Raw genomic sequence first — 447495 nt, 5'->3', positions numbered from 1 at the left:
AGGAAGTACCAGCTGAACACCACGGCGAGGTGGCGCTGCGGGCCGGTGAAGCCCGGCGCGTACACGTCCACGAGCCACGGCGCGGCGACGACGGCCACGACGGTGACGAGGCTCAGCCCGTACACCATGAGCGACAGCAGCCGTTGCGCGTACACGACGCCGTCGTCGGCCTCGGTGACCGCCGCCCGCGCGAGCAACGGCACGACGACACTGGCCATCGCCCCGCCGACGACGAGCTCGAAGACCGCGTTGGGCAGCGTGTTGGCCACGTTGTACGTGTCCAGCAGCCGGGTCCCGAGCCCGAGCGCCGCGATGAGCACCCCGATCCGCGCGAACCCCGCGACCCGCGACACCGCGGTCGCGATCGCCATCCCCCGCCCGGCACCGCGCAACGAAGCCATGCCTGTTCTTAGCAGATATCGTCCCTGGATGAGTTTCCGGCTGGCGGCCTACGCGCTGTGCATCGAGGCCGACCGTGTCCTGCTCGCCCGCTGCGGCCCGGTGTGGACGCTGCCCGGCGGCCGCGTCGAGCACGGCGAGGACCCCTTCGACACGGTGCTGCGGGAGCTGCTGGAGGAGACCGGCCACACGGGCGTGGTCGACCGCCTGCTCGGCGTCGACTCACGCGTGATCCCGCCCGCCGAGGCCCGCCGCGGCATCGAGCACCAGAACGTCGGGATCTTCTACCGGGTCCGCGTCGCCGGCGGCACCCTGCGGCCCGAGCCCAACGGCGACACCGCCGAACCGTCCTGGACCCCGATCGCCGGCGTCACCGCCCTGCGCCGCTCGTCGCTCGTCGACGTCGGCCTCGCCCTGGCGCTGACGACGCCCGCCACCGGGCACGTCGCGCCGGTCCCGGTCGGCGGCCTCGTCCAGCACTGAGCCCGCGGGAGGTGTGGACCGGCCCCGCCGCGACGATCCTGGCGATCCGGCAGCTCGTCGGCTGGTCGCTGCGTGTAGCGGGCCGGGGCGCCGTCCGGTTGCTAGTCTCGCGGGGTGACGTACCCGCGGCGCAACCCCCGGCCGAATCTGCCGGCGCGGGTGCGGGAGGTGCGGGACGTCACCGGTTCGATGCGCGAGATCGACCTCGTCGGCCCCGACGTGCCCCGCCTGCGGGTCCGCCCCGGTGCGCACCTCGTCGTGCGGGTGCCCGCCGACGACGGCGAGGCGCGCCGGGTGTACTCCATCTGGCACCACGACCCCGCAAGCTCCCTGCTGTCGCTGCGCATCGCCCTGCACGACGCCGACGGCCCGGGCTGCGCCTGGGCCCGCAAGGCGGAACCCGGCGACCGGATCACGCTCGAGCCGCCGCGCACCAAGATCACGCTGGACGACACGGCGGCGTTCCACGTCTTCGCCGGGGACGAGACGGGTGCGGTACCCCTCCTGGCCATGCGAGCCGCGTTGCACCGCTCGGCACCGGGGCGCCCGGCGCTCGGCGTCTTCGAGTCCGTGAGCGAGGCGGACGAGATGCCGGGCTTCCACGGCGTGCCCGCCCTGCCCTGGGTCCACCGCGGCCGGGCGTCCGCGGTCGCGTCCCGGGTGCTGCTGCGTGCCGTCGCCGATCTGGACCTGCCCGCCGGCTCGGGCGCGGCGTACCTCGCCGGGGAGAGCGAGACCTGCCGCCTCCTGCAGCGCGTGCTCATCGAGCAGCGCGGCTTCTCCCGCCGCAACGTGCACACCCAGCCGCAGTGGCAGCCCGGCCGCCCCGGCTTCGGCGCCGGCACCGACTGACCGGCCCGACGCAGCTGCGCAGGTTCAGTTGATCTAGTGTGCGTTACCGTGCTTCGTATCGTGCTCTTCACCGCGGCCGCCGCGGCCCTGCTGCTGGCCGGCTGCTCCGGCGCCGAGGATCCCGGCAAGAACACGAAGCCTTCGCCGTCGGCCGTTGAGGCGCTGCCCGCGGTCGGGGCGTGTCTGACGTCGGACGGCACCATCGCGTACGTCGACAAGGCCGACCCGGTCGCCAAGGAGGTCGGCTGCGACACGCCGCACAAGCTCGAGGTGGCGGGCACCGGGCGGTTCCCCGACGGCGGGCAGGTCCCCGGCTGGGGCAGCGACGCAATGCGCGCCGCGTACGCCGAATGCGGCAAGGCCGCCACCGCGTACCTGGGCGCCGACTGGCACAACGGCTGGCTGTTCCTGCACATCGGCCGCCCCGCCAGTTCCGACTGGGCCGCCGGCGCCCGCGGCTACGTGTGCGGGATCGCGGAGTTCGAACGCACCGACTGGTCCAGTCCCGCCCTCGCGCGCGCCGGCACCCTGAAGGGCGACCTGGCCGCCGGAGGCCCCGGGAAGGTCGCCCAGCGCTGCGCGACGCTGATCGGCCACAATCCCGACCCGCGGGGCTTCTTCGACATCGCCAGCCAGAAGCGGGCCGACTGCGCGACCCTGCACGACGCCGAGTACGCCGGCTCCATCGAGCAGCCGGACGGGGTGTACCCGGCCTATGAGTCGCAGCAGGCCTTCGTGGGCAACCGGTGCGACGCCCTGGTCGCGAGCCTGCTCGGGCTGACGCCGCAGGCCCTGGGCAAGCGCCGCGACGTGCGCAGCCTGTTCACGTACCTCGACGACCAGTCGGAGTGGCAGGCCGGCGAGCGCTCACACCTCTGCTATGCGACGGTCGCGCAGAGCCACAAGATCCGCGCGAGCATCAAGGGTCTCGGGACGGGGCCGCTGCCCTACTGAGGCCCTTGCGCGCCGGGCTCGTATTGGCGAGCATCGCTGTATGACTTCGATGCTCCGCCGCCTCGCGCTGGTGTCCGCGGTCGGCGTTGGAACGCTCCTGCTCGCCCCGGTCACCCCGGCGTCCGCCTACAGCGCCTGCGCCGCCGGCACGATGTGCGGCTGGCTGTACTACTCCGACGCCGCCCGCACCCACCAGCAGGGCGGCCACACCACGAACTGCCAGGGCGTCGTGCTCGACTGGGGCATCAAGTCCGGCTACTCGACGTACATCTCGCAGTCCTGCGGCGACGACCCCAACCCGGTGTAGGTCAGACCGCGCCGCGGACCGTCGCCACCAGCCCGAGGACCTCGCCGCGCAGGTCCTCGGCGAGCCGGCCGAGTCCGGGTCCGTCGCCGCGGTCCTCGCGCTCGGTGGCGGCCGCGACGCCGTCGACCAGGCCGCTCATCTCCCGCAGGGCTCCCGTGACCGACTCGAGCACGCCGATCGCCGCGGCCGCCGCCGGCAGCGGGCCGAGGTCGGGCACCCGCGCCTCCAGGTCGCCGGCCGCCACTCGCTCGGCAACGCGCGCCAGCGTCAGCAGCGCCGCGGCGGCAGCATCCGCGGCCGGAGGCTCCGGCTGCCGTCGTCCGATCCGCACGCGGCTCACCGCCCGCTCGGTGCGAGCCCGCCGGCCGGCGACCAGACGAACTCGTCGTAGGTGCGGCCCTCGCCGTCGAGGCGGCCCAGCAGCAGCTCGAGCCCGGCCGCGGCAGCCTCGCCGGCCCTCGAGTGCCGCCGCTCCCGCGCCAGTCAGGCAATCCCGTCTAGTATTCCGCTTCAACAGGCTTCGGGCCTGTGGCCAGTCGGCGGCTAATCTTATGGATGGTCTCGCCGGAGGCGAGCAGTTCGCCGTTACCCGAGCGGATCTCGGCGGCGGCGTGCACCACCGACCGGCCGGCGTGGGTGATCCGCGCCGACACGGTCAACCGCTGGTGATGGTCAGCCGCGGCCAGAAAGCGATACGCGGCGTGCATGTGCGGCGCCCCGACACCTGCAGGCTGCTGCGAATGCACGGCGGCGGCGGTCGCACAGTCCATCAGCGCCGAGAGATAGCCGCCGTGGAGGTGCCCGGTCGCGTTGGCGAACTCCGGGCGCCCGACTGCCTCGCAGATGACCGTGCCGTCGTCGTCCATGCTGCGCAGCCGAAGGCCCAGCAGGGCGGGGAACGGCTGTGGTGGGATCACCCCGTCCACAATCGCACGCTGATACTCCAGTCCTGGCACCGCGCCGAACTCCGGTGGTGGCACTTGCGTCTCGCTCACGGCCGCCGCCTACACGCGGGGTGAGGGACGACGGCCTCGCCGCATCCGCCGCCGCTCGTCGACGACCGGCGCACACGCGGGGATGCCGACTGCGATCGCGGCCGCCGGGGCGACGCCGCAGCCGATCAGCAGCGCGACGCGGAACCCGTTCTGCGAGGGCATGGTGAGTCCTCCGAGGTTTGTGGTGAACAGCGACAGTACGACACCAATGACGTCCGCGGCGACGGAACTGCCCATCGACCGAATGAGCGCGTTCGAGCTGTTGGCCGAGCCGGTTCCGGACCGCCGCACAGCAACCATGATCAGGCGTGCGCAAGCGACCGGTCGGCCGGGCGTTCGGCGCCGTCGAGTGTCGGGGTGCGGGTGGGGATAGTGGCGGCGATCGCCGCTGCGAGGAGCGCGACAGCACAGCCGATGATCATGGTCAGTCGGAATCCGTTCACTGAGGGCAGCGCGTGGCCGCCGAGGTTCACGGTGAGCTGGGAGAGCACCACGCCGATGACCGCCGCGGCCACGGAGCTGCCCATGGAGCGCATGAGCGTGTTGAAGCTGTTGGCGGCGCCGGTCTCCGAACGCGGAACCGCGCCCATGATCAGCGCCGGCATGGCCCCGTAGGCGAGGCCGACGCCGGCATTGCAGATCATGCCGACCGCCATGAGACCCCACGCCGTGCCGAGCAGCACCAGCGAGATGCCGTAGCCGGCGGCGATGACGAGGGTGCCGGTGACGAGGGTGAACTTGGCGCCGCGGGCGGCCGACAGCCGGCCGCCGAACGGGGCGACGGCCATCATCGTCAGCCCGGCGGGCAGCATCCACAGACCCATGGCCAGCATCGACTGGCCCAGACCATAGCCGGTGAGCTTCGGCAACTGCAGGAGCTGCGGCACGGCCAGGGACTGCGCGTACATGGCGAACCCGACCGATACGGACGCGAGGTTGGTCAGCAGGACCTGCGGCCGGGCGCTGACCCGCAGGTCGACGAGCGGGTCGGGGTGGCGACGCTCCCACCAGCCCCAGCCAACCAACACGACCACACCACCGATGAGCAGGCCGAGGGTCATCGGGTCGCTCCAGCCCCAGGTGCCGCCCTTGGTGACGGCCAGCAGCACGCCGACCAGGCCGACCCCGAGCGCGACCGCGCCGACGTAGTCGAAGGACTGGCCCCTGGCGTACGTCGGCGGTGTCGGCACCAGCCGCCAGATCAGCGCCGCGATCAGCACGGTGGCCACGGCGGCGCCCCAGAACAGCACCCGCCAGTTCGCGTACTCCGCGACCGCTGCCGCCAGCGGCAGGCCGAGGCCGCCGCCGATCCCGAGCGACGCGCTCAGCAGCGCGATCGACGAGCCGAGCTTCTCCACCGGCAGGACGTCGCGCAGCACGCTGATCCCGAGCGGGATCATGCCCATGCCGACGCCCTGCAGGCCGCGGCCGATCACCATCGGCACCAGCGTCGTGGCCACGGCGCACAGCAGCGACCCGGCGAACAGCGGCACGCAGCAGGCCAGCAGCACCCGCTTCTTGCCGTACAGGTCGCCGAGCCGGCCGATCACCGGCATGGACACCGCCGCCGCCAGCAGCGTCGCGGTGATCACCCATGTCGCGTTGCCCGCCGACGTGTGCAGCAGCTGCGGCAGCTGGCCGATCAGGGGCGTGACCACGGTTTGCATGATCGCCCCGACGATGCCGGCGAACGCCAGCACCGCCACGATGCCGCCGGGCCGGACGCCCGCTTCGGATCTCGTCACCTTGTGTACCTCAGCTCTCGCCTAGCGGAACTCTGCGCCCTAAAGATACTGAGTCTCAGTTAGCAACTCAATGTCGATAGGGCGCAGATCACCGACTTGCTACCGAGTTGCAGTGGCATATGATCAGGGCGTGAGTGCAGCCGTGCAGGGCAACGCCAGGGACATCGCGCGGAACGCGATCCGGCAGCGCCTGACCGAGGTCGCCATCGACCTGTTCCGCCGCGACGGGTTTGACAAGGTCACCGTCAACGACGTCGCCGCGGCGGCCGGCGTGTCCCGCAGCACCTTCCTGCGGTACTTCGGCACCAAGGAGGAAGCGGTGCTCAGCACCGCCGACGCCCACGAGGCCGACGTCGTCGACGCCCTGCGTGCCCGCCCGGCCGACGAGGACGACTGGACGGCCCTGCGGCACGCGTTGGAGCCGGTCCTGGAGCACTACCGGCGCGACCGGGAAACCGCCCTCGCTATGGCCCGGCTCGTCGCCGGCACCCCCGCCCTGCGGGCCCGCAACCTGGAACGCCAGGCCAACCTGCGGCCGATCCTGGCCGGCATCCTCGCAGAGCGGTCCCACGCCACCGGGCGGCCCGCTGCGGCACCCCTGGTGCGCGCGGCGGCGGCCCTCGTCTGCCTCAGCGTCGCAGTCGAGCTGTGGACCGCCTCCAACGGCGCCCTCGGCCTCGCCGACCTGCTCGACGAGGCGTTCGCCGCGCTCGCCCCGCGCTGACGCCCGCGATCCGATTGCCCCTCGACTCACGAGTCCTAACGGAGGGCGTCGGCGGGGCCGACCGCGTCTGCCACGTACCGGCGGGATGGCGTCGGTCAACGCCATGAGTTGGGTGACGTCGTGGCGGTTGCCGCCGGTCAGGCTGACGGCGAGTGGGATGCCCGCGCCGTCGGTGATGACGTGGTGTTTCGAGCCGGTCTTGGCGCGGTCGACCGGGCTCGGGCCGGTTTTGGGCCGCCCTTCAGGGCCCGTACGTGCGAGCCGTCGATCACCGCCTTGGACCAGTCGAGCTTATCCGCGGCGCGCAGTTCGGCCAGCACGCCATCAGTCGTTGGGATCGAAGGCGCCGTCGAACTCGAAGGCCGGGTTGGTGACGTCGTTGCCGTGGGTGTCGGTGATGGTGGCCAGGCCGACCAGCTTGGACGGGCCGCCGGCGACATAGGTGGCGTCGGCGTTGGCCGTGACCTCGAACTTGCCCTCCTGCCGCTGGCCGCCGTCGTCGGTGAACGTGATCATGCAGATCCAGTTGGCGCAGGGCCCGACGTCGGCCACCTTGTGATGTCTTGGCCCCCGCGGCCGGCGGTGGCGGCGAACACGGCGGCGACGGCGAGGACGGCGACGGCCGGGCCGAGGACGCGGGTGCGCAGCGTGGTGCGGTTCATGGTGGGTCAGCCTCCCGTGATGTCCCGGCGGCGCAGCGCCAGGTAGCCGATGACGACGCACACGGCGGTCCAGGCGGCGGCGACGAGCGGCAGTGCGGTGCCGGCCGGGATGAGCTGGCCGGACAGGCCGGGCAGGGGCTGGGTGCCGACGATGAGCAGGCTGGAGGCGATCGTGCTGGCCGCGAGGAGCAGCAGGGCGAGGAGGTTGAACGCGACCGCGGTCAGGGTCTTGGCGGCGAAGACCTGGCCGCGGCTCGCCGAGCGGGTCAGGATCGTCTTCCAGGTGCCGTGGCCGTCCTCGTTGGCGAAGATGTCCCCGGCGACCAGCGCGGCCAGGAGCGGGAACAGGCCGATCACCGTCACGACCGCCGCGACCGGCGGCTGGGTGCGGCTCACCGTCCACGACGGCGGCCCCGGCATGCCGGCCGAGTTCCTGCCCCACGCGGCGGCGCGCTTCGCCCGCGCCGACACCGCCCGCACCACCCCCGGCACCGGCCTCGGCCTGTCCCTCGTCGAGGCGATCGTCACCGCCCACGACGGCCGGCTGCGCTGCTGTTCCGGCCCCGCCCACCACCACCCGCACGAGACTCCGGTCCCGTGCATCCACCCCGGCACGGGCACCACGATCACTGTGCTGCTCCCGGCGGCCGAAGCCGGCGACGAGCCGGGCTAAGGCATCGGGGCGCGCGTGGTCCGGGCGGCGAACGCGAGCACCGCCCCGGCCGCGAGCAGGACGGCGAGCGCCGCGAACCCGTACATGAGGGCCGTCGCCGAGGCCACCGCGGCCACCAGCAGCGGCCCGCCGGCGTCACCGAGCTCCCGGCCCAGCTCCGCGGAGCCCATCGTCTGCCCCAGCCGCTCCGCCGGCGTTCCCGCGGCCAGCGCCGCGAACCCCAGCGGCGTCATCAGTCCGGTACCGGCCCCGATCAGCACGGCCGCGGACAGCACTCCGGCCAGGCCGGGCACCATCGCGCACCCCAGGCCCGCGGCCGTGATCGCCAGACCCAGGCCCAGGCCGGTGCGGGTCGTCAGGCGCCCGTCGTCGAGGGCGCGGCCGGCCCACGGCTGCACCACCGCCGCGCAGGCGGCCAGCACCGACACGGCCGCGCCGGTCGCGACCGTCCCGAGCCCGGCCGCCCGCCCGCTGACCGGCAGGAACCCGACGCCGACCGACAGCGCCGCCGTCGCCGCCGCCAGGGCGCCGGTCGGGGCCAGGAACGCCCGGTCCGTCAACGCGCGCACCAGGTCCAGCACCGTCTGCCGTGTCTTCGGCAGCGGCGCCACCACCGGCACCGCCAGGAGCACCCAGGCCGCCACCACCGCGCCCAGGACCGTCAGCACGGCGAACAGCAGGCGCAGGCCGCCCACCCACGCCAGGACCCCGCCGAGCAACGGGCCCAGGGTGTAGCCGATCGACTTGTAGAAGCCGTACGAGCCGAACGCCCGGCCGTGCTTCGCCGCGGGATTCAGCCGGGCGACGAGGGCCGAGGCCGCCGGCGAGAACGCCGACGCCGCCGCGCCCTGGCCCAGCCGGGCGACCCACAACCACGACGGCCGGTCCGCCACCACGTACACCGCGGAGGCGGCGGCGAAGGCGACCAGGCCGCCCAGCAGCAGCGGACGGGCCCCGACCCGATCGGCCAGGCCGCCGAACGCCGGCTTGAGCAGCACCTCCGCCCCGTCGTACAGGGCCAGCAGGCCGCCCAGGACCAGCAACGACGTGACCGCATCGGCCGAGAACCCGCCGAGGTTCGCGGCGATGCCGTGCGCGCCGAAGGCCGTCGTGAACCCCGCCGCGTACAGCGGCCACATCTGCCGTGCCGGAGCCGTCACGACAGATGGTCTCCCAGGCCGAGCCGCAGCTGCAGCATCGCCTCGAAGCGGTCGTCGGGGTCGGCCAGGTCGATGCCCGACACCTCGGCGATCCGCTTGAGACGGTAGCGGAAGGTGTTGGGGTGCACGTGGACCGCCGCGGCGGCGGCGGGGACGTCGCCGAAGCTGTCCAGCCACGCCGCGAGGGTCTCGGTGAACGCGGTCTGGTGGCGGGCGTCGTGCGCGCGCAGGCGCACCACCGCGACGTCCGGGACATCCTCCTCGGCGGCGATGCGGTCGGAGAGGTCCTCCAGCAGGGAGGCGACGTAGACCTCGGGGAGTCGCGCGACCCGCGGCCGGGAGTGCCCGCGGGCGAGCACCCGCAGGACGCGGTCGCCGTCGGCGCGCGACCGGCGCAGGTCCGTCGGGCGCCCGGCCACCCGGCCGATGCCGATCAGGGCCGGCATCCGGGTCCCGATGCGGCCGAGGAACTCCTCGGCGATGCGCTGGGCCCGTGCCTCGGACGTGGTCGGCAGGACGGCGTAGATGACGCCGCCGAGGCCCGCGACGGCGGCGCGGGGGTGGATCGCGCTCAGGTGCAGCGCCAGCGCCCCGGCGAGCAGGTCGCCCGCCGCCACGCGGTCGGGCGTGACGGCCGGGGCGAGATCGCCGGGCGGCGGGTTCGCGTCGACGGCCAGCACGGCCAGCACGCACGCCGGCTCGCCCGTCAGCCCGAGCCGGGCGGCGGCCCGGGACGCGCCGGCTCCGCCCTCCAGCACCGTCGCCAGCAGGTCCGCCCGCAGCCGGCGCTCGGCGTCCGCGCTGCTGCGCTGGCGCAGCAGTTGCAGGGCGGCGAGCTTGGCCGACTCGCGCAGCGCCCGGTCCTGGACCTCGGAGAGCGGGCCGTCGACCACGACCCAGATCGAGCCGAGGATCTCGCCGCCAGCGCGGACCGCGATCGCCGCCCGGGGCTTGCCGGCGATGCCGTCGATGTAGATGGGGCCGTCGGTGCGGTACAAATTCTGGAAATCGCCCCGTTGCTCGAGCGCGCGCAGCTTCTCGGCGGGGACCTGGCGGTCGAGGATGGTGGCGATGCGGGCCTCGTCGCCCTCCTCCTGCCGGCTGGAGAAGGCCAGGACGCGGCCGCCGCGGTCCTCGACCGTGACGGGGCCGCCGACGAGACCCGCCGCGGCGTTCGCCATCGCGAACAGGTCCCCCGACAGCGGGTCGTCGCCGCCGGGCTCGCCCGGGCGCCCGACCGTGCCGACCTCGTCGGTGGCGAGCAGGGCGCGCAGCAGGGCCGCGACCTGGGCCCAGGAGGCGCCCGGGGTCAGCCCCAGCACGGGCAGGTCGTGGCGGGCCGCCGCCTCGGCGACCGGGCCCTCCGGGGCGACGGGCGAGCGGACCACCAGCGCGGCCGCGCCGATCGCTCGGGCGTGGCCGATCAGGGCGGCGACGGGCTCGGCGCCGTAGACGCCCACGCCGAGCACCACGGCGCCGGGCAGCCGCGCCGACTCGTCGCCGGGGTCGTGGATGAGCACCCCCGTGACCGGCCGATCCGGATCCGCGCGCCCGGCCACCAGGTCGACCAGCGTCGAGCCGAGATCGGTGAGGATCCGCCCCAGGACGGCCCGTGGCGATGTCATGATCGTACGGTAATCCACTCCTTCGTCACCGTGACGCTCTCCAGCCGGTCCGGGATCGGCACGCGGCCCAGCCCGGGCTCCCGCGGGACGTCGAGGTGCCCGTCGACGAGCACGAACGGCTCGGTGATGTCGGTCGCGTAGTAGCGATCCGACGCCGACGTGTCGCCGGGCAGCGTGAAGCCGGGCAGCGCCGCCAGGGCCACGTTCGCCGCGCGCCCGAGGCCGGTCTCCAGCATCCCGCCGCACCACACCGGCACGCCGTTGGCGACGCACACGTCGTGGACGCGCCGCGCCTCCAGGTAGCCGCCGACCCGGCTGGGCTTGATGTTCACCACGGAGCAGGCGCCCAGCGCGATCGCGTCCGCCGCCGACCGCGCGGAGACGATCGACTCGTCGAGGCAGATCGGCGTGCGCACGATCTCGGCCAGCTTCGCGTGGCCGCGGATGTCCTCCTCGTCCAGCGGCTGCTCGATCAGCAGCAGGTCGAAGGGGTCCAGCCGGGCCAGGTGGTGCGCGTCCGCGACCCGGTACGCCGTGTTGGCGTCCACCTGCAGCAGCACCTCGTCGCCGAAGCGCTCGCGCACGGCCCGCACCGGCTCGACGTCCCACCCCGGCTCGATCTTGAGCTTGATCCGGACGTAGCCCTCGGCGAGGTAGCCGCCGACCGCGTCCAGCAGCCGCGGGATCGAGTCCATGATGCCGACCGAGACACCGGCGGCGACCCGGTCCCGGGTCGCGCCGAGCCACGTCGCGAAGGAGACCCGGTGCGCGCGGAGCCAGGCGTCCAGCACCGCGGTCTCCAGCGCCGCCTTCGCCATCCGGTGCCCCTTGATCGGCTCGAGCGCCGGCGCGACCCGCCACGGGTCGAGCTGCGGCACCGCGGCCAGCGCCGGGATCAGGTAGTCGCGCAGCACGCCGGCGACGGCGCTGGTGTACTCCGAGGAGTACAACGGCGCGGCCATCGCCCCGCACTCGCCCCAGCCCTCGCCGTCCTCCGTCACCGCGCGGACCAGGACGATCTCGCGTGCGTGCTGCGTGCCGAACGAGGTCCGGAACGGCGCCACGAGCGGCACCGCGATCTGCCGGATCTCGACGCCGGTCAGTCTCATCGCTCTTCCTGCCCTTCGATCACGTACCGGCCGTCGCGGGTGAAGCCGGTGACGGTGTGCCCGGTGGCCATCAGCCCGCCGAGCACCTCGCGGGTGGCGGCCCGCCACCGGCTCGCGGCGGCCGGGTCGGCGCGCCGCAGCCGTTCGATGTCGGCCGGCACGGCGACCAGCACCCGGCGGCCGTCGACGCGACCGCGGACCGGGCCGCCGTCCGGCCCGACGCTGAGGCCGGCCGACGCCCCGGCCGACGCCCCGTCCAACGCCGGCGCGGCGACACCCGAGGGCCCCATGAGGTCCCAGTGCACGAGCAGCCGGTCGGTCTCGGTGCCGGCGTTGATCTCGTCGTGCATGGCGCCGTAGAAGTTCGCCAGGTACTGCGTCGGCACCGCGCCCAGCTTGGTCAGGTTGAAGTAGGCGTTGCGGCTGACCAGCGGGTCGAACGTCCAGCTGATCAGGCCGATGCCGCGGCGCAGCGCCCAGGCCCGCTGGTGCAGCTTGAGGGCGAGCCCGGCGTGGCGGCCGCGCAGCGCGGAGTCGATGCCCGCGATGTGCGAGTGGAGCCCGTCGGACGCCAGGAAACCCACGCACGCCCCGGCCAGCTTGCCGTCGGCGAAGACCCCCGCCACGTAGCTGCCGGAGTGCGACAGTCCCTTCAGCAGCTTCAAGGTGATCAGCGGATCGCCGGGGTCGGGCCGCCAGATGTGGTCCAGCAGCGCGCAGGCCTCGGTCAGCTCCTCGATCGTGGCGAGCTCGGCGACGGCGATGCCGGCGGCGTCCGCGGTCGCCTCGGCCAGCGCCGTGGCCTCGATGACGTGCTCGGCGCCGGCCGTGTGCGGGGTCGCCGTGGCGACGTCGGGGTGTTGATCTGTCATGTCAGTCCTTCGAACCGGGCGCCAGGAGGTCGCGCACGAGCGCCGCGAGCAGCGCCGCACGCTGCGGAAGGTGCTCGACCGACACGTGTTCGTCGTCGGCGTGGGCGCCGCCTCCGACGGCGCCGAGGCCGTCCAGGGTCGGTGTGCCGACCCCGGCGGTGAGGTTGCCGTCGGAGGCGCCGCCGACGGCAAGCCCGTGCAGCGTTCCGAGCCCAAGCTCCTCATGGATCCGTGCGGCCCGGGCGAAGAGGTCGGCGGACGAGCGTTCCTCCATCGGCGGCCGGTTCGGGCCACCGGCCAGTTCGAGCCGGGCTCCCGGCGTGACGGGCTGCCGGGCTCGCATCGCCGCGTCGACCCGGTGCTGCTCGTCGATCGTGGCGACGCGGACGTCCAGCTGGAGCTCCCCGGCGTCGGGAACCGTGTTGCGGGTGGTGCCCGAGGCCATGACGGTCGGTGTCACGGTGGTCCCGGACGCGGGGTCGGCGAGGCCGGCGAGCGCCAGGACCTGGTGGGCCAGCTCCATCGTCGTGTTGATGCCGAGGTGCGGGTCCAGCCCGGCGTGCGCGGCGCGGCCGACGACCCGAAGGTCGTATGTGGACACGCCCTTGCGGGCGGTCTTCAGCGCGCCGCCGGGTCCGCTGGCCTCCAGGACCAGCGCCGCGCGGACCCGCCGCGCCTCGGCCTCGATCAGGTCCCGGGAGTCCGGCGAGCCGTGCTCCTCGTCGGTGGTGACGAGCACGGTCACGCCGTCGAGCGAGTCCAGCACCGCGAGCGCGTGGAACATCTGGACCAGCCCGGCCTTCATGTCGAAACAGCCGGGGCCGGTCAACCGGCCGCCGCCCACCGTGAACGGGTGGGTCGCCAGGGTGCCGAGCGGCCAGACCGTGTCACAGTGCCCGAGCAGCAGGACCCGGTCCCCCGCGCCGAAGCGCCAGCGCAGCTGGACGCTGCCGCCCTCGGCCAGGCGCTCGGGTTCGGCGCCGGTCAGGCGGGCGCCGAGGGCCGCCACCGTGTCCGCGCAGCGCGCCGACGCCTGGCGGTCCGCCGTCGGCGACTCGGCGCGGACGAGCTCTTCCAGGTCGGCGAGCAGGTCCGGCAGCCGGACCCGCAGCGCCTGGAGGGGGTGGGGCACGTCAGGCGACCTTCGGGGTCGCCCGCACGCCGTGGTGCAGGTACCGGGAGCCGTCGGGCAGGTTGTAGAAGACGACCGGGAAGTGGATGCCGACGTCGTGGCGCATGACCACGAAGGCGTCCTGCTCGAAGGTGTGCATCTCCAGCTCGGTGCGCTGTTCGCCGGCCACGGCGGCCAGGTGGCCGACGTTGCTCGAGACGAGGTACAGCTTGCCGTCGCGCTCCACGACCTCCAGGTGCTGACCGGCCCGCTCGTAGCGGCCAACGTAGTCCGCCGGGGCGAACGGCAGCGGCTCGGGCGAGGGCCCGACGGCCGGGCGCATGGCGACCCCGGCCAGCTCGTGGACGATCTCGGCGAAGAGCTGGTGGTACAGCGCCGCCGAGCTGCCGCCGTTGGTCAGCAGGACGACGGCCAGGTCGAGCTCCGGCAGCACGCGCAGGTAGGCCGACTGGCCGATGGTCCCGCCGTCGTGGCCGTACACCGCGGTGCCGTCCCATTCGTCGAGGAACCAGCCCAGGGCCCACTGCTTGCCGAGCACGTACGGGTCGGGCATGGCCACCTGGGGTTGGCGCATCAGCGCGGCGGTGCTCTCGCTGAGCAGGCGGGTGCCGTCCTCGGTGACGCCGCGGCTCAGGTGCAGCTTGGCGAACTTCAGCACGTCGCGCGCCGTGGCGTGGATGAGGCCGGCCGGCCCGGCGGAGCGCATCAGGCCCCACATCGGTACCGGCGTCAGCGGCTCGCCGCCGTGGCCGATCGCCGCGCGGTGCAGCAGCGCCTCCTCCGGCAGGGTGCCGGTGTGGGTCAGCCCGAGCGGCTGGAAGAGGCGCTCGCGCATGAGATGGTCCCACGAGACGCCGGTGACGACCTCCAGGACGCGGCCCAGCAGGCTGTAGCCGGCGTTGCAGTACGACTGGGTCACGCCGAGCGGGTGGTTCGCGGCCACGTCCCGCAGCAGCGCGGCGTACCGCTCGAGGTTGTCGTCGCCGCGGCCGGTGTCGGCGAAGAAGTCGCCGTCGATACCGGACGTGTGCGACAGCAGGTGCCGCAGGGTCAGGCCCTCCGTCAGCTCCTCTGTGGACAGTCGCAGCTCGGGCATCACCCGCCGGATCGGCGCGTCGAGCTCCAGCTTGCCCTCTTCGACCAGTTGCATGGCGACGGTGGCGGTCCACACCTTGGTGATGGAGCCGATCTGGAACACCGTGTCGGTCGTGGCCTCGATGCCGGCGCCGCGGTGGGCGAACCCGGCGGCGGCCTCGGCGACGACGTCGCCGTGGTGCAGCACAGCGAGGCTCGCCCCGGCCACCCGGTGCTCGCTGATCAGCGCGGCGAGGCGCTCGGCGTACATCATGGTTCTCACTCCTCGGGTTCGTTGGTGTGCCGGGTGACCCAGTCGGCGACCCGCTGGTTGTAGTCGACCCGGTGCGACGGCCGGCCGTTCAGGATGAACAGGTGGCTGCTGCCGGGGTAGAGCACGAGCCGGGTCCGGACGCTACGCGCGCGCAGCGCGTGGAACCACTGCTCGGCCTGGCCCACCGGGCAGGTCTCGTCGGCGTCGCCGTGCAGGATGAGGGTGGGCGCGCGCACACCGTCCACGTGGGTCAGGGGCGAGAGCTCGACCAGCCGGTCGCGGCCGCCACCGATCTCCAGGGTGCCCAGCGCCTCCCCCTCGTCGGAGGTGCCGGACAGGCTCAGCAGGTCGCTGACCACGCCGCCGGCGGCGACGGCCGTGAAGGTGCCGGTCCGGGCCGACAGCCAGCAGGCCATGTAGCCGCCGTAGCTGTACCCGGTCACGGCCACCCGTTCGCCGTCGACGAGGCCCTCGGCGACCAGCGCCGCCACCGGCTCGAGGAAGTCCCGTTCGTCGTGCTCGCCCCATCCGCCGACGACCGCCCGGTAGAAGTCCTCACCGTAGCCGTCGCTGCCGCGGACGTTCAGCGCCAGGATCGTCCAGCCGCGGGCGGCCAGCGTCTGGTGGTACACGTGAATGGCATCGGCGTGTGAGGCCCAGGCGTTGTGCGGGCCACCATGCACGTCGAGCAGGAGCGGGCCGCCGGGCGGGGCGGACGGGTCGCGGATGATCAGGCCGTGCACGTGCGTGCCGTCGGAGATGACGAAGTCCCGCTCGGCACAGGCGATCAGCTCCACATCCGGCAGCGACCGGGCCTGGTGGTCGGTAAGGACCGTAACCTCGCCGGCCGGGCCGACGACGGCGATCTCGCCGAACCGCGCCCGGTCGGCGACGACGGTGACGGCCCGGCCGGAGGCCGGCGAGACCGAGAGCCCGCTGACGCCGAACGCCGCGGTCTGCGGCATCTGCTCGGCGGTGCCCCCGGACAGCCGGTACAGGCGGGAGACGCCGCGGTCGCGGGCCGCGAACAGCACGTCGGCGCCGGCGAACCGCGGGACGGCGCCGGGGTAGCCCGGCAGGCCGTACATGACGTTGCGGTCCAGGCCGGCGGTGAGGACCTCGGCCGGGCCACCGGCCAGCGGCTGGCGCATCAGGCGCAGGATGCCGATGTCGGCCGTGGCCCGGCCGACGACCAGCAGCGCGGACCCGTCGGCGTACCAGGCGCAGGGCATGGCGATGCCGGTCGCGGAGCCGACGAGCCGGGGCTCGGCGGTCCGTCCCGCGCCGGCGTCGGCGACCTCGACCACGTAGAGGCCGTTGGCGGTGGAGAGGTCGGCCCGCTCGCCGATGGCGGCGGCGAAGGCGAGCCGTGCGCCGTAGGGCGACCAGACCGGGAACGCCACGTGGTAGTCCCCGGCGGTGACCTGGACGACCTCGCCCGTCTTGACGTCGGCGACGAACAGGTGGGTCCGTACCGGGCCGATGCGACCGGCGCCGTCGGCCTTGTAGCCGAGGCGGTCGATGACGACCGGCGCGGTGCGGTCGGACTCGCCGGCCGGGGCGACGAACGCGATCCTCGTCCCGTCGGGGCTCCAGACGGGCGATCGCGCGCCCTCGCCGGCGAGCCGCGTGGGCTCCCCGCCGCCGGCCGGCAGCGTGTACAGCGCTCCGTCGCGCAGGAACGCGAGCGTGACGCCGTCGGGCGACCAGCGCGGCGCGGTGTCGGCCGGGCCCTCGGTCAGCCGCCGCGGCGCCCCGCCGGCCACCGGCACCTCCCACACCTCGCCGGTCGTGCGGTCCCCGGCCCGTTCGGCCCCGGTCAGCACGTACGCGACCCGTTCGCCGTCCGGTGACACCTGCGGATCGCTCGGCAGCCGCAGGTCGTAGAGGTCGTCCGGGGACATCGAACGGGTCATGCGGCGGCCTCCTGGCCTCCGGGCACCGCCGGTCGGGCCGGGATGCTGGCGAGCAACGTGCGGGTGGTCTCATGCTGAGGATCGCGCAGCACCTCGTCCGCCGGGCCGCTTTCGACGAGCCGCCCCTCGTCCAGCACCGCGATCCGGTCGCAGAGGTAGCGGACCACGGCGAGGTCGTGGGAGATGAACAGCATCGCGAAACCCGCCTCGCGCTGCAGCCGGCGCAGGAGGTTGAGCACCGCTCCCTGGACCGACACGTCGAGCGCCGAGGTGATCTCGTCGGCGATCAGCACCCGCGGCCGGGCCGCCAGCGCCCGGGCCAGCGCGACCCGCTGCCGCTGCCCACCCGACAGCGTGTCCGGGGTGCGCGTGAGGTACGCCGGGTCGACGTCGACGAGGTCGAGGTACCGGGCCGCTTCGTCCCGGCGGCGCGGCCCGGGCATCCGCGGCAGGGCCTCGGCGACCGACGCGCCGATCGTCATCCGCGGGTCCAGCGAGGCGTACGGATTCTGGAACACCAGCTGGACCGGGTGCGCGCCGCGATGGCGGAGGGACTTCCCGTCGGCGCCGTCGACGAGGATCCGGCCGCCGGAGACCGGGGCCAGACCGACGACGGCCCGGCCGAGGGTGGACTTGCCGGAGCCCGAGCCGCCCACGACCCCGGTGACGCTGCCGGGCGCGACCCGCAGGCTCACTCGGTCCACGGCGGTCATCCGGCCGTACCGAACCGTGAGCTCATGCACCTGCAAGGCACTCATCCGATCGCCTCCTTCCGCGCGGCCACCGGAAACCAGCAGGCCACGCTGCCCTGGCCGTCGTCGCGGCGCTCGCGCGGCGGCGCCTCGGTCCGGCAGCGGTCCTCGGCGGACGCGCAGCGCGGCGCGAACGGGCAGCCCTCGATCCGCTCCCCCGGCTGCGGCGGGCGGCCGGGAATCGTTGCCAGCTCCGCATCGAGGTCGGTGGACATCGTCGGGACCGCTTGCGCCAGCGCGCGGGTGTAGGGATGCCGGGCGCCGGTGAACAGATCCGCGACCGGCAGCTCCTCGACGATGACGCCGGCGTACATGACCAGCACCCGGTCGCAGACCTGCGCCACGACGCCGAGGTCATGGGAGATCATCAGCAGCGCGGCGCCGCTGTCCCGGCGCGCCTGGGCGAGCAGGTCGAGGACCTGCCGCTGGACGGTGACGTCGAGCGCGGTGGTCGGCTCGTCGGCGACGATGAGCCGCGGCGTGCCCATCAGGCCCATGCCGATCATGGCGCGCTGCCGCATGCCGCCGGAGTACTCGTGCGGGCGCTGCCGCGCTCGCCGCTCGGCCATGGGGATGCCGACCGCGGCGAGCCGCTCGACCGCCGAGCGCCACGCCTGCCGCCGCGTGGCCCGGCGATGGACCTCGGCCACCTCCGCCAGTTGCCGGCCGACCCGCAGCGCGGGATTGAGCGAGGTCATCGGATCCTGGAACACGACCGCCGTCTCGGTGCCGGCCTTCGGCACGACCATCATCTCGGCCGCGGCGGTCGCGGTCGCCGGCAGCAGGTCGGCCAGCGCGAGCGCGGTGAGGCTCTTGCCCGAGCCGGACTCGCCGACCAGGCCGACCGCCTCGCCCCGCGCGATGCGGAAGGAGACCCCGCGTACGGCGGCCCGGCCGACCCCGAATCCGACGGTGAGGTCCCGCACCTCCACCAGCGTGTCGACGTCGGTGGCGATGTTCCTGCTCGCGGTCACGGTGCCGGACGGGCGACCGGACTTCGGCACCGCCCCGGCCGCCCGCCGGCCGCCGGCCTGCGCCAGCGCCTCCCCGACCAGCGCCAGCATCAGCCCGGTGACGACGACCGCCGCGCCCGGAGCGAGGGCGGCGAGCGGGTTGACGTAGACCCGGTTGAGCTGTTCGTTGAGCAGCCGGCCCCAGTCGTACTCCGGTTGCTGCACGCCGAGCCCGAGGAACGACAGCCCGGCGAACGCCACCAGGGACCCGGCCGTGGCGGTGGCCGCGAACAGGACGCAGGGCTCGGCGACGTTCGGCAGCAGGTGCCGGGTCATCATGCGCCAGCGGCCGACGCCGAGCACGCGGGCCGCGGCGACGTAGTCCGAGCCGGCGACCGAGGCCGTCAGGTTCTGCACCAGGCGCGCCATCGGCGGCACGAGGGCCAGGCCGATCGCCAGCATCGCGCCCCGGGCCCCGACGCCGAAGATCGTCGCGAGGAAGAGCACGAACAACAGGCTCGGAAAGGCCACCAGGATGCCGACCGCAGCGGTCAGCAGCCGCCCCAGCCGCCGGCCGGCCAGCGCCGGGGCCACGCCCAGCAGCACGCCGCCGGTCACGCCGATCGCCGCGGCGCCGAGGGCCAGCTCCAGCGAGAGCCGGGTGGCCACCACGACCCGGGCGGCGATGTCGCGGCCGAGCGCGTCCGTGCCGAGCAGGTGGCCCGCCCCCGGGTTCTGGTTGATCGCGTCGGTGTCGACCGCCTCCGCCCGCGCGCCGAGCAGCATCGGGCCGAACACCGCGACCAGCAGGAGGAACACGACGGCCACGGCGGCGGCCAGGCCAACCGGCGTGCGCAGCGTGCGCCCGAGTCTGTGCCGCACGGCTAGTTCCCCCGGATCGTGGACTGTGGATCGGCGGCCGCGACCACGACGTCGACCAGGAACGTGATGAGCAGCGCGCCGAGGCCGAACACGAGCACCGCGCCCTGCACGAGCGGGTAGTCGTGGGCGGTGATCGCCTGGACGATCGTCGAGCCCAGGCCCGGCCAGGCGAAGACGCTCTCGACGAGGACGGTACCGGCGATCAGCGAGGTGAACAGCAGCCCGCCGACCGTCAGTGAGGCCGTGAGCAGGTTCGGAAGGGCATGGCGGAGGTACCGCAGCCGCGCCGGGAGCCGCTTGGCCCGCGCGGTGCGCATGTAGTCCTCGCCGAGCACGCGCAGCGCCTCGACGCGCACGATCCGGGCGAGTGCCGCGGCCGGGACGATCGTCAGCGACAGCACCGGCAGCACGTACGACAGCGGGCCGTCCTGTGAGGCCACGGGGAGGATCGGCCACGCCACCGCGAACACCGCGACCAGTCCGACCGCGAGGAGAAACTCCGGGACCGCCGAGACGACACCGGTGACGGCGGCGAAGCCGAGCTCGGCCCGGCGCCGGCGGCCGTCCCTGGTGAAGACCGCCGCGCCCATCCCGATCGGGATCGCCAGCAGCATGATGAGGCAGAATGCCGGGACGGCGATCAGCAGCGTGTTCGGCAGCCGGTCGGCGATCACCTCGGACACCGGCATCTGGTTGCTGATCGAGTCGCCGAGCCGCCCGGTGAACAGCTGGCCCAGGAAGCGCACGTACTGGGCCGGCAGCGGCTCGTCGAGCCCGAGCGCGTGCCGCTGCGCGGCGACCAGGCCCGGGTCCGCGGACGGCCCGAGCGCCGCCCTGACCGGGTCGCCGGGGATCAGGTGGATCATCGCGAACGACGCCGTGACGAGCACGAACAGGGACACCGCGAGCCGGCCGGTCCGCCGCAGGACGAACGCGGCCCACGGGTGATGCCGGAGTGCGGTGCGCGCGCCCTCGGACGCGCGCACCGCGACGGTCAAGGACATCAGCCGCCGGCCCGCAGGGTGCCGGGAACGACGCCCCCGCCGTCGACCTGGAACGTGACGCCCTTGCCGTAGTACCGGGTGGTGTTCATCGCGAACGGCACCACGTCGAGCCGCTTGACCAACGCCGACTCGGCGCTCGTCCACAGTGGACATCCTTCGGCCCCCGGCTTCGCCATCGCCTGCTTCACCCCGGCCTCGTAGTCCGGGTTGGCGATGCCCGCGAGGTTGTTGCCCTGCGGCGGGCGCGGGCCGGAGAAGAACGGCACCAGCTGGTCCGGGGAGTACACGTTGAACGGCTGCCACGCCACATCCCAGTCGCCGCCCGACAGCGTGCTCATCAGGTTCGCCGGGTCGACGGCCCGGCTGACGACCTTCGCCCCGAACTCCGTCCACTGCTTGGCCGCCAGCTCGCTCGCCGAGGCCACCGCCGGGCCCATCGCCGTGGAGTACAGGTAGCCGACCGTGAGCTGCTTGCCGCCCTTGGCCCAGATGCCGCCGCCGTCCTTGGCCCAGCCGGCGCCGGTCAGCGCCGCGGCCGCGGCCGCGGTGTCGTGCGGCGGCACGTTGCCGGAGACGACGTCGTCACCGCACGGGGCCGGGTCGAGCTCGCCGACGTGCTTGGGGTCGGCGGGCCGGCCGCTCGTCGCGACCGATGCGAGCTGCTTGAGGTCCACCGCCTGGACCAGCGCCCGGCGGACCGGCTCGTCCGCCGCGACGTGGCCGCCGGCCTCGTTGAAGATCAGCTGCCCGAACAGGAGGCCGGCGTCTTTGTGCTGCATCCGGGCGGCGTCGAGCCGGTCGCCATCGGCTCCAAGAATCTGGGCGACATTCAGTTGTCCGCTGAGCAGCAGGTTTGCCGCGGTCGTCTCGTTGGTGATGACCTTGAAGACAACCTTGGCGGGCATGTCGGCGTTCGTGGCGCCGCCTGGGCCCCAGGTGTAGCCGGTGCGTTTCACATAGGTGTAGTGATCGCCCGGCACGGCCTCGCTCAGCTGATACGGTCCGGTCGCCGCCGAGGCCTTGGCCAGCGCCGCCGGTTCCTTGAGGTCCTTCTGACACAGCAGTGGCAGCAGGGCCGTGTTCTGCACGATGAACGGCGCCGGAGACAGGGCCGTCACCGTGACGGTGTTCGCGGTGTCGTCCGCGGTGGCCTTCGCGCCGGCCGGGACCGTCAGCCCGATCAGCGGCACCTTGTTGGCCGGGTCTCCGATGTAGTTGAACTCCGCGGCCACGTCGGCCGCGGTGAGCCGGCTGCCGTCCTGGCACGTGACCCCGTCCCGGATGGTGAACGTCGCCGAGGTCGCGGTCGCGGTCCACTTCGTCGCGACCGCCGGCTGCAGCTGCCCGTCCGCCCCGATCGACACCAGCGAGGCGTACGCGAACCGGTTGATCGCCAGCGCGGCGCCGACCAGCGTCTGCATCGGGCTCAGCGTGCCCGGATCGCCGTTGACCGCGATCGTGACCGTACCGTCGCCCTTGGCGCCCCGGTCGTCTCCCGCCGAGCCGCCACAGCCGGCGGCGGAGACACCCAGTGCCATTGCGGCGAGGGTCGCAACGGCCGTGCGGCCGTTCGTGTTGCGCACCATGAGCCCAGCTCCTTAGCAACGCCGCCTACGAGTGGGTGAAATATAGGCAACGTCACAGGGGCCGAGATTCGTCGTACCGGACGAAGAGAAGGCGTGAGGTTGGTGCTGGGCGACGAAGACAGCCGAGCCGCGGGGCTGCTCGGGCTAGGTGGCGCGGCGCCCCCGTTCCTTCCACCATGCGGCGTACGTGCCGTCCCAGGGGAGCGGGTCCCGGCGCGGGCCGTCGGTGCGGTAGGTACGCCGGGTGGGGAAGACCGTGACGCCCATTTCCGCCTCGGACTCCCGCGAAGCGAGCCGCACCTCGTCGAACGAGCCGTCGACCGAGACGATCGGCCGGCCGCTCATGACCACGTGAATGTGGTCGAAGATGCCGTGTTCGAACGAGTCGAACACGGTGATCGTCAAGAAGCAGGCGCCGAGCGGGTTCGGCGGGTCGGGTTTCTCGCGGGCATCCGCCCACTCCGCGATCGTGTGGCCCGCGCCCCACTCGAACAGGGCTACCTCGCCCGGCCGCAGGAGGCGCTCCCGCTTCGCGGCGGCCGCCTCCACGAACTGCGCGTCCTCATCGAGCCGCACCCGTGCGGTGGTCACGCCCTCGTTGATCAGGACACCCCGCGTCTGAAACCACAGGAGCCCCTTACGCTCCCCGTTGCGCGCGAAGACCTGCGCCGGCGACGCCGCCTCGGCCTGCGCCAGGCAACGCTGGTCGAGCAGCCGCAACTCGCCCTCGTAGGGCATCCGGTCACGCGTCGCATCGATCATCGGCGGCCACTTCGGCGCCTCGATCAGCGCGACGACGAGGGGAGCCCGCTCGTCCGTCCTGGCGCGGGCCGCCTCCCCGACCGCCGCCGCGGCGACTTTCAGCATCTCCTGCGTCAGGACGACCTGCTCGTCGGCGGCTTTCGCCTGCGCCGCGTTGACCTCGACCTGCTGCTGCAACTCCGGCAACTGCTTGGCCGCGGTCCTGGCCGCAGCGCGCCCCGACCGAGCGGCCGAGGCGGCGGCGATCGCCGCGGCCACCGCACCGATGGCCGAGACGATCTGAATCCACTCGGCCAGCGTCAGACGACCGATGCTGGCTGCCAGCGCATCCCAAAAAGCACGCACGGCCAAGGCCCACCTTCATGAGAGACTCACCTTTGTGGGCGGGTCCGTGCTGGGCTCGGCCGCTCACCGGTTGAGGTGCGACCTGCCCCGCTCGGGCGGGGATAAGCGCTTGAGGCCGAGGTGACGGCCGCGGCCGCGACCCGCCGCGCGCCTTCGCGGGCCCGGAGCCGGCCGGCGCGCACGGGAGGTGACGATGGATGGGCGATGCCGCCGATCAGCAGCTCATCGAGGCGGTCCAGCCCGGGTCACCCGCGTAATCGGGGAAGACCGGGGAAGATGAAGCGCATGGCAACGGCGCAGATCATCGACGCGACCCGCAGGACCCTCGGCCCCGTCGGCGTGTGGACCAGCACGGTGCAGGGTGAGTCCGCCGCCGTGCAGCGCGAGGTCACCGCGCGCATCGAGGAGCTCGGGTTCGGCTCGGTGTGGCAGGGCGAGGTCGTCGGGGCCAACGACATCTTCGCCCAGGAGGCCGTCTGGCTCGCGGCGACCTCGCGGATCGTGGCCGGCGCCGGGATCGCGAACGTCTGGGCCCGCCACCCCGGCACGGCCCGCGCCGCGGCGGCCACGCTCGCCGACGCCTGGCCGGGGCGGTTCATCCTCGGGCTGGGCATCAGCCACGCGCCCATCGTGGAGCAGTCCGGGCAGTCGTACCGCCGGCCGCTGCAACACATGCGCGAGTACCTGACGGCCATGGGCGAGATGCCCGAGTCCGTCCCCGTGGTGCTCGCCGCGCTCGGCCCGCGCATGCTCGAGCTCGCCGCCGACCGCTCCGACGGCGCCCACACCTACTTCGTGCCGCCCGAGCACACCGCCGAGGCCCGCGCCGCGCTCGGCCCCGATCGGCTGCTCATCCCCGAGCAGGCGGTCGTCGTGGAGACCAGCCCGCGGGTGGCCCGCGAGGTGGCCCGCCGGCACACGGCGCGCTACCTGGAGCTGCCGAACTACGTCAACAACCTCCGGCGGCTCGGGCTCACCGACGACGACTTCGCCGACGCCGGCAGCGATCGGCTCGTCGACGCGATCGTCGCCTGGGGCACGCCCGACGACATCGCCGAGCGGGTCCGGGCCCACCGCGACGCCGGCGCCGACCACGTCCTCGTCCAGCCGCTCGGCGCCGGGTTCGACGACGCCCTGCGCCAGCTCGAGGAGCTGTCGGCTGTGCGGCTGCACTGAGCCGCCCGGGCGACGGCCGCGTAGGCTCCAGGGCACCGTGCCGCATCGCGCGTCCACCACACCGGCACGCCGTGGACCTACCGTCGGAAGGCGGTGCCCGGTGTCAGACCCAACCGGCCGCGTGGCCCGATCGCCGAGTCCCGGCGCTTCGGCCGAGTCCCTCCGCGCCGCGAGCGCCCGTGCCGAACAGGCGATGATCAACGCCGAGTTGCGGGCCACCCGCCGCGCCGTCCTGTCCCGGTTCCGCCACCGGCTGCGCACCGACGTCTCGGCGATCGCGGCCCCGGACTTCCTGGTCCTCGCCGACGCGCAGACGGTGCACTCGGCCATCATGATCGCCGCCTGCGGGATCCCCGCGGCCGACGCGTGCCATCTGCAGCTGCGGGAGCGGGGCACGCTCGCGTTGCGGACCGTCCGGCACCACGGCCTTCCGGCGGACCTGGTCGACCGGTTCGCCGCGGGGGACGACGGCCTGGCGGCGGCGGCCGCGCTCGCGGTGCGCACCGGCAGTCCCGTGCTGGTCGACGATCTCACGGCCAGCCCGGTGTTCGCGGGCCGCCCGGCGCGCCTGGTCCTGCTGGCGGCCGGCACGTGCTCCCTGCACGCCTACCCGCTGCGCGACGACGGCGGCCGGGTCGTCGGCGTGCTCTCGCTGCACTACGCGGCCGCGGGCCGGCACCCGAGCCAGGACGGCTTCGCCCGGCACGCGGGGCGGGCGCTGAGCAACGCGGCCGGGGCCCTGCCCGGGCGCGACGATCCGGCCCGCACGACGATGGCCAGCGTGATCACGGATCACCTCGCGGCCACCACGACGGTGACAGTGCGGGGGGTGCTCGACGCCGTCACCGTTCCCGGCTTCACCGATCTCATCCGGCGCACCCTCGCCTCCCTGGGCGCACCGCACACGCTGATCATCGACCTGCGAGGGGTCGACGTGCTCGCCGTCGCCGGGGTCCGGGCGCTGCTCACGACCAGCTATCTGGGCCGCCGGCGCGGCCTCGCCTGCCGGGTGATGATCGGGGCCGGCCACCACCCGGCGGGCGCCCGCACGGTCCTCGGCCTGCCGGGCGCGATCGAGAGCCTGCTCATCCCCGAAAGCCGTGTTTCGTAAACTGTTGACAGAACACAGCCAGGGCTTCATGTTGATTCCGGTAAATCCTTCGATCGGGCTGGTTCCCGCCAGTCCCGTCCGATCCGTTGGAGCCTGGAGTCCTCATGCCCGTGCGATGAACCCGTCTCCTCACGCTCACCGCCGTGGCCGCCCTCCTGGGCGCCGGGCTGAGCGCGCCGAGGCACTGGGCTAGTCGCCGGCGGTCTACGACGGCCAGGCCGACACGATCAAGAACAACATCAATCGGTACTTCTGGATCGCCGCGAAGGGCACCTACGGGTACCTGATCCACAATGGACAGCTCGACCAGTCCGAGGAGGGCACGGGCCAGTCGTTCGCGGTGCTGTACGGGATCGCGAGCGCCGAGCAGTCCCGCCAGATCATGCAGAACAGCCACATCCAGCCCTACGGCATCGTCGACGTCTACCCGCACTTCGCCAGCTACAGCGACGCGAAACCGGGCCGGCACAACGAGTCCGTGTGGCCGATGATCCAGGGGTACTGGGCCGAGGCGGCCGCCCGCGCCGGTGACACCGCCCGCTTCGCGTCCGAGACGCTCACCCTCGCGGGCCTGGCCAACACCTCCGGCGGCTACTACGAGATCAACAACTTCAAGTCCGGCGTGCCCGACGGCGGCTGGCAGACCGGCGGCCACTGGGGCCCCCTCGCGGACCAGACGTGGTCGGCGACCGCCTACCTCCGCATGGTCTACAGTGGACTGTTCGGGCTGCAGCTCACGAGCACCGGCCTCGGGTTCCGCCCGACGCTGCCGGCCGGGTGGGGCGACGTGCGGCTGTCCGGGCTCCCGGTCCGCGGCTGGGGCAACCTCGGCCTCGACGTGCGCAACGCGGCCACCGGCAACGGCACCCCGGTCCAGCTGTGGCAGTGCAACGGCAGCAACGCCCAGCAGTGGACGCTCGGCTCCGGCGGGTCGTTGCGCGTGCTCGGCAAGTGCCTGGACGTGAGCAACGGCGGGACCGCGGACTCCACCAAGGTCCAGCTGTGGGACTGCAACGGCAGCGGCGCGCAGGTCTGGACGCCCCGGCCGGACGGCTCGCTGCGCAACCCGCAGTCGGGCAAGTGCCTGGACGACCTGAACTCGTCCACCGACTGGGGCACGCAGCAGCAGCTGTTCACCTGCAACGGCACCGGCGCCCAGCGCTGGGGCCTGCCGGGCTGACCGGAGACTCCCGAAAAGGCCCACGACATGTTGCCATGGGTCAAGTCCCCGGCGCAGTCTTCAGCACCGCTGCAAGTGCGCAGGCCATTGGCATCACTGTTGGTCAAGCAGGGCGCGCCGACCGTCGACAAGGCGCACGCCGACACCGCGTGGGCGGAGGCCACCGTCGCCTCCGCCACCCGGCTGGCCCAGCTCGGCGCCAAGCCGATCATCATGCGGGATACCCCGGACCCGCGCGGGATCAGCGTGCCGGACTGCGTCGCCGCGCACCCGGCGGCGGTCCAGCAGTGCGCGCTCAAGGTCCCGACCGCGATCTACGCCACCCGCAAGACCGCGATCGAGGCCGCGGCCCAGCCGGCGGGCATCACCGTGCTGGACCCGACCGAGTGGTTCCGCGACGGCAGCCACGTCACGACCACCTACATCAAGCTGCTGACTCCCCTGCCGACCGCGGCACTGACGTCCTGAGCGGGCCTAGGGTGCGGCGTTGAGCAGGTCCACCGCGCTGTGCTGGCACCGCTGGCTGGTCGCGGTGCGCGGCCCGGCCCAGTGGTTGCCGTACGCGTCGATGGTGTCCCGGTCGTTGGCGTAGGCACTGTCGGCGTTGCGCTGCAGGTAGGCGTTGTAGGCGCCGCCCGCGGCGGAGTTGAGCGCGCCGAGCCCCCGGATCGCGGCGCCCTTGAACGAGGCGCCGTCGTCGGAGCACGTAGCGCTCTCGTTCGGCTCGCGCAGGATGCCGCCCGGCGACAGGTAGGTGCTCGCGGTGAGCGCGTCGCCGATGCGCCGCGCGGTCGCGAGCGCGGCCGCGTCGCCGGTGAGCTTGTTGAGCTGCACGAGGGCGTTGACGAGCACGCCCTGGTTGTAGGTCCAGGTGGTGGCGCCGTTGTTGCGGCACGTGCTGAGGCTGATGCCGTCGTTGACGAGGTTCGAGCCGTTGAGCATGCCCGTGCCCTGGAACCAGGTCCAGGCCGCCTGGGCCCGGCCGCGGTACACCGTGTCGCCCGCGATCCGCTTCGACAGCGCGGCGTTGAGCTGGATGTAGAGGCTGTTCTCGATGGCGTTCTTGTGCGTCCGGTCGGTCTTCCACCACACCCCGCCGCCGCAGGTGGTGTCCCAGTAGCTGAACATGTGGTCGGCCCCGGCCCGCGCGGTGTTCAGGTAGCGGCTGTCCCCGGTCAGGTCGTACGCGTCGACCCAGGCCAGCGCCCACCAGCCGGTGTCGTCGAGGTACTCGTTGCGGAACTGCCCGAGCCGCGAGTTGATTTGCTTGTCGTAGGTGTTGGCGATCGCGTACTGGTAGCTGCCCATCCCCGACCGCCGGGCGTTGTCGATCACCGCCGTGAGCGCGTTCGCGCTGGTCCACCAGTCCCCGTCGCCGAAAAGCCCGGTGCCGAGGTTGTACTGCATCATCAGCGCCGTGGCCGCCGCGGTGCGCCGGTCCCAGGCGTTCCAGGTGCTGCGCGTCCACGCGGTGCACACGAGCTCGGCCCGGTCGCCGGCCTTCCCGCACGCGCGCAGCGCCCCGACGCCGTTGGCGTTCCAGTTGTCGACGTTGTACTGCTTGGTGCGCTGGCTGGTCGCGCCGGCGGCGACGGTGATGTCGCCGATGCGGCTGTCGACCCAGGTCTTGCCGCCGTCGAAGGACCGGTCCATCCACACCTCGTCGCCCGCCTGCCCGCTCTCGAGCGTGGCCCAGCCCATGGCGTCGGTGTCGTTGAGGTGCATGGTGAAGCGCCGCCCGTACAGCGTGGCGCTCACGGTCGCCCGGTTGGCCGGCGCGAGCGAGGCGTCGCGCCCGTCGCAGTAGCGGTTGCAGATGGTCGTCGCGGCCAGCGCCGGGGCGCTCGTGGCGGTGATGGTGGGCGCGGCGGTACTGGTGGGCGTGGCGGTGCCGTCGGCGGCCCCGGCGGCCTGCGCGGGCACGAACACGACGGCGGCGACGAGGATGGGGACGGCGATCAGGCGTTGGGACACGGTTCCCTCCCGGGGAGCTGTGGCCCGGACCGCCATCCGGTTTTTATCGACAGTCCTCTATCAGATTCTCTCTGTCAACTATTGACATAACTGCGGGGACGCCCCGACAATCCGGCACCGCCGAGCCGGCATCGGCGGCGCCGAGCATCGCTTCCACCTCGCCCTCTGCTTCGTCGTCGCACTCGGCACACCGGTGGCAGGCGCCGCCGCCGTCGGGCTCGGCCTGCTCGCATGCATGGGCATGGCCGCGTTCACCTGGAAGCGAGTCCCGAAGGCCACGGCAACCGGCGCGGTGCCCGCGGCTATTTGACCGCCCCCATGGTCAGACCCGAGGACAGCAGCCGCAGGCTGGCCACGTACACCACGAGCACAGGAACCGCGGAGACGACGGCGAATGCCATCATCGCCGGCCAGTCGGCGCCGTAGGCACCGGACTGCACCGCGATCAGTGACGACAGCGGGTACCGCTCGGGCGAGAGCATGAACGTCATGCCGTAGAGGAACTCGCCCCACGAGACGAGGAAGATCACCGAGGACACGGTGAGGATCCCGTTTCGCGCGAGCGGCAGCGCCACCGACCAGAACGTGCGGATCGTGGAGCCACCGTCGACGCGTGCGGCCTCTTCGATGGCGGCCGGGATCTGCCCGAAGAACGGGCGCAGCAGCAGGATCGCCCAGGGAAGGAACATGGCCGCGTCGGCGAGCACAAGGCCGAACGTCGTGTCGAGCAGTCCCCACTTCGACAGCAGCCAGAACAGCGGGATGAGATTCGCGGTCTGCGGCACCATCTGCAGGACGACGAGCAGGACGAGCGCCGGCACGACGATCGCGCTTCGCGTTCGGGCGAGCGCGTACGCGGCGGGCGTCGCGAACGCGAGGCAGACGGCGGTCGTGCCGATCGCCACGATCGCCGACTGACGAAGCGCGGCACCGAGCGCCGGATCAGCGATGGCGGCTCGATACGCGTCGAGCGTCGGATGGAACGCGATCGAAGCCTGACTCGACAGCACCTCGCCCTGGCTCTTGAGCGACGTGAGGACGATCCACAGCAACGGAAGGCCGTAGAGCAGATAGAGCACGAAGCGCAACGAGAAGGCGATTGGCTCGCGGCGACGGCGGATCATGCCTCCCCCTCGGTTCGGCGGACGTCGCGGGAGTAGACCAGCGCAAGCACGACGACAACGGCCAGAGCAATGAGCGCCGTGGCCGCCCCCCGTCCGTAGTCGAGCGTCAGGAACGCTTCGGAGTACGCGAGGAACGGCAGCGTCGTGGATGCCGTCCCCGGTCCGCCGGACGTCATGACGTAGATGAAGTCGAAGCTGCGGAAGGCGTAGACGATCGTCAAGATGGTGAGGACGGTCGCCGCGGTGCGGCCCGCGGGCATCAGGACATGCCATACCCGCTTCCAGGGCCGCGCCCCATCGAGCTCCGCGGCCTCGAGCACCTGCGGGTCGACGCCGAGCAGTGCCGCGCGCAGGACGAGTGCGTTGAACGGTACAACTGCCCAGGCATTGACCAGCGCGACCGACCACAGGGCGAACTTGGAGTCGTAGAGGAACCCCACCCCGTTGCCGCCCAGGGCTCGAAGGACCTGGTTGACCAGGCCCTGGTCGGCCAGGAGGAACTTCCAGATCGATCCGTTGACGACCGGCGGCAACGCCCAGACGAACACCATCAGACCGAGCAGGAAGGAGCCACCGCGGGTCGAGGACAGGACGGCGACCGCGACCAGGAAGCCGCCGACCATCCCGATCGCGGTCACGATGAGGACGAACGCCAACGTGTTGGCCAAGACCTGACCGAAGTCAGGCTCGCGCAGCATCGCCGCGTAGTTGCCGAGGCCGACGAAGTCCCACTCGGCGTTGAGGGTCGCCGCGCTCACCGCGTGCAGGCTCATGCTGCCGAGCTGTACGAGCGGCCAGACGGCCAGCGCGAGCAGCAGGGCACCTGCGGGAGTCGCCAAGGCAATACGGCGGTCGACGGTGCGGCCGTGGCGCCGGCCTCTCCGCGCCCGTGCGGGTGCGGAGGGGCCGGCGGCGGTCGTGCTCGTCGGCGTGGACACCGGGGGCACGCTCGAACTCATGCGCTCTCAACCCTTCAGCAGGGGCTTGAGCTGGTCGATCAGCTCGTTGGCGAGTTGGTCCGGCCTGCCCTGACCCGAGATCGCCTTGGACCAGGAGTTGCCGACGAGCGTCTCGACCTTGTCGACGTTCTTGGACGGCACCTGCGGGCTCGGCGACGGGCGGCCCTGCTGCTGCACGATCTTGCCGAACACGCTCAGGATCGGGTCGCCGCTGATCTTCGCGGACCCGGCGGCGTCGGCGCGCGCCGGGATCGAGCCGAACGCGTCGAGCAGCGTGAGCTCGCCGTCAACCGAGAAGAACGCGTCCTCGAGGAACTGCTTCGCCAGGTCCGGGTGCTTCGAGAACGCCCCGACGTTCTGCACCTCACCGCCCAGCAGGACGCCGCCCTGCGACGTGATCGGCAGAGGCGCGACGCCGTACTTGAACTTGGCCTGGGCCGCGGCCGCGATCTGCCAGTTGCCGTTGACCGCGAACACCGACGAGCCCGCCGCGAACTGCTGGAACGGGACCACCTGGTCCCACGCCGCCGCCTCCTTGGACAGGTACCCCTTGGCGATCCAGTCCTGGAGCATCGCGTACGTCTGCGCCATGGGCGCGGCCTGAGCGTTGCCGTAGGTGAACCCGTTCGACGTGAACCAGGGGAAGCCCTGCCACTGGCTCTCCAGCCCCGGCTTGCCGGTGAGCGTGATGCCCTGCTTGCCGGCCTTGACGGCCTTCGCCATCACGTCCTCCAGCTCGGGGATCGAGGTGGGAACCTGGGCGCCGAGCTGGTCGAGGAGGTCCTTGTTGTACCAGAGGCCCAGCAGGTTGACGTAACCTTGGACGCCGTACAGCTTCCCGTCGATCTTCTGCAGCACGCCGTCGGGGAACTGCTTGGCGTCGGAGTACGCGGCCCACCAGTCGTCCATCGGCTTGATCGCGCCGGCCTGCGCCAGCGGGTAGGTGCCCGAGGCGCCGAAGACCAGCACGTCGGGGCCCGTCTTGGCGCCCGCGGCGGTGACCGCCTTCGTCGTCATCTGCTCGACCGGCACGTACTGGAACTGGACGTGGACGCCGGGGTGTTTGGCCTCGAACGCGGTCGCGAGCCGCTGCAGGCCCTGCACCTGTCCGTCGGTGTTGTAGTAATGCCAGACCGTCAGCGTGGTCGAGCCGCCGGCCGTACCGTCACCGCTCGGACTGCCGGACGAGCAGGCCGCCAGGCTAAGCGTTGCGGCCCCGACCAGCGCGACGAGCGCGCGGGCGAGGCGTGCGTTCCTCATGAGCTGTCTTCCTCCTGTCGCCATTGACCGTGCGGCAGCGCCGCCGAGCCCGGGATTGTTTCATCGATGAAACGACCCTGTTAGGGCAGTGACTTTGCACGCCGAAAAGGGTTTCGTCAAGCACGTACGACCAACCGGCCCTCCACCAGCGTTCACGTTGACGCTGCCACTTCTGTCGCCTAATTTCATCGATGAACCAACGAGAGAGGGAGATCGTCGACGTGGATGACCACACCGCCGCCGCGCCCACGAGGCTCCGGCTGGCCCGCCGAATCGGCACTGCGAAACCGCGCCTGTTCGGCTCGTTCGTCGAGCACCTGGGCCGCGGCGTCTACGGCGGGCTGTACGCCCCCGACGACCCGTCCGCGACGACTGAGGGCTTCCGCGGCGACGTGCTCGAGCTCGTCCGCGAACTCGGCGTCACCGTGGTGCGCTACCCCGGCGGGAACTTCGTCTCGGGCTACGAGTGGCGCGACGGCGTCGGCCCGCGAGACGCCCGCCCACGCCGCCTCGACCTCGCTTGGAAGACCATCGAGCCGAACACCTTCGGCACCGACGAGTTCGTGGCATGGTGCCGGCACGCCGGCGTCGAGCCGATGCTCGCGCTCAACCTCGGCCTCGGCGACGCACGCTCGGCGCTCGACCTGCTCGAGTACGCCAACCACCCGGGCGGCACGACGCTCTCCGACGCTCGCGTCGCCAACGGCTCACCCAAGCCGCACGACGTGCGCCTGTGGTGCCTCGGCAACGAGGCCGACGGCCCGTGGCAGCTCGGCCACCGCTCCCCTGCCGCCTACGCTGAGCGTGCGGCCGTGACCGCCGCCGCGATGCGCCGGTTCGACCCCGCGCTCGAGCTCGTCGTCGTCGGCAGCTCGCACGAGCGGATGCCCACGTTCGGCACGTGGGAGCGCGAAGTGCTGACGCGAACGATCGGCCTCGTCGACCACCTGTCGTGCCACATCTACTTCTACGACGATGGCGACCGCGCGCGGTTCCTGCGCTCGTCGGATGCGCTCGACAGGTTCCTCGACGACATCGCCGCGACCATCGCGCACGTGCGGGCCGCGACGCGCAGCGAACGCGAGGTCACGATCAGCCTCGACGAGTGGAACGTGTGGAACTACACGTCGTACGACGAGATCGAGCCGCAGCGCGTGTTCGAGGAGGCGCCGCGCATCCTCGAGGAGCAGTACACGCTCGCCGACGCGGTCGTGGTCGGCACGCTGCTGCAAAGCATCCTGCGCCACGCGGACGTCGTCGCCATCGCCGCGATGGCGCAGCTGGTCAACGTGATCGGCCCGATCCGCGCCGAGCCCGGCCGGCCCGCCTGGCGCCAGACCACGTTCCACCCGTTCGCCGCCGTCGCCCGCAGCGCGGGCCACACCGTGCTCGACACCTCGGCGGACGCGACGGGCGGCGCCGACGCGACGTGCGTCGTGACCGTCGCTCCCGGCGGCGACCACGCGCTCGTCCACCTGGCCAACCGTTCGACGACCACGGTCACCGACATCGCGCTCGACCTGCGCGAGCTGGCCCCGCGCTCCGTCGAGCACGCGGAGGTGTTGTGGGCACCGGACCCAGCGGCGGCCAACACGGTCGACGACCCCGACGCCGTCGCGCCGCGGCCGCTGGACGCGCGGCTCGACGACGGGACGCTCGCGCTTCGGCTGCCGCCTGTATCGTGGGCCACTGTCCGCGTCGGCTGCGCAACCGGAAGTAGGTGAGCAGATGGCACGCAAGGACGAGAGCGTCACCATGGCCGACGTCGGCGCCCGCGCCGGCGTCACGGCCCGGACCGTGTCCAACGTGCTCTCCGGGCACACGTCGGTCCGGCCCGAGACGCGTGAGCGCGTGCTGCGCGCTGTCGACGAACTCGGCTACCGCCTGAACACCTCGGCGCGCAGCCTGCGTACCGGGCGAACCGGCACGATCACGCTCGCCATCCCCGACCTGAAGATCGACTATTTCACCGACCTCGCCTGGCGCATCATGGCGGAGGCCGAGCGGCACGACTGGACCGTCGTCATCCAGCAGACCGGTGCACGCCGCGAAAACGAGATCGCCATCCTCTCAGGCGCACGCCGCCAGCACTCCGACGGTTTGATCTTCCAGCCCCACGCGCTCGGGCCCGGCGACGAGCGGTACCTCACGGGCAACGACCGGCTCGTCATCCTGGGCGAGCGGATCTTCCGCGGACCCGTCGACCACGTCACCATGGCCAACACCGAGGCGGCCCAGCTCGCGACGCAGTACCTCGTCGACCGCGGCCACCGGCGGATCGCCGCGATCGGCGCGAACCCGCGCGTCGCCACCACGTCGGCCGCGTCGCTGCGCCTCGAGGCATTCCGCGACACGCTCGCCAAGAACGACCTGCCGGTGCCCGCCGAATACGTCGTCACGGCCGAAGAATGGCACCTGCGCGACGGCGCTGCCGGCATGGCGCGTCTCCTCGGCCTGCCGCAGCCGCCGGATGCGGTCTTCTGCTTCAACGACACGATGGCGTTCGGCGCGCTCCACACGCTCGCGGCCCGCGGCGTGCGCGTGCCCGACGATGTGGCCGTCATCGGATTCGACAACGTGGCGATGGCGGAGTTCACCACGCCGCCGCTCACCACGATCGAGCCGGGCACCGCGCAGGTCGCCAAGCAGGCCGTGGACATGCTCGCAGCACGCGTCGCCGGCCGTGGCACGCCGCCGACCGAAGTGTTCACGGATTGCTCGCTCGTGGTGCGCCGGTCGGCCTGACCACCGGGGAGGCGCTTCTCCACCCTCATCTCCATCCTTCGGAGGTGCCGGTCCACCCGGGCGAATTCATAGCGTTCCAGGCATGAACGAACGGACCTCCCGAACGAAAAACGTCGTCCAGGCCGCCAACTATCTGCTGAGCGGCGACCGGCGTGGCGGCCGTGCCACCCGGGTCGCGGGCGCGGTGCTTGGTAAGGTGCTGGACCAGGAAGGTGGCAAGGTGACCGGCCGGATGGTCGTCGCGGTTCTCGTCGTCCTCGGCGTCGCGGGCCTCGCCTTCGTGGCCTACCGCCTCCTGGTGCTGGACCTGATCCTGACCGTGCTCCGGGAACGAGACTGACGCTGCCCACGACGATGCGCCGACTGGCCGGTCACGGATTGCGGCTGATCCGGGCCGACGATCCCGAGACAGGCTGGCTGGTGCGAATCGTGCTCACCGCCCTGCTCGTCTGCTCGCTGCTGTTCGACTCGGGCGTGAGCACCTTCGTGCGGCCGGCGCTCGTCGGCAGCTTCATCGGGTGGCTGTTCTTCGTCGTCGCGGACATCCGTTTTCCCCGGGCCGCCCGGATCGCGCTCGCGGTGGCCGCGCTGCTGCCGGCCGCCGTCACCCCGCTGCCGCACAGTGCATCGGTACTGCTGTTCCTCTACAGCGCACTGTTCACCTTCGTGCTGCTGCCGCGCATGCCGCCGTGGGCGATCCTGTCGCTGACCGGTGCGGTTGCCGCGGTGCTGCTGACCGGGCTGTGGCTCGCCGGTCACGGAGCGACAGCGATGCTCACCCAGCCCGCGATGATCGTCATCCTGGTGCTGTTCAGCCTCCATCGGCGCGAGCACCGGCTGCGGACCGAGGAGACGCTGCGGGCCCAGGAGGCTCTCGCCCAAGCGGCGGCGCTGGACGAGCGGGCCCGGATCGCGCGCGAACTGCACGACGTGCTGGCGCACTCGCTTGGCGCGCTCGGCATCCAGCTCGAGGTCGCCGAGGCCCAGCTCACCGAGAGGCGCGACGTCGAGGGCGCCGCCGAACGCGTCCGGCAGGCCCGCCGGCTGGCCGCCAGCGGCCTGGTCGAGGCGCGCTCGGCGGTCGCGGCCCTGCGGGCCGACGTCCCGCCCCTGCCACGGGCACTCAACGACCTGCTGGCCGGGCAGTGGGCCAGCCACGCGGCCACAGTCACGCTGCGCACCGTGGGCAGCCCACGCGGCCTGCCCTCCGGCGCCGAGGTGTCACTGCTGAAAACAGCCCGGGAGGCACTGACGAACGCGGCCCGGCACGCGCCGGGCGCGCCGGTCACGCTCACGCTCGAGTACACGGAGTCGTCGGCCCGCCTGACCGTGGAGAACCCGGCACGGGCTTCCGCGGCGCCGGGCGGCGGCTTCGGCCTGACCGGGGCGCGGGAACGGATCGCGCTGGTCGGTGGCACATTGGAGGCGGGCGTCGTGGACGGTGCGTGGCGAGTCACTGCGGAGGTGCCGGGATGAGCGACAAGCCGCTGCGGGTGCTTGTCGTCGACGACCAGCAACTCGTCCGGGAAGGACTGACCGCCTTGCTGGAGCTCACCGATGGCGTCGCCGTCGTCGGCTCCGCCGGCGACGGCGCCCAGGCCCTGGAGCTGATCGCCGACCACCGGCCGGATGTCGTGCTGATGGACCTCCGCATGCCCGTGCTCGACGGGGTCGCCGCCACCGCCCAGGTCCGCGAACGCTTCCCCGGCGTGGCCGTGGTCGTGCTGACCACCTACGCCGACGACGAGTCGATCGCTGGCGCGCTGGCGGCCGGCGCCCGCGGCTACCTGACCAAGGACGCGGGCCGCGCCGAGATCAGCATGGCGCTGCGCGCGGCCGCTGCCGGCCATGCACTGTTCGACCCGGTGGTCGCGGCCCGGCTCGCCGAGGCGATGAGCCGCCCGCCCGCCCCGCCGAAGTCCGAACGTCTGCCGGACGGGCTCACCCGGCGTGAGGCGGAGGTACTCGGCCACATCGCCCAGGGACACACCAACGCGGAGATCGCGGCAGCGCTCTTCATCGGCGAGACCACCGTCAAAACCCACATCAACAACGCGTTCACCAAGATCGGTGCTCGGAACCGCACCGAAGCGGCAAGCTACGCCGCCCGCCGCGGCTTGACCCCGGGCCGCTAGAACCCTTTCAGGGGGTCACGAGATCGGTTCAGCATCAGCCGGAGACCAGCGGGAAGCCGGTCCAGTGGCGGCCGTCGGCCGACTGGTACAGGGCGCGGCCGCCGGTGTCGAGGGCGAAGTATCCGTTGCCGGCGCGCATGCGCCGCGCCGGCATCGCGGTCGGGGGCAGGCCGTCCAGGTCCGCGGGCTCGTGGTGGCCGTCGCGCGGCTCCACGTAGCCGAGCTCCGAGCCGCGCTGCTCGACGGTGTGGCTCAGGCCCACCAGATGCGCCGCGGTCGTCGGAGGTCGCGATCGCCGGGCGGCCGGTGGCGGGCGCCTCGCCCGCGACCACGATCCGGTCGCCGCCCTGGTGGATCTGGCCGAGCGGGTCGACGACGTTCCAGGCCGAGGGCATGATCAGGCACCAGGTCCAGCGGTTCGTTGATGCCGCGCCTGGTCCAGGTCCGGCAGGCGTCGTCGGTCCCGAAGAGCGTGTCGCCGACGACGGCGTAGGCGTGCTGGCGGTCGGCCACGCCCGCCCAGGCCACCTTCGCGCCGGCCACGGACGGGAACGGCGACGCGCCGACGGGCGGCGGGCCCGGAGCGGTGCTCGGGCCACCACGCGATCGCGGCCACCAGCGCCAGCAGGCGCATCAGGGCGAGCGTGGTGGTGAGCGCCGTGCGGCGGCGGTGACGCGCCCGCCCGGCGTCGAACAGCGCGTCGGCGTCGGCCCGCGGCGCGGGTGCGGGCGCGCCCCGCGAGATCGTCGAGCAGGTGCCTCAGCTCTGGCACGGCTCCTCCTCCAGCCGGATCGTCTCGCGCAGGGCGCTCAAGGCCTTGGCGGGTCTGACTCTTCACGGTCCCCTCCGAGCAGCCGAGCGCCTGCGCGGTCTCGGCGACGTCGAGGCCCTGGTAGTACCGGAGGATCACGGTCGCCCGCCGGCGGGGCGGCAGCTGCCGGAGCGCGGCGGCGAAGAGCAGCCAGTCGCATGCCGCCTCCTCGGCAGTTAAGTGCCCGGAGTGCGCGGATGCGTTGCCCGGCCCGGCACGCTTTTTCTCAGCCCTTCCGGGCCTTCGCGTCGGCGGCGGCGAGGGCGGCGCGGATCGCCTCCCGGGCACCGGGCTCCCACGGGCCGGAGGCGGCCAGGGGGATCTCGGTCATGAACCGGCGCTCGGGCTCCGGGATCAGCGCGACGACGCGGTCCGGGTCGGCGGCGGCCGTGGCGTAGAGGTTCGGGCCGTCGGCGTAGAACAGGTCGGCCACGACCAGGCGACCGTCGGCGGCGCGCATGACGTTGGCGGGGTTGGTGTCCAGCGGACCGCACCAGGGCAGCTCCCGCCGCGCCCGGGCGTGCACCCGGCGCACGACGTCGACCAGGCCGGCGACGTGCGGGGCCCGCTCGGCGATCGCCCGGTGCAACGCGGCGGCCTCCTCCGCGGGCGCCGGTCGCAGCCACTCGAGGATCTGCAGGTCGCCGCCGCCGGCCAGGCGGCGGTGCGCGAACAGGGCCGGGACCTGGCGGGTGGGTGCCGCCTCCCGGTACAGCGCCGCCGTGTAGGGGCCGGTGGGGTCGAACGGGCTGATCCGGGCCGCGGCGGTGCCGTCGGGTGCGCGCAGGGCGATCGCCCAGTCGCCGGCGCCGCACGGGGTCCAGCCGGCTTCGAGCAGGGCCGCCTCGGCGTCGCGGTGGTCGGCGTGGGGGCCGACCACCGCGAGCGCCTCGTGCGGCGACGGGCCGAGGAAAGCGCGGGAGCTGATTGCGCCAGAGCTCCGCTCGCGCGGAGTTCCCGAATCGAACGGAAAAGAAGGAAGCTCCCGCATGGCCTCGGCCGCCGCCAGTCTACTCGGGGATCAGCTCGGCGAGCCGATCCAGGGTGAACACCTGCGACCCCTCCGGGAGGTCGTCGGGCGCGTGGATGCCGATGTACGTCACCGGCTCGTCCGGCACCGCACCGTCCCACATCGTCACGGCGGTCCGCGTGGCGTAGAGGTCGACGAGGTACGACACGGTCAGGTACTGCCGCTCCACGAGTGCCCGCACCCGGTCGGCGACGGTGAGCGTGTTGTCCTCCACCCGGTTGAACGCCGGCATGCCGGGCAGGTACAGGTGCAGCCACACGGCCTCCCAGCCCCGCTTGCCCTGGGCGAAGACCATCGGCAGCGCGACCCGGCCCGGGCCGCGCAGGTCCGAGCGGGCGCGCACGGTGCGGGCGTCGAACGGGGCGCCGTGCTGGTCCTTCGCGCGGGTCTGGTAGCCGAACATCGACTCGGCGACGTCGTCGAACGACTCCCCCGCGTAGATGTACACCTGCGGCGCGACGTACCGCACCGTGGTCTTCGACAACGGCATGTCGATGAACTCGGTCGCGCCGTCGGTCGCGTCGGTGATGTCGCCGGAGTGCACGAGACCGCCGTCGCGGTAGTTCGTCCACGACACCTGGCCCGCCGGGTGGAACTCGGCGTCGAGCATCTGGACCGACAGGTCGTAGTCGGTGCGGCGCGCGGTCTGCCGCCAGTACATGAAGAACCGCAGCAACTCGCCCGAGACCACCGATCGCGAACCCCGCGGCAGCACGGCGAAGCCGCCCTCGGCCGCCCGGCCGGACAACGGCAGCGCGACGTCGAGGACCTCCGGGTCGACCAGCAGCGGGTGCGGCAGCTCCGGCAGCCGGGCGAGGATCTCGGTGTCGAGCCGCGACGACAGCTCGGCCACGAGCCCGGCCGGCAGCGTCGGGCGGGTGTCGCGGGCCACCCAGGCGCCCCGCGAGCGGTTCGCGAACATCCGGGCCGACACCGGCGTCAGCCGGTTGCCGACGTGCTCCCGCAGCGAGCACAGCACGCGGCCCGACGCCGAGCCGAGCGCGGCCGAGACCGCCTCGACCACGGCCGAGCGCTGCGCCGCCGGGGCGATCCGCAGCAGCCGGTCCGCGGAGCGCAGCAGCAGGCCCGGCGCGGCCGAGAGCACCGACGCCGCCGGGGCCACGGCACCGGCCCGGATCGCCGCCTCCGCGCGACCCGCGATGCCGGGCACCTTCCGCTCGCCGCGGGCGACCGTGAACACCGACTGGGCGTGCGGCCACTGGCCGTACTCGTGCGGATGCAGCCGCTCGCCGAGCCGCTTCCACGGCTCCGAGAACCGCGCGACGTCGCCGAGCTTGGCCGGGTTCGCGCCGACGACCTCGTCCAGCGCCGCCAGCAGGACCCGCCGCTCCCGGCGCGGGAACGCCCGGAACCTGGTGGCCGTCCCCAGCGAGGCGTCCCCGCCGGAGACGTGGCAGGCCAGCCGCAGCACGTCGGTGGTCGTGTCGACGGCGACGAGCGGCCGGCCGAGCACGAGGCGGACCCCGTTGAGCACGGCCCGGTTCTCCCGCATCGGGATCGCGTCCGGCTGCTCGCCGTCCACGCAGGCCACCGCGAGCTCGCCGAGGATCGCGAGGTCGGCCTCGCCGAGCGGCACGGTGCTGCCGGCCAGGGCCAGGTAGAGCCGCGCCGCCTCCACCTCGGCCGTGTCGCCGAGGTGGAGCACGGTGAGCCGGTCGCCGGCCGCCGCGACGAACTCGTCGTGCGCGGCCAGGAGATCGGCGTACGTGTGCTGGTAGGTGCCGTAGCCGGGCAGCTCGAGCAGGTTCAGCCGGCCGTCGGCGAGCGCCGTCCCGCCGCCCGCGAGTACCGCCGCCGCCAGCCGCTCCATCCAGAAGTCCACGGTGTCCGGCACGCCGTCGGGGAAGGTGAGGAAGTACGCGTTGTGCCGCACGTGGTCGCCGACGAGCTCGCGGACCGCGGACACGGCCGCGGCGGCAAGGTCCATCGCCGGGCCGTGCGCGAGGCCGCCGACGTGCTCCAGCAGCGCCCGCGACGCCGAGAACCCGGCATCGAGCAGCGCCGCGTCGAGCTGCCGCGCCACGGCCGCGCCGTCGCCGGCCGCGCCGGTGCTCGCGGGCACCCGCAGCGTCTTGCTGACAATCAGCTTCTCGAGCACGCGCTCCTCCGTCCCGCGGTCGCCCGGACCTCCTGACTACGTGGGTCGCCGGGGACTCGAACCCCGAACCCTTCGGTCCAACAAGGAGAAGGAAGCACCTCCATGGCCGCGAGGGGCGGTGGGCGGACGTGCTGACCAGCCGAATGCTCTACCAATTGAGCTAGCGACCCAACGGCGACGATCGTCGCACGGGCCGGCGCAACCGAGCCAACGAGTTTCGGGTCCGCCTGACGGATCCTGAAGCCACACGCCCGCCGCGGTCACAGATCGGTCAACGGCGCGCCCGATAGCGCAGGTGAAGGACCCGGTTGCCCTGCATCACCACGTCGGGGTCCTCCAGCAGGTGCTGCGCGTCGACCGACCCGAAGTAGCGCTTGCCGGACCCGAACACGACGGGCACGACGTCCATGCGCACCTCGTCGACCAGGCCCGCGGCAAGCACCTGGCCACCGACGTCGCCGGCGGCGACCTCGACCGTGCGGTCACCCGCGAGCTCCTGCGCCTTGGCCACGGCTGCCTCGACGCCGTCGACGAAGTGGAACGGCGCCTCGGGGTCCCAGCCCTCGGGCTCCGGCCGGTGCGTCACGACGACCACGTGGTCGATCCCGCTCGGAGGCTTCCCGTCCCAGCCGTCCGTCATGTCGAAGACGTGGCGGCCGCAGATTGTCACCCCGATCTGGTCCCAGTACGGCCGGGTGTAGTCGTAGGACGTCTGCGACACCTTCACCGCGCCGCTCTCGTCCAACGGGACGTCACCGCTGGACAACCAGTCGAACAGCGGTCCGGGCTGGTCATGCTCGTCCGCGATGAACCCGTCCACCGACACCGAGCCGTACATGACCACCTTGCCCACGTGCCTCTCCTCTGCCTTGGCGTGCCCCCAAACTAGCGTGTCGTGAGCCGTCGCTCTTGTAAGAAATCAATCGGCCGGCAGCGGCCAGCCCTCCATCACGTGGCCGGGATGTTCGCGCAGGAACCGCCGCCGGACCTCGACGTACCGGGTCGGCGTGAGCCCGGTGAACGCCCGGAACTCGTGGCCGAAGTGGGCCTGGTCGAAGTAGCCCGCGCCACCGGCGAGCTCGCCCCAGTCGATCGGTCCGGCGGGGTCGATCGCGAACACGGTGGCGGCGAAGCGGTAGGTGCGGGCCAGCCGCTTCGGCGTGACGCCGATGAGCTCCTTGAACCGCTGTGTCAGGTGCGTGCTGCTGACACCGGCTGCCACGCTCAGGTCGCCGATCGCCACCGCCCCGCTGGTCGCCGCGATGACGCTGCTCGCATGGCGGACCAGCCCCAGGCCCGCGGACTCGCGCAGCCGGCGCATCAGCTCCTCCTCGAGCAGCGTCAGCATCGCGTGCGGGCCGTCCGCCGTGGCCAGCCGGTCTCGCAGCTCAGCGGTGGCGGGCCGGCCCCAAGCCTGCTCCAGCGTCACCGGCCGGTCGCACAGCTCGGCCGCGGGCATCGGCAGGAACGGCGCCAGCCCCCACGGCTTGATGTGCACGCCGACGGACCGGGTCGGGACCGGGTAGCCGAATTCCAATGCGCGGGTGGGCGTGGTGACCACGCAGCCGTCGGCGTAGTCGGCCGTCTCGATGTCGGTGCCGGCGCGGATGCGCAACGGCGCCCCGAGGTTGACGATGAGCAACGCCGCCGGCATCGGCGGCAGCATCAGCCGGGCGTACGGCGGCGCACCCTCCAGGTAGTACAGGTCGTCGATCAGCGCGTCCAGCGGCGGTCGCGGCACTCTGGACACGTACTCCACGTGCACAACAATACCGCCGCCGTTGCATGCACGAGCCTCCTTGACTCAGGCGGTCGAGGAGCTCAGGGACCGGGACCCGCTCGCCAGAATGGTGGCGATCAGGGCCTTCACCGCCGGCCGCTGCTCGGCCCGCGGGTTGGCCAGCAGCACGAGGTCGATGGTGCCGAGCTCCGGGAGGCGGTGCGCCGGGCCGAGCACGGTGAGCTGGGGCGGGACCAGGCTCGCGGCCAAGCAGGACACGCCGATGCCGGCCGCCACGCCGGCGATGAGTCCGTTGACGCCGCGGCAGACGCACGCGCTGCGGTACGGCATCTGCGCCCGATGCAACGCCTTGCGCATCTCGTCGCGCGACACGCTCGGCGCGGCGTACACCACCAGCGGGATCGGCCGCGTCAGGTCGAGCCTCGTGGCGGGCGTGCCGACCCAGACGAGCCGGTCGCGCTTCACGAGCTGACCGCGCCCGTCGCCCGGCGGCCGCTTGCCGACGAGCACGTCAAGCTTGTCACTCTCCATCCACTCGTGCAGCACCCGGCTCTGCTCGACGGTCAGGTAGAAGTCGACCATCGGGTTGTCGCGCCGGAACTCCCACAGGATCTGCGGCAGCCGGGTCAGGGCGAGGTCGTCGGACATCCCGATGCGCAGGCGGCCGCGGGGGCGGGAGCCGGTGAAGTACGCGGCCGCCTGCTCGTGCGCGGCGAGGATGGTGCGCGCGAAGCCGATCATCGCCTCGCCGTCGGCGGTGAGTGCCACGGTGTGCGTGGTGCGGTGCACGAGGGTGCGGCCGACCTGCTCCTCCAGGCGGCGGATGTGCTGGCTGACCGTCGGCTGGCGGATCCGCAGCCGATCCGCGGCCTGGGTGAAGCTGCCGGTCTGCTCGACCGCGAGGAGCGTGGCGAGCAACTGCGGGTCATACAGGGCGGCCATAGCGAATGACTATAACTGTGAGTCAGGTTATCGGGGTTCCCTATGTTGGTGACCTCGGGAAGGGTTGAGGTCGTGACCACGGCCTCCGCCGTTTTGAGCCCGACCCCGTTCACCGCTCTACGATTCCGCGGCTACCGCATCTATCTCACCGGACAGACCCTCGCCAACACCGGCGCCTGGATGGGCAGCATCGCGCTGGACTGGCTGGCGCTGCGACTCACGGACAGCCCCGCCGCCGTCGGCGTCACGATGGCCCTGCAGTTCCTGCCAATCCTCTTCTTGGGGGTGCACGGCGGCCTGCTCGCCGACCGGTACCCGAAGCGCCGCACGCTGCTCATCACCCAGTCGGTCAACGCCGTCCTCACCGCCACGCTGGCCGCGCTCACCATCGCCGGTGCCGTACGCATCGGGCACGTGTTCGCGTTTGCCCTGCTCACCGGGCTCGTCTACGCGGTCGACGCGCCGACCCGGCAGGTGTTCGCGAACGAGGCGGTGCCGCCCAGCCACCTACGCGGGGCGGTCGCCCTCAACGCGTCGGTGTTCCAGGCCACCCGGCTCGTCGGGCCGGCGGTCGCGAGCGTGCTCATCGGCACGGCCGGCATCGGCTGGGCGTTCGCGGGCAACGCGCTGTGCTACATCGGGCCGACGATCGCCCTGCTGCGATTACGCCCAGCCGACCTGACGCCCGCGCCACCGGCCGGGCGCGAGCCACGCGCGTTCCGCACCGCGGCACACTACGTGCGCGAGCGGCCGCGGGTGCTGTGGACCATCGTCCTGGTCGGCGTCGTCGGCACCTTCGGCCTGAACTTCCCGATCGTGCTCACCGCGATCGCGACCGAGTCGTTCGGGGGCGCCGCCGGCCTCTACGGGCTGTTCAACATCGTCCTGGCCGTCGGGTCCGCGCTGGGTGCGCTCGTCGCCGGTTCCACCGTCTCCACCGGCCTGCGGCGCATCCTGCTGTACGGCGGGCTCTTCGGCGCCGTCCAGCTGCTCGCCGCGGCCGCGCCGAACCTGCCGGTGTTCCTGCCGCTGCTGGCCGCGCTCGGATTCGTGAACCTCGCGTTCCAGGCGCTGGCGAACGCCTCCGTCCAGCTCTGGGTCGACCCGGCGATGCGCGGCCGCGTGATGGGGCTCTACATGCTGGTGTTCACCGGCGGTACGCCGTTCGGCGCGCCCGTCATCGGGGCGCTCACCAACGCCTTCGGGGCCCGCGCCGGGATGGCCGTCTGCGGGCTCGTCCCGGCCGCCGCGGTGGTGGCGATCGTGCTCATCAACCGCAACGGCGTCAGTCCGGCGGGCGAATCAGCTGCGCGTTGACCACCACCGCGGGGTCCACGCCGAGGTTCGCCTGGGGCTGCGTGTCCTCCTGGTGCCGCCGGGCCAGGATCGCGGCCCCGGGCCCGTCGCCCTGCTCGATGGCCCGGATCAGTTCGGCGTGGCTCTCGATGCTGCGCCGGGTGGCCTCGGTCCCCGGCAGCTCGCCCTCGCGGACCGTGCGGGCGGCCCACTCCTCCTCGTGCGCGTACCACAACCCCTCGAGCATCCCCACGAGCAGCTCGAAGGTCTGGTTCCCGCAGTTGCGCACCAGCGCCTCGTGGAACTCCTTCATGCAGGCCACGAACTTGGCGAAGTCGCCGAGCGAGGCCTCGGTGCGCTGGTGGATCTCGCGCAGGGCCGGCACCACGGTCTCCATGCGGTCCGGGCGGGTCGCGCACATCTCCGCGCACATCGGGTCGAGGCGCCGCACGGCCAGGCCCAGGTCGTGCACGCTGACGCTGCGGCCCTGCAGCACGAGCCCGAAGACGTAGCCGGCCCGCTCCAGCTGCGGCGGATGCACCTCGGCGCCGCCCCGGTTGCCGCGGCGGATGGTGATGAGCCCCTCGGTCTCCAGCGTGCGCATGGCCTCGCGGACCGACGGCATGCTGACGCGGTACTCCTCGAACAGCTCGTCCTGCTTCAGCAGCCCGTTGTCCGTGGTCAGCTCCCCGCGCAGGATCCGGTCGCGCAGCTCGTCGGCGAGCCGCTCCCCGACCCGGCGGCGCAGCTGCAGCGGGCCCTTCGCGCCACGGTCCGGGGCCGGGTCCCCCACCATCTCCGCCTCACTCATGCTCGCACCTCGACGTCGGCCAACACGGCCCGGAAGCCGGCCACATTGGCGAGCTTGATGGTCTCATACCCGCGTACGGCGTCCGGGGCCCGCGCCACCGTGAGGCAGCGGTCCCGGTCGGCGTCGCGGAGCGCGGCCAGCATCGCATCCGTGTACTCGCCGGGCAGCGCTTGCTCGACCCGGCGCACCTCGGCCCGGCCGAACGGGTCGAACGCCGTGCCGCGCACCGATCGCATCGACCGCAGCACCCCGAACACGGGCCGGATCCACCGGCCGAGCGCGAGCTTGTGACGCAGACCGAGCGCCCGCAGAAACGGCGGATGGATGTGGTACCGCACCCCGGCGCCGTAATCGGCCTTCAGGTGCAGCCGCGCCACCTCGTACTCGTCCTTGTACGCCAGCAGTTTGAACAGGTACCGGGCGAACTCCTCGGACACCCCGTCCGTCCCGAACCGGCCGGCCTCGGCCGCCGCGACCTCCCGCACGGCGTCGACGTACCGCGCGGCGAGCCCGGCGTGCTGGTAGTCGACGAGCTCGGCCGCGCGCGGTTCGGCGATCGCCCGCACGGCCGCCGGCAGCCCGGCCGCGTCGAGCAGCCGAGCGGCGGCCGCCCGGGCCGGCGCCGACGGATCGAGCCCGGCCGCGACCGCGGGAGCCTCGACCGCGGTGGGCGAGACCACGTGGCGGCGCCCGGCCCGGAAGGCGGCGATGTTGTCCTCGACCGCGACGCCGTTGAGCCGCAGCGCCTCCTCGATCGAGGCGGCCGACAGCGGCAGCGCCCCTTCCTGGTACGCCACCCCGAGCAGCAGGATGTTGGCGGTGGTCTCGTCGCCGAGCAGGGTCCGGCTGAGCCCGGCGGCGTCGACCGCGGTGGTGCGCCCGGCCGCGGCCCGGATGCGCTCCAGCAGCTCCCCGGCCGGCGGGAGGGCCTTCGCCGGGTTCGTCACCACCGCCGAGGTGGGCGTGAGCGAGGAGGCGACGACGGCGACGGTCCGCTGCGGATCGGTGCGCGCGAGGTGCTGGGGCGCGGCCCCGCTGAGCGCGTCGAACACCAGGTAGAGGTCGGCCTGGCCGTCGGAGACCGCGGCGGTGCGGGCGTCGACCGGGGCCGCGCCGAGCTGCAGGTGGGACACGACGGCGCCGGCCTTCTGGCTCATCCCGGTCTGGTCGAGCCCGGCCGTGTGCAGGCCGTCGAGCAGCGCCGCGGTGGCGAGGACCTGGTTGACGGTGACGACACCGGTGCCGCCGATGCCGACCAGGTAGATCCCGTAGGTCCGGGCGCCGATCGACGCCTTGCCCGCCGGCTCGGCCAGGGGCTCGTCCGGGGCCGCGCGCCGGGGCCGAGGAGGGCGCCTGGTCGCGGGCGCGGCCGAGCGGACGGTGACGAAGGACGGGCAGTCGCCGTCGAGGCAGCTGAAGTCCGAGTTGCACGACGTCTGATGGATTCGGGTCTTGCGGCCGAGCTCGGTGTCGACCGGCTGGACGGAGAGGCAGTTGCTCTTGACGCCGCAGTCGCCGCAGCCCTCGCAGACCCGCTCGTCGATGATGACGCGGCGCTCGGGGCGGGGCAGCCGGCCGGAGCGGCGCATCCGCCGGGCCTCGGCCGCGCACACCTGGTCGTAGACGAGCACGGTGACGCCGTCGACCGCGGCGAGCTGCTCCTGCGCGGCCATCAGCTCGTCGCGGGGCCGCACGACGGTGCCCGGGGCCAGATCGCGCACGCCGCGGTAGCGGGAGGGGTCGTCGGCGACCACGACGATCCGCTTGACGCCCTCGGCCGCCAGCTCGCGGGTGAGCGCGGGGACCGGCATCCCGCCCGCGATCGGCTGGCCGCCGGTCATCGCGACGTAGCCGTTGAACAGGATCTTGAAGGTGATGTTCACCCCGGCCGCGACGCAGGCGCGCACCGCGAGCAGGCCCGAGTGCGAGAACGTCCCGTCGCCGAGGTTCTGGAAGACGTGCCCCGTGCTCGCGAAGGGGGAAATGCCGATCCAGGGCACGCCCTCCGAGCCCATCGGCACCACGGGCAGCTTCTCGTTCGAGGCGAGCCGCGGGTCGAAGTAGAACATGCCGTGGCAGCCGACGCCGCCGCCGATGACGGCCCCGGCGGGCAGGACGGTGGAGCGGTTGTGGGGGCAGCCGCTGCAGTACGCCGAGGTGCGGGTCAGCAGCGGCAGGGCGATCGGCCCCCGCGACGGCGCCGCGGCCCGGACCGGCTCGGGCAGGCCGAGCTCGCGGCGCAGGATCGGCTTGAGCCGGTCGACGCCGAGCTCGCCGTGGGCCGGCACGAGCAGCCGGCCGGCGCGGTCGCGCTTGCCCACCACGACCGGGCGGTGCGGGGTCGGATACAGCGCGCCGCGGATCGCCGACTCGATGAAGTCGCGCTTCTCCTCCACGACCACGATGTGCTCGAGGCCGTCGGCGAAGCGCTCCACGACGGCCGGGTCGAGCGGGTAGATCATGCCGAGCTTCAGCAGGCGGATGCCCCGCTCGCGCAGGCCGGCGTCGTCCAGGCCGGCGTCGGTGAGCACCTGCCGGACGTCGTAGTACGTCTTGCCGGCGGCGACGATCCCGATCCGGGCGCTGCCGGCCGTGGCCCCCTCGATGCGGTTGAGGCCGTTGGCGGCGGCGAAGGCGACGGCCGCGAGGTGGCGGCGCTCGAGCAGGTCCCGCTCCCGGTCGACGAGGATCGTGGGGACCATGTCGAGCCGCTGCCGGTGCTCCCACGGCTCGCCGTCGATCTCCAGCGCCGGGCGCAGCAGGGACAGCCGGTCGGGGGCCAGGTTCACCGACCCGACCGAGTCGGCCACGTTGGTCACCACCTTCAGCCCGACCCAGCAGCCGGAGTACCGCGACAGCTCGAGCCCGATCACGCCGAAGTCGAGCAACTCCTGGGTGGAGCCGGGCACCAGCACCGGCATGAGCGCGTCGTAGAAGGCGGTCTCGCTCTGGTTCGGCAGCGACGAGGACTTGGCCGCCGGGTCGTCGCCGGCGACCGCGATCACGCCGCCGAGCGGGTGCACGCCGAACTGGTTGGCGTGCTTGAACGCGTCGCCGCAGCGGTCGACGCCCGGGGATTTGCCGTACCAGAGCCCGAAGACGCCCTGCAGCCCGTCCCGGAACCCGCCCGGCGCGGGCTGCTGGGTGCCGAACACGACGGCGGCCGCGAGTTCCTCGTTCACGCCGGGCACGTGCCGGATGCCCTCGGCTGCGAGGGTCTCGGCCGCCCGGTGCAGGGTGAGGTCCAGGCCGCCCAGCGGCGAGCCCGGGTAGCCGGAGGCGAGGCCCCCGGTGCGCAGCCCGGCCGCCCGGTCCATCCGGTGGCGGTCCAGCAGGATGCGCGTGATCGCCTGGGTGCCGGTGAGGACGACGGTGCCGTCGTCGGCGTCGTAGCGGTCCGCCAGCCGGTAGCCGGCGCGCCGGCCGGGCGGCGTCGCTGTGCCGGCCGCTTCGGGCTCGACCATGTCGGGCTCAACCACTTCGGTCATGGATGTCTCGGGCCCTTCGTTGCGGGGGATGGTCGACGTCGCGTCACGCGGGCTCGGCGGGTGCGCGGGGCACCCGGGCCGCGGCGGACGGGTCGCGCGGGTCCTTGTAGAGCAGGATGGTGCAGGCGCCGCCGTCGAGGCCGGACGGGCACCGGTTGACCGGCCAGGGCGCGCCGAGCCGCTCCCGGGCCATCTCCACGTGCCAGATCGGCACGTGGGTGCGGTAGATGGTGGTCGGCCGCCCGCCCCAGGCGACCCGGTGCTCGTCGCCGACGACGGCGAGGCCGAGCCCGGCCCCGAACCGGCCGTCGAGGACCTGCCGGGCACACGTGCCGCACGGGTCCTGCACGATGGTGAACTTCTCGTCGTCCTCGGTGACGTCGAGGTCGGTGAAGTGGCCCTGCAGCAGGCGGACCAGGTTCACCAGGCGCTCGCCCGGGGGCCGGTCGATGTCCGCCATGAGGCCGCGCAGGGCGTCCTCGCCCCGGCGCCGGTGGAACGCCTCGAGCTCGTCGGGGCCCCACTCGGCGTACACCTGGGAGAGCAGGGCGGACAGCCAGTCCCGCAGCACGTCGATGACCGAGCGCCACTCGGCCTCCCGGCGGTCGAAGACGGCCAGCGCCCCGTCGGCGTCGCCCCGGGCCGCGGCCGCGGCGACCTCGTCGGCCATCGGGGCCGGCAGGTCGTCCCGCACCGGCTCGACGCCGGGGTAGGCGGCGAAGAAGGTCAAGGTCCGACCGGTCAGAAGTCGCAGGCCCGCGCGGCCGTGGCGCTCGGCGGCGGTGCCGAGGATCGTCGTGACCCAGTCGAGGTAGCGCTCGCGCTGGCCACGGTGCTCCCGCTCGAGCCACGTCAGCTCGTCGCGCAGGCCGGACACGTCCGGCGCGGCGAGCAGGCGCCGCAGACGGGCCCGCGGCGACCGGGACAGCTCCCGCAGCGCCGCATCCGTGAACACCCGCACCTCGACCACCTCCCTTGACGCTAAGGGTATAACCTTATAACCTTCGCGCTGTGATGCACAACACACCCCAGGCGAATGGCGACGCGGAGCACTCGACGCTCCGGGTCCACGTCGACGGCGGGGTCGCGTGGGTCGAGCTGCACCGCCCCGAGGTGCTGAACGCCTTCAACGACACGATGCTGCGGGAGCTCGCCGGCCTCTGGACGCGGCTGCGGATCGACGACGAGGTCCGGGCCGTCGTCGTCACGGGCGCCGGCGACCGGGCCTTCTGCACCGGGTACGACCGCGCCGGCCTGGACTCCTCCGACGGCCTCGACTCCTCCGACGGCCGGGTTCCCGACGGCGACCCCGACGATGAGGCCGCCCTGCTCACGGCGAGCAGCCCGTTCCTGCGCGCCGACGTCGGCGACTTCCTCGGGCCCAAGTCGTGCGGCCTGTGGAAGCCGGTCGTCGCCGCGGTCAACGGCATCGCCTGCGGCGGCGCCTTCTACCTGCTCGGCGAGGCCGACATCATCATCGCCGCCGACACCGCCACGTTCTTCGACCCGCACACCACCTTCGGCATGCCGGCCGTGTTCGAGCCGCTGCACCTGCTGCGCCGGATGCCGCTGGGCGAGGTGCTGCGGCTGGCCCTGCTCGGGTCGGCGGAGCGGATGTCCGCCCGGCGGGCGCTCGAGGTCGGCCTGGTCTCCGAGGTCGTGCCCGGCGATCGGCTGCGGGACGCCGCCGCGGCGGTCGCCGGGACCATCGCCGCGCTGCCGCCTCTCGCGGTGCAGGCGACCCTGCGCTCCATCTGGATCGGCTCGGAGATGGCCCCCGGCCAGGCCCTCGGCGTCGCGCACGCGCTGGTCGCCGCCGGCACCGACCCGGCCGCCCTCGCCGCCGGCCAGCAGACCTTCCGCTCCGGCGACCGGCCCCGGTGGCGGCTGCGATGATGGACTTCTCCCTCTCCACGGACCAGCTCGACCTGCGCTCGGGCCTCACCGCGCTGCTCGCCGGCCACTCCACCCCGCAGCGGGTCCGGGCCGCCGAGCCGCTCGGCTTCGACCCGGCGCTGTGGGCCGTGCTCGGCGAATTCGGCTTCCCCCACCTGGCGAGCGCCCGCGAGGCGACCCCGGCCGGGCTGGCCGACCTCGCCGTCGCCGCCCGGGCCGCCGGGGCCGCGCTCGCCTCCGCCCCGCTGGTGGAGACCCTGGTCGCGACCCGGCTGCTCGACCGCCTCGGCCGCGCCGACCTCACCGGCCTGGTCACGTTCGCGCCCCGCCCGGCCGCGGCCGGCGTCGCCCGGACGGCCCCCTGGGCCGCGGTCGCCGACCGGGTGCTCGCCTGGCACGACGGGCGGCTGGTGGCCTCGGCGCCCGGCGCCGGCGTCGACGCCCCGAAGCAGACCCTGGCCGGGCTGGCCCTCGGCCACGTCGACCTCACCGGCGCGACGGTGCTCGCGTCCGGGGCGGACGCGACCGAGGCGTTCGCGGACGCCCTCGCCGACTGGCGGGTGCTCACCGCCGCCACCCTCGCCGGCATCGGGGCCGCGGGGCTGCGCCTCGGCGTCGACTACGCCAAGACCCGCCACCAGTTCGGCCGCCCGATCGGCTCGTTCCAGGCCCTCGCCCACCAGCTCGCCGACGCGGCGGCCCTCGTGGACGGGGCCGAGCTGCTGGTGCTGGAGGCGGCGTGGGCGGGCGACACCGGCAGCGGGCGCCGCCGCGGGCTGGCCGCGATGGCGGCCGCGTTCGCCGGGCGGGCCGCGCGCCGGGCCACCGACCGGAGCCTGCACGCGCACGGCGGCTACGGGTACACGATGGAGTACGACATCCAGCTGTACTTCCGCCGCGCCAAGGCCCTCGACCTCCTCGGCGGCGGCGAGCGCGCGGCCGTCGACGCCGTCGTGGACCTCGCCTTGCACGACATCGACGACGCCGACGAGGGGCGGGGCTGATGGACTTCGAGCTTTCCCCGGCGCAGCAGCGGTTCCGGGCCGAGGTGCGCGCGTTCCTGGCCGCGCTGCCGGAGTCGACGTCGGCCGCCGTGCACGACTCCGGCACCCTGCACAGCTGGGACGTGCACCGCGCGATGACCGAGCGCGGCTGGCTCGCCGCGGCCTGGCCGGTCGAGCAGGGCGGGCAGGGCCGGGACCCCTTCGAGATGGCGACGCTGAACGAGGAGTTCGCCCGGGCCGGCATCCCGATCGAGGGCTGGCTCATCTCCGAGCTGGTCGCCAAGACCCTGCAGATCGTCGGCACCGAGCAGCAGAAGCGCGAGGTCATCCCGGCCATCCTGAGCGGCGCGGCCCTCATGAGCCTCGGCTACTCGGAGCCGGACTCGGGCTCCGACGTCGCCGCCGCCCGCACCCGCGCGACCCGCGACGGCGACGGCTGGGTCATCGACGGCCAGAAGATGTTCACCACCATGGCGCACGAGGCGAGCCACGTGTTCCTGCTCGCCCGGACCAACCCGGACGTGCCCAAGCACCGCGGCCTGACCATGTTCCTGGTGCCGCTGGACGCCGACGGCGTCGAGATCCGGCCGGTGCCGACCCTCGGCGGCGAGCGCACCAACGCCACCTTCTACGAGCGGGTCCGCGTCCCCGACAGCGCCCGCGTCGGCGAGGTCGACGGCGGGTGGGACGTCATGATGGTGGCCCTCGCGTTCGAGCGGCAGCCGGCCGCCGCCGGGCACCTGCTGCACCTGGTCGAGCGGGCCGTCGCCTGGGCCCGCACGCCCGGCGCGGACGGGCACCCGCCCATCGAGCGGCCCGAGGTCCGCGCCGCGCTGGCCCGGGCCTGCACCGACCTCGAGGTGAGCCGGCTCATGGGCTACCGGATGACCTGGCTCACCGCCCGCGACGTCCTGCCGCACACCGAGGGCTCGCTGGCCAAGCTGTTCAGCTCGGAGGCGCTCATGCGGGCCGCGGCGTCCTTCGAGGACGTGCTCGGCGCGGACGGGCTGCTCGCCGGGCACGGCAGCGGGGCACCGGCCGACGGCTGGATCGAGCACGAGTTCCGGCACTCGGTCGTGACCACGATCTACGCCGGCACCAGCGAGATCCAGCGCGGCATCATCGCCGAACGCCACCTCGGCCTCCCCCGGAGCCGGGCATGAGCGCCGAGGACGAGGTGACCCGCACCGTCGAGGACGGCGTGGCCCGGATCGTCTTCAACCGGCCGGAGAAGCGCAACGCGCTCGGGCCGCCGCAGCGGGAACGGGTCATCGCGTTCCTGGCCGAGGCGGGCGCGGCCGTGGAGGTGCGGGCGATCGTGCTCGCGGCCGTCGGCCGGGCCTTCTGCGCGGGCGGCGACCTCAGCGGAACCGGCGCCGCGAAGGCCAAGGTCGTCGGCGGCACCGGGCCCGGCGTGCGCAGCGCCCAGGCGCTCATCGCCGCCGTGCTCGACTGCCCCAAGCCGGTCGTCGCCGCCGTCAACGGTGTCGCCGCGGGCATGGGCGCCCAGCTCGCCCTCGCCGCCGACTTCGTGGTGGCCTCGAGCCGGGCCCGGTTCGCCGAGCTGTTCATCACCCGCGGGATCGTGCCCGACGCCGGGGCCGCGTACCTGCTCCCCCGCATCCTCGGGCTGCACACGGCGAAGCGGCTGCTGCTGCTCGGCGGCGACCTGTCCGTTGCGGACGCCGAGCGGCTCGGGATCGTGCACCAAGTGGCCGAGCCCGACGAGCTCGACGCGGCCGCCGATGCCCTCGCGGCCCGGCTCGCCGCCGGGCCGACCGTCGCCATCGGCCTGGCGAAACGCCTGCTGAACCAGTCGCTGGACTCGGACCGGGTCGCGGCGTTCGACCGGGAGGAGATGGCCGTGGCCATGAACGTGTGGACCGAGGACAGCGCCGAGGGGCTGCGCAGCTTCGCCGAGAAGCGCGACCCCGTCTTCCGGGGGTGGTGAGCGATGCCCAGACCGACCGACATCGGCGTCGTCGACCTGATGATGGGGATCCCCAAGGGGCCCGGCGACGACAGCTGGCGCCGCTTCCTCGGCAGCCAGCTGCGCGACACCGAGAGCCGGGAGACCTACCGGTTCCCCGCCGAGTACATGTACAAGAGCCTGCCCGGCGAGCGGTTCAGCTCCGACGGGGCCAAGGCCGTGCTGCTGGAGATGGACCGCTGGGGCGTCGAGCGCGGCATGATCACCGTGAGCTTCGACGACGAGCTGTCGGTCGCGGCCCTGCGCGAGCACCCCGGCCGGTTCCTCGGCGCGTTCCCGGTCGACCCCAACGCCGGGATGGAGGGCGTGCGCGCGCTGCGGCGGGCGGTCGAGGAGCTGGGGGTAGTGGCCGCCAGCGCGATGCCCAGCGGCTGCAACCCGCCGGTGCCGATCAACGACAAGCGCTTCTACCCGCTCTACGCCGCCTGTATCGACCTGAACATCCCGATCTTCGTCTGCGCCGGCGTGCCCGGGCCCCGGGTGCCGTTCGGCGCCCAGGACGTCGCCCTCATCGACGAGGTCTGCTGGTTCTTCCCGGAGCTGCGCTTCGTCACCCGCCACGGCTGCGAGCCGTGGGTCGACCTGGCCGTCAAGCTGCTGCTGAAGTGGCCGAACCTGTACTACTCCACCAGCGCGTTCGCCCCCCGCTACTACCCGAAGGCGATCCTCGACTTCGCCAACACCCGCGGCGCGGACAAGGTGCTCTACGCCGGCTACTTCCCGATGGGCCTGTCACTGGAGCGCATCTTCACCGAGCTCGACGACCTGCCGCTGCACGAGCACGTGTGGGAGAAGTTCCTGCGCACGAACGCCCTGCGGGTCCTCGGGCTCGCCGCGGACGGGGCCTGACGTGGGCCGCCGGGCGATCGTCGCCGGCACGGGCTTCGGCCTGCGCGTGCACGTGCCGGCCCTGCGCGCGGCCGGGTTCGAGGTGGCCGCGCTCGTCGGCTCCGACGCCGAGCGGACGGCCCGCCGCGCCGCGCGGATCGGGGTCGCGGCCGGCTTCGACTCGCTCGCGGCGGCGCTGGAGGCCACCGCCGCCGACGTCGTCACCATCGCCACCCCGCCCGACACCCACGCCGAGCTGGCCGCGCTGGCGATCGCCGCCGGCCGGCACGTGATCTGCGAGAAGCCGCTGGCGCTCACCGCCGGGCAGGCCGAGGCGGTGACGGCGGCGGCCGCGGCGGCCGGGCTGGTGGCGCTGGTCGGCACCGAGTTCCGCTGGGACCCGGCGGTCGAGGCGGTCCGGGACGTGATCGCCACGGGCCTCGTCGGCCGCCCGCACACGGCCACGATCATCCGCTCCTACCCGATCCTCGCCGCCGCGGACGCGAGCGCCCCGGGCTGGTGGTTCGATCCGGCGCGCGGCGGCGGCTGGCTGCGCGCGAACGGCACCCACCTCATCGACCAGCTCCAGCTCTGGCTCGGCCCGATCGCCGAGGTGTCGGCGACGCTCGGCCAGGCGGTGCCCCGGCCGGCCGGCGGCGCCGACGACGGCTACGGCGTGCTGCTGCGCACCGAGTCCGGCGCGACCGGGGTGCTCCAGGAGTGCGCGGCGGCCTGGGGCGAGCCGGTCGAGGTGACCCGGGTCGCCGGCACCGAGGGCACCGTGTCCATCGTGGACGGTCACGCGTACCTTGCCACCGCGGACGGGACCCGCCGGCTCACCCCGCAGGCGCCCCCGCCGCCGCCCACGGACGCGGCCGACCCGCGGCCGTGGACCGGGCTGGAGATCGCCGCCTACACCGGTCTCGCGCGCTGGCTGTACCACCGTCTCGACCACCCCGGCGAGCCGCCGGCGCCGGACTTCCCCCGCCCCGCGACCTTCGCCGACGGCCTGTCCGTCCTGCGCGTCGTCGAGGCGATCCAGGCCGCCGCCGAAGCGGGCCGTGCCGTGGCCGTGGGGGTGGCGGCATGAGCCGCCGACTCGATCCCGGCCTGGTCCGGCCGACCGGCACCGCCGTGCTGACGATGGAGCTGCAGCGCGGCATCGTCGGCCCCGAGAGCCTGGTGCCGGACCTCGGCGACCAGCTGCGGGCCGCGGGTGGCGTCGACGCCGTGCGCCGCCTGCTGGCCGGGGCGCGCGCGGCCGGGGTCCCGGTCGTGCACGCCACCGTGGCCCACCGGCCCGGCGGGCGCCCGGCGGGCGCCAACGCCCCGATCCTGCGGCGCGCCGAGGCGGCGCCCGGCGACAACCTGCGCGTCGGCTCGGTCTCCGCGCGGGTGCTGGCGGAGCTGGGGCCGGAGCCCGGCGACATGACGGTCGAGCGGCACCACGGCGTGACTCCGTTCACCGGCACCGAGCTCGACGCCACCCTGCGCGGACTCGGGGTGCGCACCCTCGTGCTGGTCGGGGTGTCGCTGAACATGGGCATCCCGGGCGCCTCGGTGGAGGCGATCGGGCTGGGGTACAACGTCGTCGTCCCCACCGACGCGGTGGCCGGCTCCCCGCCCGAGTACGCCGCGGACGTCCTGCGGTACACCCTGCGTCACCTGGCCTGGCTGTCCACTGTGGACGAGGTGGTGGCCGCGTGGACCTGAACGGACGCAAGGCCGTCATCGCCGGCGTGGGCCCGGGACTGGGCCGCGAGCTCGCGCTGACCTTCGCCGCGGCCGGGGCCGACCTGGCCCTGCTGGCCCGCCGCGCCGCCGTCCTGGACGAGGTGGCCGCGACCGATCCGGGCGCGCTGTGCCTGCCCACCGACCTCACCGACCGGGCCCGGTGCGCCGAGGCGGCGCGGCGCATCGGCGAGCGCCTCGGCGCCGTCGACGTCCTGGTGCACAACGCGTTCGCCCGCCCGCCGCTCGGATCGCTGGGCGAGCGCACGGCCGCGGAGTGGCACGCCGCGGTCGACGGCAACCTCCTGTCGGCCACCAACCTGCTGTACGAACTCCTGCCGTTGATGCGCGGCCGATCGGCATCGGTGGTGCTGATCAGCTCGATCTCCGCCCGGATGCCCCACCCGGGCTCGGGCATCTACGCGGCGATGAAGTCCGCCATGCTCACGCTGGTGCAGGTCCTGGCCCGCGAGCTCGGCCCGGACGGCATCCGGGTCAACGCCGTCGTGCCCGGCTACATCGAGTCCGACAACCTCGAGGCGTTCTTCGGCGGCCCCCAGCCCCGGCGCGACGCCGAGGCCGGGACCTGCCTGGGCCGGTTCGTGACGGCCCGCGAGGTGGCCTCGGTGGCCGCCTTCTTCGGCTCCCCGGCCTCGGCCGGCGTGACCGGCCAGACGCTCGACGTGAACGCCGGTCAGTGGTTCGGCTGACCCACACCCCTGAAGGAGCACCGTGGACACACAGACACGGCCGGCGGCCCCGCCATCGCCGCCCGACACCCCGTCCGGCGCCAAGCTGCGCGCGTCGGGCGTGGAGCGGCAGTTCATCTCCGGCAAGCAGAAGGTGCACGCCCTCGGCCCGCTCGACCTGACGGTCGCGGACGGCGAGTTCGTCTGCCTCGTCGGCCCGTCCGGCTGCGGCAAGTCGACGTTCCTGCGCGTCGTCAACGGGCTGCTGCCGCCGACCGCGGGCACCCTCGACCTCTGGCTCGACGAGGGCCGGGCGGCGACGTCGATGGTCTTCCAGGACTACGGCGTGCTGCCCTGGAAGACGGTGCTGGCGAACGTGCGGTTCGGGCTGGACATGGCGAAGGTGCCGCGCAAGGAGGCCAACGCGCGGGCGATGGACTGGATTCGCCGGCTCGGGCTCGCGGGCTTCGAGAAGGCGTATCCGGCGACGCTCTCCGGCGGCATGCGCCAACGCGTGTCGATCGCGCGGGCACTGGCCGTACAACCGCAGATCCTGCTCATGGACGAGCCGTTCGCGGCCGTGGACGCCCAGATGCGGGTCGTGCTGCAGGAGGTGCTGCTCAAGGTCTGGGAGGAGGACCGGCGCACCGTCATCTTCGTGACCCACAGCCTCGAGGAGGCCCTCGTGCTCGGCGACCGCGTGGTGGTCGTGTCGGCGCGGCCCGGCCGGGTCGTCAGCGACATCAGGGTTCCCTTCGAGCGGCCCCGCCCGAGCGACCTGCGCGGCACGCCGGAGTTCGCGGCCCTGCACCAGAACGTCTGGGACGTGCTGCGCGACGAGGTCCAGGCCTCGCTCGCGGCCGGGAAGGAGCAGTCGTGACCCAGGTGACCGAGCTTGCCCCACCGGACGCGCGCCTGGTTCGCCGCGAGGCCTCGGCGTCGCCGGAGCGGGCCGCGGGCCGGCGGCGCAACCGCCGCATCGCCGAGATCGTGCTCGGCTTCGGCGCGCCGATCGTGCTGTTCGTGGTGTGGCAGATCGCCGCGACGAGCGGCGCGATCAACCCGCTGTTCTTCCCCGCCCCGACGAAGGTCTGGGACGCGGCGCTGGAGCTCATCAAGAGCGGCGAGCTGTTCCAGCACCTGTGGGTCAGCCTGACGCGGGTGCTCATCGGCTGCGGCATGGGCGTGGTGACGGGCGTGGCCGCCGGGGTCGCGCTCGGTGCCTCCCGCTGGGTCCGGGCCACGCTCGAACCGCTGCTCTCGGCCCTCTACACGGTGCCGAAGCTGGCCGTCTTCCCGCTGTTGCTGCTCATCTTCGGGCTCACCGACACCGCCCTGAACGTGGCGATCGGCATGACGGTGTTCTTCTTCATGTGGGTCAGTACGATGACCGCGTTCCTGGCCGTGAGCCCCGGGCACCGCGAGGTGGCGCAGAGCTTCGACGCCGGGCCGTGGCAGACCTTCCGGCACGTGATGTTCCCGGCCGCGCTGCCGCAGATGTTCATCGGCCTGCGGATGTCGGTCAGCGTCGCCGTGCTCATGATGGTCGGCGTCGAGTTCACCCAGGCGAACAAGGGCATCGGCTATCTCATCTGGTACTCCTGGACGCTCTTCCAGGCGCCGCGGATGTACGTCGGGATCGTCGCCGTCGCGCTCATGGGCCTGCTGCTGAGCAACATCGTCAAGTGGGTGTCGCTCCTGGTGCTGCCCTGGGCCCGCGTCGAGATCGAGGGCGGCGACCGCAACCTCCTGTGACGTTCCACCACACCCCCGGCACCACCCCAGCACCACGAAAGGAATCCGCCGTGCACCGATTAGCCGCCCGTTCCTTCGTCGCCGTCGCCGCGCTCACCGCCACGCTGCTGTCCGCGTGTGGCGACGGCGGCACGACCCCCGCCGCCGACCCGGCCGCGAACCAGCCCACGACCGCGCTCAGCGCCGGCCCCACCGGGCCGAACACCCCCGCGCCGAAGCCGCTGCCGACCGAGGTCACGGTCAACGCCTCGGTCCCCTTCCGCAACATCGAGGCGTACGCACCACTGCTGCTCGCCGAGTACTTCGGCGAGTTCAAGAAGGAAAACATCAAGATCAATATCCAGCTCGTCCAGACGAACAACCTCGTCGTGCTCATGCAGAAGGGCGACATCGACTTCGCCCCGGCCGCACCATCGGCGGGCCTGTTCAACGCCATCGCGGGCGGCGCCGACATCAAGGGCATCGGCGGCGGCGTCGGCTGGAGCCCGGCCAACCACCAGGGCTACTACGTGCGCAAGACCCTGCTCAAGTCCGACGGCACGTTCAGCGCCTGCGACCTGAAGGGCAAGAAGGTGTCGACCGGCTCCGCCACCGGGCTGGGCTCGCCGGCCGTGGTCGAGCTGGCCGCGTACCTCAAGACCTGCAACCTCACCGTGAAGGACGTGCAGATCGTCCCGCTCGGCGGCGCCGACCTGCTGGCCGGGCTCGAGTCCGGCTCCGTCGACGCCGGCAACCTCAGCGACCCGGTCTGGACCACCGCCGAGAAGAACGGGCACAAGCTCATCATCCCGTTCACCGCCTCGATCACGAGCTACTGGATGGGCAAGATCCGCACCGAGAAGCCCGACGTCGCCGCGGCCGTCCTGCGCGCGCTGGTCCGCACCAGCCGCACGTACCTGCAGGGCGACTACCGCAGCAACCCGGAGGTGAAGGCGGGCCTCGTCAAGGCGATGGAGGCGAAGGAGGAGTCGCTGTCGGGGCCCTCCAGCCTGATCTTCGACCCGGACTTCAAGTTCCCGGTCGGCAACATCGCGCCGATCGAGACCGCCTGGGCCGGGATCGGCGGCATCGTCAACTTCGACAAGCCGCTCTCGGACGCGCAGATCTTCGACGACAGGCCGCGGCAGACCGCGGTGTCGGCGTAGCGATGGGCAAGTACCTGGCGATCGGGCACCACGGGCCGGTCGATCCGGAGCTGGGCCTGCGCATCGCCGACGCGGCCGTCGACTGGATCTCGGCGCGGCTGGCCGACGGGACGTTCGACTGCCTGTACTCGATGGCCGGCGGCGGCCGGATGATCGTCGCGAACGCGGCCAGCGAGGAGGCACTGCGGGCGATGCTGCGGGCGGCCCCGGACGCGCCCCGCGAGTGGACGTTCACCGAGCTGTTCGACGGCATCGAGGTCATCCGGCGGTACGTCGAATCGATGCGCACCTAAGGAGTGCAGTCATGCGCGAGATGTGGGCGGCCCGGCTCGTGGCTCCCTCGACATTCGCCCACGTGACCGTGCCGGCGCCGCTCGCGGCGGCCCTCGTCCCCGGCGAGGTGCTGCTGCGGGTGCGCGCCGGCGCGATCTGCGGCAGCGACATGCCGCTGTTCAAGGGCGCCATCCAGCGCCAGGGCGGCCTGGGCAACCATCCGGACGGCGCGCCGCCGGGCCCGGGCTGCCCGATGCACGAGGTCGTCGGCGAGGTGATCGCGTCCCGCCACCCCGGCTTCGCCACGGGCGACACCGCCGTCGGCTGGGCCCTGGGCCAGGACGCGATCGCCGAGCTGGTCGTCACCGAGGGCGACTCGCTCGTCCCCGGCGACGGCCGGCTGCCCCCGGCCGAGGCGATCGTCGCCCAGCCGCTCGCCTGCGTCATCTACGCGGTCGAGCGGATGGGCGACGTGTCCGGGCAGCGGGTCGCCGTGCTCGGTCAGGGCCCGATCGGCATGCTGTTCAGCCACGTGCTCACGTCGCGCGGCGCCTTCGTCACCGGGGTCGACCGCGTGGACCGCTCGGCCGAGGCCCCGGCGTTCGGCGTCGGCGAGTTCGTGCACGCGTCCTGCGACCGGTGGGCGGAGTCGCTCGGCCCGGGCGACCGGCCGCAGGTCGTGGTCGAGTCCATCGGGCACCAGGTCGGCACCCTTACGTGCGCGATCGACGCGGTGGCGGGCGGCGGGCTCGTCTACTACTTCGGGGTGCCCGACGACCTGGTGTACCCGGTGCCGATGCACACGTTCTTCCGCAAGGATCTGACGTTGCGGGCCGGGACGACCAAGGACCGGCCGCGGGTGCTGCGGCTGGCGCAGCAGTACCTCCGCGACCACCCGGCGCTCCTGGACGCCTACGTCACCGACCGCCTGCCGATGACCCGCGTCCAGGAGGCCTACGACCGCGCGGCGGCCCCGCGCCCGGGGCAGCTCAAGGTGGTCGTCGAAGCGTGAGCGGTCCGGAGCGAAGCGGAGGGGCCGCTCACCATCAACACAGGTCCCTCGCGCCGGCACCGGAGCCTGCGGAGGTGACGGCGTGAGCGGTCCGGAGCGAAGCGGAGGGGCCGCTCACCATCAACACAGGTCCCTCGCGCCGGCACCGGAGCCTGCGGAGGTGACGGCGTGAGCGGTCCGAAGCGAAGCGGAGGGGCCGCTCACCATCAACACAGGTCCCTCGCGCCGGCACCGGAGCCTGCGGAGGTGACGGCGTGAGCGGTCCGGAGCGAAGCGGAGGGGCCGCTCACCATCAACACAGGTCCCTCGCGCCGGCACCGGAGCCTGCGGAGGTGACGGCGTGAGCGTCGCGCGCGTCGAGGAGGGGCTGCAGGAAGGCCGGCAGCTCCTCCGGGCCCTTGACGAAGGCGATCGGGTGCACGATCACGCAGTCGGCGCCCGCGTCCCAGAGCTGCTCGGCCTCCTCGAGCACCGGCGCCACGCCGGCCTCCTCGGCCGTCATCTCGTGCGCCACGAGGGTCGTGGCCGCGGTGACGGTGACCGAGCCCGGGTCCCGGCCGGCCCGCTCGCACGCCGTACGAATCCCGGCGACCGCGGCCCGGAAGTCCTCGATCGGCATCGGCGCCGCCCACCAGCCGAGCCCGTGGCGCACGATGCGCTCGATCGCCCGCGGGGTGGGGTTGAAGCCGAACGACAGCCGCAGATCGGCGCCCTGCACCGGGACCGGCATGCTGTGCAGGTCCGTGAACGCCAGGTGCCGGCCGGCGTGCGCCGCGGGCCCGCCGCCCCAGAGCGCCCGGCACACGGCGACCTGCTCCTCGAGATAGCCGAAGCGGCCCTCGAACGCGCGCTCGGTCGTGCGGTACTCCTCCTCCTGCCACCCCACCCCGAGCCCGACGTCGAGCCGCCCGCCGCAGATGACGTCGAGGGTGGCGAGCTGCTTGGCCAGCAGGACGGCGGGCCGGATCGGCGCGACGAGCACGTTGGTGCCGAGCCGGGCCCGCCCGGTGACACCGGCGACGGCCGCGAGCGCGGTCAGCGGCTCGTACCAGTTGGTCGCGATCGGGTACGGGAAGCCGAGCGCGACCCGCTCCCGGTGCGCCCGCTCGCTCATCGTCACGTGGTCGGGCAGCACGAGCAGGTCGACGCCCATCCCGTCGGCCAGCGCGGCCGCCTCGAGCAGCCCGGCGAACCGCCCGCCGTAGAGCTCGTCGATGCCCATGAGATTGAAGCCCAACCGCGCCATCGCGACCCCGCTTCCGTTGCCAGCCAACAGATTCCCTAACCAAGCAAGTGCTTGGTAGCTTAGCCGTGCGGGCCTGGCTCACACCAGGCTCTTGACCGAGGAGGTTTGATGACTGACGAGGACGCGATCCGCGCGGTGGTGTGCCGCTACTGCCGGGGCATCGACCGGCTCGACATGGAGCTGGTCCGGTCCTGCTACCACCCTGGCGGGATCGACCACCACACCGGCTTCGACGGCCCGATCGAGGACTACATCGCGTGGGTGGAGCCGAAGGTGCGCGGCTTCGACGGCACGCAGCACCTGGTGGCCAACCACCTCGTGGAGGTCGTGGGCGATCGGGCGCTGTCGGAGACGTACGGCATGGCGGTCCACTGGGGCACGCCGTCGGACGACCCGAAGCTGAACTTCACCAGCGGCTTCCGCTTCGTCGACGTGATGGAGCGCCGCTGCGGCGAGTGGCGAATCCTGGAACGCTTCGCGTCGCGCGAGTGGACGCGCTCGGACGCCGGGGCGTTCATTCCCCGCGAGGGCCCCGGCCCGGCCGGACGCCGGGACCGCGAGGACCACATCTACCGCCTCCGCGACCGGCTGCTCACCCCCTGACGCGCGTCCCCGGCTACGCTGCACCGATGCTGCCAGTCGGCTCGCCGTTCGCCGGAGCGGTCATCGGCCACCGGCGGCTCGGGGTGTACGTCCGCGTCGCCGGGGAACCCGCGTCGATCGGGCTCGCCGAGTTCACGACGCTCCCCCGCGGCACCGAACTGCCCGCCATCGGCACGACGGTCACCGGTGACGTGCTCTGGCACGCGGGCGGCCGGATGCGGCTGCGGCTGCGCGGCGCACTCCCGCCCGCGACCCGGACCGCGGCCATCAGGCTCAGGCACCTCGACCATGCCTTCATCAACTTCGCCGACGACACTCGCCGATGGGTCCATATCCACCGCTTCCGCCTGCTCGGCACCACGAGCGACGACCGAGCCGTCCTGTCCGCGCTGATCGCGGACGAACGATTCGGCGACCACTATGCCGGCCGGCCGGGCACAGCCCCCGAACTGCACGGCCCCTACCGCCGCGACCACATCACGGCGTCGTCGTATCGCTGGATGCACCGGAACGGCGCCGAGCGACGCGTGCGGGAATGGGCCGAACAGTTCCGCGTTCCGGACCGCCTGCGGGCCGAGATGCGACGACAGGTCTACCGGCCGCTGCAGATCGCCGACGAGGTCTTCCGCCTGCCCCACCTCGGCCGCGCCGCCCTGCACGACTGGGGCTGGGTCCACCGCGAGTTCCACGAGTTCGTGCTGCTGCACCGCGCGAGCGGCCTGGTGACGCAGATCGTGGCCTCCGACGACTGACCCTCACCGGAAGTCGGCGAGGTGGTCGCGCGCCCAGGTGGCGAACGTCCGCTCCGCCTTCCACGTGACGTCCCGGACCGGGGTGCGCGGAGCCTCGATCGGCGCCTCGCCGGGTCCCGAGTAGGACTCGAAGCCGCTCAGGAAGTCGGCGGAGGCGGCCGCGAACCCGCCCTGCGCCAGGTAGATCTCCCGGGCCCGGGCCGGCGTGACCACCTCGAACCGGAGGTCCTCGCCGAGCGCGTCGGCGATCACCCCGACCTGTTCGCGCCGGCTGATCTGCTCGGGGCCGTTCACGGTGTACGCCCTGTGCTCATGCCCGTCCCCGAGCAGCGCGGCGGCCGCGGCGTCGGCGATGTCGTGCTCGTGGACGGGGTGCCCGGCCCAGTCGGGGAACGGGTCCCGCACCACGCGCTCGGCCCGGATCGACGGGCCCCACAGCCAGAGCGCGTTGAGCATGAACTCGCCGGGCCGGACGTGGGTCCACTCCAGGCCGGAGGCCTCGACGGCCCGCTCGACGGGGAGATGGAAGTTCGTGTCGTGGCCGGTCGTGACCGCCCCGGACGAGAGCGTGACGACGCGCCGCACTCCCGCCCGCTCCGCGAGCCGCACCACGTGCTCGGCGGTGGCCGGGTGCGGGAACAGGTACATCCGCTGCACTTCGGCGAACGCGGATCGAAGACTGCCGGGCTCCGCCAGATCGCCGCGGACGACCTCGACGCCGTCGGGCAGGGCGGGGTCGGCGCGCCGGGTGAGGACCCGGACGTCGGCCCCGGCCCGCAGCAGGTGCCCGACGACGAGCCGCCCGACGTTTCCGGTTCCCCCCGTGACAAGTATCCGCATCCGTCATGACTAGCGTGCCCGGCCGCGCCCCCGCAAACGCGAACACGGTGTTCGCATATGCGCGTCGAGCTGCGGAAACACCGTCAGACGACGAGGAGACCGTTCTCCAGATACGCGGTGCTGCCGTCGCCGCGGGCCCGGATCGCCGCGTCCATCCGGCGGGCCAGCAGGTCCGACAGCCGTTGTCCGGCCTCGGCCCCCGTGCACCACGCCCAGCCTCGCAGCTCCTCCGGCGGCAGGCGCATGCACGCGGTGCGATCCGGGGTCAGGACGCCACCGTCGTAGAGCAGCATCAGGCCCTCGGTGCGGTCGGGCCGGGGCGGAACCCAGTCGACCACCAGGAGCCGGCCCGGCTCGACCGCCAGCCCGAGCTCCTCGCGGACTTCGCGCACGACGGCCGCGTGCGGCGACTCGTCGGCCTCCACGGCGCCGCCGGGAATCTCCCAGTGCGGCTTGTACACGGGCTCGACCAGCAGCACGCGGCCGGCCCCGTCGGAGAACACGATGCCGGCCCCCATGCGCTTGCGGGGCAGTGTCGCGGTGAAATCGGCCATCCCGCCAAACTAGGTGGTGCGCGCGGGGCCTCCAGGAGGTGCCGGCCCTCGATGCCGGCGAAGAAGGGCTTGCCGGAGCCGAACACGACCGGCACGACGTCCATGGCCACCTCGTCGTAGGCGAAGCCCACGCGGTCGGGCCTGTCCGCCGGCACCTCGGCGCTCGCGCGCACCGGCGAGGCCAGGGGCAGGTAGTTCATCGCGTTCATGTGACCGCGACGGCCGGCCGGCGGCGAGAGCCGCGGCGTCAGCGGGGCGCGAAGGGGCGGACGCCGTACCGCTCGGCCTGCCCGATCGTGTCCCAGAGGATCCTCGGGGCCTTGGTGCCCTGCACGGTCGACACGGACTTGTGGAACCCGGTGCGGTAGGTGACCGTGATGCGGTACGCGTACCGGTCGCAGCACGGGTTCTCCGGCTGGTACGCGGGGCGCAGCCGCAGGAACTTGACACTGCCGGCCATCCGCAGCGCGGGCCTCCTGCCGACGGTGCTGCGGTCCACCACGAACGCGGTCCGCTCGCCGGCGAACCCGCCGGAGCGCTCCAGCACGATCTTGCTCGCCAGGCCGATGGGGATCATGCCCGGGGCCGCTGCGGCCGGTGTTGCGGGTGCGGCGGCCGCCACCGCACCGGTCAGGGCCAGGGTCACGATTGCGTTGCGTGCGAACGTTCGTCCCATGGTGCACCCCCGTGCTTACGGCCCCGCCGATCGGCGCCCTCTCCCCTGAGCACACCACGCGGCGGGATGCGCCCGTTCGGTTTCAGGCGGTTTGCAAACCATCACGTGTACCGCGGGCAGCGCCGACGAGCGCGTCGTCGTCGAGGATCGCGTGCCGGCCGCGGGAGTCGGCGGTGCGCCGGTCGCCCGCCAGGACGTCGTCCAGCAACGGTAGCGCGCCCGCGGCGGCCGCGCCGATCGCGCCGAGGTGGCGCACGGCCGCGCGGATCACGGCGCTGGACTCGCGGCGGCGCAGCGGCTCGATGGCGGAGCACAGCACGGGGACCGCCGGCGCCGGGTCGCCGGTGATGCGCCACCACGCGTGCGCGGCCTCGGTCCGGGTCCAGCCGCCGGGGACGTCGAGCAGGCGCCGCACGTCCCCGGCGTGCGCCGCGGCGAGCGGGCCGAGGTCCGCGAGGTACGGCAGCATCGCGTGGCCCGGCCCGCGCCGGACCGCCCGCCCGATGACCGCGAGCGCGACGCCGGGCTCGCCGGTGACCCGCCAGTGCGCCCAGGCCGCGTCCTGGGTCCCGGGCCACGCGGACGAGTGCGCCTTCGGGTGCCGGCGGCCGGTCGCCAGCCGCTCCAGGATCTCGGCGGCGGTCGCGGCGCCCGGCCCGATGCGGCCGAGCACGGCGCAGGCCCGCGCGGCGTGCCGGGTGTCGAGGAGCGCGACGAGCTCGGGCACGGCGCTCGCGGCGGCCCCGCCCCAGGCGGCCAGCGCGGCGAGGTGCGGGCGGCAGTCCCACGGGTCGCGGCGCAGCACGGCGCGGATGGTGCACAGCAGCGCCCCGGCGTGCTCGCGGAACGGGACGAGCAGGTCGTCCGGGGCGATCGTGCGCGGCCAGGAGGTCGTGGCGCCGATCCAGCGGGTCAGCGCGGGCAGCACCCGCGGGTCCCCGAGCCCGGCGAGCGCGGCGACGGCGTGCAGCCCCGTAGGGGTCTCGTCCCGCTCGGCGACGGCCAGGAGCCGCTCGGCGTGCGGGCGGACCGCCGCGCCGCCGGTCGCGAGGACCTCGGCGCAGTGCCGCCGGACGAGCTCCGACGGGTCGCGCAGCCCGTCGGCGAGGGCGGCCCAGAGCCGGGGCAGCGGGCGGCGCCAGCGGTGCAGGACGGCGGCCGCGGCCGGGGCGGCGCCCCAGCGGACCTGCTCGGTCCCGTCGTCGAACGCCGCCAGGGCCAGCCGTTCGCCCTCGTGCGGGTGTCCGGCCAGGCGCTTGGCGAGCCAGAGCACCGAGGCGTGGCCCTGGCGCGGGCGCCACGGTGAGCCGGTCCACGCGAGCGTTCCGGCCGCCGCCACGGCCTCGGCGGCGACCGTCCCAAGCCCGGCGCCGGCGCCGTCCGGCCCGGCCGCCGTCACGGCCTCGGCGGCGACCGTTCCGAGCCCGGCGGCGCCGCCGTCCGGCCCGGCCGCGCGGCGGGCGAGGGCGCCCACCGCGGCCATGCGAACCTCCGGGCTCGGGTGCGGCAGCCACGACGCGAACCACGCCACCGGCGTCGAGCCGGGCGGCGCGGCGTGGCCGAGCTCGTCCAGCGCGCGCACCTGACCGGCCAGGGCCAGCGGGTCGTCCTCGGCCGCCGCCTGCTCGCGGATGGGGCCGGCGGGGCCGGGCTCGCCGGTGAGGATCTCGCAGATCGCGTACGGGGCGACCCGCCGCACCAGCGGGTCGGGGTCGGCGATGAACGTGGTCAGCAGCGGCACGCCGGCCCGCAGGCACTCGGTCAGGGCCGGGAGCCGCGCGGCCGGCCAGGTGTGCCGGTGACTGCGCGCGATGCCGGCGATCAGGTGCACGAGCAGGGACCGGTTGCGGTTGGCGGGGAGCGACGACAGCTCGTACAACCGCTGCATGAAGAACGGGACCGTCGCGCTCGGGCGGGTGGGCCAGACCCGCTCCAGGGTGGCGAACGCCCGCTCCCCGCGCCGGTCGGGCGCGAGGTCCGCGAGGAGCCCGTGCAGCTCACCGTCCGTCACTTGCCGATAGCATCACGGTCCGGGCGTTCGCCGTACAACATTCCTCCAGAAATATTCGCCGGGTCTGTCGGATCGCGGGGGCGGCGTTCGTAGCAGGGGCGAGCGGCGGCCCGCGGCGGGCCCGCCCGAGATGGGAGATGAGACCGATGGCGCAGTACCTGATTTCCGTGCTCAACGACAACACCGAGCACGCCACCGAGGAGGAGGACGTCGCGATCGACGCCTTCAACGCGCAGCTGCAGGCCGACGGCTACTGGGTCTTCGCCGGTGGCCTCGGGGGGCCGGCCACGGCGACGGTCGTCGACAGCCGGGCCGGTGAGGCGGTGTTCACCGACGGGCCGGTCGTGGAGACGAAGGAGTTCGCCGTCGGCTTCTGGATCGTCGAGGCCCCCGACCTCGACGTGGCGCTGCGGCTCGCCTCCGGCGGGTCGAAGGCGTGCAACCGGAGGGTCGAGGTCCGGCCGTTCCTGTGACCGAGATCGAGGAGAGGATCGCCGCCGTCTACCGCGCCGAGTGGGCCCGGGTGGTCGCCGGCCTCGCCCGGCGCATCGGCGACCTCGACGTCGCCGAGGAGATGGCGGCCGAGGCGTTCGCGGCCGCCGTGGAGCGCTGGCCGGTCGACGGCGTCCCGCCGAACCCCGGCGCGTGGCTCGCCACCACCGCCCAGCGCAAGGCCGTCGACCGGCTCCGGCGCGAGGCCAAGCGCGACGAGAAGCACAAGGAGGCGCTGATGCTCACCGACACTCCGGAACCGCTCGGCGCCATCGACGACGACCGGCTCCGGCTCGTCTTCACCTGCTGCCACCCCGCGCTCGCGATGGAGACGCGGATCGCGCTGACGCTGCGCATGGTCGGCGGGCTCACCGTGGCCGAGATCGCCCGCGCGTTCCTGGTCCAGGAGAGCGCCATGGGCCAGCGGATCACCCGCGCCAAGGCGAAGATCAAGGCGGCCCGGATCCCGTACCGGGTGCCGGACCGCGAGGACCTTCCGGCGCGCGTGACCGGGGTGCTCACCGTGCTCTACCTGATCTTCAACGAGGGCTACCTGGCCTCCGACCCGCAGCGGGAGGCGATCCGCGGCGAGCTGACCGCCGAGGCGATCCGGCTGACCCGCCTGGTCCGGGACCTGCTGCCGGCCGACGGCGAGGTCGCCGGGCTGCTGGCGCTGATGCTGCTGACGGAGGCCCGCCGGGCCGCGCGGTTGTCGGCGAGCGGCGAGCTGGTGCCGCTGGACGACCAGGACCGCGGCGCCTGGGACCGCGCGCTGGTCGCCGAGGGGCACGCCCTGGTCCGGGCGCGGCTCGCGTCCGGACAGGCGCCGGGGCGGTACCAGATCCTCGCCGCGATCAACGCCGTGCACACCGACGCCCCGGACGTCCGCGACACCGACTGGTCGCAGATCGTCGCGCTCTACGACATGCTGCTGCGGCTCGAACCCACGCCCATCGTGCGGCTCAACCGGGCCATCGCCGTGGCCGAGCTCGACGGCCCGCAGGTGGCGCTGGCGCAGGTGGAGGGCCTGCCGCTGGAGGGCTACCCGGCCTTCCACGCCACCCGCGCCCGCCTGCTGCGCCGGTTGGGCCGCAGCGCGGAGGCGCGGGCGGCCTACGACCGGGCCATCGCGCTGGAGAGCAACACGGCCGCGACGGCGTACCTGACGCGCCGCCGCGACGAGGCCGGGGCTTGACCGGCGGCCGATCAGCGGACGCGGTTGGCCCAGCGCCAGTTCGCGATGAAGCCGCCGCTGACGGCGCCGAAGAAGTACCCCCACACGTGCGAGGCGACGTAGGGGCCGATGCGATCGAAGACCGCCTTGCACTCGTCGCGGCGGTCGGACAGCGCATACGCGACGGCCAGCCAGTTCTCGCAGGTGAGCGCCTGGGCGTGCGTGGGCGCGCCGGGCGCGCGCCACCGCGTCACGCAGTCGTCGAGCTCGCGCTGCACGTCGGGGCGCTGGAAGTACCGGCGGGAGTTGACGAGCCCGTCCCTGGTCACCTTGCCCCAGCAGTACTCCCGCATCGCGTACTCGAAGTGCGCGAGCAGCGGCAGCATCGTCACGCCGGTGCCGGGCGGCGCGTCGAACCCCGGCTCACGGGCGGCGGCGAACATCGCCTCGTGCGAGCCGTACCACTTCTGGCACAGGAGGTTCACGGCGATCGAGTTGACGGAGAAGTTGTACGGGTCCCGCCGCCTCGCCTCCGCCAGCAGCCGCGGGATCGAGCCGCCGCGACCGCCGTCGGCGAACATGGAGCGCAGGAGGGTCTGGTACGGCACCGGATCGCCGGGCGCGAGCGCGACGGCCCGCTGCGCCGCCGCCCGGGTCTGCTGGGACAGTTCGGCGAAGGAGCGGAGCTGTTCCCGCGACGTCTCGGCGGCGGGCGCACCACCGCGGGCCTGACTTGCCCGCTCCCCCAGCATCGCGGCGCTCAGGGTCACCGCGGTCGGGTCGTCCGGCTCCGCCGACAGCCACGCGTCGAGCCAGGTCCAGGTGTTCGCGTCGTTCGCCGCGGCCTCGGCCAGCACCAGCACCCGGTGCCCGCGGCGCTCCCAGTCGGTGCCGGCGGCGGCGACGACATCGCGGGCGGCCTCCCACTCGCCGGCCGCCGCTGCCGACCGAGCCGCCTTGAGCTCGTCGTCGTCGAGCGCCCGGTCACGGTCGGGCTGCGGGACGACCGGCGCCGGGCCGCGCCTGAAGAGACCACCGAACACGCGGGCCATCATACGGACGTGATCATGCGACGCTAGCCGAGGTCGTGCTCCTCCAGCCCTCGCAGGATCAGGGTCCGCATCGACCCGAACCCGTAGAGGTCCGCGTCGGACGACAGGTCCGCCACCTCGCGGAGCACGGTCTCGACGTCGATGCCCCGCGCGCGGGCCCGGTTGCACAGTCCCCAGATCGTCATCAGCTCGTCGCGGGGGTCGGCGCCCTGGTCCATCGCGGAAACGTGGACGAGCCGGCGGCGGAACTCCGCTGCCGACTCCCACTGCCTCGGCAGATGGACGGCCCAGCGGAAGGAGCCGTGAGCGCGGAAGATGCCCCGGACCTCCTCGCGGGCCGCCGGACCGCCGTGCTCGTACGCGTCCAGCAGCACCTCCAGGGCGGCGGCCGCCTCGGCCGCCACGCCGGCCTCCTCCACCGGTGCCGGCGCCCGCCGGAGCTTGGCCGCCCAGTCCGGGTCGCTCAGGTCGACCGGGCGCCCGGCGATGTCCCGCAGCAGCTCGTCGATGACGGCGACGTCCGCGCGCACAGCGGCGAGGCTCACTCGCCCGGACCCTGCTCCTTGACCTGCTCGGCGATCCATGGCGGCGCCTGCTGGATCGGATGCGGGGCCACCTGCCGGTCCTCGACGGTCCAGGCGGCCGACTCGCCGGCCAGCCGGATCGCCTCGGCCCAGAGCTTGCCGGGGTCGATCCGGTAGTTGCCGTCGTCCGCCGGCTCGTCCTGCATGATCGCCCCGTCGACGGGGACGGACAGGTACGCCTCCTCGGTCGTGGTGCGCTGCAACCGGACGGCGATCGAGTACGTCTTCGGCGGCTCGGCCATCCGCGCAGCATAGTCGGCGCCGCCGCCGGGTCTAGCGCGCGTCACGCAGGATGCGGGGCTCCTCGAAGTTGCGATTGTCGATGACGATGTCCGCTTGTTCGGCGGGGCGGATCTCGGCCAGGTACAGCTCCTCGCCGGGAATGTAGTACGTGCGGTACCGCTCGGCGGCGGCCTCCACCGAATCCATCCACGCCTGGTCGCGGGCCGCGCCGCGGTGCAGCACGTCCGCGACCTCGATGTGGAGGTAGACGCGCAGGTCCCAGTGCCGAGCCAGGGCCGGCTTCTGCAGGAAGCCGCCGTCCGCGACGAGGATCGCGTCCGGCGAGGTCTCGTGGACGCCGGAGTCGATGGGCGTGCGACCGCTGAAATCCATGATCTGGCTGCGGTACCGGCGGTTGCCCCCGGGACCGAGCGGCACCAGCAGCTCGTCGCGGATCGCGTCGACGTCGAACATCTCGAAGTAGTAGCTCTCCGGCGAGCCGGGCGGATACCGCGTGCGCAGGTCGACGTGCCGCTTGAAGCCGTCGACCATGACCCGCAGCACGGGCCGCGCCGTCATCCCGCGCAGGATGCTGGCCAGCTCGTCGGCCAGGGTCGTCTTGCCGGCGGCGGAGTGACCGTCGATGCCCACGCGCGCCGGGTGATCCAGTCGCAGCGCGAGGATTCGGTGCGCCAACCCGTCGAGGACCCGCTGCCGTACCGACATCGTTACAGCATGCCCCGTCGTCAGGCGATGACGCGATCGCGGCCCGCCAGGTAGCCGAACACGACGAGCACGGCGTCCACCGCGATCATCGCGACCAGCGCCGGGGTCCACGAGCCGGTGGCGTCGTGCAGCGCGCCGACCGCGGGCGGGCCCGCCGCCGCGATGAGGTAGCCGACGCACTGGGCCATGCCCGACAGGGCCGCCGCCTGGGTGTGGTGCGCGGTGCGCAGGCCGAAGAACGACAGCGCCAGCACGATGCTCGAACCGCCCGCGACTCCGGCAAGGGTCGCCCAGATCGCGCCGTAGTGCGGGGCGGCGAGGATGCCGAACGTGGCGATGGCGTACAGCACCGGGCCCGCGATCCCGAGCAGCCGCTGGTCGCGCAGCCGCGGGATGAGCGCCGAGCAGGCGACGCTGCCCGCGATCCCGCTGGCGTTCAGCAGCAGCTGGTGCACCCCGGCCGCGGTCGCGGGGACGCCGGCCGAGCTTTCGATGGACGGCAGCCAGGTGATGAGGATGTAGTACCCGGTCGACTGCAGCGCCATGAACGCGGTGATCTGCCAGCCGAGCGCGGTGCGCCACGGGCTGCGGGCGGCGGGGACGCCGGCGGCCGGGGCGCCGCCGGGGCTCGGCGACGGGACGCTGCGACGGCCGAGCTGCGGGGCCAGGACGGCCAGCGCGACGAGGGCCAGGCCGGCCCACATGCCGAGCGGGAGGCGCCATCCGGCCGAGGTCCAGCCCGCGACCGGAACGGCGAGCCCGGCCGCGATCGCCGCGAAGCTCGCCTGCACCGACGAGTACGCGCCGGTGACCGGCCCGATCCGGTGCGGGAAGTCGCGCTTGACGAGCGCGGGCAGCACCACGTTGAGCACGGCGATCGCGACGCCGAGCAGCGCGGTGCCGAGCCACAACAGCGGTGCCCCGGGCAGCGAGCGCACGACGAGCCCGGCGGCCAGGACCGCGAGGCCGGCGCCGAGGGTGCGCTCGATGCCGATGCGGCGGGCGAGCACGGGCGCGACCGGGGAGACCACGGCGAAGGCGATGAGCGGGAGGCTGATCAGCGCCGAGGCGGTCAGCGAGGTGAGGCCGAGGTCGTCTCGCAGGTCGTCGAGCACCGGTCCGACGCTCGTGATGGCGGCGCGCAGGTTGGCCGCGACCAGCAGCAGGCCGGCCAGGACCAGTGCCGGGCGGAGCGTGCGGACCTTCGGGGTGGCGACTTGGTCAGTGAGCGTCATGCTGCTCGGCTTCCTCTTGCAGTTCGTGGGCGAGCCGGGCCATGCGCTCGGCGGCGGCCGCGGCCGCGTCCGGGTCGCCGGCGGTGACCGCGTCCACGATCTCGGCGTGGCTCGCGTCGATCTCCGCGAGCCGGGGCCTCGCCGCGGCCAGGTCGACGGCGGGCGAGTTCAGGTGGTCCAGCGAGCGCTCGTTGCCGCCGGTGCCGCGGTAGATCTCGGCGAGCAGGGCGTTGCCGGACGCCTCGAGCAGGAGCCGGTGGAACGCGATGTCGGCCGCGGCGTAGGCGGGGCCGTCCGTCGCCGCGGCGCGGGCGGCGAGCGCCTCGGCCAGGCCCGCGCGCTGCTGCGGGGTGGCCCGGGTCGCGGCGAGCCGCGCGCCCTCGCGCTCCAGCAGCAGGCGGACCTCGGCGACGTCGGCCGCCCGGTCGCGCTCCAACCGCCGGGCGAGCGCGGGCCCGAGGTCGCTGGTGGCGATCACGAAGGTCCCGTAGCCGGCCCGGGCGCCGAGCAGGCCGGCGTGCACGAGCGAGCGCAGGCCCTCGCGGACGCTGTTGCGGCTGACGCCGAGCTCGCGGGTCAGCTCGTGCTCGGTCGGCAGGAGCGCGCCGACCGGGAACTCGCCGTCGGCGATGCGTCGGCGCAGCTGGTCGGCGACCTGCTCCGACAGCGACACGTTGGGACTCAGGCGCGGCATGGGTCCAGCCTGCCATTGAGCCAAATGTTGGACAATTGCCCGAGCGCATCAGAACCTGTGGTCTACCGCACGGCGGCGGCGGCCGGCCGTGCCGGGGAACCGTCGCGCCGGGGCCGCCCGCGGCCACCTGGCCCTACTACACTCGGCACGGGATCGTCGAGCCGGTCGCCCCCGAGCGCCGCCGGCACGCGAGGAGGACACGGGTGACGGCTGGGGGATTCTCGGCGAGGCGGCTGGTGCTGGTCCGAGACCTGCTCGAGCGGCAGGTCGATGCCGGCTTCGTCCCGGGGGCCGTGGCGGTGCTCGCGCGGCGCGGGGCCGTACACGTGGAGACCGTCGGAAGGCTCGCGTTCGAGGGGCCGGGGTCGAGGAAGCCCATGGCCACCGACACCATCTGCCGCCTGGGCTCGTCGTCGAAGCCGCTCGTCGCCGCGTGCGCGATGACGCTCGTCGAGGACTGCACCATCCGCCTGGACAACCCCGTCGACGAGCTCCTCCCGGAGCTGGCGGACATGGCCGTCCTGGCCGATCCGGACGGGCCTCTGCACGACACCGTCCCGGCGCGGCGCCCGATCACGGTGCGGGACCTGCTGACCGGCACGCTCGGCACCGGCATGCTTGCGGCCCCGCCCGGCACGATCCCGATCGCGGACGCGCTGGGCGCGCTCGGCAGGACGTCGCCGGACGAGTGGCTGCGGCGGCTCGGCGAGCTGCCGCTGGTCCGCCAGCCGGGTGAGAGCTGGATGTACGACACCGCCGCCGACATCACCGGCGTGCTCATCGCCCGGGCCACCGGCAAGTCGCTCGGCGACACGCTGCGCGAGCGCGTCTGCGAGCCCCTCGGCATGCGGGACACCGGTTTCCGCGTGGAGGGCGAGCACCTCGGCCGGCTGGCGACGGCGTACGAGGCCGAGGACGTCGACGGCGCGGCGGTGGTCGAGGACGGCCCCTACGATCGCTGGAGCCGGCCGCCGACGTTCGAGTCGGCCGGCGGCGGGCTCGTCTCGACCGCCGCGGACTATCTCGCGTTCGGCTCGGCGATGCTCGCGGGCGGCGGGCCGGTGCTCTCGCGCCCCGCGGTGACGCTGATGACGACCGATCACCTGACGCCCGGGCAGAAGGCGCTCTCGGGGTTCGGGCCCGGCTACCTCGCCGACATCGGCTGGGGGCTCGGCCTGGCGGTGCGCACCCGCCGCACGCACCTCGGCCCGTCGGTCGGCACCTACGGCTGGCACGGGTTCTACGGCACCGCCTGGTACAACGATCCCGCCGAGGACCTCACCGCCTACTTCGCCATCCAGCGGGCGCACGCGGGCGACCAGGCCCTGCCGATGTGGCAGGACCTGTGGACGGCGGTCTACCAGGCGATCGACGACTGACCGCCGCGGAGCCCGGGGCGCGGTACCCTGGGCTCCGCGAGGGTCACGGGTCAGGACTTGCGGAAGGTCTGCGCGCCAGAACCGTTGCAGTCCCAGATCTGCAGCCGCGTGCCGTTGGCCGTGTTGCCCGACGGGGAGTCGAGGCAGCGGCCGGACTGCGGGTTGCGCAGCGTGCCGTTGCCGCCGTCGACCCAGACCTGTGCCGCGTTGCCGGTGCAGTCGTGCAGCTGCAGGACGGTACCGTTGCCGGTTCCGCCACCGGCGATGTCGAGGCACCGGCCGAGCGTCGTGAGGGACGAGCCGTTCCACTTCCAGTTCTGGTCCTTGGACGTGTCCTGGCAGTCCCAGAGCTGGACGGCCGCGCCGTCGCCGCCGGTGTCGTCGCCCGCGACGTCCACGCACTTGCCGCCCGGGCCGACGATGTTGGAGGCGCCGCCGTTGTAGACGAAGGACTGCGCTGCGGAACCGTTGCAGTCCCAGATCTGCAGGCGGGTGCCGTTGCCGGTGGCGCCCGACGGGGAGTCGAGGCACCGGCCGGAGCCGACGTTCACGAGCGTGCCGCTGGGCGTCGTGCGCCACTGCTGCCAGCCGCCCGCGTTGCAGTCCCACAGCTCCAGCTTCGCGCCGGCGGCCGAGGAGGCGCCGGTGACGTCCAGGCAGCGGCCGAGCGTCTGCAGGGTGCCGTTGTTCTTGAGCACCCAGTGCTGGTCGGCGGCCCCGGCCTGGCAGTCCCACAGCTGCACGGCCGCGCCGTTGCCGCCGATGTCGTCGCCCGAGACGTCCATGCACTTGCCGCCGGGGCCGATGACCGTGTTCCCGGTGCCGCTCGATCCGCCGCCCGGGCCCTTGTTGTAGACGGCGACCGAGTCGATGACCATCGACGCGCCCGAGATCGTGGAGGCGTAGGGGCCGCCGCCGAACGCGTCGGGGAAGCCGCCGCCGATGGCGAGGTCGTAGATGATGAAGAACGGGTGGTCGACGGCGTTGGACCAGGTGGTCGCGTCCACCTGGTTGGCGAACAGGGTGAAGAAGTTGCCGCCGTCGAAGTAGAAGCGGATCTGCTCCGGCGAGACCGAGCGGTCGACCTCGACCGCGTAGTCGTGGAACCCGGTCTGGCAGCCGGGGCAGCCGCGCTCGCCGCTGCCGAGGCCCGTGCTCTCGTTGCAGGGGCCGCCCGGGTTGACGCCGCAGTGCAGGGTGCTGAACAGCGAGCTGCGGCCGTTGATGTCCTCCATGATGTCGATCTCGCCCGAGCCCGGCCACGCCACGCCGGCCCGCAGCGGGGCGCCGAGCATCCAGAACGCGGGCCAGTAGCCGGCGCCGTTCGCCGTGGTCACGTTCGGCTGCTGCAGCCGGGACTCCACGCGCATGACGCCGCCCGGGGCCGCCCCGAAGGTGGCCGCCTGCGTCTCGACCCGGCCCGACGTCCAGCCCGCGCGCGGGTCGGAGCCGCTGTGCAGGGCGGTGAGCAGCAGGTGCCCGGCGCCGTCCTTGTGGACGTTGGCGGTACTGCTCGTCATGGTCTCGATCTCGCCGGTGCCGAAGTTCGAGCCGGGGCCGGTGTCGTACTTCCACACGTTCGTGTCGAGCCCCGAGCCGTTGGGCCCGTCGAACTCGTCGCTCCACGTGAGCGTGAAGCCGGGCGGGGCGGGGTTGATGGTGGCGTTCGCGGCGACGGTGGCGGTGACGGCGTAGTACGCCGGCACGGCGACGACGGCGGCCAGCAGGGCCGCCTGAAGCTTCCTGCGCATGGCTGACCTCTCTCGGCGCCCTGAGAGCGCTCTCTGTCAGCTTTATTTACAGTTTGGCGACGCGGATGTCAATTGTTGTCGATGGATGACCCCAGGGACGCGCGCAGGGCCACGGCGCCGGACTCGGCCAGCCAGCCGGCGAACGTGCGCAGCCCCGGGTGGATGACGCGCAGGGCCTCGATGTCCGCGTGCCAGCGCTCGCCGGCCCGCCAGCGCCGCAGGGTCTGCTCGACCATCGGGCCGAGCGCGGCCGCCTCGCCGTCGGTGAGCTGCTCGTAGCGGACCTCGATGCCGGTGGCCTCGCTGATCGCGGCGGCGGCCTCGACCGGGGTCGGCTCGTCGCCTGCCAGCTCCAGCGTCCGGCCGGCGAATCGGGCCGGGTCGGCGAACGCGAGGGCCGCGAAGTCGGCGATGTCCTCCAGCGCGATGACCTGCATGGGCTCGTGCGGCGCGAACAGGTGCCGGTGCACCCCGCCGGCGATCCCGTCGAGGCCGGACGCGCCGGTCCCGATGTAGTTGGTCATGAATCGCACGGGCCTCAGGACCGTCGCGAACCTGATGTGGTCGTGCAGGTACCGTTCGACGAGCGCCTTGCCCTCGGCGGACTGCGTCCTGGTCGAGGACGACGCGACCGTGCTGAACACCAGCTGCTCGACCCCGGCGGCGGACGCGGCGTCGATCAGTGCCCGTCCGCGGGCGACTTCCCGGTCCGTGTCGAACGTGACGGGCGGGACGGCGAACACCGCGGCGGCGCCGTCGAGCGCGGGCGCCAGGCCGGCCGGGGCGTCGAAATCGCCCGGGACGAGCCGCGCTCCGGCGGCGGCCAGCGCGACGGCGGCCGGTGCGGTGATGTCGCGGACCAGGGCTCGGACCGGCCGGCCCAGCTCCAGGAGCCGTCGCGCGGTGGCGCCGCCCTGCTTCCCCGTGGCGCCGGTGACGACGATCGGCCCGGATGTGTGTGACAGTGACATGAACCGGAACGATCCACCCGGCTCCGGGCCGAGGACAAGGATTTCGTGACATGACCGCGGAACGCGCCGACGGCCGCCACAATCGCGAGCTCGTGCTGCGCACGGCGATGCGCGTCTTCGCCGACGACGGGCTGGAGGTGCCGCTGAGCCGCATCGCGCAGCGGGCCGGGGTCGGCGCCGGCACCGTCTACCGGCACTTTCCGAGCAAGGACATCCTCATCGAGGCGGTGCTCGCCGAGCACGTCCGCGGCCTGGCGCGGGCCGCCGACCGGTGGGCCGGCCGCGCCGCGCCGGGCGAGGCCCTGGTCGGGCTGATCCTCGAGGCGATCGAGCAGTCGTCCGGCCGCGTCAGCGTCTGCGACGCGCTCACCGGCGACAAGAGCTGGCCGCGCGCCGCCCTCGCCCCCGCGGCCCGGGAGTTCGGCCGGGCGCTGGAACGGCTGCTGCTGGCCGCGCAGCAAGCCGGCGCGGTGCGGGCCGACATGCGGGTGGACGATCTGACCGCGCTCATCGCCGGAGGCGCGGCGCTGCGCTCGGCCCATCGCAGCCGGGCCCGCGCCGCGCGGCTCGTGCGGCTGCTGGTCGGCGGCCTGCTCACGAAAGAGGCCGCGTTTCGTGACACGGACCCCGGCCGGCGTCACGAAACGCGGCACTGCCTCGAGTGCGGCACCCGGCTGCGCGTCCACACCACCGGACGGCCGCCGAGCTACTGCGGGCCGACCTGCCGCCAGCGCGCTCGCCGCCGGCGCCGCTGACGCGGTTTTCCCGGTTGCCCCAGCCTCCTCGCCGGCATCAGCATGAGGGCATGAACGTGGAGATCGTCGCGGTGCCGGGCACGGACGCCGAGCTGCTGGTGCCGGTCCTGCACGACGCCGAGGAGGACGACGAGCGCATCCGCGCCGCCCTGCGCGATCCGGCCTGCCGCGCGTACGCCGCCCGGCTCGGCGGCGAGACGGTCGGCGCCGCGGTCGTGCGGTGGGACGAGCGGGAGCCGTCCGAGCTGCTGTACATCGCCGTCGACCCCGCCCGCCGCGGCTCCGGCGTCGGCCGACGGCTCGTCGCGGCCATCCAGGCCGAGCTGCCCGCCCACGGCCGCTCACTGCTCGTCGGCACGGCCAACTGCTCGCTGGACAACATCGCCTTCTACCAGCGGTGCGGCTTCCGGATGCACTCGGTGCGGCGCGGCTTCTTCGACTACATCCAGCCGCCGCTGTCCGAGCACGGAATCCCGATGCTGGACATGATCGTGTTCTCGTACGTCAGTCCCACCGCGACCGGGTGACGTGCTCGGCCCGGCACGCGCGGACGCTGGCGGGGTGCGGGGTCTGCTGCTGTCCGTGAACGTCGGGCGGCCGAAGGACGTGGCGTGGCAGGGGCGCACGGTGTTCACCGGCGTCTGGAAGCGACCGGTCGACGGCCCGGTCATGGCGCGCCGGCTCAACCTGGACGGCGACGGCCAGGGCGACACCGAGGGCCACGGCGGCGAGCAGCGGGCCGTGCTCGTCTATCAGCTGGACTCCTACCGCCACTGGCAGCAGGCGCTCGCCCTGCCGTCCGAATTCGGCCAGTTCGGCGAGAACCTCACCGTCGACGGGCTCGCCGACGACGAGGTGTGCATCGGCGACCGCTACCGCATCGGCGACGCCGAGTTCGAGGTCACCCAGCCGCGGGTCACCTGCTACCGCGTCGGCCTGCGCCTCGGCGTGCCCGAGATGGCGGCGCTGCTCGTCGCGCACCACCGCCCCGGGTTCTACATGCGGGTCCTCCGCGAAGGGCTCATCCGCGCCGGTGACGTCATCACCCGCACGCGCCGGGGCCCGATCTCGGTGGCCGAGACCGACGCCCTGCTGTACCTCCCCCACCACGACCTGCAAAGCGTGCGCCTCGCCGCCGGAGTGCCCGCGCTGAGCCCCGGCTGGCGGCAGTCGTTCCGCGACATGCTCACCCCGAAGGCCGCCGCCATCCCGGCGTGGCCCGGCTTCCGGCCGCTGCGCGTGACCGCCGTGCAGGCCGAGAACGCCACGGTGACGTCGATCCGGTTCGCCGGGCCCGCCCCGCGCGCGCTGCCCGGCCAGTACATCACCGTCCGCCTGCCCGGCAACGGCCCGGTCCGCAGCTACTCGCTGTCCAGCGACGCCTGCCGCATCACCGTCAAGCGCGAGCCACACGGCGCCGCGAGCGGGTTCCTGACGACGGAGGTGCGCCCGGGGTCCACATTGGACGTCGCGGCGCCCCGCGGCGACTTCGTCCTCGAGGACGGCGACGAACCGGTCCTGCTGATCTCGGCCGGCATCGGCCTGACCCCGGTGCTGGCCATGCTGCACCACCTGGCGTCCGGCCCGCGGGAGGTCTGGTGGATCCACGCCGCCCGAAGCCCGGCCGAGCACCCGCTCGCCGCCGAGGCGACCGCCCGGCTCGCCACCATGCCCAACGCCCGCGAGCACATCTTCTACAGCACCACCACCGGCCGCCTGACCGCCGACCGTCTCGCCGCGATCCAGGTGCCGAAGACCGCGACCGCCTACGTGTGCGGCCCGGAAGCCTTCATGGCCGACATGCGCGAAGCCCTCGGACGGGCCGGCGTCGGCCGCATCCGCTCGGAGCTGTTCACCGCCCGCCCGCGCATCAACCCGGGCCTCGCCGACCGCCCCGCGAAGGCACCCCACCCGCCCCCGGGTGAGCCGGGCGAGGGCCCGCGGGTGACGTTCGCTCGCAGCGGTGTTTCGGCAGCGGTACCGCCGGCAGGCAGCATCCTGGACCTCGCCGACGCCTGCGACGTGCCCACGCGCTGGAGCTGCCGCACCGGCGTCTGCCACACGTGCGAGACACCACTGCTCGCGGGCGAGGTCACCTACTCCCCCGAGCCGCTGGAGCCCCCGGACGCCGGCTCCGTGCTGATCTGCTGCGCCCGCCCCGGCACCGACGTGGTCCTCGACATGTGAGCCAAATCCTACCGCTCCGATAAGTTTTACAGAGCCCGAACACTGCATTCATTCATTTACGGACATCATCGTCCAGAGTGGAGTTCATGCGTAGATTGCCAGTCGCCCTGGCCGCCGCCGCCCTCGCCGCCGCGGCCGCGCTCGTCGGCTCCGTCGCGTCCGCCGGTCGCGCGCCGGCCTCCGCCGCGGCCGCCGCCCCGCCGAACATCGTGTTCGTCCTCGTCGACGACCTCGCGTGGAACCTGGTGCAGTACATGCCCCAGGTCAAGCGCCTGCAGACCGACGGCACGACGTTCACCAACTACACCGTCACCGACTCGCTGTGCTGCCCGTCCCGATCGTCGATCTTCACCGGGAAGTTCCCGCACGACACCGGGGTCTTCACCAACGAGGGCCCCGACGGCGGCTTCAACGTGTTCCGCGACCGGGGCAACGAGTCGCACACGTTCGCCACCGCCCTGCGGGCCCAGGGATACACGACCGCCTTCATGGGCAAGTACCTCAACGGGTACCTCCCCAAGGACCTCTACACCCCGCCGGGCTGGTCCGAGTGGTACGGCGCCGGCAACGCCTACGGGGAGTACAACTACAACCTCAACGAGAACGGCACCCTGGTCCACTACGGCAACACCGACGCCGACTACCTCACCGACGTCGTGGGGGCCAAGGGCAGGTCGTTCATCCAGCGCACCGCCGCGGCGCACGAACCGTTCCTGCTCGAGATCTCCACGTTCGCGCCGCACGGCCCGTTCACCCCGGCCCGCCAGGACCTCGACAAGTTCCCCGGCCTGACCGCCCCGCGCACCCCCGCCTGGGACACCCTGCCGGCGAACGCGCCCACATGGCTGGCCGGCAACGGTCCGCTCACCGCCGACGAGATCACGAAGATCGACACCGACTATCGCAAGCGGGCCCAGGCCGTCCAGGCCGTCGACCGCATGATCGCCGGGCTCCGCCAGCAGCTGACCGACTCCGGCGTGGCCGGGAACACCTTCGTCGTGTTCAGCTCCGACAACGGGTTCCACCTGGGCGACCACCGCCTCGTCGAGGGCAAGCAGACCGCGTTCGACCATGACGTGGTCGTACCGCTGGTGGTCGCCGGCCCCAACGTGCCCGCGAACACGAGCCGCCCGCAGATCGTGCAGAACATCGACCTGGCGCCCACGTTCCAGCGCATCGGCGGCGCCCCCGTCTCCGGCGACGTCGACGGCCGCGGCCTGCTCACGCTGCTCACCGGCGGCCAGACCGACGCCTGGCGCACCGGCTCGCTCATCGAGCACCACGGCCCCGGCACCAGCGCCGACGACCCCGACGCGCAGGACGCCCGCAACGGCATGCCGACGACCTACGAGGCCCTGCGCACCGCCACGTACACCTACGTCGAGTACGACAACCGCGAACACGAGTACTACGACCGCACCACGGACCCGTACCAGCTGCGCAACACCTACGCCGGCCTCACCGCCGCCCGCAAGGCAGCCCTGCACGCCGACCTGGACGCGCTGCAGAACTGCCACACCAACGCCTCCTGCTGGACCGCCGGGCACGTCGGCTGAGCTCCGGCACCACGAAGGCACCACGAAGGCACCACGGAGGCACCGCGAAGCGCCCGCCGGCGGCTCCGGGTGACGGAGCCGCCGGCGGGCCGGTGTGCGCTCAGGCGGCGTGCAGCGCCGAGGCGCCGGCCTCGACCACGTAGGACGCGGTCGTCGTGACCGGCGCCTGGCGCACCTCGATCGTGTCGACCGTGCGGGCGTCGGTGCGCCACTCGTGGCGGTCCACGACGCAGCGCAGGTAGCCGCGCGGGAGCCGTCGAAGTACCGCACGTGCGGGTTGAGGGTCGGGTTCAGGGCCTTCAGCGGGGCGTCGAAGGCGATCGGGAAGTCGGAGCTGATCGACGTGGCGGTGAACTCGACCGCGACCGGGGCCTGCTCCGGCTTGTCGAAGTCGACGCGCAGCTCGCTCAGCCACGTCGAGTGGATGTCGCCGGCCAGCACGACCGGGTTGCGGACCTTCGCGTCGACCAGGTGCCGCAGCAGGCGGGCGCGCTGCGGGGCGTAGCCGTCCCACTGGTCGAGGTTCGCCAGGATCGCGGGCAGGCCGCCGGTCGGGTTGGGGAACTTGATGCGGCTCATCATCACCTGCTGGGCGATGACGTTCCACCGGGCCGGCGAGTGGTTCAGGCCGTCGGCGAGCCAGCGCTCCTGGTCCTCGCCGGTCAGGGTGCCGGTCGCGTTGGCGGTGCCGGCCTGGGGCAGGCCGAAGTCGCCGGGGAAGCCGCCGGGCTGGTCGGTGCGGTACTGGCGGGTGTCGAGGACGTTGAAGCGGGCCAGCCGGCCGAAGTCGAAGCGGCGGAAGATCCGCAGGTCGGGGCTGCCCGGCTTGAGGTTCGCGCGGATCGGCATGTGCTCGTAGTACGCCTGGTACGCGGCGGCTCGCTGGCGGGCGAAGTCGGCCGGCGACTGGTGCCGCGCGCCGGTGTCGTCGACCTCGTCGACCAGCGACGCGTAGTTGTTCTCGGTCTCGTGGTCGTCCCAGGTGACGATCCACGGGAACGCGGCGTGCGCGGCCTGCAGGGCCGGATCGCCCTTGTACTGCGCGTGCCTCGCCCGGTAGTCGGCCAGCGTGACGAGCTGGTCGAGGTCCGGCGTCTGCGGCGCCGTGTGGTTGCGGTCGGCGAAGCGGCTGTGCGGGTCGTACTCGTAGATGTAGTCGCCGAGGTGCAGCACGACGTCGAGGTCCTCAGCGGCCACGCCGGTGTAGGCCGGCCAGTAGCCGTTCTGGAAGTCCTGGCAGTTGACGATGGCGAAGCGCAGGGCGCCGCCGTCCTGCCACGGCCACGGGGCGGTCTTCGTGCGGCCGGTGGTGCTGAGGGCGCCGAGGGCGCGGAAGCGGTAGGAGTACTCGCGGCCGGGCTGCAGGCCGCGCGCGTCGACGTGCACGGAGTGCGCGAGCTCGGGCTTCGCGTACGTCGAGCCGGAGCGGACCACCTTGCGGAACCGGTCGTCGAGGGCGACCTGCCACTCGACCTCGACCGGCTTGTTCGGCAGGCCCGCGCGCAGCAGGCGGGTCCACAGGATGACGCTGTCGGGTAACGGGTCGCCGCTCGCCACGCCGAGCGCGAACGGCGTGGCCGGGTCTGCGGGGTGCCCGCCGTGGCCGGCGTGGTCGGTGTGCGCGGCGGCCGCGGTGGCCGGCAGCAGTACCCCACCGGCCGTCACCGCCGCTCCGGTGAGGACTTGCCGTCGAGTCAGCATGGGCACACCTTGCCGGTCGCACCCGAACTCCGAACGAACTGCACCTTGCCCCCGCAGAGCTTTTCCGCTCCGGTCACCGTCGCTGCTGTGCCGCCATCCACTGCCAGATGTGGAGCCGGCCGACGCTCGGGTCGTTGCGCGCGACGTAGATCCACGACCAGTGGCCCGGGAACTGGTAGCCGTCGCGGATCACGTGGTCGTACAGCGTGATCAGCGAGCGCGGGATGAGGTCGTGGGCGTGCACCGTGTTGGCCTCGGGCGGGACGGTGTCGTCGTCGCGGGAGGCGACCAGCCACGTGGGGGTACCGATGCGCCGCAGCTCGTCATCCGTGATCATCGTATGGCCGCCGGGCCGCAGGGACTCCACGACGCCACAGACCGGGACGGAGGCGGCGAACCCGGTGGGGTACACGGTCGTCATCTTCAGGCTCATGTAGCCGCCGTTGCTGCAGCCCGCGACGTAGACGCGGCGGCGGTCGACCGGGTGGCGGCGGACCAGGTCCTGCACGATCTCGTTGACGAGCGGGGCGAAGCGGTCGCCGTCCTCGAGCCAGTACGAGGTGCTCTGCGGCGCGACGACGTAGGCGCCGGAGAAGATGCGCTGGGCCTCCGGCGTCGCGAAGCCCAGGGCGCCGCGGTTGGCGCGCAGGGTGGTCTCGTTGTCGTAGTAGCCGTCCGGCAGCGATGCACCCTCGCCGCCGCCGTGCAGCCAGACGATCAGCGGGTGGCGGGCGCCCCGGGCCATGCCCTCCGGCGTGTAGAGGCGGTACTTCATCCCGGACGCCGAGGTGTGGTGGCCGAACGCGTCCACCTCCGGGTTGACCAGGTCGCCTCCGGTGAAGCGGTCGATCGTCACCGGGCGGCCGTCGCGCGAGGCGCGCGGTGCCGAGCGTGAGGGCGGCGACCTGCTCGCCGCCGTCGAGCGTCTCGGCGTTGAGCGAGAAGCGCACGCTCCCCGCCGGGCGACCCCCTTGCGGGGCGGCGCCGGCGACGCCGGGGAGGGTCAGGCCGGCGGTGGCACCGGCTCCGGCGGCCAGCAGGCTGCGGCGGTTGACGGCCATGGCGGACTCCCTTGTCCGAGCTGGCGGGCTCCATCGACAAGAGACGATCTTGCCACAGGTCAGGACGCGGGGCCGTTGTCGACGAACACGAATGTGGTCAGCGGGGTGGCGTCGCCGAGCTCCTCCGCGATCAGCCCGTTGGTCCCCGACACCAGCAGGAAGGCGTCGCCGACGCTGATGGTGAACGTCGCCGGGTCGCCGCTCTCCGGTGGCTTGATCGTGAACAGCTGGCCGTCGCGGCCCGGGTCGCAGGCGGTGGCGGCGATGGTGAGCGGCGCGCTGCCGTTGTTCTTCAGCCCGAGGCAGGCCCTGTCCCCCGTGGCCGACCTGATCATGTGGCGGGCTCCCGTCGGTACCAGGACAAACAGCCCCTTGCCGGTGTCGCCGTCGGTGACGTTGAGCCGCCCGCTGCCGTCGACGGCCAGGATGGACTCGCCGGCCTCGGCCGGGCGGATCACGACCCGGCGGGTCCCCAGCAATATCGGCGCGTCCGGCCCGGTGACCGACGGCTGCGGCGCGGCCGGAACCGGCTGCGAGCCCGACGCCGAGGGGGCGGCGGCCGGGGCGGACGGCGGCGGCGGGCTCTCCGCGATGGGGTTCGCGGTGCTACCGCAGCCGGCCAGCGCGGTGAGGCCGGCCAGGACGAACAGAGCGGGGTGTCCTCGCATCCCGGGTCTGTACCCAGCCGAACGCCATCCTGCACATGCCGTCCCGATCAGTCCCGGTCAATCCCGCACGCAGAACTCGTTGCCCTCCGGGTCCGCGAGCACGGTCCAGCCGTCGTGCTCGCCGAGCACGGCGGCGCCGAGGCCGGTGAACCGGGCGACCTCGCCCCGCCGGTCCTCGGCGCGCAGGTCGAGGTGCACGCGGTTCTTGGCGGTCTTCGGCTCCGGCTGGAGCACGAAGAAGAACCGCGGCCGGACGCCCGGCGCGGCCTCGACCAGGACCGTCGGGTCGTCCTCGGGGTCGAGGATGCCGTTGCCGGCCAGGCGGGCGAGCTCCTCCGCGTCGTAGGGCGCGACGGCGTACCCGTCCAGCGCCGCGGCCCAGAACCGGGCCAGGGACGCGGGGTGACGGCTCTCGACGACGACATCATGGATGGTGGCCATCGCGTCAGGCTGCCACACCCACTCCTCGGACGAGGGCGGCCCGAGCATCATGGAAGCAACCGCGGTTTCGCGCGGGCAGCGCTGCAAGAAGGGCGATCGGATGCGGTACACACGACTGGGCCGGACGGGGCTGCGGGTCAGCCGGATCGGTCTCGGCTGCATGAGCTACGGCACCGCCGAGGCCGGCATGCATCAGTGGACGCTGGACGAGGACGCCGCGGCCGCCTTCTTCCGGCAGGCCGTCGAGCTCGGCGTCACGTTCTGGGACACCGCGAACGTGTACCAGGGCGGCACGTCCGAGGAGTTCGTCGGCCGGGCGATCACCAGGTACTCCCGGCGTGAGGACATCGTGCTCGCCACGAAGGTCAGCGGCAAGATGCACGACGGCCCGGGCGGCAGCGGCCTGTCCCGCAAGGCGATCCTCGAGCAGGCCGACGCCTCCCTGCGGCGGCTCGGCACCGACTACATCGACGTCTACTACATCCACCGGTTCGACCCCGAGACCCCGGTCGAGGAGACCATGGCCGCGCTGCACTCGCTGGTGCTGGCGGGCAAGGTCCGCTACCTCGGGGCGTCGTCGATGTGGGCGTGGCAGTTCGCGAAGCTGCAGCACGCCGCGGTGCTGGGCGGGTGGACGACGTTCCGTGCGATGCAGGATCAGTACAACGTCCTCAAGCGCGAGGAGGAGCGGGACATGATCCCGATGTGCCTCGACCAGGGTGTCGGGCTGACGCCGTACTCGCCGCTGGCGAAGGGGCGCGCCGCCCGGCCCTGGGGCGAGCAGACCGCGCGGTCGTCGTCGGACCGCGTCGCCAGGGCGTTCGACCGGGACACCGACCGGCCGGTCGTCGACGCCGTCCAGGCCGTCGCCGAGGCCCGGCAGGTCCCGATGGCGCAGGTCGCCCTCGCGTGGGTGCTGTCCAAACCCGCGGTCTCCTGCCCGATCGTCGGCGCGACGAAGCCGCACCACCTCGTGGACGCCGTCGCCGCCCTCGACCTGACCCTGACCGACGGCGAGATCGCCGACCTCGAGGGGCATTACGCGCCGCAGGACAACTTCTGGTGGTGACCTCCGCCGCTTGACCGCGGTTCAACGCCGCCTCCCCGGGAAGTGCACCGGGCGACCGAACCTTCCCGAAAGGATCCGCCATGACTTCGTGGACGCCCGACGAGCTGCGCCGCATCGCCGCGGCCGACGAGCTGCAGATCGCCCCCACCCGCGCCGACGGCACCCTGCGGGCCCCGACCACGATCTGGGTCGTCCCGGACGGCGATGACGTGTACGTCCGCGCCGTCTACGGCACCGCATCGTCCTGGTACCGCAGCACCCGCGCCCGTCACCAAGGCCACGTCCACACCGACGGCATCGACCGCGACGTCACCCTCACGGACGTGCCCGACAGCGACCCCGTCAACACGCGCATCGACGCGGCCTACCGCACGAAGTACCGCCAGTACGACGCCACCTACGTCAACATGATCCTCGCCCCGGCCGCCCGCGCCACCACCCTCAAGCTCACCCCGAGCTGACCGAAGGACCGGTATGCACGACGCCGCCGCGCATGACGAAGTCGACGGCAGCGGTGGCGTCGATGTCGTCGAACGGGTTGCCGGGCAGGGCGATCAGGTCGGCGACGGCGCCGGGTTCGATCCGGCCGAGGTCGGGCCGGCCCAGCAGGTCGGCGGCGGTGCTGGTCGCCGCGCGCAGTGCCCGCAGCGGGGTGATGCCGCTGTGCACCATGGCGGGGAACTCCCGCCAGTTCTGCTCGTGCGGGAACATGCCGGCGTCGGTACCGAACGCGATGCGCACCTCGCTGGCGGCGACGTTGCGGGCACTGTCGCGCAGCTGATCGCCGTACCGGGCGAACTTCGCGCGCTCGGCCGGATCCTTGCCCCGCCAGTACTCGTCGTCGTCGAGGTGCTCCAGCGCGTCGGAGACCATGAACTGGGTGGGGACGAGGAACACCCCACGCCGCTGCATCAGCGACAGGGTCTCGGCCGACGCGAGGTTGCCGTGCTCGACCGAGCGCACCCCGGCCCGCACGGCGCGGGCGACGCCTTCGTCGCCGTACGCGTGCGGGGTGCACGGCACGCCCAGCTCGGCGGCGGCGGCCACCAGGGCGTCCATCTCCCGCTGCGTGTAGGTGGTCTGCCCGGGGTCGTCGGCGGGTGTCCCGAACCCGCCGGTGGCCCCGAACTTGACCCAGTCGGCGCCGGCGCGGATCTCCGCGCGCACGGCGCTGGTGACGGCGACCGGCCCGTCGGCGAGCACGCCGATCTCGCGGCCGTACTCGGGCGCGAGCAGCGTGGAGATGTCGCCGTGGGCACCGCGGGCCGAGATCAGATGCGGGGCCACGAGCATGCGCGGCCCGCTCACCAGGCCCCGCGCGACGGCGTCACGCAGGTGGATCGTGACCGGGTCGGCCGCGAACGTGGCCAGGTCGCGCACCGTGGTGAAGCCGCGGTCGAGCAGGCCGCGCAGCACCGGTAGCGCCCGCAGGGCCAGCACCGCGGCCGAGTCGGTTACGAACGCGGTGAGCAGGGCCGACGGTTCGACCGTGGTGTGGATGTGGCAGTCGATGAAGCCGGGCAACAGCATGCGATCGCCGAGGTCGAGCACCCGCCTCGCGCCGCGCCCGACCCGCTCGCCGACCTCGGTGATCCGGCCGGCGTCCACCGCGACCTCGGTGTGGGCGGATGGCGCCGCGGCCAGCCCGTCCCAGCACCGCTCGGCGACGACGACGATTCCGGTCGATGTGTCAGCGCTCACCGAAATGCACTTCCCCGAGAACGCCCGGGCATGCGGGCAGCACGGCCCACATCGCCGCAAGACTGTCCAAATGCCCCCTCTTGCTCCGCAATGGTGCGATCGGCCATCCGGCACCTGCGAGCGGCCCGGGCCCCGGCCGGAAAAGCCGCCGATAGGCTCGCGGCGGTCAAAACCCCCGGCCCGTCAGGAGCCCCTTTCCTCACGGGCAGGATCCCCTCGACGAGAGGCGCACGACGATGACGCTGGACACGGCCCTGCTCGGGCAACTGGATGCCGAGGCGCAGCAGGAGAACCCGTCCTCGGCATTCGCCGCGATCGGCGGAGCCGCCGCGGTCTCCGCGGTGGTGGAGGAGTTCTACACGCGGCTGCTGCTCGACCCGGCCCTCGCGGACTTCTTCACGCCGCTGGTCGAGTCCGACGGTCTCAGCGCGCTCAAGCGGCACCAGGTGCTGATGCTGACCAAGGTGCTCGGCGGCCCCGACCGGTACTCCGGCCGCGACCTGCGGGCGGCCCACGCCCACCTGACCATCACCGACGAGGCCTACCGGCGGGTCAGTCTGCACCTGCTGACCGTGATGCACGACTTCAAGGTGCCGATGGACATCCTGCAGGCGGCCGACGACATCCTTCGCTCGGTCAGCTCGCTGATCGTCACCGGGGCGCAGGGGGACGCGCGGTAGTGGACACTGCCGCCCTCAAAGCGAGCTGGGCGCAGGTCGTACCGCTGGGCGATCAGGCCGCCGCCTACTTCTACGCCACCCTGTTCAGCATCGACCCCGGCTTGCGCGCCATGTTTCCCGCCTCGATGGGCGGCCAGCGCGACCGGCTGCTGTCCGCGCTCGGGCACATCGTGTCCAATGTGGACGACTCCGAGACGCTCGTCGCGTTCGTCCAGCAGCTGGGTCGCGACCACCGCCGGTTCGAGGTCCAGCCCCAGCACTACCCCGTGGTCGGGCAGGCGCTGCTGCACACCCTGGCCCACGGGCTGGGGCCCGCGTGGAACGACCAGCTGGCCGCGGACTGGGCCGAGGCGTACGGCATCGTGTCGAAGGCGATGATCGACGCCGCGGCGGCGGTCGACCCGTTCGAGCCGGCCTGGTGGAACGCCGAGATCGTCTCCCACGAGCGGCGCACCGGCGACATCGCGGTGATCACCGTGCGGCCCCAGGGCGAGGTTCGCTACCGGGCCGGGCAGTCCCTCGCCGTGGAGTCGCACCTGCGCCCGAAGGTGTGGCGCTACCTGACGCCGGCCAACGCTCCCCGCCGGGACGGCACGATCGACTTCCATGTCCGGGCCGTGGCCGCCGGGCAGCTCTCCCCCGCGCTGGTGTACCAGGCCCGCGTGGGCGACGTGCTGCGCCTGGGATCGCCGATCGGCAATCGCCTGACCGTGGCATCCGGGCCCGGCCCGGACCTGTTGCTGCTGGCGGGTGGCACCGGCGTCGCACCCATGAAGGCCATCATCGAGCAGCTGGCCGCGGGCCTGGAAGACCGCAAGGTCACCCTCGTGGTCGGCGTCCCGAACCAGTGGGACCTGCACGACCAGGCCGAGCTCGACCAGCTCGCCAACGACCTGCGCTGGGTCCAGGTCATCACGGCCCTGTCCGACGACATCATCGGCGGCCAGCCGATGACCGCGGTCGAGGCCGCCCTGCGGCACGGCTCCTGGCACGATCGCAAGATCTACGTGTGCGGCTCACCGGCGATGGTGGCCGGAACCTGCCAGACGCTGCGCGACGAGGGTTACGCCTCGACCAACGTCCACGTGGAACAGTTCGACGACAAGACCTATGCGCCGCTGCGTGCTTCGCTGACGCCGGAGCGGGTGTTCGAGGAGGTGACCCGACCATGAGCGCAGAATCCACCCCCCGGCGTAGGCCGCTCTCGCCCCATGAGATCCGCAACGTCCGCCTGCGTCAGATCGGCTTTCGCAAGGGTTACGACCCCGCGGAGGTCAACGCGCTGCTGCAGCGGGTGGCCGAGGAGATCGCCGCCCGCGACGCGCAGATCAGCACCTTGCTGAACGACGTGGAGCGGCTCCAGCGGGAGGTGTACGCACGCCGCCACGGCGCGCTGCCCGACAACGCCCCCGTCGGCCTGGACGAGGCCCTCATCTCCGAGCGCATCCAGGCCCAGCAGTACGTCGACGAGATCGTCGCCGCCGCCCAGACCAACGCCGCGCACCTCGTGGCGCAGTCCCGGCAGCAGGCGAACGAGATCATCCGAGCCGCGCACGCCGCGGCCGAGCAGGCCGCGCGCAACTACCGCGCCACCTCGGGGCCCAGCTACAGCCCGGACCGCGAGGAACTGGCCCGGCTGGCCACGCTCGCGCAGTGGGCGATCCGCCAGTTCTCCGGCTTGCGGACCCAGGTCGACGCGACCGACGACGCGGCCCGGCAGGAACTGGCCTCCATCCTCGACCGGCTCGCGCCCATCCTGTATCCCGGCAACACCACCAACGGCGCGGCCTACCCCGGGGACCCCGGCCACCACAACGAGAACCGGTAACCGTCACGCACGGCCGTCGCCGACCGGCGGCGGCCGGTAGCAGCGGCTCCGTGGACGGCGACCCGACGCCGGCCGGGTCGCGGGGGCGCTGGTCAGCACCGTGGGGGAAGCTCGGGTTCGGTCCCGCCCTCGGATCGGGTGGTCTCGGTCCCCGCGGCCTTGATCAAAAGGCGCACGAGCACCGTGACGTAGATCAGGTCGGCGAACATCTGGAGCGTCACCACGATCCGGGCCGGCTGTGACCGCGCGGCGATGTCGCCGAAGCCTACCGTGGCGAACACCGTCGTCGTGAAGTAGAAGGCGTCGACGCGTGTCAACGGCTGGGAGAACGATGCGGGCCGGCCCTGGGCCAGCACGAAATAGCTGGCGGCGAAGAACACGAACAGCAGCGACAGCGTCAGGACCAGCGCTTCCAGGGCACGCAGGCGCGGATGCGGGGACCGAACGACCGCCCGGACCTGCCAGCCGGCCACGAGCCCGACCAGCAGCAGGCCGCCGACGAACTCGAGCGCGGTGGTCGCGGACCACGGCTGTCGCAGCGGTGCGACGAAGTACGCGGCCACGAGGACAGCGGCGACGAGGGCGGAACGCAGGACGGCCACCACGCACCTTCGGGCGCCGGAACCGGACAAGACCTCACCGTCCGCGGGTCGAACGCCGGGACCGCGGCTCCGGCTCAGCCCGGGGACGACGTGGCCGCGAGCCGCTCCGGTTCGCGGCCGGCCGGCTGGATGGGCAGTTCCGGGCGCCGCGAGGCCGGCTCGCCGCGCAGGGTGCGCACCAGCAGCAGGGTGCCCGCGACGACCATCCAGGCGAGGGGCTTGGCCGCCTGCCGGTAGCCGGCGTGCCCGCCGTCGAGGAAGTCCACGCCGATGAACTGCAATGGGCGCACCAGCGGTACCAACGCGACCCAGAACCACACCGAGCGGGCCGCGGAGCCGCGGACCAGCACGCTCGCGACGAGCGGCGGGAGCACCACCAGCGGGTAGTAGCCGAACGCGGGGGTGCTCACCAGGAACGTGCCGATCATCACGATCGCCGACGTGTCGACGAGGCGCAGGCGCTCATCGCCGCCGTTGCGCCAGCGCAGCACCGCGGTGGCCACGGCGATGGCGAGCACCGCCACCCGCACGATGGCCAGGGGCGCGCCGTCGATGCCGATCCGGGGCAGCATGGCCGGCAGGGACGAGTCGTACGGCCGGGCGAACTCGTCCTGGCCCCCGAGCAGGAACGGCAGCGTCCGGGTGAAGAACAGGCCCGGCTCGGGCAGCAGCGGCGTCACCACCGCGCAGGCGGCGACCGGGATGCCGGCCGCCGCGCCCAGCCCCCGCCACTTGCGGGCGAGCAGGAACACCAGCCCGATCGGCACCAGCATCGGCTTGACCGCGATCGACACGCCGATCACCACGCCCGCGGCGAGCCATCGCCCGCGCCCCATGAGCAGCAGCGCGATCGACATCAGGGCCGCCACCGGTGCGGTCCAGTTGCCCAGCTCGACGACGCTGACGGCCGGGTTGAACAGCGCGAACGCGGCGACGCCGGCGACCCCGAGCCAGGAGCGCAGGCCGACGCCGAACAGTCGCAGCGACGCCCACCAGCCGACCAGCAGCAGCGCGCCCAGCCCCCACGGGAACAGCCGCTCCAGGTGAGTGTCGGACAGCGGGGTGAGGACCAGCGCGAACGGCACGCTCGACGGCGGGTAGAGAAACCGGTCCGACTCGTACGGCGAGCCGCCGTCGAGCAGGCGGCGCACCGCGTCGATCACGAGCAGGTTGTCCATGCTGTGCATCTGGCCGGTGAGCGAGATGCGCACCAGCTCCTGGATGAACAGCGCGTAGGCGCCAGCCAAGACGACCCAGGGCGCTCGGCTCTTGAGCATGGCCGCAGCGTAGCCATCAGCCGGGTGAGCGCGGCGGGTGATGTTCCTGCTCACCCTGTCCCGGCTCAGTACCCGGAGTCGATGCCCGACCGGAACGCCAGCGAGCTGCACAGCAGCGTCAGCACCACCATGACCACCAGCATGATGCCGAAGACGACCCCCATCACGACCAGGACCTGACCGGGATCGCCCGAAGACGGCCGCGGCGGGGCGGCCGGCGCGCACGGGGGTTGGTGGCCGGGCCGCGGGCCCTGGTAGCCGTTGAAGGTCGGCTTCCCGGCACCCGGACCGGCACGCCGGGCACCTTGCGGCGGCCGCGGGGCCCGATAGGCGCGGCGGTGCGGCGGCGGGTCGTCGTCGACGAAGTCCCGGTAGGCCCAGTAGGCCTCCTCCTCGTCCTCCTCCTCCCGGCGGCGGCGCTCCTCCTCCTCGTCCTCCTCTGCCTGACGCCAGTACTCCTCTTCTTCCTCGTCGTAGCGCGAGGTCATGCGGTCCCCCGCTCCAGCGCGTCGAGGCTCTGCAGCCGGCGCGCGTCGCCCGTGCGGCCGGCGTGCCGGCGCAGCTCGGCGACGGAGACCTCGGGGACCTCGAGGGCCTCGGCGAGGTGCCGGATCCGGGTCTGGAAGTCCGGCAGCGTCGTGACCGCCGGCAGCGTGGCCACGCCGAGCGCGCGATCCAGCAGCGCGGTCCGGCGCACCGCGGCGTCGCCGCACCAGATCTGGATGAAGTGGTTGTCCCAGAACTGGTACGCCCCGACGCGCGACGGCGACAGCCGGGGCGACTCGCCGAAGGCGCCGGCCGGCATCATCACCCGCCAGCGGCCGCCGTGTTCGTCGAGCCGGCCGCCGCTGAAGACCGTCGATCGGCCGAGCCACGCCCGCCAGATCCGGCCGGGATCGCCGGCGTCCTCGGCCTCGATGAGGTGCTCGACCGAGGAGTCGGCGCACACCCGTTCCAAGAACGGGTCGCGGTGCTCGGCGACGCCGGTGTACGCCAGGATGCGCCCCTCGGTGGTCTCGATCAGGTAGCAGGGCAGGTAGCCCTCGCGGACGCCCTCCTGACGCAGGTTGCGCAGCTGGGCCGGCAGGTTGAACTCGGCGCGGTCGGCCCGCTCGGCCAGCCGGGGCAGGGCCTGCGGGTCGTACGGCGCCGCGGTGAACAGCGGCCGGAACCGCGTGCGGTCGCCGAGCTGCTCCTCGGCGACCTCGGGAACGTCGAGCACCGGGACCGCGCCGTCGTAGTAGGGGCGCGGCAGCGGCCGGCCGCTCTGCCGCTCGATGAGCACCTTCAGCCGGCTGGTGGTCGGGACGTACCGCAGGCCGTCGCGCAGCGAGCGCCGCCCCAGCTCGCGCACGCGCAGCCGGCCGCCCTCGTCGGCGACGAGCTGGATGGCGACGAGGAACGCCAGGCAGCGCTCGACGATGCCGGGCGGGAGGCCGAGGAAGCCGGCCAGCCCGGACCGGTCGTGGATGCCGCCCTCGTGCAGGGCCCGCAGCACGAAGTGGTCGATGAGCTCGAAGTCCTGCCCGTCGTACACCTGCGCGCTCGCCTCGATCTGCCACAGCGGCCACAGCACGGCGAACAGGCGCAGCGGCCGGACTCCGGGCAGCGCGACGGCGTGCTCGACGGCCCGGGTGGCCGGGTAGATGACCCGCCTCATGACCGGCGCCCGGCGGTGTTGGCCAGTGCGGCGGCGATCTCCAGGGAATCGCGGCGGTCGCCGTGGCCGGCGAGGTGCCGGCCCATCGCCACCATGAGCTCGCGGAACGGCTCGTCCCGGGCCGCGCGCAGGGTGCTCAGGTCGCCGACGAGCACCAGCTGCCGGCGGGCGCGCGTGATGGCGACGTTGAAGCGGCGCAGCTCGCGCAGGAAGCCGATGTCGCCGCCCGCGTTGCTGCGCGTGAAGCCGAAGACGACAAGGTCGCGCTCGCCGCCCTGGAACGAGTCGACGCTGCCGACGTGCTCGGTCGTCGCCGGCTCGCCGAGGCGCTCGATGAGCAGCTCCTTCTGGGCGTTGAACGGCACGATGACGGCCCAGTCGCGAAACTGCGGCCGCAGTGCCCGCAGCAGCGTGACGATCAGGTCGGCCTCCAGCTCGTTGCGGTACCCGTGGCGGACCGCCTCGCGCAGGTTGCGCATGGCGGTCTCGGCCCGCTGGGCGGCCGGCCGGTCCGACGTGTCGACCATCGCGAACGGCGAGGCGAACAGGTCGCCGGGCGGGCCGCCCGCGTGCCGGGTCGTCACGCGGCCGGAGTAGAAGCGCTCGGACACGAACCCGGCGATCTGCTCCGGCATCCGCCGCTGGGTGCGCAGCCACACCGCGTTGGACTGCGGCGCGCGCGGGAAGAGCAGCTCGAAGCCGCTGCGGGCGAGCAGGTCGGTCACCGCCGGCTCGACGTCGGCGGCGAGGCTCCCGGCCCAGCGGCGCACCTCCTCGTCGAGGAACGGCGGCAGCTGGCGGTGGTCGCCGACGAGCATGGCGCGCCGCGCCCGCACCAGCGGCACGAGCAGGTTCGGGGTCGAGATCTGGCCGGCCTCGTCGACGATGGCGAGGTCGAAGTCGAGCTGCGACACCAGCGCCGACGTGTCGGTGCCGATACAGGTGGCGCCGACGACGTCGCAGTAGCGGGCGATCTCGCGCTCCAGCTCGCCGCCGAGGTCGGCGACGCGCTCGCGCCACTCGCCGAGCAGGTTCGCCTGCCGCTCGGCGGTCTCCGCGGCCGCGGAGACGACGGCCCGCCACGCCTCCCAGCCGCCCCAGTCGGGGCCGTCCGCGCGGCCGGGCGGATCCGGTGGCAGCGTCGCGGCCGGACGCAGCAACTGCCGCAGGAGCTTGCCGATCCGGCCCGGCTCCGGGGCCAGCTCCTCGAGCGTGCGGCGGGCGGCGTCCTGCGCGGCGTTCAGGCGTACCACCTCCGGATCCCGCGCGCCGAGCGCCGTGATCCGCTGCCACAGCGCCGAGCGGGCCGACTCGGCCGCGGCCAGCCGGGCACCGGCCGCAATCAGTTCCGCCTGGGCCCGCCCGGCGCGGCGCTCGAGCCAGCCGGCGATCCACCGGTGCAGGAACGCCGGCGGGGCGTTGCGAGCGACGCGGGCCCGCGCGGAGGCCAGCCGCCGCCCGGCCGCCTCGGCCGTGCTCGCCCGGCCGGTGTTCGCCGCCCGCGCCGCGGCCAGATCGCGGTCCACGGCGTCCAGCTGCCCGGCCAGGGGGCCGCCGGCGGCCCGGACGGCGGCGGCGATGCGGGCCGGCGCCGCGGCCAGCTCGGCGCGGGCGGCGGCACCGCGGCCGGCGACCGACTCGAGGTGCGCCAGGTACCGCTCGATCAGCGGCCGCTGCCCCCGGACCTCGCGCAGCGCGTCCAGCCGGCCGCGGTCGGCGAGGATCTCCTGGCGCAGCGCCTCGGCCCGGCTCTCCGAGGACAGGGCACGCACCTTGGCGCTCATCCGGTCCTCGTTGCCGATGCGCACCACGCTGAGCTCCGGCGGCAGGTCCTCGAGCACGTTGTCGACGGCGCGGTGGGTGTGCGAGGTGACGAGGACCCGCTGGCCGCGGGCGGCGCACTCCTGCACGACCTGGACGATGGTGCGGGTCTTGCCGGTGCCGGGCGGGCCCAGCACGGCGAGCAGGTCGGGCACGGCGACGGCGCGGCGGAACGCCTCGCGCTGGTCGTCGTCGAGGCCGGCGGCGGGCACCGCGTCGCGGGCCGGCTCGTAGGGCCGGAAGCGGGCGTCGACGAGGTGCTCGAGCAGGTGCGGGTTGCGGGCGGAGCCCTTGCGCAGCGCGGCGACGGCGTCGCGCTGGGCGCGGAAGATGCGGTCGCCGCCGAGCTCGCCGAGCGTGCCCTGGGCCCCGATCTGGTCGTAGTCGGCGCCGGGCTCGAAGCGCACGACGACGTCGCGGCCGTCGACGTCGATGACGCGCCCGCGCAGCTGGGGTGCGTCGCCGAGCTACACCATCGTGTTCTTGGTGAGCTCCGGACGGCGGGCCATCCGGAACCGGTAGACGCCGCGGGCGGAATGCCGCTGCTCCTTGGCCGCTTCCCGGTGGACGTAGGCCTGCGCGGCGCGGCCGGCGAGCTGGGCGAGCTCGATCTGGCGGCCGGCCTCGATGACCTGGTCGACGAGGTCGAGGTAGCGGGCGTGGGCCGGGGCGAGCGACGGGCCGTCCGGCGCCGGGCGGCCCGCGGCCGCCGTCGCGGCGGTCCACGCGCTCCACAGCGCGTCGCCGTAGGTGGTGGTGCGGGGCAGGCTGCCCTGCGCGAACGCCCGGTTGAGGCTCGCGAGGTCGGGCACCGCGCAGATGCCGGGGCAGGACAGCAGCAGCGCACCCTTGAGCAGGCGCTCCTCGTCGCGGAAGCGCCGCCGGGCGGCGTGGCCGAGGTTGTAGGCGTCGCCGGCGCGGGTGGGGTAGAGCCAGCCGACGTGGCGGCCGGCGTACACCGCCATCCGCCAGCCCTTCTGGGTCTTCTCGAGGGTGAGCGGGAGCGCGCCACGCTTCGCCAGCGTGTCGAGCTCCTGGAAGAAGGGCGTGGGGTTGTACTCCAGGTCGGCGAGGAACTTGTCGGAGTACACGAGCGCGATGGGGCCGGGCACGCGCACCGGCGGCGGAATCATGCGCGCGCCCCGGCGGCGGATTCCCGGCGGCCCTGCCGCAGCCCGGCCGCGAGCTCGGCGGCGCCGGGCCGGTGACCCGGATCGGGATCGAGCGCCCGCAGCAGGAGCCGGTCCAGCCGCTCGGGGAACCCCGGCAGCAGGTCACGCAGCGGCGCGGCGGCGGTGCCCGCGCCCGCGCACGCGTGCAGCAGCGCGGCCAGCCGGTACGCGTCGGTCGGCGGGCCCGGCCGTCCGCGAGCCAGGGCCCGCTGCTCCGGCGCCGGGTGCTCGCCGCCCTCGCCGGGCCGGTGCGGCCAGCCCGCGAGCCCGGGATCGCGCAGCCGGCCGCGCCGCCCGGGCAGGGCGACTCGGACCGAGCGGCCGTCCAGCGCACGGTGGGCGTGGCCGCGGCGGTGCAGCGCGGCGAGCCCGTCGGCGACGCCGGCGAGCACGTCCAGGGCGAGGGGCAGCATGAACGGGTCCAGGCCGGGCCGGCCGTCGCCGAACATCTCCAGCCAGCTCTTGCCGGCCGGCGCGTCGAGCACGAGCAGGTGCAGGTCCCCGTCGCGGTGGCGCTCCACGAGCGCGGGCAGCCCGGCCTCGGGGCGCTCGAGGCACGCGGCCTGGGCGTCGAGGCCGTCGCGCATCCGGGCGGCGGCCGGGCCGTCGTCGTCGATCCGCAGCCCGCGCAGCCACACCGGGCGGCCGGCGCCGTCGAGGGCGCGGCCGGCGGCCTGCATGAGCGTCCACGAGCCGTCCTCGGCGCGCACCGTCTCCACCGGGTCGTGCACCAGGTAGGTGCCCATCGCGCCGGCGACCTCCGAGCCGCCGCGCCAGTGCCGCCCGTCGGGGGATGCCGGGCCGATCCGGACCCGCGGGGCGGGGAGCGTTGCGGCCTCGAACGCGGCACGCAGCCGGTCGAGCTGCTCCTCGATGTCGCGCAGCATCGCCCGGGTCAGCGGGGCCGGCTGGTCCGGGCGCACGAAGGCGGGGGCGGGGGCGGCGCCGGTCTGGTCGCGGTACCACCACAGCGCCAGCTCATGGCAGGACTCCAGCACCGTCATCGCCTTCACCGCGTCGCCCGAGTAGCCGTGCACGGCCTCGTTGCCGAGCCGGCGGACGATCTCGAGCAGGTCGTGCACGCGCGCGGGAATGGCGCCGGCGGCGGCCAGCTGCTGCGTGCGCCGGAACTGCGGGGTCCGCGGCGGCACGGTGACGCCGGCGCGGCGGGCCACGGCCTCGGCGAGCGTCTCGGTGAACCGCCGCCCGCGGGCCATGGCGGCGTCCGGGTCGGTGTGCACGTACGCCTCGGCGGTGGCCGCGTCGCCGGCCAGCAGCACGGCCTCGGGCAGGGTGGCCAGCGCGGGGTCGGCGAGAAAGCGGAAATTGCGCGAGTCGTGCACCAGCTGCTGCATGTGACTGGTCATGGCTCCCCCGAGACATTGACGCAAGCGAACAGCGCAGAATATCGGTGAATCGACGCCGATGGAACCGGAAATCCTCGTCTACACCGCCGGACACGACGGCACCACCCGCCATCGGCACGGCACGCCCGGACTCCAGCACCCCGCCCTGCAGGTCGACGACCGCGCAACCGTCGAGGCGGCCCACCGAGCGGCGGCGCGCTCGTGCACGAACCCCGCGAGTATCCGGAGTACCTGGACGGGTACGTAGCGGCCTTCGTCGAGGACCCGGACGGCTCGCGGTGGGAGTCGTCCACATCCCGCAGCCGTAACCGGTGTCCCGGACGCGTGAGGTGGCCGCCCGGCTGGACGGCCACCTCAGGCGTTGAACCTCAGACCAGCGCGAACTTCTGCGCCGCGCTGCCGTTGCAGTCCCAGATCTGCAGCCGCGTGCCGTTGCCGGTCGCCCCGTTGGGCGAGTCCAGGCACCGGCCGGACTGCGGGTTCTTCAGCGACCCGTCGGCCTGCTGGACCCAGTTCTGCCCGCCGACCCCGTTGCAGTCCCACAGCTCGACCAGCGCCCCGTTCGCGGTCGAGTTGCCCACGATGTCCAGGCACCGGCCCAGGGTGCGCAGCGAGCCGTTGGACTGGTGGAACCAGTGCTGGTCGACCGCGTAGGACTGGCAGTCCCACAGCTGGACCGCCGCCCCGTTGGTGCCCGTGTCGTCGGCGGCCACGTCGACGCACTTGCCGCCCGGGCCGTTGATCGTGCCGCCGCCGTTGACGGAGAACTTCTGCGCGCCGCTGCCGTTGCAGTCCCAGATCTGCAGCCGCGTGCCGTTGGCGGTCGCCCCGCTGGGCGAGTCGAGGCAGCGGCCGGACTGCGGGTTCTTCAGCGAGCCGTCGGCCTGCTGGATCCATTTCTGGCCGCCGACGCCGTTGCAGTCCCACAGCTCGACCTGGGTGCCGTTGGCCGTACCGTTGCCGTTGATGTCCAGGCACCGGCCCAGCGTCGACAGCGAGCCGTTCGCGTTGTGCGTCCAGTGCTGGTCCACCGCGTAGGACTGGCAGTCCCACAGCTGCACGGCCGTGCCGTTGGCGCCGTTGTCGTCTCCGCTCACGTCCACGCATTTGCCGCCCGGGCCGGTGATGGTCCCGGACGCCGCCGGAGCGCTGCCGCCGCCGGTGAGCAGGAAGCGGTTGTTGGCGGTGTTCCAGTGCGTGGCCAGATACGAGCCGGCCGGCGGGTTGGTGTTGAAGTAGTCGTCCTTGTTGCAGTCCAGCCGGTTGTCCTGGGCCTGGTCCGCGCACACGACCCGCAGGACCGTGCCCGGCCCGTCGTTGTAGCACATGATGTCGTAGTCGTCGGTGCAGTGCCCGTAGGCGGTGTGGTTCGGCGAACTGCTCATCACCGCACCCATCGCGTGCGTGAGCTCGTGCGCCGCCGGCCCCGAACCCCAGCACCCGGAGTCCACCCGGCTGAAGCTGGCCCCGGAGTTGTTGTAGTTGTCCTGCCCCGGGCGGTCGTCCAGCGTCACGTACGCGACGCCGCACAGGGCGGTCGCGTCGACGTACATCAGGTACTTGCGGTCGGTCCGGTTGTAGCCCTGCGCCTTGATCGCGTTCACCGAGTTGCCGAAGTCGCCCAGCGACCCGTTGTCGATGGCCACATCGGTAACGGCGATGTTGCACGAGCTGTCGGTCACGAACCGGATGTGCCGCACACCGCCGGTCTGGGCCGCGCTGGCGCTGTAGATGTCGTCCACGCCCTGGGTCCAGGTCCGGATCGAGGCCAGATACTGGCTGTACCGATCCGCGTTGCCCGACCCGTGAACGTAGAGCACCTGCACCCGGTTCCCCGACTGCCCGTCACCATCACACACGATGCTCGCCGCGGCCCCGGCCTGCACCGCACTCTTCGACTCCGCGAGCGGCGCCACCGACCGCCGCACATCCGTGCCCGCGAACGCCGCGTCCGGCCCGTGCGAACACGCCCCCGCCACGCTCTTCAGCTCGAACAGCCCCTTGCAACGCCCCGTACCGACCTTGAACCCGTCGTACACGAGACCACGCGCACCGTCATTCGCCGGAATCGTCGGGTCCGGCGGCCCCTGCCGCTGCTGCTGCGCCCACGCGGGCGCCGTACCGATACCGACGACCAGCAAAGCCCCCGCCACAATGGCAAGCACCTTCGGCCGCGGCCTGAACTTCAATCGAAACATGGGCATCTCCCGCTGGCGGACGGGTCAGGAACGCCCAGTGTGTCCCACTAAATCGCCACCGAACAATGTCCAACAGCGAAATGTTTAACTTTGTTGGCTGATCGCAGTGGCTCGCAGCCGGTGAGTCCCCCGGGCGTTGCTCAGGCGCCCGGGGGACGGCGGGACGAAGGACCGCTCAGGCCAGGTACTTCGCCGCGTACTCGTGGGCGTCCTGGATGACCAGCGCCACCCGGTCGGCCGCGTCGTCGAGCGTGCCGTCGACCACGGTCAGCGTGGGCAGGACGCCCTCACGAACGGGCAGGCGCCAGTGCGCGTTGTAGCCGGCCTCGTGCACGCCCGTCGACCCGTACGCCGGATCGCCCAGGCACACGTGCCCGAACGCCCGGTTGGTCCCCGTGAACAGGGCGGCATCGGGCTCGTCGTGCAGCGTCGGCACGGTGTCGCGGTGCCCGGCCTGCACGAGCGGGATGTGCCCGCCGATCCCGTCGAACCAGGCCTCCCCCGCGATGAGCAGGTCGGGGCTGCCCTCCCGCAGCAGGTCGACCAGGGCTCGCAGGCCGTGCACCGTGCTGCCGCGGGGGTCGTTGTTGTACATGGCCGAGATGTCCAGGAACGCGGCGTCGAAGCCGTACTCGTGGTGCAGCCGCACGATCTGCTCGGCCAGGTGCCGCCGCCACGGCTCGTAGGCGGGGTTGATCAGCGCGCCCCAGCTGTGGTCGAAGTGGCGCGAGGCGTCCCAGTCGACGGAGCCGATCGGCAGGTGGCCGCTGGCGTTGAGCAGCTGCCCGGGCGCGGCCCATGTCTCGAAGCCGGGCAGGTCACGGGCGGCGACGTTGGCGCCGAACATGGGCATCACGCGGGCGCCGAGACGGTGCGCGCCCTCGATGAGCCGCCGGAATCCGGCCGCTCCGCCCAGGCGCTCATCGACGTCGAACCGGCCGTACCACCGGTAATATCGCCCCTCCCAACCGGGCAGATAGGCCAGGATCCGCGACGGGTCGATCTGCTCGGACAGCCGTCGCACCGTGGTCAACATGGCGTCGTAGTCCAGGAACACGCGCCCGGTGAAGTGCATCCCGTTGAGCGAGACCACGAGTGCCGTGCGGCGCAGCCAGGCGGGTACGTCCGGGCGCGATGACCACGAGGGCAGGTCGTACGCGGAGCGGATGTGCTCGGTGTGCGAGGCCACCACCGGCGCCAGGTCCGTCACGCGGCGCAGTTCCCACGTCGGCACGGCGAAGTCCGGGCTCGGCCGGGTGGCGTCCGCGTCGGCGATCAGCTCGAAGTCGCATGTGGACGGTGAGGCGAAGTGCGGGACGACGACGAACCGCTTGGCGCGCACCTGGGTGTCCAGGCTGCGCGCGACCGTGCAGGAGCCGTCGGGGCGCTTCAGGCCGAGCAGCGGGGTCGCCAGGTCGTACCAGCCGTTGGGGTATTGCACGACCCGCCCGGTGGCCGGCACCGGCAGGTCGCCCTCGCGCAGGCCGGTGACGTCCCCGGTGGGCTGGTCGTGCAGGACGACGGCGACGCAGCGGATGCCGTCGCGGTGCGTCGCGCGGACCGAGATCCGCACGACGCCGTCCGTGTCGTCGATGCGCACGACCGCGCCGCCGGGGCTGACCTGCTGCCCGCCGGCCCAGGTGAGTTCGCCCGCCGTGACCGTGCCGGTGCCGTCGGCAGTTGTCGCACCGAGCCCGTAGACGTTCTCGCCGGTGTGAATGCGGACGCTGATCGGGCCGAGCGAGGTGTCGATGCGGGGGTGCGGCCACCGGAAGCTCAGGTCGTGCATGGTGCTGACTCCTTCGGGAACGATCAGGACGCGAGCCGGCTGCTGAAGCCGGACTTGCCGGTGGAGACGGCCTTCGCCGGGTCGCCGGTGAACACCCAGTCGCGGATGAACTGCAGATACGGGCCGGTCGGGTCGATGAACAGGGAGTTGTACTTCGCGGTGACCGGCACCTTCGCGGTGGCGACGAGCTGGTTGGCCTGCAGCAGGCGCGGCTCGGCCTTGGTCAGCTCGTTGTCGGCGGTGTCGGAGCGGACGGTGAGCTGGCCGGTCTTGGCCACGACCGTCTTCTGCACGTCCTCGGACATGCTCCAGGCGATGAAGTCCCACGCGGTCTTCGCGTTCTTGGCGCCGCGGGCGATGCCGACGACGTCGCCGCCGAGGAACGACGCGGTGCCGGACGTGCCCGGGATCGGGGTGACGCCGAAGTTCAGGCCGGCCTGCGCCTTGTAGACGCTGACGGCGAAGCTGCCCAGCGCGATCATGCCGATCTTGCCGGACTGGAAGCCGTTGAGCCACGTGGCGCCGTTGTCGTCCTTGACCGCGGCGGGCATGAGCTTCTCGTCCCACATCGTCTTGTGCGCGTTGAGGGCGGCCGCGACGGCGGGGTCGTCGAGGGTGGCCTGGGTGCCGTCGGCGTTCATGATGTCGCCGCCGCTGGCCCAGATGTACGGCAGCAGCGTGTAGGCGTTGCAGCCGGCGCAGTTGCCGGCGAAGGAGAACCCGTACGTGTCCCCGCCCAGCGCGGTGATCTTCCGGGCGTCGGCGACGAGCTCGTCCAGGGTGGCCGGCGGCTTCTGCGGGTCGAGGCCGGCCTTGGTGAACAGGTCCTTGTTGTAGTACAGCATCGAGACGTCGAGCTGGTGCGGCAGCGCGTAGACCTTGCCGTCGGCGGTGCTGATCCGCACGGCGGCCGGGGCCAGGGCGCTCTTGTACGGCAGCGCGTCGACGAGCTTCGTGATGTCGGTCAGCAGGTTCTGGCTCGTGAGCGACTTGACGTTGGCGATGTCGACGGCGACGAGGTCGGGGGCGTCGCCGCTGCGCACGGACTGGACGTACTTCTGCACGTACTGCGCGTCCGGCACGGTCAGCATCGTGATCTTGCGGTTGGGGTTGGCGTCGTTCCAGGCGGCGACGAGGGCCTTGTCCATCGGCTCGTCGGCGGCGCGGACCCAGAGGGTGGCCGGGCCGTCGCCGGTGAGGTCGCTCGCGGCGGACGGGCTGTCACCGGGGGCGTCGGTGTTGCTGCAGGCGGCTAACACAAGGGCGACGAGGGCGGCCAGAGCCGGCGCCAGGCGGCGCGTAGGGGGCATTGCGGGCTCCTAAAGGAAAACTAACCTTTGACGGCGCCGCCGGTCAGCCCGGCGACGTAGTAGCGCTGCAGGATCAGGAAGATGACGACGCAGGGCACCGCCGCGAAGACCGCTCCGGTCTCGAGCACGCCCCAGTTGAGCGTGCCGCCGGCGCCGGTCTGCAGGTTCGCCAGAATGACCGGGAGGGTGTACGACTGCTGCCTGGTCGTGAAGATGAGCGCGGCGAGGAACTCGTTCCAGGCGGTGAAGAAGGCGTAGAGCGCGACGGTCGCCACGCCCGGGGCGACCATCGGCACCAGCACCCGCCGCAGCGCCGTGAACGTGCCGGCGCCGTCGCAGATCGCGGCCTCCTCGACCGCGGCGGGCACCGAGGCGAAGGCGGCGCGCATGGTGAAGATGCCGAAGGGCAGGGCGAACACGGTGTAGACGAGCACGAGCCCGAGCCGCGAGTTGGTCAGGTGCAGGTCGTCGAGGATGACGTAGAGAGACGGCACGATCGACTGGAACGGGATCATCAGCGTGGAGAGCACGACGAGGAAGAGCAGTCCCCGGCCCCGGAACCGGAAGCGGGCGAAGCCGTAGCCGGCCAGGACCGACAGGGCGCTCGCGGCGAGCACGGTCCCGGCGGTCACGAGGGCGCTGTTGAGGACGTTGTGGAACAGGCCGGCGTCGAGCAGGCGGCGGTAGTTCTCCAGGCTCGGGTCGTGCGGCAGGAGGGTCGGGGGTGTCTGGGCGAACTCGGCGCCGGTCTTGAACGAGGCGATCACGAGCCAGCCGAGCGGGGCGACGAAGAGCAGGGCGAGGAGCCCGAAGACGGTGTAGAAGGGGACGGCCGGCAACCAGCCGGGGCGCCGGGTCACGAGTCCTCCCGGGAGCGGGTCAGCAGCAGCTGCACGGTGGTGAGGATGAGCAGGATGGCCATGAGCGCGATCGACATGGCCGCGGAGTAGCCGAGGTTGAAGTCGATGAACCCGGCCCGGTAGATGAGGTAGACGACCGGGATCGTGCGGTTGTCGGGGCCGCCCTGGGTGAGGATGAAGAACTGGTCGAAGGCGAGGTAGCTGCCGATGACGGTGAGGATGAGCACCAGCGCGAGCGTCGGGCGCAGCAGCGGCAGCGTGATGGAGCGCAAGACCCGCAGCCGCCTGGCCCCGTCGACCTCGGCCGCCTCGTAGAACTCCTTGGAGATGGCCTGCATCCCGCTCATGAGCAGCAGCATCGTGAGGCCGACGGTCTTCCAGACGACGAGCGCGACGACGACCGCCAGGGCGGTGGGGAAGCTGCCGAACACCGAGACGGGGCCGTCGGCGAGCCCGCTGCCGCGCAGCAGGTCGGGCACGATGCCGATGCGGTCGTCGAGCAGCCACAGCGTCATGTAGCTGGCGGTGGCGAAGCCGATGACGACCGGCATCACGAACGCGGTGCGCAGCAGCCCGACCCCGCGCCGGCGGTGGCGCACCGCGGAGGCGAGCGCGAAGCCTACGACGAGCAGCGCCGCGGTCACGATGACCGTGTAGAGGGTGGTGAAGCCGAGGCTGTGCCAGAACGTGGCGTCGCCGCCGAGGCGCCGGTAGTTGGCGAGGCCGATGAACCGGCGCGAGCCGAGCAGCGACCAGTCGTAGCAGGACATGACCGCGGTGACGATCACCGGCAGCACGAACAGCCCGAGCACCAGCAGCACGGCCGGCGCCACCAGCAGCAGTCCGAGCCGCTGCCGGCGGGCCTGGGGGCCGAGCCGCCGTCGCTGCGTCATCGATGCTCCTTCCGAACGCGAAGTTCCGAGGTCCGAGTTACGTAATCGTTTTCGTAGAGGGCACGTTACAGCCCTGCGTCCGGATCATGTCAAGTATCCCAGCTGGAGTTTCTGCTACAGTGACGTTCGCCGAAGCTCAACGAAATCGGTTAAGGAGCGATGTGACCGCCGCACGCAGCTCACCGGGCCGCGTCACCATGCGCGACGTGGCCTCCGTCGCCGGGGTGTCGACCGCGACCGTGTCGAAGGTGCTCAACGACCGGCCCGACGTCGGCCCCGAGGTCCGCCAGCGCGTGCTGGACACCATCGGCCGGCTCGGCTACCGGGTCAACGCGGTCGCCCGCGGCCTGCGCGCGCGGACCACCGACACCATCGCGATCCTGACCGACGACCTCGAGGGCATCTTCACCACGACGCTCATGCGCGGCGTCGAGGAGGCCGCGTCGGAGTACGACGTCTCCGTGCTGCTCGCCAACAGCTACGGCGACCCGGAGAAGGAGCGCAAGCACCTGCGACGGCTGCTCGACCGGCAGGTCGACGGGCTCATCATCATGTCCGGCAACCGGGTGCGGCCCCGCTCCGGCCCCGCGCTGCCCATGCCGGACACGCCCTACGTGTTCCTCTACGAATACGGCATGGCCGAGCCGGTCCCGAGCATCCTGCCCGACGACCGCGGCGGCGCCGCCCTGGCCGCCCGGCACCTGCTCGACCTCGGCCGCCGCCGCATCGGCTTCATCAACGGTCCCGCCTCCTGGGAGGCCACCGCCGACCGGCTCGACGGCTTCACCGCGACCCTGCGCGAGGCCGGCGCCGAACCCGACCCGCTGCTGATCCGGCATGCGGCGTCCTGGTCGCCGGAGGACGGCTACGCCCTCACCGCCGCGCTGCTCGACCTCGCGGAGCCCCCCGACGCGGTCTTCTGCGCCAGCGACGACCTGGCCACCGGCGCCCTGGCCGCCATCCACGACCGCGGCCTGCCCATCCCCGGCGCGGTGGCCGTCGTGGGCTTCGACGACCGCTCCCTGGCCGTCCACCAGCGCCCGCCGCTCACCACGGTGGCGCTGCCGCTGCTGGAGATGGGCCGGGTGGCCGGGCAGCGGCTGCTGTCCGCGGTCAACGGCGAACCCCAGTCCCACGAGCTCATCCGAGTGCCCTGCGAGCTGCGGGTCCGCGCCTCGACCGCCTAGGCCCATGCGACGCCGAACAGGAAGGCTACGGCGACGTCAACATTGGGCAGCCGAGTTGCGCACTATCCGCCGATGACAGCACGCGACGATGGTTTGTGGGTCCCGGGCTCGGGTTGTTCGGAGGCGGATGGTCGATCACGATGACGGGACGGCCGGGTGCGTGATTGGAGCAGGGTCTTGAGTGCCGTGTCAGTCCAGCAGGTTCTGCTCGCCATGGCGGGCAACCCCGCGCTGCTCCCGGAGCATGTCGACGCTCTCATCGCGATCGGAGACCCGGACGTGCTGTTGGAGGTCGCGCGGGAGCAGCGTCTGACCTTGGCGCAGACCGGCCGAGTGGCCGGCTACGGGCAGCGTGACCTCGCGCTGGCGCTAGTCCAGGCCGGGAACCTGCCGGTGGAGCGAATCTCCAGGGATGATCCGTGGGCGATGCTGGCCGGGATCGGCCGCGCGGACGCACCGGACGAGTGGCTGACGCTGTTGGCGTCATGGCCGGATCCAGTGGTGCGCCGAGCGTTGGGTGTGCATGCGATGGAACGACCGGACATCGCAGTCCTGGTTGCCGATGACGCTGACTGTTCCGTCGCCGCGTGCGCCGCTCAACTGTACGAACTGCCCGAGGACGGCGATGGCAGATCCAGAGATCACCTTTCTCGTCGCGACGAACTGGGCGGTGCCCGCCGGTCTGCTGCGCCGCCTCTACGACGGTGATGCCGGCCGCTGGCGAGAGATCGTACTGGCGAACCCGCGCACGCCGTTGGATCTGCTGATCCGGCACAGCCGTGAGGGAGGCGTGCCAGCGGCGGAAAACCACCCCGACCTCGAAGCGCTGCGTGGCCTGGCCACCGACACCGACCCTCGGGTGCGGCTGGTCGCGGCGGCCAGCCACCGGCTCCCGCCGGACCTGCGGGCGGCGCTGATCGACGACCCTGACATCGACGTGGTCCGGCTGGCCGTTCGCCATTGGAGTGTGCCCCCTGAGCAGGTTCGCGCGACGGTAGCCCGCCACGGACTGCAAGCGGTCCCGTACCTGGCGGGGCATCCGTCCTGCCCACCCGACCTCCTGCTCGCCATCGCCACCGACCCTGACAGCCCCATCGACGCGATCCTCAATGTCGCCATCCACCAGGCATCACCCCCCGCCGCGCTGGCTGCGTGTCTACGCCATCCACCGGCAGCCGCATACGTTGCCGGCAATCCCGCCGCCCCACCCGACATGCTCGATGAACTGGCCGCCTACCCGGACCTGGAAGTGGTCTTGGAGGTCGCACGCAATCCGGGCCTGACCCGCGCGGCCGGACATCGCGTCCTGCAGCACCTGGCAGCCGTGACCCGCCAGCAAGAGCCGAGCCATGACGCCAACACCGGCCACGTCGAGCAGGACGGCGAGGGCGCTCTCGCCGACCGCGATGGCCCCGTCCGGGCGTCCGGCTTCACAGTAGGAGGCGCGGAGGTGACCCTCGGCGTCCGCGGTGAGCCGATGGGACGGCCCGAAGGCCATGGCGATGTCGGCCCGGTGCAGCAGGTCGTCCTCGCCGGCGAGGCTGGTGGCGATGCCGATGCTGGCCCGCAGCCGCAGCGAGTGGCCGTTGACCGCCAGCGGGGGGCGGCAGCCGGCCAGGATGCGCTCGGCGACGACGGTCGCGTCGGCGGGGCCGTCGACGTCGGCCAGCACGACGGCGAACTCGTCGCCGCCGAGCCGGGCGGCGACGTCACCCTCGCGGACGCTGTCGCGCAGGACGTCGGCGAAGGCGATGAGCATGCGGTCGCCGGCCTCGTGGCCGTGGGTGTCGTTGACCTTCTTGAAGCCGTTGAGGTCGAGCAGCAGGACGGCGAACTGGGCGCCGGTGCGGCGGCGGCGCTCGGCGGCGGCGTGCAGCGCGCCGCGCAGCTGGATGCGGTTGGCGAGGCCGGTGAGGCTGTCGGTGACGACGAGGGAGTAGTTCTCCCGTGAGGCGAGGATCTGGCGGGCGGCGACGCCGAGCGTCAGCTGCAGGCCGAGGGCCACGCTGGTGTACCGGTACGCGCGGACGCGGCGGGCGGCGCGCAGGTGCAGGACCAGCGCGACGGTTTCCAGCGTGCAGATCGAGATGCCGGCCGCCTCGGTGTTGTTCGGATCACCGAGACGGGCCACGACGAGCGCGGCGAACAACAGGCACGCCGCGATCAGCAGGCCTCGACCCCGGGCGCCGGCTTTCGTCACGCTGAACGCTGTCTGGCTATCGGCGTCCCCGGGCCCGGGTCAAGGAAAACGTCAGAGCTACCGCGGGGCCATCCGCAGCGCGCCGTCGAGGCGGATGACCTCGCCGTTGAGGTAGTCGTTGTCCACGATCGACAGGACGAGCTTCGCGTACTCGTCCGCGGTGCCGAACCGGTGCGGGAACGGCACGCCCGCGGCGAGGCCTGTGCGGTACTCCTCCGACACCGTCTGCATCATCGGGGTCTCCATGATGCCGGGGGCGATCGCCATCACGCGGATGCCGTACTGCGACAGGTCCCGGGCCGCCGGCAGGGTCAGCCCGGCGATGCCGCCCTTCGAGGAGGAGTAGGCGGCCTGCCCGATCTGGCCGTCGAAGGCGGCGACGGAGGCGGTGTTGACCACGACGCCCCGCTGCCCCTGGTCGTCGGGCTCGGTCTGGGCGATGTGCTCGGCGGCGAGGGTGAGGACGTTGAAGCTGCCGATGAGGTTGACCTGGATCACCTTCGCGTACTTGGCGAGGTCGTGCGGGCCGCGGCGGCCGAGGATGCGCTCCGAGGGGGCGATCCCGGCGCAGTTGACGACCGTGCGCAGCGGTTCGGGGCCGCCGGCCACCTGGGCGACGGCGGCGCGGACGGACTCGGGATCGGTGACGTCGACCACGAGCCCGTCCTCGGTGGACGGCTGCAGGTCGAAGCCGTAGACCTTGGCGCCGCGAGCGGTCAGGGCGGCCGCGGTGGCGGCGCCGAGACCCGAGGCGGCGCCGGTGACGATGGCGGCGGTGCCGGCGAGTTCCATTTCGACCAATATTCCTTAAACGTCGGTGATGCGCAGGCCCGCGTGGGCCTTGTAACGACGGTTGACGGAGATCAGGTTAGCGGTGAGCGCCTCGACCTGATGAGCATTGCGCAGGCGTCCGCCGTACAACCCCCGGACCCCGGGAATCGTGGACGCCAGCTCCTGCACGAGGTCGGTGGCGGCCCGGTCGTCGCCGAGCACGAGCACGTCGGTGTCGACGGTCTCGGCCTCGGGGTCCTCCAGGACGACCGCCGAGACGTTGTGGAACGCCCCGACGACGGTCGACCACGGCAGGATCGCGGCGGCCTGCTGGGCGGCCGAGCCCTCGGGCACCACCAGCGCGAACGCCCCCTGCTGGTCGAACCCGAGCGGGTTCACGCAGTCCACGACGATCTTGCCGGACAGCGCCGGGGCGAGCTCGCGCAGCAGCTCGGCGTGGCCCTCCCACGGCACCGCGACGACCACGACGTCCCCGGCCGCGGCGGCCTCGGCGTTGGACGCACCGCGGACGTTGCCGGGCAGGGTGGCCGCGGTCGCCTCGGCGCGCTCGGCGGAACGGGAGCCGAGCACGACCGCGAGCCCGGCGGCGGCGAACCGGCGGGCCAGGCCGCGCCCCTGCGGGCCGGTGCCGCCGAGCACCGCGATCGTGCGGTCACGAACGGTCACGGAAGAACTCCTCCACGAGCGCGGCGTGTTCGGGGGTCCGGCCCAGCGCGACCTGCTCCCGCGCCTCGGCCCGCAGCGTCTCCGCGAGCGAGGCCGCGGCCAGGAGCCGCTTCGAGGCCGCGAGGGCCGGGGCGGAGGCGCCGGCCAGGCGGGCCGCGAGCTCCAGGGCGCGCGGCTCGACCTCCCCGGGCGGCACGACGTCGCCGGCAAAGCCCCAGCCGATCGCCTGCTGCGGGGTGAACGGCTCGGCCAGCAGGATCAGCTGCGACGCGCGGGCGTGGCCGACGGCCCGGACGAGGGTGAGCGACAGGCCCGAGTCGCAGGTCAGCCCGATCTTGGTGAACGCCGTCGAGAGGGTGGCGGCGGAGGACCACACCTGCAGGTCGCAGGCGAGCGCGAAGCCGAGGCCGGCGCCGACGCAGGTGCCGTTGACGGCCGCGACGACCGGCTTGGGCATCGTCGCGAGCAGCGTCGTGATCGGGTTGTAGTGGGCCTCGACGGTGTCACCGGCCGTGGCCGGATTGTCGCGCAGCGCCGCGGCCAGCTCCTTCAGGTCCTGGCCGCGGCTGAAGACGTCCCCGGTGCCGGTGAGCACGACGGCCCGCACGCTGTCGTCGGCGGCCGCCTTGCGCAGCGCCTGCAGCAGCTTGAGCTTCGCCGTCAGGGTCAGCGTGGGGCCATCCAGGCGGACGACGGCGACGCTCATGAGGCGAGCCTCTCATAGAGCACGACCGGGTTCCCCGCTGGATCGCTGACGACCGCCCGGCGCTCGTGCGGGCCGGTTTCGACGACGGCACCGGGAAAGCTCGACAGGCACGCGTCGAGGTCGTCCACCTGGATGCTCAGCACGACCCGGCCCGGGACGGGCTGCTGGGAGGCGTCGGCCAGGCCGATGGTGACCATGCCGTCGGTCAGGGCCGCGTAGCGGTCGCCGTCGCGGAACCGGGTGGTGAGGCCGAGGCCGGTGTAGAACGCCTCCTGGGCGTCGAGGTCCCCGGCGGGGACGATGAGGTGGCCGATCTTCATGCGCGGAACCTCGGCATGACCTCGCGGGCGAACCGCTCGACGATCTCCATCGAGCGCTCGATCGGCAGGCCGAGCCACTGCGAGCGGAACACGAAGTGGTTGTAGCCGCCGTCGGCGAAGTCGGTGATCTTCGCGGCGATGTCGTCGGGCGAGCCGAAGAAGAGCGCCTTGTGCTTGATGCCCTCCCACTGCGACTCGAAGTAGTCCATGCCGTACTGGACGTACTCGCCGTAGGAGCGCCGCACCGCCTCCCCCGCCAGGGCGTAGGCCTCGTCGAAGGAGTCGGCGATGCACAGGTCCCGGTGGATCGGGAAGACCGCGCCGTCCTCGGAGTGCCCGGCCGCGGCGCGCTGCTCGCGGTAGTCCTTGAGGTTGCCGACGGCCCAGTTGCGCCGCACGTTGGACGGGGCGAGCCAGGGCAGCCCCTGCTTGGCGATGCGGGCGATGCCGATCGGGCCGTTGGCGCCGACCCACACCGGCGGGCCGGGCCGCTGGGCCGGCAGCACGCTGCAGCGCACCCCGTCCAGCTGGAAGTGCCTGCCGTCGTACTTGACCGGCTCCCCCGTCCACAGCCGCTGCATGACCTCGAGGGACTCGTTCATCCGCGACACCCGCGTGCGCCGCTCGACGCCGAAGGACGCGAACTCGTCCTCGCGGTAGCCGGAGCCGATGCCGAGCACGAACCGGCCGCCGGACATCTGGTCGATGGTGGCGATCTCCTCGGCCCAGTGCACCGGGTGGCCCAGCGGCAGAATGAGGATGCCGGTGCCGAGCTGCATGGTGCCGGAGTGCTCGATGAGCCGGGACAGCAGCGGCAGCGGCTGCGGGGTGCTCAGCGACGACAGGTAGTGGTGGATGCCGAAAACCGAGTCGAAGCCGAGGTCGCGCACGTGCTGGACGTATTCGACCAGTTCGCCGGTGCGCCGCTGGATGTCGTCGCCGGGCTCGTACTGGTGGTCCAGCAGGATCCCGAACTTCACTTGGTGTCGTCCTCTTTGGAGCGGGACTGGCTGAGGCGGAAGTACGGGGCCACGAGCCGGTCGCGGTCGGCGAGGGCCTGGGCGATGCCCTTCTCGCGCCGCTCCTTGAGGAAGTTCCAGTCGCCGTCCTCGAAGCTGACGTTCGTCGCCCAGCCGTGCCCGACCCACCCCGTCATCGCGCCGAGGCCCTTGCCCCGGGCCTCCATCACGATCTGCATCATCGACTTGCCCATCATGAGCGAGTCCAGCGGCATGACGGCGATGGCGTCGGCGTAGTCGTCGACCCACTGCTGCAGCTCGTGCCGCTCGACGACCTTGGTGACGAGGCCCTTGCGCTCGCCCTCCTCGGCGCCGATCGCGCGCATGGTGAGCATGACGTCCTTCATGGTCGTCAGGCCGACCTTCTCGATCCAGTGGTACATGTCCTGCGGGCCGGGGCCGAGGTAGCGAAACGCCGGGTGGGTGAAGCGCGCGTCGGGCGTGGCGATGACGATGTCCGCGGACAGCGCGATCTGGAAGTGCCCGCCGTAGCAGTACCCCTGCACCTGGCAGATCGTGGCCTTCAGCGACTCGATGATCGGGCGGGTGAAGCCGGAGCTGAGCACGTTGCGGTCGGGCAGGATCCGCTGGCGCTGGGCGGGGCGGCGCCGCGAGGCCTTGTCGGTGCCGGACTTGTAGCCGATGTAGTGGCCCAGCTCGGAGGCGTCGGCGCCGGTACCGAAGTGATCGCCCTCCCCCTTGAACACAATGACCTTCACGCGGTCGTCGGTCTCGGCCTCCCGCACCAGGTCCCCGACGCGCTCGAAGGCGGCCACCGGGATCGCGTTGAGCCGCTCGGGGCGGTCGAAGGTGATGGTGGCGACGGCCCGCGCCTCGTCGACGTCGTAGCGCACGTACTTCGCGAGCACCTCGGGGTCGACTTCCATGTTCTCGACGTCCCACTGGTTTTCCAGCAGCTCGGCTTCGGTCTTCTTCACGGCGTAGTCCTTAGTGGTTGAAGGCGGGGAAGACTTCCTTGGCGAACAGGCGCAGCGACGCGCGCACCCGTTCGGCCGGCAGGCCCATCCAGCCGGGCCGGAAGATGAGGTGGTTGAAGCCGAGGTCGCGCAGGTAGCCGATGCGCTCGATGAGCATCTCCGGCGAGCCGAGCAGCAGCGTGTTGAGGACCAGCTCGTCGAAGCGGTCCCGCTGCCAGCGCAGGGCCGGGTACTCGGCGTAGGTGGCGTACTCGCTGCGGGCGTGCGGCAGGCCCTCGGCGACGGCCTGCTCGGTGCTCGGCGCGCAGTACAGCTCGACGCCGACCGGGCGCTCGACGTTGACGGTGTCCTTGCCGTACTCGGCCAGGGCCGCGTCGTAGACGGCGATGTGCTCGGGCAGGAACTTCTTGCTCGGCGCGTTGCCGGGCGCGTACCAGGCGTCGCCGAGCCGGGCGGCCCGGCGCACGGCCCGCTTGCCGCCCGCCCCGACCCAGATGGGCGGCCCGCCGGGGGTGAGCGGGCGGATGCCGATGGAGGCGTCGCGCAGCGGGAAGTACTCGCCCTCGTGGGTGACGGGCTGGCCCGACCACAGGGCGCGGATCACCCGCAGGCTCTCGTCCATGCGCCGGAACCGGGTGTCGGGCTCGACCCCGAAGGCGGCGAGCTCGTTCTCCCGGTAGCCGGCCCCGACGCCGAGGATGACCCGCCCGCCGGAGAGGTGGTCGAGGGTGGCGAACTCCTCGGCCACGTGCACCGGGTGGAACAGCGGCAGCAGCAGGATGCCGGTGCCGATCTGCATCGTGCCGGTGCGCGGGATGAGCGCGGCCATCATCGAGATCGGCTGCGGGGTGGCGAGGTTGGACTGGAAGTGGTTGATCGTCCAGACCGAGTCGTAGCCGAGCTCCGCGGCCAGCTCCACCGTGCCGAACAGCTCGCTGAGGTGCCTGCCGAGGTCCTCGTCGTGGGGGTACTGGTGCGAGGCCATGATGCCGAATTTCACGCGGGGACCTCCTTGGTACGGCTCACTTTGCCGGCCGCGCTGCGCTCGAGCGCGGGGACGAACTCGATGCGCCGCGGGGTCTTGAAGTGCGCGAGGCGGTCCCGGACGAAGGCGACCAGCCGCCCGGCGAGATCGTCGTCGGAGACGGCGTCGTCGGCCTCGCGCACGACGAGCGCGACGGGGATCTCGCCGAGGCGCTCGTCGGGCCGGCCGAGCACGCGCACGTCGTGCACGAGCGGGTGCTCGCGCAGCTCGTCCTCGATCTCCTCCGGCCACACCTGGAACCCGCCGCACTTGATCATGTCGCGCTTGCGCCCGACGAGGAACAGCACGCCGTCGGCGTCCACGTACCCGGTGTCGCCGGTGTGCACCCATCCGTCGCGGACCAGCTCCCGCGAGGCGGCGGCGTCGTCGACGTACCCCTTCGTGAGCTCCGAACGCACGACGACCTCACCCTCCTCGCCGACCGGGAGCGCGGTGCCGTCCTCGGCCCGGATCTCCAGCTCGACGCCGGGGTAGACGCGGCCCGCGGAGCCGGGCTTCCACCGGCCCTCCTTCATGTCCCGCCCGGTCCAGCCGGCGATGTGCCCGGCCTCGGTGGAGCCGTAGTTGACCAGGATCGGCACCCGGTAGCGCTCCTCGAACGCCTTGCGCACCGGCCAGGAGATCGCCTGCCCCGCGACGAGCACCGACTTCACGCCCTCGAAGGGCAGGTCGCGCTCGGCGTGCACGATGTCGAAGACCATCGTGGGCAGGAAGAAGAAGTTGTCGAACCGGAACCGCTCCATGAGCGTGGCGAGCCGGTCGATGCCGAAGCGCTCCCAGACGACGGCGGCGCGGCCGACGTGGAACGCGAACAGCAGCGAGTGCTGCCCTCCGCTGTGGAACAGCGGCAGCGCGATGAGGTTCGGCTTGGCGTCGGGGGCGGCGGTGAGCTCGGCCTCGGTGCCGGTGGAGACCTTCGCCAGCCGGGCGAGGGAGGCGCGGGTGCCGCCGTGGGTGACGGAGACCGCCTTGGGCCGGCCGGTCGTGGTGCCGCCGGTGAACAGGATGCAGGCCTCGGCGTCGGGCTCCACGTCGGCCGCGGGGACGTCGGCCTCGCGGGTCCAGCCCAGCGTGCCGTCGGAGATCAGCAGGCGGGGGTTGGTCTTCGCGACGGACTCGGCGAGCTCGTCGGCGTTGTAGAGGCTGCTGATCGTCACCGGGACGGCGCCGAGCTTCCAGGCGCCGAAGAGGAAGAAGGCGATCTCCGGGCCGTTGGTGAGGTGGCAGGCGACCCGGTCGCCGGGGCCGACGCCGGCCTCGCGCAGGTCCTCGGCGACCCCGCCGGCGATGCGGTCGATCTGGGCGAAGGTCCAGCTGCGGCCGTCCTCGCCGTAGAGGCCGGGCCGGTCGCCGCGCCCTTCGACAAGGTGCGCGAGATTGGTCATGCCGACACCTCCGCAAGCTCCGGCGCCGGCACGAGGAAACTGTGTTTCATGATGAGCGGCCCCTCCGCTCCGCTCCGGACCGCTCATGAGCGCACCTGCGGGATGACCTCGGCGCCGAAGCGGGCGATCTGCTCCATGGTCTCCTCCTGGCCGGCGCCCACGAACTGCAGGCGCAGCGACACCTCGGTGATGCCGAGCTCGGACTCCCAGCGGCGCAGCTTCGCCACGATCTCGTCGGCGGCGCCGACCAGGCAGTCCTCGGCGATGTACCGGTCGACGTCGATGTTCTGGGCGTCGTCCCACGACTTGTAGCCCGCGTACTGGCGCCGCAGGTCCGGGCGGACCGCGGCGGCGGCCTGCTCGTAGGAGTCGCCGATGTACGCCTCCCGGCTCATGGGCTGCTCGACCGGCTTGCCGCCGCGCTCCTCGTGGTAGACGCCCAGGAGGCGCTTGAGCTCCTCGTCGTTGCCCTTCGGGCCGATCAGCCACGGGCAGTCGAGGCGGGCGGCGCGGCGGATGGCGGGCTCCGCGAACGCACCGATCCACAGCGGAGGGCCGCCGGGCTGCACCGGGCGCAGCGCGAGCGAGGCGCCGGGCACCTCGCCCCAGGAGCCGGCGGCGTCGACGGTCTCGCCGTTCCAGAGCGCGCGCAGCAGCGGCACGTACTCGCGGATGCGGCGCAGGCGGTCGTCCCAGGCGACGCCGAACGCGGTCGTCTCGCGCTTGCGGTAGCCAGCGCCGATGCCGACCGTGAGCCGGCCGTTGCTCAGCACGTCGAGGCTGGCGAGGTCCTCGGCGAGGCCGATCGGGTTGTACAGCGGGGCGAGCAGGACGGCGAAGCCGATGCGGACGCGGCTGGTGGCGTGGGCGAGGTAGCCGGCCAGCGGGACGGGCTGCACGAACGCGGACTTCGCGAGGTAGTGGTGGCCGAGGTAGACGGCGTGGAAGCCGGCCGCCTCGGCCGCGGCGGCCTGAGCCATGACGTCGTCGATGCCGGCCGAGGGGTCGGCGGACGGGTCGAACTGAGCGCTCAGGAAGCAGCTGATCTTCACCCGACGACCGCCTCGGCGGCCGGCTTGACGGCGTCCTTGGCACGGAAGTACGGGATGACCTTGGTGGCGAACTCCTCCATCGACTTGAGCGCGGCCTTGCGGTCCAGCGACGGGATGCGCAGCCAGCCGATGTAGTGGTTGACGCCGAGCTGCTCGCCGAGCATCTCGATGGTCTCGATGACCCGCTGGGCGGAGCCGAAGTTGCCGCCGTGGGTCAGCGTCTGCTCCAGGGTGAGCAGGTCGATGTTCTTGGCCACCGCCGCGTAGTACTTCTTCTCCTGCTCCATGGCCTCCTCGGAGCCGGGGATGACCTTGCCGACCGACTTGTAGTAGTTCAGCGCGGCCTGGGCGGCCTCCCGCAGGCCCTCGTCGCCGTCGCCGACCCAGACCTGCTGCATGAACGGCACGTCGTAGGCGGCGATGTCGAACCCGTTCTCGGTCATGGCCTGCCGGTACAGGTCGTAGTTCTTCTGCATGATGCCCAACGGCGTGAAGTTCGGCGAGGTGATGATCGACTCGCCGACGGCGCCGCGGTCGCGGAAGCTGTCCGGGGAGACCGTACCCTGCAGGATCGGCGGCCCGCCCGGGGTGAACGGCCGCGGGTAGGTGGTGATGTTGTCGTAGGTGAAGAACTTGCCGTGGTACGAGAAGCTCTCCTGCGACAGCGCGAGCCGCAGGACCTCCAGGGTCTCCTGGTAGCGCTCCTTGGACTCGGCGAGCGGGATGCCGAAGCCGGCGAACTCCGAGGGCTGGTAGCCGCGGCCGACGCCGATCGAGACGCGGCCGCCGCTGAGCACGTCGAGCGCGGCGATGTCCTCGGCCAGGCGCAGGGGGTCGTGCAGCGGCAGCACCAGCACGGCGGTGCCGATGGTGATCCGCTTGGTGCGCTCGGCGACCGCCATGCCGAAGTGCACCGGGCTGCCGAGGATGCCGTACTTCGAGAAGTGGTGCTCCGCGAGCCACACGGAGTCGAAGCCGAGCTCGTCGGCCAGCCCGATCTCCTCGAGCGTCTCGCGCAGGACCTGGTGGTCGGACACGCCGTCGCCCACCGGGAACAGGTTCATGATGCCGAACTTCACGACGTCTCCCAAACTATTCCGACCAGCCGGTATGTTAGTGCCAAAGGTGCCTGACCTGCAAGATGTCGACGATTACGCGCGGCGGGACTGGACCCGCAGCTCGCCCGTGCGGCGCCGGTGCCACGACCCGCTGCCGCCCAGCGCGTCCAGGACGAAGGCGCGGCGGAGGTACAGATGCGGATCCGCCTCCATCGTGATGCCCATGCCGCCGTGGACCTGGATGCAGCGCTCGGCCGCGAAGACCGCCGCGTGCCCGGCCGCTGCCTTGGCCGCGTGCACCTGGATCGCCGCGTCGGAGCGCCCGTGCTCGACGGCCCAGGCCGCGTACAGCGTCAGGTCCCACGCCGCCTTGCGCGCCACGGCCGCCTCGGCGAGCTGGAACGCGACGCCCTGGAACGAGCCGATGATCCGCCCGAACTGCCTGCGGGTGCGGGCCTGCGCGGCGGCGAGCTCGATCGCGCCCTGGGCCACCCCGCACAGCTGCGCCGCGAGGACCAGGACCGCCCGCTGTGTCGTGTCCGCCGGCACCGGGTCGAGCGCGACGCCGGACAACGGCACCGACGGGTCGAACGAGCGCCGCGGGGTGACCTCGGCGGCATCGACGAGGCGGTCCCCGGCCACGAAGCCGTCGGCCTGCTCGGCGTAGGCCGCGAAGGAGTCCAGCACCGGAGTGAGGACCCGGCGGCCCTCCAGCACGTCGGCGGGGAGTGTCCGGCTGGACAGCAGCTGGACGGCCGCCGCGTGGAACGGGAAGCGGCTCGGCACCAGCAGCTCGCCGAGGACCTCGACGGCGACCATGAGGTCGATGAGCCCGGAGCCGACGCCGCCGGCGGCCTCGGGGACGCCGAGCAGCCCGAAGTCGCTCAGCAGCGGCGCGTCGCAGGAGGGCGCCCGCCACGGGGCGCTCAGCGCGTCGCGGGCGGTGAAGTCCGCGTCCTCCACGATGGCGCGGACGGTCTTGGCGATCTCCAGCTGTTCCTGGGTGAAGGTGGCTCGCATCGCACCGGCTCCGCTCAGCGTGAGCGGGGCAGGTCGAGGACCCGCTCCGCGAGGATGGACTTCTGGACTTCCTCGGTGCCGCCCTCGATCGTGTGGGCGCGCGAGCGCAGGTAGCGGCGCATCCGGGCGGCGGCGCCGTCGCCGTCGAGCAGCACCCCGCCCGCGTCGTCGAGCTGCACGGCGAGGCGGTTGGCCCGCTGGACGGTCGAGGCCCAGAGGCTCTTGAGCGCCGAGGTCTCCGGCCCGGGCACGCCCCCGGCCCGGCTCTCGCCGACCATGCGCATGGAGCCGATGCGCACCGCTTCGGCGTCGCACTGCAGCTGCCCGACGGTGTCGAGGAACGCGGCGTCGCCGTCCATCCCGCGCTCGATGGCGAGGTCGACGATCCGGTCGACGGCCTGGCGGGCCCACACCCACAGGTTCAGCGCCATGCTCCCCCGCTCGAAGGCCAGGGTGGTGAGCGCGACCTTCCAGCCGTTGCCGACGCCGCCGAGCACGTCCTCGTCGGGCACGAACACGTCGTCGAGGAACATCTCGTTGAACTCGGTGTCGCCGTTGATCATCACCAGGGACCGGACGGTGAACCGGTCCATCGGCGCCAGGAGGTAGGAGATGCCCTGGTGCTTCGGCGCGTCGGGGTCGGTGCGGGCCAGCAGCAGGCACTTGGACGCGTTGTGCGCGTTGGAGGTCCAGATCTTCGACCCGTTGACGAGCCACCCGCCGTCGACCTTGCGCGCGGCGGTGCGCAGGCTGGCCAGGTCCGAGCCGGACTCCGGCTCGCTGAAGCCCTGGCACCAGTACGTCTCCCCGGAGAGGATCGCCGGCAGGTGCCGGGCCTGCTGCTCGGGCGTCCCGTGCGCGATGATCGTGGGGCCGGCGAGCATCATGCCGACGCCGTTGAGCGGGTACGGCGCCCCGCGGACCGCGGCCTCCTCGTTGAAGATGGCCTGCGCCAGCGCGTCCATCCCGCGCCCGCCGTGCTCGACCGGCCACGACAGCCCGGCCCAGCCGCCCGCGCACAGCCGGTCCTGCCAGACCCGCGACCACGACTCGCGCTCGTCCTGGCTCAGCTCCTCCTGGTCGGGCACGTCTGCGAGCGCCCCGTCGAGCCAGGCCCCGACCTCGCGCCGGAACGCGAGATCGGCGTCGCTGTCATCGAAGTCCATGCGATACCTCCAGCCGTGCCTTGTAGAGCTTGCCGTTGGGGTCCCGGGGCAGGGCGGGGCTCACGACGTACGACACCGGCCGCTTCGGCTTGGCCAGCCGCTGCTCCAGGTGCGCCCGCAGGCCCGCCACCGCCTCGTCCGGCCCCGGCGCGCCCTCGCGCAGCACGATGTGGGCCTGCGGGACCTCGCCGAACTCGGGGTCGGGCGCGCCGATGACGGCCGCGTCCGCGACCCACTCGTGCGCGACCAGCTCGGCCTCGATCTCAGCGGGGTATACGTTCACGCCGCCGACAAGGATCAGCTCCGCGGCCCGGCCGGTGATGTAGAGGAAGCCGTCGGCGTCGACGTGGCCGACGTCCCAGACGGTCATGAGCCCGTCGCGGCGGGCGCCGTCGGTCTTGCCGGGGTCGTTGTGGTACTCGACCCGGTCCTCGCCCTGGCGCATGTAGACGATCCCGGTCTCGCCCACCGGCACCTCGTGCCCCTCGGCGTCGAGGATGCGCAGCGTGGAGATCGAGGCCGGGCGCCCGACGGTGCCGGGGTGGGCGAGCCACTCGTGCGGCCGCGCGATCGTGGTGCCGACCTCGGTGGAGCCGTAGTACTCGTACACGACCGGGCCGAACCAGTCCATGATGCGCTGCTTGATCTCCCGCGGGCACGGCGCGGCCCCGTGCAGGACGTACCGCAGGGACGAGACGTCGTACCGCTCCCGCACCTCCGGGGGCAGCTGCAGCAGCCGGTAGAAGTGCGTCGGCACCATGCTCGTGCCGGTCACGCGCTGCTGCTCGACGCGGCGCAGGAAGCCCTCCGCGGTCCAGCCGTCCATCAGCACCATCGTGCCGCCGGCGTGCAAGGCGCCCATCGCCGGCGTGATGTTGGCCGAGTGGTACAGCGGCGCCGAGACCAGCCAGCTCGCAAACGCGGGCCGCTGCATGCCGAACTCCTTGAACAGCCACACATAGGTCAGCGCGCCCGTGTCGGCGTCGATCCCGCTCAGCGGCCGCTTGACGCCCTTCGGCCTTCCCGTGGTGCCGGAGGTGTACATCATGAGCGAACCCGCCGGCGTCTCGGCCGGACTGGTCTCGGGCATCCCCGCGGTGAGGTCTCGCATCGGCGCGGCGCCGTGCTTCGGCTCGCCGTCCACATAGACGCGCACGCCCGGCCCGGCGGCCGCCGTGGCGATCGCCTCGACCCGCTCCGAGGCCACCACGACCTTGGCCCCGCTGTCGCGCACGATGTACTCGACCTCGGGCTCGGTCAGGTGGTAGTTCAGAGTCACCAGGTACAGGCCGGACTGCATCGCGGCGAGGTACAGCGCGACCATCCCCGGGCTGTTGGTCATCACGGCCGCAACGGTGTCGCCCACCTCGAGCCCCTCGCGCGTGCGCAGCCCGTGCGAGATGCGGTTCACCTCGGCGAAGAGCTCGCCGTAGGTGATCCGCCGATCGTCGGCGGCCACGATCGCGCACAGGTCCGGCTCGGCGGCGGCCCAGAGCCGGAAGCCGGTCCGCTCGTCGCTCATCGTCCGTCCTCCTGCACTTGCAGTTGCTTGAGTTTGATTCCGACCATCCGGTATGTTGGCGCCAACAGTAAGGGAGCGCTCCGACGATGTCCATACCCGCGATCGAGGCGCACGAGGCGAGCTACCGCGCCCGTGAGGTGCCGGAACCCGCCCAGGTCGTCCCCGGTGTCTGGGCCGTGCCGATCCCGCTCAACGGCCATGCGCTGCGTTCGATCACGGTCTTCCTCGCCGATACCCGCGACGGCCCCGTGCTCATCGACGCCGGCTACGCCCACTCCTCGTGCTGGGCCGCGTTCCAGGCCTCGCTGGCCGTCATCGGCCACCGCATCGAGACCATCCGCGCCGTGCTGCTGACCCACAACCACCCCGACCACGTGGGCTTCGCCGACCGCGTGCGGGCCGCATCCGGCGCCACCGTCGCCATGGGCCGGGCCGACGACTTCGCCACGGTCCGGGCGGCCCGCGGCGGCTTCCTCGACCAGCTGCGCCGCTCCCTGGACCTGACCGGCGCCCCGGCGTCGGTGGCGGACACGATGTACACCGAGGCCCTGGACGTCGCCAAGCACCACGAGACCCTGTCGCTGGACGTCCTGCTCTCCCAGGAGCAGGAGCTCAACTTCGGCGACGTGACGATCCGCGCCGTCCCGTCCCCCGGCCACACCTACGGCCACACGGTGTTCCTGGACTCCCGCGGCGTCCTCTTCACCGGCGACACCATGATGGCCGAGGGCCCGACCCAGCTGGCGATCGTGAGCAGACCCGGCGACGACCCGGCCGGCGACCTCCTGGCGACCCTGGACCGCATCCGCGACCTCGGCGCGAGCATCGCCTGCCCGGCGCACCAGTTCCCCTACGAGCACGTGGCCACGCGCGCGGCCGGGCTGCGCGCCTTCCACGCGGCCGAGGTCGACCAGGTGCGCGCCCTGGCCGAGGAGGGCGCCACGGCCTGGACGATCGCGCCGCGGCTGACGTGGAAGAAGCCGTGGGAGCAGCTCGGCCCGGGCACGCGGCGCTTCGCGCTCATGCACACCCTGGCCCTGCTCCGCCACGTCGAACGAGCCCGCTAACGGCCTGCAGTATGGGGGGATGGCGTCGATCGGTTCGGCACGGCGGATGACCGCGGACTGGCAGAGCATCTTCCCGAGCTTCGACGTGTACCGCCCGCGGTGGCTGCTCCGCCGGATCGGCCCGGTGATGCAGGGCATCCTGCTCGAACGGACCCGCTCAGCCGATGCGTACCGGCCCACGTCGCACATACACGCGCTGACCCGGCCGTTCCCCACCCTGACGCTGATGCTGTTGCGGTGCGGGACCGACATCCGGCACGCACGCCATGAGCAGGAGTTCCGCGACGTGGCGGCGCAGCTGGAACGCCTGACCGTGCTGCCACTGCGGGAGCCGCCGACGATCCCGCAGATCGTCGACGCCTGTCACGCATTCGCCCGCGCCGAGCGCGAGCGGGGATGCCCGCCGGCGGTGTACCCGGTCGAGGACAGTGTGCTGATCGCCGCCGCGAGCGGTGAACGCGCGCGGGCCGACGCGGGCCTGCGGCTGGCGGAGGAACTCGTCGCGGTCTGGCCGAAGTGGCGGCTGCCGCTCGACTGGCCGGGCAGTGACGCCTGGCTGCAGAGCCTCCGCGAAAGGGCAGCCAACGTGGATCTGCTGGACGCGTTGATCGCGGGTCAGGTCGCCCAGCACAAGCTCGGCAGTATCCGCGCGGTTTAGCTCATCGACGGCCTGGTGGAAGCGGCCCCCGGCTGAGCAGCAATCGGACCAACGCCGCCGCGTCCGCGACCGCGGTCAACGCACGGGGGGGGTACCGTCGCGGCGTCGTGCCACAGCGGCTCGCAGAGGTCGTCGGCCGGGCGAGCCGGCCACGGATAGGCGACCTCGCCGGCGGTGTGCACCGCCCTGAGCTGGAAGGTGACGCCGAGGGATTCGTAGGGACCATTGAGGTGCTCCGGCGGATACGTGACCTCGCAGATCAGCTCCGCCGCCGGGGTGCCGACCCGGGTACGCCGCTCCTTGTCGAAGACGGAGTCGGCGCGGCGGCGCACCTCGATCTGCCGCCGTAGCAGGTCGAGACGGGCGCACACCGAACCGCGCGGAGTAACCCGGGCCGAGGTGACCGGCGATCGCCTTGGCGACCTTCGGCGCCGTCCAGCCCGCCACGCTTCACCCCTTGACCGGCTCTGCACATCTTAGGCGGTTTGCGGCTTGTGTATCTGCCGCGTAGTGGTGAGGCTGACGCGGCGACCAGTCCGCCAGTACGTGTGCCGCAGGTCAAAGCAAAAGGCAACCAGCCTTGAATTTCCAAAGGGAAAAACAATAGGCCGGGCAGTCGCCGAGACGCCCCCGGTCCCGAGGTGTTGCCGTGGTCGGCCACCGTCGGCGTTGAAGAGCATCCTGGGTAGCGGCAGTGGCGAGCGTTGAGCGCGGTTCGCAGCTTCTACGAGTACTCCGACGGCGTCCCGATGCGCTCGCTCGCTTCCGGTGTCCTGGAAGCGCCCGACCTCGCCGCGGACACACCATTCGTCGGCGACGTCACGTGCTGGCTCGAAGCGCTCGACCGGCACGGTGTGGACGCCCTCGATGGAGCATGCTGAATCCGGTAGGTCAGTCGCGGCAGTACGAGAGGGTCTGCGCGGCGAGCAGGGTTTGCTGGTCGAACGCCGTGGTCCACGCGGTGCCGTCGGCGGTGGTGACCTCGACCGTGGTGCCGCCGACGAACCGCGCGGAGGCGAAGGTGCGCTCCGGTGCGGCGTCATGGTCGAACGGCACGACAAAGCAGGCTAGGTCCTGACCTGCCTCCCGGCTGCGCAAACCCTCCCGCGAACGGACCCGCACGATGTCGGCGCCCAGCCCGATCGAGCTGAACTGCAGCCGCACCAGCTCGAACCGACCGCCGGGCCCGACGCCCAGGACGGTGACCCTCCTGGGATCAGTACCGAACGAATCCGCCCCGGCGGTAAACCGCGCCCCCTCCGCACACATGGCGAGGGCGAGCACGACCGCAATCCCGGCCGAGATGCCTCGCGCGATCCGATTGCGCAACACGAGCCACGCCGCGGCCTCGAGCAGCAGCGGCGCGACGACGAGCACTGTCACCACGGCCCCGGGGCGCCCATAGGGCATCAGGTGGACGTAGTGCTTCGGGTTGTTCCCAGCGGTGATCGCGCCCGCAACGGCCAGTGCCGCCACAACGCCCAGCGCTGACGCCAGGACCCACCGCCCCCGTGCGCTCATGCCCGCCCCCGATGCGGATGAGGTTGATAGGACGACGATCGTAACCCGCATCGAGCAACTCCGGTGCCACGTGCTGCCGAGCCGGTCGGCGTCGATGGCCTCGGACGTGGCGGCGGTGAACCAGGCTTCGGGTTTGCGCATGATGTGCAGCACGGTGGCAAGGACGGTCCCGGCCGGCATCGGCTCCGTCACCGCCGCTTCTTCCCACGCTCGCGGCAGCCGCCAGGTCAAAGCAAAGAGCAAAAGCGACAAGCCTGGAATTTCCAAAGGGGGAAAAACAATAGGCCTGGCGGCCGCCGAGGCGTTCCCGATCCCGAGGTGTTGCCGTGGTCGGCCACCGTCGGCGTTGAAAAGCATCCTGAACAGCGGCATTGGCGAGCGTTGAGCGCGCGGTTCGCAGCCGACATCGGCGCGGACTTCCGGCCGACGCCCGAGAGCTGCAGGCCGACGTTGTCTCCGCGGCCCTGCTCTTCAACCCCGACGGGGGCCAACACCCCGGGATCAGGAACCCTTCGAATCCGTCCAACCCATTGTTTTTCCTCTCCGGTTTTCGCTTGTGTCCGCAAACGTGTGCTGGCTTGTCCGCAGTCATGGAGCTGTTCCGCGCAAGGTGATGGTGACGTTCGGCAGTTGATGGTGTGACGGCGTCCGACACGCCGAAGTCGCGAGAGCACGCACACCGGCTCGCCAGACGATCCGCCGTCATCGGAGACGACCTTGGTGCGATGCCTGAACTTGTGCCAAGTCACCGGCATTCTGGGCTCTCGGTCGGCCATACCGCTTCCAGGCCGTGGTCGGTGGCGTAGAGCAGGTATGGCCGCAACTCAGGGGCGTATTCCAGGTCGCGGCGCAGCGCGTGCAGATGAGCTGACCCCACCGCCAGGAACGGCTGGGCGGCGAGCAGGCCCCGAAGATCCCCAAACCGCCAATGCACACCCAGCAGCTTCCTTGCCCGCACCAGCAGCTGCACTCCATCGACCGGAATCCCGCCCACATAGACGTCGGCGGTCGGCGGCAGGTCCGGCTCCGGGTCGGCCGGCAGAGCGAAACCGGAACGCAGCCACACCTCGAACGCGGGGGCAGCAACATCGAGGTCGGCCTCGCCGAGACCGCCCAGATCGGCCCGGAACACCGGGCCGCCGCCGCCGTCGCACCTGAGGAAGAAGCCCCGATCGCCTTCCTGGCCGATCATGAGGTAGCCCGGGAGCCACTCGCCGATGTCGTAGGTCGTGTTGCGCTCCGGCAAGGATTCCAGGCAGAACATGACCACGCGATCGGCGACGACGTCGTCGGTGACCGACGCCAACCATCGCTGGTAGGCCGCATCCGTCCGGGAAATGAGCTGCTCGACCATCTCCACCGCCGGCTCCTACCTGTCGTCACCCGGCCGGCCCCGACCCGGCACCCCGGAAGCCAACACCGTAGCCCGACCCGCACCGCAGGAGTCATCATCAAGACCAGGCCCCGTCCACTGCAGGAGGGGCCAGGGCACGTCCGCCGAACTGCAGGGAAGCGTGCGCGCGGCACGTCGTTCGTCGGCTAGGTTGATCGAGTGACGGAGCCGAGGGTGATGTATGAGCCGGTGCTGAGCGGCGAGCCCGACGGCAGCATCTGGCGCGCCGAGGAGATGGCCGTCAACGTCGTCCCCGTCTACGACACGGCCGAAGCGTGGCTGAGCGACCGGTAGCGAGCAGCGTCGTCCTGCTCGCCTGCTTCGAGCAGGACGACGGCAACGGCGTGCTGGCCGCCGCTGCTGGCCTGTCCGATGACGAACGAGCGGCAACCTGGCAGGCGCTACGAGTGCGGCTGTGCGCAGTGCCCGACTCCGAGCAGCGGCAGGGCCTGAACGGCCGGGCCTGGAGCGAACGCGTCCGGACGTGGGCGCTCCTGGCCCTGGCCGTCGGCCCGGTCGACGTCGTGAAGCGGGTTGGCTCGTACGTGTACCTGCATCCCCCGGCGACCGATGTCGAACGGGTGCTCGCCTCACGAACGCGCGAGTGGCGCCAGGCGTTCACGGAGGCCACCCTGCGCGCCGAGGCCGGCGAGACCGGGGTCGGGCTGTTCGGCCCCCTGTGGTGGGACCTGTGGCTAAGGCTGCGCGAACTGGCCGGGGCGTTGCAGCCGGACGACACGTCGCCGGACTATCTCGTCCTGATGATCAGGGGTCTGCTGTTCAGCGGCTCCATCGTCGACGCCGTCGGTGCGGACCCCCAGCTGGCCGAGCGGTCGATCTGGCTCCTCTTCGAGCCCGCGGCCGGGGTGCAGAAGGCCCTGCTGGGAGCCGAGCGGTACTGGAACCCGGCCAACACCTGGCGGGTCGCGCTGGTCCGGCTGGCGCTGGCCGGTGTCCTCGACCGTCAGCGGCTCGCCGACGCGGCCACGGCCGCCGCCGGCGACGTGCGGATGGGCCGTAACCACCGCGGCTGGTACCGCCGCATTCCGCAGCTGCTGGCCGACCCGCGCCTGCTTCCGCGGGAGGCCGGCCACGGTCCTCCCCCGCCCGGCAACCAGCTGTGAATGTTTCCGTTGTGCGCGGCCGTCTGCCACAAGTTACAAAACCGGTAAATATTCACATGGATCGCAGACATGGCGGCCCACCGTGACATGATCCTGCAGGTTCCACGATGCATGTTGCGAGTCGGGCCGGGCGCCGCGATGCCCGGCCGCTGGGGGTGTTCGGTGTCCGCAGTCCAGGAGGCCTCGCGCAAGGCCGCCGTCGTCCCGATGCACCGCGCGGTGCGCGGGCTCGCCCGCAATCCCCTCGACGCCCTGGTGGGCTTCGCCGAGGCGGCCGGCGGTGACGTGGTCCGCGTCAATCTCGGCGCGTTCCGGCCCTACCTCGTGTCGAACCCGGCCCACGTGCAGCACGTGCTGCGCGACAACGCCGCGAACTACCTGCGCGACGGCAAGGGCATGCTGTGGCGGCCGGTGAAGCGGCTCTTCGGCGAGGGCATCCTCGCCGAGGGGCAGGTATGGGCGGCCAGCCGGAACACGCTGCAGCCGCTGTTCACCGCCAAGCGCGTCGACGCCCTCGTCGACGGCCTCGCCGCGTCGATCGAAGCGTCGGTCGAGCGCCTCGGCGAGCCCGCCCGCCAAGGCCGGCCGATCGACCTCGGCGCCGAGCTGTCCGAGATCGTGTGCGCCGCCATCATGCGGGTGCTCTTCGCCGACAAGGTCAGCGTGGCCGAGGCGCTGCGGATCGTCAGCGCGCAGAACACCATCGCCACCGCGATCGTGTACCGGCTGCTCGTGCCCTTCGTGCCGAACGCGATCCCGATGCCGGGCGACCGGCCGTTCCAGACCGCGGTGCAGCAGATCGACGACGTGCTGCTGCCGATCGTGCGGGCCGCCCGGGAGCACGGCGACGACGGCGACGACGTCATCGCCACGCTGAGCCGGGCCGTCGACGCCGCCGGACGCCCGATCGACGAGCGGCAGGCCCGCAACGACACCGTCGCCATGTTCGCCACCACGACCGAGACGACCTTCGGCGTGCTCACCTGGCTGTGGCCCATCCTGCAGGCCCACCCGCGGGTCGCCGAGCGGCTCTACGACGAGGTCGACCGGGTCGTGGGCGACGGGCCGGTCCGCCGGGAGCACCTGGCCGAGCTGACGTACCTGCGGATGGTCCTCGAGGAGCTGCTGCGGCTGTACCCGGTCGGCTGGCTGATCCCGCGCGTCGCGGCCGGGGCGGACGTCATCGGCGGGACCCGGATTCCCGCCGGTGCCGACATCCTCATCAGCCCGTACATCACGCAGCGGATGTCGGCGTTCTGGGACCGGCCGGCGGAGTTCGACCCGGAGCGGTTCGCCTCGCCGCGCGCCGAGCGACGCCACCGCTACGCCCACTACCCGTTCGGCGGCGGCCCGCACCAGTGCCTCGGGCAGTACCTGTTCTACCTGGAGTCGCAGCTCATCGTCGCCGCCATGCTGCGCCGGTTCCGGTTCGAGCTCACGAATCCGGTGATCCCCGAGCCGCAGGTGGCGGCGTCGCTGCGGCCGAAGACCGCGGTCGAGCTGACGCTCCTGCCCCGCACCCGCTGACCGTGCCGGCCACCGACGCCCCGGCGGGGCTCACCGGCGAGCTGACCGCGGCGGCCGAACAGGGCCGCATCTGCGCGCTGGCCGCCGGGGGCCAGCGGGACCTGCAGGCCGTCGCCGCGGCCTACCCGGAGCTGTTCCCGGCCAAGCCGTTCGATCCGGCGGTGTTCGGCACCGTCGCGCTGGCGACCGCGTTCGGGGCGCCCTGGTGCACCCGGGAGCAGCTGCGGATCGCGAACCTGACCGCGCTGTGGGTCTTCGCCGTGGACTGGCGCATCGACTACCTCGCCCGCGAGGCGGCCGACGTCGACGGCGTGGTCGAGCGCTGCCTGGCGACCGCGGACGGCGCGGCGCCCGGCGACGACGACGCGCTGGCGCGCATGCTCGCCGCGGTGCGCGACGAGCTCGCGGCCGGGCCGGCGTTCGCCGGGCACCGGGCGGCCTGGCGCGAGGAGCTGCGCCGGATGCTCGCGGCCATGCGCCGCGAGTGGCACTGGAAGACGTCCGGCGCGCGCCCGGGGCTCGAGGAGTACCTCGGCAACGCCGACAACTTCGGCTCGTCCTGGGTCAACGTCTCGCACTGGCTGTCCGGTGCCACCGCGGGCGCACTCACCGCCCTGCCCCGGCTCACCGAGGCCGGTCGGCTGGTCCAGCGGGTGCTCCGGCTCGCCAACGACCTCGCCACCTACGAGCGCGACGTGGAGTGGGGCGATCTCAACGCGCTGCTGCTCGGCGTCGGCCGCGACGAGGTCACCGGGCGCATCGGCGCGCTGGCGCGCGATGCCCTCACCGCGGCGGAGGCGCTCACCGCCGCCTGCCCGCGGGAGGCGGTGTACCTCAGCCGCCAGATCGGGTTCAGCACCGGCTTCTACCGGCTGACCGACTTCTGGGGCGAACGGTGACCGCCGAGCGCACGATCACCTCCCCGGCGGCCGACGGCGGCCTCGGCCGGCAGGTCGACGCCCTCCTCGCCGGCCTCGTCGCCGAACCCTGGGGGCAGGTGACCGCCTCGGTCTACGAGACCGCCCGGCTGGCCGCCCTGGCACCGTGGCTGCCCGGCCACGCGGAGCGGCTGCGGTGGCTGCGGGCCGGGCAGCGCGCCGACGGGGGCTGGGGGCCGCCCGGCGGCTACGCGGTGGTGCCGACGCTCAGCGCGACCGACGCGCTGCTGGCCGCGGGCGACGGCGGGGCGGCGCAGCGCGGGCTCGCGTTCCTGGGCCGGCTCATGCACGGGGCGCGGCCCATCCCCGACACGCCCGCCGCCGACCTCATCGTCCCGGCGCTCGTCGAGCGGATCGCCGAGCGGACCGGCACCCGGCTGCCGCTGCCGGCCGGGATCGACGGTGCCCGGCTGGCCGCACTGCGCCGGCGCTTCGGGACCGGCGCGACGGTACCGCCGAAGCTCCTGCACGCCCTGGAGGTCCTCGGCGACGCGGCCCGCGGCGCGCCCGGCGTCCGCCCGGCCGGGCCCGGGACCATCGGCGCATCGCCCGCCGCGACCGCCGCCTGGCTCGGCGAACGGCCCGCCGCCCCCGACCCGTACCTGGCCGCGGCCGCCCGCACCCACGGCGGCCCGGTGCCGTGCGCCACGCCCATCACCGTGTTCGAGCGGGCCTGGGTGCTCGGGGGCCTGGCCCGGGCCGGCGTCGGGTTCGCCGCGCCGCCCGGCCTGGTCGCGAGCCTGACCGCCGACTGGGGACCGGACGGCACCGCCGCCGGGCCCGGGCTGCCGGCCGACGCCGACACCACCGCGGTCGTGCTCTTCGCGCTGGCCGAGCTGGGTCACGACGCCGATCCCGGCGTGTTACAGCGATATGACGTCGGTGAATTCTTCTGTACCTGGCCCGGCGAGGACGGATTCTCGGTCACCACAAATGCCCATGTGCTGGACGCATTCGGCATATTTGACCGCCGCGACATCGCCGAGCGGATATCCCAATGGCTGTGCCTGCGCCAGGAGCCCGACGGCTCTTGGCACGACCGGTGGCACGCCTCGCCCTACTATGCGACCGCCTGCTGCGTGCTCGCCCTGAGCCGCTTCGGCCGCGGGCCGGCGGTGTCCGCCGCGGTGGCCCGCGCCGCGCGCTGGGTGGCCGCGACCCAGCGCCCGGACGGCTCGTGGGGCCGCTGGCAGGGCACCCCCGAGGAGACCGCCTACGCGGTTCACGTGCTGCTCGCGGCCGGTGCCGGCACCGATCTGGACCGCGCCGGGCGCTACCTGGCCGGGGAGCACCCGCCCGACCTGCCGATGTGGCACGACAAGGACCTGTACGCGCCCCACGCGATCGTGCGCGGCGCGGTGCTCGCCGCGCGGCATTTGCTCAACCACCGCCGGAATTGACCGCACCGGATTTGAGAATCCCGGCCAGAAGTTGCTAGCGTGCCCCAGTGCTCCGGAGGCCGGCGTTGTCCGATATCAATGCATCACCGCTCCGGCCGGTTCAAGAAATGCCGACTGGGACGGTGTAATGGCTTCCCGCAGTTCACGGCTCCGCACGAAAATCACCGCCCTGCTGCTCTCGCTGACCGCGCTCTGGGTGTTCGCGGCCTGGGTGACGCTGCGCGAAGGCATCAACCTCCTGTGGGTCCAGACCTACAACAGCCGCATCTACGAGCCGAGCGAGCCGCTCCTGCTGCAGCTGCAGGTCGAGCGGCGCATGTCGATGGTGTTCCTGGGCAACGCCGGGGCCGTCCAGCGCGCTGATCTCGACGCCCAGCGCCGCAAGGTCGACGACCTGGCCACCGAGTTCCGCGGCTCCGCGCTGAGCCGCTGGGCCGAGGTCGCCGCCGACGCCGAGCTCGAGGGCCGCATCGACCTCGTCGTGCACGGCCTCGACCAGCTGCGCTCCACCCGCGCCTCGATCGACGCCCGCACCGTCGACCGCGCCGCCGTGTCGGGCGTCTACACCAGCGCGGTCGAGTCGATCTTCCAGGTGTACTACTCCCTCGGCAAGCTCGACGACCAGGCCATCGCCGACGACACGGTGACGCTGATCCAGCTCAACCAGGTCCGCGAGCTCGTCGCCCAGGAGGACTCGCTGCTGGCCGGGGCGCTGGCCGCCGGCCGGTTCACCGACGCCGAATACGGCCAGTTCACGCAGCTCGTCGGCGCCCAGCGGTTCCTCGCCGGTCAGGTCGCGGCGAAGCTCCCCGCGCCCGACAAGGCCCGCTACGACGCGGCGGTGACCGACGGCGAGCTCACCCGCCTGCGCCAGATCGAGGACCAGGTCGTCTCCGGGTCCCGCACCAGCCTGCGGCTGCCGGTCGACGCCAACGGCTGGAGCGCGGCGACCGAGGCGGCCCAGAAGCGCATCCTCGACATCGTGCTGCAGGGCGGCGACGCCGTCGTGCAGCGCGCGGCCCCGGTCGCGATCGGGGTGGTCGTCCGGCTGCTGCTCGCCGCCGGGCTCGGGCTCATCACCGTCATCGCCTCGATCATCGTCTCCATCACCACGGCCCGGGCGATGCTGCGCCAGCTGGAGCGGCTGCGCGACGCGGCCCGCCGCCTCGCCACCGACCAGCTGCCCGGCGTCGTGGCCCGCCTCGGCCGCGGCGAGACGGTCGACGTGGCCGCCGAGGCGCCGCCGCTGGAGTTCGGCCACGACGAGATCGGCCAGGTCGGCCACGCGTTCAACGCGGTGCAGGAGACCGCCATCCGCGCGGCCGTCGAGCAGGCCGAGCTGCGCCGCGGCATCCGCGACGTCTTCCTCAGCATCGCCCGGCGGTCCCAGTCGCTCATCCACCGCCAGCTCTCCCTGCTCGACGGCATGGAGCGGCAGGAGGCCGACGCGGCGAAGCTCGACCACCTGTTCCGGGTCGACCACCTCGCCACCCGGATGCGGCGCAACGCGGAGAACCTCATCGTGCTGGCCGGGTCGAGCCCGGGCCGGGTCTGGCGCCGCACCGTGCCGATCGTCGACATCGTCCGCGGCGCCGTGGCCGAGGTCGAGGACTACACCCGGGTCACCGTCCACCAGCTGGGCCCCGCCGAGCTCGCCGGCCGGGCCGTCAGCGACGTCATCCACCTCATCGCCGAGCTCGTCGAGAACGCGCTGTCGTTCTCCCCGCCGCACACCGAGGTCCACATCAAGGGCCAGCCGGTCGGCAACGGCTACGTCCTGGAGATCGAGGACCGCGGCCTGGGCATCGGCGCCGGCGAGCTCGACGAGCTCAACCGGCGCATCGCCAGCCGCCCCGAGTTCAACCTGACCAGCGCCGCCCGGCTCGGCCTGTTCGTGGTGAGCCGCCTCGCCGACCGGCACGGCATCCGGGTCCAGCTCAAGGAGTCGCCGTACGGCGGCACCACGGCCATCGTGCTGATTCCGAAGGGCCTGCTCGACGACGCCGCGCCGGCCGGTGACGCGCCCGCAGCCGGGCTCGTCACCGCCGGGGCACCGGTGGCCGCGGACCGCGGGGCGCAGCCCGGGGCACCCGCGCCGACGCCGGCGCGGCCGGCCGCCGTCGCCCTGGCCGAGGCCCCGGAGCCGGTCCACGACGCCGAGTTCACCCCGACCGGGCTGCCGGTCCGGGTGCGGCAGGCCAACATCGCCGCGCCGCTGCGGGAGGAGCCGCCCGAACCCGGACCGGCCGGGCCGCCGGCGGGCCCCGACCCGCAGCAGGTCCGCAGCCGTATCGCGTCGTACCAGGACGGGAGCCGCCGGGGACGCGCCGGCCGTCCTCGGCCCGCCGACGACTCCACGCCGCCCGAGGCCTGACGTAAGGGGACATCTGTGGCACCGCACATCACGGCCAACGCGGACCTGACCTGGCTGCTGGACGACTTCGTCGGGCGCGTCGACCACGCGCAGCACGCGATCGTGCTGTCGGTCGACGGCCTGCTCAAGGCGTCGTCGCAGGCCCTGAGCCGGGACGACGCCGAGCACCTCTGCGCGATCGCGGCGGGCATCCAGAGCCTCGCCCGGGCCGCCGGCAAGCGGTTCGACGGCGGGCCGCTGCAGCAGACGATCGTGGAGATGCAGCGCACCTCGCTGCTGGTGACCACGGCCGGCGACGGCTCGTGCCTGGCCGTGCTCGCCGGGGAGGAGGCCGACCTCGGCCTGCTCGCCTACGAGATGGCGATGCTGGCGACCCGGGCCGGGAAGTACCTCGGCTCGCCGCCCCGGCTGCACGAACCGGCCGAAGGAGTGTGACCCGAGCCGATGACCGACCGCGACGAGCCGAAGGACGACGAGTGGGTCGACGACCACGCCGGCCCCGTCGTCCGCCCCTATGCGATGACCCGCGGGCGGACGCGGCCGAGCCGCGGCACGTTCAACCGCATCGCACAGGTGACGGCGGCCGTGACGGTCACGACGCCCGACGTCTGGATGGAGCCCGAGCACCTCGCCATCCTGCGGATGTGCCGGCACCCGCTGTCGGTCGCCGAGCTGGCGGCCCACCTGGACCTGCCGCTGGGCACGGTCCGGGTCATGCTCGGCGATCTGCTCGACCGGCACCTGGTCCAGGTGCGTGAACCCGATCCGGCCGGGACGCATCCCAGCGCGGACATCATCGAGGCGGCGATCAATGGCCTACGGGCACTCTGACGACGTCCCCACCGCGATCAAGATCCTGATCGCGGGCGGGTTCGGCGCGGGCAAGACCACGATGGTCGGTGCGGTCAGCGAGACCGGGCCGCTGCGCACCGAGGAGGTCCTCACCGAGGCCGGTGCCGGCGTCGACAGCCTCACCGGCGTGGAGACCAAGTCGACCACCACGGTCGCGCTCGACTTCGGCCGGATCACGATCAGCCCGCAGCTGGTGCTGTACCTGTTCGGCACGCCCGGCCAGGACCGCTTCTGGTTCATCTGGGACGAGCTCGCCCTGGGCGCGACCGGCGCGGTCGTCCTCGCCGACACGCGCCGCCTCGCCGACTGCTTCCCGTCCATCGACTACTTCGAGCGGCGCGGCACCCCGTTCGTCGTCGCGGTGAACTGCTTCGACGGCGCGCGGCAGTACGAGCTCGACGAGCTGAAGCTCGCCCTGAACCTCGAGTCGGACGTCCCGATCGTGCTGTGCGACGCCCGGCAGCGGCAGTCCGGCAAGGACGTGCTCATCGCCCTGCTCCAGCACGCGGCCCGCGTGCGCGCCGCCGTCACCGCCTGACGCCCCTCCGGTCAGGTGGTGGGCGTGTACGTCCAGTCCGGGGTCATCGACGGGCGGAGGTCGCGCAGGGTGCGCTTGAGGACCTTGCCCGACGGGTTGGTCGGGAACTCCTCGACGATGTAGATCTCCTTCGGGACCTTGAACCGGCCGAGGCGCTCGCGGGCGTGGGCGATCAGCGCCTCCGGGGTCAGGCCGGGGCGGCCGATCACGAACGCGACCGGGACCTCCTGCCACTTCGGGTCGGGGGCGCCCACGACCGAGGCGGCGAGCACGAGCGGGTGGTCGGCGAGAACGTTCTCGATCTCGGCGCTGGACATGTTCTCGCCGCCGCTGCGGATCATGTCCTTGAGGCGGTCGCGGATGTACAGGTAGCCGTCCTCGTCGAAGCAGCCCACGTCGCCGGTGTGGAACCAGCCGTCGCGGAACGCGGTGGCGGTGGCGTCCGGGTCGTCGAGGTAGCCGGGGCTCACCTTGGGGCCGCGCGCCACCACCTCGCCGTCGACCCCGACGGGGACGTCGTTGTCGGCGGCGTCGACCACGCGGACCTGGACCCACGGCACCGGGATGCCGACCGAGCCCTGCTTCGACTCCATGTGGGCCGCGTCCAGATAGGTCAGGCCGCTGCACGTCTCGGTCAGCCCGTACCCCTCGATGAGCCGCGCGTTCGGGAAGAGCCCGCGGGCCACGCCGAACAGGGCCGTGGTCACCTGGGAGTAGATGATCCAGCGCACCGAGGACAGGTCGGCCGCCTCGGACTCGCTCGCGCGGCGGACCATGTCGAGCATGGTCGCGGCCATGACCATGCCGGTGATCCGCTCGGACTCGATGGCGCGCAGCACGGCGGCCGGGTCGAAGCGGCGCTGCAGCACCATGCAGCCGCCCACGTGCCAGATGCCGTAGCCGGGCAGGTCCGTGCCGCCGACGTGGTACAGCGGCGCGAAGTTGAGGATGCGATCGCCCGCGCGCAGGCCCAGCTCGACGATCTGGGCGTGCATGTTCATGTTCACGTTGCCGTGGGTGAGCATGACGCCCTTGGGCAGGCTCGTCGTCCCGGACGTGTAGATGATGCGCTGGAGGGCGTCGTCGCCCAGCTCGGCGTCCGGCACACGGGCACCGCTGTGCAGGGCGGTGAGCGCGCGCAGGTCGGTCCAGCCGGCGTCGATCGGCTCGAGCGCGAACCGGCCGACGCCGGGCAGGGAGGCGCAGGCCGCCGCGGTGAGCGCGGCGAACTCGGGCACCGTGGCGACGGCCTGGACCCGCGCGTGGCCCAGCAGGTGCGCGAGCTCTCCGGCGGTCAGGCGGTAGTTGAGCGGTACGAACACCGCACCGATCTTCGACAGCGCCAGCGAGAGGATCAGGAACTCGGGCACGTTGTTGGCGATGATCGCGACCCGGCTCCCCCGGCGGACGTCCAGGCCGAGCAGCCCGGCCGCGAGCGCGTTCACGTCCGCGTCCAGCTGGGCGTGGGTCCAGCGCCGGCCCTCGAACACCAGGGCGTCCTCGGCGGCGAAGCGGCGCGCGTTGCCGGCGAGCATCGCGGCGATGTTCGCGGTCGTCATGAGGTCTCCCGCAGGTTCTTCTTGAGCACCTTGCCGGAGTCGTTGCGGGGCAGCGACTCCACGATCTGCACGTACTTCGGCACCTTGAACTTGGCCAGGTTCGCGAGGCAGTGCGCGCGGATGTCCTCGCCGGTGGCCCGGGAGGCGGGGTGCAGGATGACGAACGCCTTGGGCACCTCGTCCCACTGCGGGTCGGCGACGCCGATGACCGCGACCTCGGCGACGTCCGGGTGCTGGGCGATGACGCGCTCGACCTCGGCGCTGGCGATGTTCTCCCCGCCGGACTTGATGAGGTCGGTGCGGCGGTCGACGAACCAGAGATAGCCGTCCGCGTCGATCCGGCCGACGTCGCCGGTGAGGAACCAGCCGTCGCGGCGGGTGCGCTTGGTGGTCTCCTCGTCGCGCCAGTACCCGGGCGAGATCTTCTCCCCGCGCACGATGATCTCGCCCTCGACGCCGGGCGCGACCTCGCGGAAGGACTCGTCCACGATGCGGATGTGCACGCCGGGGAACGGCGCCCCGAGCGCGCCCAGCTTCGAGTCCTCGTGGGCGGCGTCCATGTAGGTGGCGCCGTTGCAGCACTCGGTCATGCCGAACGTGTCGATGAGCCGCACGTGCGGCAGCCGCGCCTTGACCTTGCGCCGGACGCTCGGGGCGACGCCGGCGAAGAGCAGGTACCGCAGCGCGGAGAGGTCCGGCGCCGGGTCGAGGTCGAGCATCCCGAAGAGGATCTGCGCGGCGAGCACCATGCCGGTGATGCGTTCCCGCTCGGCGATCGCGGCGATGTCGGCGGCCTTGAACGTCGGGGTGAGCACCATCGTGGCGCCGGCGACGAAGACGGCCAGGCCCGGCGCCTCCAGGCCGGAGACGTGGAACAGCGGCGCTGAGACGAGGATCCGGTCCTGCTGGGTGAGCTCGAGCTCGAGGACCTGGGCTCGGTGGTTGGCGGCGACGTTGCCGCACGTGTGGATGACGCCCTTCGGGTGGGCGGTGGTGCCGGAGGTGTACAGCAGCCGGTGCACGTCGCCGGGCGCCTTCTCGGCGTCGGCGACGCGGATCCCCCGCGGCTGCCCCGCGAGGAGCGCCTCGAGGCGCTGGGCGCCGTCCACCATGGAGGAGCCGTTGGCGACCAGCACCCGAAGGCCGGGCAGGGCCTCGGCGACGTCCGCGAAGTCGTCGTCGTAGAGCAGCGCCGCGATGCCCGCCTGCGAGATGACGTAGGACTGCTCGGTCGCGTGCAGCCGCCAGTTCAGCGGTACCGCGATCGCGCCGATGCGGCTCAGCGCGAGCAGCTCGATGACATAGGTGGCGGTGTTGCGGGCGAGGATCCCGACGAGGTCGGCGGCGGTGATGCCGGCCGCGAGCAGGGCCGCCGCGTGCCGGTCGGTCTCGGCGTCGAGCTCGGCGTAGGTCCAGCGGGCGTCGCCGTCGACCAGCGCCTCCCGGTCCGCGCGGCGCAGCGCCTGGACCCGCAGCACCTCGGCGAAGTTGCTGGTGGCCATCAGCTGCCGTTCTCGGCCCGGTAGGCGAGGATCTCCTCGCGGCTGGGCAGCGACACGAACTCCAGCAGGTTGCCGTCGAGGTCGCGGGCGGCGAAGGCGGTGATGTACCCGTAGTTCTCCAGCAGCACCCGGTTGGGCTTGCCCAGCACCTCGGCGCCGAGGTCGCTGATGCGCCGGTGCAGGTCCTCGATCTCCTCCAGCGGCACCTCGAAGCTGAGCAGGAACGTGCCCAGCTCGAGGTGCCCGCCGGTCGCGGTGCGGGTCTTGGTGCCGTTCCACTCGATGAGCTCGAGCTGGCCGACGCGGCTCGGCCCCTGCATGTACTGCACCTTGCCGGTCGTCCCGGCGGGCAGCCCGAGCGAGACCTCGATCCCGGGTCCGCCGACGTCGCTGCGCAGGGTGCGGCGGTAGCCGAGGGCCTGTTCGTAGAAGTCCGCGGCCCGCTCGACGTCCGAGACGGTCATGGCCACGTGATGCACTTCGGAGACCGGCATGGGGTGTACGCCTTTCCGTGTTACTGGGAGAGAACCTTCTGGATCAGCTCGACCTCGTCGGCGCCCGACGTGGGGACGATGAAGTCGTCCAGGCGGCAGATGTCGTCGAGGTTGGCGAGGATGTCGTCCGGCTTGGCCGGTTCGCGGCCCGAGTACCAGCCGGGCGTGACGCCGAGGAAGATACGCCCGACGCGGCCGCCGCCGACGGTGAGGATGTGCCGGTTGATCTCGCACTGCTCGGAGGCGAGGAACGTGCCCACGGCGGCGACGTGGCGCGGGTCGAACCGGTCGGCCAGCTCGCCGAGCAGCCCGTCGGTCATCCGGGTGGCCGCGGTCGGCGCGATGGTGTTGACGAGGATGCCGCGGCGGGCGCCCTCGAGGGACAGCACGTGCATGAGCCCGATGAGGCCGGTCTTGGCCGCGCCGTAGTTGGCCTGGCCGAAGTTGCCGAGCAGGCCGGAGGACGAGCTGGTGAGCACGATCCGGCCGTAGCCCTGCCCGGCCATGAGCGGCCAGGCGGGGCGCAGCACGTTGAACGCGCCGGTGAGGTGCACGTCGATGACGGACTGGACGTCGTCGTCGGAGAGCTTGGCGAGGGTCCGGTCGCGCAGGATGCCGGCGTTGTGGATGACGGCGTCGACGCGTCCGAAGGCGTCCATGGCCCGGCGCACGAGCGCGGCGCCCCCGTCCGGGGTGGCGATGGAATCCGTCGAGGCTTCGGCGGTACCGCCGGCCGCTCTGATCTCCTCGACGACGCGCTCGGCCGCGCCGCCGCTGCCGGTTCCGTCGAGGGCCCCGCCGAGGTCGTTGACCACGACCTGCGCGCCGTGCTCGGCGAGGGACATGGCGTGGGCGCGGCCGATGCCGTTGCCGGCTCCGGTGACGATGGCGACGCGGCCGTCGAGTCGAACGCTCATCGCTCGCTCCCCAGGACCGCCACGAAGGCCACGCACGAGCCGGGCTGGCCGCCGAGGTTCTGGGCGACGGCGAGCCGGGCGCCGGGCACCTGCCGCTCCCCCGCCTCGCCCCGCAGCTGGGTGAAGCACTCGAACATCATCCGCAGCCCGGTCGCGCCGATCGGGTGGCCGAACGACTTCAGGCCGCCGTCGGTGTTGACCGGCAGCGCGCCGCCGAGGTCGTAGCGGCCGTCGAGGATGTCCCGCCAGGCCTTGCCGCGCTCGGAGAACCCGAGGTCCTCCATGAGCACCACCTCCGTCGGGGTGAAGCAGTCGTGCACCTCGGCGAGCGAGATCTGCGTCGCCGGGTCGGTCACGCCGGCCTGCTCGTAGGCCTGCCCGGCGGCCGCGACGACCTCCGGGAACGTGGTGAAGTCGTAGCCGTCGGTGGCCAGGCCGGCGCCCGAGCCCGCGACGAAGCCCATGCCGCGCAGGAACACCGGCTTGTCGGTGTAGCGGTAGGCGTCCTCGGCCCGGACCAGGATCGCGGCCGCGGCCCCGTCGGAGACGCCGGAGCAGTCCATGACGCCGAGCGGTCCGGCGATGCGCGGGCCGCGCTCGACCGCCTCGGCGGTGACCGCCTTGCGGAACTGGGCCCGCGGGTTGAGCGCGCCGTTGGCGTGATTCTTCATCGCGACCCGGGTGAGCGCGCCGCGCAGGCCGCGATCGTCGACGCCGTAGGCCTCCTGATACGCCGGGGCCAGCAGCGAGAAGCCCGCCGGGGCGGTCCAGTCGACGTCGGTACCGTCGGCCGGCGGGTACACCGCCGAGAGCCCCGACTGCGAGGCGTCCTTGAGCTTCTCGACGCCGGTCGCCATCACCATGTCGTAGGCGCCCGACGTGACGGCGAAGGCCGCGTTGCGGAACGCCTCCGAGCCGGTGGCGCAGTAGTTCTCGACGCGGGTGACGGGCTTGCCGACGAGCCGCAGCGGCCGGGCCAGGGTCTGCCCGGACATGCCCGAGCCCTGGGTGCCGACCCAGAACGCGTCGATGTCGTCGAGCGCGACGTCGGGCAGTGAGCCCACGCACTCGTGGACGGCGTCGACGAGCAGGTCGTCGGCGGAGGAGTTCCAGTGGTCGCGGAACGGGGTGCAGCCCATCGCGACGATCGCGACGTCGTGGGCCATGCGCCTACTCGCCATCGGTGGCGGTGTCCTTTCCCGGGCGGGGCCCGCACGCAAGCTTCCAGAAGTAGTTGTGGATCCCGTCGGTCGTCCACATGCGGCGGAACGTCGGGGTCATCGCCGTCCCGACCGTGATCTCGCCGGCGTCGGCGGTGGCGTAGGCGCTCAGCCGTCCGCCGCCCTCGAAGTCGACGACCACGATCGCCACGTCGGACTCGGGCATGGTGGTGAGGTGGTCGCGGGTCACCGAGACGACGGTCGCGGTCTTGTCGCGCAGCGAGACCTTGGCGGTGCCGTCGCCGGCGATCCCGCAGGCGGCGCAGACCCGGCTCGGCGGCGTGGTGACCTTCCCGCAGGCGCCGCACTGGCTGCCCTCGAGGCGGTACTTCCACCCGGCACGCCGGTGCATCGGCGGCGACGCGGGCGCGGGCGCCGCCGGGCGGGACGGGCCCTGCACGTCGAGCAGGCCCCGCCACCGCAGGTACCGCCCGTAGCCGATGGTCTGCCGCGCCTCGAGCTGCTCCCGCACGGACGGCCCCGAGCGGGCCTCGCGCACGCCGTCGCCGACCCGGAACACGAACGCGTCCGCGCCCTCGGTCGCGGAGACCAGCAGGATGACCTGCCCCGGCTCGGCCTGGTCGAGCGCGTCGGCCAGCAGCAGCCCCGGGTGCGCGGCGCCGGTGAACCCGGTCGCCTGCTCCAGGTTGCCGGCCTCGCTCGCGGCGCCGAGCGCGCGGCGCAGGGCCGCGGCCGCGCGGGCGTTGGAGGAGGAGACGACGACATGATCGGCCGCGTCGAGCCCGGCCTCGGTCAGCGCCCGGCGGGCCGCGTCCAGCCCGGCCGCGGCGAGGATGTCGGCGGTGAACCGCTCGTCCCAGACGCGGTCGTGGCGCTCGCCGGGCAGCCGCCAGCGCTCCAGGAGCTCGGTGGTGTGCCCGGCGCGGGCGAGGAGTTCGGCGGCGCGTCCGCTGCCGCCGGTGAACGCGGCCGCGGCGTCGCCCTGGGCCAGCTCGTCCGGGGCGCCGGGGCGGGTGGTGCGCACGTCGGCCAGGGCCGCGCTGCCGCCGGCCCGCACGACGAGGTCGAGCGCCGCGGCGCCGGAGCGGTGCCCGCGCAGGTCGAGCGCGGTCACCCCCGGGTCCAGGCCGAGCGCCTCGTGCACCACGCCGGCGGAGGTCTTGGCCTCGTACGGGGCGCTGGTCGTGGCCAGCAGCAGGCGGTCCTGCGGAAGGGGCAGATGGCGTGCGACCTCGACGGCCATCGTGATGACGTCCTCGTCGAAGCCGGCCACGGACCGGGCGATGCCGCGCGGCCGGGGCGGGCCGTCGAGGCTGTTGTCGGTGAGCGCGTACGCCGGGAGGTAGGCCGCGTAGGCGTCGATGCCTGCCATGGGTGTCAGCTCCAGGAGGGGATAGCGGCGAGCAGGCGCTGGGTGTACTCCTGCTCCGGGTGGTCGAGCACATGGGTGACGTCGCCCTGCTCCACGACCCGGCCGGCGCTCATCACCGCGATCCGGTCGCACAGGTCGCTGGCGAGCATCAGGTCGTGGGTGACGAAGAGCAGGCCGATGCCGAGCTCGTCGACCAGGGTGCGGAACAGCCCGACGACCTTGGTCTGGGTGGTGACGTCGAGCGCGGTGGTGCACTCGTCGGCGATGACCAGGGAGGGCCGGGTGACGACGGCGAGGCCGATGGCGACGCGCTGGCGCAGGCCGCCGGAGAGCTGGTGCGGATAGGCGGCCAGGACCCGGGCGGTGTCGGTGATGCGCATCTGTTCCAGCACCTCGACCGAGCGCCGCTCGACCTCGGCCTTGGTGATGCCGGGGACGTGGCGGCGCAGCACCTCGGCGAGGTGGGTGCGGACCTTCATGAGCGGGTTCAGGGAGCGCGAGGCGTCCTGGAAGACCATGCCGACCGCGGTGCCGCGGACCTTGCCGGTGCGGTCGGCGCCGGGGGCGACGATCTGCTCGCCGGACAGCTCGATCGAGCCGCGCTCGACGCGCACGTTGCGCTCCAGCAGCCCGACGACCGACCGGGCGAGGGTCGTCTTGCCGCTGCCGGACTCGCCGACGACGCCGACGATCTCGCCTCGGCCGATGCGCAGGTCGACGTCGTCGAGCAGCGGCACGTCCCGGTCGCCGACCCGGGCGGTGATGGACAGCCCGGCGACATCCAGCAGGCTCGTCATCGCTGCCTCTTCCGCGGGTCGTGGTGGGTGAGCAGGGCGTCGCCGAGCAGGTTGACCAGCACGACGAGGACCGTGATGGCCAGGCCGGGGAAGAACGCGATCCACCACGCCTGGCTGAGCTCGTTCTGGCCGGACGCGAGCAGCGACCCCCAGCTGATCATCGGCGGGACGACGCCGAGCCCGAGGAAGCTCAGCGCGCTCTCCACGAGGATCGCGGTGCCGATCTGCAGGGTGCCGAGCGCGACGATGGTGCCGGCGAGGTTGGGCAGGATGTGCCGGAACACGATCCGCGCCTCGGAGGCCCCGGCGGCGCGCAGGCCGAGCACGAACTGCCGCTCGCGGATGGCGAGCGTGGCCGAGCGGGTGACCCGGGCGCAGATCGCCCAGCCGGTGAGCGACAGCACCAGGAACAGCACGGGCAGGGAACTGCCCCGGTTGGAGATGATCGCCAGGGCGATGAGGATGAACGGCAGGGCCAGCTGCGCGTCGATGAGGATGGAGATGAGGCGGTCGACCCAGCCGCGGAAATAGCCGGCGAGCAGGCCGAGCAGCGTGCCGGGGCCGATCGCGACGAGCGCACCGACCAGGCCGATGACGATCGTGAGCCGGCCGGCGGAGACGAACTGGGTGAGCACGTCCTGGCCGAGCTTGTCGGTGCCGAGCGGGTGCGACCAGGATCCGCCGCCGAGCCAGCCGGGCGGGCGCCGGGTGGCGGCGAGGTCCTGCCCGGTGTCGGGCAGCAGGCCGGTCAGCGGCAGGACGAAGACGGCCACGACGATGACGGCGATCGGTACCGCCAGCCAGAACGCCGAGGTCCGGCGTCGTTTCGGCGCGGCGGGGCGGACATCGGGCGCGAGCGCGACCTCGGTCACGGCGGTCACCTCACCCTCGGGTCGACGATCGAGTGGATGACGTCGACGAGCAGGTTGAGCAGGACGAAGACGAGGGCCCCGAAGACCACGATCGCCTGCACCAGCGGGAAGTCGCGGAACTGGATGGCCTGCAGCGCGAGCTGGCCGAGGCCGGGCCAGGAGTAGACGTACTCCACCGCGACCGCGCCGGAGAGCAGAATGCCGGTCTGCAGCACCACGATGGTGAGGATCGGCATCATCGCGTTCTTGAACGCGTGCCGCCACACGACCCGGCGCCGCAGGATGCCGCGGGCGCGGGCGGAGTCGATGTAGGGCTCGGCGAGCGCGTCGCTCATCGAGGCGCGGGTGAGCCGCGCGATCTGGGCCATGGGGTACACGGACATCGTCAGCGCCGGCAGCACGAGATGGGCGGGGGTGCCCGACTGCCCGGCCGGCAGCCAGCCCAGCCGCACGGCGAAGAGCACCACGAGCATCATCCCGAACCAGAACACCGGCACCGACTGGCCGAGCAGGGCCAGGGTCGAGGCGGCCCGGTCCCACCAGGTGCCCTCGCGGGTCGCGGCGAGCACGCCGAGCGGGACGCCGACGAGCACGGCCAGGGCCATGCCGGCCGCGACGAGCTGCAGGGTGAACGGCAGCCGGTCCATGATCATGGAGGTGTTGGGCTGGTAGAACTGCAGCGACTGGCCGAGGTCGCCGGTGAAGACGCCCTTGAGGTAGTCGAGGTACTGCACGAGCAGCGGCCGGTCGAGGCCCAGCTCGTGGCGCAGCTCGATGCGCTGCTCCTCCGGGGCCATCGGGCCCAGGATGGTGGCGGTCGGGTCGCCCGACAGCCGGCCGAGCAGGAACGCCATGCTCAGCGCGATGAGCAGCGACGCGAGCAGCGCTGCCAGGCGGCCGCCGATGCGGCGGACGGTGGTGGCCTTCATCGGCGGGCCCTCCAGCGCGCGCCGGGCATGGCGGCCAGCAGCTCGCGCGTGTAGTCGTTCTCGGGTTCGGCGAAGACCCGCTCGCACGGGCCGGACTCGACCACCTGGCCGCGGTACATCACGTGCACCGTGTCGCAGACGGAGCGCACGACGGCCAGGTCGTGACTGATCATGAGCAGGGCCGCGCCGGTCGCCGTGCGGATCTCGCGCAGCAGGGCCAGCACGTCGGCCTGCACGGAGACGTCCAGCCCGGAGGTCGGCTCGTCCGCGACGATCAGCCGCGGGCGCATGAGCAGGGCGCGGGCGATGCACACCCGCTGGGCCTGGCCGCCGGAGAGCTGGTGCGGGTAGCGCTCCAGCAGCTCGGGGGCGAGCCGGACCCGGCCGAGCAGGTCCGCGTCGTCGATCCAGGCGGTCCGCTCCGGCTGCAGTGCCCGCAGCTCCTTCAGGCCGGAGCGCACGGACTGGCGCGGGTCCAGCGATCCGTGCGGGTCCTGGAAGACCACCTGGACCTCGGGCCGCAGCCGGCGCAGCTGCTTGCGGCCGACCGAGGACAGCGAGTGCCCGAGCAGGCGGATGTCGCCCCCGCCGCGGGGGCCGAGCCCGGTCGCGGCGAGGGCGAGTGTCGTCTTGCCCGAGCCGGACTCGCCCACGACCGCCACGCTCTCGCCGGCCTCGATGCGCAGCGACACGTGGTCCACGGCCCGGAAGATCTCGCCGGTCGTGCGGTTGCGGTGGTCGACGACGAGCTGGTCGACCACCAGGACGGGTGCGTCGGTCTCGGGGGTGCCGGGGTGGCGGGCCGCGTCGCTGATGCGGCCCGCCACCTCCGTCTTCGCTGCCTCGGGCATCGTCAGTGGGTCGTCTTGGTGAAGTCGACGGTGTTCAGGGGGCCGAACACCACGCCCTTGACCCCGGCGCCGGTCGCGTAGTTGAAGATCTGCCGGTACAGCGGCACGTAGCAGTGCTTGTCGACCACGCCGATCGTGTTGAGCTGCTCGTAGATCGGGGCGGCGGCCGCGGCGTCGTTCTGCTCCAGCGCCTTGGTGGCCAGGTCGTCGATCTGCGGGTCGGCGCAGTTGCCGGTGATCGACTTCGTCCGCATGAAGCCGGAGACGAAGTAGTCGGGCGAGGCGACGTTCGGGACGCCGGCGAAGATCGCGATGCCGGGGACCTGACGGCCGACGACCCGCTTGACCAGCGTGCCGTAGTCGATCGGCACGTAGCTCACCTTGAAGCCGGCCTTCTCCAGCGCGCCGCCGACGGCCTGGCTGACCTCGGCGATGTTGGTGTACTGGTTGGCCGGGTAGGTGATCTGCACGGCCGGCGCCGCGGAGCCGACGAGCTCCTTGGCCTTGGCCGGGTCGGCGGTCACGCTCGACGCCGGCTTCGAGCCCGGGTTGATGTTGAGCAGCCCGGAGTCGGCGACGGCCTGGCCGTCGAAGATGCCCTTGACGATCGCGTCGCGGTCGATGGCCAGGGCGGCCGCCTCCCGCAGCTTCGGGTCGTCGAACGGCGCCTTGGTCGAGTCGAGGAACGCGATGATCTTCATCGCGGTCTCGGTGCTCACCACGTTGATGCCGGCCTTCTTGGCCTCGCTCGTCTGGGCGGGCGGCAGGTCGAAGGAGACGTCGACGCTCTTGCTCTGGATCAGGGCCAGGCGCTGGGACGCCTCGTTGGCCCACGTGAACGTGATGCCGCTGTTCTGTGCCTTGTTCGGGCCCCAGTAGTTGTCGTTCTTCTTCACGGACATGTCGCGCCCGGCGTGGGCGCCCGCCCACACGTAGGGCCCGGTGCCGATCGGTTCGGCGGCGAAGCCCTCCGAGCCCTTCTCCTTGTAGTAGGCCGGCGGCACCAGGTAGACCGTGGTGAGCAGGTCGGGGTAGTTGTACTGCGGGGTCTTCGTCTTCATCACGACCGTGGTCGCGTCCGGCGCCTCGATGCTGGCGACGTTGGTGAAGTACGACTTCAGCTGGGACGACGGCGCGTCGCGGGTCAGCGTCAGGGTGTTGGCGACGGCGGCCGCGTCGGCCTTCTCGCCGTTGCTGAACGAGACCCCGTCGCGGACCTTGAAGGTCCAGGTCGTCGGGTCGGTGCGGGTCCAGCTCGTCACGATGCCGGTGTCGACCGGCTTGAGCGACGAGTCGGTGTTGATCAGCGGCTCGAGCATCGTCGCCCAGACGATCTGGGCGGAGCGCGCGCCGACGATGGGGTCGAGGGTGGCCGGCTGGGCGGCCAGCAGCGCCCGGATCGGGGCGGTGCTGGGGGTGTTGCCGCTACTGGCGCCGGAGTCCGTGGTGCCGCCGCAGGCGGCCAGGCCGAGCGCTGCCACGGCAACCGTGGTGACCAGCGACAACGACCGTCGGGGGTGCTTCATCATTATCGATGTCCTTCACAGCGATGAGGCTGATGTGTCACTGCGAATCGAGCCCGTGACGCTCGCCACAAAGTACCGACCAGCCGGTATCAAGTCAACAGGTCGAACCGGTATCGCGTCCGTGACATCGATGTGACAAACCGCCGGTCAGAGGCCTGCATTGCCTTCATACCGACTGGTATGTATGATCCGGCCGTGCCCATCACCTTGACCCGCGAACACGACGGCCGCGTCGCCCGGGTGGGCTTCGACAACGCCGGGCGCGGCAACGCCTTCGACGACCACGCGCTGCGCGAGCTGGTCGCGGCCATGCAGTCCGCGGCGGCCGATCCGGCCTGCGCGGTCGTGCGGCTCGACATGGCCGGTCGGCACTTCTGCGGCGGCTGGGACACCTCCTCGTTCGCCGGCCTCGCGGGCGCGACGGCGGAGTCGGTCGCGGCCGGCCTGCGCGACAGCGACGCCCAGCTCGGCCGCATCCGGGACCTGCCCGTCCCGGTCGTGGCCGCCGTCCGCGGCCGGGTCATCGGCTTCGGGGCCGGGCTGCTCGCCGCGCTCCACCTGCCCATCGCCGGGCAGAACGCCCGCCTGACGCTGCCCGAGGTCCGCTTCGGCTTCGCCCCGGCCGGCGTCGGCTTCACCATCGCCCGGCGGCTGCCGCGCCCGCAGGCCTACGCGCTGCTGACCGGCGTCACCGAGGCCGCCGCGGCCGACCTGCTCGGCTGGGGCCTGGTCGCCCGCGTGGTGCCCGACGACGACCTCGACGCCGCGGTGGACGAGGTGGTCGCCGCCCTCGCCGCGGTGCCGGGCGACACCCTGCGCGGCGTCGTCGGGGTCGTCGAGGCCAGCCTGGCCACCGGCAGCCCCGAGCGCGCCTACGAGATCTCCGCCGCGACCATCACATCCCGGGAGGTTCACGCATGAACCACCGCTTCCACGCCGGTGAGGCCGTCTGGGTCGAGCTGTGCACCCCCGACCCGGACAAGGCCGAGCGGTTCTACGCGGCCCTGCTGGGCTGGTCGGTACGTCACGAGCCGCTCGGCAGCGGGACGTACCGGATGTGCAGCGTCGCCGGCCGCGACGTCGCCGGCATCTCCGACGCCGCCGCCCTGCACGGCGGCCGCCCCCGCGGCTGGATCACCTACTTCGCCGTCGACGACATCGAGCGCTCCGCCCGCCAGGCGGTCGACCTCGGCGGCGAGCTGGTCACCCGCCCCCGCTACCTCCCGGCCGCCGGCACCGGCGCGGTCGTCGTCGACCCGTTCGGCGCGGTCTTCGGCCTCTACCAGGGCGAGTCGCGGGCCGGCGTCCAGGCACTGAACTCGGTCGGCGCCCTGTGCTGGAACGAGCTGGACACCGGGGAGCCCGAGCGCTCGGTGCAGTACTACCGCTCCCTCTTCGGCTACACCACCCAGCAGCGCGACGACTCCCCCACGGCCCGGCCCTACACCGTGCTCATGCTCGGCGACGTCCCGGTCGCGGGCGTGCTGGAGCTGGACAACGAGTGGCCGAACCTGCTGCCGTCCAAGTGGATCACGTACTTCACGGTCGCGTCCCTCGACGCGGCCCTCGCCCGCGTCACCGCGCTCGGCGGCACCCCGACCGTCGGCCCGGTCGACAGCCCCCACGGCCGTCTGCAGCTGGTGAAGGACCCCGGCGGGCACACGCTGTGCCTGATCGAACTCGAAGGCGGGCTGCGCCCCGATCACCCCTCCGACCCGGCGGTGCAACGATGATGACTGAGCCCTTGTTCGACTCGGCCGAGTTCCGCCAGGTGTGCGGGCACTTCCCCACCGGGGTGACCGCGGTGACCGCCGTCGCGACCGACGGCGCCGTGGCCGCGCTGACCGTGAACTCCTTCACCTCGGTGTCGCTGACCCCGCCGAAGGTCCTGTTCTGCGTCGCGACCTCGTCGTCGAGCTTCCGCGTGCTGATGGAGTCGCAGCGCATCGCGATCCACATCCTGAGCCAGGAGCAGGAGGACGTGGCCCGGCGCTTCGCCACGTCGGGCCTGACCGGCCCCGAGAAGCTGGGCGGCGTCGCCTGGGTCCCGGGCCCCGACGGCGTGCCCCTCCTGCCCGCCACCCCGGCCGTCCTGGCGGGCCGGCGCGACGAGGTCATCACGAGCGGCGACCACGTGATCGTCCTGCTCGACATCGACCACGTCCACCTGAAGCCGTCCCGGGTCCCCGCGCTGTCGTTCTACCGGGGACGGTTCGTCGCCCCGAACGCCGACATCGCGGAGTGACCCGCAGCGCGGTGCCCGCTCAGGCGTTGGCGTAGCCCGGGATGCTGTCGCGGATGCGCTGCATCTCGGCCCCGCCGGAGACACCCTGGAAGTCGTACCGCGGCGTGTAGGGCCGCCGCAGGGCCTCGGCCTCCTCGACGGTGAGGTCGATGTCCAGCGAGGCCACGGCGTCGTTGATCTGGGCGATCGTGTTGGCGCCGACGAGCGGGGCGGTGACCACCGGGTTCCCGCGCAGCCAGGCCAGGGCGACCTGGGCCCGGGTGGCGCCGCGCTCGGCCGCGATCGTGCCGACGGCGTCGACGATCGCGCGGTTGGCGGCCTCCTCGGCGGGCGTGTACAGCATGTCGGCGAAGCCGCCGTCGGTCGCGGCCCGGGCGGTCGACTTCGCGTCGTCCCAGGCGCGGGCGAGCCGGCCACGGGCGAGCGGGCTCCAGATGAGGGTGCCGACGCCCTCGTCGAGGCAGAGCGGGATCATCTCGCGCTCCTCCTCGCGGGCCAGCAGGTTGCAAAGCTTCACCGAATGCACAGTGGCGGCGCGATGCTAGTTCTAGCACCTGAGGCTGCTAGCGCTAGCACCTGTGCTAGCACCTGAAACGTGAGCTGATCTGGGCGTTAGCGGCTAGCAGCCTTTGGCGGCGCTGGGCGTCAACCCTGGCTTCGGCCGGGCTGCGGACCCTCTGGGGTGCTAGATTCGCGGTGTCCGACGAGGGAAACGTCGATGGCGCGCAACGAGGTCGATCCACGGTTCGGTGATCTGCTGCGCGCATTGCTTGAGGCGCGGGGCATCTCGTACCGGGCGCTCGCCGCCCGGGTCTACCAGGGCAAAACTTACGTCCACGACCTCGCTACCGGCCGAGCCGCGCCAACCGTCGAAGTAGCGCAGCGGCTCGATGAGGCATTGGACGCCGGGGGATCGCTCGTCGCCCTGGTCCAGCCACAGCCTGCCGTACCGCCTGCCGCTCCGTCCGTTGACGCGGAGCTGGAGGCCATCGAGCTGGCCCGCCGGGTCGAGGCGAGCGACGTCAGCGATGGCACCCTGACCCGCCTTGAGCAGGCGGCCGACCGGATGGCGATGAGCTACGCCGCCACCCCGCCGGCCGACCTGGTGCCGCAGGTCCGGCGGTACCTCGGCTACGTGACCGGTCTGGTCGACGCACGGATGACGATCGACGCTCACCGTCGCCTGCTCGTCGTCGGCGGCTGGCTCTCGCTCCTGGCCGCCACGCTGCACATCGACCTCCGGCAGCGACCGGCCGCCGAATCCAGGCGACCGCCCAGGAGGGCCGCGCCTGGGCACGGATGGGCAACGCCGGGGAGACCCGCGATGGTTTGGAACGGGTCGCGCGGCTGGTGAGCAACCTGTCCACGCCGGAGCACGCGGAGCATCACTACCGCTACGACCCGGCAAAGGCCATCTCGTACACCGCTACGACCTTGGCCTGGGTCGGCGACCCGGCCGCGGAGGAGTTCGCCCGCACCGCCATCGACGAGCTGCTGTCCGAGCCCGGCGGTGTCCCGCGTCCGCACCGGGTCGCGTCCGCCCGCCTCGACCTGGCCCTCGCGCTGCTGGCCGCCGACCGGCCGGACGAGGCCAGTGCCGAAGCGCTGTCGGCAGTCACCTCGGGACGGATCGTCCCATCGAACTGGTGGCGCGCGGCTGAGGTCCTCGCCGGTGTGGAGGGCACCGGCGTACGCGAGGCGAAGGACCTTCGTGACGCCTGCCTCGCGTTCTGTCCGGCGCAGCGGGAGCTGATGAGCTGACTGTCCGCCGGGTCCGGACAGGCGCGGACATCGACGGACACCGCCGTCGTTCTCAACGCTCCCGGTGATCGCAAGACTGTTGCTGCCATCGCCCTGAAGCCGATGACGAACGCGCAGCGGGCCGACAGCCTCCGCGGCAACGCGCTGCGCTCGCTGCAGCAGTGCAAGAACACGCTCCTGCATGCCGTCTGGTACTTCGAGCACGCCAAGAACGCCTTCCCCCGAAGGCGAACGCGGCGGACGCCAAGCGGGCCGCGAGCAGCCACCAGTTCGAGTACCAGGACCACGAGCGCGCCCGCCGGACGGCTCGAGAAGACCACTACCCCGGCGTCCAAGCCGGGGTAGTGGCGTCGGGGCGGGTCAGCCGATGAGCTCGTAGACCGCGTCGGGGGCGGCGACCGCGTCGGCCGGGGCGGTGATCGGGGCGACCGAGCCGTAGCCCGTGAACGTCAGCTCCGTGCTCAGGTTCTTGTCGAGCTTGGAGCCGTCGATGTGGATGCCGGTCAGGCGGTTGCGATCGTCGAGCGTGGCGGTGAAGGGGACGGACGACGCCTTGGCGCCGGCGTTCTTCACGGCCTGCTCGCTCGGGGCCATGATGCCTTCGACGCCGGTCAGGTCGACGGTGCCGGCCAGACGGGTCTTGTCGGGGCGTTGCACGTCCCCGAGGGTGGCCAGGAGCTCGCCGATGCCGGGCTCCGGGTTGCCGGCCTCGTCGATCGGGATCGCGGTGCCGGTGATCTTCTTCTGGTCGATCTTCATCCAGGTGCCCGGGACCATGCCGTAGTGCTGGTTGATCCGCTCGCCGAAGTCGGCCTGGATGTAGAAATCGGGGGCCACGATCGTGTAGGCGACCGAGACGTGGATGGTGCTGCCGTCGGGCAGGGCCACGTCGCCGCTCTGCTCCAGGAAGGCGGCGTGGGCGCCGGGGTCGACGCGGCCACCGCCGCTCTTGTCGCCCTGTTTGATCGCGAAGTTGTACGCCGTGCGGTCCAGCACCTGCAGCGAGTCGGCGAGGACCTCCTTCGGCGGCCGCGACGGGGCCGCCGACACCGGTCGGGCCTGGCCGGGCGTCGAGGGGATCTCGACGCCACAGCCGGCGAGCGCGGTGAGCACGATCGCTGCAGAGAGTACGACCGCTATGTGCTTCATGATGTCTGTCCTCCAATTGACGGGCCCGGCGATCACGGCCTGTCAGGAGGCTAGAGATGGCGACTTGCAGCCCACTTTTGAACGACTTGTGATGTCGGGAAAGCGGCAGTAGCCGCTAGCCGGCGAGGCGGCGGAGCTCGAGTTCGGCGTAGCCGGAGGTGGCGTCCTGCGGGTCACCGCCGCGCTGGCATCCGCTGGATCTGGTACAGGTCGATGTACTCGGTGCCGAGCCGCCGCAGGCTGTGCTCGACCTCCACCATGATCGCCTTACGGGAGAGCCCCCGGCCGTTGGGCCCCGGCCGCATCGGATGGCGCAGCTTGGTGGCGATGACCACCTCGTCGCGGTCGGCGAAGTCCTTGAGCGCGCGGCCGAGGATCTGCCCGACCTGCTCGCCGCGCACGAGCCCCGGGAGGCCCTGCGGCGCTGGACGAGCGACCTCGTCGACGCCATGCGCAAGAAGCGCGCCCTCGGCGCCGCGCTCAGCCCGGACACCCACAAGACGATGGCGGCACAGAGCTACGGCCCGGTGATCGTGGCGATCACCGGGCTGTTCGACCCCGGCAGGTCCGACAGCACCCTGCGCGCCGACGCCGAGCCGGCGCCCCGGCAGGATCGCAGGGTCAGGCGTAGTAGCGGAACACCGACTCGGCGGCGCAGCAGGTCTGGCCGTCGGCGGCGAACTCGACCACGACCGCGGCCTTCGCCTGGACGCCGCCGTCGATCGGGGTCGCCGACACCAGGGTTGCGGTCGCCTGGATCTCGGTGCCGGGCGGCAGCGGCTTCACGAACCGGACGCGGTCCAGGCCGTAGTTGACGCCCATGGAGTACGACTCGACCTCCAGGATGTCGGCCAGCAGCAGCGGGACGAGGGCCAGGGTGAAGAAGCCGTGCACGATGGTCGTACCGAACGGGCCCGAGCGAGCGCGCTCCACGTCCACGTGGATCCACTGGTGGTCGCCGGTCACGTCGGCGAAGGCGTTCACCTGCTCCTGGGTGACGATCCGGGTCCCGCTCGCGCCGAGCTCGGCGCCGACCAGCTCCAGCAGGGCGTCCGGGTTCGCGGCGGTGGTCTTGTGCGGGGTACGCATGGGCTACTCCTGGGACGCGAGATGCTCGGTGAGGGTCTGCCACTCGCGGTCCCACTCCGCCTCGTCGATGACGGGACGGGCCACGCGCAGCATGCGCGCCACGGCCGCGGGGTCGAGGGACGCCAGATGCTCGGCGAGGGCGGTCGCGCGGGACTCGAGGGCGTCGGCGGGCACGCACTCGCCGACCAGCCCGTTGGCCATGGCCTCCAGGCCGGTCCAGGTCTCGCCGGTGAGCAGCAGCCGCCGGGCCGCGGCCGGGCCGATCGCGCGGGGCAGCAGCACGCTGGAGCCCCAGCCGGGCACCTGGGCGGCGGCGATGTGCCGGTCGCCGATGCGGGCGGTGTCGGCGGCGATCGCGAGGTCGCACGCCAGCAGCAGCTCCAGCCCGCCCCCGAACGCGACGCCGTTGACCGCGGCGATGGTCGGCACCGGGCTGGCGCGCACCGCGCGGACCAGGCGGCGGCCCCGGTCGAGGTACGCGCGCAGGGCCGGCTGGTCGCCGAGCAGCGCCGTGCCCTCGACCATGTCGGCGCCGGCGCAGAAGTGCCGGCCGGTCCCGGTCAGCACGAGCACCCGCACGCCGGGCTCGCCGGCCCGGGACAGCCACGACTCCAGCCCCGCCATGACCGTGGAGCCGCAGGCATTGGCGGCATCGGTACGGTCGATGCGCGCCCAGAGCGCGGCACCGCGCCGGGAAATCTCGACGGGCCCGCTCATGACACGCGCACGCAGAGCTTGCCGAACGCGTCCCCGGCGAGCATGCGCCCGGCCTGCCGTCCCACGCCGTCGAGCTCCACGGTGCTGTCGACCGCGGGCCGGATGCCGTGCGCGTCCACGAACTCGACCAGCGCCCGGAACTCCTCCAGCGTGCCCATCGTGGAGCCGCACACGGTCACCTCGCGGGCGAAGAGCCGGGCCAGCTGCAGCGGCGCCGTGAAGCCGGTCGAGCCGCCGCAGACGACGACGGTGCCGCCGGCGCGCGTCGAGGCCATCGAGTGCTCGAACGTGGCCGGCCCGACGGTCTCGACCACGATGTCGGCGAGCTGCGGCAGCCGGGCCCCGCTGTCCAGCGCGGCGCTCGCGCCGAGGGCGAGGGCCCGCTCGCGCTTGGCCGCCGAGCGGGACGTGACGACGACCGTGGCACCGGCCGCGACGGCGAGGGCGGTCGCGGCGGTCGCGACTCCCCCGCCGGCGCCCTGGACGAGCACGACCCGCCCGGGACCGGCCTGCGCCTTGGTGAACAGCATCCGGTAGGCGGTCAGCCACGCGGTCGGCAGGCAGGCCGCCTCCTCCCAGGACAGTCCGGCCGGCTTGGGCACCAGATGGGCCTCGGGCACCACGATGCGCTCGGCGAGCACGCCGTGCCCGGCGTCGGGCAGCAGGGTGGCGTGGGCGACCGTCCGGCCTCCGGTCTCGGCCGGCAGCACGGGGTACACGACGAAATCCCGTCCATTGTGGACAACCGCGGCGTCGCTGCCGATGACGTGCGGCCCGGGGCCCGCGGGCGTCATCACGCCGCGGAGGGTGAACACGTCGTGCATGTTGAGCGCGCCGGCGCGCACGTCGACGCCGACCCAGCCCGGCGGCGCCTCGGACACCGCCACCTCGCCGACGCGCACGGCGCCGGCCGGGTCCTCGGCCGACGGCTCGGCCACATAGGCGGCCCTCATGCCGGACCGTTCCAGAACGCCACGTCCTTGAGCTCGGCGCGGGCGGCCGGGCGGAAGTCGAGGCCCTTCGTGTACGCCACCGGCAGCAGCGTGATCGGGCGCCAGTCGTCGGGCAGGCCCAGCACCGCCTGGACCTTGCGGGCCTTGTGCGCCATCGCGGTGGCCATCACCGAGCCGAGGCCGCGCGAGCGCAGGGCGAGCTGGAAGGACCACGCGAACGGGAAGACGGAGCCGTAGTACCCGGACGCGGCCCCGCCGACCGGCCGCTCGGGGATCGGCTTGGTGCTGCACAGGATCACGAGCACCGGTACCTCGGCGAGGTGGTCGACGAGGTACTTCACCGCCGCGAGCACCCGCTGCTGCCGCGCCGCGGCGACGGGGTCGGGGCGCACCGACGGGGACAGGCGCGTGACGGTCGCGGCCTCGCCGCTGGCCAGGGGGGCCTCGACGGTCTCGTACCAGACTTCGGAGTACAGCTGCGAAAGTCTGCTCTTGAGGACCGGATCGTCGACGCAGACGATGCGCCAGTCCTCGAGATTGGAGCCCATCGGCGCCTGCTGGGCGAGGCGCAGGCACTCCTCCACGACCTCGCGGCCGACGGGCCGGTCGAAGTCCATGCGGTGGCGCACGGCGCGGGTGGTGCTCAGCACCTCGTCGATGTCGCGGATGACGGGATCGCTCATGCGTGGGTCTCTCCCCAGGGCTGGTCCTCGTAGGGCAGCGGCGTGCCCCACCGGTCGAGGTACGCGACCTCGCCGACCGGGCGGCGGGCGGCGGGGCGGAAGTCGGTGCCGACGGTGTACGCGACGGGCAGCAGCGTGATCTGCAGCGCGTCGGCGGGGATGCCGAGCAGCGCCGCGGCCCGCTCGGCGTGGTGCAGGTGGAGCGTGGTGATGCAGGTGCCGAGCCCGCGGGCCCGCAGCGCCAGGTTGAACTGCCAGATCGCCGGGTACAGCGAGCCGTACACCGCCGAGTGCGTGCCCGCGCCGCCGTGCGCCGGGTTCGGGCGGGTGGCGCAGGGGATGACGAGGTACGGCGCCCGGCCGATGTTGTGCGCCAGGTGCTCGGCCCCGTCGAGGATCCGCGCGGTTCGCGGGTTGACCCGGCCGTCGGCGCCGACGCCGCCGAGGCGGCCCTGGACCGTGCGGTGGGCGGTGCCCTCGTGGCTGTGCAGGGGCTTGTGGACGTGTTCGAGGTAGGCCTCGAGGTACAGCGCGGCGAGATCGGCCTTGCGCGCGGGATCGGCGACGACGACCCAGCGCCAGTCCTCGGCACCGCCGCCGGTGGGGGCCTGGAGGGCGAGCTGCAGGCACTCGCCGAGCACCGCGAGATCCACGGGCCGGTCGTAGTCGAGCCGGCGCCGGATCGCGCGGGTGGTGGTCAGCACGTGGCGCAGGTCGTTGGAGTTCACAGCAGGCCCATCAGGTCGGCGAGGTGCAGGGTGTCGCAGTACTCCCGGACCGCGGCGATCCCGTGGTCGCGGACGTCGACGATCCAGAGGTAGCGGTTCTGGTACCGTCCGCCGTCGCTCAGCAGCGCGTCGCCGCTCGCCTCGATGGCGACCAGCGTGTCGTCGGCGAGCCAGCGGTGCGGGGTCACGGTGACGGCGGCCGAGCGGTACGCGCCGTCGGCGAGTCGCCGGCGCATCTGGGCGAGCTTGTCGGCCATCGCGACCGTGCCGTGGAAGGGGCCGTTCGCGTCGATGTCGCCCGTGCCGTGGTGGCGCCCGCGCCGCCGGTCCCGCCCCGAGTCCGTCCACCAGGTGGCGTCCTCGGCGAACAGCGCCGCGAACGCGTCGATGTCCCCGCGGGCCAGCGCCGGCCACATCGCCCCCGCGGGCTCCGGCAGCGGCTCGCCCGCCTCGGGCACGTGATCCAGGCTGGTGCGGGGCACTGGCTCGCCGTCGCCGATGACGTCCTGGGCGTGCAGGGTGTCCAGGTACTCGCGCACGGACGTGATCGCGCCCCGCTCGTCGACGTCGAAGACGAAGCCGTAGCGGTTGGCGTAGGTACGGCCGTTCGCGTGCACGCCGTGGCCGTCGACCTCGATGACGCACCAGTCGTCGCCGACGACCACGCGGCGCGGGATCTGCCGGCAGCCGGCCGGGAACGCTCCCGGCCCCTGCTCGCGCATGAGGGCGAGCTTGCGGTCCATCGCCATGCGCCCGTGCAGCGGGAAGCGGCCGCTGCCGTCCGGGGCGAGCCGAGGGTCGCCGCCGAGCCGGTCGGGTCCGGTGTCGACCCACCAGGTCGCCCCCGGCGCGCAGAGCCGGCCGAGCCCGCCGAGGCTGCCCTGGTCGAGCGCGCTGATGAACTCCATGCCCGCCCGAGTCGCCCTGGTCACCGCGCCTCCTATTAATACCGACTGGAAGGTATCTACCATGCGACCTGGGCCGATACAAGACTGCCGTGGCATACCGACCGGCTGGTACTGTCCGGTCGTGTTCGAGCTGTCCGAGGAGCATCACGCCATCCGCGCGGCCGTGCGCGCGCTCTGCGACGACAAGGTCGCCCCCAACGCCGCGGCCGCCGACGAGACCGGCGAGTTCCCGCAGGCCTCCTTCGATGCCCTGCGCGCCGCCGACTTCCACGCCCCGCACGTCCCCGAGGCCTACGGCGGCCCCGGCGCGGACGCCCTCGCCACGGTCATCGTGGTCGAGGAGGTCGCCCGGGCCTGCGCCGCGTCGTCGCTGATCCCCGCCGGCGCGAAGCTGGGCACCATGCCCCTGCTCCTGGCCGGGTCGCCCGCGCTGCGCGAGCGCTACCTCCCGCCGGTCGCCCGCGGCGAGGCGATGTTCGCGTACTGCCTCTCCGAACCCGACGCGGGCAGCGACGCGGCGAGCATGAAGACCCGCGCGGTGCTCGACGGCGACACGTGGGTCCTCAACGGCGTCAAGCGCTGGATCACCAACGCGGGCGTCGCGCTGTACTACACCGTCTTCGCCGCGACCGAAGCCGGCATCTCGGCCTTCGTGGTCGAGCGGTCGGACGAGGGTGTGAGCTTCGGCGCCCCCGAGAAGAAGCTGGGCATCAAGGCCAGCCCGACGCGCGAGGTGTACCTCGACAACGTCCGCATCCCCGCCGACCGCATCATCGGCGAGCCGGGCACCGGGTTCACCACGGCGATGCGCACCCTCGACCACACCCGGATCACCATCGCCGCCCAGGCCGTGGGGATCGCACAGGGCGCCCTCGACCACGCGCGGGACTACGTGCGCGAGCGCCGGCAGTTCGGCCGCCCCGTCGCCGACTTCCAGGGCGTCCAGTTCATGCTCGCCGACATGGGCATGAAGCTGGAGGCGGCGCGCCAGCTGACCTACGCGGCGGCGGGCCGCTCGGAGCGCGAGGCGGCGGACCTGACATTCTTCGGCGCGGCCGCGAAGTGCTTCGCCTCGGACGTGGCCATGGCCGTGACGACGGACGCGGTGCAGCTGCTGGGCGGCTACGGTTACACGAGGGACTTCCCCTTGGAGCGCATGATGCGCGACGCGAAGATCACCCAGATCTACGAGGGCACGAACCAGATCCAGCGCATCGTGATGGCACGGCAGCTGCTCAAGGGCTAGGAGCGAGGCACGCCAGGTCCTCGAAGGCCTCTTCGCCGGGGCGCCCGTTCAGGGACCGCGATTTTGCGCCCCGGACACCTCATCGGCCTCGGCATGCCGGCAGACCGCCCCTTCGCCGAACTCGATCCGAAGGCTACGGCCCGCCTCCGCGACCGTCGGAAGCCTACGAGACGACCCAGCAACGCGTTGGGGAACGTACGCACCGGGTCGCGACGTCGGCACCGTCACTCCCTCGACGGGCCAGGTACAGGCATGGATGAGTGCCGACGCCGCCGGCGAACGAGACCGGTGGATCGGTACGTACGTCATCAGCTACCGCGACGGCCGGCCCGACCACATCCACTTCTGCGGCCACTCAGGAGACTGATCCCTCACGCATCCGGCACATTTCGGCGACGTACTCGCGGGCACCCCGGCCCTCGGCGGCGATGACTTGCCGTGCATTCGGGCCATCGAACTTGACGCATCCCCATATGGTGGCCTTACCGCGTCGCGGTTCCGTCAACTCGCCCCAGGAAAGTCGCCCGGCCTACGGAGGCGCCGTGAAGTTCGACGACGTGTTCTGGTACATCGTCATATTCCTGTTCCTCTTCGGCGGCGGTACCGCGGGCTTCGTGCAGCACCTCCAGTCCCGCCGGCACGAGTTCAAATTGGCGATGGCCAAGGAAAAGGTCAAGCTGGAGCAGGCGAAGGCGAAGCTGGCTGAGGAGCAGAACCGGCAGACCGCACTGGAGGTGCGCAAGGCAGAGCTGGAGATCGAACGCTATGACCGGCGGATCCCGGGCATGCTATCGATTCCACTCACCGACAGCGCAACCGACAACGCCGCGGAAGAGACGCCGTAGCCGAATCTCCGCCGACCGCCGCCACCCATAGGCATACCCGGGCCGTGCGGGCGTGAGCGCGCGCCATGCCAGGTCTCGAAGCACTCTTCGCCTGGTCGCCAACACATCCAATGCCCGTCCGTGAAGCCGCTCAGGAGCGCATCTCTGGCCCGAGCAGCTGATCGGCTCTGGGCCTCACGCAGCGCGCCCCATCGTCGAACTGGATCCGAAGGCCACGGCCCGCTTTCTCTATCGTTGCCACAGCATGGCCCGATAAGAATGCACGCAGCGCGTCGGCGCAGCCCACTTGCCCCGGATCGATCAGGCCGGATGTGCACGGCCTTGTTGGCCCGGAGAGCGCCAAGCGACGACACTGCGGTGGTGAGTCGGTCGTTGCTGGTGGTATCGCTGCACTGTCTCTCGCGGGACGGGCTGTCGGAGTGGCTCGCATCGGTGCAATCGGTGCGTGGTGCGCCCGATCACGCGCCCGAGCCTGTGCCGCTGCCTTCGGCCGCCGAAGTTCTGGACGCCTTCCGGTCGGCAGGTTGCCATGGGACGAACTGGTTCAGGTTGCTGGGCGAGGAGGCGGGCTCGCGATTGCCCGAGTGTCCGGATGCGGGCACCTGCGCGAGCCTCGGAGGACACGACCTGGGTGAGGTCAGCGTGTACTGCGCCGGTGGGACCAGCAGCCTGCAGCCGATTCCGGCGGATGCCGCGGTGGAGACGGTGTCGTTCCGCAAGCCGAGCGCAGCGGCGGTATTGCGTGCAGTATGTGCATTGGCGCCGATAGCCGGGCCGCAGTTGGTCTTCGACGATTCAGCGGCTGCGGCATTCGTGGTCTGGCCAGACGAGCACGCCGATGCCTTGATGAACGACTGGCCCTGGTGATCCGATCTCCGTAACCCGTCGCTCATCGGGACGACACGAGGTAAGCGACGGCCGCCGCCACGGTGAGCGACGTGCGGCACCTCCGCGCACGCTACGGAATCGCCTGCGGGCCACGAAGCAGCGCTGCGATGTGCTCGATTTCCTGCGCGGTGACGTCGGCATCGAGCCGGCTGCGGACTCCGCCGAAGTCCTGGTCGTACAACCTCTGCAACTCGTCCACGGTGACCCCTCTCCGCAACATCGTCGAGCGGACCGGCCAGTAGCCCTGCACCCGCTCTGCGAGCATGCCGCGGCAGTGGGTGATCACGTGGGGGGTGATCGAGTCGTAGAGCCGGTCCGGGTCGTGGACCGCTTGACGGGCCCAGTCGTCGCCCCAGAACTCCAGGGTCCACCCGGGCCACAGCTCGGCCCAGCGCTGCCGCAGCCCGTGCAACGGCTCCACGCTCCACAGCCCGGCCCACCGCGCGGCCGGGTCAAGGTCCAAGCCGGCGGTCGGTGGGTTGTCGGCGGAGTCGGGAAGCTCGGGCCCGGCGGCGACCCACTCGACGAGGTCAGGGCCCATCCGCCAACGCCGCCACGCCCCGTCGGCGTTCAATCCGTACAGACGCACCCGGCCGTCAGCGCCGCGGATGGTGACAACGGCCGCTACGAGGTCGTCCGGCCCGAACTCGTTGCGCTCGGTGGGCTCAGGCCGCTCGTCGTCGCGTGCCGCGGCCGGGTCGACCCCGACGTACGCCATCAGGTCGGCAACGCCGTCGTAGGCCCACCGAATCTCCCAGCCCGGCCACGTCGCCGCATACGCCTCCAGCATCGCCACCCGATACCGCATCAAGTTGTACGGACGGTTGAACAGCAGCAGCACCCGCCGGTCCACATCGATCAGCGCACCGCCGTCGCACATGACATCGCTGAACCAATGACCGTCCGCGCACTCGCCCAGGTGTGCCAGCCAACGCAGCACCACGTCCGGACCGGTCGCGAAGTTGTAGTCGATCGCCTCGCCCGAGCCGCCGCCAAGCGAATACACGGTGTACTCGCCGCCGCGGACCACGACGTAGTTGACCCTGCTACTCACCGCCGTACCGTAGCGCTCCCGTCAAGGGTCGGTGATCGGCCCGGCCGCGACTTCTTCGACGGCTCGACACCCGCAACCCGCCCGGCATGCGGCCACGAGACTGCGTCGGTGCTCGAGCCGCCAACGTGGTCTAGCGCCAATCCCGATTCGAGTGCAGGCCTCCTGTTCCATGCGCGCGACTCGCAGCCTGCGCAAGCCGTGGCAGACGTGTCGGCGGAAAGCGCTACAAAGCGTGACGATCTTCTACTGCTGCAGGCGCGCGACGTCTGCGGCAGATGAGGATACCTCGGAGCATCGGCCCACCCGCGTTGAGCCACCTGCAGGATCAGATGGAATTCAGACGAGTGCGACCGGCTGATATCCCGTGGACATCTACCCCAGTTGCGCGCACACTCCGCGGAATGCGCACCTCGGATGCGGATCTGGCCCTGCACTGGCTGGCCGAGGCAGGTATAACACCGCTCAGCCCCGGTCGATGGCTGTCCGGCGTGACGGAGATGTCGAACGACGACGTAGCTTTCGCCTGTGCGTACGGCATGATCTACGACGGCGAATCGGGCGTAGTGCAGCGAGTTCAAACCGCGCTGGGCCTGCTGGACCTGACCGGCGCGTTCGAGGTCTTGGTCCATTTGAACGCATACGTCTGCGGCCATGCCGACCCGGCGGTCATCAGCGCCTTCTGGGCTGGCTGCCGTACACGTCTGGAAGCAGCCGATCCGATCGAGTATCTGCGGTTGTCCCTACGGACGTACTGGTTCATCGGAGGCACCTCCGAGGCCGCATTCGCCGCGTTACTCGGCGATGATGTACGCCGACTCGCGGCGAACGACCGCCTGCCTGATCTCGCCCACGGCCCACTGCACCGCCGCGTACGCCACGTGCTGGAAGACTCCGGCACGGTCCGCTGGGCCAACAAGCACGACATCTTCCGAGCCGTCGCGACAGTCGTCGAACTGCACCCGGCGGTGTACCGCGGTCTGCTGGCCGGTTATCAGTCGGTTTACGGCGACCTTCAACCGGCGGATGCGCTGATGCTGCTGGAGCGCCTGCAGCTTCCGGCCGACACCGAAGGCCTCGCCCAACTGCGGACGGTCTTGCGCACCGGCGCCAAGAACCACTACGACGATCCGGCTTTGTGGAACGCGTAGCACCGCGTGCATTCCGCGACTTCGCCGAACATGATCGGGTGCCCTCTCATCGGAAGGACAGGAAGCCCCTTGCCGCTCCGGGCCAGTCGCCGTCCGTGACGAGCACTGGCCCAGCGGCGCGCATCAACGGGGTGGCATGTCCGCGCACGTGATCATGATGTTGGGGGTGCCGGGTGTTGTTCCGTGAGGTGCGCGGACGTGACAAGGTGTTGTGCACCCTGACTTTGACGTTCAGTGACCGCCGGTAAGGGTGTGGAAGGTGCCTTGGTGGCCGAAGGCCTGCAACCAGCGGGCAGCGTCACGCACTCCGGCGGAGCCGCCCAGTCCGGCAGCGGCCAGCTGAGCCGGTTTCCAGCCGGTGGCCAGTAGCTCCGTCCACTGACGGCAGTTGAGGGTCAACACTCGCAATGCGGGGAACGCGGCGATCATCTCGATGTCCGGCACCGTCGCCCCGGACAGATCTAGACGGACCAGGTTCGGCAGGGTGGCCAGATCGGCGACCGGCGTCGACCCGTCGTTGCCGCTCAGGGTGATGTCGATGATGGTCGGCGGCAGCGCAGCGAATTCCCATCGTGCCGCCTCCACTAGCAGGCGTTCGACCGGCAATCTGGCGGAAAGCGTCATGTCCACCAGTGGCGCATTCCCACGTATCACAATGGATCGAAGGTTCGTGAAGGGCTCGAAGTCGGCGACACGAACTGGGCCTTTCGCGCGAAGCACAACCCCCTGGGCCGTTACCGGCAGGTCCGCGATGCTCTCCACAGTGATCTCGGGGTCCGGCGGTGACGGGCGCTCGTCGTCAAGCGTCGCGATCGCGCGGCGGAGTAAGTCGGTGACCGAGGCGGTGACGTATTCGACCGGCGACCACACGTCTCGTCCGTGCCTGACAACCTGCCCGATGCGGCCTAGCGGTCCTGGATCGAGGTCGACGGCCGCGAAGTTCATGCCGTAGTCGCGAGCGAATGTGACCCAGCCGTTGCTCGACGACACTCGGCGCACGTGCCCGCTCGGCACGCAGTCAAAGATCACCGCGTCGTCGAACGGGCCGTCGTGGTAGCCGGGATGGTTCTTGCGGTTCCACTCGACGAGCACGTCAAGAGGTGCGAGAACGAACGGGTCGAGCAGTCCCGACTCGCCGCTGTCGTCATGGACCAGCCGGTAGAGTGCCCGCAGATCCTCCGGCAGCCGCACCCCGAGCTGTTGTTCGGCGGCAAGGATCTCCTCCTCGGAGTAGCCCGGTGCGTACCCCTGCGGATGATGCTGCGCGACGAACTCGTCGACCAGTCGCTCGACCTCGGCCAGCACCGAGAAATCGGTGACACTGGTATTGGCGACACCAGGTGAACGGGCCGGCGGCAATTCATGTCCGGGCATGCGGTACTGCTCGTCGAGGACAATCCGGGCAGGCAGGGATGGCACAGCCCACGACCAGTGGATCGTGTACGTCCCGTTCGGGTCGCCGATCATCTCGACCGTCAAATCCTGACCGGCAACCCTGGGCAGCGCCGCCATGGCATTGCTGAGGTCCAGGTTGTTCCAGCGGCCGAGCAATGCCGGCTCACCCGCCATGGTGTACGTCTGGCTTCGGTGACCCCAGGAATGCACGGTGGTCAGCTGGTAGCCGGGCTGCCGGAGACCCGCCACAAACGCCTTGCCTAACCGGTGCAGAACCTCGTCAATCTCGGTCACACCGGGATTGTTTCAGCCGCGCGCACGGCCAGGATCACAGCGCCACGCAGGTCGGTTGCTGGACCCGCCGGCCGCGGTCAGCTCCATCGACATCGCCCAGGGCCTGCTCGGCGAGGGGCGGTTCGGCGGCCCGGTGCCCGCCCCCGCGGCGTTTCCGGCCCGCTGGCCGGCGCTCGCACAGGGCGCGACCTTCGCGCTGGGCCTGCTGGTGCCCGGTACTGCTGGCAGCGACCGCCGTCGTCGCGATCGCGCGGGCTTTCCGCCGGCGTCGCGCTGCCGTCCGGTCCTGACATCGCCCGGTGGTGTGAGGTTCGGCGCCGCCGGGCGGGTAGTCACCCGATCGCCGCGCCGAAGTCCGATCGGCACGGCAACGGAAAATTCCGATGATGTCCGACACGACGGCGGGCGGGGCCGCGAGCGCCCCGCCCGCGGCGCGGAGGCCTCACACGCCGAGGTCCCGCAGCAGACCAAGTGCGTCGCGCCGGGCTTGGAGCAGGCGGGCGAACCGGTCGGCCGAGACCGCCGGCCGCGCGAGGGCAGCCTGGCCCGCCGCCCGCAGCAGCAGGTTGATCGCGAACGGCTCGACGATGTCGGCCTCGACCGCACGCTGCCGTACCACCCGGCGGCACGCCGCGTCCGGGGCGGCGTGCGCGAGCGCGGCGAGGTCGCACCCGGCGAGGTACATCCCGCCGTCGCCGAAGCGGGTCAGCGTGAGCCGGCGTGACGGGAGCCGGATGACGTTGCGCAGGGTGAGATCGCCGTGGGCGAAGGTCCGGTCCTGCTCGCAGCGGCGCAGCAGCGCGGTGAGCCGCCCGGCCTCGTCGGGCGTGAGGTGGCCCGCACGTTCGTACCGGTTGATCCACGCGGGGTAGTCGACGGTCCACCGCCGGGCGTCCTCGGCCTGCGGCTGCCAGGTGGACAGCAGTGCGGCGGCGCGCACGACCGCCGCCCATTCGCCGCCGCCGAGCCGCGGCCGGCGGTCGGGGCGCTGGTGCAGCGGTTCGCCCACGGCCCGGCTGACGACGAGGACGCGATCGTCGTGCCAGCGATGCTCCTCGACCGGCACCCGGGGCGGGTCGCGGCGCATCGCCGTCGCGATCTCGGCGCGGCGGCGGAATCGGCGCAGGGCATCGGGGCTGTCCGCGGTCCGGACGATCGCGGTGACGGGCTCGCCGTTCCAGCGGCCGGTCAGGGCCAACTCGCCGGTGCCGCCGGGCGCCGGAGGCCTTCGGTCCAGGGTCAGGGCCGGCGGGAAGGCCGGCGTCCACAGCACGGCGCCGGCGTCGGGCCCGGCCGGCTGGGCCTCACCCGGCGCCCCGAGCCGGCGCGCGCACCGGGCCGCGAGCCGGTGCAGGGTGCTCAGCTCCGCCGTCGTCCACGCGCGGGGCTCGACGTCGATGGCGCACAGCGCGCCCACGACCTGGTTGCCGGGGCCGCGCAGCGGGGCGCCCGCGTAGGCGGCGACGCCGAGGTCACGGATCGCGTGGCTGGTGTGCAGGACCGGGTCACGCCGCACGTCGGCGACCGCGAGGAGGCGGCCGGAGCCGACGACGTACTGGCAGATGGAGTGGGTCAGCGGCGTCTCCCGCCGCCGCTGCCACGGCTCGGGCAGCCCGACCGATCCGGGCATGATCTGCCGGGTCCGCTCCACCAGGACGAGCAGGACGACCGGCACCTGCAGTATCCGGCTCGCCATCTCGGCGAGCCGGTCGCACCAGGGCGTCGGCTGCGCGTGCAGACCGGTGGCGACGACGGCGTGCAACCGGGCCGCGTCCCGCACCACGGCGGCGGCGTTGAGCACGTCGATCACGGCACCCTCCCGGCCGGTCCGATCGGCCGCGCCGGCAGACAGCGACGACTGACTATTCATTCGACGGCGAGGCGATACCCGGATCGCATCGACCGATCGGCTCGATGGTGCCAGCCGAACGGCTATCGATTGACGCCGATCATCCTAGCACCGGGCCGCGATCCGGCCCGCGGCGATGCGGACGGAGGCCAGGCGGCGTCGGGGCCGGCGAACCGATTCACGGTTTCACCCTAGGGGCTGGGGGTAGCTGGCCGGTTCTGTGAGGCTCACACGCCAGTTCATCTTCACGCCGGCCGTCCACCGTGACGGCGTCGTACAGGCCAGGTGCCGGTCGGCCACACGCCGAGGGAGAGGCCATGAACTGCAAGACACAGGTTGCCCTGGCGGCCGGAGCCGGCTACCTGCTCGGACGCCAGCGCAAGCTGCGCTGGGGCCTGCTGCTGGCGGCGGCCGCCATGTCCGGCCGGCTCAGCCGGCCCGGCGCCCTGCTTGACCACGGCCTTCGCGCCCTGAAGTCGACGCCGGAGCTCGGCAAGCTCGGCGAGATGGGCGCACCGCTGGTCTCGGCCGCGAAGGACGCCGCGCGAACGGCGGTCACCGGCCGGATCGGCTCGCTCAGCGACCGGCTGCGCGAACGAGCCGGCAAGGGGGCCGAGGAGCCGGAGCCGGAGGAAGAAGAGGAGCCCGAGGAGACCCCGGCCCGCCGGACCCGCGCGGCCAGGGGCACGCGCCGCACGCGGCCAAGGGCCGAAGAGCCGGACGAGGAGGACTACGCCGACGAGGACGAGGAGGAGGGCGAGAACGAAGACGAGGACGAGGACGAGGAGCTGGTGAAGGCCGGCCGGCGACAGGTTCGCCGTCCGTCGGTGCGCCGGCGCGGAGAGGGTTAACGGACCATGGCTGGACAAGCGAGTGGGCGAGCCACAAGCGGCTTCGGCGAGAAGCTCGGCCAGCTGCTGCTGGAGCAGTTGCAGGGACTGGCGGCGGCCGCCGGGCGCCGCGCGATCAATGCGGTCGGCCGGCGGGTCGGCTCGGTGACGGACCGCCTGACCGAGTACGCCGACCAATCGGGCGAACCCAAGCTCAAGGCCGCCGCGGCGGGCGCCCAGAAGCTCGCCGAGGGCAAGTCACCGGCCCGGGCGGCGTTCTCCGGGGGGTTTGCCGGCATCAAGGAGAAGATCAAGGGCCTGTTCGGCCGAGGCAACAAGCCCAAGAAGCTGAAGCTCACCAACATCGAGGAGTCACAGGACGTCGGTGTGCCGGTGAAGGTCGCCTACAACCAGTGGACACAGTTCGCCCAATTCCCGAGCTTCATGAAGAAGGTCGAGAGCGTCGAACAGCAGTCGGACGAGAAGAACACCTGGAAGGCCCAGGTCTTCTGGTCGCATCGCACCTGGGAGGCCACGATCGTCCAGCAGATCCCGGACTACAACATCGTCTGGCGTTCGAAGGGGGCCAAGGGCCACGTCGACGGCTCGGTCACCTTCCACGAGCTTGCGCCGAATCTGACGCGAATCATGCTGGCGATGGAGTACCACCCGCAGGGTCTGTTCGAACGCACCGGAAACCTGTGGCGAGCCCAGGGCCGCCGGGCCCGGCTGGAGTTCAAGCACTTCCGGCGGCACGTCATGACGCAGACGGTCATGAACCAGGAGGACGTCGAGGGCTGGCGCGGCGAGATCCGTGACGGCCAGGTCGTGAAGGACCACGAGACCGCCCTGCGCGAGGAGCAGGAGCAGGAGGAGCAGAAGCCCCAGGAAGCCGAGGAAGCCGAGGAAGCCGAGGAAGCCGAGGAGCAGGAGCCCGAGGAGCCCGAGGAGCCCGAAGAGGAAGAGGCCGAAGAGGAAGAGCACGAACCCGAAGAGGAAGAGCACGAAGAGGAGGAGGAAGAGCCCGAGGAGGGCAAGGCGGAGGAGCCGGAGGATCGCGGCCCGCAGCGGCCAGCACGGCCGCGGCGACGCCCCGAGCGCCCCGAGCGCCCCGAGCGGCCCGAGCGCCCCGAGCGGCCCGAGCGCCCCGAGCGGCCCGAGCGCGCGGAGCGGCCCGTGCGGGCGCGGCGGGAGCCGAGTAGCGGCGATCGGAGGGGTGGACGATGAGCACGTCCTTGCAGCCGCGCAGCGGCGGCGGCGGCATCGAACGGCCGACATCGACGTCGCTGGCCGAGGTGATCGACACGATCCTCGACAAGGGACTCGTCATCGACGCGTACGTGCGGGTCTCGCTCGTCGGCATCGAGCTGCTGACCATCGACGCCCGCATCGTGGTGGCCAGCGTCGACACCTATCTGCGCTTCGCCGAGGCGGTCAACCGGCTGGACATCTCGCAGGACAAGGCCGGGCTGCCGGAGCTCGTAGGGGACATGGCGCAGGGCGGCGCCAAACACAAGACGAAGGGCGTGCTCGAGGCGGCCGGCGAGAAGGTCCGCGACATCCTCGAACCCGGCGAGGAGCCCGAGCGGGTGCCTCGCCGGCGGCGACGGGAGGGAGACTGACATGGCGGCCGTCACCGGCGTCTACATCTACGGCATCGTCCCGGCCGACGTCGAAGCCGACCCCGCGGCCCGGGGCGTCGGCGGGGACTCCACCCCCGTGACGGTGGTGCGCCACGGCCGGATCGCGGCCCTGGTGAGCGAGCTCGATCTCGACCGCCAGCTCGGCACGCCCGACGACCTGCTCGGCCACGAGGCGCTGCTGGACGCGACCGCCGCCGTGGTACCGGTGCTGCCGGTGCGCTTCGGCGCTGTGGTGACGGACCGGCAGGCGGTCGTCGACGAGCTGCTCGCGGCCCACCACGACGAGTTCGAAGCGGCGCTGCGCCAGCTGGACGGCAAGGCGCAGTACGTGGTCTCCGCCCAGTACGTGCAGGACACGGTGCTGCAGGACGTGCTCGCGGAGGACCCGCGGATCCAACAGCTGCAGGCGGCGGTCCGCGGCAAGCCCGAGGAGGCGGTCCACGGCGAGCGGATCGCGCTCGGCCAGGCCGTCAACGAGGCCATCGAGGCCCGCCGGCAGACGGACGGCCGGGCGCTGGCCGAGGCCGTCGCGCCGGTGGCCGCCGGGGTCGTCACCCGCGAGGCGACCGGGGAGTACGAGGCCGCCACGGTGGCCGTGCTCACCGGCCTGGACCGGGAACACGACCTCGTGCGGACGGTCGAGAAGCTGGCCACGGACCGGGAAGGGAAGCTCACCATCCGGCTGCTCGGTCCGATCGCGCCGTACGACTTCGTCGCGGACCTGCGCCCGGGAGACTGACGGAGATTGGCGGAGATGCACCATGGGCCTCATCACCGCGATCCTGACCGCCCCGCTCGCGCCGGTGCGGGTGGTGGTCTGGGCCGGCGAACTGATCCGTGATCAGGTCAACCACGAGTTGTTCGACCCGGCGGTGATCCGGCGCCAGATCCAGCAGATCGACGAGGCCCGCGCCGCCGGGCGGATCGACCCGGCGGAGGCCGAGCAGCGCCAGCAGGAGCTGATCAGCCGCCTGCTGGGGCCGGTCGGCAACCCCGAGCAGGAGGGCTGAGCCGTGCGTGGTTCCCGTGACGACAACGCCGGCAACGACCGGTACACCTACGACGACGAAGGCGAGGCGCTGGCGCCGGGCATGATCGCCGCGACGGCCATGCGCGACGTCGCCGAGCTGACCGGCAAGGCGCCGTCGGGCATCACCGCCCTGGAGCCGGACGACGACGGCGGCTGGCTGGTCGAGATCGAGGTCATCGAGGACCGTCGCATCCCGTCGTCCAGCGACATGCTGGCGACCTACCGGGCCCAGGTCACCGCGGACGGTGAGCTGACCGGGCTGCGGCGCATCCGGCGGTTCTCGCGCGGCAAGGGTGACACGGAGGTCGGCTGACATGCGCCAGAACCCGCGCTCGGAGTCCGTGCTCGCCTCCGGCGCCCCCCGCTCGCCGGCCGTCGCCGGGCCTCAGCCGGCGAACCTCGGCGACATCCTGGAGCGTGTCCTCGACCGCGGCATCGTCATCGTCGGCGACATCCGGGTGAGCCTGCTCGACATCGAGCTGCTGACGATCAAGCTGCGGCTGGTGGTCGCCTCGGTCGACACGGCCCGGCAGATGGGCATCGACTGGTGGGAGCATGACCCGTGGCTCACCTCGCAGGCCCGCAAGCCGCTCGCGCCCGGCGCCGCGGCCGCGCAGCTCGAGCAGGGCGACGCGGAGGACAAGCATGAGTGACGGAGTCTGGCTGCACGCCGTGGCGCGTGACCTCGAGCCCGGCGCCGTCGACGGCCTCGTCGGGGTCGCCGGCGGCGCCGTGCGCACGCTCGCGGCCGGACCCCTCGCCGCCGCGGTCTGCCCCGTCGACCTCGCCGAGTTCGGCGAGGAGGCGCTGCGCCGCAACCTCGAGGACCTCGCCTGGCTGGACCGGGCGGCCCGGGCCCACCACGCCGTCGTGGCCGCGCTCGCGCGCGAGCACGCCGTCGTCCCGGCCCGCCTCGCCACCGTGTACCACGACGACGCCGGCGTCCTCGAGATGCTCCGGCAGCGCCGCGAGGAGCTCGAGGCCGTCCTGGACCGGGTCGGCGGCCGGGCCGAGTGGGGCGTGAAGATGTACGCCGAACCGCCCGCGTCTCCGGCCGGCGAACCCTCCGGCCCGGCCGCGGGCCGCCCGGGCACCGCCTACCTGGACCGCCGCCGGGCCCGGCTGGCCGCCGACGACGTGTGGCGGCAGCACGCCGCCGAGGGCGCCGAGGCGACGCACCTGGCCCTCGCCGCCGACGCCGCGGCGGCGCGCCGGCATCCGCCCCAGGACCGGCGGCTGACCGGCCGCGCCGAGACGATGGTGCTCAACGGCGCCTACCTGGTCGACCGGGGCCGCTCCGGCCCGTTCGCCGACCTCGTCGCCGCCCAGGCCGCCCGCCACGCCGAGCTGTCCCTGGAGCTCACCGGGCCCTGGCCGCCGTACTCGTTCACCGGCACGGAACCGGCACCGCCATGACGTCGGACTCCGTGATGCGCTCCCAGCCGGTGGCGCTCGTCGACCTGCTCGACCGGCTCCTCGGCACCGGCGTCGTCATCACCGGCGAGGTGACCCTGTCGATCGCCGGCGTCGACCTGGTCTACATCTCGCTGCGCGCCCTCGTCGCGTCGGCAAGCACCGTCGCGCCACGACAGCCATGACCGCCTTCGGCGAACACGAAGGCGGAGGCGAAGGTCCCGCGCCCCCGGCCCGCCGGCAGCGGATCGAGGTCGACCGCGAAGGCGTCGAGCGCGGCTTCGCGAGCCTGGTGCTCACCGTCGTGGAGCTGCTGCGGCAGCTGATGGAGCGCCAGGCGCTGCGCCGCATCGACGTCGGGGACCTCACCGACGACCAGATCGAGGAGATCGGGGCCACGCTCATGGCCCTCGAGGAGCGCATGACCGAGCTGCGGGAGCACTTCGGGCTCTCGGCCGCGGACCTCAACATCGATCTCGGGCCGCTCGGGCCGCTGCTGCCCGACCCGCCCGGCGACGCGGGCGGTCATCCCCCGCAGCCGTGAGCGGCTGAGACCGTCACCGCAGGCCGTGCTCGAGGGCCCGGGCGGCGGCCTCGGTACGGGTCGCGACCCCGAGCTTCGCCAGGATCCGCGCCACGTGCGTGTTCACCGTGTTCACGCTCACGAACAGCTCCGCGGCGATCTCGGCGTTCGAGCGGCCGCGGGCCAGCACGCGCAGCACGTCCAGCTCGCGGGCGGTCAGGCCGAAGCCGCCCGGCGCCGGCTCGGCCGCGGTGCCGTCGAGCCGGCCGCGGTGCGCCAGGTCGTCGATGCGCGCCAGCAGCGGCGCGGCCCCGAGGTCGGCGGCGATCGCGCGCGCCTCGGCCAGCCGGGAGCGGGCGCCGGGCCGGTTGTTCGACGCCAGCGCGCGGGCGGCGGCGTCGGTCAGTACCAGCGCGGTCTCGTACCGCTGGCCCAGCGCCCGCCACGCCGCGGCCGCCCGGTCCCAGGCCGCCAGCTCGTCGGCCGTCGTCGCCGCCACGGTGAGGCGGTGTGCGTCCAGGCCGTGCGCCGACAGCGCGGTGAGCTCGGCGAGGCGGGCCGCGACCGCGTCGGCGACCCGGCGGTTGCGCGGGGCCGCGGCGCGCCGGGCCCGCTGCAGCCGCGCGCCGGCCACGGCGAGGCGCAGGGCCTGCGGCGGCAGCCACGACTCCCGGGCCGCCGGGAGGTGCTCGCCCAGGATCTCGTCGGCCGCCTCGTAGTCGCCCCGGGCCGCCGCCCACTCGAGGCGAGCGACGGCGATGTCGGCCTTCAGCTCCTCGGCCCCGGCCGCGTGCGTGGCGAACTCGACCAGCTGGCGCAGCAGCACCTCGAGGCGGTCGGTCCGGCCCCGGGCGGCGGCGATGCCGGCGGCGACCAGGCGCAGGGCCGCGGCGTACAGCGGCGGCGGCCCCTCGGCGAGCGCCTCCTCGACGATCGCCCCGGCCTCGTCCCAGCGGCCCAGCGCCGCCAGGTTCTCCGCCTGGGCCTTGGCGAGCATGGTGCCGCGGGAGCGGGCGTGGCCGAGGCGTTCGGCCTCCGCCCGGCCCTCCTGCGCGAGGCCGGCCGCGTCGGCGTACCGGCCGTCGGCGCCCAGCCGGAGCGCCTCCCACTGGAACGTCGTCAGGTAGGTGTGCTCGTCGCCGGCCTGCCGGGCGAGGCGGCGGGCGGCGGCGAAGCCGGCTCGGTCGCCGTGCAGGGTGGCTAGCACGAGCAGGGCCGGTGCCCGCAACGCGTCGTCGTCGAGCTCGTCGGCGATGCGCAGGGCCTCGGTGGCCGCCGCCCGGCTCTCGGCCGCCCGGTGCCCGCCGACGCCCGCGAACGCGAGGGCCGACAGCAGCTCCGCGCGCAGGCCCGGCGGGGCGCCCGGCGGCAGGAGCGCCACCGCGGCCGCGAGGTCGTCGGCGCCGGTGCCGTCGACGCGCTGCCGCAGCCGCCCGCGCAGCCCCAGCAGCCGCGCCGCCCGCTCCGGCTCGGCGGCCCGGTCGAGCTCGTCGAGGGCGTCCGTGGCGAGGTCGACGCCGCGGGCGGAGCGGCCCGCCGCGAACGCCGCCCGCGCGGCCTGCTCGAGGACGTCGCCGCGCTCGAGGCCGGCCCCGGTGGCTGTCGGGCCGGAGGGGTCCCACTGCCGCAGGATCAGGCCGAGCAGGTGCAGCCGCTCGTCGTGGGCGTGCTGGCGCTCGGCCCGGGCGGCGGCGCGCCACGCGGCCGGCAGGGCGGCATCGGGCTCCCCGGCCGCGGTCCAGTGCTCGGCGAGCGCGGCCCCGTCGGGCTCGTGATCCGTGAGCGCGACCGCGAACCGGCGATGCAACCGGCGCCGCTCCCCCGGCAGGAGCGCGTCGTGGACCGCCTCGCGAAGAACATCGTGCCGGATTTCGTACCGCTCGCCGCGCGCCGAAACCAGGCGCCGTTCGGCGAGATCGTGCAGGGCGCGGCCCAGCTGGACGGGCGGGAGGGCGGTGACGGATGCGAGGACCGATTCGACGGTACCGCCGCCGGAAACGGCCAACGCGGACAGCAGCTCGCCGAGGGGCTCCGGCAGGTCCGCGACCCGGGCGAGCAGCAGTTCGCGCAGGGAGGCCGGGGCCTCGCCCGCCTCGCTGAGCGCCTCCACGAACAGCGGGTTGCCGCCGCTGCGCCCGTGGATGCGGCGGACGCGCTCGGGCTCGGGCGGCCGGCCGTCGATGGCCGCGAGCAGCTCGGCGACCTGCGGCGGGGCGAGCGGCGCGAGCGGCATCCGGACGACGTCGGCGCGGCGCCCGAGCTCGGCGAGCAGGCGCCGGTCCGGGGTGCCGCCGGCGCGCGACGTGCCGACCAGCAGGACGGACCCGGCGGCGTTGCGGGCCAGGTACGCGAACAGCTCCCGCGTGGACGCGTCGGCCCAGTGCAGGTCCTCGACCACGAGCACGAGCGGCCGGGCCTCGGCGACGCGCCCGGCGAGCGCGAGCACCTCCTCCAGCAGCCGGGTCCGGGCGTAGCGGGCCGGCGCCGGGCCGAGGCCGGGCAGCCAGTCGCCGAGGGCGGACCCGTCGGCGGGCAGCAGTGCCCGCACGGCGTCGAGGCCGAGATGCCGCACGAGGTCACGGACAACGGCGACGAACGGCACGTAGGGTGCACCCTCCGCGCCGAGCTCCAGGCAGGCGCCGACGAGCACCAGCGGGTCGCCCGGCAGGTCCCGCAGCGCGTCGGTGACCAGGCGGGACTTGCCGATGCCGGCCTCGCCGGTGACGAGCACGGTGACCGGAGCCCGCGCGTACGCCGAGCGCAGCGCGGCGGTCTCGGCCGCGCGGCCGACCAGCACCGGACTGACGACCGCCATGCCCCGCCTCCCCGCAGTCCCGGGAAATCCCGGGCTCGATGTCATCAAGTCTGGCGACGACCCGGAGCCGCCTCGCGGGAGAACCTATCGAACATGACTCAGCACCGGCGCGTCGTCGCCAACATCTCCCTCTCCCTCGACGGTCGCGTGACCGGCCGCGGCGGGGACTTCGACATGGCCTGGATCGTCCCGCACGCCGTGAGCCCGGGCGCGCGCAGCCACATGGTACGCGTCACCGGCGCGGCCACCACCGCCCTGCTCGGCCGCAAGAACTACCAGGGCTTCGCCGGCTTCTGGCCCGCCGTCGCCGACGACGAGAACGCGCACGCCGACGACCGCACGTTCTCCCGCTGGCTGAACGGGGTCGAGAAGGTCGTCTTCTCCACGACGCTGACCGAGGTCGAGTGGGACAACGCCCGCCTCGCCGGCACCGACCCGGTCACCGCCGTGCAGCAGCTGCGCGGCGAGCCCGGCGGCGACATCATCGTGCTCGCCAGCACCAGTGTCATCCGGCGGCTGCTCGACGCCGACGAGGTCGACCGGCTCAGCGTGACGCTGTGCCCGGAGCTGGTCGGCGGCGGCGCCCGCCTCTTCGACGACGGTCCGGCGGGCTCCTGGCGGCTCGCGGACAGCACCGCGACCGAGAGCGGCGCGCTGTGCCTGCTCTACGACCGTGCCCGGGACCAGTGAGGGAGACCGCCCCGGCGGCCGGTCTCACGCGAACGCGTAGAGGAGGAGAAACGACGTGTTGTAGACGGCGTGCAGGACGACGCCGGGCCAGATCGACCTGGTCCGGCAGAGCAGCCAGCCGTTGACGAGGCCGACGAGGAACGCGGACGGGAACACGAGGCTGATGCCGTGCCAGAGCGCGAAGACGAAGGCGCTCACGAGCACGGTCACCCAGGTGCCCCAGCGCTGCAGGAAGCGGGCGATCACGCCCCGGAACAGCAGCTCCTCGCCGAGCGGGGTCAACAGGCCGCCCAGGGCGATGGTGGCGATCAGCGTGGCGAGGCCGGCGGCGGACGCGGCGCGCAGGTCGCCCTGGGCGTCGTCGAGGTTCGGGTACAGCCGCGCGACGACGACGTCGAAGGTCCGGATCACGGCGAGGCACGCCGCGGCGAGACCGACGGCGACGAGCAGCCACTTCGGGTCGACACGGCGCACGCCGAACGCCCGCAGGCCGCGGATGCGGACCGCCACGACGATCGCGAACACCGCGAGGGGCGCCAGGCCGGAGAACGCGAGCTGGGCGATGCCCTCGAGGGCCGGGGTGCCCGCCGGGAACGCCACGAGCAGGACGAGGCCACCGGCGTACACCACCACGGCCGCGATGAGGGCGACGCCGAGCTCGAGCCAGCCGGGCCGGCGATCTGGGGTTTCCGTCATGGGCTCCAGTGCAGAGCGTGCCCTTGGGGCCGGGTCAAGTGCTTGACCGTGCCCCTGGGGCATGGTTTTCACTGGCTCGTATGGCGTGGAGTACCAGGCAGCTCGCCGAGCTCGGCGGCGTCACCGTCAAGGCGGTGCGCCACTACCACCGGATCGGTTTGCTCGACGAGCCCGAGCGGATGTCGAACGGCTACAAGCAGTACAAGCCCGGTCACCTCGTCCGGCTGCTCCAGATCAAGCGGATGAGCGACCTCGGCGTGCCCCTGGCGCAGATCGGCGCGATGGGGCGGGCGGACGAGGACCCCGACGAGGCCATCCGAATGCTGGACGCCGAGCTCGCCGGCACCATCGCGCGCCTGCAGCGGATCCGGGCCGAGCTCGCCGTCACCCTCCGGCACCGGGCGCCGATCGACACGCCGCCGCCGTTCGGGCCGGTCGCCGACCAGCTCGGCGAGCGGGGCCGGGCGCTGGCCGCCGTCTTCTCGCGGGTGTTCGACGGCGACGCGCTCGACGACCTGCGGCTACTCGTGTCGGAGCGGGACGACTTCGAGGACGCGTTCGAGACGATCGCGGAGGACGCGGACGACGCGGCGATCGGCGAGCTGGCCGCGCAGATGGCCGTGGCCATCCGCGCGCACCATGACCGATTCCCGTGGATGAGCGACCCGGCCGGCGCCGCGCCGCGGGGCCGGAGGTTCGCCGAGGACGTCATCGTCCCGGCCTTCGCCGAGCTGTTCAACAAGGCGCAGCTCAAGGCGATGGCGCGGGCGTTCGAGATGCTCCGGGCGTCGTGATTCGATCTCCTGTGTGAAGGCAACCCCGGCGGCCACCCTGCACCGCACCGAGCGCTGGCTCGTGCTGCGCGGCATCCGCCGGCCGATGCTGGTGCACACCGTCTACCTGGCGCTGCGCGACGACCGCTGACCGCGTGGGCGCTCAGCCGGGGCCGCAGCGTCCGCTCACGCGATGGCGACGGCCGCGGCCGCGTGCAGCACCGTCAGCAGCGAGGCGCCCGCGATCATCGTCCACTTGCGGCGGGCGATGCCGATCGCCGCGTCGCCGGCCTGGGACGCGGCGGCCGCGAGGAGGATGACGGATCCGGCCGGCCCCGCCCACCACAGCGGCACCACGCCGGCCGCGACCCCCAGCGGCACGCCCCGCACGGCGTACATCCACCCGTAGAAGCGCTCGCCGACGGTCGGCGGATCGCTCTCGCTCAGCGCCGCCGGCCGCACGCCGCCCACCACCGCGAAGGCGATCCCGGCGAGGGCGGCGACGGTGTTGGCGATCAGCAGCACGGTCACGACGCGTACTCGGTGGATGGCTCGGTGCCGTACTTCGTCCACACCTGGGCCACCGAGCCGGGCGTCAGCGGCTGCCCGGACTCGACCATGTCCTTGAGGTCGCGGAAGTACCGCACGTACAGGTCGGGCGTGAAGGTGTTGAGCATGACCGCGGAATCGTCGCTGACGTTGGCGAACGTGTGCGGCGCGCCCGGCGGGACCATGACCCAGGTCCCGGCGCCGGCGTCGTGGTCGTCCTGCCCCACCGTGAACCGCACGGTGCCGGACAGCACGTAGAAGCCCTCGTCGTGCTGGGAGTGGCGGTGCTGCGGCGGGCCGGGGGTGCGCGGGGGCAGCGTGATCTCGCCGAGGCCGAGGCGGTGGTCGGTGTTGCTGCCGTCCTCGAGGATGCGGATCCGCGCCGGGCCGTTGACGAAGAGCTCGCCGTCGCCCGGGCCGACGATCGCGACCTTCTTATGAGAGTTCACTGTCATGAAGCGACTGTACCCTCATTACGAGGGTGCACAATAGTGACCATGCGCACGAACCAGATGGAACGCACCCGGTCCGCGATCCTCGCGGCCGCCCGTGACCTCGCGGACAGCGGCGCGGAGATCACGATGTCGGCGGTCGCGGCCGAGGCGCGGGTGTCCGAGGCGACCGCGTACCGGTACTTTCCCGACCTCGTCTCGCTCCTGCGCGCCGCCGTAATGGTGGAGGACCAGGTCGCGGCCCTGCGCTCGATGACCGCCGGCGACGACCCGGTCGAGCGGATCGGCCAGGCCGCCGAGGTGCTGGGCCGGGCCGTCCTGCGCCGGCAGGGCGCCGTGCGGGCGGTCGTGGCCGCGTCCATCGCGAAGCCGTCGACCGCCAGGGAGCGGCCGGCGCAGCGGTTCGCGCTGATCGAGCACGCGCTCGCCCCGTGGATCGACGCCAACGGCCTGGCCGGGCGCGCCGACGTCGAACAGCTGGTCCGCGACCTCGCGCTCGTCGTCAGCGCGGAGTCGGTGTTCGCCCTCACGGACCTGTGCGGCCTGGCCCCCGACGACGCGATCGCGAGCCTCGTGGCCACCGCCCGGCGCGTGACCGCGGCGGGGGTCGCGGCCGTCAGCGGCCCGTAGACCCGTCGAGCCGCTCGCGAATGATGTCGGCGTGACCGGCGTGGCGCGCGGTCTCCTCGATCATGTGCGCCAGGGCCCAGCGCATCGTCGGGGCCGGACCCCGGCCCGGCGGGCGCGGCGCCGGGCCGCCCAGGTCCGGGCACGCCTCGACGACCGCGTTCACCTCGGCGTTCGTGCGCCGGTAGGCGGCGAGCAGGCCGTCGACGGTCTCGCCGGGGCCGGGGAGCATGGTGCGGCGCAGGTTCGCGATCGGCTCGCCGAGGAAGTAGAACCGCTCGACGTGCGTCAGGTGCTTGACCAGCCCCAGGAGGTTGGTCCCGGACGGCACCCCGGCCGCGCGCACCTGCGGCTCCGGCACGTCGGCCACCTTGCCCGCGATCGAGCCGCGCAGGTAGTCGAGCACGCCCAGCAGCGTGGCCATCTCCCCCGGGCCGGTCCACGCGGGCCCGAGGTCCTTCGTCCGGCGAGGCTTCGGCGACATGACCCCAGCATCGGCGCGGCCGTTCCCGCCTTGCAAGGAAAGTTGCGGATCCGCACGATGGAGCGATGGGCCGCACCGAAGAAGACGTCCTCGCCGGGGTCGGGCCGCGCCTTCGGGCGCTGCGCCAGGCGCGGGGCATCACGCTGGCGGAGCTGGCGGCCGAGACCGGCCTGACCGCGAGCACCCTGTCACGGCTCGAGAACGGCCGGTTGCGCCCGACGCTGGAGCAGCTCCTGCCGCTGGCCCGCGCGCACGCCGTGCCGCTCGACGACCTGGTCGCCGCGCCGCCCACCGGCGACCCGCGCATCCACCTGCGGCCGGTGCGGCGCGCCGGGCTGACCGCGATCCCCCTGACCCGGCGCCCCGGCGGCATCCAGGCCTACAAGGTCATCTATCCACCGGCCGGGCGGTCGCCGACCCGGGCCCCGCAGACCCACGAGGGCTACGAGTGGTTCTACGTCCTCGACGGGCGGGTGCGGTTCGTGCTCGCCGACCGGGAGTACGAGCTCGGCCCCGGCGAGGCGGCCGAGTTCGACACCGCGCTGCCGCATTGGATCGGCAGCGCGGGCGAGCAGCCGGCGGAGCTGCTCACGCTGTTCGGCGCCCAGGGCGAGCGCGCCCACCTCTGAGCGTCAGGCGGCCGGGGCCTCCAGGCCCTGCAGCACCATCGCGGCGAACTGCCGGGCGACCTCGTCCACGCTGAGCGGGCCGCTGACGTTCAGCCATTGGTACGCCCACGCGCACATGCCCACGAGCCCGAACGTCGCGATCCTCGGGTCGACGTCCGCCCGGAACGCGCCCCGCGTCACGCCGTCGGCCACCATCCCGGCGAACGCGGCCTCGACCAGATCGCGCTTGCGGGTCACCTCGGCGAAGAGGTCGCCGGTGAGGTACCGCCGCTCCTGGTAGAAAATCGTGACGTGACCACGGTATTCGGCCACGCTGGTCAGGCTGAAGCGAATCAGCTCGGACACGCGGGTCTTCGGATCGTCACTGCCGGACTCGATCTTCTTGATCGCGGTCAGCTGCGCCTCCAGGTATTCCTCCTGGATCGTGCGCAGCAGGTCGTCCTTGCTCTCGAAGTGGTGGTAGAACGCACCCTTCGTCAGCTGTGCCCGGTCGGCGATCTCCTGCACCGAGGTGCGGTCGAAGCCCTGGCGCTCGAAGAGCTGCAACGCGCTGTCGATGAGCGACCGGCGCGTGTTCTCCGGGTCGTAGCCGCCCGGCCAGCGCTGCCGGCGGCGGGCGGACTCCGGCCGCGCAGACGTCGTACGGGCCATCTGCGGCCTCCCCTCTTCCTGCCGACACAGCGTACCGTCCGGTCGGAAGGATATCTCTCGGGCCGCGCCACGCAACCCCCGAACCTGGCCGACGTCCACGATAGACGATGGCTTGATCGACGTCAGTCAACTACCCGCACGCGCTGCAACCCAGTCGCGGCCCTCGGCCGTCTGGTAGGTGTGCGCCCTGCGACTTCCGGCCTGCTGATCGCCGCGGTACTGCTCCTGCTGGGCACGATCGCCCGCGACAGCGACCGCGTGAACCCCGCCGCGAGCCCCGCCGCGCCCGCCGTTCCCGCGACCCCGGTCGCCGCCGCGCCGCCGTCCCCGACGCCCTCCGCGAGCCCGTCGGCCCCGCCGGTGTTCCACGACGGCGACGGCCCGGTCGGCTCGTTCCTCACCACCCGCAGCCAGTCCGTCGCGCTGACCTTCGACGACGGGCCGGACCCGATCAACACCCCGAAGCTGCTCGCCCTGCTGCGGGAGCGGCACATCCACGCCACGTTCTGCATGGTCGGCTTCCGGGTCCGCGACCGGCCCGACCTCGTCCGGGCCATCTACGCCGACGGGCACACGCTGTGCAACCACTCGTGGCAGCACCTGCTGAACCTCGCCCAGCGCGACGACGCGTACATCGACTGGGACCTCAAGCACACCAACGACATGATTCACGCGGCGGTGGGTGCCGACGCGCCGATCCGGTACTTCCGCGCGCCCGGCGGCAACTTCACGCCCGCGCTCGTGGCCAAGGCGCGCTCGCTCGGCATGGACTCGATCTACTGGGACGTGGACCCGCGCGACTGGGAGCACACGCACGACAGCAACGCCTCGGCGCACATCTCGCGCGTGGTGAACGAGGTGCAGCGGCACACGCGGCCGGGCTCAATCGTGCTGTCCCACGACAACGGGCAGCCGAACACGATCACGGCGTACCAGTACCTGCTGCCCTGGCTCCAGGAGCGCTTCACGCTGGAGGGCCTGCCCGCCTCGGGGCTGTAGGGGTGGGGCTGACCCTCCTCGATGGACGGGGGCCACCGGTACTGTGCGGCGCTCCGAAACTCGACAGGCTGAACGCATGCCAATCAGCCGTCGCACCCTCCTGCGGGCCAGCACAGCATCGGCCTTCGTCCCTATGCTCGGCGTCGTGGACGAGCCTGACGATCTCATCGAGCTGCGCCGCGATCTGCACCGCCACCCCGAGACCGCCGGGGAGGAGCGCTACACCTCGGCCGTGGTCGCGCGCCGCCTGCGCAAGGCGGGCCTCGACGTCACCACCGGCGTCGGCGGCCACGGCGTCGTCGGCGTGCTCCGCGGGGCCGGACGGGGCCGGACCGTCGCCTATCGCGCGGACATGGATGCGGTACCGCCCCAGGACCAGATCGCCGGCGGACCCGACCCCGCGCACCTGTGCGGGCACGACATCCACACCACGATCGGCGTGGGCGTCGCCGAGGCCCTGGCCCGCGGGCGCCGGCGGCTCGCGGGCACCGTCGTCTTCGTGTTCCAGCCCGGCGAGGAGGCACTCACGGGCGCGGCCGCGATGCTCGCCGACCACGTCCTCGAGCACACGCGGCCGGAGGAGATCCACGCCCTGCACTGCGGCCCGTTCCCGCTCGGCGACTTCGTGGTCATGCCCGGCACCGGCATGCCGGGCCAGGACCACGCGACCGTGACCGTCGACGGGACCGGCGCCGCCGAGCGCGCGGCCTCGCTGGCCGCGGCGATCAACGGGCTCGGCACCATTCGCCCGCCGGCGGGCCCGGCCGAGCTGGAGCGGCTCGTCAGCGAACTGCTGACGCCGCACGGGCCGCTCGCCGAGTTCGTGTACATGAACGCGTCGGCGGACGGGGCGCAGGTGCGGGTGTCGTACCGGTGCTGGCCCGAGGCGCGCTGGACGGCGGTCCGCCACGACATCGAGCGCCTGGCCGCCGCGGCCGGATCCGCGACGGTCGCCTACCCGGCCGACCCGTTCCCGGCGATGATCGTGCCCGAGGCGGACGGCCGGGCGGTGGAGCGGTACCTGCGCCGGAGCGTGGGCGCCGGCCACGTCGAGGTCATGCACGGCGCCGTCCCGTTCAACGGCGAGGACTTCGGCCTGTTCCTGCGACGGGTGCCGGGCACGTACTCGTTCCTCGGCGTGCGCCGCCCGGGCGCGTCGATCGAGACGGCGTACCCGCACTTCGGGGCGTTCGACCCGGACGAGCGCGCCATCGCCCACGGCGTCCGCGCGATGTCGGGCTGGCTGTCCCACCGGACCGCCGCGCACGACCGGCTCAGCCCTTGACGCTGCCCGGGGTCGCGCCGTAGACGAGGCGCAAAATCGCGTCGGTGAGCGTGTCGAGCAGTTCGTCCTCGTCGTAGGCGCCCGGGTCGGCGTAGGCGTCGGCGAACGTCATGCTGCGCAGGTGCATGGCCATCTTGGCGAGCAGGTCGGGCGGGCCGACGACCGTCCGGCCCGCTCGCGCGTCGCGCTCGATGCGCCTGCTGAACAGCGTGCAGCCCTCGTCCAGCAGCCGGTCGCGGACGTGCCGCACCTCGGGGCCGGGGTCGGGCGTGATGAAGGCCTCGCGCAGCCAGCGCCCGTCGATCTTCCAGCGGGCCAGCCCCGCGGCGAGACCCCGCCGCAGCGCGCCCCGGTCCAGCCCGTCCGAGGCGAGCCACTCGGCCATCTCCAGGTCGGCCTCGGCGAGCCGCTGGTCGACGAGCGCGGCCAGCAGCGCCTGCTTGGACTCGAAGTAGAAGTAGAAGCCCGACCGTGCGATGCCGGCCGCCCCGGCCAGGTCGTCGATCGTGACCTGACTGATCGGCTTGTCCCGGAACACGTCCCGGGCGGCGTCGACCAGGGCCTGCTCCCGCTGGTCGCCCTTGGTGGGGGCGCGGCGGCTCTTGATGGCTGGCACGGCGTCGACTGTACCGTCCGCCGAGTGTAATCGACACCGCATCTTTTATTTTCGACACCGTGTTGAAAAGCCTGGGCGACGCGTCTACGTTCGGGCTGTGATCCTCAGAACGCGCCTCGCACTGCCCGTCGCCTGCTACGTGGTGCTGCTCGTCTCGGCGCTGCAGACCCTGGTCGTCCCGGTCGTCGCCGACATCCGCGCCGACCTCGGCGTCTCGACCAGCGCGGCCAGCTGGGTGGTGACCGCCAACCTGCTCGCGGCCGCGGTGTTCACGCCGATGCTCGGCCGGCTCGGCGACCTGTACGGCCGCCGCCCGGTGATGCTCGGCGTGCTGAGCGTGGTGCTGCTCGGCTCGGTGCTCGCCGCCACCACCTCCAGCCTTCCGCTGCTGCTCGTCGGCCGGGTCGCCCAGGCCGCCAGCTTCGGGCTCTTCCCGCTGGCCATCGGCGTGCTCCGCGAGGAGCTGCCGCCGCACCGGCTGACCGGCGCGATGGCCCTGGTCAGCGGCATGCTCTCGATCGGCGCCGGGTTCGGCCTCGTGGTCACCGGGCTGCTGATGCGCCACGGCGGCAACTACCACGAGCTGTTCTGGCTGTCGACCGCGCTCACCGCGATCGGCCTGGCCGGCGTCTGGCGGCTGCCCCGCCGTGCGGGCGCGGCGACCGGCCGGCTCGACTGGGCCGGCGCCGCCCTGCTCGGGGTCGGCCTGGTGCTGCTGATCCTGCCGCTGGAGGAGGGCAACGGCTGGGGCTGGGGCTCGGCCCGGGTGCTCGGCTCGCTGGCCGCCGCGGTCGTCGTGCTGGTCGTCTTCGTCATGTTCGAGCGGCGCGTCACGCACCCGCTGGTCAGCCCGCGCATGCTCAGCCACCGCCCGATCGTGGTGGCCAACGCGGCCGGCCTGTTCCTCGGCTTCGCGATGTTCGCCGTCTTCCTGGCCGTCTCCGCGCTGGTGCAGACGCCGCACACGGTCGCCGGCTACGGCTTCGGCGCCTCGGTGCTCGCCGCCAGCCTGGTCTACCTGCTGCCCGGCACGGCGGGCGGCGTCATCACCGCGCCGCTCGGCGGCCGGCTGGTCGCCCGGTTCGGGGCGAAGCCGACGCTGGTGATCGCGGCGGTCCTGGCCGGCGCCGGCTTCGCCATGCTCGCGGTGCTGCACTCGGCGACCTGGGAGGTCATCGTCGGGGCCTTGGTGGTCAACACGGGGGTCACGTTCGGCTACGCGGCGCTGCCCGCGCTCCTCATCGCCCACGTCGAGCCGGCCGAGACCGGCATCGCCAACAGTGTGAACTCGATCGCCCGCTCGGTCGGCATGTCCCTGGGCACCGCGTTCGTGGTCACCATGATGACCCGCAACCCGATCCCGGGCCCGGTGCCACTGCCCCGCGAGGCCCAGTTCGTGACCGTCTTCGTGATCGGCGCGGTCCTGGCCGCGATCGCCGCCGCCGTGGTCGGCTGGGCCCTGCCGCGGGCCCGTCCGGTCGCGCTCACCACGGCCGAGGTGGAGGCCGACGACGTGCTCGGCGCGGCCGGGCTGGAGGTGCCGGTCCGGCGCTGAGCACGTCGCCGGCGCCGCTCAGCCGACGGTCAGGCTGTCGATGTTCGCCCCGTTGGCGCCGGTCGTGGTGGCCCGCACCGTGACCTGGCTGCCGGCGGGCAGGGAGGCGGTGAACGACGTGGTGCTCCAGGCGCTCCACGAGCCGGTCGGGTTGAACGCCAGCGCGCCGTTGACGGTGGCTCCGTTGACCGCGATCGCGAGCGGGCGGTTGGCGGTGCCGCCGTTGGCGTAGCGGAACGTCAGCGTCCTGGTGCCCGCCGCCGGGACGTCGACGGTCCACTGGACGTAGGCGCCGCTGGCCGAGGCGTCGGCGAAGTCGACGAAGCCCGTTCCGGTGTAGTCCGGGTGGCGGGTGTCGATGGCGGCGCCGCTGAGCGTGGCCCGCTCCGCCTGGTAGGCGGTGCCGCCCGTGGCGGCCGGGAAGGCCGATCCGCTCGGCTCGATCGTGGCGGCCACACCGCCGCCGACGACCGTGGCAATGGCCGGGGTCACGACGGAGAGCACGTTGCGGGCGGCGTCCCACACGGTGCCGCCGCCGCTGGTGACGGCGGTCGCCTCGGTGGTGAAGGACGGCAGCGTGGCACCGCCGTTGACCCGCATGCCGACGGGGGCCGTCAGCCCGTGCAGGCGCACGACGTAGCGGCGCGTGGCCGGTGCGCCCGTGTAGGTGCCCTGCGGGTGGCCGACGGTGATCCTGGTCGCGGCGTCGGTGTAGGTGAGGGTCGTGACGCTCTTGGCGCCGGAGACGCGGTGGGCCTCGGTGACGCCGTCGTCCTCCACCAGGTTGAAGGTGCCGTCGGCGCCGGCGTAGACCTCCATCTCCAGGTGCCGCTTGTTCAGGTAGGCGGTGCTCTGCGCGTACTGGTACTTGGGCAGGATCGCGCCGGCCTTGACGAACAGGATGACCTCGCCGGTGTGGGTGACGTAGGGCAGGTCGGCCGAGTCCGTGCCGACGTGCTTGATGTCGGCCCAGAGGTTGTACCAGGTGGCCCCGGCGGGCAGCCAGACGTTCTGGGTCGCCCCGCCGTCCGACGTCACGGGCGCGACGAGCACCGACGGCCCCCACATGTACTGCAGGTCGTGGGAGTACGCGTTGGGCCGGTTCTGGTAGTCGACGACCATGGCCCGCGCCATCGGCATGCCCGTGGCCGCGGCCTCGTGGGCGATGCTGTAGATGTACGGCAGGAGGGTGTAGCGCAGCTCGCCGTACTTGCGGAAGTCCGCCTGAATGGCCGCGCTCTGGTCGAGGGGCCAGCGGGAGGCGATCGCGCCCTGCGAGGTGGTGCTGGCCCCGCTGTGCGGCCGCCAGATCGGTGACACGCTCGACCAGGCCGCCGTCCAGTTGCGGTAGAACGGCTCGGAGATCAGGCCGCCCGTCCCGCCGAGGAAGCCGCCGCCGTCGATGTTGGAGAACGGGAAGCCGCCCAGCCCGCCGACCTGCATGCCCCGGATCTGCTGCTGCATCTCGCTGTAGGTGGAGGCGATGTCGCCGGTCCAGTAGTGGCCGTAGCGCTGCTGCCCGGCCGACGCGCCGCGGCTCCAGGTCCACGGGCGCTTGGCGGTGCCGATGTGACCGGCGGTCTGCGGATCCCAGCCCTCCTCGCCGACGCCCTTGTGCAGGTAGAAGAAGTACGCGTTGCGCAGCTCCGACCATTTCCGGCCGTTCGCCGTGTCGGCGTTGAACGGGATGGGGCCGAGCTCGTCGGGCTCGTCGAGCCACAGCCCGTCGCCGGGATAGTGCAGCGCCGGGTTCAGGGCCTTGGACCAGAAGACGTTCCACACCCAGGCGCGGGTGGCGGGGTTGCTCCAGTCGGGCACCGAGCCGTTGTCCGCGACCCCGGTGAGGTCGGCGGCCTTGAAGCTGTAGCCGGGCGGCGGCCCGCCGACCCAGCCGGCCATGAGGTTCGAGTTGTTGCGGTTGTAGTCGAGGGTGACGGTCACGCCGTTGTCCGCGGCCCACGCCTGGTAGCCGGCCGGGTCGGGCCAGCGCACGGAGCTGAACTCGAACCACGAGCCGCCCCACGCGCCCGTGCCGGACCGCCAGCGGTTGTCGTTGACGTGGTGGTCGAAGGGGAAGCCGGCGTTGCGGTGCTGGGTGATCTTCGTGCGCCACCAGTTCTCGTCGCTGACGTCGGGGAAGTTCTTGTCGGTCATGTGCAGGCCGAAGATGGCCAGCTGCGGCAGGCGCGGGCGCCCGGTCAGCTGGGTGTAGCGGTCGAGCAGCTTCGCGAACTCGGGGCCGTTGATGAGGAAGTAGTCCATCTGCGGCCGGACGCCGCCGGTGCCGTGGTCGTCCGCGGAGAACGCGTAGTCCCGGGCGGTGCCGCTGGCGAAGGAGAAGGTGGCGTCGAAGGTCGTGTTGAAGAAGACGCCGTACCCCTTGGTGGACAGGTAGAGCGGCACGATCGCGGGCGCCTGGTCGCCGCGCACGGAGCCGTAGTTGTGCGCCACGACGTCGCCGGTCCGGTCGATGCGGGGCGAGCGCCCGAAGAACCCGTGCCCGGCCTTGACGAAGTGCTCGTCGGCGGGCGGCGGGACGAACGCCTCGGTGATGACGCTGTTGTTGGTGCCGCCCCAGGTGATGCTGCGGGTCGCGTCCTCCTTCGCCAGCAGGGCCCCGGTGCCGCGGTGGTAGAACTCCAGCCGCAGCGGGTTCTTCTGCAGCACGACCCGGATGCCGTCCGCCGCGCCGGTGACGATCGTCAGAGCGGTGCCGGAGTCGGTGACGCTCAGGGTGCCGCCCATGCCCGCGTGGTTGGCCGGCACCACCATCTCGTACCGCGTGTCGGCGAAGAACGTCTCCCCGCCGCGGATCGCGCGGACCCGGACGATCTGGTTGCCGTACGCGGTGATCTTCAGCCGCTGGCCCGTGGCGCTGGTGACGGTGATGCTGCGCGCGTCCGTCACGTGCGAGGCGTAGTTGCTCAGCTGCTCCCCGGTGGCCGCCTCGGCCCGGCCCGGCACCGCGACGGCGCCGATGGACAGCCCAGCGGCCATCCCGAGCACGTTTCTTCTCTTCATCGCATCGACTCTCCTCGGCAGGGCGGGCGAACCCGTTGCGCAGCACGGCATCCGGCGTTGGGGGAAGGGCGCGCAACGGCACGCGGCGACGGTGGTCTCCGGGCGGGTTGGCGGACGGAGCGCGCCGGAAACGGTTCCCACACTGATCCCGGCGCGTCGGCTTTGTCAACAGTTGAATATCGACGGATTTCACATTGACATGCATCGTGCTACCGTCGGGTCTGACAAGATCTGGAACCGCTTCCAGGAGGCGTCTCATGGCGGCGACGATCAGAGACGTCGCCCGGCTCGCCGGGGTCTCCCAGTCGTCGGTCTCGCGCGCGCTCGCCGCACCGGAGCGGGTGCGGCCCGAGACCCGGGAGCGGGTCGAGCGGGCCGTCGCCCGGCTCGGGTACCACCCGAGCCGCATCGCCCGCGGCCTGAGCACCGGACGCACCGGCACCATCGGGTTCGTGGTGCCCGACATCGCCAACCCGTTCTTCCCGGGCATCGTCAAGGCCGCCCAGCGCCGCTCCCGCGAGTTCGGGCTCTCGGTGCTGCTGGCCGACTCCGACGAGGACCCCGCCACCGAGATGGACCTCATCCGCACGCTCACCAAACAGGTCGACGGCTTCGTGCTGTGCGCACCCCGCGCCGGCGACGACGACCTGCGCGCCGTGTGCGACGACATCCCGGTGGTGCTGCTCAACCGGCGGGTCGGCCAGCTGCCGTCCATCATCTTCGACAACGCCGACGGCATCCGCCAGGCGCTCGCCCACCTCGCCGCGCTCGGCCACCGGCGGGTCGCCTACGTCGCCGGCCCCCGCACCTCGTGGGTCAACCGGGAGCGGCTGCGCGCCGTGCGCAGCGTCGCGGCGGCCATGCGCCTCGAGGTGGTCGAGGCGGGCAACGTCTCCCCCGATTTCGAGGGCGGCGTCGCCGGCGCCGACCTGGTGCTGGCCGCGTCCGTCACCGCGGTCATCGCCTACAACGACATGATCGGGCTGGGCCTCATCAGCCGGTTCGGCGCCCGCGGGGTCAGGGTGCCCGACGACGTGAGCATCATCGGCTTCGACGACATCCCGGCCTCGGCCCTCGTCAGCCCCGCCCTGTCGACCGTCAGCCAGCCGAAGGACCGGTGCGGCCGGGCCGGCATCGACCTGCTCACCGACCTGCTCAACGAGCGCGGGCGCGCGGGCGGCGCGCGCACGCCCCTGCCGACCCGGTTGATCGTGCGCGCCTCCACCGGCCCGGTCCCCTAGCCGGCATCTACCCTGACGCCCATGCGTATGAGCCGTCATTGCGTGAAGTGCCAGTGCCCGCGCCTGTGGCAGATCAACCCCTTCATGGTTCCCGACAACGACAGCAGCAATGTCGTCCTGCCGCTGCCGGGCATCTCCCGGCTGCACTCCGGAGCGGCGGTCGGGGCGGAGTTGCGCCGGCGCCTCGAGGCCGGCCGCTTCGAGGTGTGGATCTGCACCGCGTGCGGATACACGGAGTGGTACGCCTTCGAGGTCAACGATGCCCTCGCGCGGATCTCGCAGCATCCCCACTCGGGCGTGCACTACCACGACGCCGGCGCGTAAGCATCGCCCTCACCCCGCGCCGGAAGACCGTGAATCATCGCCATTCGCCGCTCTGGACATTCCCCGCCGAATACCCGATAGCGGTGTGAGATCTTTACGAACCTCGATCTCCCCATCTACGCTCTGGAGCATCTCAGGCGACGCCGAAGACGCAATTTGCGTTGACGTAAGTCGATGTGTCGACGGTGGCCATCTCGAATAAGCCTGTGCGAGGACGCCATGAGCGACAGTGCGACAGCGCACCCCGGGGTGCGGGAGTATCCGTTCGAGGTCTTTCGCGGCGATCTGCCCGGCGAGCTGCTGCGCATGGTCGAGCACGAGAAGGTGAGCCGGGTCCGGCTCCCCGACGGCCGGCTGGTCTGGCTGGTGCTCGGCTACGACGAGGTGAGCACCGTGATGACCGACATCCGGTTCCGCCGCCGCGGCGGGGCCTACGACACCGGCTCCGCGGCCGAGGCCGGCTGCCCGGTGCGCGACCTGAGCATGGACGGCCCGGCCCACACCGAGCTGCGGCGCCTGGCCGGGCGGGCCTTCACCGCCCGGCGGATCGACGCGTACCGGCCGCGCATCCAGGCGGTCACCGACGAGCTGCTGGACGAGATGGAGCGGCGGGGCAGCCCCGGCGACCTCGTGGCCGATCTCGTGGTGCCGCTGCCCGCGATCGTCATCTGCGAGCTGCTGGGGGTGCCGGCCGCCGACCGCGAACGGTTCGCCGAGTGGGACCGGGCGCTCATGGCCGTGAACACGCACGCCGCGACCGAGACCGCCGACCCCACCATCGCGATGCGCGCCTACCTGCGGCAGCGGCTCGCCGAGAAGCGGGCCGCGCCCGGGCCGGACCTGTTGTCGGCGTGGGCCGAGGCGCAGGCCGAGGACCCCTCGCTGACCGACGAGGAGATCGTCGGGCTCGCCGTCACCGTGCTCGTCGGCGGGCGGGAGATCGGCTCGATCAGCGCGGGGATGCGGGCGCTGTTCCAGCATCCGGACGTGATGGAGCGGCTGCGCGACGAGCCCGCCCGGCTGCCCGCGGCGGTCGACGAGCTGCTGCGGTACACCTCCCTCAGTCCGACGTTCCTGGAGCAGACGGTCATGGCCCCCGTCGAGCTCGGCGGGATCGCGCTGCGCCCGGGTGACGTGGTGATGCCGTTGCCGTGGGCGGCGAACCGCGACCCCGGCAAGTTCGCGCGCCCGGGCGAGCTGGACATCGACCGGTCCCCCAATCCGCACATCACGTTCGGGGTGGGCCCGCACTTCTGCCTGGGCGCCGCGCTGGGGCGGGTCGAGATCGAGACGGCGATCGGCTCGCTGCTGCGGCGCTTCCCGAAGCTGCGGCCGGGGGTGCCGATCGACGAGCTGCCGTGGCGGCACGAGCGGATCAACTGCGGGCTGTCCGCGTTCCCGGTCGCATGGTGAGCGCCGACGGCCCGGCCGAGCGGCTGCGTGACCTGGTGGACCTGGGCGGTCCGTTCGCCGTCCGCGTCGCGGCCACCCTGCGGCTGCCGGACCTGATCGCGAGCGGCAAGCATTCGCCCGCCGAGCTCGCGGCGGCCACGGGCACCGACGCCGACGCGCTCGGGCAGCTGCTGCGGTACCTCACCGGACGGGGCGTCCTCGCGCAGCCCGCGCCGGAGCGCTTCGAGCTGACCGAGGTCGGGCGGCTGCTGTGCGGGAGCGCCCGGCGGGAGTGGCTGGACCTCGACGGGCTCGGGTTCCGCATGGACCTGGCCTACGCCGGGCTGCTGCACGCGGTGCGCACCGGCGAGCCCGGGTACGCCGCCGTGCACGGGCGCACCCTGTGGGAGGACACCGACGCGAACCCGGCCCACCGCCGCGTCTTCGACGAGCTGATGCGGGCCGAGCAGCGGCGCACCGCGCCCGAGGTCGCCCGCCTCTACGACTGGTCCGGGGTCGCCGAGGTCATGGACGTCGGCGGGGGCAACGGCGGGCTGCTCGCCGAGGTGCTCGCGAAGCACGGGCATCTGCGGGGTGTACTGCTGGATCGTCAGGCGTCCGCCCCGGCGGCCGCGGCGACGTTCGCCGAGCTGGGGGTCGGCGATCGGGCGAGGTTCACGGCCGCGAGCTTCTTCGAGCCCCTGCCGTGCGCCGCGGACGTCGCGGTGGTCTCCCGGGTGCTGTCCGACTGGGCCGACGAGCCCGCCCGCGCCATCCTCGGCCACTGCGCCGAGGCCGCGGGGCGGGTGCTCATCGTGGAAGTCCTCCGGAGCGGACCGCACTACGACCTGAACATGCTCGTCACCGTCGGCGGCCGCGCCCGGGGCGTCGCCGACTTCGACCGGCTCGCCCGCTCCGCGGGTCTCACGCTCGCCCGGACGCTGCACGGCGACGGCGGGCTGGTGCTGCTCGAGTGCGTCCGATGAGGCGGAGGTGCGCTCCATGACGATGCTCGCACACGCGGACTCCGGCCGTCCGGAACAGCCCGCGTTCGAGCGCCGGCTCCACGACGAGCTGGAGCGGCGGTGGCCCGCCGGCGCCGACGAGCTGGACGCGCTGGCGCGCTACGCGCTGCTGCCGCCCGGCAAGCTGCTGCGCCCGCTGCTGGCCCTCGCCTGCGCCGAGGCGGTGGGCGGCGCCCCCGACGACGTGGTGCCGGCGGCGCTCGCGGTGGAGTACCTGCACGTCGCGACGCTGGTGCACGACGACATCATCGACGCCGACGACGTCCGGCGGTCGCGCCCGGCGGTGCACGCCGCGCACGGGGTGCCCGACGCCATCGTCGCGGGCGACCACCTCATCTTCGCCGCGTTCACGGCCATCGGCGAGTGCCGCCCGGCGAGTGCGGCGACGGCCGCCGCCAGGGCACTCGCCGCCGCGGGGTCGGACCTCTGCCGCGGGCAGGTGCTCGAGGCTCGGCTGGCCGGCAACCCGGCGGCCGGCGTCGAGGCCTACCTGACCGTGGCCGCGCTGAAGACCGGCGCGCTGTTCCGGGCGGCCTGCCGGATCGGGGCGCTGCTCGGCGGCGCGGACGCCGAGCGGGCCGACCGGCTCGGGGAGTACGGCGAACTGCTCGGCATCGCCTTCCAGATCCGCGACGACGTCCTCGCGTGCACGCTCGGCCCCGAGGCCACCGGCAAGCCCTCGACCAGCGATCTGGCCAACGGCCGGCCGACCCTGCCGGTGCTGCTCGCCTTCGAGGCCGCCGACCCGGCCACCCGCCGGGCGCTCGCGGCCGCACTGGCCCGGCGCTCGGCCGGCCCGGGCGAGCTCGCCGAGTTCCGCGCCATGCTCGTCGCCACCGGCGGGGTGGACCGGGCCCGGGCGCGGGCCACCGAATACGGGGAGCAGGCGCTCGCCCGGCTGGACACGCTCGAGGCGTCGGCGAGCCGCGATCTGCTGGCGGCGGCGGCCGCCTGGGCGACGGGAGCCGGGCGATGAGGCGCCTGCGCACGGCGGTCCTCGCGCACGTGCAGACCTGGCGTCCGTACACCGTGTGGTACGTCGGCCTGCTCGGGCTGGCCGGCGCCGGCCTGGCCGGGGAGCGCCGTCCACTGTGGCTGGTCGTCGCGTGGGCCATCCCCACGCTGGGCTGGCTCGGCGGGCACTACCTCAGCGACTGGTTCGACCGGGACCTCGACGCCGTCAGCAAGCCGCACCGGCCGATCCCGTCCGGCCGCCTCGCCGCGCGGACGGCGCTCGTGTGGGGCAGCACGGCGATGCTGGCCGTCGCGGCGCTGGCCGTCGTCGGCGGCTGGCCGACCGCGGTCGTGGCCGCGTGCGCGGTCGCCGCCGTCGTCGCCTACGGCCTGCACCTCAAGGCGTCCGGGCTGGGCGGCAACCTCGTCCGCGGCCTGCTCGGGGCGCTCACGCTGCTCTTCGGCGCCGCCGTCGTGCCGATGTTCGACCGGCGGGTGCTCGTCTTCGCGGTCGCGTTCTGGCTGCACGACTGCGCGTCGAACCTGGTCGGGACCCTGCGGGACGTGGCCGGCGACGCGGCCGGCGGCTACCGGACGCTCCCGGTGCGCCGCGGGACCCCGGCCGCGGTGTGGACCGCGGTCGCGTTCTACGCCGCGGCCATGGTCGCGGCCGCGATCGGCGCGGGGCCGGGGCACCTGGTGCCGCTGGCCGCCGTCGCGGCCGTCGGCGCGGTCGCGCTCGCCCCGCTGGTGCCCCGGCGCCGGGCGCTGCCGGTGCGGGTCGCTCTGCGCGCCCACGAGGTGCTGGTGCTGGAGCGGCTGGGGCTGGCCGCCGCCGTCGTCGGGCTCGGGCTCGGCGCGACGACGGCCGTGGCGCTGCTCGTGCCGATGGCCGCGCTCACCTGGTGGACGCAGCGCCGAATGCGGACATGGTACGAGCTGGGGCCGGCCGACCGGCCCGCGGAATGGACGGCCGATGTCTGACCCGCGCCCGCAACGCGTCCGCCGGGCCATCGCCGCCGGCGCCGAGGAGCTGTTCCGCCGGCAGCGCGACGACGGGGCCTTCGGCGACGACCCGCCCGCCTCGATCCTGGGCACCGCGGGCGCGATCACCGCCCTGCGGGCCGCGGATCCGTCCGGCTCGGCCGAGCTGGTCGCGGCCGGCGCGGCCTGGCTGCGCGGCGTGCAGCACGACGACGGCGGCTGGGGCGGCGTCGTCGGCGCCGGCAGCGAGGCGGTCGCGACCTCCGTCGCGGCGGCCGCCCTGCACATCGTCGCGCCGGACACGAGCGCCGCCGCGGTCGAGGCCGGACAGGCCGCGCTGGCCGCGCTCGGCGGGGTCGAGGCGGTGACCGACCCGGCGGTCGCGCACCTCTGCGGGCAGTTCCAGGTGCTCGCCGGGTTCGCACCGGCGGGGAGCCTGCGCCGCCTCCCGCTCGAGGTGGTGCTGGCCGACCCGGTACGCCGGCGGCGGGTGTCGTTCCGGACCGCGCCGTTCGTCGGGCTGGCCCTGATGCAGGCCGCCGCCGACCCGCCCGGTCCGGTGCGCCGGCTGACCAACCGGGCGGCCGTGCCCGCCGCGCTGCGCCTGCTCGCCGCGGTGCACGACCACGAGCGCCGCACCGGCGCGTTCAGCGCGGACCCATGGCCGGCCGCGCTGGTGTGTCTCGGCCTCGCGCACGCCGGGCTGGCCCCGGACATCGTCACCGCGATCGCCGGGTTCCTGCGCGGGTCGGTGCGGGCGGACGGCTCCTGGGACGCCGTGGCCAACCTGGACCTGACCCGTTCGGCGTTCGCGTCGACCGGGCTGATCGCCGCGGGCTACGGCGCCGACCCGCGGCTGGCCCGCACCCGCGACCTCTTCCACCGCACCCGGCAGCGCGACGCGTTCACGGTGCTGGACTGCCCGGCCGGCGGGTGGAGCTTCTCCGACGCGCACGGCTGGCCGGTCACGCTGGAGTCCGCCGAGATCCTGACCGCGCTGGCCGGCTTCCCCGGCAGCGACCGCGACGCGGTGCTGCGCGACGGGCTCGCATGGCTGGTCGGCCGCCAGGACTCCCGCGGCTCGTGGAGCCTGTGGGTGCGCAACACCCGGCTGGCCAACGACGGCCCCTGCCCGGCCATCACCGGCCAGGGCGTCGTGGCGCTGCTCGAGTCCGGCCGGCCGGCCGGTGACCCCGCCGTGCGGGCGGCCGTGGACTGGCTGGAGAGCCGGCAGGCGCCCGACGGCACGTTCGAGAATCTGTGGTACCGCGACCACACCTCCGGCACGGCGATGGTGCTCGGCGCGCTCGCCCTGGCCGGGCGCGGGGCCGGTCCCGTGGCGCTGGCCGCCGCCGGGTGGCTGCTGTCCACCCAGTGCGCGGACGGCTCCTGGGGTGCGGGCGCCGGCTCGCCGGGCACCGTGGAGGAGACGGCGTGGGCGCTGCCGGCCCTGCTCGCGGCCGGCGTCGACCCCGGGTCCGAGCCGATCCGGCGGGGCACCGACTGGCTGCTGGACGCCCAGCGCCCGGACGGCGGCTGGCCCGCGAGCCGGGTCTGCGCCTACATCCGCCACCACATGTACTACCCGAACGGCGCGATCACCCGTGGTCTCGCGCTGCGGGCCCTCGCCGCGGTGGCCGGGCGCCCCGGGGGCCCCGGAGGCCCGGCATGAGCTCAGTACTGCTCGCGCGCGTTGACCCGCGACGGCCAGTACCGCTGGCCGGGCGCCGGGCGGTAGACGGGCCAGCGGGGCGGGCCGCCCTTCGGCTCGTCCGCGAAGACCGTGACCCGCTGGCCGACCCGGCGCTCGTCGTAGTCGTTGAGCGCGTAGTGCTGGGTGACGCGGTTGTCCCAGACCGCGATGTCGCCGGGCCGCCACCGGTGCCGGCACGTCAGCTCCGGGCGCTCGGCGAAGGCGAAGAGGTACTCGAGCAGGGCGTCGCTCTCGCCGCGGCTCAGCTGCGGGATGTGCGAGGTGAAGAGCCGGTTGACGTACAAGGCCTTGCGCCCGGTCTCCGGATGCACGCGGACCACCGGGTGCTCGGCCCGCCGGGTGGTCTCGTTGCCGGGCTGGCTGTGGATCGCGGTCAGCCCGTCGAGCAGGTCGCGGATCGGCGCGGACAGCCGCTCGTAGGCCAGGTACTGGTTGCTCCACATGGTGTCGCCGCCCCGGCCCGGCACGCGGACGAGCCGCAGCACCGAGGCCAGCGGCGGGTGCTGGTTGTACGTGATGTCGGTGTGCCAGACGTCGACCTTGCCGCCGCGCTCGGAGTCGATGACGACGATCTCCGGGTGCCCGTCGAGCCGCTGCAGGTGCGAGTGCGGCTCGACGCGGCCGAGGCGGTTGCCGAACGCGATGTGCGCCCGCGGGGAGATGTGCTCCTGGCCGCGGATGAAGACGACGAGGTGCTCGAGCAGCGCCCGCTTGATCTCGCCGAACCCCTCGTCGGTGAGCTGCTCCAGGTCGGCGCCGCCGATCGTGGCGCCGAGGGCGCCCGCGCCGGGTTCGATGACGATGTTCATGGCGCGGGTTCCGTCCTCGGTCGGGGCCGTCGACAGGTTGACCAACTGTTTGACCATCATCAATACCTTGCCGGTGGCCCCGGCCGCAAGGAGAGGGGCGACTTGTGGACCTGTCGATGAACGAGTCTCCGTTCCCGCCGATTCCGGCCGTGCTCGACGCGGTGCGGGAGGCGGCGGCCCGGCTGCAGCGCTACCCCGACTTCCGCTCGGCCGAGCTCGCCGCGGCGCTGGCGAAGCACCTCGACGTGCCGGACGGCGAGCTGGTCCTGGGGCCCGGGTCCGCGGGGCTCATCCAGCTGCTGATCCAGGCGCTCGACCCCGGCCGGGACGAGATCGTCCACCCAGCGCTGTCGTTCGAGGGCTACCCGCTGATGGCCGCCAACCTCCGCAACCGGTCGGTGGCGGTGCCGCTGGCCGGGCTCACCCACGACCTCGACGCGATGGCCGCCGCGGTCACCGAGCGGACCCGGTGCGTGCTGCTGTGCAACCCGAACAACCCGACCGGCGCCGTGCTCACCCACGCCGAGATCACCGCCTTCCTGGCCCGGATCCCGGACGACGTCGTCGTGATCATCGACGAGGCCTACCGGGAGTACGTGACCGACGGGGACTACGCCGACGGCCTGGCCCTGCACCGCGCGCACGACAACGTCTGCGTCGTGCGCACCTTCTCCAAGGCCCACGGCCTGGCCGCGCTGCGGGTCGGGTACGCCGTGGTCCCGCCCCGCATCGCCGGGCCGGCCCGGATGGCGGGCGTGCTGTTCTACCCGGGCGGGCTCGCGCAGGTCGCGGCGCTCGCCTGCCTCGAGCCCGGCGCGCTCGACGAGTGCGCCCGCCGGTGCGCGGAGCTCGTCGGCGTGCGCGACCGGCTGGCCGCCGCGCTCGCCGCGGCCGGGCTCCCGGTCGCACCGACGCAGACCAACTTCCTCTGGCTGCCGCTCGGTGCCGGCAGTGACGCCTTCGCGCGGCGCTGCGCGGCCGCCGGCATCCTCGTCCGGGCCTTCCCGGAGGTCGGCGTGCGGGTCACCGTCGGCGACGAGGCCGGCAACGACCGCCTGCTCGCCGTGGCGAGGGCCGGATGAGGGTCCTCGTCGTCACCTGGGGCTGGCGCTCGCACCTCAACCACCTCGTGCCGCACGCGTGGGCGCTGCGGGCGGCGGGGCACGACGTGCGGGTGGCCTGCCCGGCCGACCTCACCGAGGCCGTCACCGGCGTCGGGCTGGCGGCCGTGCCGGTCGGCCCGCGGCTCGACTTCGCGACCGTGGCCACCGGCCAGATCGCGCGCATTCGCGACGACCCCGGGGGCGGCCCGGCCGGCGGCGCGCTGCCGCGCTCGGTCACCGTCGGCGGGGTCGCCCACACCTACGCCGCGACCATGCTGCCCGACCTCGTCGCCTTCGGCCGCTGGTTCCGGCCCGGCCTCGTGCTGCACGAGCAGAACAACCTCGGGGCCGCGGTGGCCGCCGCGGCGCTGGGCGTGCCGTCCGTGCGCGTGCTGTGGGGGCCGGACTTCGCGCTGCCCATCGACCGCGACGCGGTCCTCGGCCCGCTCGCCGAGCCCTACGGCGTCGCGCCGCCGGAGGTGCCGCTGACCGGCACGCTCACCCTGGACCCGTGCCCGCCGCCGCTGCAGGTGCCGCTCGCCGGGCCGCACCGGCCGGTCCGGTTCGTGCCCTACAACGGCGTCGCGGTGCTCCCCCGGTGGCTGCGCGGGCCCGCCGACCGGCCGCGGATCGCGCTCTCCCAGGGGACCCTGATGCCGCGGCTCGGGTTCGCCGCGTTCGACCTGCGCACGACCGTCGCCGCGCTCGCCGACCTGGACGCCGAGTTCGTGCTGACCGTAGAGCCGGAACCGGGCCAGGTCCTGCCCCCGAACGTGCGGGCGGCGCCGGGCCTCGCCCACCACCTGCTCCTGCCGACCTGCGCGGCGGTCGTGCACCAGGGCGGGGCCGGCACCACGATGACCGCCGTCGCGTGCGGGGTGCCGCAGCTCGTCCTGCCGCGCGTGGGCGATCAGCACTTCAACGCGGAGCGGGTCGTCGCCGCCGGCGTGGGCGCCGCGCTCCCGGCCGAGCGGGCCCGGCCCGACGCGATCAGGGACGCGGTGGCCGAGCTGATCGGCGACCCCCTCCGGCGGGCGGCGGCCGCGCGGCTGCGCCGGCGCAACGACGCCCGTCCCGCGCCGGCCGAGGTCGCCGGGCACCTGACGCGGCTGGCGCGCACAGCACCGGTACGACACCTGGAGAGGGCCCATGATTGAACCGATCCCGTTCCCCCTGCCCGAACCGCCCTCGCTCTACCAGCCGCTCCCCGAGCTCGTCGAGCTGCAGCGCGACCGGCCGGTGGTGGAGATGCGGATGGCCGACGGCACGCCCGCGTGGCTCGTGTCGCGCTACGCCGACGTGCACACGGTGCTCACCGACTACCAGCGGTTCAGCCGCGAGATCAACAAGGCCTCACGGACGCCCGTCGCGGAGCTGGGCGGCCTGGAGACCGAGTCCCTGATGGGCATGGACCCGCCGAAGCACACCCGGATGCGCCGCCTCGTCGCGCACGCGTTCACGCCGCGGCGGGTCGAGCGCATCCGGCCCGCGGTCCGGGCGATGGTCGACGAGCTGCTCTCGCGCATGATGACGATGCCGCGCCCGGTGGACCTGGTCGCGAACTTCTCGACGCCGATCCCGATCTGGGTGATCAGCGAGCTGCTGGGCATCGCCGTGGAGGACCGCGGCAAGTGCAAGGAGTGGTCCGACATCATGGTCGGCGACTGGAACCGCGATCCGGCCCGGACGAAGTCCGCGGTCGACGGGTTCGCCGGCCTGATCGACTCGCGGCGCTCGAAGCCCGGCGACGACCTGATCAGCGAGCTGATCATCGCGCAGGAGGTGCACGGGCACCTCACCGAGCGCGAGATGCTCATGGTCTGCATCGGCCTGCTCATCGGCGGCCACGAGACCACGACGAACCAGATCAACCTGTTCCTCATGGCGCTGATGCACTTCCGCGACCTCTGGGACCGGGTCGTCGCGAACCCGCAGGACATCCCGAAGACGGTCGAGGAGCTGTCGCGCTACATGCAGATCGGCGTCACGGGGGTGATGCTGCCGCGGGTCGCCAAGCAGGACGTGGAGCTCAGCGGGGTGACGATCCCGGCGGGCGGCGTGGTGCTGCTCGCCTTCATGGTCGCCAACCGCGACCCCGAGGTGTTCGCCGATCCGCACCGGATGGACGTGGACCGGGCGAGCAACCCGCACCTCGGGTTCGGCATCGGGATTCATCACTGCATCGGAGTACACCTGGCAAGAATGGAGCTGCAAGAGTCCCTGGCCGGGATCGTGCGCTGGATGCCGGAGGTCCGGATGGCGATCCCCGAGTCGGAGGTGAAGCTCGTCGAGGGCCTGGTGGTGCGCCAGGTCCAGGCGCTGCCGCTGACATGGTGAGCCCGCGGGAGGAGCTGATCGGGCGCGTCCTCGGCTGGTGCCGGGCGCGCGAGGAGGTGCGCGCGGTCGTGCTCTTCGGCTCGCTCGCCCAGCCGGACGCGCGCGTGGACGAGCAGTCCGATGTGGACATCGAGCTCACCTTCGCCGCCGTGACGCCCGAGCTGCTCGCCGGGGCGTGGTGGCGGGACTTCGGCGAGGTGTGGGCCGCGCACTCGCTCGACCCCCTGCCGGTGTGGAGCCTCGTCTACGCGGGCGGGCTCGCCGTCGACCTCAGCATCGTCGACCCGGGCCGGATCGGCGGCATGGTGGCCGCCGGGAAGCTCAGCCGCGTGTGGGAGCGCGGCTACCGGGTGCTGCTGGACCGCGACGGCAGCACCCGCGGGCTGCCCGCGCCCAGCGGGGCGATGCCCGAGCCGGGGCCGCTCACCCACGACGAGTTCCGGCGGCTCGCCGACGGGTTCTGGGTCGAGGTCCTGCGGGTGCCGAAGTACGTCGCCCGCGGCGAGCTGTGGGCGGTGAAGTCCCGCGACTGGACGGCGAAGACCCGGCTGCTGCGCCTGCTGGAGTGGCACGCGATCACGGTCGGCGGGCATCGGGTCGACGGCCACGGGCTCGGCCGGGGCATGCCGGGCTGGCTGCCGCCGCAGCTGTGGGAGGCCGTGCACGGCGTGTTCGGCCGGTTCGACGGCGCCGACGCCCTGCGCGCGTTCCGGGCCTCGGTCGAGGTCTTCGACCGGGCCGCCCGCGAGGTGGCCGCGGCGGCCGGGTTCGAGTACCCCACGCAGCGCGACCGGCTGCTCCGCGCACACGCCGAGGGACTCCTACGAGAGGGCTCGCTCCTATGAGACAGGGATGCGCGGTCGTCATCGGCGGCAGCCTGGCCGGGCTGGCCGCGGCCCGCGCGCTCGCCGGGCACTTCGAGCGCGTCGTCGTCATCGAGCGCGACGAGCTCGCCGACGACACCGAACCCCGGCGGGGCGTGCCCCAGGGCGGGCACGGGCACGTGCTGCTGGTCGCCGGGCAGCGGGCCCTGGACGCGCTGTTCCCCGGCCTCATGGCCGAGCTCGTGGCGGCCGGCGCGGCCGAGTTCGATCCGGGCCTGGGCCTGGCCTTCTCCCGCTTCGGCGCGATCTGGCCGCGGGTGCGCACCGAGCTGCGGCTCGTGACGGCGAGCCGGCCGCTGCTCGAACGCGCCGTGCGGCGCCGGGTGCGGGCGCTCGCCGGCGTCGAGCTGCGCACCGGGGTCGCCGTGGCCGCCCTCGTCGGCGACGGCGAGCGGATCACCGGCGTACGGCTCGACGACGACACGGTGCTCGCCGCCGACCTCGTGGCCGACTGCAGTGGCCGCGGCGGCCGGTCCCAGCAGTGGCTGCGGGATCTGGGCCACCCGGTGCCCCACGTGACCGAGATGAAGATCGGCGTCGGCTATGCGACCCGGCTGTACCGTCGCCGGCCCGACGACCTCGGCGACGCGCGGGCCGCGTTCGCCCTGCCCGACCCGCCCACGCAGCTGCGGGCCGGGCTGGCCCTGCCCGTCGAGGGCGATCGCTGGGTGGTGTCGCTGGGCGGCTGGCACAACGCCTTCCCGCGCGACGAGGCGGCGTTCGCCGCGCACGCCGCCGCCCTGCCGCACCCCGGCCTCGCGAGCATCGTGGCGGACGGCGAGGCCCTCAGCGACCTCACCGTGTGCACGCTCCCGGTCAGCCGGCGCCGCCACTTCGAGCGGCTGCGCGGCGTCCCGGCCGGCTATCTCGCGCTCGGCGACGCCGTGTGCAGCTTCAACCCGATCTACGGCCAGGGGATGACCTGCGCGGCCCTCGAGGCGGTCGAGCTCGGCGAACTGCTGGAGCGCCACACCGCGGTGACGGCGGCGCTGAGCCTCGACTACTTCCGGCGGGCGGCGCGGATCGTCGCGACGCCGTGGCGGTTCGCCTCCGGCGGCGACTTCGCCTACCCGCAGACCGAGGGCGCCCGGCCGCTCGGGGCCGGGCTGCTCAACGCCTACGCCCGGCGCGTCCAGCTCGCGTCCATGCGGAACCCGGACGTCCGGCGGGTCTTCACCTCGGTCCAGCACCTGATCATGGACCCGGCGGCGCTGACCAGCCCGGCGATGATCGCAAAGGTACTGCGCACGCGATGAGGGACTATCCGTTCGAGCCGTTCCGGGGCCGGCTGCCCGACGAGGTGCTCCGCATGGTCGTGGACGAGCCGGTCAGTCAGGTCCGGCTCCCCGACGGGCGCCCGTGCTGGCTGGTGCTCGGCTACGAGCAGGTGTGCACGGTGCTGGCCGATCCGCGGTTCGCCCGCTTCGGCAACGGGCCGTCCGGGACCGTCGCCGCCTGCCCGCACGGGCGCCCGTCCGGGAGCCGCACGCTGCGCAGCGACGGGCCGGACCACGCGTCGCTGCGCCGGGTGGCCGCCCGCGCCTTCGGTCCACGCGCCGTGGAGGGCTACCGGCCGCGGGTCCAATCGCTGACGGACCGGCTCCTGGACGCGATGGTCGCGCGGGGCCGGCCGGCCGATCTGATGACGGCGCTGGTGAAGCCCCTGCCCGTGCTCGTGATCTGCGAGTTGCTCGGCGTGCCGGCGGCGGACGAGCGCCGCTTCGACGAGTGGGCCTCGGCGATCCTGTCCGTGACCGCGTTCGACTCCCCCGCGGGGCGCGCCGCGCAGGCGGCCCTGGACGCGTACTTCACCGACCTGGTGAACGCGCGCCGCACCGAACCCGGCGACGACCTCGTGTCGGCGTGGCTCACGACCCCGCTCACCACACCGGAGATCGCCGACCTCGCCGCCACGGTCCTGCGCGGCGGCCGCGAGATCAACACGATCGCCTCCGGGCTGCGAACCCTGTTCGAGCACCCGGACCAGCTGGCGCTGCTGCGGGCGGATCCGTCGCGGCTGCCGGGGGCGGTCGAGGAGATGCTGCGGTACTCGGTGCACAGCACCATGTTCCGGGTGCAGACGGCGCTGGAGGACATCTCGCTGGCCGGGGTCCGCATCAGCGCCGGCGACTGCGTGATGGCCCTGCCCGCGGCGGCGAACCGCGACCCGCGGCAGTTCGCCGAGCCCGACGTGTTCGACATCGGGCGCTCGCCCAATCCGCATCTGTCGCAGGGGTACGGGGCGCACTTCTGCCTGGGCGGGGCGCTCGGGCGCGTGGAGATCGAGGTGGCGATCGGGTCGCTGCTGCACCGGTTCCCCGGCCTGGCTCCCGCGGTGCCGGTCACGGACATCGCGTGGCGCAACGAGCGGTTCAACGCGGGAATGGCCGCGTTCCCCGTCACCTGGTGACAGCGATCAGCCGTCGGACCAGATCGGCTTGAGGCCGTCGCCGGCGTCGTAGAACAGGTACGGCCGCAGGTCCGCGGCTGTGGTGAGGGCGCGGTGCAGCCCGGCGGGGTTGCCGTCGGCGGCGTGGAACGGCTGGGCGCCCAGCAGGTCGTGCAGGTCCGCGAACGGCCACGCGGTGCCGAGCAGCCGCCGGAGCCTGGCCAGCGTCGCCACCGCCGGCCGCGGGACCCGGTCGACGAAGATGGCGGCCCTGGCGGGCAGGTCCCAGCTCGCCACCATCGGGTTGCGTGCGCAGCCGAGCAGGTGTCTGACCGCGCGACCGGCGGGGCCCGGCCCGGCCTCGCGGGACCACCATTGCGCGTCGACGGCCACCTCGCCGGTCTCCAGGAGCGCAAGCGTGAACCACTCCAGATCGACGCCGGACGCCAAACCGCGCTCGGCGACGGCGACGACCTCGTCCGGCAGACGGACGTCGTGCGCCTCGACGTAGTGGGCCAATCCCTCGGGCCACACGAAGTGCTCACCATCGGTCAGCTCCGCGCTGCCGTTCGCCGCGCCGCAGAGCCGGCACACGGACATGCCGGCCGCGACGGCGAACACCGTGCCCGATCGCAGGTACGCGGCGACGGCGTGGTGTGTGGCAGGGTCAGCGGCGGACACGAAGCCGCAGACGTCGGGCAGTCCGTCCGGCGCCGCCCGGCCGTCCCAATACCCGAGCAACCGGAGGACCTTGGTCATGGTCGAACACTCCCACACCCGTGCATCGGCTATCAGCGGCGGTGCTCGGCGTGCGGTTGGTCGAGTGATGATCGTCCTGCTGACGGTGATCGGCGCTGTGGTCGTTGGCGGATGTTCCAGTGCGGGGCAGGAGGAAGTGCTGGTGTCGTCGAAGACCCTGGCGTATGGATCCCCGGTCTGGATCGGTGACGCCATTTACTTCCTTCAGTACAGCGAGAACGATTCCAGCGGCGGTGTGTCGGCGATGAAGGTGCGCCCGGGTGCGCCGGCCGAAGCGGTCACCGTTCCATCGCCCGACTGCCGTCGTCCGGCCGAGGAGGATCCTTCGATCAAGGCGTTTGTGGCGATGAGCGATCACGAGCTCGGGCTGGTGATGCCCTGTGGTAGTTCCTTTGAACCGAATCGGTCGGCATTCGTCCGCAAGGACGTCCGCGGCGGGGAGCAGACGACCGTCACGCCCATCGACTTCGGTGGTTGGGGGGTGGCCTGGTCCGTGGCCTCGGAGTCGGTGTACTCGCGCGTTGAGTCCTGTCCCGCGCAGGGGATGATGGCGGTCGGGAAGACGAGCTCCGAATGCCTCGGCGGCGCCGATGTACGGTTCCCGGCGGTCACCGCAAGCGGGACGCTGTTCTTTCTGGCCAACCGGTGCGGGACGGAAAGGGCCGGCCCGCCGACCACGTACGCCGTCTGCCGCTACGACGGAGCGGGGCGCATCACGAGCCTCGCGCTGGGTGTGCGCGATCCCTGGGCCCTGACCGTGAGCGGTGACCGCATCGTGGTCGCCGGCAAGGTCAACGGGCAGCCGGGCCTGTGGTCGCTGGAAGACGACGGACTGTTCCGGAGCGTGGCGAGGGGCGACTACCGTGGCGGCGCCTTCACGCCGGACGGAACAAGGCTGGCGGCGACGCTGCGAGATGACGGATGGTTCTCCACGCGTTGGTCGCTGCGATTGGTCTCCGTTCCATAGCGCTTCACCATGGCGCGGGCGAGGAGGTGCACCACATGGATCCGCTGACGCGGGCCAACCGGGCGATCTGGGAGAAGGCCGCGCGCAAGTACGTCGACGAGCACGACGACCTGCTGCGGGAGGCCCGCGCCGGCTCGTCGCTGTTCGCGGCCGAGGCCGCGCTCCTCGCGCCGCTGCTGCGGGACTCCCCCGACGTCGTGCACCTGCAGAGCGGGCACGGCCTCGACGACATCGCCCTCGTCCAGGGCGGCGCGCGCCGCGTGATCGGCGTCGACTACAGCGAGACCACGGCCGGGGCGGCGCAGCGGCGGGCCGACGCGCTCGGGCTGCCGTGCGCGTACGTGGTCGCGGCCGTGCCGCGAGCACCGCTGCGCAGCGGCTGCGCCGACCTCGTCTACACGGGCAAGGGCGCGCTCATCTGGCAGCCCGACATCCAGGCGTGGGCCCGTGACGCGGCGCGGCTGCTGCGGCCCTCCGGGCATCTGTTCGTCTACGAGGAGCATCCGGCGCATCCGCTGTGGACCTGGGACGTCGACGAGCCCCGGATCCGGGCGAACCGCGGCTACTTCGAGCGCACCTACGCCAGCGACACCTTCCCGGGCGAGGGTGCGACGGTGTGGCTGTGGACGCTCGGCGAGATCGTCACCGCCGTCGTCGACGCGGGGCTGACCGTGCGGCACCTGTCCGAGTACGCCGAGCCGTTCTGGCGCGCGGGAGGCCTCGACGCCGCCGCGTTCCGGGGCCGGCTGCCGAACGCCTTCGCGCTCATGTGCTCGAAGTGACCGAGGCCCAGCGGTACTGGTGCTCCGGGCGGCCGGTGACGCCGTAGCGGAGCTGGACCTCGGCGATGCCGTCGCGGGCCAGGGCGGCCAGGTAGCGCTGGGCGGTCGCGCGGGAGATGCCGAGCTCGTCGGCCACCTCGGCGGCCGTGCGCGGCCGGCCCGCGCCGCGCAGGGCCTCGCTCACCAGCCGGACGGTGACCGCGGACTGGCCCTTGGGCGCGGCCGGGCGGTCGCCGTCGTGCAGCACGCGCCAGCAGCGGTCGATCTCGGCCTGGGTCAGCGTGCGCTCGGCGGCCACCAGCGCGCGGTAGTGCCGGTACGCCGTGAGCCGGTCGGCCAGCTGCTCGGCGGTGAACGGCTTCACGAGGTAGTTCAGCGCGCCCCGGGCGTAGGCGGCCCGCACCGTGGCGGCGTCCGACGCGGCGGTGAGCATGATGGCGTCGGCGGTCAGCTCGGCGAGCAGGTCGAGGCCGGACTCGTCGGGCAGGTACACGTCGAGCAGCACGAGGTCGACCGGCTTCGCGGCGAGCACGCGCCGGGCCTCGGCCGCGGTGCGCGCGGTCGCCGTGACCGCGAACCCGTCGACGCGCTGGGCGAAGTCGACGTGCACCCGGGCGACGCGGAAGTCGTCCTCGACCACGAGGACCCGGATCGTCACGCGGGCCTCGCCGCCGGCTGCAGGGCCGCGGGCAGCCGCGCCTCGAACACGGCGCCGTGGTCGTCGTGCACGGCCCCGGCCAGGCGCACGTCGCCGCCGAGGCGCCGGGCCGCCTGCCGGGCGAGGGCCAGGCCGATGCCGCGGCCGTCCTCGCCGTTGGTGGACACGCCGGAGTCGAAGATGCGCTCGGCGAGGCCGGGCGGGACGCCGTCGCCGGAGTCGACGACCGAGATGTGCAGCGTCGTGCCGTCCTCCAGCAGGGCCACGTCGACCCAGGCGGGGCGGCGGGCGCCGCGCCGGGCGGCCTCGAGGGCGTTGTCGACGAGGATGCCGAGCACGGTGGTGACCTCGACCGGCGCGGTGACCCGGGTGCCGACCCAGCTCGTGTCGGCCAGCGCCAGCCGCACGTCCTTCTCGGCGGCCTCGGCGCTCTTGGCGTCGATGAAGGCCTGCAGGTACGGGTCGTCGACGGTGTGCCCGGACGCGGGGGCGGCGGTGTCCGACACGGCGTGCAGGAACTCCAGCGCCTCCCCGCTGCGCCCGTTCTGCAGCAGCCCGGACAGGACGTGCAGCCGGTTCGCGAACTCGTGGCGCTGGGCGCGCAGCGCGGTGCTCAGCGTGCGCACGCTCTCCAGCTCCCGCGTGATGTTCTCCAGGTCGGTCCGGTCCCGCAGGGTGAGCACCCCGCCGAGGTCCCGGTCGTCGCGGCGTACCGCGCGATAGTTCGCGACGAGCACCCGGTCGTTGGCGACGGTGATGACGTTGTCGACCGGTAGGCGCCGATCGAGCGCTTCCCGCAGCGCGGGCGGCAGGTCCAGGCCGCCCTCCGAGTCGCCGAGGAGCCGCACCGCCTCGCCGTTGCAGACCGACACACGGCCGTCGGTGCCCACGGCCACGACGCCCTCGCCGATGCCGTGCAGCACCGCCTCCCGCTCCTGCACCAGCTCGGCGAGCTCGTGCGGCTCGAGGCCGAGGGTGAGCCGCTTGAGCCGCCGCGACAGCAGCGCCGAGCCGACGAACCCGAGCAGCAGCGCGCCGCCGGCGAAGAGCGCGGCGAACGCCAGCTCGCGGACGACCTTCTCGCGGACGTCCTCGATGCGGAAGCCGACGCTGACCTCGCCGACGATCGTCCCGGCGGCGTCGCGCAGGGGCGTCTTGCCGCGGGCGGACAGCCCGAGCGTGCCCTGCTCGACGTTGATGGTGTCGTGCCCGGCCAGGACCTCCGACGGGTCGGTGCTGACGGGCTCGTGGATGCGGTCGGGGTTCGGGTGGGCCAGGCGGATGCCCCGGCGGTTGGTGATGACCACGAACAGCGCACCGCTGGCGATCTTCGCGGCCTCCGCCCGCGCGGGCAGCACGCCCCCGGGGTCGTCGGCGGCGGCCGCGGCCGCGATCGCGGGGTCGGCGGCGAGGGTGTGCGCGACGGCGAGGGCGCGGGTGCCGTACTGCTGGGTCAGCTCCCCGTCGAAGAGCCAGCCGACGAGGGCGAAGCCGACACCCACCACGACGACCAGCACGCCGGCCTGCAGGGCGAAGGCCTGCCGGGCGAACGGGGCGTAACGCAGCCGAAACATGACGGGAGCGTACCGCCGGAGAGGCCCGATCGGCCCCGTGAGCAAAACGCGCAATACGCGGCTTACGCGGCCTGCCTCCACAACGCTCGCAAGGATTCGCGGCGGCCACGCCGATCCCTACCGTCCCTGCCATGAGCGTAATCGCGTTGCGCCACGCCACCAAGCGCTTCCCGGGCGCCGGTGGCACACCCCACACCGCCGTCCGGGATCTCACCTTCACGGTTGAGGCAGGCGAATTCGTCGCCGTCGTCGGCCCGACCGGCTGCGGCAAGTCCACGACGCTGTCACTCGTCTCCGGCCTGGAGCCGCCGTCCAGCGGCGAGGTCGAGGTCGACGGGGCCGCCGTGCGCGGCATCCCCGACGGTGTCGGCTACATGTTCCAGTCCGACGCCGTGCTGCCCTGGCGCTCGGTCCTCGACAACGTCGCCGCGGGCCCCCGCTACCGCGGCGCGGGCAAGGCCGAGGCCCGCGGCCGGGCCGCCGTCTGGGTCGAGCGGGTCGGGCTCGCCGCGTTCGAGCGGTACTACCCGCACCAGCTCTCGGGCGGGATGCGCAAACGGGTCGCGCTGGCCCAGACGCTCGTCAACGAGCCGCGCATCCTGCTCATGGACGAGCCGTTCAGCGCGCTCGACGTCCAGACGCGGGCCCTGATGCAGGACGAGCTGCTGCGGCTGTGGCAGGGCACCGGCGCCGCGGTCGTGTTCGTCACCCACGACCTGGAGGAGGCGATCTCGCTCGCCGACCGGGTGGTCGTCATGACGTCCAGCCCGGCGACGGTCAAGGGGATCTTCGACGTGCCGCTGCCCCGGCCGCGCCGCGTCGAGGAGATCCGCCTGACGCCCGCCTTCGTCGAGACCTACCGCGAGATCTGGGACAGCCTGCGCGAAGAGGTCGAGCGAGCCCGGGCGGAGGCGAGCGGCCGTGCGTGAGCGCCGAACGCTCGTCATGTGGGCGGTCCGGCTGGCCGTCGTCGCCGTGTGGCTCGGCAGCTGGGAGCTGGCCGCGACCCACTGGATCGACCCGTTCTTCTACTCCAAGCCGTCGGCCATCTGGGAGCGGCTCGGCGACTGGTTCACCAAGGGCACCGCGTTCGGCTCGGTATGGACGCAGATCGCGATCACGCTCGAGGAGACCGTGTTCGGGTTCGTCATCGGCGCCGTCGGCGGGGTGTTGCTGGGCATCCTGCTCGGCCGGGCCCGGTTCGTCGCCGACGTCGCGGCCCCCTTCATCAAGGCCGCCAACGCCGTACCGCGGATCGTGCTCGCCTCGCTGTTCGTCATCTGGTTCGGCCTCGGCCTGACGTCGAAGGTCGCGACCGCCGTCGTGCTCGTGTTCTTCGCGGTCTTCTTCAACGCCTTCCAGGGCGCCCGCGAGGTCGACCGCAATCTCGTCAACAACGCCCGCATCCTGGGCGCCTCCCGCGTCCAGCTGCTCACCTCGATCGTGGTGCCCAGCGCCATGTCGTGGATCTTCGCCTCGCTGCACGCCGCGTTCGGGTTCGCGCTCATCGGCGCGGTGGTGGGCGAGTACGCCGGCGCCGACAAGGGCCTCGGGCTGCTCATCGCCAACGCCCAGGGCACGTTCGACGCGGCCGGCATCTACGCCGGAATGATCATCATCACCGTCATCGCCCTGCTCGCCGAGTGGCTCCTGACCCTGCTCGAGCGCCGGTTGCTGCGGTGGCGCCCGCCAACCCACACCCAAGGAGACGCACATGCGTAAGTTGTCGGCGGCCGTCTGCTGTGCCGCCCTGCTCCTCGCCGGCTGCCGGGGCACCGCACCCGACCAGACGGGCCCGGCGCAGACGCCGACCCAGGTGAAGATCATGGTCGGCGGCATCGACAAGGTGATCTACCTGCCGGCCAAGCTGACCGAGCAACTCGGCTACTTCAAGGCCGAGGGGCTCGACGTGCAGCTGCTGACCGAGCCCTCCGGGGCCACCGCCGAGAACGTGCTCATCTCCGGCGACGTCCAGGGCGTCGTGGGCTTCTACGACCACACCATCGACCTGCAGACCAAGGGCAAGTGCATCGTCAGCGTGGTCCAGCTGGCCGACGTGCCCGGCGAGGTCGAGATCGTGGCCGCGAACAAGGCCGACCAGATCAAGAGCCCGGCCGACTTCAAGGGCCGCAAGCTCGGCATCACCAGCTCCGGCTCGTCGACCGACTTCCTGACGCAGTACCTGGCGACCAAGGGCGGGCTGAGCAACGGCGACTACACGACGGTCAAGGCCGGCGCCGGGCAGACGTTCATCGCGGCCATCGACAACGGCGGCATCGACGCGGGCATGACCACCGACCCGACCGCCGCCCAGCTGACCAGCACCGGCAAGGGCAAGATCCTGCTGGACATGCGCACCGAGGCCGGCACCCGCGCGGCCCTCGGCGGGCTGTACCCGGCCAGCTCCCTCTACATGGACTGCGCGTGGGTCCAGTCGCACCGGGAGGCGGTACAGAAGCTGGCCAACGCGTTCGTGAAGACCCTGCGCTGGATCAAGGCGCACAAGCCGGACGAGATCGCGGCGAAGATGCCGGCCGAGTACTCGGCCGGGAATCCGCAGCTGTACGTGCAGGCGGTGACCGACAGCATCGGCATGTTCAACGGCGACGGCGCGATGAAGGCGGAGGGCGCCAAGAACGTGCTCGAGGTGCTCAGCCAGTTCTCGCCGAACGTGAAGGGCAAGAAGGACACCGTCGACCTCGCCAAGACGTACACGACCGATTTCGTCGCGAAGGTCGCCGCCGGATAAGCGCGGCGGCGCGGGGTCACCGGCCTCCCGCCGGGGTGGGTAGAGTCAGTTCGCATGAGCGGGATCTCGGCGGCTGACACGGCCCACCTCGAGCGGGCGGTCGCGCTCGCGTGGGAGGCCCGCGAGCGCGGCGACCACCCGTTCGGCTCGCTGCTCGTCACGCCGGACGGCACGGTGCTCGAGGCGCGCAACAGCGTCGTCACCGGCGCCGACCCGACCGGTCACGCGGAGACCAACCTCGTCCGGCTCGCCGGGCGGCTGGAGCGGGCCGTGCTGGCCGGCAGCACGCTGTTCACGAGCACCGAGCCGTGCGCGATGTGCGCCGGCGCCATCTACTGGTCGGGCATCGGCCGGGTGGTGTTCGCGCTCTCCGAGGCCGACCTGGCCACGATGGTCGCGGAGGAGGAGGGTGTACCACCCCTGCACCTGCCCTGCCGCGAGGTCTTCGCCCGCGGTGGCCGCCCGATCGCCGTCGACGGGCCCGTCCCGCTCCACGGCGCCACCGCCGTCCACGAGGGCTTCTGGAACTGAGCGGATCAGTCACTCGTCGGCCGTCGTTCAGACGTACGATTCATGAATTGAACGAACGGACATCTGGCCTCCCGAATTTCCGGTACAAATCGAACGTCAGGCGCCCTGTCAGCGGCCGAACCAGAAGCACCTAGGGCCCCGAGCGCCACCCGAAAAGACGGTCGGTCCGCATCATTGACATCGACCACGGAACGTGTTTGCATCAGCTATTCGCACGTTCTCCCCCGAATCGGCGAATACTGCGCAGCGATTCAATCGGATTCCACGGAATCCGGCGGCCAACCGATCAGGAAGCCGAGATGCTGGAAACAGCAATCACCGTGCGCGAGAATGTCGACCTGGCAGTGATCGATATCGCCGCCAAAGGTCGTTGGACCTGGCAGCTGCGGGTCGATTTCATGGCGGCGGTCCGCAAGTCGCTCGCCCAGCAACCGCGCGCCCTCATTCTCGACCTGGCCGGGCTGGTGGACGCCGAGCGCGAGCTGGTCGCGTCGGTGCTGCTGGCCGAGCAGCAGAGCACCGTGCACCAGCCCCCGGTCCCGTTGCTGGTCGTCGCGCGGGAGGCGCAGGCGCTGCGGCTGCACTACAGCGGTGTGGCGCGGCGCATCCCGGTCCACGCCGACGGGGCCGCGGCGCTGAGTCACCTCGTGGAGAGCACCCCGCCGTTCGGCCAGGCCCGCCTGCTGCTGCAGCCGAGCCTGCGGGCGGCGGCGAAGGCGCGCGGCGTCGTCGATGACGCCTGCCGCACCTGGGGCCTGCCCCAGGTGCTGTACCCGGCGCGGCTGATCGTGTCGGAGCTGGCGGCGAACGCGATCGAGCACGCGGGCTCCCCGTTCACCGTGACGCTGACGCGCCGCGGTGCCGAGCTGCTGCACATCGCCGTGGAGGACGACCTGCCGAGGCTGCCGAAGCTGCGCCTCTGGCCGAAGCACGCCGACCCGATGCCGCCCCTGCGCGGCAACGGGCTGCGGATCGTCTCCGCCGCGGCCTCCGCCTGGGGCAGTCACCTGACCGCGCACGGCAAGGTGGTCTGGGCCACGCTGCGGGCGGGGCCGGGGCGGATCCGCACCGCGGGCGCGGCCCCGGGGGCCGCCGCCGGCTGAGGCGCCGGCGCGCGGACCTCAGCCGACGGGCACGTCCGCCCGTTCGAACGCCTCCGGCTCCGGGTCCGGCTCCGGGGCGACCGTGGAGCCCAGCACGCTCAGCAGGGCCGGGGCGAGCAGCGACCGCACCAGGAACGCGTCGATCAGCACGCCGACGGACAGGGCGAACGCCAGCTCGCGGAACGGGCGCAGCGGCACGATGAGCAGCAGCCCGAAGCTCACCGCCAGGGTGAACGCGGCGGTGCGGATGGCCTTGGCCGAGTGCGGCAGCGTCAGCGCGAGGGCCTCGCGCAGGGGCCGGGTGCGGGCCTCGCGCCAGGCCGGCCCGATGCCGAAGATGTTGTAGTCGGAGCCGAGCGCGACCAGCAGGACGGCGGCCGCGAACGGCACGTAGAAGGTGAGCCCGTCCGCGTGCAGGATGTCCTGGAACAGCCACGTGGTCAGGCCGAGCGTGGCGCCGATCGCGAGGACGCTGCACGCGAGCAGCCCGATCGGGGCGACCAGCGCGCGCAGGAAGAGCATCAGGAACAGCAGGTTGGCCAGCAGCGCGGCGATCGCGATGCGGCCCAGGTCGTCGGTGGTCTGCGCGACGATGACCCGGGCCACCGCGGTGTCACCGCCGAGGCTCGCCCGGGCGCCGTCGAGACCGGCGGCGGCGAGCAGCCCGGGCAGGTCGCGCTGGACCCGGCCGATGGTGTCCACGGCCGTGGCCCCGAGCGGCTCGTCGGCGAGGATCAGCAGATAGCGGGCCGCGGCGCCGTCGGACGAGCGGAACACGTTGTAGCCCTCGGGCAGGTTGGGCGTGGTCGGGCCGATCACCGCGGCGACGCCGGGCTCCTTGGCGAGGGCCTGCTGGAGCTGGGCGAGCTCGGCCTTGCGCCCGGCGATGGCGTCGCCTTCCAGCAGTACCTCCGTGGGCGAGAGGATCCCGTCGGCGAACCCGGTCTCGGCGGCGGTCGCGGCCGCCCGGGCCGGACGGTCCTTCGGCAGCGCCTCGACGAACGACACCCCGAGCTTGATGTGCTGCAGCGGCAGCGCGGCCACGACCAGCCCGGCGGTGCACAGCAGCAGCACCGGCAGCGCGAACCAGCGGCGGGTCAGCAGCCGCGCCCACCAGCGCCCGCCGACGGGGCGCGGCGGCGTGGCCGGGGGCCGCAGCGGCGACCAGAACGCCGCGCGGCCGAGAATCGCCAGCAGGGCCGGCACGAGCGTGACGGCCACGACGGCGCCGATGAGGATGGCCAGCGCCATCCCGGGCCCGAACGCGCGGAAGGCGGGCGAGCCGGCGACGATCAGCGCACCGGTACCGGCCGCCGCGGTCAGCCCCGCGACCGCGATGATCGGCGTGAACCGCGCGGTGGCGGCCCGGGCCGCGTCCAGCCTCGTCTCGCCGGCCCCGAGCCCGCGCCGGACCGCCGAAAGGTAGAACACCACGTAGTCGGTGACCACGCCGAGCAGCAGCGCGACGAGCAGCGGCTGTGTTTCCTGCGGCACCGGTACGCCGAGCCGCAGCGCCAGCGCCCCGCCCACGTGCAGCGTCAGCAGGGTGGCGACGCCGGCCACCCCGAGCGCGACCAGCGGGGCGACGAGCGAGCGGAACGCGATCGCGACGATCAGGAAGACCGCGGCGACCGTGATCAGCTCCAGCCGCGACACCGACGACTGCACGATGCGCGCCTGCTCGACGCGGGCCGGTACCGAACCCGTGATGCCCACGACCGAGTCGCCGGCGCCGTAGTGCGCCGCGACGAACCGCTCCGCCGCCTGCACCTGCCCCGCGAAGTTCACGTCCGGATCGGTGAACAGCAGCGTGACGATCGTGGTGCCGTCCTCGGCCGAGCCCGGGAACAGCCCGAGCGTGTTCATGACCGGAACGGCCGCCCGGATCGGGCCCACGTCCCCGTACGTCCCCTCGCTGACCGCCTTGGCCCGCTCGACCGCCTCGGCCTGCGTCGCCTGCGACAGCCCGTTCGCGTCGCGCTGGACCACGGCGACGCGACTGAGCAGCGGAAACCCGAACTTGTCGAACGAGCGCAGCTCGCTGCGCACGGCCGGGTTGTCGGCGGAGACGAGCTGTTCGAGGTCGCTGCCGCCCTGCCCGACGGCCGGCAGATAGACCACCGACGCCACCGCGGCCGCGGCCCAGCCGCCCACGATGAGCCACCGCAGGCCGACGACGAACGCGGCGTACGCCCGCGGTACGAGACTCGGCCGCCACCGGCTGCGCATATCCATGCATCGCGTGATGCCCCGCCATCGAGCCGCGAAAACGAACTTCACCGCGGCGAGCAACTAGAGCAGGCGCCCGGCGTCGAAGACGAGCACCCGGTCCGCGGTCGTGGTGGTCAGGCCGCGGTGGGCGATCGAGACCGTGGTCCGGCCGCGGGTCAGCACGGCCAGGGCGCGCTGGACCGCCGCGTCCGTGGCCGGGTCCACGCCCGAGGTCGCCTCGTCCAGCACCACCAGGTCCGGGTCGGCCAGGGCGGTGCGGGCGAGCGCGACGAGCTGCCGCTCTCCGACCGAGAGGCGCTCCCCGCGCAGGCCGACCTCGGTGGCGAGGCCGTCGGGCAGGGTCGCGTACCAGTCGCCGACGCCCAGCTCGTGCAGGACACGCACCGCCTCGGCGTCGGTCGCGGCCGGGCAGCCGAGCCTGATGTTCTCGCCCACGGTGCCGTCGAACAGGAACGGGTCCTGCGGCACGATGACGACCCGGCCGGCGAGGGACGCGTCGTCGAGGCGGTCCAGTGGCACCCCGCCGAGCCGGATCGTCCCCGCGGCCGGCTCCAGCCGGCGGGTGAGCAGCTTCGCGAACGTCGACTTGCCCGAGCCGGTGCGCCCGACCACGGCGACGTGCTCGCCGGGTTCGATGCTGACCGTCACGTCGCGCAGCACCAGCGGGCCGTCGCCGTAGCGGGCGCTGACCCGCTCGACGCACACACCGACCGCGCCCGGCGGCAGGGCGACGCCGCCACGGACCGCGGCGCTCGGCGTGCGCGCCAGCTCCAGCGCGCGCCGCCAGCCGGTGAGCGCGTTCTGGGCCTCGCCGAGGCTCTGCACCAGAAACTGCAGCGGGCGCACGAAGAAGCCGACGAGGAACACCATCGCCACCACCTCGCCCGGGGACAGCCGCGACCAGACCCCGCCGAACAGCACGGTCACCGTCATCGTCGAGATCGCGAGCTCGCCGAGGGATGCGTTGGCGTGCAGCGGGACGAGCGTGTGCACCAGGCTGTCGCGGGCGCGGTCGACGGCCTCGCCGAGGCGGGCCCGGGTGCGCGCGGCGGTGCCCGTGGCCCGGATCACCGGCGCGCCGAGGACCGCCTCCGTCACCGCGGTCTGCAGCGCCGACAGGTCGCGGCGGGCCCGGCCGTAGCGGCGCGCGATCACCCGCTGCAGGCCGAGCATCCCGCCGAGGACGAGCGCGGCGAGGACGAGCACGGGCAGGGCGAGGCGCCAGCTGTACACCACCATGATGGCGGTGGCGATGAGCAGCTGGGCGCCGTTGGTGAGGAACTGGACCCCGCCACCCTGCAGGAACGTGGTCACCTGGTCGACGTCGCTGGTGAGCCGGGTGGTCAGGTCGCCGCTGGGCAGCCGGTCGGCGGTGCTCGCGGCCATCTCGTGCACGCGGCGCAGGCCGTCGCGGCGCAGCGCGGCCAGCGCCCCCTCGACCCGCGCGTGCAGGCGCCGGTTGAGCAGGACCGACGCCGTCCCGGCCAGCACGACCGCCGCGGCGCCGACGGCGACCGCGGGACCGACGACGTGCGGCCCCAGGCCGGCGTCGATCGCGTGCTGCACGCTCAGCGGCGCGACGACCCGTCCGGCCCCGGCCAGCAGGGCGAGCCCGCCGAGGAGCGCGAAGCCCTCACCCCGCACGGGACAGCACCACCACGCGGTCGGCGATCGCCGACGCCGCCGGGCGGCTGGTCGCCATCAGCACCGTCGTGCCCCCCAGCCCGGTCAGCGCGCTGAGCACCTCGCGCTCCACTCGCTCGTCCAGCGCCGAGGTCGGATCGTCGAGCACGAGCAGCCGCGGCTCGCGCAGCACCGCGCGGGCGAGGCAGATGCGCTGCCGCTGGCCGCCGGAGAGCGTGGCGCCGCGCTCGCCGACGACGGTGTCGAGCCCGTCGGGCAGGCCGCGGACGATCTCGTCGGCGGCGACCCGGCGCAGGGCGGCCCAGAGCTGCTCGTCGGTGAACGGGCCGGCGAGCGCGAGGTTGGCCCGGACGGACTCGGCGAACAGGAAGGACGTCTGCGCGACCACGGCGACGTGCCCGGCCACGACCCCCTCGGCGAGTTCGCGGACGTCGACGCCGTCGAAGAGCACCGTGCCGGCCGTCGGGTGGGTCTGCCCGCCGGCGAGGCCGAGCAGGGTGGATTTTCCGGCGCCGACGGTACCGACGACGACGGTCACCGTCCCGGGTTCCAGCACGAGATCCACGCCGGAGAGCAGCCGGTGCCCGTCGCGGGTGACCCCGGCCCCGCGCAGCTCGACGCGCAGCGGGCCGGTGCCCGCGAGCCGCGCCTCGCCGAAGCGGTCCACGCCCGGGTCGTCCAGCACCGCGCGCACGCGGGCCAGGCCGGCGCCGGACAGGGGCAGCATCGACAGGAACCGGCTGATCACGTTGAGCGGGATGGCGATGGTGATCAGGAGGTACACGACCCCGACGAGCGCGCCGACGCTGGGCGCCCCGACCGCGAGCACGAGCAGGACGGCGGCGGTCGGCAGCAGCTCCAGCACCGGGTCGAAGACGGAGCCGACGGCGGCGATGCGCAGGTTCGCGCCCCGCAGCTCCTCGACGGCGGGCGCGAAACGGGCGTCCTCGGCCGCGACCAGCCCGAGGCTGCGCACGACCGGGCCGGCCTCGATCGACTCGTGGGCGATCGTGCCGACGACACCCCGGGCGGCCTGGGCGGCGCGGGCCCGCGGGGCGAGCCGGCGCTGGTAGAGCACGTTGAGGCCGAGCACGAGCACCACGAGGGCCAGTCCGGCCAGCCCCAGGGCGACGGACCGGGCGAACAGCTCCCCCAGCGCGAGCAGCAGCATGAAGACCATGCCGAGGGCGAAGTACGCGAACTGCATCGGCGACCAGAGGGCGTCCACATCGGAGACCGCGTGGGCCAGGAGCCGGCCCGGCGGGTGGCGGCGGTGCCAGTCGGGGCCGAGGCGCAGGTAGCGCCCGGTCACGGCGCGGCGGGTGTCGGCCTGGGCGCGGTACTGCACCCGCCCCGTGGCGACGCCGCGCACGAAGATGGTCGCCCAGCGGACCAGGGAGATGCCCAGGATCAGCAGGGCGCTGACCCACCAGGCCGACGCCGGCACCGGGCGGCCCGACAGCGCCGGCACCACGAGATGGTCGGTGGCCCAGCCGACGGCCGCCGCGCCGACGACCATGGTGGCCCCGTTGACCAGCCCGGTGACGGTGGCGACCACGGCCGGCCCGGGATGCGCGCGGGCGCCGGCGAACTGGGCCGCCAGCGCCCGCCACGGCTCAGACACGCACGCCCGCCGCGCGGCCGGGCACCGCGTCGAGCAGCTCGCGGGTGTGCGGGCTCTGCGGATGCGCGAAGACCTCCGCGGCCGGCCCCTCCTCGACGACCCGCCCGCCGCGCATCACCGACACCGTGTGCGCGATGTTGGCGACGACGGCGAGGTCGTGGGAGACGAACAGGTACGACAGCCCGAGCGCCTGCTGCAGCTCGACCAGCAGCCGCAGGATCTGGTCCTGCACCAGCACGTCGAGCGCGGAGACGGGCTCGTCGAGCATGAGCAGGTCCGGCCGCAGGGCCAGCGCGCGTGCGATCGCGACCCGTTGGCGCTGGCCGCCGGAGAGCTCGCTCGGCAGCCGGTCCAGATACGCGGCCGGGAGCCCGACCTGGTCGAGCAGTTCGCGGGCCCGGGCGGTGCGCTCGCGCCGGTCGCCGACCTTGAACGCGACCAGCGGCTCGGTGACCGACTGCCGGACGGTGAACCTCGGGTCGAGGGCGGCGAACGGGTCCTGGTGCACGAGCTGGGCCTTGCGCCGCAGCGGCCGCAGCTGGTTCCAGCCGCGCCCGGCGATCTCGGTCCCGTCGAGCACGATCGAGCCGCTCGTCGGCGCCTCGAGCCCGAGCGCGATGCGCAGGGTCGTGGTCTTGCCGCACCCGGACTCGCCGACCAGGGCGTGGGTCCGGCCACGGGGCACGGTGACGCTCACGTCCTCGAGGGCGTTGAAGCCGCGCCGGCCGCGGCGCAGATCGTTCACGGCGAACGTCTTGTGCACCCCGGTGAGGGTCAGGATCGGCTCGGGCGCCGGCTCGCCGCGCACGTCGAAGCGGGCCTCCACCCGGCCCCCGTGGGCCAGGCGCGGGGCGGCGGCGATGAGCTGGCGGGTGTACTGCACCCGCGGGTCGGTCAGGATCGTGCCCGGCTCGCCCTCGTCGACCTTGCGGCCGTCCCGCATGACCACCACCCGGTCGGCCCGGTCGGCGGCCACGGCCAGGTCGTGGGTGATGACGAGCAGCGAGATGCCCTGCTCGCGGACCAGGCCGCCGAGGTGGTCGAGGATGCGGCGCTGGACGGTGACGTCGAGGGCGCTGGTGGGCTCGTCGGCGATGATGAGTTTCGGCCGCCCGGCCAGCGCGATGGCGATGAGCACCCGCTGGCGCAGGCCGCCGGAGAGCTCGTGCGGGTACTGCCGCGCCCGCAGTTGCGGGTCCGGGACGCCGGCCTTGTCGAGGAAGTGGTGCACCTGCTCCGCCCCGCACGCCTCGGCCACCTGCGCGCCGATCCGCTTGGTCGGGTTGAGGCCGACCATCGGGTCCTGCGGGATGAGCCCGACCACCGAGCCGCGCAGCCGCCGCAGCGTGCGCTCCCGCGCCCCGGCGATCTGTACGCCGCCGACCAGCGCGGAACCGCCGGTGATCCGCCCGTTGGCGGGGAGCAGTCCGATGAGTGCGTTGGCGGTCGTGGTCTTGCCCGAGCCGGACTCGCCGACGATCGCCACGATCTCGCCGGCGCCGACGGTGAGGTCGAGCCCGCTGACCGCCGGCGTGATCCGCCGGTGCCGGGTGTAGCCGATGTCGAGGCCCCGCACCTCGACGAGCGCGTCCGTGGTCACCGCGTCAACTCCTGCATGGTCTTGGAGATGTGGTTCAGGCTGAGCACGAGCAGCGCGACGAACAGGCCGGGCAGCAGGCTCAGCCACCACGCCGTCACGAGGTAGTTGCGGCCGTCGGCGATGAGCGTGCCCCACTCGGCGGCCGGTGGGGCCGCGCCGAAGCCGAGGAAGCTCAGCGACGCGATGGCGATGATGGCCACGCCGCCGTCGAGGACCGCGAGGACCGCGACCGGGCCCCACGAGTTGGGCAGGATGTGCCGCAGCAGCACCCGGGACCAGGAGGCGCCCGCGGCCCGGGCCGCCTCCACGTAGGGCAGCGTCTTGACCCGCAGCACCTCGGCCCGGGTGGTGCGGGCGAAGCCGGGCACGATGCCGACGCCGACGGCCACGGCGACCGGCATGGTGCCGTAGCCCAGGGCGGTGACGATGGACAGGGCGAGCAGAAGGCCCGGGATGGCCAGCAGCACGTCGATGATCCGCATGAGCAGCGCGTCGGTGGCGCCGCCGAAGAAGCCGGCGACGATGCCGAGGGTGAGCCCGGCGACGAGGGCGATGCCCAGGGCGACCAGCGTGGCCTCGATGGTCAGCGGCGAGCCGTAGAGCATGCGGGTCCACAGGTCGCGGCCGTAGCTGTCGGTGCCGAACAGGTGGCTCCCGCTCGGTGGGAGGATCGCCGACTCGGGGTGCGTGTCGTAGGGGTCCGCGCCGGTGAACCAGCGCGGCCGGAACGCCGAGACGACCACGAACAGCACGTAGAGGGCCGCGATCAGGAACAGCGGTTTGCGCAGCAGTTGCGTGGTCACAGCGCGGCCCCCTTGGTGTAGGAGATGCGCGGGTCCAGCAGCGGGTAGACCAGGTCCACGACGAGGTTGACGAGCACGAAGATGGTCGCGGCGATGGTGACCACGGCCAGGACGACCGGGACGTCCTGGGAGAGGACGGCCTGCTGAGCCAGGTTGCCCAGGCCCTCCCGGGTGAACACCGTCTCTACCACGATCGAGCTCGTCACGGTGAGGCCGACGATCACGCCGAGGATCGTCATCGCCGGGAGTGCGGCGTTGCGGAAGGCGTGGCGCAGGTGCACCGCCGAGCGGGACAGGCCCTTGGCCCGGGCGGTGGCGATGTAGGGCTGGCGCAGGGTCTCGTCGAAGGTCTTGATGAGCACCTGCGCCAGCACCGAGGAGGTCAGGACCGAGATGGTGGCGACCGGCATCACGAGCGACGCCGCGCCCTGGGTGCCGGTCGCCGGCAGCCAGCCCAGCTGGAAGGAGAAGAACTGGATGAGGAACAGGGCGACGAAGAACTGCGGGAACGAGGCGCCGAGCGCGGGCAGCCGGGTGAGGGCGATCCGCAGCGGGTTCCAGCGGGCGAACGTCGCCAGGTAGGCCAGCGCGGAGCCGGCCGCCAGGGACACCGCGGCCGCGCTCACGCTCAGCAGCAGGGTCTGGCCGACGCGCTGGCCGATGAGCTCGGTGACCGGCACGCCCTGGCTGAGCGAGAGGCCGAAGTCGCCGTGCAGGGCGCCGGCCAGGTGGTGCCAGTACTGCGCCCAGATCGACTCGTCCAGCCCGAACCGGTGCCGCATCGCGGCCAGCTGCTCCGGGTCCAGGCTGTCCTGCTGGATGCCGGCCGCGGCCAGCTGCAGCTGCATCGGGTCGCTGGGCAGCAGGTACAGGATCGCGAAGGTCAGCGTGAACGCGGCCCACAGCACGGCGACCGCCTGGCCGATTCGCCCCAGGACGTACCGGGTCACCGGGTCAGTCCTTCCAGACGTCGTTGAGCTTGAGGAAGCTCTCCGAGGTGAACGCGAAGCCGTGGACCTTGCCGCTGACGCCGGCCTTCTGCACCCGCTCGAACAGCGGGAACGTGACGCCCTCGTCGAGCAGGAAGTCCTGCAGGTCGGCGTAGGCCTGCCTCGTCTGGGCGGCGTCGGTGCTCTGGATCGCGCGGGCGAACAGCGCCTGGATCTTCGCGATGCCGTCGGGCGAGGCCGAGCGCCGGGCGAGGGCCTTGGAGTTGGCGACGTCGGGGTTGAGGATGAACTGCAGCGCGCCGGGGTCGGCCCGGGTGAAGTAGGTGCCGGTCAGGTCGTAGTCGCCGTTGGGCAGGTACGTGGTCGTCTGCGCGGTGGTGAGGGTGCGCAGGCTCAGGTTGATGCCGACCTTCTTGAGCTGGGCCTGCAACAGTTCGGCGCCGGGGGTGGCGCTGGTGATCGGGTAGTCGATGGTGAGCTGGGCACCGTTCTTGGTGCGGATGCCGCCCGGGCCGGCGGTCCAGCCGGCCGCCTCCAGGGTCTTCTGGGCCGCGTCGGGGTCGTAGCCGAGCTTCGCGGACTTGTCGGTGAAGAAGGGCGTGGTGGAGTCGAACGCGCCCTGCACCACCGGGTAGCTGGCGCCGAAGACGGTGGTCGCGTAGGTCTTGCGGTCGACGGCCTGGTTGAGGGCCTTGCGCACGGCCGGGTCGCTGAGCACCTTGCCGTCGGCGGTGTTGGCGAAGAGGGTGTAGGCCACGCCGGGCAGGGCGCGCTGCTCGACCTTGTCGCCGGAGCGCTGGATGAGCTGCTCGTCCTGCGGCGTGAACGGGTTGCGCGGCCAGGCGATGTCGATCGCGCCGCTGACGAGGTTGCCGGTGCGGACGCTGTCCTCGGCGACGTAGGTGAAGACGACCTTGTCGAGGTAGGCCTCGCCCTGGTTCTTGGCCAGGGCCGAGCCCCACGCGTAGCCGGCCCGCTTGGTGAGCACCGTCTCGACCTTGGCCGTGTAGTGGTCCAGCACGAACTGCCCGGAGCCGACGACTCCCTTGCCGGTGCAGCGCTCGGCCGGGGTCAGCTGGTATTCGGCCGGGTCGGTGATGGCGAGGTTGGTGGTCGACGTGGCCTGCAGGAACGACGAGTTCGGCTTGGCGAGGTGGAACGCGACGGTGCCGGGGTCGACGACGTCGGCGCCGGTGAGCCCCTGGACGTAGGAGGCGCCGTACGCGGCCCCGTTGGTCGCCTTCACGGTGGCGATCCAGCCGGCGGCGTTGTCGGCGACCGCTTGGGCGTCGAGCTTCTTGCCGTTGGCGAAGGTGACGCCGTCGCGGAGCTTGAAGGTGTAGGTGAGCCCGTCCGGGCTGATCTGCCAGCTCGTGGCGAGCCAGGGCACGATCTCGCCGGTCTTCGGGTCCTGGTCGGTGAGCGAGTCGGCGAAGTTGCGGATGATGGAGCGCGATTCGATCCAGTACACCTGGAACGGGTCGATGCAGGGCAGTGTCGCGTTGTCGGGCCAGAACGACACCTTGAGCGTCCCGCCGGACTTCGGGGTGCCGCCGCCGTCCCCGTCGCCGGCCGGCGACGTGCCGCCGCACGCGGCCAGGGCCAGCGCCGCGGCGGCCGTGGTGGCGAGCAGTGTCAGCTTGCGCATGAGATCAGTCCTTCTCGGGGTTCAGGATTCGCCGGCCGCTCGCCAGCAGGACGGTGTCCTCCTGCGGCGGGTGGACGCGGATGCACAGCGCGTCGCGCAGGTGCCGTTCGAGGGGGTGGTGCCGGGACAGGCCGGGGTTGCCCAGCGCGGCCACGGCGGTCTGGGTGGCGGCGATCACGGCGCGCGCGATGGCCACCTTGACCGCGGAGAGCTCGGGCAGGATCGAGCGGTCGCCGGCCTCGAGGCGCAGCAGCGCGCCGTGCAGCAGGGTCTCGGCCGTCACGATCTGCAGGTCGATCTCGCCGGCGACGGCCTGGATGCGCTCGGTCTGCGCGATCGGCCGGCCGAGGGCCGCGGGCACTCGCTCGCGGGCGAAGGCGGCGAACGCGGCTCGGGCCGCCCGGGCCACACCGATGTAGAGCGCCGGGTGGCCGAAGCTGCCGGGGCCGGCCGCGGCGGCCGGGTCGCGGTACACGCCGTCGGGGCCGCGGGGGATCTCCACGAACGCGTCCGCGGGCACGTGCACGTCGGTGTAGACGACGTCGTGCGTGTTGGAGGCGCGCAGGCCCAGGTGGTCCCAGGTGTCGACCCAGGTGATGCCGGGCCGGTCGCCGGCGACCACGACGTGGCCGACGCGCGGGCGCTCGGGATCGCCGTCCGGCTCGTCGGCGACCGCCCACACGACGTGGTAGGCCAGCCCGGCGCCGCCGGTGGCGTAGGCCTTGCGGCCGTTGAGCACCCAGCCGCCGCCGGTGCGGGTCGCGGTGGTCTTCGGCAGCCCGCCGCGGGCCGGCGCGCCGAGCTCGGGCTCCGCGCGGATCGCGTTGACCAGGGCCGGGCCGTCCTTCGAGCGCCGCAGCAGGTCGTCGTAGGTCTCCGCCGGCCAGGTCGGGCCGGCGGCCTGGGCGGCGTGGGTCAGCAGGGTGTTCGCGGCGAGCAGGCCGACCGAGGCGTCGCCCTCGCCGATCGCGGTGAGGATGCGGGCGATCTCGCGCGGGCCGGCGCCGGGGCCGCCGAACTGCCGCCCGACCGAGGCGGTGAGCAGGCCGGCGTTGTGCGCCGCCCACAGGCCGGGCCAGGGCAGCTCGGCGGTCCGGTCGAACTCCGATGCGGTGGCCGCGATCTCGGCGGTGACCTTGGCCAGCGCCTCGTCGGACAGGTCGAGGCTCATGGCTGCCCCGCCGTGGCGTACCGGGCGTACTCCGGCGCGTAGTTGCCGGGGTGCTCGGCCTGCAGGGTGCCGCGCCGCCCGGTCGCGCGCCGGTGCGCGAGCTCCTGGCGGACGAGCGGCAGGACGTGCTTGCCGTAGTCGACCGCGTCGGCGAGGGTGTCGTAGCCGCGGATCGACACCAGCGAGGCGCCGTGGTCGATGTAGTCGAGGATCGCGGCCGCGACCGTCTCGGGCGAGCCGACGAGGGCGGTCGAGGCGCCGGCCGCGTTGGTGACGGCCGCGGTGCGGGTCCACAGGGCCCGGTCGTAGAGCTCGGAGCGCTCGGCGAAGGCCAGGGCCCGCTGCGAGCCGACGTTCTGGGGCTCGGCGGTGGAGCGGGCGAAGTTCTTCGCGATCAGGGTGACGTACCGCTGCGCCTTCCGCCAGGCCAGCTCGTCGGTCCGGTCGATGATCGGGCGGAACGTGACCCAGATGCGCGGCAGTGTGGTGCGCCCGGCCGCGCGCGCGATGTCGTGCACGCGGTCGATCTCGGTGCGCAGGTCGGCGAGCGGCTCGCCCCAGAAGCTGAAGATGTCGGCCTGGGCGCCCCCGACGGCGAAGGCCTCGTCGGACTGGCCGCCGATGGAGATCGGGATCGGGCCGTCGAAGGGCGCGAAGCCGGGGCCGAAGCCGTCGAAGCGGTAGAACTCGCCCTCATGGCTGAACGGGGCGGTCTCGGTCCACGATCGGCGCAGGATGTCGATGTACTCCGACGTGCGCGCGTACCGCCGCTCCTTCGGCAGGTAGTCGCCCTGCCGGGCCTGCTCGGCGTCGTTGCCGCCGGAGATCAGGTGCACCACCGCGCGGCCCTCGGTGAGCTGGTCGAGCGTGGCGAGCTTCTGCGCGCCGACGGTCGGGAAGGTCGTGTTGGGCCGCAGCGCGACGATCGGCCGGAGCCGCTCGGTGAGCTGCCCGACGGCGCTCGCGACGACGAACGAGTCGGCGCTGGCCGCTCCGTAGGGCAGCAGCGTGTAGTCGTACCCGGCGTCCTCGAGCGCGCGGACGTACCGCCGGAAGAACGGCAGGTCGATACCGCGGCCCGGCACCGGGTTCAGCTCCGTCGAGGGGTTCAGGTGCGACAGGCTGATGAACTCGGCCTCCGGTGCGGCGGCCGACGGAATGGCGTCGTGCTCGGCATCTCCTATCATACCTATCAGCTTGATAGGAAATATCTCCCACGTCCAATGCGAATCAGCACTCGGCACCGAGCGGGATTCCCGATCGATCGACGCGATCTCAAATCACACCGGCGCGATAGGATTGCGGCATGGACTCCGCCGAGCTGCGCCGCGTCTTCGGCGCCTTTCCCAGCGGTGTGACCGCGGTGGCCGCGCTGGTCGACGGCGTGCCCGTGGGGCTGGCCGCCAGCTCCTTCACACCGGTGTCGCTGGACCCGCCGCTCGTCTCGGTCTGCATCGGCCGCGCCTCGAGCACGTGGCCGCGGCTGCGCCGCTCGGCCCGCCTCGGGGTGAGCGTGCTGTCCGCCCACCAGGCCCACCTGGGCCGGCAGCTCAGCGGCCGCGGCGACCGGTTCGCCGGCGTGACCTGGCGGGCGACCCGCGGCGGCGAGATCCTGCTCGACGGCGCCTGCGCGTGGCTGGAGTGCAGCGTCGAGCGCGAAATCCCGGCCGGCGACCACGACATCGCGCTGCTGCGCGTGCACGCCCTGGACGCCGACCGGGACACCCCGCCGCTCGTGTTCCACCGCAGCGCGTTCGCCCGCCTCCACGCGGCCTAGGAGGTCTGTCCCGGGGCGGTTGGCAGGCCGGCCCCGGCCCAGGCCGCGAACCCGCCCTCGACGTGCACCACGTCGGTGTAGCCGAGCGCGATCAGCTCCTCGGCGACCGGCTGGGAGCCGTTGACCGAGCCGCAGATGACGACGATCGGCGTGTCCGGCCCGTCGACGCCGATCTCGGCGGCGACCCTCGTGCGGTCGAGGATCCGCGCGCCCGGGATCGTGCCGTCACTCTCCCGCCGCGGCGCGCTGCGCACGTCGACGAGGACCGCGCCGCCCTCGACCCGGCGGTGGGCCTCGCCGGGCAGCACGAGCGGCGCGCCCTGGGGCTCGGCCCCGGTGACGACCGGGCGGTCGGGCAGCTTCGCCCACTGCGACCACGATCCGGGGTACAGCACCACGTCCTCGACACCCGCGAGGCTCAGCGCCGCGATCTCGTGCGCCGCCGTCACCCCGGATCCACAGTAGACACCGACGGCCCGCCCGGGGGTGACACCCAGCGCGGCGAAGCGCTCGGCGAGCTCCCCGGCCGGGCGGAAGGTCCCGTCCTCGTCGAGGTTGGCGGTCGTCGGCGCGCTCACCGCGCCGGGGATGTGGCCCGGGCGCGGGTCGACGGCGTTGGGCTCGCCGCGGTAGCGCTCGGTGGCGCGCGCGTCGAGCAGCAGGCCGCCACCGGCGACGAGGCGGGCCGCGTCGTCGGGGCCGGCCGTGGGCAGCGCGCCCGCGGTGAGGACGACGTCGCCCGGCTCGGGCTTCTCCTCCCCGGTCGCGATCGGCTGCCCGGCCGCGCGCCAGGCGGGCAGGCCGCCGTCGAGCAGCCGGACGTCGGCGAGGCCGGCCCAGCGCAGCAGCCACCAGGCGCGGGCGGCGGCGAGGTTGCCGTTGTCGTCGTAGGCCACGACCGTGTCGCCGGTGTTGATGCCCCACCGGCGGGCGGCGGCCTGCAGGTCGGCGAGCTCGGGCAGCGGGTGGCGGCCGTGCGCGGGCGCGGCCGGGGCGGCCAGGTCCTCGTCGAGGTCGGCGTAGACGGCGCCGGGGATGTGCGCGTCGAGGTACTGCGGGTGCCCGGGCGGCCCGCCGAGCCGCCAGCGCACGTCGAGCAGCCGCACGCGGCCGGACGGGAGCAGCTCGGCGAGCTCGTCCACGCTCACCAGGACCGTTGGCTGGGTCATGTCAGATGGCCTTTCCGGGGTTCAGGATGCCGTTGGGATCGAACAACCGCTTGATGCGCCGCTGCAGCGCGAGCGGGCCGGGGCCCAGCTCGCGCTCCAGCCAGGCCCGCTTGAGCACGCCGACGCCGTGCTCGGCGCTGACCGTCCCGCCGAGCGCCAGCGCCAGCGCGAAGATGTCGTCGGCCGCCCGCTGCGGCTCGCCGGCGTCCGCGCGCAGGATCGGATGGAGGTTCCCGTCGCCGGCGTGCGCGAAGACGTACACGTCGGAGCCGGTCGCGGCCGCGATCGCGTGCACGCCGTCGACCGCCTCGGCCAGCCGCGACCGCGGCACCGCGATGTCCTCGATGAGCACCGGTCCCCCGGCCTCGATCGCCGGCAGCGCGTCGCGGCGGGCGGCGGCCAGCTCGGCGGCGGTCGCGGGGTCGGCGGTGGTCTCGACGGTCTTGGCGGTGCGGCCGAGCACGCCGGCGACGGCCGCGATCTCCTCCTCGGCGCCGAAGCCGTCGGTCTGCACCAGCAGCAGCGCCGCGCCCCGCCCGGCGTGATCGGTGCCCCGCAGCCCGTCGATGGCGCCGAGGGTCTTGCCGTCGACCAGCTCGAGCACGGCCGGGCGCAGGCCCGCGACGGCCAGCGCGACGGAGGCGGCCGCGGCGTCGGGCACGGAGGCGAAGTGCGCGAGCGCGGTGGCCGTGCGGGGCGGGCGGGGCAGGAGCCGCAGCGTCGCGCCGACGACGACGCCGAGGGTGCCCTCGGAGCCGACGACCAGCCCGACGAGGTCGAGCCCGACGGCGCCCTTGACGGTGTCGTGGCCGAGGTGCAGCAGCGTGCCGTCGGCCAGCACGACGTCGAGGGCGAGCACGCTGTCGCGGGTCACCCCGTACTTCGCGCCGCGCAGCCCGCCGGCGTTCGTGGCGATGTTGCCGCCCACGGTGCAGATGGCGACGCTGCCGGGGTCGGGCGCGAAGAACAGCCCGTGCTCGGCCGCGGCGCGGTCCAGCTCGGCGGTGACGACCCCGGGCTCGACCCGGGCGATGCCGTCGACCGGGTCGACGGCGAGGATGCGGTTCAGGCCGGACACGTCGAGCACGATCGCCCCGGCCCCGGCGGCCGCGCCGCCCGCGAGCCCGGTGCCCGCACCGCGCGTGACGACCGGGATGCCGTCGCGATTCGCGTCGGCGAGGGTGCGCTGGACGTCGGCCACGGTCCGGGCGCGCACGATCGCGCGCGGCGGCCCGTCCGGCCGCCAGCCCGACCGGTCGGTGGCGAGCTCAGGCACCGACCGCGACCTCCAGCAGCTCGGCGACGCGATGGGCGCCGGGCGGGCGTCCGGCCGCGGCCTGGGCGCCGAGCAGCCGCTGGAGGCGCTCGTTGACCGGCGTGGCGACCCCGTGCCGGCGGCCGAGGCGGACGATCTCGCCGTTGAGGTGGTCGACCTCGCTGGACGTGCCGCGGGCGAAGCTCTGCCACGTCGACAGGCGCCCGGGCACGTGGCCCGGCACCGGCTCGAAGGTGAGCACGGACGCGGCCCCCAGCGCCTCGGCGGCGACGATCCCGGCCGCGGCGTAGACGGCCTCGGCCTCCGCCGTCAGCAGCGCACCGGCCCGGGCCTTCTCCTCGTCGGTGCCGTCGAGCAGGTCGAGGCCGTTGCGCACGTTGCCGAGCAGCTTGCGGGCCTTCCACGCGGTGATGTCGGGCACGCTGTGCACGCCGAACCCGGCCGCGGTCAGGTCGGCGGCGATGCGCTCCTGCTCGTCGTCGCGGCCGTGCGGGTACCGGCCGATCCAGAGCACGCCGACCACCGGGAAGGACGGGTTCACCACCTCGCCGGGGACGAGGTAGCTCGCCGCGACGGCGACGGTCGCGCCGTAGACCCGGCCGAACCGGCGCAGCGCGTCGTCCTCGGTCGCGAGCCCGTTCTGCAGCGTCACGACGGGCAGGTCCGCGGCCGGCCCGCCGTCGTGGACCGGCCGCCAGGCCCAGGCGGACAGCGCGGACTCGGCGTCCTGGGCCTTCGTCGCCAGCACGAGCACGTCCCCGGCGGTCAGCCGCACCTCGTCCGGGCCGCCGGCGACCGCGAGCGGCACCACGTCGTCGCCGTGCGGGCGGCGGACGCGCAGGCCCCCGGCGCGGATCGCGTCGAGCTGAGCGCCCCGGGCGACGAGAACGGACGGGATGCCGGCCAGGGTCAGCTGCGCGGCGAGCAGCCCGCCGACCGCTCCGCCGCCGATGACCACATACCGGGTCACGCCGGCACCGCCGACCGGCCGGCCAGTTCCTGGCGGACGAGCGGGATGATGTACCGGCCGTAGTCGATCGCGTCGTTGAGGTTGTCGTAGCCGCGGATCGAGATGAGCTCGGCCCCCAGGTCGATGTAGTCGAGGATCGCCGCGGCCACCGTCTCGTAGCTGCCGACCAGCGCCGTGGAGGCCCCGGCCGCGCCGGTCGCGGTGGCCGTCGGCGTCCACAGGGCGCGGTCGTGCACGTCCTGCCGCGCGGCGATCTCCAGCAGCCGCTGCGAGCCGGCGTTCTGCGGGGCGCCGCCCGGTGCCGCCCAGCGGCCGGCGTTCGGGCGCCGCTGCAGGATCTCCAGGATGCGGTGGGCCTTGTCCCATGCCAGGGCGTCGGTCGGGGCGACGATCGGGCGGAAGGTGACCCAGATGCGCGGGGTGTCCGCGCGGCCGGCCGCGCGCGCCTCGGCCACGATGCGGTCGATCTGCGCCCGGGTGTCGGCCAGCGGCTCGCCCCACAGGCCGAAGATGTCGCCGAGGGCGCCGCCGACGCGGTAGGCCTCGTCGGAGGAGCCGCCGACGGAGACCGGGATCGTGCCGTGCACCGGCCGGACGACGGAGACGAAGTCCTCGAAGCTGTAGTAGGCGCCCGCGTGGTCGAACGGCGCCGTGGACGTCCAGACCTGCCGCAGGATCCGGATGTACTCCTCCTCGCGCTCGTACCGCTGCGCCTTCGTGAGCCGGTCGCCCTCGCGCGCCTGCTCGGCGTCGGAGCCCCCGGCGATGAGGTGCACGACGGCCCGGCCGCCGGAGAGCTGGTCGAGCGTGGCGAGGGCCTTCGCGGCGACGGTCGGATACACCGTGTTGGGCCGCAGCGCGATGATCGGCCGGAGCCGCTCGGTGAACTGGGTGAGCGCGGCCGCGACGGTGAACGGGTCGTGGAAGGTGGAGTTGTACGGCACCAGCGTGTAGTCGAACCCGCCGTCCTCGAGGACCCGGGCGTAGCGGCGCAGGAACGCGACGTCGAGCGCCGGGTCGCCGCCGCCGTTGACCTCGTTGCTGCCGTTGACGTTGATGGCGCTGATGAACTCGACGGGCATGGCTCAAAAGCCTACTAACCCGATCGGAATTAAACCAGCACGGTTTCGCGCAGTGCACCGATCGGCTTCCGCGATCGGTCAGGCCACGCTGCGCAGCCGCGGCGAGGCGAAGAACTCCCGGCTCACCTCGCACGCCGCGTGCTCCAGCTCGGGGTCGATGCCGCGGCGCGCCGCGACGTGCAGCCCGACCGTGCCGACGTCGGGCAGCTCGGGCAGCGCCACCAGCCCGGCCGGGGTGCGACCCGTGCTGGGCAGCAGCGCGACGCCGAGCCCGGCCCGCACCGCGGCGACCACGCCGTCCAGGCTGGTCGCCTCGGCCGTGATCGTGGACACCCGCCCGTCGAGGTCGAGGGCCTGCAGGGCCCGCTGCCGCAGCCCGCACGGCTCCTCGAAGGCCACCACCGGCCACGGATCGTCGCCCTCGGGCGGGGCGAACTGGGGTGCGCCGTACCAGTGCAGGGGCAGCTGCGCGACCGGCGTGCCGAGCGGCTCCGCGCCGGCCAGCACGACCGCGAGGTCCAGGGTGCCGCGCGCGACGCCCTGGGCCAGCTGCGTCGAGCGGTCGATGCGGAAGCGCACCGAGCGGCCCGGAAAGCCGTGGCGCATCGCGGCCAGCAGCTGCGGCAGCATCCGGTCGGCCGCGTGCTCGGTGCAGCCGACCAGGATCACCCGCTCGGCCACCACCTCGAGCCGGCGCAGCGACTCGTCGTGCACGGCCAGGATGCGCCGCGCCTCGACGAGCAGGGCCTCGCCGTGCACGGTGAACCGCACGCCGCGGCCCGCCTTCTCCACGAGCGGCTCCTTGAGCCGCCGCTCGAGCAGCCGGACGTGCTGGCTCACCGTGGACTGGCTCACGCGCAGGGCCGCCGCGGCGCGGTGGAAGCCGCCGCAGTCGGCGATCGCGACGAGCGTGCGCAGATGGATGAGATCGAGCGGATCGGGCATGGGCCGGCCGTTTCTGTGCGAGCGGAAAGGGTCGCGGAGGATCGCCTCAGCGACAGATCGCGCTCGCGGTGCGCCGGAAGTCGACGTAACGGCGCAGGACGCCACGGTACGTCGAGCGATGCATAGCCCAGATCATGCGGACGGCGACGGAGCCTGTCAATCTCCGTCACGCCGCGTGACGAGCTTCGCGGTCAGGGGCGGTCGTCCGGGCGGCCCTTGGCGATGCGGCGCAGATAGTGGTCGACCTCCGGCTGGTCGTACCCCCGGAAGGACACCTTGAAGCTCACCGCCTGCGCCTGCGCACGGGCCTCGGCCACCCGCTCCGGCTCACCCGAGGCGATGGCCGCGTTGGCCTTCTCCACGAACGCGTCGACCTCGGCGCGGGCATAGCCGTGAAACCCGGTCGTGAACTGTGTCATGCCTCAAGTGTGCTCCCCGGGGCGTGACCGGGAACGATCACGGCACCGGGTCGACGGTGCCCCGCGGGGTCGACGGATTGCAGCGCTTGATGCGCGCGGCGGTGAGGCGGGAACCCTCGACCAGGCCGTACCGGCGGACCGCCTCCAGGCCGTAGTTGCTGCACGACGGCGTCTGCCGGCAGCGGAACGGCAGGTGCGGGGACAGGAAGCGCTGATAGCCGCGGATGGCGACCATGCCCGCACGCCCGGGACCGCTGGCGGCGGCGCGCGGCGGCCGGGTCGGGGCCGCGACCGCCATGAGCGTGAGCAGCGAGCCGAGCATGAACGGGTTGCAGTCGCAGCCGTCGCACCCGTCACAGCCGTCGCAGAAGTCCAGGTCGCACCCGCTGAGATCGCAGTTCGACCAGTCCCGCCACCACCGCCGCCGCGGCGACACCTCCGCCTCATCCACGCCGCGCATTGTGCGGCCCGGCGGCGGCCGTGATCAATGCCGCTGTACCGCATCGGACAGCCCGAACGCCCGCCGCCGGGGGTCAGGCGCGGCGGGCGGCGACGACCATGGCGCCCAGCACGCCCGCGGAGAAGATGATCTGGTTCGCCAGGGCGGTCTCCGGGTGGCGGGTCACGATCGCGAGCAGGGCCGGCCACAGCGCCAGCACCGCCACGTCCACGCCGCCAGCCAGCCAGACCAGCAGGCCCGTGGGCATCGTGCCCGCCGGTGACACCAGCGGGGCGATGTCGTGGCGGACCTGGCGGCGCCGCGCCGAGCGCAGGGCGCCCGCGGCCAGGCCCGGGCCGGCGCACGCGCCGAGCAGGGCCCACACGGCCAGGCCGCCGGCGTGGGCCTGGGCCCCCACGGCGGTGAGGGCGACCGTGGACCAGACGGTGCACAGGGCGACGGGCACGGCGATGCGGCCGGCGAAGAGCTGGCCGTCGGTGAGGCCGAGCAGCCGGGCCAGGGCCGGGTCGTCGCGGTCGCGGCGGGCGTTCGCGGTGGCCGAGGCGGCCGCGACCACGCCGGCGAGCAGCCACGCGGCGGCGATCACCCAGAGGGACACGGGCAGGCCGGTCGCGAGGACCGGGACGGTGGCCAGCGCCAGGGCGAGCACCACGCGCACCGGCGAGCGGGCCAGCAGCAGCGCGTCCTGGCCGGTGGCGGCGAGCCTGCCGGTCAGGCGCGGGAGGCGGTCGGGGCCGAGCCGGCGGCCGCGCCAGCGACGCTCCTCGGCGGCGCACGAGGCCAGGCCCGGGTCCATGGTCACGAACACGGCGGTGGCGGCGCCGCTGCTCTGGGCGGCGTCGGCGAGGTTGGCGAGGGTGTAGGACCTCAGGCGGTACCAGAGCAGGAAGGGAACCACGAGTGCGGCGGCGGCGACGAGGGCCGCGACCCAGGCGTGCCGCCCGGCGAGCAGCGGCCACCCCCACGGGCCGGTCGCGGCGACGGCGGCGACCGGGGTGCCGACGGCGGAGAGGACCCCGACCGCGGCGGCGACGATCGCGAGGACCGTGGCGGCGGTGGTGAGCCGGCGGGCCGGGCGGCGGCTCGCGGACTGCACGACGGCCGCGGCCCCGACGACGAGCACCCCGCCGGCGATCGCGGCGACGAGCACGGCGCCGGCGCCGGTCGTCGACAGCGTCAGGGTGAGCAGGCCCTGGGCCAGCCCGGCGAGCAGGCCGAGGCCGAGCACCTGCGCGGCCGCCGGGACGAGCAGGGGGCGGCGGTCCAGCGGGGCGGTGAACAGCCACTGCAGGGCGGGCGCCGAGGTCGACAGCGGGCCGAGCGCGGCGGCCACGGCCAGCAGCGCCGCGGCCCAGGCGAGCCCGGCGGCGAGCACCACGCCCTCGCGGACGCCGGCCGGGGCGGTCGTCTCCCCGCTGAGGACGGACCGGACCTGGGCCCAGATCATGTACCCGACCATCGCCGCGAGCAGCACGAGCGTGTAGATGGTCTCGAACCGGTCGGAGGCGTCCCCGGCGGCCCGCTGCCGCTTGCGGATCCAGCGGCGGACGTTCACTCGTCGGCCCAGTCGAGGCCGAGCTCGATGATCTCGCAGCCGGCGGTGACCGTCGGGTCGTGCGAGGCGAGCAGCGCGGCCCCGCCCCGGCCCAGGTACTCGTCGATGAGCGCCGCGACCGTCGCCCGCCCCTCCTGGTCGAGGTGGCGCTCGGGCTCGTCGAGCAGCAGCAGGCGGCTCGGGCGGTCGAACACCATCGCGAGCGCGAGCCGCTGCCGCTGGCCCGACGACAGGCTGCCGGGCGCGGCGTCGGCGAACCCGTCCACGCCGAGCCGGGCCGCGAGCTCCCCGTCGGCGAACCAGTCCTCGGCGATCGGGGCGTTGGCCATCCGTACCAGCGTCAGGTGCTCCCGCGCCGACAGCCCCGGATACCAGGCGGGCGGCTCGAGGAGGGCCGCGACGGCCCGGCGGAAGCCGGCCTCGCGCTCGTCGACGCGCTCGCCGCCGACCCGGACCTCGCCCTCGGCCGGCTCGAGCAGCCCGGCGACGCACCGCAGCACCGTCGACTTGCCGATGCCGTTCGGGCCGCGCAGGGCCACGCCCTCGCCCGCCTCGACCGCGAGGGTCAGCTCCTCGATGACGACGCGGTCCCCGTACCCGACCTTGAGCCGGTCCATCGTCAGCACCGGCCGAGCATAGACCCCGCTCAGACCAGCCCGGCGTCGTGGACGAGCATCGCCACCTGGGTGCGGTTGTCCAGGCCGAGCTTGGTCATGATGTGCGTCAGGTGCGCCTTGACCGTCGCGACGCTCATGGTCAGCTCCGCCGCGATCTCCGCGTTGGTCAGCCCCCGCGCGACGCCCACGGCCACGTCCCGCTCGCGCGGGCTCACCGCCGCCAGCTGCCCGCGCGCCCGCTCGAACGCGGCCGCGTCGGCGGCGACCCGGGCCATGAGCCGCCGGGTGACGGCCGGGGACAGGATCGGGTCGCCGGTGGCCACGCGCCGGATCGCCTCGACGATCCGCTCGGGCGGGGTGTCCTTGAGCAGGAACCCGCTCGCCCCGGCCCGCAGCGCCCGCACCACGTGCTCGTCGGTGTCGAACGTGGTGAGCACGACCACCTCGGGCGGCTGCGGGCGCGCCCGGGCGCGGCGGGTCGCCTGGATGCCGTCGACCCGGGGCATGCGCAGGTCCATGAGCACCACGCCGGCCGCGTGCCGGTCGAGCGCGGCGGGCACCTCGTCGCCGTCGGTCACCGCCGCGACGACCTCGATGCCGGGCGCGCCGTCGAGCATCATCGTGAGCGCCGACCGTACCAATGGATCGTCGTCGACCACGAGCACGCGCACTAGACCGTCCGGCACGGCAGCTCCGCTCGCAGCCGGAACTCGCCCGTCGCGGTCACGGCGTGATCGAGCGTGCCGCCGGCGAGCCCGACCCGCTCGGTGAGCCCGACCAGCCCGACGCCGGAGCCGGACAGGTCCGGCAGGTCCTCGCCGACCGGGTTGCGCACGTCGACGACGAGCATCCCGCCCTCGGTGCGCAGCTCGACGGTGACCGGCTGGCCGGCCGCGTGCTTGCGGGCGTTCGTGAGCGCCTCCTGCACGACCCGGAACGCGGTGCGCCCGATCAGCGGCGCCAGCCCGGGCGCCCCGGACTCGTCGCGGAAGTGGACGCTCTGCCCGGCCGCGACCGCCTCCTCCACGAGGCGCGGCACGTCCGGCAGCGAGCGCACGACCCCGGTGTCCTCGTGGCGCAGCACGGCGATCACCTCCCGCAGCTCGTCGAGGGCCTGGTGCACGCCCAGCCGGATCACGCCCGCCGCCTCGGCCAGGCGCTGCGGCGGGGCGTCGGGGCGGTACTCCAGCGCGCCCGCGTACATCGCCAGCAGCGACAGCCGGTGCGCGAGCACGTCGTGCATCTCCCGCGCGACCAGCGTGCGCTCGGCCAGCCGCGCCTCGAGCACGCGCCGGCCCTGCTCGGCCTCGGCCCGCACCGCCCGCTCCCGCAGCGAGATCAGCAGCTGGTGGCGGGCCTGGGCCCAGACGCCCCAGCCGAGCAGCGCGGCATAGGCGGCGGCCATGAGCAGCAGCCACCACCCGTAGAACAGGCCCGGGTAGGGCCGCCACCGGCCCTGCACCGCGTGCCCGGCGATCCCGGCCACCGCCACGGCCACGGCGCCGCGCAGGGGACGGCGCCGGGCCGCGTTGAGCGCCGCGAACGTCGCGGCCGGCGTCGCCACCGGCGAGAGGGCCGCCAGCGCGCCGAGCGCGAGGCCCGCACCGACGGGGCGGAACAGCGCCGCGACCGCCCCCGTGACGGCAACGACGGCGACCGCGATGTCGAGCGGGCCGTGCGCGGGCACGAGGCCGGTCGCGGTGAGGCCCCCGATCGCGACGACGATCACGGTGGCCGCGACCCGCAGCGGACCAGTCGTGCTCACGGCGGTCAGACTAGGCGGAGATGCCGCGGCCGTACCACCGACCAAAGTCGTAACCGCGGATCCCGCCCGGCCGATGCGCCGCCCCGCCCGGCTTTCTACCGTCGGGGCCATGACGACCGCCCACACCGTGGCGAGCCGGGGCGGGGTCCACGCCTTCCGGACCGCCACGCTGCGCACCCGCGGCTCGATGCGGCACGGCGCCCTGCACACGGACGCGGGCGACTTCGAGCTCGAGCCCACCGACCGCTGCCGCCTCGGCGTGGTGGCCCGCGCGGGCGGCCGCCCGGTGGTGACCCTGCACCCGGCCGGCGCCCGCGTGCCCGGCCCCGGCGGCGACACGGTCCGCTGGAGCCCGGGCCGGCACTCGGGCACGCTGACCCTTGGCGACGCCCGCATCGAGGTGCGGGCCGGCTGGCCCGGCCGGCCGCTGCGGGTCGAGGTCACCGGCGGGTGGGCCGAGCTCGACCTGGTCGTGCTGACCGCGTGCTTCGCCGTGCTGACCCGCCGCCGGCAGCGCCTGCTCACGGCGGTCGCGATCGCGGGCGCCACCGGCGGGCCGCACTAGCGGGCAGTGGTCACTGGGCGCGGCGGGTGCCCTCGTACGCCTCGGAATGCTGCTCGACCCGGCCCTCGTCGGTGATGCTGAGCAGCGTGAGGGCGATCATCCGCACGCCGAACGCCGCGACCGTGATGAAGATGAGCGTGATCGGCGACGCGCCGGCCGCGTCGTCGACGGTCGCGGTGAAGTCGACGGTCACCTGGCCGGCCATCAGGTACTGCGCGACGGTCATGGCCAGCGCCACCACCATGATCGGCCCCGCCCTCCGCCAGCGCCGGGTCGCGCCGGTCGCCAGGTAGACCGCCGTCGCGATGACCGTTGTCAGCCCGGCCGCGATGGCCACCGCGGCGGACGCGTTGATCGACGTGACGTAGCCCGACCGGCCCGACAGCATCGACTGCACGATCATCGCGGACGTGAGCAGCCCGACCGTCACCCCGGCGGCGACCGTCCACAGTGGCCGAGGCCAGGCCGCAGCGACCCCCAGCACGACGATGCTGATGAGGATGGTGCCGACGGTCAGCGCCAGCCCGGGGGCCAGGAAGAACTGCACCTGGTCGTCGCGCAGGTGGACGGCGGTGGCGAGGACGAACAGGGCGTCGTCGCGGGCGGTCTCGATCAGCCCCCAGGCGGCGCCGACGACCATCAGCGCCCGGTTGGCGGTCGAGCGGCGCTCGTCGGTCATGCGCACCAGGCAGAAGACGGTCAGCACACACCCGGTGCCGTTGGCGAGGAAGACGCCGAGGACGTACCAGGGGCTGTAGAGCACAGGGACTTCGGTCATCCTTCTCCAGTCCGGTACGCCACCCTCCGGCGCGGAGCTTAACCGGGCTCGGGTCCGCATCGACCGGCAGGGTGCACATGCATGAATGCGGTGCCCGGCGGCCCGGGACGGGGCTAATCCGGCAGGCGCATCGTGAACGTCGCCCCGCCGCCGGGCACGCCGTCGGCCTCGATGGTGCCGCCGTGCCCGGTGACGACCTCCCGGGCGAGCGCGAGGCCGAGGCCGAAGCGCCGGTGGTCGTCGTGGCCGCGGGCGAAGCGGTCGAAGATGTGCCGCGCGTCCGCCGGGTCGAAGCCGGTACCGTCGTCGCGGACGATCACCTGGACGCGCGGCGGGGCGTCCAGCCGGCCGAGCTCGACGCGCACGTGGCCGCCGGGCGGGGTGTGGCTGAGGGCGTTGTCGACCAGGGCGGTGAGGACCCGGCGCAGGGCGGCCTCCCGGCCGTGGATGATCGAGGGTTGCTCGGGATCGGTGCGCAGCTCCAGCTCGACCTGCCCGGCGCGGGCGCGGTCCCGGAAGCCGGCGAGCACGGCGTCGGCCAGCACGCCGAGGTCGACCTCGGCGCCGGTCTCCACGCGGCCGGCCAGGTGCGTCGACAGCAGCAGGTCCTCGACGATCTCGCCGAGCTGGCGGGTGCCCGCGACGAGACGGCCGATGTCCGGCGCCATGTCGGCGGCGGAGGCGCCCGCCCGCAGGTCCTGCTGGAGGAGCTGGGTGCGGGTGTGCAGCTGGGCGATCGGGGTGCGCAGCTCGTGGCTGGCGTCGGCGACGAAGCGGCGCTGGCGGGCCAGGGCCTCGCCGAGCGGCGCGGTGGCGTTGCGGGCGAACAGCCAGCCGGCGGCGACGGCGCCGGCGAGGCCGAGCAGCTCGGCGGTGCCGAGGGCGGCCAGCAGGCGGCGGGTCTCGGACCGCTGGGCGGCGAGGCTCCCGACGACCTGGACGGTGGCGGTCCCGTGGCGGCGGGTGACCACGAGGTAGTCGCCGTTGCTGGTCTGCTCGGCCGGCCCGCCCGCGCGGACCCGGTCCATCGCCGCGCGGTCGGGGAACCCCGCGGGGGCGTCCTCGGTGGCGGTGAGCGCGCCGGACTCGTCCAGCCGGAAGATCCAGCTGCCGCGGGGCGGGTCGACGACGTCCTCCTCCGTCGCCGCCGTCTGCCGCACCGAGGAGGCGAGGGCGGAGCGTTCCTCGCGGGACACGACGTACAGGGCGACCGCGCCGACGGCGAGCAGGATCAGCGCGATCACCACGGTGTACCGCACGGCCAGGGTGCGCCGCGCGTGCCGCAGCAGGTCCCCGTCGGGATCGGACCGGTTCACAGCCGGCCCAGCCGGTAGCCGGTGCCGCGGACGGTGGTCACCACGGCCGCGCCGAGCTTGCGGCGCAGGTAGTGGACGTAGGTGTCGGCCAGCGTGTCGGTACCGGAGTCCGGAAAGACGCCGGCGGCGATCTCGCGGCGGCTGAACACGCGGCTCGGGTGCTCGGCGAGCAGGCGCAGCAGGTCGCTCTCCCGGCCGGACAGGGTCGTGACGGTGCCGTCCCCGGCGGTCACGGTCCGGGTGATCAGGTCGAACTCGGCGGTGCCGACGGCGACGACGTGCCCGGCGGCCGGCGGTTGCCGCCGCAGCAGCGCCCGGACCCGGGCCAGCAGCTCGCCGAGGTCGAAGGGCTTGACCACGTAGTCCTCGGCACCGCCGTCGAGCCCGGCGATGCGGTCGGCGACGGTGCCGAGGGCGGTGAGGATCAGCGCCGGGGCCCGCACACCGCTGCGGCGGAGCCGGGCCAGCAGGTCGAGGCCCTCGATGGCGGGCAGGCCCCGGTCCAGCACCAGCAGGTCGTAGCCGCGGGTGAGGGCGCGGTGCAGGCCGGCCTGTCCGTCGGGGGCCAGGTCGACGGCGTAGCCGGCGTTGCCGAAGGCGCGCACGAGCAGCTCGCCGAGCTCGCGGTCGTCCTCGACGAGCAGTACACGGATCACGCCTCCACTCTCGCTCATCCGACGTGGGCCCGGTCGAGCGCGCCCTGCAGCGAGGTGCGATACCCGTCGCTGGTGTACGTCGCCCCGCTGACCGTGTCGATGTGGGCACTCTGCGCGGTCAGGGCCTCGGCGCGCAGCCGCGGCAGGGCGGCCATGCTGATCTCGGCGTCCCGGTCGTTGGCGTTCGGCCAGCGCACGGCGCGCACGTCGGCGATCGTCCGGCCCCGCAGCCGGACCTCGACCTGGACCGGCCCGTAGCGGGTCCGGGCCACCGGTCCTGCCACCGCCACCGTCGCCGCGGCGGAGGCGGGGACGGAGCCCGACGGCACCGGATCGGCGGGCGGCACCGGCACCGGGGCGGGCGGGGCGGCGACGGTCGCGCCGAGGCTGGTGCGGTAGCTGAACAGCAGGACGGTGGCGGCGACGGTCGCGGCGAACCACAGGGTCAATCGGCGCATCGCGGGCCCCCGATGCTCACCATGCGAACTCCTCGCTGTGGATGCGCCCGCCGGGGACACCGGCCGCGCGCAGGTCGGCGCGGACGGCGGCCATCCACGCCGCCGGCCCGCACAGGTAGGCCTCCCGGCCGGCGATGTCCGGCACGAGGTGGCGCAGCGTCCCGGGGGCGTCGAGGCCGGCCGGGAGCCACGACCCGTACCGCGACCGGGGCCCCTCCAGGTAGACGACCCGGACCCCGTGGCGGCGGCCGAGGTCGTCGAGCTCGGCCCGGAAGACCGCCTCGGCCCGGCCCCGGACCCGGTAGAGCAGCACGGCGTCGGGCGCGGCGAGCTCGTCGAGCAGCGCGCGCATGGTCGTGATGCCGACGCCGGCCGCGATCAGCAGCGCCGGGTGGCCGCTCGACCGGCCGGCGGTGAGCGCCCCGTACGGCCCTTCGACGAGCACGCGGGTGCCGGGCCGCAGCGAGCCGACCCGCCGGCTGCCGTCGCCGAGATCCTTGACCGTGATGCGCAGCGCGTCCGGCGCCGGCCCGGCCGACAGCGTGAAGGGGTGCGCCCGCGACCAGCCGGGACCGTCGAGGAAGCGCCAGAGGAAGAACTGGCCGGCCCGGGCCGGCAGCCGGTCGAGCCGGTGCCCGCGCAGGTACACCGAGACGATCCCCGGTGCCTCGGCGACCACGTGGTGGACCCGGAGCCGGTGGTACGCCGAGCGCCACAGGGGCAGCCCGAGCCGGAAGACGACGACGGCCAGGAGCGCGGCCGCGTAGAGGCCCCACCAGAAGACGGAGGCCGCCGCCGAGGCGGTGAAGTCGGCGCCCGTCCACAGCTGGTGCGGCAGGGCCAGGCCGATGCCGAGGTACGCGTACAAGTGCAGCAAATGCCAGGACTCGTAGCGCAGCCGGCGCCGGGCCGCCCGCACCGACAGCACCACGACCAGCACGAGCAGCAGCGTCCCGGCCGCGGCCAGCAGCATCCCGGGGTACGTGACGACCAGGTCCCACCCGGTGCCGAGCAGGCCGTCGCCGCCCGTGCGCGCGTAGCCGGCCGTGATCAGCACGACGTGGGCGAGCATCAGCCAGCCGGAGCCGAACCCGGCGAGCCGGTGCGAGCGGGCCAGCGCGTCCTGGCCGAAGCCGCGCTCCACCCAGGGGATCCGGGCCATCAGCAGCACCTGCAGCACCAGCAGATCCGAGCCGACCAGCCCGGTCACCCGGCCCAGCGCGGTGAGCGGCTCCTCCCGGTATCCGCCGCCGGACGCCCACAGGGCGAGCACCGCCAGCACGCTCGCCGCCGCGGCCGCCCACGCCACCGCCCGCCACCCGTGCCGCGGCGGGGGCGGCGGCGGGGGGCGGCGCCGCCCGGCCAGGCGCACCCGGCCGGCCGCCGACGGGCCGATCTCGTTCACGCCGGCCAGTCTGCGGACCGCACATGGGAGAACTCGAAGAATCGGCTTCCTAACCTTGGCCGGTCAGATCATCCGGCTCCCGGCGAGGACCCCATGACCACCTTGAACGGCCTGCCCGCGCACATCCTGCTCGTCCACGCCATCGTCGTGCTCCTGCCGCTGTCGGCGCTGCTGCTCGTGCTGACCGCGGTTTGGCCGGCCGCCCGGCACCGCCTGGCCGGCTCGAACGCCGTGCTGGCGGTGCTGGTCGTGCTGCTCGTGCCGTTGACCACCGACGCGGGCGAGTGGCTGGAGCGCCGGGTGCCGAGCGGCGAGCTGGTGCGCGCGCACGCCGAGCTGGGCGACACCGCGATCTTCTACGCCGTCCCGATCGCGGTGCTGGCGCTCATCGTCTGGTGGCGGGACCGGGAGGCCCGGGCCGTCGCCGGGCGCCGGACCTACCTGGCCCCGCTGTCGAGCGCGGTGACGAGCGTGGTGGCGGTGCTCGCGCTGGTCGCGGGGGTGGCCGGGGTCTACGGGATGTACCGCATCGGCGACTCCGGCGCCAAGGCCGCTTGGACCGGCAACTTCAGCTCGCAGGACAACGGCCGCGGCCACGACTGACATCGAGGGCGCCGAGCCGGCCGGCGACGCCGAGGCCGAGCAGCACGGCCGGGCCGGCGCCGGGGTGCGGGGCGGCCGCGAACCGCTCCACCGACGTGACGAGCCCGGCCGCGGCCGCGGTGAGCAGCACCGCCGAGGTCGCCTCGCCGGCGATCAGCAGGTCGCGGCGGGAGTCGCCCGGGGCCGTGACGGCGAAGTACCGGCCCGGATGCCCAGGCAGCGCCCACGCCGCCGGGTCCTCGAGCGGCCGCAGCGCCGCACCGGCGCGCTCCGCCGCGTCCCGCAGCATCGCCACGCGCTCCGGCCCGAGCGGGACGCCGGCGAACGGGCGCCGGTCCGTGTGCCGCACGGCGATCGCGCGGTGGAGCCGGTCGCTGCGGCGACGGCGGGCGGCCGGGCCGGTGTAGCGCACCAGGGCCAGCGGGCCGGGATCGCCGTCGGCCGCGAACCGCTGGACCGACACTCCGGCGCCGTCGGCCGCCAGCGTGACCAGGGCGTGGTGCAGCGAGGCACCGCAGCCGATCGTGGCGATGCGGCCGTCGCGGTCCTCGGGTGTCCGCCGGCGGGTGTCCTCGAACAGGGCCGCGCGGTCGCCGTCGATCCGCCAGCGCCACGGCCGGGCGCCGCTCGCCGAGGGCGCCTCCTGGGCCGCCAGGGCGGCCCGCATGAGCAGCCGCCCGGGCTCGTTCGCGCTCCTCGCCGGCACGCGGTCGATGTACTGGATCGCCACCATGACGTGCTCCCGATACGTTCGGCTACAGGGTTTCGAGTCCGGCTTCGCGGAACCGGGCCCGGACCCGCTCGAGCAGCGCGGCGCAGGGCGGCTCGGTGTCGCGCAGCGGGAACGGCAGGCCGAGCCGGTCGTACTTGCCGGCACCGAGCCGGTGGAACGGCAGGACGTCGACGCGTTCCACGGTGCCGAGCCCGGCCGCGAACGCGGCCAGGCCCCCGATCTCGTCGAGGTCGTCGGTGACGCCGGGCACCAGGACGTACCGCAGCCACATCGACGTCCCCCGCCGGGCCAGCCGGTCGGCGAAGTCGAGCGTGGGCCGCAGCTCGCCGCCGGTCAGCCGCCGGTATCCGGCCGGGTTCCAGCGCTTGATGTCCAGCAGCACGAGGTCGGTGGCGTCCAGCAGCGCGTCGTCGGCGCGGGCGCCGAGCGCGCCGGAGGTGTCGAGCGCGGTGTGCAGGCCGAGCTCCCGGGCGCCGGCGAGCAGCGCCCGGGTGAAGCGTGGCTGGAGCAGGGGCTCGCCGCCGCTGACCGTGAGCCCGCCGCCGGCCGCCCGCACGAACCCGGCGAATCCGCGCACCGTCGACAGCAGACCGTCCACGGTGGACTCCTGGCCGTCGCGCAGGTGCCACGTGTCCGGGTTCTGGCAGTACAGGCAGCGCAGCGGGCACCCGGCCAGGAAGGCGACGAAGCGGGTCCCGGGGCCGTCCACGCCGGTGGACAGGTCCCAGGAGTGCACCCGGCCCGTGGTCATCGCGAGCCGTGGAAGGTGCGCCCGAGCACGTCGCGCTGCTGCTCGGGGGTGAGCCGGACGAAGTTCACGGCGTAGCCGGAGACCCGGATCGTCAGCTGCGGGTACCGCTGCGGATGCGCCATCGCGTCCAGCAGCGTCTCCCGGTCGAGCACGTTGACGTTGAGATGGAACCCGCCCGCGCCCATGTAGGCGTCGAGCAGCCCGGCGAGGTTCGCGGTGCGCTCCCGCTCGTCCCGGCCGAGGCCATCGGGCGTCACGGTGCTGGTGAGCGAGATGCCGTCGCGCGCGGAGGCGTACGGCAGCTTCGCCACCGACAGCGCGGCGGCGGCCATGCCGTGCACGTCGCGGCCGTTCATCGGGTTGGCGCCGGGCGCGAACGGCTCACCGGCGCGGCGGCCGTCGGGGGTGTTGCCGGTGTGCTTGCCGTACACCACGTTCGAGGTGATGGTGAGCACCGACTGGGTGTGGATCGCGTCGCGGTAGGCCGGGTTGCCGCGCACCTTGCCCATGAAGGTGTCCACGAGCCACACGGCGATCCGGTCGGCGCGCTCGTCGCCGTTGCCGAAGGCCGGGTACTCCCCCTCGACGGTGTAGTCGACGACGAGCCCGGTCTCGTCGCGCACCGGCCGCACGGTCGCGTACCTGATGGCCGCGAGGCTGTCCGCCGCGACCGACAGGCCCGCGATGCCGCAGGCCAGGAACCGGCGCACCGGATAGTCGTGCAGCGCCATCTCGAGGCGCTCGTAGGCGTACTTGTCGTGCATGTAGTGGATGATGTTCAGCGCGTCGACGTAGGTGCGGGCCAGCCAGTCCAGCGTGCGGTCGTAGGCGGCGAGGACGGTGGCGTAGTCGAGCACGTCCCCGGCGACCGGCGGGGCCGCGGGGGCCACCTGGACGCCGGACATCTCGTCGCGCCCGCCGTTGATCGCGTACAGCAGCGCCTTGGCCACGTTGACCCGGGCGCCGAAGAACTGCATGTCCTTGCCGACGCGCATGGCCGAGACGCAGCACGCGATCGCGGTGTCGTCGTCGCTGTACCGCCGCAGCAGGTCGTCGTTCTCGTACTGGATCGCGCTGGTGTCCAGCGACACCTTCGCGCAGAAGCGCTTGAACGGCTCCGGGAGGGCCGGCGACCACAGCACCGTCAAGTTCGGCTCCGGCGCCGGTCCGAGGTTGTACAGGGTCTGCAGGTAGCGGTACGAGGTCCGGGTCACCAGCGTCGAACCGCCGGCGCCCATGCCGCCGATCGACTCGGTCACCCACGTCGGGTCGCCGGAGAACAGCTGGTCGTAGTCGGGCGTGCGCAGGAAGCGGATGATGCGCAGTTTGATGACGAAGTCGTCGACGAGCTCCTGGGCGCCCGCCTCGCTCAGCGCGCCGTCGGCGAGGTCGCGCTCGAGGTACACGTCGAGGAACGTCGAGGTGCGCCCGAGCGACATCGCGGCGCCGTTCTGCTCCTTGGCGGCCGCGAGGTAGCCGAAGTACAGCCACTGGATCGCCTCGCGGGCCGTCCGCGCGGGTCCGGCGATGTCGAAGCCGTACGACGCCGCCATCGCCTTGAGCTCGGCGAGGGCCCGCAGCTGCTCGGCGAGCTCCTCCCGGTCGCGCACCACGTCCGGGGTCGCCGCGCGGTGGTCGAGCGAGGCCTTGTCCCGCCGCTTGGCCTCGGCGAGGAAGTCGACGCCGTAGAGCGCCACCCGCCGGTAGTCGCCGATGATGCGGCCGCGGCCGTAGGCGTCCGGCAGCCCGGTGATCACGCCGGCCTTGCGGGCCGCGAGGATCTGCGGCGTGTAGGCGTCGAACACGGCGTCGTTGTGGGTCTTGCGGTGCCGGGTGAAGCACTCCTCCACGAGCGGGTCGAGCTCGTAGCCATACGCGCGCAGGCCGTTCTTCACCATGCGCAGCCCACCGGCGGGCATGATGGCCCGGCGCAGCGGCGCGTCCGTCTGCAGCCCGACGATCAGCTCCCGATCCCGGTCGATGTAGCCGGGCGCGTGGGAGGTGATCGAGGCGGGCGTGCGCGGGTCGACGTCGTGGACGCCCCGCTCGCGCTCGGCCGGGAACATCGCCGTGAGCAGGCCCCAGACGTGCGCGGTCCGCTCGGTCGGGCCGGCGAGGAAGCTCCCGTCGCCGGTGTAGGGCCGGACGTTGGCGCGGATGAAGCCGGCGACGTCGACCTCGTCGCGCCACCGCCCGCCGCGGAATCCCCGCCACGGGGCGAGCTCGGTCTGCGCGGAAAGGCTCATGGTGGTCATGGCCCAAGCGTCGTCCGTTCCGCGGCCCGCGGGCAGGGCCGAAGTCCCCGCGGCCCCGGGCCGTCGGCCCCTGGATACATCCCCCGCAACGGCGATCACATGATCTCGGGCGGAGATCCGCCCGGCGCCTACGGCGGAGAGGACGACGACGATGTCCCGCAGTCATGACGAGGTCGAGATCAGCGTGCAGCTGCAGCCGGGCATGGAGCCGCGGATCCAGCACTATGCCCGGGAGAAGGTCGCCGCGGTCCTCGGGCACACCGCCCGCCCGGTGCTGTTCGCCCGCGTCCGGCTCGACCGCACCGGCAACCCGGCCGCGGTCCGGCCGGTGACCGCCCGCGCGGAGATCGACCTCAACGGCCGGGTCCTGCACGCCGAGGCGCACGCCGACTCGCCGTACGAGGCGCTGGACCGGTTGCAGGATCGCCTGCAGGCCCGGCTGGACCGGCAGCACCCCACCCACTGAAGGAGATCCGTGATGCGAACGGTGACCGAGTCCGAGCTCGGCCATGTCCTCGGCGCGCTGCCGGGTGTGCCGCGAATCGTCGCGAGCGGCAACTTCGCCGCCCCGCACCGGCTGCTGGCCGCCGCCGACACGAGCATCGCCGAGTTCCGGCTCGTCATGCTCAACGCCCAGCCGGGCATCCCCGACCGTGACGGCGTCGTCCACGAGACGTCGTTCGTCGGGCACAGCTACATCGTCACCGAGCAGGGCACCGCGCGGATCTGGGGCCGCGACCCGGTCGAGCAGGCGCAGGAGATCCTCGACCACGCCGCCCACCCGGCGGTGCACGACTCGCCGCTCGACGCGGGGCGCCGCCTGGGTCTGCCGCCCCGTCGGGCGCTCAGAACATCACCGGGGCCTGGTACGGCTTCGGCTCGTCGTCGGCGATCGCCGAGAGGTGGCTGACGACGTCGACCACGCCGTCGATCCGCTCGATCCGGCGGATCAGCGACGGGATGACGGACGCGCGCTCGACCTGCCCCAGGAGCGTCACGACGCCGTCGTCGACCTCGGCCCGCAGCTGCGCGGGCTCCACGCCGGGCAGGCCGGGCAGCGTCTCGGCCGTGATGTCGCGCAGGATGTCCGCGTCCGTGCGCAGGAACACCTTGAGCAGGTCGCGGCGGGTCACCATGCCGACCAGCCGGCCGAGGTCGTCCACGACGGGCAGCCGCTTCAGCCCGGCCGCCTCCATGATCCGCGCCGCGGCCGCCAGGGACGCACCGCCCGTGACGGTCACGGCGGGCGCGTTCATCAGCTCGCCGGCGGCGGTGGCGTGGGCCTTGCCGCGCGCCTGGCGGGTGTGCCGGTTCTCGAACAGCCGGATCCGGTCGTCGTCCCCGGCGAACTCGATCTTCGCCATCAGGTCGGCCGACGACACCACCCCGGCCACCCGGTCGAAGGCGTCGACCACCGGCAGCGCGTTGACCTCGTGCGCCTCGAGCAGGTCGACGATCTCCTTGAACGGTGTGTCCTCCCGCACCGACACCGCGCCGACGGTCATCACGTCGGCCACTTCCCAGCGGCTCATCACAGGCCTCCTTCGCCCGATCGTCACGCCCTGAACGTATGGCCGCCCGGCTCGGCCGCCCAGGGTCCATCGGCACGTCCCCGGCGAGCCGTACGCCCCTGGCTCCGGCCCGCGGCGCGTGCGAGGTTCGAGGTGGAGCACGGCGACGAGACCGGGAGGGCGATGATCATGAATGGCCGGCACGACGACGTGATCGTGGGTATCGGTATCCCGCCGCTGTCGCCCGGCCCGGTGCAGGCCCGCGCGAACCTGCTCTGGGAGCTCACGGATGAGGTGCAGCGGTGGCACGAGAAGTACCCGGCGGTGCCGGCCATGGCCCGGGTGCCCGCCGGCGACCCGGCCGGAGTGCTGCTGGAGGCGTCCGGCTAGGCGCGGCTGCTCGTCCTCGGGGGCCACCCGCACGGCCCGGCGGCGGCGCTGCTGGGCGGCTCGGTGGGCCAGCGGCTGCTGTACCACGCGGCCTGCCCGCTGCTGTTCGTCCATGCACCGCGAGTTTGAGGCTTTGCCAGGCGTCCGCGCGGCAAGGAGCGGCCGAAGTCTCAACCGTTGTTTCAGCGGTACGATGCACATGTATGACCTTCGTACCTGAGTCCTGCGAGCTGCTGGCGTTCGGCGAGCCGACGCACCTCGAGGACGCCGTCCCCCGCCGGCGCAACGAGCTGTTCGCCGAGCTCGCCGGCCGGGGCTTCCGCACCATCGCGCTCGAGATCGACCGGGTCGCCGCGCTGCTCGTCGACGACTACGTGCGCGACGGCGTCGGGGACCTCGACACGGTGCTGCGCGACGGCTTCTCGCACGAGTGGGGCCGGCTGGCGGCCAACCGCGAGCTGGTCGTGTGGATGCGGGAGTACAACGCGGCGCGGCCGCCGCACGAGCGGCTCTCGCTGCAGGGCTTCGACGCGCCCACCGAGAACATGAGCGCGCCGAGCCCGCGGGGCTACCTCGAGTACGCCCGCGGGTATCTGGGTCTGGACGCGGATCTCGACCGGCTGGCCGGCGACGACGAGCGGTGGTCGCGGACCGAGGCCGTGCTCGACCCGGCGCGGTCGCCCGGCTCCGGCCCCGAGGCCGCCGAGCTGCGCACGATCGCCGAGGACATGTGGACCGAGCTGCACATGCGGGCGCCGTCACTGATCGCGGCCACGTCCGCCGCCGCGTGGCGCCGGGCCCGGACGCGGTTGACGGGCGGGATGCAGCTGCTGCGGTACCACCGCGCCTGCTCGATCCCCGGGCTCGACCACAGCGTGCGGGTGTCGCGGCTGATGGCCGTGCGCGACGTGCTCATCGCCGAGAACATCCTCGACCTGCGGGACACCCCGGCGCTGCTCTACGGCCACAACCTGCACCTGCGCCGCGGCCCGAGCCGCTGGACGCTCGGCGAGCTGGAGCTGAGCTGGAGCGGCGCCGGGTCGATCATCGCGCCGCTGCTCGGCGCCCGCTACCACGTCATCGCCGGCAGCCTCGGCACCAGCGCGGCCAAGGGGCTCGGCGCGCCGGACCCGGACACGTACGAGGGCCGGCTGCGCCCGGGCCTGACCCCGGCGTCCGAGGTGCCGGCCGCGCGCACCCGCACCGACACCACGCCGCAGATGGGCTACTTCCCGCTGGACGCGGACACCGTCGCCGGCGTCGACGCCGTGCTGCACGTGCCCGGCTGACGCTCGCCGGGCCGGGGCCGCCTCGGGGATACTCGGGACCGTGCAGATCCCTCGCCTGGTCACCGACGACTTCGCGGACGAGCGGCTCCCGGCGGTGGCGGCGGCGATCACGATGATCCTGACGCTGCCGCAGCCGGCGGCGCAGCGCGTGGACGCGATCGCGATCGCCAGCGGCCAGGGCGAGCAGTGGCGCTTCACCCACGCGATCCGCGCGTGGGAGGCGAGCCCGCGGCTGCGCCGGCTCCTGGTGGCGAACGCGAACCCGGCCGAGGCCACGTACGTCGAGATCACCCTCGACCACCTGCGCGGCCTCGGCCTGCGCCGCACCGAGGGCGTGCACATCCAGCCGGAGCCGGCGGCCGACACCGGCCGGCAGGCGGTCTGGATCGCCGAGCAGGTGCGGGCGCACGGCATCGGCGGGCTGGCGCTCGCCGTGTCGCCGTACCACCTGCCCCGCGCCTACCTCACCGTGCTCAAGGAGCTGCTGCGGCGTGGCCTGCGCGTCCCGCTGCTGCCGTCGCCCGTGCCCGTGCCCCCGCACCGGCGCATCCCGGAGACCGGCGCGACGGCCCACGAGCTGGTGCCCGGCGAGCTGCGGCGCATCCTGACGTACATGCGCGAGGGCTGGGTGGCGACGCCGGAGGAGCTGCGGGAGTACCTGCGGTGGCTCTGGGACACCCACGAGCCCCTGCTGACGGGCGCCTGAGCGGCTCTCGGCCGCCTACCGAGCGGCGCGCAGGCCGGCGAGCAGGATGTCGAGGTAGCGCTCCTCGGCGCCCGCGTCGGTGCCGGCGTCGACCGCGTGCTGCACGCCGCAGATCAGGCGGCGCACGTCGTCGGCGGTGACGTCGGGGCGGATGGCGCCGGCCGCGCGGGCGCGGGACAGGATCGTCGTCACCGCGCCGCCGAGCTGCGTCGTCAGGTCCGTCGTCTCGGTCAGGCAGGCGGGCTGGGCCGAGGCCAGCACGAGCGCCAGCGTCGGGTCGTCGCGCAGCAGGCGCAGCGCGTTGCGCAGCAGGGTCGCGAAGCCGGCGGCCGGCTCGGGGTCGGCCGCGGCCGCCTCCGCGTCGGCGACGAGCGCCCCGAGGCTCTCCGCCGCGAGGGCCTCCAGCAGCGCCTGGCGGTTCGCGAAGTGGCGGTAGGCGGTGCCGACGCCCACGCCGGCGTCCTTGGCGATGGCGTTCATGGGCAGGTCCAGGTCGCCGGCGCGCACGCGTTCCCGGGCGGCCGCGAGCATCTGGGCCCGCACCCGGGCGGAGTCGGCGCGGAGCGTCACAGCTAGAGGATAACTCATCCGTTCTGTGCTACGGTCGAACCCACTAACGGATAGATTATCCGTTCAAGGGGAGGGGACCGTCATGGACATGGCCGGGCGCACCGTCATCGTCACCGGGGCCAGCAGCGGGCTCGGGCAGGCCGTCGCGCGCGAGCTCAAGCAGCGCGGCGCCCACGTCATCGCGGCCGTGCGCACGCCGGACCGGGCGGCCGAGTTCGACGCGCGGGCGCTGGACCTCAACGACCTCGACTCCGTGCGCGCGTTCGCGGCGGGCGTCGGCGAGCGGGTCGACGTGCTCGTGAACAACGCGGGCATCGGCAACCGGCCGCGGGAGCTGAGCGCGCAGGGCTTCGAGAGCACGTTCGCCACCAACTTCCTCGGCCACTTCGCGCTGACCGGCCTGCTGCTCGACCGGATGCGCGGCGACGGCGGGGCGCGGATCGTGCATGTGGGCTCGGCGCTGTACCGCCACATGAAGACGCTCCCGCTCGACGATCTGGCCGCCGAGCGCGGATACTCCAAGGGCCGGGCCTACGTCGGCTCGAAGCTCGCCCAGCTCGTCTTCGGCCTCGAGCTCGACCGGCGCCTGCGACAAGCGGGCCGCCCGATCCGCAGTCTCGTGGCCCACCCGGGCATGGCGAACACCCCGATGAACTCGAACCTGCCCAGCCGCGCCGGGCGGGCGTTCATGCGCGTGCTGCAGGCGGCCGTCGGCCGGCCCGCCGAACGCGCGGCGATCCCGATCCTCTACGCGGCCACCGACCCGCACGCGCGCCCGGGCGACTTCATCGGCCCGCGCCTGCGCAAGTGGGACGACCGCGTGCACGCCGGCGCGATCGCCCCGCACGCGGCCGACCCGGCCCTCGCCGCGCGCCTGTGGGCCATCGCGGAGGACGCCACCGGCGTGCGGTTCGACCTGAACGGCGCTACAGCGCCTCTCGCAGCAGGTCCCGGGCCTCGGCGCCGCCGTCCAGCTGCCGGTTGACCCGGTGGGTGCACCGCCACCCCTCGGCGGTCCGGACGAACTCCCAGCGGTTGACGCCGGTGCGCCAGGTGCGGAAGGTGTCCGTGGCCTCGTCGCGCAGTACCAACTGTGAATAGGCGATGGCGACGGCCCGATCGCCGTCGATGCGCAGGTGCGGCACGCCCTGCAGGTGGGCGGCCCCGGCCCGGATCAGCCCCTGGTGCAGCTCGCCGGTGACCATGCCGGCGATGGCCGCCCGGCCGTGCAGCGGCGCCGGGTACACGTCGTAGACGCCGTCGTCGGTCCACAGCCCCGCGGCCGGCCCCGGGGAGCCGCTGTCCACCGCGGGCCCGTAGGTGGCCAGCAGCTGCATGAGCGCCAGCCGGTCCTCGAGCTCGCGGACCCGGCGCTGCAGGTCGGCGAGCACCTCGTCACGCTCCGGCATCGAATGCCTCCGGGAAGAGCTGCCGGAGCGCCTCGAGCTGCTCGACGCAGTGCTCCGCGCTCCGGTGGCGCAGGACGACGTTCAGCATCGTGGCGCCGGCCGCGTGGAACTGCTCGACGTGCCGCCGCGCCTCGCCGGGCTCGGCGATCGGGTCCAGCGGCGGCGGGTTGAGGACCACCTCGAAGCCCTCCGGCCGCTCGACGGCGGCCAGCATCGCCCCGATCCGCTCCGGCGGCAGGCCGAAGGGCACCCAGGCGTCGGCGAGCTCGGCGGCCCGGCGCAGCGAGCGCGCGGTGTACCCGCCGATCCACAGCGGTACGCGGGTCCGCGGCGCGTGCGGGTCGACGAGGAAGTCGCGGAACGCGTAGTGGGTGCCCTCGTACTCGGGCACCGCCCGGCCCCACGCGGCCCGGATGGCCGCGATCGCGTCGTCGGCCGCGGCGCCCCGCCCGTCGAAGTCGGCGCCCAGCAGCGCGAACTCCTCCGCGAGGCTGCCGACGCCGAGGCCGAGGACGACCCGCCCGCCGCTGAGCAGGTCGAGGGTGCCGTACCGCTTCGCGATGGCCAGCGGATGGTGGTAGCCGAGCACGAGCACGTGGGTGGCCAGCCGGATGCGGGTCGTGTGCGCCGCGAGGAAGCCCAGGGTCGCGAGGGGGTCCCAGTAGGTGCCGCCGGCCCGCGCGGCGATGCGGACCGGCACGCCGACGTGCTCGCTGCAGGTCAGGTGGTGGTACCCGAGCCGGTCGGCCGCCACCGCGACCCGGACCAGCTCGGCCGGGCCCGCCGCGGCCTCCCAGGGGCTGAACTGCCCGGGCGGCCGGAAGACGACGGGGCTGAGGATGCCGAACCGCATGCCGTAGGCTACCAAGCGCTTGCTTGCTTCGGAACGGTGGATAACGCTTTTCCGCGATCCGAGGGTTAGTTCACAAACGCTATGGCGAAAACCCCGGCATTCGTACCGTCAATCGCCGTGCGCACCACGGCGAAGCTGATCGCGGCCGGCAGCCTGGCCGCCGTCACCTGGCTGTGGCTCACCGGCCTGGCGACGTCGGCGCCCGGGCTCGCGGCCGCCGGGCGCCTGGCCGCGCTGTGGTCGACGGACCTGCTGCTGCTCCAGGTGCTGCTGATCGCGCGCATCCCCTGGGTCGAGCGGGCGTTCGGCCGGGACACGCTCGGCGCCTGGCACCGCTGGACCGGCTCCGCCTCGTTCGTGCTCCTGCTCGCGCACCCCGGGCTCGCGCTCGTCGCCTCCGCCCGGCGCGCCGGCACCGATCCGCCGCACCAGCTGGGGACGCTGCTGAGCGTGTACCGCGGCATGTGGCCGGCGCTGCTGGGCCTGCTCGCGCTCGTGCTCGTGACGGCGACCTCGCTGCGGCCGGTGCGGCGCCGGATGCGGTACGAGACCTGGCATCTGCTGCACCTGTACGCGTACGCCGGCATCGCCCTCGCCGTCCCGCACGAGCTGTGGCTGGGCAGCGACTTCGCCTCCCCGGCGGCGAGGGCGTTCTGGTGGACCATGTACGCGGCCGCGGCCGGCTCCACCGTGGTCTTCCGCCTCGGCCTGCCGGTCTGGCGCACGCTGCGGCACCGGCTCACCGTCGACCGCGTCGCCGAGGAGGCGCCGGGGCTGGTCTCCGTGTACCTGCGCGGCCGGCGGCTGGACCGGTTGCCGGCGCGCGCGGGGCAGTACTTCGTCTGGCGGTTCCTGGACGGCCACGGGGCGCTGCTCGGCAAGCCGTTCTCCCTGTCCGGGCCGCCGGGCCGCGACCGGCTGCGCATCACCGTGAAGACGGTCGGCGCGGGCACGGCCCGGATGGCCACGCTGCGCCCGGGCACGCGGGTCGTCATCGAGGGCCCGTACGGCCGGATGACCGCCGGCACCTATTCGGGCGGCCCGGTGACCATGTTCGCCTGCGGCATCGGGGTCACGCCGCTGCTGGCCCTGCTGTGGGACCTGCCCTACGGCCACGGCAAGGCGACGCTGGTGTACCGCACCCGCCACCCCCACGACGTGGCCTTCCTGCACGAACTGGAGTGGCTCGCCCGCGACCGCGGCGTCCGGCTGGTCCCGCTCGTCGGCCCGCGCGCCTCGGCCGGCTCCTGGCTCCCCGTGGGCTACGCGGACTACGACGACCTGGCCGCCCTGCGCTCCCTGGCCCCCGACCTCGCCGAGCACGACGTGTACGTGTGCGGCCCCGACCCGTGGACCGACGCGGTCCTGCGCGCGGCGCGCCGCATCGGCGTCCCCGCCCCGCGCCTGCACCGCGAGCGCTTCGCCTGGTGAGCCCCGGCGATCCACCGCGATCCCCGGCGCGGTACAGCCTGCACCACCACGATCGGCCAGTGGGCTGCATCGCCCCGGGGCCTCGGCGCTCATAGCGTTCGATACATGCCAACGAATACACGTGTTCTCCTCGCGGCCGGCGTCTCGGCCGTCCTCGCGGCCGGGGTCGTGGCCGTGCCGCCCGCGCTCGCGAACCCGGCGCGCGACGGCGTCCAGCCGCGGCTCGAGCACCTCGTGCGCGACGACGGCTTCCCGGGCGCGCTCGCCTCCGTCCGCGGCCGCGACGGCCGCGTCCGCGACTCCGCCGCCGGGAGCAAGGTGCCGGTCAACGGGCAGGTGCGCATCGGCAGCAACACCAAGACGTTCACGGCCGTCGTCGTGCTGCAGCTCGCCGGGGAGGGGAGGATCGACCTCGAGCAGAGCGTCGAGCACTACCTGCCCGGGGTCGTGCACGGCAACGGCAACGACGGGTCGCGCATCACGGTGCACCAGCTGCTGCAGCAGACGAGCGGGCTGCCCGACTACGACGACGTCCTGTTCGCCAAGCCCGACGATCTCGTCGCGCTCAGCCACGCGTACTTCGAGCCGCGGCGGCTCGTCGACGCGGCGCTCACGAAGCCGCCGAGCTTCGCGCCCGGGGCGAGGTGGGAGTACAGCAACACCAACTATGTCCTCGCCGGGCTCATCGCCGAACGGGTGACCCAGCGGCCCATCGGCGAGGAGATCACGCGGCGCGTCATCGAGCCGCTGCGCCTGCGCGACACGTACTGGCCGGGCGTCGGCGAGCAGCGGCTGCGGGGCCGGCACCCGCAGGGCTACGTCGCCGTCGCGCCGGGCGCCCCGTGGGTCGACGTCACCGAGATGGACCCGTCGCTCGGGTGGTCCGCGGGCCAGCTGGTCTCGACGCCGTCGGACCTGCGGGCGTTCTTCGAGGCGCTCGTCGCCGGCCGGCTGCTGCCGCCGGCCCAGCAGCAGGCCATGCTGACGACCGTCCCCGCGCCGGACTTCGAGCCGACGGACCATTGGTCGTACGGCCTGGGCATCGCCCGCCACGAGCTGCCCTGCGGCGGCATCGCCTGGGGCCACGGCGGCGACATCCAGGGCTTCGAGACGCGCAACCTCGTGACCACGGACGGCCGCGGCGCCGTCGTCGCCGTGACCGGGCTGCCGACGTCGCTCGAGATGGTCAAGGACGTGGCGGACAGCGTCGACGCGGCCCTGTGCTGAGGCCGCTCAGCGCTCGGCGTAGGGACTCGCCCACGCGAAGCGGTCCGCCGCGCTGAGCCGCTCCACCTGCTCGACGCTCAGCTCCAGCTCGACGCCGTCCAGCGCGGCGTCGAGCTGGTGCGGCTTGCTGCCGCCGAGCATCGGGCGCAGGCCGCGGCGCAGCAGCCAGGCCAGCACCACCTGCCCGCGCGCGGCCCCGGTCTCGGCGGCGACGGCGTCGAGCGCCCGCAGGCGGGCCGCGTTGCCCGGGTGGTCGTACACCGGTGGAATCTCCTTCGCCGGGTTGTCGTAGGCGCCGGAGAGCAGCGGGGTGTACGCCCACACGTCCATCCCGTGCTCGGCCGCGTAGTCGGCCTGCTCGTCGCTGAGCACGCCGAAGCGGTGCTCGACGCCGGGCGGGAGCGTGCCGGGGCGCGGCCGCAGGTAGGTGGCGTTGAGCTGCAGCGCGTCGAACGGCCTCGCCCCGGTTCGCAGCGCGTGGGCGCGGCCGCGCTCGACGAGCCACGCGGGGTGGTTGGACACGCCGAACCGGTCCGCGGCGAGCCCGGCGAGCGCGTCGACGGTCTCCTCGATCGGCACCGAACGGTCCTCCTGGTGCAGCCAGAGCAGGTCGACGCGGTCGAGGCCGAGGCGGTCGAGGCTTCCGGCGAAGGCGTGCCGTACCGCCGCCGCACCCAACCCTTCCCGGCGGGCCGGCCACGAACCGGGTTCGAGGGGCTCGGCCCCGAGCTTGGTCGCGATCCGCACCCGTTCCCGCACGCCCGGCCGGGCCGCGAGCCACCGCCCGAGCACGCGCTCGCTGGCGCCGCCCCGCCCGTCGCCGGCGGCCCAGAACGCGTAGCAGTCGGCCGTGTCGATCCAGGCGCCGCCGCGCTCGACGAACCGGTCGAGCAGCGCGAACGAGGTGTCCTCGTCCACGGTGGTGCCGAACATCATCGCCCCGAGCACGAGCGGGGACTCCCTCGTTTCCGTCACGCACCCGAGCCTGGCACCTGGAGCGCGCTCCAGGTCAAGGGGGAGACGGCGGTGGAGCGGGTCCCGGCCGTGCATAGTCGCGGGCGCCCGGGGTAGTCCCCGCGACCGTGCGCATTGAGCCGCAGGCCGTGCTGAGCCCGCTGACCCGCACCGCCCTGTTTCTCGTGCTCACCCTCGACCCGGGCGGGGAGTCCACCGCCCGGGACCTGCTCGCCGAGCTGCCGGGGCTGCAGCGCGCGGTCGGGTTCCACTCGCCGCAGGGCCGCCTCAGCTGCGTCGCCGGCATCGGCTCGAAGGCGTGGGACCGGCTCTTCGCGGGCCCGCGCCCCGCCGAGCTGCACCCGTTCCGGGACATGCGCGGACCCGCGCACCAGGCCACCGGTACACCCGGGGATCTGCTCTTCCACATCCGCGCCCAGCGCTCGGACCTGTGCTTCGCGCTCGGGGCCGAGATCATGCACCGCCTGCGCCCGGCGACCACGCTGCGGGACGAGGTGTACGGCTTCAAGTACCTCGACGTGCGCGACCTGCTCGGCTTCGTGGACGGCACCGAGAACCCGACCGGCACGGCGGCCCGCGACGCCGTGCTCGTCGGCGAGGAGGACCCCGTCTTCGCGGGCGGCAGCTACGTGATCGTGCAGAAGTACCTCCACGACCTCGAGGCCTGGAACGCGCTGCCGGTCGAGGAGCAGGAGCGCGCGATCGGCCGCCGCAAACTGTCCGATGTGGAGCTGGCCGACAAGCCGCCCGACTCGCACGTCGCGCGCACCGACATCGGCCCGAAGATCCTGCGCGACAACATGCCCTTCGGCGCCGCCGGCCGCGGCGAGTTCGGCACGTACTTCATCGGCTACGCCCGCACCCCGTCGATCACCGAGCACATGCTAGAGCGCATGTTCCTCGGCGACCCGCCCGACCGCATCCTGGACTTCTCGACCCCGGTCACCGGCTCGCTGTTCTTCGCCCCGGCCGCGTCCTACCTGCAGCAGCAGTAGGCCGCGGCCGGGGCGGTTTGCGCGTCAGCGGGCCACGTACTGCGCCAGGTGCTCGCCGGTCACGGTCGAGCGGGCCGCGACCAGCTGCGCCGGGGTGCCCTCGAAGACCACGCGGCCGCCGTCGTGGCCGGCACCGGGACCGAGGTCGATGATCCAGTCGGCGTGGGCCATGACCGCCTGGTGGTGCTCGATCACGATGACCGACTTGCCGGCGTCGACCAGCCGGTCCAGCAGGCCGAGCAGCTGCTCCACGTCGGCGAGGTGCAGGCCGCTAGTCGGCTCGTCGAGGACGTACACGCCGCCCTTGTCGGCCATGTGCGTGGCCAGCTTCAGCCGCTGGCGCTCGCCGCCGGAGAGGGTGGTCAGGGGCTGGCCGATGCCGAGGTAGCCCAGGCCGACATCGGCCAGGCGGGACAGGATCGCGTGCGCGGCGGGCAGCCTGGCCTCGCCGTCGGCGAAGAACGCCTCGGCCTCGGTGACCGGCATGGCCAGCACCTCGCTGATGTCGTACCCGCCCAGCTTGTACTTGAGCACCGACGCCTCGAAGCGCTTGCCGTCGCACTCGTCGCACACGGAGGAGACGCCCGCCATCATGCCGAGGTCGGTGTAGACGACCCCGGCCCCGTTGCAGGTCGGGCAGGCGCCCTCGGAGTTCGCGCTGAACAGGGCCGGCTTGACGCCGTTGGCCTTCGCGAACGCCTTGCGGATGGGCTCGAGCAGCCCGGTGTACGTCGCCGGATTGCTGCGCCGCGAGCCCTTGATGGTCCCCTGGTCCACGGCCACGACCCCGGCCCCCGGCGGGACCGAGGCGTGCATGAGCGAGCTCTTGCCGGAGCCGGCGACGCCGGTGATCACGGTGAGCACGCCGAGCGGGACGTCGACGTCCACGTCGCGCAGGTTGTGCGCGTTCGCGCCGCGGATCTGCAGCATCCCGGTCGGTTTGCGGACCGGGTCCTTGAGCGCGACCCGGTCGGCGAGGTGCCGCCCGGTGGCCGTGTCGCTCTTGCGCAGCTGCGCCACGGTGCCCGCGAACGTGACCTGGCCGCCCGCGCTGCCCGCGCCCGGGCCGAGGTCGACGACGTGGTCGGCGATCGCGATCGTCTCCGGCTTGTGCTCGATGACGAGCACCGTGTTGCCGTTGTCGCGCAGCTGCAGCAGCAGCTCGTTCATGCGCGCGATGTCGTGCGGGTGCAGGCCGACGGTGGGCTCGTCGAAGACGTACGTCACGTCGGTCAGCGGCGAGCCGAGGTGCCGGACCAGCTTGACCCGCTGGGCCTCGCCGCCCGAGAGGGTCCCGGCGGGGCGGTCCAGGGAGAGGTACCCGAGGCCGATCCGCACGAACCCGTCCAGCGCGTGGCGCAGCCCCTCCAGCAGCGGCGCCACCGACGGCTCGTCCAGCCCGCGGACCCACTCGGCCAGGTCGCTGATCTGCATCGCGCACGCGTCGGCGATGGAGATGCCCCGGACCTTCGAGGTGCGGGCCGGCTCGGCCAGGCGCGTGCCGTCGCACTCCGGGCAGGTCTGGAACGTGACCGCCCGCTCGACGAAGGCGCGCACGTGCGGCTGGAGGGCGTCGACGTCCTTGGCCAGCATGGACTTCTGGAGCTTCGGGATGAGGCCTTCGTACGTCAGGTTGACCCCGTCGACCTTGATCCTGGTCGGCTCCTTGTGCAGGAAGTCGGCCAGCTCGCGCTTGGTGAACTTCTTGATGGGCTTGTCCGGGTCGAAGTAGCCGCAGCCGAGGAAGATCCGGCCGTACCAGCCGTCCATGCTGTAGCCGGGCACCGTGATCGCACCCTCGGCCAGCGACTTGTTCGCGTCGTAGAGCTGGGTCAGGTCGAGCTCGGTGACCGCGCCGCGGCCCTCGCACCGCGGGCACATGCCGCCGAGGCGCTCGAAGGTGGCCCGGACCGTCGAGCGGTTGCCGCGCTCGACGGTGATGGCGCCGCTGGCCCGCACCGAGGGCACGTTGAACGAGAACGCGTTCGGGCCGCCGATGTGCGGCTGCCCGAGCCGGCTGAAGAGGATCCGCAGCATCGCGTTGGCGTCGGTGGCCGTGCCGACCGTCGAGCGCGGGTCGGTGCCGAGCCGCTGCTGGTCCACGACGAGCGCGGTCGTCAGCCCCTCCAGCCGGTCGACCTCGGGCCGGGCCAGCACGGGCATGAAGCCCTGCACGAACGAGCTGTACGTCTCGTTGATCAGCCGCTGCGACTCGGCCGCGATGGTGCTGAACACCAGCGAGCTCTTGCCGGAGCCGGAGACGCCCGTGAACACCGTCAACCGGCGCTTGGGCAGCTCGATGCTGACGTCCTTGAGGTTGTTCTCGCGCGCACCCGTCACGCGGATCAGGTCGTGGCTGTCAGCAGCGTGCCTGCCCATGTCGTCTCCCTACGTAGTCCAGCGGCCGTCGCGCATGATCTCGCGGCCACGCAGCTCATTCTCCTCGCGCCAGGCCTGCACTCGCCGGGGAGTGATGCGGAACCAGTTGTACGACGAGCCGTACTCCCGCGGATCGAACCCGCTCCGCGCGGCGAACCGGTCCCCCGTCTCCTCGGCGAGCGCGTCGATCGCGAGCACCTCGACGTCCCCGTCGATCATCGACACGTCCCGCGTGAGCCCGAGCCCCAGCCGGGCCTTGCGGGTCGCGATCAGGTTCCGGCCCGTCGGGCTCGCGGCCGCGGTGGCGATGAGCACGGCCCGGCCGTCCCAGTCGAAGGAGAGCGGCACAAGGTACGGCTCCCCCTCCGGCGACGCGCTGGCGACCCACAGGTCCACGTCGCCGTCGAGCCGCTCCCGCGTGTCGGCCTGGCGCCGCGCGCGGGAGCGGGGGCTGGGAGCGCTCACTGGTCCTGCAGCAGACCGAGGACGTTGCCGTCGGCGTCGAGGACGGTGGCCACCAGGCGCCCGTTGCCCACGTCGTGCGCGGCCTCCTTGACGGTGCCGCCGGCCGAGGTGATCTCGGCGATCTTCCCCGCGATGTCGGAGACGTGCCAGTAGGCCACCGGCACGGTCTCGCCCTGCGGGCCGCGGTTGGGCACGAGCCCGATGTGCTGGCCGGCGACGTCGTAGCCGACGTAGTACGCGGAGTCGTGCTGCGGCTCGAGGCCCAGCAGCGCCGAGTAGACGGCCTTGGCCTTCTCGAGGTCGCTGACGGGGTGCAGCACGGTCTTGATGCCCATGTTCTCGATGTTCGTCATGCGTTCGAGCCTAGGTGTGCAGCTCAGCCCGTACTTCTCGATTCCTGATCGAAGTCGCGTGTCAGTCCCGCGAACGATGCCGTGTCGGCGCCGTGTCGCTCCCGTGTCGGCGGGCCCGCGCACGCTTCGGGGCATGACGAACCCTTCAGTCACGATCGTCGGAGCCGGTCTCGGCGGTCTCGTCCTGGCCCGCGTCCTGCACGTGCACGGCATCCCGTCCACCGTGTACGAGGCCGAGCGCTCGCCGGCGGACCGGGCCCAGGGCGGGCTGCTCGACATCCACGAGTACAACGGCCAGCCCGCACTGGCCGCGGCGGGCCTGACTTCGCAGTTCCGCCGGATCGTCCTGCCCGGCCGCGAGTCCTACCGGGTCGTCGACCGGGACGGCACCGTGCTGTTCGACAAGCCCGACGACGGCACCGGCGACAGCCCCGAGGTCCCCCGGGCGGCGCTGCGCCGGATGCTGCTCGACTCACTTCCCGCCGGTACCGTCCGCTGGGGCCACAAGCTCGCCTCCGTACGCGGCCACGGCTCCTACACGCTGACCTTCGCGGACGGCACGACCGTCGTCACCGACGTGCTCGTCGGCGCCGACGGGGCCCGGTCGCGGGTCCGCCCCCTGCTCACGGACGCCACCCCCGCGTACGGCGGCACCGCGGCGATCGAGACCTTCCTGTTCGACGCCGACCGCCGCCACCCGCAGACCGCCCGAGCCGTCGGCGGCGGTTCGCTGTTCGCGTTCGACACGCGCGCGAGCGGCAAGCTGTTCCTGGCCCATCGGGAGGCCGACGGGAACCTGCACGCGTACCTCTGGCTGTCCCGGCCGCTGAAATGGTTCACCGCCATCGACTTCGGCACTCCCGCCGCGGCGACGACCCTTCTCGCGCGGGAGGTCGAGGGCTGGGCCCCTTCGCTGGCCGCGCTGATCACCGACAGCGACACGGCCCCGGTGCTGCGGCCGCACTTCGCGCTGCCGGCCGACCTGCGGTGGGACCGCGTGCCGGGCGTGACGCTGCTCGGGGATGCCGCGCACTTGCAGCCGCCGAACGGCGAGGGCGCGAACCTGGCCATGCAGGACGGGGCCGAGCTCGGCTTGGCCATCGCGGCTCATGCCGGCGACACCGAAGCCGCGCTCTTGTCGTACGAGGGGGCGATGTTCCCGCGTAGCGCCTCGGCGGGGGCGGAGGGCGCCGTCAACAACTCCGTGCTTCTGGGCGCGGACGCGGCTCAGAACCTGGTCTCTCTGCTGTCTGGGGCGCGATAAGTCCGACGCAACCCGCGGCGCGACCCAACCCGCGGCGCGACCCAACCCGCGGCGCGACCCAACCCGCGGCGCGACCCAACCCGCGGCGCGACCCAACCCGCGGCGCGACCCAACCCGCGGCGCGACCCAACCCGCGGCGCGACCCAACCCGCGGCGCGACCCAACCCGCGGCGCGACCCGACCCGCGGCGCGACCCGACCCGCGGCGCGACTCGACCGGCGGCGCGACTCGACCGGCGGCGCGATAAGTCGGGCACTTCGTGCCACGAATTATCGGATTTTTCGCCCGACAGGCGTTAAGTCCGATTCTGATCAAGCCAGGCTCCGTGCGCGATGATGAGGGCGTGCGGATCACGACGCTTGGGCCCCTGGCCGTCGACGGCCGGCCGGTGCGGGGAGACCGCCTGGCCGCGGTGATCCGCGAGCTCGTCGACGCCCGGGGCCGCCCCGTCTCCACCGGCGCGCTGATCGACGCGGTCTGGCTGGGCGCGCCGCCCGACGACGCCACCGGCGCGGTGCAGGCCCTGGTCGGCCGCGTGCGCCGCCTCGGCGTGCCGGTCGTCGCGGCGCCCGGGGGTTACCGAATCCCGGCCGGCGAGGTGGAGATCGACGCCGTCACCGTCCGTGAGCTGACCGATCGGGGCCGGCAGGCGCTGACGGCGGGCGACGCGGTCCGCGCGCGGGACCGCGCCGACGAGGCGCGGGCGCTGTTCCCGGAGATCCCGGAGCTGGGCGAGGCCGGCAGCGCCCGGCTCTTCGGCGACGTCGTGACCCTGCGGGCGGAGGCCGCGCTGGCCGCAGGCGGCCCGTTCGACGAAGCCGACCTGCGCCGGCTGGCGACCCGGGTGCCGCCCGACGAGCCCGCCGCCGCCCTGCTCGTGCGGGTCCTCGCGGCGCAGGGCCGCGACGCCGAGGCGCTCGACCTGGTCGGACGGGTCCGTGCGGAGCTGGCCGATCGGTACGGCGCCGACCCCTCCCCCGCCCTCGCCGACGCGCACCTGGCCCTGCTGCGGGGGCAGCTGCGGACCGCCCGGCCACGACCGGCGACCGGCCTCCCCGCCGCCTGGCGCCGGGCCGTGACCCCGCTGGTGGGCCGCGAGCCGGACCTCGCCGCCGTCGGCCGGGCGCTGCTGGAGGCGCCGCTGGTCACCGTCGTCGCGACCGGCGGGGCGGGCAAGACCAGGCTGGCCGCCGAGCTCGCCCGCTCGGTCAGCGACTCCCGGCCCGTCCACGTCGTCGAGCTGGCGGGGCTGCGCGCGCCGTCCGAGGTACGCCCGGCCGTTCTCGCGGTCCTGACCAGCGACGGGTCCGGCCTGGAGCGCCGGATGACCGGCCCCGACCAGCGGCTGCGAGCGGCCGGGGCCGAGTTCGACGGCCTGCTCGTGCTCGACAACTGCGAGCACGTCCTCGGCGCCGCCGCGGAGGTCGTCGCCGAGCTGCTGGCCGTGGCGCCGCCCGAGGCCGGCGTGCTGGCCACCAGCCGGGCGCCGCTGGGCCTGGTCGGCGAGGTCGTCCACCGGCTGCCCGCGCTGCCCGACGACGAGGCGATCGCCCTGCTCGAGGCCCGCGTCCGCGCCGGCGGATCGGTGCCGGCCTGGCCGCGGGCGCAGGCCCTCGCGCTCGTCAACCGGCTCGACAACCTGCCGCTCGCTCTCGAACTGGCCGCCGCCCGGCTGCGGCACATGCCGATCGAAGACGTACTGGCCGGACTCACCGACCGTTTCGCCCTGCTCGACGACGCCCTGCGCGGCCTGCCCGAGCGCCACGCCAGCCTGTGGGCGATGGTCGACTGGAGCCGCGAGCTGCTCGACCCCGCCGAGCGCGACCTGCTCGAACGGCTGGCGGTGATCCCGGCCCCGTTCACCGCCGACACCGCAACGGCCGTGGCCGGCGGCGCCGACGTCCGCCGCGGCTTGTCGATCCTGGTCGAGCAGTCCCTGCTGCGCCTGGAACGCGACCGCTACCGCATGTTGGAGACCGTCCGCGAGTACGGCGAGGCACGGCTCACCGCGTCCGGCGGGCGGCGGGCGGCCATGGCCGGGCTGGTCGCGTGGGCCGCGCGCCGGGCCGTCGCGCTGATCGGCGACTTCATCGGCCCGCGGCAGCTCGAGGCGATCGCGGGCTGCGCGGCTGACCAGGAGAACCTCCTCGCCGCCCTGCGCTGGGCGATCGAGCACGACGACGAGCCGGCCGCGGTCGACATCGCCGGCGCCCTGTTCCAGCTGTGGACGGTACGAGGGCAGCATCTGGAGGCCAGCGCCTTGGCGCGCACGCTGCTGCGCCTCGACGACCCGGCCGCCCGGAAACGCTCGGCGATCCAGCAACCAGCGGCCGCCGGAGGACCGCGGCCGCACGCCGATCGGCTCGCCTGGCTGCTGGTGCTCATCGGCGTCAACGCCGGCAACACCGGGCCGCTTCGGCTCAACGCGCTCGCCCGCCGCGCCCTGCGCAACCTGCTCGCGCAGCGCTCCGGCGAGGTGCGGCCCCGGACGGTCGCGCTGGCCACGGCGCTGCCCGGACTGGAGCAGGCCGACCCGGACAGGAGCCTGGCCGACGCCGCGCTGCTCGTCGCCCACTCGGACCCGTACGTCCAGGGCATGGGCCATTTCATCCGCGCCGTACTGCTGGAGAACGCCGGGCCGCGGCCGGACGCGGAGCTGGCCTACCGCCGCTTCGAGGCCGTCGGCGACCACTGGGGCATGGGCATGGCCGCCCACGCCGCCGGGCACGCGCTCAACGCCGGCCCCGGCGCGCGCACCGACGAGTGGCTGCGCCGCAGCGAGCGCCACCTCGACCTGATCGGCGCGGCCCAGGACGCCCGCTCGGCCCGGGCCGTGCTCGACACCCACCTGGCCCTGGCCGGCGACACCGAGGCCGAGCGCCGCCTGCTGGAGATCGCCGGCTCGGACCGGGCCGACGAGGTCGACATCGGCCAGGCGAACCTCGGCCTCGCCCAGCTGGCCTGGCGCCGCGAGCGGCACGAAGAGGCGCTGACCCATGCCGAGGCCCTGCTGCGAACCGCCGCCGGCGCGACGGAGGTCGGGATCGAGTTCCGCATCGCGGGCGCCGTGCTGCATCTCTGGGTCGCCGAGGCCCGCCCGGCCGCCGGGGCCGGGGCCCGCGCCGCGGAAGCCCTGCGGGACTGCCGCGCCGACGTGCTGGCCGCCCACGACCGCCCGCTGCTCGGGGCCGGGGCCCGCGCCGCGGAAGCCCTGCGGGACTGCCGCGCCGACGTGCTGGCCGCCCACGACCGCCCGCTGCTCGGGGCCTGGGCCATGGGCGGCGCCGAGCTCGCCGCCTTCCGCGGCGACACCGGAGCGGCCCGCGAACTCTGGGCGCTGGCCACCCGCATCGGCGCGAACGTCACCCTGTTCTTCCCGCTGGGCCGCGGCGACCGGCTCACGGACGTCCTGGGCGACCGGGCGAGCCGCGAGGTCCTGCTGGCCGAGGCCGGCGCGCTGACCGGGTCCGTCGCCGCCCGCCGCATCGGCACACTGATGGACGACCTGCTCGCGTAGGCCGACGTCGTCGCGTGAGTACAGTCGGGCAATGCCCGAGCTGGAACGGCTGCATGCCGGTCATGCCCAAGCGGTCCTGGCCTTCGAGCTGGCGAACCGCGCCTACTTCGCCGCCTCGGTCTCCGACCGCGGCGACGACTACTTCGACCAGTTCACCGACCGCTACGACGCCTTGCTGGCCGAGCAGGAGGCCGGCATCTGCGCCTTCTACGTGCTCGTCGGCGACGACGGCTCGGTGCTCGGCAGGTTCAATCTGTACGACATCCAGGACAACACCGCGACCCTCGGCTACCGGGTCGCGCAGCATGCTTCCGGTCGCGGGGTGGCGACCGCGACCGTCCGGCAGCTGTGTGGACTGGCGACGGCCCGGCACGGGCTGCGCACCCTGCGGGCGGCCACCACCGGCCAGAACGCCGCGTCCCAGAGGGTGCTGGCCAAGGCCGGGTTCGTGCCGGTCGGGCCGGCCGACCCGGCCGACCTGGGCGGCAAGCCTGGCACCTGGTACGAGCGCGACCTGGCGCTCTAGCCGCGGCGCCGGGCACGATCCGTCAGTCGCGGCGGGGCGCGACCGGCGCGCTCAGACCCGCCGTGAACAGCCGCCGGTCAACCTCGTTCAGCGCCAGCCGCAGCGCCCCCAGCGCCACGCTGTCCGCGCCCAAGGTCGAGGCTCGCACCTCCGGCATGCGCAGGCACAATTTTGCCAGCTCGCGCCGCAGCGGCTCCAGCACCAGGTCGGCCGAGCGCGAGAACCCGCCGCCGAAGATGACGACCTGCGGGTCCAGGGCCAGTACGAGGGCGGCCGTGCCCACCGCCAGGTCTTTCACGTAGCGGTTCACCGCCGTGCGGGCGTCGCGGTTGCCGGCCCGGGCCGCGTTGAAGACCCAGGCCGCGGCGTCGTCGGGGTTGACCGTGGCCGGGACGCCGGGGCAGCGCTGCAGGTGCTCGGGGGCGGTCAGCCAGCGCACCGCGCGCAGGGCGCCGATCTCGCCCGCGGCGCCGCCGAAGCCGCGGCGCAGGATGCCGTCGATGATGAGGCCGGCGCCGGTGCGCATGCCCGCGAGGACGTAGACGATGTCGTTGGCGTCGCTCGCCGCGCCCTGCCAGCGTTCGGCCAGCGCGGCCAGCTTGCAGTCGTTCTCCACCACGATCGGGCAGGTGAAGCGGTCCTTGAGGTGGGCCGCGAGGTCGACCGTCTGCCAGCCCGGCAGCGGCGTGAACAGGGTGGTCTTGCCCGACGCGTCGACCGGGCCGGTGACGCCGACGGTCACGGCCCAGATGTCGTCGGCGGACTTCCCGCCCTCGTGCAGCACGTCGGCGAGCACGTGGTCGAGGGCGGCCAGGCGCTCGGCCGGGCCGGCGTCGGCCGCGACCGCGCGGCGGGCGGTGTGCACCACGTTGCCGTCGAGGTCGGCGAGCAGGGCGAGGACCTTGTGGCCGCCGATGTCGACGCCGATGACGTGGCCGGCGGTGGCGCGGAAGCGGTAGCGGCGGGCCGGGCGGCCCACGACGCTGCTGCCGCCCGGCTCGACGATGGTGGCCCAGCCGCCGGTGACGAGGCCCTGCGCGATCACGTCGACCGCGGGGCGCGACAGCCCGGTCAGCTTGGCGAGCTCGGTGACGGTGGCCGGGGGCTGGTCCCGCAGCGCCCGGACCACCGTCAGCGAGTTGAGCTCACGCAGCCGCGACAGGTCGGTACCGGTGATGACCTGATCTGGCACGGTCTGCCCTCCGCTCGCCAATATTGCTATGAACTTTACAAAGTACTATTGGAAGCTGATGCTGTCGACGGTGACCGTGCCGCTGCCTCCGTACCAGAACCCGAGCGCGAGCTGAGACGGGCTCGCGCGGTTGATGCCGTTGGCGGCCATCGGCACCTTGATGTCCTGGTACGCCGTGGTGATCGCCGGGTGTCCGCCGCCGTCGAGGACGAAGTCGCCGAAGACCTTGGTCGCACCGCCGAGCGCCAGGCTGAAGTGTGTCTGCTCGCCACCGGTCGCGCCCTTGATCCGCACGACGAGGTAGGTGTAGCCGGACACGTCCTGCCCGACGTCGGAGCCGAACCAGCCGCAGTTGTTGTACTGCAGCGCGAGCGCCCCGCCGGAGACCACGCCGTTGCCGCCGCCGTTGAGGAAGCAGTTGCCGCCGGTCCACCGCCCGAGGTCGTTCTTGGCCGCGGCCGGGTACGCCGGGGTGCCGTCGAAGTCGTCGAGCACCAGCCCCACGGGTGGCGGGTTGGTGGGACCGCTCACGGTGACGTTCACGGTGTTGCTCGCCGGTGAGTCGTACCCGGCCGCGTCCCGGGCGGTCACGGTGTAGCTGTGCGTCCCGGCCGGCACGTTGGTGTCCGTGTACGTCGTGCCGGCCGGCGACGCCAGCAAGGTACCGTCGCGATAGAGCCGGTAGCCCGTGACGCCGACGTTGTCCGTCGCGCCCGCCCAGGACAGCGGCACCGACTGACCGCTCACGGCGCCCGCGGACAGGGTGGGTGCGGTGGGCGGCGTGCAGTCGCCCGTGCACGCACCGACACTCACAGAAGAAGCGAGCACGTTGTAACCCTTGGCCGCGTCCCACGTGCCCGTGTTCGCCAGCCGGACCGAGTACGAAGCAAGAGCACGCAACCCAGCAGCCTGGTCGGGCAGCCACAGGGCCAGCTTGTACGTCCCGGAGACCATCGCCGGCAGGGTCACGGTCTGGGTGGGAACGGTCACGGCCCCGGACTTCCAGGTGCGCGGGTCGAGGCCGGTGAGCTGCACGTTGTACCGGTTGGTGCCGTTGTCGAACACGAGGTACACCGGGCGCGGTTTGATGATGCCGGCGTAACCGTCGTTGAACAGGTGCGCCGAGAACGTGAAGCCGGAGCCGGGCGCGGCCTGGTTGGTGAAGGTCGCGTCGGCCAGCCGCAGCCGGTAGCCCAGCTTGCGCTTGATCCGGGTGAACAGGGTCTCGGCCGGGTCGACCCCGGACGCGGCCATGTTCGCGTTCTTCCAGAGGTCGGTGTTGACGGCCGCGTAGTCCTCGTTGATCTCGGTCCAGTGCTGGTGGCTCAGCTCGTACTGCGCGTTCACGCCGGCCGAGTCGTTGCCGCCGCTGGCGTTGCAGGTCTCGCCGCCGACGATCTTGTTGCCGCCGGTGGAGGTGGCGTAGTCGTACACCCACTGCTTCTTCGTGGACACGTCGAACCAGCCCAGCCACGAGTTCTGGTCGTACGTGCCCATGTCGGCCGAGTCGGCGAGGAAGCAGTCGTCGTGGAAGCCGAGCCGGTCGAGGTCCTGCGTCGTCATGGTCGCGCCGTGGGCGAACTCGTAGTTGAAGATCGGGTACCGGATGGCGATCGGCATCGAGGCCGGGGTACTGCTGAGGAGCTTCTTCACCAGTGCGGCGCGGACCGGCGCCTGGTTCTGGTCCGATGCGGCGGTGTAGGGGCTCTCGTGCCACTCGCCCCACGCGCCGAAGAAGCCGGCCTCGAGGTGCATGATGACGTCGGCGTTGGCGGTCAGGACCGGGGCGAGCTGGTCGATGTGCCGCTCCATCTGCGGCTCGGTGACCGCGGAGTAGCCGTCCCACACGTAGGCGACCCGCAGGACGATCTTCAGCCCCTGCGCCCGGATCGCGGCCAGGCCGGTCCCCAGGTTGTCCAGCAGCGGCTGCGGCAGGTCGGTCGTCTGGTACTTGTCGAGGTGGACGTAGGAGTGGATGAGCGTGTCGCCGTCCGCCTTGGCCCGCGCGAACGTGCGGTCGAGCATGTCCGGGTTGAAGCCGGGGATGGTGTTGCTCGCGTAGTCGTTGACGGACGGGTCGTTGATGATCTCGTAGCGGTTGTGGAAGCCGCGTTCCGGGTTGGTGAACACCGTGCCGAAGTCGCCGGTGTACGTGGCGGTCGTGGTGGCGGCCGCGGCCGTGTTGGCCGGGCCGAGCAGGGAGAGGGCCAGGGCGGCCGCCGCCACGGCGGCCGCCCGGACTCGAAGGGTGCGTGACATCAGTTGCTGAAGGAGAAGCTGTCGATGGAGATGGAGCTGTTGCCGCCGAACCAGAAGCCCATCGCGAGCTGGGCCGGGCTGGTGCGGCTGATCCCGTTGGCGACCATCGGGATCTTGATGTCCTGGTAGGCGGTGGTGATGACCGGGTGGCCGCCGCCGTCCAGCGTGTAGTCCCCGAAGACCTTGGTGGTCCCGCCGAGGCCCAGGTTGAAGTGCGTCTGCTCGCCGCCGCTGCTGCCCTTGATCCGCACGACGAGGTAGGTGTACTGCGAGACGTCCTGGTTGACGTCGGAGCCGAACCAGCCGCAGTTGTTGTACTGCAGCGTCAGCGCCCCGCCGGAGACGACGCCGCTGCCGCCCCCGTTGAGGAAGCAGTTGCCGCCGGTCCACTTGCCGAGGTCGTTCTGGGCCGCGGACGGGTAGGCCGGGGTGCCGTTGTAGTCGTCCAGCACCAGGCCGGTCGGCGTGCTCGTCGCCGAGGTCGTCACGGTGATCGACGAGGAGTCCGCCGACGTGTTGCCCGCGGCGTCGTAGGCCCGGACCGTGTAGGTGTAGGCCGTGGACGCGTTCAGGCCGCTGTCCGTGTAGGAGGTCGTGGTCGCGGTGCCGACCTGGGTGCCGCCGCGCAGCACCTTGTAGCCGGCCACGCCCACGTTGTCGGTCGAGGCGTTCCAGCTCAGCGACACGCTGCTCGACGTCTTCGCGGGCGAGGTGAGGCCGGTCGGGGTCGAGGGCGGCGTGGTGTCGCCCCCGGTGGAGCCGCCGACGCCGATCGAGCCCAGCCCGAGCCACCCGTCGGCATTCTGGGTGGCGTTGCCGAACCGGAGCTTCTTCGCGGCCGGACTCAGCGCCTCGAGCGGGTTCTTGACCCGCATGACGAGCTGGTACGAGCCGTTGGCGACGCCGGCGAGGCTGACGTTGGACTGGAAGTACTGCGGGTAGCCGAAGTCGCGGTAGGTCGGGTCGGCGCCCACGTTCCAGTCGGGGAACGCGCGGATCTTCAGGGGCTGGACCGTGCGCAGGTCCCAGGGGGTGTCCCAGGTCTTCACGACGGCGCCCGAGGCGTCCTTGAGGCCGAGCGAGACGGTCCACGGGTAGTAGAACGGGGCCACGCCGTTGTTGGCGAGCGTGACGCCGACGGTGGCGCTGCCGCTGACGCTGTTGGCGTAGTAGGCGTGCGTCGCGGACAGGTCGTAGCCCATGAGCCGCACGGCCGCGGCCACGTTCGGGTCCGTGGACGAGTAGCTCTGGCTGGTCTGGTTGATCTTCCAGGTGGTGTGCTCGAGCTCGATGCAGGCCTTCATGTTGTCGACCTGGCCGGAGCCGCCGGGCCACGACGTGAACGCGGAGCTCTGGATCTCCGGGCGCACCTCGCCGCCCATGGAGTCGGTGACCCACTTGTTCTCCACGCCCATGTTCAGCGCGCGCTGGAGCTGGGAGTAGTCGGCGCCGCCGAGCGACTGGGGCAGGGTGACGCCCTTGAGCGGCGAGCCCTCCATGTAGCAGAACGAGTCGTCGTGGTAGCCGATGTCGCGGGCGTTGGCGGCGCCGCCGGCCGAGTCCGGGTAGCGGATCTCGAGCTTGGTGGTGTTGAACGCGTTGTCGAACGCGGCGACGATCTGGGCCGCGTGCGCGTCGGTCGGCATCAGGTTGGGGTAGCCGTCGGCGGTGTCGGTGTCGAACGGCCACGTGTGCCACTCGCCCCACAGGCCCACGAGGCCGAGGTTGATGAAGCCGATGCGCGGGTCGCCGTCGTAGCGGGCGCCGAACGCGTTGATGAAGTTGGTGACGGCGGTGAGCAGGTAGGCGCTGTCGTAGTCGGGGCTGACGGTGCCCCAGAACGTGTTGTTGCGGTAGGTCACGTGCCCGTCGAAGCAGTGCGGGATCGCGTTGCCGGGGTGGCTGCCGGTGCCGCCCGGGTACTCCATGTAGAAGCGGATGGCGGCCTGGTTGCCGTAGGAAGCGATCTCGTTCAGCGCGTTGTCCACAATGGACCAGTTGTACGTCGAGCAGTCGGTCGCGCTGGTCATCACCTCGGACAGGCCGAAGTAGCTCCACGCCAGGGACCTCGGGTAGCCCGAGTTCTGGTTGTCGCCGGGGAAGTAGAAGCGGGCGAAGCCCTTGAGCGGGTTGTCCAGCGGGCTCGGGGCGGCGGTGAGCGGGTGGTCGGTCAGGCCGGGGCTCGGCGCGGCCGGCGGGGCCGGGCGCGCGGGGACACCGGCGGGCACCGCGGTGAACGCGGCCGCGTTGTGCGGCGCGAACACGAGCACGGCACTGGCGGCGACCGTGCAGAGTGCGACGGCGCGGGCGAGGCGCCGCCGCAGGGTTGTGCGCATGGATGGACCTCCGGAATCAGGGGTGCGGAGTCTCCTCGTTCGCCATATCGATACGAGGAGGTGTTGACAAACTTTCCATGAGCTTCATCATTATTAGCGGCCACACACCCCCCGCCGCAAGACGCCAAATCTAGAAGATCTTCGATCGATTGGAGGTCGGATCGTGACGATGAGCAACACCGTTGCGGTGCCCGCCGCCACGGTGCCGGATGCCGAGAAGAGCCCCGGGCCCCGCCGGGCCCGCGACGACCGCTGGGTCGCCTGGCTGTTCCTCGCGCCGGTGCTGCTCGGCTTCGCGGTGTTCTACCTGTACCCGACCGTCCGCGGCGTCTGGTACTCCGTCACCGACTACAGCCTGCTCAACACCCCGAACTTCGTCGGCGCCGACAACTACAGCGAGCTCGTCAGCGACGGGCAGTTCTGGAACTCACTGAAGGTCACCGCCTACTACGTCGTGCTCAACATCGGCTCACAGACCGTGCTCGCGCTCGGCCTGGCCGCGCTCATGCACCGGCTCACCGGCTCGGTCGTCGTGCGCGCCACGATGCTGCTGCCGTGGCTGGTGCCGAACGTGACCGTCGGCCTGCTGTGGATGTGGCTGCTCGACTCGAACCTCGGCTTCGTCAACCACCTGCTCGGGATGGTCGGCGTGGACAACCGCGCCTACCTGAACTCGCCGGACTGGGCCATGCCGTCGGTCGCGCTCATCAACACGTGGGCCTACACCGGGTACACCGCGCTGCTGCTCTACGCCGGGATGCTGCAGATCCCGCCGCACCTCTACGAGAGCGCGGCCCTGGACGGCGCCGGCGAGCTGCGGATGTTCCGGCGGATCACGCTGCCCCTGCTGCGCCCGATCCTCGCCCTGGTGCTCGTGGTCTCGCTGATCGGCTCGTTCCAGATCTTCGACACCGTCGCGGTCACCACCAAGGGCGGCCCGGTCGGCGCGACCCGGGTCATCTACTTCTACATCTACCAGCAGGCCTTCACGTACTTCCACATGGGCTACGCCGCCGCGGCCGCGATGGTGCTCGTGGTGATCCTCGGCGTGCTGACCGCGGTGCAGATGCGGCTGCTGCGCGCATCCCGCTCGGACCTGACCTGAGAGGCCTGCCATGACCCGCCGCTTTTCGCCCGGCAAGGTGCTGGCCTGGCTCGTGCTGGCCGCGTTCCTCGCGCTCACGATCGCGCCGTTCTACTGGATGATCCGCACGGCGATCACCCCCGCCGCCGACATCTACACCGACAGCACCGCCATCGTGCCGTCCCACCCGACGATGATCAATTTCTGGCGGGTGCTCGGCCTCGTCGACCCGCAGACCGCGCGCGAGGCCGGGGGCTCGGGGGCGCAGATCAACTTTCTGCGGTACACCCTGAACTCCATCATCTACTGCGCGCTCATCGCCGGCGTGCAGACGTTCTGCTGCGCCATGGCCGGGTACGCCTTCGCCCGCCTGCGCTTCCCCGGCCGCGACCTGGTCTTCGGGATCATCGTCGCGGCGCTGATGGTCCCGCCCATCTTCACGCTGCTGCCCAACTTCACGCTCGTGAAGACCATCGGCGCCATGGACACGTTCCTCGGCATGGTCGCCCCCAACCTGCTCATGACCCCGTTCGCGGTGTTCTTCCTCCGCCAGTTCTTCCTGTCCATCCCGCGCGAGGTGGAGGAGGCGGCGATCATCGACGGGGCCGGCCGGTGGGGCGTCTTCTGGCGGGTCATCGTGCCCATGAGCCGCGGGCCGCTCATCACCATCGCCCTCACGACGTCGGTGTGGGCGTGGAAGGACTTCCTGTGGCCGCTGCTCGTCGGCCGCGGGGAGCAGACCCGGGTGCTCACCGTGGCCCTCGGGGTGTTCCTCCAGCAATCCCCCAACACCCAGCCGGACTGGACGGGGCTCATGGCCGCCTCCACGCTGTCCGTCCTGCCGGTCCTCGCCCTGCTCATCTTCCTGGGCAAGCGGCTGGTGCAGTCCCTCAACTTCACCGGCATCAAGTAACCGAAGGGAATCCCCCAATGCGCAGACGCTCCCGCACGGCGGCGCTCGTCACCGCCGCGGCGCTCGCCTTACCGCTGCTGCACGCGTGCTCGAACTCCTCGGGCGACGACACCGGCGGCAAGGTCACCCTCGAGTACTGGCTGTGGGACGACAAGCAGCAGCCCGCCTACCAGGCGTGCGCCGACGAGTTCACCAAGGCCAACCCGAACATCACCGTCAAGATCTCGCAGACCGCGTGGGCGCAGTACTGGCAGAACCTGACCACCCAGCTCGCCAGCGGCAGCGCGCCCGACGTGTGGACCGACCACGCGTCGTACTACCCGCAGTTCGTGTCCAGCAACCAGATCCTCGACATCCAGCCGTTCGTCGACAAGGACAAGGTCGACCTCAGCCAGTACCAGGCCGGGTTGGCTGATCTGTTCGTCAAGGACGGCAAGCGCTACGGGCTGCCGAAGGACTGGGACACCATGGCCCTGGTCTACAACACCAAGTTCGTCACCGACGCGACCGGCCTGGACAAGCTCACCTGGAACCCGGCCGACGGCGGCACCTTCGAGCAGGCGATCGCCAAGGCGACCGTCGACGCCAACGGCAAGAACGGGCTGGACCCGGCCTTCGACAAGACCAAGGTGAAGGTGTACGGCTTCCTGCCCGAATGGGCCGACGGCTCCCAGGGCCAGAACGGCTGGGGCGACCTCGCGGTCTCCAACGGGTTCACGTATCTCGACAAGAACCCGTGGGGCACCAAGTACAAGTACGACGACCCCAAGCTCGCCGAGACCATCGCCTGGTTCAAGCACCTCATCGACGCCGGCTACGCGCCGAAGTTCGACAAGCAGTCCACCCTCGGCCGCGACGCCGTGATGGACGCCGGGCAGGCCGCCTTCACCATCGTCGGCTCCTGGACGATCAGCTCCTACCTCGGCACCGGGGCGAAGCAGCAGTATGCGTTCGCGCCGCTGCCCACCGGCCCGGCCGGGCGCAAGACCGCCATCAACGGCCTCTCCGACGCCATCTACGCCGGCACCAAGCACCCCGAGCAGGCGTGGGCGTGGGTGAAGTTCCTGGGCTCGGCCGCCTGCCAGGACATCGTGGGTGACAAGGCCGTCGTCTTCCCGGCGCTGAAGTCCGGCGCCGACAAGGCCCTCGCCGCCCACAAGGCCGCGGGCCGCGACGTGCACGTGTTCACCGACGAGGCCGCGGCCCCCGGCGGCACCTTCTTCCTGCCGATCACCGACCACGGCAACGAGATCAGCCAGATCGTGCAGGACTCGCTGCAGGGCGTGGTCCTGGGCTCCGCCCAGCCGGCCGACGCCCTGAAGAAGGCCAACGACCAGGTCAACGCGCTCTTCAAGTAGTTCGTGACGCACTTTCGTTAAGGAGAACCATGGCACAGGTCGTCGAGCTCGGCGGTCGTCACTTCGCCCTTCAGCACACCGGCGACGGGACGCCTCGGCCCGTACCAGGCGGCATCCTGCTGCCGCCCGGCCGGATCGCGATCCTGCACGGGCTCGGCGACGCCTCCTTCTACCGGCACGGCCACAACTCGTGGAGCCCGTGCGGCTGGCGGCGGCTCAGCGAGCCGCCGCTGCGCATCCCCAACCCGACCCGGCTGGTGACCGCGGACGACCCCGCGTTCGACGACCCCGGCCGCCACCACGGCTCCGCCGTCGCCGCGCTGCAGGGCGCGGACGGCCGGACCCTGCTGCTGGGCGCGCTGGGGCTGGACACCCCGCGGCTCACCGCCGACCAGGACACGCTCACCGGCTGGTACGCGGGCGGCGGCGCCGAGTGGTTCCTCGCCTACGGGCCCGAGGAGGAGGTGTTCCGCGCCTACACCGACCAGCTCGCCGAGCGCTTCGGCACGGGCCGGCGCAAGGCCGGCAACGTGTGGTGCAGCTGGTACGCGTACTACGAGAACGTCACCGAGGCCCAGCTGACCAAGGACATCGCCGACCTCGCGGGCCTGCCGTTCGACGTGGTGCAGGTCGACGACGGCTGGGAGGAGCGGGTCGGCGACTGGACGCCCAACGCCAAGTTCCCCAGCGGCATGCGCAGCCTCGTCAAGCAGATCACCGAGGCCGGCTTCACCGCCGGGCTGTGGCTGGCCCCGTTCATCGCCCTGCCGACGTCCCGCCTGGCCACCGAGCGGCCCGAGCTGCTGCTGCGCGACGCGTCCGGCCGGCCGGTCGTCGCCGGCTACAACTGGGGCGGCCCGTACTACGCGCTCGACCTCGCCCGCGCCGACGCCCGCGAGCACGTCGCCGGGGTCGTGCGCACCGTCGTGCACGAGTGGGGGTTCAAGTACCTCAAGCTCGACTTCATCAACGCGGCCGCGGCGTATCTGCCGGGCCGGGACCGCGAGCGCGTCTACCGCGAGGCCCTGCACGTGATCCGCGAGGCCGCGGGCGAGGACGTCTACCTGCTCGGCTCCGGCGCGATCCTGCTGCCGTCGCTGGGCCTGCTCGACGGCCTGCGCAGCGGCCCGGACGTGGCCCCGATGTGGGACAACTACGCCTCCGTCGACCCGTCCGACGCCACCGCCCGCAACGCCGTCGTGAACAGCGTGCACCGGCTGTGGCAGTCCCCGCTCGTCGAGGTCGACCCGGACGTCATCTACTTCCGCAGCAAGCTCAACCTGCTCACGCCGCAGCAGCTGCAGTGGTTGCGGGACCTGGCCGACGTGTGCGGCTTCCGGGCCGTGTCGGACCCGCCGGCGTGGCTGACCCCGGCCGAGCTGGAGGAGCTGCGCACCTACCTCGAGGCCTCCCCCGAGATCCGGCGGCTCAGCCGGTACCGGTTCACGCTGGACGGCCGCGAGGTCGACTTCGCGCCCGCGGTCGCCACCGACGGCCAGCTGTACCCGATCTCATGAACACCGCCCAGATGCTGCCGTCCCTGCGCCGCCAGCGGATCCTGGACCTGCTGGCGCGGCGGGAGTACGTCACCGTCGAGGAGATCCGCGACGCGACGGGCGCCTCCACCGCCACGATCCACCGGGACCTGACCCGGCTGGCCGTGAACGGCGCCCTGATCCGGATTCGCGGCGGCGCGACGAGACCGCCGCAGCCGCGCGGCGAGGAGCGCGTCCTCGCCGCGTGCCTGACCCGGGTCCGGCTGGCCCTGGACCGCAAGGACCTGACCACGGTGGAGACCGCCCTGCAGCAGGCCCTGGACGCCTGCACCCGCCTGCGCCGCGCCTCCTGAGCCGCCGGCCGCGTCCGGGAACGTCAGTGGTGGAAGGCGGAGCGCTTCGGGCCGTCGTGCGGCAGCGGCCGGTCCAGGCGCTCGAGGTGCGCCACCGCCTCCCCCATCGACTCCAGGAACTTGCGGCCGAGGTCGTGCGACATGCCGTTGCGCACCACGATGCGCTGCACGGTGGTGTCGGTGAGGTCGTCGGGCATCGGGTACGTGGGGACCAGCCAGCCGTACTGGCGCAGCACGGCGCTCAGGTCGTACAGGTTCCAGTGGCCGGTGTGGCCGGGCCGCATCCGGTAGGCGAACACCGGGATGTCCTCGGCGTCGCTCCACAGCTCGAACGGGCCGAGCCCGGCGATGCCCGCGGCCAGTCCCCGCGCGACGTCCTGGGCGGTGGCGTGCACCTGCCGGAAGCCCTCGTGGCCCAGGCGCAGGAAGGTGTAGTACTGCAGCAGCACCTGCGCCCCGGGGCGGGAGAAGTTCAGGCAGAACGTCGGCATGTCGCCGCCGAGATAGCTGACCCGGAACACCAGCTCCTCCGGCAGCAGCCCGGCATCGCGCCACACCACCCATCCGACGCCCGGGTAGACCAGGCCGTACTTGTGCCCGCTGGCGTTGATGGAGTGCACCCGCGCGACCCGGAAGTCCCAGGGCAGGTCCGGTTGCAGGAACGGCGCGACGAATCCGCCCGAGGCCGCGTCGACGTGGATCGGCACGTCGAGGCCGTGCGTGGCCTGGATCCGGTCCAGCGCGGCGGCGACCTGCTCGACGGGCTCGTACATGCCGGTGTACGTGACCCCGAGGATCACCACCACGCCGATGGTCCGCTCGTCGACGTACCGCTCCAGGTCGTGACCGTCGAGCGTGGGGTGCTCCTCGCTGATCGGCACGAACCGCGGCTCGACCTCCCAGTAGTTCGCGAACTTCTCCCAGCACACCTGCGCCGCCGAGCTGAGCACCAGGTTGGGCCGGTCGGCCGGCCGGCCCTCGGCCCGCCGCCGGGCCTGCCACCGGCGCTTGAACGCCATCCCGGCCAGCATGCACGCCTCCGACGAGCCGACCGTGGAGGTCGCGATGGCCCGGTCCGGGTCGGGGGCCCGCCACAGTCCGGCGAGGATCCGGCCGCACCGGTCCTCGATCTCGGCCGTGGCCGGGTACTCGTCCTTGTCGATCAGGTTCTTCTGGCGCGTCTCGGCGTAGAGCCGATCGGCGGGGCGGTCCATCCACGTCCCGACGAAGGTCGCGAGGTTCAGCCGCGCGTTGCCGTCGAGCATCGCCTCGTCGTGCACGACGTCGTACGCGGACTCCGCGTCCAGGCCCAGCTCCGGCAGGCGTACCGGGGCACTGCCGATGGACGCGCGGGAGGGCACGACCGGGCGGCTTCGGCGACTGGCCATGCGGACAAGCCTGGCCGGGCCGCGGCCGCCGGCCGCCCCTCTCCGCGGGTGAGAACGTGCCGCGCGAGCGGGGAGCCGCCGCTCAGGCCGCCCACTCGGCGACGGTGAGCACCTCGGCCTGGCGCGGGAAGACCTTCTCGACCAGCACCCGGTGCACCTCGGGGTCGTCGTCGAGGCACCCGTCGGCGAGCACCGTGAGCCCGAAGTCCAGGTCGGCGGCCTGCCGCAAGGTGGACAGCACCACCCCGCCGGTCGCGATGCCGGTGAGCACCAGGTGCTCGATCCCGCCGGCCCGCAGGACCACGTCCAGGTCGCTGCCGGCGAAGGCGCTCACCCGGCGCTTGGTCACGACGATGTCCCCGGCGGCGGGGCCGGTGCCGGGCTGGATGTCGGGGTGGATCCGCATGCTCGCGGCCTCGGCGGGCGACTCGGGCGCGCCGGCCAGGCGGCCGAACATGCGGTTGCGCGGGCTGATCTCCGGGCGGCCGGGGCGGAACCCGACCACGACGTAGATCACGGGGAGCCCGCGGGCGTGCGCGGCGTCGATCGCGGTGCGCAGGCGGGGCAGGTAGCCGGGGTCGGGGTAGCGCTCGACGACGGCGCATTGGACGTCCATGACGAGCAGAGCGGTGGTGGCCACGCCGGCCTCCTTCGACAAGTCATCATATGATTACTTGCGCGACCGTAGCCTACGCGGCGCTCGGAGAGGAGATTGCGGTGGCCGAGACCACACCGGGGCGGGTGAGGCGCCGGGATGCGGCGGCGACCCGGCAGGCGCTGCTGGAGGCGGCGGCCCGGCGCTTCACCCGCCTCGGCTACGAGCGCACGACCCTGCGCGACATCGCCGGGGACGTCGGGGTCAACCTGGCGCTGATCAAGCGGTACTTCGGGTCGAAGGAGGGCCTGCTCAAGGCGGCCATGTCCGCGTCACCACGGTTCGGCGGCGACGGCGAGCGGCCCTGGGACCGCACCGCGCTCGCGGACGCGCTGGCCCGCCACCTGTCGAGCGAGGCGTGGCCGGAGTTCGACGAGCACCCGGTGCTGATGCTGCTGCGCGTCTCCGGCGACGCCCAGGTCGACGGCCTGCGCCGCCAGGCCCTGCTCGACTTCGGCCGGAAGGTCCTCGCGGCGGCCGGGCACGAGGGCGACGACCGCCTGCTGGAGGCGGAGCTCGTGGTGGCTTTCGGCGTCGGCATCGCCGTCGTCCGGTCGGCCGTTGGCCTGCAGCCGCTGCGCGACGCGACCGCCGAGCAGCTGCACGGCCCGCTGGCGGCGGTGGTCGACGCGCTGCTGCCCTGACGCGGTCGCCTGCCCTGGCTCAGCCGCCTGCCCTGGTTCAGTCGTCGAACTCGAAGCCGCGCTCGGCGGCCAGGGCCACGACGGCGCGCATCCGGTCGGCGTCGTTGGCCACGCCGGCCATGAGCGCGCCGAGCTGCTCCAGGGCGGAGCGGTCCGTGCCGTAGGCGGCGAACATGCCGCCCTCGGGGTCGTACTTGAGCCGCCCCTCCAGCTCCGGCGCCTCCGTCGCGACGAGCAGCTGCGCGACGCCCTCCCAGAAGTAGCCGTTGGCCTCGTGCCCCAGCTCCTCCACGAGCTCGTCGACGGCGGTCGTCCCGGCGTTGAGCAGCAGCGAGTAGTTGCCCGGGCTCGTCTCGACGATCTTCAGCGGCGTCACGGGCCCAGCATACGGGGAGGGGACACCCGTCACGTGACGTATGCCGGTCGCGCTCCCACGTCCGTAGCGTTCGGCGTGGGCCGGCACCGGGCCGGCTCTCCGACGCAATGGGCGAGGTGACGATGCTCGGCCGTGACGCGGAGCTGGACGTGCTGCGTTCCGTCCTGGCCGAGGTGGACCGGCACGGCGCGGCCGTCGCGGTGCACGGCGAGGCCGGCATCGGCAAGACGACCCTGGTGGAGGAGGTCCGCCGGCTCGCCGCCGCCACCGGGTTCCGCGTCCTGACCTGCGTCGGCGTGCAGAGCGAGACCCGGGTGGGCCTGGCCGGGCTGCACCAGCTGCTGCACGTCGTCGTGGACCGCGTCGACGCGCTGCCCGAGCGGCAGCGGGCGGCCCTGCGCAGCGCGTTCGGCATCGGGCCGGACACCGCGCCGGACCGGCTGCTGATCTCCGTGGCGGTGCTGGGCCTGCTCGAGGAGGTGGCGCAGACCAGGCCGCTGCTGCTGGTCATCGAGGACGTGCAGTGGATGGACCAGCCGACGGTCAACATGATCGGGTTCGTCGCCCGGCGGCTGGCCGAGACCCGGATCGTCCTGCTGACCACGTGCCGGACCGGCGAGCGCGACCCGCTGGCCCCCTTCGGCATGCGGCAGATCCGGCTGGACCGCCTGCCGGACGCCGTCGCGGCCGAGCTGGTGACGGGGCTCAACCCGGCGATGAGCCGCGAGGCCCGGGCCCGGGTGCTGGCCGAGGCGGAGGGCAATCCGCTCGCCCTGGTCGAGCTGACCCGCGGCATCGAGGACCGCGGCCTGCACGACGCCACGATCCTGCCCGACCGGCTGCCGCTGGGCGTCCGGCTGGAGAACATGTTCGCCGGGCAGGTCGACGCCCTGCCCGAGCCGACCCGGGACCTGCTGCTGCTGGCCTCCGTCAACACCGAGTCGTCGCTGACCGAGCTGGCGATGGCCGGGGCGCGGCTCGGCCTGGGCCTGGAGCGGCTCGTCCCGGCCGAGGACGCCGGGCTCGTCCGCTCGGTCGGCCACCGGCTGGAGTTCCGCCACCCGCTGGTCCGGTCGGCCATCTACGGCGCGGCGCCGTTCGCCCGGCGGGTGGCCATGCACCGGGCGCTGGCCGAGGCCCTGGCCGACGACCCGATCCGGGCCGCCTGGCACCGGGCCGCCGCCACCGTCGGCCGCGACGAGCCGGTCGCCGCCGACCTCGAGGCCGCCGCCGAGCGGGACCGGGCCCGCGGCGCGGTCGGCGACGCGATGCGATCCCTGGAGCGGGCCGCCGACCTGTCCCCCGACCCGGACCAGCGCGGCCGCCGGCTCGGCCTGGCCGCCGAGGCCGCCCGCCAGGCCGGGCTCACCTCCGCCGTGGACCGGCTGATCGCCGAGGCGGCCCGGGCCAGCGCCGACCCGGTGCTGCACGCCAACCTCGTGCTCACCCACATCATCATGGCGACCAACGCCAACCTGCCGATACGCGGTCTGGTCGAGACGGTCGCCGTCGGCCGCGCCGCCGTGCCCCACGACCTCGACGTCGGCGCGTCGACGCTGGTGCAGGCCGCGTTCCGGTGCATGACCGACGGCGCCGCGCCGGCCGTCCGGGCGCAGGTCGAGCACGAGATCCGGGCGCTCGGCCTGCCGGCCGCCGACCTGCGGGTCGTCCTGGCCCTGGCCGCCCTGGACCCGGTGCGGCACGCGGCCCTGGTCACCCCGGCGCTGCGGGCGATGGCCGCCCACCTGACCGCGCTGCCCCCGATCGTCGCGGCCGGGATCGGCGAGGCCGCGGAGTCGCTGCAGGTCTGGGACCTGGCCGAGCAGGGCTGGTCGACGGCCGCGGAGGCCTTCCGGCGCGACGGCGCGGTCGCGGACCACGCCATGACGCTGGGCCGGCTCTCGCGGGTGCGGCTGACGGCCGGCCGGCTCTCCGACGCGGTCTCCGACGCCGACCAGTCCGGCCGGCTGGCCGAGGACCTCGACCTGCCGGCGATCGCCGCCCACTCGGCGGTGATCGCCGCGCGGGTGCACGCCTGGCGCGGCGAGCACACCCTGGCCGCGGCGAAGCTCGATCGGTGCCGCGAGCTGGCCCCGGCGCCGCCGGCCATGATCGTCGCCGGCCGGCACTGGGCCGCCGGGCTGTCCGCGCTGGCCGAGGGCCATCACCAGGACGCGCTGCGGGAGCTGGAGGCGGTGCTGGTCCACCCGGAGGCGGGCCTGCTGGTCATCGGCGACCTCGTCGAGGCCGCGGTCCGGGCCCGGGAGACGGGGCGGGCGGCCGGCTGGATCGACGAGGTCGAGGCCGCCGCCCGGGCCCTCGACTCGTCGCTGCTGTGGATGCTCGCGCACCGCTCGCGGGGGCTGCTCACCGACCAGGCCGAGGAGCACTTCAAGCGGGCGCTGGCCGAGCCCGGGATCGCCGGGCACCCGCTGGAGGCGGCCCGGACCCGGCTCGCGTTCGGCGAGTGGCTGCGCCGCAAGCGCCGCATCGGCGAGGCCCGGGACGAGATCACCGCCGCGATGCGGGCGTTCGACGCCGCCGGCGCCAGGCAGTGGGCCGAACGGGCCCGCACCGAGCTGCGCGCCTCCGGGCTGGTCGTGCAGCGGCGCACCGAGAGCCGGCTGGCCCAGCTGACCAGCCAGGAGCTGCAGATCGCCCGCCTGGCCGCCCGGGGGCACACCAACAAGCAGGTCGCCGACCAGCTGTTCCTGTCCCACCGCACGGTCAGCTCGCACCTCTATCGCATCTTCCCGAAGCTCGGCATCACCGGCCGGGCCGAGCTACGCGACGCGCTCGAGGCCATGCCGGCCGAGTGAGCCCTAGAGCGACGGCGGCGGCCCGACCACTCGCAGGCCGAAGCGCTCCGCCGAGGCGATGATCTTGCCGACGTCGAACGCGGCCGGGGCGTCGTCGATGGCGGCGATCGGCGAGCCGTTCTCGGCGAACCACTGCTCGATGCCGGCCGGGCCGTAGCTCACCAGCATCCGGGAGCGGGCCGAGCGCACCAGGTAGCTGTGCGGCACACCGCGCGGGCCGAGCGCCATCGCCCCGGCCTCCAGGTCGAAGGAGCGGTCGCCGACGAAGAAGGTGATCTTCCCGTCGAGGACGTACCACACCTCGTCCTCGCCGTCGTGCACGTGCAGCGGCGGCGCCTGGCCCAGCGGATCGTCGAACTCGAGCTGGCTCAGGTGCCCGTCGGTGCGCTCCCCCGGCACCTTCACGTGCACCCGGCCGCCCAGGAACCAGAACGACGGGCGGCCCTCGAGCGGCTGCAGGTGGTACGGATCCTCCACGGCGCGGTCCCCGATCTTCTCGTCGCCCAGCCGGTCCGGCCGGGCGGTCACGGCGGAGTCTGCGCGGGCCGCGGCCGCCGGGGCATCAGTACGCCGACGGCCGCACCGGTCCCGGGCAGCGGCCGCGACGCCAGTCACATGACTGAAGCGCGCGGGCCGCCGCGTCGACAAACCTCGATCGGAGTCGTCCGTACCATCGAGGAGCATTCATGACCCGACGCCCCCTGACCTTCCTGCTGGCCGTGCTGAGCCTGGTGCTCGCGCTCGGTACCGGCGCCGCCGCCAGCCCACCGCAGCGGCGGGTGCCGGCCGGGTTCACCGAGCAGCGGGCCAAGGTCGGCGCCGTCTCCCTCAACTACGTCCGCGGCGGGCACGGCCCGACGCTGGTACTCATCCACGGCTACCCGCAGACCTGGTACGAATGGCGCGGCCTGCTGCCCGAGCTCGCGAAGCACTACACGGTCATCGCGCCCGATCTGCGCGGCGCCGGGCGCAGCGACGCCCCGGCCGGCGGCTACGACAAGGCGACGATGGCCGCCGACGTGCACGGGCTGCTGGTCGAGCTGGGCCTCGAGCACGACATCCGCATCGTCGGCCACGACATCGGCACGATGGTCGCCTACTCCTACGCGGCCACGTACCGGCGCGACGTGACCCGGCTCGTGCTCAGCGAGGCGCCGATTCCGGACCTCAGCCTGTACAACTTCCCGTCCTTGACCGCCGACGGCCCCGCCGCCTGGAACTTCGGCTTCTTCAGCCTGTCCAACGGCCTGCCCGAGCGCATGGTCAGCGGCCGCGAGGAGCAGTGGGTGGGCGGGTTCATCGACTCGCTCGAGGTGCGCAAGGGCGCCGTCACCGACGCCGACGTGCGGGAGTTCGCCTCGTACCTGCGCGACCCGGCCCACCTGCGGGCCAGCTTCGAGTGGTTCCGGGCGTTCCCGAAGGACATCGACGACAACGCCCGGCTCGGGGAGACGAAGCTCACCGTGCCCGTGCTGGCCATCGGGGCGAGCGGGAGCCTGGGTCACAAGGTTCCCGACCAGGTGCTCGGCTACGCCACAAACGTCACCCCGCTCGTCGTCGCCGACTCCGGCCACTGGATCTACGAGGAGCATCAGGCGGAGCTCATGCGCGCGCTGCTGCGGTTCCTAGACTGAGCCGCATGACGCCGGGCGACATCCTCTTCGGGCGGCGCGACGAGTCGCGCCGCCTCGATGAGCTCCTCGACGGCATCGCCGAGCGCGGTGCGGCCGTCCTGGTGCGCGGGGAGCCTGGCATCGGCAAGTCGGTCCTGCTCGCGGCGGGCGCCCGCGCGGCCGCTGGGCGGGGCCTGCACGTGCTGAGCGCGGTCGGCGTCGAGTCGCAGCCGCAGCTGCCCTTTGCCGGCCTGCGGGCGCTGCTGGAGCCGGTGCTGGCCGGCATCGCGGATCTGCCCGCCCCGCAGCGCGACGGCTCGAGGCCGAGCCGGTGGTGCTGCTGGCCGCGATCCGCGACGGCTTCGACACCCCGTTCGACGCGGCCGGCCTCGCCGAGCTGCGGCTGGAGCGGCTCGACGCCGCGGCGGCGGGCGAGCTGCTGGACGCCTGCGCGCCCGGCCTGCGGCCCGAGTTGCGCCGCCGGCTGCTGCTCGAGGCGGCCGGCAATCCGCTGGCCCTGGTCGAGCTGCCGCTGGCCCCGGTCCCGGCCGGCGCGGGCGCGTTCCCGGCCGCCTGGCTGCCGCTCACCGCCCGGCTGGAGCAGGCGTTCGGGGCCCGGGTGGCCGCCCTGCCCGCCGTCACCCGGACCCTGCTGCTGGTCGCGGCGCTCAACGACACCGACCTGCTGGCCGAGATCCTCGCGGCCGGCAGCATGGTCGCCGGGCGGCGCTGCGGCGCCGAGGACCTGGGACCCGCCGTCGCCGCCTGCCTCGCCGACATCGGACCGGGCGGAGCCCGGCTCCACCTGCGCCACCCGCTCATGCGCTCCGCCCTGCGGCAGCGGGCCGGCGCCGCCGAGCGCTCCGCCGTGCACGCGGCGCTCGTCGACGTCCTGGCCGGGCAGCCCAACCGGCAGGTCTGGCACCGGGCCGCGGCGACGCCCGGCCCGGACGAGGGCATCGCCGCGGACCTCGACGCGGCCGCCGACCGGGCCTACCGCCAGGGCGCGGTCGTGGCGGCGGTCGCGGCCCTGCAGCGCGCGGCCGAGCTGAGCCTCGACCCCCGAGCCGGGATCGCCCGGCGCATCCGGGCCGCCGAGATCGCCTTCGAACTGGGCCGCCAGGACCTCGTCGACCGGCTGCTCGACGCGGTCGAGCCGGCCACCCTGAGCACCGCCGAGCAGGCCCGGCTGGCCTGAGTCCGAGGCGGCTTCCGCGAGCACGCCCATGAGGGCCGGCAGGGCGTGCGCTCCCTGGTCGGCTTCGCCCACAGCGTCCTGGCCGACGGCGACACCGACCTGGCCCTCATGCTGCTCGGCGCGGCCGGCACGGCGGCGTTCTGGAACGATCCGGGGCCGGAGGTCCGCGGCGACGTCGTCGAAGTCGCCGAGCGGATGCCGATCGACCCGGCCGACGCCCGGCTGGTCGGCATCCTCGCCTACACGGCGCCGATCGACCGGGGCGCGGCGGTCATCGACAACCTGTGGCTCTGGGCCCCGGACGCCGGCGGGGATCCGCTGGCCGCCCGGCTGCTCGGCAACGCCGCCGCGGCGGTGGGCGCGTTCGACCTGAGCCTGCAGTTCGCCACGGCCGCCCTCGGCCCGCTGCGGGCCCAGGGCCGGCTCGGCTTCGTCGCCCGGGCACTGATCACCCAGGCCAACGCCGCCGTACAGCTGGCCAACCTCGGCGTGGCCATCCCCGCCGCCGAGGAGGCCGGCCGCCGGGCCGACGAGACCGCCCAGCCGCACCTCGCGGCGCTGGCGCAGGCCACCGAGGCCAAGATCGCGGCCCTGCGTGGCGAAGCCGACCGGCTGGAGCGGCTGGCCGGCGCGGCCGAGCGGCACAGCATGCCCGCCTCCCTCTCCGTCGTCGTGCACGCCCGCGGGCTCGCCGCACTGGCCGGCGGCCGCCCGGCCGACGCCTACGACGCCCTGGCCCGCCTCTACGACCCCGCCGACCCGGCTCACCACGTGATGCACGGCTGCGCCGCGATCGGGGACCTCGCCGAGGCGGCGGCGCGCAGCGGCCGGGCCGAGGCGATCGCCGGCATCATGGCCACGATGGAGCGGCGGGCGCTGCTGACCCCCGCGGACGCGCTGCACAACGGCCTGCGCCACGCCCGCGCCGTCCTGGCCGGCGACGACACCGCCGAGCAGCGCTACGAGGAGGCGCTGCGGGCCGACATCCCGGGCTGGCCCTTCGTACGCGCCCGGGCGCTGCTGGCCTACGGCGAGTGGCTGCGCCGGCAGCGGCGGGTGGCGGAGTCCCGCACGCGGCTGCGCACCGCCCGCGAACTGTTCGACGCGCTGGGCACCAACGCCTGGAGCGACCGGGCCCGCCAGGAGCTGCGCGCGTCGGGCGAGTCCAGCCGCGGCCGGGCCCCCGCCGTGCGCGACCAGCTCACGCCGCAGGAGCTGCAGATCGTCCAGCTGGCCGCCGAGGGCCTGACCAACCGCGAGATCGGGCAGCGGTTGTACCTCTCCCACCGCACGGTCAGCACGGTGCTGCACCGCGTCTTCCCCCGGCTGGGCGTGACGTCCCGCGCCGACCTGAGCCGCCTAGACCTCGCCTGACCCGCCGAGCACACCGCGCAGCGCCGAACGCGTCGCCACCCCCACCTTGGGGAAGATCCGCTGCAGGTGCGTGCTCACGGTCCGGTGCGACAGGTAGAGCCGCTGCCCGATGTCGCGATTCGTCAGGCCGGCCGCGGCGAGTTGCGCGATCTGCAGCTCCTGCGGGGTGAGCAGGTCCTGCACCCCGGGCGCGCGGCTCTGGCTGCGCTCGCCCGACGCCGCCAGCTCGGCCCGGGCCCGGTCGCTCCACGGACCGATGCCCAGCCGGTCGAACTCCTCCCGCGCCGCCCGCAGCCGCGTGCGGGACTCGGCCACTCGCCGCTGCCGGCGCAGCCATTCGCCGTACGCCAGCAGCACCCGCGCCCGCGCGAACGGCCACGCGGTCAGGTCGGCCGCGAGCGCCTCCAGGTAGGGCTCCTCCTCGTCGGCCAGCAGCGCGCGGGCGTGGCGCAGGCCGATGTGCAGCGCCGGCGACGGGATCGCAGCGGCCCGCCGCTCCAGGTCGGCCATCAGGGCCTGCACCTCGCCGGCCGCCCCGCTGCGCACCGCCGCCTCGATGACGTAGCTGGACAGCCCGTAGCACAGCGACAGGTGGTGCGCCGGGTCGGCGGGGTCGTACACCCGGCGCAGATGCTCGTAGGCGTCGGCGTACCGCCCGTCACCCAGCGCGGAAAGCCCGCGGGCCATCTGCGCGCCGGCCAGGATGATCCGCGCCCCGATGGCCAGCCCCTCGCGCTCGACCTCGGCCGCGATCCGCTCGGTCGCGTCGTGGTCACCCCGCAGGGCCGCCGCCGACGCCTGATGGGCCCGCGCCAGCGTTCGCAGGTTCGCCTGCGAGGTCTCCGTCGCCAGCCACACGGCCTCCTCGGCATTCGGGATGGCGTCGGACAACTCGCCCAGATTGACGGTGCACCAGGCCCGGGCCCCGACCAGCCGGGCCAGCGTCGCCAGCCGCCCCTGCGCCCGAGCCGTGACAAGCCCAGGCCCCTGCAGTTGTACCGCCACGTCGTACGCCCCCACCGAAAGCGCCGCATTGCCCAGCTGCCGCGTCAGGGCGGGATCGCCACCGATGCGCTCGAGAGCCACCGGCAGCCGCTCCAGGATGGCCGCACCACGCTCGACCGGCGAGGCGAAGCCCAGCAACCCCAGCAGCCGCGGGTCGTACTCGTCGTCGAAGATCCGCTCCGCGACGGCGATGACGTCCTCGCGCACCTCGGGGCCGGGCTGGGTGAAGTAGCACCGCGAGGCGGCATTGGCCAGCAGCTTCACCGCCAGCTCGCGCCGCCCGGCCCGGGCCACCCCCTCGGCCAGCCGGGCCAGCGTCGTGGTGCCGGTGGCGACCGGGCCGACGCCGTCCTCGAACACCTCGCGGATCGAGCGCAGCCGCACCCGCTGTTCGGCCGACAGCTCACCCTGCCCGGCCCGGATCAGCAGATCGTTGACGGCCGTCCACCGGCCCAGCTCGGCGACCAGGTCCGCGGCCCGCAGCAGCCGCTCGGCCCGCTCGTCCGGGTCCGCGGTCAGCCCGGCCGCCCGTTCCAGCGCGGCCGCCGCCGTCTCGATGCCACCGCGCTGGTACGCCCGGGCCGCCGCCGCCTCCAGATCGGCCGCGACGTCCTCGTCGGGGCCGGGCGCCGCCGACGCCCGATGCCACGGCCGCCGCTCCGGATCGCCGGCCACGACCCCGGCCAGGGCCAGGTGCGCGGCCCGCCGCTCGTCGGGGCTCGCGCGCTGATGGATGGCCGAGCGCATGAGCGGATGCCGGAAGCGGATCGACCCGTCGCTGACCTCGACGAGCTCGGCATCGACCGCGGGCCGCAGATCCTCCTCGACGGTCGCCGGCGCGGCGGCCAGCGCCTCGGCCAGCGCCCGCCCGTCGTTGAGCGCGGCCACCAGCAGCAGCGACCGGGTGGCCGCCGGCAGCCCCGTGACGCGGGCCGCGAACGCCCGCTCCAGCCGCGCCGACAACGACAGCAGGGCGACGACCCCGACCGGCCCCGCGTCGACCACGGCCGGAAGCTCCACCAGCGCGAGCGGATTGCCGGCGGCCTCGTCCAGGACCCGCTCCCGGACCGTAGCCCCCAGCTGCGGCGCCCGCGCCCGCAGCAGCGCCGTCGCGTCGGCCCGGCGCAGCGGCCCGAGCCGGAGCTCGGCCAGCCCCAAATCGTCGAACGGCCCGTGAAACCCATCGCGCGCCGCCACCACCAGAACGATCGGCTCAAACGCAAGCCGCCGGGCAACGAACGCCAGCGCGTCGGCGCTGGCCCGATCGAGCCAGTGCACGTCCTCGACGACGAGCAGCACCGGCTGCTCCGCCGCAAGCTCGCCGAGCAGATCCAGCGTGGCCAGCGCCAGCCGGGACGGGTCCACCGCGGCGACATCGGCCCGCCCGAACGCGGCCAGCAACGCGTCAGGCAGCGGATCGACCTGCCCCAACACCGGCGCCAGCAGCTGGTGCAGCCCGGCAAAGGCCACCTGCGCCTCCGACTCGACACCGGTCGTGCTGAGCACCCGCAGCCCCGCGTCCGCCGCCCGCCCCGCCGTCCAGGCCAGCACGGCCGACTTGCCGATGCCCGCCTCGCCCCGCACCAGCACGGCGCCGCCCTCGGCCCGAACCCGTTCGACCAGCGCGCCCAGCGCCCGCGTGGCCTCCTGACGGCCGAACAGCCCGGCGCCGTGCTCGATCACGGTGTCATCATTCCCGACGGTCTCCCCCCACTCGGCGGGCGATCCCACTCGCCCCAACGGCGCCCACGCAACCGGCGACCGCCCGGCCGGCGATCCCGCTCGCCTCAACGCGCGCCCGCCGCGATCAGGTCCAGGACCGCCTCCCGCCAGGTCGCACCCGGCCCGCTCAGCAGCCGATCGACGCCGGCCAGACTCGGCGACTGCGCCCGGTCCACCTCGAACAGTCGCCAGAACACCTTCTCCAGCAGCTCCGGATCGGCACGCAGCCGGTCGGACGTGCGCGCGGCCGGCTCGTACCGCCGCGCCGCCTGCCCGCCCGCCCACCAGCCGGCGTCGATGAACGGGCCGATGACCGCGAGCACGTACTCGTCGTCGGCGGCCAGCGTCACCCCGCCGTGCCGCTCCAGCTCGCGAACGCCCAGGAACACCCAGCCCAGCTCGGCCACCTCGGCCATCCACCGCACCCCGGCGGCGGCCACCGCCTGCACGTGGCGCCGGCCGCGAGCGACCGCCACGCGCAGCGACTCGCCGTCGCGGGGCAGGCTCTCCACCGTCGACGCCGGAGGCACGGTGGCGACACGACACAGCGTGAGGCGACGGCGATCCCGGTCCGTGAGCGACCGCGCCGCGAGGTAGGCGGCGTCGACCTGCCGGGCCAGATCCGCCCGGGCCGCCGCGTCGAGACCGCACAGCATCGCACGACGTCGTCCTCGGGCGCCGCGAGCAATTCCGCCAGATCCGGCACAGCCACCTGTACACGGTTCCACAGCAACCGCGAACCGTGGAAAGGTGGTGAACCGTGACCGAGCCGACCACCGACGAACGCCTCCCGGTGCTGGTCTGGATCATCGCCGCCGCATTCGTCGTCCTCGAGCTGGCGTTCAGCGCCGGCTATGGATTTCAACAGGACGAGTTGTACTTCATCCAAGCCGGCCGCCACCTCGCGTTCGGTTACGTCGACCAGCCTCCCTTGGCCCCGCTCCTGGCCCGGCTGGGCGAGCTGATCGGCGGCACGCATCCGACCGCCGTGCGCGTCCTGCCGGCGCTGGAGGGCGGCACGATCATCGTGCTGGCCGCGCGGCAGGCCGTGCTGCTCGGCGCCGGTCGCATCGGCCGCATTCTGGCCGCGCTGTGCATGTCCGGCACGCCGGTGCTGCTGGGCGCGGTCCACATCGGCAACACCACCCCGCCGGCGCTGCTGGCCTGGACGGTGGTCGTGCTGTGCGTGAGCACCGCGATCGCGCGCGAACGGCCCCGATGGTGGCTCGGCGCCGGGCTGGCCGCCGGTCTCGGCCTGCAGACGAACAACCTGGTCGCGCTGCTGTTGCTGGCGCTGGCGGTCGGGCTGCTGCTCACCCGCCGGTTCGACGTCCTGCGGTCGCCGTGGCCATGGCTAGGGGCCGCGGTCGCCGCGGTCATCTGGGCGCCGAACGTCATCTGGCAGGCGACCCACGGCTGGCCCCAGTTCGCCATGGCCGCGGCGCTGCACCGGGAGAACGCGTCGACGGCGGCGTACCTGGGCGGGCCGGTGGCGCAGCTCGTCTACGGCGGCCTGCTCACCTTCCCGATACTCATCGCCGGCGTGGTGCGGCTCTGGCGGACGCCGGACGTGCGCTACCTCGCCGTCACGGTGACCGCGGTCGCGGTGTACGTCCTGGCCTGGGTGCCCGGCAAGCCCTACTACACCTCCGGCCTGCTGCCGCTCGTGCTCGCCGCGGGGTCGGTCTCCACCGAGCGCTGGTTCGCCCGGGGCCGCCGCCCGCTCGTGCGGCGCTGGCTCGTCGCCGCCGCCATCCTGGTCGCGACCGTGGTCACGCTGCCCTCGGTACTGCCGGTCTGGCCGGTCCGGGACCTGCACGCCCACGGCACCGGCAACGACGTGGCCGACACCGTCGGCTGGCCGCAGCTCGCCAGCGCCGTCGCGGCCCAGAACACCGCGCTGACCAGCGCCGGCACGCCCCCGACGTCGATCTTCACCGGCAACTACGCCGAGGCATCCACGCTCGACGTGCTCGGCCCGCCCGGACTGCCACCGGTCCTGTCGGGCCACAACGCCTACGGCATGTGGGGGCCGGGCGCGGCCTCGGACACCACCGTGCTCGCGGTCGATTCCGCCAAAACGCTGCAGCCGTACTTCGCCGACTGCCACACGGTCGGCACGTTCGTCACACCGTACGAAGTGGACAACGACTTCAACCACCTCGACCTGAGCCTCTGCACCGGCCCCACGGCCGCCTGGCCCGCGCTCTGGCCGCATCTGACCCACGACGACTGAGGCCTGCTCGCAGCGGGCGAGCCCGTCACCACCGGCCCCGGCACACGGCGAACGGCCTCCCGAGGCTGACGAGCACCGTCTATCAGCCAGCGGCTCAGACCGATCCGAAACCCGACCTAGTGCGGCCAGTCCTCGTCGTCCTGGAATGGTTCCGGGTTGCGGCGGTTCTCCTCGCGCTCCTCGAAGGCGGCCCGCTCCTCGGCCTCGGTGCCGGGCCGCCAGGCGGCGCCGTCGCGCACGAGCAGCGGCGGGTAGGCGCGCCCCTCCAGCCAGCGAGCCAGCCACTCGGTGACGGTCAGGCCCTGCGGGTAGGAGTGCGGGATGCCGGTCGGCACCGCGTACGCCGTCGTGCCCCAGACCTGACCGTCGAAGAGGTCGATCTCGGTCAGGCCGCCGTTGAACCACGAGCACAACGGCCGCGCGATGCGGGGGCGGGCCCGGCCGGCGACCGAGCGCTCCCGGGTCACCAGGGGATGGCCCGCCCACAGGTCCTTGATGCCGTACTCCGGGCCGAACCCACCGTTGGCGACCTCCAGGTAGAGGCGGCGCAGCAGCGGCGGAAACTTCCGGCGGGCAGTCGCCTCCACCTCCTCGACCAGCTCCGGCGCCGCCGGTGCGAGCGGCGGCAGCGGCTCGAGCCACCCGTTCGCGCGGGCGGTCGCGTACCGCGCGCTGCGGCGGTGGTAGATGCGGTGGAGCTCGCCCTCCGGCCATTCCCCGATCTCGCCCGGGTCGCCCTCGAGGTCGAAGCCGGCCCGGCCGTGATACCGGTCCCGGTACTCCCCCGCCGCGACCAGCCGTGCGATCTCCGCGAAGACCTCGTCATCCCCCATGGGCCGCCATCCTGTCACGCCCGCGCCGCTGCGGCCCGAGGCCGTGCGCATGACCCAGGGCCGGCCCGCGGCCGTGCTCATGGTCAGCCGTGCGCATGCCCCCGCGGGCCGACCCGGGCCGTGCTCATGGTCACCGGGTCGGCTGCGCCAGCTTGAACGGCCGTGCTCTCTGCCGTGCTCTCTGCCGTGCTCTCTGCCGTGCTCTCTGCCGTGCTCTCTGCCGTGCTCTCTGCCGTGCTCTCTGCCGTGCTCTCTGTCGCGCTCCCGGCCGTGCTCTCGGCCGTGGCCGGTTGCCATTCGCGGAACGGCCCGGTGAGGCCCACCGTGCGGGACCTCACCGGGCGTCCGGGGGCGATGCTCAGGCGGTCGAGCAGCGCGTGCCGTTGAGTGTGAACGCTCCCGGGACGGGATTGCTGGAGGTGTACGCCCCGTTGAACCCGAAGTTCGCCGTGCCCCCGGTCGCAATCGTGCCGTTGTAGCTCACGTTCTTCGCCGTGACCACGGTCCCCGACTGCGTCACCGTGGCGTTCCAGGCCTGCGTGACACTCTGCCCGCTCGCATACGTCCAGCCCAGCGTCCAGGCAGTGACGGGTGCCCCGAGGTTGGTGATGGTCACGTCGGCCCCGAAGCCGCCCTGCCACGAGTTGGTGATGCGGTAGGCGACCGTGCACGTTCCCGGTGCGGCGGTCGTCGGCACGGGCGTGGTGGGCGTCGGCACGGGCGTGGTGGGCGTCGGCACGGGCGTGGTGGGCGTCGGCACGGGCGTGGTGGGCGATGGCACAGTCGGTGACGGCGACGTGGTGACGGGCGTGAGCTTGGCGGCCACGATGGGGGCAAGCCTGGCCGTGATCGCCTGGTGGCCCTTGTCGTTCGGGTGGACGCTGTCACTCAGGCCGTCGCTGGGCAGCCAGCCCTCGGTGTTGACGTAGTAGATGTTGCGGTCGCCGGCGTTGTTCTGGGTCGTCACGGCGGCCTGGGTCTCGGTGACGTACCGCTTCGAGAACGTCTCCAGGGCGAAGATGGCGGCGCCGGGGTACTTGCCGCGCACCGTCCTGAGGAAGTTGACGTAGCCGTTCTGGAAGTCGGCCGACGAGACGCCGTGACTCTTGTCGTTGGTGCCCAGGTTGATGACGACGGCGTCGGCGGTGTAGCGGGTGAAGTCCCAGTTGGCGCTCGTGGCCGAGTACCCGGTCTTGAGGAACTGGGAGGCCACCGACACGCAGCCGTCCGCGGTGGCGACGAGGCAGCCGCCGCCGTAGCCGATCTGCGTGTGGCGCACCCCGATCTGCTCGCCGGTGAGCCAGCCGTACGCGGTCAGCGCGTTCTTCGACGACGTGGTGCCGACCGTGATCGAGTCGCCGACGAACTCGACCAGCTTCGGCGGCACGTTCGCGGGCAGGGTCTTCGCGCCCGAGCCCAGCACCAGGCCCTGGAACACGGCGTCGCCGGTGTAGGAGCCCGCGACGACGCGGTAGGAGACCATCAGGGTGTGGTTGCCCGCGGCGAGCTTCGACGGGGCCAGGTTCACGGTGCCGGACACATTTTGGATGTACTGCACGGCGCCGTTGTCGATGCTGTAGTACAAGTCGATCGTGTTGCGTTGTTTGAGTTTCACGGTCGTCCCGGTGAACCCCGTGCGGAAGTAGGCCCCGGCCCAGTTCGGCACATAGGCACTGGCGTTGGAGCGGTCCCAGCGGCCGACGAAGGCGATGTTCGCGTCCGAGGGCGAGCCGTCACCGGTGGCGGCCAGCGCGACAGCGATCCCGGCCCCGGCCAGCACCGTGCCCGTCACGGCGGCGGCGATGCGCAGACCGGCCCTCACTTGAGATACCCCATCAGATCCAGCTTCTGGCTGCGCACGGCGGTCGCCACGAGCCGGGCAATCTGCACGGCCCCGGCGGTCTCGAAGTGCGTGTGGTCGTTGCAGAAGAAGGCCCCGACGGCGCCCTGGGTGTAGTCGCCGTTGTTCGGGCACAGCCCGGCGCCGGTGTAGTAGGTGTACGAGAGCTTGTGCAGGTCGATGACCGGCACACCGTTCGCGCCCGCGGCGTCGGTGGTCTCGGTGAGGAAGCCGCGGTTGCCCGTCGCCGTGCTGCCGCTGCACGTGATCGCGGCGACCGGGGTCAGCATGACGACCTTCACGCCGCGCTGCTTGGCCGCGGCGGCCATGACGCCGAGCAGTTGCTTGTACCGCGCGGAGCCGACGTGGCGCGGGCAGGCCGAGTCGCCGTCGTTGATACCGAACTGGATGAACAGGTAGTCGCCGGACTTCATGCCGGTGCTCGCGTCGAGCATGCCCTGCCAGCGGGTCGAGTAGGTGTTCGGGCTGATGGTGCACTCGCCGTCGGAGCCCTTGGCCGTCGTGACGTTGGGGTCGTACAGCCACGTCTGGATGCTGCGCCCCGCGACCGCGTTGTTCTTGACCGTCACATTGGCGTTGAAGTTCGGCGCGAACTGGCTGCCCCACCCGACGGGGCACACGCCGCCGGACGGGTTGGCGACCGTCGAGTCACCCGCGAGCCAGATGGTGATCTTCGGCTGCGTGCTCGGAGTCGTGCTTGGAGTCGGGCTCAGCGTCGGGCTCTTCGACGGCGTGGCGCAGGGCGAGGCGGTCGGCGAACCGGTGCAGGCCACGCCATTGACTGTGAACGCTCCCGGGATCGGGTTGGCGGTGGTGTACGCCCCGTTGAAGCCGAAGCTCGCGGTGCCCCCGGTCGCAATCGTGCCGTTGTAGCTCACGTTCTTCGCCGTGACCGCGGTGCCGGACTGGGTGACGGTGGCGTTCCAGGCCTGGGTGACACTCTGCCCGCTCGCGAAGGTCCAGCCCAGGGTCCACGCGGTGACCGGATCGCCGAGGTTGGTGATGGTGACCTCGGCCCCGAAGCCGCCCTGCCACTGGCTGGTCATCTTGTACGCGACGCCGCACCCGGCCGCGGCCGCGCTCGCCGGCCGCATGGCGGCTCCGAGCCCCAGCAACGCCAGCGAGACGGCGACCAGTGCCGCGATGCGCGCTCGCATCCGCTCACTCCCTTCGAGTGGGAGCGCTCACAGTCGAACGACACCATCACGTCCGTCAATACGAGCCGCGGCTCCGTGCCCCCGTGGCACGGAGCCGCGACGAAAGTTTCATCAGTCGGGGCAGAACTCGTTGCCCTCCGGGTCGGCCATCACGATGTGCCCGAACGCCAGCGGACGAGAGTTCATCAGTCGAGGCAGAACTCGTTGCCCTCGGGATCGGCCATCACGATGCGCGGCCGCGGACGCCGAGGCCGAGGCCGAGGCCGCGGACGCCGAGGCCGAGGCCGAGGGCGACGTGCCCGAACGCCAGCGGACGAACGTCTCATCAGTCGAGGCAGAACTCGTTGCCCTCCGGGTCGGCCATCACGATGTGCCCGAACGCCAGCGGCGGCCTGGGCTCGTGCCGGGCGAGCCGCTTCGCCCCGAGCCCGGCCAGCCGGTCGGCCTCCGCCTCGAGGGCCGCCATCCGCTCCTCGCCCTGCAGCCCCGGTGCGGCCCGGACGTCGAGGTGCACGCGGTTCTTGACGCGCTTCTCCTCCGGTACGCGCTGAAAGAACACTCGAGGCCCGTTGCCCTGCGGATCCAGGATCGCCGAGGCCCGGTTGCGCTCGGCCGGCGGCACGCCCATCGCCTCGAGCGCCTCCTCCCAGGAGCCGAAGCCGGGCGGCGGGTCCTGCAGCTTGTAGCCGAGCGCCTCGATCCAGAATGCGGAGAGCGCGGCGGGATCGGCGCAGTCGATCGCGATCTGCACGGCACGGGTCGTCGTCATGACCTCAGTCTTACCCGAATCGCGGACAGGTACGGTCCGCGATCGGTGGAATGATCGAGCCCATGACCGCCGAACGGGTGCTGCGCCTGCTCGAGCTGCTGCAGCGCCGCGCCTCGTGGACGGCGTCGGAGCTGGCCGCCGAGCTGCGGGTGACCGACCGCTCGATCCGCCGCGACGTCGAACGGCTGCGCGCGCTCGGCTACCCCGTGCACGCGACGGGCGGGGTCGGCGGCGGCTACCAGCTCGGCGCCGGCACCCGCCTGCCGCCCCTCCTGCTCGACGACGACGAGGCGATCGCGACCGCGGTCTCGCTGCGCCTGGCCTCGACGGGCACCGTGGCGGGCGCCGGCGAGGCGGCCCTGCGCGCCCTGGCCAAGCTGGACCAGGTGATGCCGCCGCGGCTGCGGGCCGAGGTGCGGGCCGTCCACGGCGCGACGGAGACCCTGGTCGGCCCGGGCGTGCAGATCGACGCGGAGGTGCTGGTGACGCTGGCCCGGGCCTGCCGCGACGCCGTGCGCGTGCGGTTCGGCTACCCGGACACGGAGCGCTCGGTCGAGCCGGTGCGCCTGGTGACGACCGGGCGGCGGTGGTACCTCATGGCCTGGGACGTCGACCGTGCCGCCTGGCGCACGTTCCGCCTCGACCGCATGCGCGCCGTGGCGGCGACGACGTGGCGGTTCCACCCGCGTGAGCACCCGGACCCGGCGGCATTCGTCCAGCGTGCGGTGGCCGAGTCGCCGTACCGCCACACCGCCCGAATCCGCCTGCGCGCCGACGCGACCGAGGTCCGCGAGCGCATCCCACCCCAGGTCGGCCGCGTCGAGGACGACCGCGACGGCTGGTGCGTGCTCGTCTGCGCCGCGGACACCCTGGAGGCGATCGCCGTCCACACGGCCCGGCTGGGCTACGAGGCCGAGATCCTGGAGCCGCCCGAGCTGCGCGCGGCCGCCACCGCGTTCGCCGCCCGCCTCGCCACCCTCGGCCGCGGCTGAGCCCCCGCCATCGTCGGCCCGCCCGCCCGCGCCGCCCCACGCCACCTGCCGGCGCTCCGCCCGCCCGCGGCTCAGCCCCCGCCCGCGCCGCCCCGCGCCACCTGCCGGCGCCCCGCTCGCCCGCGGCTGAGCCCCCGCCCGCGCCGCACCGCGCCACCTGCCGGCGCCCCGCCCGCCCGCGCCGCCCCACGCCACTTGTCGGCTCTCCGCCCGCCCGCGCCGCCCCATCGCCACGGCCCGCTCAAACGGCCGACACGCACGAACGGACCCGGGCCGATCCGGCCCGGGTCCCGAGGTCTGACCGAGATTCGCTTCGGTCAGGCGCCGATCGGCTCCTTGACGGTCGTCTCCGGCACCGCGAAGCCCTGGCTGCGCGGCGTGCGGGCGGCGTGCACCAGACCGGCGGCGCCCAGCAGGAAGAGCAGCCCGGCGGCGAGGTAGGCCACCAGCGCGGCCTGGGCGGCCTTGGCCCCGAACTCGCTGAAGCCGTACGAGGTCAGCAGCAGGCCGCGGAGGGTCTCGCCCTTGAACACGGTCTCCCGCGCGGCGTTGGTGTCGGTGATCTGCTGCTGCACGGTGGCGACGGCCGCGGTGTCCCCGGCCTTCTGCGCGTCGGCGAGCTTCGCCTTCAGCTCGGTCTGCACGTCGCCGAGCTGGGCGTAGGTCTTGCCGCCGGCGATCGACTTCAGGTGCAGCCCGATGAACTCGTTGGCGTAGCACTCGGCCTGCTTGCCGGAGTTGAGCTGCTGCCCGGCGTAGCGCACCAGGCACGCCGACTGCCGCTCCTCGGCGGTGAGCGTGTCGGCGGTCTTGAACGTGATCTGCTGCTGGCCGAGCTGGCTCTTGACGTAGTCGTTGGCGAAGTTCGCGTTGCTCGTCAGCACGATGCCGGCGACGAGCAGCAGACCGGCCAGGACGACCAGGCCGACACCGACGATGAGATCGAGGGTCTTGCGCTTCATGGTGCCCTCCTGGGCCGCGGGTGGGGTCTTTCCCGGTGCTGCCATCAGCCTGCGGGCTACGGGGGTCCTGGCGCAGAGCACAAGCGCCCGAACCGGCGGGACCTCCGGCACCTCTCGCCCGGGACCGGCCCTCGCCGGGCCGGCGTCGGCCGGGTTGTCCTGGGGGGCAGGCGCTTAGTACTGCAACGACAGGTTGTGACATAGACGCTGGTTGTGGTATTTGATCTGCCGTGTTGGAGGAAATGGCTGCTGGGTGGTCGGCGGGGTTCGTGGCGTTTCTGGGCCGGTTTGCTGGTCTGTTCCCCAGGGTGGAGTCGCGGCGTCAGATGCGGATCTATGTGCGGGGACTGCTCGGTGAGGTGGAGCGCAAGAACGGGTGGACCCTCGCGGAGGCCGCTGGGGATGTCGGTCCGGAGCGGATGCAGCGGTTGCTGAACTTTTACGCGTGGGACACCGATGGGGTCCGTGACGAGGTCCGTGCGGCGGTGGTGGAGGCGATCGGGGACGCCCAGCGTGGGGTGTTGGTGGTGGACGAGACGGGGTTTCTGAAGAAGGGTGTGAAGTCTGCCGGTGTGGCGCGGCAGTACACGGGGACGGCGGGCCGGATTGAGAACGCTCAGGTGGGTGTGTTCCTCGCTTACGCCTCGCCTCGGGGGCGGGCGTTGATCGATCGGGAGTTGTACCTGCCGAAGGAATGGACCGACGACCGGCAGCGGTGCCGGGATGCCGGCGTCCCGGACGTGGTGCGGTTCGCGACGAAACCGTTGCTGGCACAGGAGATGGTGGAGCGTGCACTCGAGGCGCAGGTGCCGTTCGGTTGGTTGACGGGCGATGAGGCGTATGGCCAGGACACCAAGCTGCGGATGTGGTTGGAACTCAACGACATTGCGCACGTTCTCGCCGTGCCGTGCAACGCGATGGTGGTGTCGCAGCGGTTGTTGAAGGAGCGGGTCGATCGTCTCGTTGCCGCGGTTGAGGCTGGTGAGTGGGTGCGGTTGAGCTGTGGTGCTGGCGCGCACGGTGAGCGGGTCTATGACTGGGCGGCGGGTCTCGACCACTACCAGGTCCGTGGCTATGAGCCGTGGTATCGGCACATCACGTTGTCCATGCTCGCGGCGGCGTTCCTCGTGATCACCCGAGACGCTGTCAAAAAAGGGGATCCGCTGACGTCGGTAGCGAACCTCTGATTCCTTTGTCTGTCAACGAGATCCGACGGTTGTTCAACCGGATCACCGCCCCGTTGACGCGCGTCATCGCCCACGTTGTGCACTGGTCGACCTGGCGACGAACCAGCCAGACCCGCGCCCGAATCAGCCATTACAAGCGACGCGGACATCATCACAACCTGTCGTTGCAGTATTAGCCCGGCGCATCGGGACTTCCTCGGGACTTTGGACCCGGGCCAGTCGGGCGTTCCGGCACCGGCGGCGGACGCGGCCCACGGACGACGATGAATGCATCAGAGAGGACAACGGCACAGGGAGGCCGAGATGAGCACCGCGAACATCCACCGGACCAGCGCACTGGAGCAGGTCGAGGCACCGGGGAGCATGCTGACGAAGACCGCCGCGAGGGCGCTCGCGGTGCTGCGGTACGCGACCGGCTTCGTCTTCCTGTGGGCGTTCGCCGACAAGCTCCTCGGCCTCGGCTACTCGACCCCGTCGGCCAAGGCCTGGATCAACGGCGGCAGCCCCACCAAGGGCTTCCTCGCCAACGTCGACGCCGGCCCCCTGCAGAGCTTCTTCCACACCATCGCCGGCACCTGGTACGCCAACTGGGGCTTCATGCTCGGCCTGCTCGGCATCGGCCTCGCCCTCACCGCCGGCATCGGCATGCGCATCGCCGCCGCCTCCGGCACCCTGCTCATGGCCTTCATGTGGCTCGCCGAGTTCCCCCTCGCCCAGCACACCGCCAAAGGCGCGCCCACCGGCTCGACCAACCCCCTCACCGACTACCACGTCGTCTACGCCATCGCGATGATCGTCCTCGCCGCCGCCTACGCCGGCCAGACCTGGGGCCTCGGCAAGCGGTGGGCCAAGCTCCCCATCGTCCAGCGCAACCGCTGGCTCATCTGAACGCCGCTCGGCCGAGGCCCGGTACCCCACGGTCCCGGGCCTCGCCGTCGTTCGGTCACCTCCCGGGACTCACCCGCGGCCGCGCAACGCTGAAGGCAGGCCCGTCACCACGAGAACTGGGAGGTCGTCATGGTCCCGGAGCAGAGCGTCGTCGTCGGCGTCGACGGTTCCAGGCCCAGCCTGGACGCGGTCGCCTGGGCCGCGGCCGATGCGGCACGGCGCGGGCTGCCGCTGCACATCCTGCACGCGTTCGTCTGGCCGGCGCTCTACACACCGATCGCGGCGCCGGTGATCGTGCCGTACGAGCGCGGCATGCACGACGTCGCCGCACAGATCCTCGCCCTGGCGGAGGACCGGGCCCGGGCCGCGGCCCCGGACGTCCGGCTCACCACCGGCCTGCCGATGCAGCCGGCGGCCCAGGCCCTGCTGGAGGCCTCCGAGCACGCGCGCCTCCTGGTGGTCGGCAACCGGGGTCACGGCGGTTTCGCCGGGCTGCTGCTGGGCTCCCTCGGCGTGCAGCTCGCCGCGCACGCCGCCTGCCCCGTGGTCATCATCCGGCACGACGACCGTCCCGCCGGGCCCGAGGCCGGCCGCGTCGTCGCCGGGGTCGACGGCTCGCACGACACCGAGCGTGCGCTGCGGTTCGCGTTCGAGGAGGCGGCGTCCCGCGGGGTCGGGCTGACGGCGGTGCTGGCGTACCTGTGGCCCACGTCCACCGGGCCCGGCGACCTGATGCCGCTGACCTACAACCCCGACGCGCTGCGCGAGCAGGAGCGGCGCACCCTGGCCGAGTCGACGGCCGGGTGGATCGAGAAGTTCCCGGACGTCGACTTCCGCTCGTCCGTCGTGCCCGGCCGCCCGGCGGCGAAGCTCGCCGAGCTGTCCGCCGGCGCGGAACTGCTCGTCGTCGGCTCGCGCGGCCGGGGCGGGTTCACCGGGCTGCTCCTCGGCTCGGTCAGCCAGGCCGTCATCCATCACGCCGCCTGCCCGGTGGCCGTGACCCGGTAGCCGGGGGCGCCGTCACCCGGCGGCCGGCGACAGCACGGCCGCCCCCGTGACGCGGTCGCCGGCGAGGTCGGCCAGGGCGTCCATGGCCGCGTCGAGCGGATACGACGTGACGGCCACCCGCAGGCGGTGGCGCTGCGCGAGCTCGAGGAACTCGCGGCCGTCCTCCCGCGTGTTGGCCGTGACGCTGCACATCTTCCGTTCCTGGAACAGGTGCTCGCCGTAGTGCAGCGGCGGGATGTCCGTCAGGTGGATGCCCGCGATCGCGAGCGTGCCGCCCCGGTCGAGCGCGGCGAGCATCGGTGGCACCAGGCTTCCGACGGGCGCGAACAGGATGGCGGAGTCGAGCGGCTCGGGCGGTGCGGTGGCGGAGGCCGAGGCGGCCCCCAGGGACAGCGCGAGCTCCCGAGCGGCCGGGGACCGGGTCACCACGTGCACGGTCGCGCCCTCGGCGATCGCGACCTGGCACGCCAGGTGGGCCGAGCCGCCGAACCCGTACAGGCCCAGACGGCCGCCGGGTGGCAGCTCACTGCGGCGCAGGGCGCGGTAGCCGATGATGCCGGCGCACAGCAGCGGCGCCACCTCGTCGTCGCCGTACCCGGCCGGGAGCCGGTACACGTAGGCGGCGGGCGCCACGCAGAACTCCGCGTACCCGCCGTCGGCATCCCAGCCGGTGTACTGCGAGAACGGGCACAGGTTCTCCGCGCCGCGGCGGCAGTACCGGCACCTGCCGCAGGTCCGCCGCAGCCACGCCACGCCGACCCGGGTCCCGACCGGCGGATCGGTGACGTCCGCGCCCAGCCCTTCGACCGTGCCGACGACCTCGTGGCCGGGCACGGTGTCCGGGCGCCGCGGGGCCAGGTCTCCTTCGGCCAGGTGCAGGTCGGTGCGGCACACCGCGCACGCCCGGACCCGCACCAGCACCTCGTCGGCGGACGGTTCGGGCACCGGCCGCCGCACCCGGCACAGCGGATGCTCGGCGACGGGCCCGGGCCGGTGTACCGCCCAGGCGGTCATGGCGGTCATGGTGGTCATCGCTGGTCCTCCTCTCGGCACCGGTATCGGCCTTGTCGTTCTCACCCCGCGCCGAGGCAGCATGAGGTGTGGGGAGCACGGACAGGAGGCCTCCGATGACGTACAGGTACGGCCCGGTGATCGCCGGCGTCGACGGTTCCGCGCACAGCATCGGCGCGCTGCGATGGGCGGCGGACGAGGCGTGCCGGTGCACCCGGGCCCTGCGGGTCGTGACGGTGCCGACCGGCGACGTCTCCGAGCCGGCCGCGAAGGAGATCGCCGAACACGCGGCAGCGGAGGCGCAGCGCTGGCACGTCGGTATCGAAGCGGACGCCGAGACCCGCCGCGGCTCCCCGGCCGACGTGCTGCGCGAGCTCGCCCACGGCGCCCGGCTCGTGGTGGTCGGCGGACGGGGCACGACCGTCGGCGACGACCGGCCGATGGGCTCGGTCAGCCAGGCCCTCGGCGCCCGGGCCGACGCCCCGGTCCTCGTGGTGCATGCGGCGGACCGCTGGGCGGCGCCGGACGCGAAGCTGCCGTCCACGGCGCCGGTCGTCACCGGCTTCGACGGCTCCGACTCGAGCCGCCGGGCGTTGCGGCTCGCCTTCGAGGAGGCGGCCGCGCGCGGTGTCCGGCTCGTCGTCGTCCAGGCCTGGCCGCACCCGGACCTGTGGCGGCCGGGCTCGATCCGGGGCGGCGACCTCAGCGCCCACGAGTGCGTGGTCCACGAGGCGTTGTGCGAGGCAACCGCGCGCTGGCAGGCCGAGTTCCCGCTCGTCGACGTCGAGGTGCGCAGCGAGCCGGGCGAGGCCGTCCGCACGCTGGCGGTGGCCTCGCAGTGGGCCGGGCTGATGGTCGTCGGCACCCGCTGCCCGGCCGACAAGGCCCGGTCGGGCAATCCGTCGGTGGCCAAGCGGCTGCTGCAGTACGCCGCCTGCCCGGTCCTCGTCGCGCACGGCCCGAGCAAGGCGTCCGTGCCCCGGGTCGCGCCCGCGGCCGCCTGAGGGCGCAACCCGCCGTCCGGTCCCGGGGCCGGGCATCGCTCAGCCGGTCCGCGACTGCATCCGGACCGCGGCGATCCCGGCGGTCGTGCGGACCAGCGCCTCCGCCACCGCCAGCTCCTTGTCGTCGTCGAACAGCCCGTCGACGGTCGCGACGCCGTCGTGCACCGCGACCGGCCAGCGCCGGCGGCCGCCCGCGTAGTTGTCCAGGCGCCGCTGCGCCTCGTTCTGGGCGGCCTCGTCGGTCGGCAGCAGCGTGCGCAGCACGTCGCATCGGCTGACCACGCCGACGACGTGTTCCTGCATGACGACCGGGACCGTGTGCGCGTCCCGCTGCACCATGAAGGCGGCCAGGTCGCTCACCTCGGCCTCCGGCCACGCCGTCACCGGCAGGCCGGCCATCACGTCACGGACACGCCGTGGTGCGCCTCCCGGGGCGGCCACGGACGCCGCCTGCTGCAGGATGTCCCGCTCGCTGACCATGCCGACCAGCGTGTCCCCGTCGTCGACGACCGGGATCGCGGTGATCGAGTAGCGCTCCAGCAGCCCCACCACCTCCGCGACCGGGGCATCGGCGTGGACCGTGTGGGCCGGGGTGCTCATGATGTCCTTGGCGTGCATCGCTCCTCCTCGCTGTTGCGATCGTTCACTCATCACCGCTCCCTCGCCGCCGGCATCGGCAGCGGCAGCGGCGACACCCACCCCTCGGGCACGCCGCGGCCGACGAGCCCGCGCGCGGCGCGGCGCATCATGGCCCCGGGGCCGCAGACGAAACCGACGGTGCGCGCGGGGTCGCCGCGCAGCAGCGGGAGGAGATCGGTGACGACGCCGACCCGCCCCGTCCACCCGGCTCCGGCCCGCTCGACGGTCGTCAGCACGTCGATGCGCTCGGCCCGCCACTGGTCGTACTCGTCCGCGAACACCAGGTCCTCCGGCGTTCGCGCGCCGATCAGCACCGCCACCCGCCCGTAGCGGGCACGGTGGGCGGCGGCGTGACCCACCACCGGCCGCAGCGGCGCCAGCCCGAGGCCACCGGCGACCATGACCAGATCGGCATCCCACGGCGCCGGCAACGCCCAGCCCCGGCCGAAGGGACCACGCAAGCCCAGCACCCGGCCCGGCCCGGCCGCGCGCAGCACCGCGCCCGTAGCACCGGCGGCTCGCACGGTGTGCAGCAGGCCGCCGGTGCCGTGCCGCCCGGAGACGGCGATCGGCACCTCGCCGACGCCGGACGCGTACAGCGTCGCGAACTGCCCCGGCCGGAACACCGGCAGCGGCTCGTCGACCGGTTCCAGCGCCAGGGTCGCGGTGTCCGCGGTCTCGTCGATGCGGTCGATCACCCGGTAGCGTCGCACCGTACCGCCTCCCGCCCTCGTCGGCCCGGCCACGGCAAGCGTCGCACCGGTGAGGCGGTGCGGCGCCCGCGTGCCGGAGGTGAACTCGATGCCCGGCTCGGGGCCGGGAGTCACGCGTCGATGACGTCGGTGACCGGCCGCCGGTTCGTGTAGCAGGTCGTCGGCGCGTACCCGAACCGCAGGACCAGCTGCGGGTCGTGGATCCGGTCGATGGCCCGGCGGATCCGCTCACGGGTGGCCGGCACCTCGATCGGCTGGGAGTACATCGCGGTCGCCAGCCCGAGGTCCGCGGCGGTGAGCAGCACGCACTGCAGCGCCATCCCCACCCGGATCGCGTCTTCGGGGCCGTCGCCGAGCACGCCCAGCACCGCCACGACCGGATGGCGGGACAGGTCGCGGGTCACCTCGCGGCCGGGGCCGCCGTAGTCGCACCGGGTCAGGATCTCGGCCGGATGGGGTGCGGCGCCGGCCGCGTAGGGCCCGATCCCCTCGACGGCGTGGTTCGCGCAGATGGTCCAGGCGCGCAGTTCCGCCCCGTACTCCGAGTTGGCCCGCAACTCGGCGTCCGCGATGCGGATCAGTTCGGCCAGCGCGGTGAGCGCCCGCTCACCGGCCACGAAGTCGAGCCAGCCGCCCTCGCGCCGGGCCGCGTCGGCCAGCTGCTGCGGCAGGCCCGGGCTGACGGGGGTGTCCGCGAACGGACCCCGATTGGTGTGCCGGCGGGTGATCTGCCAGTGCAGCCGGCGCTCCATCGGCGTCGGCGGCCGCGGTTGCGCCGGCCACAAATACAGCAAGGCGCCCCCGGACACGAACCGGTGCCGGGCCGGCAATCCGGAGACGGCCAATCCGAGCCGCATGTTGTAGGCGGCCGCACCGCACGAGATGCGCGCCATCCGGCCGTCCGCGTCGCAGACGGCGAGCCGGCGGCGCTCGTCGAGCAGGACGTACGCCCCGTCGTTCGTCCACCGGAACCGCCACGGCTGACTGTTGTGAATCGACGGCGCCCAGACGGCATCGCCCACCGCGGCGGTGAATGCCTCGAAAGTCCAGGTCGTCGGGGTTGTCAACGTCGACATACCGCACCTCCAGTCAACCTGCGGCCATTACCTCCACAATGCCCCCGCGCGGCGTCCTTCGTCCTGTCGCCCGCGCCGCGATGAACCCGGCGCGGAATGGGCAGAGGGTGCATCGGCCCGACCATTCCGAGGGAGAACGCCATGTCCGCACACCCATCCGGCCACGCCACCACCTATCGGGTCGGCCCGGTCGGCCGGGAGCTCGCCCGAGCCGCGGCGGCCGCCCTGCACGCGCCGTCGGTCCTCAACACCCAGCCGTGGCGCTGGCGCATCGTCCACGACGCGGCGCTGCTGTACGCCGACCGGCGGCGCCGCCTGGCCACCCTCGACCCCACCGGACGGCTGCTCGTGCTCAGCTGCGGAGCCGCGCTGCACCACGCCTGCGTGACGCTCGCGGCCGACGGGGTGGAGTTCGAGGTCGACTCCCAGCCGCACGACGACGACCCGGACCTGCTCGCCGTCGTGCGGTACCGCGGCGCCGCCGAGCCCTCGCCCCGCGTCGAGCGGATGCGGCGGGCCATCCGCTCCCGCCGATCCGACCGGCGCCCGTTCGCCGACCGGCCCGTGCCGGACGAGGTGATCGAGCGGCTGTGCCGGGCCGCACAGCGCACCGACGCCCGCCTGCAGATGGTGTGGTCCCGGAACCTCACCGACCTGGCGGTGGCCGCGGGCGAGGCGGCCGACGCGCAGCTGTCCGATCCGCGGTACCGCGCCGAGCTCGCCGACTGGATCCGCGCGCCGGGCGAGGGCTGTGACGGCATCCCGATCGACACGCTCGCGCCGGTGGGCGCGCGGCCGGTCCCGGTGCGCGACTTCATCGCCGCCGGCACCACGGCGAGCATCTCCAGCCGCATGGACGTGGCCGACCGGCAGGCGCGCTACGGCGTGGTGGTCACCGACGGCGACGGTCCCCCGGACTGGCTCACCGCGGGCGTCACCCTCTCCGCCGTCCTGCTGACCGCGACCGCCGAGCACCTGGCCACGTCGGCGATGAGCGACCTGGTCGAGAACGAGGTGGCGCGGGGGACGCTGCGGCGGATGCTCGGCGGAATCGGCTATCCCGCGATCGGCATCCGGATCGGGATCCCGGCCTCCGCCGCGGCCCTGCCCCGATCGCCGCGCCGTCCCGCCGCCGAGGTCGTCGAGGTGGTCGCCGACGAGGTCGCCCGCCCGGCGTGATCGATGCGCGGACGGGCGGTGCTCGCGCATCTCACCCGTCGCGGGTGATGGTCTCCTCGCCCCGGAGGACGAACCGTCGACTAGTGGGTGAATGCGACCTGTGCCGATCGAGCGTGCCGGCAGGCGGAACCTCCCGGTCGCCGGATCGCCGAGGGCTGAGGGCGGCCATCGCCCAGCGGCTGATGGCCTGGCTGCTGCCCGCGAAGCCGCCGCCGATACCGATCGGGGTGCTCACCGCGGTCGTGGTCATCGGCCTGGAGACCCTCCTGGTGGGCCTGCTGCAGTCCGCGTCGCCGGAGGCCCAGCCGAAGGCGGTCGTCTACATGCTCGGCGTGCTGGCCATCACGAGCGTGTGGGGCGCGCCGCTGGGCATCGCCACGGCGCTGCTCAGTACCCTCGTCTACAACTACTTCTACATCCCGCCGGCCGGCCTGAACCTGACCCCCGGCCAGGACCTCGCCCAGCTTGTGATCTTCGCCGTGCTGGTGCTCTTCGGCAGCGGGCTGGCGAGCGTGGCGCGAGCCAGCGCCGAGGATGCCCGGCGACGGGCGGCCGAGGCGCAGATCACGGCCGGATTGACGCACATCTTTCTCCGCAACGACCTCGCCACCGGCCTCCGGGAGGCGTCGCGCTACCTCACGGAGCGGCTCCGGCTGTCCTCCGCCTCACTCGCGCTCGCCGACGCCGAGCCCGCCGGCGCGGACGAGGGTGAGTTCGTGATCTCCATCGGCGACGAATCCCACCCGATCGCCCGGCTGAGGCTGCCCGCCGACACCCCGCCGGCCACGTGCCGCCGGTTCCGCAACCGTCTCCGCGGACCGCTGGAGGTGGTGCTGCGCACCGCGCTGGACCGCGAGCACCTCCTGAGCACGCTGCGCGGCAGTCAAGCGAGGACCGAGGCCCTGCTGGTGGAGCAGACGGCGTTGCGGCGGGTGGCGACGCTGGTCGCCACCGGTGCGCCGCCGGCCCACGTCTTCACGGCGGTGACCGCGGAACTGCACCATCTGTTCGCGGACTTCCGCACCGCGCTGGTCCGCTACCAGCCGCACGGCGAGGTGCTCGTCGTCTCCGAGCGCGACGAGAACGGCTCCCTGCGGCCGAGTCGCCCGAACCAGTCGGTCGGCGCCGAGAGCGTCGTCGCCACCATCGCGCGCACGGCCAACCCCGTCCAGGTCGACTACGACGCCGTACATGGACCGACCGCCGAGAAGATGCGGCGGATAGGCGTGCACCGCGGCGTGGGGGTGCCGATCGTGGTCGAACGGAAGCTGTGGGGCGTCGCGATCGTCATGTCGCACCAGCGGGTTGCGGTACCGGCCGACGCGGAGGCGCGCCTGCGGGCCTTCACCGAGCTGGTGGCCACCGCCATCGCCAACGCCGAGAGCCGTGCCGCGCTCGCCGCGTCCCGCTCACGGCTGGTCACCGCCGCGGACGAGGCCCGGCGCCGCATCGAGCGGGACCTGCACGACGGCGCCCAGCAGCGCATCATTTCGCTGGCCCTGCAGCTGCGGCTCGCCGAGGGCACCGTGCGGGACCCGGCCGCGGCCCGGCAACTGCTGGCCGAGACCGTGCATGCCCTGACCGAGATCCACCAGAGCCTCTCCGACCTGGCCCGGGGCATCCACCCGGCGCTGCTGGTCCAGGGCGGGATCGGGCCGATCCTGCGAACGCTGGCCCGGCGCAGTGCCGTGCCGGTCGAGCTCGACCTGCGCGTCGAGCAGCGGCTGCCCGAGCCGGTGGAGATCGCGGTGTACTACGTGGTTTCCGAGGCGCTGACCAACATCGCCAAGCATGCCCAGGCCTCGCACGCCTGTGTCGCGGTGGCGGCCAACCAGAGGTGCGCGCGGGTGACCGTGCGCGACGACGGCGTCGGCGCGGCCGATCTGAAGGCCGGCACGGGCCTCGTCGGGCTGCGCGACCGCGTCGAGGCGCTGGGCGGCCACCTGAACGTGGCGAGCCCACCGGGAAAGGGCACGACGCTGCAGGCCGAAATACCGCTCGCGGAGTCGCCGCGGGTGCCGAGCGATGCCCCCGCCACGATCGACGCGGTGCCCGCCAGCCACCCGGCCCCGTAGGTGTTGTGCTCACTCCTCCCGGCTCGCCGGCAACGGTACGGGCAGCGGCAGCGCGCCGACGGTCATGCCGGCGGCGGTCGCGGCGAGCACGATGCCCCACGCGACCGGCCCCAGCGGCCGGCACCCGAAGAACTGGCTCAGCCCCGGGGTCTGGACCACGCCGACCAACGCGGCCGCGGACACACCGGCGGCGCCGAGGACGACGGGGTCACCGCGGGACAGCAGGGCGGTCTGGCCCAGCTGTGCGCCGACGAGGGAGGCGAGCGCCACCGTACTGGCGCGGACGTCCGACCCGGTCGCCTTGGCCGCCAGCCAGGCGCCCGCGGTCGCCGCGGACGTCGCGACCGCGCGGCGGAACACGGTGCTGACGAGCGCCCGGCCCAGCGAGGCATCCGGCCCCTCCCGGACCAGCTGGTCCGGGTCGACCCGCCGCGGCGGGCGCGCGGCGACCGTGATCGCGGGCAGCAGATCGGTCATCAGGTTGACGAAGAGGATCTGCCGGGGGTTGAGCGGCGGCGTCGCCGAGACGAGCGACCCGCCGACGGTGAACAGGATCTCGCCGAGATTGCCGCCGAGCAGCAACGCCAGGGACTCGCGGACCGACGCCCACATCGCGCGCCCCTCCACGACCCCGTCGACGATGGTCTCGATCTGCCCGTCGAGGACGATCAGGTCCGCCGCATGCCGAGCCGCGGCGGTCGCCTGCTCGCCGAGCGCGATCCCGGCATCGGCGAGCCGGATGGCGGGCGCGTCGTTGGCGCCGTCGCCGGTGACCGCGACACTGCGACCGGCGCGGTGCAGCGCCTGGACCACGGCGACCTTGTGGGCCGGGCTCACCCGGGCGAAGACCGACGCCTTGGCGACCAGCGCGTCGACGGCGGCATCGCCTTCGGCGTCGTCCAGCTCCGGCCCGGTGACGACGGTACCGCCGTCGAGCAGGTCGAGCTCGGCGGCGATCGCCGCCGCCGTGCTCGGATGGTCGCCGGTCAGCATCAGCACCCGGATGCCCGCGCCGCGCAGCCGGTCGACCGCCTCGCCCGCGCTGGGCCGGATCGGGTCCGCCAGGCCGAGCAGGCCGAGGAACCGCATGCGCTCGACGCGCTCGTCGTCGAGGCCGCCCTGGGCCGACGCCGCGCGTTCCGCGATCGCCAGCACACGCAGCCCCTGCCGGGCCATCCGGTCGATCTCGGCCTCGATCTCCCGCCGGTCCTGCGGCGTCAGGGTCCGCAGTTCCCCGTCGGCCCACCAGGTCACGCAGCGTGGCACCGTGACCTCCGGCGCGCCCTTGACGCTGATCACCTGGCTGCCGCCCGCCGCGCCCAGCACGGCGTGAAACCCGCGGACCGGCTCGAAGGGCAGCTCGCGCACCGGGGTCCAGCCGTCGGCGGCCTCGCCGGTGGTGACGCCGGCCGCCTCCGCCCCGACCACCACCGCCCGGTCGGTCGGGTGCGGCAGGGACTCGTTCGGGCTCGGCGCGGGGCTCGCCCGCAGCGCCGCGGCGAGGACCTCGCGGTGCCGTGCGGTGAGCCGGTCCAGCGGCACGTGGACCCGGCCGTCGGACACGCTGCGCAGGGCGATGCGCCCCTCGGTGAGCGTGCCGGTCTTGTCGAAGCAGATCACGTCGGCCCGGCCGAGCGCCTCCATCGAGCGGGGATCGCGGACCAGGATGTTGCGCCGGCCCAACCGGCGGCTGGCGCTGAGCTCGGCGGCGGTCGCGATGAACGGCAGCCCCTCGGGCAGCGCCGACACCGCGAGGGCGACCGCGTTGCCGACCGATTCGGACAGCCGCCCCCGCACCACGCCGGTGGCCAGCAGCGCGACTGCGGCCGCCCCGGCCGCGGGCAGCGACGCCTTGGTCAGCTCGCGCAGCCGTTGCTGGACACCGCTTCTCGGCGACTGTTGCAGCGCGAGGAGCGCGTTGCGGCCCGCCTCGGTGTCCGGGCCGATCGCCACCACGACCCCGGCCGCCGTTCCGGCCGCGACGGTCGTGCCCGCGTACACCATGCTGGTGCGTTCGGCGATCGTGGCCGCCCGCGTCGCCGCGACGTCCTTGCGCATCGGCATGGACTCGCCCGTCAGCGGTGACTCGTCCATCTCCAGCCCCGCGCACTCGAGCAGGCGGCAGTCCGCCGGCACGGCGTCGCCCGGCTCCAGCAGGACGACGTCGCCGGGCACGAGGTCGTCGAGCACCCCGACCCGCTCGACGCCGCCCCGGCGCAGCCGTACCGCCGGTGCGGCCTCGGTCACGAGCCGCCGCAGCGCCCGGCGCGCCGCCACGTCCTGAACGCCGGACAGCACCGCGCTGGCCAGGATCACCGCGATGACCAGCGCCGCGTCGCTCTTCGCACCGGTGACGGCCGACACCCCGGCCCCGGCCGCCAGCGGCAGCGTCAGCGGGGTGTCCAGCTCCCCGGCGATGGTGCCGAGCACTCCGCGCTCGGCCGGTGCGTCCGGTGCCGTTCCCCCGTCGCGGGCTCTCCGGCGGCGCAGGGCCTCCTCGTCGTCGATGCCGTGGGGGGCCGTACCGAGCAACCGCAGCGCCTCGCCGATCGGCAGCGCGTGCCAGGCGACATCCGCGGCCGCGACGGGCGGCGTCCGGCGCGCCAGGCCCCGGGCCGACCACGCGCCCGCGACCACGTTGGCCATCTGGGCGGCCGCGGTGGCGATCGACGTGCGGCGCGCGCCCCGCTCCCCGGTCTCCATCAGGCCCAGCAGCGCCCCGGCGGCCGTTCCCTGCACGGCGACGCGCGTGCCGCGGCGGCTCACCGCACGCGCCACCGACGCCGCCTCGAGCATCAGCCAGGCCGTCTCCAGCCCGGGTCCGCCCATCAGGTGGGCGCCCCACGGCGGCCGCCGGTCATCCCGCAGCACGCCGAAGCCGCAGTCCGCCGCCGCGAGCGCGGCGTCGTTGCTCCCCGCGACCAGCGCCACCGCGTGCCCGTCGGCCTGCAGCGCCCGGATCGACGCGGCGAGGCGCGAGCCGCCGGCCACCCGGCCGTCGGCCGGCACCCGCCCGCGGATGCCGGCCCAGGTCGCGGTGCCCGCCCCGGCGATCAGGACGGAGCCCACCTTGCGCCCGGCGGCGATCACGGCGGCGGTCATCGGGTCCAGGGCCGGCTCCGCCAGCACGACGGCGACGAGAGCACCGTCACGGGTCAGCGCGTACAGCGACCCCCGATGCCCGTCATGGGATCGGGCGTCGGCCAGGACCGCCTCCGGGATCGCGGCATCGGCGTGCCGCGCCTCGGTGAGGGCCCAGCCGTCGGCTCCGGCCACGGGCGGCGAGGCACCGTCGGCGAACAGACTCGCGGCGGCCTCCCACGCGGCCTCGACCGAACCGTGGACCGGTACCACGTGGGTGATGACCCGCCGGCCGCCGGTCAGCACGGCGGCGTCGATGACCACCGTGTCGATCCGGTCGAGCCGGCGCAGCGCGGCACGGTCGCGAACGAGGACGCCGCGCTGGGCGAGCAGCCGGCCGAGACCGCCCGCGAAGGCCTCGCGCCCGGCGTGCACGGGAGCCGGCGACCCGGCCATGAGCAGACGCGATGCGCGGCGCAGTCCCGCCGGCAGCTGGGTGGCCGCGGCGGCGACCAGCAGCGTCAGGGTGCTGACGCGCCGGGTGTACCGCTCGACCGGGCCGTCCGGCAGCTCCGCCGGGCGGCCGTCCTCGTGCCGGTCGGCCCGCGCGGCGGTCGCGTTCGCCGCCAGCCCGGGCGAGCGGCGCTGCCACGTGTCGCGCTGCGCCGCCATCTCCCGCAGCAGGACCGTACGCAGCCCCGCGTCCGCGAGCAGGGACAGCTCCGCCTGCCCGGCGGCGTTGATGAGCGCGTTCAGGGCCGAGATCAGCAGGTCGGCCTCGTGCCGGCCGAGCGACCGCCGCAACCACGCCCGCACCGCGGGGAGATGGTCGGCCAGCGTCACGATCGCGGTCAGCTCGCGCGCGGCGGCGGGCAGCCGGAGCTGACGCGCCACGACCGATCCGGCGACGCCCAGGACGTCGGCGGCGAGCGTGATCCGCTGCCGGGTCTCCGCGTCCAGCTCCTCCGCGGCGTCGGGGCTCGTCTCGGACTCGACGTCCGCCACGGCCTCGATGAGCTCCTCGAGACTGGGACCGTTCTCGTCGTAGCTGACGAGGACCCGGCCGAGCGCCGCGTTCCACGCGGCCCAGTCCACGCCGTGCACGGCCCCGACGGCTCGCTCGATGAGCCGGCCGTGCTCCGCCGTGATCGCGCCCCGCCGGGCGCCTCGAATCTCGATATGTGCCAGGCCGTCCCGGGCCCACGCCTTCCGCCGGCCCCGGGACGACCGGTTCGGGGATCGACCCATCACCCGGCGACGGTGGCGCGGCGCTGATGCGTCGCCACCCACACCCCCGCCGCGGCCGCGAGCGCGACCGGCCATTCCAGGACGCCGAACGCCGCCAGGGCGCCGACGCCGCCGTAGTACAGCAGCCGTGACGGCCTGGGCTCACCGACGGCCGACCTGAGCGCGCCGGCCGTCCACCGGGCGCGGTCGGCGACGGACCACTCGGTGGGGTGTTCGATGTGCACGACGGGCATCTTGAGGTGCGGCACCGGTACGTCCTCCCAGGTCACCAGCTGCGACCCGGACGGGTGCGGGGCCTCGGCGGTCTCCTTGGCGGGCCGCTGCGTCTGCGGCGCCGTGCGGCCGGTCTTGGTGGCCGCTCGTGCCTTGCCGGGCCGCTTGGTCTCGGTCTGGGTCGCGGTCCGGGTCGCGGTCTGGGTCGGGGGCTGCGTCACGGTCGCCTCGGCGGCCTTCTTCCCGGTCGTGGCCTTCGTCCGCGTCCCGGCACCACCCCGGGCGCGCGTCTGCGCTGTTGTCGTCATGACCCAGCACCTCCTGATCGTCGGCATCTGACGAATCCGGATGCCTACCCGCGCGGCGCCCGATCAACCAGGCCGAAGGGGGGCGAACTGCGCGCGTAGGTCCCCCGGTGCCGGGTAGATCACAACGGAAGCCCGTCACGACGACGAAGGGCGCCAGCCGATGGACCGACAGCCGAGGGATGCCGCACGGCAGCGGGCGGCGGGCGTGCTGCGCCGAGCCGCCGAGGAGGCCGGCCGGGCGCCGTCGCTGCTGAACACCCAGCCGTGGCGATGGCATCTCGGCGGGGACGTGCTCGAGCTGCACGCCGACCTGTCGCGCCAGGTCGGCTCGATCGACCCGCGCCGGCGGCTGCTGACGCTCAGCTGCGGCGCGGCGCTGCACCATGCCCGCGTGGCACTGGCGGCGGCCGGCCACGAGCCCGCGGTCCAGCGGCTGCCGGACAGGCGCCGGCCGTTGCTGCTGGCCCGCGTCCGGGCCCGTGAGCCGCACCCGGTCACCCGCGACGACCTCGTCAGGTACGAGAGCATGCACTGCCGCCGCACGGACCGGCGGCCGTTCCGGGCGACGGTCCCGGTGCCGGCCGAGACCATCGCGGCGCTGGAGGCCACGGCCGATGCCGAGCACGCGTCGCTGTACCGCATCGAGCCCGACGATCTCGACCTCCTGCGGCACACCGCCGAACGCGCGCAGGCCATCGATGCCGGGGACGAGCTCCCCGTGGCCGAGCAGCGGGCGTGGACGCATCGCGACCCGGGCACCGGCGACGGCGTGCCGGCCGAGACGGTGGTCGCACGAGCCGCCCGGCCCGTGCCGCTGCGCGACTTCGCGCTCGGCGAGGAGGCCACGCTCCCGCCCGGCCCCGGGGACGACCGCTGGGCCTCGTACTTCGTGGTGGCCACCGAGGGCGACCGGCCCCTCGACTGGCTCGTCGCCGCCGGGGAGGCGACCAGCGCCGTCTGGCTGGCCGCGACCGCCGAGGGGCTGGTGATGTCCCCGATGAGCGACGTGGTCGAGAAGCTCGGGGCGCGGGCCCTGCTCGGCAGTCTCATCGACCCGCCCGCGCGGCCGCAGCTGGTGCTGCGGGCCGGGGTCGACGTGAACCCGGTGCCGCCACCGGCGAGCCCGCGCCGCCCGCCGCGCGACGTCATCGACGTGTGACGGCGGCGATCCGGGGTCGCGCCGCGCGCCGTCTCCTCATCCGCTCCTGGTGGCACCGAGCAGGATCTCGTCGGCGAGACGGGCGGCCCGGTTGACCTGGCGCTGATCCACGCCGGCTCCGGTGCGCTGGTCGTCCTCCAGCCCCCGGGCCAGGGCCCGCACCGCCGCGGTGAGGTTGCCGACCTGCTCCTCGATGCGGGCCGTACGGTCGGGCGACTCCGGCGACTGCGGTGTCCCGGCGGCCGTCCGGCCCGCGGCGGTCGTCCCCGCGACGGTCGCGCGCAGGTCGGCCGGGAGCTCGCCCAGGATCTTCGACACCTGCTCCGGCGTCATGTGCTCGGCGACGGCGCGAGTGATCGCGGAGGCGAGCGCCGGAACCTGGGTCGACGGGACACCCGCCTGGGCGGCGAAGCGCTCGACGTACCGCTCGACCCCGTACTTCACCGGAACGTGGCACACGTCCCAGCCGTCGTAGTACACACCGCGCAGGAGCTCGGGCAGCTGGGCACCGAACTTGACGGCCGCCTCGGCGGGAAGCCGGTCGCGCACGGTGTGCAGCCAGGCTCGCAACGCGCGCTGCGCGAAGCGCCGATCGCCGGTGTCGAGCGCGTCGGAGACGCCGGCGAGCCAGATGTTGGCGGTGTGCAGGGCATGGTTGTAGGCATCAGGTCCGGACCGTGTCATGGTTCGGTCTCCCTTCGCGTACCCGGTTGGCACGTGCAGGCCGTTCCCCTCTACGGTTCATCGAATCCACGCCGTCTGCCAGGGCAACGTGCCCGGATCGAGGAGGACTCATGGCTCTGCCCCTTGCGGAGGATCTGCTGGCCGCCGAGCGCCGGCTCCAGGCGGCCCAGCGCGCCGGTGACGCCGCCGCGCTCGACGACCTGCTGGACGACCGGCTCATCGCCATCGGACCCGACGGCGGGAAGGTCACGAAGCAGGACGACCTGGCCGCGCACCGCAGCGGCACCTCCGTCGTCACCGGGCTCGTGGAGGAGGAGCTCGACGTGCTGCTCGCCGGCGACGTCGGCGTCACGTTCTTCCTCGGCACCGTCACCGGCACCTACGAGGGCGAGCCGTTCGACGCCCGGCTCCGCTACACCCGCACGTGGGTGCGCGACGCCGGGCTGGGCTGGCGCGTCATCGCCGCGCACATCAGCCCGGCCTGACGCCCGGGTCCCGCGCGCCGCCGCCCTGCCGTCGGGCCGCCGGCCGTGCCAGCGTGGAGGGGGAACCACCCGTCCCTTGGACCGACCGGGAGGACGCCATGACCGCCGCGCGCCACCCAGCCATGACCGCCGCGCGCCACCCAGTGATCGTGGGCGTCGACGGGTCGCCCGCCGCGTTCGGTGCCGTGCGCTGGGCCGCCGACGAGGCGATGCGGCTCGGCCGGTCGCTGCGCGTCGTGCATGCCCTGGAGGTGTACGGCCCGTACGAGGACGTCAGCGACGAGCGCGACCTCGCCCTCGACGCCGCCACCGAGATCCGCCGCTGGCAGCCCGGCCTGGAGGTGGCCACCGGCACCTGGCACGGCGAACCGGCGCGGGTGCTCGTCGAGCAGTCGCACACCGCGAGCCTCGTGGTCGTCGGCAGCCGCGGCAGCGGGGGCTTCCACTCGCTGCTCGTCGGCTCGGTCGGGCTGCATCTGGCCGCGCACGCGCACTGCCCGGTGCTCGTCGTGCACCACGCCGAGCGGTGGGCCGGTCCGGAGTCGCCGCTGCCGTACCGCGAGCCGATCGTCGTCGCGGTGGACGGCTCGGACGACGCCGACTACGGGCTGGGCCTCGGATTCGCCGAGGCCGCGGCCCGGGGCGTTGCGCTGCACGCCCTGCGCACCTGGCACGAGCCGGGGCACCGCTGGGGCCGCTCCCCCGACCCGGCCGGGCGGGCCGCGGCCGCCGGGCGGGAGCTCGCCGCCGAGCTGGGGCCGTGGCGGGTCAAGTACCCGGACGTGCCCGTCGTGCCACGCGTCGCGCACTGCCCGTCAGTACCGGTGATGCTGGAGGCCGCCCGCGACGCGCTCATGTTCGTCATCGGCGCCCGCGGCCGCGGCGGCTTCGAGGGCATGCTGCTCGGCTCGGTCGCCCACCAGGTACTCCACCACGCGGACTGCCCGGTGCTCGTCGCCCGCCGCGCGGCCGGGCGAGGCGACGGCCGGGCGGCCGGGTGAGGTGACGGCCGGGCGGATGCTGGAGAACGGATGCCGCAGACAGGCGCGAGGAGATGATCGCCATGATGATCGCGGAGCCCGCCCAACCGGCACGCGGCCAAGCGTACGGCCGGGTCGGCGTCGGCATCGGCCTCAGCCCGGCCGGACTGGCGGCGCTGGCCTGGGCGACCGAGGAGGCCATCACCTCCGGCGCGCGGATGACGCTCTGCCACGCCCGCGACCACGGGGACCCACCGGCCGCGGCCCCGGATCTCGAGACGCTGCGCCGCACCCAGCCGGACCTCGTGCGCCGGGTTGAGTGGTGCCGGCAGTTGCTCGGCGGCGGCAACGTGACCGTCGAGCTGCCGCGCGGCGACGTGCCCACGGCGCTGGTGGAGCTCAGCGAACGCGTCGACCTGCTGGTCCTCGGCGGCCACGACGTCACCCGACGCCACCACCGGGCCCGCGGCGGCCAGGTCGCCGCGGGGGCGAGGTGCCCGGTCGTGATCGTCCGGCCGCTCCCGGAGCACGGGGTCGCCCCGTTCGCCGGCCACGTCGTGATCGGGGTCGACGGATCGCCCGGCTCGTCGGCGGCGATCCGGTTCGGCTTCGGCCACGCGCAGCGCCACCAGCTACCGGTCGCGGCCGTCCACGTCGCGGATCGGTGGCCCGGCGACTTCTGGTTCGACGAGGAGCACCTGGAGACACACTTCGCCGTCGAGCCGGCCGCGCTGGAGCTGCTGGCCCGCGAGGTCGGGCCGTTCGCCGCCGGCCATCCGCGCGTGGCGGTCAAGCGGGCCGTGTTCGGCGGCGACGCGGTCTCCGGGCTCCGGCACGCGGCGACCGGGGCGGCGCTGCTGGTGCTGGGCCGCCACGGCCCCCGGCCGCCGGAGCCGCCGCGGCTCGGGCCGGCGAACCAGGCGTTCACCGAGCACGCCGACTGCACGGTCGCCATCGTCCCGGAGCTCGGGGCCGATCAGCGCACGGCCGCGGGCGGGCCGGGCGAGGGACCGGCCGGCGACGAGGGACCGCCGGCCCCGTATACGGCGCCGGTTCCCGGGTAGGCAGAGCCGCGACGTGACCTGTCCGGGGGTAGCCGACCCTCGCCGCGTCGCAGAAGTGCGCGCCGCGCACGCAGAGAGGCTGGAGGCCATCATGCCGGTAGCCAAGCATTGGACGGTCGACATCAACATCGGCGAGCAGGACGGGAACACCGCCGCGGAGGCCACGCTGCGCACGGACGACGGCGCCCAGCTGGCCGGCAACGGAGCCGCCCGGCTCAACCCGGCCGACGACGACATCCCCGAGATCGGCGACGAGCTGGCGGCCGCCCGGGCGCTCAGCGACCTGGGCCACCGGCTGCTGCTGGCGGCCGCGGCCGACATCGAGGCGGTATCGGCGCAACCGGCCCGGCTGACCTGGTAGCCGTCCCGATCGGCCGAACTCGGCCGCGCCGGGAGAAGACGCGGCGCCGCGCGCGCGAGGAGCGTGCCCCGACCGCCGGGGCCGCGCTGTGACGCGGCCCCGGTCGGGTCTCACACCAGCGACAGCGCACGGTCGCTGATGACGCACTCCAGGCCGAACAGCTCGGCCCGGCGGCGCGCGAAGTCGGCCAGGCCGGGCGTGTCCGCGTAGTCCAGCGCGTACAGATCCAGGCCGTCGCGCGGCAGGCCCTCGGCCACCCGGGCGTGGTCCTCGAGCACGTCGGCCGGCCAGGGCTCGTAGCCGTCGTCGGTCCACCGCGCCGAGAAGGACTCGAAGACGATGCCGTCGACGTGCTCGGCGAGGTGCGGCAGCATGCCGAACCCGCGGTTGGCCAGCACGTAGCCCGACCCGGCGACCCGGCGCAGCGCGGCGACGAGCCCGAGCAGCGGCGGCACGTCCTCCGGGAACGTCAGCTCGACGTTGAGCGTGTCGAGGAACAGGCCCGCGAAGCCCGCGTTCATGGCATCGCGAGCCTGCCGCAGCACGTGCTCCTGCCACCCCGGATGGCCGACGTGGACGAACGCGCCGCCCCAGTCCGGGTTGCGCTGCGGGCGCTGCCACGGCGCGGGCGGCCCCTGGTCCTCCGACAACGAGAGGTACGCCAGCGGCTCGGTGCCCGCGCCACGCAGCGACTGCAGCTCCGGCGGACGGTAGAACTCCGGTTGCAGGACCGCCCGCCGATAGGCGGCCAGCTCCGCGAGGCGGCCGGTGCCGTAGTAGAAGACGATCGGGATCCGGTCGCTCATCGGCGGTACCACTCGACGGTGCGCCGGACGCCCTCTTCCAGCGACACGGTCGGCTGGTAGCCGGTCAGCGCGCGCAGCCGGGTCAGGTCGGGGCAGCGGCGGTTGACCGCGCCGGGCGCGCCCGCGGCCGGCTCGATCTCGCTGTCGGCGCCGGTCAGCCGCAGGATCAGCTTGGCGAGGTCGGCGATGCCCGTCTCGGCGGTGTCGTCGCCGATGTGGACGATCCGGCCGTCCGCCTCCGGGCAGGCCATGAGGCGGACCATCGCCTCGACCGCGTCGTCGACGAAGCAGAACGCCCGGGTCTGCTCGGCGCCCGGCACCCGCAGCGGGCGATCGCCCCGCAGCGCCCGCAGCGTCAGTTCCGGGATGGCGTGGTCGGTGCCCATCCGCGGGCCGTACACGTTGTGGAAGCGGCCGACCACGGCCCGGAAGTCCGCCGCCCGCGCGCCGTGGATGACGGCGGCCTCGCCGAGCAGCTTGCTGACGGCGTAGGCGTACCGCGGGGCGGTCACGTCGCCGACGGTCACCGGCGTCGACTCGCCGGTCGGCACCGGCGCGATGCCGGCGTCCACGGCGCCCGCGTAGACCTCGCTGGTCGAGGCGAAGAAGACGTGCTCGCCGGCGGCGATCCAGTCCAGCAGGTGCAGCACGGCGAGGCTGTTGACGCGCACGACCCGGGCCGGATCGGCCTCCACGTTGCGGACCCCGACCACCGCCGCCAGCAGGTAGATCTGGTCCCAGCCGCGGGGCAGCGCCCGCCAGGTCGCCGGATCCGTGAGGTCGCCGTGCGCGACGGCGAGGCGCGGCCGGCGGGCGAGCGCGGCGAAGTCGGCGTCGTTGCGGCCGCGCGAGAAGTCGTCCACAATGGACACCTCGTGGCCGTCGTCCAGCAGACGGTTGGCGAGGTGGAAGCCGATGAATCCGGCCCCGCCGAGCAGCAGCGCCTTCACGCGGACACCCCCTGCGGGAGATAGCCGATGCCGGCGTACCGGATGCCGGCGGCGGTCAACGCGCCTTCGTCGAGGATGCGCCACGAGTCGAAGACGACGGCCGGGCGCCTGGCCCCGAGCACCGCCGCGGGCTCGATCGCGCGGTAGTCCGGATGGTCGTTGATGACGAGCACCCCGTCGGCCTCGCTGAAGGCCTTGTCGATGCTGGTGGGCTCGCCGCCGTACTGCCGGATGACGGTGTCGGGCACGAGCGGGTCGTGACCGAGCACGGTGATGCCGGCCGCGGCGAAGACGGGCATCATCGCGGCGATCGGGGTGCCGCGCATGTCGTCGGTGGGCGGCCAGCCCTTGAAGGCCCAGCCGAGCACCGCCAGCGTCGCGCCCTCCGCGGTGCCGCGGGCCTGCCGGATGAGCTCCACGACGGTGCCCGCCACGTGCACCGGCAGGAACTCGTTGAGCTTGCGGGCCGGCTCGATCAGGAACGGCGGCCGATCGGCGGAGCCGCTGAGGGAGTCGCTGAGCATGATGTACGGATCCTTCGACAGGCAGCCGCCGCCGACGTACCCGGGCCGGGCCAGATCGGGGCGCGGATAGCCGAGGTTGGCCGCGCCGATCACCTCGAGCGGGTCGACGCCGTGCCGCTCGGCGATGAGGGCGACCTCGTTGCCGAACGCGTAGATCAGGTCGGTGTGGCAGTTGTTCGACAGCTTCACCAGCTCGGCGGCCTCCAGCCCCGAGACGGGCACGAGGCGCTGGGCGAGGTCGCCGAACAGGTCGAGGCCGGCGGCCAGGCTCGCCTCGTCGAGACCGCCGACGACCTGTGGCAGCTCCACGAGCTCGCGCAGGGCCTGGCCCTGGATGGTGCGTTCGGGCGCCATCACCAGGCGAACGTCGCCCCAGGCGGCCCGCAGCGGCGGCAGGACCACCTGCCGGCTCGCGCCCACGGGCACGGTGCTGCGCACGACGACGAGCGTGCGGGGCCCGCACGAGGCGGCCACGTGGCGGGCCGCGGCGGCGAGGCTGGTCAGGTCGGGGCGGCGCGTGTGCTCGTCGACCGGCGTGGATACGCAGATCACGGCCGCGTCGACGGCGCCGGCGGGCAGCGCCGTGTCGACGAGGATGGTGCTGCCGGCGTGCTCGGCGAACACCTCGGCGACCCCGGGCTCGAAGATGTGCGGGCGGCCACGGTTGAGCGCCTCGACGACGGCCGGCTGCACGTCGACGCCGTGGACGGTGAAGCCCTTGCGGGCCAGGGCGGCGGTGAGGGTCAGGCCGACGTAGCCCATCCCGATCACGCCGATGGTGCGTGCCATGCGTGTTCCTTCCAGTGATGCTGATCGGTGTTGCCTTGGCCGGTGGCCGGATCAGCCGCAGGGCGCGGCGATCCGGTCGAGGTCGCGGGTGGTGACGGTGCCCAGGAACCCCTCGGTGCGGTAGTGCTCGCAGGCGGCGTGGACGTCGGCCGGGCGCCGGGCGTAGTCCACCGCCAGCACGACCTTCCCGGCGTCGCGCAGAGCCCGGGCGTCGGCGAGGTTCTCCGCGCAGTAGTCCTCGGTGCAGGGCCGGTCGGTGGCGCGGTAGAACAGCTCCTCCATGCCGATGCCGTCGATCGCGTCGGTGTAGCCGGGATAGCGGCGCAGCTCCGGGGAGTTCTGCGGCACGATCCAGAAGCCGGGCCGCTGTCCGCGGGCGTACCGCGCGATCCGGTCGACGAGCCCGACCATCGCGACGGCCAGGCGGTCGCGGTTCCAGCCGGGCACCAGGTGCAGGTCGATCTCCTCGTAGGCGAGCGGTGTGTCCAGGTACACCCCGTCGAACCCGGCGGCCAGGGCCCGGTCGACCCGCGGCTTCACCACGCGGTCCCACCACCGCTCGTCCCAGTACCGCACGAAGGACTCGTCCGGCCAGTCCTCCCAGCGGTTGAGCAGGAGATCGCCGGCCTCGGCAGCCAGTCCCGGATACTCCGGGCGGAAGCGCTCGAGGCTGCCGATCTCGAAGTACGCCAGCACCCGCTTGCCCGAGGCTCGCAGCCCCGCGATCTCCTCCGGCCGGAACCAGTTCGCGTTCGCGTCGCGGGCCAGGTCGATGACGGCGAGCCGCTGCGAGGCCCGCGCCAGCGCCGCGAGCCCGCCGTCGGCGTAGCCCTGCAACTGGTACACCCAGCCATCCCCGGTCGACGGCGGGGGATGGCTGGGTGCGCATCCGACGCACGCGGGCGCGGCGAGGACGACCGCGGCGGCGAACACGGCACCGCGCGCGAGCGCGGCGTTCACTGACCGGTGCCGTCGAGCGCGGCCCACACCTGCTTCACCGACTCGGCCATCGTGTGGGTCGGCACCCACCCGAGGACCGCCTCGGCCCGGGCGATGTCGGCGCGGATCCAGTCGACGCCGGCCGAGCGGGCCGGGCCGCTGCCCTGCTCGACGATCGCGCCGCTGTACCCGGCCGCTCCGGCGAGGCGGCGCACGGCCTCCCGGGCCGTCACGGCCTGTCCGCTGCCGACGTTCACGACGCCGGCGCCCCGCTCGGTCCGGGTGGCGGCGGCGACGACCGCCGAGGCCACGTCGCGCACGTCCACGAAGTCCCGGTACGCGCTGAGCGGCCCGAGCAGCACCTGCCCGGCCGCCCCCGCCAGGGCGTCGCGGATCAGCACCGCGGCCCGCCCGAGCAGGTTGTCGCGGTGCAGGCCGGGGCCGATCGGGTTGAACACGCGCAGCGTCACGCCGTCGACGAGCCCGGCCGCCGTCGCCAGCTGCAGCAGGCGGGTGGCGGCGAGGTGGGTCGTGCCGTACTCGCCGACCGGCGCGCACGGATGGTCCTCGGCGACGCTGGTGCCGTGGGCGACCGGGCCGTACTCGGACGCGGACCCGAGCCTGACCAGCCGGGCCCCCGGCGCCGCGGCCGTGACCGCGTCGACGAGCCGGACGGTCGCCACCGTGTTGGCCTCCAGCAGGTCGAGGGCCGTGCCGGTGAGCCGGCCGGTGCAGTTGACGACGACATCGGGGCCCGACTGGCGGATCAGCGCGGTCAGCGCGGCGACGCTGCCGGTGACGAGGTCGTGGCGGGCGCGGGGCGGGCAGCTGAGGTTCGCGACCCGCGGATCGGCGGCCAGCGCCTCGCGGACGCTGGAACCGACGAACCCCGACGCCCCGAAAAGCAGCACCCGCAGCCGGCTCATGCCGCCACCTCGCTACGCAGGGGCAGCAGGGCCGGCTCGAGCTCGCCGAAGCGGCGGTTGGCCTCGTCGTACTCCTCGGGACGGCCGATGTCGAGCCAGACGCCCTCGAACTCGTACGTGTGCGGGAACTCCCCCTGGCGCAGCAGATCCTGGATCAGCCGGTCGAAGCCGAGCGCCAGGCCCGGCGGGTAGGGCGCCAGGGTCTTGCGGGCCATGGCGTAGATGCCCATCGAGACGCGGTGGCGATACGCGGGCTTCTCGGTGAAGCCGACGACCCGGCCCTCGACGACATCGAGGACGCCGAACTCCATCCGGGTCGTCTGCGCCGCCGTCGCGATCGTCAGCGGCGCCCCCGTCCCGCGGTGCTGGGCGAGCAGGTCGGCGTGGTCGAGATCGGTGAGCAGGTCGCCGTTCATGACCAGGAAGTGCTCGGGCAGCTCGTCCTTGACCAGGAACAGCGGACCGGCCGTCGACAGCGGCACGCTCTCCTCGACGTAGCCGATCTCGAGGCCCCAGCGGGAGCCGTCGCCGACGAACGCGCGGATGAGCGGGCCGAGATGGTTGATGGACAGCGTGACGGAGGCGAAGCCCCGGGCCGCCAGCTGCTCCAGGACGATGTCCAGGATCGCGTGCCGCTCTCCGATCGGCATCAGGGGCTTGGGCAGGGTGGTGGTGTACGGACGCAGCCTGACGCCCTTGCCACCGGCCAGAATGACCGCGTGCATGTGCTTGATTGCCTGCTTTCGTGGTAAGAGCGTCACCGGTACTGCCGAACGCGGCCCACGGACGGAATGAGGGCCACGGCGAGCAACACGAGCAGCAAGGCGACGCTGCCGAGGAAGGGTGCGGCGGCCTGCGCCCCGAGCGCGGCGGCCAGGGCGACGCAGAGCCGGCCGTAGCCGCCGTGCGCCGCCAGGACGAAGACGAGCAGGACGGCGCCCGCCAGCAGGACGCTCGCCGCGGCCATCGCCTGCGCGGCGGGCGTGAGACGTCCCGCCTCGCGCAGCCCGGCGAGCACGACCGCCCCGGCGAACGCGGCGACGAGACCGCAGGCGCAGACGTCGAGCGCGAGGCGCCACCACAGCCGCCGCCGGAAGGCGCCGGGCCCCCAGGCCTCGTGCAGCAGGTCCCGCGCCCGCTCACCGAAGCGGCGGGCCCGCCACTCGACGAAGCCCATCGACGCCACCAGCGGCAGCGCCGCGAGCAGCACCTCGAAGTGGTGGGTCAGCAGCGGCGCCTGGGGCAGCAGGACCAGCGCGGCCAGCAGCGCGGTCGAGAGCACGACCAGCGCGAACGTGCCCCACCGGCCCCGCATCACCGGCCGCAGCCGGCCGGGCGTCGCGTCGCCGGGCCCCCGCAGTGCCCGGCGGAGCGCGACGCCGAAGGTCACCACGGTGCAGGCGAGCGCCGCCGCGATCACGGGGGTCGGCGGCCACCAGCCGGCGAGCACGAACCCGCCGCCGGCCACGACCGCGGGCGACATCAGGGCCACCAGGCGGGCCTCGGCCTGGTAGAACACCAGCACGGTCGAGGCGAGCTGGTACGCCGTCACGGCCGGCACCAGCAGCGCGGCCGCCGCCACGCCGCTCATCACCGCGACGACTCCCCCGAGCGCTACGGCCACCGCGACACCGCACACGGCCCCGCGGGCCAGCAGCCGGCCCGCGGCGGCGTCGTCGCCCTGGTTGATGTGCTGGTACGCCAGCCAGGTCAGGCCGCCGGCCCACACCCAGCCGAGCAGGCCGGCGACGACGAGGGCCGCGATGGGCGAGCGCGGCACAGCGGCGAGCACCGCCGGAAACAGCACGCTGGGCAGCAGGTAGAGCCCGCCGTGGAACAGCTCGCGCCACTCCCGCCGCCGCGGCGGCCGGCTCGGCGGACCGACCGCGGGACCGTGCAGCCGGACGCGAACCGACTCGGCGAGCTCGAACACGTCGCGGTAGCCGTAGCGGACCCGCGCGGCCCGGTCCGTGACGCCCCGCGCCTCCAGCAGCGCGGCCAGGTGCAGCCCGTCCACGAACCGCCTGTCGCCGGAGGTGGCGCGCACCTCGGCGGTGAGCGTCTCGACCGGATCGGTGCCCAGCTCCGGGCGGTCGGGAACGGGCGCGGGGCGCACGATCGGCAGGGCGATCGTGCTGGCCGTCGCCCAGCCCCGCGCGGCCGACGCCATCGACGTCGGCCGCACCTCGCTCACCGTCATCGCAGTGCCCCGGCCGGCGTCCGACCGTCCAGCGCGGGCGCGGCCAGCCGCTCGTACAGGCTGCCGTACGCCTCCAGCGACTGGGCCAGGGTGAACCGGTCGAGCACACGCTGGCGGGCCCGGACGGCGAGATCCCGGCGCAGGCCCGGATCGAGCAGCAGGGTCGTGCACGCGTCGGCGACGGCGGCCGGGTCGCGCGGCGGGACCACGAACCCGGTGTCGCCGACGGCTTCCGAGACGCCGCCGACGTTCGTGCACACCATCGTCCGGCCGCACGCCATCGCCTCGATGACCGAGTACGGGAACCCCTCCGAGATGCTCGTGAGCGCGACGACGTTGCCGCTGTGGTAGGCCGCCACCGCGTCGGGCGCGCTGCCCTCCAGCCGCGCCGCTCCCACGAGGTCCAGCCGCTCGATGAGGGCGGTGCAGCTGTCCCGGTACGGCAGGTCGATCGCCGCCCCGTAGATGCGCAGCCGCGCGTCCGGCACCCGCCGGCGCACGAGCGCGAAGGCCCGGATCAGCGTGTGCAGGTCCTTGAGCGGGTCGATCCGTCCGACGTAGACGATCGTCGGCTCCTCCGGCTCGGTCCGGGCGCTCGGAAAGAGCTCGGGCGCGATGCCGTTGTACATCGTCCACATGCGATCGGGATCGGCGCCGTTGCGCAGCTGCCAGCGCCGGTTGTACTCGGAGTGCGGGGCCAGCGCGTCCGCGACCTGGTAGGCGGCGCCGGCGAGGCTGCGCTGGAAGCTCAGCAGCAGCACCGCGACGGCGTGCGGCAGGTCCCCGCCCACCTGCTCGAGATACCGCTCCCGCAGATAGACGCCGTGCTCGGAGATGAGCATGGGCGTGTCGTACGTCCACTTCGCCGCCATCGCCACCAGCGTCGACAGCCCGTTCATGGCGCAGTGCACCACGTCTGCGCGCACCGGCGGGACGGCGAGCGGCCGCAGCATGGAGCCGATCATCGCCACCGCCTGCGCCGCGTCGGCCAGCGTGAGCCGGCGCGGCCGCCCCGCCAGCGCCGGATGCCCGCGGCCGAGCATCGTGGCGACGTCGTCCCACCGGTCCTGCAGACGGCCCAGGGCCGCGTTCGAGCGCAGCGCGGACCCGATCTCCCCGCCGCCCGCCGCGTACTCGTGCAGCCCCCGCAGGGCGAGCAGGAACCGCCGGCGCTGGGCGGCGCCGCGCCGCGGATCGGGGTCCGGCGGCGCGACGAGCGCGACCATGAAATCCTCCAGCGCCGCGTGGAACAGCGACCGGGTCGCCCGCCCGGGGCGCCGGAGCCGTTGGCGACCGGCACTCCACAGCGGAATGGTGACGACCCGCTCGAGGTTCTCCGGCAGCTTCCACCGCACCGGCTCCCGGCCGTCCACGCAGAGGGCGACCGCTTGCCACCGGTGCTCGGGCAGGCCGTGCACGAGCTGGTCGCACCAGACGCTCACCCCGCCGAGCGCCTGCGGGTACGTGCCTTCCGACACCAGCGCCACCCTCATGAGCGCGGGCTCGCCGTGACGGTCACCGCGGTCGCGGAGGCGAGCGTCAGCCGGGCGGACACCTCCGGGCCGTACGTCGTCGAGCCGGTCCCGCTCGCGCCGCTGACCGTCACCGATCCGGCGAGCGGGCCGGAGACCGTGATCGTGTGGGCCGCCGGGTCGTAGACGGCGTCGACACCGCCGCGCAGCTCGGCGAAGTGCGCGGTGCGCTGGGTCGCGTACGCCGCCAGCGTCGGCCAGTCCGGGCTGAGCAGCGGCACGGTGTAGTAGGCGCTGTACTTGGCCAGGACCTGCTCCAGCCAGTCGGTCAGCAGCGTGCGGCCGGAGCCGTAGTCGTGCAGGTTGGCGATGTGGAAGGTGTGGGTGTAGAGCGATCCGGTGGCCAGGTGCGTCAGCGCGACGTTCGCCTCGGCGTCGAGCATCTGCGCGTAGGTCAGGTTGGTCGGCCAGAACGGGAACCGGCCCGACGGTCCGTAGAACGAGTTGTAGAAGGCGGTCTGCTCGGCGGGCGTGGTCGTGTGGTAGGCGATGTTCGTCGGCCAGTCCGGCACCACGGTGATGCTGGGCTCCAGCGGGTGGACCTTGCCGCAGTTGAAGCAGTCCGGCACGTGGCTCGGGAAGGACATGTTGCCGTGGACGTACCGCACGCCGAGCGCCTTCGCCGCGGCGAGGAACTGCGGGTTGGAGGCGGCGAGCCCGTGGTCGGTCGGCGGGTCGACGTCGTCGTCGGGGTTGTCGTTGTAGACGCCGAGGCCCGAGTACTCCCCGGTCTTGAGGATCGCGTTCGGCTGCGACAGGCCGAGCTGGGTGGCGACGGTGCGGTTGGCGGCGATCTCGTTGCTGCTGGTGGCGTAGTCCGTGAAGTTGAGCTCCGGGTGGGTGAGCGTGTGGTTGATCCAGCGGAACTTCGTGGCCAGGCACCGGCTCGTGGCGGTCAGCGTGCTGACGCCGCCGTTCGGGCTGCACTGCGATCCGGCGTTGAGGTCCGCGTCGCCGCCGTTGTACGCGAGGTTCAGGGTGAGGCCCGACGCGAGCGGGTAGGTGGTGCGCAGTGCCGTCTGGCGCTGGTTGGCGTTGTACGCCTCGTGGCCGGACATCGCGAAGCCCGGGTCGGATTCGATGTGCCCGTCCGGGTAGTAGTGGTCGGCGGTGTTGAACCAGTCGTCGACGTCGACGTCGAGGAAGTGCCGCTGCTCGCCGAGGAACAGCCCGCGGCTGGCCCAGCGCAGCATCCCGTAGGTCAGCAGGAAGGACTGGGTGAGGTACTGGTTGGAGGTGAAGGTGAGCGCGAGGCGCTCCCGGCCGTCCGTGGAGGTGCTGCGCACGCCGAGGATGTCGGAGCCGTTGACGAGGACCGGATCCGCGGCACAGCCGGCGGCGACCCGAGTCTTGTACACGTACGACTGCACGATCGGCACCTTGGCGGTCGTCTTCAGCGTGTCGAACACCCCGGCGCCGGCCGTGGTCAGCGAGGCGGGCAGCGCGGTGTCACCGACGGAGGTCTCGCTCGACGAGGTCAGGCAGTAGTCCTCGGGAAAGGTGCCGTAGCTGGTGTAGAGGGCGGCCTGGCGCACGGCGTAGTCGCGCTCGTACGCCCACAGGGTGTTCCATTCGGTGCCGTCGAGGCCGCTGATGTAGGAGCCGCCGCTGTTGTACAGCAGCGAACTGCTGGTGAGCAGAATGGCGTTGTACTTCCCGGCCCCGTCGGAGCGCAGCAGCGACGCCGCCGTCAGCGGCTGGTCCTTGGTGAGCAGCACGTCGTAGGCGGCCCCGACGCGGTCGAGCGTCGAGCGCCAGGTGTCGACGCCCCAGTCGCCGGAGTCGACCCCGAGGACCAGTGCCCGCAGGCCGACCTTGGCGTTGGCCGGCGCGGCCAGGGTCGTCGCCCCGCTCGAGGGGGACTGAAGGTTCGGGCGCAGCGAGAGGTCCCGCTTGAGGGGTACCGATCCCTTCACGCTGGGCAGCGGCGCACCGGGCTTCGCGGGCTTGCGGGGGCCCGGGTCGCCGAGGACGAGGGTGTGGTCGTGACCGGCTTTGACGGGGCCCCGGCGGGCGGGTGCGGCGGTGGCCGATGATGCGGTTCCGGCGACGAGGAGTGTGCCGACGGCGGCGGCGGTGAGCAACTTGAGCAGAGCCATGAAATCTCCGGTTCGCAACGGCCGCGCGGCAGAACATGGGCGCACGCGGCCAACGCCGGTCAGCGTGGGAGCGCTTCGGCGGGAAGGTTTGTGGAACGAGCCGATGCTACGAGCGGCCGGCCGGACGCGAGGCCGTCTGGGGTGTGAGTTCGCGGATGGCCTTTCCGGTCACCCGATCTCACATCGGCCCGCGCGGTGTGAGAGCGACACGTCGACGCGGGTAGCTTGGGGGTCGACGGGCGTGCCCGTCAGGCGCGCCCTCTGAAGGAGGTCGAGATGATCGGGACGATCCTGTGGGCGATCATCGGCGGTATCGTGCTCGGTGTGCTGGCACGGTTGATCCTGCCGGGGCGGCAGAATATTTCGGTCCTGGCCACCGTAGTGGTCGGCATCCTCGCCGCCTTCCTGGGCGGCCTGGTCGCGACCTGGATCGGTGTCGGCAAGACCAACGGTGTCGACTGGATCCGCCACGGCATCCAGCTGCTGTTCGCCATCGTCGGCATCTACATCACCGCGCAGGTGTCCGCCCGGCGCGGAGGACGGTCCGGCGCCGCGATGCGGTAGCGCCGCCGGACCGTCGACGGGTCGGTGCCTACTGGACCGCCCCGGCCTCAGTCTCCGTCCGGATTTCGCCGTCCGGGGACGCGGACTGCGCGGCGACCCGGGTGGGCCGCCGCGCCTCGATCCACTCCTGCAGGGCCGGCCCCGACTCGAGACTGGCGATCATGGCGTACCGCGGCTCCGGGCCTGGGTGGAACACCGCGTGCCAGAGGCGCTCGGTGTCCACCACGAACTGGGCCCCGCGCGGCAGCGGGATGCGGTACTCCGTGGCCGGGTCGTCGCGGTCCTCGCGCAGCACCATGTAGCTGTCCGGGTCGTCCGTCAGATTCAGCCAGGCGCGCACCACCCGGCCCTCACCCGGCGGGTTCAACCGGTTGTTGTCGTCCAGGTGCATGTGCCGCTGGACCACCGTCTCCTCGTCCACGGACGGCCAGAGCTTGATGACGCGGACCCGGCCGAAGCGGGCGCCGACGGATGTCACCCAGTCGCACAGCGAGGGCGTGCGCAGGGCGTTGGCGGTCCACTTGCCGTCCTTGTCCGGCTGGTTGTGCTCCCAGAACCCCCGCGGGTCGTCGTCGCCCAGGGCGGAGGCGAGCACGGCGAAGTTGGTGTCGCCGCCCGACTTCCAGTCCAGGTACGTCAGCGACTCCCACTCGGAGGGATCGATGCTGTGCCGGTCCCGCCGCAGGGTGAGGAATCCCGTCGGGCCGAGCTCCGGGAGCTCATAGTGCGGCACGCTCGCGAGCGCCTCGGCAGATTGCTGTTCGTTCATTGTCATTTGGCCGAGCCTGCCCAGCCCGGCCGTGATGACACCGCCGCGCACGGTGCGGCGGGTGTGATTTCGGCTGATCGCGGCGCCTCACCCGCCGTGGGACGCCCCGCGCCGGTCGGCGTTGTGGGCGGGATGCGTGCGCCAGCGCACCTGCCGCTGCTGGGCCCGGCGGTGAGCATTGCGGTGCCCGCCGCGGCGCCGCAGCAGTGTCTGGGCGATCCCGTCGTGCATCCCGGACCGGGCCGGCCCCGCGGGCACGGGCTCGGGGTCGATGCCGTGGTAGACGCGGCTCGCCGGGGTGATGCCGCCGACGACCATCTGCGCCAGCGTGCGCTCCATGCCGATGCAGGTGTCCTCGACGTACTCCAGCCCGGCCGCCTCGGCGATCCGGCGCGCCTCCGGGCTCTCGATGCCGAGCTGCAGCCACACCGCCCGGGCCCCGAACGCCGCCACCTCGCGCACGATCTGGGGCGCCTCCGCGGCCGGCCGGAACACGTTCACGACGTCGATGCGCCACGGGACGTCGGCCAGCCGCCCGTAGACGTGCTCCCCGAGGATGCGATCGGCGTGCGGGTTGATCGGAATGATCCGCCAGCCCTGCTCCTGCAGCATCTTCGGCACCCAGTACGCCGCTTTGAGGGGATCGCGCGATGCTCCGACGACCGCGATCGTCCGCGCGTCCGCCAGAATCTGCCGTGCGGTGCGCATTGGACTCATCTCCAATCCGAGCCGAGTCCTGGTCTCGGTTCCAGCGTTGCCGGGCGTGGCCTGCCGCGCAAGGCCGAACGTCCCGAATCGGGCGGCAATGCGGCCCGCACCCTCAAGCGGCGCCGGGCAGCAAGGTGGCGAGCACGTCGCCGCGGCTCACAACGCCCACCACCCGATCGCCGGCGACGACGGGCACCGTGCGCAGGCCCTGCTGCAGCATGATCGCGGCGACCTCCGCGACCGTCGTGCCGGGCGCGGCCACCAGGGGCAGGCCCGACATCACCTCGGCCACCCGGCGGCACGCACCAGGCCGCGCGACGGCCGGAGCGCAGCCACGCGCCACGGCCCGCAGGCCTCCCGTGCGCTCCCGGAGCAGGTCCATGTCGCTGATCAGCCCGACCAGGGCCTGGCTCTCGTCGACCACCGGCATCGTCGTGATGGACAGCCGCTCCAGCAGCGCGAGCGCATCGTCCAGCGAGGCGTCACAGCCGATCGTCCGGGCCGGCGCGGTCATGATCTCGGCGGCGCTCGTCACCACCCCTGGGTACCCGCGAAATCGCGGTGTCACCGCCCGGCCCGCCGCAGTCTGCGCCGAGTCTGCCCGCCCATGCATGAACCACGGCATCGGGGGAACCAGTCTCCGTCACCAGAACCACCGATCAACCTCGGGGAGCGCGGTCGTGAAGGCGAAGATGGGCGACAAACTGATCGAAGAAGGCACGCGGGTGGGCGACCATCGCCGCATCGGCGTCATCACCGAGGTGCGACGCGACGACGGCACGCCTCCGTACAAGGTCCGCTGGCTCGACACCGGCCACGAGGCGCTCGTCTTTCCCGGGCCGGATGCCCGGATCGAGACCGCGGGCGCCTCCGACCGGCCCGGGTGACCGACGAGTTCCCGGAGAGGGCCGGCACGTCGCCGACGGGACGTTCGGCCCTGACTGTCACCGTCGGCGACCGATAGTGTCAAAGTGCCAGGGGGTGATTCGGATGGCGACCACGATGATCGTGGGTGCGCTGATCGCGTGCGTCTACGCCGCGCTGATCGCCTTGCACGCAGCCGCGATCCGTCACGGCGGCACGGCCCGGAAGCGGCTGCATCCCGCTACGTGGCTCGCGGCCAACGGCGAGCGGCGGCGTGGACGCGAGGAGAGCGGCATGGTGCGGCGCCGCATCGCCGGCGAGCTCGACCGCAGCGGCTACCACGACGCCATGGCGGCGCTCGCCGCGCGGGACGCGATCGAGCATCCGCTCGAGGTGCCCAAGTCGCTGCGGTGAGACGTTGGAGGTGAGCGTCATGGCCCGGCCCTGCCCGGGCCGGTCGGCGCCGGGTGATTTTCGCCGGCGCGGCACATCGATCCGGTGGGATCGGGCAGCCGTTGCGCCACGGACACCTGGAGCCGAAGGAGGAGCGCGATGCACACGGCCCTGCTCCGGGCGGCGCGGGACGCACGGCTCGCCCCGTCGATCCTGAACTCTCAGCCGTGGCGCTGGCGGACCGGCGGCAATGCGCTCGAGCTGCATGCCGATCCCGCCCGCCAGCTGCTGCACATCGACCCGCACGGGCGGCTCATGATCCTCAGCTGCGGCGCCGCGTTGCACCACGCGCGTGTGGCGCTGTGCGCCGCCGGTCACGAGCCGGTCGTCGAACGGCTGCCCGATCCCGGGCGGCCGATGCTGCTCGCCCGGATCGTCATCGGCCGGGCGCAGCCGCCGACGAGCGAGAGCCTCGCGGCGTACGACAGCATGCGCAGGCGCCACTCCGACCGGCGCCCCTTCCCGGCCGACGCCCGGGTCCCGGCCGAGGCCCTCACCCGGATGCGGGCCGCCGCCGAGGCCGAGCGCGCGCACCTGTACGTGCTGGGCTCACCGGACGTCGAGTATCTGCGGTACGCCGCGCAGGGTGCCCACACGATCACCGCCCACGACACCCGCGCGGCGGAGGAGCTGCGGCAGTGGACCCACCGCGACGAGGCCGCCGACGGGGTGCCGCCCGCCACGGTGGTGCCCGAGGTGCCGCGGCCGGTGCCGGTGCGTGACTTCGGTCTCGGCACGGAGGCCGAGTTGCTGCCCGGTGCCGGCGACGACGCCGGCGCCGAGTACCTGGTCGTCGCGACGGGCGGGGACGGGCCGCCGGACTGGCTCGGCGCGGGCGAGGCCACCAGTGCGGCCTGGCTGACGGCGACGACCGAGGGGCTCGCGGCATCGCCGATGAGCGAGGTGGTGGAGATTCCCGGCGCGCGGGTGCTGGTCCGCACGCTGCTGCCGACCCGCGAACAACCCCAGCTGGTGCTGCGCGTGGGGGTCCCGCCGACCACCGAGCCTCCCCCGGCTCCTCGCCGGTCCGCCGCCGGCATCGTCACCGAGGGCTGACGGCCCACCGGGCGTCCACTGTGGAGGATCGCCCGACTCCCCCGGAGGCAAGCACAGCCTTGCCTTCGTTGCGGCGTACGGATTCGGGGTCGTACCGTCGTTGACGGGTGGGTGATCAACGATGAGCGAGAAGACCATGCCGGCGGCGATCGTCGCGGCCGTGCACCCCGGCGAGCTGCACACCGCCGGGGCGTCGGGACGATTGAACTGGCTGCGGGCCGGGGTGCTGGGGGCCAACGACGGCATCGTGTCGACCGCGGCCCTGGTCGTGGGCGTGGCGAGCGCGACCACCTCCACCGTGGCGATCCTGAGCGCGGGGACGGCCGGGCTCGTGGCGGGCGCCGTGTCGATGGCGCTCGGCGAATACGTGTCGGTGAGCACCCAGCGCGACAGCGAGCGCTCGCTGCTCGCCACCGAGCGGCGCGAGCTCGAGCAATACCCCGAGGAGGAGTTCGAGGAGCTCACCGCGCTCTACCGGGCGAAGGGACTCACCGAGTCGACCGCCCGGCTGGTGGCGCAGGAGCTCACCGCGAACGACGCCTTCGCCGCCCATGCGGAGGCCGAGCTGCACATCGACCCGGAGGCGCTGACCAGCCCGTGGCAGGCGGCCGCGGCGTCGGCGGTCTCGTTCACCGCCGGTGCGCTGCTGCCGCTGCTGGCCATGCTCCTGCCGCCGGCCGAGACCCGCATCCCGATCACCGTCGTGGCCGTGATCCTGGCGCTCGCGGCGACGGGGGCGGTGAGCGCGCGCCTGGGCTCGGCCGGGGTCGGCCGCGCGGTCGCCCGGCTCGTGGTCGGCGGCGCCCTGGCGATGGCGGTCACCTTCGGCATCGGGCAGCTCGTGGGCACCGCGGCCGGCTGAACCCGTCGCGGCGCGGCATTCACGGCGGTGCCGGCCCCGCGGCGGGAGCGGGACCGGCACCGTTTCCGGGGTGTGGGTTACGCGGTGGTGCAGCTCACCGACGACGGCGCGGTGCCGTTCGCGGTGAAGCCGTAGGTCGTCGAGGCGCCGGCCCCCAGGGAGCCGTTGTACGTCTCGTTGCGCACGGTCACCGGCGAGGTCGAGGTGACCCGCCCGTTCCACAGCGACTGGATCGTGGCGCTGCCGCCCGACCAGGTGGTGCTCCAGCCCGAGATCGCGGCCGTGCCCGAGTTGCGCACGGTCACCTCGCCCTGGAAGCCGCCCTGCCAGCTGTTGATGGTGCGGTAGGTCGCGGCGCAGCCGGCCGTGCCGCCGCCCCCACCACCGCCGCCACCGCCCCCACCGCCGCCTCCGCCGCCGCCGCCGCCTCCGCCGCCGCCGTTGATCGACGCGGAGAACGCGGTGACGGCGAGGCCCTGGCCGCCGATCCAGGGCTCGAAGCCGGCCTGGATGCTGGTCAGGTACCACGAGCTGGTGGCCTTGCCGCGGGAGATGACGTCGGTGATGAAGTTCTTGACGTCGAAGCTCCAGCTGCTCATCGCCGACGGGGAGACGTAGGAGACCACGTCGTTGCCGCCGTTGTTGCCCTGCCAGACCTCCCACGACTTGCCCGCGACCGTGGCGGTGCCGACCCGGCTGCCGACGGGCTGGATCGAGCCCTGCCGGTTGAACCAGATCATGATCTCGGTCGCGTTGACGCCGTTCGTCTTGGGCGTCGGGTCGAGCCAGATGTCGTATGCGGCGTCATAGGTGGCACCGCTGACGAAGTTGTACGTGATACTGGTCTGGGCGGTGCTGATCGCGCTGATCTGCATCGGCAGGTTGGTGCCGGGCGAGCAGTTCGAGTAGTGACAGCCCACGTAGATCGCCGGATACGAGGCCGGCGCGCCGTTGGTCGGCTTGTTCGCGTTGATCTGCGAGATCGAGAAGCCGGTGCCGGTCACGTTGATGCACTGGGTGGCGCTGTTGCCCCAGTTGTTGTTCATGACCACGTACCGGCCGCCGATCGTGGTGGACCCGTACGTGTCACAGATCTGGGTGTCGGCACCGGCCGGCGATGCGGGCCCCATCACCGCCACCAGGCCCCCGACGACGAACAGGCCGGCCGCCGCGACTGCGCGCAGCGCTTTGCTCATGGTGTTGCCTCCTTGCCTCGGTTGGAGCGCTGAGCGGGAGCGCGCTCCTGGAGGCGGACGCTAGGCAACCTGACCCGGGACGGCGACAGAAGAGCGTCACATTGCGTATTGCCGCAGCTCAATAGGGGTGACAGTGAGTGAAAGGTACACTTGTCCAATGAGGGTTGTCTATTCGATAGCGGGGTGTGGACTGACCCTCGCGTTGTCCGCGTGTACCGGCGGCCACGACGATCCCGCCCCGGCGCCCACGACCCCGCCGTCCCCGGCCGTGCAGCGGCTGCGACCGGGCACCCACGTCGAGGTGACCGCGGTGGTGAGCCGCGTCTACGGGACGCACGCGTTCGTGGTCGAGGACGCCGACCTGCCGCCGACCGGCCAGCTCGTCGTGTCGGAGGCGCCGGTGACGGTGCTGGTGCCCGAGCTCGTCACGCTGTCCGGCCTGGTCGAGCAGCTCGACCAGGCCGCGCTGCGGCGCTACGGGATCGGCGACGCCGCGCTCGCGGTGGTCGTCATCGCCTCGGTGGTGCGCGACTATCCCGGGGAGAGCCCGACCGCCTGAGCGCCGCCGGGTCGGCGGCTCAGAACCGCGACCCAGAACCGCCACCCAGAACCGCGGCTCAGGACCGCGGCTCAGGACCGCGGCTCAGGACTGCGCGAAGGCGCGGCGGGCGGTCCGGGCGCTCCACCGTCCGTCGCGGTGGTCCACGTCGATCGCGTGACGGAACGCCGCCGAGATGTTCGCGCTCGTCAGCACGTCCGTCGCCGGGCCCGCGGCGACCACGCGTCCGTCGGCGAGGATCAGCGCGTGCGTCGTCGTCTCGGGCAGCTCCTCCAGGTGGTGCGTCACGAGCACCGAGGTCAGCCCGGGATGCGTCCGCGGCAGCATGGCGATCGTGTCCAGCAGCTGCTCGCGCGCGGCGACGTCCAGGCCGGTCGACGGCTCGTCGAGCAGCAGCAGCCGCGGCTCGCCGATGAGGGCTCGGGCGATGAGCGTGCGGCCGCGCTCGCCCTGGGACAGGGTCGGCCAGCGGTCGCCGACGCGCCCGGCGAGGCCGAGCAGGTCGATGAGATCGTGTGCGCGGGCGCGCTCGGCGGCGGTGGGTTCCCAGCGGTTCGGTGTCTCGACGGTGCCGGTGATGCCGGTCAGCACCACCTCGGCGACGGTGAGCGGCGAGCGCAGCGGATGCCGGGGATTGACGTGACCGATGGCGCGCCGGAGCTTCTGCAGCTCGACCCGCCCGAGCTCGTGCCCGAGCACGTGAACGCTCCCGGTCGTCGGATGCGTGACGGCGCCGCAGAAGCCGAGCACGGTGCTCTTGCCGGCGCCGTTGGGACCGAGCATCGCCCAGTGCTCACCCGCACCGACCGCGAAGCCGACGCCGTGCAGGATCTCCTTCCCCTCGCGCCGGAAGGTGACCTCGCGCAGCTCCAGGACGTTCACATGTACTCCTTCACGCCGTCGATCAATCCGTAGGACGCGGCCACGGCGCCGTCCGCGTCGCCGGCCCGGATCGCCCGGAGGATGGCCGCGTGCGCGTCACGCACGCCGGGATCCTCGGGGAACACGGCGGTCTCCTCGATGGACTGGTTGATGACTCCCTCGACGGCGTCGAAGAGCCGCAGCAGCAGCGGGTTGCCGGAGGCCACGACCACGCCCCGGTGAAAGGCGGCGTCGGCGGCGACGTACCCGGCCCGATCGCGGCGTTCGTGCGCCAGCGCCCGGGCCGCGAGGGCTCCCTCGAGCGCATCGACCGCCGCGGGGTCAGCGCGCCGGGCGGCGATCCGGGCCGCGGCCGCCTCGAGTCCGCCGCGCACATCGAGCACGGTGGTCAGCCCGGCGTCACGCTCGTCACGCACGAGCACACCGGTGATCTCGTCGGTGGCGCGCACGTAGGTTCCGTCGCCGACGCGGGGCTCGAGCAGGCCGGTGATGCTGAGCGCTCGCAGCGCCTCGCGCACCGTGCCACGGCTCACCCCGAGCTCCTCGGCCAGGTGGTGCTCCCCGGGGATCTTCTCGCCGACGGGCCAGCTGCCGTCCTGAATGAGCTCACGGAACCGCTCGGTCACCTGAATGACGAGCGGCGCCTGCCGCACCAGACCACGCACGCGGCGAGTGTACTGCAAATGTCGAACATTTACACCGCTCGGCCTGACCGCCTCGCCGCTCGATGGCCAGCACCCATACGGCGCTCACACGCCGGGCGACGGCGGTCTTACGTGAGGCGACTGCGACAGGGCGCGAACGGCGTGCGGATGACGGCGGACGCACGGTGAGCGACTGAGCGGCAGCGTGCAACGACGGCGACGGGCGGCGGGGTGAGCAGCACGCGGCCGACCTACGGGCGGGTGGCGGCGTAGAGGTGAGCAGCACACGGCAGGCGTGGGGCGTGGGACGAGCGGGACGGGAGCAGGAGGCGGCGGCATGGGCGCGAGACGAGCGGGACGGGAGCAGGAGGCGGCGGCATGGGCGCGAGACGAGCGGGGCGGGAGCAGGAGGCGGCGACGGAGTGAGCGGCGGAGGGCGAGTGAGTGGCGAGCCGCGCAGTCCTCGCCGGCGCTCCTGTAGGGCGATCGGGCAGAGTTCGGTCCCGCGCGTACCGCAACCGTCCGCAACCTTGTGTGCACCCGAACCGCTCCCGCACAGTGACTGAACCGATCATCACTCTTCGGAGTTGGTCAGTGACACAAAGTTCGCTGGTTGGAGGTAGCTCATGCACAAGTGGGCGTTGCGAGGCCTGGTGACCGCGGGATTCGCCGGCGGGATCTGGCTGCTGAGCGCGAGTGCCGCGCAGGCGTCCGACGCGCCGCGGCCGGGCATCGACCTGGGGCTCGCCTCGGTCGGCCTGGGCGGGTCGCCGTCATCGGTCGACGTGGGTGGAGCGGCGAGCATCAACCTGGGCACGGGCAACGGCATCCAGGTCGGCATCAACCTCGGCGGTGCGCCGAAGCCGAAGCCGAGCGGCACCGGCGGCGCCCCGGCCCCGAGCAGCAGCGGCGGCAGCGGCAACAGCAGCGGCGGCAACGGCGGCAGCGGCGGCGGCAGCGGCGGATCGACAGTCCCCGCGTCCGGTAGCAGCGGCAGCAATGGCATCCAGGCCGGCGTCACTCTCGGCAACGTCGCGAACATCGACGCGGGCGTGAACACCTCCGGCGTGCAGGCGACCATCGACGTCGGCGGGACCTCGCCGGCGACCGCGCCGATCAACGTGACCGTCGACGCCGGCTCCAGCGGCACCGCGGCCGCCGGCCCCGCGTCGGTCGGCCTGAACCTCGGCGGCTCGACGGTGACCGGGGGCGTGACGCTCGGTGACGCCGCCGGCGTGGACCTGGGCGCCGACCTGTCCGACCCGTGCGTCGACGTCTCGATCGCCCTCGGCGACGTGGCCTCCGCCGGCGCGACGGTCGACCTCTCCCACGGCGTCTCGGCCGGCGCGACGCTCGAGCTGGGCGGCATCGCCGAGGTCGACCTGAACACCAGCCTCGGCACCGACCCGACGCTGGTACTCAACGCGACGCTCCTGCCCCCAGCCGCCTCCAGCAACACCGGAAACGGCACCGGCACCGGCACAGGGACGGGAACGGGAACGGGAACGGGCAACGGACCGGGATCGGGCGCGGGAACCGGAGCCGGAACGGGCGTGGGCACCGGTGCGGTCACCGTCGCCGACCACTCCCCGACCACCGGCGCCCTGCCGGCCGCGCTCCCGGTCACCGGCCTGCAGACGAGCGCCATGGCCCTCGCCGGGCTGCTCATGATCGGCCTGGGCCTGCTCCTGCTCCGTCGCCGCCGCCAGTTCTGAGCGGCCTATCCCGACGACCGCCGGCTCACCATCTCCGCGATCCAGACGGGCGCGTACGGGGAGGTGCAGTTCGGCGGCGTCGGATAGTCCTTGAGCACGCCGAGCCGCTCGCCGATGGCGATGGCCCGCGCGCGGTGCTCGGCGTGGTCGATGCCGATCTGGGCGAGGCAGTGGTTCATCGCCCACTGCAGCCGCTGCGGCGCCTCGCGCATGTCCGACTCGATCACGTCGAGCAGGGCGGCCAGGTCCAGGGACGCGGGCGCCTTCGAGACCCGCTCGGTCGTGAGGGCCCAGCCCGCGCTCGCGACCACCGGATCCGCGTCCGAGAGCCAGGTCAGGCGGAGCGACTCCGCGTGCGGGCTCTTCTTCACCGCGTAATTCACGAGCCAGTCGTGCACCTTCGGGCCGCCCGTCTCGCGGACCATGGTGTCCAGCTCGTCCGCCGCGAAGGCCTTCGGGCGGCAGACGAGCAGGGCCAGCAGCCGGGCCGCGGTGTCGCCGGTCCGCCACAGCTCGCGGGCGAGGTCCTGCTGCGTCTTCAGGCGCTTCGCGACCTCGCGCAGGCGGCTCAGGTTCACGCCGTGGTCGTCGCCGCGCCTGGCGTTGGCCTCGCGGATCTTCGGGTCCTGCAGCGCGTCCAGCTCGGCCATGACCTCGGCCAACTCCGTCTCGCTCACGAGCCGGACGGTACCACCAGCGGGCCCCCGTGACCGGGAATGCCCTTGTCGCCCGGGATCGGCGCGTCCGGGGCCGTCGTCGTGATGTCGTGGGCGCGGGTCTGGGCGGCCACGCGCTCGTAGTACGCCGACACGGTGGACAGGGCGGCGCGCACCGCGGCCAGCAACTCGCCGCCCGCCCGCTCGATGACCGCCGACTCGTGGAGCTCGAAGGCGCGTACACCTTCCAGCACCGCGGATTTCAGGTCGCGCAGCAGCCGCACGTCGGCCTCGGCGTAGAGCCGGCACAGGGCGGTCACCCGGCGGTGGTCCTCGCCGGACCGCAGCAGCTCCTTCACCACCGGCAGGGAGCCGTGCACCAGCGCGTCGGGCGCCACCTGGGAGTCGTAGGCGCGCACGTCCTGGTGCGGGTCGCAGAAGCCGACGGTGTGCTGCCACAGCCCGCGCAGGTCGTCCTGCAGCAGGCCGTCGAGGTAGCTGACGAGGAACCGGCGGTGGGCCTCGAGGACGTACTGCGCCTTGAACGGTGTCAGCTCGCGCGGATCCTCGCCGGCCGTCGCCTCCGCCGACGTGAAGCCGTAGTCGGCGCTCAGCGCGTTCTCCATGCCGGCGAGCAGGTACACGAAGCGGACCCAGATGCGGAACAGCTCCTCCAGCGGCACCGAGTGCAGGCCGGACTCGGTCAGCACCACGCCCCAGCGGGCGCCGAAGCGCAGGCGGCGCAGGTGACCGATTTGGTACATCGTCAGCTGGGCGTCGATCTCGGCGTGCGCGTGGTGCAGCACCTTGCGGTAGGCCGCGGTCGCGTCGAGGCCGGCGTGGTTGCGGATGATGTGCGGGCCGCCGATGTGCAGGTGCACGAACTCGGTGACGTCGAAGACCGCGCCGCCGACGGCCATCCAGTAGCCGGCCTCGGGCGTGTTGTGCCGCGCGAGCTCGGACACGTCGAAGCGCGGCCCCTGCTGGGCGTGGCCGAGGTACGTCGTGAAGACGTCCTCACCCAGCCGCCCGTCCGCGACCAGCTGCCGCATGAACTCGCGGCCGTCGCCCGGTGCGATCTCGGTGAGCGCCTTGACCACGGCGGCGGCGAAGGGCGCGCTGCCGCAGACGAAGACGTGCGCGCCCCGGCCGCCGTCGGCCACGGGCCGGAGCAGCTCACGCAGTACCGCCGCGTCCTGATGCATGGCGTCGTCGACCCGGCGGCGTCGTCCGGCCCGCACGGTGTGGCTCTTGCCGTCGAATACGACGGACGCGTCGGCGCGGGAGAACGCGACCTCGAGCCGGAGCCGTCCCTCGGCCGCGGCGGCGTCGAGGGCGGCGTGCTCGACGAACTCGCCGGGCGTGCGGATGCCGAGGTAGAGGTGGCGCTCGCCGGAGTCCACGAAACCGAGGAACGGCGCGATGCCGGAGCCGGCCGCGAACATCACGACGGGGACGGCGGGGTCGGCGGGCAGGCGGAACCGGGGCGTGGGCACGATCTGCAGCGAGATGCGCCGGCGCCCCTCGGCGGCGGCCCGGCGCAGGAAGTGCGAGGCGGTGCCGAGGCGTTTGCGGGGGTACGACCACGGCGTGCGCGCCGAGTCGTACTCGAGTCCGGTGACCACCAGCCGCAGCGTGGTGGCGGGCCGGCCGGGCGGCGGGGCGGAGGCGATGGAGTACAGGCGGAACGGCTCGGGCGGCACCACCTCGCAGAACGCCTCCGGGTCGCCGGGGCCGGCCTTCCACAGCCGGGTGACGTCATACCCGCCCGCGTACAGCAGGTTGAGCACGTCCCACAGCTCCCACTGGTCCTCCATGCGGGCGTCGACCACCCGCTGCCAGGAGCCGACCGCGGTGAGCCGCGCGAGGCGCTTGGCCACGGCCCGCCCGACCGGCCGGAGCTTGGCGAAGCGCAGCAGGGTCCGCAGCGGCAGCACGTCGACGTCGCCGTAGCCGTGCCGGCAGGCGACCGCGGCCCGCCAGCGCGGGGTGAGCCCGACGAGCTCGTCGCCGGTGGCCTGCAGCGCGGCGACGGTACGGCGGACGATCTCGTCATCGTGCTCGGCGAGCACGCCGACGCGGTCGCCGGGCTGGTGGTGCACCCCCTGCCCGGTGACGTCGAGGTCCAGATAGCACGTCCAGGCGCCGGACTCGCCGGTCACCACGCGGCCGCGGCGCGCGGTGCCGAACACCACCGGCGGCCCGACCGGCGGGCGGCGCTCGTCGCGCACGACCGCCAGCTCGCCGTCGACCTTGTCCCAGGTGCGGTCCTTGAACAGGCCGGTGAACCGCGCGCCGGTCGTCACCTGCCGTCCGACCTTGAACGCGACCTCCAGGAAGCCGTACGCCTTGATGCGGTGCAGCCCCATCCAGCCCCGGTCGCCGACATAGGCGTCGAGCACCGCGTTGTAGATGCCGCGCAGCGTGCTGTTGCGGGTGTCCTCGATGTACTGCCGCACCGACACCTCGCGCAGCGCCGCCACGAGCTCGCGCCAGTGCCGCGGGAAGAACCCGGCCAGGTAGGTGCTCTGCTGCCCGACCAGCGAGCCGTAGTCGCGGCGCTCGAGGAACGCGTCGATGGCGTGGACCTGCGGCTGCGCGGTGCCGCTCGGGCTCGGCGCGCCGTCGAAGATCGGCACGCCCGCGGTGCCGACGGTCTTGGCCCACAGCACCTGGTCGAGCGGGTGGCGGCCGCGCGGGTTCGGGTCGATCTGGGGATAGACGGTCTGGGTGACGTGCTGCAGCCGGTCGAGAATCACCAGCAGCGCCCGCTCGAGACCGGCCGGGTCGTCGGCGACCACGGCCTCCTGGGCCCGCAGCATCGCGCCCAGCACCGGCGTGAGCCCCATCGCGAACTCGGTCGTGACCAGGTAGAAGACCCGTTCGGCGGCGTTGTCCCAGGTGGGCACGAGCAGGTCCATGTTGGCCAGTGCGCGGGGGCCGGCCGGGTCCCGCAGGCGCCAGTTGTAGAAGAACAGGTCGATGTACGACACCGCCGGCATCTGCTTGCCCAGCCGCCGCGAGACCGTCGTCCACGGCCGCAGCAGCGACTCGGGCAGCGCCGCCGGCGGATCGACGGCCATGTACTGGTACGCGTGCGCGAAGACCCCGAGCAGCGTGGAGGCGCGCAGCAGGTACCGGTCCGGCAGCGCCTCGGCCCGCGCGTCGAGCACCGGCAGCGCGTCGAAGGCCCGGCGCAGCCCGAGCCGCCGGAACAGCTCCGGCAGCCGCCCGGTCATCTCGTCCCAGGCCCGGTGCGACTCCGGGAACGCGGTCAGCGGCGGCTCGACCGGCAGGAAGCCGTGCGCGAGGGACAGGAACCCGTCCAGCTCGTGCCCGGCCTGCCGGTTGTGCGCCTCGGCCGCCTCCACCACGCGCCGGGCGGCGACGGCGGGCCGCCCGACCGGGTGCAGCGCGGTCAGCTGACCGGAATCGATCAGCCCGGTGGCGTCCGCGTCCACCAGCGACCAGGCCAGCTCGTACCGCCCGATGCGCAGCCGGTCGCCGGGAGCGAGCACGCGCCGCGTGACCCGCTCGTCGTTGACGAAGGTGCCGTTGGTGCTGCCGAGGTCGGTGAGCACGACCTGGTCGCCGTCGAGGTCCAGCCGCGCGTGGCGCCGCGACACGTCCCGGTCGTCGAGGACCACCGCCGCCGTGCCGCCGTCGCGGCCGAGGGTCGCGGGCAGGGGGCACACCCGCTCGGTCGTGTCGCGGGTGTGCCGGTCGGTGAGCCGCAGCCGGAGCTCAGGAATGGTAGATCACCGCACGGCACAGGTCGGCGCGCGACAGGGTCCCGACGAGCTGCCCGTCGTCGACGACGGGCAGCCGGCGCAGGCCGCGGTCCAGCATGACGACGGCGGCGCGGGCCAGCTCGTCGTCGGGCCGCAGCGCCGCCACGTCCCGCACCACGAGCGGGTCCACGACCCGGTCGGCGAGGGTGCGGCCCCGCTCCAAGAACAGCGCGAACGCGTCGGCGAGGGTGCCGCCGGCCGCGGTCACGTCGTCGAACCCGGGCAGCATGGCCCGCACCAGGTCCTCCTCGGACAGCGCGCCGACGAACCGCCCGTCGTGGTCGAGGACCATGAGCTGGCCGACCTCGGACACGCTGATGACCTCGGCCGCCCGCCGGATGGTGGCGCCCAGCCGGATGTAGGCCGGGAACGCCGTCATGACCTCGCTGACCAGCACGCCACCTCCCGAGAGATCCGCCTCATCAGTATCGTGACCGACCGGCGGGGGGAGATCGGGCTTTCGGCTCAGACCTCGCGGCAGTTCGGCTCTACCACGGGGCGATGGTCCCGTCGTATTGATGGAACAGTCCGGTCGGGCCGTCGTCGGGCAGCGTCGCCAGCCGTACCGCCGCCGCGGCCGCCTCCGCGGGGTCCCCGTCGGCCGTGGCGGCGCGCGCGTTCAGGTCGGTGCGGCGCAGGCCCGGGGCCAGGGCGTTGATCCGGAACCCGGGCAGCGCCTGGGCGTAGAAGAGCGTGAGCGCGTTCAGGGCCGTTTTCGAGGAGCGGTACGCCGCGCCGCCACCGGCGTTGTCGAACTGCTGGTCGGGGCCCGGCGAGCTCCAGTGCAGGGAGCCGGTGCCGCTGGAGATGTTGACGATGCGCGGATGCGCGGCCCGGCGCAGCGCGGGCAGGAACGCGTTGGTGACGGCCAGGACGGCGAACAGGTTCGTCTCGTAGGTGGCGCGGAACGCCTCGATCGTGGCGTCGGGCGGGGCCGCCCCGTCGACGATGATGCCCGCGTTGTTGACGAGGATGTCCAGCTCCGGCACGGCCGCGGCCGCCGCGTCGATGCTGTCCCGGTCGGTGACGTCGAGCTGGATCGCGCGGGCGCCGCCGCCGATCCGCCCGGCGGCCTCCTCCCCGCGGGCCCGGTCCCGGGAGCCGACGTAGACGGTCAGCCCGGCCTCGGCGAGCTGCTGCGCGATGTGGCGGCCGATGCCCTTGTTGGCACCGGTCACCAGAGCCGTGGAAAAGTTCATGGTGCGAGCCTGGCGCGGGGGCCGCCCCCGTTCCAGGCACAAACGATGCCTGGCAACGGAGGTGCACCCATGGCGCGGGCGGAGCTGGGACGGTTCCTGCGCGACCGGCGCGAGGCGCTGCGGCCCGGCGACGTCGGGCTCCCCGCCGGCCCGCGGCGGCGCACGCCGGGGCTGCGCCGCGAGGAGGTCGCGGGGCTGGCGTCGATGTCGGTGGAGTACTACGCGCGCCTCGAGCAGGCCCGCGGCCCCCAGCCGTCGCGGCGCATCCTCGACGCGCTCACCGGGGCCCTGCGCCTGAACCCGGCCGAGCGCTCCCACCTGTTCCGCCTGGCCGGGACCGCACCGGCCGCTCCTCCGGGCCCGTCCCGGCGGGTGCGCCCCTACGTCGCCGGGCTGCTGAACCGGGTGGACGCGGCGGCGGTGGTGACGTCGGCGGCGTACGACGTCATCGCCTGCAACCCGCTCGCCTCGGCGCTGCTGACCGATCTGCACGCCCGGCCGAACCTGGCCCGCCGGCGGTTCCTGGACGGCCCGGCGCACGGCGGCGGCGCCGAGGAGTTCGGGCACATCGCGGTCGCCCGCCTCCGGGCCGCGGCCGACCGCTACCCGCACGACGCGCACCTGGCCGCGCTCCTGTCCGATCTGCGGGCCAGCGAGGAGTTCCGCCACGTGTGGGACCTGAACCCGGTGCGGGCGCCGGGCCACCGCTCGAAGACCCTCGCGCACCCGCGGCTCGGCCCGCTGCGCGTCGACTGCGACGTGCTGGAGGTCCCCGACGACGACCAGCAGGTCGTGTTCATCACCGCCGAGCCGGGCTCGCCGTCCGCCCGCGCCCTGCGGGAGCTGGCCCGCGGCGCCTGATCCGGCGGCCGGGCGCCGAGCGGCGGTGGTTTCCCCGGGACCGGCGGGGTAGCGCGGGCATGTGAACGGCATCGGCTTCCTCACGGTCGTCGTCTGCTCGGTGGCCATCTCGGCCATGGCGAACCGGCGTGGCTGGCCGGGCCCATTGATCGTGGTCGCGGTCGCCGCACTGGTCGCGTTCCTGCCCGGCCTGCCGCGGATGGAGCTGCCGCCGAAGCTGATCCTGGCGGTCGTCCTGCCACCGTTGCTGTACTCGGCCGCGCTGGAGCTTTCGTTCGTCAGCTTCCGCCGCGACCTGTTGCCCATCGCCTCGCTCGGCATCGGCCTGGTCATCTTCACCGCGGTCGCCGTCGGGGTCGTCGCCTGGTCCCTCCTGCCCGCGCTGACCGCCGCCGGCGCGCTCGTGCTCGGCGCGGTCCTGGCTCCCTCCGACGCGATCGCGGCGGTGGCGCTGGGCCGCCGGTCCGGCGTGCCCGGCCGGATCATGACGATCATGACCGGGGAGAGCCTGGTCAACGACGCCGTGGCGCTGGTCGCCTTCCAGCTCGCCGTCGCCGCGTACGCCGGCTTCCCGCCGTTCATCCATCAGCCCGTGCTGCTGGCCGCCTACAGCACGTCGGCGGGGGTCCTCGTCGGGCTCGTCGTGGCGGTGCTCGTGCACCTCATCCGGCCGCGGCTGCACGATCCGGCACTGGAGACGGTGCTCGGCGCGGTGGTGCCGTTCGTGGCCTTCCTCGCCGCGAACGAGGTGCACGCCTCGGGGGTGCTGGCCGTGGTCGCCGCCGGATTCTGGATCGGCCACCACAGCGCCGACGCGGCCTTCGCCACCCGGTTGCAGAGCCGGCAGGTGTGGCGCACCGCGGATCTGGTCCTGGAGGCCTTCGTCTTCGCGTACATGGGCCTGCAGGTCCCCGTCATCCTGCGGACCGCGACCGGTGACGGCGTCGGCCCGGGCCTTCTGGCCGCCACGATCGCGATCGTGCTGCTGGTCGTGGTCCTGGCCCGCCCGGTGTGGATCATCACGATGATGCGGATCACCGGACGGCGCCTGCCGTGGCGGTTCGCCGCGGTGCTGTCGTGGTCCGGGATGCGCGGCGTCGTGACCCTCGCCGCGGCCGGCGCGGTCCCCGCCGTCACCGTCACCGGTGTGCCGACCGCCGACCGCAACCTGATTCAGGCCACCGCCGTGTCCGTCGCGGTCCTGACGATCCTGTTGCAGGGGGCCACGCTGCCCTTGCTGGTGCGCGCGCTGCACCTCAGCGACGCCGCCGAGCGCCGCCGGGCCAACGCCGAGCTGGCCCGGGCCCTGCGGGTCGCCCGCCAGGCCGCGCACGAGGTCACCGCCCAGGCCTCCGCGTCCGGCGACGGCATCGAGGCCGCGGCCCTGGCGCTGATCGAACGCCGGGTGGCCCATGTGCTCACCGCGACCCCGCACCACCTCGCGGACCTGCGCGAGGGCGTCCGGCCCGGGCCGACCACGAACGAGCTCGTCCAGCAGATCCTCGCCCGCCAGCGCCAGGCCCTGATCCGGGAGCGGGACCTCGGCCGCCTCGACGACGAGGTGCTGCGCGCCGTGCTGCAGCAGCTGGACTACGAGGAGGCCGCCGCCAGCACCGACCTGCGGACCCGGCTGTGACCCGGCCGCGATCGGGCCGGGTCATCCGGCCGGGGCACCGCTGCCCGGGTCCGGGCCGAGCGCCACCCCGCCCGCGCGGCCGAGCGCGGCGGTGAGGCGGGGCCGATCCGCCGGGCGGGTGAGCACGACCAACACCGCCCGGCCCGGCGGCACGGCCCGGATCGCCCGCTCGATGCTCGCGTCGGACAGGCCGGAGTCGTGCACGCCCGCCGCGGTGGCCGCGACCGCCGCCCCGGCGGCCAGGCCGAGCGTCGGCCGCCCGGCGAGCGTGCCGACGACGACGCCCCACGCGGCCCCGGCCAGCGCACCGTCGAGGGCACCCAGGTCGCGGGTCTCCAGCTCGTGCAGGCGGTAGGGGCGGTCGGCCCGGTCGCCGGGCACGTCGGACCAGGCGACGACGGCGTCATCGAGGCGGATCAGCCGCCGCTCCCGCAGGCGCAGCACGGTGACCAGGGCGTCCCGGGCGCGGTCGGCCGTGTCGAAGGCGTAGACGGCCGGCCTGTCGGATCGCCGCGCGCCGGGCCGTCGCAGCCGCCCGGCCAGGGGCCGGTGGCGCAGCTGCCAGCCGGCCAGCAGCCCGATGAGGGTGGACAGCAGATGCCCGAGGCTGGTGAAGGTGCGGGCGTCGAGGAACGGCAGGACCACGAGGGCGAGCACAGTGGGTACGAGCACGCGCCGGGCCCGCACGGGCAGGCTCCAGGCGAGGGCGGCGGCCACGGCGTGCAACCCGTAGCTGGTGCCGACGTCGGCGGCGTTCGCCACGGCCGGGCCGAACCATGCGCGGCGCAGGCCGACCTGCAGCACCTCGTACACCAGGCAGCTGGCGATCACGTGGGTGAGCAGGAACACCTCGGCCAGCCGGCGCCGCCCCCACAGCAGCTCGGCGGCGCCGGTGAGCAGCAGCAGCGGCAGGACCGTCAGCGGCCCGATCCGGCTCTCGAACACGAACGCGCTCGTGAGCAGCGTCCACACGCGGTGGCGCTCCAGGTTCGCCACGTTGGTCGAGTTCGCGGCGACGATCCGGGCGCGGGCCTGCGGTCCGGCGAGGTCGAGCGCGAGCTCGATGCCGAGCACCACCAGGACGTACAGCGGCGCCAGCCGCAGCCGGGCCGCCGCGGCCAGGACCACCCGCGTGCGGGCCACCGGTCCCCGGGACGCGGCGAGGTCGGCGGCCAGGTCGCCGCCGGGCAGGTACCGGGCCGGCACCAGGGCCGGGCGGTCCTCGCGCAGCCGCCTGCGGTGGATCACTCACCGGTCCCGCGGCCTCGGACCGGTTCCTTGCCCGCCGGCCGGCCGGACCCGGTGCCGGACGCGGGCGAAGAGCCGGCTGCGGGCCGCGGCCCACCGCCGCACCGCCAGCCGGAACTCCGCCGACGGGCCGGCGCGGCCGCCCGAAGACAGCCGCGACCAGAGTGCGTCGCCGTGCGCATGCCGCATGCGGTGCTCGTACTGCCGGGCCAGCCGCGCCGCGACCCGCAGCGCGGCGACCGCACAGGCGAGCCAGAGCACGGCGAGAACGAGGACGCCGATCAACGTTGCCATCGGTCTCACCTCAGTCCGGCGCGCACCCGTCGGTGCCGGCCGGCGTTCGTCACCGGCGGCGGGTCCGCTGGTGCTGGTTCGGGCCCGGCCCGGCCGCCGGTGCGGGCACCCGGGCCGGCCGGCGGCCGGTCAGCGGCCGGAAGGCGACCGGAGCGGCCGCGACCAGCGCCAGGGTCACGCCGGTGAGCGTGCCGACGAGGTGCTCGCGGGACGGCAGGCCGCCCACCGTCACGACCTCGGTGCCGTGGTAGGTGACGAGGGCCGCCGCGAGCCAGCCGACCCGGCAGCGGACCGCGGCGTACGCCAGCAACGCCACCACCCCCGCGGACGGCCCCGCATCGGCGAGCCAGGCGTCCTGGAACCCCAGCCCGACCGGCGGGCCGGCCGCCAGCCACAGCGGCGCGGACAGGGTCGCGAGGCTGTGCCCGGCGATCGCGACGGCCACGGTACGCCACGTGCCGAGCACCGCCTGGGCGAGGGAGAACACGATTAGCACCTGCAGCACCGCGAACCAGAACGGCAGCAGCGCGGCGGGCGCGAACATCGACAGCGGCAGCCGGACGACGACGCCGGGCACCGGCTCGTCGGGGTGGGTGACGGCGTACCGGGTGATGAGGGCGTGCCCGGTCTCCGTCCGTGCGGCGAAGCCGAGGACCGCCACCATCAGGGCGGCGGCCGGGCCCAGCCACAGCCGCCCGTACCGGCGACCCTGCACCGCCTCGATCGCCGGCCCGAACAACGCCCGGCACTGGGCCGCCAGCCGGAGCGACACCGGCCGCACCACGCTCACCATGCGCAGGCAGCTACCCGCCGTCGCGCCGGTCAACCCACCCGGTGGGCGGGACGAATCCGTTGCCGCGGCCCGGTTCGGCGTGCGTACCGTCGGAGTGGAGGAGGTCGTGATGGTTGCCGAGCAGAGCGTTGTGGTCGGCGTCGACGGCTCCGCGCCGAGCCTGCGCGCAGTCGACTGGGCGGCGGTGGACGCGGTGCGCCGTCGCCGGCCCCTGCACATCCTCTACGCGATCGCGTGGCCGCCGGCCTACCCGCCCGCCGCCGCGCCGGTGCCGTCGCCGTACGAGGTGCGGGTGCGGGAGAAGGCCGCGCGGACGGTCGCCGCCGCGGCGACCCGGGCCCGCGCGGCCGCCCCCGACGTCCGGATCAGCACGTCCATGCAGGCGGACCCGGCGACGGTGGCGCTGCTGCGCGCGTCCGGGCACGCCTGCGAGGTGGTGGTGGGCAACCGCGGCCACGGCGGCTTCGCCGGGCTGCTGCTCGGCTCGGTCGGGGTGCAGGTGGCCGCGCACGCGCCCTGCCCGGTGGTGGTCGTGCGCGACGCCGACCGGCCGGACGGGTCCGAGGCGGGCCGCGTGGTGGTCGGCATCGACGGCTCGCACGACGCCGGCGACGCGCTGAGGTACGCGTTCGAGCACGCGTCCGCGTCCGCGTCCGGTCTGACGGCGGTGCTGGCGTACCGGTGGCCGGGCTCCGTCACCAGGCCCGACGATCTGCTGCCGCTGACCTACGACGCCGACGACCTCGCCGCCGAGGAGGAGCGGACCCTGGCCGAGTCGGTCGCCGGGTGGCGGGAGAAGTTCCCCGACGTCGACCTGCGCACCAGCGCGGTGCGCGGCCGGGCCGCCGGGGTGCTCGTCGAGCTGTCGGCCGGCGCGCGGCTGCTGGTGGTCGGGTCCCGCGGCCGGGGCGGGTTCGCCGGGCTGCTGCTCGGCTCCGTGTCCCAGGTCGCGATCCACCACGCGGCCTGCCCGGTGGCCGTGATCCGGCACGCGGCGCGGGAGCCGTCGTGACCGGCGACCCGCGGCCGCTGCGGCTCACCCGGGCTCGGCGTCCTCGTCCGGCTCGGTGCGGGCGATCAGCACCGGGCACTCGGCCCGGTGCAGCAGGCGCAGGCCGACGGATCCCAGCAGCAGCCCGGTGAACCCACCGCGGCCGCGACTGCCCACGACGACCAGCCGCGCCCGCGCCGACCGGTCGCTCAGCACGTCACCCGCCTCGCCGGCGACGCCGTGGCACTCCCACCGCACCCCGGGAAACTCCTCGGCGGCCGCCGCGACCCGTGCCGTCGCGGCCTCGGCCAGCGCGCGGGTGGCCTCGGCCGTGTCGTGCAGCAGCGGTGGCGACCCGAGCGCCGGCGGCGACAGCGGCGTCTCGATCGCCCGCACCGCGATCAGGTCGTCGCCCCACCGCTCGGCCTCGGCGAAGCCCAGCCGCAGGGCGGCGCCGGCCGAGGCCGAGTCGTCGACGCCGACGAGCACGCCGCCGGACGGGTCCGGCCGGCCGCGCACGACCGCGACCGGACAGCGGGCGTGCGCCGCCACCTGCTGGCTGACCGAGCCCGCGACCGCGCCGACCGCCTGGGTCCGTCCCCGGGTGCCGACCACGAGCAAAGCGGCGTCGGCCCCGGCGCGCAGCAGTGCCTCGGCCGGGTGGCCGTAGACCGCCTCCGTGCGCACCTCGACGCCCGGTGCGACGACCGCCACGTCGCGGGCCCCGTCGGCGACCACCAGCTCGGCCAGCTCGCGCGCGGTGTCGGCGAGATCGCCGCGGGGGGCGAGGAAGGCCGGCACCCGCCAGTGGTAGGCCAGCAGGATGTCCACCGTCGCGCGCCGCCGCGCCGCGGCGGCCGCGGCCCATCGCACCGCCGCCGCCGAGGCCGGCGTGCCGTCCACGCCGACCACGATCCGCTCCTGGGTCATCCGGTCCTGCCCCCTTCGTGCCGGCGCCGGCTGTTTGCGGCGCGGGGCGCAGGTGCCCGGGTCGGCGCCGTTCATGCACGGCGACCGCATCGGCCGGCCACGGCCGGCGGCCCGGGCCGGGCGGTGGCGGCGGGTTTGCGGACCGGCCCGACAGCTGCCGTGCTGCGGGGGCAATGACACCCGGTGGATGCCACCTGCGGTAGGACCGGCCCGGTCTCAATCAACCACCCCGGCGGTGGTTTCGTCCTCGGCCCGACGGTTCGCGGGCCGGCGATGATCGGCGGCGCCGCCCCGTCCGGTCGCCCGACCCGGTCCGTGTGACGCCGCCCAGGGCCCGCTCATGTCGTCGTGCCCGGACCGGGCAGGCCCATCTGCGCGCTGAGCGGCGCCAGCACGCTGCGCAGCGCGGCCGAGGCGAACTGCCAGTTGTGCCCGCCGGACCCGACGAACTGATGGGTGGGAACGCCGGCCCGGATCGCCAGCTCGGCGAGCTGTCTGGAGACGGCGGCGCAGCGGGGATCGTCCTGCCCGGCGGCGAACCAGAGGGTGACGCCGGGGTAGGTGTGGTGGGCGAGGAGCAGGGCGGGATCGTGGGCCGCCGGGGCCGCGTCCCGGCCGCCGTAGAGGGCGACGAGGCTGTGCTCGGGGCTGCCGAGGTTCGGCCGGGCGTCGCCGCCGAGGTCGACGGCGTGGCGGTAGATGCCGGGGTGGCCGAGGACGAGGTCGAGGGCGCAGGTGCCGCCCTCGGAGAAGCCGACGATGCCCCACCGGGCGGCATCGTGGCGCAGGTGCAGGGTGCCGGTGATGAAGGCGGGCACGTCGGCGGTCAGGTACGTCTCGGCGTTGCCGCGCGGCCCGTCGACGCACTCGGTGTCGCCGGTGGCGGAGCCGTTCTGATCGGCGACGACCAGCACCGGCGCCAGGCCGCCGTGAGCCGCCGCGTAGGCGTCGTCCGTGGCCTCGCCGCCGCCGGCCTTCAGCCAGTTGATCGGTGTGCCCGGGGCGCCGACGAGCATGACCAGCACGGGCAGGTCGGCGCGGTGCGGGCCGTAGTACGCCGGGGGCAGGTAGACGGCGCCGGGACGGTGCGCGAAGTGCGACACCGTGGCGGGCGCGTCGAGCATCATCAGAGTGCCGCCGGCCGGCGACCGCGCCGCCGGGGCGCCGTCGAGGGCGCGCCGGGCGTCGGCGCCGCGCAGCGTGCCGTCGTGGCCGAGCATGTCGCCGGCCGTGGGCCAGATGCCGTACTCCTGGTCGATGAGCATGAGCGCGCCGACGACGGTGAGCGGGACCGCCGCCACGGCCGCCGCCCGGCGCCACGTCGCCGCACCCCAGCGGGCGCGGCGGCCGAGAGCCAGCGGGCATCCGGCGATCGCGGCGAAGGCGGCCCCGATCCAGGCGGCGAAGCTCGGCGGGTAGGCGTCGGTGACCGTCCCGCTCGCCCGCAGGAGCAGGGCCACGACGCCCACGGCGGCGGCGACGCCCAGGCCGAGCAGCGCCGCGAAGCGCCGGGTCCGGCGATCCCCCGGCCGCACCCAGACGAAACCCAGGCAGAGCAGCCCGGCCGTCTCCAGCCCGGCGGCGATCGGCCGGTCGAGCAGCGGCACCCGATCCAGCGCGCCGGTGGCGGCCAGCCACGCGAGCCCGACCGTGAGCCCGATTGTGATCACGGCCGCGGCAGCGGGTGCGATCCGCCACGGCCGCGGGTGCCGGGCGGGTCGCGTCGCCGGGTCGTCGGTCACGCCGCCGATCGTGGTGCGGGCGGCCGGGCGACGCGGGTGCGTGATCCTGGGTGCGACCATGATGCGCGCCCTCCGGGCAGTCGGGGCTGGGCGGGATTCGGCCCAAGGTGCCCCGGCCGCCGGGGGTGAAGCCGGCGGCCGGGCGAGATGGCGCATGGCCGGGCCCGCGGTCCACTCGATCCACTCGCTGCGAGCGTGCCGGGCGCGCGGCGCCGCCGACACGGCGCTTTGCCGCACACCGTTCGCGGTTGAGCCCGCGTGCGGTGCGGCAATCCCGCAGCGCGGTCGCCGCCGGCGTCGCCGCCGGGGCTCGTCACGGGTCGACGGTGATCTCATGGGCCCAGTGCGACCGGCTCCCGATGATCATGTGGACGTGGTCGCCCGGCCGCAGCGATCCGAGCGGGCGGTGGCCCGGCTCGACGGCGATCCGGCCGACCGGCAGGCGGATCGTCGCGTCCTGGCCGCGCAGCGCGTCCCCGGCGCCCGTGTCGTGCAGGCGCAGGCTCTGCGCGCCGAGATCGACGCTGATGACGTCGCCCTCGGCGCGCATGGTGCCCGACCCGTCCGCCAGGCCCAGCAGCGGGAGTCCGGCCGCGAGGCCGACGCCGGCCGCGATGGCCAGCAACGCCACCTGCCGTCGAGTGTTCAGTCGAGTGTTCAGAGGCTGCTCCCGGAGCTGATCAGGCCCGATCGTGACCGGCCGGCCGCGCCGCGCGGATCCGGGACGGCCCGCACCCCCGTTGCGGTTATGCCGCAGGTCATCGGCACGGCCTACGCTGTGCTCATGGCGAAGTCCCCGCCGTGGCGGATCCTCCTGGCCGACGACCACGCCGTGGTGCGGGCCGGCCTGCGTGCCCTGCTCGCCGCCGACAGCCGCTGCGAGGTGGTCGGCGAGGCGTCCAGCCTGGGTGAGCTCCGCGCCCTGGCCCACGCCCTGCGGCCCGACCTCATCGTGCTGGACCTCAGCTTCGGCGCGGAGCACGCGCTGACCGCCGTGCCCGGCCTGCTCGCGCCGTCAGCGCCGTCAGGGCCGTCAGCGCCGGCAGCGCCGTCAGGGCCGTCAGGGCCGCCGCGCATCGTCGTGCTCACCATGCACGACGACGTCGCCACCGCGCGTCAGGCCCTCACCGCCGGCGTCCAGGGCTACCTGATCAAGGAGTCGGCCGCCGACGAGCTGCTGCGCGCCGTCGAGACGGTCATGTCCGGCTCCACCTACCTGCATCCCGAGCTCGGCGTGCGGATGCTCCGCCAGCCCGAGCCGCCCGCCGACGGGCTCAGCCCGCGCGAACGCCAGGTCCTCGCCCTCGTCGCCCGCGGCCACACCAACGCCGAGATCGCCGAGCAGCTGCTGGTCAGCCTCCGCACCGTGGAGACCCACCGGGCGAACCTCCGCACCCGGCTCAACCTGCACAGCCGCGCCGACCTCGTCGACGCCGCCCGCCTCTTCGGCCTGCTGCCGTGACCGCCGGCCCCGGCGCCGGACAACCGGAGGTCTGGGCGGTCGGCGACGCCGCGACGGCTCCGGCCGGATCGGTTCCGTCCCGGATCGCCGTCCGGGCGCTCGCCGCGCTGGGGCTGGCGTCGCTGGCCGCCAGCGTCGTCATCGAGCTCGGCGACCTGCACCCGACCGCGGAGATCGCCACCGGCGCGACCGCCAGCGCCGCGCTGCTGCTGGCCATGGCGTTCAGCCGCGGCACCGACACCCGCGTGCTGCAGCGGCGCGGCCAGCTCCTGATCGGCGCCGGCCTGGCCGCGCTGCTCGTGGTCGCCGCCCTGTGGCAGCTCACCGAGCACGCCGCGCCCCGGGTCCTGCTGCTGCTGATCCCGGTCGCGCTGCTGTTCGCCACCGCCGGCCTGGCCGTCCGCGAGGCCGGCATCCAGCGCCGACAGGCCCTGGCCCGCGAGCTTCGGGCCCGCATCGACGGCGAGGAGGCCGAACGCCGCCGGTGGGTCCGCGAGCTGCACGACGACACCCTGCAGGAGCTCGCCGCCGTCATGGTCGCGCTCGGGGCCGCCGCCGGCGGTGGCCCCACGGCGCAGCTGCAGGGCATCGCCGACGCGCGCGAGCTCGTCGGGCGGCAGATCCAGACGCTGCGCCGCCTGATCGCCCAGATGCGGCCGCTCGCCCTGGACAGTCTCGGCCTCACCGCGGCGATCGAGGACCTGGGCCGGCACGCCCGCGACGCCACCGGGCTCGACATCGAGGTCGCCGCCGAGCCCGTGCCGCGGCTGCCCGGCGACACCGAGATCGCCCTCTACCGCATCGTCCAGGAGGCCCTCACCAACGCCATCCGGCACTCCGGCGCCACCAGCATCACGATTCGCACTGCCACGCACCCGGGCACGCTCGAGGTCAGCATCACCGACAACGGCGACGGCCGGCCGGACCGCGGCTTCACGCTCGGCCACGGCATCACCGGCATGCACGAGCGGGCCGGAGCGGCGGGGGCACGCCTGAGCATCACGGCCGCGCCCGGCGGCGGCACGACGGTGCGCCTGCGCCTGCCGGCCCCGGCCTGACACTCCCCGTGCCGTGCCTGAGCTCAGTAGCTGAACGTGGTCGCGCCCTCGTCGCCGATCCACTGCCACATCGGCACGGTCCCGCCGAGCTCCGCGCCGTCGATCAGCCGGGTCTTGTCCAGGTGGCGGGCGTCGAAGCAGATCGGGCACACCAGGTAGCGCCCGCCCGCGGCCGCGTAGCGCGCCACGAGGTCGGCCAGCGGCGGGCAGCCCTCGCACGCCACGGCGGTCGCGACGCCGGGCACGGCCAGCCGGGCCGCCTCCTTCGTCAGGAACATCAGGGTCGGGCGGCCGGACTCGGCCGCCCCCACGGCGACGAGGAAGGCGACGGTCACCTTCTCGGCGTCCTCCAGCCCGGTGATGAGGCTGACCACGGCCTTACCGCTCATGATGATCTCCATTCGGCGTTTTGGTGGGCGAACGGTAACGCCGCAACCCAAGAGCGGTCCTGGGCAGAAGTCCCCATATTGGTGCGCCGCCGGAGCCCGCGCGCGACGCCTGAACCCGACATAAGGTCAACGGGTGAGTCCCGAGACGTTACTGCTGATCGCGCTGGGTGCCCTCGCCGTCGTGACCGGGGTCCGGTGGATCGGCGAGCGGACGGGGCTGCCCGCCGCCGCGCTGCTGCCGGTCATCGGCATCCTCTACGCGCTGCTGCCCGGGCCCAACGTCGAGCTCGAACCGCACATCGTGTTGACGTTCATCCTGCCGCCGCTGCTGTACTCCGCCGCGCTGGACTCGTCGCTGCTGGCGATCCGGGCCAACCTGCGCATCGTGATCGGGCTGTCCGTGCTGCTCGTGCTGGCCACGGCGCTGCTCATCGGGGCCGGGTTCGGGCTGTTCGTGACCGGGGCCACACTCGCGGCGGGGGTGGCCGTCGGAGCCGCGGTCGCGCCGCCCGACCCGGTCGCCGCGCTCGCCGTCGGGCGGAAGGTCGGGCTGCCGCCGCGGCTCATCACGATCATCCAGGGCGAGGGGCTGCTCAACGACGCGACGGCGCTGACGATTCTCAACGTCGCCGTCGCCGCGGCCGTGGGCGGGCACTTCTCGTTCCCGATGGCCGCGGGGCTGTTCCTGCTCGCGGCGGTCGGGGGTGCCGCGGTCGGCATCGGGGTCGCGTTCGCGGTGCGGATGCTGCGCCCGATCGCCAAGGACGCGCTGCTGGCCAACGCGGTGTCGCTGGCCACACCGTTCGTCGCCTACCTGGTGGGCGAGCGGCTGCACGTGTCGGGCGTGCTCGCCGTGGTGGTCGCGGGGCTGATCGTCGGGCACGACACGCCGCGCTCGGGGACCGGGGCCAGCCGGCTGCAGACGAGCGCGGTCTGGCGGCTCGTGGACTTCCTGCTGGAGGGGCTGGTCTTCCTGCTCATCGGGCAGCAGCTGCCGGCGGTGCTGCGGGGGCTCAGGCAGTACGACATCAGCACCATCGTGACCGCGCTCGTCATCTCGGTCGGGGTCACGCTGCTGCTGCGGCCGGTGTGGCTGGTCCTGACGCAGGCCGCGCACCTGCTGCTGCGCCGCGAGGACGAGGGGCTCGCCGGGCGCGAGATCGCGGCGCTGAGCTGGGCCGGGACGCGGGGCGTGATCAGCCTCGCGGCGGTGTTCACGATCCCGCTGACCACGGACGCGGGCGACGCCTTCCCGGACCGGGACCTGCTGCTGTTCTGCACGTTCGTGGTGGTGCTCGTCACGCTGGTCGGGCAGGGGCTCACGTTCGCGCCACTGGTGCGGCTGCTGGGGCTGCGGCACAACGAGGTGGACGAGGCCCGGATGCGCAACGAGGCGCGGGCCGCGGCGGTGCACGCGGCGCTGGACCGGCTGGACGACCTCGAGGAGGACGAGCCGGCCGAACGGCCCGAGATCGACGCGCTGCGCACCAAGTTGCAGGAGCGGCTGCGGCGGTACGAGCACCGCCTGGACGTCCTGCAGAACGCCGACAGCGACGAGCTGCCGGTGTCGGAGCGCTACGAGTCAGCGCTGCGCATCCGCCGCCTGGCGATCGAGGCGCAGCGCGAGGAGCTGCTGCGCCGGCGGGATGCGGGCACGCTGCCCGACGAGGCCCTGCGCCGGCTCGAGCGGGAGCTCGACCACGAGGAGCGCGTGCTGCCCGACCGGCCGAACTAATCCCATCTGGTGAGTGGGATTGACGAACGGCGGCCATCTTCACTACATTGCCTACTCATTAAGTAGACAACGTCGACTTTGACTTCAAGGATGGCTCCGTGAAGCTGCGTACCCGTGTGCTCGCTGTCAGTGCAGCGTTACTCCTCCCCGGGACCGCGCTGAGCGCCTGCGCCGGCACCGCGGACAACTCCACCTCGACCGACGGCAACGGCGCCGTGACCCTCTCGCTCGTGGCCTACTCGACCCCGCAGGCGGCCTACGAGGCGCTCATCGCCGCCTACCAGAAGACCGACGCGGGCAAGAACATCAAGTTCACCCAGTCCTACGGCGCCTCCGGCGACCAGAGCCGGGCCGTGGCCAGCGGGCTCAAGGCCGACATCGTCGCCTTCTCGCTGGAGCCGGACATCACGCGGCTCGTCACCGCCAAGCTCGTCGACGCGAGCTGGAACAGCGACCAGTACAAGGGCATGATCACCGACTCCGTCGCGGTCATCGGCACCCGCAAGGGCAACCCGAAGAACCTCAAGACGTGGGACGACATCGCCAAGCCGGGCGTGCAGGTGCTCACGCCGAACCCGTTCACCTCCGGCGGCGCGAAGTGGAACATCCTGGCCGGCTACGGCGCCAAGTCCAGCAAGGGCAAGGACGCGGCGGCCGGGGCGGCCTACCTCGACGCGCTGTTCAAGAACGTGCCGGTGCAGGACAACAGCGGCCGCGCCTCGCTGCAGACGTTCACCAGCGGCAAGGGCGACGCCTTCATCTCCTACGAGAACGAGGCCCTCTTCGCGCAGAAGAACGGCCAGGCCGTCGACTACACCGTGCCGGACGACACGATCCTGATCGAGAACCCGATCGCGGTCACCACGAACAGCGCGCACCCGGCCGAGGCCAAGGCGTTCCTGGACTGGCTGCACACGCCCGCGGCGCAGAAGATCTACGCCGAGAACGGCTACCGCCCGGTGGTCAAGGACGCCGGCGGCCCCTCGTTCCCGAACCCGTCGGGCCTGTTCACGATCACTGACCTGGGCGGCTGGTCGAAGGTGAACAAGGAGCTGTTCGACCCGGGCAACAGCGTCATGGCCTCGATCGAGCAGAAGCTCGGCATCTCCACCTCGGCCGCCCCGAGCCCGGCGGCGTCCAAGTAATGACCGCCACGGCCGTTCAGAAGCCCACCGGGTCCGGCTCCGCGCCGGGCCCGGCCGGGCCGCGTGTGCACCGGCGCCGGCCGCCGGTCGGCACCGCCCTCAGCCTCGGCACGGCGGTGCTGTACCTCAGCCTCATCGTGCTCATCCCGCTCGCCGCCGTCGTGTGGCGCTCGACCGAGGGCGGCTGGGACACGTTCTGGCGCGCCGTGCAGACCCCCGACGCGTGGGCGGCGCTGAAGCTCACCGTCGGCGCCTCCCTCGTCGTCGCCGTCATCAACGTCGTCATGGGCACCGTCATCGCCTGGGTGCTGGTGCGCGACAACTTCCCGGGCAAGTCGATCGTGGACACGCTCATCGACCTGCCGTTCGCGCTGCCGACCATCGTCGCGGGGCTGGTCCTGCTGGCGCTGTACGGCACCAGCAGCCCCCTGCACATCAACCTCGCCTACACCCGGGTCAGCGTCGGGGTGGCCCTGCTCTTCGTGACGCTGCCGTTCGTGGTGCGCACCGTGCAGCCCGTGCTGCGCGAGCTGGACCGGGACATGGAGCAGGCGGCGTACTCGCTGGGCGCCTCCCCCGCCACGACGTTCCGCCGGATCATCCTGCCGAACCTCGCCCCCGCCATGATCTCGGGCGCGGGCCTGGCCTTCACCCGGGCCATCGCGGAATACGGCTCGACGAACCTGCTCACCGGCAGCATCCCGTTCGAGACCCAGGTGTCGGCGGTCAACATCTTCGGCCGCATCGAGAGCGACGACACCACGTCCGCCGCCGCGATCTCCACCGTGCTGCTCGTCGTCGCGTTCGTGGTGCTGATCGCCCTCGACCTCTTCCAGCGCTGGAGTGCCCGCCGTGGCTAAGTACCCGTTGCGCGTCCTCGCCCTGGTGTACCTGCTGTTCCTGCTGGTGCTCCCGGTCGGTCTGGTGATCTGGCGGACCTTCGAGCACGGCCTGCGACCGATCGTCGACACGCTGACGTCGGACAACGCCACCCACGCCTTCGCCGTCACGCTCTCGGTGGCGATCTGGGCCGTGCTGGCCAACACGCTGTTCGGCGTCGTCGCCGCGCTGCTGCTCGTGCGGCACCGGTTCCCCGGCAAGCGGCTGCTGAGCGCGCTCATCGACCTGCCGCTCGCCGTGTCGCCCGTGGTCGTCGGCCTCGCGCTGATCCTGGTGTACGGCAAGTTCGCCCCGGCCGGCGGCTGGCTGGAGCGCAACGGCCTGCAGATCATCTTCTCGCTGCCCGGCATGGTCCTGGCCACCATCTTCGTCTCCCTCCCCCTCGTCGTGCGCGCGATCGTGCCCGTGCTGGAGGAGATGGGCGACGAGCAGGAGCAGGCGGCGCACACCCTCGGCGCGTCCCGCTGGCAGACCTTCCTGCGCATCACGATCCCGGGCATCCGCGCCGCGCTCGGCTACGGCGTGGTGCTCTGCCTGGCCCGCGCGCTGGGCGAGTACGGCGCGGTCGCCGTCGTCTCCGGCCGCCTCGTGGGCCAGACCCAGACCGCGACGCTGTTCGTCGAGGAGCGCTACCAGAACTACGACCAGACCGCGGCCTTCACCACCGCCAGCGCCCTGGCCCTGATCGCCATCGTCATCCTGCTCGTCACCAAGCTCCTGCGGCCGAAAGAGAACGCCTGATGGCCATCGAAGTCCGCGACGTGAACAAGTCGTTCGGCAAGACCCCGGTCCTGCGCGACATCTCCGTCGACATCGCCTCCGGCTCCCTCACCGCGCTGCTCGGCCCGAGCGGCGGCGGCAAGTCCACGCTGCTGCGCGTCATCGCTGGCCTCGAGCGCCCCGACACCGGCAGCGTGCACATCAACGAGGTCGACGCGACCGGCCTGACCCCGCAGCGGCGCAACGTGGGTTTCGTGTTCCAGCACTACGCGGCGTTCAAGCACATGACGGTGTACCGCAACGTCGCCTTCGGCCTCGAGGTCCGCCACCGCCCGAAGGCCGACATCCGCAAGCGCGTCATGGAGCTGCTCGAGCTCGTCCACCTCGACCAGTTCGCCGACCGGTACCCGGCCCAGCTCTCCGGCGGCCAGCGCCAGCGCATGGCCCTGGCCCGCGCCCTCGCCCCGGAGCCGGAGGTGCTGCTGCTCGACGAGCCGTTCGGCGCGCTGGACGCCCAGGTCCGCAAGGAGCTGCGCACCTGGCTGCGCCGCCTGCACGACGAGGTCCACGTCACCACCGTCTTCGTCACCCACGACCAGGAGGAGGCGATGGACGTGTCCGACTCGATCGTCGTGCTCGCCGACGGCGTCGTGCAGCAGGTCGGCACGCCCGGCGAGATCTACGAGAACCCGGCCAACCCGTTCGTGATGAGCTTCCTCGGCCCCGTCACCCACCTCGACGGCAAGCTGGTCCGCCCGCACGACGTGGCCCTGTCCCGCGAGCCCGGCGGCACCGAGGCGACCGTCACGCGCGTGGTCTCGCTCGGCTTCGAGGTCCGCATCGAGGCCAGGGCCGGCGACCGCGACGTGTGGGCCCAGCTGACCCGGGCCGGCGCGAAGGCCATCGACGTCAAGCCCGGCGACACCGTGTACTTCAGCCCGTCCGCCGAGGCCCGGACCTTGGCCGCTGTGTGACGCCGACCGTTCGCATGCTTCCCAAGCGCATCGAGTACTCGATCCGGGCCCTGGTCGTCCTGGCCGGGTCCGCCCCGCAGACGGTCAAGGCCCAGGACGTCGCCGACGCCCAGGACATCCCGGCCGGCTACCTGTACGACCTGCTGGCCGACCTGCGCCGCGCGGACCTCGTGCAGGTCCAGCGCGGCACGGGCGGCGGCTACGCCCTCGCCCACCCGCCGGCGTCGCTGACCCTGGGCGAGATCGTGCGCCGGCTGGACGGCCCGGGCCAGGACCCGCCGGCGGGCCACGACCTGCCGGTGGACCACGCCATCGAACGCCTGCACCACCTGTGGGACCGAGCCAACCGCGTCCGCCTGGACTACCTGGACGCGGTGACCCTGGCCGATCTCATCAACCACGCCCGCTGAGGCGCTTTTGCTGGTCGGCCAGCCACTGCGTCATCAGCTCAGCGGGCAACGGCCGGCAGAGCAGGTATCCCTGCGCCGCATCGCACCCGATGTCCTCGAGCATCGAGAGGGCCAACTCACTCTCCACTCCCTCGGCGACCACCTTGAGCCCGAGGTGCCGCGACATGTCGACTGTCGCCCGCACGATCGCCAGGTCGCCCGCGTCGGTGCCCATCCCCTGCACGAAACTGGGGTCGATCTTGATCTCAGTGATCGGCAGGTGGCGCAGCGACGCCATCGACGAGTAGCCGGTGCCGAAGTCGTCCACCGACAGCTTCACGCCCCGTTCCCGCAGTCGGCGCAGGACCGATACGGCCCGGCTCATGTCGGCGGCGAGGTCGACCTCGGCGATCTCCAACGTCAGGTGGTAGGCCCCGATACCGTGACGAGAGAGTAGCGAGAGAACCCGCTCGGGAAACGCCTCGTCAAGCAGGGATCGCTGCGACACGTTGACCCACAGGGCGCAGGGATGACCGGCAAGGGCCCATTCCTGACACTGACGTAGCCCGGTGGCGAGCAGGTACTCCGTCAGCCGGTCGGCGGCGCCGATGTGCTCGGCGAGTGCCACGATATCCGGGGGCGCGACCGCACCATAGTGCGGATGATCCCAGCGGACCAGGGCCTCCACCCCGACCACGGCCCGATCCTGCAGGGCCAGCAGCGGCTGGAAATGTACGCCGAGCTCCCCGGCATCCAGCGCCCGGCGAAGGTCGGCGGCGAGCCCGAGCCGGACCGTGCGCGGCTCGAGGCCCTCGTGGAACAACACCACCGTCGGTGAGGTGCGTTTGCCGGCATGGGTGGCGATGTCCGCACGCCGCAGAAGCTGTGCCGCTTCAAGGCCGTGCTGCGGGCCTAGAGCGACGCCAGCGACCACCTCGATGTTGAGCGTCGCCGCACCGGCCTGCAACGGCCCGCTGACGCCGACGCACAGTTGCCCGGCAAGCTCCGTGGCTACCTCGGCAGCCTCGACGCGGAGCACGATGACGAAGTCGTCACCGCCGATCCGGCTGACGAGCGAGCCCGGCGGCGACTTCGCCCGCAGCCGGTGGCTCAGCTCGGAGATCACCTGGTTGCCGGTACGGTAGCCCCAGTCCTCGTTGACCCGCTGCAGCTCGACGATGTCGAACTGGATGACAGCTACGACGTCGTGGTCGGCGCGTTCCCGGAGGGCCTCCTCGACCGCGGCAATCAGGCGCCCACGGTTGGGCAGCAGGGTCAGCGAGTCGTGGAAGGCGTCGAAGCGCAGACGATCGATCAGGCGGGTGTTCTCGACGATCGCGGAGACGTGGCCCGCGACAACCTCCAGCAGGTCGACGTCCTCGGCCTCGAAGTAGGGCAGGTGGTCTGCCCGTCCTGCCACCTCCAGCGTGCCGATGGCCGCGGCGCCCGACCGCAGCGCGACTCCGATCGCGTCGGTGATCCCGGCCGCGCCGAACGCCTCGTACAGGTCAAGGTCCGCCAAGCCGGCCAGGGTCACTGCGGGGTGGCTCTGCATCGCCAGCTCCCGGAAACGGTCAGGCGTCGGCGTGACGTCGAGAAGTCCGGGGAGCCGTCGGCGGCTTGACAGCAGCAGGCCCGCGTGCCGGCCGGCCTCGGGCATCCACAGGGTCGCGTGCTCGGCTCGGAACAGTTTGCGCAGGCGCGGCAGCAGCACGTCCGCCAGGCCGCCGCCGGTGTCGACCTCGCGGAGGGCGTCGAACAGGTCCCGCAGCTCGGCAATCCTCATCCGGCGGCCCCGTCCGGCCGGTCGCTGGAGGCCAGCTCCCAGCGTGGCGCGCCCCGTTGGGAGCCGACCGCCCCGGACCGGTACTCGCTCAGCAGCAGCGCGACATCACCGGCCAGGTCGGCGCCGGTCCAGTCGGTCAGGGCGCTCTCCAGCGACGCTACCCCGTCAGCCACCGCGCCGTGGCCGACCAGCCGCCAGGCGCGCTCCCGCAGCGGGAACTCCTCGCCGCCGGGGCGGGTCGAGCGCAGGGCCCCGCTGTACAGCAGCATGCGGTCGCCGAAGTCCAGGCGTTCGACCCGAATCGGCGCGACCGGCAGGAAGCCCAGCGGCGGCGCGGCCTGCGGCGGGTCGAGCTCGAACACCTCGCCGCGCCGAAGCAGCAGCGGCGGGGCATGGCCGCAGTTCACAACGGCGAGCATGCCGCCGCGGGCCTCGGCGACGAGGACTGGGACGCGCTGTTCGTCATCGAGCACGCGGCACGCGGCGCGATCCAGGTCCGCGGCGAGGGCCCGCAGGTCGGCACGCTCGTGGGCGACGTGCCGGAATGTGCCCAGGATGTGCGCGACGACCCCGAACGCGTCGCGGCCCGCGCCGGACACGTGCCCGACGAGCATGCGGACGCCCCACGAGGTGTCGACCGCCTCGTAGAAGCCGCGGCCGGCGTCGGCGGCGCTCGCCGCAACGATGTACCGGGCAGCGATGCTCAGCGAGCCGACCTCCGGGCGGATTGGGCGCAGGACGGTCTCGGCCTGCAGCCGGAACCGCTCACTGCGGGCGGCCTGCCGGCTCGACTCGATGAACCCGCGCAGGTGGGCGACCTCCTCCGGACGCTGCCCGAGCAGAGTCTCGGCCTGTTCCAGCAGCGGATCGCGCAGCAGCAGCCGCTCGTCGTACCGATGCTCCTCCCACAGCGTCTCCGCGCTCTCGGTGGCGCGCAGCCACTCGAGGAACTTGCGGTCCGCCTCCAGCCATTCCCGCAGCCGAGGCCACGCGCGCAGCAGGACCTCGTGGGCGATCTCGACCGTCTCGACGCCGGTGACAGAGTCGCACCCCAGCACCACGAGCCGGGCCGCGTGATCGGCGAGCCGCTGCACCACCTGCCAGTCGGTCGCCGGCAACTCCGTACGCAGCAGACGCCGGCCGACCCCGAACCCGTCGGACATCCCTAGGCGGCAGAAGATCCGCCGGGCGGCGTCCGCCTCGTGCGTCGGCAGTTCGTCGACGTACCGGTCGGCGAAGGCGGTGAGCGCCCGGCGTACCCCACCGAGCGCGGCGTACGTGCCGAGCGTCAGCACCGGCCGCCGGTGCAGCTGCCACAGCCGTGTCAGAGCGAACTGGACCAGAGGGAGTTCGCCCGCCTGGCCGGAGAAGTCCAGCAGAATCTGGTCGACCAGCGCCGGCTCAACCGCCACCGGGTGGTCCGGATCGGCCAGCAGCGCCGGCTGGACGACGGCCGAGCGCAGCTGCGCCTCGGTCGGCGGGTACAGCATGGTCGCGTGGCGCTGCAGGTAGGGACCGAGGGCGCGGTTGGCCTCGATGAGCGGGCCGAAGAAGTCATGACGGACGCTCAGCGCGACGAGGTCGCCGCCCGTGCGCTCGGCCGCCGCCAGTTCGGCGAGCTGGTCGAGAATCCGGCGCCGCTGGCCGGCCGGGTGGCGGTCGGCGAAGATCTGCTCGAACTGGTCGAGCACGATGACGCCACGGTCGGCGCCGGTCGAGCGGCGCAGCGTGGCCAGGGCGTGCGGCAGCCCGTGCGCAGCTAGCCGCTCCTCCCAGGCCTCGAGGTCGACCGCCGGCACCGGGGTCACCGAGCTGGTGTGGGTCGCGAGGCCGGTCGCGAGCGCGTCGATCACGCCGCCGCCAGGCCGGACGGTCAGCACTGCGACCCGCTCCTGGGCGCGCAGTGCGGCGACGAGGCCAGCGGCGATGACCGACGACTTTCCACTACCGGATCGACCCGTGACCGCGATCAGCGGGAGCTCACCGGCCCGCTGCAGCAGGTCCGCGACAACCGGCTCCCGGCCGAAGAACCGCGCAGCGTCGTCGACGCCGAACGCCTCCAGCCCGCGGTACGGGCAGGGCGGAGGGCGGTACAACACCTCGGGCCAGCAATCGGCGGCGACCTCGATGCCGACCAGGTAAGCATCGGTGCCGCCGTCGTCCGCGGAGGCGGACGCGAGCAGCCCGACGACCTCGCCGGTGTCCCGGTGCCACACTGGCCCGCCGCTGAACCCGCGCCGAGCCCGGAACACGCCGGAGAGGCGCTGGTCGAGCTGATATCGGCTTCCATCGATCGCACCCATCAGCTCGCCGGCCACGTGCGCCAGTGCTGCGGGGTTCTCGCCCCGCCCAGGTCCGAGGATCTGCACGGGCGCACCGTCGCGAACATTGCCGCGCGCGATGGCCAGCGCCCGGACGCCGTGCGGGAGAGCGTCGAGCAGCGTCAGCCCGGCGACGTCGTGGCGCAGGAACGATCCGTGGGAGGGCCCCCACATCGCAACGGTGGCGTACCGGATCGGCACGTCGTCACGCTGCCCGCCGAACGGGAACTCCAGCAGCAGCCGGGCCGCACCTGGCGCGGACGGTTCGACGGCACCGCGGGCGAGCGCGGCGTTCACGACGTGGGCGTTGGTCACCAGATGCCGGTCGCCGATCACGAACGCGAGCCCGACAGACCGTCCGTCGCGCATGATGCGGGCCAGGGACGCCTCGGGGCGTGCGGCGATGGCCGACGCGGACACGGCGGAGTCCCGGCTCAGGAGTCCGACCCGGGCGCGGGCTTCTTCCAGGTCATCTTGACGTTGAAGGTCGCCTCGGCGGTCCCCTTCGCGACGATGAGCCCGCACCCGCCGCCGACCTTGAGCCCGAGCTGCAGCTCCAGCTCGTCGGGCCGATGCTCCTTGAGCCGCTGCACGACGTAGTTCAGGGCCGGCATCACGCTGTCCATCGAGCCGGCCAGCGTGTAGGGCAGCATCATCACCGCGTCCTGCACGGAGACCAGGGACACCGCGTCGTCCAGGTCCCGGGGGCTCACCTCGATCTCGATGAAGTCCGCCGTACCGTCGCCGATCGGCATGCGACCAACCGCCACGCCCGCCGCTCCCCTCGCAGAGACCGTCATGTGTGCGGCCATCGTAGCGGCGCGAACACCCACCTGTGACGATCCGTCCGGGTGGTGGTCGCCGCCCGAACAGGTCTCAGGTGAGGACGTTCGCGCTCGGCCACGGCATGCGCAGCTTGTTCGGGTTGCCGTTGAGCCGGGACGGGTCGTGGCGCACGGGCGCCGGCGGTGCCGTCCGGCGCGGCGAGCCGGGCCGTCCAGACCGCCCGGCGATCGGGTCCAGGTCCAGCTCCTGGAACGCGAGCACGCCGCCCGGGCGGACCCTCGCGGCGATGCGCCGCAGCGCCTCGGCCGGGTCGGCGCGGTACATGAGAACCAGGCGGCCCACGGCGGCGTCGAAGGGACCGTCGAGGTCGGCGGTGGCCGCGTCGCCCTCGACGAAACGGACGTGGTCCAGCCTCAGTCGGCGGATGAATACTCCATGAGCCCAGAGGGTCCTCCGCCGCGCCCGGACGCGCAGTCGGCAACGCGCTACCCGCCGGTTGAACCCGCGGGGCGGCGCGTGCGTGGGGTGATCCCGGCTCGGCGGCGCCCGGAGTGGGCAGTGTCGGGGGCGCCGCCGAGCCGGTGGTCCACTACACGCCGGATGGCCGGCCGCGGCGCGCGTAGTCGTCGTACTCGGCGCCGAACCGGGCACGCAGGTCCCGCTCCTCGAACCGGATGCCGACCAGGATGTAGCCGCTGGCGGCGACGGCGAAGAACAGGTGCCCGGCGCTCATCTGCGGGGTGGCCCAGAACGTGATCGCCAGGCCGAGCATCATCGGGTGGCGGACCAGCGCGTACAGGCCGCCGCGGACGAAGCCCGGCTCGTGGTACGCCCGCCGCCGCAGATGCGTCCACGCCTGCTTCAGGCCGAGGAAGTCGGCGTGGTCGACGGCGAACGTGGACCACACGACGAGCACCCACCCGGCCGCGAACAGCACCCAGATCGCGGCCGCGAAGGGCTCGCCGACCCGCCAGATCCCGGCCGGCACCGGCTGCCAGAGGCCGAAGATCGCGAAGAGGACGAGGGCGGAGGCGAGGACGTACGTGCTGCGCTCGACCGGCGCCGGGATGCGCCGCTTGAACCAGGCCCGGGCCATCACCGTGTGCTGCACGGCGAAGGCGAGCAGCAGGGCGCCGTCGATCGCGAGCGCCGCCGCGGCCGGCCGGGTGGCGGGGCCGTCCCCGCGCACGAGGAACACGGCCGCCCAGGCGGCGCTGAGCAGGAAGCACGCGTACGCGATGACGGCGTACCCGGCGATGACGAGTCGCATCCGCAGATCGTCCGGCACGGGGGCGGCCCGGCGCAGTGGGGAAAATACCTCAGTTCGCGCCGTACCAGGCGGCGATCTGGGCCCGCGACCGGAAGCCCATCCGGGCGCGGATCCGCTCGACGTGGGCCTCGGCCGAGCGCTCGGTGATGCCGAGGCGCTCCCCGATCTCGCGGTTCGTGCACCCCTCGGCGATGAGCGCGGCGACCTCGCGCTGCCGGGCGGTGAGCGTCGGCGCGGCGCCCCGGTGCCGGGCCGGCAGCCCGAGGAATTGCCGGATGGCGCCGGTCAGGGGCCGGGTGTCGCCGATGTACGGCAGGTGCGAGCGCCCCGCGACCGCCTCGAACCGCGCGTGCGGGATGGCCTCGGCCAGCCGCCGGCCCTCGGCGAGCGGGGCGGCCCGGTCGCGGTCGCGGTGCAGGACCAGCGTCGGCGCGGCGATGTCCGGGAGCAGCTCGAGCACGTCGACGCGGTACGCGAGCTCCAGCATCGCGCACGCCGTCGCGGCGTCGGAGGACTCGCGCTGGTAGCGGGCGAACGCGGTGCGGGTCGCGGCGTCGGTGCCGGCATCGGGCGCGAAGACGTCGGCCAGCAGATTCGAGGCCAGACCCCAATGCTGCCGTACCAGTCCCAGCACATGATGCCGCAGCTCCGGCGACGCGATGTCGGCCCCGCGGGCCCATCCGCCGTAGAGCACGAGCCGCCGGACGGTGTCCGGGTGCCGCGCGGCCCACGTGGCGGCGACGGCCGCGCCGAGCGAGATGCCCATGAGGTCGAACCGCTCGAGCCCGGTCGCGTCGATGACGGCCCGCAGTGCGTCAAGCTCGTCGTCCACGGAGTACTCGGCGGCGGCGTCCGGTGCCGCCGCCGACAGTCCGACGCCGGGTTTGTCGTAGCGCACGAGCCGGCGGCCGTCGGCCAGCGCCTCGTAGAACGCGCGCTCGGCGGGCAGCTCCCAGCTGCGCTCGAGGTGGCCGAGCCAGCCGGAGACGTACGCCAGCGGCGGCCCGGTCCCGGCGACCGCGTAGGCGATCCGTGCCCCGGCCGCCGACCCGGTGACGGCGATCCTCTGACGCATCAAGGCCATTCTGCCGCGCCGCGCCGGAACGGGCTGGAACGGGTTCGCCGACGTGACCAGCCGCCGCGTCACCCGCGTCGAGCCCCCTCGGCTACGACAGCATCTTGCGCGACTTGAGGTAGCGCACCAGGTCGTCGTACGCACCGCCCTCGTTGGCGAACATCGCCACATTGCGGGCCGCGGCGAACCAGGGGCCGGTGGACGGGCGCACCTCCTTGAGCGCCCGTTCCAGGTCGCGCTGCTCGATCGGGCGGACCTCGCCCCGCTCGATCGAGTCCTCGATGGCGAACTCGGCCGCCGTCTCGCACAGGTGGGCCAGGTCCGCCCCGGAGATGTCGGCGGTGTCCGGGATCAGCCGGGCCAGGTCGATGCGGGCGATCGGCCGGTCGCGCAGGTGGTAGCGCAGGATGCTCTCCCGGGCCGGCCCGTCCGGCGGTTCGACCAGCGCGACGCGGTATGGATCGCGGGCGCGCTCGGCCTGTTCACCATGTACCCGTGGATGTGGCCCGCCGTGGCCCTCGCCCCCGCCCTGTGGTGCGTGCGCGCCGCGCGGACGTGGCGCGCCCTGGCCCCGGGCCTGCGGACGTATGCCCGGCAGCTGCTGCACACCTCCCGGACCCGGGTGGCCCTGCTGGCGGCCTGCGCCCTGACCGCCGTGACGCTGACCGTCTGCGGTTCGCTGCAGGACCCCGGCGCCACCCCGCCGGCCTGGCTGCTCCTGCCGATCGCCGCCCACGCCCTGACCCTCCTCGCCGCCGTGACCGTGCCCGCGATCACGACCCACCGGACCACCGCCCCGCCCCAGTCGACCACCGCCCCGCCCCGCCCGACCGGCCGCACCGCCGAGTGGGGCGTGCGCCGGGCCGCCGCCGCCGCGATGTTCGCGTTCGGGCTGTGGATGCTGCTCGACCCGCCCTCGTGGGCATCCGGCCACACGCCAGGCATCGCCGCGGCCGCCGCCACGTTGGCCGGGATCCGGGTCCTGATGCGGCCCCCCGAGGATCCCCAGTAGGCCGCATCACAGCTTCAGTGCTGCCCGCGGCGCTGGGCACACGGTGGCCGAGACCGCGATACAGTCCGGGTATGCCGATCGAGGTCGCCCGCGGCGAGCCGTTCCCGGTCGCGGCCGAGGCCGACGTCGCCGCGCTGGTCGAGTGGCTCGGACCGGCGGCCGCGAACGAGCGGCGGCGCGGCGCGCTCGGCGACCACTTCGCCTACGAGCCCGACGACGACGGCGGAGGGACGGCAGCCGTGGTACTGCGGCCGTACGATGCGAACCGGCTGACCGCCTCCACCGCGACGAGCTTCACCTGAGCGCCATGCGGCTCGGGATCGTCGGGGCGGGCGAGGTCGCGTGGCGGCACGCGGCCGCGGCCGACGGGGTCGGCGGGCTCACGCTCGCCGTGGTCGCCGACCGGGATGCAGGGCGGGCGGAGCGGCTCGCGGAGCGTTTCGGGGCCCGCGCCGCCGCCGGGCCGGACGAGGTGTTCGCCGCGGCGGACCTCGTCGTGCTCGCGGTGCCGCACGCCGACCACGAGGAGCTGGCGGTGCGCGCGGCCACGGCCGGGCGCACGGTGCTGGTCGAGAAGCCCCTCGCGGTCTCGGCCGCGGCGTGCGACCGGATCATCGCGGCGGCCGGGGACCGGCTCGTGGTCGGGCAGCAGGGGCGGTTCTTCGCCCAGGTGCGGGCCGCGCGCGAGGAGCTGGCCGGGCTCGGGCGGCCGCTGCTGTACCTCGAGCGGCGCTCGACCGACTACGCGCGCCCCGACCGGCCGGCCTGGTTCACCGATCCCGAGCGGGCCGGCGGCGGGATCGCGATGCTCGTCGGGGTGCACAGCATCGACCGCGCGGGCTGGCTGCTCGGCGCGCGGCCGGTGGCGGTCGCCGGGTCGGTCGCGGCCCCGGCCGGGTCGCCGGTGGAGACGTCGGCGGCGGCGACGCTCTACCTCGACACCGGCGTGCGGGCGCATCTGACGCTCGTGGACTCGCCGGACTTCTTCCACGAGACCACGATCGTGTGCGAGCGGGGCACGCTGACGGTCGACCCGGCGGGGGTGAGCGTCGGCGGGCGGCGGGTGCTCGAGGTCGACGGCGACCGGGAGTACACCCTCTCCTTCCGGCGGCAGTACGAGGCGATCCTGCGCGGCGAGCCGACGGCGACCCCGGAGGAGGGACGGCGCGCGGTCGCCACGGTCGAGGCGTGGTACCGCTCCGCCGCCTCCGGTGGCCGGCCGCAGCCGGTCGCGTCCGGGGCGCCGTGACGCCCGGGCCGCGTCAGGTCTGCTCGCCGCCGAGGGCCAGGGTCGCGGCCCGCAGCTCGTCGAGGGCCGCCCGCGTGTAGGGCCCGAGTTCGGCCCGGGCGTCGTCGCCCTCCGACCAGGCTTGGAAGCCGCGCTTGAACGCCAGCACGCCGAGCTCCCCAGCGAGGGCGGCGATCGGGTCGGGCACGCCGCGGGCGGCCAGGGCGGCCGTCATGGCGGCCGCGAGCCCGACGCTCTTGAGGGCGTCGCGCTCCTGCAGCTCGGCACTGGCCGCGACGGCCGCCCGCAGGCGCGGGCCGAGCTCGCGGTTCATCGGCCCCATCGCGCTCGCCGCGCGGTCGAGCCCGGCCGCGACCGCCTCGAGCGGGCCGGCGCCCGGGGCCGCGTCGGCGATCCCCTCGGTCAGCAGCCGGCTCAGGGTTTCCTGGCCCGCCACCAGGATCTCGCGCTTGTCCTGGAAGTGCCGGAAGAAGGTGCTCTTCGTGACGCCGGCCCGCTCGGCGATCTGCGCGACCGTCGTGTCGTCGAAGCCCTGCTCGGTGAACAGGTCGACCGCGGCCACGACCAGCCGTTCCCGCGACCCCGGTTCCCATCGAGCCATGCGCCCATCATAGGTGACGGGACCTTTGTCCCATGACCCTGGTACAGTGACGGGACAAGAGTCCCATCACTGTTGGAGCAAGTCATGCGCGTCTTCATCACCGGCGGCAGCGGCCTCGTCGGCTCCGCGGTCGTCGCCGAGCTCCTCGGCCACGGCCACACCGTCCTCGCCCTCGCCCGCTCCGAGGCCTCCGCGCTCGCGCTCAAGGGGGCCGGCGCCGAGACCCTCAGCGGCGGCCTCGCCGACCTCGACGTGCTGCGCGCCGGGGCGGCCCGGGCCGACGGCGTGATCCACCTGGCCTTCAGCAACGACTTCAGCAGCGCCGAGGCCGTCGGGCGGGCGGTCGCCGAGGAAAGCGCGGCCCTCGCGGCCCTCGGCGAGGCGCTCGTCGGCAGCGACCGGCCCCTCGTCACCGTCTCCGGCACCCCGGCGGTGCCCGGCCGCGCCTCCACCGAGGCCGACCCGGCGCCGACGGAGGGCCCGGTCGGCGGCCGCGGCCGCTCGGTCCGGGCGATCCTGGACCTCGCCGGGCGCGGGGTCCGCAGCACCGCCGTGCGCCTGCCCCGCACGGTCCACAACGAGGGCCAGGGCGGCTTCGCGGGCCTGCTGACCGGCATCGCGCGCCAGACCGGCGTCGCGGGCTACCCGGGCGACGGCACCCAGCGGTGGCCGGCCGTGCACGCTCTCGACGCGGCCTCGCTCTTCCGCATCGCGCTGGAGTCGGCGCCGGCCGGCACCAGCTGGCACGCCGTGGCCGACGAGGGCGACGCCGTGCGCGACATCGCCTCGGTGATCGGCCGCCGTCTCGGCCTGCCGGTCGAGCCGGTCCCGGCGGAGTCCTTCGGCCCGCTCGGCCCGATCTTCGCGACCGACCAGCCGTCGTCGAGCGCCCACACGCGGGAGACGCTCGGCTGGACCCCGGCGCACCCGAGCCTGCTGCAGGACCTGGAGCTGCTGCGGCCCTGAGCCGTCAGGCGACCGGGAAGTCGTAGTAGGTGTCCGGGAACGGCTCGTCGGCGAGGGTGTAGTGCCACCACTCCTTCGGGTAGTTCGCGAAGCCGCCGGCGGACATGAGACCCGTCAGCAGGTCCCGGTCCGCGCGCTGGGCCGCGCTCACGCCCGCCGCCGCCGTGTGCGCCAGCGGGTCGAAGCAGTCGAAGCCGGTGCCCATGTCGATGGTGTCGTCCGGGAACCGCTGCGCCGCCGGGGCGGTGCAGGACACCAGCGGGTCGCCGGGGCGGTACGCCGGCCCGGTGCGGCCGGGCAGCGCCACCAGCGTCAGGTCCAGCGTGCTGCCCCGGCTGTGCGCGGTCGGGCCGCCGATGTAGCCGTCGTCGAAGAGCGCCGACTTGTCCACCTGCGGATAGAACTCGGCCTTCATGCGCTGGTCAGCGTCGCCGGACCAGTGCACGAAGTCGTCGACGGCCCGCTGGGGCCGGTAGCAGTCGTAGACCTTGAGGCTGTAGCCCCGCGCCAGGGCGCTCTGCTGCACCCGGTGCAGCGCCTCGGCCGCCTGGCGGGTGAGCAGGCACCGCGGCGCCAGATACCCGGTGACCGGCCGCCCGACGAAGTTGTGCGCGGTGGCGTAGCGGATGTCGAGCAGGATGCTGTCGTCCACGTCGGTCACGGACACGAAGCCGGGCGGCAGCGGGGCGGACGACGCGGAGGACGCCGACGGCGACCCGGCCGGGCTCGAAGCCGGCGACGGCGACGAAGGCCCGGCCGCGCGAGCCGTGGCGGAGGCGGACGACGGCGGCGCGGGCTGGGCCGGACCGCCGCACGCGGCCAGCAGCAGACCGGCCATCAGGGCGATGAGCAGGCGCACGGCCGGATTATTCGGGGTCCGTCCCGGTCGATGCGACGCCGTCCTTCGCACCCGCCACCCGGCGAACCGCCGCCGCGACGTAACCATCGCCGCCACTCGCGGGTCATATCCATATGCGGACCGTGACCCTGCTCAGCTGCCTGCTGCTCCTCGCCGCCTGCGCCGCGCCCGCGCCGGCCCCCGCCGAGCCCGCCGTCTCCGCGAAGCCCGGCCCGCCCAGCCCCACGCCGAGATGGTGCGGGGAGCCGCAGCTCGACGACCGGCAGGTGGCCCTGCCCGGCGAGCACGGCACCTACCTGGCCGGCTACCTCCTCGGCGCCGGCGACGTCACCCTCGTCGTCGTGCCCCAGGCGAGCGCCACCGCCTGCTCCTGGCTGGCGTGGGCGAAGGACAAGGCGGCGGCCGGGTACCGCGTGCTCGCCTTCGACTTCAGCGGCGAAGGCCGCTCCGGCCGTGCCGACACCGGCCACGCCTCCGACGACGTCACCGCCGCCGTGGCGTTCGCCCGCACCGGCGCCACCGGCCCGGTGGTCATCGTCGGCGCCTCCCGCGGCGCGACGGCGGCCCTGGTCGCCGCGGCCCGCCTCGATCCGCCGCCCGCCGCCGTGATCAGCCTCTCCGGCCCCGGCGACTACGCCGGCGAGAGCGCCCTGGACGCGGTGCCGCGGCTCACCGCGCCGGTGCTGTACCTGGCCGCCGCCGCCGACGGCCGGTTCACGGCGGACGCCCGGGCGATGTACGACGCGACCCCGGGCGAACGCCGCACCCTCACCGTGGTCCCGGGCCGGTTGCACGGCACGGCCCTGCTCACCATCGCCGCCGAGGGCGCGACCGAGGCGGCGAAGGCCGTCGACGACTTCCTGCGGGCGACCGCCCCGCCCCGGGCCTGACCCGGTGTCAGCGCGGCAGCCGGTACACCGACACGTGCTTGGTGGAGTCGCCCGTGAACTCGGCGCCGGACCAGTCGGCGTGCCGGGACTCCAGGGTGAACCCGGCGAGCCGGCCCATCAGGTCCATCTCCGACGGCCAGATGTACCGGTGCGGGCTGCGCGTCAGCCGCGCCTGGCGGGCGTCGCCGAAGTCGAACGTGAAGTGGTGCGACACGATCCGCTGGTTGAGCACGTCGAAGGTGTCCAGCCCCAGGTATCCGGGCTCGGAGCCGAACACGACCGCACCCTGCGTCGGCGGGAGCCGGCGCAGGTCCGGCACCTCCAGCTCGACGACGAACCGCCCGCCCGGGACGAGGTGCCGGGCCGCGTTGCGGAAACACGCGACCTGTTCGTCCTGGGTCAGCAGGTTCGAGATCGTGTTGAACACCAGATAGACGAGGGTGTACTCCCCCGGCGCCGTCGCATGCGCCATGTCCCCGGCCACGACCGGGATCTCGTCGGCGCCGGCCTTGGACCGCAGCCGCGCCAGCATCGGCCCCGACAGCTCGATCCCGGTCACGGGCACGCCCGCGGCGCGCAGCGGGACCGCGATGCGCCCGGTGCCGATCGCGAACTCCAGCGCCCGCCCGCCCCGGGCGAGCGACGCCAGCCGCGCCACGACCGGATCGACCTCGGCGGGCGCGAACATCCCCTCCCCCGGCGTGTCGTACCGAGCGGCGATCTCGTCGTCCCAGACCTCGTCCTGACCCATGCGCTCGACACTTTCGCGCCGTCGCGCCGGTTGTCCAGTCAATTGTTCCCAGGCAACACGGCCGTGTCGTCGCGCACGAGAGTCGCCAGGCGGTCGGGGCGGTGCACACGGCCCGCTCCGCGGCGCCGGGGCGCCCCTAATACACGTCGCGCAGGTAGCGCTTCTCGGCCGCCAGCTGCTTCACGTACGCGGCGGCCGCGCCCTCGTCCATGCCGCCGTGTGCGGCCACGATCTCGCGCAGCGCCGCGTCCACGTCCTTCGCCATCCGCGTCGCGTCCCCGCACACGTAGAAGTGCGCGCCGTCCTGCAGCCATGCCCACAGCTGCGCCCCGTGCTCGCGCATCCGGTCCTGCACGTACACCTTCGCCCGCTGGTCCCGCGAGAACGCCACATCCAGCCGGGTCAGCACCCCGTCCGCCCGCAGCGCCGCCAGGTCATCCTCGTAGTAGAAGTCCGTCGCCCGCCGCTGCTCCCCGAAGAACAGCCAGTTCCCGCCCCGCGCCCCGCGCGCCCGCCGCTCCTGCAGGAACGCCACGAACGGCGCCACCCCCGTGCCCGGGCCCACCATGATCATGGGCACCGAGTCGTCGGCCGGGGGCCGGAAGTGCGGCGAGCGCTGCAGGAACACCCGAACGGGCGCGTCCGGGCCCGCGTCCGCCAGATACGCCGAGCACACGCCCTTGCGCACCCGCCCCGCCCCGTTGCCGAACCGGATCACCGACACCGTCGTCGCGACCCGGGTCGGCGCCAGCAGCGGCGACGACGAGATCGAGTACTGCCGCGGCTGCAACCGCTTCAGCACGCCCACCCACTCGTCCGCGCCCGCCTTGACCGCGTGCTCGGCGACCACATCGACGGCCTGCCTGCCCCACGTGTACTTCGCCAGCTCCCCCTGGTTGTCCGGCCGCAACAGCGTCCGCAGTGGACTGTCGTGCCCCCGGTCGGCGACGAAGCGCAGCAGGTCCGGCGTGACCCGCGTGATGTCGAGCCGGTGCAGCAGGGCCTCCCGCAGCTCGACCGGGCCGCCGACATCCACTGTGGACAGCGCGTCGAGACCGGTCACCGCCAGCCACTCGTCGACCAGGTCCGGGCAGTTGACCGGCCACACCCCCAGCGCGTCCCCGGCCGCGTAGCCGAAGTCCGCATCCACGTCGAACGCGAACTGCCGCACCTCCTTCGCCGACCCGGGCCCGCTCAGCAGCCGGTTGCCGCGCAGCGTCGCGGCGACCACCTCCCCGCGGCCCGCCCGGGGCGGCGCGGGACGCGCGGCCGGGGCCGGGGCCCGCAGCGCCAGCAGCACCGCGTCGAGCCAGCCGTGGGCCGCGGCCTCGAAGTCCGGCTCGCAGTCGACCCGCGCCGTGAGCCGCTGCCCGCCCAGCTCCGTCAGGCGCGCGTCCAGCCGCCGCCCGTGCCCGCAGAAGTCCGCGTAGCTCGAGTCGCCGAACGCCAGCACCGCGTACCGCCGCCCGTCCAGCCGCGGCGCCTCCGCCTGCAGCGAGTCCCAGAACGCCGCGCCGTTGTCGGGGGCGTCGCCGTCGCCGAACGTGCTGGTGATGACGAGCAGGTCGTTGCCGCCGCCGAGCAGGTCCCCGGCCACGGCCGTCATCCCGCGCAGGTTCGCCCGCCACCCCTCGTCGGCCAGGCGCCGGCCCACCAGCGCGGCGAACTCCTCGGCGGTGCCGGTCTGCGACGCCCACAGGATCTCGATCGTCCGCGCGGTGCTCTGCGCCTCCGCCCCGGGCCGGTAGTACTTCCCGGCAAGGAAACCGTCCGCCCAGGCCGCGGTCGCGGGCGCGAACGGCGCCTCGGGCGGCAGCCGGGGCACCACCCCGGCCGCGGGCGGGCTCGCGGCCAGCGCGCTCAGGAACCCCGCGAGATACATCCGCTCGACCTCGGACAGCGGCGCGAGGTCCACCCCGGCCAGCGCCGGCGGTGAGGGGTCCGCCTCGGTCGCGACCCGGGTCAGGGCGACCGCGCAGACCTTCAGCTCCGGCTGGAACGAGATCGGGTCGACCGCGTCCGACGTGACCGCGTTCACCGAGAGGTCCGCCCCGAACACGTCGTTCCAGTGAAACGGCGCGAAGCAGTCGCCGGGCCGCACCCGGTCCGACACGGCCGCCGGCAGCACCGCCCGGCCCCGCCGCGACTCCACCCGCACCGGGTCGCCGTCGGCGATGCCGAGCCGACGCGCGTCGGCCGGGTGCAGCTCCACGAACGGGCCCGGGTTCAGCCGGTTGAGCTTCGCCACCTTCCCCGTCTTCGTGAGCGTGTGCCACTGGTGCTGCAGCCGCCCGGTGTTGAGCAGGAACGGGAAGTCGTCATCCGGCAGCTCCGCCGGGTCCAGGTGCGGGCGCGGGAAGAACACCGCGCGGCCGTTCGGGGTCGCGAAGTTCAGCCGCGGCCGGGTGCCGTCGGCGGACTCGCGGACGGGCTGGCTGACGCCGTCGTTGCGGTACCGGATGGGATTGCGGCTCTTCGCCTCGGGCGGGGCGGGCCACTGCACCGGTCCCCGCCGCAGCCGCTCGTAGTCCACGCCGCGCAGGTCGTATCCCGTCTGCGGGTTGTGGAAGCCGCGGATCTCGGCGAACACCTCCTCGGCGCAGGAGTAGCCGAACGCGTCGCCGTAGCCCATCGCGACCGCGACCCGCGCGATGAGCTCCCAGTCCGCGAGCGCCTCCCCCGGCGGATCGGCGACCGCCGCGACCAGCGTCAGGTTCCGCTCCGAATTGATCATCACGCCGTCGGTCTCGGACCACATCGCGGCCGGCAGCACCACGTCCGCGTACGCGTTCGTCTCCGTCCGCTCGTACGCGTCCTGGGTGATCACCAGCTCGGCCGCCTCCAGCCCCGCGATCACCGTCGCCCGGTTGCCGACCGACGCGACCGGGTTCGTGCAGATGATCCAGCACGCCTTCACCTCGCCCGCGGCCATCCGCTCGAACAGCTCGACGGTCCCCTTGCCCACGTCGGTGCGCAGCGTCCCGCCCGGCAGCCCCCAGGCCCGCTCGACGAAGACCCGGTCGGCCTCGACCAGCACCGAGCGCTGCCCCGGCAGGCCCGGCCCCATGTACCCCATCTCCCGGCCGCCCATCGCGTTGGGCTGCCCGGTCAGCGAGAACGGCCCGCTGCCCGGCCGGCAGATCGCGCCGGTCGCCAGGTGCAGGTTCACCAGCGCGTTCGTGTTCCAGGTGCCGTGCGTGCTCTGGTTGAGCCCCATCGTCCAGCAGCTCATCCACTCCCCGGCCCCGGCGATGAGCGCGGCCGCCTCACGCAGCCGCTCCTCGGGCACCCCGGTGATCGCCGCGACCCGCTCCGGCGGATAGCCGGCCAGGAACTCCGGCATCGCCTCCCAGCCCTCGGTGTGCTCGGCGATGAACCGCTCGTCGATGTGCCCGCCCGCGACGAGCAGGTGCAGCAGCCCGTTGAGCAGCGCCAGGTCGGTGCCGGGCCGCACCTGCAGGAAGAGATCGGCCCGGTCCGCGGTCGCGGTCCGCCGGGGGTCGACGACGATGAGCTTCGCCCCGGCCTTGATCCGGTCCATCATGCGCAGGTACAGAATCGGGTGGCAGTCGGCCATGTTGGACCCGATGACGAAGAACAGATCGGCGTGATCGAAGTCGTCGTAGGAGCCCGGCGGCCCGTCCGCGCCCAGCGACAGCTTGTAGCCGCTGCCCGCGCTGGCCATGCACAGCCGCGAGTTCGACTCGATCTGGTTGGTGCGCACGAACCCCTTGGCGAGCTTGTTCGCCAGGTACTGCGCCTCGAGCGTCATCTGCCCGGACACGTAGAACGCCACCGCGTCGGGCCCGTGCTCGTCGATGATCGCCCGCAGCCGCCCCGCGGTGTGCTCGATCGCCTCGGCGACGCCCGTCTCGGCCGGCGGCTCCCCGCGCCCGCGCCGGACCCGGGCCCGCTCGAGGCGCCCGCCCCCGGCGAGCATCTCCGCGCTTGTGGCCCCCTTGGTGCACAGCCGCCCGGCGTTGGCGGGATGGTCCTTGTCGCCGTGCACCTTGAGCACGCGGCGGCGGCCATCGGGGTCCGTCGCCACGTCGAGGACCATGCCGCAGCCGACCCCGCAGTAGGAACAGACCGTGCGGGTCTGCATCACGCCCCGACGGTACAAACGCTCAGTTACACGCGTGTCACACGCCTTCGGCTCCCCGGATTACACGCGCCCCACATCGAGGCTCTCGCCGATGTGATCCACCGGGGCCGGCTGCGTGCGGTACCAGCGGATCTTCTCCCGAATCCGCTCCTGCTCGTCGCGCAGTGCGGCGATCTTCGCCTCGATGTCCCGGTCGTGCTCCTCCAGCAGCCCGGCGCGCTCGGCGAAGGTGTCGTCGCCGCCGCGGGCGAGCTCGGCGTAGCGCAGCATCCGGGCGATCGGCATGCCGGTGTCGCGCAGGCAGCGCAGGATGCCCAGCCAGGTGAGGTCGTCGTCGGTGAAGACCCGCTGCCCGCCGGCGTTGCGCTCGACGCTGTCGAGCAGGCCGATGCGCTCGTAGTACCGCAGGGTGTCGAGCGTGAACCCGGTCCGTTCGACCGCCTCGCGCGGGGTGTACGCCATCCGTCAGTTGTACCTGCCGCAGGTCCGGGTACGGAAACATGAACAGGAGGTTTACGGCAGCCGAACTTTACGGAGGAGGTCCTCCGCCCACTGTCGCCACCTGGCCGGCGGCGCGACGATCGGATCGTGACTGAAACGACCGTGGTGCTCGTTCTGGTGATCGTGACCGCCCTCGGTTTCGATTTCACCAACGGCTTCCACGACACCGCCAATGCGATGGCCACCTCCATCGCGACCAAAGCTCTCCGGCCCAAGACGGCGGTGCTGCTGTCGGGCATTCTGAACCTCGTTGGCGCCTTCCTCTCCGTCGAGGTCGCGCTCACCGTCACCAACGCGGTCGTGAAGATCCAGAACTCCGACGGCACGCCGAAGGCGAACCTGCTCGAAGGCGGCGGTTCCGCGCTCCTGCTCATCGTGCTCGCCGGCCTCGTCGGCGGCATCGTCTGGAACCTGCTCACCTGGCTGCTGGGCCTGCCCTCCAGCTCCTCCCACGCGCTGTTCGGCGGCCTGGTCGGCGCCACCATCGCGGGCCTCGGCTGGGCCGGGGTCAACTGGAACGGCAACGGCACCAAGCTCGACGGGCTCGTCGGCAAGGTGCTGCTGCCCGCGGTCCTGTCCCCGGTCATCGCGGGCGTGATCGCCGCGGTGGGCACCTGGCTGATCTACAAGGTGACGATCGGCGTCGCCCAGCGCTTCACCGACAACGGGTTCCGCTGGGGCCAGATCGGCTCGGCCTCGCTGGTGTCGCTGGCCCACGGTACGAACGACGCCCAGAAGACGATGGGCGTGATCACGCTCGCGCTCATCGCCACCGGCGACTGGACGGACACCAAGAACATCCCGTTCTGGGTGAAGGCCGCGTGCGCCCTCGCCATCGCGCTGGGCACCTACCTCGGCGGCTGGCGGATCATCCGCACGCTCGGCAAGGGCCTCGTGGAGATCGCCCCGCCGCAGGGCATGGCCGCCGAGTCGGCCTCGGCCGCGGTCATCCTCGTCTCCAGCCACCTCGGGTTCGCCCTGTCCACGACGCACGTGGCGACGGGCTCCATCCTTGGTACCGGCATCGGCAAGCCCGGCGCGCAGGTGCGCTGGTCCGTGGCCGGCCGCATGGTGCTCGCCTGGCTGATCACGCTCCCGGCCGCCGCGATCGTCGGCGCCGTGATGTGGTGGATCGGGCACCTGATCGGCGGCCTGGCCGGCGCGCTCGTGGTGTTCCTGATCCTCGTCGGGCTCGCCGGATACATGTTCTGGCACTCCCGCAAGAAGCCGGTCGACCACAACAACGTCAACGACGAGTGGGAGCCCGCCGCTCCCGAGATGGCCGAGGCGGTCCGCTGATGTCCCACAACCTGCAGTTCGCCCTCCAGGCCGCCTGGCGCGTCCTGCTCGCCGGCCTGATCCTGGGCGCCGGCCTGCCGACCCTGTTCGCGCTCGGCGTGCGCTCCCTCGCCTGGGGCGCCGGCGGCGACGCCGAGGTCCACGCGGACGGCACCGCGGGCCCCAAGGCCAACCCCGCCGGCACGGTCCTGGGCTGGATGTGCTTCGTCGTGGTGCTGCTCGGCGTCGTGCTGGGTATCACCTTCATCGTGGCCAGCGGCTTCGGCAAGGCGCTGAGCTTCGAGCACATCTACCCGACGATCGTCGACAAGAAGTAGGGGGATCCGTGGGCGAGTCCCGCTCCAACTTCCTGGTCCGCAGCATCGAGTGGCTGCGGGCCGGCTACCCGACCGGCGTGCCGCGCCAGGACTACGTGGCGCTGCTGGGCATCCTGCGCCGCAAGCTCACCGAGGACGAGGTCCGCAAGATCGCCCGCGACCTCGCCGAGCAGTCGACGGCCGACCCGATCACGCCCGAGGACATCGAGGCCATGGTCAAGGACGAGGTGCTGCAGACCGCGACCCCCGAGGACGTGGTACGCGTCTCCGCCCACCTCGCGGCCGGCGGCTGGCCCCTGGCCGACCCGCCGACCGAGTAGGCATCGCCGCCCAGGGCGCCCGCACCGGCCCGGCCGGTGCGGGCGCTCGCGTGTTCACTGGTCCGCTTCACTGGTCCACGGTGAAGATGACCGGGCGGCCCGCGGCCGCGGCGCGGCGGTAGAACTCGCGGGCGTCGACCAGGTTCTCCCAGGTGTACGCGAAGTCCTCGTCGCCGAGCGCGCCCTCGTAGTCGTCCGGGTCGAGGCGGTCGTACCGCTCGCGCAGCCACGCCTCGCCGATGCCGTCCAGCGCCGCGGCCACCGCGGGCACCTCGTCCGCGTCGACGTGGGCCACGATGTAGTCGTCGCCGTCGTGGCACTGATACCCGCCGAGCACCGCCAGCTCCAGCGGCCCGCCGTGGCGGTGGCCGAGCCAGAGCGTGCCGTCGGTGAGGCAGCGGTGCATCGCGTCCCAGGCCTTGTCGACCGCGCACGTCCACTCGGCGTCCCAGGCCTCCTCGACCCCGGCGACGACGGCCATGACCTCCTCGTCGTCGCGCGCGCCGGCGAGGGCCTCGTCCTGCGGGTCGGTCAGCGCGAAGTACACCCCTCGGGCACCCATGGTGATGATCATAGAGCCGCGCCTGTGGTGGGCATTAAGGAAGCTTTAGAAGGCTTTCCGCCCGGCCCGGCGCCACCTAGCATCGCCGCGTGCCTGTTGCCGTGTTCCGGGGCCGGCGGGGCGTCGCGGCCGTCCTGGCCGTCGTCGCCGTCGTCGTGGCGGCGGTCGCCGTGTACCTGAGCCGGGCCTCCGCCGAGCCGGCGACCGAGTCCGCGAGCGCCGACAGCGCCCTCGCGCCCGCGTCGGCCGCGGCCCCGGCCGATCCGTCCGGCGCGCTGTCCTCCGCGAACGCCTCGGCGCCCCCGTCGGCCACCGCGAAGACGACGGCGAAGGCTCCCGTGACCGGGTGGGTGCCGGTCGACAAGGCGGCGTGGAAGGCCCAGGCCGACGCGTACAACGCGCTGAAGGCGGACCCGGTCCCGGCCGGCGTGGGCAACCTCGCGGAGTTCCGGGCGGACTGCTCCTACAGCCACTCGGCCGCCGACGACCCGATCGTCTTCCCGGGCCTGGCGGGCGCCTCGCACATGCACTCGTTCATCGGCAACGCGGCCACGAAGGCCTCCACGACCGTGGAGGACCTGCAGCGGTACACGGCCACGTCCTGCAAGCCGGTGCAGGACCACTCCGCGTACTGGGTGCCGACGCTGTACGACAACAAGACCGGCAAGCCCGTGGAGACGACGGGCTTCCGGGTGTACTACCGCTCGATGATGAACACGTCGGCCGGGCAGATGCCGATGCCGACGGGCCTGCGCATGATCGCCGGGGACGCCAAGAAGAGCGTCCCCACCCCGCGGGGCGCCCAGGGCCAGTTCTACTGCGCCTTCTACGGCCCCGGCGACCTCGACGGCATCGCGCGCAGCACGAACGGCAACTGGCCCATCTGCGGCGACGGCGCGACCTTCCACTTCATGCTGCAGTTCCCGGACTGCTGGGACGGCGAGCACCTGGACAGCCCGAACCACAAGGACCACGTGGCGTACGGCTACAACAACAAGTGCCCGGCCGACCACCCGGTGAAGATCCCGGCGATCACGTTCGACATCCAGTACGGCGTGAAGGGCCAGCCCGAGGGCTACTACCTCTCCTCGGACAAGGACGGCAAGAGCGCGTCCTCCATGCACGGCGACGCCTTCGTGGTGTGGGACACCGCGACCATGAACAGCCGCACCAGGAACTGCATCCAGCAGCGCCGCACGTGCGACGACTTCGGCTACCAGCGCTAGCCGGCTCGCTTCGCTCGCGGCCGGGGAGACCTCGTCTCCATCGGCGTGGTACGCCGCTGCCCTCGGCGCGGGCGACCTGCGGCGCTGGCCGGCGCCGGGGCGATGCGGCAGGATGCGGGCGTGTTCACCACCGATGAGGCATTCCGCGGCGGCGGGGAGAAGGTGTGCGACTGCTGCGGCCAGCCGAGCCGCCGCACGTGGGCGATGGTCGAGCGCGACCTGCGCCCCTACGCGCTGTTCTTCGCCGCCTGCTACGACCACGGCGACGTCCGGGAGAGCTGGATCGACGTCGTCTTCGGCACCTGGGGCGAGGGCACCGAGTACGCCGACCACTTCACCTTCGGCTGCCGGTTCGGCCCGGTCACGAACAGCCCGCTGCCGGCCGCGACCGCCGTCGACGCGGCCGCCGTCGCGCCGGACGGGCCGCTGTTCGGCACCAAGCTCGGCCGCGCCGAGGCGCTCGCGCACCCGCGGATCGCCGACTTCTGGCAGGTCGTCGACTACATCGTGGAGACCGATCCCCTGGTGCACGAGCACCACTACGGCCACCGCCCCTGACGTCGGGGTGGGTCAGGTGTCGTACTCGCCGCTGTCCCAGGGGGACGAGAACGCCATGTAGTTGCCGGGTTCCAGCTCCACCCACCACGGATCGCCGCCGTCCTCGGTGCATTCGGTGTCCTCGCGCAGCAGGAGGCCGACGAACTCCGCGTGGTAGTCGTCGTGGTCGATCGCGACGCGGGTCGGAGGTGGAACCGGGGTCATCTCGTGATCATCTCAGGGCGGACAGGCGCTGGGCCAGGAAGGCGCGTTCGGGGTCGTTCGTGACCAGCGACAGCGCGCGGCGGTAGGCGTCGGCGGCCTCGCCGGAACGGCCCAGGCGCTCCAGCACGTCGGCCTTCACGGCCGGCAGGTACTGGTAGCCGGCCAGGCAGGTCCTCCTCGGCCGGGACGCGGAACGGGATGCGGGCCTTCGCGATCTTCTGCTTCGCCCGGGTCAGGCGCGCGGCCATCGTCGGCTCCGGCACCAGGAAGGCGCGGGCGATGTCGGCGGTCGAGACGCCGCAGACCAGGCGCAGGGTCAGCGCCGGCTGGACGTCCGCGGCCAGGGCCGGATGGCAGCACATGAACAGCAGGCCCAGCCGCTCGTCCAGGACGGGCAGCGGCTCGGATTCGGGGACCGTCAGCAGCGCGAGCTTGGCGCGGTACACCCGCTCACGGCGAACCACGTCGATCGCCCGGCGCCGGGCGGCCGTGGTCAGCCAGCCGACCGGGTTCGCGGGAACGCCGTCGACCGGCCAGGCGACCAGGGCGGCCGCGTACGCCTCCTGCACGCACTCCTCCGCCACATCCACATCCCGCACGACGCGCACCGTGGCGGCGAGCACCAGGGCCCAGCCGTCACGGTGCGCGCCGGCGACCGCCTCGGCGACGGTCACGCGACGAAGCCGCCCGCGACCGGGCGCACCTCGACGCCGCCGCCCATGCCGAGCACCGGGTTGCCGCCGGCGATGCGCAGGGCCGCGTCGAGGTCGGGGGCCTCCAGGATGTAGAAGCCGGCCACGACCTCCTTCGCGTCCACGAACGGGCCGTCGGTCACCCCGCCGGCGCGCAGCGAGGTCGCCGTCGCGCTCGGCTCCAGGGCGAACGCCGCCTTCAGCGCCCCGGACGCCTCCAGCTCCTGTGCGTGCCGGTCGTGCGCCTCCAGCTCGCCCGCGTCCGTCGCCGAGTCCGCCGCGTAGATGAGCACCGCGTACTGCGCCATGATGGTCTCCTTTGCGATGAGCCTTGTCACCCACTTGTCGAACGGCCCGCCGGAAATCGACAACCTCAGCCCAACATTTTCAGAGCCCGCCGCGGAGCCGTCGCACGGGTCGCCTCCGTGCGCGCCTCGCGCGATCCACGTTGACCTGGGACCACGGGCTACCGCCGGGGCGCGGAGAGCATCTCCAGGTAGTGCGGGTTGTACATGATGCCGAGCAGGTTGCCGAAGGGGTCGAGCACCGTGGCGGTCACGAAGCCGTGGCCGCGGTCCTGGGGCGGCTCGTGCACGGTGGCGCCGAGGCCGAGCAGCCGGGCGAGCTCGGCCTCGACGTCGTCGACGTGCCAGTACAACACGGAACCCACGGGGCCGGTCGGCGTGCCCGGGGCGCGGAAGCGGGCGTCGATCAGGCCGAGCTCGGCCTGGCGGTCGCCGAGGCGCCACTCGGCGTAGCCCTCGCGCAGGAAGTACGGCTCGGCGCCGGTGACCCGCGTGTACCAGTCGCGGGCGGCGGTCCAGTCGGCGGCGAAGTAGTTGACGGTGGCCATGCCTCTCAAGGTCATGCCCCCACCCTCCCGGCAATTGCGGAAGGATAACTTCCTAAACTCGACGAATGTTGGTCCGCGTGCTCCGGCTCCTGTCGCTGCTGCAGCAGCGCCGGGAGTGGGCGGGCACCGAGCTGGCCGCGCGGCTCGAGGTCAGCACGCGCACGGTGCGCAGCGACGTGGAGCGGCTGCGGGAGCTCGGCTATCAGGTCGACGCGACGACCGGGCCCGGCGGCGGGTACCGCCTCGCCTCCGGCACCGCGCTGCCGCCGCTCGTGCTCGACGACGACGAGGCCGTCGCGGTGGCCGTCGGGCTGCGCGCGGCCGCGGCCGGCAGCGTCGCCGGGATCGAGGACGCCTCGCTGCGGGCGCTGACCAAGCTGGAGCGGACGCTGCCGAAGCGGCTGCGACCCCGGGTCGACGCGCTGCGCAGCGCCACCGTCTCCGCGGCCGGCGGCGGGCCCGCCGTCGACCTCGACACGCTCACCCGGATCGCGGCGGCCGCGCACGGGCACGAGCGGTTGCGGTTCTCCTACGCGGCCCACACCGGCGAGGCCAGCGTGCGCGACGTGGAGCCGCACACCCTCGTCTACACCGGGCGCCGGTGGTACCTGCTCGCCTGGGACGGCGACCGCCGCGACTGGCGCACGTTCCGCGCCGACCGCATCACCCCGCTGCCGCCCGACGGCCCGGTGCGGCGCTTCCTGCCCCGGGAGCCACCGGGCGGGGACGCCGCCGCGCACGTGCTGCGGGGCGTGACCGCCGCGCCGTTGCGCTACCGGGTGCGGATCCGCTTCGCCGCGCCGGCCGCGGTGATCGCCGAGCGCAGCACGCCGACGTCGGGCCGGATCACGCCGCTCGGCGACGACGCCTGCGAGCTGGCCACGGGCACCGACTCGCTGTACGACCTCATGACGTACATCGGCAAGTTCGAGGTCCCGTTCACCGTCCTGGACCCGCCCGAGCTGCGGGACTTCCTGCGCGCCCTGGCGGGGCGGTATCTGGACGCCGCCGGTTCGTAGACTGCGGACCCATGCGGGGACGATTCGACAACCTTCACCGGATCAACGCGCTCGACCCGGTCGCGGACCACCTGGAGATCCACCGGCTGACGCTGACCGAGGAGTTCCCCTGGGACATGCGCATGGCCTTCAACCTGGCGTTCAACCGCTCCTTCGCGCTCCCGCGCATCGCCCGGCGGCTGGTGTCGACCGGCGCGATCCTGCGCGCGCCCCGCAAGCGCGCCGACGACACCGGCATCATCATGTACGAGATCCTGCTGCACGGGCCGGACTCGCCGCGCGGGAAGCTCGCGCTGCGGCGGCTGAACGAGGCCCATCGCGGGTTCGCCCTCGACAACGGCGACGGCATCTACGTCATCGCGTGCCTGGTCGTCGTCCCGATGCGGTGGCTGCGGCGGTACGGCTGGCGCGCGCCCGCCCGCAACGAGCTCGAGGCCGCGGCGGTCCTCTACGGCCGGATCGGCCGCCTCATGGGCCTGCGCGACCTGCCCGCCGATTTCGCGGCCTTCGAGGCGTACCTCGAGCGGCACGAACGCGAGCACCTGCGCCCCACGCCGGAGGCCGAGCGGATCGAGCGCACGACCCGCGACCTGCTCCGCGCGCGCATCCCGGCCCGGCTGCGGGGCGCCGCCGACGCGCTCGTCGCCGCCCTCTACGACCAGCCGCTGCGGGCCGCCTGCAACGTGCCGGAGCCGCCGCGGTGGGCGCGCGCGGGCCTGCACCTGGCCCTGCGCGCCCGGGCGGTGCGGCTGCGCCTCGGCCGGCCCCGCGCGGTGCCGCTGTTCGCGGACGGCATCGTCACCAGGACCTACCCCGGCGGCTACGACCTGGCGAAGGTCGGCTCCTCGGTACCATCCCAGGCATGCGAGAGCTGACCTCGGACCGGCTGCGGCTGCGGGAGTGGCGCGACGAGGACGCGCCCTTCGTGCTCGACATGGGCTCGCGGTGGGAGGTGCGGCAATACCTCGGCGCCACCCCGCGCCTGCTCACCGACCTCGACGACGCCCGGGACACGATCGCGCGCTGGCGCGGCCACGACGACGGCGTGCACGGCGTGTGGTCGATCCGCCGCCGCGAGGACGACGCCCCGCTGGGCACGCTGCTGCTGATCGGCATCCTCGCCTCGGGGCCGGAGTCGCCGCTGCGGCCGTCCGGCGAGACGGAGATCGGCTGGCACCTGCACCCCGACGCCTGGGGCCACGGGTATGCGACCGAGGCGGCGGGGCTGGTGCTGCGCCAGGGATACTTCGACGAGGTCCTGGCCGTGACGTATCCGCAGAACGCCGCGTCGCAGGCCGTGTGCCGGCGGCTGGGGATGCACCGTCTGGGGCGCACGGACCGCTACTACAACATGGCGTGCGAGCTGTTCTCCACTACCCCACCGCAGTAGGGGCGTCGGGGTCCAGGGCGGCCTCGACCGCGACCGCCTCCAGGCCCCGCAGCAGCGCCTCGGCGTCGTCCGGGGCGATGACGTGGGTGTCGCAGAAGACGATCGCCTGCGTCGCGCCCGGCAGCTCGTCGACGTGCACGATCAGCGGCTCGAACGGCACGTCCTGCCGCGTCGTCCAGGTGAACACCCCGCGGCCGGCCGCCGCGGCCACGTCGTCGGTGCTCGGCACCGGGGCGCCCGCGGTCGCGGCGTCGTCGCGGCGGTCGTTGAAGTAGCAGGGCAGCTGCAGCCCCGGCCGGTCGGCGACAATGGTTTCCACCAGCGCGTCGAGGCCGGCCGGGTCGTAGTACGCGTGCTTGTAGGTGCTCAGCGCCGACCGGCGGGCCCGCTCGAACGCCTCGGCGAAGGTGAGGCCGGCGATGTCGAGGCGGCAGAGGCCGTACTGCGCCAGCATGCACACCACCCGGTCCAGCCCCGGCCGGAAGCGGTTGTTCACCATCGGCCGCACCACGACCGGGTTCAGCCCCGTGACCCGAGCGAGCGCGATGGCGAACACGGCGAGCAGCACCGGGGCGGCCGGGACGCCGGTCTGGGCCGTGACCGAGCGCAGCGCCATGCTCAGCGCGGGCGACTGGAACTCCCCGCGCCAGTGCCGCGGCGACTGCGGGGCGCGCGAGGCGGGGTAGCGGCGCAGCGGCATCTCGCGCAGGATCGTCTCCCAGTGCCGCAGCGCCATCGCGTGCTGCCGCTGCCCGGGCGCGGAGGCCTGCCAGCGGGCCTGCTCGAGCGGCTGCAGGTCGGGAACCGGCAGCTCGGGGCGCTTGTCGAGCTCCTCGAGCAGCACCCCGGCCCCGAACCCGTCGGTCACGAGGTGGCACATGACCACGATGAGGTGGGTGTACTCGTCGCCGCGCCGGACCGCCGCCATGCGGATCGGCCAGTCGCGTTCGAAGTCGAACGGGTCGTTCTGCAGCTTGAGCCGAATCCGCTCCGGGTCCGCGTCCTCGTAGACCTCGAGCGCGACCTGGCCCTCCTTCGCCACCACCTGCCGGGCCGCCCCGTCGGGCCCGAACCGCAGCCGGGTGCGGGCGGTGGGGAAGCGGCTCATGAGGTACCGCAGCCGCTCCTGGATCTCGTCGAGCGTCGTGCCCTCGGGCAACGGTCCCCAGGCCCCGTTCGGAATCCAGGACTCCTGCCGCACCATGGCGCGGTAGATGTCCTGCTGCCCCCAGGAAAGCTCACCTTCGCCGGCCCCGTCGCCGTCGAAGGCCACCATGTGCCGCTCGGTCATCCGCCCCACCCCTCGATCGGAGAGACTGGATGCTAACCACAGCACAGATCATGACCACATCGGTACAGCGACCGATTTGCTGCTCAGCTATTGCCGGGTGAGCCTTCGTCTCCCCCTCGCCGCGCCCGCTACCGCGTGAGCCGGGCAGCGAGGAACTTCGGGGCCATCTCGGCGTAGCTGTCGGTGACCAGCTCGGCGATCTCGGTCCAGTCGGTGTGGTCGCCGAGGATGACCGCGGCGACATTGCGGCCCCAGGGCGCACGGAAGAACGGAAAGCCACGCGCGGTCAGGCCGAGCAGGTCGTCGGCGGGCACCCGGAACGTCATCACGGTCGGCGCCTCACCGTCGACCACATACTGCGCGTAGACCGCGAACCGGTGCGGATCAGGCATGTAGACGTGCGCCACGGTCCGCGTGCGAATCCGCCACCGAACCCCGATCCAGGCCGGCTCCTCATGGATCTCGGGCAGCTCCCCGCAGATCGTCCGCAGCCGACCAAGCATCTCCGGCGGTACGTCCCCAGGCCCCGACACAGCTCGACCCTAACGGTTGCCGCCCACCTGTTCGCCACGATGTGACGCCTCGCAGCGGGGCAACGCCCGCCGGGCGCGCACCGGTGCGACCATACGCCCGTGCCGATCTCCGTGGACGACTCTCCCAGGGCCCACATCGTCACCGCGCTGCTGCGGGACGGCAACCGGATACTGCTCTGTCACCGATCCCCCCGGCGCCTCCGGTATCCCGACGTCTGGGACCTGCCCGGCGGGCACGTGGAGCCCGGCGAGCTGCCTGGCGCGGCACTCGCACGAGAGCTTCGCGAGGAGCTGGGCATCGACATCGCGGTGCCGGCGGGTCCGCCCTTGGGGGAAGTACGCGGCGAAACGTTCGACATGCAGATCTGGCTGATCGAAACGTGGGCGGGGTCTCCGGGCAACATGGAACCGGAGGAACACGACGCCATCGCGTGGTTCACCGAAGACGCGCTCGAAGCGCTGCCCCTGGCGCACGGCGGCCACCTTGCGATGTTCCGGAAGGTTCTCGCCGAGCATCGGCCCTGAACGCGAAGCGAGCCGGAGACACGGCGGGGGCTCCTCGTGAGAGCCCCCGCCGCCGCGAAACCTCAGCTGCCGGAGGTGAACAGCTGCCGGATCTCGTCCGCGCTCAGCGCGCGGTCGTACAGGTGGACCTGGTCGACGGTGCCGTCGAGGTAGTCCACCGGGTTACCGCCGTACTTGCCGCGCCCGATCACGGTGTTGCCCGTCGGGCCGGCCTGGGGCAGGCAGGCGCTCGCGGTGCCGGCCAGCTCGCCGTCGACGTACAGGCGCAGCTCACCCTTCACCGTGTCGCGCACGCCGACCAGGTGGTACCACTGGCCCACGTTCGGCTTCACCGGCGCTAGGGCCCGCACACCCGCGAAGCTCATCGCGAAGCGCTGGTCCGCGCCCGAGTACTGCAGGTAGAAGTCGCTGTTCGAGGGCCCGTCCTGGCTGACGACCGTCTGGAAGGCGCCATCGGCCTTGTCGAGCTTCACCCACGCCGCCGCGGAGTAGTCCGAGGCGGTGTTCAGCAGCGGCTTGCCGGCGTCGAGGTACTGGTTCGAGCCGTTGAGCGACACTCCGTTGCCGTTGTGGCCGGTGACGAACGCGGCCCCGCCGACCAGCGTGGCGTCGTTGTGGCCGGCGGCGTCGGCCGCGACCGTCCCGTCCGTCTCGTCCAGCGGGTAGAACACGACGCCGGTGAGGCCGGGCGTGCCGGGCGGCGGCTGCGGGACGTTCGCCGCCGAGCCGTCGGCCTCCTTGATGATCTTCTGGTTGATGGCCTTGACCTGCTTGAGGTCCATCTTGGTGACCTGGCGGTCGTAGGTGAAGAAGCCGTTGAGCTCGGCCTCGACGTCGGTGATCTGGGTGTAGATCGAGCCGCTGATCCCGCACGACTTGGCGGAGGTGATGACGGCCTGCTGGTTCTCGACGTACTTGCGGGTGAGGGTGGCCGAGTCCGGCTCCATCTCGTAGGCCTGCCCGTCGCCGAACCACATGTGGTTGGACGTCTTGAGGCCGAACCCGCCGTGCTCACCGTCGATCGACACCCGGTTGCCCGACGGCGAAGGTGACGCCGGCCCGAGGTACTGATGGAAGTCGATCACATCGCCGCGACCCGAGTCGCCGTGGGAGTTGCAGCAGTTCACGCCGCTGTGGGCGTCGACGAGCCGGGTCGGGTCCTGGGCCTTGACGTCGTCGGCGATGCGGCCCGTGGCGGCGCGGTCCCACTCGCCCCAGCCCTCGTTGAACGGCACCCACGCCACGATCGAGGTGAACGAGCTGTGCTCGCGCACCATCTCGTGCAGCTCCGACTCGAACTGCCCGCGCCACGCCTCCGGGATCGGCCCGGTGTTCGCGGCCGGCATGTCCTGCCAGATCATGAGGCCGAGCTTGTCGGCCCAGTAGTACCAGCGGTCGGGCTCCACCTTGATGTGCTTGCGCACCGCGTTGAACCCCATCGCCTTGTCCTGCTCGAGGTCCCACTTCAGCGCGGCGTCGGTCGGCGCGGTGTAGAGCCCGTCGGGCCAGAAGCCCTGGTCGAGGTTCGCGAGGTTGAACAGGATCTTGCCGTTGAGCGTGATCCGCAGCTTGCCGTCGGCGCCCGGAGCCGTGCCGATCTGCCGCATGCCGAAGTAGGAGCCCACGGTGTCGACGGTCTTGTTGCCGTCGAGCAGGGTGACCTGCAGGTCATAGAGGAACGGGTCGTCGGGCGACCAGAGCTTCGGATTCGGTACCGGCAGCCGCAGCTCGGTCCCGGCCGCGCCCGTCACCGTGCCGACGACCTTGCCGCCGTTCTTGGCGACCGCCTTGACCTTCAGGTTCGTCCCGCCCGCGACGGTCGCGGTGAGCTTGAGCGCGCCGCCGGCCACGTCGGGCGTGGTGGACAGGCCGCTGATGGAGGCGGCGGGCACCGGCTCCATCCAGACCGTGCGCCAGATGCCGGAGCTGCCCTGGTAGAAGATCCCGTGGTCGGAGTTGCGCCGCTGCTTGCCGATGGGCTGGCCGGTCGCGTCCGTGAGGTCCTCGGCCCACACGATGAGCTCCTGCGGCCCGGTGCCCTGCAGCGCGTCGGTCACGTCGACGTCGAAGCCGTCGTACCCGCCCCGGTGCGTGGCCACCTGCGTGCCGTTGACGTAGACCTTGGCGTCGTAGTCCACGGCCCCGAAGTGCAGCTGGAGCCGCTGCCCGGCCCAGGTCTTGGGCACCGTGAAGGTCCGCCGGTACCACATACGGTCCTCGTGCCGCTGAATGCCCGACAGCGCGGACTCGATCGGGTACGGCACCAGCACCCGCTCCCCGAGGCTCTGTCCGGTGGGGACGGCCTGGTTCACGTCGGCGCGGGCGAACTCCCACACGCCGTTGAGGTTCTGCCACTTGTCCCGGGTCAGCTGCGGCCGGGGGTATTCGGGCAGCGCGTTGTCGGGCCCGACCTTGCTCGTCCACTTGGTCGCGAGCGGCGGGATGCCCGCGTGCCAGGCGGGTGCGTTGTCCGGCGGCGGGGCGGCACCCGCTCCGGCCGGGAGGGCCAGCACGGCCGCGAGCGCGGCGGCGCCGGCGGCCATGAATTGGCCAAGTCGTCTGTCCAGTCTTCGCATGGCGGGGTGCCCTTCGACGTTGGGGAGCGGTGAAGAGTGCACTCATCTGAACAAATATGCTCAGCAATCGTCAAGAGAGGCCGGTAACTACGTTCCAATCGAACACATTCACACAAGCCATGGCACGGTACCCTGGCGCGATGTCGGAGCATGACATCGAGGACCTGGTCCACGCGTCGATCCTCATCCTGGACCGGATCCGGGACCCGCGGCTGCGCGACTGGTGCACGACCCTGTACGCGTTCCAGCGCACCCATGACTGCTCGCACACCATGGGACGGGTCGAGGACATCCTGCTGCGGTGCGGGCACACGTACCGCTTCCCGCTCGACGGCTTCCCCGAGTACGCGCACCTCACCGACGAGTTCACCGAGCTCGGCGAGTACGACGAGGAGGACCCCGACGAGGGGGTGCAGGACGGCTACGTGCGCCCGCCGTGGCTGTACTGCGAGGCCGGCACCCGCATGTGGCGGCGGATGGTCGACGAGGGACGCCTGCGCGGGGCCGACGCCCAGCCGCCCCGCCCGGCCGGGCTCATCGACGTCGTGGCGACGGTGGCCGAGGCGGCCGAGCGCGACGGCGACGTCGAGCTCATCGCGATGTGGTGGGGCCTCGGCCACCAGACGCTCGTCGGCGGCACACCGTTCGGCCCGGAGGACCTCGAGGAGATCCCGGCGGTACGGCGCCTGCGGGAGGTCGTCGAGCGCTCCGGGGCCTACGCCTTCGAGCTTCCGGACGGCTTCCGCCCCACGGAGGACGAGCTCGAGACGCTGGACGACGAGCTCGAGACGTGGTGGTACCGCATCCCGGCCTGAAATGTCAGCGACGCCGGGCCGGGCGGTTCCAGACGCGCTCGGCCTCGGCATGCCACCAGCCCGGCGGCGACGGCCCCACGATCCGGGACGTCGGCTGATCGGGGTGCAGCCCCACCCGCCACAGCGCCGCCGCGTCGACCCGCACGTCGTAGAAGCCGTGCCATTTCCCGGAGGCGTCGGGGCCGCAGGCGAGCCCGATGCGCACCTCGTCGTCGGCAAACGGCATCCAGTCGATGCCGCGCTCGCGCAGTCAGGCCCGCAGCGCCGCGACCGGCCGGGGCGAGCCCGGGAGATTCTCGAAGGCGACGGTCAGGATCCAGTCCATGCCGCCATGGTGCCCCATCGGCACCACGGCCGCATCGGGATTACCGCGTGAACCGGCCCGCCTCCGCGCCCGTCAGCCGCCCGGGCGGGAGCCGCCGCCCGCAGGCCGCCAGCAGCAGGTCCTGGGCCGCGCCCCGCACGGGCGAGCCGGTGCCGTGGTGCCAGTCGAGGTCGGTGGCCTCCAGTCGTACCCCGGCGAGGTCCACCCCGAAGAAGGCGACGTTGCGCGGGCTCATGCCGCCCAGCACGATCGCCAGCCGGTCGGGCGGCACCCGCCGGTCCAGCCCGAGCCCCTCGGTGATGTCGAGGCCGTGGATGACCTCGTGGGACAGCGCGCCGGCCGGCCCGCCGCCGGGCGGGGTCCACGGGTGCCGCGCGTTGTCGCGCACGGCGGCGGCGAGCTCCTCCGGGCTCATCCGGGCGGCGTCGCGCCGGGCGGTGCGGTCGGCCATGCGGTTGAAGCTGAACCCGGACCGCACCAGCTCGGCGACGGTCCGGCCCACCGAGGCGCGGAAGGGCTGCGTGGTGTGCGCGACGACCTCCCGCACCCGCCAGCCCGCGCACAGCGTCGGCGCGTCCCACTGCGCGGTCGTCAGCTCGTCGTAGATGTCCGCGAGCTCCGTGCGCTCGCGCTCGATCGCTTTGAGAGTGTCCATGTCGAAGATACGGGCCGGACGGGGCAGACTCATCGGGTGCGGCTGGACGAATTTCGCATCGAACTGACCGGGTACTGCTACCGCATGCTCGGCTCCGGCTTCGAGGCCGAGGACGCCGTGCAGGAGACCCTCCTGCGGGCGTGGCGGTCCGCCGATCGCTACGACGAGCGGATCGGGTCGTTGCGCACGTGGGTGTACCGCATCGCCACCAACGTCTGCGTGGACATGCTCCGCAGCGCCCAGCGCCGGGCCCTGGCGATGGACCTCGGCCCGCACGCGCGCTTCGGCGACGCGCTCGGGCCGCCGCTTCCCGACGCGCGCTGGGTGCACCCGATCCCCGACGCGCGCGCCCTGCCCGAGGACTCGGCCGTGCGGCGCGAGACGATCCGGCTCGCGTTCGTGGCGGCGCTGCAGCGGCTGCCCCCGCGCCAGCGGGCCGTGCTCATCCTGCGCGACGTGCTGTGCTGGAGCGCGGAGGAGGTCGCGACGCTGCTCGAGTCGAGCACCGCGTCGGTGACCAGCGCCCTGCAACGCGCCCGGGCGGCCCTGCGCGCGCACCCGCCCGCGCCCGGCGACCCGTGGAAGCCCTCCGACGCGGCCCAGCGCGACCTGCTCGACCGCTACTGCGCCGCCTTCGAGCGCCACGACATCGACGCGCTCGTGGCCTTGCTGCGCGAGGACGCGACCATGTCGATGCCGCCGTTCGCGTGGTGGCTGCGCGGCCGCGCCGACATCCGCCTGGCCCTGTCGGACCCGGAGGCCTCCTGCGCCGGCGCCCGCCTGGTGCCGGCCCGGGCCAACGGCTCCCCCGCGTTCTGGCAGACCCGCCCCGGCCCGGACGGCGTCCACGAGCCGTTCGCCCTCGTGGTCCTCGACGTGGCGGACGACGCGATCGCGGGCATCGTCACCTTCCTGGACGCCCGGCGCCTGGTCGCGCTGTTCGCCTGATCTCGATCGAGCCGCGTCGACGGTTCGCCGCGGGCGCCCGGTACGGTGGTGGCCGGAGGTGGGCATGGGCGACGAGGTCCTGGATCCGATCCTCGCCGAGACACTCGGCAGCGCCGCGAACGCCCTGCGCGACTGGGGCCGGCAGCGTGGCCTGCGGTACGAGCTCGACCGGCCGCTCACCCACGGGCGCTCCGGCGCCGTCGTCGCCCTCGTGTACGTCACGGACGCGGCCGCCCGGCACACCCGCAAGCTCCTGCTCAAGCTCGACGTCTTCGCCGACGGACCGGCCTCGGAGTTCCAGCGGCAGCGGGCGGCCCTGGACGAGGCGCCCCCGCCGTTCGCGCGCCGGCACCTCGCCCGGCTCGCGCCCCGCGGCGACGACCTGATCCCCGTCGGCGACGGCCGGTGGTTCGTGTTCCAGGAGATCGCCGGCAGTGGCGACGAGCCCGACGGCGGCGGCCGCCTCGACGAGCTCGACGTGCTGACGAAGGCGCTGGCCGCGGCGCGGGCCGGCGGCATCCTCGCCGCGACGGGCGCCGGCACCGACGATCCCGTGCGCTGCGACGCCGCGTCCTTCGTCGACGCCTGCGCCGAGGTCACCCGCGCGGTGCTCGACGACTGGGCGGTCGCGGCCGAGGTCTCGTCACTGACCGCGGCCGAATACGTCGAGCGGCACCTGCTCGGGCGCGCCCGGCCGGGCAAGGCCCTGCACACCCTCGCGACCCGGATCGGCGACGCGCCGATCCGCATCGACGGCGAGCGCGAGGTGCTGCCCAACCCGTTCGCCGCGCTGGCCGCCGGCCGTCCCGGCGGTGACCGCCGGGTCCGGGCGCTGCTCGGCCGCTGCCACGGGGACCTGCACGCCGGCAACATCCTGGTGCCGATGGTCCAGCCGGTCTCCCCGCTGCCGTTCCGCCTCGTCGATCTCGCCAAGTACGAGACCGCCGGGCCCCTCGCCCGGGACCCGGCCGGCCTGCTGCTGTACGTCATCGTGCGCACCCTGCCGGACCTGCCGCCCGGGCAGCGCGGTTCGCTGATCGAGGTCGTCGCCGACCCCGGCACCGGGCACGGGCTCATGCTGCCGGGCTGGCTGCCGGACCTCGTCGCCCGCATCCGCGACGCCGGTGAGCGCTTCGCCAACCGGGCCGGCCTGCTGCCCGAGTGGCGCGCGCAGTGGCCGCTGTCGCTGGCCGCCGCCGCGCTCATCCTCCTCGCCCGGGCCACCACGCCCGCGGACGCGAAGCTGTGGCTGCTCCGGCTCGCCGGCCGGGCCACCGCGGTGCACCTGGGGCCGGGCCCCGATCTCGCGGCGGCCACGACCGGCGAGCCCCGCATCGTCACGACGCAGACGGTCGGCGGCCTGGTCGCGCCGAAGGAGACGAGCCCGGGGAGGACCTGGGTCGCGTCGTTCTGCCAGCTGCGGACCTACCTCGAGGAGCACGCCGGGGACGACCGGCGCGGCGCGGTGCTGGCGCTGCGGGAGGCCGCGGAGGCGGGCGAGGATCGCCACGAGGAGTACCTGGAGTTCGTCCGGTCGGTCGACGGCCCCGAGCTCACCCTGCGCGGGCCCGGCGACGACCCGGTGCCGGACGTCGTGTACGCGTGCCCGATGCGCCGGCCCTGCGACCGTGTGGTGCGGCCCGGCCGGCCCGGCGACCCTCCGCCGTACTGCGCCCTGCGCCCGGGCGGCATGCGGCGCGAGTTCCGATGAGCGGCCTGCCGCCCGCCGAGGCCCGCACCGAGTACGCCCGCCAGCTGCTCGCCCGCTACGCCCGCAGCGGCGACCCCGCCGAGCTGGCCCACGCCGAGACCCTGGCCCGCCGGGTGGTCGCGGACTGCCCCACCGGCGACCCCGGCCGCGGCGACTACCTGTCCAACCTCGCGATCGTGCTCCGCGCCCGGTTCGACCGCGAGGGCGACCCGGCCCTGCTGGACGAGTCCATCGCCCTGCAGCAGGAGGCGGTCCGGGCCGCCCCGCCCGGCGATCGCAACGCCGCGGCGCTGCTGGTGAACCTCGCCGTCGCGCTGCGGGTCCGGTTCGGCCACGGCGCCGCGCCGGAGGATCTCGCCCGCGCCGTCGAGCTCGTGCGCCGGGCCGAGCCGGACCTCGACGGGCATCCGCTGGGCGAGGCGCTGCGCGGCGCAGTGCTGGGCGTCCTGCGCACCGCCGCCGAGCACGACCGCGACCCGGCAGTCCTCGCCGGGGCCGTCGCCGCGGTGCGCAATCAGCTCGCCGTCGTGCGCGACCCGGACGAGCGACGCCGGCTGCGGCTCACCGCGAGCGGGCTGTTCCGGCTGCGGTACCAGCGCGGCGGCGACCCCGAAGACCTCGACCGCGCCGTCGCGGAGGCCGAGGAGGCGGCCACCGGCCTGCCCGACACGCATCCGGACGGCCCGGCCGTGCGCTCGACGCTCGGCGCGGCGCTGGTGCTGCGCTTTCGCCGCCGTGGCGACCTGGACGACCTCGACCGGGCGCTGCCGCTCCTGCGGGCCGCTCTGGAGGGCCTGCCGCCGGGGCATCCCACCCGGACGTCCGCCGCCACCAATCTCGTCGCCGCGCTGCAGGCCCGATACGAGACGCGCGCCGACCCCGCCGACCTCGACGCGATGATCGACGCCGGGACGATCGCCGTGGCGGCCGCACCGCCGGCGGGACCGGTCCGGGTCGCCGCCCTGGCCAACCTCGCCTCGGCGCACGCGGCGCGCGCGGAGAGCCGCGACACGCCCGCCGACCTCGACGCCGCCGTGGACCTGCGGCACTCGGCCCTCGGCGCGGCACCGGCGCCCGACCAGGTGGCCGCGCTGCACTCGGGGCTCGCGTCGTCGCTGCGGCACCGCTACGAGCGGCGGGGCGACGAGGCGGATCTCGACGCCGCCATCACGTCGGGCGAGGCCGCCGTCGAGGCCACGCGCGACGGCTCCGCCGAGCGGGGCCGGGCGCTGGCCGACCTGTGCGCGGCGTACCGCACCCGCTACGACCGCCACGGCCGCCACGACGACCTGGAGGCCGCGGTGCGGGCCGGACGCGCGGCGGTCGGCGTCACCGCCGAGGACGATCCGGCCCGGGCGCGCCGGCTGTCCACACTGGGCCTGGCGCTGCTGCGCCTCGCCGGTCACACGGGCTCCGCCGCCGACCTCGACGACGCCGTGGACGCCGGGCGGCGGGCGGTGGCGGCGACCCGGCCCGGCGACCGGATGCACGCCCGGATGCTGGCCAACCTGTCCAACGCCCTGCGGGTCCGCCACGAGCGCACCGGCGACCTGGCCGACCTCGACGAGTCCGTCCTCGATGCCCGGGCCGCGCTCGCCGCCACCCCGGCGGGCGACGCGCTGCGGCCGCGCCGGCTCGCGGCGCTGGCCACCGGGCTGCTGCGCCGGTTCGAGGCGAGCCGCCGCGACGAGGACATCGACGAGGCGATCGTCACGGCCGAGCAGGCGGTCGCGGCCACCGCCGCCGACCACCCGGGCCGCCCCATGCACCTCGCGAACGCCGGCCTCATGCGGTTCCGGCGGTTCGAGGCGTCCGGCGCGCACGACGACCTCGAGGCCGCCATCGACCGCGACCGGCGGGCCGTGCTCGACACCCCCGACGACCACCCGGACCGGCCCGGCTACCTCTCCAACCTCGTCGTGCCGCTGCTGCGCCGGCACGCGCTGCTCGGCGCCGCGGAGGACCTCGAGGCCGCGGTGGCGGCGGCCGGCGCGGCGGTGGCCGGCGACCCGGCCTCCGGCGGCCTGCTGTTCAACCTCGGCGCCGCCCTGCGCGCCCGCTCCACGCTCGCCGGGGCGCCGCCGGCCGGCGCGGAGCGGGACCGGGCCGCCGCGGCCGAGGCCTTCCGCCGCTGCGCACGGCAGCCGGGCACGATGCCCGTGATCCGCGCCGCCGCCGCCATGTACGAGGCGGAGCTGGAGGCCGCCGCCGGGGACTGGGCGGCCGCCGACGCCGCGTACGCCGTCGCGCTGGACCTGCTGCCGGTCCTGGCCGGGCGGCAACTGGGCTGGGACAGCCGGCACGCGCATCTGGCGCGGCTCGGCGGGCTCGGCACCGACGCCGCCGCGGTGGCGCTGCACCGGGGCGACCCGCTGCGCGCGGTCGCCGTGCTCGAACGGGCCCGGGGCGTCGTGCTCGGGCAGGCCGCCGAGCAGCGCCGCGACCTCGGCGAGCTGCGCCGGACCGACCCCGGCCTCGCCGACGCGTTCGACGAGGTCTGCGCGGTGCTCAACGCCGACACCGCCCCGACCGAGGCGCTGGTGGCGGACCCGGCCACCGTCGCCGCGGCGGCCGGACGGCGCCGGGACGCGGCCGCGAGGTTCGACGACGTCGTCGCGCGCATCCGCGCGCTGGGCCTGCTCCGCGACCCGGAACCCGGGGACCTGCTCGCGGCGGCGGCAGGCGGGACGGTGGTCGTCGTCAACGTGTCGCGGTACCGCTGCGATGCCCTGATCCTGCGGCCCGGCGGGGTGGAGCCGGTCCCGCTGCCCGAGCTGCGCCGCGAGGACGTGACCGCGGACGCCGCCGCCCTGCTGGCCGCGACCGAGGCGAACGACTGGGACAGCAACCCGGCGCTGCGGCGCGTCCTCGGCCGGCTGTGGGACCACATCGCCGCCCCGGTCCTCGCCCGGCTGAACCCGCCGCCGGGGGCCCGGGTGTGCTGGCTGCCGACCGGGGCGCTCGGCGTGCTGCCGCTGCACGCCGCCGCGCCGGACGACGGCGGGCCCGGGCTGCTCGACCGGACGGTCTCCACCTACACCGCGACCCTGCGCTCACGCATCCACGCGCGCGGTGCCGGGGCGGCCGGGACCGACCCGGCGAGCGCCGCGGCGCCGCTCGTGGTGGCCGTGCCCCACACCGGCGACCTGCCGCCACTGCGCCGGGCCGCCGAGGAGGGCCGGGTCGTCGCCGGGCGGCTCGGCACCGATGCCATCATCGCGGACACGGACACGGACACGGGCCGCGACGCGGTGCTGGAGCGGCTGCGCGACGCCGACTGGGCGCACTTCGCCTGTCACGCCGTGACGGACGCGGCGGACCCGGCGGCGAGCGCGCTGCTGCTGGCCGACGGGCCGCTGCGGGTCCGCGACATCGGTGCCCTGCCGACCCGTCCGCGCCGCCTCGCGTACCTGTCCGCCTGCACAACCGCGCTCGCGGGCGGCCTGCTGGCCGACGAGGCCATGCACATCTCCTCGATCTTCCAGCTGACCGGGTTCCGCCACGTGGTCGGCACCCTGTGGCGGGTCGGCGACGACGCGGCGCACGACCTCGCCGCCGACGTCTACGCGCGGCTCGGGGCCGGCACCGCGCCGGCGGAGGCGGTGAACGCGGCCGCGCGCGAGCAGCGGGACCGCTATCCCCGCAGCCCGATGCTCTGGGCCGGCCTGGTGCACCTCGGGCCCTGACCCGCTCAGGGTCCGAAGTGGACGTGCGACGCCCACAGCGCGATGGCGGCCGGGTGGCGGCGCCGGAGGTCGAGCACGACGGCGTGCAGCGCGCTCGCCGGGTCCGCCCCGGCGTCCACCGCCGCGTAGAACGCCGCGGCGACGTCCGGCGCCGCGTCGTCCGAGACCGGCCACAGCGTGCCGACGACGTGGCGGAACCCGGCGAGCTGCAGCCCGGACGCGACGTGGATCGACTCGTCCAGCAGCACGGTGCCGCCGAACGCGGTCGCGCACGCCGACAGGTAGGCCAGCTCGCCGCGCGGCACGCTGAGCGCCGCGAGCTCGGGAACGCTCAGCGAGCCGGCGTGCACCTCCAGCCGGCCCCGGCCCGGGTCGGTCGCATCGGTGACGGCGTGGCAGGCGAAGTGGGCGTGCGTCGCGCCGGGCAGCGCGGCCCGCACCGCCGGGGCGCTCGCCGCCGCGTCGATCAGCGGCGTGGACCCGAGCCGCAGCGCCACGTCCCGGGCCTCCGCGGCGGCCAGGCGCAGCCGCGGCAGCCCGGCCGCTTCGCCGACCCCGACGACCACCGCCCGGCGGGCCGGGCCGGACCCGGCTCGGGCGCGCTGATGGCGCAGCGTCGCCACGGTCGGCGTGTACGACGACACGACGTGGTCGAGCGCCACCGCGTGGATCGGGAGCAGGGCGAGCGGCCCGGTCGGCATCCACCACACCCGCGGCCACGGCGAGCCGGGCGGCGGGGTGCCCGCGTGGCCGAGGTGGCGCAGCACCGGCTCGCCGATCGCGGACCGGAGCCAGGCCAGCACGTCCGCGCGCCGCCGGCCGGCCGCGACCGGGTCCGGGTCCGACTCGCTCGCCAGCAGCGCGTTGACGTTGGCCACGACCTCGTCCTCGGTCGCCTCCAGCCGTACCTCGCCGGCGCCCTCCGCGGTCAGGGTCAGCGCCGCGACGCCGGCCGCGGTGACGATGAGCGCCACGACGGTGCCGCCCGCGGCCGCCGCGCGCAGCTCGTCGAAGGTCGGCGGGCGGCCGAACCGCTCCAGCCCCGGCCGCCGGCGGATCCGTTCCAGCAGTGCCGTCCACCGCTCGGCCGCCCTCCGGCGCTCGGCGCCCCGGCGGGCCGCCTCCAGCGCCGGCAGCAGCGCGCTGTCGTCGCCGGAGGGCGCGTGGAGCGCCGCGCGCAGCCGTTCCAGCTCGGCGTGCAGCTGCGGGTCGAGCCGTTCGAGCAGCCCGTCGTCCGCGCGGGTCTGCAGCGACTGGGCCAGCAGGACGCCCCGGCCGGCCTCCAGCGCCGCCCACGCGCCCGGCAGGTCGCCGCAGTGGATGGCGGCCGAGGCCGCCTCCGGGCCGAGGCCGTTGAGCAGCTCCAGGTGCCGCCGCCGGTCCACGGGCGACAGCGCCCGGTCGACTAGCGCGGGCAGCAGCTCCAGCACGCCCGCCCAGGCGTCCCGGGCCCGATCCCACCGTCCGGTGCGCCCGGCGAGCCGGGCCAGCGCCCTGCCCTGCAAGGCCCGGCGCAGCGCCGGCGCGGACGCTCCCACCGCCCCCTCCGCGAAGGCGGCGAACGCGCGATCGAGCGTGGCGGCGGAACCGTCGCGGGCATGGGTGCGGACCAGGATCTGCGCGAGGTTGCCGAGCCGGGAGGCGCGATAGACGCTCTCCGGCGGGGTCGCGGCGACCGCCTCCTCGCTCGCCGCGAGGGCCCGGTCCAGATCCTCGGGCCGCCCGTCGCGCTCGAACAGCATGAGCGTGGCCGCCGCGAGGTTGTTGGCCAGCCGCGGCCGGTCGGGGTGGCCGGCGGCGGCCGCGTGCAGCGCCTCGGCCGCCAGGTCCACGCCGGCGCGCGGGTCACCGCCGGTCTCCTCGGCCAGCGCGAGCGTCGCGTTGCTCAGGTTCGACAGCGCGGTGGCGCGCTCCGCGTGCCCGGCCGACGTCGCCGCGACCGCGGCCCGGCCGGCGAGCACCGCCCCCTCGAGGTCGACGACCCGGCCGTCGCGGTCGTAGCGATCCTTGAGGAATCCGCACAGGTTCGCCCGGTGCAGGCCCTCGTCGGCGCCGATCTGCCCGGCGGCGTCGGCGGCCTGCGCGGCGTAGTCGACGGCCTGGTCGAGGTCGGCGAGGGCGCCGGTGTCCTCGAACCGGCCGTGCAGCGCGTTGGCCAGGTGGGCGAGGTAGGCGGGGCGCTGCACGTGGCCCGGCGGCGTCGCCCGGACGGCCGCGGACGCGAGGTCGACCGCCGAGTCGAGGTCGGCGCGCCGGCCGAGCACCTCGAACCGCAGCCGGAGCGCGTTGCTCAGCGTCGACAGGACCCGCGCCCGGTCGGGGCTGCCCTCGGGCGCCAGGGCGGTGGCCCGCTCGGCCGCCGCGACCGTGTCCCGCAGGTCGGCCGGGTCGCCGCCGGCCGCGAACCGAGCGTTGTGCGCCAGGGCCAGCGCGGTCAGGATGATCGGCAGGTCCGGGTCGCCATCGCGCGCCGCGTCCACGGCCGCCGCCGTGGCCTCGACCGCCGCGTCGTAGTCGGACGGGTCGCCGGCGAGCTCGGCCCGGTGCCGCCGCAGGGTGCCCAGGTTCGACAGGTAGCCGGGCCGCTTCGGGTGGCCCTCCGGCACGCCCCCGACGGCGGCCTCGAGCAGCTCGATCGCCACGTCGAGATCGGCGGGGTCGCGGTCGCGGTCGAAGCGGTCCCGCAGTGCGGCGGAGAGGTTGGAGCGGTAGGCCGACGCGTCCGGGTCGGTGTCGTGCGCGGCGTCCACGGCCGCGGCGCCGGCCTCGATCGACCGGCGCAGGTCGTCGGCGTCGCCCGTGAGCAGGTACCGCTGCCGCAGGCCGATGCCGAGGTTCGACAGGTGCCCGGCGCGCGACGGGCTGCCGGCCGGCTCCCGGGCCAGCACCGCCTCGCCGAGGACGATCGCCTCGCCGAGGTCGTCCGGGTCGCCGAACCGGTCGTAGCGGGCCTGCAGCGCGGAGGACAGGCTCGAACGGTAGGTCACGTCCCGCGGATCGTCCGGCGGCGCGGCGGCGAGGGCGGCCCGGCCGTGCTCGACGGCGGCGGCCAGATCGGCGTCGCGGCCGAGGGTCTCGTACCGCAGCCGCAGCGCCGCCCCGAGATTGCCCTCGGCGGCCGGGAGCACTTCGGCGGCGGCCACCCGCACCGCCTCCGACCCGGCCGCGACGGCCTCGTCCACCGCGCTCACGTCGCCGGTGGCCCGGAACCGGTTCTGCTGGGCGCTGCACAGGTTCACCAGGTAGACGGCGCGCTGGGGGCCGCTGCCCCGCGCCGCCGCCTCGCGCAGGAGCCGGATCGCCCGGTCGAGCAGCGCCGGTGTGCGGCCCGACCGGCTCGTGAGGAGCCGGGCGGCCTCGGCGCTCCAGGCGTCGGGGTCGGTGCCGGCCGGCGGGACGGTGCGGGCCAGACCCTCGTGCATCGACGGCGGGACCTGGTCGGGCGCCCAGGGGAACACGAGACCGAGCCAGTGCGCGGCCCGGTCCAGGTCCGCCTCGTCCTCGCCCTCGGGCAGGTGCAGGTACCGCAGCCAATGCCCCAGCCCGATCAGCAGCGCGGTGTCGAGGTCGTCGGGGTCCACGCCGAGCGCGGCGCGCCGCAGCACGGCCAGTGCGGCGGGGTCCAGTACGACATCCGGCTCTTCGCTCCCGGCCGCCCGTTCCAACCAGCTGCGCAGCTCGTCCATCCCGTGGCCGCTCCTGTACGAGTCCGGCTTGCCGTCGTCCGACCTTGCCCGACCTGTGCGCGCACCGTCAACCGCTCGCGGCCGGGCAGCCGATCGTGGAGGGGAACGTCAACCGGAGGTGGCCATGATCCGCTCCCGCCTCGCGACGGCCGGCCGCGCCGCCGTGCGCGCCCTGGCCGTCGTGGCGGCCGTGCTGCAGGGCCTCGACCTGCCCGACGGACGCGCGGCCTGGGTGCTGCGGCTGCTGACCGTGGCGGCGTCGGTCGCGGCGGCCGTCGATGGGCTCCGGCACCTTGGCCGGTCCCGCGACGGCACGGTACAACGGAGACACCCGACGAGCGCGGAGGAGGTGCCCGGTGCCGGAGGAGACGCCGGCGGCACAGCCGCGGCCGGACCGGATCGCTGATCGGCACGGCTTCGCCCGCGAGCTGGGTCTCCTGCGCGACGGAGCCGGCCTGACCATCCGCGACGTCGCCGCCCGCAGCGGCGTCCCGGCGAGCACCCTGGGCGGCTACTTCGCCGGCACGCACCTGCCGGGCCGATCGCCGGCCGGGCAGTTCGAGCGGATCCTCGCGGCCTGTGGCGCCACCGATCCGGCCGTCGTCGCGCAGTGGCTCCACGGGCTGCGCCGCGCGCGGCGGGGCCAGCCACCCGCGGCACTACCCGCGCCGCCGCCGGCCGCGAGCGCTCCGGCCGCCGCCGAGTCCGACGGCGCGATGGACACGCCGGCCGTGGTCTCGACCCGGGCGCCGACGGAGCGGCTGAACCGGCAGCCGGGCATCCGCGGCCGGGCGTCGCTGCTGGCGCGGCTGGAACGGGATCTCGACCAGCCTCGCACCGGCGACCCGGCCGCGCGGGTGCACGTGCTGCACGGGCTCGGCGGGTCGGGCAAGAGCACCGTGGCGCTCGCGCTCGCCCGTGCCGCCGAGCGCCGCGGCGTCACCGTGTGGTGGGTCTCGGCCGTCCGCCCGGCGCTGTTCACGACCGGCATGCACGCCGTCGCCATCGACCTCGGCGCCACGCCCGACGAGCTGCGCGTCGGCAGCCTGCCGGACCAGGTGTGGCGGCGGCTGGCGGCGCACGACCGGCCGTGGCTGCTGGTCGTGGACGACGTCGACGATCCGCGGGCGGTGCTGAGCCTCCCGGGCGCCGAGGTCACCGACGGCAACGGCTGGCTGCGGCCGATCGCCGGCGGCCACGGCGCGGTCGTCGTCACCACCCGCGACGGCGGCGGGCGCACCTGGGCCGGCGGCGACCCGCCCTGGTTCGAGCTGCACCCGGTGCCCTCCCTCGACGCGGCGCTGGGCGGGCAGGTGCTGCGGGAGCTGGCCGGGCCGGCCGCGGGCCCGGCGGACGCGGCCCGGCGCCTCGCCCACCGGCTGGGCGGGTTGCCGCTGGCCCTCGGGATCGCCGGGCGATACCTGGGCGAGGTCGCCACCATGCCGCCGGGCCTCGCCGGCGGGACCGAGGTGCGGACGTTCGACGACTACGCGGCCGCCCTGGACCGCGCCGGCCCGCTGCGCCTGCTCGACGAGGACGAGGACGAAGGCGCCGCCGGTCCCGGCCACGGCCGCACTCGCGAGATCGTCGGGCGGACCTGGGAACTGTCGCTGGATCTGCTGGCCGCGCGCGGCCTGCCCCAGGCCCGTCCGGTGCTGCGGCTGCTGTCGTGCCTGCGCCCGGCCGCCGTGCCCCCGAGCCTGCTGCGCGCCGACGTCCTGGCGGCCCACGCGCCGTTCGCCGGGCTGACCGCGCGGCGGCTGTGGCGGGCCGTGCGCGGGCTCGCGGACGTCGGGCTCCTCGACCCCGGCGGCGACCCGGCGGGCGAGACGCTGCTGATGCATCCGCTGGTCCGCGAGGCGTCGCGGCGCAACGACGACGTCGACGGCGATCCGGACACCTACCTCGCCGCGCTCGTCGCGCTGCTGCGGGCGGCGGTGCAGGACCTCGACCCGAAGCACCCGGCCTCCTGGTCGACCTGGTCGGCCCTGGCCGAGCACTGCGGCGCGCCCCTGGACCTGATCCGCGACCACCGGATCGCGCCGCCCGGCACCGGCCCCGACGTGCTGGAGCCGGCGCTGCTCGCGGTGCGCTACCTGCGGGCCGCCGGGCAGAGCCGCCGCGCCCGGGCCCAGGCCGCGGCGCTGATCGCCGAGGCCGGGCCGGTCGTCGGGCGCACCGACGCGACGGTGCTCGCGCTGCGCAACGAGCTCGGCCGCTCCATGTACGACACCGGCGAGTACAACCCCGCCAAGCGGGAGCTGCACGCGACGCTCGCGGCCCGGCGCCGGCTGCTCGGCCCGGAGCATCCCGACACCATGACGACCGCGCACTATCTGGGCCGGGTCCTGCGTGACGACGGGCAGCTCGCCGACGCCGAGCGGGTGTTCCGGGAGGTGCTCGAACAGCGCCGCCGGGTCCTCGGCGAGGAGCACCTCGACACGCTCACGAGCCTCAACAACGTCGGCGACGTCATGCGGGCCCAGGGCCGGCTCGACGCGGCCGAACAGGTGCTCGGGCACGTCCTGCACGCCCGTCGCCGGCGGCTCGGGGCGGATCACCCGGCGTCGCTCGTCACGCTGTTCCACCTGGCCCGGCTGCGCCGCGACCGCGGCGAGCTGGCGGCGGCCGAGGCCGAGTTCGAGGCGCTCGCGGCGACCAGCGGCCGGGTCCTCGGCGAGGACCATCCGCGGACCCTCAACGCGTTGCAGGGCCTCGCCGACGTCCGCCACGGGCTCGGCCGCGCCGCCGAGGCCGAGGCCCTGACCCGGGAGGTGCTCGCCCGGCGGGCGCGGACGCTGGGGCCGGAGCACCCGGCGACGCTCGTGTCGCGGCACCGCCTGGCGCTGACCCGGCGGGATCTCGGCGACGCCGCCGCGGCGCGCGCCGGGCTGGAGGAGGTGCTGGCCGCCCGCCGCCGGGTGCTCAGCCGCGGGCATCCGGCGACCGCTCGGGCCGCGGCCGACCTGGAGGCGCCGGCCTGATCAGCCGGCGCCCGCGTGGGTCTTGGCGATCTGCGCGAGGTGCACCCGCGACTGGATGCCGAGCTTGCCGAAGATGCGCCGCAGGTGGAAGTTGACGGTGTGGGTCGAGATCCCGAGGCGGCGGGCGATCTGCCGGTTCGTCAGCGCCCGGCCGACGAGGGCGGCGACCTCCCGCTCGCGGCAGGTCAAACCGGCCCAGGCCGGGGCCGCCGGCTGGGCTTCCGGCGGGGCTCCCGGTAGGGCTCCCGGCACGATCAGCACGACGATCAGCTTCATACCACCAGCGAAGCGGACCGGCGGGCCGGCCGGACAGCGGCGCGCGGATCCCCGGACACGCTCGTACGAGCGTCGTACGGGGCCGCGCGCCGCCGCGTGCTACGGCAGCGTCCAGCGCTGGTTGGCGCCGGCGAAGCAGTCCCAGATCTGCAGCCGCGCGCCGTCGGCGGAGCTGTTGTCGGTCACGTCGAGGCAGCGGCCCGACGCGGTGTTCACGAGGGTGCTGTTGCCGCTGTTGTACTGCCACTTCTGCGCGCCGGTACCGTTGCAGTCCCACAGCTGGATCTTCGTGCCGTTGGCGGTGCCGGCCGAGGTGACGTCCATGCACTTGCCGAGCGCGCGCAGGGATCCGTCCGACGCCACCGTCCAGTTCTGGGCGGTCGTGCCGTTGCAGGTGTACAGCTGGATCGCCGCCCCGTTCGCCGCGGACGCCGCGGCGACGTCCACGCACTTGCCCGCGAGGCCCGTGATGCGCCCGGTGCGGCCCGCCGGCGGGGTGGTCGGCGGCGGGGTGCCGCCCGTCGCCGTCTCGTAGGCCGCGCTGATCAGCGAGTTGGCGCCGGTCGCGTCCTGCGAGAGCTCCCAGAACATGATGCCGCCGCCGTTGGCCATGGCCCACTGGGTCTTGCGGCGCACGGTACCGAGGCCGTTGTAGCACTCGTTGGAGCCGTTGATGGTGACGCAGTCGCGGTTGGCGTTGGCCGGGTCCCGCGAGACCAGGTCGGCGTAGGTGAGGTAGCTCGGCCGCGAGTAGATCGGCACCCCGATGACGGCCTTGCTCGCGGGCAGGCCGCGGCCCTTCCAGAAGTTCACGGCGGCGACGGACCAGTCGTAGTTGGCGTGCGGGCTGCCGCCGTCGTAGGTCATGATGTTGAGCCAGTCGACGTAGCCGAACACGGCCGGCTGCACCCCGTTGGCGGTGCCGCCCTCGGAGACCACGGCGGCGGTGAGCAGCTTGCCGCGGCTGTGCATCGCGGTGCTCAGCTGGGACATGAGCGCGGTGTAGTTGTTGCCGGACGTGCCCGGGTCCGGGTACTCCCAGTCGATGTCGACGCCGTCGAGGTTGTACTGGTTGACGAGGTTGACGACGTTGTTGACGAACGCGGTCCGGGCGGTGGCGTTGCCGGCCAGGGTCTCGAAGGCGGAGTCGTTGCCGTCGTTCCAGCCGCCGATCGACAGCGACACCTTGGTGTTCGCGGCGTGGCCGAGCGAGACGATCTGCTGCAGCTTGGACGGGTTGTCCACGGCGCCGAGGCTGCCGTTGCTGTTGGGCAGGACGAAGGCGTAGTTGACGTGGGTCAGCTTGCTGTACTGGATCGCGGTGGCGCTGCCGGCCCAGGACGGCATGTACCCGATGCTGCGGAAGCCGTTCGGCAGCGTGGCGGCGCTGGCGGACGGCTGGACGGCGAAGGCCACGGCGGCGCCGGCGGCGACCGTGACCGCCGCGATGGCTAGGGCGGATCGGCGCATAGGGGCTCCTTCGGGTGTGGGGGTGAGCCTCTTGGCCAGCGACGATAGGAAAGTTAACTGTCAGTTGTCAATGCGTGTCTTAGTTCAAGTCGCATATTGACGATGCGTTGCGCTCCGCATAGCCTCCGATAGATCTGTTAAGTAACCTCACTAATCCGCCTGGGAGGTAAGCAGATGCGAAGGCTCAGGTCATTGGCGTCCGCCGCGCTGATGGCAACGATCGCCGCGACCGGCCTGATCGTGGTGGCGTCACCCGGCGCCGCGCAGGCCGCGGTCGTGTGGAACGAGGACTTCAGCGGGGCGTCCGGCCAGGGCGTCGACACGTCGAAGTGGAACTTCGACACCGGCGGCGGGGGCTTCGGCAACTCCGAGCTGGAGTACTACAACAGCGGCACCAGCAACGTGTATCAGGACGGCCAGGGGCACCTGGTCATCGAGGCCCGGCGCGAGAGCGGCGGGCACAGCTGCTGGTACGGCACGTGCCAGTGGACCTCCGGGCGCATCCAGACGGCCGGGAAGTTCACCCAGCAGTACGGCCGCGTCGAGGCCCGCATCCAGGTGCCGAAGGGCAACGGGCTGTGGCCGGCGTTCTGGATGCTCGGCGGCAGCAACTGGCCGGGCGACGGCGAGATCGACATCATGGAGAACGTGGGCCGCGACCCGAACACGGTCTACGGCACCATCCACGGCCCCGGGTACTCCGGCGGCAACGCGGTCGGCGGCACCCGCAACATCGGCCAGGCGCTCGGCAACGCGTACCACGTGTTCGCCGTCGACTGGTCGCCGAACCTCATCGTCTGGACGATCGACGGCTCGGAGTACTTCCGCGCCACTCCCGCCAGCACCCGCGGCAACCCGTGGGTGTACGACCACCCGTTCTTCATCATCCTCAACCTGGCCGTCGGCGGGAACTTCCCCGGCAGCCCCGACGGCTCCACCCCGTCGGTGAACCGCATGCTCGTCGACTACGTGCACGTCAGCACGACGAGCACCCCACCGCCGGGCGGCAACGCGCTGCGCGGCAACGAGAGCGGCCGCTGCATCGACGTGCCGTCGGCGAACCCGGTCGACGGGGCGCGGCTGCAGGTGTACGACTGCAACGGCACCACCGCCCAGCAGTGGACGATCGGCTCGGACGGCACCGTGCGGGCGCTGGGCAAGTGCATGGACGCGGCCGCCGCCGGCACCGCGAACGGCACCGCGATCCAGCTCTACACCTGCAACGGCACCGCCGCCCAGCGGTTCACCCTGACCGCCGCGGGCGACCTGGTGAACATCAACGCCAACAAGTGCGTCGACGTGGCCGGGCACGGCACCGCCAACGGCTCGCAGCTGCAGCTGTGGGACTGCACCGGCGGCGGCAACCAGAAGTGGACGCGGGTCTAGGTTTCGCCAAATTGCCGTGGCCCGGGACTCCCGGGCCACGGTACAACCTCCCTATGACGACACTCGATACGCTCGAAGGACTGCACGGCGCCGTGGCCGTGCGCGACGGCTCGGTCGTGCTGGAGCACTACGGTTCCGGGGCGGACAGCACCTGGGGTCAGCCGCTCGGCGTCGTCGGCTTCGGACCCGGGACGCTGCACGACATCAGGTCGGTGACCAAGAGCATCACGGCGCTGTTGTACGGCATCGCGCTCGCCGAGGGCCTGGTGCCGGACCCGTCCGAGCCATTGCTGCGGTACTTCCCGCGCTACCCCGACCTCGCCGCCGAGCCCGAGCGCGCCCGCCTCACCGTCGAGCACGCGCTCACCATGTCGCTGGGCCTGCAGTGGCGCGAGGACCTGCCCTACACCAGCCCGGACAACGCCGAGATCGCGATGGAGCTGGCGCCCGACCGCTACCGGTACGTCCTGTCCCGCCCCGTGCTGGAGCCGCCCGGCACCCGCTGGTCCTACTGCGGCGGCGCGACGGCCCTCCTCGGCGCGCTCATCGCCGACGGGACCGGGGTCGCGTTGCCCGAGTACGCCCGCGCGAAGCTCTTCGACCCGCTCGGCATCGACGCCTTCGAGTGGATCACCGGCGCCGACGGCGTCGCCTCGGCGGCGTCGGGCCTGCGGCTGACCCCGCGCTCGCTGGTCCGCATCGGCGAACTGGTCCTGGCCGAGGGCGCCGGCATCGTGCCCGCGGCGTGGGTGCGCACCATGCTGGAGCCCCGCCTGCCGAACTCGTGGGGCGGGGAGTACGGCTACCAGTGGTACATCGAGCCGGTCGACGGCCACCGGATGTGGGCCGCCATGGGCAACGGCGGGCAGCGCCTCTTCATCCTGCCTGAGCTGGGCCTGGTTGTCGCCGTGACCGCGGGGAACTATGACGGGGACGAGCAGTGGAAGACCCCGCTCGCCGTGCTGCGGCAATTCGTGCTGCCCTCGGTCGCCGGCTCTCCGCCTGCCTGATCGCCGGTGCTCCACCCGCGTGCTGTTTCCGCCCCTCGTTCCCCGGCTCTCCGCCCGCCTGATCCCCGGTGCTCCACCCGCGTGCTGTTTCCGCCCCTCGTTCCCCGGCTCTCCGCCCGCCTGATCCCCGGTGCTCCACCCGCGTGCTGTTTCCGCCCCTCGTTCGCCGGTTCTCCGCCCGCTCGTTCCGTTTCTCCCCCCTCGTTCGCCGGTTTTCCGCCCCCTCGTTCGTCCGTTTCGCGCGCGCCCGACCGTCGTAATGGGAGGAGGACTGTTCGCTCACCGTCAGGAGGGAAACGATGACGCTTCCGGAGATCGTCTCGCGGGACGAGTGGCTCGCGGCGCGGCTCGCGCTGCTGGAGCGGGAAAAGGAGGCCCGGCGCGAGCTGGACCGCATCAACAGCGAGCGGCGGCGGTTGCCGATGGTGCGGGTAGCCAAGCCGTACCGCTTCCACGGCGCCGAGGGCCCGGCCGGGCTCGCGGACCTGTTCGCGGGGCGGGCGCAGCTCATCGTGCAGCACGTGATGTTCGACCCGGAGTGGGACGCGGCCTGCCCCGCCTGCACCGCGAGCATCGACGAGATCGCCCCGGCGCTGCTGGAGCACCTGCACAACCGCAGCACCACGTTCGTGCTCGTGTCCCGGGCACCCTACGCGAAGCTCGCCGCCTACGCCGCGACGCGCGGCTGGGACATCCCGTGGTACTCCTCCCACGGCGACGACTTCAACTTCGACTTCGACGTGTCGTTCGACGAGGCGGTGAAGCCGGCCGTGTACAACTACCGCGCACTGCCTGTGATCGGCTCGCCGGAGCTCCCCGGGTTCAGCTGCTTCCTCACCGACGGTGACGACGTGTTCCACACCTACTCGACGTACGCCCGCGGCACCGACTTCGGCGGCGCGTACGCGCTGCTGGACCTGACCGCGCTCGGGCGGCAGGAGGAGTGGGAGGAGCCGAAGGGACGGGCCGGGCACGCCCGCGAGGCGATACCCGACTTCGCCCCGTAGCTCCGGTGCCAGCCTTGCCGGGCCTGATTCCCGGCGGGGCGGCTCCCATCTCGGGTCCGCCGCGCCCGCCGCGGACGCCGGGGTCCGCCGCGCCCGCCGCGGACGCCGGGGTCCGCCGCGCCCGCCGCGGACGCCGGGGTCCGCCGCGTTCGCCCGCCTGCGCCGGGTCCACCGCGCCCTCCTGCGCGCCTCCACCGCGCCTGCTGCCGCCTCCCCCCGCGCCCGCCGCGCCAGCCGGGGTCCGCCGTGTCCGCCCGCCTCCGCCGGGTCCACCGGATCCACCGCGTCGACCTGGAATCGGGGAAACTCTCCCGGTGGAGCACGTGACCTACCCGAAGATCCCCGCCGTGCTGGCGAACGCCTCCACGGCCGGCCCGTGGATCGCCACCGAGAAAATCCACGGTGCACAGCTAGTAATCGCCTACGACGGGACGGCGCTGCGGGTCGGCAAACGCAAAGCGTGGCTACGCGATGACGAAGCGTTCTTCGGCTGGCAACTGCTGCGCTCGACGCTGGAACGGGCCGCCCGGGCCGCCCTCGGCCGCGGGGGCACGTCGGTGCGGCTCTACGGCGAGCTGTACGGCGGCCATTACCCCGGCGCCGACCCGGTGCCCGGCGCCAGTCCGGTGCAGACGGGCGTCTGGTACAGCCCCGGCATCCGGTTCGCCCTGTTCGACGCGGTCACCGACGACGGCCCGGTGTGGTTGTACGCCGACCTCGCCGCGATCGCCGCGGAATCGGGCGTGGACGTCGTACCACTGCTCGCCCGCGGCACCAGGTCCACAGTGGACGCCGTGCCGATCCGCTTCCCGACCCGGGTTCCGGCGCTGCACGGCCTGCCGCCGCTGGACGGCAACCTCGCCGAGGGGCTCGTCCTGCGCCCCGACGCGCGCCTGCCGCTGGCGACCCGCCCCGTCCTCAAGCGCAAGATCCCCGAGTTCGACGAGGCCCGCTTCGCCGAGGCCCAGCCGTGGGACCCGCACATCTCCCCCGCCGCCGTCGCCCCGCTCGCCGCGACCCTGGTGAACCCGGCCCGCGTGGCGAGCGCCCGCTCCAAGGTCGGCCCCGACGACCCCGCGGCGCTGGAGGAGGAGGTGGTCCTGGACGTGATGGTCGACCTGGTGGACGCGTACCCGATGCTGCAGTCGCGCGACGACCTGGAGGCCCTTGTGCGCTCCGCGGTGGTGGCACGTTTCCGGGATTCGACGGCCGCCGGGACTCCGTAACGTATTCCTCAACAGCGACAACGACTTCCAGGGGAGAGCACGATGAGCGACTACGACATGGGCGACACGGGTCACGGCGACGTCGACTACGGCCACTACGACGCCGGTCAGGAGCACGGCCAGCTGGACCAGCTGCACCAGGCGCAGGGTTCGGAGGCCGACTACAACAACCAGTACGGCGTGTACGAGCAGGACCACCACAACGCGGAGTCGACGGACTTCTCGCAGGGTCACCACGTCGAGTACGACGCGCCGGCGGCCGTGCACTACGAGTCGGACGACTACACGAACTACTCGCACGACGCGACCTCCGACGACCACGTCTTCGCCGCCGAGGGCAGCGAGAACGCCCACCAGGCCAGCTTCGGCGAGCTCGACCAGCTCGAGCAGAGCTTCGGCAAGTCGTTCGTCGACGGCACCGAGTTCCACGCCGGTGGCGGCCAGTTCGGCGTCGCGGCCAACTGAGCACGACAAGGGCTACCCCTGGCTCAAGGCCGGTCACCACTGGTGGCCGGCCTTCGCCATGTTCCGGCGTTCCCGTCCGTGCGCCGCTTCACGCCTTCCGCGACGCGTGCGATTCGCGCGTACACCCGCACGCTCTTTGCGGCCGCACCTCGCAGGTTGCGGAGGGGTTGCTCGGATTAACTAGCGGCTTTGTGCCACCGTCCGGCGCGCGACTGACTTGATCGGCTTCCAGCAAGTAGGAATACCCACATGTCAACTGCTCGTCGATTACTGATAACACTCACCGCCTCGGCGGTCGTCCTTGCCGGCTGTAACGACGCACCCAAGTCCGTGAACGTCGCGGCGGAAGGCTCCCCGAGCGCCGAATCGGACACCGTCGAGGTGGACGCTTCGGCGACCCCGGAAGCCGAGCCGCCCGCGGCCGCCCCGGTCCGCAAGGCCCTCGACACGCACCTGGCCGATGTGAAGGCCGCACCCGAGGACACGTTCGGTTACTTCGCGTTCCGGCCCGACACGGACGGAACAAAGCACGTTCGGTACACGCGCACTTACCATGGGCTTCCGGTGTACGGCGGGGACGTCATCGTGCACCTCGGGGCCGACGGACAGTACAAGGGCAGCTCCAACGGGATCCTCGCGCCGCTCAAGGTCGACACCGCGCCGAAGGTCTCGGCCGCGGACGCCGCCACGAAGGCCCGGGAGCGGTTCACCGGCAAGATCGCCCAGCTGCAGGGGCAGAAGCTGCTCGTCGAGGCCTCCACCGGCGCCGGGCGGCTCGCCTGGGAGAGCCTCGTCGTCGGTACGGCCAAGGACGGCCGCACCCCGTCACGGCTGCACGTGCTCACGGACGCGCACTCCGGGGCCGTGATCGGGCAGTGGGACGAGATCGAGACGATCGCGGGGACCGGGCACAGCCTCTACAGCGGGCAGGTGAGTCTCGAGACACAGAAGTTCGGCAACCAGTACCGGATGATCGACACGACCCGCGGGCGCGCCTCCGTGTGCGACATGAAGCACCAGGAGAGCGGGCCGTGCACCCAGATCAGCGACGCCGACAACACGTGGGGTAACGGCAAGGCCGACGACCCGCAGAGCGCCGCGGTCGACGTCGCCTATGGCGCTCAGGTCACGTACGACTACTACCTGAAGTCCTTCGGGCGTAAGGGCGTGGCGAACAACGGCCGCGGGGTCGTGTCCCGCGTGCACGTGGGCGACGGCCTGGAGAACGCGTACTGGGACGGCAAGCAGATGAACTACGGCGACGGCCGGGACAACGCGCACCCGATCGTCGAGCTCGACGTCGCCGCCCACGAGATGACGCACGGGGTCACCCAGCACAGCGTGCCGAACGACCTCACCTACGCCGGCGAGTCCGGCGGGCTCAACGAGGCCACGAGCGACATCTTCGGCACGATGGTCGAGTTCTACGCCAACAACCCGGCCGACCCCGGTGACTACGACATCGCGGAGAGCATCGATCTCAACGGCAACGGGACGCCGCTGCGGTACATGTACGACCCGCCACGAGACGGCTACTCCCACGGCTGCTGGTCGGCGACCACGAAGGACGTGGACGTGCACTACTCCTCGGGCGTGGCCAACCACTTCTTCTTCGACCTGGCCGAGGGCACGGGCAAGACGAAGTACGGCACCAGCCCCGTCTGCGGCAACGCCGGCCCGGTGACGGGCATCGGCCGCGAGAAGGCGGCCGCGATCTGGTACCGGGCGCTGGACGTGTACTTCACGTCGAGCACCTCGTACGTCAACGACGCCAACCCCGGCAACACCGCTCGCGCGTACACGCTCGCGGCGGCCTCGGATCTGTACGGTCAGTGCGGAGCCGAGTACAAGGCCGTGCAGCGTGCCTGGACGGCGGTCAACGTGGCCGGCGCGGACGCGGCCTGTTGAGTTAACGGCGAGGTTTCCCGCCGCACGCCCGGACTTTCACGCTCTGTGACCGGGACGTGCGGCGGGTTCCTTCCGCTCGCACCAACACGCAGCCGCCATTCGCGCTCAGTCGGGACCCCGCACATCCTGACGCGGTCATGCCGAGACCTGCACGCCTCCACACTTACGCCGCGACGCGCACGTCACCTGCGCCGACGAGCGGCACCACACAAACCCGTCCCTACGTTGGAGCTCGCCGAGGAGGCCCGGCGCGTCGGCGGTCGGGCCGAAGGGCCGGCGGTCGGGCCGAAGGGCCGGCGCGGCGGCGGTCGGGCCGAAGGGCCGACGCGGCGACGGCGACGGCGACGGCGACAATCGTTCCGCACCACACCGCACCACACCGCGCACCGCACCGCACCACACCGCACCGCACCGACAGTGCAGCCGCCTGTTCATTCACACGCATCTTCAGGGTGACGCCGCGGCGCACATGCCTCCGCACCGAGCGTCACCCGGCATCGGTCAGGCCGGGACGTGCAGCAGGTCTCCGGTGCGCGCCCGGGCGGCGACGAGCACGGCCAGCACCACCAGGTCGGCGAGGCCCAGGACGACCCCGAGCGCGGCGAACCCGCGGCCGGCGCGCCCGTTCGACGGCCGGCGCAGTGCCCACAGCCCGAGCACCACCGCGAACGGCCCGAACACGACGTTGAAGAAGAACAGGCCGGCTACACCGAGTACCAGTGAGGCCACGATCCGGTCATCCGGCCGGCGTCGCTTCACCTCCGGCGCCGTCACACTCCGCTCCGTCACGGCCAGTCCCCTCATCGGTCACGCAGCCGGCGGAGCGGCCACCGCCGGGCGACCAAGAGTACGGCGCCGGCTAGCGCGACGCCGACCAGCAGGAGCAGCGGGTGCCCGGTCAGCGCGGCCGGCCCGACGACGAGCAGCGCGACGAGCACCGCTGCGATGAGCAAAGCCATCGGTCACTCCATTTCAGTGGACAGTTGTTCACTCAGTTGCGAGCCTAGGTGTCCGTCGATTCGGTGCACAGGTGTTTACTGAGTGACGTGCCCCATACCCGCGTCGAACAGAAGGCCCACACCCGTCAGGCGTTGCTCGACACCGCCCTGCGGCTGCTCGAGGACCGCAGCCTGGACAGCCTCGGCCTGCGCGAGCTCACCCGCGAGGTCGGCATCGTGCCCACCGCCTTCTACCGGCACTTCCCCGATGTCGCGAGCCTGGGCGTGGCGCTGGTCGAGCAGTGCCTGGGTGGCCTGCGCACGGCGGTACGCGCGGTCCGGGACGGCATCGCCGACAGTGACGCCGTCATCGGCCGATCGCTGTCCGTGCTCGTCGCCCAGCTGCACGAGCGCCGGGAGCACTTCCGGTTCATCGCGCGGGAGCGGCACGGCGGGGTCGCCCCCGTCCGCCGTGCGATCCGCGAGCAGCTCGACCTCTCGGCCGCGGAGCTGGCCACGGACCTGCTGACCCACCGCCTCCCGCACGTCGCGGCACTGGAGCGCTGGGAGGCGCAGGACGTGCGAATGCTGGCCACGCTGATCGTCGACCACATGGTGCAGACCGCCGCCGCCCTGCTGGAGCTGCCCCCTGGCGACGAGGCCGCCGCGTCCGACACAATCGACATGGCCGACCGCCAGCTGCGCCTGATCGCCCTGGGCAGCCGCCACTGGCCCGGCTGAATTATTGGATTACCGAATTATTGAATTACCGACGCCGCCAATCCGGTAATTCAAGTGCGGCCGCGTGGATGGCCCGCACCGCCGCCCGACCCAAGGCGCGGACCGTCGCGGTTCAGTCAAGCCGTCGCGGGCTCAGCCGGCCCGTCGCGGCCCAGCCGGCCCGTCGCGGCCCAGCCGGCCCGTCGCGGCTCAGTCGGGCCGGCGCGGCTCAGTCGGGCCGGCGCGGTTCAGTCAAGCCGGCGCGGTTCAGTCAAGCCGGCGCGGTTCAGTCGGGCCGGCGCTCGGGCATCTCCCAGCGCATGACGAGCTCGGCCCGCCCGTTCTCGGCACGGCGCGAGGACCAGGCGGCCTTGGGCTTGCGAGAGTCGCGGTCGATCGACATGACAGCACCTTTCGTTAGGGTGCTGTCATCATGCCGTTAACCTCCGGTTCAACTCGTTCACCAAACTGACATTCAACCGGTGAGCGCCCCCACATCAGCCCGCCAGGCGGTGCAGGAGCAACCGCTGCTGGCGGGCGTACGCGCGCTGCCCCAGCTGCCGCAGCTGCTCCCGGCTGCGAGTCCCGCGCAGGTAGTGGTCCAGCGGCTCCGGCGCGTCGCCCAGCGGCTCCTCGACGTTCGGCAGCACCGCGTGCGCCGCCAGCCGATACGCCCCCGCACGGCCCGGCACCGCCTCGATCGGCAGGCCCGCCGCGGTCAGCAGGTCGATGTCGAGGTAGATGGTGCGCACGTCCACGCCGAAGCGGCAGGACAGCGCCGCCGCCGAGACCCACGGGCGCGACCGCAACTGGAGCAGGATGCCGACGTGCCGGGCGTGACGGGCGCTCACGAGGCCACCAGCAGGGCCGACAGGGCGCTCGCCTGGGTGCGCCAGTCCGGCGGCGACGGGGGCGCGGCCCAGCGGCTGCCGATACGGTTCAGGGAGTCACGGGTCGACCACAGGCTGTTGGCCTGAGTGTCGGCGAAGGTCTGGAACTGGCCGGCTTCGGCGAGGTACCGCATGAACACGCCCTTGAATTGTTTCTGGTTGTCGTCGCAGGACTGACCGGGGTCGCAGGACTCGGTCAGGATGCCGTTGCGCACCAGGCCGGAACCGAGTGCGGCGGTGCCCAGGCGGCGCGCCGCGTCCTGGTAGGCCGTGTTGCCCGTGGCCCGGTAGAGCTCCATCGCGGCGCCGATGGCCAGGCCCTGGTTGTAGGTCCACACCGTCTGGCCGTTGTTGGCGCAGGCCGACGTCAGGCCGTCGTTGACCAGGTTCGAGCTGTTGATCATTCCGCTGTTCTGGAACCAGGCCCAGCCGGTCGTCGCCTTGTTGAGCCAGGCGGTGTCGCCGGCGATGCGGTTGTGCAGGGCCGCGGTCAGGCGCAGGTACAGCCCGATCGTGACCGCGTTCTTGTAGGTCCGCTCGCGGTCCCACCACACGCCACCGCCGCACGTCGCGGTGTCCCAGAAGCCGGCGACGTAATTGGCGATCGTCACGGCCTCGTTCAGGTACGTCTGGTCGTGCGTCAGGTCGTAGGCGTCGACCCAGGTCAGGCCCCACCAGGCGGTGTCGTCGATCGAGCGGCTGATGAAGTGGCCGTCGACCGGGTCGCTGGAGCGGGCGCCGGCCGGGAAGGCGACCCGGTTGACGTCGAAGGTGCGCTTCACCGTCCACGCGTAGGTCTGGTCGCCGGTGCGGCGGATGTACTGGATGACCGTGCTGAGCGCGACCGCCGAGTTCCACCAGCTGGACGGGTACCAGGCCGGGTACGGGTCGTAGGAGTACATGAGGGCGTCGGCCGCGGCCCGCAGGCGAGCCGAGGACGGGCGGGCCCAGGCCGTGCACGCGCCGTTCTGGCCCTCGACCGCCCGGCCGCAGGCGCGGATCGCCCCGCCGTAGAGCAGCGAGGTGGGGTCGGTGACGTTGAAGCGGTTGGTGCGGCCACTGGTGGTACGACCCAATGATGAGCCACCCGGCCAGCTGGCTCCGGCGTCGAAGGAGCGGTCCAGCCACACCTCGTCGCCGGCCCGGTTGTTCGTGATCGCGCCCCAGGCCATGCCCGCCGCGTCGATGTGCAGCGCGATGGTCCGGCCGCTCAGCGTCACCGAGCGGACCGGGTCGGCGTCGGTTCCGCCGCTCGCGTTGTCGCAGGTCGCGTTGCAGACGGACGCGTGCACCCAGCTCGTGCAGGCCACGCCGTGCGCGTCGCCGCAGGCGCGGATCATGCCGCGGCGGTGGTGCGAGGGGTCGGCGAGGTTGTACATGAGGGTCCGGGTGCCGGTCCACGTGGCCGGGATGGCCGCCTTGCCGAGCAGGCCGTCCCAGGTCGCGCCGCCGTCGAAGGTGCGGTCGAGCCAGACCGACTCGCCCTCGGTGCCGGCGTCGATCGAGCCCCACGCCATGCCGTCGAGGTCGGACAGGTGCAGCACGATCCGGCGGTTGTTGATGAGCAGCGTGCCGACCGGGAAGGTCTCCTGGCGAGCCTGGGACGGGTCGCGGGTGTCGCAGTACTGGGCGCAGACGGTGGTCGCCGCCTGCGCGGGTGCGGGTGCGACGGCCAGGCCGGCGACGAGCAGCAGCAGGACGGCGAGCGTTCGGTGGATGGCGGCCACGATAAACTTCCTTTACAGAAAGCGCTCTCACAACGTTGTACGTCGGTGCTCAGCCCCCGGTCAACAGGCAGACTCACTGCCAGATGCGGCTCAGGCGATCGCTCGGACGTCGGCGTCGGTCAATGCCCTGGTCCAGACCTTCACCTGGTCGATGCGGCCGGGGAAGTGGTCGGCGTCGCCGCCGTTCCACTTGCCCCGGCCGATCGTGAACGCCCCGCCCGCACCCCACGCCGGACCCGCGGCGGCATCCGCCACGAGCACCCCATCGACGTAGAGCCGCAGCCGGCCGGCGGACGCATCGCGCACCCCCACGAGATGCGTCCACCCGTCGGCCCGCGGCGGGAACGGCGACACCGCCCGGGTCGCCGCGGCGTTCGCGGTGTCGGCGGCGACCATCGCGAGCGCCCACGCGTTGTCCGCCGCCGAGTACTGCAGATAGAAGCCGCTCGCCTGCGCGCCGTCCTGGCCCGCCACCGTGGCGAAGTTCGACGTCGCCGCGAGCTGGACCCATGCCGAGACGGAGAAGCTCGCCGCGGTGTCCACCAGCCGGGCCGCGGCCGCGAAGCCGGTGCTGCCGTTGAGCACCAGCGCGTTGCCGCTGAAGCCGCCGCCGCCGAGCGCCGCGCCGCCACTGAGGGTCAGGGACGCGTCGGCGGCGTCGAAGGAGTACGCCGCGACCTGGCTCGTGGCCAGGCCCGCGGCGGCGGCGATCGTGGCGGCCGGCAGCGCGTGGTCGTAGGTGCGCACGTCCTCGACGGTGCCGGCGAAGGCGTCGGCCGCGGCCCCGTTCCACCGGCCCCGGCCGATGACGAGCGAACCGGAGGCCGGCCAGCCGGAGGCGTACGCCACCTGCCCCTGGAGCGCACCGTTGACGTAGAGCCGCAGCTGCCCGGCCTCGGCGTCGTAGACCCCGGCCAGGTGCACGGCCACGTTGAGCGCCGGGGCGGCCGAGGACAGCGCCCGGGTCGAGCCGGTGTTGTCGGCGTCGGCGGCGGTCATGGCGAACGCCCAGCGGGAGTCGGCGCCCGAGTACTGCAGGTAGAACCCGCTCACCCGGGAACCGTCCTGGCTGACCGCGGTCCGGAACCCGCCGAGGTCGGAGGGTTTGACCCGGGCCATGACCGTGAACGAGTTGTCGGTGCGCACCACCGGGAGCTCGGACGCGGCCGGCGTGCCCAGCGGCCATGACCCGGTCAGGCCGTTCAGCGTGGGCCGCAACGCCAGCAGGGCAAAGACCCCGCCGATGACCGGCCGCGCGGTGAAGCCGTTCTGGTTGCCGGAGTCGGTGTCGTGCCAGTCCGAGAACGGCACGCGCGACGGGGTCGTGTTCGCGAAGGTGTACGCCTTGCCGATGAGCATGTCCCGGGCCGCGATCTGCCCCGTGAGGAACGCCGCGGTCCACAGCTCCCAGTCGACCTTCGTGTACGTGTGCCGAGGGTCGAGCGGCACCCCGTAGGCGTGCTGGTTCTGCAGGTACCAGCTCGCCTCCTCGGCCGCGACGGCCGGCGGCACGAGATTGGTGCCCGCGACCCGGTCGGCGAAGCCGTTGTACTTCAGGCTCCACGTCGAGTCCGCGCCGTCGTACGTCAGCTTCAGGTGGCTGTGCGCCCCGTTCTGCGCCATGGACGCCCACTGCGCGATGTACTGCCGCGCGGTCGCCGCGTAGGTCGAGGACTGCCCGGCCCGGCGCGCGATGTCGGCCATCGCCCCGATGCCCACGATCCCCTTGAGGGCCAGGTTCACGCTGTGCGCGATGAACCCGGTGAAGTCGTCGGTCTGGTTCTGGTTGCCCGGGTCCGGCAGGTTCGCCACGAGGTAGTCGGCCCAGCTCTTGAGCTTCGCGTAGTGGGCCGTCGCGTACGCGCTCGCCTTCGCCGCGGGCATGCGCCGCAGCAGCGCGGCGACCATGATGAGCATGTTCGCCGACTCCTCGACCGGCATGTCCTCCTCGTCCTGGCCGATGCGGCCGAAGGCGTTGGGGTACACGCCGAGGTCGTGCGGGGCGAACGGCTTGTCGAAGCCCTGCACCTCGGTGTAGTCGAACAGCGGGGCCAGCAGCAGCTCCAGCCAGCGCGGGCTGAGCCGCAGATAGGCGGGGAACGCCGGGTACATGACGTCGACGGTGCTGAAGTCGCCGTTGGAGGAGATCTCCTTCAGCATCACCCAGGGCGAGCCGCCGCGGTTGACCACCTCGGTGGCGCCGAACGCCTGGCGCACCGCGAGCGCGCAGAGGGCGGCGTACTGCTCCCCCGCCGGCGAGGCGCCGACGGCCTCCTGCGCCCAGGCGCTGACCTGCGCGTCGAGGGCCGCGCCGAGGGCCCGGGCCGTGTCCCGGTCGGCCCGGAACCAGGCGAGCATGTCCGGCCAGGCGGCCCACTGGGTGCGCCACCACGGGTCGAGCTGGGCGCCGAGGTAGGACACGGCGGGCGTGCGCACGTGCCCGATGACGAAGACGACCGGGCCGCTGCCGGCCGGCCCGACGGCGCCGAGTGCCCGGTTGAACGCGAACACCGGCCAGCTCGCGTTGATCGCACGGGGCTGGTTGGTGTCGGCGGTGTTGGGCAGCGTCCCCGCGTTCGCGGCCTGGGCCCGCACCGTGGCGTCGGCGCCGGTCTGCCAGGTCAGCCCGGTGACATCGTCGGTGGCGAAGACGACGGTGCCCCACGAGGCCTGGTCGCCGGCCTCGGCCAGGACCGACGGCGCGGACGGCTGGAAGGTGTGCACGCGCTGGGTGCCGGCGGTCTGGGTGGCCCACGAGATCTGCTTGGAGCGGTCGCCGTGGGCCCACTCGCCGGACACGTCGACGTAGAGGCTCACCTGGTGCGTGCCCGAGTCCGCGGAGGCGGCGGTGATGCTCAGGTACGACATCGGCACCGACTGCCGGCGCAGGCTGGCCGGATCGACCGGGGAGAAGAACTCGACCTCGAGTCGCACCGGGCCCGCCGTGATGGTGAACGTCGAGCGGGTCGCGGTGACCACGAGGCCGGTCTGGCTCGCCAGGGGCCAGCCGCCGGAGGGGGCGCCCATGAAGACGTACGGCTGGCCGTCCACGCGCACGATGCCGGTGATCGCGGTGACCGCGCCGGCCCAGAACGTCGGCCAGTTGCCGGGGAGGGTGTCGGCCCGCAGCCAGGTCGACAGGTAGGGCGAGCGCACGGCGAGCGGGGTGGCCGGCGGGCGGATCGGGCTGAAGGTGGTGGCGGCGTGGGCGTCCCCGGCGAGCAGCAGCGGGCCGAGCGCCGAGCCTGCGAGCCCGCCGAGGGCGGCCAGGCGGAACAGGTCCCGGCGAGTGGGGTGCAATGGCGGGTTCACGTGACGTAGCAAACATTTTCCGATGGAATGTGTCAACGAAACTCATGAATTTTCATCGGTACTTGTTCGAAGTTGTTGATTCCGTGAAATGCCCACGGAACTTTTGCCAAGCATTGACAGATGGGGATCTCGATACAACCCCCGCCCGGGCCGGCCGCCTCCACCCTGTGACCGCCGGTCGAGGACGCCGCCGCCGCCCTCGGCCGCTCCGAGGGGACGGTCAAGAGCCAGACCTCCCACGGCCTCAAGTCGCTGCGGCGGCTCCTCGACGTCTCCGTGCTGACTGGTGGTGCCGCATGAACCCGCTGCAGGAACTCCGTGACGTCGACGCGCCCGGGACCACCGTGACCGTCGACGGCCTCGTGCGGGCCGGACGGGCCCGGGTGCGCCGCCGCCGGACCGCGATCGCCGGCACCGCCGCCGCGGCGGTGCTCGCGGTGACCGTCGGCGCGGCCGCGATCGCGGGCGGGCGGCCCCCGGCGCCCGTGCCGGTCCACCCCGGGGAGACCTCCACCGCGTCGCCGGCCGCCCCGCCGGAGTGCGAGGCGGCCTGGCTGCCCGGCGACGGCCCGGCGGCCGCGCCGGTGATCGATCCGACCGGGCGCTGGGCGGCGGCGCTGCGCACCGGCACCCAGAAGGTCGCGATCTGGCACGACGGCGCCCTCGTGGCGGTGCGCGAGGACGTGGCGGTGACGCGGGTCGTCGGGATCAGCGCGAAGGGCGACGTCGCGGTCAACGCCCACCCGCCGGGCGGCAAGGAGCGGGCGATGACGATCAACACGGAGTACTCCGTCATCCTGACCATGCCGCCGGGCGCCACCGCCGGGGCGTTCACCGAGGCCACCGCGATCAACGCCGACGGCGACGTGGTCGGCAAGGTCGGCGGCGTCGGCCCCGGCGTGACCGGGGCCGTGCTCTGGCGCAAGCGGGACCCGGGCCGTCCGGTGCTCCTGGCGGCTCCGGCCGGGCACCTGCCGGTCGCGCTGGCGATCGGCCCGGACGGGACCGTCGGCGGCTACGTGGACGACCGCGTGATCAACCGGAGCCCGTACCTGTGGCGGGCCGACGGCACCCCGGTCCCGCTGCGGCTCACCGGCGGTGACACCAACGGCAGCGTCGACGCCATCGCCGGGGACCGGGCCGTCGACTTCGGCAACCACCTCGGCTGGCGGCCCGGCGACGCCGCCGACCCGGCCCCGCAGCGCTTCGCCACCGGCCCCGGCCAGGGCCGCGCGCTGGCCGCCGACGGGACGGTCGCGGGCAGCACCCCGGACTCGGCCTACCTGGTGCGCTCCGGCGTCGCGCACCCGCTGCCGCTGCCCGGGGACAGCACGAGCCTCGAGCTCGGGGGGATCAGCGCGGACGGCCGGACGGCCACCGGGGCGATCGGTAGCCGTCCGTTGCGGTGGATTTGCGGTGGGTGATGGGGTTCTGACCAGCGCACGTATTGACAAATGTTGACCAAACGCGGATCAGGGACTATGAATGTCCATCGAGAGCGCTCTCCCGTCCTCACCGCCACCGAACGGGAGACACCATGCCCCGATCCCGCAAGGTCGACCGGCTGCTCGCCGGCGCGGGAGCCGCCCTGCTGGGCAGCACCCTCGCCGTCGTGCAGTTCGCGGCCCCCGCCCAGGCCGCCGACCTCAACCTGACCCAATACGTGAACCCGCTGATCGGCACGGACGACTCCAACTCGCCCAACCCGGTCGGTGGTGGCGCGGGCGGTAGCACCTTCCCGGGTGCCACCGTGCCGTTCGGCATGCTCCAGTTCAGCCCGGACACGCCGACCGCGTCGCCGTCCGGGTACCGGGACAAGGACCGCACGATCGAGGAGTTCAGCCTCACGCACTTCAACGGCGCGGGCTGCCCCAACAACGAGGACCTCGGCCTGCTGCCGGTCACCGGCGCGCTCGGCTCCTCCCCCGGCACGAACTGGACCAGCTACTCCTCGGCGTACACGAAGACCAACGAGGTCGCCCAGGCCGGCTACTACAAGAACCGGCTGGACAAGTACTCCACGAACGTCGAGGTCACCTCGACCACCCGCACCGGCGTCATGCGCCTGCAGTTCCCGTCGAACACGCAGTCCCGGCTGCTCATCAACACCAGCCGGAGCGCCACCGGCAACCGCAGCGGCAGCGTCAACATCTCCGGCAGCACCATGACCGGTAGCACCACGGCCGGCGGCTTCTGCGGCTCGTCGAAGACCTACCCGATCTACTTCTCGATGAAGTTCGACCGGGCCCCGTCGTCGTTCGGCACCTGGAACGGCTCGACGATCAGCAACGGCTCCGCGAGCACCTCCGGCGTCAACACCGGCGGCTTCGTCACGTGGGACACGACCTCCAACGCGAACGTCAACGTCCAGATCGGCGTCTCGTTCGTGAGCGTCGCCAACGCCACGGCGAACCTCAACGCCGAGACCGCGACCTTCGACACCGCGCGGACCAACGCCAACAACGCCTGGAACACCGCGCTCAACCGCATCCAGGCCACCGGCGGCAGCGCCACCGACCTGCAGAAGTTCTACACCGCGCTGTACCACGTGCTGGTCAACCCGAACATTTCCAGCGATGTGAACGGCCAGTACCGCGGCTTCGACAACGCGATCCACACCGCGACGCACAACGTGTACCAGAACTACTCGGGCTGGGACATCTACCGCTCGTGGGCCGCGCTCGTCGCATTCATCGCGCCCGACGTCACCAGCGACATCATGAAGTCGATGGTCCTCGACGGCCAGCAGGGCGGCCTGCTGCCCAAGTGGTCGCAGCAGACCAACGAGGACTTCGTCATGACCGGCGACCCCGGCCCGATCATCGTCGACAGCGCCTACCAGTTCGGTGCGCGCAACTTCGACACCGCGGCCGCGCTGCAGCTGATGAAGAACGCCATCGCCGGTCAGGGTGCGCAGGGCTCGCCGATCCGCGGGCGTGAGGCGGAGTACGAGTCCAAGAAGTACATCCCGGGCGCCCCGTCGGACTCGATGGAGTACTCGGCGTCGGACTTCGCCGTGGCCCAGTTCGCCAAGGCACTCGGGGACACCGCGACCTACAACTCGGCGATGACCCGCGCCCAGTACTGGCGCAACACGTTCAACACCGAGTCGAACTTCATCCACCCGCGCAACAGCGACGGCACCTGGCCGTGGCCGCTCAACCCGGCCCAGGAGAGCCCGTTCACCGAGGGCAACGCGGCGCAGTACACCTGGATGGTGCCCTACAACTTCGCCGGGCTCATCAACCTCATGGGTGGCCCGCAGACCGCCCGGCAGCGCCTCGACCACCACTTCACCGAGCTCAACGCCGGCCTGTCGCGCCCGTACTTCTACCTCGGCAACGAGCCGGAGCACGGCGTGCCGTGGGCGTACAACTTCGCGCAGTACCCGGCCGGCACCTCCTCGGCGGTGCGGCGCGTCATGAACGAGCAGTTCACCACCGGCGCCGGCGGCCTGCCCGGCAACGACGACCTCGGCGCCACCTCGGCGTGGTACATCTGGTCCGCGATGGGCATGTACCCGGCCACGCCGGGCGCCGACACGCTCGCCATCCATGGCCCGTCGTTCCCGTCGATCCTCATCCAGCGCTCGGCCGGCAACATCCAGATCAACGGCGGCAGCGCGTCCTCGCAGTACGTGCAGAGCCTGACCCTCAACGGTTCCGCGGTGGCCAACAACTACCTGCGCTACCCGGACCTGGCCGCGGGCGGCACGCTGAACTACACGATGGGCACCGGCCCGTCCTCCTGGGGCACCGGCGCGGGCAACGTCCCGCCGTCCTTCACCGACGGCGCGACCCAGCCGGCCACCCCGCCGAACCTGGGCACCAACCTGGCCCAGGGCAAGACCGCCACGGGCTCGGCCACCTGCGCCGCCGCCGAGTCGGCCGACAAGGCCGTCGACGGCAGCCTGATGAACAACAGCAAGTTCTGCACCTCCGCGGCGACCAAGTTCCTCCAGGTCGACCTCGGCTCCAACCAGTCCGTCGGCTCGGTCGTGCTCAAGCACGCCGGCCTCGGGGCCGAGAACACCGGCTGGAACACCGGCGCGTTCACCATCTCCACCAGCACGGACGGCACGAACTGGAGCCAGGCCGCCACGGTCTCCGGCAACCGGTCCAGCCGCACCCTGCACCAGTTCACGGCGCGGACCGCCCGCTACGTGAAGGTGGACATCTCCACGCCCGCCAACGACGGCAACGGCGCGGCACGCATCTACGAGTTCGAGGTCTACGGCGCCGCGACCGGCGGCAACCTCCTGCTCAACAAGGCCGCCACCGCCGACTCCTCCTGCGCCTCGACCGAGGGCCCGGACAAGGCGGTCAACGGCAGCGTCTCCGGCGGCAACTCCGACAAGTGGTGCTCGCTGGGCACGAACAAGTTCCTCCAGGTCGACATGGGCGCCGCCAACCACCTGAGCTCGATCGTCGTGCGCCACGCGGGCGCCGGCGGCGAGTCGGCGTCGTGGGACACCCGCGACTTCGACCTGCAGGTGTCCAGCGACGGCAGCACCTGGACGACGGTGGCCTCGCCCCGCGGCAACACCGCGGACGTGACCACGAGCGCGGTGAACGTGACCGGCCGGTACGTCCGGCTGAACATCATCACCCCGACCCAGACGACCGACACGGCGGCCCGCATCTACGAGATCGAGGCGTACGCGTAGCGGTTGTGCACACAGGGGGGCGGCCGCCGCGGCCGCCCCCCCCCGTTACCTTTTTCAGGTCCCCGATGGGGACGCTCGGTCGCCTGGTCCGGTATGACTTCCTGCCCCTGTCGTTTGGATGATCCGGGGGGTGTTGTCGCCGGGCTGGGTGGCGCCGACGGACCGCTGATAGGGACACGACCACCCGGGGTGTTGGGTAGGTCTCTTCGTAACGTGGCTGCCGGCAGTGGACGCCAGACGGGCGGCCGGGGCTGAGGCTCGTTGCGGGGAGGCGATGTGCACGGCGACTACCAGGTGTTCCTCGGGCTCGACGTCGGCAAGGACGGCCATCACGCCGTGGCGCTGACCCGGGACGGCAAGCGGCTGCACGACGCGGCGCTGGTCAATACCGAGGCGAAGCTGCGGCAGGTGTTCGACCGGCTCACCCGCCACGGCCGGGTCTTGGTGGTGGTTGATCAGCCGGCCTCGATCGGTGCGCTGCCGGTCGCGGTCGCCCGTTCCTGCGGCCACCAGGTCGCGTACTTGCCGGGCCTGGCGATGCGCCGCATCGCGGACCTGCACCCCGGCGCGGCGAAGACCGACGCCCGGGACGCCTACGTCATCGCCGACGCCGCTCGCACGATGCCGCACACGCTGCGCCGCGTCGACATCGGCGAGGAGGCCCTGGCCGAGCTGGAGGTCCTGGTCGGCTTCGATGACGACCTTGCCGGCGAGGCCACCCGGATCAGCAACCGCATCCGTGGGCTGCTGACCCAGATCCACCTCGCACTCGAGCGGGGTCCTCGGGCCGAAAGTCCAGCACAAAGCTGTTCTGGAACTCCTGTCGCGGTGCGGCGGCCCGGCCGGTCTGCGCAAGGCTGGCCGATCGAAACTCGCCGAGATCGTCCGTCCGCACGCGCCTCGCATGGGTGAACGACTGGTCGAACAGATCGTCGCCGCCCTGGGCGAGCAGACGGTGACCGTCCCGGGCACCGCCGCGGCAGAGAAGATCCTGCCGAAACTCGCCGAGAGCCTGCGCGAGGTGCTGCGCCAGCGTGACGAACTGGCCCGTGACGTCGAGAGGATGCTTGATGCACACCCTCTTGCCGAGGTCCTGACCTCGATGCCCGGCATCGGGGTCAGGACCGCAGCCCGCATCCTGCTCGAAGTCGGCGACGGCACCGCATTCCCAACACCCGGCCACCTGGCCGCCTACGCCGGTCTGGCCCCGGTCACCCGCCGCTCCGGCAGCAGCATCCGCGGTGAACACCCACCTAAAGGCGGCAACAAGCAGCTGAAACGCGCGTTCTTCCTCGCCGCGTTCGCCAGCCTGTCCCACCCGCCCTCACGCGCCTACTACGACCGCAAACGAGCCGCCGGCAAACGTCACAACGCCGCCCTCATCTGCCTCGCCCGCCGACGAGTCGACGTCCTGTTCGCCATGCTCCGAGACAAGGTGCCCTACCAACCCCGCCCAGCTGCCGCTTGACGAAACCCATAGGGACACCCCCCCTTTCGCTGCGATGTCACAGGTTGCCGGCCAGCCACTCCAGCGCGGCGTCGCCCTGGCGCATCGCCGTGACGTGGCCGGTCTCGGGGATGAGGCGCAGCTCGGCGCCCTTGACGTGCTCGGCGAGCCAGGCGCTGTGCGCGGCGGGGACCATGCGGTCGGCGGCGCCGTGGATGAGCAGCACCGGGCGGTCGACCGCCTCCGGCTCGAACCCCCACGGTCCCACATTGGCGAGATCGTCGTCGATGAGCCCGCCCGGCCCCGCCAGCAGCGCGGCCGGCACGATGTCGTCGAACCAGGCCCAGTCGGTCCGCAGCGCCTCCCAGTCGACGGGCAGGAACCCGATGTCCTCCTCGCCGGTGGCCGCCGCGAGGTGCGCCGCCTTGGCCTCGCGCCCGCCGAGCGCCGCGCGCAGCGACCCGGCGGCCCCGTCGGCCATCCCGTCGAACCAGCGGTCGGCGAACCGCTCGTACGGCGCCAGTCCGGAGATCCCGGCCGCCGCGATCACCCGGTCCGGCAGCAGCGCGGCGCAGGCGAGCGCGTGCGCGGCCCCGCTGGAGTGCCCCATGACCACGAACCGCTCGACCCCGGCCGCCTCGGCGACGGCGGCGACGTCGGCGGCCACGGACCCGATCCCGCGCCCGGGGCTCGGCGTCGAGGCGCCGTACCCGGGCCGGTTGTGCGACAGCCACCGCAGCCCGAGCCGCTCGGCGGTCTCGAAGAGCGGCGCGGGCGGCTCGCCGATGTTGGGGGTGCCGTGGTGCCAGTAGACGACCGGGCCGTCGCCACCGGAGTCGTACGCGTGCAGCAGGCGACCGTCGGCGAGCTCGACCCCGAATTCCGTGACCACGGCCCCGAGCGTAGCGGCCCGGCCCTGGTGCGGGCCGGGCCGGGCCGGTTCAGGAGGGGATGGCGACCCGCTGGGCGTTCGTGGCGTTGCAGTCCCACAGTTGCAGCTGGGTGCCGTTGGTCGTGCTGCTGGACGGGTCGTCCAGGCATCGCCCCGACTGCGGGTTGCGCAGCGCCTGGGTCGCGGACACAAAGGTCCACTGCTGCGCGCCGGTGCCGTTGCAGTCGTACAGCTGCAGCTTGGACCCGTTGGTGGTGCCGGAGTTCGCCACGTCGAGGCACTTGCCGAGCGCGCGCACGGTCCCGTCGCCGGGGATCGTCCACTGCTGGGCCCCGGTGCCGTTGCAGCCCCAGATCTGGATCTTCGTGCCGTTGGCGGTGCCCGAGTTGCTCACGTCCAGGCACTTGTCGAGCTGGACCAGGGTCACCGGGCCGGTGCCGGTCCGGTCCGGCGGCCGGTTGGCGGTCGCCGTGCCCCACGCGGACGGCGCGGAGCCCATGGTCAGCGAGAGGGTGCCGCCGGTGCGGACGAACGACTCCGGCAGCCAGGAGCGGCTCAGGTCCGCGCCGTCGAGGCGGGCCGACTGGACGTACTGGTTGGCGTCCGTGGTGGCCGGGGCGTCGACGGTGAGGACGACCCCGTTGTCGCGGGTCACCTTCACGCTCGGGAACAGCGGGCTGCCGACGAGCAGCTCGGCGCGCCCGACGACCTGGGGGAAGACGCCGATGGCGGCGAAGACGTACCAGGCCGACATGGTGCCGAGGTCGTCGTTGCCGGGCAGGCCGCTGGGGCCGGTGCCGTAGACGGTGCCGACGATCTCGCGGGTCGTCGCCTGGGTCTTCGCCGGCTGCCCGAACGCGTTGTACAGCCACGGGGCGTGCAGGCCGGGCTCGTTGCCCGGGTCGTAGCGCAGCGCGTTGCCGCCCTTGACCGCCCAGTTGCCGGCGTCGTCGTGGAAGAACGCGTCGAGGCGTTGCACGGCGGGCGCGGTGCCGCCCATGGCCTGGGCCAGCCCGGTGGCGTTCTGCGGGACCATCCACGTGTAGGTCGCGGAGCTGCCCTGGGCGAACCCGACGTCGGTCGAGGGCGAGAACCCGCCGACCCAGCCGCCGTCGGCGTTGCGGGCCTGCTGGTAGCCGCCGGACGCGGTCGCCTGGGGGTTGAAGGTGTTGCGCCAGTAGTTCGCGCGGGCGGACATCGCGGCCTGCTCGGCGGTGCGGCCCTGGCGCTGGGCCCACATGGCGAGGGAGAAGTCGGCGAGCGAGTTCTCCAGGGTCTCGGCGGCGCCGCCCCAGCAGTGGCAGGCGTTCTGCGGGGCGTAGTGCGAGGCGAGGTACTGGTTGAGGGCCGGGCGCTGGCCGGTGCACTGGCCGGGGCAGCCGCCGTCGTCGAGCGCGTCGGCGTTCTGGACGGTCGCCTGGCGGTACAGGGAGGCGTAGGCGCCGGCGGTGTCGAAGTGGTCGGCGCCCATCGCGACGAACGTGGCCAGCGTCGGGGCGGCCGGGTCGCCGGTCATCACGTGGGTCGCCCCGTTGTTGTGCAGCCAGCGGTCCCAGATGCCGTTGTGCTGCTGCGCGAACTGGTACATCGACTGCGCGTAGTCCCCGGCGACGGCCGGTTTGAGCAGCGCGAGGAGCTGGATCTGGGCGCGGTACTGGTCCCAGCCGGAGAAGGTGCCGTACTGCGCGCCCTGCCCCGCGGTGACGCTGTGCACGGCCATGTCGCTGCCGAGGTACCGGCCGTCCACATCGGACACCAGGTTCGGCTGCAGGAGGCTGTGGTACAGCGCGGTGTAGAACGTGGTCCGCTGGGCGGTGCTGCCGCCGGTCACCTGCACGGCCGAGAGCTGGCGCTTCCAGTCGTCGTAGGCCTGCGCGGCGACCGCCGGGACGTCCACGCCCGCGGCGAGCTCGGTGTCGCGGTTGCGCTCGGCGCCGGCCAGGCTGACGTAGGAGATGCCGACCCGCATCCGCACGTCGCTGCCCGGCGCGAAGCCGACCCAGCCGCCGGAGCCACGGCCCGCGCGGTCGGCGCCGGTCGCGTACCCCTCGCCGCCGGTGGCCCGGGTGCCGCCCGGGGTCAGGGTGCCGTTGACCCAGGTGCCGGTCGAGGCGATCGGGGTGTCGAAGCGGGCGGAGAAGTACAGCCGGTAGTAGGTCTTGCGGTTGTTGGTGCCGCCGTTGGCCCGCCGCCCGCAGAACGCGCCGGTCAGCACCGAGCCGGTGACCGTGCGGTTCGCGGCGTCGATGGAGATCTCGGCGTCCTCGCTGCCGTTGAGCGAGTTCGACGTGCGGAAGAGCAGGTTCGCCGGGCGGCCGGCCGGGAACGTGAACTGCCCGACCCCGGCGCGGGCGGTGACGGCGAGGTCGGAGCGGACGCCGTCGGCGAGCTTCACCGTGTAGCGGCCCGGCCTGGCGCTCTCGTCGGCGTGGCTGAAGTTGGTGGCGAACTTCGCGTCGGTACTGTCGGCGCTCGGCGAGGAGTCCACAGTGGACGCGAACGGCAGGATCGGCACGTCGCCCGCGGCGCCGGGGTTGCAGCCCGCGCCGTTGAGGTGGGTCAGGCTGAGCCCGCGGATCCGCGTGACGTCGTACTGGTAGCCGTTCGCCGCCCCGGTGCTGGTCTGGTCGCCGCGGGTGCTGGTCGGGCTCCAGGACAGCATCCCGTACGGCCGCACCGCCCCCGGCCACGTGTTGCCGTCGTGCGCCGAGCCGATGAACGGGTCCACGAACGCGGCCGGGTCGGTGACGACGTCGGCGGCGGCCGGTGCGGCGGGCGCGGCGGCCAGGCCGGCGCCGGTGAGGACGACCGCGGCGAGCGCTCCCCACAGCCTCTTGCGTTGCGATTGAGCCATGACGATCCGTCGACCTCCGATACATCGATCAGCGTGACGACGGCACCATATCTGTCAAGTATTGACGAAAGCTGACCGGTCCCTGTCCACCGGGTGGCCCGGACGACACCGCGCCTCCCTCGGCCGTCAGGCGGGTGCGGCGCGGCGGAGGGCGAGCAGGGACCGCGTGCCGGCCGGGGTCACGTCGGCGACCGCCAGGCCCGCCGCGGCCGCGAGGTCGCCCAGGTGGCCCAGGGTGCGCTCGCGGCCGTTGAAGTAGCACAGCATCCGCAGGTCGCCCTCGGTGTCGAAGACGTCGCCGATGTGGTCGCAGATCAGGACCGTCCCCGTGTCGCCGGCCGCGTCGGCGCAGCGGCGCAGGATGCGCGTGGCGTCCTCGTCCGGCCAGTCGTGCAGGACGCCGGACAGGACGTAGCCGCCGGCCCCGGGCGGGAGCTCGTCGAAGAAGCTGCCCGGCGCGACGCCGGCCCGGTCGGCCAGGCCCGCCGCGGCGATCGCGTGCTCGGCGCGGGCCACGGCGCCGGGCAGGTCGACCACGGTGCCGCGCAGGCCCGGATGGGCCCGCAGGATCGCGATCAGCAGACTGCCGTCGCCGCCGCCCACGTCGACCACGTGGCCGAGCAGGGCCCACGGGTAGGCGGCGGCGACCTCGGGCGCGTCCGTCGCCAGCCGCGAGCTCATCAGGCCGTCGAACTGGGCCTGCCGCGCCGGGTCGGCGGCCAGGTCCTCCCAGAACGGGCGGCCGAAGCGGCGCTCGAACACCGCCTCGCCGGTGCGCACGGTGTGCAGCATGTCGGCAAAGCACAGGTCGGCGCGGCCGACCGAGCCCTCCAGGTCCAGCCAGGCGCGCTGGCCCCCCGGGTGGTCGTCGCGCAGCTGGTCGCCGAGGTCCGTGAGGGCGTAGCCGGACTCGGTGCGCGCCACGACGCCGGCGGTGACCAGGTGGCCGAGCAGCCGGCCGAGCGCGTCGGGGTCGGCGCCGGCCGCCTCGGCCAGCGCGTCGGAGGTGGTCGTGCCGGCGGCGATGTGGTCGGCCAGGCGCAGCGTCGCCGCGACCCGGATCGCCATCGGGGTGGCCAGGTCGGCCGCCGCCCAGATGCTGCGCTCCTCGCTCATGCCCCGAGCCTGTCGGGCCGGGCACCGCGATGTCAACGACCCTGGTACTCCTGCGCGGCGGCGCCCACTGAGCGGCACTCGCACCTGCTAGCATGTGACCCGAGTTGGTTCCGGAGCGCCGTCGCGGCGCACGATCTGAGGAGGTGAGTCCGATTTTCGTTCACAGTCGGGTGCTCACCACCACGCGGCGGAGCCGGTAGCTCCATCGTCGTCGGTCCTCGGGCACCCGCATCTCGGATGCCTTGAAAGGGACCATGACATGTCGCAATCTCACGAATCCCACAACCTCGCCCTGGTGCTCGGCGCCGGTGGGGGCGCCGGCCAGGCCTGGGTGATCGGCGTCGTCGCCGGCCTCGCCGAAGCCGGCGTCGATCTGACCGAGTCCGCCGATCTGGTGATCGGCACCTCCTCCGGCGCCACCGCGGCGGCGTGGGTGCGCAGCGGTATCCCGGCGGCCGACCTGTTCGCCTCGATACTCGCCGAGCCGACCGGCCAGCGCCCCGCCGGACCGCACCGGGAACGGCCCGCATCGCAGCCGCCGACCGCGGTGTTCGAGCGGATGCGGGCCATCAGCGCCGCCGCCACCTCGGCCGCCGACCTGCAACGGGCGATGGGCGCGTTCGGGCTGGAGGGCGACGGCATCCTCGACCCGGCGCTGGGCGTGCAGCGCCGCGCGCAGGTCGCCGCCCGGCTGCCCCGCCCCGAGTGGCCGGACCGGCCGATGGTCCTGGTGGCCCTCGACGCGCACACCGGCGAGCTGGTCACCCTCGACCGTGACTCCGGCGTCGACCTCGCCGACGCGGTCACCGCGGCCACCGCGCTGCCCGGTGTGGTCCCCACGCCGAACATCAACGGAAGGCGCTACATCAACGGTGGCGTGCGCTCCGCCGACAACGCCGACCTTGCCGCGGGCTATGCGAACGTCGTGGTGGTCGCGCCGTTCAGCGTGCGCGACGCGCCCCTGGCGGACGGCCAGTTCGAGGGCCTGCGCCGGTTCCCGGGCACGGAGCTGAACGACCAGGTCGAGCAGCTCCGCGGGCAGGGCAGCCACGTCGAGGTGATCGCACCGGACGCCGACTCCCGGGCCGCGATGGGCGTCAACCAGATGGACCCGGCGACCCGGATCCCCTCCGCCCGCGCGGGGTTCGCCCAGGGCCGGCGCGAAGGGGCCCGCCTGACGTTGCGCTAGTCCCGAGACGCGATCCGGGGCCGCGGGTGCACTCCCGCGGCCCCGAACGCCGTGCCTCGTTCGCTCGGGACTCGCCGCTCAGGACATGCCGTCGACGACCGACCTGGAGACGCCGGTCTGCGCGGTGTCCGCCCGCTGCCCGTGGACATCGGTGTTCTGCGCCGCGGCCTGCGCGCCCCTGGCGACCTGCCCGCCGCCGACGTGATGCGGCGGCTGACGGCCACAGCGGTGCCGCTCGGCGCGGCGCACGACGACCGCGTGGGAGCCCCGGGATCGTCGACCCGTTCGCGGCGCTGTCGGCCCAGGTCGCATCCCCGGCTCCCAGCGCTTCGGCGGTGGCCGCGCCCGTGGGGCGGGATCGGGGAGCGCTGGGGCGTGCTGCTCGGGGTCTTCGGCATCCTGGTGCTCGCCGCCCTGCTGGCCTACCTGGGCCGGCTGGCCCTGCGGGCGGCCCGGCAGCGGCGCGCCGACCCGGAGGCGTCCGTGGAGCCCACCGACGAGCCGCCGGACATTCGCCTAGCCTGACCGCTCCGGCAGCAGGCCGGCGAGGCGGCCGGTCACCAGGTGGGCGATGTCGCCGCCGGAGTCCATGGCCGCGTCCAGCACCATCGCCAGCGAGGTGCCCAGCACCGGCACGTCCGCCGGGTCGTCGGCCAGGTAGAGGGCGGTGTACGCCCCGATCTGCTCGGAGTGCAGCCGGCACACGATCCAGTGCACGCGCTGCGCGTCTATATCGGCCGCCGAGGCCAGCCATCGGCCGTCGGGCAGCTCGATCAGCGTCATCATCTCGTCGACGCCCCGGAGCCCCTGGATGTGGGTCCGGGCGGCGGCCGGGATCAGGCGCCAGGCGCCGTCGAACAGCGTGGCCGAGCCGACCCGGCCGTACAGCGCCAGCACCTCCGCCGGCACGAACTCGGCCCCGCTGTCCGATTCGGCCACCGGCGGCGTGGTGGGGTGCTCGCGCACGAGGCGGTCGAACACCGCGTCGAACTCGAAGGGGGCCTCGGCCACGTACCAGCCGGCGATCGGGCGCAGTGCGCCGTCGTCGTCCTGGGCGACGCCGACGAGCCCGCCGTGCAGCGCGATCGCGTAGTTGTCGCCGGAGGACTGATCGTTGACGTTGACGATCACGCGGGACAGCGTCGCCGGGACCGAGTCGCTGGAGATGCCCGGGCCCCAGTAGACGCCGTCGGGGGTCGGGGTCACGTCGCGGGGCTCGCCGATGGGCAGCTTCAGCAGCGGGTTCGGCACGTCAGTCCGGGCGCCGGTGAGGTACGGATAAAGGCGGGTGATCCAACCAGTGATCTTGTCGCCGCCGTACGCGTCCGCCGGGTTGTAGATGCGCCGCCAGAACTCGGTGTCGGGCGCGCCGGCCGCCGCGCGGACGAACTCGTCGGCGATCGGGGCCAGGGACCGGCACCACTGCTCCAGGCCGAATCTCTCGATCCCGTCGACGCGCGCCCGGATGCGTTGCCAGTCCTCGACGGTACCGTCCAGCGTCACCGACGGGATGCCGCAGACGGCCACGAGCCACAGCGCGAAGTACGGCGAGTAGGCGTCCAGCAGCACAATCCGCCCGACCGTGCGCTCCACGTCCGTGCTCGTCGAGAAGTCACACGCGAACAGCTCGTCGTCGTCGACCTCCGCGGCCAGCAGCTTCGCGAACGACTCGGTCAGGTGCGCCCACCCGGCGGCGTCCCGCGGCAATTCCCCGTCGACGGCCACCGCGAGCCGCCGGCGACCCTCGTGCCGGACGAGCCGCTGCCGCAGCTCGTCGGCGTGCAGGCGGACGTGCTGGGCGACGCCCTGGGCGATCGTCAGCCACACCGCGTCCAGCGTCAGGACCAGCGGCCGATGCTCGGCGAACGCCCGCGCGACCGCGCCGAGCAGCGGGTGCACCCCGTCCGGCTCCAGCACCGCCCGCAGCGGGTCCCCGCCGAACGCGAACGCGTCCGGGAACAGCCCGCCGGCCGGTCGCGTCGGCAGCGGCTCGGCGGCGGGCGTGACGTCATCGACGGCGAAGGTCACCATGCCCGGGGACCCTACCCGGCGACGGGCGATCAGTGGGGGTACATGCGCGGGATGCGGGCGCTGAGCAGCTCGTCGCGGAAGGCCTGGATGCGGGTGATCACCTGGCGGCGGCCGATGGTGTTCTCGATGCGGTCCAGGTAGAGGCAGCGGGCCGCCAGCTTGTCCAGGTCCACGGTGAAGTAGATGGCCATGAGCGGGTTCACGAACAGGTCCCCGCGCTCGGTACGGCTGGTGAAGCGCACATCCCCGAAGGCGCCCGCCGTCGCGGCGGCGATCTGGCCCTGCACGATGCTCGGCCGGTCCGGCGTCGCGGCCTGGGCGTCGGCGACGGCGTCGCGGTAGAGCACCGCCTCGCGGCTCGCGCCCGGGATCGACAGGGCGCCAAGGTACGCGCCCTCGCGGTCGAGGGCGGCCAGGTTCTCCAGCACCTGCACGTGGTTGACGCCGTCGTGGGCGTCGATGCCGAAGCCGAGGCACGTGACCAGCTTGATCGGCACGTCCAGCGCGGTCACCGCGGCCACGCTCGTGAGGTCCTCGACCGGGGTGCCGAGGTCGCTCTCGTCGCCGCGCAGGAGGATGTCGGTACCGCCGTCGACCAGGACCACGGCGTCGATGTCCAGGTGCTCGACGAGGTGCCGGTACGCCGCGCGCAGGGGCTGGACGCCGAGCGGAGGGAAGGTGTAGACGGTCGGCGGCAGGTCGTGGGCCTCCAGCCAGCGGGCGAGCGTACGCTCGGGGAAGTACCAGTCCGGGCTGCCCGTGCCGGGGCGCACCGCCGCGACGTGCTCGGCCAGCCAGGCGTCCCGGTCGATCAGCTCGAGCTCCGAGAACGACACGCTCGCCAGGTGGACCTCCGCGCCGGTCTCGCGCAGGGCGAGCGCGAGTGGGAGCCCGGCGTAGACGTCGAATCCCCCGCCCGCGCCGGCGACGAGGATGCGGCGCGCCGGGGCCAGCGCGGCGAAGATCGGCGGGACGGACAAGGAAAATGTCACCGCCGCAAAATAGTCGGGCCGTGCTTGTCGTTCGGGGTGGGTCCGGTTCGTAGCGATGGTGGGAGCCTCCGCGCCGAGCGGGCCGACACAAGGAGAATCCGATGACCGCGACCTACACCTTCGACGTCTTCACCAGCCTCGACGGCTTCGGCACGACCAGCGGCGACTGGGGCGGCTACTGGGGCAAGCAGGGCCCCGAGCTGCTCCAGCACCGCCTCGGCCTGTACCGCGAGGAGCAGCACATGGTCTTCGGCGCGCGGACCTACCGGGCGTTCGCGCAGATGCTGGCCGAGAGCACCGAGGACGCCGACGTCCGCGACCCGTGGGTCACCCGGATGCGCAACCTGCCCGCGACGGTGGTCTCCTCGACCCTGCAGGGCCCGCTGGACTGGCCGGACGCGACGGTCGCACGCGGCGACGGCGTCGACGTCGTGCGGTGGCTCAAGGAGGAGTCGGAGGTGCCGCTGCGCTCGCACGGCAGCCTGTCGCTGAACCGGGCGCTGATGGCCGCCGGGCTGGTCGACTTCGTCCAGGTGACCGTGTTCCCGGTGATCACCGGCCGGACCGGCACCGAGCCGATCTTCGCGGGCGCGGCCGACTTCGACCTCGAACTCGTCGAGAGCCGGACCCTCGACGGCCGCACCCAGGAGCTCACCTACCGGCCCACCCTGCACTGAGCCTCAGTCGACGAGGGCGCCGGCCGAGAGGTTGACGACGGTGCCGGTGATGACGGCGGCGCGGTCCGAGGCCAGGAACGCCGCCGTCTCGGCCACCTCGGCGAGCGTCGGCAGGCGCTTCAGCAGCGTCCCCGGGGCCAGGCCGCGCTCCAGGAACTCGGGCGTGAAGAGGTCCCCGGTGTAGGAGCCCGCCGCGGCCGCGTCGACGATCGCGTGCGGGCGGATGCCGACGACCCGGACGTTTCGCGGGGCCAGCTCGGCGGCCAGCACCCGGGCGAAGGCCTCCCGGCCGGCCGCGCTCGCCGCGTGCCCGAGGATGCCGGGCACGGCGAGCCGGGCCCCGGGCTCGGAAAGCATCAGCATCACGCCGGGGCGGTCGCCGCCCATGTGCCGGGTCACCGCCTTGCTGGTGATGAACAACGCGCGCAGGAACCCGTCGATCGGCCGCAGGAACTCCTCCAGCGACAGCTCGGCCAGCGGCGTGCCCTGGTCGTGCGGGACGCTCACGGCGTTGAGGGCGATGTCGATCCCGCCCGTCGCGGCCGCGACCGCGTCGGCGTGCCGCTCGACCGCGGCCCGGTCGAACACGTCGACCTCGGCGACCTCGACCGCGCCGCCCGCGGCCTCGATGTCGCGCGCCACGGCGTCGAGCCGCGACCGGGTGCGGCCGGCCAGGAAGACCCGCGCGCCCTCCCGGGCGAAGACCCGCGCCACGGCGCCTCCGATCGCGCCCCCGCCCCCATGGATCACCGCGGTCTTGTGCTCCAGCATGCCCACTCCTTCGGTCGCCAGTTGCTAAAGCCAATCATTTTAAGTTGTAAAAAACAACCTGTGATCGTGGTACTTTCTGAGCCATGCCGACGAGCCGCAGTTACCGGGACTCGTGCGGGATCGCCCGGGCCCTCGACGTCGTCGGGGAGCGCTGGGCGCTGCTCGTCGTGCGCGAGCTGCTCTTCACGCCGCAGCGGTTCTCGCAGCTGCGGCACGCGCTGCCCGGCGTCAGCTCGAACCTGCTCGCCGACCGGCTGCGGGAGCTCGAGCACAACGGCGTGATCCGGCAGGACACGAAGACCTACGAGCTGACCGAGCGCGGACGGCGGCTGGAGCCGATCCTGCTGGCACTGGGCGACTGGGGCATCGAGGCCTCGCAGCCGGAGGAGCCCGCCGCGCTGAGCGCCACCTCGGTGCTGATCTTCCTGCGGGGCCACGCCCGGCTCGATCCCGCCGCGGCGCCGGAGCAGGGCCGGCTGGAGCTCGACGGGCGGGTGTGGACACTGCTGCTGGCCGACGGGCGGGTCGCGGTGCGGGCCGGCGAGCCGGCGTCGGCGGCCTTCTCGCTGCGGACGGATCCGAAGACGCTCAGCGGCCTGCTGGTCGATCCGGCCGGCCTCGCGAGCGCCCGCGCCGACGGCCGCGCCGCCGTCGTGGGCGACACCGCGGCCCTCGACCGCCTGCTGCGCTCGGTCACGGACCCGTCATGACTCGGGTCCGCCGGGGGCACGACCGTTGCTCCCGCCAGACACCGCTCGGCGCTGCGCGCCGACGCTGCCAGGCCCGCCGCTGGTCACCCGGGCCAGATATCGGTCCCCCCGACGCGCTCAGGCGTTGACGGCGTGCGCCTGGACCCATTCGGCGGGTTCGGGCATGGGCTTGGCGTAGAGGTACCCCTGCCCGAACCGGCATCCCATGTCGCGCAGCAGCTCGTCGTCGGCCGGCGTCTCGACACCCTCCGCGACGACGCTCATCTGCAGGATGGCCGCGAGCCGCACGATGCCCCGCACGAGCGCCAGCTGCTTGTCCGACACACTTGTCGAGCTCCAGGCGTCGGCCATCGACGGGAAGCCGGGCGAGGCCAGGCTCAGGATCGAGCCGGCGAGGAACGTGACGTACGTGAGCCCGAGCAGCCGCCAGGGCCAGCGGCGCCGCGGCCGGTTCCGGCGCACGCCCAGCAGCACCGCGGTCACGGTCGTCGCGGTGACCGCGATCCAGACGAGGCCGACGGCGCTGTCGGGGAGCACGAGGTACAGGGCGATCAGCACCAGCGACCACGCGCCGTACCCAACCATCCGCGCCCCTCCGCCCCGGCTATTCGGTCACGGCCCGCGGTTGTTTAGGGTGATCCGATGGATTCGTCTTCCGTCGAGCCGTTGTCCATCGGGGTGCAGATCGGGCTGCGGGTGCCGGTCATTCTCGTGGGGCTCGCCGGCGTGCTCGTCGCGCTGCTCATGATCCGGCGGCTGGGGGTGCTCAGCGGGCTGCTGGGGGCGGCCGGGAGCCTGGTGATCGCGGCCGACCAGGCGGCGAACATCGTGTGGATTCTGCACCTGCGCTCGCTGACGTCGGGCGGGGATCTCGACATCGACACCTTCAACACGGCGAACAACGCGTACACGATCGCGGACGTCGTGCTCATCACGATCGGGGTGGCGCTGGTGGTGGCGTCCTTCGCCGTGCGCCGGACGGCTCCTGCTCCCGCTCCCTATTTCGGCCCTCCCGCGCCACCTGCCTCATAAAATGCCGCGAATCGGAAACTGTCATACCCCCCTCGTAGACTCCCGGCAGCACCTTGGGAAGGGGGCGGGATGACGACCGACGGCGACACCTGGCAGCGCCCCATCCCGGATGCCCGCCGCCTGCGCATCGACATCGCCGTCGGTGTGGTCGTGGCCGCGATGGCCCTGCTGAACCTGACCCTCACCCGCAGCACCGGTTCTTACTTCGGCCACCCGCCGGCCCTGCCCGAGCAGATCGTGTGGGCCCTGCTGTGCACCCTGCCGCTGTGCTGGCGCCGCCGCTGGCCCGACGCCGTGGCGCTGGTCATCTCCATCGCCTTCATCTGCGGCCAGACCCGCTACGCCCCCGAGCAGCAGCTCACCACCGGCGCCCTGTTCGCGGCCATCTACACCCTGGGCGCCTGGGGCCGGGACCACCGCCGCTCGATGTGGCTGCGCTCCGGCATCATCGCCGGAATGTTCATCTGGCTGGGCATCTCCTACCTGATCGCCCTGCCCCACCTGTCCGCGGCCGAGTTCGTCAAGGCCGACGGCCCGGTGTCACCGATCCTGGCCGCCCTCATCAACGGCGTGCTCGTCAACGTCCTCTACTTCGGCTTCGCCTACTACTTCGGCGAGATCGCCTGGACCGCCGAGCGCCGCCGCCAGCTCGTCGAGGCCCAGGCCGCCGAGCTCGTGGCGGCCCACGAAGAGGAGGCCGCCCGCACGGTCCTGCACGAGCGCCTGCGCATCGCCCGCGAGCTCCACGACGTCGTGGCCCACCACGTGTCGGTGATGGGCGTGCAGGCCTCGGCCGCCCGCCGCGTCTTCGACCGCAACCCGCCGAAGGCGAAGGAGGCCCTGGCCGCGGTCGAGCAGAGCGCCCGCACGGCGGTGGACGAGCTGCACCGCATGCTGGGCCTCCTACGCCACACCGACCCAGCACCCACTCCAACCACCACCCCCGGCGCGCCCGCATCCACGCCCAGCTCGCCCGTCTCCGCAGCCGGCCCGTCTGGATCCGCAGCCGTCTCTCTCTCGTCCACAGCCGGCTCGCCCCCGTCCACGCCCCGCTCGCCCTCGTCCACAGCCGGCTCGCCCTCGTCCACGCCCCGCTCGCCCTCGTCCACGCCCCGCTCGCCCTCGTCCACGCCCCGCTCGCCCTCGTCCGCACACGGCTCGCCCTCGACCACGGGCGGTTCCAACGCGGACATTTCGGGCGCAGGCATTTCGGTCGCGGACATTTCGGGCGCAGGCACGGCGGGTTCCGGGACCGCGGGCCGGACGGCCGCCGGTTCGGGCACCGCTCCCTCATCCACCGCACCGGTCTCACGTCCCACTCAAGCCTCGGGCCAGGACATCTCCCCACCGGGCGGCGCCCCGGACTCCTCCCCCGCGACCGCCCCGGCCGCCGTCGGCCTCCACCGCCTCCCGGAGCTGCTCGACTCGGTCCGCCACGCCGGCCTGGAGACCTCGCTGGGCGTCTTCGGCAACGAGATCGACCTGCCGGAGTCGCTGTCCCTGGCCGGCTACCGAATCGTCCAGGAGGCGGCGACAAACACCCTGAAGCACGCGGACGCCACGAAACTGGACGTGCGAATCCGCTTCCACGCCGACGAACTCGAACTCGACATCGCCGACGACGGCCGCGGCCCAACCCGCCGGACGACCGGCGGCCTGGGCCTGATCGGCATGCGGGAGCGCGTCGCCGCCCACGAGGGCACCCTGGAAACCGGCCCCCGCACGAGCGCCCCCGGCTTCCGCGTACGTGCCCGCTTCCCCCTCCACCGCCCCGCCCCGGCCGCCACCGCGCCCGCCTGACCGCTAGCGCACCCAGCCGACCCGCCACCGCGCCCGCCTGACCGCTCACGCACCCATCCGACCCCGCCACCGCAGCACTCGAGCGCAATCGGCCCCGCCGCCAGACCACGCTGCCGGGGTTGACCCCGCCGCCGGACCACGCTGTCGGGGTTGGCCGCGCCGCCACGGCACTCGGGCACCGGTCGACCCCGCCCCGAGACCCACTCCGACGGGGCCGCCCCGCTTGCCAGACGACCCGGGCACCGCCGTAATCGGGCCGCCTCGGCGGTCAGTGCGTCGCCGGCATCCGTGCGATCCGCTCCGGCCGCGGCACCGACCCCGCATTCGCATCCTCATCCCGGCGCGGCGCCTGAACCGCGGCGCAGACACCGCCCTGAGACGAGGCCGGGCACCGCGAACGGCGTCGCCATCCGCCAGCTCCCACTCGCGGCGCGGCGCCTGAACCACGGCGCAGACACCGACGTAAGACGAGGCCGGGCACCCCGAACGGCGTCGCCATCCGCCCAGCTCCCGCTCCCGCTTCGCGGCGCGGCGGGTGAACCGCGACGCGGACACCGCCGTGAGACGAGACCGGGCACCCCGAAGGGCGTGGTTATCCGTCCAGTTCTCGCTTGCGGCGCAGCAGTGCGGCCCGCCGGGTCAGGCCGCGCCGCAGGTTGGCGAGCGCCGCGAGGAGCAGGGCCGCGACGACGACGAGGGCCACCGGGCGAGCCGCGATCACGGCCACGGGGACGGCGACCGCCACCGTCGCGGCCAAGCCGAGCCAGGCCGCCACCACGCGGTCGAGGGCGAAGAGCGGGAGCCGGCGCATGAGGACCCAGACGGCGTAGGCGACCCAGGCGAGGCCGACCGCGATCATCGCGCCGAACGCGGCCTGGGTGCGGGCCGGCAGGGCCGGTTCGGTGGCCCACAACAGGCCGGTGAGCAGGGACATCGCGGCGCCGGCGAGGAGTACGGCTACCACGGCCAGGCGGCGGCGCAGTGACAGGCGGCCGGAGAGACGGGCGAGCATGTCGTCGGGGGTCACCGGGAGTATCCCTTCTGCACGAGGGCGTCCCGCAGCAGGCGGCGGGCTCGGTTCAGGCGGGACTTGACCGTCCCGATCGGTACGGCGCAGATCTCCGCGCAGGTCTCCAAGGACAGGTCCTGCAGGTAGAACAGGATCAGGATCTCGCGCTCGCGCGGCGGCAGGGCCGAGAGCGCCCCGGCCAGCTCGGTGCGGTCCAGCACCTCCGCGACGGCGTCGGGCGACGCGACGTCGGACAGCGGTTCCTCCGGGCGGGCGTACTCCTCGCGCAGCCGGTTCGTCACCGCGCGCCGCGCGATCGTGAACAGCCACGGGGTGAAGCGGGCCGGGTCGCGCAGGCGCGGCAGGCCCCGCAGCACGGCCACCCACACCTCCTGCGCCACGTCGTCGGTGACGGCCGGCGGGAGCATCCGCCGCACGTACGACCAGATCGGGTCATGCCAGGCCCGCACCAGCTCGGCGAAGGCGTCGCGCTCGCCGAGCTGGCAGCGGACGACCAGGCGTTCATCGGTCATCACTGCCTCCTCACCCAGCACAGTCGGGACGCCGGGCCGCCAGGTTCACGCCGGTCGGCGCGATCCGCGGTGCCGCGAGCAACGCACGGGTCTCA

At 73.5% G+C, this 447495-nt stretch carries 427 protein-coding genes, 1 tRNA gene and 8 pseudogenes (1 of these 436 cut by a window edge); 195 read left to right on the top strand and 241 right to left on the bottom strand.

Features of this window, described 5'->3' with window-relative positions; genetic code table 11:
* Window positions 1-371, bottom strand: partial view of a murein biosynthesis integral membrane protein MurJ gene (gene murJ, locus AC6JBM_RS11620; protein WP_497986444.1) — the beginning only. The gene continues 1114 nt to the left of window position 1, outside the view; the window shows 371 of its 1485 coding nt (coding positions 1-371); it begins with the start codon at window positions 369-371; its stop codon lies beyond the left edge, outside the window.
* A gap of 58 nt (window positions 372-429) precedes the next feature.
* On the opposite strand from murJ, the gene AC6JBM_RS11615 reads away from it, so the two are divergent.
* From AC6JBM_RS11615 to AC6JBM_RS11600, 4 genes are all read left to right on the top strand, one after another.
* A complete protein-coding gene (locus AC6JBM_RS11615; protein WP_497983602.1) occupies window positions 430-882 on the top strand; it encodes an NUDIX hydrolase in 453 nt (150 codons plus the stop codon).
* A gap of 114 nt (window positions 883-996) precedes the next feature.
* Window positions 997-1734, top strand: a complete 738-nt coding sequence (locus tag AC6JBM_RS11610) for a siderophore-interacting protein (RefSeq protein ID WP_497983601.1) — start codon at window positions 997-999, stop codon at window positions 1732-1734.
* Between the two features lie 48 nt (window positions 1735-1782).
* Window positions 1783-2688, top strand: coding sequence for a septum formation family protein (locus AC6JBM_RS11605; protein ID WP_497983600.1), 906 nt, complete (start codon window positions 1783-1785; stop codon window positions 2686-2688).
* Window positions 2689-2728: 40 nt separating this feature from the next.
* Complete coding sequence (locus tag AC6JBM_RS11600) at window positions 2729-2995, top strand: DUF6289 family protein (RefSeq protein ID WP_497983599.1); 267 nt, start codon at window positions 2729-2731, stop codon at window positions 2993-2995.
* Window position 2996: 1 nt separating this feature from the next.
* Here the strand turns inward: AC6JBM_RS11600 and AC6JBM_RS11595 are convergent, their stop codons facing one another.
* From AC6JBM_RS11595 to AC6JBM_RS11580, 4 genes are all read right to left on the bottom strand, one after another.
* Window positions 2997-3326: a hypothetical protein gene (locus AC6JBM_RS11595; protein WP_497983598.1), complete on the bottom strand. Its 330-nt coding sequence runs from the start codon at window positions 3324-3326 to the stop codon at window positions 2997-2999.
* Between the two features lie 166 nt (window positions 3327-3492).
* Window positions 3493-3990, bottom strand: coding sequence for a PaaI family thioesterase (locus AC6JBM_RS11590; RefSeq protein WP_497983597.1), 498 nt, complete (start codon window positions 3988-3990; stop codon window positions 3493-3495).
* Between the two features lie 9 nt (window positions 3991-3999).
* The gene (locus AC6JBM_RS11585; RefSeq protein WP_497983596.1) at window positions 4000-4227 is read right to left on the bottom strand and encodes a hypothetical protein; all 228 of its coding nucleotides are present in this window, start codon (window positions 4225-4227) and stop codon (window positions 4000-4002) included.
* 65 nt (window positions 4228-4292) lie between these two features.
* A complete protein-coding gene (locus tag AC6JBM_RS11580; RefSeq protein WP_497983595.1) occupies window positions 4293-5735 on the bottom strand; it encodes an MFS transporter in 1443 nt (480 codons plus the stop codon).
* Between the two features lie 130 nt (window positions 5736-5865).
* On the opposite strand from AC6JBM_RS11580, the gene AC6JBM_RS11575 reads away from it, so the two are divergent.
* A complete protein-coding gene (locus AC6JBM_RS11575) occupies window positions 5866-6459 on the top strand; it encodes a TetR family transcriptional regulator (RefSeq protein WP_497983594.1) in 594 nt (197 codons plus the stop codon).
* Between the two features lie 18 nt (window positions 6460-6477).
* Here the strand turns inward: AC6JBM_RS11575 and AC6JBM_RS11570 are convergent.
* The 3 genes and pseudogenes from AC6JBM_RS11570 to AC6JBM_RS11560 all read right to left on the bottom strand — a co-directional run.
* Window positions 6478-6779: pseudogene (locus tag AC6JBM_RS11570) on the bottom strand (transposase); the annotation flags it as partial.
* A gap of 4 nt (window positions 6780-6783) precedes the next feature.
* Entirely contained in the window at window positions 6784-7011 is a 228-nt protein-coding gene (locus tag AC6JBM_RS11565) for a hypothetical protein (RefSeq protein WP_497983593.1), read from the bottom strand.
* 116 nt (window positions 7012-7127) lie between these two features.
* A complete protein-coding gene (locus AC6JBM_RS11560; RefSeq protein ID WP_497983592.1) occupies window positions 7128-7517 on the bottom strand; it encodes an ABC transporter permease in 390 nt (129 codons plus the stop codon).
* Here AC6JBM_RS11560 and AC6JBM_RS11555 point away from each other — a divergent pair.
* Complete coding sequence (locus tag AC6JBM_RS11555; RefSeq protein ID WP_497983591.1) at window positions 7507-7794, top strand: sensor histidine kinase; 288 nt, start codon at window positions 7507-7509, stop codon at window positions 7792-7794. The genes AC6JBM_RS11560 and AC6JBM_RS11555 overlap by 11 nt on opposite strands.
* Here AC6JBM_RS11555 and AC6JBM_RS11550 read toward each other — a convergent pair.
* The 12 genes from AC6JBM_RS11550 to AC6JBM_RS11495 form a co-directional block, all read right to left on the bottom strand.
* A complete protein-coding gene (locus AC6JBM_RS11550; RefSeq protein ID WP_497983590.1) occupies window positions 7791-8954 on the bottom strand; it encodes an MFS transporter in 1164 nt (387 codons plus the stop codon). The genes AC6JBM_RS11555 and AC6JBM_RS11550 overlap by 4 nt on opposite strands.
* A complete protein-coding gene (locus AC6JBM_RS11545; RefSeq protein ID WP_497983589.1) occupies window positions 8951-10579 on the bottom strand; it encodes a helix-turn-helix domain-containing protein in 1629 nt (542 codons plus the stop codon). Before AC6JBM_RS11545 ends, AC6JBM_RS11550 begins: the two co-directional genes overlap by 4 nt.
* A complete protein-coding gene (menC, locus tag AC6JBM_RS11540; RefSeq protein WP_497983588.1) occupies window positions 10576-11688 on the bottom strand; it encodes an o-succinylbenzoate synthase in 1113 nt (370 codons plus the stop codon). Before menC ends, AC6JBM_RS11545 begins: the two co-directional genes overlap by 4 nt.
* On the bottom strand, window positions 11685-12560 hold the full coding sequence (locus AC6JBM_RS11535) for a GNAT family N-acetyltransferase (protein ID WP_497983587.1): 876 nt from the start codon (window positions 12558-12560) through the stop codon (window positions 11685-11687). Before AC6JBM_RS11535 ends, menC begins: the two co-directional genes overlap by 4 nt.
* A 1-nt stretch (window position 12561) precedes the next feature.
* Window positions 12562-13692, bottom strand: a complete 1131-nt coding sequence (locus AC6JBM_RS11530; protein ID WP_497983586.1) for a M20 family metallopeptidase — start codon at window positions 13690-13692, stop codon at window positions 12562-12564.
* Window position 13693: 1 nt separating this feature from the next.
* Window positions 13694-15040 carry a serine hydrolase domain-containing protein gene (locus tag AC6JBM_RS11525; RefSeq protein WP_497983585.1) on the bottom strand — a complete coding sequence of 449 codons (1347 nt, stop codon included), beginning with the start codon at window positions 15038-15040 and terminating at the stop codon, window positions 13694-13696.
* 5 nt (window positions 15041-15045) lie between these two features.
* Window positions 15046-16956 (bottom strand): S9 family peptidase, encoded by a 1911-nt coding sequence (locus AC6JBM_RS11520; RefSeq protein ID WP_497983584.1) that lies wholly within the window; start codon window positions 16954-16956, stop codon window positions 15046-15048.
* Complete coding sequence (locus AC6JBM_RS11515) at window positions 16953-17714, bottom strand: ATP-binding cassette domain-containing protein (protein ID WP_497983583.1); 762 nt, start codon at window positions 17712-17714, stop codon at window positions 16953-16955. Before AC6JBM_RS11515 ends, AC6JBM_RS11520 begins: the two co-directional genes overlap by 4 nt.
* On the bottom strand, window positions 17711-19543 hold the full coding sequence (locus AC6JBM_RS11510; protein ID WP_497983582.1) for a dipeptide/oligopeptide/nickel ABC transporter permease/ATP-binding protein: 1833 nt from the start codon (window positions 19541-19543) through the stop codon (window positions 17711-17713). The genes AC6JBM_RS11515 and AC6JBM_RS11510 overlap by 4 nt, the downstream gene beginning before the upstream one ends.
* A 2-nt stretch (window positions 19544-19545) precedes the next feature.
* Window positions 19546-20547, bottom strand: a complete 1002-nt coding sequence (locus AC6JBM_RS11505; protein WP_497983581.1) for an ABC transporter permease — start codon at window positions 20545-20547, stop codon at window positions 19546-19548.
* Window positions 20547-22133 carry an ABC transporter substrate-binding protein gene (locus AC6JBM_RS11500; RefSeq protein WP_497983580.1) on the bottom strand — a complete coding sequence of 529 codons (1587 nt, stop codon included), beginning with the start codon at window positions 22131-22133 and terminating at the stop codon, window positions 20547-20549. Before AC6JBM_RS11500 ends, AC6JBM_RS11505 begins: the two co-directional genes overlap by 1 nt.
* Before the next feature lie 144 nt (window positions 22134-22277).
* Window positions 22278-23246, bottom strand: coding sequence for a hypothetical protein (locus tag AC6JBM_RS11495; RefSeq protein ID WP_497983579.1), 969 nt, complete (start codon window positions 23244-23246; stop codon window positions 22278-22280).
* A gap of 279 nt (window positions 23247-23525) precedes the next feature.
* On the opposite strand from AC6JBM_RS11495, the gene AC6JBM_RS11490 reads away from it, so the two are divergent.
* From AC6JBM_RS11490 to AC6JBM_RS11475, 4 genes are all read left to right on the top strand, one after another.
* Window positions 23526-24416 (top strand): TIGR03620 family F420-dependent LLM class oxidoreductase, encoded by an 891-nt coding sequence (locus tag AC6JBM_RS11490; RefSeq protein ID WP_497983578.1) that lies wholly within the window; start codon window positions 23526-23528, stop codon window positions 24414-24416.
* A gap of 100 nt (window positions 24417-24516) precedes the next feature.
* The gene (locus AC6JBM_RS11485; protein WP_497983577.1) at window positions 24517-25527 is read left to right on the top strand and encodes a GAF domain-containing protein; all 1011 of its coding nucleotides are present in this window, start codon (window positions 24517-24519) and stop codon (window positions 25525-25527) included.
* A gap of 340 nt (window positions 25528-25867) precedes the next feature.
* Entirely contained in the window at window positions 25868-26707 is an 840-nt protein-coding gene (locus AC6JBM_RS11480) for a ricin-type beta-trefoil lectin domain protein (RefSeq protein ID WP_497983576.1), read from the top strand.
* An 87-nt stretch (window positions 26708-26794) separates the two neighbouring features.
* A complete protein-coding gene (locus AC6JBM_RS11475) occupies window positions 26795-27175 on the top strand; it encodes an SGNH hydrolase domain-containing protein (protein ID WP_497983575.1) in 381 nt (126 codons plus the stop codon).
* A gap of 6 nt (window positions 27176-27181) precedes the next feature.
* Here AC6JBM_RS11475 and AC6JBM_RS11470 read toward each other — a convergent pair whose 3' ends face one another.
* The 4 genes from AC6JBM_RS11470 to AC6JBM_RS11455 form a co-directional block, all read right to left on the bottom strand.
* Window positions 27182-28681, bottom strand: coding sequence for a glycoside hydrolase family 76 protein (locus tag AC6JBM_RS11470; protein ID WP_497983574.1), 1500 nt, complete (start codon window positions 28679-28681; stop codon window positions 27182-27184).
* 302 nt (window positions 28682-28983) lie between these two features.
* On the bottom strand, window positions 28984-29805 hold the full coding sequence (locus AC6JBM_RS11465; RefSeq protein WP_497983573.1) for a carbohydrate ABC transporter permease: 822 nt from the start codon (window positions 29803-29805) through the stop codon (window positions 28984-28986).
* Window positions 29802-30644 carry a carbohydrate ABC transporter permease gene (locus AC6JBM_RS11460; RefSeq protein WP_497983572.1) on the bottom strand — a complete coding sequence of 281 codons (843 nt, stop codon included), beginning with the start codon at window positions 30642-30644 and terminating at the stop codon, window positions 29802-29804. The genes AC6JBM_RS11465 and AC6JBM_RS11460 overlap by 4 nt, the downstream gene beginning before the upstream one ends.
* A gap of 126 nt (window positions 30645-30770) precedes the next feature.
* Window positions 30771-31868, bottom strand: a complete 1098-nt coding sequence (locus AC6JBM_RS11455) for a sugar ABC transporter substrate-binding protein (protein WP_497983571.1) — start codon at window positions 31866-31868, stop codon at window positions 30771-30773.
* 347 nt (window positions 31869-32215) lie between these two features.
* Here AC6JBM_RS11455 and AC6JBM_RS11450 point away from each other — a divergent pair, with 347 nt between their 5' ends.
* The 5 genes from AC6JBM_RS11450 to AC6JBM_RS11430 all read left to right on the top strand — a co-directional run bounded on the left by AC6JBM_RS11450 (window position 32216) and on the right by AC6JBM_RS11430 (window position 36904).
* A complete protein-coding gene (locus AC6JBM_RS11450; RefSeq protein ID WP_497983570.1) occupies window positions 32216-33748 on the top strand; it encodes an alpha-N-arabinofuranosidase in 1533 nt (510 codons plus the stop codon).
* Window positions 33749-33752: 4 nt separating this feature from the next.
* On the top strand, window positions 33753-34769 hold the full coding sequence (locus AC6JBM_RS11445) for a LacI family DNA-binding transcriptional regulator (protein ID WP_497983569.1): 1017 nt from the start codon (window positions 33753-33755) through the stop codon (window positions 34767-34769).
* Window positions 34770-34851: 82 nt separating this feature from the next.
* Window positions 34852-35109: a hypothetical protein gene (locus AC6JBM_RS11440; RefSeq protein ID WP_497983568.1), complete on the top strand. Its 258-nt coding sequence runs from the start codon at window positions 34852-34854 to the stop codon at window positions 35107-35109.
* Window positions 35110-35123: 14 nt separating this feature from the next.
* Window positions 35124-36245: a sensor histidine kinase gene (locus AC6JBM_RS11435; RefSeq protein WP_497983567.1), complete on the top strand. Its 1122-nt coding sequence runs from the start codon at window positions 35124-35126 to the stop codon at window positions 36243-36245.
* Entirely contained in the window at window positions 36242-36904 is a 663-nt protein-coding gene (locus AC6JBM_RS11430) for a response regulator transcription factor (RefSeq protein ID WP_497983566.1), read from the top strand. Before AC6JBM_RS11435 ends, AC6JBM_RS11430 begins: the two co-directional genes overlap by 4 nt.
* Before the next feature lie 34 nt (window positions 36905-36938).
* Here AC6JBM_RS11430 and AC6JBM_RS11425 read toward each other — a convergent pair whose 3' ends face one another.
* The 8 genes and pseudogenes from AC6JBM_RS11425 to AC6JBM_RS11390 all read right to left on the bottom strand — a co-directional run bounded on the left by AC6JBM_RS11425 (window position 36939) and on the right by AC6JBM_RS11390 (window position 43548).
* Window positions 36939-37166, bottom strand: a complete 228-nt coding sequence (locus AC6JBM_RS11425) for a hypothetical protein (RefSeq protein ID WP_497986774.1) — start codon at window positions 37164-37166, stop codon at window positions 36939-36941.
* A gap of 556 nt (window positions 37167-37722) precedes the next feature.
* A pseudogene (locus AC6JBM_RS11420) lies at window positions 37723-38004 on the bottom strand (sigma factor-like helix-turn-helix DNA-binding protein); the annotation flags it as partial.
* Entirely contained in the window at window positions 37943-38596 is a 654-nt protein-coding gene (locus AC6JBM_RS11415; protein ID WP_497983565.1) for a hypothetical protein, read from the bottom strand. The gene AC6JBM_RS11415 and the pseudogene AC6JBM_RS11420, both read right to left, overlap by 62 nt.
* 130 nt (window positions 38597-38726) lie before the next feature.
* Window positions 38727-40865: a TerD family protein gene (locus AC6JBM_RS11410; protein ID WP_497983564.1), complete on the bottom strand. Its 2139-nt coding sequence runs from the start codon at window positions 40863-40865 to the stop codon at window positions 38727-38729.
* A gap of 41 nt (window positions 40866-40906) precedes the next feature.
* Window positions 40907-41035: transfer RNA gene (locus AC6JBM_RS11405), tRNA-OTHER, on the bottom strand.
* Window positions 41036-41136: 101 nt separating this feature from the next.
* Window positions 41137-41718, bottom strand: a complete 582-nt coding sequence (locus AC6JBM_RS11400; protein WP_350617014.1) for a dihydrofolate reductase family protein — start codon at window positions 41716-41718, stop codon at window positions 41137-41139.
* Window positions 41719-41784: 66 nt separating this feature from the next.
* Window positions 41785-42624 (bottom strand): helix-turn-helix domain-containing protein, encoded by an 840-nt coding sequence (locus tag AC6JBM_RS11395; protein WP_350617016.1) that lies wholly within the window; start codon window positions 42622-42624, stop codon window positions 41785-41787.
* 45 nt (window positions 42625-42669) lie between these two features.
* Window positions 42670-43548 (bottom strand): LysR family transcriptional regulator, encoded by an 879-nt coding sequence (locus tag AC6JBM_RS11390; RefSeq protein ID WP_350617017.1) that lies wholly within the window; start codon window positions 43546-43548, stop codon window positions 42670-42672.
* 72 nt (window positions 43549-43620) lie between these two features.
* On the opposite strand from AC6JBM_RS11390, the gene AC6JBM_RS11385 reads away from it, so the two are divergent.
* Window positions 43621-44865 (top strand): MFS transporter, encoded by a 1245-nt coding sequence (locus AC6JBM_RS11385; protein WP_497983563.1) that lies wholly within the window; start codon window positions 43621-43623, stop codon window positions 44863-44865.
* Here AC6JBM_RS11385 and AC6JBM_RS11380 read toward each other — a convergent pair.
* From AC6JBM_RS11380 to AC6JBM_RS11370, 3 genes are read right to left on the bottom strand one after another with little or no spacing between them, the layout of a single operon-like run.
* On the bottom strand, window positions 44834-45655 hold the full coding sequence (locus AC6JBM_RS11380) for a FadR/GntR family transcriptional regulator (protein ID WP_350617020.1): 822 nt from the start codon (window positions 45653-45655) through the stop codon (window positions 44834-44836). The genes AC6JBM_RS11385 and AC6JBM_RS11380 overlap by 32 nt on opposite strands.
* Entirely contained in the window at window positions 45652-49143 is a 3492-nt protein-coding gene (locus AC6JBM_RS11375) for an indolepyruvate ferredoxin oxidoreductase family protein (protein WP_497983562.1), read from the bottom strand. The genes AC6JBM_RS11380 and AC6JBM_RS11375 overlap by 4 nt, the downstream gene beginning before the upstream one ends.
* Before the next feature lie 43 nt (window positions 49144-49186).
* Window positions 49187-50113, bottom strand: a complete 927-nt coding sequence (locus AC6JBM_RS11370) for a hypothetical protein (RefSeq protein WP_497983561.1) — start codon at window positions 50111-50113, stop codon at window positions 49187-49189.
* 44 nt (window positions 50114-50157) lie between these two features.
* Here AC6JBM_RS11370 and AC6JBM_RS11365 point away from each other — a divergent pair, with 44 nt between their 5' ends.
* The 13 genes from AC6JBM_RS11365 to AC6JBM_RS11305 are packed head-to-tail and all read left to right on the top strand — an operon-like array spanning window position 50158 to window position 61466.
* Complete coding sequence (locus tag AC6JBM_RS11365) at window positions 50158-51039, top strand: enoyl-CoA hydratase/isomerase family protein (RefSeq protein WP_497986443.1); 882 nt, start codon at window positions 50158-50160, stop codon at window positions 51037-51039.
* Window positions 51036-52043, top strand: a complete 1008-nt coding sequence (locus AC6JBM_RS11360) for an acyl-CoA dehydrogenase family protein (RefSeq protein WP_497983560.1) — start codon at window positions 51036-51038, stop codon at window positions 52041-52043. The genes AC6JBM_RS11365 and AC6JBM_RS11360 overlap by 4 nt, the downstream gene beginning before the upstream one ends.
* Window positions 52043-53206 carry an acyl-CoA dehydrogenase family protein gene (locus AC6JBM_RS11355; RefSeq protein ID WP_350617027.1) on the top strand — a complete coding sequence of 388 codons (1164 nt, stop codon included), beginning with the start codon at window positions 52043-52045 and terminating at the stop codon, window positions 53204-53206. The genes AC6JBM_RS11360 and AC6JBM_RS11355 overlap by 1 nt, the downstream gene beginning before the upstream one ends.
* Entirely contained in the window at window positions 53203-53994 is a 792-nt protein-coding gene (locus AC6JBM_RS11350; protein ID WP_497983559.1) for an enoyl-CoA hydratase/isomerase family protein, read from the top strand. The genes AC6JBM_RS11355 and AC6JBM_RS11350 overlap by 4 nt, the downstream gene beginning before the upstream one ends.
* Window positions 53995-53997: 3 nt before the next feature.
* The gene (locus AC6JBM_RS11345; protein ID WP_350617030.1) at window positions 53998-54882 is read left to right on the top strand and encodes an amidohydrolase family protein; all 885 of its coding nucleotides are present in this window, start codon (window positions 53998-54000) and stop codon (window positions 54880-54882) included.
* A gap of 1 nt (window position 54883) precedes the next feature.
* Window positions 54884-55951 (top strand): Gfo/Idh/MocA family protein, encoded by a 1068-nt coding sequence (locus AC6JBM_RS11340; RefSeq protein WP_497983558.1) that lies wholly within the window; start codon window positions 54884-54886, stop codon window positions 55949-55951.
* On the top strand, window positions 55948-56574 hold the full coding sequence (locus tag AC6JBM_RS11335; protein WP_497983557.1) for a cysteine hydrolase family protein: 627 nt from the start codon (window positions 55948-55950) through the stop codon (window positions 56572-56574). The genes AC6JBM_RS11340 and AC6JBM_RS11335 overlap by 4 nt, the downstream gene beginning before the upstream one ends.
* Window positions 56565-57302 carry an SDR family oxidoreductase gene (locus tag AC6JBM_RS11330; RefSeq protein ID WP_497983556.1) on the top strand — a complete coding sequence of 246 codons (738 nt, stop codon included), beginning with the start codon at window positions 56565-56567 and terminating at the stop codon, window positions 57300-57302. The genes AC6JBM_RS11335 and AC6JBM_RS11330 overlap by 10 nt, the downstream gene beginning before the upstream one ends.
* Window positions 57303-57324: 22 nt before the next feature.
* The gene (locus tag AC6JBM_RS11325) at window positions 57325-58161 is read left to right on the top strand and encodes an ABC transporter ATP-binding protein (RefSeq protein ID WP_350617036.1); all 837 of its coding nucleotides are present in this window, start codon (window positions 57325-57327) and stop codon (window positions 58159-58161) included.
* On the top strand, window positions 58158-59036 hold the full coding sequence (locus AC6JBM_RS11320) for an ABC transporter permease (protein WP_350617038.1): 879 nt from the start codon (window positions 58158-58160) through the stop codon (window positions 59034-59036). Before AC6JBM_RS11325 ends, AC6JBM_RS11320 begins: the two co-directional genes overlap by 4 nt.
* Window positions 59037-59086: 50 nt before the next feature.
* Complete coding sequence (locus AC6JBM_RS11315) at window positions 59087-60181, top strand: ABC transporter substrate-binding protein (protein WP_350617039.1); 1095 nt, start codon at window positions 59087-59089, stop codon at window positions 60179-60181.
* Between the two features lie 2 nt (window positions 60182-60183).
* Window positions 60184-60474 carry a hypothetical protein gene (locus AC6JBM_RS11310; protein WP_497983555.1) on the top strand — a complete coding sequence of 97 codons (291 nt, stop codon included), beginning with the start codon at window positions 60184-60186 and terminating at the stop codon, window positions 60472-60474.
* 11 nt (window positions 60475-60485) lie between these two features.
* Window positions 60486-61466 carry an alcohol dehydrogenase catalytic domain-containing protein gene (locus tag AC6JBM_RS11305; RefSeq protein WP_497983554.1) on the top strand — a complete coding sequence of 327 codons (981 nt, stop codon included), beginning with the start codon at window positions 60486-60488 and terminating at the stop codon, window positions 61464-61466.
* A gap of 292 nt (window positions 61467-61758) precedes the next feature.
* Here AC6JBM_RS11305 and AC6JBM_RS11300 read toward each other — a convergent pair whose 3' ends face one another.
* Window positions 61759-62712, bottom strand: a complete 954-nt coding sequence (locus AC6JBM_RS11300; protein WP_497983553.1) for a TIGR03619 family F420-dependent LLM class oxidoreductase — start codon at window positions 62710-62712, stop codon at window positions 61759-61761.
* A gap of 108 nt (window positions 62713-62820) precedes the next feature.
* Here AC6JBM_RS11300 and AC6JBM_RS11295 point away from each other — a divergent pair, with 108 nt between their 5' ends.
* Together AC6JBM_RS11295 and AC6JBM_RS11290 are read left to right on the top strand one after the other, a co-directional pair.
* Entirely contained in the window at window positions 62821-63315 is a 495-nt protein-coding gene (locus AC6JBM_RS11295) for a nuclear transport factor 2 family protein (protein WP_350617046.1), read from the top strand.
* A gap of 26 nt (window positions 63316-63341) precedes the next feature.
* Complete coding sequence (locus AC6JBM_RS11290) at window positions 63342-64067, top strand: hypothetical protein (RefSeq protein WP_497983552.1); 726 nt, start codon at window positions 63342-63344, stop codon at window positions 64065-64067.
* 3 nt (window positions 64068-64070) lie between these two features.
* Here AC6JBM_RS11290 and AC6JBM_RS11285 read toward each other — a convergent pair whose 3' ends face one another.
* From AC6JBM_RS11285 to AC6JBM_RS11270, 4 genes are all read right to left on the bottom strand, one after another.
* Window positions 64071-64907: an SDR family oxidoreductase gene (locus tag AC6JBM_RS11285; protein WP_497983551.1), complete on the bottom strand. Its 837-nt coding sequence runs from the start codon at window positions 64905-64907 to the stop codon at window positions 64071-64073.
* An 83-nt stretch (window positions 64908-64990) separates the two neighbouring features.
* Window positions 64991-65461, bottom strand: a complete 471-nt coding sequence (locus AC6JBM_RS11280; RefSeq protein WP_497983550.1) for an NUDIX domain-containing protein — start codon at window positions 65459-65461, stop codon at window positions 64991-64993.
* Window positions 65462-65708: 247 nt separating this feature from the next.
* Window positions 65709-66137, bottom strand: a complete 429-nt coding sequence (locus AC6JBM_RS11275; RefSeq protein WP_497983549.1) for a protealysin inhibitor emfourin — start codon at window positions 66135-66137, stop codon at window positions 65709-65711.
* A gap of 82 nt (window positions 66138-66219) precedes the next feature.
* On the bottom strand, window positions 66220-68148 hold the full coding sequence (locus AC6JBM_RS11270) for a hypothetical protein (RefSeq protein ID WP_497983548.1): 1929 nt from the start codon (window positions 68146-68148) through the stop codon (window positions 66220-66222).
* Window positions 68149-68294: 146 nt separating this feature from the next.
* Here AC6JBM_RS11270 and AC6JBM_RS11265 point away from each other — a divergent pair, with 146 nt between their 5' ends.
* The gene (locus AC6JBM_RS11265) at window positions 68295-68621 is read left to right on the top strand and encodes a YciI family protein (RefSeq protein WP_497983547.1); all 327 of its coding nucleotides are present in this window, start codon (window positions 68295-68297) and stop codon (window positions 68619-68621) included.
* A complete protein-coding gene (locus AC6JBM_RS11260) occupies window positions 68618-69835 on the top strand; it encodes an RNA polymerase sigma factor (RefSeq protein WP_497983546.1) in 1218 nt (405 codons plus the stop codon). Before AC6JBM_RS11265 ends, AC6JBM_RS11260 begins: the two co-directional genes overlap by 4 nt.
* A gap of 11 nt (window positions 69836-69846) precedes the next feature.
* Here AC6JBM_RS11260 and AC6JBM_RS11255 read toward each other — a convergent pair whose 3' ends face one another.
* From AC6JBM_RS11255 to AC6JBM_RS11230, 6 genes are read right to left on the bottom strand one after another with little or no spacing between them, the layout of a single operon-like run.
* The gene (locus AC6JBM_RS11255; RefSeq protein WP_497983545.1) at window positions 69847-70857 is read right to left on the bottom strand and encodes a hypothetical protein; all 1011 of its coding nucleotides are present in this window, start codon (window positions 70855-70857) and stop codon (window positions 69847-69849) included.
* A gap of 32 nt (window positions 70858-70889) precedes the next feature.
* The gene (locus tag AC6JBM_RS11250) at window positions 70890-71411 is read right to left on the bottom strand and encodes a hypothetical protein (RefSeq protein WP_497983544.1); all 522 of its coding nucleotides are present in this window, start codon (window positions 71409-71411) and stop codon (window positions 70890-70892) included.
* Entirely contained in the window at window positions 71408-71692 is a 285-nt protein-coding gene (locus AC6JBM_RS11245; protein WP_497983543.1) for a hypothetical protein, read from the bottom strand. Before AC6JBM_RS11245 ends, AC6JBM_RS11250 begins: the two co-directional genes overlap by 4 nt.
* A gap of 31 nt (window positions 71693-71723) precedes the next feature.
* Window positions 71724-72398, bottom strand: a complete 675-nt coding sequence (locus tag AC6JBM_RS11240) for a nucleoside/nucleotide kinase family protein (protein ID WP_497983542.1) — start codon at window positions 72396-72398, stop codon at window positions 71724-71726.
* Window positions 72399-72418: 20 nt separating this feature from the next.
* Window positions 72419-73633 (bottom strand): MFS transporter, encoded by a 1215-nt coding sequence (locus AC6JBM_RS11235; protein ID WP_497983541.1) that lies wholly within the window; start codon window positions 73631-73633, stop codon window positions 72419-72421.
* The gene (locus AC6JBM_RS11230; RefSeq protein ID WP_497983540.1) at window positions 73620-74327 is read right to left on the bottom strand and encodes a FadR/GntR family transcriptional regulator; all 708 of its coding nucleotides are present in this window, start codon (window positions 74325-74327) and stop codon (window positions 73620-73622) included. Before AC6JBM_RS11230 ends, AC6JBM_RS11235 begins: the two co-directional genes overlap by 14 nt.
* Window positions 74328-74530: 203 nt before the next feature.
* On the opposite strand from AC6JBM_RS11230, the gene AC6JBM_RS11225 reads away from it, so the two are divergent.
* Window positions 74531-75706 (top strand): serine hydrolase domain-containing protein, encoded by a 1176-nt coding sequence (locus tag AC6JBM_RS11225; RefSeq protein WP_497983539.1) that lies wholly within the window; start codon window positions 74531-74533, stop codon window positions 75704-75706.
* Window positions 75707-75756: 50 nt separating this feature from the next.
* On the opposite strand, the gene AC6JBM_RS11220 is transcribed toward AC6JBM_RS11225, so the two are convergent.
* Window positions 75757-77457 (bottom strand): ricin-type beta-trefoil lectin domain protein, encoded by a 1701-nt coding sequence (locus AC6JBM_RS11220; RefSeq protein WP_497983538.1) that lies wholly within the window; start codon window positions 77455-77457, stop codon window positions 75757-75759.
* A 68-nt stretch (window positions 77458-77525) separates the two neighbouring features.
* The gene (locus AC6JBM_RS11215; RefSeq protein WP_497983537.1) at window positions 77526-78428 is read right to left on the bottom strand and encodes an NmrA family NAD(P)-binding protein; all 903 of its coding nucleotides are present in this window, start codon (window positions 78426-78428) and stop codon (window positions 77526-77528) included.
* Between the two features lie 50 nt (window positions 78429-78478).
* Between AC6JBM_RS11215 and AC6JBM_RS11210 the strand changes: the two genes are divergently transcribed.
* From AC6JBM_RS11210 to AC6JBM_RS11195, 4 genes are all read left to right on the top strand, one after another.
* On the top strand, window positions 78479-79183 hold the full coding sequence (locus AC6JBM_RS11210; protein ID WP_497983536.1) for a TetR/AcrR family transcriptional regulator: 705 nt from the start codon (window positions 78479-78481) through the stop codon (window positions 79181-79183).
* A 50-nt stretch (window positions 79184-79233) separates the two neighbouring features.
* Window positions 79234-79710, top strand: coding sequence for a GNAT family N-acetyltransferase (locus AC6JBM_RS11205; protein WP_497983535.1), 477 nt, complete (start codon window positions 79234-79236; stop codon window positions 79708-79710).
* 34 nt (window positions 79711-79744) lie between these two features.
* Window positions 79745-81370 (top strand): MOSC domain-containing protein, encoded by a 1626-nt coding sequence (locus tag AC6JBM_RS11200; protein WP_497983534.1) that lies wholly within the window; start codon window positions 79745-79747, stop codon window positions 81368-81370.
* A gap of 86 nt (window positions 81371-81456) precedes the next feature.
* Complete coding sequence (locus AC6JBM_RS11195; protein WP_497983533.1) at window positions 81457-82926, top strand: sulfatase family protein; 1470 nt, start codon at window positions 81457-81459, stop codon at window positions 82924-82926.
* A 100-nt stretch (window positions 82927-83026) separates the two neighbouring features.
* Here the strand turns inward: AC6JBM_RS11195 and AC6JBM_RS11190 are convergent, their stop codons facing one another.
* The 5 genes and pseudogenes from AC6JBM_RS11190 to AC6JBM_RS11170 form a co-directional block, all read right to left on the bottom strand.
* Window positions 83027-83152 carry a hypothetical protein gene (locus AC6JBM_RS11190; protein ID WP_497983532.1) on the bottom strand — a complete coding sequence of 42 codons (126 nt, stop codon included), beginning with the start codon at window positions 83150-83152 and terminating at the stop codon, window positions 83027-83029.
* 77 nt (window positions 83153-83229) lie between these two features.
* Window positions 83230-84627: pseudogene (locus AC6JBM_RS11185) on the bottom strand (alkaline phosphatase D family protein); the annotation flags it as partial.
* 73 nt (window positions 84628-84700) lie between these two features.
* The gene (locus AC6JBM_RS11180; protein WP_497983531.1) at window positions 84701-85483 is read right to left on the bottom strand and encodes a carboxylesterase family protein; all 783 of its coding nucleotides are present in this window, start codon (window positions 85481-85483) and stop codon (window positions 84701-84703) included.
* 264 nt (window positions 85484-85747) lie between these two features.
* Window positions 85748-86356: a hypothetical protein gene (locus AC6JBM_RS11175; RefSeq protein WP_497983530.1), complete on the bottom strand. Its 609-nt coding sequence runs from the start codon at window positions 86354-86356 to the stop codon at window positions 85748-85750.
* Window positions 86357-86413: 57 nt separating this feature from the next.
* Complete coding sequence (locus AC6JBM_RS11170; RefSeq protein WP_497983529.1) at window positions 86414-86797, bottom strand: VOC family protein; 384 nt, start codon at window positions 86795-86797, stop codon at window positions 86414-86416.
* Window positions 86798-86897: 100 nt separating this feature from the next.
* On the opposite strand from AC6JBM_RS11170, the gene AC6JBM_RS11165 reads away from it, so the two are divergent.
* Window positions 86898-87866 carry an aldo/keto reductase gene (locus AC6JBM_RS11165; RefSeq protein WP_497983528.1) on the top strand — a complete coding sequence of 323 codons (969 nt, stop codon included), beginning with the start codon at window positions 86898-86900 and terminating at the stop codon, window positions 87864-87866.
* Window positions 87867-87946: 80 nt separating this feature from the next.
* A complete protein-coding gene (locus tag AC6JBM_RS11160) occupies window positions 87947-88327 on the top strand; it encodes a DUF2255 family protein (protein ID WP_497983527.1) in 381 nt (126 codons plus the stop codon).
* Here the strand turns inward: AC6JBM_RS11160 and AC6JBM_RS11155 are convergent.
* The gene (locus tag AC6JBM_RS11155; RefSeq protein ID WP_497983526.1) at window positions 88314-89567 is read right to left on the bottom strand and encodes a metal-dependent hydrolase family protein; all 1254 of its coding nucleotides are present in this window, start codon (window positions 89565-89567) and stop codon (window positions 88314-88316) included. The two genes, AC6JBM_RS11160 and AC6JBM_RS11155, sit on opposite strands and share 14 nt — an antisense overlap.
* 236 nt (window positions 89568-89803) lie before the next feature.
* Here AC6JBM_RS11155 and AC6JBM_RS11150 point away from each other — a divergent pair, with 236 nt between their 5' ends.
* Genes AC6JBM_RS11150 through AC6JBM_RS11140 form a run of 3 tightly spaced genes read left to right on the top strand, consistent with a single transcriptional unit; the run spans window position 89804 to window position 92075 of the window.
* Window positions 89804-90247: a group I truncated hemoglobin gene (locus tag AC6JBM_RS11150; RefSeq protein ID WP_497983525.1), complete on the top strand. Its 444-nt coding sequence runs from the start codon at window positions 89804-89806 to the stop codon at window positions 90245-90247.
* A complete protein-coding gene (locus AC6JBM_RS11145) occupies window positions 90247-91419 on the top strand; it encodes a globin domain-containing protein (protein ID WP_497983524.1) in 1173 nt (390 codons plus the stop codon). The genes AC6JBM_RS11150 and AC6JBM_RS11145 overlap by 1 nt, the downstream gene beginning before the upstream one ends.
* A complete protein-coding gene (locus tag AC6JBM_RS11140) occupies window positions 91416-92075 on the top strand; it encodes a DivIVA domain-containing protein (RefSeq protein WP_497983523.1) in 660 nt (219 codons plus the stop codon). Before AC6JBM_RS11145 ends, AC6JBM_RS11140 begins: the two co-directional genes overlap by 4 nt.
* Window positions 92076-92167: 92 nt before the next feature.
* On the opposite strand, the gene AC6JBM_RS11135 is transcribed toward AC6JBM_RS11140, so the two are convergent.
* The 12 genes from AC6JBM_RS11135 to AC6JBM_RS11080 form a co-directional block, all read right to left on the bottom strand.
* A complete protein-coding gene (locus AC6JBM_RS11135; RefSeq protein ID WP_497983522.1) occupies window positions 92168-92677 on the bottom strand; it encodes a potassium channel family protein in 510 nt (169 codons plus the stop codon).
* Between the two features lie 74 nt (window positions 92678-92751).
* Complete coding sequence (locus tag AC6JBM_RS11130) at window positions 92752-93954, bottom strand: glycosyltransferase family 87 protein (RefSeq protein ID WP_497983521.1); 1203 nt, start codon at window positions 93952-93954, stop codon at window positions 92752-92754.
* A 65-nt stretch (window positions 93955-94019) separates the two neighbouring features.
* Window positions 94020-94442 (bottom strand): hypothetical protein, encoded by a 423-nt coding sequence (locus AC6JBM_RS11125; protein ID WP_497983520.1) that lies wholly within the window; start codon window positions 94440-94442, stop codon window positions 94020-94022.
* A complete protein-coding gene (locus AC6JBM_RS11120) occupies window positions 94439-95614 on the bottom strand; it encodes a hypothetical protein (RefSeq protein ID WP_497983519.1) in 1176 nt (391 codons plus the stop codon). Before AC6JBM_RS11120 ends, AC6JBM_RS11125 begins: the two co-directional genes overlap by 4 nt.
* Window positions 95611-97842 carry a DEAD/DEAH box helicase gene (locus AC6JBM_RS11115; protein ID WP_497983518.1) on the bottom strand — a complete coding sequence of 744 codons (2232 nt, stop codon included), beginning with the start codon at window positions 97840-97842 and terminating at the stop codon, window positions 95611-95613. Before AC6JBM_RS11115 ends, AC6JBM_RS11120 begins: the two co-directional genes overlap by 4 nt.
* Window positions 97843-97902: 60 nt before the next feature.
* Window positions 97903-98568, bottom strand: coding sequence for a hypothetical protein (locus tag AC6JBM_RS11110; protein ID WP_497983517.1), 666 nt, complete (start codon window positions 98566-98568; stop codon window positions 97903-97905).
* Entirely contained in the window at window positions 98565-99974 is a 1410-nt protein-coding gene (locus tag AC6JBM_RS11105) for a hypothetical protein (protein ID WP_497983516.1), read from the bottom strand. The genes AC6JBM_RS11110 and AC6JBM_RS11105 overlap by 4 nt, the downstream gene beginning before the upstream one ends.
* A 368-nt stretch (window positions 99975-100342) precedes the next feature.
* A complete protein-coding gene (locus tag AC6JBM_RS11100; protein ID WP_497983515.1) occupies window positions 100343-102127 on the bottom strand; it encodes a ricin-type beta-trefoil lectin domain protein in 1785 nt (594 codons plus the stop codon).
* Window positions 102128-102347: 220 nt separating this feature from the next.
* Window positions 102348-103961: a hypothetical protein gene (locus AC6JBM_RS11095; protein ID WP_497983514.1), complete on the bottom strand. Its 1614-nt coding sequence runs from the start codon at window positions 103959-103961 to the stop codon at window positions 102348-102350.
* 23 nt (window positions 103962-103984) lie between these two features.
* A complete protein-coding gene (locus tag AC6JBM_RS11090; protein ID WP_497983513.1) occupies window positions 103985-105271 on the bottom strand; it encodes an ABC transporter substrate-binding protein in 1287 nt (428 codons plus the stop codon).
* Between the two features lie 20 nt (window positions 105272-105291).
* Window positions 105292-106131: a carbohydrate ABC transporter permease gene (locus tag AC6JBM_RS11085; protein ID WP_497983512.1), complete on the bottom strand. Its 840-nt coding sequence runs from the start codon at window positions 106129-106131 to the stop codon at window positions 105292-105294.
* The gene (locus AC6JBM_RS11080; protein ID WP_497983511.1) at window positions 106128-107024 is read right to left on the bottom strand and encodes a carbohydrate ABC transporter permease; all 897 of its coding nucleotides are present in this window, start codon (window positions 107022-107024) and stop codon (window positions 106128-106130) included. Before AC6JBM_RS11080 ends, AC6JBM_RS11085 begins: the two co-directional genes overlap by 4 nt.
* A 161-nt stretch (window positions 107025-107185) precedes the next feature.
* Between AC6JBM_RS11080 and AC6JBM_RS11075 the strand changes: the two genes are divergently transcribed.
* Both AC6JBM_RS11075 and AC6JBM_RS11070 read left to right on the top strand, forming a co-directional pair.
* Window positions 107186-108211, top strand: a complete 1026-nt coding sequence (locus AC6JBM_RS11075) for a LacI family DNA-binding transcriptional regulator (protein WP_497983510.1) — start codon at window positions 107186-107188, stop codon at window positions 108209-108211.
* A 186-nt stretch (window positions 108212-108397) separates the two neighbouring features.
* Complete coding sequence (locus AC6JBM_RS11070) at window positions 108398-108919, top strand: hypothetical protein (RefSeq protein ID WP_497983509.1); 522 nt, start codon at window positions 108398-108400, stop codon at window positions 108917-108919.
* A 448-nt stretch (window positions 108920-109367) separates the two neighbouring features.
* On the opposite strand, the gene AC6JBM_RS11065 is transcribed toward AC6JBM_RS11070, so the two are convergent.
* The 14 genes from AC6JBM_RS11065 to AC6JBM_RS11000 form a co-directional block, all read right to left on the bottom strand.
* Window positions 109368-110411: a GGDEF domain-containing protein gene (locus AC6JBM_RS11065; protein ID WP_497983508.1), complete on the bottom strand. Its 1044-nt coding sequence runs from the start codon at window positions 110409-110411 to the stop codon at window positions 109368-109370.
* A 57-nt stretch (window positions 110412-110468) separates the two neighbouring features.
* On the bottom strand, window positions 110469-111203 hold the full coding sequence (locus tag AC6JBM_RS11060; RefSeq protein WP_350617543.1) for an SDR family NAD(P)-dependent oxidoreductase: 735 nt from the start codon (window positions 111201-111203) through the stop codon (window positions 110469-110471).
* Between the two features lie 15 nt (window positions 111204-111218).
* Window positions 111219-111869 carry an NADPH-dependent F420 reductase gene (gene npdG, locus AC6JBM_RS11055; protein WP_497983507.1) on the bottom strand — a complete coding sequence of 217 codons (651 nt, stop codon included), beginning with the start codon at window positions 111867-111869 and terminating at the stop codon, window positions 111219-111221.
* Window positions 111856-112575 (bottom strand): enoyl-CoA hydratase/isomerase family protein, encoded by a 720-nt coding sequence (locus AC6JBM_RS11050; protein WP_497983506.1) that lies wholly within the window; start codon window positions 112573-112575, stop codon window positions 111856-111858. Before AC6JBM_RS11050 ends, npdG begins: the two co-directional genes overlap by 14 nt.
* Window positions 112572-112895, bottom strand: coding sequence for a VOC family protein (locus AC6JBM_RS11045; RefSeq protein ID WP_497983505.1), 324 nt, complete (start codon window positions 112893-112895; stop codon window positions 112572-112574). The genes AC6JBM_RS11050 and AC6JBM_RS11045 overlap by 4 nt, the downstream gene beginning before the upstream one ends.
* Entirely contained in the window at window positions 112892-113875 is a 984-nt protein-coding gene (locus AC6JBM_RS11040; protein WP_497983504.1) for an LLM class flavin-dependent oxidoreductase, read from the bottom strand. The genes AC6JBM_RS11045 and AC6JBM_RS11040 overlap by 4 nt, the downstream gene beginning before the upstream one ends.
* Complete coding sequence (locus AC6JBM_RS11035) at window positions 113872-114852, bottom strand: enoyl-CoA hydratase/isomerase family protein (protein ID WP_350617553.1); 981 nt, start codon at window positions 114850-114852, stop codon at window positions 113872-113874. Before AC6JBM_RS11035 ends, AC6JBM_RS11040 begins: the two co-directional genes overlap by 4 nt.
* A gap of 10 nt (window positions 114853-114862) precedes the next feature.
* Window positions 114863-115852 (bottom strand): LLM class flavin-dependent oxidoreductase, encoded by a 990-nt coding sequence (locus tag AC6JBM_RS11030; RefSeq protein ID WP_497983503.1) that lies wholly within the window; start codon window positions 115850-115852, stop codon window positions 114863-114865.
* Entirely contained in the window at window positions 115849-117282 is a 1434-nt protein-coding gene (locus AC6JBM_RS11025; RefSeq protein ID WP_497983502.1) for a class I adenylate-forming enzyme family protein, read from the bottom strand. The genes AC6JBM_RS11030 and AC6JBM_RS11025 overlap by 4 nt, the downstream gene beginning before the upstream one ends.
* Before the next feature lie 83 nt (window positions 117283-117365).
* Complete coding sequence (locus tag AC6JBM_RS11020) at window positions 117366-118334, bottom strand: LLM class flavin-dependent oxidoreductase (protein WP_497983501.1); 969 nt, start codon at window positions 118332-118334, stop codon at window positions 117366-117368.
* The gene (locus AC6JBM_RS11015) at window positions 118331-119413 is read right to left on the bottom strand and encodes an LLM class flavin-dependent oxidoreductase (RefSeq protein ID WP_497983500.1); all 1083 of its coding nucleotides are present in this window, start codon (window positions 119411-119413) and stop codon (window positions 118331-118333) included. Before AC6JBM_RS11015 ends, AC6JBM_RS11020 begins: the two co-directional genes overlap by 4 nt.
* Before the next feature lie 72 nt (window positions 119414-119485).
* On the bottom strand, window positions 119486-120412 hold the full coding sequence (locus tag AC6JBM_RS11010) for an acyl-CoA dehydrogenase family protein (RefSeq protein WP_497983499.1): 927 nt from the start codon (window positions 120410-120412) through the stop codon (window positions 119486-119488).
* 14 nt (window positions 120413-120426) lie between these two features.
* Window positions 120427-121578: an acyl-CoA dehydrogenase family protein gene (locus AC6JBM_RS11005; RefSeq protein WP_497983498.1), complete on the bottom strand. Its 1152-nt coding sequence runs from the start codon at window positions 121576-121578 to the stop codon at window positions 120427-120429.
* The gene (locus AC6JBM_RS11000; RefSeq protein WP_497983497.1) at window positions 121565-123100 is read right to left on the bottom strand and encodes an AMP-binding protein; all 1536 of its coding nucleotides are present in this window, start codon (window positions 123098-123100) and stop codon (window positions 121565-121567) included. The genes AC6JBM_RS11005 and AC6JBM_RS11000 overlap by 14 nt, the downstream gene beginning before the upstream one ends.
* 86 nt (window positions 123101-123186) lie before the next feature.
* Between AC6JBM_RS11000 and AC6JBM_RS10995 the strand changes: the two genes are divergently transcribed.
* A complete protein-coding gene (locus tag AC6JBM_RS10995) occupies window positions 123187-124167 on the top strand; it encodes an MBL fold metallo-hydrolase (RefSeq protein WP_497983496.1) in 981 nt (326 codons plus the stop codon).
* Window positions 124168-124213: 46 nt separating this feature from the next.
* Window positions 124214-124825 carry a hypothetical protein gene (locus tag AC6JBM_RS10990; RefSeq protein WP_497983495.1) on the top strand — a complete coding sequence of 204 codons (612 nt, stop codon included), beginning with the start codon at window positions 124214-124216 and terminating at the stop codon, window positions 124823-124825.
* On the opposite strand, the gene AC6JBM_RS10985 is transcribed toward AC6JBM_RS10990, so the two are convergent.
* The 3 genes from AC6JBM_RS10985 to AC6JBM_RS10975 form a co-directional block, all read right to left on the bottom strand.
* A complete protein-coding gene (locus tag AC6JBM_RS10985) occupies window positions 124822-125196 on the bottom strand; it encodes a hypothetical protein (protein WP_497983494.1) in 375 nt (124 codons plus the stop codon). The genes AC6JBM_RS10990 and AC6JBM_RS10985 overlap by 4 nt on opposite strands.
* 520 nt (window positions 125197-125716) lie before the next feature.
* Complete coding sequence (locus AC6JBM_RS10980; RefSeq protein WP_497983493.1) at window positions 125717-126538, bottom strand: hypothetical protein; 822 nt, start codon at window positions 126536-126538, stop codon at window positions 125717-125719.
* A gap of 553 nt (window positions 126539-127091) precedes the next feature.
* Complete coding sequence (locus tag AC6JBM_RS10975; RefSeq protein WP_497983492.1) at window positions 127092-127706, bottom strand: hypothetical protein; 615 nt, start codon at window positions 127704-127706, stop codon at window positions 127092-127094.
* A gap of 192 nt (window positions 127707-127898) precedes the next feature.
* On the opposite strand from AC6JBM_RS10975, the gene AC6JBM_RS10970 reads away from it, so the two are divergent.
* The 9 genes from AC6JBM_RS10970 (at window position 127899) to AC6JBM_RS10930 (ending at window position 136492) form a co-directional block, all read left to right on the top strand.
* Entirely contained in the window at window positions 127899-128033 is a 135-nt protein-coding gene (locus AC6JBM_RS10970) for a hypothetical protein (protein ID WP_497983491.1), read from the top strand.
* Complete coding sequence (locus AC6JBM_RS10965; RefSeq protein ID WP_497983490.1) at window positions 128015-128863, top strand: hypothetical protein; 849 nt, start codon at window positions 128015-128017, stop codon at window positions 128861-128863. The genes AC6JBM_RS10970 and AC6JBM_RS10965 overlap by 19 nt, the downstream gene beginning before the upstream one ends.
* A 207-nt stretch (window positions 128864-129070) precedes the next feature.
* Window positions 129071-130390, top strand: coding sequence for a cytochrome P450 (locus tag AC6JBM_RS10960; protein WP_497986442.1), 1320 nt, complete (start codon window positions 129071-129073; stop codon window positions 130388-130390).
* Window positions 130391-130392: 2 nt separating this feature from the next.
* Entirely contained in the window at window positions 130393-131289 is an 897-nt protein-coding gene (locus tag AC6JBM_RS10955; protein ID WP_497983489.1) for a terpene synthase family protein, read from the top strand.
* Entirely contained in the window at window positions 131286-132728 is a 1443-nt protein-coding gene (locus AC6JBM_RS10950) for a prenyltransferase/squalene oxidase repeat-containing protein (RefSeq protein WP_497983488.1), read from the top strand. Before AC6JBM_RS10955 ends, AC6JBM_RS10950 begins: the two co-directional genes overlap by 4 nt.
* Window positions 132729-132855: 127 nt before the next feature.
* Window positions 132856-135102, top strand: coding sequence for a sensor histidine kinase (locus AC6JBM_RS10945; protein ID WP_497983487.1), 2247 nt, complete (start codon window positions 132856-132858; stop codon window positions 135100-135102).
* 15 nt (window positions 135103-135117) lie between these two features.
* On the top strand, window positions 135118-135537 hold the full coding sequence (locus tag AC6JBM_RS10940; protein WP_497983486.1) for a roadblock/LC7 domain-containing protein: 420 nt from the start codon (window positions 135118-135120) through the stop codon (window positions 135535-135537).
* Between the two features lie 9 nt (window positions 135538-135546).
* Window positions 135547-135933, top strand: coding sequence for a DUF742 domain-containing protein (locus AC6JBM_RS10935; protein WP_350617583.1), 387 nt, complete (start codon window positions 135547-135549; stop codon window positions 135931-135933).
* Entirely contained in the window at window positions 135914-136492 is a 579-nt protein-coding gene (locus tag AC6JBM_RS10930; protein WP_497983485.1) for a GTP-binding protein, read from the top strand. The genes AC6JBM_RS10935 and AC6JBM_RS10930 overlap by 20 nt, the downstream gene beginning before the upstream one ends.
* Window positions 136493-136503: 11 nt before the next feature.
* On the opposite strand, the gene AC6JBM_RS10925 is transcribed toward AC6JBM_RS10930, so the two are convergent.
* The 11 genes from AC6JBM_RS10925 to AC6JBM_RS10875 are packed head-to-tail and all read right to left on the bottom strand — an operon-like array spanning window position 136504 to window position 148495.
* The gene (locus AC6JBM_RS10925; protein ID WP_497983484.1) at window positions 136504-138051 is read right to left on the bottom strand and encodes a class I adenylate-forming enzyme family protein; all 1548 of its coding nucleotides are present in this window, start codon (window positions 138049-138051) and stop codon (window positions 136504-136506) included.
* Window positions 138048-139553 (bottom strand): class I adenylate-forming enzyme family protein, encoded by a 1506-nt coding sequence (locus AC6JBM_RS10920; RefSeq protein WP_497983483.1) that lies wholly within the window; start codon window positions 139551-139553, stop codon window positions 138048-138050. The genes AC6JBM_RS10925 and AC6JBM_RS10920 overlap by 4 nt, the downstream gene beginning before the upstream one ends.
* Window positions 139553-140047, bottom strand: a complete 495-nt coding sequence (locus AC6JBM_RS10915; protein ID WP_497983482.1) for a VOC family protein — start codon at window positions 140045-140047, stop codon at window positions 139553-139555. The genes AC6JBM_RS10920 and AC6JBM_RS10915 overlap by 1 nt, the downstream gene beginning before the upstream one ends.
* Window positions 140048-140067: 20 nt before the next feature.
* Window positions 140068-140964 (bottom strand): SDR family NAD(P)-dependent oxidoreductase, encoded by an 897-nt coding sequence (locus AC6JBM_RS10910; protein WP_497983481.1) that lies wholly within the window; start codon window positions 140962-140964, stop codon window positions 140068-140070.
* Window positions 140961-142145: an acetyl-CoA acetyltransferase gene (locus AC6JBM_RS10905; RefSeq protein WP_497983480.1), complete on the bottom strand. Its 1185-nt coding sequence runs from the start codon at window positions 142143-142145 to the stop codon at window positions 140961-140963. The genes AC6JBM_RS10910 and AC6JBM_RS10905 overlap by 4 nt, the downstream gene beginning before the upstream one ends.
* Window positions 142135-143517, bottom strand: coding sequence for a zinc ribbon domain-containing protein (locus AC6JBM_RS10900; protein ID WP_497983479.1), 1383 nt, complete (start codon window positions 143515-143517; stop codon window positions 142135-142137). Before AC6JBM_RS10900 ends, AC6JBM_RS10905 begins: the two co-directional genes overlap by 11 nt.
* 5 nt (window positions 143518-143522) lie before the next feature.
* Window positions 143523-144314 carry an ABC transporter ATP-binding protein gene (locus AC6JBM_RS10895; RefSeq protein ID WP_497983478.1) on the bottom strand — a complete coding sequence of 264 codons (792 nt, stop codon included), beginning with the start codon at window positions 144312-144314 and terminating at the stop codon, window positions 143523-143525.
* Window positions 144311-145186 (bottom strand): ABC transporter permease, encoded by an 876-nt coding sequence (locus AC6JBM_RS10890; protein ID WP_497983477.1) that lies wholly within the window; start codon window positions 145184-145186, stop codon window positions 144311-144313. Before AC6JBM_RS10890 ends, AC6JBM_RS10895 begins: the two co-directional genes overlap by 4 nt.
* A gap of 5 nt (window positions 145187-145191) precedes the next feature.
* On the bottom strand, window positions 145192-146115 hold the full coding sequence (locus AC6JBM_RS10885; RefSeq protein ID WP_497983476.1) for an ABC transporter permease: 924 nt from the start codon (window positions 146113-146115) through the stop codon (window positions 145192-145194).
* Window positions 146112-146966, bottom strand: a complete 855-nt coding sequence (locus AC6JBM_RS10880) for an ABC transporter ATP-binding protein (RefSeq protein ID WP_497983475.1) — start codon at window positions 146964-146966, stop codon at window positions 146112-146114. The genes AC6JBM_RS10885 and AC6JBM_RS10880 overlap by 4 nt, the downstream gene beginning before the upstream one ends.
* A gap of 2 nt (window positions 146967-146968) precedes the next feature.
* Window positions 146969-148495 carry an ABC transporter substrate-binding protein gene (locus tag AC6JBM_RS10875; protein WP_497983474.1) on the bottom strand — a complete coding sequence of 509 codons (1527 nt, stop codon included), beginning with the start codon at window positions 148493-148495 and terminating at the stop codon, window positions 146969-146971.
* A gap of 192 nt (window positions 148496-148687) precedes the next feature.
* Between AC6JBM_RS10875 and AC6JBM_RS10870 the strand changes: the two genes are divergently transcribed.
* Genes AC6JBM_RS10870 through AC6JBM_RS10860 form a run of 3 tightly spaced genes read left to right on the top strand, consistent with a single transcriptional unit; the run spans window position 148688 to window position 150737 of the window.
* The gene (locus tag AC6JBM_RS10870) at window positions 148688-149413 is read left to right on the top strand and encodes an enoyl-CoA hydratase/isomerase family protein (protein WP_497983473.1); all 726 of its coding nucleotides are present in this window, start codon (window positions 148688-148690) and stop codon (window positions 149411-149413) included.
* Window positions 149410-150225, top strand: a complete 816-nt coding sequence (locus AC6JBM_RS10865) for a VOC family protein (protein WP_497983472.1) — start codon at window positions 149410-149412, stop codon at window positions 150223-150225. Before AC6JBM_RS10870 ends, AC6JBM_RS10865 begins: the two co-directional genes overlap by 4 nt.
* The gene (locus tag AC6JBM_RS10860; RefSeq protein ID WP_350617598.1) at window positions 150222-150737 is read left to right on the top strand and encodes a flavin reductase family protein; all 516 of its coding nucleotides are present in this window, start codon (window positions 150222-150224) and stop codon (window positions 150735-150737) included. The genes AC6JBM_RS10865 and AC6JBM_RS10860 overlap by 4 nt, the downstream gene beginning before the upstream one ends.
* Before the next feature lie 19 nt (window positions 150738-150756).
* On the opposite strand, the gene AC6JBM_RS10855 is transcribed toward AC6JBM_RS10860, so the two are convergent.
* Window positions 150757-151254 carry an aldo/keto reductase gene (locus AC6JBM_RS10855; RefSeq protein WP_497983471.1) on the bottom strand — a complete coding sequence of 166 codons (498 nt, stop codon included), beginning with the start codon at window positions 151252-151254 and terminating at the stop codon, window positions 150757-150759.
* A gap of 201 nt (window positions 151255-151455) precedes the next feature.
* Between AC6JBM_RS10855 and AC6JBM_RS10850 the strand changes: the two are divergent.
* Window positions 151456-152498, top strand: a pseudogene (locus AC6JBM_RS10850) (helix-turn-helix domain-containing protein).
* A 360-nt stretch (window positions 152499-152858) separates the two neighbouring features.
* Here AC6JBM_RS10850 and AC6JBM_RS10845 read toward each other — a convergent pair.
* From AC6JBM_RS10845 to AC6JBM_RS10810, 8 genes are all read right to left on the bottom strand, one after another.
* Entirely contained in the window at window positions 152859-153647 is a 789-nt protein-coding gene (locus AC6JBM_RS10845) for a hypothetical protein (protein ID WP_497983470.1), read from the bottom strand.
* A 173-nt stretch (window positions 153648-153820) separates the two neighbouring features.
* Window positions 153821-154144: an aldo/keto reductase gene (locus AC6JBM_RS10840; RefSeq protein WP_497983469.1), complete on the bottom strand. Its 324-nt coding sequence runs from the start codon at window positions 154142-154144 to the stop codon at window positions 153821-153823.
* Between the two features lie 124 nt (window positions 154145-154268).
* On the bottom strand, window positions 154269-154736 hold the full coding sequence (locus tag AC6JBM_RS10835; protein WP_497983468.1) for a MaoC family dehydratase: 468 nt from the start codon (window positions 154734-154736) through the stop codon (window positions 154269-154271).
* 3 nt (window positions 154737-154739) lie between these two features.
* Window positions 154740-155453, bottom strand: a complete 714-nt coding sequence (locus AC6JBM_RS10830; RefSeq protein ID WP_497983467.1) for an enoyl-CoA hydratase/isomerase family protein — start codon at window positions 155451-155453, stop codon at window positions 154740-154742.
* Window positions 155450-156406 carry a zinc-binding dehydrogenase gene (locus tag AC6JBM_RS10825; protein WP_497983466.1) on the bottom strand — a complete coding sequence of 319 codons (957 nt, stop codon included), beginning with the start codon at window positions 156404-156406 and terminating at the stop codon, window positions 155450-155452. The genes AC6JBM_RS10830 and AC6JBM_RS10825 overlap by 4 nt, the downstream gene beginning before the upstream one ends.
* Entirely contained in the window at window positions 156403-157089 is a 687-nt protein-coding gene (locus AC6JBM_RS10820; RefSeq protein ID WP_497983465.1) for a nitroreductase family protein, read from the bottom strand. The genes AC6JBM_RS10825 and AC6JBM_RS10820 overlap by 4 nt, the downstream gene beginning before the upstream one ends.
* The gene (locus AC6JBM_RS10815) at window positions 157086-157817 is read right to left on the bottom strand and encodes a nitroreductase family protein (protein WP_497983464.1); all 732 of its coding nucleotides are present in this window, start codon (window positions 157815-157817) and stop codon (window positions 157086-157088) included. Before AC6JBM_RS10815 ends, AC6JBM_RS10820 begins: the two co-directional genes overlap by 4 nt.
* Entirely contained in the window at window positions 157814-158749 is a 936-nt protein-coding gene (locus AC6JBM_RS10810) for a nuclear transport factor 2 family protein (protein WP_497983463.1), read from the bottom strand. Before AC6JBM_RS10810 ends, AC6JBM_RS10815 begins: the two co-directional genes overlap by 4 nt.
* A gap of 37 nt (window positions 158750-158786) precedes the next feature.
* Here AC6JBM_RS10810 and AC6JBM_RS10805 point away from each other — a divergent pair, with 37 nt between their 5' ends.
* From AC6JBM_RS10805 to AC6JBM_RS10795, 3 genes are all read left to right on the top strand, one after another.
* Window positions 158787-159971 (top strand): acyl-CoA dehydrogenase family protein, encoded by a 1185-nt coding sequence (locus AC6JBM_RS10805; protein WP_497983462.1) that lies wholly within the window; start codon window positions 158787-158789, stop codon window positions 159969-159971.
* A 542-nt stretch (window positions 159972-160513) separates the two neighbouring features.
* Window positions 160514-160816 carry a hypothetical protein gene (locus AC6JBM_RS10800; RefSeq protein WP_497983461.1) on the top strand — a complete coding sequence of 101 codons (303 nt, stop codon included), beginning with the start codon at window positions 160514-160516 and terminating at the stop codon, window positions 160814-160816.
* A gap of 360 nt (window positions 160817-161176) precedes the next feature.
* Entirely contained in the window at window positions 161177-161683 is a 507-nt protein-coding gene (locus tag AC6JBM_RS10795) for a hypothetical protein (RefSeq protein WP_497983460.1), read from the top strand.
* A 91-nt stretch (window positions 161684-161774) separates the two neighbouring features.
* Here AC6JBM_RS10795 and AC6JBM_RS10790 read toward each other — a convergent pair whose 3' ends face one another.
* The gene (locus AC6JBM_RS10790) at window positions 161775-162758 is read right to left on the bottom strand and encodes a hypothetical protein (RefSeq protein WP_497983459.1); all 984 of its coding nucleotides are present in this window, start codon (window positions 162756-162758) and stop codon (window positions 161775-161777) included.
* A gap of 401 nt (window positions 162759-163159) precedes the next feature.
* On the opposite strand from AC6JBM_RS10790, the gene AC6JBM_RS10785 reads away from it, so the two are divergent.
* Entirely contained in the window at window positions 163160-163906 is a 747-nt protein-coding gene (locus tag AC6JBM_RS10785) for a hypothetical protein (protein WP_497983458.1), read from the top strand.
* A 231-nt stretch (window positions 163907-164137) separates the two neighbouring features.
* Here the strand turns inward: AC6JBM_RS10785 and AC6JBM_RS10780 are convergent, their stop codons facing one another.
* The gene (locus AC6JBM_RS10780) at window positions 164138-165595 is read right to left on the bottom strand and encodes an SMI1/KNR4 family protein (protein ID WP_497983457.1); all 1458 of its coding nucleotides are present in this window, start codon (window positions 165593-165595) and stop codon (window positions 164138-164140) included.
* 442 nt (window positions 165596-166037) lie between these two features.
* A complete protein-coding gene (locus tag AC6JBM_RS10775) occupies window positions 166038-167405 on the bottom strand; it encodes a GAF domain-containing protein (protein ID WP_497983456.1) in 1368 nt (455 codons plus the stop codon).
* A 356-nt stretch (window positions 167406-167761) separates the two neighbouring features.
* Here AC6JBM_RS10775 and AC6JBM_RS10770 point away from each other — a divergent pair, with 356 nt between their 5' ends.
* From AC6JBM_RS10770 to AC6JBM_RS10725, 10 genes are read left to right on the top strand one after another with little or no spacing between them, the layout of a single operon-like run.
* Window positions 167762-168295: a hypothetical protein gene (locus AC6JBM_RS10770; protein ID WP_497983455.1), complete on the top strand. Its 534-nt coding sequence runs from the start codon at window positions 167762-167764 to the stop codon at window positions 168293-168295.
* Between the two features lie 6 nt (window positions 168296-168301).
* A complete protein-coding gene (locus AC6JBM_RS10765) occupies window positions 168302-169501 on the top strand; it encodes an SRPBCC family protein (protein ID WP_497983454.1) in 1200 nt (399 codons plus the stop codon).
* Complete coding sequence (gene gvpJ / locus AC6JBM_RS10760) at window positions 169498-169896, top strand: gas vesicle protein GvpJ (protein ID WP_497983453.1); 399 nt, start codon at window positions 169498-169500, stop codon at window positions 169894-169896. The genes AC6JBM_RS10765 and gvpJ (AC6JBM_RS10760) overlap by 4 nt, the downstream gene beginning before the upstream one ends.
* Window position 169897: 1 nt before the next feature.
* Window positions 169898-170656: a GvpL/GvpF family gas vesicle protein gene (locus tag AC6JBM_RS10755; protein WP_497983452.1), complete on the top strand. Its 759-nt coding sequence runs from the start codon at window positions 169898-169900 to the stop codon at window positions 170654-170656.
* Between the two features lie 22 nt (window positions 170657-170678).
* Window positions 170679-170927: a gas vesicle protein GvpG gene (locus AC6JBM_RS10750; protein WP_497983451.1), complete on the top strand. Its 249-nt coding sequence runs from the start codon at window positions 170679-170681 to the stop codon at window positions 170925-170927.
* A 3-nt stretch (window positions 170928-170930) separates the two neighbouring features.
* Entirely contained in the window at window positions 170931-171260 is a 330-nt protein-coding gene (gene gvpO / locus AC6JBM_RS10745) for a gas vesicle protein GvpO (RefSeq protein WP_497983450.1), read from the top strand.
* A 1-nt stretch (window position 171261) separates the two neighbouring features.
* The gene (gene gvpJ, locus AC6JBM_RS10740; RefSeq protein WP_497983449.1) at window positions 171262-171600 is read left to right on the top strand and encodes a gas vesicle protein GvpJ; all 339 of its coding nucleotides are present in this window, start codon (window positions 171262-171264) and stop codon (window positions 171598-171600) included.
* A complete protein-coding gene (locus AC6JBM_RS10735) occupies window positions 171593-172363 on the top strand; it encodes a GvpL/GvpF family gas vesicle protein (protein ID WP_497983448.1) in 771 nt (256 codons plus the stop codon). The genes gvpJ (AC6JBM_RS10740) and AC6JBM_RS10735 overlap by 8 nt, the downstream gene beginning before the upstream one ends.
* The gene (locus tag AC6JBM_RS10730; protein ID WP_350617626.1) at window positions 172360-172545 is read left to right on the top strand and encodes a gas vesicle protein; all 186 of its coding nucleotides are present in this window, start codon (window positions 172360-172362) and stop codon (window positions 172543-172545) included. The genes AC6JBM_RS10735 and AC6JBM_RS10730 overlap by 4 nt, the downstream gene beginning before the upstream one ends.
* The gene (locus AC6JBM_RS10725; RefSeq protein WP_497983447.1) at window positions 172542-172904 is read left to right on the top strand and encodes a gas vesicle protein K; all 363 of its coding nucleotides are present in this window, start codon (window positions 172542-172544) and stop codon (window positions 172902-172904) included. The genes AC6JBM_RS10730 and AC6JBM_RS10725 overlap by 4 nt, the downstream gene beginning before the upstream one ends.
* Window positions 172905-172917: 13 nt before the next feature.
* Here AC6JBM_RS10725 and AC6JBM_RS10720 read toward each other — a convergent pair whose 3' ends face one another.
* A complete protein-coding gene (locus AC6JBM_RS10720) occupies window positions 172918-175698 on the bottom strand; it encodes a helix-turn-helix transcriptional regulator (RefSeq protein WP_497983446.1) in 2781 nt (926 codons plus the stop codon).
* A gap of 93 nt (window positions 175699-175791) precedes the next feature.
* On the opposite strand from AC6JBM_RS10720, the gene AC6JBM_RS10715 reads away from it, so the two are divergent.
* On the top strand, window positions 175792-176388 hold the full coding sequence (locus AC6JBM_RS10715) for a dihydrofolate reductase family protein (protein WP_497983445.1): 597 nt from the start codon (window positions 175792-175794) through the stop codon (window positions 176386-176388).
* A 24-nt stretch (window positions 176389-176412) separates the two neighbouring features.
* Here AC6JBM_RS10715 and AC6JBM_RS10710 read toward each other — a convergent pair whose 3' ends face one another.
* Entirely contained in the window at window positions 176413-177084 is a 672-nt protein-coding gene (locus AC6JBM_RS10710; RefSeq protein ID WP_497983444.1) for a CPBP family intramembrane glutamic endopeptidase, read from the bottom strand.
* Between the two features lie 80 nt (window positions 177085-177164).
* Between AC6JBM_RS10710 and AC6JBM_RS10705 the strand changes: the two genes are divergently transcribed.
* Window positions 177165-177878 (top strand): helix-turn-helix domain-containing protein, encoded by a 714-nt coding sequence (locus AC6JBM_RS10705; protein ID WP_497983443.1) that lies wholly within the window; start codon window positions 177165-177167, stop codon window positions 177876-177878.
* A 165-nt stretch (window positions 177879-178043) separates the two neighbouring features.
* Here the strand turns inward: AC6JBM_RS10705 and AC6JBM_RS10700 are convergent, their stop codons facing one another.
* Together AC6JBM_RS10700 and AC6JBM_RS10695 are read right to left on the bottom strand one after the other, a co-directional pair.
* Window positions 178044-178388 carry a hypothetical protein gene (locus AC6JBM_RS10700; RefSeq protein ID WP_497983442.1) on the bottom strand — a complete coding sequence of 115 codons (345 nt, stop codon included), beginning with the start codon at window positions 178386-178388 and terminating at the stop codon, window positions 178044-178046.
* The gene (locus AC6JBM_RS10695; protein ID WP_497983441.1) at window positions 178385-178861 is read right to left on the bottom strand and encodes a cupin domain-containing protein; all 477 of its coding nucleotides are present in this window, start codon (window positions 178859-178861) and stop codon (window positions 178385-178387) included. The genes AC6JBM_RS10700 and AC6JBM_RS10695 overlap by 4 nt, the downstream gene beginning before the upstream one ends.
* Window positions 178862-178903: 42 nt before the next feature.
* Between AC6JBM_RS10695 and AC6JBM_RS10690 the strand changes: the two genes are divergently transcribed.
* Entirely contained in the window at window positions 178904-179488 is a 585-nt protein-coding gene (locus tag AC6JBM_RS10690) for a TetR/AcrR family transcriptional regulator (RefSeq protein WP_497983440.1), read from the top strand.
* On the opposite strand, the gene AC6JBM_RS10685 is transcribed toward AC6JBM_RS10690, so the two are convergent.
* Window positions 179475-179969: a DinB family protein gene (locus tag AC6JBM_RS10685; protein ID WP_497983439.1), complete on the bottom strand. Its 495-nt coding sequence runs from the start codon at window positions 179967-179969 to the stop codon at window positions 179475-179477. The genes AC6JBM_RS10690 and AC6JBM_RS10685 overlap by 14 nt on opposite strands.
* 65 nt (window positions 179970-180034) lie before the next feature.
* On the opposite strand from AC6JBM_RS10685, the gene AC6JBM_RS10680 reads away from it, so the two are divergent.
* A complete protein-coding gene (locus AC6JBM_RS10680) occupies window positions 180035-180598 on the top strand; it encodes a helix-turn-helix domain-containing protein (protein WP_497983438.1) in 564 nt (187 codons plus the stop codon).
* Window positions 180599-180601: 3 nt separating this feature from the next.
* On the opposite strand, the gene AC6JBM_RS10675 is transcribed toward AC6JBM_RS10680, so the two are convergent.
* Window positions 180602-181249: a TetR-type transcription factor C-terminal domain-containing protein gene (locus AC6JBM_RS10675; RefSeq protein ID WP_497983437.1), complete on the bottom strand. Its 648-nt coding sequence runs from the start codon at window positions 181247-181249 to the stop codon at window positions 180602-180604.
* 180 nt (window positions 181250-181429) lie between these two features.
* On the opposite strand from AC6JBM_RS10675, the gene AC6JBM_RS10670 reads away from it, so the two are divergent.
* Both AC6JBM_RS10670 and AC6JBM_RS10665 read left to right on the top strand, forming a co-directional pair.
* Window positions 181430-182248 carry a polysaccharide deacetylase family protein gene (locus AC6JBM_RS10670; RefSeq protein WP_497983436.1) on the top strand — a complete coding sequence of 273 codons (819 nt, stop codon included), beginning with the start codon at window positions 181430-181432 and terminating at the stop codon, window positions 182246-182248.
* 145 nt (window positions 182249-182393) lie between these two features.
* Window positions 182394-183533: a M20 metallopeptidase family protein gene (locus tag AC6JBM_RS10665; RefSeq protein ID WP_497983435.1), complete on the top strand. Its 1140-nt coding sequence runs from the start codon at window positions 182394-182396 to the stop codon at window positions 183531-183533.
* Here the strand turns inward: AC6JBM_RS10665 and AC6JBM_RS10660 are convergent.
* Window positions 183523-184149: a TetR/AcrR family transcriptional regulator gene (locus tag AC6JBM_RS10660; protein ID WP_497983434.1), complete on the bottom strand. Its 627-nt coding sequence runs from the start codon at window positions 184147-184149 to the stop codon at window positions 183523-183525. The genes AC6JBM_RS10665 and AC6JBM_RS10660 overlap by 11 nt on opposite strands.
* A gap of 97 nt (window positions 184150-184246) precedes the next feature.
* Here AC6JBM_RS10660 and AC6JBM_RS10655 point away from each other — a divergent pair, with 97 nt between their 5' ends.
* The gene (locus AC6JBM_RS10655) at window positions 184247-185704 is read left to right on the top strand and encodes an MFS transporter (protein ID WP_497983433.1); all 1458 of its coding nucleotides are present in this window, start codon (window positions 184247-184249) and stop codon (window positions 185702-185704) included.
* Window positions 185705-185722: 18 nt separating this feature from the next.
* Here AC6JBM_RS10655 and AC6JBM_RS10650 read toward each other — a convergent pair whose 3' ends face one another.
* Window positions 185723-188725 (bottom strand): TIM-barrel domain-containing protein, encoded by a 3003-nt coding sequence (locus AC6JBM_RS10650; RefSeq protein WP_497983432.1) that lies wholly within the window; start codon window positions 188723-188725, stop codon window positions 185723-185725.
* Window positions 188726-188982: 257 nt separating this feature from the next.
* Between AC6JBM_RS10650 and AC6JBM_RS10645 the strand changes: the two genes are divergently transcribed.
* From AC6JBM_RS10645 to AC6JBM_RS10615, 7 genes are all read left to right on the top strand, one after another.
* Entirely contained in the window at window positions 188983-189966 is a 984-nt protein-coding gene (locus AC6JBM_RS10645; protein WP_497983431.1) for a LacI family DNA-binding transcriptional regulator, read from the top strand.
* Window positions 189967-189987: 21 nt separating this feature from the next.
* Window positions 189988-190290 carry a hypothetical protein gene (locus AC6JBM_RS10640; RefSeq protein ID WP_497983430.1) on the top strand — a complete coding sequence of 101 codons (303 nt, stop codon included), beginning with the start codon at window positions 189988-189990 and terminating at the stop codon, window positions 190288-190290.
* A 219-nt stretch (window positions 190291-190509) separates the two neighbouring features.
* Complete coding sequence (locus AC6JBM_RS10635) at window positions 190510-191703, top strand: cytochrome P450 (RefSeq protein ID WP_497983429.1); 1194 nt, start codon at window positions 190510-190512, stop codon at window positions 191701-191703.
* Window positions 191697-192668, top strand: a complete 972-nt coding sequence (locus tag AC6JBM_RS10630) for a methyltransferase (protein ID WP_497983428.1) — start codon at window positions 191697-191699, stop codon at window positions 192666-192668. Before AC6JBM_RS10635 ends, AC6JBM_RS10630 begins: the two co-directional genes overlap by 7 nt.
* 16 nt (window positions 192669-192684) lie before the next feature.
* Window positions 192685-193683 carry a polyprenyl synthetase family protein gene (locus AC6JBM_RS10625; protein WP_497983427.1) on the top strand — a complete coding sequence of 333 codons (999 nt, stop codon included), beginning with the start codon at window positions 192685-192687 and terminating at the stop codon, window positions 193681-193683.
* A complete protein-coding gene (locus AC6JBM_RS10620; protein WP_497983426.1) occupies window positions 193680-194645 on the top strand; it encodes a UbiA family prenyltransferase in 966 nt (321 codons plus the stop codon). The genes AC6JBM_RS10625 and AC6JBM_RS10620 overlap by 4 nt, the downstream gene beginning before the upstream one ends.
* Window positions 194638-196317 carry a prenyltransferase/squalene oxidase repeat-containing protein gene (locus AC6JBM_RS10615; protein ID WP_497983425.1) on the top strand — a complete coding sequence of 560 codons (1680 nt, stop codon included), beginning with the start codon at window positions 194638-194640 and terminating at the stop codon, window positions 196315-196317. Before AC6JBM_RS10620 ends, AC6JBM_RS10615 begins: the two co-directional genes overlap by 8 nt.
* Window positions 196318-196319: 2 nt before the next feature.
* Here the strand turns inward: AC6JBM_RS10615 and AC6JBM_RS10610 are convergent, their stop codons facing one another.
* On the bottom strand, window positions 196320-197225 hold the full coding sequence (locus AC6JBM_RS10610; RefSeq protein ID WP_497983424.1) for a TauD/TfdA dioxygenase family protein: 906 nt from the start codon (window positions 197223-197225) through the stop codon (window positions 196320-196322).
* Window positions 197226-197272: 47 nt separating this feature from the next.
* Here AC6JBM_RS10610 and AC6JBM_RS10605 point away from each other — a divergent pair, with 47 nt between their 5' ends.
* Genes AC6JBM_RS10605 through AC6JBM_RS10580 form a run of 6 tightly spaced genes read left to right on the top strand, consistent with a single transcriptional unit; the run spans window position 197273 to window position 203902 of the window.
* Window positions 197273-198250 carry an aminotransferase class I/II-fold pyridoxal phosphate-dependent enzyme gene (locus AC6JBM_RS10605; protein WP_497983423.1) on the top strand — a complete coding sequence of 326 codons (978 nt, stop codon included), beginning with the start codon at window positions 197273-197275 and terminating at the stop codon, window positions 198248-198250.
* On the top strand, window positions 198247-199428 hold the full coding sequence (locus tag AC6JBM_RS10600; RefSeq protein ID WP_497983422.1) for a nucleotide disphospho-sugar-binding domain-containing protein: 1182 nt from the start codon (window positions 198247-198249) through the stop codon (window positions 199426-199428). Before AC6JBM_RS10605 ends, AC6JBM_RS10600 begins: the two co-directional genes overlap by 4 nt.
* Window positions 199421-200608 (top strand): cytochrome P450, encoded by a 1188-nt coding sequence (locus AC6JBM_RS10595; RefSeq protein ID WP_497983421.1) that lies wholly within the window; start codon window positions 199421-199423, stop codon window positions 200606-200608. Before AC6JBM_RS10600 ends, AC6JBM_RS10595 begins: the two co-directional genes overlap by 8 nt.
* The gene (locus AC6JBM_RS10590; RefSeq protein WP_497983420.1) at window positions 200602-201453 is read left to right on the top strand and encodes an aminoglycoside 6-adenylyltransferase; all 852 of its coding nucleotides are present in this window, start codon (window positions 200602-200604) and stop codon (window positions 201451-201453) included. Before AC6JBM_RS10595 ends, AC6JBM_RS10590 begins: the two co-directional genes overlap by 7 nt.
* A complete protein-coding gene (locus tag AC6JBM_RS10585; protein WP_497983419.1) occupies window positions 201450-202748 on the top strand; it encodes an NAD(P)/FAD-dependent oxidoreductase in 1299 nt (432 codons plus the stop codon). The genes AC6JBM_RS10590 and AC6JBM_RS10585 overlap by 4 nt, the downstream gene beginning before the upstream one ends.
* Entirely contained in the window at window positions 202745-203902 is a 1158-nt protein-coding gene (locus AC6JBM_RS10580; protein ID WP_497983418.1) for a cytochrome P450, read from the top strand. The genes AC6JBM_RS10585 and AC6JBM_RS10580 overlap by 4 nt, the downstream gene beginning before the upstream one ends.
* A gap of 6 nt (window positions 203903-203908) precedes the next feature.
* Here AC6JBM_RS10580 and AC6JBM_RS10575 read toward each other — a convergent pair whose 3' ends face one another.
* Window positions 203909-204640: a hypothetical protein gene (locus AC6JBM_RS10575; RefSeq protein ID WP_497983417.1), complete on the bottom strand. Its 732-nt coding sequence runs from the start codon at window positions 204638-204640 to the stop codon at window positions 203909-203911.
* Window positions 204641-204707: 67 nt separating this feature from the next.
* Here AC6JBM_RS10575 and AC6JBM_RS10570 point away from each other — a divergent pair, with 67 nt between their 5' ends.
* Window positions 204708-205607 carry a hypothetical protein gene (locus AC6JBM_RS10570; RefSeq protein ID WP_497983416.1) on the top strand — a complete coding sequence of 300 codons (900 nt, stop codon included), beginning with the start codon at window positions 204708-204710 and terminating at the stop codon, window positions 205605-205607.
* Between the two features lie 35 nt (window positions 205608-205642).
* Window positions 205643-206389 (top strand): class I SAM-dependent methyltransferase, encoded by a 747-nt coding sequence (locus tag AC6JBM_RS10565; protein WP_497983415.1) that lies wholly within the window; start codon window positions 205643-205645, stop codon window positions 206387-206389.
* Here AC6JBM_RS10565 and AC6JBM_RS10560 read toward each other — a convergent pair.
* Window positions 206373-207047 (bottom strand): response regulator, encoded by a 675-nt coding sequence (locus AC6JBM_RS10560; RefSeq protein WP_497983414.1) that lies wholly within the window; start codon window positions 207045-207047, stop codon window positions 206373-206375. The genes AC6JBM_RS10565 and AC6JBM_RS10560 overlap by 17 nt on opposite strands.
* Entirely contained in the window at window positions 207044-208621 is a 1578-nt protein-coding gene (locus AC6JBM_RS10555) for a sensor histidine kinase (protein ID WP_497983413.1), read from the bottom strand. The genes AC6JBM_RS10560 and AC6JBM_RS10555 overlap by 4 nt, the downstream gene beginning before the upstream one ends.
* Window positions 208622-208752: 131 nt before the next feature.
* Here AC6JBM_RS10555 and AC6JBM_RS10550 point away from each other — a divergent pair, with 131 nt between their 5' ends.
* The 5 genes from AC6JBM_RS10550 to AC6JBM_RS10530 all read left to right on the top strand — a co-directional run bounded on the left by AC6JBM_RS10550 (window position 208753) and on the right by AC6JBM_RS10530 (window position 213004).
* On the top strand, window positions 208753-209550 hold the full coding sequence (locus AC6JBM_RS10550) for an ABC transporter ATP-binding protein (protein WP_497983412.1): 798 nt from the start codon (window positions 208753-208755) through the stop codon (window positions 209548-209550).
* Window positions 209543-210343 carry an ABC transporter permease gene (locus AC6JBM_RS10545; protein ID WP_497983411.1) on the top strand — a complete coding sequence of 267 codons (801 nt, stop codon included), beginning with the start codon at window positions 209543-209545 and terminating at the stop codon, window positions 210341-210343. Before AC6JBM_RS10550 ends, AC6JBM_RS10545 begins: the two co-directional genes overlap by 8 nt.
* Window positions 210336-211370 (top strand): ABC transporter substrate-binding protein, encoded by a 1035-nt coding sequence (locus tag AC6JBM_RS10540; protein WP_497983410.1) that lies wholly within the window; start codon window positions 210336-210338, stop codon window positions 211368-211370. Before AC6JBM_RS10545 ends, AC6JBM_RS10540 begins: the two co-directional genes overlap by 8 nt.
* Before the next feature lie 54 nt (window positions 211371-211424).
* Window positions 211425-211901, top strand: coding sequence for a nucleoside deaminase (locus AC6JBM_RS10535; protein WP_350617663.1), 477 nt, complete (start codon window positions 211425-211427; stop codon window positions 211899-211901).
* Between the two features lie 299 nt (window positions 211902-212200).
* On the top strand, window positions 212201-213004 hold the full coding sequence (locus AC6JBM_RS10530) for an ATP-binding protein (RefSeq protein WP_497983409.1): 804 nt from the start codon (window positions 212201-212203) through the stop codon (window positions 213002-213004).
* A gap of 18 nt (window positions 213005-213022) precedes the next feature.
* On the opposite strand, the gene AC6JBM_RS10525 is transcribed toward AC6JBM_RS10530, so the two are convergent.
* From AC6JBM_RS10525 to AC6JBM_RS10485, 9 genes are read right to left on the bottom strand one after another with little or no spacing between them, the layout of a single operon-like run.
* A complete protein-coding gene (locus AC6JBM_RS10525) occupies window positions 213023-215239 on the bottom strand; it encodes an MMPL family transporter (RefSeq protein ID WP_497983408.1) in 2217 nt (738 codons plus the stop codon).
* Window positions 215240-215296: 57 nt separating this feature from the next.
* Entirely contained in the window at window positions 215297-216880 is a 1584-nt protein-coding gene (locus AC6JBM_RS10520) for an ABC transporter ATP-binding protein (protein ID WP_497983407.1), read from the bottom strand.
* Window positions 216870-218504 (bottom strand): ABC transporter ATP-binding protein, encoded by a 1635-nt coding sequence (locus AC6JBM_RS10515; RefSeq protein ID WP_497983406.1) that lies wholly within the window; start codon window positions 218502-218504, stop codon window positions 216870-216872. Before AC6JBM_RS10515 ends, AC6JBM_RS10520 begins: the two co-directional genes overlap by 11 nt.
* Window positions 218497-220104 carry a dipeptide ABC transporter ATP-binding protein gene (locus AC6JBM_RS10510; protein WP_497983405.1) on the bottom strand — a complete coding sequence of 536 codons (1608 nt, stop codon included), beginning with the start codon at window positions 220102-220104 and terminating at the stop codon, window positions 218497-218499. The genes AC6JBM_RS10515 and AC6JBM_RS10510 overlap by 8 nt, the downstream gene beginning before the upstream one ends.
* Window positions 220101-220907, bottom strand: coding sequence for an ABC transporter permease (locus AC6JBM_RS10505; RefSeq protein WP_497983404.1), 807 nt, complete (start codon window positions 220905-220907; stop codon window positions 220101-220103). Before AC6JBM_RS10505 ends, AC6JBM_RS10510 begins: the two co-directional genes overlap by 4 nt.
* Window positions 220904-221857 carry an ABC transporter permease gene (locus AC6JBM_RS10500; protein ID WP_497983403.1) on the bottom strand — a complete coding sequence of 318 codons (954 nt, stop codon included), beginning with the start codon at window positions 221855-221857 and terminating at the stop codon, window positions 220904-220906. The genes AC6JBM_RS10505 and AC6JBM_RS10500 overlap by 4 nt, the downstream gene beginning before the upstream one ends.
* A 4-nt stretch (window positions 221858-221861) precedes the next feature.
* A complete protein-coding gene (locus AC6JBM_RS10495) occupies window positions 221862-223505 on the bottom strand; it encodes an ABC transporter substrate-binding protein (protein ID WP_497983402.1) in 1644 nt (547 codons plus the stop codon).
* A gap of 4 nt (window positions 223506-223509) precedes the next feature.
* Entirely contained in the window at window positions 223510-224676 is a 1167-nt protein-coding gene (locus AC6JBM_RS10490; RefSeq protein WP_497983401.1) for an acyl-CoA dehydrogenase family protein, read from the bottom strand.
* Window positions 224673-225863, bottom strand: a complete 1191-nt coding sequence (locus tag AC6JBM_RS10485) for an LLM class flavin-dependent oxidoreductase (RefSeq protein ID WP_497983400.1) — start codon at window positions 225861-225863, stop codon at window positions 224673-224675. The genes AC6JBM_RS10490 and AC6JBM_RS10485 overlap by 4 nt, the downstream gene beginning before the upstream one ends.
* A gap of 119 nt (window positions 225864-225982) precedes the next feature.
* Here AC6JBM_RS10485 and AC6JBM_RS10480 point away from each other — a divergent pair, with 119 nt between their 5' ends.
* Window positions 225983-226453, top strand: a complete 471-nt coding sequence (locus AC6JBM_RS10480; RefSeq protein ID WP_497983399.1) for a flavin reductase family protein — start codon at window positions 225983-225985, stop codon at window positions 226451-226453.
* On the opposite strand, the gene AC6JBM_RS10475 is transcribed toward AC6JBM_RS10480, so the two are convergent.
* The 12 genes and pseudogenes from AC6JBM_RS10475 to AC6JBM_RS10420 form a co-directional block, all read right to left on the bottom strand.
* Window positions 226450-226761: a rhodanese-like domain-containing protein gene (locus tag AC6JBM_RS10475; protein ID WP_497986441.1), complete on the bottom strand. Its 312-nt coding sequence runs from the start codon at window positions 226759-226761 to the stop codon at window positions 226450-226452. The genes AC6JBM_RS10480 and AC6JBM_RS10475 overlap by 4 nt on opposite strands.
* A 3-nt stretch (window positions 226762-226764) precedes the next feature.
* Window positions 226765-227622, bottom strand: a pseudogene (locus AC6JBM_RS10470) (sulfurtransferase); the annotation flags it as partial.
* 1 nt (window position 227623) lies between these two features.
* Entirely contained in the window at window positions 227624-228898 is a 1275-nt protein-coding gene (locus tag AC6JBM_RS10465; RefSeq protein ID WP_497983398.1) for an FAD-binding oxidoreductase, read from the bottom strand.
* Window positions 228891-229868, bottom strand: coding sequence for a ketopantoate reductase family protein (locus tag AC6JBM_RS10460; RefSeq protein WP_497983397.1), 978 nt, complete (start codon window positions 229866-229868; stop codon window positions 228891-228893). The genes AC6JBM_RS10465 and AC6JBM_RS10460 overlap by 8 nt, the downstream gene beginning before the upstream one ends.
* On the bottom strand, window positions 229865-230950 hold the full coding sequence (locus tag AC6JBM_RS10455; protein WP_497983396.1) for an LLM class flavin-dependent oxidoreductase: 1086 nt from the start codon (window positions 230948-230950) through the stop codon (window positions 229865-229867). The genes AC6JBM_RS10460 and AC6JBM_RS10455 overlap by 4 nt, the downstream gene beginning before the upstream one ends.
* A 78-nt stretch (window positions 230951-231028) precedes the next feature.
* Window positions 231029-231895 carry a LysR substrate-binding domain-containing protein gene (locus AC6JBM_RS10450; protein ID WP_350617678.1) on the bottom strand — a complete coding sequence of 289 codons (867 nt, stop codon included), beginning with the start codon at window positions 231893-231895 and terminating at the stop codon, window positions 231029-231031.
* Between the two features lie 191 nt (window positions 231896-232086).
* Window positions 232087-232314 carry a DivIVA domain-containing protein gene (locus AC6JBM_RS10445; protein WP_497983395.1) on the bottom strand — a complete coding sequence of 76 codons (228 nt, stop codon included), beginning with the start codon at window positions 232312-232314 and terminating at the stop codon, window positions 232087-232089.
* A 37-nt stretch (window positions 232315-232351) separates the two neighbouring features.
* Entirely contained in the window at window positions 232352-232765 is a 414-nt protein-coding gene (gene yidD / locus AC6JBM_RS10440) for a membrane protein insertion efficiency factor YidD (RefSeq protein WP_497983394.1), read from the bottom strand.
* Between the two features lie 82 nt (window positions 232766-232847).
* Window positions 232848-234329 (bottom strand): DUF6297 family protein, encoded by a 1482-nt coding sequence (locus AC6JBM_RS10435; protein WP_497983393.1) that lies wholly within the window; start codon window positions 234327-234329, stop codon window positions 232848-232850.
* Window positions 234326-234946: an ABC transporter ATP-binding protein gene (locus tag AC6JBM_RS10430; protein ID WP_497986440.1), complete on the bottom strand. Its 621-nt coding sequence runs from the start codon at window positions 234944-234946 to the stop codon at window positions 234326-234328. The genes AC6JBM_RS10435 and AC6JBM_RS10430 overlap by 4 nt, the downstream gene beginning before the upstream one ends.
* Window positions 234947-234975: 29 nt before the next feature.
* On the bottom strand, window positions 234976-235632 hold the full coding sequence (locus AC6JBM_RS10425) for a response regulator (RefSeq protein WP_497983392.1): 657 nt from the start codon (window positions 235630-235632) through the stop codon (window positions 234976-234978).
* On the bottom strand, window positions 235617-236711 hold the full coding sequence (locus tag AC6JBM_RS10420; RefSeq protein ID WP_497983391.1) for a sensor histidine kinase: 1095 nt from the start codon (window positions 236709-236711) through the stop codon (window positions 235617-235619). Before AC6JBM_RS10420 ends, AC6JBM_RS10425 begins: the two co-directional genes overlap by 16 nt.
* A gap of 109 nt (window positions 236712-236820) precedes the next feature.
* Here AC6JBM_RS10420 and AC6JBM_RS10415 point away from each other — a divergent pair, with 109 nt between their 5' ends.
* Window positions 236821-237276, top strand: a complete 456-nt coding sequence (locus AC6JBM_RS10415; protein WP_497983390.1) for a hypothetical protein — start codon at window positions 236821-236823, stop codon at window positions 237274-237276.
* Between the two features lie 10 nt (window positions 237277-237286).
* On the opposite strand, the gene AC6JBM_RS10410 is transcribed toward AC6JBM_RS10415, so the two are convergent.
* The 5 genes from AC6JBM_RS10410 to AC6JBM_RS10390 form a co-directional block, all read right to left on the bottom strand.
* Window positions 237287-238054 carry a hypothetical protein gene (locus tag AC6JBM_RS10410; protein WP_497983389.1) on the bottom strand — a complete coding sequence of 256 codons (768 nt, stop codon included), beginning with the start codon at window positions 238052-238054 and terminating at the stop codon, window positions 237287-237289.
* Between the two features lie 113 nt (window positions 238055-238167).
* Window positions 238168-239370, bottom strand: coding sequence for a sensor histidine kinase (locus AC6JBM_RS10405; protein ID WP_497983388.1), 1203 nt, complete (start codon window positions 239368-239370; stop codon window positions 238168-238170).
* Window positions 239367-240026 carry a response regulator transcription factor gene (locus AC6JBM_RS10400; protein ID WP_497983387.1) on the bottom strand — a complete coding sequence of 220 codons (660 nt, stop codon included), beginning with the start codon at window positions 240024-240026 and terminating at the stop codon, window positions 239367-239369. The genes AC6JBM_RS10405 and AC6JBM_RS10400 overlap by 4 nt, the downstream gene beginning before the upstream one ends.
* Before the next feature lie 14 nt (window positions 240027-240040).
* Complete coding sequence (locus AC6JBM_RS10395) at window positions 240041-240484, bottom strand: FMN-binding protein (RefSeq protein ID WP_497983386.1); 444 nt, start codon at window positions 240482-240484, stop codon at window positions 240041-240043.
* A 16-nt stretch (window positions 240485-240500) separates the two neighbouring features.
* Entirely contained in the window at window positions 240501-241889 is a 1389-nt protein-coding gene (locus AC6JBM_RS10390; RefSeq protein WP_497983385.1) for a ferredoxin reductase family protein, read from the bottom strand.
* Window positions 241890-241982: 93 nt separating this feature from the next.
* Here AC6JBM_RS10390 and AC6JBM_RS10385 point away from each other — a divergent pair, with 93 nt between their 5' ends.
* Complete coding sequence (locus AC6JBM_RS10385) at window positions 241983-242492, top strand: DUF2231 domain-containing protein (protein ID WP_497983384.1); 510 nt, start codon at window positions 241983-241985, stop codon at window positions 242490-242492.
* Here AC6JBM_RS10385 and AC6JBM_RS10380 read toward each other — a convergent pair.
* From AC6JBM_RS10380 to pflB, 3 genes are read right to left on the bottom strand one after another with little or no spacing between them, the layout of a single operon-like run.
* Window positions 242458-243225: a hypothetical protein gene (locus AC6JBM_RS10380; RefSeq protein ID WP_497983383.1), complete on the bottom strand. Its 768-nt coding sequence runs from the start codon at window positions 243223-243225 to the stop codon at window positions 242458-242460. The two genes, AC6JBM_RS10385 and AC6JBM_RS10380, sit on opposite strands and share 35 nt — an antisense overlap.
* A gap of 22 nt (window positions 243226-243247) precedes the next feature.
* Entirely contained in the window at window positions 243248-243976 is a 729-nt protein-coding gene (gene pflA / locus AC6JBM_RS10375) for a pyruvate formate-lyase-activating protein (protein ID WP_497983382.1), read from the bottom strand.
* A complete protein-coding gene (pflB, locus tag AC6JBM_RS10370; protein WP_497983381.1) occupies window positions 243973-246231 on the bottom strand; it encodes a formate C-acetyltransferase in 2259 nt (752 codons plus the stop codon). Before pflB ends, pflA begins: the two co-directional genes overlap by 4 nt.
* 151 nt (window positions 246232-246382) lie before the next feature.
* On the opposite strand from pflB, the gene AC6JBM_RS10365 reads away from it, so the two are divergent.
* The gene (locus AC6JBM_RS10365) at window positions 246383-246697 is read left to right on the top strand and encodes an HPF/RaiA family ribosome-associated protein (RefSeq protein WP_497983380.1); all 315 of its coding nucleotides are present in this window, start codon (window positions 246383-246385) and stop codon (window positions 246695-246697) included.
* Between the two features lie 12 nt (window positions 246698-246709).
* Entirely contained in the window at window positions 246710-247141 is a 432-nt protein-coding gene (locus AC6JBM_RS10360; RefSeq protein WP_497983379.1) for an acetyl-CoA hydrolase/transferase C-terminal domain-containing protein, read from the top strand.
* Here the strand turns inward: AC6JBM_RS10360 and AC6JBM_RS10355 are convergent.
* Complete coding sequence (locus tag AC6JBM_RS10355; RefSeq protein WP_497983378.1) at window positions 247077-247763, bottom strand: CBS domain-containing protein; 687 nt, start codon at window positions 247761-247763, stop codon at window positions 247077-247079. The two genes, AC6JBM_RS10360 and AC6JBM_RS10355, sit on opposite strands and share 65 nt — an antisense overlap.
* A 162-nt stretch (window positions 247764-247925) precedes the next feature.
* On the opposite strand from AC6JBM_RS10355, the gene AC6JBM_RS10350 reads away from it, so the two are divergent.
* From AC6JBM_RS10350 to AC6JBM_RS10335, 4 genes are all read left to right on the top strand, one after another.
* Window positions 247926-248132, top strand: a complete 207-nt coding sequence (locus AC6JBM_RS10350) for a hypothetical protein (protein WP_497983377.1) — start codon at window positions 247926-247928, stop codon at window positions 248130-248132.
* A gap of 6 nt (window positions 248133-248138) precedes the next feature.
* Window positions 248139-248261 carry a universal stress protein gene (locus AC6JBM_RS10345; protein WP_497986439.1) on the top strand — a complete coding sequence of 41 codons (123 nt, stop codon included), beginning with the start codon at window positions 248139-248141 and terminating at the stop codon, window positions 248259-248261.
* A gap of 74 nt (window positions 248262-248335) precedes the next feature.
* Complete coding sequence (locus AC6JBM_RS10340; RefSeq protein ID WP_497983376.1) at window positions 248336-249421, top strand: erythromycin esterase family protein; 1086 nt, start codon at window positions 248336-248338, stop codon at window positions 249419-249421.
* A gap of 40 nt (window positions 249422-249461) precedes the next feature.
* Window positions 249462-250127 (top strand): YdcF family protein, encoded by a 666-nt coding sequence (locus AC6JBM_RS10335; protein WP_497983375.1) that lies wholly within the window; start codon window positions 249462-249464, stop codon window positions 250125-250127.
* 15 nt (window positions 250128-250142) lie between these two features.
* Here the strand turns inward: AC6JBM_RS10335 and AC6JBM_RS10330 are convergent, their stop codons facing one another.
* Window positions 250143-250697, bottom strand: a complete 555-nt coding sequence (locus tag AC6JBM_RS10330; RefSeq protein ID WP_497983374.1) for a TetR/AcrR family transcriptional regulator — start codon at window positions 250695-250697, stop codon at window positions 250143-250145.
* Between the two features lie 88 nt (window positions 250698-250785).
* On the opposite strand from AC6JBM_RS10330, the gene AC6JBM_RS10325 reads away from it, so the two are divergent.
* Window positions 250786-251682 carry an SDR family NAD(P)-dependent oxidoreductase gene (locus tag AC6JBM_RS10325; protein ID WP_497983373.1) on the top strand — a complete coding sequence of 299 codons (897 nt, stop codon included), beginning with the start codon at window positions 250786-250788 and terminating at the stop codon, window positions 251680-251682.
* Here the strand turns inward: AC6JBM_RS10325 and AC6JBM_RS10320 are convergent.
* The gene (locus tag AC6JBM_RS10320; protein ID WP_497983372.1) at window positions 251624-252106 is read right to left on the bottom strand and encodes a nuclear transport factor 2 family protein; all 483 of its coding nucleotides are present in this window, start codon (window positions 252104-252106) and stop codon (window positions 251624-251626) included. The genes AC6JBM_RS10325 and AC6JBM_RS10320 overlap by 59 nt on opposite strands.
* Window positions 252093-252959, bottom strand: coding sequence for a TIGR03619 family F420-dependent LLM class oxidoreductase (locus AC6JBM_RS10315; protein ID WP_497983371.1), 867 nt, complete (start codon window positions 252957-252959; stop codon window positions 252093-252095). Before AC6JBM_RS10315 ends, AC6JBM_RS10320 begins: the two co-directional genes overlap by 14 nt.
* 117 nt (window positions 252960-253076) lie before the next feature.
* Between AC6JBM_RS10315 and AC6JBM_RS10310 the strand changes: the two genes are divergently transcribed.
* Window positions 253077-254390, top strand: coding sequence for a ferredoxin reductase family protein (locus tag AC6JBM_RS10310; RefSeq protein WP_497983370.1), 1314 nt, complete (start codon window positions 253077-253079; stop codon window positions 254388-254390).
* Window positions 254391-254495: 105 nt separating this feature from the next.
* Window positions 254496-255617, top strand: a complete 1122-nt coding sequence (locus AC6JBM_RS10305) for a serine hydrolase domain-containing protein (RefSeq protein WP_497983369.1) — start codon at window positions 254496-254498, stop codon at window positions 255615-255617.
* 6 nt (window positions 255618-255623) lie between these two features.
* On the opposite strand, the gene AC6JBM_RS10300 is transcribed toward AC6JBM_RS10305, so the two are convergent.
* The gene (locus AC6JBM_RS10300) at window positions 255624-256592 is read right to left on the bottom strand and encodes an aldo/keto reductase (protein WP_497983368.1); all 969 of its coding nucleotides are present in this window, start codon (window positions 256590-256592) and stop codon (window positions 255624-255626) included.
* Window positions 256593-256699: 107 nt separating this feature from the next.
* Here AC6JBM_RS10300 and AC6JBM_RS10295 point away from each other — a divergent pair, with 107 nt between their 5' ends.
* The gene (locus tag AC6JBM_RS10295; RefSeq protein WP_497983367.1) at window positions 256700-257587 is read left to right on the top strand and encodes a Dyp-type peroxidase; all 888 of its coding nucleotides are present in this window, start codon (window positions 256700-256702) and stop codon (window positions 257585-257587) included.
* A gap of 24 nt (window positions 257588-257611) precedes the next feature.
* On the opposite strand, the gene AC6JBM_RS10290 is transcribed toward AC6JBM_RS10295, so the two are convergent.
* The 3 genes from AC6JBM_RS10290 to AC6JBM_RS10280 are packed head-to-tail and all read right to left on the bottom strand — an operon-like array spanning window position 257612 to window position 260784.
* The gene (locus AC6JBM_RS10290; RefSeq protein ID WP_497983366.1) at window positions 257612-259966 is read right to left on the bottom strand and encodes an ATP-binding cassette domain-containing protein; all 2355 of its coding nucleotides are present in this window, start codon (window positions 259964-259966) and stop codon (window positions 257612-257614) included.
* Between the two features lie 9 nt (window positions 259967-259975).
* Window positions 259976-260431, bottom strand: coding sequence for a pyridoxamine 5'-phosphate oxidase family protein (locus AC6JBM_RS10285; RefSeq protein ID WP_497983365.1), 456 nt, complete (start codon window positions 260429-260431; stop codon window positions 259976-259978).
* A complete protein-coding gene (locus tag AC6JBM_RS10280) occupies window positions 260428-260784 on the bottom strand; it encodes a VOC family protein (protein WP_497983364.1) in 357 nt (118 codons plus the stop codon). The genes AC6JBM_RS10285 and AC6JBM_RS10280 overlap by 4 nt, the downstream gene beginning before the upstream one ends.
* A gap of 133 nt (window positions 260785-260917) precedes the next feature.
* Here AC6JBM_RS10280 and AC6JBM_RS10275 point away from each other — a divergent pair, with 133 nt between their 5' ends.
* From AC6JBM_RS10275 to AC6JBM_RS10265, 3 genes are all read left to right on the top strand, one after another.
* Window positions 260918-262048: an FAD-dependent oxidoreductase gene (locus AC6JBM_RS10275; protein ID WP_497983363.1), complete on the top strand. Its 1131-nt coding sequence runs from the start codon at window positions 260918-260920 to the stop codon at window positions 262046-262048.
* A gap of 325 nt (window positions 262049-262373) precedes the next feature.
* On the top strand, window positions 262374-265565 hold the full coding sequence (locus tag AC6JBM_RS10270; protein WP_497983362.1) for an ATP-binding protein: 3192 nt from the start codon (window positions 262374-262376) through the stop codon (window positions 265563-265565).
* Window positions 265566-265596: 31 nt separating this feature from the next.
* Window positions 265597-266091, top strand: a complete 495-nt coding sequence (locus AC6JBM_RS10265; RefSeq protein WP_497983361.1) for a GNAT family N-acetyltransferase — start codon at window positions 265597-265599, stop codon at window positions 266089-266091.
* Window positions 266092-266113: 22 nt separating this feature from the next.
* Here the strand turns inward: AC6JBM_RS10265 and AC6JBM_RS10260 are convergent, their stop codons facing one another.
* From AC6JBM_RS10260 to AC6JBM_RS10250, 3 genes are read right to left on the bottom strand one after another with little or no spacing between them, the layout of a single operon-like run.
* The gene (locus AC6JBM_RS10260; RefSeq protein WP_497983360.1) at window positions 266114-267283 is read right to left on the bottom strand and encodes an ROK family transcriptional regulator; all 1170 of its coding nucleotides are present in this window, start codon (window positions 267281-267283) and stop codon (window positions 266114-266116) included.
* A gap of 45 nt (window positions 267284-267328) precedes the next feature.
* On the bottom strand, window positions 267329-269542 hold the full coding sequence (locus AC6JBM_RS10255; RefSeq protein ID WP_497983359.1) for a DUF4832 domain-containing protein: 2214 nt from the start codon (window positions 269540-269542) through the stop codon (window positions 267329-267331).
* The gene (locus AC6JBM_RS10250; RefSeq protein ID WP_497983358.1) at window positions 269542-271878 is read right to left on the bottom strand and encodes a fibronectin type III domain-containing protein; all 2337 of its coding nucleotides are present in this window, start codon (window positions 271876-271878) and stop codon (window positions 269542-269544) included. Before AC6JBM_RS10250 ends, AC6JBM_RS10255 begins: the two co-directional genes overlap by 1 nt.
* A gap of 169 nt (window positions 271879-272047) precedes the next feature.
* Here AC6JBM_RS10250 and AC6JBM_RS10245 point away from each other — a divergent pair, with 169 nt between their 5' ends.
* Genes AC6JBM_RS10245 through AC6JBM_RS10225 form a run of 5 tightly spaced genes read left to right on the top strand, consistent with a single transcriptional unit; the run spans window position 272048 to window position 277082 of the window.
* Window positions 272048-272983, top strand: a complete 936-nt coding sequence (locus AC6JBM_RS10245) for a carbohydrate ABC transporter permease (RefSeq protein ID WP_497983357.1) — start codon at window positions 272048-272050, stop codon at window positions 272981-272983.
* Window positions 272984-272993: 10 nt separating this feature from the next.
* On the top strand, window positions 272994-273875 hold the full coding sequence (locus AC6JBM_RS10240) for a carbohydrate ABC transporter permease (protein WP_497983356.1): 882 nt from the start codon (window positions 272994-272996) through the stop codon (window positions 273873-273875).
* A 17-nt stretch (window positions 273876-273892) separates the two neighbouring features.
* Entirely contained in the window at window positions 273893-275233 is a 1341-nt protein-coding gene (locus tag AC6JBM_RS10235) for an ABC transporter substrate-binding protein (protein WP_497983355.1), read from the top strand.
* A 29-nt stretch (window positions 275234-275262) separates the two neighbouring features.
* On the top strand, window positions 275263-276750 hold the full coding sequence (locus AC6JBM_RS10230) for a glycoside hydrolase family 36 protein (protein ID WP_497983354.1): 1488 nt from the start codon (window positions 275263-275265) through the stop codon (window positions 276748-276750).
* Window positions 276747-277082, top strand: coding sequence for a DeoR family transcriptional regulator (locus AC6JBM_RS10225; protein WP_497983353.1), 336 nt, complete (start codon window positions 276747-276749; stop codon window positions 277080-277082). Before AC6JBM_RS10230 ends, AC6JBM_RS10225 begins: the two co-directional genes overlap by 4 nt.
* Before the next feature lie 23 nt (window positions 277083-277105).
* Here AC6JBM_RS10225 and gad read toward each other — a convergent pair whose 3' ends face one another.
* Both gad and AC6JBM_RS10215 read right to left on the bottom strand, forming a co-directional pair.
* Window positions 277106-278470: a glutamate decarboxylase gene (gene gad / locus AC6JBM_RS10220; protein WP_497983352.1), complete on the bottom strand. Its 1365-nt coding sequence runs from the start codon at window positions 278468-278470 to the stop codon at window positions 277106-277108.
* Window positions 278471-278552: 82 nt separating this feature from the next.
* A complete protein-coding gene (locus AC6JBM_RS10215) occupies window positions 278553-279110 on the bottom strand; it encodes a cysteine hydrolase family protein (protein ID WP_497983351.1) in 558 nt (185 codons plus the stop codon).
* A gap of 77 nt (window positions 279111-279187) precedes the next feature.
* Between AC6JBM_RS10215 and AC6JBM_RS10210 the strand changes: the two genes are divergently transcribed.
* Window positions 279188-279769 (top strand): TetR/AcrR family transcriptional regulator, encoded by a 582-nt coding sequence (locus tag AC6JBM_RS10210; protein WP_497983350.1) that lies wholly within the window; start codon window positions 279188-279190, stop codon window positions 279767-279769.
* Between the two features lie 37 nt (window positions 279770-279806).
* Here the strand turns inward: AC6JBM_RS10210 and AC6JBM_RS10205 are convergent, their stop codons facing one another.
* The gene (locus AC6JBM_RS10205) at window positions 279807-280145 is read right to left on the bottom strand and encodes an Imm51 family immunity protein (protein WP_497983349.1); all 339 of its coding nucleotides are present in this window, start codon (window positions 280143-280145) and stop codon (window positions 279807-279809) included.
* A gap of 122 nt (window positions 280146-280267) precedes the next feature.
* Here AC6JBM_RS10205 and AC6JBM_RS10200 point away from each other — a divergent pair, with 122 nt between their 5' ends.
* Window positions 280268-282964 (top strand): ATP-binding protein, encoded by a 2697-nt coding sequence (locus tag AC6JBM_RS10200; RefSeq protein ID WP_497986438.1) that lies wholly within the window; start codon window positions 280268-280270, stop codon window positions 282962-282964.
* Window positions 282965-282967: 3 nt separating this feature from the next.
* On the opposite strand, the gene AC6JBM_RS10195 is transcribed toward AC6JBM_RS10200, so the two are convergent.
* Complete coding sequence (locus AC6JBM_RS10195; RefSeq protein WP_497983348.1) at window positions 282968-283492, bottom strand: cupin domain-containing protein; 525 nt, start codon at window positions 283490-283492, stop codon at window positions 282968-282970.
* 158 nt (window positions 283493-283650) lie between these two features.
* Here AC6JBM_RS10195 and AC6JBM_RS10190 point away from each other — a divergent pair, with 158 nt between their 5' ends.
* The 4 genes and pseudogenes from AC6JBM_RS10190 to AC6JBM_RS10175 all read left to right on the top strand — a co-directional run bounded on the left by AC6JBM_RS10190 (window position 283651) and on the right by AC6JBM_RS10175 (window position 287149).
* Entirely contained in the window at window positions 283651-284598 is a 948-nt protein-coding gene (locus AC6JBM_RS10190) for an alpha/beta fold hydrolase (protein ID WP_497983347.1), read from the top strand.
* A gap of 5 nt (window positions 284599-284603) precedes the next feature.
* Window positions 284604-284813 (top strand): annotated as a pseudogene (locus tag AC6JBM_RS10185) (AAA family ATPase); the annotation flags it as partial.
* A gap of 95 nt (window positions 284814-284908) precedes the next feature.
* Window positions 284909-285775 carry a hypothetical protein gene (locus tag AC6JBM_RS10180; protein ID WP_497983346.1) on the top strand — a complete coding sequence of 289 codons (867 nt, stop codon included), beginning with the start codon at window positions 284909-284911 and terminating at the stop codon, window positions 285773-285775.
* Between the two features lie 45 nt (window positions 285776-285820).
* Window positions 285821-287149, top strand: a complete 1329-nt coding sequence (locus tag AC6JBM_RS10175; RefSeq protein WP_497983345.1) for a LuxR C-terminal-related transcriptional regulator — start codon at window positions 285821-285823, stop codon at window positions 287147-287149.
* Here the strand turns inward: AC6JBM_RS10175 and AC6JBM_RS10170 are convergent.
* Window positions 287135-289837, bottom strand: a complete 2703-nt coding sequence (locus AC6JBM_RS10170) for an ATP-binding protein (RefSeq protein ID WP_497983344.1) — start codon at window positions 289835-289837, stop codon at window positions 287135-287137. The two genes, AC6JBM_RS10175 and AC6JBM_RS10170, sit on opposite strands and share 15 nt — an antisense overlap.
* A gap of 104 nt (window positions 289838-289941) precedes the next feature.
* Window positions 289942-290532, bottom strand: a complete 591-nt coding sequence (locus AC6JBM_RS10165; protein WP_497983343.1) for a hypothetical protein — start codon at window positions 290530-290532, stop codon at window positions 289942-289944.
* Between the two features lie 104 nt (window positions 290533-290636).
* Between AC6JBM_RS10165 and AC6JBM_RS10160 the strand changes: the two genes are divergently transcribed.
* Complete coding sequence (locus AC6JBM_RS10160) at window positions 290637-292112, top strand: glycosyltransferase family 39 protein (protein WP_497983342.1); 1476 nt, start codon at window positions 290637-290639, stop codon at window positions 292110-292112.
* A 116-nt stretch (window positions 292113-292228) separates the two neighbouring features.
* Here AC6JBM_RS10160 and AC6JBM_RS10155 read toward each other — a convergent pair whose 3' ends face one another.
* From AC6JBM_RS10155 to AC6JBM_RS10140, 4 genes are all read right to left on the bottom strand, one after another.
* Entirely contained in the window at window positions 292229-292945 is a 717-nt protein-coding gene (locus AC6JBM_RS10155) for a hypothetical protein (protein ID WP_497983341.1), read from the bottom strand.
* 358 nt (window positions 292946-293303) lie between these two features.
* Window positions 293304-294767 (bottom strand): cellulose binding domain-containing protein, encoded by a 1464-nt coding sequence (locus AC6JBM_RS10150; RefSeq protein WP_497983340.1) that lies wholly within the window; start codon window positions 294765-294767, stop codon window positions 293304-293306.
* Entirely contained in the window at window positions 294764-295963 is a 1200-nt protein-coding gene (locus AC6JBM_RS10145; protein ID WP_497983339.1) for a cellulose binding domain-containing protein, read from the bottom strand. The genes AC6JBM_RS10150 and AC6JBM_RS10145 overlap by 4 nt, the downstream gene beginning before the upstream one ends.
* A gap of 325 nt (window positions 295964-296288) precedes the next feature.
* Window positions 296289-296732, bottom strand: a complete 444-nt coding sequence (locus tag AC6JBM_RS10140; RefSeq protein ID WP_497983338.1) for a VOC family protein — start codon at window positions 296730-296732, stop codon at window positions 296289-296291.
* Window positions 296733-296794: 62 nt separating this feature from the next.
* Between AC6JBM_RS10140 and AC6JBM_RS10135 the strand changes: the two genes are divergently transcribed.
* Window positions 296795-297724, top strand: coding sequence for a helix-turn-helix transcriptional regulator (locus tag AC6JBM_RS10135; RefSeq protein ID WP_497983337.1), 930 nt, complete (start codon window positions 296795-296797; stop codon window positions 297722-297724).
* 317 nt (window positions 297725-298041) lie between these two features.
* Here the strand turns inward: AC6JBM_RS10135 and AC6JBM_RS10130 are convergent, their stop codons facing one another.
* Window positions 298042-298686 (bottom strand): hypothetical protein, encoded by a 645-nt coding sequence (locus AC6JBM_RS10130; RefSeq protein WP_497983336.1) that lies wholly within the window; start codon window positions 298684-298686, stop codon window positions 298042-298044.
* A 242-nt stretch (window positions 298687-298928) separates the two neighbouring features.
* On the opposite strand from AC6JBM_RS10130, the gene AC6JBM_RS10125 reads away from it, so the two are divergent.
* The 3 genes from AC6JBM_RS10125 (at window position 298929) to AC6JBM_RS10115 (ending at window position 301769) form a co-directional block, all read left to right on the top strand.
* Window positions 298929-299873 (top strand): IS701 family transposase, encoded by a 945-nt coding sequence (locus AC6JBM_RS10125; protein WP_497986437.1) that lies wholly within the window; start codon window positions 298929-298931, stop codon window positions 299871-299873.
* Between the two features lie 303 nt (window positions 299874-300176).
* A complete protein-coding gene (locus AC6JBM_RS10120) occupies window positions 300177-300761 on the top strand; it encodes a hypothetical protein (protein WP_497983335.1) in 585 nt (194 codons plus the stop codon).
* 129 nt (window positions 300762-300890) lie between these two features.
* Window positions 300891-301769, top strand: coding sequence for a universal stress protein (locus AC6JBM_RS10115; protein ID WP_497983334.1), 879 nt, complete (start codon window positions 300891-300893; stop codon window positions 301767-301769).
* 12 nt (window positions 301770-301781) lie between these two features.
* Here the strand turns inward: AC6JBM_RS10115 and AC6JBM_RS10110 are convergent, their stop codons facing one another.
* Complete coding sequence (locus AC6JBM_RS10110) at window positions 301782-302801, bottom strand: zinc-binding alcohol dehydrogenase family protein (protein WP_497983333.1); 1020 nt, start codon at window positions 302799-302801, stop codon at window positions 301782-301784.
* Between the two features lie 95 nt (window positions 302802-302896).
* Here AC6JBM_RS10110 and AC6JBM_RS10105 point away from each other — a divergent pair, with 95 nt between their 5' ends.
* The gene (locus tag AC6JBM_RS10105) at window positions 302897-303784 is read left to right on the top strand and encodes a universal stress protein (RefSeq protein WP_497983332.1); all 888 of its coding nucleotides are present in this window, start codon (window positions 302897-302899) and stop codon (window positions 303782-303784) included.
* Window positions 303785-303823: 39 nt separating this feature from the next.
* Here the strand turns inward: AC6JBM_RS10105 and AC6JBM_RS10100 are convergent, their stop codons facing one another.
* Genes AC6JBM_RS10100 through AC6JBM_RS10090 form a run of 3 tightly spaced genes read right to left on the bottom strand, consistent with a single transcriptional unit; the run spans window position 303824 to window position 306212 of the window.
* On the bottom strand, window positions 303824-304402 hold the full coding sequence (locus tag AC6JBM_RS10100; protein ID WP_497983331.1) for a CBS domain-containing protein: 579 nt from the start codon (window positions 304400-304402) through the stop codon (window positions 303824-303826).
* A 32-nt stretch (window positions 304403-304434) separates the two neighbouring features.
* Window positions 304435-305250, bottom strand: coding sequence for an FAD/NAD(P)-binding protein (locus AC6JBM_RS10095; protein WP_497983330.1), 816 nt, complete (start codon window positions 305248-305250; stop codon window positions 304435-304437).
* Window positions 305247-306212, bottom strand: a complete 966-nt coding sequence (locus AC6JBM_RS10090) for an Acg family FMN-binding oxidoreductase (protein ID WP_497983329.1) — start codon at window positions 306210-306212, stop codon at window positions 305247-305249. Before AC6JBM_RS10090 ends, AC6JBM_RS10095 begins: the two co-directional genes overlap by 4 nt.
* 141 nt (window positions 306213-306353) lie before the next feature.
* Here AC6JBM_RS10090 and AC6JBM_RS10085 point away from each other — a divergent pair, with 141 nt between their 5' ends.
* On the top strand, window positions 306354-307391 hold the full coding sequence (locus AC6JBM_RS10085; protein WP_497983328.1) for an Acg family FMN-binding oxidoreductase: 1038 nt from the start codon (window positions 306354-306356) through the stop codon (window positions 307389-307391).
* Between the two features lie 182 nt (window positions 307392-307573).
* Window positions 307574-309466 (top strand): sensor histidine kinase, encoded by a 1893-nt coding sequence (locus AC6JBM_RS10080; RefSeq protein ID WP_497983327.1) that lies wholly within the window; start codon window positions 307574-307576, stop codon window positions 309464-309466.
* A 9-nt stretch (window positions 309467-309475) separates the two neighbouring features.
* Here the strand turns inward: AC6JBM_RS10080 and AC6JBM_RS10075 are convergent, their stop codons facing one another.
* Together AC6JBM_RS10075 and AC6JBM_RS10070 are read right to left on the bottom strand one after the other, a co-directional pair.
* A complete protein-coding gene (locus AC6JBM_RS10075) occupies window positions 309476-313795 on the bottom strand; it encodes an HAD-IC family P-type ATPase (RefSeq protein WP_497986436.1) in 4320 nt (1439 codons plus the stop codon).
* The gene (locus AC6JBM_RS10070; RefSeq protein WP_497983326.1) at window positions 313795-314316 is read right to left on the bottom strand and encodes a hypothetical protein; all 522 of its coding nucleotides are present in this window, start codon (window positions 314314-314316) and stop codon (window positions 313795-313797) included. Before AC6JBM_RS10070 ends, AC6JBM_RS10075 begins: the two co-directional genes overlap by 1 nt.
* Before the next feature lie 160 nt (window positions 314317-314476).
* On the opposite strand from AC6JBM_RS10070, the gene AC6JBM_RS10065 reads away from it, so the two are divergent.
* Window positions 314477-315475 (top strand): Acg family FMN-binding oxidoreductase, encoded by a 999-nt coding sequence (locus tag AC6JBM_RS10065; RefSeq protein WP_497983325.1) that lies wholly within the window; start codon window positions 314477-314479, stop codon window positions 315473-315475.
* Between the two features lie 36 nt (window positions 315476-315511).
* Here the strand turns inward: AC6JBM_RS10065 and AC6JBM_RS10060 are convergent, their stop codons facing one another.
* Entirely contained in the window at window positions 315512-316159 is a 648-nt protein-coding gene (locus AC6JBM_RS10060) for a DUF2267 domain-containing protein (protein WP_497983324.1), read from the bottom strand.
* Between the two features lie 110 nt (window positions 316160-316269).
* Between AC6JBM_RS10060 and AC6JBM_RS10055 the strand changes: the two genes are divergently transcribed.
* From AC6JBM_RS10055 to AC6JBM_RS10040, 4 genes are all read left to right on the top strand, one after another.
* Window positions 316270-316644: a nuclear transport factor 2 family protein gene (locus AC6JBM_RS10055; RefSeq protein WP_497983323.1), complete on the top strand. Its 375-nt coding sequence runs from the start codon at window positions 316270-316272 to the stop codon at window positions 316642-316644.
* 98 nt (window positions 316645-316742) lie between these two features.
* Window positions 316743-317645: a universal stress protein gene (locus tag AC6JBM_RS10050; protein WP_497983322.1), complete on the top strand. Its 903-nt coding sequence runs from the start codon at window positions 316743-316745 to the stop codon at window positions 317643-317645.
* Between the two features lie 62 nt (window positions 317646-317707).
* Entirely contained in the window at window positions 317708-318688 is a 981-nt protein-coding gene (locus tag AC6JBM_RS10045) for a universal stress protein (RefSeq protein ID WP_497983321.1), read from the top strand.
* 91 nt (window positions 318689-318779) lie between these two features.
* Window positions 318780-319049 carry a DUF1876 domain-containing protein gene (locus AC6JBM_RS10040; protein ID WP_497983320.1) on the top strand — a complete coding sequence of 90 codons (270 nt, stop codon included), beginning with the start codon at window positions 318780-318782 and terminating at the stop codon, window positions 319047-319049.
* A gap of 110 nt (window positions 319050-319159) precedes the next feature.
* Here the strand turns inward: AC6JBM_RS10040 and AC6JBM_RS10035 are convergent, their stop codons facing one another.
* The 9 genes from AC6JBM_RS10035 to AC6JBM_RS09995 are packed head-to-tail and all read right to left on the bottom strand — an operon-like array spanning window position 319160 to window position 329814.
* Complete coding sequence (locus tag AC6JBM_RS10035; protein ID WP_497983319.1) at window positions 319160-319855, bottom strand: hypothetical protein; 696 nt, start codon at window positions 319853-319855, stop codon at window positions 319160-319162.
* Entirely contained in the window at window positions 319852-320805 is a 954-nt protein-coding gene (locus AC6JBM_RS10030; RefSeq protein WP_497983318.1) for an NAD-dependent epimerase/dehydratase family protein, read from the bottom strand. Before AC6JBM_RS10030 ends, AC6JBM_RS10035 begins: the two co-directional genes overlap by 4 nt.
* Window positions 320802-322118: a nucleotide sugar dehydrogenase gene (locus AC6JBM_RS10025; protein WP_497983317.1), complete on the bottom strand. Its 1317-nt coding sequence runs from the start codon at window positions 322116-322118 to the stop codon at window positions 320802-320804. Before AC6JBM_RS10025 ends, AC6JBM_RS10030 begins: the two co-directional genes overlap by 4 nt.
* A gap of 51 nt (window positions 322119-322169) precedes the next feature.
* On the bottom strand, window positions 322170-323078 hold the full coding sequence (locus tag AC6JBM_RS10020; RefSeq protein ID WP_497983316.1) for a glycoside hydrolase family 191 protein: 909 nt from the start codon (window positions 323076-323078) through the stop codon (window positions 322170-322172).
* Complete coding sequence (locus AC6JBM_RS10015; protein ID WP_497983315.1) at window positions 323075-323983, bottom strand: NAD-dependent epimerase/dehydratase family protein; 909 nt, start codon at window positions 323981-323983, stop codon at window positions 323075-323077. The genes AC6JBM_RS10020 and AC6JBM_RS10015 overlap by 4 nt, the downstream gene beginning before the upstream one ends.
* Window positions 323980-324708: a nucleotidyltransferase family protein gene (locus tag AC6JBM_RS10010; RefSeq protein WP_497983314.1), complete on the bottom strand. Its 729-nt coding sequence runs from the start codon at window positions 324706-324708 to the stop codon at window positions 323980-323982. The genes AC6JBM_RS10015 and AC6JBM_RS10010 overlap by 4 nt, the downstream gene beginning before the upstream one ends.
* Before the next feature lie 32 nt (window positions 324709-324740).
* Window positions 324741-326177 carry a hypothetical protein gene (locus AC6JBM_RS10005; protein WP_497983313.1) on the bottom strand — a complete coding sequence of 479 codons (1437 nt, stop codon included), beginning with the start codon at window positions 326175-326177 and terminating at the stop codon, window positions 324741-324743.
* Between the two features lie 2 nt (window positions 326178-326179).
* Entirely contained in the window at window positions 326180-327661 is a 1482-nt protein-coding gene (gene pelF, locus AC6JBM_RS10000) for a GT4 family glycosyltransferase PelF (protein ID WP_497983312.1), read from the bottom strand.
* 11 nt (window positions 327662-327672) lie between these two features.
* Complete coding sequence (locus AC6JBM_RS09995; protein ID WP_497983311.1) at window positions 327673-329814, bottom strand: Agd3-related carbohydrate-binding protein; 2142 nt, start codon at window positions 329812-329814, stop codon at window positions 327673-327675.
* Between the two features lie 276 nt (window positions 329815-330090).
* Between AC6JBM_RS09995 and AC6JBM_RS09990 the strand changes: the two genes are divergently transcribed.
* A complete protein-coding gene (locus AC6JBM_RS09990) occupies window positions 330091-330378 on the top strand; it encodes a GlsB/YeaQ/YmgE family stress response membrane protein (protein ID WP_497983310.1) in 288 nt (95 codons plus the stop codon).
* Window positions 330379-330406: 28 nt separating this feature from the next.
* Here AC6JBM_RS09990 and AC6JBM_RS09985 read toward each other — a convergent pair whose 3' ends face one another.
* From AC6JBM_RS09985 to AC6JBM_RS09975, 3 genes and pseudogenes are all read right to left on the bottom strand, one after another.
* Window positions 330407-331153 (bottom strand): hypothetical protein, encoded by a 747-nt coding sequence (locus AC6JBM_RS09985; protein WP_497983309.1) that lies wholly within the window; start codon window positions 331151-331153, stop codon window positions 330407-330409.
* A 315-nt stretch (window positions 331154-331468) separates the two neighbouring features.
* A pseudogene (locus AC6JBM_RS09980) lies at window positions 331469-331855 on the bottom strand (CoA-binding protein); the annotation flags it as partial.
* A gap of 112 nt (window positions 331856-331967) precedes the next feature.
* Complete coding sequence (locus AC6JBM_RS09975; RefSeq protein WP_497983308.1) at window positions 331968-332390, bottom strand: CBS domain-containing protein; 423 nt, start codon at window positions 332388-332390, stop codon at window positions 331968-331970.
* Between the two features lie 145 nt (window positions 332391-332535).
* Here AC6JBM_RS09975 and AC6JBM_RS09970 point away from each other — a divergent pair, with 145 nt between their 5' ends.
* The 4 genes from AC6JBM_RS09970 to AC6JBM_RS09955 all read left to right on the top strand — a co-directional run bounded on the left by AC6JBM_RS09970 (window position 332536) and on the right by AC6JBM_RS09955 (window position 335090).
* Window positions 332536-332742 carry a DUF1918 domain-containing protein gene (locus AC6JBM_RS09970; protein ID WP_497983307.1) on the top strand — a complete coding sequence of 69 codons (207 nt, stop codon included), beginning with the start codon at window positions 332536-332538 and terminating at the stop codon, window positions 332740-332742.
* 103 nt (window positions 332743-332845) lie between these two features.
* Complete coding sequence (locus tag AC6JBM_RS09965) at window positions 332846-333133, top strand: hypothetical protein (RefSeq protein ID WP_497983306.1); 288 nt, start codon at window positions 332846-332848, stop codon at window positions 333131-333133.
* Window positions 333134-333271: 138 nt separating this feature from the next.
* Entirely contained in the window at window positions 333272-334228 is a 957-nt protein-coding gene (locus tag AC6JBM_RS09960; protein ID WP_497983305.1) for an Acg family FMN-binding oxidoreductase, read from the top strand.
* 121 nt (window positions 334229-334349) lie between these two features.
* The gene (locus AC6JBM_RS09955; RefSeq protein WP_497983304.1) at window positions 334350-335090 is read left to right on the top strand and encodes a VIT1/CCC1 transporter family protein; all 741 of its coding nucleotides are present in this window, start codon (window positions 334350-334352) and stop codon (window positions 335088-335090) included.
* A 77-nt stretch (window positions 335091-335167) separates the two neighbouring features.
* Here AC6JBM_RS09955 and AC6JBM_RS09950 read toward each other — a convergent pair whose 3' ends face one another.
* Window positions 335168-336286 carry a GH12 family glycosyl hydrolase domain-containing protein gene (locus AC6JBM_RS09950; protein ID WP_497983303.1) on the bottom strand — a complete coding sequence of 373 codons (1119 nt, stop codon included), beginning with the start codon at window positions 336284-336286 and terminating at the stop codon, window positions 335168-335170.
* Window positions 336287-336443: 157 nt separating this feature from the next.
* On the opposite strand from AC6JBM_RS09950, the gene AC6JBM_RS09945 reads away from it, so the two are divergent.
* Window positions 336444-336845: a hypothetical protein gene (locus AC6JBM_RS09945; RefSeq protein ID WP_497983302.1), complete on the top strand. Its 402-nt coding sequence runs from the start codon at window positions 336444-336446 to the stop codon at window positions 336843-336845.
* Window positions 336846-336929: 84 nt separating this feature from the next.
* Here AC6JBM_RS09945 and AC6JBM_RS09940 read toward each other — a convergent pair whose 3' ends face one another.
* Together AC6JBM_RS09940 and AC6JBM_RS09935 are read right to left on the bottom strand one after the other, a co-directional pair.
* Entirely contained in the window at window positions 336930-337727 is a 798-nt protein-coding gene (locus AC6JBM_RS09940; RefSeq protein ID WP_497983301.1) for an ABC transporter ATP-binding protein, read from the bottom strand.
* The gene (locus AC6JBM_RS09935; RefSeq protein WP_350623033.1) at window positions 337724-338392 is read right to left on the bottom strand and encodes a FadR/GntR family transcriptional regulator; all 669 of its coding nucleotides are present in this window, start codon (window positions 338390-338392) and stop codon (window positions 337724-337726) included. The genes AC6JBM_RS09940 and AC6JBM_RS09935 overlap by 4 nt, the downstream gene beginning before the upstream one ends.
* A gap of 605 nt (window positions 338393-338997) precedes the next feature.
* On the opposite strand from AC6JBM_RS09935, the gene AC6JBM_RS09930 reads away from it, so the two are divergent.
* Entirely contained in the window at window positions 338998-340086 is a 1089-nt protein-coding gene (locus tag AC6JBM_RS09930) for an LPXTG cell wall anchor domain-containing protein (RefSeq protein ID WP_497983300.1), read from the top strand.
* 5 nt (window positions 340087-340091) lie between these two features.
* On the opposite strand, the gene AC6JBM_RS09925 is transcribed toward AC6JBM_RS09930, so the two are convergent.
* The 4 genes from AC6JBM_RS09925 to AC6JBM_RS09910 form a co-directional block, all read right to left on the bottom strand.
* Window positions 340092-340763 carry a DNA alkylation repair protein gene (locus AC6JBM_RS09925; RefSeq protein ID WP_497983299.1) on the bottom strand — a complete coding sequence of 224 codons (672 nt, stop codon included), beginning with the start codon at window positions 340761-340763 and terminating at the stop codon, window positions 340092-340094.
* Complete coding sequence (locus AC6JBM_RS09920) at window positions 340760-344437, bottom strand: FHA domain-containing protein (RefSeq protein ID WP_497983298.1); 3678 nt, start codon at window positions 344435-344437, stop codon at window positions 340760-340762. The genes AC6JBM_RS09925 and AC6JBM_RS09920 overlap by 4 nt, the downstream gene beginning before the upstream one ends.
* Window positions 344438-344486: 49 nt before the next feature.
* The gene (locus AC6JBM_RS09915; RefSeq protein WP_497983297.1) at window positions 344487-344930 is read right to left on the bottom strand and encodes a CBS domain-containing protein; all 444 of its coding nucleotides are present in this window, start codon (window positions 344928-344930) and stop codon (window positions 344487-344489) included.
* 91 nt (window positions 344931-345021) lie between these two features.
* A complete protein-coding gene (locus AC6JBM_RS09910; protein ID WP_497983296.1) occupies window positions 345022-345732 on the bottom strand; it encodes an SDR family NAD(P)-dependent oxidoreductase in 711 nt (236 codons plus the stop codon).
* Between the two features lie 69 nt (window positions 345733-345801).
* Here AC6JBM_RS09910 and AC6JBM_RS09905 point away from each other — a divergent pair, with 69 nt between their 5' ends.
* Together AC6JBM_RS09905 and AC6JBM_RS09900 are read left to right on the top strand one after the other, a co-directional pair.
* Window positions 345802-346593, top strand: a complete 792-nt coding sequence (locus tag AC6JBM_RS09905) for a helix-turn-helix transcriptional regulator (protein WP_497983295.1) — start codon at window positions 345802-345804, stop codon at window positions 346591-346593.
* A 61-nt stretch (window positions 346594-346654) separates the two neighbouring features.
* Window positions 346655-348229 carry a cation:proton antiporter gene (locus AC6JBM_RS09900; protein ID WP_497983294.1) on the top strand — a complete coding sequence of 525 codons (1575 nt, stop codon included), beginning with the start codon at window positions 346655-346657 and terminating at the stop codon, window positions 348227-348229.
* Window positions 348230-348250: 21 nt separating this feature from the next.
* Here the strand turns inward: AC6JBM_RS09900 and AC6JBM_RS09895 are convergent, their stop codons facing one another.
* From AC6JBM_RS09895 to AC6JBM_RS09885, 3 genes are read right to left on the bottom strand one after another with little or no spacing between them, the layout of a single operon-like run.
* Entirely contained in the window at window positions 348251-349477 is a 1227-nt protein-coding gene (locus AC6JBM_RS09895; RefSeq protein WP_497983293.1) for a rhomboid-like protein, read from the bottom strand.
* Entirely contained in the window at window positions 349478-349771 is a 294-nt protein-coding gene (locus AC6JBM_RS09890) for a hypothetical protein (protein ID WP_497983292.1), read from the bottom strand. It abuts the gene before it with no gap.
* Window positions 349772-349820: 49 nt separating this feature from the next.
* Window positions 349821-350543 carry a hypothetical protein gene (locus tag AC6JBM_RS09885; RefSeq protein WP_497983291.1) on the bottom strand — a complete coding sequence of 241 codons (723 nt, stop codon included), beginning with the start codon at window positions 350541-350543 and terminating at the stop codon, window positions 349821-349823.
* Window positions 350544-350562: 19 nt separating this feature from the next.
* Between AC6JBM_RS09885 and AC6JBM_RS09880 the strand changes: the two genes are divergently transcribed.
* Complete coding sequence (locus AC6JBM_RS09880) at window positions 350563-351576, top strand: universal stress protein (protein ID WP_497983290.1); 1014 nt, start codon at window positions 350563-350565, stop codon at window positions 351574-351576.
* A gap of 24 nt (window positions 351577-351600) precedes the next feature.
* Here AC6JBM_RS09880 and AC6JBM_RS09875 read toward each other — a convergent pair whose 3' ends face one another.
* The 3 genes from AC6JBM_RS09875 to AC6JBM_RS09865 all read right to left on the bottom strand — a co-directional run bounded on the left by AC6JBM_RS09875 (window position 351601) and on the right by AC6JBM_RS09865 (window position 354858).
* Window positions 351601-352485, bottom strand: a complete 885-nt coding sequence (locus AC6JBM_RS09875; protein ID WP_497983289.1) for a universal stress protein — start codon at window positions 352483-352485, stop codon at window positions 351601-351603.
* Window positions 352486-352823: 338 nt separating this feature from the next.
* A complete protein-coding gene (locus AC6JBM_RS09870) occupies window positions 352824-354287 on the bottom strand; it encodes an alpha/beta hydrolase (protein ID WP_497983288.1) in 1464 nt (487 codons plus the stop codon).
* 253 nt (window positions 354288-354540) lie between these two features.
* On the bottom strand, window positions 354541-354858 hold the full coding sequence (locus AC6JBM_RS09865) for a hypothetical protein (RefSeq protein WP_497983287.1): 318 nt from the start codon (window positions 354856-354858) through the stop codon (window positions 354541-354543).
* Between the two features lie 153 nt (window positions 354859-355011).
* Between AC6JBM_RS09865 and AC6JBM_RS09860 the strand changes: the two genes are divergently transcribed.
* Complete coding sequence (locus AC6JBM_RS09860) at window positions 355012-355689, top strand: LuxR C-terminal-related transcriptional regulator (protein WP_497983286.1); 678 nt, start codon at window positions 355012-355014, stop codon at window positions 355687-355689.
* Complete coding sequence (locus AC6JBM_RS09855; protein WP_497983285.1) at window positions 355686-356747, top strand: sensor histidine kinase; 1062 nt, start codon at window positions 355686-355688, stop codon at window positions 356745-356747. The genes AC6JBM_RS09860 and AC6JBM_RS09855 overlap by 4 nt, the downstream gene beginning before the upstream one ends.
* 23 nt (window positions 356748-356770) lie before the next feature.
* On the opposite strand, the gene AC6JBM_RS09850 is transcribed toward AC6JBM_RS09855, so the two are convergent.
* Window positions 356771-357136 carry a DsrE family protein gene (locus tag AC6JBM_RS09850; protein WP_350623063.1) on the bottom strand — a complete coding sequence of 122 codons (366 nt, stop codon included), beginning with the start codon at window positions 357134-357136 and terminating at the stop codon, window positions 356771-356773.
* A 133-nt stretch (window positions 357137-357269) separates the two neighbouring features.
* Between AC6JBM_RS09850 and AC6JBM_RS09845 the strand changes: the two genes are divergently transcribed.
* From AC6JBM_RS09845 to AC6JBM_RS09820, 6 genes are all read left to right on the top strand, one after another.
* Window positions 357270-358871: a Na+/H+ antiporter gene (locus tag AC6JBM_RS09845; protein ID WP_497983284.1), complete on the top strand. Its 1602-nt coding sequence runs from the start codon at window positions 357270-357272 to the stop codon at window positions 358869-358871.
* A 98-nt stretch (window positions 358872-358969) separates the two neighbouring features.
* Window positions 358970-360016 carry a sulfate ABC transporter substrate-binding protein gene (locus AC6JBM_RS09840; RefSeq protein ID WP_497983283.1) on the top strand — a complete coding sequence of 349 codons (1047 nt, stop codon included), beginning with the start codon at window positions 358970-358972 and terminating at the stop codon, window positions 360014-360016.
* Complete coding sequence (gene cysT / locus AC6JBM_RS09835) at window positions 360016-360876, top strand: sulfate ABC transporter permease subunit CysT (RefSeq protein WP_497983282.1); 861 nt, start codon at window positions 360016-360018, stop codon at window positions 360874-360876. The genes AC6JBM_RS09840 and cysT overlap by 1 nt, the downstream gene beginning before the upstream one ends.
* A complete protein-coding gene (locus AC6JBM_RS09830; RefSeq protein ID WP_497983281.1) occupies window positions 360869-361657 on the top strand; it encodes a sulfate ABC transporter permease in 789 nt (262 codons plus the stop codon). The genes cysT and AC6JBM_RS09830 overlap by 8 nt, the downstream gene beginning before the upstream one ends.
* The gene (locus AC6JBM_RS09825; protein WP_497983280.1) at window positions 361657-362610 is read left to right on the top strand and encodes a sulfate/molybdate ABC transporter ATP-binding protein; all 954 of its coding nucleotides are present in this window, start codon (window positions 361657-361659) and stop codon (window positions 362608-362610) included. The genes AC6JBM_RS09830 and AC6JBM_RS09825 overlap by 1 nt, the downstream gene beginning before the upstream one ends.
* 14 nt (window positions 362611-362624) lie before the next feature.
* Window positions 362625-363020 (top strand): Rrf2 family transcriptional regulator, encoded by a 396-nt coding sequence (locus tag AC6JBM_RS09820; RefSeq protein WP_350623075.1) that lies wholly within the window; start codon window positions 362625-362627, stop codon window positions 363018-363020.
* Here the strand turns inward: AC6JBM_RS09820 and AC6JBM_RS09815 are convergent.
* The 7 genes from AC6JBM_RS09815 to AC6JBM_RS09785 all read right to left on the bottom strand — a co-directional run bounded on the left by AC6JBM_RS09815 (window position 363004) and on the right by AC6JBM_RS09785 (window position 370844).
* On the bottom strand, window positions 363004-364785 hold the full coding sequence (locus tag AC6JBM_RS09815) for a putative bifunctional diguanylate cyclase/phosphodiesterase (RefSeq protein ID WP_497983279.1): 1782 nt from the start codon (window positions 364783-364785) through the stop codon (window positions 363004-363006). The two genes, AC6JBM_RS09820 and AC6JBM_RS09815, sit on opposite strands and share 17 nt — an antisense overlap.
* Entirely contained in the window at window positions 364782-367526 is a 2745-nt protein-coding gene (locus tag AC6JBM_RS09810; RefSeq protein ID WP_497983278.1) for an nSTAND1 domain-containing NTPase, read from the bottom strand. The genes AC6JBM_RS09815 and AC6JBM_RS09810 overlap by 4 nt, the downstream gene beginning before the upstream one ends.
* A 14-nt stretch (window positions 367527-367540) precedes the next feature.
* Window positions 367541-367906, bottom strand: coding sequence for a CU044_2847 family protein (locus tag AC6JBM_RS09805; protein WP_497983277.1), 366 nt, complete (start codon window positions 367904-367906; stop codon window positions 367541-367543).
* A 76-nt stretch (window positions 367907-367982) separates the two neighbouring features.
* The gene (locus AC6JBM_RS09800) at window positions 367983-368543 is read right to left on the bottom strand and encodes a class I SAM-dependent methyltransferase (RefSeq protein WP_497983276.1); all 561 of its coding nucleotides are present in this window, start codon (window positions 368541-368543) and stop codon (window positions 367983-367985) included.
* A complete protein-coding gene (locus AC6JBM_RS09795; protein ID WP_497983275.1) occupies window positions 368482-369162 on the bottom strand; it encodes a methyltransferase family protein in 681 nt (226 codons plus the stop codon). The genes AC6JBM_RS09800 and AC6JBM_RS09795 overlap by 62 nt, the downstream gene beginning before the upstream one ends.
* A 49-nt stretch (window positions 369163-369211) precedes the next feature.
* On the bottom strand, window positions 369212-370237 hold the full coding sequence (locus AC6JBM_RS09790; RefSeq protein WP_497983274.1) for an alpha/beta fold hydrolase: 1026 nt from the start codon (window positions 370235-370237) through the stop codon (window positions 369212-369214).
* 91 nt (window positions 370238-370328) lie between these two features.
* Window positions 370329-370844, bottom strand: coding sequence for a hypothetical protein (locus tag AC6JBM_RS09785; RefSeq protein WP_497983273.1), 516 nt, complete (start codon window positions 370842-370844; stop codon window positions 370329-370331).
* 15 nt (window positions 370845-370859) lie between these two features.
* On the opposite strand from AC6JBM_RS09785, the gene AC6JBM_RS09780 reads away from it, so the two are divergent.
* The 3 genes from AC6JBM_RS09780 to AC6JBM_RS09770 all read left to right on the top strand — a co-directional run bounded on the left by AC6JBM_RS09780 (window position 370860) and on the right by AC6JBM_RS09770 (window position 372498).
* Complete coding sequence (locus tag AC6JBM_RS09780) at window positions 370860-371249, top strand: hypothetical protein (RefSeq protein ID WP_497983272.1); 390 nt, start codon at window positions 370860-370862, stop codon at window positions 371247-371249.
* Between the two features lie 71 nt (window positions 371250-371320).
* The gene (locus AC6JBM_RS09775) at window positions 371321-371551 is read left to right on the top strand and encodes a hypothetical protein (RefSeq protein ID WP_497983271.1); all 231 of its coding nucleotides are present in this window, start codon (window positions 371321-371323) and stop codon (window positions 371549-371551) included.
* Window positions 371552-371556: 5 nt separating this feature from the next.
* Complete coding sequence (locus AC6JBM_RS09770; protein WP_497983270.1) at window positions 371557-372498, top strand: Gfo/Idh/MocA family protein; 942 nt, start codon at window positions 371557-371559, stop codon at window positions 372496-372498.
* Between the two features lie 13 nt (window positions 372499-372511).
* Here the strand turns inward: AC6JBM_RS09770 and AC6JBM_RS09765 are convergent, their stop codons facing one another.
* The gene (locus AC6JBM_RS09765) at window positions 372512-373099 is read right to left on the bottom strand and encodes a TetR/AcrR family transcriptional regulator (RefSeq protein WP_497983269.1); all 588 of its coding nucleotides are present in this window, start codon (window positions 373097-373099) and stop codon (window positions 372512-372514) included.
* Between the two features lie 84 nt (window positions 373100-373183).
* Between AC6JBM_RS09765 and AC6JBM_RS09760 the strand changes: the two genes are divergently transcribed.
* A complete protein-coding gene (locus tag AC6JBM_RS09760) occupies window positions 373184-374065 on the top strand; it encodes an SDR family oxidoreductase (protein ID WP_497983268.1) in 882 nt (293 codons plus the stop codon).
* A 4-nt stretch (window positions 374066-374069) separates the two neighbouring features.
* On the opposite strand, the gene AC6JBM_RS09755 is transcribed toward AC6JBM_RS09760, so the two are convergent.
* Complete coding sequence (locus AC6JBM_RS09755; RefSeq protein WP_497983267.1) at window positions 374070-374924, bottom strand: M15 family metallopeptidase; 855 nt, start codon at window positions 374922-374924, stop codon at window positions 374070-374072.
* 113 nt (window positions 374925-375037) lie between these two features.
* Between AC6JBM_RS09755 and AC6JBM_RS09750 the strand changes: the two genes are divergently transcribed.
* The gene (locus AC6JBM_RS09750; RefSeq protein WP_497983266.1) at window positions 375038-375814 is read left to right on the top strand and encodes an alpha/beta hydrolase family protein; all 777 of its coding nucleotides are present in this window, start codon (window positions 375038-375040) and stop codon (window positions 375812-375814) included.
* Window positions 375815-375821: 7 nt separating this feature from the next.
* Here the strand turns inward: AC6JBM_RS09750 and AC6JBM_RS09745 are convergent, their stop codons facing one another.
* The 3 genes from AC6JBM_RS09745 to AC6JBM_RS09735 all read right to left on the bottom strand — a co-directional run bounded on the left by AC6JBM_RS09745 (window position 375822) and on the right by AC6JBM_RS09735 (window position 381132).
* Window positions 375822-376565: a class I SAM-dependent DNA methyltransferase gene (locus AC6JBM_RS09745; RefSeq protein ID WP_497983265.1), complete on the bottom strand. Its 744-nt coding sequence runs from the start codon at window positions 376563-376565 to the stop codon at window positions 375822-375824.
* A gap of 136 nt (window positions 376566-376701) precedes the next feature.
* Window positions 376702-380670, bottom strand: a complete 3969-nt coding sequence (locus AC6JBM_RS09740) for a bifunctional nitrate reductase/sulfite reductase flavoprotein subunit alpha (RefSeq protein ID WP_497986435.1) — start codon at window positions 380668-380670, stop codon at window positions 376702-376704.
* Between the two features lie 60 nt (window positions 380671-380730).
* The gene (locus AC6JBM_RS09735; RefSeq protein WP_497983264.1) at window positions 380731-381132 is read right to left on the bottom strand and encodes a MerR family transcriptional regulator; all 402 of its coding nucleotides are present in this window, start codon (window positions 381130-381132) and stop codon (window positions 380731-380733) included.
* Between the two features lie 126 nt (window positions 381133-381258).
* On the opposite strand from AC6JBM_RS09735, the gene AC6JBM_RS09730 reads away from it, so the two are divergent.
* The 3 genes from AC6JBM_RS09730 to AC6JBM_RS09720 are packed head-to-tail and all read left to right on the top strand — an operon-like array spanning window position 381259 to window position 383107.
* Complete coding sequence (locus tag AC6JBM_RS09730; RefSeq protein WP_433088181.1) at window positions 381259-382470, top strand: inorganic phosphate transporter; 1212 nt, start codon at window positions 381259-381261, stop codon at window positions 382468-382470.
* Window positions 382470-382787: a hypothetical protein gene (locus AC6JBM_RS09725; protein WP_497983263.1), complete on the top strand. Its 318-nt coding sequence runs from the start codon at window positions 382470-382472 to the stop codon at window positions 382785-382787. Before AC6JBM_RS09730 ends, AC6JBM_RS09725 begins: the two co-directional genes overlap by 1 nt.
* Window positions 382788-382795: 8 nt before the next feature.
* Window positions 382796-383107, top strand: a complete 312-nt coding sequence (locus AC6JBM_RS09720; RefSeq protein ID WP_350623109.1) for a DUF3349 domain-containing protein — start codon at window positions 382796-382798, stop codon at window positions 383105-383107.
* Window positions 383108-383174: 67 nt separating this feature from the next.
* Here the strand turns inward: AC6JBM_RS09720 and AC6JBM_RS09715 are convergent, their stop codons facing one another.
* On the bottom strand, window positions 383175-383669 hold the full coding sequence (locus AC6JBM_RS09715) for a YfbM family protein (protein ID WP_497983262.1): 495 nt from the start codon (window positions 383667-383669) through the stop codon (window positions 383175-383177).
* Window positions 383670-383758: 89 nt separating this feature from the next.
* Here AC6JBM_RS09715 and AC6JBM_RS09710 point away from each other — a divergent pair, with 89 nt between their 5' ends.
* Both AC6JBM_RS09710 and AC6JBM_RS09705 read left to right on the top strand, forming a co-directional pair.
* The gene (locus tag AC6JBM_RS09710) at window positions 383759-384895 is read left to right on the top strand and encodes a DUF1996 domain-containing protein (protein WP_497983261.1); all 1137 of its coding nucleotides are present in this window, start codon (window positions 383759-383761) and stop codon (window positions 384893-384895) included.
* 120 nt (window positions 384896-385015) lie between these two features.
* Window positions 385016-385453 carry a hypothetical protein gene (locus AC6JBM_RS09705; protein ID WP_497983260.1) on the top strand — a complete coding sequence of 146 codons (438 nt, stop codon included), beginning with the start codon at window positions 385016-385018 and terminating at the stop codon, window positions 385451-385453.
* A gap of 12 nt (window positions 385454-385465) precedes the next feature.
* Here AC6JBM_RS09705 and AC6JBM_RS09700 read toward each other — a convergent pair whose 3' ends face one another.
* The 4 genes from AC6JBM_RS09700 to AC6JBM_RS09685 form a co-directional block, all read right to left on the bottom strand.
* On the bottom strand, window positions 385466-385657 hold the full coding sequence (locus AC6JBM_RS09700) for a hypothetical protein (protein ID WP_497983259.1): 192 nt from the start codon (window positions 385655-385657) through the stop codon (window positions 385466-385468).
* Window positions 385654-386331 carry a sigma factor-like helix-turn-helix DNA-binding protein gene (locus AC6JBM_RS09695; protein ID WP_497983258.1) on the bottom strand — a complete coding sequence of 226 codons (678 nt, stop codon included), beginning with the start codon at window positions 386329-386331 and terminating at the stop codon, window positions 385654-385656. The genes AC6JBM_RS09700 and AC6JBM_RS09695 overlap by 4 nt, the downstream gene beginning before the upstream one ends.
* A complete protein-coding gene (locus AC6JBM_RS09690) occupies window positions 386328-386657 on the bottom strand; it encodes a YciI family protein (RefSeq protein ID WP_497983257.1) in 330 nt (109 codons plus the stop codon). Before AC6JBM_RS09690 ends, AC6JBM_RS09695 begins: the two co-directional genes overlap by 4 nt.
* 158 nt (window positions 386658-386815) lie before the next feature.
* Complete coding sequence (locus AC6JBM_RS09685) at window positions 386816-387217, bottom strand: VOC family protein (RefSeq protein WP_497983256.1); 402 nt, start codon at window positions 387215-387217, stop codon at window positions 386816-386818.
* A 50-nt stretch (window positions 387218-387267) separates the two neighbouring features.
* Here AC6JBM_RS09685 and AC6JBM_RS09680 point away from each other — a divergent pair, with 50 nt between their 5' ends.
* Genes AC6JBM_RS09680 through AC6JBM_RS09670 form a run of 3 tightly spaced genes read left to right on the top strand, consistent with a single transcriptional unit; the run spans window position 387268 to window position 389611 of the window.
* Window positions 387268-388221, top strand: coding sequence for a helix-turn-helix transcriptional regulator (locus AC6JBM_RS09680; protein WP_497983255.1), 954 nt, complete (start codon window positions 387268-387270; stop codon window positions 388219-388221).
* A gap of 11 nt (window positions 388222-388232) precedes the next feature.
* Window positions 388233-389096, top strand: a complete 864-nt coding sequence (locus AC6JBM_RS09675) for an oxygenase MpaB family protein (protein ID WP_497983254.1) — start codon at window positions 388233-388235, stop codon at window positions 389094-389096.
* The gene (locus AC6JBM_RS09670; protein WP_497983253.1) at window positions 389084-389611 is read left to right on the top strand and encodes a GNAT family N-acetyltransferase; all 528 of its coding nucleotides are present in this window, start codon (window positions 389084-389086) and stop codon (window positions 389609-389611) included. The genes AC6JBM_RS09675 and AC6JBM_RS09670 overlap by 13 nt, the downstream gene beginning before the upstream one ends.
* Here the strand turns inward: AC6JBM_RS09670 and AC6JBM_RS09665 are convergent.
* Window positions 389595-390902, bottom strand: coding sequence for a condensation domain-containing protein (locus tag AC6JBM_RS09665; RefSeq protein WP_497983252.1), 1308 nt, complete (start codon window positions 390900-390902; stop codon window positions 389595-389597). The two genes, AC6JBM_RS09670 and AC6JBM_RS09665, sit on opposite strands and share 17 nt — an antisense overlap.
* 128 nt (window positions 390903-391030) lie before the next feature.
* A complete protein-coding gene (locus tag AC6JBM_RS09660; protein ID WP_497983251.1) occupies window positions 391031-391435 on the bottom strand; it encodes an MmcQ/YjbR family DNA-binding protein in 405 nt (134 codons plus the stop codon).
* Between the two features lie 99 nt (window positions 391436-391534).
* Between AC6JBM_RS09660 and AC6JBM_RS09655 the strand changes: the two genes are divergently transcribed.
* Window positions 391535-391960 (top strand): NUDIX domain-containing protein, encoded by a 426-nt coding sequence (locus tag AC6JBM_RS09655; RefSeq protein WP_497983250.1) that lies wholly within the window; start codon window positions 391535-391537, stop codon window positions 391958-391960.
* A 62-nt stretch (window positions 391961-392022) separates the two neighbouring features.
* Here the strand turns inward: AC6JBM_RS09655 and AC6JBM_RS09650 are convergent, their stop codons facing one another.
* Window positions 392023-394536 (bottom strand): LamG-like jellyroll fold domain-containing protein, encoded by a 2514-nt coding sequence (locus AC6JBM_RS09650; RefSeq protein WP_497983249.1) that lies wholly within the window; start codon window positions 394534-394536, stop codon window positions 392023-392025.
* 140 nt (window positions 394537-394676) lie between these two features.
* Here AC6JBM_RS09650 and AC6JBM_RS09645 point away from each other — a divergent pair, with 140 nt between their 5' ends.
* On the top strand, window positions 394677-395351 hold the full coding sequence (locus AC6JBM_RS09645) for a hypothetical protein (protein ID WP_497983248.1): 675 nt from the start codon (window positions 394677-394679) through the stop codon (window positions 395349-395351).
* 4 nt (window positions 395352-395355) lie between these two features.
* Here AC6JBM_RS09645 and AC6JBM_RS09640 read toward each other — a convergent pair whose 3' ends face one another.
* On the bottom strand, window positions 395356-395577 hold the full coding sequence (locus AC6JBM_RS09640; RefSeq protein WP_497983247.1) for a hypothetical protein: 222 nt from the start codon (window positions 395575-395577) through the stop codon (window positions 395356-395358).
* Window positions 395578-395716: 139 nt separating this feature from the next.
* Window positions 395717-396331 carry a maleylpyruvate isomerase family mycothiol-dependent enzyme gene (locus AC6JBM_RS09635; protein WP_497983246.1) on the bottom strand — a complete coding sequence of 205 codons (615 nt, stop codon included), beginning with the start codon at window positions 396329-396331 and terminating at the stop codon, window positions 395717-395719.
* Between the two features lie 36 nt (window positions 396332-396367).
* On the opposite strand from AC6JBM_RS09635, the gene AC6JBM_RS09630 reads away from it, so the two are divergent.
* The 3 genes from AC6JBM_RS09630 to AC6JBM_RS09620 all read left to right on the top strand — a co-directional run bounded on the left by AC6JBM_RS09630 (window position 396368) and on the right by AC6JBM_RS09620 (window position 402676).
* Window positions 396368-397279 carry a sigma-70 family RNA polymerase sigma factor gene (locus tag AC6JBM_RS09630; RefSeq protein ID WP_497983245.1) on the top strand — a complete coding sequence of 304 codons (912 nt, stop codon included), beginning with the start codon at window positions 396368-396370 and terminating at the stop codon, window positions 397277-397279.
* Between the two features lie 64 nt (window positions 397280-397343).
* Window positions 397344-398990, top strand: coding sequence for a hypothetical protein (locus tag AC6JBM_RS09625; RefSeq protein WP_497983244.1), 1647 nt, complete (start codon window positions 397344-397346; stop codon window positions 398988-398990).
* Window positions 398987-402676 (top strand): CHAT domain-containing protein, encoded by a 3690-nt coding sequence (locus tag AC6JBM_RS09620; RefSeq protein ID WP_497983243.1) that lies wholly within the window; start codon window positions 398987-398989, stop codon window positions 402674-402676. Before AC6JBM_RS09625 ends, AC6JBM_RS09620 begins: the two co-directional genes overlap by 4 nt.
* 5 nt (window positions 402677-402681) lie before the next feature.
* On the opposite strand, the gene AC6JBM_RS09615 is transcribed toward AC6JBM_RS09620, so the two are convergent.
* Complete coding sequence (locus tag AC6JBM_RS09615; protein WP_497983242.1) at window positions 402682-406362, bottom strand: CHAT domain-containing protein; 3681 nt, start codon at window positions 406360-406362, stop codon at window positions 402682-402684.
* Between the two features lie 124 nt (window positions 406363-406486).
* Here AC6JBM_RS09615 and AC6JBM_RS09610 point away from each other — a divergent pair, with 124 nt between their 5' ends.
* A complete protein-coding gene (locus AC6JBM_RS09610; RefSeq protein WP_350623152.1) occupies window positions 406487-406768 on the top strand; it encodes a hypothetical protein in 282 nt (93 codons plus the stop codon).
* A complete protein-coding gene (locus AC6JBM_RS09605; RefSeq protein ID WP_497983241.1) occupies window positions 406719-409346 on the top strand; it encodes a tetratricopeptide repeat protein in 2628 nt (875 codons plus the stop codon). The genes AC6JBM_RS09610 and AC6JBM_RS09605 overlap by 50 nt, the downstream gene beginning before the upstream one ends.
* Here AC6JBM_RS09605 and AC6JBM_RS09600 read toward each other — a convergent pair whose 3' ends face one another.
* Both AC6JBM_RS09600 and AC6JBM_RS09595 read right to left on the bottom strand, forming a co-directional pair.
* Window positions 409347-409622 carry a helix-turn-helix domain-containing protein gene (locus AC6JBM_RS09600; RefSeq protein WP_497983240.1) on the bottom strand — a complete coding sequence of 92 codons (276 nt, stop codon included), beginning with the start codon at window positions 409620-409622 and terminating at the stop codon, window positions 409347-409349.
* Between the two features lie 99 nt (window positions 409623-409721).
* Window positions 409722-411092 carry a glycosyl hydrolase family 18 protein gene (locus tag AC6JBM_RS09595; RefSeq protein ID WP_497983239.1) on the bottom strand — a complete coding sequence of 457 codons (1371 nt, stop codon included), beginning with the start codon at window positions 411090-411092 and terminating at the stop codon, window positions 409722-409724.
* Between the two features lie 174 nt (window positions 411093-411266).
* Between AC6JBM_RS09595 and AC6JBM_RS09590 the strand changes: the two genes are divergently transcribed.
* From AC6JBM_RS09590 to AC6JBM_RS09565, 6 genes are all read left to right on the top strand, one after another.
* The gene (locus AC6JBM_RS09590) at window positions 411267-412478 is read left to right on the top strand and encodes a ricin-type beta-trefoil lectin domain protein (protein ID WP_497983238.1); all 1212 of its coding nucleotides are present in this window, start codon (window positions 411267-411269) and stop codon (window positions 412476-412478) included.
* Window positions 412479-412531: 53 nt separating this feature from the next.
* Entirely contained in the window at window positions 412532-413488 is a 957-nt protein-coding gene (locus AC6JBM_RS09585) for a serine hydrolase domain-containing protein (RefSeq protein ID WP_497983237.1), read from the top strand.
* A gap of 299 nt (window positions 413489-413787) precedes the next feature.
* Window positions 413788-414495 carry a DUF899 domain-containing protein gene (locus AC6JBM_RS09580; RefSeq protein WP_497983236.1) on the top strand — a complete coding sequence of 236 codons (708 nt, stop codon included), beginning with the start codon at window positions 413788-413790 and terminating at the stop codon, window positions 414493-414495.
* A gap of 314 nt (window positions 414496-414809) precedes the next feature.
* Window positions 414810-415721, top strand: coding sequence for an RNA ligase family protein (locus AC6JBM_RS09575; protein WP_497983235.1), 912 nt, complete (start codon window positions 414810-414812; stop codon window positions 415719-415721).
* Window positions 415722-415763: 42 nt separating this feature from the next.
* The gene (locus tag AC6JBM_RS09570; RefSeq protein ID WP_497983234.1) at window positions 415764-416186 is read left to right on the top strand and encodes a hypothetical protein; all 423 of its coding nucleotides are present in this window, start codon (window positions 415764-415766) and stop codon (window positions 416184-416186) included.
* Window positions 416187-416516: 330 nt separating this feature from the next.
* Complete coding sequence (locus AC6JBM_RS09565; protein ID WP_497983233.1) at window positions 416517-418094, top strand: M4 family metallopeptidase; 1578 nt, start codon at window positions 416517-416519, stop codon at window positions 418092-418094.
* 501 nt (window positions 418095-418595) lie between these two features.
* Here the strand turns inward: AC6JBM_RS09565 and AC6JBM_RS09560 are convergent.
* The gene (locus AC6JBM_RS09560) at window positions 418596-418883 is read right to left on the bottom strand and encodes a DUF4190 domain-containing protein (protein ID WP_497983232.1); all 288 of its coding nucleotides are present in this window, start codon (window positions 418881-418883) and stop codon (window positions 418596-418598) included.
* A gap of 11 nt (window positions 418884-418894) precedes the next feature.
* On the bottom strand, window positions 418895-419053 hold the full coding sequence (locus AC6JBM_RS09555; RefSeq protein ID WP_350624192.1) for a hypothetical protein: 159 nt from the start codon (window positions 419051-419053) through the stop codon (window positions 418895-418897).
* 87 nt (window positions 419054-419140) lie between these two features.
* On the opposite strand from AC6JBM_RS09555, the gene AC6JBM_RS09550 reads away from it, so the two are divergent.
* A complete protein-coding gene (locus AC6JBM_RS09550) occupies window positions 419141-419773 on the top strand; it encodes a TetR family transcriptional regulator (RefSeq protein ID WP_497983231.1) in 633 nt (210 codons plus the stop codon).
* Between the two features lie 476 nt (window positions 419774-420249).
* Here AC6JBM_RS09550 and AC6JBM_RS09545 read toward each other — a convergent pair whose 3' ends face one another.
* The 3 genes from AC6JBM_RS09545 to AC6JBM_RS09535 all read right to left on the bottom strand — a co-directional run bounded on the left by AC6JBM_RS09545 (window position 420250) and on the right by AC6JBM_RS09535 (window position 425681).
* Window positions 420250-420603, bottom strand: coding sequence for a helix-turn-helix transcriptional regulator (locus AC6JBM_RS09545; RefSeq protein WP_350624184.1), 354 nt, complete (start codon window positions 420601-420603; stop codon window positions 420250-420252).
* On the bottom strand, window positions 420600-422369 hold the full coding sequence (locus tag AC6JBM_RS09540; protein ID WP_497983230.1) for a glycoside hydrolase family 76 protein: 1770 nt from the start codon (window positions 422367-422369) through the stop codon (window positions 420600-420602). The genes AC6JBM_RS09545 and AC6JBM_RS09540 overlap by 4 nt, the downstream gene beginning before the upstream one ends.
* Window positions 422370-422459: 90 nt before the next feature.
* On the bottom strand, window positions 422460-425681 hold the full coding sequence (locus tag AC6JBM_RS09535) for a glutaminase domain-containing protein (protein WP_497983229.1): 3222 nt from the start codon (window positions 425679-425681) through the stop codon (window positions 422460-422462).
* A gap of 296 nt (window positions 425682-425977) precedes the next feature.
* Between AC6JBM_RS09535 and AC6JBM_RS09530 the strand changes: the two genes are divergently transcribed.
* The 3 genes and pseudogenes from AC6JBM_RS09530 (at window position 425978) to AC6JBM_RS09520 (ending at window position 431815) form a co-directional block, all read left to right on the top strand.
* Entirely contained in the window at window positions 425978-427105 is a 1128-nt protein-coding gene (locus AC6JBM_RS09530; RefSeq protein ID WP_497983228.1) for a hypothetical protein, read from the top strand.
* A gap of 113 nt (window positions 427106-427218) precedes the next feature.
* The gene (locus AC6JBM_RS09525) at window positions 427219-430347 is read left to right on the top strand and encodes a GH92 family glycosyl hydrolase (RefSeq protein WP_497983227.1); all 3129 of its coding nucleotides are present in this window, start codon (window positions 427219-427221) and stop codon (window positions 430345-430347) included.
* A gap of 276 nt (window positions 430348-430623) precedes the next feature.
* Window positions 430624-431815 (top strand): annotated as a pseudogene (locus AC6JBM_RS09520) (IS110 family RNA-guided transposase).
* A gap of 37 nt (window positions 431816-431852) precedes the next feature.
* On the opposite strand, the gene AC6JBM_RS09515 reads toward AC6JBM_RS09520, so the two are convergent.
* The 3 genes from AC6JBM_RS09515 to AC6JBM_RS09505 form a co-directional block, all read right to left on the bottom strand.
* A complete protein-coding gene (locus tag AC6JBM_RS09515) occupies window positions 431853-432686 on the bottom strand; it encodes an alpha/beta fold hydrolase (RefSeq protein WP_497983226.1) in 834 nt (277 codons plus the stop codon).
* Between the two features lie 49 nt (window positions 432687-432735).
* The gene (locus tag AC6JBM_RS09510; RefSeq protein ID WP_497983225.1) at window positions 432736-435540 is read right to left on the bottom strand and encodes a GH92 family glycosyl hydrolase; all 2805 of its coding nucleotides are present in this window, start codon (window positions 435538-435540) and stop codon (window positions 432736-432738) included.
* A 126-nt stretch (window positions 435541-435666) separates the two neighbouring features.
* Window positions 435667-436656, bottom strand: a complete 990-nt coding sequence (locus AC6JBM_RS09505) for a methyltransferase (RefSeq protein ID WP_497983224.1) — start codon at window positions 436654-436656, stop codon at window positions 435667-435669.
* 259 nt (window positions 436657-436915) lie between these two features.
* On the opposite strand from AC6JBM_RS09505, the gene AC6JBM_RS09500 reads away from it, so the two are divergent.
* Together AC6JBM_RS09500 and AC6JBM_RS09495 are read left to right on the top strand one after the other, a co-directional pair.
* Window positions 436916-437845: a patatin-like phospholipase family protein gene (locus tag AC6JBM_RS09500; protein ID WP_497983223.1), complete on the top strand. Its 930-nt coding sequence runs from the start codon at window positions 436916-436918 to the stop codon at window positions 437843-437845.
* A gap of 141 nt (window positions 437846-437986) precedes the next feature.
* Window positions 437987-438370: a hypothetical protein gene (locus AC6JBM_RS09495; protein ID WP_497983222.1), complete on the top strand. Its 384-nt coding sequence runs from the start codon at window positions 437987-437989 to the stop codon at window positions 438368-438370.
* Here AC6JBM_RS09495 and AC6JBM_RS09490 read toward each other — a convergent pair.
* Window positions 438362-439876, bottom strand: a complete 1515-nt coding sequence (locus AC6JBM_RS09490; RefSeq protein ID WP_497983221.1) for a DUF4419 domain-containing protein — start codon at window positions 439874-439876, stop codon at window positions 438362-438364. The two genes, AC6JBM_RS09495 and AC6JBM_RS09490, sit on opposite strands and share 9 nt — an antisense overlap.
* A gap of 29 nt (window positions 439877-439905) precedes the next feature.
* A complete protein-coding gene (locus AC6JBM_RS09485) occupies window positions 439906-440868 on the bottom strand; it encodes a DUF1152 domain-containing protein (RefSeq protein WP_497983220.1) in 963 nt (320 codons plus the stop codon).
* 101 nt (window positions 440869-440969) lie between these two features.
* On the opposite strand from AC6JBM_RS09485, the gene AC6JBM_RS09480 reads away from it, so the two are divergent.
* Window positions 440970-441545, top strand: a complete 576-nt coding sequence (locus tag AC6JBM_RS09480) for a dihydrofolate reductase family protein (RefSeq protein WP_497983219.1) — start codon at window positions 440970-440972, stop codon at window positions 441543-441545.
* Window positions 441546-441548: 3 nt separating this feature from the next.
* Here AC6JBM_RS09480 and AC6JBM_RS09475 read toward each other — a convergent pair whose 3' ends face one another.
* On the bottom strand, window positions 441549-442316 hold the full coding sequence (locus tag AC6JBM_RS09475) for an SDR family NAD(P)-dependent oxidoreductase (RefSeq protein ID WP_497983218.1): 768 nt from the start codon (window positions 442314-442316) through the stop codon (window positions 441549-441551).
* An 83-nt stretch (window positions 442317-442399) separates the two neighbouring features.
* Between AC6JBM_RS09475 and AC6JBM_RS09470 the strand changes: the two genes are divergently transcribed.
* Entirely contained in the window at window positions 442400-443026 is a 627-nt protein-coding gene (locus tag AC6JBM_RS09470) for a winged helix-turn-helix transcriptional regulator (protein WP_497983217.1), read from the top strand.
* A gap of 117 nt (window positions 443027-443143) precedes the next feature.
* Here AC6JBM_RS09470 and AC6JBM_RS09465 read toward each other — a convergent pair whose 3' ends face one another.
* Entirely contained in the window at window positions 443144-443611 is a 468-nt protein-coding gene (locus AC6JBM_RS09465; RefSeq protein WP_497983216.1) for an EAL domain-containing protein, read from the bottom strand.
* 57 nt (window positions 443612-443668) lie between these two features.
* On the opposite strand from AC6JBM_RS09465, the gene AC6JBM_RS09460 reads away from it, so the two are divergent.
* Together AC6JBM_RS09460 and AC6JBM_RS09455 are read left to right on the top strand one after the other, a co-directional pair.
* Window positions 443669-444058 carry a hypothetical protein gene (locus tag AC6JBM_RS09460; RefSeq protein ID WP_497983215.1) on the top strand — a complete coding sequence of 130 codons (390 nt, stop codon included), beginning with the start codon at window positions 443669-443671 and terminating at the stop codon, window positions 444056-444058.
* Between the two features lie 69 nt (window positions 444059-444127).
* Complete coding sequence (locus AC6JBM_RS09455) at window positions 444128-445858, top strand: sensor histidine kinase (RefSeq protein WP_497983214.1); 1731 nt, start codon at window positions 444128-444130, stop codon at window positions 445856-445858.
* A 592-nt stretch (window positions 445859-446450) separates the two neighbouring features.
* On the opposite strand, the gene AC6JBM_RS09450 is transcribed toward AC6JBM_RS09455, so the two are convergent.
* Window positions 446451-446885, bottom strand: coding sequence for a hypothetical protein (locus AC6JBM_RS09450; protein ID WP_497983213.1), 435 nt, complete (start codon window positions 446883-446885; stop codon window positions 446451-446453).
* Window positions 446882-447400, bottom strand: coding sequence for an RNA polymerase sigma factor (locus tag AC6JBM_RS09445; protein WP_497983212.1), 519 nt, complete (start codon window positions 447398-447400; stop codon window positions 446882-446884). The genes AC6JBM_RS09450 and AC6JBM_RS09445 overlap by 4 nt, the downstream gene beginning before the upstream one ends.
* Window positions 447401-447495 lie beyond the last annotated feature (95 nt).

It is taken from the genome of Dactylosporangium thailandense (genome assembly GCF_059739745.1).
This window is presented reverse-complemented; position numbering and strand designations above follow the sequence as displayed.

Bases quoted from the DNA above. Each gene is read 5' to 3' on its own strand.
- AC6JBM_RS11615 (WP_497983602.1), top strand. From the start codon at position 430: ATGAGTTTCCGGCTGGCGGCCTACGCGCTGTGCATCGAGGCCGACCGT.
- AC6JBM_RS11600 (WP_497983599.1), top strand. From the start codon at position 2,729: ATGACTTCGATGCTCCGCCGCCTCGCGCTGGTGTCCGCGGTCGGCGTT.
- AC6JBM_RS11585 (WP_497983596.1), bottom strand. From the start codon at position 4,227: ATGGGCAGTTCCGTCGCCGCGGACGTCATTGGTGTCGTACTGTCGCTG.
- AC6JBM_RS11545 (WP_497983589.1), bottom strand. From the start codon at position 10,579: ATGACATCGCCACGGGCCGTCCTGGGGCGGATCCTCACCGATCTCGGC.
- menC (WP_497983588.1), bottom strand. From the start codon at position 11,688: ATGAGACTGACCGGCGTCGAGATCCGGCAGATCGCGGTGCCGCTCGTG.
- AC6JBM_RS11535 (WP_497983587.1), bottom strand. From the start codon at position 12,560: ATGACAGATCAACACCCCGACGTCGCCACGGCGACCCCGCACACGGCC.
- AC6JBM_RS11525 (WP_497983585.1), bottom strand. From the start codon at position 15,040: ATGATGTACGCCGAGCGCCTCGCCGCGCTGATCAGCGAGCACCGGGTG.
- AC6JBM_RS11520 (WP_497983584.1), bottom strand. From the start codon at position 16,956: ATGACCCGTTCGATGTCCCCGGACGACCTCTACGACCTGCGGCTGCCG.
- AC6JBM_RS11515 (WP_497983583.1), bottom strand. From the start codon at position 17,714: ATGAGTGCCTTGCAGGTGCATGAGCTCACGGTTCGGTACGGCCGGATG.
- AC6JBM_RS11505 (WP_497983581.1), bottom strand. From the start codon at position 20,547: ATGTCCTTGACCGTCGCGGTGCGCGCGTCCGAGGGCGCGCGCACCGCA.
- AC6JBM_RS11500 (WP_497983580.1), bottom strand. From the start codon at position 22,133: ATGGTGCGCAACACGAACGGCCGCACGGCCGTTGCGACCCTCGCCGCA.
- AC6JBM_RS11490 (WP_497983578.1), top strand. From the start codon at position 23,526: ATGGCAACGGCGCAGATCATCGACGCGACCCGCAGGACCCTCGGCCCC.
- AC6JBM_RS11465 (WP_497983573.1), bottom strand. From the start codon at position 29,805: ATGATCCGCCGTCGCCGCGAGCCAATCGCCTTCTCGTTGCGCTTCGTG.
- AC6JBM_RS11450 (WP_497983570.1), top strand. From the start codon at position 32,216: ATGAACCAACGAGAGAGGGAGATCGTCGACGTGGATGACCACACCGCC.
- AC6JBM_RS11445 (WP_497983569.1), top strand. From the start codon at position 33,753: ATGGCACGCAAGGACGAGAGCGTCACCATGGCCGACGTCGGCGCCCGC.
- AC6JBM_RS11440 (WP_497983568.1), top strand. From the start codon at position 34,852: ATGAACGAACGGACCTCCCGAACGAAAAACGTCGTCCAGGCCGCCAAC.
- AC6JBM_RS11435 (WP_497983567.1), top strand. From the start codon at position 35,124: ATGCGCCGACTGGCCGGTCACGGATTGCGGCTGATCCGGGCCGACGAT.
- AC6JBM_RS11430 (WP_497983566.1), top strand. From the start codon at position 36,242: ATGAGCGACAAGCCGCTGCGGGTGCTTGTCGTCGACGACCAGCAACTC.
- AC6JBM_RS11390 (WP_350617017.1), bottom strand. From the start codon at position 43,548: ATGGCCGCCCTGTATGACCCGCAGTTGCTCGCCACGCTCCTCGCGGTC.
- AC6JBM_RS11380 (WP_350617020.1), bottom strand. From the start codon at position 45,655: ATGAGTGAGGCGGAGATGGTGGGGGACCCGGCCCCGGACCGTGGCGCG.
- AC6JBM_RS11375 (WP_497983562.1), bottom strand. From the start codon at position 49,143: ATGACCGAAGTGGTTGAGCCCGACATGGTCGAGCCCGAAGCGGCCGGC.
- AC6JBM_RS11365 (WP_497986443.1), top strand. From the start codon at position 50,158: ATGCACAACACACCCCAGGCGAATGGCGACGCGGAGCACTCGACGCTC.
- AC6JBM_RS11360 (WP_497983560.1), top strand. From the start codon at position 51,036: ATGATGGACTTCTCCCTCTCCACGGACCAGCTCGACCTGCGCTCGGGC.
- AC6JBM_RS11355 (WP_350617027.1), top strand. From the start codon at position 52,043: ATGGACTTCGAGCTTTCCCCGGCGCAGCAGCGGTTCCGGGCCGAGGTG.
- AC6JBM_RS11350 (WP_497983559.1), top strand. From the start codon at position 53,203: ATGAGCGCCGAGGACGAGGTGACCCGCACCGTCGAGGACGGCGTGGCC.
- AC6JBM_RS11345 (WP_350617030.1), top strand. From the start codon at position 53,998: ATGCCCAGACCGACCGACATCGGCGTCGTCGACCTGATGATGGGGATC.
- AC6JBM_RS11335 (WP_497983557.1), top strand. From the start codon at position 55,948: ATGAGCCGCCGACTCGATCCCGGCCTGGTCCGGCCGACCGGCACCGCC.
- AC6JBM_RS11310 (WP_497983555.1), top strand. From the start codon at position 60,184: ATGGGCAAGTACCTGGCGATCGGGCACCACGGGCCGGTCGATCCGGAG.
- AC6JBM_RS11305 (WP_497983554.1), top strand. From the start codon at position 60,486: ATGCGCGAGATGTGGGCGGCCCGGCTCGTGGCTCCCTCGACATTCGCC.
- AC6JBM_RS11300 (WP_497983553.1), bottom strand. From the start codon at position 62,712: ATGGCGCGGTTGGGCTTCAATCTCATGGGCATCGACGAGCTCTACGGC.
- AC6JBM_RS11295 (WP_350617046.1), top strand. From the start codon at position 62,821: ATGACTGACGAGGACGCGATCCGCGCGGTGGTGTGCCGCTACTGCCGG.
- AC6JBM_RS11290 (WP_497983552.1), top strand. From the start codon at position 63,342: ATGCTGCCAGTCGGCTCGCCGTTCGCCGGAGCGGTCATCGGCCACCGG.
- AC6JBM_RS11285 (WP_497983551.1), bottom strand. From the start codon at position 64,907: ATGCGGATACTTGTCACGGGGGGAACCGGAAACGTCGGGCGGCTCGTC.
- AC6JBM_RS11280 (WP_497983550.1), bottom strand. From the start codon at position 65,461: ATGGCCGATTTCACCGCGACACTGCCCCGCAAGCGCATGGGGGCCGGC.
- AC6JBM_RS11275 (WP_497983549.1), bottom strand. From the start codon at position 66,137: ATGGGACGAACGTTCGCACGCAACGCAATCGTGACCCTGGCCCTGACC.
- AC6JBM_RS11265 (WP_497983547.1), top strand. From the start codon at position 68,295: ATGGCGCAGTACCTGATTTCCGTGCTCAACGACAACACCGAGCACGCC.
- AC6JBM_RS11245 (WP_497983543.1), bottom strand. From the start codon at position 71,692: ATGGCCGAGCCGCCGAAGACGTACTCGATCGCCGTCCGGTTGCAGCGC.
- AC6JBM_RS11240 (WP_497983542.1), bottom strand. From the start codon at position 72,398: ATGTCGGTACGGCAGCGGGTCCTCGACGGGTTGGCGCACCGAATCCTC.
- AC6JBM_RS11235 (WP_497983541.1), bottom strand. From the start codon at position 73,633: ATGACGCTCACTGACCAAGTCGCCACCCCGAAGGTCCGCACGCTCCGC.
- AC6JBM_RS11230 (WP_497983540.1), bottom strand. From the start codon at position 74,327: ATGCCGCGCCTGAGTCCCAACGTGTCGCTGTCGGAGCAGGTCGCCGAC.
- AC6JBM_RS11220 (WP_497983538.1), bottom strand. From the start codon at position 77,457: ATGCGCAGGAAGCTTCAGGCGGCCCTGCTGGCCGCCGTCGTCGCCGTG.
- AC6JBM_RS11215 (WP_497983537.1), bottom strand. From the start codon at position 78,428: ATGTCACTGTCACACACATCCGGGCCGATCGTCGTCACCGGCGCCACG.
- AC6JBM_RS11210 (WP_497983536.1), top strand. From the start codon at position 78,479: ATGACCGCGGAACGCGCCGACGGCCGCCACAATCGCGAGCTCGTGCTG.
- AC6JBM_RS11205 (WP_497983535.1), top strand. From the start codon at position 79,234: ATGAACGTGGAGATCGTCGCGGTGCCGGGCACGGACGCCGAGCTGCTG.
- AC6JBM_RS11195 (WP_497983533.1), top strand. From the start codon at position 81,457: ATGCGTAGATTGCCAGTCGCCCTGGCCGCCGCCGCCCTCGCCGCCGCG.
- AC6JBM_RS11175 (WP_497983530.1), bottom strand. From the start codon at position 86,356: ATGCGAGGACACCCCGCTCTGTTCGTCCTGGCCGGCCTCACCGCGCTG.
- AC6JBM_RS11170 (WP_497983529.1), bottom strand. From the start codon at position 86,797: ATGGCCACCATCCATGATGTCGTCGTCGAGAGCCGTCACCCCGCGTCC.
- AC6JBM_RS11165 (WP_497983528.1), top strand. From the start codon at position 86,898: ATGCGGTACACACGACTGGGCCGGACGGGGCTGCGGGTCAGCCGGATC.
- AC6JBM_RS11160 (WP_497983527.1), top strand. From the start codon at position 87,947: ATGACTTCGTGGACGCCCGACGAGCTGCGCCGCATCGCCGCGGCCGAC.
- AC6JBM_RS11150 (WP_497983525.1), top strand. From the start codon at position 89,804: ATGACGCTGGACACGGCCCTGCTCGGGCAACTGGATGCCGAGGCGCAG.
- AC6JBM_RS11140 (WP_497983523.1), top strand. From the start codon at position 91,416: ATGAGCGCAGAATCCACCCCCCGGCGTAGGCCGCTCTCGCCCCATGAG.
- AC6JBM_RS11130 (WP_497983521.1), bottom strand. From the start codon at position 93,954: ATGCTCAAGAGCCGAGCGCCCTGGGTCGTCTTGGCTGGCGCCTACGCG.
- AC6JBM_RS11125 (WP_497983520.1), bottom strand. From the start codon at position 94,442: ATGACCTCGCGCTACGACGAGGAAGAAGAGGAGTACTGGCGTCAGGCA.
- AC6JBM_RS11120 (WP_497983519.1), bottom strand. From the start codon at position 95,614: ATGAGGCGGGTCATCTACCCGGCCACCCGGGCCGTCGAGCACGCCGTC.
- AC6JBM_RS11110 (WP_497983517.1), bottom strand. From the start codon at position 98,568: ATGATTCCGCCGCCGGTGCGCGTGCCCGGCCCCATCGCGCTCGTGTAC.
- AC6JBM_RS11105 (WP_497983516.1), bottom strand. From the start codon at position 99,974: ATGACCAGTCACATGCAGCAGCTGGTGCACGACTCGCGCAATTTCCGC.
- AC6JBM_RS11095 (WP_497983514.1), bottom strand. From the start codon at position 103,961: ATGCACGACCTGAGCTTCCGGTGGCCGCACCCCCGCATCGACACCTCG.
- AC6JBM_RS11090 (WP_497983513.1), bottom strand. From the start codon at position 105,271: ATGCCCCCTACGCGCCGCCTGGCGCCGGCTCTGGCCGCCCTCGTCGCC.
- AC6JBM_RS11080 (WP_497983511.1), bottom strand. From the start codon at position 107,024: ATGACGCAGCGACGGCGGCTCGGCCCCCAGGCCCGCCGGCAGCGGCTC.
- AC6JBM_RS11060 (WP_350617543.1), bottom strand. From the start codon at position 111,203: ATGGAACTCGCCGGCACCGCCGCCATCGTCACCGGCGCCGCCTCGGGT.
- AC6JBM_RS11050 (WP_497983506.1), bottom strand. From the start codon at position 112,575: ATGAGCGTCGCCGTCGTCCGCCTGGATGGCCCCACGCTGACCCTGACG.
- AC6JBM_RS11045 (WP_497983505.1), bottom strand. From the start codon at position 112,895: ATGAAGATCGGCCACCTCATCGTCCCCGCCGGGGACCTCGACGCCCAG.
- AC6JBM_RS11025 (WP_497983502.1), bottom strand. From the start codon at position 117,282: ATGACCAATCTCGCGCACCTTGTCGAAGGGCGCGGCGACCGGCCCGGC.
- AC6JBM_RS11010 (WP_497983499.1), bottom strand. From the start codon at position 120,412: ATGCGAGCCACCTTCACCCAGGAACAGCTGGAGATCGCCAAGACCGTC.
- AC6JBM_RS11005 (WP_497983498.1), bottom strand. From the start codon at position 121,578: ATGGACTTCGATGACAGCGACGCCGATCTCGCGTTCCGGCGCGAGGTC.
- AC6JBM_RS11000 (WP_497983497.1), bottom strand. From the start codon at position 123,100: ATGAGCGACGAGCGGACCGGCTTCCGGCTCTGGGCCGCCGCCGAGCCG.
- AC6JBM_RS10995 (WP_497983496.1), top strand. From the start codon at position 123,187: ATGTCCATACCCGCGATCGAGGCGCACGAGGCGAGCTACCGCGCCCGT.
- AC6JBM_RS10990 (WP_497983495.1), top strand. From the start codon at position 124,214: ATGACCGCGGACTGGCAGAGCATCTTCCCGAGCTTCGACGTGTACCGC.
- AC6JBM_RS10960 (WP_497986442.1), top strand. From the start codon at position 129,071: ATGCACCGCGCGGTGCGCGGGCTCGCCCGCAATCCCCTCGACGCCCTG.
- AC6JBM_RS10945 (WP_497983487.1), top strand. From the start codon at position 132,856: ATGGCTTCCCGCAGTTCACGGCTCCGCACGAAAATCACCGCCCTGCTG.
- AC6JBM_RS10935 (WP_350617583.1), top strand. From the start codon at position 135,547: ATGACCGACCGCGACGAGCCGAAGGACGACGAGTGGGTCGACGACCAC.
- AC6JBM_RS10930 (WP_497983485.1), top strand. From the start codon at position 135,914: ATGGCCTACGGGCACTCTGACGACGTCCCCACCGCGATCAAGATCCTG.
- AC6JBM_RS10925 (WP_497983484.1), bottom strand. From the start codon at position 138,051: ATGACGACCGCGAACATCGCCGCGATGCTCGCCGGCAACGCGCGCCGC.
- AC6JBM_RS10920 (WP_497983483.1), bottom strand. From the start codon at position 139,553: ATGGCCACCAGCAACTTCGCCGAGGTGCTGCGGGTCCAGGCGCTGCGC.
- AC6JBM_RS10915 (WP_497983482.1), bottom strand. From the start codon at position 140,047: ATGCCGGTCTCCGAAGTGCATCACGTGGCCATGACCGTCTCGGACGTC.
- AC6JBM_RS10910 (WP_497983481.1), bottom strand. From the start codon at position 140,964: ATGAGCGTTCGACTCGACGGCCGCGTCGCCATCGTCACCGGAGCCGGC.
- AC6JBM_RS10905 (WP_497983480.1), bottom strand. From the start codon at position 142,145: ATGGCGAGTAGGCGCATGGCCCACGACGTCGCGATCGTCGCGATGGGC.
- AC6JBM_RS10900 (WP_497983479.1), bottom strand. From the start codon at position 143,517: ATGGCAGGCATCGACGCCTACGCGGCCTACCTCCCGGCGTACGCGCTC.
- AC6JBM_RS10895 (WP_497983478.1), bottom strand. From the start codon at position 144,314: ATGACGAGCCTGCTGGATGTCGCCGGGCTGTCCATCACCGCCCGGGTC.
- AC6JBM_RS10885 (WP_497983476.1), bottom strand. From the start codon at position 146,115: ATGAAGGCCACCACCGTCCGCCGCATCGGCGGCCGCCTGGCAGCGCTG.
- AC6JBM_RS10880 (WP_497983475.1), bottom strand. From the start codon at position 146,966: ATGCCCGAGGCAGCGAAGACGGAGGTGGCGGGCCGCATCAGCGACGCG.
- AC6JBM_RS10875 (WP_497983474.1), bottom strand. From the start codon at position 148,495: ATGATGAAGCACCCCCGACGGTCGTTGTCGCTGGTCACCACGGTTGCC.
- AC6JBM_RS10865 (WP_497983472.1), top strand. From the start codon at position 149,410: ATGAACCACCGCTTCCACGCCGGTGAGGCCGTCTGGGTCGAGCTGTGC.
- AC6JBM_RS10860 (WP_350617598.1), top strand. From the start codon at position 150,222: ATGATGACTGAGCCCTTGTTCGACTCGGCCGAGTTCCGCCAGGTGTGC.
- AC6JBM_RS10845 (WP_497983470.1), bottom strand. From the start codon at position 153,647: ATGAAGCACATAGCGGTCGTACTCTCTGCAGCGATCGTGCTCACCGCG.
- AC6JBM_RS10835 (WP_497983468.1), bottom strand. From the start codon at position 154,736: ATGCGTACCCCGCACAAGACCACCGCCGCGAACCCGGACGCCCTGCTG.
- AC6JBM_RS10830 (WP_497983467.1), bottom strand. From the start codon at position 155,453: ATGAGCGGGCCCGTCGAGATTTCCCGGCGCGGTGCCGCGCTCTGGGCG.
- AC6JBM_RS10825 (WP_497983466.1), bottom strand. From the start codon at position 156,406: ATGAGGGCCGCCTATGTGGCCGAGCCGTCGGCCGAGGACCCGGCCGGC.
- AC6JBM_RS10820 (WP_497983465.1), bottom strand. From the start codon at position 157,089: ATGAGCGATCCCGTCATCCGCGACATCGACGAGGTGCTGAGCACCACC.
- AC6JBM_RS10805 (WP_497983462.1), top strand. From the start codon at position 158,787: ATGCGACCTGGGCCGATACAAGACTGCCGTGGCATACCGACCGGCTGG.
- AC6JBM_RS10785 (WP_497983458.1), top strand. From the start codon at position 163,160: ATGCGCACCTCGGATGCGGATCTGGCCCTGCACTGGCTGGCCGAGGCA.
- AC6JBM_RS10770 (WP_497983455.1), top strand. From the start codon at position 167,762: ATGAACTGCAAGACACAGGTTGCCCTGGCGGCCGGAGCCGGCTACCTG.
- AC6JBM_RS10765 (WP_497983454.1), top strand. From the start codon at position 168,302: ATGGCTGGACAAGCGAGTGGGCGAGCCACAAGCGGCTTCGGCGAGAAG.
- gvpJ (WP_497983453.1), top strand. From the start codon at position 169,498: ATGAGCACGTCCTTGCAGCCGCGCAGCGGCGGCGGCGGCATCGAACGG.
- AC6JBM_RS10755 (WP_497983452.1), top strand. From the start codon at position 169,898: ATGGCGGCCGTCACCGGCGTCTACATCTACGGCATCGTCCCGGCCGAC.
- AC6JBM_RS10750 (WP_497983451.1), top strand. From the start codon at position 170,679: ATGGGCCTCATCACCGCGATCCTGACCGCCCCGCTCGCGCCGGTGCGG.
- gvpJ (WP_497983449.1), top strand. From the start codon at position 171,262: ATGCGCCAGAACCCGCGCTCGGAGTCCGTGCTCGCCTCCGGCGCCCCC.
- AC6JBM_RS10735 (WP_497983448.1), top strand. From the start codon at position 171,593: ATGAGTGACGGAGTCTGGCTGCACGCCGTGGCGCGTGACCTCGAGCCC.
- AC6JBM_RS10730 (WP_350617626.1), top strand. From the start codon at position 172,360: ATGACGTCGGACTCCGTGATGCGCTCCCAGCCGGTGGCGCTCGTCGAC.
- AC6JBM_RS10725 (WP_497983447.1), top strand. From the start codon at position 172,542: ATGACCGCCTTCGGCGAACACGAAGGCGGAGGCGAAGGTCCCGCGCCC.
- AC6JBM_RS10720 (WP_497983446.1), bottom strand. From the start codon at position 175,698: ATGGCGGTCGTCAGTCCGGTGCTGGTCGGCCGCGCGGCCGAGACCGCC.
- AC6JBM_RS10715 (WP_497983445.1), top strand. From the start codon at position 175,792: ATGACTCAGCACCGGCGCGTCGTCGCCAACATCTCCCTCTCCCTCGAC.
- AC6JBM_RS10710 (WP_497983444.1), bottom strand. From the start codon at position 177,084: ATGACGGAAACCCCAGATCGCCGGCCCGGCTGGCTCGAGCTCGGCGTC.
- AC6JBM_RS10705 (WP_497983443.1), top strand. From the start codon at position 177,165: ATGGCGTGGAGTACCAGGCAGCTCGCCGAGCTCGGCGGCGTCACCGTC.
- AC6JBM_RS10695 (WP_497983441.1), bottom strand. From the start codon at position 178,861: ATGACAGTGAACTCTCATAAGAAGGTCGCGATCGTCGGCCCGGGCGAC.
- AC6JBM_RS10690 (WP_497983440.1), top strand. From the start codon at position 178,904: ATGCGCACGAACCAGATGGAACGCACCCGGTCCGCGATCCTCGCGGCC.
- AC6JBM_RS10685 (WP_497983439.1), bottom strand. From the start codon at position 179,969: ATGTCGCCGAAGCCTCGCCGGACGAAGGACCTCGGGCCCGCGTGGACC.
- AC6JBM_RS10680 (WP_497983438.1), top strand. From the start codon at position 180,035: ATGGGCCGCACCGAAGAAGACGTCCTCGCCGGGGTCGGGCCGCGCCTT.
- AC6JBM_RS10675 (WP_497983437.1), bottom strand. From the start codon at position 181,249: ATGGCCCGTACGACGTCTGCGCGGCCGGAGTCCGCCCGCCGCCGGCAG.
- AC6JBM_RS10650 (WP_497983432.1), bottom strand. From the start codon at position 188,725: ATGAAGAGAAGAAACGTGCTCGGGATGGCCGCTGGGCTGTCCATCGGC.
- AC6JBM_RS10645 (WP_497983431.1), top strand. From the start codon at position 188,983: ATGGCGGCGACGATCAGAGACGTCGCCCGGCTCGCCGGGGTCTCCCAG.
- AC6JBM_RS10640 (WP_497983430.1), top strand. From the start codon at position 189,988: ATGCGTATGAGCCGTCATTGCGTGAAGTGCCAGTGCCCGCGCCTGTGG.
- AC6JBM_RS10635 (WP_497983429.1), top strand. From the start codon at position 190,510: ATGAGCGACAGTGCGACAGCGCACCCCGGGGTGCGGGAGTATCCGTTC.
- AC6JBM_RS10630 (WP_497983428.1), top strand. From the start codon at position 191,697: ATGGTGAGCGCCGACGGCCCGGCCGAGCGGCTGCGTGACCTGGTGGAC.
- AC6JBM_RS10625 (WP_497983427.1), top strand. From the start codon at position 192,685: ATGACGATGCTCGCACACGCGGACTCCGGCCGTCCGGAACAGCCCGCG.
- AC6JBM_RS10620 (WP_497983426.1), top strand. From the start codon at position 193,680: ATGAGGCGCCTGCGCACGGCGGTCCTCGCGCACGTGCAGACCTGGCGT.
- AC6JBM_RS10615 (WP_497983425.1), top strand. From the start codon at position 194,638: ATGTCTGACCCGCGCCCGCAACGCGTCCGCCGGGCCATCGCCGCCGGC.
- AC6JBM_RS10610 (WP_497983424.1), bottom strand. From the start codon at position 197,225: ATGGTCAAACAGTTGGTCAACCTGTCGACGGCCCCGACCGAGGACGGA.
- AC6JBM_RS10600 (WP_497983422.1), top strand. From the start codon at position 198,247: ATGAGGGTCCTCGTCGTCACCTGGGGCTGGCGCTCGCACCTCAACCAC.
- AC6JBM_RS10595 (WP_497983421.1), top strand. From the start codon at position 199,421: ATGATTGAACCGATCCCGTTCCCCCTGCCCGAACCGCCCTCGCTCTAC.
- AC6JBM_RS10590 (WP_497983420.1), top strand. From the start codon at position 200,602: ATGGTGAGCCCGCGGGAGGAGCTGATCGGGCGCGTCCTCGGCTGGTGC.
- AC6JBM_RS10585 (WP_497983419.1), top strand. From the start codon at position 201,450: ATGAGACAGGGATGCGCGGTCGTCATCGGCGGCAGCCTGGCCGGGCTG.
- AC6JBM_RS10580 (WP_497983418.1), top strand. From the start codon at position 202,745: ATGAGGGACTATCCGTTCGAGCCGTTCCGGGGCCGGCTGCCCGACGAG.
- AC6JBM_RS10575 (WP_497983417.1), bottom strand. From the start codon at position 204,640: ATGACCAAGGTCCTCCGGTTGCTCGGGTATTGGGACGGCCGGGCGGCG.
- AC6JBM_RS10570 (WP_497983416.1), top strand. From the start codon at position 204,708: ATGATCGTCCTGCTGACGGTGATCGGCGCTGTGGTCGTTGGCGGATGT.
- AC6JBM_RS10565 (WP_497983415.1), top strand. From the start codon at position 205,643: ATGGATCCGCTGACGCGGGCCAACCGGGCGATCTGGGAGAAGGCCGCG.
- AC6JBM_RS10555 (WP_497983413.1), bottom strand. From the start codon at position 208,621: ATGTTTCGGCTGCGTTACGCCCCGTTCGCCCGGCAGGCCTTCGCCCTG.
- AC6JBM_RS10550 (WP_497983412.1), top strand. From the start codon at position 208,753: ATGAGCGTAATCGCGTTGCGCCACGCCACCAAGCGCTTCCCGGGCGCC.
- AC6JBM_RS10540 (WP_497983410.1), top strand. From the start codon at position 210,336: ATGCGTAAGTTGTCGGCGGCCGTCTGCTGTGCCGCCCTGCTCCTCGCC.
- AC6JBM_RS10535 (WP_350617663.1), top strand. From the start codon at position 211,425: ATGAGCGGGATCTCGGCGGCTGACACGGCCCACCTCGAGCGGGCGGTC.
- AC6JBM_RS10530 (WP_497983409.1), top strand. From the start codon at position 212,201: ATGCTGGAAACAGCAATCACCGTGCGCGAGAATGTCGACCTGGCAGTG.
- AC6JBM_RS10525 (WP_497983408.1), bottom strand. From the start codon at position 215,239: ATGGATATGCGCAGCCGGTGGCGGCCGAGTCTCGTACCGCGGGCGTAC.
- AC6JBM_RS10495 (WP_497983402.1), bottom strand. From the start codon at position 223,505: ATGCGCAAGCTGACACTGCTCGCCACCACGGCCGCCGCGGCGCTGGCC.
- AC6JBM_RS10490 (WP_497983401.1), bottom strand. From the start codon at position 224,676: ATGAGCCTCGACCTGTCCGACGAGGCGCTGGCCAAGGTCACCGCCGAG.
- AC6JBM_RS10485 (WP_497983400.1), bottom strand. From the start codon at position 225,863: ATGATAGGAGATGCCGAGCACGACGCCATTCCGTCGGCCGCCGCACCG.
- AC6JBM_RS10480 (WP_497983399.1), top strand. From the start codon at position 225,983: ATGGACTCCGCCGAGCTGCGCCGCGTCTTCGGCGCCTTTCCCAGCGGT.
- AC6JBM_RS10455 (WP_497983396.1), bottom strand. From the start codon at position 230,950: ATGCCCGTCGAGTTCATCAGCGCCATCAACGTCAACGGCAGCAACGAG.
- AC6JBM_RS10450 (WP_350617678.1), bottom strand. From the start codon at position 231,895: ATGCCCGATCCGCTCGATCTCATCCATCTGCGCACGCTCGTCGCGATC.
- AC6JBM_RS10445 (WP_497983395.1), bottom strand. From the start codon at position 232,314: ATGACACAGTTCACGACCGGGTTTCACGGCTATGCCCGCGCCGAGGTC.
- AC6JBM_RS10430 (WP_497986440.1), bottom strand. From the start codon at position 234,946: ATGGACCGGCTCAAGGTCGGGTACGGGGACCGCGTCGTCATCGAGGAG.
- AC6JBM_RS10415 (WP_497983390.1), top strand. From the start codon at position 236,821: ATGACGACCGCCCACACCGTGGCGAGCCGGGGCGGGGTCCACGCCTTC.
- AC6JBM_RS10410 (WP_497983389.1), bottom strand. From the start codon at position 238,054: ATGACCGAAGTCCCTGTGCTCTACAGCCCCTGGTACGTCCTCGGCGTC.
- AC6JBM_RS10395 (WP_497983386.1), bottom strand. From the start codon at position 240,484: ATGCGCCGATTGACCCTGTGGTTCGCCGCGACCGTCGCCGCCACCGTC.
- AC6JBM_RS10385 (WP_497983384.1), top strand. From the start codon at position 241,983: ATGACCACCTTGAACGGCCTGCCCGCGCACATCCTGCTCGTCCACGCC.
- AC6JBM_RS10380 (WP_497983383.1), bottom strand. From the start codon at position 243,225: ATGGTGGCGATCCAGTACATCGACCGCGTGCCGGCGAGGAGCGCGAAC.
- pflA (WP_497983382.1), bottom strand. From the start codon at position 243,976: ATGACCACGGGCCGGGTGCACTCCTGGGACCTGTCCACCGGCGTGGAC.
- pflB (WP_497983381.1), bottom strand. From the start codon at position 246,231: ATGACCACCATGAGCCTTTCCGCGCAGACCGAGCTCGCCCCGTGGCGG.
- AC6JBM_RS10365 (WP_497983380.1), top strand. From the start codon at position 246,383: ATGTCCCGCAGTCATGACGAGGTCGAGATCAGCGTGCAGCTGCAGCCG.
- AC6JBM_RS10360 (WP_497983379.1), top strand. From the start codon at position 246,710: ATGCGAACGGTGACCGAGTCCGAGCTCGGCCATGTCCTCGGCGCGCTG.
- AC6JBM_RS10355 (WP_497983378.1), bottom strand. From the start codon at position 247,763: ATGAGCCGCTGGGAAGTGGCCGACGTGATGACCGTCGGCGCGGTGTCG.
- AC6JBM_RS10350 (WP_497983377.1), top strand. From the start codon at position 247,926: ATGATCATGAATGGCCGGCACGACGACGTGATCGTGGGTATCGGTATC.
- AC6JBM_RS10340 (WP_497983376.1), top strand. From the start codon at position 248,336: ATGACCTTCGTACCTGAGTCCTGCGAGCTGCTGGCGTTCGGCGAGCCG.
- AC6JBM_RS10325 (WP_497983373.1), top strand. From the start codon at position 250,786: ATGGCCGGGCGCACCGTCATCGTCACCGGGGCCAGCAGCGGGCTCGGG.
- AC6JBM_RS10320 (WP_497983372.1), bottom strand. From the start codon at position 252,106: ATGCCGGAGCGTGACGAGGTGCTCGCCGACCTGCAGCGCCGGGTCCGC.
- AC6JBM_RS10315 (WP_497983371.1), bottom strand. From the start codon at position 252,959: ATGCGGTTCGGCATCCTCAGCCCCGTCGTCTTCCGGCCGCCCGGGCAG.
- AC6JBM_RS10305 (WP_497983369.1), top strand. From the start codon at position 254,496: ATGCCAACGAATACACGTGTTCTCCTCGCGGCCGGCGTCTCGGCCGTC.
- AC6JBM_RS10290 (WP_497983366.1), bottom strand. From the start codon at position 259,966: ATGGGCAGGCACGCTGCTGACAGCCACGACCTGATCCGCGTGACGGGT.
- AC6JBM_RS10280 (WP_497983364.1), bottom strand. From the start codon at position 260,784: ATGACGAACATCGAGAACATGGGCATCAAGACCGTGCTGCACCCCGTC.
- AC6JBM_RS10275 (WP_497983363.1), top strand. From the start codon at position 260,918: ATGACGAACCCTTCAGTCACGATCGTCGGAGCCGGTCTCGGCGGTCTC.
- AC6JBM_RS10265 (WP_497983361.1), top strand. From the start codon at position 265,597: ATGCCCGAGCTGGAACGGCTGCATGCCGGTCATGCCCAAGCGGTCCTG.
- AC6JBM_RS10255 (WP_497983359.1), bottom strand. From the start codon at position 269,542: ATGTCACGCACCCTTCGAGTCCGGGCGGCCGCCGTGGCGGCGGCCGCC.
- AC6JBM_RS10250 (WP_497983358.1), bottom strand. From the start codon at position 271,878: ATGCGCACAACCCTGCGGCGGCGCCTCGCCCGCGCCGTCGCACTCTGC.
- AC6JBM_RS10245 (WP_497983357.1), top strand. From the start codon at position 272,048: ATGAGCAACACCGTTGCGGTGCCCGCCGCCACGGTGCCGGATGCCGAG.
- AC6JBM_RS10240 (WP_497983356.1), top strand. From the start codon at position 272,994: ATGACCCGCCGCTTTTCGCCCGGCAAGGTGCTGGCCTGGCTCGTGCTG.
- AC6JBM_RS10235 (WP_497983355.1), top strand. From the start codon at position 273,893: ATGCGCAGACGCTCCCGCACGGCGGCGCTCGTCACCGCCGCGGCGCTC.
- AC6JBM_RS10230 (WP_497983354.1), top strand. From the start codon at position 275,263: ATGGCACAGGTCGTCGAGCTCGGCGGTCGTCACTTCGCCCTTCAGCAC.
- AC6JBM_RS10225 (WP_497983353.1), top strand. From the start codon at position 276,747: ATGAACACCGCCCAGATGCTGCCGTCCCTGCGCCGCCAGCGGATCCTG.
- gad (WP_497983352.1), bottom strand. From the start codon at position 278,470: ATGGCCAGTCGCCGAAGCCGCCCGGTCGTGCCCTCCCGCGCGTCCATC.
- AC6JBM_RS10200 (WP_497986438.1), top strand. From the start codon at position 280,268: ATGCTCGGCCGTGACGCGGAGCTGGACGTGCTGCGTTCCGTCCTGGCC.
- AC6JBM_RS10190 (WP_497983347.1), top strand. From the start codon at position 283,651: ATGACCCGACGCCCCCTGACCTTCCTGCTGGCCGTGCTGAGCCTGGTG.
- AC6JBM_RS10165 (WP_497983343.1), bottom strand. From the start codon at position 290,532: ATGCTGTGCGGTCTCGACGCGGCGGCCCGGGCGGATCTGGCCCGGCAG.
- AC6JBM_RS10155 (WP_497983341.1), bottom strand. From the start codon at position 292,945: ATGGGGGATGACGAGGTCTTCGCGGAGATCGCACGGCTGGTCGCGGCG.
- AC6JBM_RS10145 (WP_497983339.1), bottom strand. From the start codon at position 295,963: ATGCGAGCGCGCATCGCGGCACTGGTCGCCGTCTCGCTGGCGTTGCTG.
- AC6JBM_RS10140 (WP_497983338.1), bottom strand. From the start codon at position 296,732: ATGACGACGACCCGTGCCGTGCAGATCGCGATCGACTGCGCCGATCCC.
- AC6JBM_RS10135 (WP_497983337.1), top strand. From the start codon at position 296,795: ATGACCGCCGAACGGGTGCTGCGCCTGCTCGAGCTGCTGCAGCGCCGC.
- AC6JBM_RS10130 (WP_497983336.1), bottom strand. From the start codon at position 298,686: ATGAAGCGCAAGACCCTCGATCTCATCGTCGGTGTCGGCCTGGTCGTC.
- AC6JBM_RS10125 (WP_497986437.1), top strand. From the start codon at position 298,929: ATGGCTGCTGGGTGGTCGGCGGGGTTCGTGGCGTTTCTGGGCCGGTTT.
- AC6JBM_RS10120 (WP_497983335.1), top strand. From the start codon at position 300,177: ATGAGCACCGCGAACATCCACCGGACCAGCGCACTGGAGCAGGTCGAG.
- AC6JBM_RS10115 (WP_497983334.1), top strand. From the start codon at position 300,891: ATGGTCCCGGAGCAGAGCGTCGTCGTCGGCGTCGACGGTTCCAGGCCC.
- AC6JBM_RS10110 (WP_497983333.1), bottom strand. From the start codon at position 302,801: ATGACCACCATGACCGCCATGACCGCCTGGGCGGTACACCGGCCCGGG.
- AC6JBM_RS10105 (WP_497983332.1), top strand. From the start codon at position 302,897: ATGACGTACAGGTACGGCCCGGTGATCGCCGGCGTCGACGGTTCCGCG.
- AC6JBM_RS10100 (WP_497983331.1), bottom strand. From the start codon at position 304,402: ATGCACGCCAAGGACATCATGAGCACCCCGGCCCACACGGTCCACGCC.
- AC6JBM_RS10090 (WP_497983329.1), bottom strand. From the start codon at position 306,212: ATGTCGACGTTGACAACCCCGACGACCTGGACTTTCGAGGCATTCACC.
- AC6JBM_RS10085 (WP_497983328.1), top strand. From the start codon at position 306,354: ATGTCCGCACACCCATCCGGCCACGCCACCACCTATCGGGTCGGCCCG.
- AC6JBM_RS10080 (WP_497983327.1), top strand. From the start codon at position 307,574: ATGGCCTGGCTGCTGCCCGCGAAGCCGCCGCCGATACCGATCGGGGTG.
- AC6JBM_RS10075 (WP_497986436.1), bottom strand. From the start codon at position 313,795: ATGGGTCGATCCCCGAACCGGTCGTCCCGGGGCCGGCGGAAGGCGTGG.
- AC6JBM_RS10070 (WP_497983326.1), bottom strand. From the start codon at position 314,316: ATGACGACAACAGCGCAGACGCGCGCCCGGGGTGGTGCCGGGACGCGG.
- AC6JBM_RS10065 (WP_497983325.1), top strand. From the start codon at position 314,477: ATGGACCGACAGCCGAGGGATGCCGCACGGCAGCGGGCGGCGGGCGTG.
- AC6JBM_RS10060 (WP_497983324.1), bottom strand. From the start codon at position 316,159: ATGACACGGTCCGGACCTGATGCCTACAACCATGCCCTGCACACCGCC.
- AC6JBM_RS10055 (WP_497983323.1), top strand. From the start codon at position 316,270: ATGGCTCTGCCCCTTGCGGAGGATCTGCTGGCCGCCGAGCGCCGGCTC.
- AC6JBM_RS10050 (WP_497983322.1), top strand. From the start codon at position 316,743: ATGACCGCCGCGCGCCACCCAGCCATGACCGCCGCGCGCCACCCAGTG.
- AC6JBM_RS10045 (WP_497983321.1), top strand. From the start codon at position 317,708: ATGATGATCGCGGAGCCCGCCCAACCGGCACGCGGCCAAGCGTACGGC.
- AC6JBM_RS10040 (WP_497983320.1), top strand. From the start codon at position 318,780: ATGCCGGTAGCCAAGCATTGGACGGTCGACATCAACATCGGCGAGCAG.
- AC6JBM_RS10035 (WP_497983319.1), bottom strand. From the start codon at position 319,855: ATGAGCGACCGGATCCCGATCGTCTTCTACTACGGCACCGGCCGCCTC.
- AC6JBM_RS10025 (WP_497983317.1), bottom strand. From the start codon at position 322,118: ATGGCACGCACCATCGGCGTGATCGGGATGGGCTACGTCGGCCTGACC.
- AC6JBM_RS10015 (WP_497983315.1), bottom strand. From the start codon at position 323,983: ATGAGCCGGCTGCGGGTGCTGCTTTTCGGGGCGTCGGGGTTCGTCGGT.
- AC6JBM_RS10010 (WP_497983314.1), bottom strand. From the start codon at position 324,708: ATGCACGCGGTCATTCTGGCCGGTGGCAAGGGCGTCAGGCTGCGTCCG.
- AC6JBM_RS09995 (WP_497983311.1), bottom strand. From the start codon at position 329,814: ATGGCTCTGCTCAAGTTGCTCACCGCCGCCGCCGTCGGCACACTCCTC.
- AC6JBM_RS09990 (WP_497983310.1), top strand. From the start codon at position 330,091: ATGATCGGGACGATCCTGTGGGCGATCATCGGCGGTATCGTGCTCGGT.
- AC6JBM_RS09985 (WP_497983309.1), bottom strand. From the start codon at position 331,153: ATGACAATGAACGAACAGCAATCTGCCGAGGCGCTCGCGAGCGTGCCG.
- AC6JBM_RS09965 (WP_497983306.1), top strand. From the start codon at position 332,846: ATGGCGACCACGATGATCGTGGGTGCGCTGATCGCGTGCGTCTACGCC.
- AC6JBM_RS09960 (WP_497983305.1), top strand. From the start codon at position 333,272: ATGCACACGGCCCTGCTCCGGGCGGCGCGGGACGCACGGCTCGCCCCG.
- AC6JBM_RS09955 (WP_497983304.1), top strand. From the start codon at position 334,350: ATGAGCGAGAAGACCATGCCGGCGGCGATCGTCGCGGCCGTGCACCCC.
- AC6JBM_RS09950 (WP_497983303.1), bottom strand. From the start codon at position 336,286: ATGAGCAAAGCGCTGCGCGCAGTCGCGGCGGCCGGCCTGTTCGTCGTC.
- AC6JBM_RS09945 (WP_497983302.1), top strand. From the start codon at position 336,444: ATGAGGGTTGTCTATTCGATAGCGGGGTGTGGACTGACCCTCGCGTTG.
- AC6JBM_RS09930 (WP_497983300.1), top strand. From the start codon at position 338,998: ATGCACAAGTGGGCGTTGCGAGGCCTGGTGACCGCGGGATTCGCCGGC.
- AC6JBM_RS09910 (WP_497983296.1), bottom strand. From the start codon at position 345,732: ATGAACTTTTCCACGGCTCTGGTGACCGGTGCCAACAAGGGCATCGGC.
- AC6JBM_RS09905 (WP_497983295.1), top strand. From the start codon at position 345,802: ATGGCGCGGGCGGAGCTGGGACGGTTCCTGCGCGACCGGCGCGAGGCG.
- AC6JBM_RS09890 (WP_497983292.1), bottom strand. From the start codon at position 349,771: ATGGCAACGTTGATCGGCGTCCTCGTTCTCGCCGTGCTCTGGCTCGCC.
- AC6JBM_RS09880 (WP_497983290.1), top strand. From the start codon at position 350,563: ATGCGCAGGCAGCTACCCGCCGTCGCGCCGGTCAACCCACCCGGTGGG.
- AC6JBM_RS09875 (WP_497983289.1), bottom strand. From the start codon at position 352,485: ATGACCCAGGAGCGGATCGTGGTCGGCGTGGACGGCACGCCGGCCTCG.
- AC6JBM_RS09870 (WP_497983288.1), bottom strand. From the start codon at position 354,287: ATGGTCGCACCCAGGATCACGCACCCGCGTCGCCCGGCCGCCCGCACC.
- AC6JBM_RS09860 (WP_497983286.1), top strand. From the start codon at position 355,012: ATGGCGAAGTCCCCGCCGTGGCGGATCCTCCTGGCCGACGACCACGCC.
- AC6JBM_RS09850 (WP_350623063.1), bottom strand. From the start codon at position 357,136: ATGAGCGGTAAGGCCGTGGTCAGCCTCATCACCGGGCTGGAGGACGCC.
- cysT (WP_497983282.1), top strand. From the start codon at position 360,016: ATGACCGCCACGGCCGTTCAGAAGCCCACCGGGTCCGGCTCCGCGCCG.
- AC6JBM_RS09825 (WP_497983280.1), top strand. From the start codon at position 361,657: ATGGCCATCGAAGTCCGCGACGTGAACAAGTCGTTCGGCAAGACCCCG.
- AC6JBM_RS09820 (WP_350623075.1), top strand. From the start codon at position 362,625: ATGCTTCCCAAGCGCATCGAGTACTCGATCCGGGCCCTGGTCGTCCTG.
- AC6JBM_RS09815 (WP_497983279.1), bottom strand. From the start codon at position 364,785: ATGAGGATTGCCGAGCTGCGGGACCTGTTCGACGCCCTCCGCGAGGTC.
- AC6JBM_RS09805 (WP_497983277.1), bottom strand. From the start codon at position 367,906: ATGACGGTCTCTGCGAGGGGAGCGGCGGGCGTGGCGGTTGGTCGCATG.
- AC6JBM_RS09795 (WP_497983275.1), bottom strand. From the start codon at position 369,162: ATGCGACTCGTCATCGCCGGGTACGCCGTCATCGCGTACGCGTGCTTC.
- AC6JBM_RS09790 (WP_497983274.1), bottom strand. From the start codon at position 370,237: ATGCGTCAGAGGATCGCCGTCACCGGGTCGGCGGCCGGGGCACGGATC.
- AC6JBM_RS09775 (WP_497983271.1), top strand. From the start codon at position 371,321: ATGCCGATCGAGGTCGCCCGCGGCGAGCCGTTCCCGGTCGCGGCCGAG.
- AC6JBM_RS09770 (WP_497983270.1), top strand. From the start codon at position 371,557: ATGCGGCTCGGGATCGTCGGGGCGGGCGAGGTCGCGTGGCGGCACGCG.
- AC6JBM_RS09765 (WP_497983269.1), bottom strand. From the start codon at position 373,099: ATGGCTCGATGGGAACCGGGGTCGCGGGAACGGCTGGTCGTGGCCGCG.
- AC6JBM_RS09760 (WP_497983268.1), top strand. From the start codon at position 373,184: ATGCGCGTCTTCATCACCGGCGGCAGCGGCCTCGTCGGCTCCGCGGTC.
- AC6JBM_RS09750 (WP_497983266.1), top strand. From the start codon at position 375,038: ATGCGGACCGTGACCCTGCTCAGCTGCCTGCTGCTCCTCGCCGCCTGC.
- AC6JBM_RS09745 (WP_497983265.1), bottom strand. From the start codon at position 376,565: ATGGGTCAGGACGAGGTCTGGGACGACGAGATCGCCGCTCGGTACGAC.
- AC6JBM_RS09740 (WP_497986435.1), bottom strand. From the start codon at position 380,670: ATGCAGACCCGCACGGTCTGTTCCTACTGCGGGGTCGGCTGCGGCATG.
- AC6JBM_RS09735 (WP_497983264.1), bottom strand. From the start codon at position 381,132: ATGGCGTACACCCCGCGCGAGGCGGTCGAACGGACCGGGTTCACGCTC.
- AC6JBM_RS09725 (WP_497983263.1), top strand. From the start codon at position 382,470: ATGTCCCACAACCTGCAGTTCGCCCTCCAGGCCGCCTGGCGCGTCCTG.
- AC6JBM_RS09715 (WP_497983262.1), bottom strand. From the start codon at position 383,669: ATGGGTGCCCGAGGGGTGTACTTCGCGCTGACCGACCCGCAGGACGAG.
- AC6JBM_RS09700 (WP_497983259.1), bottom strand. From the start codon at position 385,657: ATGACCCCGGTTCCACCTCCGACCCGCGTCGCGATCGACCACGACGAC.
- AC6JBM_RS09690 (WP_497983257.1), bottom strand. From the start codon at position 386,657: ATGGCGCAGTACGCGGTGCTCATCTACGCGGCGGACTCGGCGACGGAC.
- AC6JBM_RS09685 (WP_497983256.1), bottom strand. From the start codon at position 387,217: ATGACCTTGAGAGGCATGGCCACCGTCAACTACTTCGCCGCCGACTGG.
- AC6JBM_RS09680 (WP_497983255.1), top strand. From the start codon at position 387,268: ATGTTGGTCCGCGTGCTCCGGCTCCTGTCGCTGCTGCAGCAGCGCCGG.
- AC6JBM_RS09675 (WP_497983254.1), top strand. From the start codon at position 388,233: ATGCGGGGACGATTCGACAACCTTCACCGGATCAACGCGCTCGACCCG.
- AC6JBM_RS09670 (WP_497983253.1), top strand. From the start codon at position 389,084: ATGCGAGAGCTGACCTCGGACCGGCTGCGGCTGCGGGAGTGGCGCGAC.
- AC6JBM_RS09665 (WP_497983252.1), bottom strand. From the start codon at position 390,902: ATGACCGAGCGGCACATGGTGGCCTTCGACGGCGACGGGGCCGGCGAA.
- AC6JBM_RS09650 (WP_497983249.1), bottom strand. From the start codon at position 394,536: ATGCGAAGACTGGACAGACGACTTGGCCAATTCATGGCCGCCGGCGCC.
- AC6JBM_RS09645 (WP_497983248.1), top strand. From the start codon at position 394,677: ATGTCGGAGCATGACATCGAGGACCTGGTCCACGCGTCGATCCTCATC.
- AC6JBM_RS09640 (WP_497983247.1), bottom strand. From the start codon at position 395,577: ATGCCGTTTGCCGACGACGAGGTGCGCATCGGGCTCGCCTGCGGCCCC.
- AC6JBM_RS09635 (WP_497983246.1), bottom strand. From the start codon at position 396,331: ATGGACACTCTCAAAGCGATCGAGCGCGAGCGCACGGAGCTCGCGGAC.
- AC6JBM_RS09625 (WP_497983244.1), top strand. From the start codon at position 397,344: ATGGGCGACGAGGTCCTGGATCCGATCCTCGCCGAGACACTCGGCAGC.
- AC6JBM_RS09620 (WP_497983243.1), top strand. From the start codon at position 398,987: ATGAGCGGCCTGCCGCCCGCCGAGGCCCGCACCGAGTACGCCCGCCAG.
- AC6JBM_RS09615 (WP_497983242.1), bottom strand. From the start codon at position 406,362: ATGGACGAGCTGCGCAGCTGGTTGGAACGGGCGGCCGGGAGCGAAGAG.
- AC6JBM_RS09610 (WP_350623152.1), top strand. From the start codon at position 406,487: ATGATCCGCTCCCGCCTCGCGACGGCCGGCCGCGCCGCCGTGCGCGCC.
- AC6JBM_RS09600 (WP_497983240.1), bottom strand. From the start codon at position 409,622: ATGAAGCTGATCGTCGTGCTGATCGTGCCGGGAGCCCTACCGGGAGCC.
- AC6JBM_RS09595 (WP_497983239.1), bottom strand. From the start codon at position 411,092: ATGCGCCGATCCGCCCTAGCCATCGCGGCGGTCACGGTCGCCGCCGGC.
- AC6JBM_RS09590 (WP_497983238.1), top strand. From the start codon at position 411,267: ATGCGAAGGCTCAGGTCATTGGCGTCCGCCGCGCTGATGGCAACGATC.
- AC6JBM_RS09585 (WP_497983237.1), top strand. From the start codon at position 412,532: ATGACGACACTCGATACGCTCGAAGGACTGCACGGCGCCGTGGCCGTG.
- AC6JBM_RS09580 (WP_497983236.1), top strand. From the start codon at position 413,788: ATGACGCTTCCGGAGATCGTCTCGCGGGACGAGTGGCTCGCGGCGCGG.
- AC6JBM_RS09570 (WP_497983234.1), top strand. From the start codon at position 415,764: ATGAGCGACTACGACATGGGCGACACGGGTCACGGCGACGTCGACTAC.
- AC6JBM_RS09555 (WP_350624192.1), bottom strand. From the start codon at position 419,053: ATGGCTTTGCTCATCGCAGCGGTGCTCGTCGCGCTGCTCGTCGTCGGG.
- AC6JBM_RS09530 (WP_497983228.1), top strand. From the start codon at position 425,978: ATGAACCCGCTGCAGGAACTCCGTGACGTCGACGCGCCCGGGACCACC.
- AC6JBM_RS09525 (WP_497983227.1), top strand. From the start codon at position 427,219: ATGCCCCGATCCCGCAAGGTCGACCGGCTGCTCGCCGGCGCGGGAGCC.
- AC6JBM_RS09510 (WP_497983225.1), bottom strand. From the start codon at position 435,540: ATGGCTCAATCGCAACGCAAGAGGCTGTGGGGAGCGCTCGCCGCGGTC.
- AC6JBM_RS09505 (WP_497983224.1), bottom strand. From the start codon at position 436,656: ATGAGCGAGGAGCGCAGCATCTGGGCGGCGGCCGACCTGGCCACCCCG.
- AC6JBM_RS09500 (WP_497983223.1), top strand. From the start codon at position 436,916: ATGTCGCAATCTCACGAATCCCACAACCTCGCCCTGGTGCTCGGCGCC.
- AC6JBM_RS09490 (WP_497983221.1), bottom strand. From the start codon at position 439,876: ATGGTGACCTTCGCCGTCGATGACGTCACGCCCGCCGCCGAGCCGCTG.
- AC6JBM_RS09480 (WP_497983219.1), top strand. From the start codon at position 440,970: ATGACCGCGACCTACACCTTCGACGTCTTCACCAGCCTCGACGGCTTC.
- AC6JBM_RS09475 (WP_497983218.1), bottom strand. From the start codon at position 442,316: ATGCTGGAGCACAAGACCGCGGTGATCCATGGGGGCGGGGGCGCGATC.
- AC6JBM_RS09470 (WP_497983217.1), top strand. From the start codon at position 442,400: ATGCCGACGAGCCGCAGTTACCGGGACTCGTGCGGGATCGCCCGGGCC.
- AC6JBM_RS09465 (WP_497983216.1), bottom strand. From the start codon at position 443,611: ATGGTTGGGTACGGCGCGTGGTCGCTGGTGCTGATCGCCCTGTACCTC.
- AC6JBM_RS09460 (WP_497983215.1), top strand. From the start codon at position 443,669: ATGGATTCGTCTTCCGTCGAGCCGTTGTCCATCGGGGTGCAGATCGGG.
- AC6JBM_RS09455 (WP_497983214.1), top strand. From the start codon at position 444,128: ATGACGACCGACGGCGACACCTGGCAGCGCCCCATCCCGGATGCCCGC.
- AC6JBM_RS09445 (WP_497983212.1), bottom strand. From the start codon at position 447,400: ATGACCGATGAACGCCTGGTCGTCCGCTGCCAGCTCGGCGAGCGCGAC.